This window comes from Peterkaempfera bronchialis, from assembly GCF_003258605.2.
Taxonomy (GTDB): Bacteria; Actinomycetota; Actinomycetes; order Streptomycetales; family Streptomycetaceae; genus Peterkaempfera; species Peterkaempfera bronchialis.
The window spans coordinates 5,353,740-5,815,112 of the sequence record NZ_CP031264.1; the positions used below are offsets into that span (position 1 = coordinate 5,353,740).

The 461,373-nt window shown below is 72.8% G+C and carries 313 protein-coding genes, 2 tRNA genes, 3 rRNA genes, 16 pseudogenes and 2 riboswitches (1 of these 336 cut by a window edge); of the genes and pseudogenes, 187 read left to right on the forward strand and 147 right to left on the reverse strand.

What is annotated here, in order from left to right:
* Positions 1 to 40: 40 nt before the first annotated feature.
* Together C7M71_RS23670 and C7M71_RS32125 are read right to left on the reverse strand one after the other, a co-directional pair.
* On the reverse strand, positions 41 to 1,234 hold the full coding sequence (locus C7M71_RS23670; protein WP_229759219.1) for a PucR family transcriptional regulator: 1,194 nt from the start codon (positions 1,232 to 1,234) through the stop codon (positions 41 to 43).
* On the reverse strand, positions 1,228 to 1,722 hold the full coding sequence (locus C7M71_RS32125) for a hypothetical protein (protein WP_229758874.1): 495 nt from the start codon (positions 1,720 to 1,722) through the stop codon (positions 1,228 to 1,230). Before C7M71_RS32125 ends, C7M71_RS23670 begins: the two co-directional genes overlap by 7 nt.
* A gap of 150 nt (positions 1,723 to 1,872) precedes the next feature.
* On the opposite strand from C7M71_RS32125, the gene pruA reads away from it, so the two are divergent.
* Positions 1,873 to 3,498 (forward strand): L-glutamate gamma-semialdehyde dehydrogenase, encoded by a 1,626-nt coding sequence (gene pruA / locus C7M71_RS23675; protein WP_111492289.1) that lies wholly within the window; start codon positions 1,873 to 1,875, stop codon positions 3,496 to 3,498.
* Between the two features lie 297 nt (positions 3,499 to 3,795).
* Positions 3,796 to 4,725, forward strand: coding sequence for a proline dehydrogenase family protein (locus C7M71_RS23680; RefSeq protein ID WP_111492288.1), 930 nt, complete (start codon positions 3,796 to 3,798; stop codon positions 4,723 to 4,725).
* A gap of 22 nt (positions 4,726 to 4,747) precedes the next feature.
* Here C7M71_RS23680 and C7M71_RS23685 read toward each other — a convergent pair whose 3' ends face one another.
* Positions 4,748 to 5,314, reverse strand: a complete 567-nt coding sequence (locus tag C7M71_RS23685) for a Uma2 family endonuclease (protein ID WP_111492298.1) — start codon at positions 5,312 to 5,314, stop codon at positions 4,748 to 4,750.
* Positions 5,315 to 5,435: 121 nt separating this feature from the next.
* Positions 5,436 to 6,748, reverse strand: a pseudogene (locus C7M71_RS23695) (TerD family protein).
* Positions 6,749 to 7,008: 260 nt separating this feature from the next.
* On the opposite strand from C7M71_RS23695, the gene C7M71_RS23700 reads away from it, so the two are divergent.
* A complete protein-coding gene (locus C7M71_RS23700; RefSeq protein WP_111494910.1) occupies positions 7,009 to 7,947 on the forward strand; it encodes a 5-dehydro-4-deoxyglucarate dehydratase in 939 nt (312 codons plus the stop codon).
* Positions 7,948 to 8,025: 78 nt separating this feature from the next.
* Here C7M71_RS23700 and C7M71_RS23705 read toward each other — a convergent pair whose 3' ends face one another.
* The 3 genes from C7M71_RS23705 to C7M71_RS23715 form a co-directional block, all read right to left on the reverse strand.
* Positions 8,026 to 8,805: an IclR family transcriptional regulator gene (locus C7M71_RS23705; protein ID WP_111494908.1), complete on the reverse strand. Its 780-nt coding sequence runs from the start codon at positions 8,803 to 8,805 to the stop codon at positions 8,026 to 8,028.
* A 103-nt stretch (positions 8,806 to 8,908) separates the two neighbouring features.
* Positions 8,909 to 11,299, reverse strand: a complete 2,391-nt coding sequence (locus C7M71_RS32745; RefSeq protein ID WP_265737674.1) for a M56 family metallopeptidase — start codon at positions 11,297 to 11,299, stop codon at positions 8,909 to 8,911.
* A complete protein-coding gene (locus tag C7M71_RS23715; RefSeq protein WP_111495415.1) occupies positions 11,296 to 11,715 on the reverse strand; it encodes a BlaI/MecI/CopY family transcriptional regulator in 420 nt (139 codons plus the stop codon). Before C7M71_RS23715 ends, C7M71_RS32745 begins: the two co-directional genes overlap by 4 nt.
* 110 nt (positions 11,716 to 11,825) lie before the next feature.
* Here C7M71_RS23715 and C7M71_RS23720 point away from each other — a divergent pair, with 110 nt between their 5' ends.
* Positions 11,826 to 12,494, forward strand: coding sequence for a DedA family protein (locus C7M71_RS23720; protein ID WP_229758875.1), 669 nt, complete (start codon positions 11,826 to 11,828; stop codon positions 12,492 to 12,494).
* The gene (locus tag C7M71_RS23725) at positions 12,491 to 13,111 is read left to right on the forward strand and encodes a phosphatase PAP2 family protein (RefSeq protein ID WP_114914525.1); all 621 of its coding nucleotides are present in this window, start codon (positions 12,491 to 12,493) and stop codon (positions 13,109 to 13,111) included. Before C7M71_RS23720 ends, C7M71_RS23725 begins: the two co-directional genes overlap by 4 nt.
* A 50-nt stretch (positions 13,112 to 13,161) precedes the next feature.
* Here the strand turns inward: C7M71_RS23725 and C7M71_RS23730 are convergent, their stop codons facing one another.
* Positions 13,162 to 14,478, reverse strand: a complete 1,317-nt coding sequence (locus C7M71_RS23730; RefSeq protein WP_111492495.1) for a hypothetical protein — start codon at positions 14,476 to 14,478, stop codon at positions 13,162 to 13,164.
* A 297-nt stretch (positions 14,479 to 14,775) separates the two neighbouring features.
* Between C7M71_RS23730 and C7M71_RS23735 the strand changes: the two genes are divergently transcribed.
* Complete coding sequence (locus tag C7M71_RS23735) at positions 14,776 to 15,831, forward strand: NAD-dependent epimerase/dehydratase family protein (RefSeq protein WP_265737703.1); 1,056 nt, start codon at positions 14,776 to 14,778, stop codon at positions 15,829 to 15,831.
* Between the two features lies 1 nt (position 15,832).
* On the opposite strand, the gene C7M71_RS23740 is transcribed toward C7M71_RS23735, so the two are convergent.
* Complete coding sequence (locus C7M71_RS23740; RefSeq protein WP_407675998.1) at positions 15,833 to 16,672, reverse strand: glycosyltransferase family 2 protein; 840 nt, start codon at positions 16,670 to 16,672, stop codon at positions 15,833 to 15,835.
* Between the two features lie 131 nt (positions 16,673 to 16,803).
* On the opposite strand from C7M71_RS23740, the gene C7M71_RS23745 reads away from it, so the two are divergent.
* Positions 16,804 to 17,499, forward strand: coding sequence for an LbetaH domain-containing protein (locus C7M71_RS23745; protein ID WP_111492492.1), 696 nt, complete (start codon positions 16,804 to 16,806; stop codon positions 17,497 to 17,499).
* 103 nt (positions 17,500 to 17,602) lie between these two features.
* On the opposite strand, the gene C7M71_RS23750 is transcribed toward C7M71_RS23745, so the two are convergent.
* Entirely contained in the window at positions 17,603 to 17,923 is a 321-nt protein-coding gene (locus C7M71_RS23750) for a DMT family transporter (RefSeq protein ID WP_111492491.1), read from the reverse strand.
* A gap of 114 nt (positions 17,924 to 18,037) precedes the next feature.
* On the opposite strand from C7M71_RS23750, the gene C7M71_RS23755 reads away from it, so the two are divergent.
* Positions 18,038 to 18,700 carry a phosphotransferase gene (locus C7M71_RS23755; protein WP_111492490.1) on the forward strand — a complete coding sequence of 221 codons (663 nt, stop codon included), beginning with the start codon at positions 18,038 to 18,040 and terminating at the stop codon, positions 18,698 to 18,700.
* 21 nt (positions 18,701 to 18,721) lie between these two features.
* Here C7M71_RS23755 and C7M71_RS23760 read toward each other — a convergent pair whose 3' ends face one another.
* The 8 genes from C7M71_RS23760 to C7M71_RS23795 all read right to left on the reverse strand — a co-directional run bounded on the left by C7M71_RS23760 (position 18,722) and on the right by C7M71_RS23795 (position 27,393).
* Complete coding sequence (locus C7M71_RS23760; protein ID WP_111492489.1) at positions 18,722 to 19,810, reverse strand: ABC transporter ATP-binding protein; 1,089 nt, start codon at positions 19,808 to 19,810, stop codon at positions 18,722 to 18,724.
* Complete coding sequence (locus tag C7M71_RS23765) at positions 19,807 to 20,754, reverse strand: ABC transporter permease (protein WP_111492488.1); 948 nt, start codon at positions 20,752 to 20,754, stop codon at positions 19,807 to 19,809. Before C7M71_RS23765 ends, C7M71_RS23760 begins: the two co-directional genes overlap by 4 nt.
* Positions 20,742 to 21,602 (reverse strand): ABC transporter permease, encoded by an 861-nt coding sequence (locus tag C7M71_RS23770; RefSeq protein WP_111492487.1) that lies wholly within the window; start codon positions 21,600 to 21,602, stop codon positions 20,742 to 20,744. Before C7M71_RS23770 ends, C7M71_RS23765 begins: the two co-directional genes overlap by 13 nt.
* Before the next feature lie 8 nt (positions 21,603 to 21,610).
* Positions 21,611 to 22,768 carry an ABC transporter substrate-binding protein gene (locus C7M71_RS23775; protein ID WP_111492486.1) on the reverse strand — a complete coding sequence of 386 codons (1,158 nt, stop codon included), beginning with the start codon at positions 22,766 to 22,768 and terminating at the stop codon, positions 21,611 to 21,613.
* Between the two features lie 234 nt (positions 22,769 to 23,002).
* Positions 23,003 to 24,052, reverse strand: coding sequence for a LacI family DNA-binding transcriptional regulator (locus C7M71_RS23780; RefSeq protein WP_111492485.1), 1,050 nt, complete (start codon positions 24,050 to 24,052; stop codon positions 23,003 to 23,005).
* Between the two features lie 24 nt (positions 24,053 to 24,076).
* Entirely contained in the window at positions 24,077 to 24,979 is a 903-nt protein-coding gene (locus C7M71_RS23785; RefSeq protein ID WP_111492484.1) for a carbohydrate ABC transporter permease, read from the reverse strand.
* Positions 24,976 to 25,914 carry a carbohydrate ABC transporter permease gene (locus C7M71_RS23790; protein WP_111492496.1) on the reverse strand — a complete coding sequence of 313 codons (939 nt, stop codon included), beginning with the start codon at positions 25,912 to 25,914 and terminating at the stop codon, positions 24,976 to 24,978. Before C7M71_RS23790 ends, C7M71_RS23785 begins: the two co-directional genes overlap by 4 nt.
* A gap of 159 nt (positions 25,915 to 26,073) precedes the next feature.
* Positions 26,074 to 27,393, reverse strand: a complete 1,320-nt coding sequence (locus tag C7M71_RS23795) for an ABC transporter substrate-binding protein (RefSeq protein ID WP_111493777.1) — start codon at positions 27,391 to 27,393, stop codon at positions 26,074 to 26,076.
* Positions 27,394 to 27,521: 128 nt separating this feature from the next.
* Here C7M71_RS23795 and C7M71_RS23800 point away from each other — a divergent pair, with 128 nt between their 5' ends.
* Together C7M71_RS23800 and C7M71_RS23805 are read left to right on the forward strand one after the other, a co-directional pair.
* A complete protein-coding gene (locus C7M71_RS23800) occupies positions 27,522 to 29,543 on the forward strand; it encodes a beta-galactosidase (protein WP_111493779.1) in 2,022 nt (673 codons plus the stop codon).
* A gap of 110 nt (positions 29,544 to 29,653) precedes the next feature.
* Positions 29,654 to 30,409, forward strand: a complete 756-nt coding sequence (locus tag C7M71_RS23805; protein ID WP_111493781.1) for a metallophosphoesterase family protein — start codon at positions 29,654 to 29,656, stop codon at positions 30,407 to 30,409.
* Positions 30,410 to 30,760: 351 nt separating this feature from the next.
* On the opposite strand, the gene C7M71_RS23810 is transcribed toward C7M71_RS23805, so the two are convergent.
* A complete protein-coding gene (locus C7M71_RS23810; protein ID WP_229758877.1) occupies positions 30,761 to 31,906 on the reverse strand; it encodes a pyridoxal-phosphate-dependent aminotransferase family protein in 1,146 nt (381 codons plus the stop codon).
* Between the two features lie 515 nt (positions 31,907 to 32,421).
* Between C7M71_RS23810 and C7M71_RS23815 the strand changes: the two genes are divergently transcribed.
* The 4 genes from C7M71_RS23815 to C7M71_RS23835 all read left to right on the forward strand — a co-directional run bounded on the left by C7M71_RS23815 (position 32,422) and on the right by C7M71_RS23835 (position 37,152).
* The gene (locus C7M71_RS23815) at positions 32,422 to 33,750 is read left to right on the forward strand and encodes an SGNH/GDSL hydrolase family protein (protein WP_111493785.1); all 1,329 of its coding nucleotides are present in this window, start codon (positions 32,422 to 32,424) and stop codon (positions 33,748 to 33,750) included.
* A 230-nt stretch (positions 33,751 to 33,980) separates the two neighbouring features.
* Positions 33,981 to 35,069: an amidohydrolase family protein gene (locus C7M71_RS23825; RefSeq protein ID WP_111493247.1), complete on the forward strand. Its 1,089-nt coding sequence runs from the start codon at positions 33,981 to 33,983 to the stop codon at positions 35,067 to 35,069.
* A 52-nt stretch (positions 35,070 to 35,121) separates the two neighbouring features.
* Complete coding sequence (locus tag C7M71_RS23830) at positions 35,122 to 35,799, forward strand: uracil-DNA glycosylase (RefSeq protein ID WP_111493245.1); 678 nt, start codon at positions 35,122 to 35,124, stop codon at positions 35,797 to 35,799.
* A 150-nt stretch (positions 35,800 to 35,949) separates the two neighbouring features.
* The gene (locus tag C7M71_RS23835) at positions 35,950 to 37,152 is read left to right on the forward strand and encodes an SCO1860 family LAETG-anchored protein (protein WP_111493242.1); all 1,203 of its coding nucleotides are present in this window, start codon (positions 35,950 to 35,952) and stop codon (positions 37,150 to 37,152) included.
* A 74-nt stretch (positions 37,153 to 37,226) separates the two neighbouring features.
* Here C7M71_RS23835 and C7M71_RS23840 read toward each other — a convergent pair whose 3' ends face one another.
* A complete protein-coding gene (locus C7M71_RS23840; RefSeq protein ID WP_229758878.1) occupies positions 37,227 to 38,828 on the reverse strand; it encodes an MFS transporter in 1,602 nt (533 codons plus the stop codon).
* Between the two features lie 205 nt (positions 38,829 to 39,033).
* On the opposite strand from C7M71_RS23840, the gene C7M71_RS23845 reads away from it, so the two are divergent.
* Both C7M71_RS23845 and glnII read left to right on the forward strand, forming a co-directional pair.
* Positions 39,034 to 39,987, forward strand: a complete 954-nt coding sequence (locus C7M71_RS23845) for a TetR/AcrR family transcriptional regulator C-terminal domain-containing protein (protein ID WP_229758879.1) — start codon at positions 39,034 to 39,036, stop codon at positions 39,985 to 39,987.
* Between the two features lie 139 nt (positions 39,988 to 40,126).
* Positions 40,127 to 41,146 carry a glutamine synthetase gene (gene glnII / locus C7M71_RS23850; protein WP_111493235.1) on the forward strand — a complete coding sequence of 340 codons (1,020 nt, stop codon included), beginning with the start codon at positions 40,127 to 40,129 and terminating at the stop codon, positions 41,144 to 41,146.
* A 49-nt stretch (positions 41,147 to 41,195) separates the two neighbouring features.
* Here glnII and cobC read toward each other — a convergent pair whose 3' ends face one another.
* The 6 genes from cobC to cobI form a co-directional block, all read right to left on the reverse strand.
* On the reverse strand, positions 41,196 to 42,257 hold the full coding sequence (gene cobC / locus C7M71_RS23855) for an Rv2231c family pyridoxal phosphate-dependent protein CobC (protein WP_111493232.1): 1,062 nt from the start codon (positions 42,255 to 42,257) through the stop codon (positions 41,196 to 41,198).
* Entirely contained in the window at positions 42,247 to 43,164 is a 918-nt protein-coding gene (locus C7M71_RS23860; RefSeq protein WP_111493229.1) for a sirohydrochlorin chelatase, read from the reverse strand. The genes cobC and C7M71_RS23860 overlap by 11 nt, the downstream gene beginning before the upstream one ends.
* A 92-nt stretch (positions 43,165 to 43,256) precedes the next feature.
* Positions 43,257 to 44,960, reverse strand: coding sequence for a precorrin-3B C(17)-methyltransferase (gene cobJ / locus C7M71_RS23865; protein WP_114914526.1), 1,704 nt, complete (start codon positions 44,958 to 44,960; stop codon positions 43,257 to 43,259).
* A gap of 517 nt (positions 44,961 to 45,477) precedes the next feature.
* Positions 45,478 to 46,758, reverse strand: a complete 1,281-nt coding sequence (gene cbiE / locus C7M71_RS23870) for a precorrin-6y C5,15-methyltransferase (decarboxylating) subunit CbiE (protein WP_114914527.1) — start codon at positions 46,756 to 46,758, stop codon at positions 45,478 to 45,480.
* A gap of 76 nt (positions 46,759 to 46,834) precedes the next feature.
* Positions 46,835 to 47,674 carry a precorrin-4 C(11)-methyltransferase gene (cobM, locus tag C7M71_RS23875; protein ID WP_114914528.1) on the reverse strand — a complete coding sequence of 280 codons (840 nt, stop codon included), beginning with the start codon at positions 47,672 to 47,674 and terminating at the stop codon, positions 46,835 to 46,837.
* Entirely contained in the window at positions 47,671 to 48,408 is a 738-nt protein-coding gene (gene cobI / locus C7M71_RS23880) for a precorrin-2 C(20)-methyltransferase (protein ID WP_111493934.1), read from the reverse strand. Before cobI ends, cobM begins: the two co-directional genes overlap by 4 nt.
* A 167-nt stretch (positions 48,409 to 48,575) precedes the next feature.
* Positions 48,576 to 48,723: riboswitch (cobalamin riboswitch) on the reverse strand.
* A 345-nt stretch (positions 48,724 to 49,068) separates the two neighbouring features.
* On the opposite strand from cobI, the gene C7M71_RS23885 reads away from it, so the two are divergent.
* The gene (locus tag C7M71_RS23885) at positions 49,069 to 50,286 is read left to right on the forward strand and encodes an alpha/beta hydrolase (RefSeq protein ID WP_111493930.1); all 1,218 of its coding nucleotides are present in this window, start codon (positions 49,069 to 49,071) and stop codon (positions 50,284 to 50,286) included.
* A 51-nt stretch (positions 50,287 to 50,337) separates the two neighbouring features.
* Here C7M71_RS23885 and C7M71_RS23890 read toward each other — a convergent pair whose 3' ends face one another.
* From C7M71_RS23890 to C7M71_RS23940, 11 genes are all read right to left on the reverse strand, one after another.
* Entirely contained in the window at positions 50,338 to 51,897 is a 1,560-nt protein-coding gene (locus C7M71_RS23890; protein WP_111493928.1) for a CotH kinase family protein, read from the reverse strand.
* Positions 51,897 to 52,574 carry a DUF4956 domain-containing protein gene (locus C7M71_RS23895; RefSeq protein WP_111493926.1) on the reverse strand — a complete coding sequence of 226 codons (678 nt, stop codon included), beginning with the start codon at positions 52,572 to 52,574 and terminating at the stop codon, positions 51,897 to 51,899. Before C7M71_RS23895 ends, C7M71_RS23890 begins: the two co-directional genes overlap by 1 nt.
* 3 nt (positions 52,575 to 52,577) lie before the next feature.
* Positions 52,578 to 53,480 carry a polyphosphate polymerase domain-containing protein gene (locus tag C7M71_RS23900; protein ID WP_111493924.1) on the reverse strand — a complete coding sequence of 301 codons (903 nt, stop codon included), beginning with the start codon at positions 53,478 to 53,480 and terminating at the stop codon, positions 52,578 to 52,580.
* Between the two features lie 133 nt (positions 53,481 to 53,613).
* Positions 53,614 to 54,426: a putative protein N(5)-glutamine methyltransferase gene (locus C7M71_RS23905; RefSeq protein ID WP_114914529.1), complete on the reverse strand. Its 813-nt coding sequence runs from the start codon at positions 54,424 to 54,426 to the stop codon at positions 53,614 to 53,616.
* 175 nt (positions 54,427 to 54,601) lie between these two features.
* Complete coding sequence (locus tag C7M71_RS23910) at positions 54,602 to 55,963, reverse strand: cobyrinate a,c-diamide synthase (protein WP_111495308.1); 1,362 nt, start codon at positions 55,961 to 55,963, stop codon at positions 54,602 to 54,604.
* Positions 55,957 to 56,553, reverse strand: a complete 597-nt coding sequence (gene cobO / locus C7M71_RS23915) for a cob(I)yrinic acid a,c-diamide adenosyltransferase (protein WP_111495310.1) — start codon at positions 56,551 to 56,553, stop codon at positions 55,957 to 55,959. The genes C7M71_RS23910 and cobO overlap by 7 nt, the downstream gene beginning before the upstream one ends.
* Before the next feature lie 5 nt (positions 56,554 to 56,558).
* Complete coding sequence (locus C7M71_RS23920) at positions 56,559 to 58,628, reverse strand: putative cobaltochelatase (protein ID WP_114914530.1); 2,070 nt, start codon at positions 58,626 to 58,628, stop codon at positions 56,559 to 56,561.
* Positions 58,625 to 62,329, reverse strand: a complete 3,705-nt coding sequence (gene cobN, locus C7M71_RS23925; protein ID WP_111494085.1) for a cobaltochelatase subunit CobN — start codon at positions 62,327 to 62,329, stop codon at positions 58,625 to 58,627. The genes C7M71_RS23920 and cobN overlap by 4 nt, the downstream gene beginning before the upstream one ends.
* An 83-nt stretch (positions 62,330 to 62,412) precedes the next feature.
* Positions 62,413 to 63,918: a cobyric acid synthase gene (locus tag C7M71_RS23930; protein ID WP_111494083.1), complete on the reverse strand. Its 1,506-nt coding sequence runs from the start codon at positions 63,916 to 63,918 to the stop codon at positions 62,413 to 62,415.
* The gene (locus C7M71_RS23935; protein ID WP_114914531.1) at positions 63,915 to 64,901 is read right to left on the reverse strand and encodes a cobalamin biosynthesis protein; all 987 of its coding nucleotides are present in this window, start codon (positions 64,899 to 64,901) and stop codon (positions 63,915 to 63,917) included. Before C7M71_RS23935 ends, C7M71_RS23930 begins: the two co-directional genes overlap by 4 nt.
* A gap of 99 nt (positions 64,902 to 65,000) precedes the next feature.
* Positions 65,001 to 65,180, reverse strand: a riboswitch (cobalamin riboswitch).
* A gap of 83 nt (positions 65,181 to 65,263) precedes the next feature.
* Positions 65,264 to 65,500, reverse strand: coding sequence for a hypothetical protein (locus C7M71_RS23940; protein ID WP_111493543.1), 237 nt, complete (start codon positions 65,498 to 65,500; stop codon positions 65,264 to 65,266).
* A gap of 149 nt (positions 65,501 to 65,649) precedes the next feature.
* On the opposite strand from C7M71_RS23940, the gene C7M71_RS23945 reads away from it, so the two are divergent.
* Genes C7M71_RS23945 through C7M71_RS30800 form a run of 3 tightly spaced genes read left to right on the forward strand, consistent with a single transcriptional unit; the run spans position 65,650 to position 69,898 of the window.
* Positions 65,650 to 65,919, forward strand: a complete 270-nt coding sequence (locus C7M71_RS23945) for an RHS repeat domain-containing protein (protein WP_162824341.1) — start codon at positions 65,650 to 65,652, stop codon at positions 65,917 to 65,919.
* On the forward strand, positions 65,916 to 69,308 hold the full coding sequence (locus C7M71_RS23950; RefSeq protein ID WP_111493539.1) for an RHS repeat-associated core domain-containing protein: 3,393 nt from the start codon (positions 65,916 to 65,918) through the stop codon (positions 69,306 to 69,308). The genes C7M71_RS23945 and C7M71_RS23950 overlap by 4 nt, the downstream gene beginning before the upstream one ends.
* A gap of 35 nt (positions 69,309 to 69,343) precedes the next feature.
* The gene (locus C7M71_RS30800; protein ID WP_162824342.1) at positions 69,344 to 69,898 is read left to right on the forward strand and encodes a hypothetical protein; all 555 of its coding nucleotides are present in this window, start codon (positions 69,344 to 69,346) and stop codon (positions 69,896 to 69,898) included.
* A 100-nt stretch (positions 69,899 to 69,998) separates the two neighbouring features.
* Here C7M71_RS30800 and C7M71_RS32135 read toward each other — a convergent pair.
* A pseudogene (locus C7M71_RS32135) lies at positions 69,999 to 70,356 on the reverse strand (tyrosine-type recombinase/integrase); the annotation flags it as partial.
* Positions 70,357 to 70,730: 374 nt separating this feature from the next.
* Complete coding sequence (locus C7M71_RS23960) at positions 70,731 to 72,140, reverse strand: NAD(P)/FAD-dependent oxidoreductase (protein ID WP_111493537.1); 1,410 nt, start codon at positions 72,138 to 72,140, stop codon at positions 70,731 to 70,733.
* A 204-nt stretch (positions 72,141 to 72,344) separates the two neighbouring features.
* Between C7M71_RS23960 and C7M71_RS23965 the strand changes: the two genes are divergently transcribed.
* The 4 genes from C7M71_RS23965 (at position 72,345) to C7M71_RS23980 (ending at position 78,127) form a co-directional block, all read left to right on the forward strand.
* Positions 72,345 to 73,457, forward strand: a complete 1,113-nt coding sequence (locus C7M71_RS23965) for an alpha/beta hydrolase (RefSeq protein ID WP_114914532.1) — start codon at positions 72,345 to 72,347, stop codon at positions 73,455 to 73,457.
* Positions 73,458 to 73,503: 46 nt separating this feature from the next.
* Positions 73,504 to 74,409: an alpha/beta fold hydrolase gene (locus C7M71_RS23970; RefSeq protein ID WP_111495477.1), complete on the forward strand. Its 906-nt coding sequence runs from the start codon at positions 73,504 to 73,506 to the stop codon at positions 74,407 to 74,409.
* A 156-nt stretch (positions 74,410 to 74,565) separates the two neighbouring features.
* Complete coding sequence (locus C7M71_RS23975; protein ID WP_322975192.1) at positions 74,566 to 76,254, forward strand: hypothetical protein; 1,689 nt, start codon at positions 74,566 to 74,568, stop codon at positions 76,252 to 76,254.
* A gap of 478 nt (positions 76,255 to 76,732) precedes the next feature.
* A complete protein-coding gene (locus tag C7M71_RS23980; RefSeq protein WP_111490939.1) occupies positions 76,733 to 78,127 on the forward strand; it encodes a glutamine synthetase family protein in 1,395 nt (464 codons plus the stop codon).
* 133 nt (positions 78,128 to 78,260) lie between these two features.
* Here C7M71_RS23980 and C7M71_RS23985 read toward each other — a convergent pair whose 3' ends face one another.
* The 9 genes from C7M71_RS23985 to C7M71_RS24025 form a co-directional block, all read right to left on the reverse strand.
* Positions 78,261 to 79,142, reverse strand: coding sequence for a CDP-alcohol phosphatidyltransferase family protein (locus C7M71_RS23985; protein WP_175607733.1), 882 nt, complete (start codon positions 79,140 to 79,142; stop codon positions 78,261 to 78,263).
* A complete protein-coding gene (locus C7M71_RS23990; protein WP_111490938.1) occupies positions 79,129 to 79,821 on the reverse strand; it encodes a phosphatidylserine decarboxylase in 693 nt (230 codons plus the stop codon). Before C7M71_RS23990 ends, C7M71_RS23985 begins: the two co-directional genes overlap by 14 nt.
* Before the next feature lie 334 nt (positions 79,822 to 80,155).
* The gene (locus tag C7M71_RS23995) at positions 80,156 to 81,358 is read right to left on the reverse strand and encodes an acyl-CoA dehydrogenase family protein (protein WP_111490937.1); all 1,203 of its coding nucleotides are present in this window, start codon (positions 81,356 to 81,358) and stop codon (positions 80,156 to 80,158) included.
* Between the two features lie 146 nt (positions 81,359 to 81,504).
* Positions 81,505 to 82,017 (reverse strand): MaoC family dehydratase, encoded by a 513-nt coding sequence (locus C7M71_RS24000; RefSeq protein WP_111490936.1) that lies wholly within the window; start codon positions 82,015 to 82,017, stop codon positions 81,505 to 81,507.
* A 13-nt stretch (positions 82,018 to 82,030) separates the two neighbouring features.
* The gene (locus C7M71_RS24005; RefSeq protein ID WP_111490935.1) at positions 82,031 to 82,993 is read right to left on the reverse strand and encodes an HpcH/HpaI aldolase/citrate lyase family protein; all 963 of its coding nucleotides are present in this window, start codon (positions 82,991 to 82,993) and stop codon (positions 82,031 to 82,033) included.
* A 37-nt stretch (positions 82,994 to 83,030) separates the two neighbouring features.
* Entirely contained in the window at positions 83,031 to 85,031 is a 2,001-nt protein-coding gene (locus C7M71_RS24010; protein WP_111490934.1) for a protein meaA, read from the reverse strand.
* 346 nt (positions 85,032 to 85,377) lie between these two features.
* The gene (gene ccrA / locus C7M71_RS24015) at positions 85,378 to 86,715 is read right to left on the reverse strand and encodes a crotonyl-CoA carboxylase/reductase (protein WP_111490933.1); all 1,338 of its coding nucleotides are present in this window, start codon (positions 86,713 to 86,715) and stop codon (positions 85,378 to 85,380) included.
* Positions 86,716 to 87,057: 342 nt separating this feature from the next.
* Positions 87,058 to 87,990, reverse strand: a complete 933-nt coding sequence (locus tag C7M71_RS24020; protein ID WP_111490932.1) for a TetR family transcriptional regulator — start codon at positions 87,988 to 87,990, stop codon at positions 87,058 to 87,060.
* Positions 87,991 to 88,127: 137 nt separating this feature from the next.
* On the reverse strand, positions 88,128 to 89,909 hold the full coding sequence (locus C7M71_RS24025; protein WP_111490931.1) for a 3-hydroxyacyl-CoA dehydrogenase family protein: 1,782 nt from the start codon (positions 89,907 to 89,909) through the stop codon (positions 88,128 to 88,130).
* Positions 89,910 to 90,380: 471 nt separating this feature from the next.
* Between C7M71_RS24025 and C7M71_RS24030 the strand changes: the two genes are divergently transcribed.
* Positions 90,381 to 92,933, forward strand: a complete 2,553-nt coding sequence (locus C7M71_RS24030) for an excinuclease ABC subunit UvrA (protein WP_111490930.1) — start codon at positions 90,381 to 90,383, stop codon at positions 92,931 to 92,933.
* A gap of 110 nt (positions 92,934 to 93,043) precedes the next feature.
* Positions 93,044 to 93,298, forward strand: a pseudogene (locus tag C7M71_RS24035) (alpha/beta hydrolase); the annotation flags it as partial.
* A gap of 9 nt (positions 93,299 to 93,307) precedes the next feature.
* Here the strand turns inward: C7M71_RS24035 and C7M71_RS24040 are convergent.
* From C7M71_RS24040 to C7M71_RS24060, 5 genes are all read right to left on the reverse strand, one after another.
* Complete coding sequence (locus C7M71_RS24040) at positions 93,308 to 94,480, reverse strand: PP2C family protein-serine/threonine phosphatase (RefSeq protein WP_175607734.1); 1,173 nt, start codon at positions 94,478 to 94,480, stop codon at positions 93,308 to 93,310.
* A 131-nt stretch (positions 94,481 to 94,611) separates the two neighbouring features.
* Positions 94,612 to 95,583, reverse strand: coding sequence for a 2-hydroxyacid dehydrogenase (locus C7M71_RS24045; protein ID WP_111490928.1), 972 nt, complete (start codon positions 95,581 to 95,583; stop codon positions 94,612 to 94,614).
* 11 nt (positions 95,584 to 95,594) lie between these two features.
* The gene (locus C7M71_RS24050; protein ID WP_111490927.1) at positions 95,595 to 96,773 is read right to left on the reverse strand and encodes a lactate 2-monooxygenase; all 1,179 of its coding nucleotides are present in this window, start codon (positions 96,771 to 96,773) and stop codon (positions 95,595 to 95,597) included.
* A gap of 177 nt (positions 96,774 to 96,950) precedes the next feature.
* Positions 96,951 to 97,796 (reverse strand): HipA family kinase, encoded by an 846-nt coding sequence (locus tag C7M71_RS24055; protein WP_111490926.1) that lies wholly within the window; start codon positions 97,794 to 97,796, stop codon positions 96,951 to 96,953.
* Positions 97,797 to 97,805: 9 nt separating this feature from the next.
* A complete protein-coding gene (locus tag C7M71_RS24060) occupies positions 97,806 to 98,882 on the reverse strand; it encodes an Rv2578c family radical SAM protein (RefSeq protein ID WP_114914533.1) in 1,077 nt (358 codons plus the stop codon).
* Positions 98,883 to 99,045: 163 nt separating this feature from the next.
* On the opposite strand from C7M71_RS24060, the gene C7M71_RS24065 reads away from it, so the two are divergent.
* From C7M71_RS24065 to C7M71_RS24110, 10 genes are all read left to right on the forward strand, one after another.
* Positions 99,046 to 99,486 carry an SRPBCC family protein gene (locus tag C7M71_RS24065; RefSeq protein WP_111494823.1) on the forward strand — a complete coding sequence of 147 codons (441 nt, stop codon included), beginning with the start codon at positions 99,046 to 99,048 and terminating at the stop codon, positions 99,484 to 99,486.
* A gap of 213 nt (positions 99,487 to 99,699) precedes the next feature.
* Positions 99,700 to 102,174 (forward strand): MFS transporter, encoded by a 2,475-nt coding sequence (locus tag C7M71_RS24070; RefSeq protein WP_407675938.1) that lies wholly within the window; start codon positions 99,700 to 99,702, stop codon positions 102,172 to 102,174.
* 198 nt (positions 102,175 to 102,372) lie between these two features.
* Positions 102,373 to 103,530 carry a glycosyltransferase family 4 protein gene (locus C7M71_RS24075; protein WP_114914534.1) on the forward strand — a complete coding sequence of 386 codons (1,158 nt, stop codon included), beginning with the start codon at positions 102,373 to 102,375 and terminating at the stop codon, positions 103,528 to 103,530.
* A gap of 133 nt (positions 103,531 to 103,663) precedes the next feature.
* The gene (locus C7M71_RS24080; protein ID WP_114914535.1) at positions 103,664 to 105,151 is read left to right on the forward strand and encodes an exopolysaccharide biosynthesis polyprenyl glycosylphosphotransferase; all 1,488 of its coding nucleotides are present in this window, start codon (positions 103,664 to 103,666) and stop codon (positions 105,149 to 105,151) included.
* A gap of 8 nt (positions 105,152 to 105,159) precedes the next feature.
* Positions 105,160 to 107,070: an O-antigen ligase family protein gene (locus C7M71_RS32750; RefSeq protein WP_162824343.1), complete on the forward strand. Its 1,911-nt coding sequence runs from the start codon at positions 105,160 to 105,162 to the stop codon at positions 107,068 to 107,070.
* A 14-nt stretch (positions 107,071 to 107,084) separates the two neighbouring features.
* Positions 107,085 to 108,758, forward strand: a complete 1,674-nt coding sequence (locus C7M71_RS24090; protein WP_111494245.1) for a lipid II flippase MurJ — start codon at positions 107,085 to 107,087, stop codon at positions 108,756 to 108,758.
* Positions 108,748 to 109,554: a polysaccharide deacetylase family protein gene (locus C7M71_RS24095; RefSeq protein WP_111494243.1), complete on the forward strand. Its 807-nt coding sequence runs from the start codon at positions 108,748 to 108,750 to the stop codon at positions 109,552 to 109,554. Before C7M71_RS24090 ends, C7M71_RS24095 begins: the two co-directional genes overlap by 11 nt.
* Positions 109,551 to 110,723, forward strand: coding sequence for a glycosyltransferase (locus C7M71_RS24100; protein WP_322975194.1), 1,173 nt, complete (start codon positions 109,551 to 109,553; stop codon positions 110,721 to 110,723). The genes C7M71_RS24095 and C7M71_RS24100 overlap by 4 nt, the downstream gene beginning before the upstream one ends.
* Positions 110,724 to 110,847: 124 nt before the next feature.
* The gene (locus C7M71_RS24105) at positions 110,848 to 111,549 is read left to right on the forward strand and encodes a lipopolysaccharide biosynthesis protein (RefSeq protein ID WP_111494097.1); all 702 of its coding nucleotides are present in this window, start codon (positions 110,848 to 110,850) and stop codon (positions 111,547 to 111,549) included.
* Positions 111,546 to 112,688, forward strand: a complete 1,143-nt coding sequence (locus C7M71_RS24110; RefSeq protein ID WP_111494099.1) for a GNAT family N-acetyltransferase — start codon at positions 111,546 to 111,548, stop codon at positions 112,686 to 112,688. The genes C7M71_RS24105 and C7M71_RS24110 overlap by 4 nt, the downstream gene beginning before the upstream one ends.
* Here C7M71_RS24110 and C7M71_RS24115 read toward each other — a convergent pair.
* Positions 112,685 to 113,725: a glycoside hydrolase family 26 protein gene (locus C7M71_RS24115; RefSeq protein WP_111494101.1), complete on the reverse strand. Its 1,041-nt coding sequence runs from the start codon at positions 113,723 to 113,725 to the stop codon at positions 112,685 to 112,687. The two genes, C7M71_RS24110 and C7M71_RS24115, sit on opposite strands and share 4 nt — an antisense overlap.
* Before the next feature lie 239 nt (positions 113,726 to 113,964).
* On the opposite strand from C7M71_RS24115, the gene C7M71_RS24120 reads away from it, so the two are divergent.
* The 3 genes from C7M71_RS24120 (at position 113,965) to C7M71_RS24135 (ending at position 118,643) form a co-directional block, all read left to right on the forward strand.
* Entirely contained in the window at positions 113,965 to 115,332 is a 1,368-nt protein-coding gene (locus C7M71_RS24120; protein ID WP_111494103.1) for a M20/M25/M40 family metallo-hydrolase, read from the forward strand.
* Between the two features lie 23 nt (positions 115,333 to 115,355).
* A complete protein-coding gene (locus C7M71_RS24125) occupies positions 115,356 to 117,347 on the forward strand; it encodes an LpqB family beta-propeller domain-containing protein (protein ID WP_111494105.1) in 1,992 nt (663 codons plus the stop codon).
* A gap of 354 nt (positions 117,348 to 117,701) precedes the next feature.
* Entirely contained in the window at positions 117,702 to 118,643 is a 942-nt protein-coding gene (locus C7M71_RS24135) for a S66 peptidase family protein (protein WP_111490366.1), read from the forward strand.
* 9 nt (positions 118,644 to 118,652) lie between these two features.
* Here C7M71_RS24135 and ypfJ read toward each other — a convergent pair whose 3' ends face one another.
* On the reverse strand, positions 118,653 to 119,555 hold the full coding sequence (gene ypfJ / locus C7M71_RS24140; protein ID WP_111490365.1) for a KPN_02809 family neutral zinc metallopeptidase: 903 nt from the start codon (positions 119,553 to 119,555) through the stop codon (positions 118,653 to 118,655).
* Positions 119,556 to 119,997: 442 nt separating this feature from the next.
* Here ypfJ and C7M71_RS24145 point away from each other — a divergent pair, with 442 nt between their 5' ends.
* The 3 genes from C7M71_RS24145 to C7M71_RS24155 all read left to right on the forward strand — a co-directional run bounded on the left by C7M71_RS24145 (position 119,998) and on the right by C7M71_RS24155 (position 123,227).
* Positions 119,998 to 121,596 carry an ABC-F family ATP-binding cassette domain-containing protein gene (locus tag C7M71_RS24145; protein WP_111490364.1) on the forward strand — a complete coding sequence of 533 codons (1,599 nt, stop codon included), beginning with the start codon at positions 119,998 to 120,000 and terminating at the stop codon, positions 121,594 to 121,596.
* Between the two features lie 315 nt (positions 121,597 to 121,911).
* Complete coding sequence (locus C7M71_RS24150) at positions 121,912 to 122,145, forward strand: helix-turn-helix domain-containing protein (protein ID WP_175607736.1); 234 nt, start codon at positions 121,912 to 121,914, stop codon at positions 122,143 to 122,145.
* Positions 122,146 to 122,384: 239 nt separating this feature from the next.
* Positions 122,385 to 123,227, forward strand: a complete 843-nt coding sequence (locus tag C7M71_RS24155) for an enoyl-CoA hydratase/isomerase family protein (RefSeq protein WP_111490368.1) — start codon at positions 122,385 to 122,387, stop codon at positions 123,225 to 123,227.
* Between the two features lie 31 nt (positions 123,228 to 123,258).
* Here the strand turns inward: C7M71_RS24155 and C7M71_RS24160 are convergent, their stop codons facing one another.
* The 3 genes from C7M71_RS24160 to C7M71_RS24170 all read right to left on the reverse strand — a co-directional run bounded on the left by C7M71_RS24160 (position 123,259) and on the right by C7M71_RS24170 (position 126,229).
* Positions 123,259 to 124,020 (reverse strand): SDR family oxidoreductase, encoded by a 762-nt coding sequence (locus tag C7M71_RS24160; protein WP_111490362.1) that lies wholly within the window; start codon positions 124,018 to 124,020, stop codon positions 123,259 to 123,261.
* Positions 124,021 to 124,268: 248 nt separating this feature from the next.
* Complete coding sequence (locus C7M71_RS24165) at positions 124,269 to 125,099, reverse strand: SURF1 family cytochrome oxidase biogenesis protein (RefSeq protein WP_111490361.1); 831 nt, start codon at positions 125,097 to 125,099, stop codon at positions 124,269 to 124,271.
* 92 nt (positions 125,100 to 125,191) lie between these two features.
* Complete coding sequence (locus C7M71_RS24170) at positions 125,192 to 126,229, reverse strand: DEDDh family exonuclease (protein WP_111490360.1); 1,038 nt, start codon at positions 126,227 to 126,229, stop codon at positions 125,192 to 125,194.
* Positions 126,230 to 126,559: 330 nt separating this feature from the next.
* Between C7M71_RS24170 and C7M71_RS24175 the strand changes: the two genes are divergently transcribed.
* From C7M71_RS24175 to moaA, 3 genes are all read left to right on the forward strand, one after another.
* Positions 126,560 to 126,928 (forward strand): DUF485 domain-containing protein, encoded by a 369-nt coding sequence (locus tag C7M71_RS24175; RefSeq protein ID WP_111490359.1) that lies wholly within the window; start codon positions 126,560 to 126,562, stop codon positions 126,926 to 126,928.
* Complete coding sequence (locus tag C7M71_RS24180) at positions 126,925 to 128,544, forward strand: solute symporter family protein (RefSeq protein WP_111490358.1); 1,620 nt, start codon at positions 126,925 to 126,927, stop codon at positions 128,542 to 128,544. Before C7M71_RS24175 ends, C7M71_RS24180 begins: the two co-directional genes overlap by 4 nt.
* 85 nt (positions 128,545 to 128,629) lie before the next feature.
* Positions 128,630 to 129,628, forward strand: coding sequence for a GTP 3',8-cyclase MoaA (moaA, locus tag C7M71_RS24185; RefSeq protein ID WP_111490357.1), 999 nt, complete (start codon positions 128,630 to 128,632; stop codon positions 129,626 to 129,628).
* Between the two features lie 63 nt (positions 129,629 to 129,691).
* On the opposite strand, the gene C7M71_RS24190 is transcribed toward moaA, so the two are convergent.
* On the reverse strand, positions 129,692 to 129,985 hold the full coding sequence (locus C7M71_RS24190; RefSeq protein ID WP_229758880.1) for a hypothetical protein: 294 nt from the start codon (positions 129,983 to 129,985) through the stop codon (positions 129,692 to 129,694).
* Positions 129,986 to 130,240: 255 nt separating this feature from the next.
* Positions 130,241 to 130,627, reverse strand: a complete 387-nt coding sequence (locus C7M71_RS24195; protein ID WP_111490356.1) for a DUF3099 domain-containing protein — start codon at positions 130,625 to 130,627, stop codon at positions 130,241 to 130,243.
* A gap of 201 nt (positions 130,628 to 130,828) precedes the next feature.
* Between C7M71_RS24195 and C7M71_RS24200 the strand changes: the two genes are divergently transcribed.
* Complete coding sequence (locus C7M71_RS24200; protein WP_111490355.1) at positions 130,829 to 131,089, forward strand: GlsB/YeaQ/YmgE family stress response membrane protein; 261 nt, start codon at positions 130,829 to 130,831, stop codon at positions 131,087 to 131,089.
* 64 nt (positions 131,090 to 131,153) lie between these two features.
* Here the strand turns inward: C7M71_RS24200 and C7M71_RS24205 are convergent, their stop codons facing one another.
* From C7M71_RS24205 to C7M71_RS24215, 3 genes are all read right to left on the reverse strand, one after another.
* Complete coding sequence (locus tag C7M71_RS24205) at positions 131,154 to 132,572, reverse strand: metallopeptidase TldD-related protein (RefSeq protein WP_111490354.1); 1,419 nt, start codon at positions 132,570 to 132,572, stop codon at positions 131,154 to 131,156.
* Positions 132,572 to 134,119, reverse strand: coding sequence for a TldD/PmbA family protein (locus tag C7M71_RS24210; protein ID WP_111490353.1), 1,548 nt, complete (start codon positions 134,117 to 134,119; stop codon positions 132,572 to 132,574). The genes C7M71_RS24205 and C7M71_RS24210 overlap by 1 nt, the downstream gene beginning before the upstream one ends.
* A gap of 187 nt (positions 134,120 to 134,306) precedes the next feature.
* A complete protein-coding gene (locus tag C7M71_RS24215) occupies positions 134,307 to 134,627 on the reverse strand; it encodes a DUF3040 domain-containing protein (protein ID WP_111490352.1) in 321 nt (106 codons plus the stop codon).
* Between the two features lie 165 nt (positions 134,628 to 134,792).
* Here C7M71_RS24215 and C7M71_RS24220 point away from each other — a divergent pair, with 165 nt between their 5' ends.
* The 5 genes and pseudogenes from C7M71_RS24220 to C7M71_RS24240 form a co-directional block, all read left to right on the forward strand.
* Positions 134,793 to 135,305: a GNAT family N-acetyltransferase gene (locus tag C7M71_RS24220; RefSeq protein ID WP_111490351.1), complete on the forward strand. Its 513-nt coding sequence runs from the start codon at positions 134,793 to 134,795 to the stop codon at positions 135,303 to 135,305.
* Between the two features lie 162 nt (positions 135,306 to 135,467).
* A complete protein-coding gene (locus tag C7M71_RS24225; protein WP_111490350.1) occupies positions 135,468 to 137,054 on the forward strand; it encodes an adenosine deaminase family protein in 1,587 nt (528 codons plus the stop codon).
* 149 nt (positions 137,055 to 137,203) lie between these two features.
* A complete protein-coding gene (locus tag C7M71_RS24230) occupies positions 137,204 to 139,162 on the forward strand; it encodes a hypothetical protein (RefSeq protein WP_162824345.1) in 1,959 nt (652 codons plus the stop codon).
* Positions 139,163 to 139,205: 43 nt separating this feature from the next.
* Positions 139,206 to 139,616 (forward strand): DUF5955 family protein, encoded by a 411-nt coding sequence (locus C7M71_RS24235; protein WP_111490348.1) that lies wholly within the window; start codon positions 139,206 to 139,208, stop codon positions 139,614 to 139,616.
* A gap of 36 nt (positions 139,617 to 139,652) precedes the next feature.
* A pseudogene (locus tag C7M71_RS24240) lies at positions 139,653 to 139,832 on the forward strand (helix-turn-helix domain-containing protein); the annotation flags it as partial.
* Between the two features lie 158 nt (positions 139,833 to 139,990).
* Here the strand turns inward: C7M71_RS24240 and C7M71_RS24245 are convergent.
* Positions 139,991 to 140,545 (reverse strand): hypothetical protein, encoded by a 555-nt coding sequence (locus C7M71_RS24245; protein ID WP_111490347.1) that lies wholly within the window; start codon positions 140,543 to 140,545, stop codon positions 139,991 to 139,993.
* Between the two features lie 131 nt (positions 140,546 to 140,676).
* A complete protein-coding gene (locus C7M71_RS24250; RefSeq protein ID WP_111490346.1) occupies positions 140,677 to 142,023 on the reverse strand; it encodes a PP2C family protein-serine/threonine phosphatase in 1,347 nt (448 codons plus the stop codon).
* Between the two features lie 337 nt (positions 142,024 to 142,360).
* Between C7M71_RS24250 and fabG the strand changes: the two genes are divergently transcribed.
* From fabG to kynU, 6 genes are all read left to right on the forward strand, one after another.
* On the forward strand, positions 142,361 to 143,080 hold the full coding sequence (gene fabG, locus C7M71_RS24255) for a 3-oxoacyl-[acyl-carrier-protein] reductase (RefSeq protein ID WP_111490345.1): 720 nt from the start codon (positions 142,361 to 142,363) through the stop codon (positions 143,078 to 143,080).
* A gap of 5 nt (positions 143,081 to 143,085) precedes the next feature.
* Positions 143,086 to 143,868, forward strand: a complete 783-nt coding sequence (gene fabI, locus C7M71_RS24260) for an enoyl-ACP reductase FabI (RefSeq protein ID WP_111490344.1) — start codon at positions 143,086 to 143,088, stop codon at positions 143,866 to 143,868.
* A gap of 201 nt (positions 143,869 to 144,069) precedes the next feature.
* A complete protein-coding gene (locus C7M71_RS24265) occupies positions 144,070 to 144,921 on the forward strand; it encodes an MIP/aquaporin family protein (RefSeq protein WP_111490343.1) in 852 nt (283 codons plus the stop codon).
* An 88-nt stretch (positions 144,922 to 145,009) separates the two neighbouring features.
* Entirely contained in the window at positions 145,010 to 146,527 is a 1,518-nt protein-coding gene (glpK, locus tag C7M71_RS24270) for a glycerol kinase GlpK (RefSeq protein WP_111490342.1), read from the forward strand.
* A gap of 53 nt (positions 146,528 to 146,580) precedes the next feature.
* Complete coding sequence (locus tag C7M71_RS24275; RefSeq protein WP_111490341.1) at positions 146,581 to 148,293, forward strand: glycerol-3-phosphate dehydrogenase/oxidase; 1,713 nt, start codon at positions 146,581 to 146,583, stop codon at positions 148,291 to 148,293.
* A 216-nt stretch (positions 148,294 to 148,509) separates the two neighbouring features.
* Positions 148,510 to 149,787 (forward strand): kynureninase, encoded by a 1,278-nt coding sequence (gene kynU, locus C7M71_RS24280; RefSeq protein WP_111493634.1) that lies wholly within the window; start codon positions 148,510 to 148,512, stop codon positions 149,785 to 149,787.
* Between the two features lie 49 nt (positions 149,788 to 149,836).
* On the opposite strand, the gene C7M71_RS24285 is transcribed toward kynU, so the two are convergent.
* A complete protein-coding gene (locus tag C7M71_RS24285) occupies positions 149,837 to 150,511 on the reverse strand; it encodes a FadR/GntR family transcriptional regulator (protein WP_111493632.1) in 675 nt (224 codons plus the stop codon).
* Between the two features lie 87 nt (positions 150,512 to 150,598).
* Between C7M71_RS24285 and C7M71_RS24290 the strand changes: the two genes are divergently transcribed.
* The 3 genes from C7M71_RS24290 (at position 150,599) to C7M71_RS24295 (ending at position 152,658) form a co-directional block, all read left to right on the forward strand.
* Positions 150,599 to 151,879, forward strand: coding sequence for an MFS transporter (locus tag C7M71_RS24290; RefSeq protein ID WP_229758881.1), 1,281 nt, complete (start codon positions 150,599 to 150,601; stop codon positions 151,877 to 151,879).
* A 55-nt stretch (positions 151,880 to 151,934) separates the two neighbouring features.
* Entirely contained in the window at positions 151,935 to 152,057 is a 123-nt protein-coding gene (locus C7M71_RS32755; RefSeq protein WP_265737675.1) for an SGM_5486 family transporter-associated protein, read from the forward strand.
* A 79-nt stretch (positions 152,058 to 152,136) separates the two neighbouring features.
* On the forward strand, positions 152,137 to 152,658 hold the full coding sequence (locus C7M71_RS24295; RefSeq protein WP_111493630.1) for a SixA phosphatase family protein: 522 nt from the start codon (positions 152,137 to 152,139) through the stop codon (positions 152,656 to 152,658).
* Positions 152,659 to 152,777: 119 nt separating this feature from the next.
* Here C7M71_RS24295 and serB read toward each other — a convergent pair whose 3' ends face one another.
* Together serB and C7M71_RS24305 are read right to left on the reverse strand one after the other, a co-directional pair.
* A complete protein-coding gene (gene serB / locus C7M71_RS24300; protein WP_111493628.1) occupies positions 152,778 to 154,019 on the reverse strand; it encodes a phosphoserine phosphatase SerB in 1,242 nt (413 codons plus the stop codon).
* A 175-nt stretch (positions 154,020 to 154,194) separates the two neighbouring features.
* Entirely contained in the window at positions 154,195 to 155,811 is a 1,617-nt protein-coding gene (locus C7M71_RS24305) for a streptophobe family protein (protein ID WP_111493626.1), read from the reverse strand.
* A gap of 234 nt (positions 155,812 to 156,045) precedes the next feature.
* On the opposite strand from C7M71_RS24305, the gene C7M71_RS24310 reads away from it, so the two are divergent.
* Entirely contained in the window at positions 156,046 to 158,664 is a 2,619-nt protein-coding gene (locus C7M71_RS24310; protein WP_114914536.1) for an FHA domain-containing protein, read from the forward strand.
* 22 nt (positions 158,665 to 158,686) lie between these two features.
* Here C7M71_RS24310 and C7M71_RS24315 read toward each other — a convergent pair whose 3' ends face one another.
* Positions 158,687 to 159,586, reverse strand: a complete 900-nt coding sequence (locus C7M71_RS24315; protein ID WP_114914537.1) for an aggregation-promoting factor C-terminal-like domain-containing protein — start codon at positions 159,584 to 159,586, stop codon at positions 158,687 to 158,689.
* 840 nt (positions 159,587 to 160,426) lie between these two features.
* Here C7M71_RS24315 and C7M71_RS24320 point away from each other — a divergent pair.
* The 3 genes from C7M71_RS24320 to C7M71_RS24330 are packed head-to-tail and all read left to right on the forward strand — an operon-like array spanning position 160,427 to position 163,059.
* Positions 160,427 to 161,506, forward strand: a complete 1,080-nt coding sequence (locus C7M71_RS24320; protein ID WP_229759224.1) for a GAF domain-containing sensor histidine kinase — start codon at positions 160,427 to 160,429, stop codon at positions 161,504 to 161,506.
* Positions 161,499 to 162,182 (forward strand): response regulator, encoded by a 684-nt coding sequence (locus tag C7M71_RS24325; protein ID WP_229758882.1) that lies wholly within the window; start codon positions 161,499 to 161,501, stop codon positions 162,180 to 162,182. The genes C7M71_RS24320 and C7M71_RS24325 overlap by 8 nt, the downstream gene beginning before the upstream one ends.
* 1 nt (position 162,183) lies before the next feature.
* Positions 162,184 to 163,059, forward strand: a complete 876-nt coding sequence (locus C7M71_RS24330; protein WP_111491531.1) for a thioesterase family protein — start codon at positions 162,184 to 162,186, stop codon at positions 163,057 to 163,059.
* Positions 163,060 to 163,183: 124 nt separating this feature from the next.
* Here C7M71_RS24330 and C7M71_RS24335 read toward each other — a convergent pair whose 3' ends face one another.
* Positions 163,184 to 164,014, reverse strand: a complete 831-nt coding sequence (locus C7M71_RS24335) for a hypothetical protein (RefSeq protein WP_407675939.1) — start codon at positions 164,012 to 164,014, stop codon at positions 163,184 to 163,186.
* Between the two features lie 159 nt (positions 164,015 to 164,173).
* Between C7M71_RS24335 and C7M71_RS24340 the strand changes: the two genes are divergently transcribed.
* The 6 genes from C7M71_RS24340 to C7M71_RS24365 all read left to right on the forward strand — a co-directional run bounded on the left by C7M71_RS24340 (position 164,174) and on the right by C7M71_RS24365 (position 169,871).
* Positions 164,174 to 164,965 carry an ABC transporter ATP-binding protein gene (locus C7M71_RS24340; protein ID WP_111491533.1) on the forward strand — a complete coding sequence of 264 codons (792 nt, stop codon included), beginning with the start codon at positions 164,174 to 164,176 and terminating at the stop codon, positions 164,963 to 164,965.
* Positions 164,966 to 165,075: 110 nt separating this feature from the next.
* Entirely contained in the window at positions 165,076 to 165,498 is a 423-nt protein-coding gene (locus tag C7M71_RS24345) for an NfeD family protein (RefSeq protein ID WP_229758883.1), read from the forward strand.
* Positions 165,499 to 165,507: 9 nt separating this feature from the next.
* Entirely contained in the window at positions 165,508 to 166,500 is a 993-nt protein-coding gene (locus tag C7M71_RS24350; protein ID WP_111491534.1) for an SPFH domain-containing protein, read from the forward strand.
* A 151-nt stretch (positions 166,501 to 166,651) separates the two neighbouring features.
* The gene (locus C7M71_RS24355; RefSeq protein WP_111491536.1) at positions 166,652 to 167,410 is read left to right on the forward strand and encodes a sulfite exporter TauE/SafE family protein; all 759 of its coding nucleotides are present in this window, start codon (positions 166,652 to 166,654) and stop codon (positions 167,408 to 167,410) included.
* A 92-nt stretch (positions 167,411 to 167,502) separates the two neighbouring features.
* Positions 167,503 to 167,802, forward strand: a complete 300-nt coding sequence (locus C7M71_RS24360) for a 4a-hydroxytetrahydrobiopterin dehydratase (RefSeq protein WP_111491538.1) — start codon at positions 167,503 to 167,505, stop codon at positions 167,800 to 167,802.
* A 119-nt stretch (positions 167,803 to 167,921) separates the two neighbouring features.
* Complete coding sequence (locus C7M71_RS24365; RefSeq protein ID WP_111491540.1) at positions 167,922 to 169,871, forward strand: outer membrane protein assembly factor BamB family protein; 1,950 nt, start codon at positions 167,922 to 167,924, stop codon at positions 169,869 to 169,871.
* Positions 169,872 to 169,964: 93 nt separating this feature from the next.
* On the opposite strand, the gene C7M71_RS24370 is transcribed toward C7M71_RS24365, so the two are convergent.
* The 3 genes from C7M71_RS24370 to C7M71_RS24380 all read right to left on the reverse strand — a co-directional run bounded on the left by C7M71_RS24370 (position 169,965) and on the right by C7M71_RS24380 (position 172,070).
* A complete protein-coding gene (locus C7M71_RS24370; protein ID WP_111491542.1) occupies positions 169,965 to 170,474 on the reverse strand; it encodes an HNH endonuclease in 510 nt (169 codons plus the stop codon).
* 202 nt (positions 170,475 to 170,676) lie between these two features.
* The gene (locus C7M71_RS24375) at positions 170,677 to 171,207 is read right to left on the reverse strand and encodes a YbhB/YbcL family Raf kinase inhibitor-like protein (protein ID WP_111491544.1); all 531 of its coding nucleotides are present in this window, start codon (positions 171,205 to 171,207) and stop codon (positions 170,677 to 170,679) included.
* Between the two features lie 80 nt (positions 171,208 to 171,287).
* Positions 171,288 to 172,070 (reverse strand): sporulation protein, encoded by a 783-nt coding sequence (locus C7M71_RS24380; protein ID WP_111491545.1) that lies wholly within the window; start codon positions 172,068 to 172,070, stop codon positions 171,288 to 171,290.
* Between the two features lie 135 nt (positions 172,071 to 172,205).
* Here C7M71_RS24380 and C7M71_RS24385 point away from each other — a divergent pair, with 135 nt between their 5' ends.
* The 7 genes and pseudogenes from C7M71_RS24385 (at position 172,206) to C7M71_RS24415 (ending at position 182,630) form a co-directional block, all read left to right on the forward strand.
* On the forward strand, positions 172,206 to 172,859 hold the full coding sequence (locus C7M71_RS24385; protein ID WP_111491547.1) for a DNA-3-methyladenine glycosylase: 654 nt from the start codon (positions 172,206 to 172,208) through the stop codon (positions 172,857 to 172,859).
* Positions 172,860 to 173,004: 145 nt separating this feature from the next.
* Positions 173,005 to 174,273 carry a tyrosine--tRNA ligase gene (tyrS, locus tag C7M71_RS24390; RefSeq protein ID WP_111491549.1) on the forward strand — a complete coding sequence of 423 codons (1,269 nt, stop codon included), beginning with the start codon at positions 173,005 to 173,007 and terminating at the stop codon, positions 174,271 to 174,273.
* Positions 174,274 to 174,840: 567 nt separating this feature from the next.
* Positions 174,841 to 176,357, forward strand: a 16S ribosomal RNA gene (locus C7M71_RS24395).
* 270 nt (positions 176,358 to 176,627) lie between these two features.
* Positions 176,628 to 179,749 (forward strand): 23S ribosomal RNA (locus C7M71_RS24400).
* Between the two features lie 101 nt (positions 179,750 to 179,850).
* Positions 179,851 to 179,967: ribosomal RNA gene (gene rrf, locus C7M71_RS24405) — 5S ribosomal RNA — on the forward strand.
* The 16S, 23S and 5S rRNA genes sit together here, the layout of an rRNA operon.
* Before the next feature lie 665 nt (positions 179,968 to 180,632).
* A pseudogene (locus C7M71_RS33270) lies at positions 180,633 to 181,731 on the forward strand (hypothetical protein); the annotation flags it as partial.
* Positions 181,698 to 182,630 (forward strand): tetratricopeptide repeat protein, encoded by a 933-nt coding sequence (locus C7M71_RS24415; protein ID WP_175607738.1) that lies wholly within the window; start codon positions 181,698 to 181,700, stop codon positions 182,628 to 182,630. The pseudogene C7M71_RS33270 and the gene C7M71_RS24415, both read left to right, overlap by 34 nt.
* A gap of 75 nt (positions 182,631 to 182,705) precedes the next feature.
* On the opposite strand, the gene C7M71_RS24420 is transcribed toward C7M71_RS24415, so the two are convergent.
* Entirely contained in the window at positions 182,706 to 184,082 is a 1,377-nt protein-coding gene (locus tag C7M71_RS24420; protein ID WP_111492538.1) for a DUF1015 domain-containing protein, read from the reverse strand.
* Between the two features lie 89 nt (positions 184,083 to 184,171).
* On the opposite strand from C7M71_RS24420, the gene C7M71_RS24425 reads away from it, so the two are divergent.
* Positions 184,172 to 184,690, forward strand: coding sequence for a tetratricopeptide repeat protein (locus C7M71_RS24425; protein WP_111492539.1), 519 nt, complete (start codon positions 184,172 to 184,174; stop codon positions 184,688 to 184,690).
* Positions 184,687 to 185,766, forward strand: a complete 1,080-nt coding sequence (locus tag C7M71_RS24430) for an HAD-IIA family hydrolase (protein WP_111492540.1) — start codon at positions 184,687 to 184,689, stop codon at positions 185,764 to 185,766. The genes C7M71_RS24425 and C7M71_RS24430 overlap by 4 nt, the downstream gene beginning before the upstream one ends.
* A 13-nt stretch (positions 185,767 to 185,779) precedes the next feature.
* Here C7M71_RS24430 and C7M71_RS24435 read toward each other — a convergent pair whose 3' ends face one another.
* Complete coding sequence (locus C7M71_RS24435) at positions 185,780 to 186,127, reverse strand: sterol-binding protein (protein ID WP_111492541.1); 348 nt, start codon at positions 186,125 to 186,127, stop codon at positions 185,780 to 185,782.
* A gap of 215 nt (positions 186,128 to 186,342) precedes the next feature.
* On the opposite strand from C7M71_RS24435, the gene C7M71_RS31110 reads away from it, so the two are divergent.
* The 4 genes from C7M71_RS31110 (at position 186,343) to C7M71_RS24455 (ending at position 189,484) form a co-directional block, all read left to right on the forward strand.
* Positions 186,343 to 187,401 carry a histone H1-like repetitive region-containing protein gene (locus C7M71_RS31110; RefSeq protein ID WP_111492542.1) on the forward strand — a complete coding sequence of 353 codons (1,059 nt, stop codon included), beginning with the start codon at positions 186,343 to 186,345 and terminating at the stop codon, positions 187,399 to 187,401.
* Entirely contained in the window at positions 187,394 to 187,660 is a 267-nt protein-coding gene (locus C7M71_RS24445) for a hypothetical protein (RefSeq protein WP_111492543.1), read from the forward strand. Before C7M71_RS31110 ends, C7M71_RS24445 begins: the two co-directional genes overlap by 8 nt.
* Before the next feature lie 19 nt (positions 187,661 to 187,679).
* Positions 187,680 to 188,486, forward strand: coding sequence for a TlyA family RNA methyltransferase (locus C7M71_RS24450; protein ID WP_111492546.1), 807 nt, complete (start codon positions 187,680 to 187,682; stop codon positions 188,484 to 188,486).
* Between the two features lie 95 nt (positions 188,487 to 188,581).
* Complete coding sequence (locus C7M71_RS24455; RefSeq protein ID WP_111492544.1) at positions 188,582 to 189,484, forward strand: NAD kinase; 903 nt, start codon at positions 188,582 to 188,584, stop codon at positions 189,482 to 189,484.
* 118 nt (positions 189,485 to 189,602) lie between these two features.
* Here C7M71_RS24455 and C7M71_RS24460 read toward each other — a convergent pair whose 3' ends face one another.
* Positions 189,603 to 189,836 (reverse strand): hypothetical protein, encoded by a 234-nt coding sequence (locus C7M71_RS24460; protein ID WP_111492545.1) that lies wholly within the window; start codon positions 189,834 to 189,836, stop codon positions 189,603 to 189,605.
* Positions 189,837 to 190,019: 183 nt separating this feature from the next.
* On the opposite strand from C7M71_RS24460, the gene recN reads away from it, so the two are divergent.
* From recN to C7M71_RS24475, 3 genes are all read left to right on the forward strand, one after another.
* On the forward strand, positions 190,020 to 191,768 hold the full coding sequence (gene recN, locus C7M71_RS24465; protein ID WP_175607740.1) for a DNA repair protein RecN: 1,749 nt from the start codon (positions 190,020 to 190,022) through the stop codon (positions 191,766 to 191,768).
* A 160-nt stretch (positions 191,769 to 191,928) separates the two neighbouring features.
* The gene (locus tag C7M71_RS24470) at positions 191,929 to 192,651 is read left to right on the forward strand and encodes a hypothetical protein (protein WP_229758884.1); all 723 of its coding nucleotides are present in this window, start codon (positions 191,929 to 191,931) and stop codon (positions 192,649 to 192,651) included.
* Between the two features lie 184 nt (positions 192,652 to 192,835).
* Positions 192,836 to 194,002, forward strand: coding sequence for a glycosyltransferase family 4 protein (locus tag C7M71_RS24475; protein WP_114914539.1), 1,167 nt, complete (start codon positions 192,836 to 192,838; stop codon positions 194,000 to 194,002).
* A gap of 63 nt (positions 194,003 to 194,065) precedes the next feature.
* Here the strand turns inward: C7M71_RS24475 and C7M71_RS24480 are convergent, their stop codons facing one another.
* Positions 194,066 to 195,991 carry a glycoside hydrolase family 15 protein gene (locus tag C7M71_RS24480; protein ID WP_111494430.1) on the reverse strand — a complete coding sequence of 642 codons (1,926 nt, stop codon included), beginning with the start codon at positions 195,989 to 195,991 and terminating at the stop codon, positions 194,066 to 194,068.
* 574 nt (positions 195,992 to 196,565) lie between these two features.
* Here C7M71_RS24480 and C7M71_RS24485 point away from each other — a divergent pair.
* From C7M71_RS24485 to C7M71_RS24530, 10 genes and pseudogenes are all read left to right on the forward strand, one after another.
* On the forward strand, positions 196,566 to 198,233 hold the full coding sequence (locus tag C7M71_RS24485; protein WP_175607741.1) for a CTP synthase: 1,668 nt from the start codon (positions 196,566 to 196,568) through the stop codon (positions 198,231 to 198,233).
* Between the two features lie 120 nt (positions 198,234 to 198,353).
* Positions 198,354 to 198,995 carry an NUDIX domain-containing protein gene (locus tag C7M71_RS24490; protein ID WP_111494426.1) on the forward strand — a complete coding sequence of 214 codons (642 nt, stop codon included), beginning with the start codon at positions 198,354 to 198,356 and terminating at the stop codon, positions 198,993 to 198,995.
* A gap of 264 nt (positions 198,996 to 199,259) precedes the next feature.
* Positions 199,260 to 199,616 (forward strand): annotated as a pseudogene (locus C7M71_RS32150) (hypothetical protein); the annotation flags it as partial.
* A 794-nt stretch (positions 199,617 to 200,410) separates the two neighbouring features.
* Positions 200,411 to 201,832 (forward strand): hypothetical protein, encoded by a 1,422-nt coding sequence (locus C7M71_RS24500; protein WP_114914540.1) that lies wholly within the window; start codon positions 200,411 to 200,413, stop codon positions 201,830 to 201,832.
* A 233-nt stretch (positions 201,833 to 202,065) separates the two neighbouring features.
* Positions 202,066 to 203,181, forward strand: a complete 1,116-nt coding sequence (ald, locus tag C7M71_RS24505) for an alanine dehydrogenase (RefSeq protein WP_111495130.1) — start codon at positions 202,066 to 202,068, stop codon at positions 203,179 to 203,181.
* A gap of 448 nt (positions 203,182 to 203,629) precedes the next feature.
* A complete protein-coding gene (locus C7M71_RS24510) occupies positions 203,630 to 204,715 on the forward strand; it encodes a ParA family protein (RefSeq protein ID WP_111495132.1) in 1,086 nt (361 codons plus the stop codon).
* Between the two features lie 41 nt (positions 204,716 to 204,756).
* Positions 204,757 to 205,287, forward strand: a complete 531-nt coding sequence (locus C7M71_RS24515; RefSeq protein WP_229758885.1) for a hypothetical protein — start codon at positions 204,757 to 204,759, stop codon at positions 205,285 to 205,287.
* A gap of 98 nt (positions 205,288 to 205,385) precedes the next feature.
* Positions 205,386 to 206,390 (forward strand): segregation and condensation protein A, encoded by a 1,005-nt coding sequence (locus C7M71_RS24520; protein ID WP_111495366.1) that lies wholly within the window; start codon positions 205,386 to 205,388, stop codon positions 206,388 to 206,390.
* A gap of 335 nt (positions 206,391 to 206,725) precedes the next feature.
* Positions 206,726 to 207,295 (forward strand): SMC-Scp complex subunit ScpB, encoded by a 570-nt coding sequence (gene scpB, locus C7M71_RS24525; protein WP_229759225.1) that lies wholly within the window; start codon positions 206,726 to 206,728, stop codon positions 207,293 to 207,295.
* Positions 207,296 to 207,343: 48 nt separating this feature from the next.
* Complete coding sequence (locus tag C7M71_RS24530; RefSeq protein WP_114914542.1) at positions 207,344 to 208,558, forward strand: pseudouridine synthase; 1,215 nt, start codon at positions 207,344 to 207,346, stop codon at positions 208,556 to 208,558.
* A gap of 263 nt (positions 208,559 to 208,821) precedes the next feature.
* On the opposite strand, the gene C7M71_RS24535 is transcribed toward C7M71_RS24530, so the two are convergent.
* The gene (locus tag C7M71_RS24535) at positions 208,822 to 209,037 is read right to left on the reverse strand and encodes a response regulator transcription factor (RefSeq protein WP_111489505.1); all 216 of its coding nucleotides are present in this window, start codon (positions 209,035 to 209,037) and stop codon (positions 208,822 to 208,824) included.
* Positions 209,038 to 209,676: 639 nt separating this feature from the next.
* Between C7M71_RS24535 and C7M71_RS24540 the strand changes: the two genes are divergently transcribed.
* Positions 209,677 to 210,393 (forward strand): helix-turn-helix transcriptional regulator, encoded by a 717-nt coding sequence (locus C7M71_RS24540; protein ID WP_162824347.1) that lies wholly within the window; start codon positions 209,677 to 209,679, stop codon positions 210,391 to 210,393.
* A gap of 109 nt (positions 210,394 to 210,502) precedes the next feature.
* The gene (locus tag C7M71_RS24545) at positions 210,503 to 212,161 is read left to right on the forward strand and encodes a SagB family peptide dehydrogenase (RefSeq protein ID WP_162824348.1); all 1,659 of its coding nucleotides are present in this window, start codon (positions 210,503 to 210,505) and stop codon (positions 212,159 to 212,161) included.
* Positions 212,162 to 212,171: 10 nt separating this feature from the next.
* Here C7M71_RS24545 and C7M71_RS24550 read toward each other — a convergent pair whose 3' ends face one another.
* The 10 genes and pseudogenes from C7M71_RS24550 to C7M71_RS24595 form a co-directional block, all read right to left on the reverse strand.
* A complete protein-coding gene (locus C7M71_RS24550) occupies positions 212,172 to 213,017 on the reverse strand; it encodes a class I SAM-dependent methyltransferase (protein WP_111489502.1) in 846 nt (281 codons plus the stop codon).
* Between the two features lie 103 nt (positions 213,018 to 213,120).
* The gene (locus tag C7M71_RS24555; RefSeq protein WP_229758887.1) at positions 213,121 to 214,518 is read right to left on the reverse strand and encodes an FAD-binding oxidoreductase; all 1,398 of its coding nucleotides are present in this window, start codon (positions 214,516 to 214,518) and stop codon (positions 213,121 to 213,123) included.
* A gap of 1 nt (position 214,519) precedes the next feature.
* Complete coding sequence (locus tag C7M71_RS24560; RefSeq protein ID WP_162824349.1) at positions 214,520 to 218,569, reverse strand: non-ribosomal peptide synthetase; 4,050 nt, start codon at positions 218,567 to 218,569, stop codon at positions 214,520 to 214,522.
* Positions 218,566 to 219,372, reverse strand: a complete 807-nt coding sequence (locus C7M71_RS24565) for a thioesterase II family protein (protein WP_111489500.1) — start codon at positions 219,370 to 219,372, stop codon at positions 218,566 to 218,568. The genes C7M71_RS24560 and C7M71_RS24565 overlap by 4 nt, the downstream gene beginning before the upstream one ends.
* Positions 219,360 to 220,913, reverse strand: coding sequence for a mycofactocin dehydrogenase MftG (mftG, locus tag C7M71_RS24570; RefSeq protein ID WP_111489499.1), 1,554 nt, complete (start codon positions 220,911 to 220,913; stop codon positions 219,360 to 219,362). The genes C7M71_RS24565 and mftG overlap by 13 nt, the downstream gene beginning before the upstream one ends.
* A 3-nt stretch (positions 220,914 to 220,916) precedes the next feature.
* The gene (locus C7M71_RS24575; RefSeq protein WP_111489498.1) at positions 220,917 to 224,300 is read right to left on the reverse strand and encodes a non-ribosomal peptide synthetase; all 3,384 of its coding nucleotides are present in this window, start codon (positions 224,298 to 224,300) and stop codon (positions 220,917 to 220,919) included.
* Positions 224,297 to 228,496 (reverse strand): non-ribosomal peptide synthetase, encoded by a 4,200-nt coding sequence (locus C7M71_RS24580; RefSeq protein ID WP_111489497.1) that lies wholly within the window; start codon positions 228,494 to 228,496, stop codon positions 224,297 to 224,299. Before C7M71_RS24580 ends, C7M71_RS24575 begins: the two co-directional genes overlap by 4 nt.
* Before the next feature lie 103 nt (positions 228,497 to 228,599).
* Positions 228,600 to 233,990: pseudogene (locus C7M71_RS24585) on the reverse strand (type I polyketide synthase); the annotation flags it as partial.
* Positions 233,991 to 234,085: 95 nt separating this feature from the next.
* Positions 234,086 to 237,403: a type I polyketide synthase gene (locus tag C7M71_RS24590; protein ID WP_111489495.1), complete on the reverse strand. Its 3,318-nt coding sequence runs from the start codon at positions 237,401 to 237,403 to the stop codon at positions 234,086 to 234,088.
* A 33-nt stretch (positions 237,404 to 237,436) separates the two neighbouring features.
* Positions 237,437 to 239,461, reverse strand: coding sequence for a BTAD domain-containing putative transcriptional regulator (locus C7M71_RS24595; protein ID WP_229758889.1), 2,025 nt, complete (start codon positions 239,459 to 239,461; stop codon positions 237,437 to 237,439).
* Between the two features lie 273 nt (positions 239,462 to 239,734).
* On the opposite strand from C7M71_RS24595, the gene C7M71_RS24600 reads away from it, so the two are divergent.
* Positions 239,735 to 240,550, forward strand: a complete 816-nt coding sequence (locus tag C7M71_RS24600; RefSeq protein ID WP_111489493.1) for a helix-turn-helix transcriptional regulator — start codon at positions 239,735 to 239,737, stop codon at positions 240,548 to 240,550.
* A 257-nt stretch (positions 240,551 to 240,807) separates the two neighbouring features.
* The gene (locus C7M71_RS24605; protein WP_229758890.1) at positions 240,808 to 242,061 is read left to right on the forward strand and encodes an FAD-dependent oxidoreductase; all 1,254 of its coding nucleotides are present in this window, start codon (positions 240,808 to 240,810) and stop codon (positions 242,059 to 242,061) included.
* A gap of 73 nt (positions 242,062 to 242,134) precedes the next feature.
* Here C7M71_RS24605 and C7M71_RS24610 read toward each other — a convergent pair whose 3' ends face one another.
* A complete protein-coding gene (locus C7M71_RS24610; RefSeq protein ID WP_111489491.1) occupies positions 242,135 to 243,682 on the reverse strand; it encodes an MFS transporter in 1,548 nt (515 codons plus the stop codon).
* A 205-nt stretch (positions 243,683 to 243,887) separates the two neighbouring features.
* Between C7M71_RS24610 and C7M71_RS24615 the strand changes: the two genes are divergently transcribed.
* The 10 genes from C7M71_RS24615 to C7M71_RS24660 all read left to right on the forward strand — a co-directional run bounded on the left by C7M71_RS24615 (position 243,888) and on the right by C7M71_RS24660 (position 269,567).
* Positions 243,888 to 244,301, forward strand: coding sequence for a nuclear transport factor 2 family protein (locus tag C7M71_RS24615; protein ID WP_162824350.1), 414 nt, complete (start codon positions 243,888 to 243,890; stop codon positions 244,299 to 244,301).
* A 148-nt stretch (positions 244,302 to 244,449) separates the two neighbouring features.
* On the forward strand, positions 244,450 to 245,718 hold the full coding sequence (locus C7M71_RS24620) for an NAD(P)/FAD-dependent oxidoreductase (protein WP_111489489.1): 1,269 nt from the start codon (positions 244,450 to 244,452) through the stop codon (positions 245,716 to 245,718).
* Positions 245,719 to 245,760: 42 nt separating this feature from the next.
* A complete protein-coding gene (locus C7M71_RS24625; protein ID WP_111489488.1) occupies positions 245,761 to 247,059 on the forward strand; it encodes a cation:proton antiporter domain-containing protein in 1,299 nt (432 codons plus the stop codon).
* Between the two features lie 91 nt (positions 247,060 to 247,150).
* Positions 247,151 to 248,800, forward strand: a complete 1,650-nt coding sequence (locus C7M71_RS24630) for an NAD(P)/FAD-dependent oxidoreductase (RefSeq protein WP_111489487.1) — start codon at positions 247,151 to 247,153, stop codon at positions 248,798 to 248,800.
* Positions 248,801 to 248,857: 57 nt separating this feature from the next.
* Positions 248,858 to 255,142, forward strand: a complete 6,285-nt coding sequence (locus C7M71_RS24635) for a type I polyketide synthase (protein ID WP_175607742.1) — start codon at positions 248,858 to 248,860, stop codon at positions 255,140 to 255,142.
* 58 nt (positions 255,143 to 255,200) lie between these two features.
* Complete coding sequence (locus C7M71_RS24640) at positions 255,201 to 264,323, forward strand: type I polyketide synthase (protein WP_114914543.1); 9,123 nt, start codon at positions 255,201 to 255,203, stop codon at positions 264,321 to 264,323.
* Between the two features lie 38 nt (positions 264,324 to 264,361).
* Complete coding sequence (locus C7M71_RS24645) at positions 264,362 to 266,767, forward strand: type I polyketide synthase (protein WP_229758891.1); 2,406 nt, start codon at positions 264,362 to 264,364, stop codon at positions 266,765 to 266,767.
* Entirely contained in the window at positions 266,764 to 267,555 is a 792-nt protein-coding gene (locus C7M71_RS24650) for a thioesterase II family protein (RefSeq protein ID WP_111492673.1), read from the forward strand. Before C7M71_RS24645 ends, C7M71_RS24650 begins: the two co-directional genes overlap by 4 nt.
* Positions 267,556 to 267,578: 23 nt before the next feature.
* Positions 267,579 to 268,109 carry a flavin reductase family protein gene (locus C7M71_RS24655; protein WP_229758892.1) on the forward strand — a complete coding sequence of 177 codons (531 nt, stop codon included), beginning with the start codon at positions 267,579 to 267,581 and terminating at the stop codon, positions 268,107 to 268,109.
* 192 nt (positions 268,110 to 268,301) lie between these two features.
* On the forward strand, positions 268,302 to 269,567 hold the full coding sequence (locus C7M71_RS24660) for an AMP-binding protein (protein WP_111492672.1): 1,266 nt from the start codon (positions 268,302 to 268,304) through the stop codon (positions 269,565 to 269,567).
* A 126-nt stretch (positions 269,568 to 269,693) separates the two neighbouring features.
* On the opposite strand, the gene C7M71_RS24665 is transcribed toward C7M71_RS24660, so the two are convergent.
* The gene (locus C7M71_RS24665; RefSeq protein WP_111492671.1) at positions 269,694 to 271,151 is read right to left on the reverse strand and encodes an MFS transporter; all 1,458 of its coding nucleotides are present in this window, start codon (positions 271,149 to 271,151) and stop codon (positions 269,694 to 269,696) included.
* Between the two features lie 104 nt (positions 271,152 to 271,255).
* Positions 271,256 to 272,455, reverse strand: a complete 1,200-nt coding sequence (locus C7M71_RS24670; protein WP_229758893.1) for an MFS transporter — start codon at positions 272,453 to 272,455, stop codon at positions 271,256 to 271,258.
* 77 nt (positions 272,456 to 272,532) lie between these two features.
* Between C7M71_RS24670 and C7M71_RS24675 the strand changes: the two genes are divergently transcribed.
* Both C7M71_RS24675 and C7M71_RS24680 read left to right on the forward strand, forming a co-directional pair.
* Positions 272,533 to 273,159: a TetR/AcrR family transcriptional regulator gene (locus tag C7M71_RS24675; protein ID WP_111492669.1), complete on the forward strand. Its 627-nt coding sequence runs from the start codon at positions 272,533 to 272,535 to the stop codon at positions 273,157 to 273,159.
* Between the two features lie 66 nt (positions 273,160 to 273,225).
* Positions 273,226 to 275,472, forward strand: a complete 2,247-nt coding sequence (locus C7M71_RS24680) for an MMPL family transporter (protein WP_111492668.1) — start codon at positions 273,226 to 273,228, stop codon at positions 275,470 to 275,472.
* Between the two features lie 61 nt (positions 275,473 to 275,533).
* On the opposite strand, the gene C7M71_RS24685 is transcribed toward C7M71_RS24680, so the two are convergent.
* Together C7M71_RS24685 and C7M71_RS24690 are read right to left on the reverse strand one after the other, a co-directional pair.
* Complete coding sequence (locus C7M71_RS24685; RefSeq protein ID WP_111492667.1) at positions 275,534 to 276,325, reverse strand: transglutaminase-like domain-containing protein; 792 nt, start codon at positions 276,323 to 276,325, stop codon at positions 275,534 to 275,536.
* A gap of 112 nt (positions 276,326 to 276,437) precedes the next feature.
* The gene (locus tag C7M71_RS24690; protein WP_162824351.1) at positions 276,438 to 277,175 is read right to left on the reverse strand and encodes an NUDIX domain-containing protein; all 738 of its coding nucleotides are present in this window, start codon (positions 277,173 to 277,175) and stop codon (positions 276,438 to 276,440) included.
* Between the two features lie 340 nt (positions 277,176 to 277,515).
* On the opposite strand from C7M71_RS24690, the gene C7M71_RS24695 reads away from it, so the two are divergent.
* The 3 genes from C7M71_RS24695 to C7M71_RS24705 all read left to right on the forward strand — a co-directional run bounded on the left by C7M71_RS24695 (position 277,516) and on the right by C7M71_RS24705 (position 281,647).
* On the forward strand, positions 277,516 to 279,402 hold the full coding sequence (locus C7M71_RS24695) for a 2-oxoacid:acceptor oxidoreductase subunit alpha (protein ID WP_114914545.1): 1,887 nt from the start codon (positions 277,516 to 277,518) through the stop codon (positions 279,400 to 279,402).
* Entirely contained in the window at positions 279,395 to 280,474 is a 1,080-nt protein-coding gene (locus tag C7M71_RS24700) for a 2-oxoacid:ferredoxin oxidoreductase subunit beta (RefSeq protein ID WP_111495227.1), read from the forward strand. Before C7M71_RS24695 ends, C7M71_RS24700 begins: the two co-directional genes overlap by 8 nt.
* Before the next feature lie 189 nt (positions 280,475 to 280,663).
* On the forward strand, positions 280,664 to 281,647 hold the full coding sequence (locus tag C7M71_RS24705; RefSeq protein WP_111492873.1) for a helix-turn-helix domain-containing protein: 984 nt from the start codon (positions 280,664 to 280,666) through the stop codon (positions 281,645 to 281,647).
* A 27-nt stretch (positions 281,648 to 281,674) separates the two neighbouring features.
* Here the strand turns inward: C7M71_RS24705 and C7M71_RS24710 are convergent, their stop codons facing one another.
* Positions 281,675 to 282,037, reverse strand: coding sequence for a DUF952 domain-containing protein (locus C7M71_RS24710; protein ID WP_111492874.1), 363 nt, complete (start codon positions 282,035 to 282,037; stop codon positions 281,675 to 281,677).
* Positions 282,038 to 282,163: 126 nt separating this feature from the next.
* Here C7M71_RS24710 and C7M71_RS24715 point away from each other — a divergent pair, with 126 nt between their 5' ends.
* The 5 genes from C7M71_RS24715 (at position 282,164) to der (ending at position 288,185) form a co-directional block, all read left to right on the forward strand.
* Positions 282,164 to 283,174: an ADP-ribosylglycohydrolase family protein gene (locus C7M71_RS24715; protein ID WP_111492875.1), complete on the forward strand. Its 1,011-nt coding sequence runs from the start codon at positions 282,164 to 282,166 to the stop codon at positions 283,172 to 283,174.
* Positions 283,175 to 284,027: 853 nt separating this feature from the next.
* Positions 284,028 to 285,113 (forward strand): prephenate dehydrogenase, encoded by a 1,086-nt coding sequence (locus C7M71_RS24720; protein WP_111492876.1) that lies wholly within the window; start codon positions 284,028 to 284,030, stop codon positions 285,111 to 285,113.
* Between the two features lie 81 nt (positions 285,114 to 285,194).
* Positions 285,195 to 285,917: a (d)CMP kinase gene (cmk, locus tag C7M71_RS24725; RefSeq protein WP_111492877.1), complete on the forward strand. Its 723-nt coding sequence runs from the start codon at positions 285,195 to 285,197 to the stop codon at positions 285,915 to 285,917.
* A gap of 98 nt (positions 285,918 to 286,015) precedes the next feature.
* The gene (locus C7M71_RS24730; RefSeq protein WP_229759229.1) at positions 286,016 to 286,627 is read left to right on the forward strand and encodes a lysophospholipid acyltransferase family protein; all 612 of its coding nucleotides are present in this window, start codon (positions 286,016 to 286,018) and stop codon (positions 286,625 to 286,627) included.
* An 85-nt stretch (positions 286,628 to 286,712) separates the two neighbouring features.
* The gene (gene der, locus C7M71_RS24735) at positions 286,713 to 288,185 is read left to right on the forward strand and encodes a ribosome biogenesis GTPase Der (protein ID WP_111492879.1); all 1,473 of its coding nucleotides are present in this window, start codon (positions 286,713 to 286,715) and stop codon (positions 288,183 to 288,185) included.
* An 88-nt stretch (positions 288,186 to 288,273) separates the two neighbouring features.
* Here the strand turns inward: der and C7M71_RS24740 are convergent, their stop codons facing one another.
* Positions 288,274 to 288,669, reverse strand: a complete 396-nt coding sequence (locus C7M71_RS24740) for a hypothetical protein (protein ID WP_162824071.1) — start codon at positions 288,667 to 288,669, stop codon at positions 288,274 to 288,276.
* A gap of 134 nt (positions 288,670 to 288,803) precedes the next feature.
* Positions 288,804 to 289,682, reverse strand: coding sequence for a hypothetical protein (locus C7M71_RS24745; protein WP_111492881.1), 879 nt, complete (start codon positions 289,680 to 289,682; stop codon positions 288,804 to 288,806).
* Between the two features lie 550 nt (positions 289,683 to 290,232).
* On the opposite strand from C7M71_RS24745, the gene C7M71_RS24750 reads away from it, so the two are divergent.
* The 6 genes from C7M71_RS24750 (at position 290,233) to C7M71_RS24780 (ending at position 295,394) form a co-directional block, all read left to right on the forward strand.
* On the forward strand, positions 290,233 to 290,853 hold the full coding sequence (locus tag C7M71_RS24750; RefSeq protein WP_111492882.1) for a LysM peptidoglycan-binding domain-containing protein: 621 nt from the start codon (positions 290,233 to 290,235) through the stop codon (positions 290,851 to 290,853).
* A 152-nt stretch (positions 290,854 to 291,005) separates the two neighbouring features.
* On the forward strand, positions 291,006 to 291,356 hold the full coding sequence (locus C7M71_RS24755) for a transglycosylase family protein (protein WP_114914546.1): 351 nt from the start codon (positions 291,006 to 291,008) through the stop codon (positions 291,354 to 291,356).
* A gap of 758 nt (positions 291,357 to 292,114) precedes the next feature.
* On the forward strand, positions 292,115 to 292,978 hold the full coding sequence (locus C7M71_RS24765; protein WP_111495519.1) for an acyl-CoA thioesterase: 864 nt from the start codon (positions 292,115 to 292,117) through the stop codon (positions 292,976 to 292,978).
* 35 nt (positions 292,979 to 293,013) lie between these two features.
* Positions 293,014 to 293,814 (forward strand): DUF1684 domain-containing protein, encoded by an 801-nt coding sequence (locus C7M71_RS24770; protein WP_111495521.1) that lies wholly within the window; start codon positions 293,014 to 293,016, stop codon positions 293,812 to 293,814.
* A 130-nt stretch (positions 293,815 to 293,944) separates the two neighbouring features.
* Positions 293,945 to 295,183 carry an MFS transporter gene (locus tag C7M71_RS24775; protein ID WP_114914724.1) on the forward strand — a complete coding sequence of 413 codons (1,239 nt, stop codon included), beginning with the start codon at positions 293,945 to 293,947 and terminating at the stop codon, positions 295,181 to 295,183.
* Between the two features lie 137 nt (positions 295,184 to 295,320).
* Positions 295,321 to 295,394 (forward strand) — tRNA-Pro (locus tag C7M71_RS24780).
* A 358-nt stretch (positions 295,395 to 295,752) separates the two neighbouring features.
* Here C7M71_RS24780 and C7M71_RS24785 read toward each other — a convergent pair.
* Positions 295,753 to 296,850 carry an integrase core domain-containing protein gene (locus C7M71_RS24785; RefSeq protein WP_111495398.1) on the reverse strand — a complete coding sequence of 366 codons (1,098 nt, stop codon included), beginning with the start codon at positions 296,848 to 296,850 and terminating at the stop codon, positions 295,753 to 295,755.
* Between the two features lie 96 nt (positions 296,851 to 296,946).
* On the opposite strand from C7M71_RS24785, the gene C7M71_RS24790 reads away from it, so the two are divergent.
* From C7M71_RS24790 to C7M71_RS24805, 4 genes are all read left to right on the forward strand, one after another.
* The gene (locus tag C7M71_RS24790) at positions 296,947 to 297,387 is read left to right on the forward strand and encodes a 6-pyruvoyl trahydropterin synthase family protein (RefSeq protein ID WP_111495399.1); all 441 of its coding nucleotides are present in this window, start codon (positions 296,947 to 296,949) and stop codon (positions 297,385 to 297,387) included.
* Between the two features lie 2 nt (positions 297,388 to 297,389).
* Complete coding sequence (locus C7M71_RS24795) at positions 297,390 to 298,220, forward strand: alpha/beta fold hydrolase (RefSeq protein ID WP_114914548.1); 831 nt, start codon at positions 297,390 to 297,392, stop codon at positions 298,218 to 298,220.
* 41 nt (positions 298,221 to 298,261) lie between these two features.
* Positions 298,262 to 298,921 (forward strand): NADPH-dependent F420 reductase, encoded by a 660-nt coding sequence (locus C7M71_RS24800; protein WP_111494870.1) that lies wholly within the window; start codon positions 298,262 to 298,264, stop codon positions 298,919 to 298,921.
* Positions 298,922 to 299,035: 114 nt separating this feature from the next.
* A complete protein-coding gene (locus tag C7M71_RS24805; RefSeq protein ID WP_407675940.1) occupies positions 299,036 to 299,359 on the forward strand; it encodes a transposase domain-containing protein in 324 nt (107 codons plus the stop codon).
* Here C7M71_RS24805 and C7M71_RS24810 read toward each other — a convergent pair.
* Together C7M71_RS24810 and C7M71_RS33000 are read right to left on the reverse strand one after the other, a co-directional pair.
* Positions 299,295 to 299,843, reverse strand: a pseudogene (locus C7M71_RS24810) (integrase core domain-containing protein); the annotation flags it as partial. The gene C7M71_RS24805 and the pseudogene C7M71_RS24810 sit on opposite strands and share 65 nt — an antisense overlap.
* Positions 299,844 to 299,883: 40 nt before the next feature.
* Positions 299,884 to 300,933 (reverse strand): annotated as a pseudogene (locus C7M71_RS33000) (tyrosine-type recombinase/integrase); the annotation flags it as partial.
* Positions 300,934 to 301,004: 71 nt separating this feature from the next.
* Here C7M71_RS33000 and C7M71_RS24820 point away from each other — a divergent pair.
* Complete coding sequence (locus C7M71_RS24820) at positions 301,005 to 302,129, forward strand: Fic family protein (RefSeq protein ID WP_322975198.1); 1,125 nt, start codon at positions 301,005 to 301,007, stop codon at positions 302,127 to 302,129.
* Between the two features lie 170 nt (positions 302,130 to 302,299).
* On the opposite strand, the gene C7M71_RS24825 is transcribed toward C7M71_RS24820, so the two are convergent.
* The 5 genes from C7M71_RS24825 to C7M71_RS24845 form a co-directional block, all read right to left on the reverse strand.
* Entirely contained in the window at positions 302,300 to 303,064 is a 765-nt protein-coding gene (locus tag C7M71_RS24825; RefSeq protein ID WP_114914549.1) for a transposase family protein, read from the reverse strand.
* A gap of 180 nt (positions 303,065 to 303,244) precedes the next feature.
* Positions 303,245 to 306,004, reverse strand: coding sequence for a pPIWI_RE module domain-containing protein (locus C7M71_RS24830; protein WP_111489095.1), 2,760 nt, complete (start codon positions 306,002 to 306,004; stop codon positions 303,245 to 303,247).
* Positions 305,992 to 309,549: a pPIWI_RE_Z domain-containing protein gene (locus C7M71_RS24835; protein ID WP_111489094.1), complete on the reverse strand. Its 3,558-nt coding sequence runs from the start codon at positions 309,547 to 309,549 to the stop codon at positions 305,992 to 305,994. Before C7M71_RS24835 ends, C7M71_RS24830 begins: the two co-directional genes overlap by 13 nt.
* Positions 309,542 to 310,582 (reverse strand): pPIWI_RE_Y domain-containing protein, encoded by a 1,041-nt coding sequence (locus C7M71_RS24840; protein WP_111489093.1) that lies wholly within the window; start codon positions 310,580 to 310,582, stop codon positions 309,542 to 309,544. The genes C7M71_RS24835 and C7M71_RS24840 overlap by 8 nt, the downstream gene beginning before the upstream one ends.
* Positions 310,582 to 312,129, reverse strand: a complete 1,548-nt coding sequence (locus C7M71_RS24845) for a PD-(D/E)XK nuclease family protein (RefSeq protein ID WP_111489100.1) — start codon at positions 312,127 to 312,129, stop codon at positions 310,582 to 310,584. The genes C7M71_RS24840 and C7M71_RS24845 overlap by 1 nt, the downstream gene beginning before the upstream one ends.
* Before the next feature lie 72 nt (positions 312,130 to 312,201).
* Here C7M71_RS24845 and C7M71_RS24850 point away from each other — a divergent pair, with 72 nt between their 5' ends.
* Complete coding sequence (locus C7M71_RS24850) at positions 312,202 to 313,092, forward strand: serine/threonine-protein kinase (protein WP_162824352.1); 891 nt, start codon at positions 312,202 to 312,204, stop codon at positions 313,090 to 313,092.
* Between the two features lie 15 nt (positions 313,093 to 313,107).
* Here the strand turns inward: C7M71_RS24850 and C7M71_RS24855 are convergent, their stop codons facing one another.
* Both C7M71_RS24855 and C7M71_RS24860 read right to left on the reverse strand, forming a co-directional pair.
* Positions 313,108 to 315,822, reverse strand: a complete 2,715-nt coding sequence (locus tag C7M71_RS24855; RefSeq protein WP_111489092.1) for an AfsR/SARP family transcriptional regulator — start codon at positions 315,820 to 315,822, stop codon at positions 313,108 to 313,110.
* A gap of 542 nt (positions 315,823 to 316,364) precedes the next feature.
* Positions 316,365 to 316,658: a hypothetical protein gene (locus tag C7M71_RS24860; RefSeq protein WP_111489091.1), complete on the reverse strand. Its 294-nt coding sequence runs from the start codon at positions 316,656 to 316,658 to the stop codon at positions 316,365 to 316,367.
* A gap of 170 nt (positions 316,659 to 316,828) precedes the next feature.
* Between C7M71_RS24860 and C7M71_RS24865 the strand changes: the two genes are divergently transcribed.
* From C7M71_RS24865 to C7M71_RS30810, 5 genes and pseudogenes are all read left to right on the forward strand, one after another.
* A complete protein-coding gene (locus tag C7M71_RS24865; protein WP_111489090.1) occupies positions 316,829 to 317,707 on the forward strand; it encodes a hypothetical protein in 879 nt (292 codons plus the stop codon).
* 186 nt (positions 317,708 to 317,893) lie between these two features.
* A complete protein-coding gene (locus tag C7M71_RS24870; RefSeq protein ID WP_111489089.1) occupies positions 317,894 to 319,558 on the forward strand; it encodes a hypothetical protein in 1,665 nt (554 codons plus the stop codon).
* Between the two features lie 95 nt (positions 319,559 to 319,653).
* Positions 319,654 to 319,875 (forward strand): annotated as a pseudogene (locus C7M71_RS24875) (hypothetical protein); the annotation flags it as partial.
* Positions 319,876 to 319,952: 77 nt separating this feature from the next.
* Complete coding sequence (locus tag C7M71_RS24880) at positions 319,953 to 320,939, forward strand: IS481 family transposase (RefSeq protein WP_111489088.1); 987 nt, start codon at positions 319,953 to 319,955, stop codon at positions 320,937 to 320,939.
* Positions 320,940 to 321,277: 338 nt separating this feature from the next.
* Positions 321,278 to 321,368: transfer RNA gene (locus C7M71_RS30810), tRNA-Pro, on the forward strand.
* Positions 321,369 to 321,531: 163 nt separating this feature from the next.
* On the opposite strand, the gene C7M71_RS24885 is transcribed toward C7M71_RS30810, so the two are convergent.
* From C7M71_RS24885 to C7M71_RS24905, 6 genes are all read right to left on the reverse strand, one after another.
* Positions 321,532 to 322,584 (reverse strand): DUF4158 domain-containing protein, encoded by a 1,053-nt coding sequence (locus tag C7M71_RS24885; RefSeq protein WP_407675941.1) that lies wholly within the window; start codon positions 322,582 to 322,584, stop codon positions 321,532 to 321,534.
* On the reverse strand, positions 322,551 to 322,754 hold the full coding sequence (locus C7M71_RS32165; RefSeq protein WP_229758895.1) for a DUF4158 domain-containing protein: 204 nt from the start codon (positions 322,752 to 322,754) through the stop codon (positions 322,551 to 322,553). The genes C7M71_RS24885 and C7M71_RS32165 overlap by 34 nt, the downstream gene beginning before the upstream one ends.
* Before the next feature lie 117 nt (positions 322,755 to 322,871).
* Positions 322,872 to 324,713 carry a glycoside hydrolase family 15 protein gene (locus C7M71_RS24890; RefSeq protein WP_111489085.1) on the reverse strand — a complete coding sequence of 614 codons (1,842 nt, stop codon included), beginning with the start codon at positions 324,711 to 324,713 and terminating at the stop codon, positions 322,872 to 322,874.
* A 295-nt stretch (positions 324,714 to 325,008) separates the two neighbouring features.
* Complete coding sequence (locus C7M71_RS24895; protein ID WP_111489084.1) at positions 325,009 to 325,689, reverse strand: class I SAM-dependent methyltransferase; 681 nt, start codon at positions 325,687 to 325,689, stop codon at positions 325,009 to 325,011.
* Positions 325,686 to 326,192: a hypothetical protein gene (locus C7M71_RS24900; RefSeq protein WP_111489083.1), complete on the reverse strand. Its 507-nt coding sequence runs from the start codon at positions 326,190 to 326,192 to the stop codon at positions 325,686 to 325,688. Before C7M71_RS24900 ends, C7M71_RS24895 begins: the two co-directional genes overlap by 4 nt.
* A complete protein-coding gene (locus C7M71_RS24905; protein WP_407675942.1) occupies positions 326,189 to 327,370 on the reverse strand; it encodes a molybdopterin-dependent oxidoreductase in 1,182 nt (393 codons plus the stop codon). The genes C7M71_RS24900 and C7M71_RS24905 overlap by 4 nt, the downstream gene beginning before the upstream one ends.
* A gap of 463 nt (positions 327,371 to 327,833) precedes the next feature.
* Between C7M71_RS24905 and C7M71_RS24910 the strand changes: the two genes are divergently transcribed.
* Entirely contained in the window at positions 327,834 to 328,277 is a 444-nt protein-coding gene (locus C7M71_RS24910) for a GtrA family protein (protein WP_162824353.1), read from the forward strand.
* A gap of 35 nt (positions 328,278 to 328,312) precedes the next feature.
* Here the strand turns inward: C7M71_RS24910 and C7M71_RS24915 are convergent, their stop codons facing one another.
* Positions 328,313 to 329,689 (reverse strand): glycosyltransferase 87 family protein, encoded by a 1,377-nt coding sequence (locus tag C7M71_RS24915; protein ID WP_111489080.1) that lies wholly within the window; start codon positions 329,687 to 329,689, stop codon positions 328,313 to 328,315.
* A gap of 79 nt (positions 329,690 to 329,768) precedes the next feature.
* Here C7M71_RS24915 and C7M71_RS24920 point away from each other — a divergent pair, with 79 nt between their 5' ends.
* The 3 genes from C7M71_RS24920 (at position 329,769) to C7M71_RS24930 (ending at position 332,454) form a co-directional block, all read left to right on the forward strand.
* Positions 329,769 to 330,848 carry an NAD-dependent epimerase/dehydratase family protein gene (locus tag C7M71_RS24920; RefSeq protein WP_111489079.1) on the forward strand — a complete coding sequence of 360 codons (1,080 nt, stop codon included), beginning with the start codon at positions 329,769 to 329,771 and terminating at the stop codon, positions 330,846 to 330,848.
* Between the two features lie 212 nt (positions 330,849 to 331,060).
* Entirely contained in the window at positions 331,061 to 331,759 is a 699-nt protein-coding gene (locus C7M71_RS24925) for a glycosyltransferase family 2 protein (protein ID WP_407675943.1), read from the forward strand.
* Between the two features lie 14 nt (positions 331,760 to 331,773).
* Positions 331,774 to 332,454 carry a TIGR04282 family arsenosugar biosynthesis glycosyltransferase gene (locus C7M71_RS24930; protein WP_111489098.1) on the forward strand — a complete coding sequence of 227 codons (681 nt, stop codon included), beginning with the start codon at positions 331,774 to 331,776 and terminating at the stop codon, positions 332,452 to 332,454.
* Between the two features lie 1,379 nt (positions 332,455 to 333,833).
* On the opposite strand, the gene C7M71_RS24935 is transcribed toward C7M71_RS24930, so the two are convergent.
* The 5 genes from C7M71_RS24935 to C7M71_RS24955 all read right to left on the reverse strand — a co-directional run bounded on the left by C7M71_RS24935 (position 333,834) and on the right by C7M71_RS24955 (position 340,430).
* Positions 333,834 to 335,597, reverse strand: a complete 1,764-nt coding sequence (locus tag C7M71_RS24935) for a glycoside hydrolase family 35 protein (protein ID WP_111489077.1) — start codon at positions 335,595 to 335,597, stop codon at positions 333,834 to 333,836.
* Positions 335,598 to 335,728: 131 nt separating this feature from the next.
* Positions 335,729 to 336,721: a LacI family DNA-binding transcriptional regulator gene (locus C7M71_RS24940; RefSeq protein WP_111489076.1), complete on the reverse strand. Its 993-nt coding sequence runs from the start codon at positions 336,719 to 336,721 to the stop codon at positions 335,729 to 335,731.
* A gap of 364 nt (positions 336,722 to 337,085) precedes the next feature.
* Positions 337,086 to 338,447 carry an ABC transporter substrate-binding protein gene (locus C7M71_RS24945; protein ID WP_111489074.1) on the reverse strand — a complete coding sequence of 454 codons (1,362 nt, stop codon included), beginning with the start codon at positions 338,445 to 338,447 and terminating at the stop codon, positions 337,086 to 337,088.
* Between the two features lie 120 nt (positions 338,448 to 338,567).
* On the reverse strand, positions 338,568 to 339,506 hold the full coding sequence (locus C7M71_RS24950) for a carbohydrate ABC transporter permease (RefSeq protein WP_111489072.1): 939 nt from the start codon (positions 339,504 to 339,506) through the stop codon (positions 338,568 to 338,570).
* Positions 339,507 to 340,430 carry a carbohydrate ABC transporter permease gene (locus C7M71_RS24955; RefSeq protein ID WP_111489070.1) on the reverse strand — a complete coding sequence of 308 codons (924 nt, stop codon included), beginning with the start codon at positions 340,428 to 340,430 and terminating at the stop codon, positions 339,507 to 339,509. It abuts the gene before it with no gap.
* A 310-nt stretch (positions 340,431 to 340,740) separates the two neighbouring features.
* Here C7M71_RS24955 and C7M71_RS24960 point away from each other — a divergent pair, with 310 nt between their 5' ends.
* From C7M71_RS24960 to C7M71_RS24970, 3 genes and pseudogenes are all read left to right on the forward strand, one after another.
* A complete protein-coding gene (locus tag C7M71_RS24960) occupies positions 340,741 to 341,730 on the forward strand; it encodes a LacI family DNA-binding transcriptional regulator (RefSeq protein ID WP_111489097.1) in 990 nt (329 codons plus the stop codon).
* 965 nt (positions 341,731 to 342,695) lie between these two features.
* Positions 342,696 to 348,080, forward strand: a complete 5,385-nt coding sequence (locus C7M71_RS24965; protein ID WP_162824354.1) for an Ig-like domain repeat protein — start codon at positions 342,696 to 342,698, stop codon at positions 348,078 to 348,080.
* A 320-nt stretch (positions 348,081 to 348,400) separates the two neighbouring features.
* Positions 348,401 to 348,772, forward strand: a pseudogene (locus C7M71_RS24970) (IS630 family transposase); the annotation flags it as partial.
* 72 nt (positions 348,773 to 348,844) lie between these two features.
* On the opposite strand, the gene C7M71_RS24975 reads toward C7M71_RS24970, so the two are convergent.
* Both C7M71_RS24975 and C7M71_RS31115 read right to left on the reverse strand, forming a co-directional pair.
* Positions 348,845 to 349,222, reverse strand: a complete 378-nt coding sequence (locus tag C7M71_RS24975) for a nuclear transport factor 2 family protein (protein ID WP_111489066.1) — start codon at positions 349,220 to 349,222, stop codon at positions 348,845 to 348,847.
* Positions 349,223 to 349,343: 121 nt separating this feature from the next.
* Positions 349,344 to 349,643: a hypothetical protein gene (locus C7M71_RS31115; RefSeq protein WP_175607609.1), complete on the reverse strand. Its 300-nt coding sequence runs from the start codon at positions 349,641 to 349,643 to the stop codon at positions 349,344 to 349,346.
* Between the two features lie 412 nt (positions 349,644 to 350,055).
* Between C7M71_RS31115 and C7M71_RS24985 the strand changes: the two genes are divergently transcribed.
* Positions 350,056 to 350,802 (forward strand): GNAT family N-acetyltransferase, encoded by a 747-nt coding sequence (locus tag C7M71_RS24985; protein WP_111489064.1) that lies wholly within the window; start codon positions 350,056 to 350,058, stop codon positions 350,800 to 350,802.
* Between the two features lie 283 nt (positions 350,803 to 351,085).
* Positions 351,086 to 351,673 carry a DUF4240 domain-containing protein gene (locus C7M71_RS24990; RefSeq protein ID WP_111489062.1) on the forward strand — a complete coding sequence of 196 codons (588 nt, stop codon included), beginning with the start codon at positions 351,086 to 351,088 and terminating at the stop codon, positions 351,671 to 351,673.
* Between the two features lie 134 nt (positions 351,674 to 351,807).
* On the opposite strand, the pseudogene C7M71_RS24995 reads toward C7M71_RS24990, so the two are convergent.
* Positions 351,808 to 352,032, reverse strand: a pseudogene (locus tag C7M71_RS24995) (transposase); the annotation flags it as partial.
* A 64-nt stretch (positions 352,033 to 352,096) separates the two neighbouring features.
* Positions 352,097 to 353,350 carry a helix-turn-helix domain-containing protein gene (locus C7M71_RS25000; RefSeq protein ID WP_111489060.1) on the reverse strand — a complete coding sequence of 418 codons (1,254 nt, stop codon included), beginning with the start codon at positions 353,348 to 353,350 and terminating at the stop codon, positions 352,097 to 352,099.
* A gap of 336 nt (positions 353,351 to 353,686) precedes the next feature.
* On the opposite strand from C7M71_RS25000, the gene C7M71_RS25005 reads away from it, so the two are divergent.
* Positions 353,687 to 354,139, forward strand: coding sequence for a hypothetical protein (locus tag C7M71_RS25005; RefSeq protein ID WP_111489058.1), 453 nt, complete (start codon positions 353,687 to 353,689; stop codon positions 354,137 to 354,139).
* Between the two features lie 358 nt (positions 354,140 to 354,497).
* Here C7M71_RS25005 and C7M71_RS25010 read toward each other — a convergent pair whose 3' ends face one another.
* Positions 354,498 to 354,965, reverse strand: coding sequence for a MarR family winged helix-turn-helix transcriptional regulator (locus C7M71_RS25010; RefSeq protein ID WP_162824355.1), 468 nt, complete (start codon positions 354,963 to 354,965; stop codon positions 354,498 to 354,500).
* A 114-nt stretch (positions 354,966 to 355,079) separates the two neighbouring features.
* Between C7M71_RS25010 and C7M71_RS25015 the strand changes: the two genes are divergently transcribed.
* The gene (locus C7M71_RS25015) at positions 355,080 to 355,820 is read left to right on the forward strand and encodes an SDR family NAD(P)-dependent oxidoreductase (RefSeq protein ID WP_111489054.1); all 741 of its coding nucleotides are present in this window, start codon (positions 355,080 to 355,082) and stop codon (positions 355,818 to 355,820) included.
* 507 nt (positions 355,821 to 356,327) lie between these two features.
* Here the strand turns inward: C7M71_RS25015 and C7M71_RS25020 are convergent.
* On the reverse strand, positions 356,328 to 356,834 hold the full coding sequence (locus tag C7M71_RS25020; protein ID WP_111489052.1) for a cupin domain-containing protein: 507 nt from the start codon (positions 356,832 to 356,834) through the stop codon (positions 356,328 to 356,330).
* Positions 356,835 to 356,972: 138 nt separating this feature from the next.
* On the opposite strand from C7M71_RS25020, the gene C7M71_RS25025 reads away from it, so the two are divergent.
* The 11 genes from C7M71_RS25025 to ssuE (C7M71_RS25080) all read left to right on the forward strand — a co-directional run bounded on the left by C7M71_RS25025 (position 356,973) and on the right by ssuE (C7M71_RS25080) (position 369,015).
* Positions 356,973 to 357,407, forward strand: coding sequence for an RrF2 family transcriptional regulator (locus C7M71_RS25025; RefSeq protein WP_111489050.1), 435 nt, complete (start codon positions 356,973 to 356,975; stop codon positions 357,405 to 357,407).
* Positions 357,404 to 358,321 (forward strand): DsbA family oxidoreductase, encoded by a 918-nt coding sequence (locus tag C7M71_RS25030; RefSeq protein WP_111489048.1) that lies wholly within the window; start codon positions 357,404 to 357,406, stop codon positions 358,319 to 358,321. Before C7M71_RS25025 ends, C7M71_RS25030 begins: the two co-directional genes overlap by 4 nt.
* A 526-nt stretch (positions 358,322 to 358,847) precedes the next feature.
* On the forward strand, positions 358,848 to 360,410 hold the full coding sequence (locus tag C7M71_RS25035) for an ABC transporter substrate-binding protein (RefSeq protein ID WP_111489046.1): 1,563 nt from the start codon (positions 358,848 to 358,850) through the stop codon (positions 360,408 to 360,410).
* Positions 360,411 to 360,442: 32 nt separating this feature from the next.
* Positions 360,443 to 361,471 carry an ABC transporter permease gene (locus C7M71_RS25040; RefSeq protein WP_111489044.1) on the forward strand — a complete coding sequence of 343 codons (1,029 nt, stop codon included), beginning with the start codon at positions 360,443 to 360,445 and terminating at the stop codon, positions 361,469 to 361,471.
* Positions 361,472 to 361,473: 2 nt separating this feature from the next.
* Entirely contained in the window at positions 361,474 to 362,427 is a 954-nt protein-coding gene (locus C7M71_RS25045) for an ABC transporter permease (RefSeq protein ID WP_111489042.1), read from the forward strand.
* Complete coding sequence (locus C7M71_RS25050; RefSeq protein ID WP_111489040.1) at positions 362,427 to 363,320, forward strand: ABC transporter ATP-binding protein; 894 nt, start codon at positions 362,427 to 362,429, stop codon at positions 363,318 to 363,320. The genes C7M71_RS25045 and C7M71_RS25050 overlap by 1 nt, the downstream gene beginning before the upstream one ends.
* Positions 363,317 to 364,183: an ABC transporter ATP-binding protein gene (locus C7M71_RS25055; protein ID WP_111489038.1), complete on the forward strand. Its 867-nt coding sequence runs from the start codon at positions 363,317 to 363,319 to the stop codon at positions 364,181 to 364,183. Before C7M71_RS25050 ends, C7M71_RS25055 begins: the two co-directional genes overlap by 4 nt.
* 23 nt (positions 364,184 to 364,206) lie before the next feature.
* Positions 364,207 to 365,547 carry an LLM class flavin-dependent oxidoreductase gene (locus C7M71_RS25060; protein WP_111489036.1) on the forward strand — a complete coding sequence of 447 codons (1,341 nt, stop codon included), beginning with the start codon at positions 364,207 to 364,209 and terminating at the stop codon, positions 365,545 to 365,547.
* A gap of 10 nt (positions 365,548 to 365,557) precedes the next feature.
* Positions 365,558 to 367,336 carry an FAD-dependent monooxygenase gene (locus C7M71_RS25065; RefSeq protein ID WP_111489034.1) on the forward strand — a complete coding sequence of 593 codons (1,779 nt, stop codon included), beginning with the start codon at positions 365,558 to 365,560 and terminating at the stop codon, positions 367,334 to 367,336.
* A 294-nt stretch (positions 367,337 to 367,630) separates the two neighbouring features.
* Positions 367,631 to 368,404 (forward strand): alpha/beta hydrolase, encoded by a 774-nt coding sequence (locus tag C7M71_RS25075; RefSeq protein ID WP_111489032.1) that lies wholly within the window; start codon positions 367,631 to 367,633, stop codon positions 368,402 to 368,404.
* 53 nt (positions 368,405 to 368,457) lie between these two features.
* Positions 368,458 to 369,015: an NADPH-dependent FMN reductase gene (gene ssuE / locus C7M71_RS25080; RefSeq protein WP_111489030.1), complete on the forward strand. Its 558-nt coding sequence runs from the start codon at positions 368,458 to 368,460 to the stop codon at positions 369,013 to 369,015.
* 15 nt (positions 369,016 to 369,030) lie between these two features.
* On the opposite strand, the pseudogene C7M71_RS25085 reads toward ssuE (C7M71_RS25080), so the two are convergent.
* From C7M71_RS25085 to C7M71_RS25110, 6 genes and pseudogenes are all read right to left on the reverse strand, one after another.
* A pseudogene (locus tag C7M71_RS25085) lies at positions 369,031 to 369,288 on the reverse strand (DUF1152 domain-containing protein); the annotation flags it as partial.
* A gap of 89 nt (positions 369,289 to 369,377) precedes the next feature.
* Entirely contained in the window at positions 369,378 to 370,877 is a 1,500-nt protein-coding gene (gene arfA, locus C7M71_RS25090) for an arabinosylfuranosidase ArfA (RefSeq protein ID WP_111489028.1), read from the reverse strand.
* 135 nt (positions 370,878 to 371,012) lie between these two features.
* Positions 371,013 to 371,915 (reverse strand): carbohydrate ABC transporter permease, encoded by a 903-nt coding sequence (locus C7M71_RS25095; protein ID WP_111489026.1) that lies wholly within the window; start codon positions 371,913 to 371,915, stop codon positions 371,013 to 371,015.
* Positions 371,915 to 372,937, reverse strand: a complete 1,023-nt coding sequence (locus C7M71_RS25100) for a carbohydrate ABC transporter permease (protein WP_111489024.1) — start codon at positions 372,935 to 372,937, stop codon at positions 371,915 to 371,917. Before C7M71_RS25100 ends, C7M71_RS25095 begins: the two co-directional genes overlap by 1 nt.
* A gap of 11 nt (positions 372,938 to 372,948) precedes the next feature.
* Positions 372,949 to 374,241, reverse strand: a complete 1,293-nt coding sequence (locus tag C7M71_RS25105; protein ID WP_111489022.1) for an extracellular solute-binding protein — start codon at positions 374,239 to 374,241, stop codon at positions 372,949 to 372,951.
* A gap of 938 nt (positions 374,242 to 375,179) precedes the next feature.
* Complete coding sequence (locus C7M71_RS25110; RefSeq protein WP_111489020.1) at positions 375,180 to 376,124, reverse strand: methionyl-tRNA formyltransferase; 945 nt, start codon at positions 376,122 to 376,124, stop codon at positions 375,180 to 375,182.
* A 270-nt stretch (positions 376,125 to 376,394) separates the two neighbouring features.
* On the opposite strand from C7M71_RS25110, the gene C7M71_RS25115 reads away from it, so the two are divergent.
* The 8 genes from C7M71_RS25115 to C7M71_RS25150 all read left to right on the forward strand — a co-directional run bounded on the left by C7M71_RS25115 (position 376,395) and on the right by C7M71_RS25150 (position 396,602).
* Positions 376,395 to 377,750 carry a lysine N(6)-hydroxylase/L-ornithine N(5)-oxygenase family protein gene (locus tag C7M71_RS25115; protein ID WP_111489018.1) on the forward strand — a complete coding sequence of 452 codons (1,356 nt, stop codon included), beginning with the start codon at positions 376,395 to 376,397 and terminating at the stop codon, positions 377,748 to 377,750.
* 221 nt (positions 377,751 to 377,971) lie between these two features.
* The gene (locus C7M71_RS25120; protein ID WP_111489016.1) at positions 377,972 to 379,030 is read left to right on the forward strand and encodes a FecCD family ABC transporter permease; all 1,059 of its coding nucleotides are present in this window, start codon (positions 377,972 to 377,974) and stop codon (positions 379,028 to 379,030) included.
* A complete protein-coding gene (locus C7M71_RS25125) occupies positions 379,027 to 380,088 on the forward strand; it encodes a FecCD family ABC transporter permease (RefSeq protein ID WP_111489014.1) in 1,062 nt (353 codons plus the stop codon). The genes C7M71_RS25120 and C7M71_RS25125 overlap by 4 nt, the downstream gene beginning before the upstream one ends.
* 38 nt (positions 380,089 to 380,126) lie before the next feature.
* Positions 380,127 to 380,966 (forward strand): ABC transporter ATP-binding protein, encoded by an 840-nt coding sequence (locus C7M71_RS25130; protein WP_111489012.1) that lies wholly within the window; start codon positions 380,127 to 380,129, stop codon positions 380,964 to 380,966.
* Between the two features lie 62 nt (positions 380,967 to 381,028).
* Entirely contained in the window at positions 381,029 to 382,087 is a 1,059-nt protein-coding gene (locus C7M71_RS25135) for an iron-siderophore ABC transporter substrate-binding protein (RefSeq protein ID WP_111489010.1), read from the forward strand.
* 46 nt (positions 382,088 to 382,133) lie between these two features.
* Positions 382,134 to 383,921 carry an ABC transporter ATP-binding protein gene (locus C7M71_RS25140; RefSeq protein WP_111489008.1) on the forward strand — a complete coding sequence of 596 codons (1,788 nt, stop codon included), beginning with the start codon at positions 382,134 to 382,136 and terminating at the stop codon, positions 383,919 to 383,921.
* A 56-nt stretch (positions 383,922 to 383,977) separates the two neighbouring features.
* Positions 383,978 to 394,915, forward strand: coding sequence for a non-ribosomal peptide synthetase (locus C7M71_RS25145; protein ID WP_111489006.1), 10,938 nt, complete (start codon positions 383,978 to 383,980; stop codon positions 394,913 to 394,915).
* Complete coding sequence (locus tag C7M71_RS25150) at positions 394,902 to 396,602, forward strand: ABC transporter ATP-binding protein (RefSeq protein WP_111489096.1); 1,701 nt, start codon at positions 394,902 to 394,904, stop codon at positions 396,600 to 396,602. The genes C7M71_RS25145 and C7M71_RS25150 overlap by 14 nt, the downstream gene beginning before the upstream one ends.
* Before the next feature lie 108 nt (positions 396,603 to 396,710).
* Here C7M71_RS25150 and C7M71_RS25155 read toward each other — a convergent pair whose 3' ends face one another.
* Positions 396,711 to 397,811: an alpha/beta hydrolase-fold protein gene (locus C7M71_RS25155; RefSeq protein WP_111489004.1), complete on the reverse strand. Its 1,101-nt coding sequence runs from the start codon at positions 397,809 to 397,811 to the stop codon at positions 396,711 to 396,713.
* 93 nt (positions 397,812 to 397,904) lie between these two features.
* Between C7M71_RS25155 and C7M71_RS25160 the strand changes: the two genes are divergently transcribed.
* The 3 genes from C7M71_RS25160 to C7M71_RS32170 all read left to right on the forward strand — a co-directional run bounded on the left by C7M71_RS25160 (position 397,905) and on the right by C7M71_RS32170 (position 399,548).
* Entirely contained in the window at positions 397,905 to 398,117 is a 213-nt protein-coding gene (locus C7M71_RS25160) for an MbtH family protein (protein WP_111489002.1), read from the forward strand.
* 130 nt (positions 398,118 to 398,247) lie between these two features.
* Positions 398,248 to 398,994: a S1 family peptidase gene (locus C7M71_RS25165; protein WP_111489000.1), complete on the forward strand. Its 747-nt coding sequence runs from the start codon at positions 398,248 to 398,250 to the stop codon at positions 398,992 to 398,994.
* A gap of 8 nt (positions 398,995 to 399,002) precedes the next feature.
* A complete protein-coding gene (locus C7M71_RS32170) occupies positions 399,003 to 399,548 on the forward strand; it encodes an RICIN domain-containing protein (RefSeq protein ID WP_229758897.1) in 546 nt (181 codons plus the stop codon).
* Between the two features lie 169 nt (positions 399,549 to 399,717).
* On the opposite strand, the gene C7M71_RS25175 is transcribed toward C7M71_RS32170, so the two are convergent.
* The gene (locus tag C7M71_RS25175) at positions 399,718 to 400,707 is read right to left on the reverse strand and encodes an alpha/beta fold hydrolase (RefSeq protein WP_111488998.1); all 990 of its coding nucleotides are present in this window, start codon (positions 400,705 to 400,707) and stop codon (positions 399,718 to 399,720) included.
* Positions 400,708 to 400,852: 145 nt separating this feature from the next.
* Here C7M71_RS25175 and C7M71_RS25180 point away from each other — a divergent pair, with 145 nt between their 5' ends.
* Entirely contained in the window at positions 400,853 to 401,470 is a 618-nt protein-coding gene (locus tag C7M71_RS25180; protein WP_111488996.1) for a helix-turn-helix domain-containing protein, read from the forward strand.
* Between the two features lie 340 nt (positions 401,471 to 401,810).
* Here C7M71_RS25180 and C7M71_RS25190 read toward each other — a convergent pair whose 3' ends face one another.
* From C7M71_RS25190 to C7M71_RS25205, 4 genes are all read right to left on the reverse strand, one after another.
* Positions 401,811 to 402,029, reverse strand: coding sequence for a DUF5988 family protein (locus tag C7M71_RS25190; protein ID WP_111488994.1), 219 nt, complete (start codon positions 402,027 to 402,029; stop codon positions 401,811 to 401,813).
* A gap of 44 nt (positions 402,030 to 402,073) precedes the next feature.
* Positions 402,074 to 402,613, reverse strand: a complete 540-nt coding sequence (gene ssuE / locus C7M71_RS25195; protein ID WP_111488992.1) for an NADPH-dependent FMN reductase — start codon at positions 402,611 to 402,613, stop codon at positions 402,074 to 402,076.
* A 67-nt stretch (positions 402,614 to 402,680) separates the two neighbouring features.
* Complete coding sequence (locus tag C7M71_RS25200; RefSeq protein WP_111488990.1) at positions 402,681 to 402,926, reverse strand: phosphopantetheine-binding protein; 246 nt, start codon at positions 402,924 to 402,926, stop codon at positions 402,681 to 402,683.
* Positions 402,923 to 404,839: an HAD-IIIC family phosphatase gene (locus C7M71_RS25205; RefSeq protein ID WP_111488988.1), complete on the reverse strand. Its 1,917-nt coding sequence runs from the start codon at positions 404,837 to 404,839 to the stop codon at positions 402,923 to 402,925. The genes C7M71_RS25200 and C7M71_RS25205 overlap by 4 nt, the downstream gene beginning before the upstream one ends.
* A 430-nt stretch (positions 404,840 to 405,269) precedes the next feature.
* Between C7M71_RS25205 and C7M71_RS25210 the strand changes: the two genes are divergently transcribed.
* From C7M71_RS25210 to C7M71_RS32180, 3 genes and pseudogenes are all read left to right on the forward strand, one after another.
* Positions 405,270 to 405,476, forward strand: a complete 207-nt coding sequence (locus C7M71_RS25210; RefSeq protein ID WP_111488986.1) for a DUF6059 family protein — start codon at positions 405,270 to 405,272, stop codon at positions 405,474 to 405,476.
* Positions 405,477 to 405,717: 241 nt separating this feature from the next.
* A pseudogene (locus tag C7M71_RS25220) lies at positions 405,718 to 422,095 on the forward strand (SDR family NAD(P)-dependent oxidoreductase); the annotation flags it as partial.
* 81 nt (positions 422,096 to 422,176) lie between these two features.
* Positions 422,177 to 424,930, forward strand: a complete 2,754-nt coding sequence (locus C7M71_RS32180; RefSeq protein WP_456107180.1) for an SDR family NAD(P)-dependent oxidoreductase — start codon at positions 422,177 to 422,179, stop codon at positions 424,928 to 424,930.
* Between the two features lie 111 nt (positions 424,931 to 425,041).
* Here C7M71_RS32180 and C7M71_RS25230 read toward each other — a convergent pair whose 3' ends face one another.
* The 4 genes from C7M71_RS25230 to C7M71_RS25245 form a co-directional block, all read right to left on the reverse strand.
* Positions 425,042 to 425,860: a thioesterase II family protein gene (locus C7M71_RS25230; RefSeq protein ID WP_229758898.1), complete on the reverse strand. Its 819-nt coding sequence runs from the start codon at positions 425,858 to 425,860 to the stop codon at positions 425,042 to 425,044.
* Positions 425,857 to 426,744, reverse strand: coding sequence for an AfsR/SARP family transcriptional regulator (locus tag C7M71_RS25235; RefSeq protein WP_111494370.1), 888 nt, complete (start codon positions 426,742 to 426,744; stop codon positions 425,857 to 425,859). Before C7M71_RS25235 ends, C7M71_RS25230 begins: the two co-directional genes overlap by 4 nt.
* Before the next feature lie 134 nt (positions 426,745 to 426,878).
* On the reverse strand, positions 426,879 to 427,967 hold the full coding sequence (locus C7M71_RS25240) for an alpha/beta hydrolase (RefSeq protein ID WP_229758899.1): 1,089 nt from the start codon (positions 427,965 to 427,967) through the stop codon (positions 426,879 to 426,881).
* Between the two features lie 106 nt (positions 427,968 to 428,073).
* Positions 428,074 to 428,901, reverse strand: a complete 828-nt coding sequence (locus tag C7M71_RS25245; RefSeq protein ID WP_111494374.1) for a 2-oxo acid dehydrogenase subunit E2 — start codon at positions 428,899 to 428,901, stop codon at positions 428,074 to 428,076.
* Positions 428,902 to 429,109: 208 nt separating this feature from the next.
* On the opposite strand from C7M71_RS25245, the gene C7M71_RS25250 reads away from it, so the two are divergent.
* The 6 genes from C7M71_RS25250 to C7M71_RS25275 all read left to right on the forward strand — a co-directional run bounded on the left by C7M71_RS25250 (position 429,110) and on the right by C7M71_RS25275 (position 436,556).
* Entirely contained in the window at positions 429,110 to 430,855 is a 1,746-nt protein-coding gene (locus C7M71_RS25250; RefSeq protein WP_162824358.1) for a helix-turn-helix transcriptional regulator, read from the forward strand.
* A gap of 231 nt (positions 430,856 to 431,086) precedes the next feature.
* The gene (locus C7M71_RS25255; RefSeq protein WP_162824359.1) at positions 431,087 to 431,755 is read left to right on the forward strand and encodes an LLM class oxidoreductase; all 669 of its coding nucleotides are present in this window, start codon (positions 431,087 to 431,089) and stop codon (positions 431,753 to 431,755) included.
* A complete protein-coding gene (locus C7M71_RS25260; RefSeq protein WP_114914554.1) occupies positions 431,752 to 433,179 on the forward strand; it encodes an MFS transporter in 1,428 nt (475 codons plus the stop codon). Before C7M71_RS25255 ends, C7M71_RS25260 begins: the two co-directional genes overlap by 4 nt.
* A 141-nt stretch (positions 433,180 to 433,320) precedes the next feature.
* Positions 433,321 to 434,064, forward strand: coding sequence for an AfsR/SARP family transcriptional regulator (locus C7M71_RS25265; RefSeq protein WP_229758900.1), 744 nt, complete (start codon positions 433,321 to 433,323; stop codon positions 434,062 to 434,064).
* Positions 434,065 to 434,156: 92 nt separating this feature from the next.
* Positions 434,157 to 435,149 carry an aldo/keto reductase gene (locus C7M71_RS25270; protein ID WP_111492774.1) on the forward strand — a complete coding sequence of 331 codons (993 nt, stop codon included), beginning with the start codon at positions 434,157 to 434,159 and terminating at the stop codon, positions 435,147 to 435,149.
* A gap of 240 nt (positions 435,150 to 435,389) precedes the next feature.
* The gene (locus C7M71_RS25275) at positions 435,390 to 436,556 is read left to right on the forward strand and encodes an acyltransferase family protein (protein WP_111492775.1); all 1,167 of its coding nucleotides are present in this window, start codon (positions 435,390 to 435,392) and stop codon (positions 436,554 to 436,556) included.
* 99 nt (positions 436,557 to 436,655) lie between these two features.
* Here the strand turns inward: C7M71_RS25275 and C7M71_RS25280 are convergent, their stop codons facing one another.
* From C7M71_RS25280 to C7M71_RS25290, 3 genes are all read right to left on the reverse strand, one after another.
* Positions 436,656 to 438,107: a DHA2 family efflux MFS transporter permease subunit gene (locus C7M71_RS25280; RefSeq protein ID WP_111492776.1), complete on the reverse strand. Its 1,452-nt coding sequence runs from the start codon at positions 438,105 to 438,107 to the stop codon at positions 436,656 to 436,658.
* 270 nt (positions 438,108 to 438,377) lie between these two features.
* Positions 438,378 to 438,587 carry a ferredoxin gene (locus C7M71_RS25285; protein WP_111492777.1) on the reverse strand — a complete coding sequence of 70 codons (210 nt, stop codon included), beginning with the start codon at positions 438,585 to 438,587 and terminating at the stop codon, positions 438,378 to 438,380.
* A 10-nt stretch (positions 438,588 to 438,597) separates the two neighbouring features.
* Positions 438,598 to 439,797 carry a cytochrome P450 gene (locus C7M71_RS25290; RefSeq protein WP_229758901.1) on the reverse strand — a complete coding sequence of 400 codons (1,200 nt, stop codon included), beginning with the start codon at positions 439,795 to 439,797 and terminating at the stop codon, positions 438,598 to 438,600.
* A gap of 262 nt (positions 439,798 to 440,059) precedes the next feature.
* Here C7M71_RS25290 and C7M71_RS25295 point away from each other — a divergent pair, with 262 nt between their 5' ends.
* The 7 genes and pseudogenes from C7M71_RS25295 to C7M71_RS25330 all read left to right on the forward strand — a co-directional run bounded on the left by C7M71_RS25295 (position 440,060) and on the right by C7M71_RS25330 (position 456,648).
* A complete protein-coding gene (locus C7M71_RS25295) occupies positions 440,060 to 440,599 on the forward strand; it encodes an allene oxide cyclase barrel-like domain-containing protein (RefSeq protein ID WP_229758902.1) in 540 nt (179 codons plus the stop codon).
* A 114-nt stretch (positions 440,600 to 440,713) separates the two neighbouring features.
* Positions 440,714 to 441,745 (forward strand): 3-oxoacyl-ACP synthase III family protein, encoded by a 1,032-nt coding sequence (locus tag C7M71_RS25300; RefSeq protein WP_111492779.1) that lies wholly within the window; start codon positions 440,714 to 440,716, stop codon positions 441,743 to 441,745.
* Between the two features lie 91 nt (positions 441,746 to 441,836).
* Positions 441,837 to 443,513, forward strand: coding sequence for a type I polyketide synthase (locus C7M71_RS25305; protein ID WP_114914555.1), 1,677 nt, complete (start codon positions 441,837 to 441,839; stop codon positions 443,511 to 443,513).
* Between the two features lie 202 nt (positions 443,514 to 443,715).
* Positions 443,716 to 444,463 (forward strand): annotated as a pseudogene (locus C7M71_RS33285) (acyltransferase domain-containing protein); the annotation flags it as partial.
* Between the two features lie 87 nt (positions 444,464 to 444,550).
* A complete protein-coding gene (locus C7M71_RS32190) occupies positions 444,551 to 452,302 on the forward strand; it encodes an SDR family NAD(P)-dependent oxidoreductase (protein ID WP_407675999.1) in 7,752 nt (2,583 codons plus the stop codon).
* Between the two features lie 124 nt (positions 452,303 to 452,426).
* A pseudogene (locus C7M71_RS25325) lies at positions 452,427 to 455,540 on the forward strand (type I polyketide synthase); the annotation flags it as partial.
* Between the two features lie 64 nt (positions 455,541 to 455,604).
* Positions 455,605 to 456,648: an LLM class flavin-dependent oxidoreductase gene (locus C7M71_RS25330; RefSeq protein WP_111490410.1), complete on the forward strand. Its 1,044-nt coding sequence runs from the start codon at positions 455,605 to 455,607 to the stop codon at positions 456,646 to 456,648.
* A 91-nt stretch (positions 456,649 to 456,739) separates the two neighbouring features.
* On the opposite strand, the gene C7M71_RS25335 is transcribed toward C7M71_RS25330, so the two are convergent.
* The 4 genes from C7M71_RS25335 to C7M71_RS32200 all read right to left on the reverse strand — a co-directional run.
* On the reverse strand, positions 456,740 to 457,765 hold the full coding sequence (locus tag C7M71_RS25335) for an LLM class flavin-dependent oxidoreductase (RefSeq protein ID WP_111490409.1): 1,026 nt from the start codon (positions 457,763 to 457,765) through the stop codon (positions 456,740 to 456,742).
* 124 nt (positions 457,766 to 457,889) lie between these two features.
* Positions 457,890 to 459,047, reverse strand: coding sequence for an NtaA/DmoA family FMN-dependent monooxygenase (locus C7M71_RS25340; protein WP_111490408.1), 1,158 nt, complete (start codon positions 459,045 to 459,047; stop codon positions 457,890 to 457,892).
* Positions 459,031 to 460,767, reverse strand: a complete 1,737-nt coding sequence (locus C7M71_RS25345) for an ABC transporter ATP-binding protein (protein ID WP_322975200.1) — start codon at positions 460,765 to 460,767, stop codon at positions 459,031 to 459,033. The genes C7M71_RS25340 and C7M71_RS25345 overlap by 17 nt, the downstream gene beginning before the upstream one ends.
* A protein-coding gene (locus C7M71_RS32200; protein WP_111490406.1) for an ABC transporter permease crosses the window boundary here: on the reverse strand, positions 460,764 to 461,373 show its 3' portion. It continues 209 nt past the right edge of the window; the window shows 610 of its 819 coding nt (coding positions 210-819); the start codon falls outside the window, past its right edge; the stop codon is at positions 460,764 to 460,766. Before C7M71_RS32200 ends, C7M71_RS25345 begins: the two co-directional genes overlap by 4 nt.

The window sequence follows — 461,373 nt, forward strand, 5'->3', positions numbered from 1 at the left end:
GACATCACCTTCTGGAACGGGTTCCGGTACCTGCGCACCGTCAGGGCGGTGGTGTGCCGTCGAGGCGGAGTTGGAGCATGGCGAGTAGCCGTTGCTCGGGGTGGGCCAGGTCCAGGCCGGTCAGTTCTTCGGCGCGGCGGACGCGGTAGCGCAGGGTGTTGGGGTGGATGTGCAGGCGCTGGGCGGCGGCTCGGACGTCGCCGAAGGCGTCGAGGTAGGCCAGCAGCGAAGCGGCCAGGCCGGTGCCCTGCCGGGTGTCCCGCTCGGTGAGGGCGGACAGCCGGGGGTCGCGCATTCCCGGCCGGTCCGCCAGTAGGGCCAGCACCTCGCCCACCAGCACCTCGGCCTGCACCTCGTCCAGCGAGGCCACCTCGGCGGCGACCACGCCCCGGTCCATGGCCTCCAGCACCCGGTCGGCCTGCTGCCGTGAGCGGGGCGCCCCGGCCAGGACCGGTACCACCGGGCCGACCGCCGCCTGGAGCCGTACGCCCAGGTGGTTGCGGGCCGCGTCGGCGATCTCCTGCACCCAGCCGTGTACGGTCGCCGGGGCGAGCCCGGCCGGCAGCTCCGGCAGCAGTGCGTACACCCGGGACTCGGCGGGGGAGACCAGCGCGTTGTGGTGCCGGGCGGCGATGTGCACCGAGATCAGGGCGGTGAGTTCGGCCCGGGTGAACTCCACCGGGGAGGCGTCGGTGCCGGGTGCCGGGGCGCCGGGGGGCGCCGTACGCAGGGCGAAGCCGACCACCAGGGCGGGGCGGCGGGCGTCCAGCCCCAGGTGGGTGGCGACCGACTGCGGGCCGGTGGAGCCGTCCAGCAGCCCGGCCAGCAGCGACTGGGTGAGCCGCACGTCGGCGGAGATCTCGCGGCGCCGCCGTACCAGGTGCAGCGCCGCCACCCGGGCCGCCCCCAGCAGCACCTGCTCGGAGCGCGGGGCCAGCGGCTGCGAACCCTCCTGCACCCAGATGGTGCCCAGCGGCTGCGTACCGGCCCGGATGCCCACCGCCAGCCGGCGGCGGATGCCCAGCTCAGGGTGGTCGTCGATGGCGATCACCGAGCCGGAGGTGCGCAGATGCTGGAAGACGCCCCACTCGCGCAGCTTGGACAGGTACGGCTCCGGTCCCTGCCAGCCCAGGATGGAGAGCCGCCGCAGGTCATCCACCTCGTCGGAGGAGCGGGAGTAGGCCAGCACCCGGCTGGAGGTGTCCTCGATCGAGACGATGCCGCCGGTCAGCACCGCCGTGGTCTGCGCCAGCGAGAAGAGGTCGCCGCTGGCCTCCCCGCCGCCCGCGCCCGACTCCGGGCGACCGCTGCCCAGGACCGCCCTGGCCAGCGCGTCCAGATGCTCCCAGCGGGCCTCCCGGCGGACCGACAGCAGCGCCACCCCGGCCTCCGCCGCCGCCTCGCTGAGCATCGCCGCCTGCCCGGGGCGTCCAGCTTCACCGCGACCGCCGCCGCCCCGGCCGCGCCCGCCGCCCGCAGCGCGGGCAGCGCCGCCCGGCCGCGCGCGCCGATCGCCAGCACCAGTTCGCCGGGGAGCGCCTGCGCGGGGTCCTCCGGGTCGAGGATCGCCACGTCCCGCACCTCGACGTCCAGCCCGGCGGGCGCGGCCTGGAGCTCGACCAGCGGCTCGCCGAGGGCCATCAGCAGCTGGCGCAGGCTGATGCCCTCCTCCGGCGCCTGCGGCAGCGGCGCCGGATCGGGGACCTGCGGCTGCTCGGCCACCGCTCTCTCCGCTCTCGTGGGTTCGTACGGGCGGACAACTCCCGACCACCGATGTTAGCCGTGGTGACAACGGTGGAACGGATACCGGCTCCTACCGTGGGCGGTGACGCGAGAACCGCGGCCAGAGGCGAATCTAAGGAGAGCGTGCGCATGGACGCTGTGACCCAGGTCCCCGCACCGGTGAACGAGCCGGTCCACAGCTACGCCCCCGGCAGTCCGGAGCGGGCCCGGTTGGAGGCGGAGCTGAAGCGGCTCGCGGCGGAGCCGGTCGAGCTGACCATGGCCATCGGCGGGCAGCGGCGGCTGGGCGGCGGTGAGCCGATCGAGGTGGTGCAGCCGCATCGGCATGCGGCGCGGCTGGGCACGATGCGCAATGCGACCCGGGAGGATGCGCGGGCTGCGGTGGATGCGGCGCTGGCGGCGGCTCCGGCGTGGCGGGCGCTGTCGTTCGACGACCGGGCGGCGGTCTTCCTGCGGGCGGCGGACCTGCTGGCCGGTCCGTGGCGGGAGACGATCGCGGCGGCGACGATGCTGGGGCAGTCCAAGACCGCGCAGCAGGCGGAGATCGACAGTCCGTGCGAGCTGGTGGACTTCTGGCGTTTCAATGTGCACTTCGCGCGGCAGGTGATGGCGGAGCAGCCGGTGTCCTCGCCGGGGGTGTGGAACCGCAGTGACCATCGGCCGCTGGAGGGTTTCGTCTATGCGGTCACGCCGTTCAACTTCACGGCGATCGCGGGGAACCTGCCGACCGCTCCGGCGCTGATGGGCAATGTGGTGGTCTGGAAGCCGTCGCCGACGCAGCAGTTGGCTGCGCATCTGCTGATGGGGCTGCTGGAGGAGGCGGGGCTGCCGGCGGGTGTGGTCAATATGGTGACGGGTGACGGTCTGGCGGTCTCCGAGGTGGCCTTGGCCCATCCGGAGCTGGCCGGGATCCACTTCACCGGGTCCACGGCGACCTTCCAGCACCTGTGGCGGACGGTGGGGGAGAACATCGCCGGGTACCGGTCCTATCCGCGGCTGGTGGGGGAGACCGGGGGCAAGGACTTCATCGTGGCGCATCCTTCGGCCGATCCGGCGGTGCTGAGGACGGCGATGGTCCGGGGTGCGTTCGAGTTCCAGGGCCAGAAGTGCTCGGCCGCCTCCCGCGCCTATGTGCCCGCCTCGCTGTGGGAGCGGATCAGGGAGGAGCTGCGGCAGGAGGTGGAGGGGCTGACGATGGGCGATGTGACCGACCTGTCGCACTTCATGGGCGCGGTCATCGACGCCCGCTCCTTCGCCCGGAACAAGGCCGCCCTCGACCGCGCCCACGCCGACCCGACCGTGGAGGTCCTGGCGGGCGGCACCTGCGACGACAGCGTCGGGTACTTTGTGCGGCCGACGGTGCTGGTGGGCACCGACCCGGGCGCCGAGTACTTCCGCGAGGAGTACTTCGGCCCGATCCTGGCCGTGCACGTCTACGAGGACGAGCGCTACGAGGAGATGCTGGACCAGATGGAGTCCGCCTCCCCGTACGCGCTGACCGGCGCCGTGATCGCCCAGGACCGCGCCGCCGTCGCCCACACCATGGAGCGGCTGCGGTTCGCCGCGGGCAACTTCTACATCAACGACAAGCCCACCGGCGCCGTCGTCGGCCAGCAGCCCTTCGGCGGCGGCCGCGCCTCCGGCACCAACGACAAGGCCGGCGCAGCGCAGAACCTGCTCCGCTGGACCTCCACCCGCTCCATCAAGGAGACCTTCGTCCCGCCGACCGACTACCGCTACCCCCACATGGGCTGACAATCCGTCAGCAGCCTGCCGGGCCTCCTGGTTTGAGTCCGGCGGGCCCGGGCAGGGGCCGTATGGGTCACCCCGTCGGACCCTGTCCGGTCCGACCACCGAGCGTGCCGCGCCACCCCCCGCGCGGCACACCCGGCGCGTCCAGCGCCGCCGGCCTCCCCCCGGCCGGCCCCGCAGGACGCGCCCGGCGGACGCGCCGCGCCCCCCTCGACGGCGCGTCCGCCCATCTCTCACCACCCCTCCCTGACGCCGCCTCCCGGCCCCTCCGGCGCGGCCCGTGACACCTGGAGTGACCCCGTGCTCCGTTCCGCGATCCTCGCCGCCTCCCGCTCCCCGCAGATGCGCACCCTGGTGGAGAAGCTGCCGCCGACCCGCGCCATCGTGGAGCGCTTTGTGGCCGGTGAGCCCCTGGACGCCGCCCTGGCCGCCTGCGACGAGCTGACCGCCACCGGCCGCCGCGCCACCCTCGACCACCTGGGCGAGGACACCCGCGACGCGGCACAGGCCGCCGCCACCGCCGCCGCGTACGAGAAGCTGCTGGAGGCGCTGAAGGAGACCGGCCTGGCCCAGCACGCCGAGGTCTCCGTGAAGCTCTCCGCCGTCGGCCAGTTCCTGCCGCAGGACGGCGAGCAGGTCGCCCTGGAGAACGCCCGCCGGATCTGCACGGCCGCCGCCGACGCGGGCACCACGGTCACCCTCGACATGGAGGACCACACCACCACCGACTCCACCCTGGGCATCGCCCGCCAACTGCGCGCCGACTTCCCCTGGCTGGGTGTCGTCCTCCAGGCGTACCTGCGGCGTACCGAGGCCGACTGCCGCGACTTCTCCGGCCCCGGCTCCCGGGTGCGGCTCTGCAAGGGCGCCTACCAGGAGCCCGCCTCGGTCGCCTTCCAGAAGAAGGACGAGGTCGACCGCGCCTATGTCCGCTGCCTCAAGGTGCTGATGGCCGGGGAGGGCTACCCGATGGTGGCCTCCCACGACCCCCGCATGGTGAAGATCGCCGGGGAGCTGGCCGAGCGGAACGGCCGCAAGGCCGACTCCTTCGAATACCAGATGCTCTACGGCATCCGCCCCGAGGAGCAGCTGCGGCTGGCCCGGTCCGGTGCCACCATGCGCGTCTACCTCCCCTACGGCCAGGAGTGGTACGGCTACTTCATGCGCCGCCTGGCGGAGCGCCCGGCCAACCTGGCGTTCTTCCTCCGCGCCATGGCCACCCGGGGCTGACACGGCGCGGGCGGCTGCACGGTCAGAAGTCTGCGGTCTCCAGGGCGAAGGAGAACGGCGCGGGGAGGTCGAGCGGCTTGCCGAAGGGGGCGAGGTGCACCTCGGTGTAGTCGTCGTCCTCGGGGAGGCCGAAGAGCGAGACGCGGTCCTCGGTGCGGTCGATCAGCAGGTAGAGCGGGATGCCCGCGCGGGCGTAGCAGTGGCGCTTGGCGATGCGGTCCTGCTCGGGCCTGGTGGAGGTCACCTCGACGACCATGGCGATGCCGTCGGGGGGCATCCAGGGCGGGGCACCGCGGAAGACCTGGAGGTCCGCCGGGGCGAAGGTCGCGTCGGGGATCGCGTGGTCCCGGGGGCAGCGGCCGCCACTGGACAGCTTCAGTCCCTTGTTTCCTGCGAACCTCATGCGGGTGGCGGAGTGCAGGATGACCTGTTCGACCACTCGTCCGATGCAGTCCTCGTGGTCCCCGTCCGGTGGCGGTGTCACGACGATCTCCCCCTCGATCAGCTCGGCTCGGAAGCCCTCGGGGGTCTGTAGGCCCAGGAAGCTGTCCAGGAGGATGTCCTCCTGCGTTCGCGGCTCATGTGCCATGGCGCTCACCCCGCACCCCTTCCTCTTGTCGCGGTCAAACTACGGGAACGGTGAGGCCGCTCCGGCCGGTGCCGGGGCGGCCTCACTCGATCGTGTCATGGGGGGAGGGGATGCGCGGGGATCAGAGCAGGGCGGCGGCGGGTTCGACCATTTTGCGGGCGGTCTTGGCGTCCGCGTACTCGCCGAGGGCGGTCATCACCCACTCGCCGGAGAACTGCCGGACCAGCTTGCACATGAAGACGCCGGTGCGGGGCTCGGCGTGGGTGAGGTCGAAGCGGGCCAGTTCCTGGCCGGTGGTGGCGTCGACCAGGCGGCAGTAGGCCTTGGCGATCTCGGAGAACTTCTGGCCGGAGAAGGAGTTGACGGTGAAGACCAGGCCGCAGACCTGCGGGGGCAGGCCGTCGAGGTGGACGGTGATCTGCTCGTCGTCGCCGTCGCCCTTGCCGGTGAGGTTGTCGCCGGAGTGCTGGATGGCGCCGTTGAAGACGGACAGCTTCATGAACCAGGCCGTCTCGACCTTCTTGCGCTGGGCGTCGAAGGCGATGCAGGAGGCGTCGAGGTCGATGTTGCGGCCACGGTGGGCGGGCTCCCAGCCCAGGCCCATGCGGACGGCGGAGAGGAAGGGCTTGCCGTTCTTCTCCAGGGAGACGGAGCCGCCCTTGACCAGGTTGACCCGGCCCTTGTCCAGGGTGACCTTCGGCGGCGCGGGCGGTGCGGGCGGCGCGGCCGGGGGAGCGGGCGGTGCAGGCGGTGCGGCCGGGGAGCGGGCGGGGTGAGGGTCCAGTCGCTGTCGGCGGAGGCGGAGGCGGGGGCGGAGACGGGGGCGGGAACGGGCGCGGGAACGGGCGCGGGGATGCCCTGGACCGGCAGGCCGGTCGGCGGGGGCGGCGGTGCCGTGGCGGGCTGGGGTGCCGCCGGGGCTGCCGGCGCGCTCGGGCCCGGGTCGTCCACGGTGACGCCGAAGTCGGTGGCGATGCCCGCCAGGCCGTTGGCGTAGCCCTGGCCGACGGCGCGTACCTTCCAGGCGCCGGCCCGCCGGTAGACCTCCACCACGACCAGGGCGGTCTCCAGCGTCAGCCGGGGCGGGGTGAAGGTGATCAGCGCCTCGCCGGTGTCGGCGTTGCGCACGGTGGCGGTGGGCTCGGTGCCGGCGAAGGTGGCGCCGGCCTCGTCCAGGCTGGCGGTGACGACCACCTTGTGGATGTCGGTGGGCACGGCCGAGGTGTCCACGGTGATGGAGTCGGGGGCGCCGGCCGAGGCGGGGCGGTGGGTCACCCCGGGGCCCTGCGGGGCGTTGAAGAAGACGAAGTCGGCGTCCGAGCGGACCTTGCCGTTCTTGGCGAGCAGCAGTCCCGAGACATCCAGCTGCTTGGGCGCCGTCACCTCCACCGTCACACGGGGGGCGGGCAGCGGGGCGTTGCCGCCCTGCGTCAGGGCCGTGGTCACGGTCGTCCTCCTCGTGGTGTCCGGTGCGCCGCGCTCGGCGTGCCGCTCGGCGTAGGGGGGCGTGGTTCCGGCTGCTGCGCGCCCCCGCGACACCCTAACGAAGAAGGGGATCGATACGTTCTCGGGCCGACGATCACGCCTTGGACACCTCCTTGACCCGGCCGGGCGGGTGGCATACCGTCACATGGTTCACGGATGTAGATGCAAATCAGGAATGTGGTCGACAGTCTCAGGGAGAGCGATCGTCCATGACCGACAGCACCGCACTCGCCGACCGGCTCGACGGCCTGCTCTTCTTCCCCGTCACCGCCTTCCGCCCGGGCGACGGCGCACTCGACCCGGCGCTCTTCCGCCGCCACGTACGGGAGGGCATCGACGCCGGTGCCGCCGCCGTCTTCGCCGCCTGCGGCACGGGCGAGTACCACGCGCTCGACCTGGACGAGTACGAGGCCGTGGTGGCCGCCGCCGTCGCCGAGGCCGCCGGGCGGGTCCCGGTGGTGGCCGGAGCCGGCCACGGGACCGCGCTGGCCGCCCGGTTCGCCGAACGCGCCCACCGGGCCGGCGCCGACGGGCTGCTGGCCCTGCCGCCCTACCTGGTGCTGCCGGACCAGCAGGGCCTGCTGCGCCACTACACCGGACTCGCCGCCGCCACCCCGCTGGACCTGATCGTCTACCAGCGCGACAACGCGGTGCTCTCACCCGCCTCCGTGGTGCAGCTGGCCCGCAACCCCCGGATCATCGGCATCAAGGACGGCCTGGGCGACCTGGACCTGACGCAGCGCATCATCAGCGCCGTACGCACCGAACTGCCCGACCGCCGCCTGCTGTACTTCAACGGCCTGCCCACCGCCGAACTCACCGGCCTCGCCTACCGGGGACTCGGGGTCACCCGCTACTCCTCCGCGGTCTTCTGCTTCGCCCCGGACATCGCCCTCGCCTTCCACCGGGCGATCGGCAGCGGCGACCTCGCCACCGTGGAGCGCCTGCTGGACGGCTTCTACCGTCCGCTGGTGGAGCTGCGCGCCCGTGGCCGGGGCTATGCGGTCTCGCTGGTCAAGGCCGGGGTGCGGCTGGGCGGTCTGGACGTCGGCGGGGTCCGCCCGCCGCTCTCCGAGCCGCCCGCCGAGCACCTCGCGGAACTGGCCGCCATCATCGACCGGGGCCGCGCCCTGCTCGCCGACGGCTGAGCCCCTGAGCCCCTGAGCCCCTGAGCCCCTGAGCCCCTGAGCGGCTGAGCGGCTGAGCCCGCGCCGCCCGCCCGGCCCTCAGAGGTGGCGGGTGGCCAGCGCCAGCCGGTCGCGGGCCGTGAAGAGGGCGTCGCGGATCTCCTGCTCGCGCCCCGGGGTGAGCCGCGCCACCGGTACCGAGCAACTCACCGCGTCCCGCGCCGGGGTGCGGTACGGGACGGCGATGCCGAAGCAGCGCAGGCCGAGGGTGTTCTCCTCGTGGTCCACCGCGTAGCCGCGCTGCCGGATCAGCCGCAGCTCCTCGATCAGCGCCTCGCGGTCGGTCAGGGTGTGCTCGGTGAGCGCCTCCAGCCGCTCCGGGAGCAGGTGGCGCACCTGGTCGTCGCTATGGGTGGCCAGCAGCGCCTTGCCCAGCGAGGTGGAGTGCGCGGGCAGCCGTCGGCCGACCCGGGTAAAGGGGCGCAAGTAGTGCTGCGACTGGCGGGTGGCGAGGTAGACCACGTCGGTGCCGTCCAGCCGGGCCAGGTGGATGGTCTCGGTGGTCTCGTCGGCGAGCCGGTCCAGGGTGGGCCGGGCCGCCGCGACCACCTCGTCGCCGTCGATATAGGAGGTGCCGACCAGCAGCGCGCGTACGCCGATGCCGTACCGGGTGGCGGTGGCGTCCGTCTCCACCCAGCCCAGCTCCACCAGGGTGCGCAGCAGCATATAGAGGCTGCTCTTGGGATAGCCGAGCGCGGTCTGCACCTCGGCGAGGCTGTGCATCCCCGGGCGGCCGGCGAAGTACTCAAGCAGTTCGACCGTCCGTACGGCGGACTTGACCTGGGAGCCGCCCGCTTCTGCGGGGGTGGGCAGAGCCATGGCCGCTGGCCCCTTTCGACGTTGGGCAGCCCGGTGGAGTGCGCCATCTCTCCACGGCGCTGGGCTGCGTTCAGTGTAGGGAACGGCTCGGACAGGGGTCGGGTCAGCTGAAGCGGCCCCGCGCGGCCACGGCCCGGGGGTGGTCCACGCCGAAGGCGGAGGCCAGCCAGGTGTCACCGGCCGCGTTGTGCGGGCCGCCCCGGTGGTCGTACTGCACCGCGAAGGAGTAGCGGCCCGGCAGTGCCGTCTGCGCGGGCTCCAGGGCGAACCGGTACACCAGCGCGTCGCCCGCCGACTCGACGGTGACCGCGACGCCGGGCATGGTGGTCCACGCCCCGCCGTCGGCGACCCCGCCCGAGCGGTCGACCCTGAGCTCGACCTCCAGGGCGGTCAGCGGCTCGTCGACCGTCAACTCCAGGGAGGCGCGGGAGGAGTACGGGTTGGCGGTGTCGGCCGAGGCCAGGCCGTGCAGCGCCAAGTCGTCGGTGGGGGCCAGCTCGACGGTCGGCGAGGGCTCGGGCGCATCGCCGGACGGGGTGGGAGCGGTGCCGCCGCCCGGTACGGCGGGGGTGGTGGCCGTGCCGCCCGCCGGCCGGACACTGTGCGAGGCCGAGGGCGAGGGGGCGGGTGCGGGCTGAGTGGCCGGGTAGTGCGGGGCCGGGTACTGAGGGGTCGGGGACTGAGCGGCCGGCTGCTGGGCGGTCGGCTGCTGCGTGGAGGACGGCTGCCGGGTGGAGGGCGACGTCGTCGGCCGGGTGGCGTCGAAGGGGCCCAGGGGCGAGGCGGTCTGCGTCCCGGCGGACGACGGGGAGGGGGCCGTCCAGCCCGGGCTCCGGTCCCGCGAGGCGGCCGACTGAAGGGGGCTGCCACGCCCGGCCAGCACCGAAGGCGTCTCGGCGTCCCCGGTGGCCGACGGGGTGGTGCCCGGGGTGCCGGCGGGGGTGCCGTCGTCGCCCGGGGCGCCGTTGACGTCGGAGATCCGGATGGACGGCGGCAGCGACCCCTGCACGCTGACGATCCAGGTGGTGGCCACGCTGATCCCGACCACGGTGGACATGGCCACTGCCGCGCTGGACACCCGGAGTCCGGGCAGCCGCAGCGCAGCACCGCGCCGTCGGCGCAGCACATGCCGCCCCCGGGCGCCACTGCCGCCCGGGCGTGAGCCCCCCGTGTGTTCCGGCCCGGGCCGTCCGCCTCGGTGCCGTCCTGCCCCGGCGCGCAGACGCGCCTGAGTGGTGTCCTCCTGGGGAACCACCGATCTCCCTCCGTACCGGCCGACGGGGCCGCGCGGCGACTCCGCTCCCCCACGGGTCGGAACGCGCGCACGCATGCGTCGACAGAGGCAAAAGAATACCAGCGTGAACCGTGAGTGTGACTGGGCGGTCGCAGAACGAGATCGGCTCCGGCGCATCCCGTACGCCGCAGTCGACCTGACGTCCCGCCGGAACCAGGGAACCGCGCGACGGCCCGACAGGCAACCCCCTGCAACCGTTGCCGCCGCCCCCGTGGGGGACCGCAGCGGGCCGGGTCGGTGGGCGGGGGTGTCAGTGGGGTGGGGCTGGGTCTGGGCGGTTTCGACCGTTTCATGGAGGTCGTGGGTGGCGTCCAGCGCCGCGCCGGCCGAGGTGCAGAGGCAGGCGGTGAGCAGCAGGGCGACCGCGCTGCGGCGGCGGGTGGGGGCGGGGTGCGGGCCGGGGGAGAGCAGCGCCGCGACCCGGCGCGGGACCGGGCCGGTGTGGGCGGCCGGTGCCAGGCCGGGGCGGTGCGAGGGGTGCTGCGCGGCGGCCAGGGCGGCCCGGCCGACGGCGCGGGCGGTGAGCGTACGGCTGCCCACCGAGGCGGCGGCGGCCTCGTCGGCCCAGCGCTCCAGGTGGTACGAGAGCGGGGCGCGCAGCCGCCGCAGGGCGGGGTGGGCCACTGCGGCGTACTCGGCGGCGGCCAGGAAGAGGTGGTGCCGGGCGGCGAGGTGGGCCCGCTCATGGGCCAGTAGGGCCGACCGCTCGTCGGCGGTGAGCGCCCGCAGCATTCCGCTGGTGACCACCACCCGGCCGGGGCGGCCGGGGAGCGCGTAGGCGTCGGCCCGGTCGTCCGGGAGCACGGCGAGACCGCTCCCGGCAGCAGCGCCTGCTTCGGCGGCTGCCACCCGGGCGCGGGCCCGGGTGAGGTCCCGCCGGTGGCGGAGGGTCGTCCGCAGCAGCAGCCCGGCGACGAGGGTGAGTGCGGCGCCCGCCGCGAGGGCGACCGGTCCGGCGGACGGGGAGAGGCGTTCCAGCCAGGGCAGCGACAGATGGCCGAGCGCCGCGACGACGGGCAGCCGGAGCAGTCCGGCGGCGGTGAGCAGGGCGAGCGAGGCGGTGGCCCCGCCGGCCAGCAGCGCGGCGGTGCCGGTGAGCACCCAGGCCGCGATGCGCGGCGGCAGCCAGTCGGCCAGCCGCCGGGCGGCGGGTACGGCGAGCAGCGGCAGCAGCAGCGGAATCCAGACGGCGACCCTCATGCGCTGCCCTCCGGCCGGGGGCTGCCGGGGGCGTCGGGGGTGCCCGAGGCGGTGTCGCCGAGCAGGTCGCGCAGCAGGCGTTCGTCGTCTGCGGAGAGGTCGGAGACAAAGCGGGCCAGCACGCTGGAGCGGTCGGGCTCCCGGTCCAGCTCGGAGCGCATCCGGCGGGCGGCGAGCCCGGCGGTGTCCTGCACCGCCGGGGTGTAGGCGTAGGCGCGGCCGGTCCGGGTGCGCAGCACGGTGCCCTTCTCGTGCAGCCGCCCGAGGATGGTGGCGACCGTGGTGCGGGCGAGACCGCCGCCGAGCGCCTGCTGGACGTCCTGCGGGGTGAGCGGGCGCCCGGCGGCCCAGAGCGCGGCCAGCACCTCGGACTCCAGCTCGCCGGGTGGGCGGCGCGGGGCGGGCAGCTCGGGCATGTCGGCGTTTCCTCCTGGGAACGGCTACGATCGAAGGATCGTCTACAAGATTGTAGACAGTGGTGGCGGCCCGGTGTGCCGCCACGACCAGTATCGGAGGTCCGCCCACCTTGTCCGCACCGCCCGCCGCCTTGGCGGTCAATCTCCTCGACGCCTCCTCTCTGCTCTCCGCCTTCGGAGCGCTCGGCGTCGCCGTCGTGCTGTTCGCCGAGACCGGGCTGCTGGTGGGCTTCTTCCTGCCCGGCGACTCACTGCTCTTCACCGCCGGACTGCTCTGCGTACCCGGCCGCCACAGCGGCCCCCACCTGGACCTCGTCCAGGTGCTGGCCGCCGCGCTGGCCGGCGCGCTGGTCGGCGCCCAGTGCGGCTACGTGATCGGCCGCCGGGGCGGTCGCACCCTGCTGGAGCGGTCCCGCAACCGGCGGCTGCACCAGGGCGCCCAGCGGGCCGAGGAACTGCTCGCCCGCTATGGATACGCCCGCGCCGTGGTCCTGGCCCGCTTCGTCCCGGTGGTCCGTACGGTGCTCAACCCGCTCGCCGGTGCGCTCGGCGTGCCCGTCCGCAGCTTCACCCTGTGGCAGGTCGTCGGCGGTGCCGTCTGGACGGTGGGCCTGGTGCTGGCCGGATGGGGGCTCGGCTCCTCGGTGCCCGACATCGACCGCTATCTGCTGCCGCTGGTCGCCGTGGTGCTGGTGGTCTCGCTGCTCCCGATCGGCTTCGAGCTGCTGCGCTCCCGCCGTGCCCGCGCTGCCGCCGCCGCCGAGGGGGAGGCCCGATGACCGCCGCCCTGCTGGCCTTCGACGGCAGCCGCATCGACGGCGGCCTCTACACCGACGTCACCGACGCCGCCCACCGTGCCCCGCACTGGCTGGACCACGCCATCCTGCTCTGGTCCGACTACGGCCTTGCCCTCTTCGCGCTGCTGATGCTCGCCGCCTGGTGGCTGGGCCGCCGCCGGGGCCCGGCGGCGACCGCGCAGGCGCTCGCCGTCCCGCTGATCGTGGTGCTCGCCTACAGCGTCAACTCGGTGCTGAAGTCCCTGGTGGCGGAGGACCGGCCGTGCCGGTCCATCCCCCGCGCCTTCACCCTGGAGACCTGCCCCGGCGCGGGCGACTGGTCCTTCCCCAGCAACCACACGGTGATCTCCTTCGCCGCAGCGGCGGCCCTGCTGCTGGTGCACCGCAGGCTGGGCGCCGTCGCCGTGCTCGCCGCGCTGGCCATGGGCGCCTCCCGGGTCTGGATCGGCGTGCACTACCCCCATGACGTGCTGGCCGGCGCCCTGCTGGGCGTGGCGGTGGCGATCCCCCTCACACTGGCGGCCCGCCGGGCGGCGCCGCTGGTCGCCCGGGGGCGCCGCACCGCGCTGGCGCCGCTGCTCGGCACCGGCACCGGCTGACCGCCGGGGCGCCGCTGCCCGCTCCGCTCAGTGCGACGCCCGTAAGGCGGTCAGCGGGGGAGGCTCTCCAGCAGGTCGCGTGCGGCTGGCTCACTGCGGTGCTGTGGGGCGACGGCCCGGTACAAGTTCCGTGCCCTGGTGACGGTCAGGCCGGTCCGGTAGGCAGCCGGAAGCTCCCGCAGGACAGCAGCAGTCGCTCGACATGCTTGCTCAGTGTCACCTTGGTGGTGCAGGCAGGTGGCGGCGTCGATCCGCAGAAGAGCCCGGGTCATGGTGCTGGTCGGTGCGGACAGTTGCAGGGCGCGGTCCTGGCTTTCGCGGGCGAGGCTGGTCTCGCCCAGGACGGTGAGGGCATGCGACAGGTGCACATGGTGCTTCTGCTCGCAGTGGCCGAACCAGGTGTCGGCGCTGGAGGTGGCGTCCAGACAGCCCATGAGCCGGTCGGCATCTGCCAGGGCGTCGCGGGCCATACTGCGGTTTCCGGTGAGTGCGTAGGCGCGTCCAGCCACGCAAGCGGCGAGGGCCGCAGACGCGGTCGGTGCGCGTCCTGCGGCGTGCCGGGCCTGCTCGGCCAGGTCGGCGGCAGCCTGCGGGGCACCGAAGTTCAGCGGCGTCATGGCTTCGCGTGCCAGCACCCAGGCATACAACCCTCGGTCTCCGGACTCGGCAGCGGCTCTGGCCGCAGTGTGAAACCACGCGCGGGCTTCGCGGCGGCTGCCGAGGTCGTGGAGGACGACGGCGGCCATGCCGGCCAGCTGTCCGGCCGCCCGGGCGAGTCGGGCGCGGACGGCAACCGGTTGGGGCTGGGCGAACAGCGGCAGCAGGGTGTCGAAGTCCGTGACCAGATCGCCGAGGAGGGCGGCCGGATCCTGCCCCCGGTAGCCGTAGCTGTACTGCTCGGCAGCGGTCTCGACATAGTCGAGGTCGACAGCAGAACCGGTCAGTTGCTCGTCAAAGGCATGGCGGGTGTGGTCGAGCGTGGCCAGTGCTGCGCTGGTTAGGCCGGCGGCGAGAGCGCCCCGCAGCAGGTCTCGGCGCTTCATGGGATCGACTCCATCCTGGGCGTGAGGGTGGGCGGGGTGGTCGGTACCCTCCCAGGGTCGCGCGGCAAGGCCCATCAGGACACCGGGTATGCGCAGCCCGTCGGAGATCCGCTCGATCGCGTCCAGCGTCTTGACCTCCGAGGCCCCACGGGCCACTTGGCTGACCCGCTCGGCCTTCATAGAGCATGCCTCGGCAATGCGGTTGTAGCTCAGCCCCGCACGGTTGGCCGCTGCGAAAACCACGCCGAAATCCCGGGCACGCAGTGCGGCGAGGAGATGCGGATCTCCGAGTAACGGTCGAGGCAGAGCAGCTGGTGACGGCATGTACGGCACGGATCCCCCCGGGCACTCTGCTGACGAACCACCTGGGGCGAGCGTACCCACCGTGGGGGCCCCAGGAAGGGGTTACCGGGTCTACGAGCGAGCGGTTCACTCGACCCGTCAGCTGCCTGATGACCCTCGGGCAGCAGGCCGGCGCCAGGGCAGTACGGCCTCACCGGTCCGTGCATGCGCCCGGCTTGGTATCCGGCCCGGTCTTGTAGGGGCCGGTCGACCCTTGATGGAGGAGGCACCAGTGGAGCAGCCCGCTCGTGGACAGAGAATCTTGCCGGTACCACCGTTCTGGTCACCGGAGGAGGCGGCTTGATCGGCAGCCGCATCGTCGCCCTGCTGCGCCGTGTTGGTGCGCGGCCACTGATACTGTGCGCGCTCGATGCCTACCCCCGACATGTCTACACCGACCTGTTCGGGGTTCGCCTCGGTGATCTGGACCTCCACGCCGGTGATGTGGTGGACACAGCACTGCTGGCTCGGCTGGTCTCCGGGTGCGACTACGTCATCCACGCTGCGGCTCTGGCGGATGTCGCCGCCTGTACCCGCGATCCGCAGGCGGCCATCCACACCAACGTGACCGGTACCCAGGCGGTGTTGCAGGCGGTGGCGGCCACAGAGCGGGTGCGCCGACTGGTCTTCGTCTCCTCCGCCAGCGTCTACGGCGACGGTGACCTGCACGACACCGCGCCGCCGGACCCGGCTTTCATCGCCATCCGCCAGCTGTCGGAGTTCCAGTATGGCCGCATGGCACCGCAGTTCACCGAGTACACCAAACCCAGCCCGTTGTCGGTGTACGCCAACACCAAGCTGTGGGGCGAGATGCAGACCGCTCTGCTGCTCGGGTCGGTCGGCACCTCCTATACGGTCTTGAGGTACTTCTCGGTCTATGGGGAACCGCAGACGGTCAAGGAAGGCAGCCACTCCTGGGTGGTGGCTTGGTTCGCCGCTCGCGCCGCGCTCGGCCTGCCCCTGCATCTCAATGGCGGCGGCCACCAGGTCCGCGACCTGGTGCACGTCGATGACATTGCCGAGGCCACTGTGCGAGCTCTGGCAGCGCCCCGGGCACACAATGAGACGATCAACGTGGGCACCGGAGTGCCGACAAGCATCAGGGAGGTGGCTGCCCTGGTCCGCCAGCACTACCCCGACGCCCAACTCAGCGCGACGCCGATGCCGCTGGGTGACCCCCGCGGCGGATACGCGAATGTGACGCACATGCAACGCGTCCTGGACTGGAAGCCCACCATTGGTGTTGCCGACGGGGTGGCTCGGTATGCCGACTGGCTGCACCGAACCCCCGACGCGATACCGGCCTGGCTGCGCGAGGGTGCCGCAACGCTCTGACTCACACGACCGGCGGGCGGCCCAGCCTCGTCATGCGCCACACGGTGCGCCAGCGCATCGGCCGCCGCTGCCCGCACGGGGTACGCCACCCCTCGGCGAAGCCGCCCACCCAGGCCCGTAGGCCAGCTGTTGACCGGGTGCGGGCCAGAGTGAGCACGATCCACACGCCCAGATAGACCGGGATCAGTGTCGCCGGGAGGTGACGGCGAGCCAGCCACACTCGGTTGCGCGCGATCATTCGGAAGTAGACCGCATGGCGGGTAGGGGTGGTCCGGGGATGCCGCAGCACCAGCTCGGGGCAGTACATGATCTTCCAGCCCGCATCCAGTGCCCGCCAGGCGAGGTCGGTCTCTTCATGGGCGTAGAAGAAAGCGTCTGGCCAGCCGCCGATCTCCGCCAGCATCTTCGAGGACAGGGCGTGCCCACCACCGAGGAAGGTGGTTACCGGGCCCCCGCGCATCGGATCTCCGGACCGCAACCGGGGCACGTGGCGGCGTTGGGTATGCCCTGTCTCGTCCGCGATCCGAAAGCTCACGACGCCCAACTGGGGGTCGCTCTCGTACAGCTCCCGGAGCCGACCGAGCACACCGGTGTCAATCAGCCGCCCGTCGTCATCCAGGTCCACGACGACGTCCACGTCCCCGAAGTCGGCCAAGTGCTCCAGCGCGACGTTACGCCCACCGGAGACGCCAAGGTTCTCCGGCAGCTCCACCACCGTGATTCCAGTGGGCAACTGAGGCAGCGGAGTGCCGTTGCCCACCACCACGATCCGCGTCGGCTGGACCTCTTGCCCGGCCACCGATTCCAGCAGCTCGTTCAGTTCCTTGGGCCTGGTCCCCATGGTGAGGATGGCCACGCCCAGGCGCACATCAGGCACGGCAGAAGGCTCCACTCCTCTGGCGGCGGTGAGACGGCGAGCATAGCCGCCCCCGGCACCCCCGTTCCGCTTCCCGTTGTTCGAAGGGCCATACGATGACATCGATCTTGCTTGGCGACTACATCAGCAACCCGGTTCAGGATGATCCTCTGGCACTCACTCCGTACGGCCGACTGGAGCAGGCGGAGCTGGCCGACTTCCTGGCCCACTGGGACGAGCTACATCGTGAGGCACTAGCCCGAATTCCCGAACGCATCCATGCCACCGCCTATATCCACCCTCACTCCATCGTCGGCGACGATGTGATCATCGGCGCGCACGCAAAGGTCTGGGAGTTCTCCAGCGTCCGCAAGGGGGCGGTCCTGGGTGCTGGGGTTTCCGTGGGCTGGGGGTGCGAGGTGACGGGGACCTTCCTTGGCGAGGGGACGATCCTGGGACACCGCATCGGACTAGGACGGAGCATTGTCGGGGCCCGAGCCCATCTCTCGGCGAGTCTCATGGCTGCGGCGATCAGCATCTGGAGCGACCACATGAGCCGACCCGAGAGGGAGATCGTCATGCGAGCTCCAGCGGGGATCTACCGCTGCCGGACTTCGCAGTTCGGCGCCTTGATCGGAGACGGCGTTCAGACGGGCAACAACATCAGCCTGGGCCCCGGCGTCGCCATCGGACGCAACTGCCGGATCTCCAGCGGTGTCACTCTGGCCGGACGGGTCATCGAGGAGGGCAGCGTCATCAGCGCCCCTCACGTTGCCGATGTCCACGTCCGTCGCAGACGGCGCCGGTCCTGAGCCGCGACGCACACGCCTGACCACTGTCCGGCTGCGAGGCTGGGCGTGGCGGTGGCGATCCCTCTCACGCTCGCGGCCCGCCGGGTGGCGCTGCCTGCTCCGCTCAGTGCGAGCCCCGTACGTTGAGCACCACCACGCCCAGCACCACCAGTGCGATCCCCAGCCACTGCGGCCGTCCCAGCGGCTCACCGAAGGCCGCCGCCCCGATCGCCGCCACCGCCGCCGTGCCGACCCCGGACCAGACCGCGTACGCCACCGAGACCGGGATGTCCTTCAACGCCCGCCCCAGCAGCACAAAGGACAGCACATAGCCCGCCGCCACGGCGACGGTGGGCAGCAGCCGGCTGAAGCCGTCGGTGAGCTTGAGGCAGGTGTTCGCGCAGACCTCGGCGGCAATGGCCAGCGCCAACAGCAGATACGGCATCGGCTCTCCTCCGGAGCGGTGGTTCGAAACAGCCCCAGACTCCTCCCATCGGCCCGTCAGGCTCCGCCCGGGTGGCAGCTGTCTGCGGCGTGGCGCGGCATTAGGTTCTTCGGCATGGGCATCGGGGAGCTGGTGGGGGCGGGGCGGACGGCGGATGTGTTCGCGCTGGACGACGGGCGGGTGCTGCGCCGGTATCGGGGCGGCGGTGACGCCACAGGTGAGGTCGCGGTGATGGCGTACCTGGCGGAGCGCGGGTATCCGGTTCCCGCTGTCTGGCCGGGGGTGGCCGCGGGTGAGCTGGTGATGCAGCGGCTGTCCGGAGTGACGATGGTGGAGGCCCTGGCCAATGGCGTGATCACGGCCGAGCGGGCGGGGGAGATGCTGGCGGAGCTGCTGAGGCGTCTGCATGCCATCCCGCCGCGCCTCTCCGCAGACCCCGGGCATCGGGTCCTGCACCTGGACTTCCATCCGGAGAACGTCATGCTGACACCGCAGGGGCCGATGGTGATCGACTGGGCCACCGCGGCGGAGGGTCCGCCCGGCCTGGACTCGGCGATGGCCGCGCTGATCCTGGCGCAGGTCGCCGTCACCGTGCCCGCCGTCTCCGTGGCGGCCCGAGCGGTGCTCTGCTCGCTGCTGCGGCAGCTCGACGGCATCGACGGGGAACACCTCGCGGAGGCCAGGAGGCGGCGGGCCGGTAACCCGACGCTCAGCCCGGACGAGGTCGGCAAGCTCGACGAGGCGGTGGCCCTGATCACCGAGGCAGCCGGTTCCTGACGAGCGGTGGTCAGGCGGCCGTCAGACGGCGCGGCGGTCGACCAGGACCGGCCGGTCCGGCAGCGACACCGCCGCCGGGGAGCCGACCGGGAGGCCCGCCGCCGCCTCGGTGGGCAGGTCGGCCTTGACCTCGGTGGAGTCCGCCAGCCGTACGGTGACCCGGGTGACCGCGCCCAGGAAGGACGCCGCGACCACCCGGTCCGGGCCCGCCGGGTCGGCCGCGACCCGCACCGACTCCGGGCGGACCAGCGCCTCCAGCTCGCCGTCGGACGGCAGCGGGCCGTCCACCGGCAGGCGGCGGCCCAGCACCCGTACCTCGCCGCCGTCCGCCCGGACAGCCGGGATGCGGCTCATCGTCCCCACGAACTCGGCCACAAACGCGGTCGCCGGCCGGGCGTACAGCTCCGCCGGGGCCGCGCACTGCTCCAGCCGCCCGGCGCGCAGCACCGCCACCCGGTCCGCCGTGGAGAGCGCCTCCTCCTGGTCGTGCGTCACCAGCAGCGTGGTGATGCCCAACTCCTGCTGGAGCCGCCGGATCTCCTCCCGCAGGGTCAGCCGCACCTTGGCGTCCAGCGCCGACAGCGGCTCGTCCAGCAGCAGCACCCGGGGCCGCAGCGCCAGCGCGCGGGCCAGCGCGACCCGCTGCTGCTGGCCGCCGGACAGCTGGTGCGGATAGCGGTCGGCCAACTGCCCCAGGCCCACCAGCTCCAGCAGTTCGCCCGCCCGCGCCCGCCGCTCGGCCCGGCCGGTGCCGCGCATCCGCAGCCCGAAGGCGACATTGCCGGCGGCGGTCAGATGCGGGAAGAGGCTGTACGACTGGAAGACCATGCCCACGTCGCGGCGGTGCGCCGGTACGCCGGTCACATCCACCCCGTCGACCAGCACCTCGCCGCCGTCCGGCTGCTCGAACCCGGCGAGCATCCGCAGCGCGGTGGTCTTGCCGCAGCCCGACGGACCCAGCAGCGCCAGCAGCTCGCCCGGACGGACCGCCAGATCCAGGCCGTCCAGGGCCGTGGTGGCGCCGAAGACCCGGCGCAGCGCGCGGAACTCCACGGCGGCGCCGGCCGTCTCGCGGGCGGCGGCGGGGGGCTCGACGGCGGTGGCGGTCACGAGGTCTCCAGAGCGGTGGGGACGGCAGCCGCACCGGGGCGGCTGCGGCGGGAGGTACGGAAGGCGCGGCCGTGCCCGGCGGCGGCCAGGAGCAGCAGCAGCGCCCAGGTGAGCAGCAGGCTCAGCACCGAGACCGCCACCGACATCTGCGCCTGGCTGCCGCCGACGGCGACGATCCAGACGGCGAAGGGCCGGAAGCCGAGGATCGAGGCGACGGTGAACTCGCCGAGCACCAGCGCCAGGGTGAGGAAGGCGGTGTTCAGCAGCGCGCCGCGCAGATTGGGCAGCACCACCAGCAGCACCGCCCGCAGCCGTCCCGCCCCGCAGGAGCGGGCCGCCTCCACCAGGGTGGCGAGGTCCAGCGCGCGCAGCCCGGCGTCCAGCGTCCGGTACGCCAGCGGCAGCGCCATCAGCACATACGCCACCACCAGCACCACCGGGAAGGACGGGTCCTGGATCGCGGTGAAGGTGCGGAAGAACGGGGTGGCGGCCAGGTGGTCCGGCCCCCAGCGGAGCACCGAGACGATGCCCGCCGTCAGCGCCACCGAGGGCACCACCAGCGGCAGCGAGCAGACGATCTCCACCACCGCCCGCAGCCGGGGCGTGCCCAGCCGCACCGCGACCAGCGCCGGGACGAGCAGCAGCAGCACCACCGCGACGGTGGCGGCGGCCAGTTCCAGGGTGAGCCGCAGCGAGTCCAGGAAGCCGTCGGCGCCGACGATCCCCCGATAGGCGTCCACGGTGTAGCCCTGGCCGGGCACATCCACGGTGAAGAGGACCGAGAAGGCCAGCGGCCCCAGGAAGTACAGCGCCGCCACCAGGGCGACCACGCCCCGCCACACCCGCACCTTCGGCCGCCGACGGCGGGGGCGCCGGGCGGTGGACGTGGCGGTGGACGCGGCGGTGGGGGTGGACGTGGCGGTGGGGCCGGTCAGCGCAGCCATCGGGCGCTCCTCCGCTGCAAGGGGATGTACAGGGCCATCACCGCACCGGCGACCACGATCATGTCCAGGCTGAGCGCCAGCGCCACATTGCCCTGGCCCACCAGCACATTGCCGGAGAGCGCATCCGCGATCTGGAGGGTGATCAGCGGCACCGAGCTGCCCACCATGGCGGCGGCGGTGGCATAGGCGGCGAAGGCGCTGCCGAAGAGCAGCACGGCGCCGCCCAGCAGCGACGGGGCCAGGATCGGCAGCCCGACATGCAGCCAGTACTGCCAGGCCGTGGCGCCGCTGTTGCGCGCCGCCTCCCGCCACTGGGCCCGCAGGCCGTCCAGCGCCGGGGTGACGGTCAGCACCATCAGCGGGACCAGGAAGTACAGGTACACCAGCGTCAGGCCGGAGAAGGTGTAGAGGCTCCAGCCGTGGTCGGTCAGGGAGAGCCGGCGGGTCAGCTCGCCCGCGTTGCCCAGGGTCGCCACAAAGGCGAACGCCAGCGGTACGCCGCCGAAGTTGGCCAGCACACCCGAGGCGGACAGCACCGCCTCGCGCAGCGCCCGGAAGCGGGAGGTGGCCACGGCGTGCGCGAGCGGCAGCCCCAGGACCACGCCCAGCAGGGCGGTGAGCGCGGAGAGCTTGACGCTTCCCAGCAGCGCGGTGAGATAGGCGCCGTGCATCGACAGGGAGACGTTCTCCGTGGTCCACAGCGACCCGCCGGGCGCGTCACCGGAGGTGGTGAACGCGCCGGCGGCGATGGCGAAGGCGGGCAGCCCGAAGGCGACGGCGGTGAAGAGCAGCAGCGGCAGTACGGCGAGCCAGCCGGTGCTCCGCCGGCGCCGGGGAGCCGTGGGCATCGGCGTGGTCACCCGGCGACGGCCTTGGACCAGCCCTCGGTGACGACCTTCTTGGCCGCGTCCACCTGGGCCTGGGACGGGAAGGTGAAGCTCCCCGAGACCGCCGGCAGCTTGGCGGCGGCGGCCGGGTCCAGCGTGCCGTCCTGCTTCAGCGCGTCCATCAGGACCGGCCGGGCGTAGCCCTTGAGGAACAGGTTCTGGCCCTCGGCGCTGTACAGGTACTCCTCCCACAGCCGGGCGGCGGCCGGGTGCGGCGCCCACTTGTTGACGGCCTGGCTGTAGTACTGCGCGAACAGGCCGTCGGTGGGCACGCTCACCTGCCAGTCCACGCCCTTGGACCGGAACTCGTCCGCATAGCCCGCGTTGAGGTAGTCCCAGTCGATGCTGATCGGGGTCTCGCCCTTCTCGACCGTCGCCGGGGTGGACTCCACCGGGTTGTAGTTGCCGTTCCTCTTCAGCTTGGCGAAGAACTCCAGGCCCGGCTGGATGTCGTCCAGCGAACCGCCGTTGGCCAGCGCCGCCGCGAACACCCCGCCGAAGGCGGAGCCCGCCTTGGTCGGGTTGCCGTTCAGCGCCACCTGGCCCTTGTACTCGGGCTTCAGCAGATCGGCGAAGGTCGCCGGGCACTGCTTGATCCGCTTGGCGTCGCAGCCGATGGAGACATAGCCGCCGTAGTCGTTGAAGTGCAGGCCCCCGGCGTCCTTCTGGCCGTCCGGGATCCGGTCGAACGCGGCCACCTTGTACGGCGCCAGCAGGCCCTGCTGCGCGGCGGACAGCGCGAAGGCGCCGCCCAGGTCGACCACGTCGGGCGCGCGGTCCTGGCCCTTGCGGGAGGTGATGGCGTTGATCTCGTCCTGGCTGGAGCCGTCGGGGTTCTCCTCCTCGACGGTCAGGCCGTACTTCGCCTTGAAGCCGTCGATGACGGCGCCGTAGTTGGCCCAGTCCCGGGGGAGGGCGACGACATGCAGCTTGCCCTCCTTCTTGGCGGCGGCGACCAGCGCCTCCATGCCGCCGAGGTCGGCGGCGGAGACGGCCGAGGCTGCGGCCTTGCCGTCGGTGGCCGCGCCGGTGGCGGTGCTGGGGGCGGAACCGCAGGCGGAGAGGGCGAGCGCGGCGGCGGCGAGGCCGCCGGCCAGTGCGGCGGCGCGGGCGCGGGGGACTGTCACGGGTCTGCTCCTGGGAGGGCTGTACGCGGGGCTGCGCCGGGGGGTCGGCTGGACAGCTCGGCCCCAGTACGCCCCAGCCGTATGGCCGCAAGGTGAACGCCCCGACGCCCCCGGGAGACCGCAGCGGGAACGTCGCCGCCCCCGCCGCACCCGCCCGGTTGGACCCGCCACCCCCGAACGCCGCCCCGAGCCGGACAGGCCGGGCGGACGGGCCGAGCGGACGAGCGGCCCGGGTCAGGCGGACTGCCGGACGACCAGTTCGGTGGGCAGGATCACCATGGCCGGGTCCTCGCCCGCGATGCGGGAGAGCAGCAGGCGGACCATCTCGTCGCTGATGCGGTCCCAGGGCTGGCGGACGGTGGTGAGCGGGGGGCGGGTGGAGGCGGCGATGGGGGAGTCGTCGAAGCCGCCGACCGCGATGTCCTCGGGGACACGGCGGGCGGCCCGTTCCAGGGCGGTGAGGGCGCCGTCGGCCATCAGGTCGGAGGCGACGAAGACGGCGTCCAGGTCGGGGGCCCGGTCCAGCAGGCGGCCGGCGGCGGCCTCGCCGCCGGCCCGGGTGTAGTCGCCCTCGGCGACCAGCCGCTCGTCGTACGGCAGGCCGAGTTCGGCGAGGGTCTCGCGGTACCCGGCGAGCCGTTCGACGCCGCCGGGGGTGTCCTGCGGACCGGTGACGGTGGCGATCCGGCGGCGGCCGATCCGGTGGAGGTGGCGGACCATCTCGCGGGCGCCCTCCCGGTCGTCGGCGGCGACATAGGCGACATGGGTGCGCTGGCCCAGCGGTTTGCCGCAGGCGACCACCGGGACCTGGGCCTGGGTCAGCCGCTCCACCACCGGGTTGCCGGAGTGGGAGGAGACCAGCAGCACGCCGCCCACGTGCCCGGCGGCGATATAGCGGGTGATGCGGCGCCGTTCGGGCTCATTGCCCGCGATCATCAGCAGCAGCGGGATGTCGTGCTCGGCCAGCGCCCGGGTGCAGCCGCGCAGCAGCACATTGAAGTTGGGGTCCTCGAAGAACAGCTCCTGCGGCTCGGTCAGCAGGAAGGCCACCGAGTCGGAGCGCTGCATCACCAGGGAGCGGGCGTGCCGGTTGACCACGTACCCGGTGCGCCGGATGGCGGCGTTGACCGCCTCCAGCGCGGCCGGGGAGACATTGTGGCCGCCCTGGAGGACCCGGGAGACGGTGCCGCGCGAGACGCCGGCCTCGCGGGCGACGTCATGGATGGTCGGCGGCCGGTGGGCGCGGCCTGTGGACGGCCGGCCTCGGGGCGCGGGTTCCGTCATGGTGGATGGGCTCCTCTCTGCCGCTCAGGACTTTACGGCTCCGGAGAGCAGGTCGAGGCGCCAGTAGCGCTGGAGGCACAGGAAGAGCGCGATCAGCGGCACGATGGAGAGCAGTGCGCCGGTGATCACCAGGGTGTAGAGGGCGGGGGCGCTGGCGCCCTGCTGGAGCAGGGTGTACAGGCCGACGGTGACCGGGAACTTCCGGTCGTCGCCCAGCATGATGAAGGGCAGCAGGAAGTTGTTCCAGATGGCCACGAACTGGAACAGGAAGACCGTCACCAGGCCCGGCGCCATCATCGGCAGCGCCACCGAGCGGAAGGTGCGCCACTCACGGGCGCCGTCCACCCGGGCCGCCTCCAGCACGTCCTCGGGGATGGCCGCCGCAGCGTAGACGCGGGCGAGGTAGATGCCGTAGGGGCTGAGGATGCTCGGCAGCAGCACGGAGAGGTAGCTGTCGGCGAGCCCGACCTTGGCGAGCAGCAGGTACTGGGGCACGGCCAGGATGATCGGCGGCATCAGCACCCCGGCCAGCAGGATGTTGAAGAGCGCGGTGCGGCCGCGGAAGCGGTAGGTGGCCAGTGCGTACCCGGCGGTGCCGGAGACCGCGGCGGAGAGCAGCGCGCCCAGGCCCGCGTAGAGGGCGGAGTTGGCCATCCAGCGCCAGTAGACGCCGCCTCGGTAGGCGGTGAGGTCGCCGAGGTTGCCGGCCAGGCCGCTGCCGGGCAGCAGGGTGAAGGTGGAGAAGAGTTCCCGGCCGCTCTTGGTGGCGGCGATCAGTACCCAGAGCACGGGCAGCAGGCAGTATCCGGCGCCGAGCAGCAGCACGGCGGTGGGGAGCCGGCCGCCGCCGCGGCGCCGGCCGGGTCCGGCCGGACCGGCGAGGGCCGGGGTGCGCAGCGGCGGGCGGGCCGTGTCGAGGGTGCTCATCGCCTGCCTCCGGGGATACGGGAGTTGATCAGTTTCAGGAAGCCGAAGGAGAGCAGCAGGGTGGCGGCGGCGATCACCACGGAGGTGGCCGAGGCGGAGTGGATGTCGCCCTGGGTGAAGGCGTCGCGGTAGACCTTCATCAGCGGGCTCCAGGTGGAGCTGAGCGCATTGGTCAGCGGTTTGAGGGTGGTGGGTTCGCTGAAGACCTGGAGGGTGGCGATGATCGAGAAGAAGAAGGTGAGCACCAGCGACGGCGCCACCATCGGGATCTTGATCCGCAGCGCGATCTGCAGCTCCGAGCAGCCGTCCAGCCGGGCCGCCTCGTACAGCTCGCTGGGGATGGCGCGCAGCGAGGTGTAGATCACGATCATGTTGAAGCCGGTGCCGCCCCAGACAGCGATGTTGGCCAGCGCCACATAGAGCCCGCCGCCGGAGAGCAGGTCGGGCCCGGCCGTGCCGACCTGGTCGAGCAGGAAGTAGCCGGGGCTGACGGTGGGCAGGTAGAGGAAGCCCCAGAGCAGGGAGGCGATCACGCCGGGCACCGCGTACGGCAGGAAGATCGCCAGCCGGGAGAAGGAGCGGAGCCGGGCGCGGTCGGTGTCCAGCAGCAGGGCGAAGAGCAGGGCCAGGCCCAGCATGGTGGGGACGACCAGCAGGCCGTAGCCGAGCACCCGGCCGGCTCCGGCCAGCAGTTCGGGGTCGGAGAGGGCGGCGGTGTAGTTGGAGAAGCCGGTCCATGCCTCCTGGCGGGCGCCGCTGCCCAGGCCCAGGCCCCGGATGTGGACGGTGCGGAAGCTCAGATAGACGGCGTAGCCGATGGGCAGGGCGAAGAAGAGCGCGAAGAGGACGGTGGCGGGCCCCAGGAAGGCGTACGGCGCCAGCCGCGCGGCGGTGCTCTTCCTGCGGGGCCTCCGGGTCGGGGTCGCCGTGGCCATGGCGGTCCTCGATTCGTGGTGGCGGAGGGTGGCGGGGGTGGGGGAGGAACCTGGGGGAGGAACCTGGGGGAGGGGCCGGTCCGGGCGAGGGGCATCCGGACCGGCTCGGGTGCGGCGTGCGGCGTGCGGCGGGGCGGGGCGGGGCGGGACGGGTGGGGGTCAGCCCTCGGTGGAGAAGCCCTGCTTCTTCATATCGGCGAGGGTGGCCTGCTGGACGGCGGTCAGAGCCGGGGTGAAGGCGCTGCGGTCCTGGGCGGCCTTGCCGAAGGAGTCCTTGAAGGCGCTGTAGGCCACATTGACGTTGGGACCCCAGGCGGCGGGGGCGGTGTGCGCGGCGATCTCGGCGGCCCGGGTGTAGAAGTCGGGCTGGTTCGGGAAGAAGTCCGGGGCCTTGGCGAGGGCGCCGCCGCTCTGCGCGGAGGTGGCGGCGGGGTAGATGCCGGCCTGCTCGACCAGGGCCTGTACGGCGGCGGGGTCGGTGTTCAGCCAGGCGGCGAAGGTCGCGGCGGCGTCGGCGTGCTTGGAGTTCCTGGTGACGCCGGTGGCGGAGCCGCCCCAACTCCCGGTGGTGGACTGGCCGGCGCTCCACTGCGGCAGCGGGGCCATGGCCCACTTGCCCTTGGTGTCCGGGGCGGCGGTGGTGAAGACGCCGGGGGCCCAGACGGCGCTCACCCAGGCGAGCTGGGTGCCGTCGTTGAGCGCCTTGTTCCAGGCCGGGGTGTACATCGGCTGGTTGTCGACGGCGTGCTCCTGCACCAGACCGGCCCAGAAGTCGGCGACCTTCCTGGTGGCGTCGTCGTCCAGGGAGACCTTCCAGGTGTCGCCGGAGGTGGTCCACCACTGGGCGCCGGCCTGCTGGGCGAGTCCGGCGAAGAGCCCGGGGTCGTTGCTGGAGAAGGTGGTGAGGTACTTCTTGGGGTCCTTCTTGTGCAGGGTGCGCGCGGTCTCGGCGAACTGGTCCCAGGTGGCGGGCACCTTGAGGCCGTATCTGCTGAAGAGGTCCTGGCGGTAGTAGAACATCAGCGGGCCGGTGTCCTCGGGGATCGCGTACACCGCGTCGGTGCCCAGGGTGACCTGCTGCCAGACGCCGTCCGCGAACTGGGACTTGACCGAGCCCTGCTGCTTGCCGATGTCGGCCAGCACGTCATTGCTGACCAGGGTGGGCAGCGCCTGGTACTCGACCTGGACCAGGTCGGGGGCGCCGCCGGCCTTGGCGGCGGTGATGGTCTTGGTGACCAGGTCGTCTCCGGACGCCTGCTTCTTGACGGTGACTCTGATGTCGGGGTGGTCCTTGTTCCAGAGGGCCGCGACCTTGTCCATATTGGGGGCCCAGGACCAGAAGGTGAGGTCCACCGGGCCTGGCTCGGCCTTGGTGCTCGACCCGTCACCGCCACCGCTGCTGCAAGCGGACAGGGCGAGGGCGGCGACTGCCGCCGCAGCGACCGGGACGGTGAGGCGGCGGTGCAGGGTGAAGCGCATGGATCCTCCCGCAGGGTTAGGCGTGCTGTGCACGTTCACAGTAGAGAAACGCCGCCGATCCTTGTCAATGGTTGTTTCCGTGAGGTTATCTATGTGCACGTTCACAGTCGCTGACCACAGGAGTGTCCATGACCCACCCGCTGACCGGCGAAGACCTGCTGGCGTTCGGCGGCGACTACAACCCCGAGCAGTGGCCCGAGGAGGTGTGGCACGAGGACGTCCGCCTGATGCGCGAGGCCGGGGTCACCATGGTCAGCGTCGGGATCTTCTCCTGGGCGCTGCTGGAGACCGAGCGCGGCCAGTACGACTTCGGCTGGCTCGACCGGCTGCTCGACCTGCTGCACGACCACGGCATCCGGGTCGACCTCGGCACCCCCACCGTCGTCCCGCCCGCCTGGTTCTACCGCGACCACCCCGAGGCGCTGCCCGTCACCCGCGAGGGCGTCCGGTACGAGTTCGGCAGCCGTGGCGCCGTCTGCCACAGCTCACCCGCCTACCGCGAGGCCGCCGCCGCCATCACCGAGCAGCTCGGCCGCCGCTACGGCAGCCACCCCGCCGTCGCCCTGTGGCACGTCCACAACGAGTACGGCGTGCCCGTCGCCGCCTGCTACTGCGAGACCTCCGCCGCCCACTTCCGGCGCTGGCTCCGCGACCGCCACCAGGACCTCGACACCCTCAACCGGGCCTGGGGCACCGCCTTCTGGGGCCAGCACTACACCCGCTGGGACGACATCCGCCCACCCCGCGCCACCCCCACCGCGGGCAACCCCGCCCAGCAGCTCGACTGGGCCCGCTTCACCAGCGACGCCCTGCTGGAGAACTTCCGCGCCGAGCGCGACCTGCTGCACCGCCTCTCCCCCGGCATCCCGGTCACCACCAACTTCATGACCGCCCTCTCCCAGTGCCGCTCCCTCGACTACTGGGCCTGGGGCCGCGAGGTCGACCTGGTCACCAACGACCACTACCTGGTCGCCGAGGCCGACCGGAACCACATCAACCTCGCGATGTCCGCCGACCTCACCCGCTCGGTCGCCGGCGGCGCCCCCTGGCTGCTGCTGGAGCACTCCACCGGCGCCGTCAACTGGCAGCCCCGCAACCTCGCCAAGCAGCCCGGCGAACTGGCCCGCAACAGCCTCGCCCATGTCGCCCGAGGCTCCGAGGGCGCCATGTTCTTCCAGTGGCGTGCCGCCCGGTACGGCGCCGAGAAGTTCCACTCCGCGATGGTCCCGCACGCCGGTACCGAGAGCCGCATCTGGCGTGAGGTCACCGCCCTGGGCGCCGACCTCGCCCGGCTCGCCCCGATCCGGGGCACCCGGGTGGTCCCCGACGCCGCCATGGTCTGGGACTGGCAGTCCTGGTGGGCCCAGGGCCTGGAGTGGCGCCCCAGCCAGGACCACGACGCCCGGGAACGCGCCGACGCCTGGTACACCGCCGCCTACGACCGCCACCTCACCCTGGACTTCGCCCACCCCGAGGCCGACGACCTGGCCCGCTACCCGCTGCTGCTGGTCCCCGCCCTCTACCTGGCCACCGAGGCGGCCGGCCGCAATCTGCGCCGCTATGTCGAGGACGGCGGCACCCTCGCCGTCTCCTACTTCTCCGGCATCGTCGACGAGCACGACACCATCCACCCCGGCCCGCACCCCGGCGCGCTGCGGGATGTCCTCGGCCTGACCGTGGAGGAGTTCCTGCCGCTGCGCGCCGGGCAGCGGGTGCGGCTGAGCGACGGCGGCGGCCGGGAGCTGACCGGGGACGTCTGGTCCGAGACCGTCGTCCCGCGCGGCGCCGAGACCGTCTTCCGCTACCAGGACGGCCCCGCCGCCGGACTGCCCGCCGTCACCCGCCACTCGCTGGGCGCCGGCACCGCCTGGTACGTCTCCACCCGGCTGACCGGCGACCAACTCGCCCCCGTCCTCGACCTCGCCTGCGCCGACGCCGGACTGCCCCCGGGCTCCGGGCTGCCGCGTGATGTGGAGGTGGTGCGGCGTCAGGGCGCCCACGGCAGCTACCTCTTCGCCATCAACCACACCGCCGCCGACGCCAAGGTCCCGCTGGACCGGCCGGGCACCGAACTCCTCACCGGCGAGCCCGCCACCGGCCAACTCGCCGTCCCCGGCAACACCGTCCGCGTCGTCCACCTGCACGGCTGACCCCGCCGCCGCTCCCGTACGCGGCGCCCCGGCCCGCCCGGGGCGCCGCCGGGTTGCGCGGGCAGCGAACGCCGCCCCGGCGCTGCTGGGCGCGGCACTAGGTTCGGCCCATGACGAATCGCGTTGCCGTCCTGTCCGACATCCATGGAGTCCTGCCCGCGCTGGAGGCGGTACTCGCGGAGCCCGACGTCCGGACCGCCGACCGGATCGTCCTGACCGGCGACCTCGCCGCCGGTCCGCTCCCCGTCGAGACCCTGGACCTGCTCGACTCGCTCGGCGACCGGGCCCTGTGGATCAACGGCAACGCGGACCGCGAGCTGATCCAGGGGACGCCGTCCGGATTCCCGATCAGCGACTGGGCCGCCGGACAGCTCCGCCCCGAGCAGGCCGACCGCCTCGCTGCGCTCCCCGCCACCGCCGAACTCGACATCGACGGGCTCGGCCGGGTCCTGTTCTGCCACGCCACCCCGCGCGACGACGAGGAGATCGTCCTGGTCGACTCCCGCGCCGACCGCTGGGCCGAGGTCCTCTCCACGGTCGACCGGGGCATCGGCACGGTCGTGTGCGGGCACACGCACATGCCGTACGCCCGGCTTGTGCACGGCCGCCTGGTCGTCAACCCCGGCAGCGTCGGCATGCCCTACGGCCGCCCCGGAGCCCACTGGGCGCTGCTCGGCCCCGGCGTCGAACTGCGCCGCACCGCCTACGACTACACGGCGGCCTGCACCCGGATCGCCTCCACCTCCGGCTTCCCGGACGCCGCCGACTGGGCCGACCTGTACATCCACGCCCGCGCCTCCGCCGAGGACGCCATCGCCGCCTTCGGCCCAGGCGACGGCCGCGACGCCCCGGGGTCGGCCGGCTGACCCGGTCGGCGACGACCGCTTCGGATGTGGGCTGTCGCCGCCGCTTTGGGCCTGGACGACGGTCGCGGCGGCCTCGGGGCGGGTGGGAGGTCGGCGGGGTCGCGGCCGTGCGGGTGGGCGTGTGCGTGGGCGCCACGGTGGTGACCGCTGCCGGGGTCGGTTGCGGTCGGGTCCACCCGGCCGTCGCTGTTGGCCCATCCGTCGGCGGGGCCGCCTCGGCGATGACGCCCTCGGAGCCTGACCGCTGCCGGGGTCGGTTGCGGTCGGGTCCGCCTGGGCCGTCGCCAGCACTACTCCGTTCCCCGACACCGTCCCTGACGCAAAGTCATGGAAGTGCCGGGGCAGCCTGGGTCAGTCCGTTGCGGGCGACTGCCAGGCCGCTTCGGCGGCGGAGGTGGCGGCGGTCGGGTCTGTGGGGAGGTCGAGGGTGGTGAGGGCGGCGGTGAGGGCGGCGAGGGAGGCCAGGACGGTGGTGCGGGAGGCGGCCCGGCCGTAGTGGTTGACCCGCAGCATCTCCTTGGCCAGGGCGCCGCCCGCAGCCTGCACCGGCACCGCCGGGTCACTGCGCAGCGCGGCGGCCACCACCTCGCGGGCGTCCACCCCGGCCGGGGCCCGCAGCGTGGTGGCCACCGGCGCGGCATCCCGGTCGCGTACGACGTAGCAGGAGAGCGACCCCAGGGCGCCGACCCCGGCCCGGGTGGCCGCGGCGGCGGCCCGGTGACGGGCGATCACCGCATCCAGGCCGTCCGCGTCGATGCGGTCCAGGCATGCCTCCAGGGCGAGCATCTCCAACTGGGCCGGGGCGTGCGGCAGTACGCTCCGCCCGGCGTCCGTCCAGCGCTCCTTCCAGTCCAGCAGCGAGAGGTAGGAGCGGCGCGGCGCCTGCGGGTTGGCGGTGATCGCCTCCCACGCCCGGTCGCTGACCGCGACGGCGGAGACGCCCGCCGGACCGCCCATCGCCTTCTGCCCGCCGATCACGCAGAGGTCGACCCCCCACGCGTCGGTGAGCAGCGGTTCCGCCGCCACCGACGCGACCGCGTCCAGCATCAGCAGTGCGCCGTGCTCCCGCACCACCGCGCCGATCTCCGCCACCGGGTTGGTGTTGCCGGTGGCCGCCTCCGCGTGCACCAGGCTGACGAACCCGATCTCCGGGTGTTCCCGCAGCGCCTCCGCGACCTGGGCCGCCGAGACCGCCGTGTGGAACGGCGCGGTCAGGTCCACCACCCGGGCCCCACAGGAGCGCAGCCAGCCGCCGAAGGTCTCGCCGTATGGGCCGGTGACCACATTGAGCGCGGTGCTGCCGGGGGGTACGGCGCCACGGATGCACGCCTCCAGCGGCAGCAGCGCCTCGCCCTGGGTGATCACCACGTCGTTGCCGGTGCGCAGCAGCCCGGCCACCCGGTCCTCGATCGCCGCGAAGCGCTGCGCGGTGAGCGGCGGCAGGTCGAGCAGCGGGTGCGGGGAACGGGGGTCGGCCGAGGGCTGGTTCGCGGTCACGTGGGGGGCCTTCCGGGTGCAGGGGCGGTGCCGACGTGGGGAGCGATGCGCGCCCCGCGCCGCTGACAGTCTGCCGGACGGCTCCACGCGCTGCCGACGGGGCGGCCGGCGGAGGGCGGGGTACGGGTGTTCGTCCTTGATCCGTATCCTGTATCCGGCCGCGACCGCCGGGGGCACCGCCGCAGAGTGCCCGTGGCGCGCGGGGGAGGCCGCCGCCCGGGCCCGTCGTATGGTCGCCCGGTCCGTCCAGGGGGGAACCATGTCCGCAGCCGTGTCGCGCCGCCGTGTCCCGAAGGTGACCGGAGGTGCAGCCGTCCCGCCCGCCGCCCGGCGGGTCGCCGCCGCGCCGGGAGCGTCGGCCCGAGGCCGCCGGCGGCCCTGAGCAGCCGAGCAGTTGAGCGGCGTGCCGCCCGCGACCAGGGGCGGAGCGCCCGTACCGATCCGTATCCTGATCCCGGCCGCCACGCGGAGTCACCGAGGCGGGCCGCCCCCCGGTCTGAACAGAGGTGGACAGCATGCCCGCATCCCTGCCGCGGCGACACGCGCTGAAGCTGTTCGGCGGCGCCGCAGCGCTGGGGACGACCATGCTGCTCGGCCGCTGCGCGGCGACCCGGGCGGACGCCGGTGACGGCGACGCCGACGGTGCCTCCGAGCCCGTCGGCATGCGCAGCACCGTCCAGGACGTGGTCACCGGGCCGCTGCGGGTCGGCGCCTGGGCGGCGGCGCCGGTGGCGGGTGACACCGGGCGGGCCTCGCTGGGCTTCACCGAGTGCACCCTGCGGCTGGTGGTGCGTGCCTCGGTGGGCGGCATCCGGCCCCGCATCCGGCTCTCCAATCTGCACGGCAAGGCCCCGCTGCTGGTCGAGTCGGCGTCGATCGGCGTACGGCTGCGGGGCGCCCAGGCGGCGGAGGGCACCCTGACCCAGGTGCTCTTCGACGGCGAGCGGCGGGCGGTGGTCCCGGCCGGGCAGGAGCTGTTCAGCGACCCGGTGTCGCCGGCCCGTCCGATCGCCGCCCGGGACGTCCTGCTGGTCAGCCTCTATCTGCCGGGCCCCACCGGGCCCGCCACCTGGCACCCCCGGTCGCAGGACGCGACCTGGATCGCCTCCGGCGACCGCACCTGGGACGGCGGCACCCTGCGCTTCACCAAGCGGGAGATCGGCTGGTACTACCTGACCGGCCTCGACCTGGTCTCGACCACGGCCGGTGGCACGGTGGTCTGCTTCGGCGACTCCATCACCGACGGCTCCTCCCCGGCGCTCACCCGCCCCGGCGGGCGCTGGCCGGACGCGCTGGCCGCCCGGATCGCCAAGGCCCGGCCGGACCGTCCGCTGGGCGTCGTCGACCTCGGCATCGCCAGCAACAGGCTGCTCACCGACAGGCAGGGCGAGGCCGGCCGCTCCGCCCTCACCCGCTTCCGGGGCGACGCCCTGACGCAGCCGGGGCTGACGGATGTGATCCTGCTGGAGGGGATCAACGACATCGGCTCACGCCGGGACGCCGACGGCCGGCCGCTGACCGCCGACGAGCTGATCTCCGGGTACCGCACACTGATCGGGCAGGCGCGGGCGGTGGGCGCGGCAGTGCACGGCGGCACCCTGACGCCGTTTCAGGGAGCCACCTACTACAGCGACTTCGGCGAGCAGATCCGGCAGCGGGTCAACCAGTGGATCCGGACCGGCGGCGCCTTCGACAGCGTGGTGGACTTCGAGCGGGCGGTCCGCGACCCGCGATACCCCGGCCGCTACCGGCCCGGCTACGACATCGGCGACCGCCTCCACCCCAGCGACACCGGCTACCGCGCCATGGCCGCCGCCGTCGACCTCGCCGCCCTCCGCGGCTGACCGGCCCCGTCCGCCGTCGGGCGGGTGGTGAGGTGGGGGTGGGGGCCGGGGTGCTCGGGGTGGTGAGGTGGGGGTGGGGGCCGGGGTGCTCGGGGTGGTGAGGTGGGGGTGGGGGCCGGGGTGCTCGGGGGTGGTGAGGTGGGGGTGGGGGCCGGGGTGCTCGGGGCTGGTGAAGTGGCGGTGGGGACCGGGCTGCCCGGGGGTGGCGGGGCGGCCGTAGGGTGCCTGGTATGGGAGAGCGCGCGGTGCTGCACATCAAGGGACGGGTGCTGGTCGGGCCGGAGGAGGTCCGGGACGAGCTGTGGGTGGTGGACGGCCGGGTCACCTTCGACCGTCCGGCGCTGGCCCGCGACATCAGGACGGTGGCGGGCTGGGCGCTCCCCGGCCTGGTGGACGCCCACTGCCATGTCGGCCTGGACGCGCACGGCGCGGTGGACGACGCCACCAGCGAGAAGCAGGCGCTGGCCGACCGCGACGCGGGCACCCTGCTGATCCGGGACGCGGGTTCGCCCGCCGACACCCGCTGGATCGACGACCGCGAGGACCTGCCGAAGATCGTGCGGGCCGGTCGGCACATCGCTCGCACCCGCCGCTACATCCGCAACTACGCCCATGAGATCGAGCCGGAGCAGCTGGCCGAGTACACCGCCCGGGAGGCCCGGCGCGGCGACGGCTGGGTGAAGCTGGTCGGCGACTGGATCGACCGCGACCGGGGCGACCTGGCGCCCTGCTGGCCGCGCGAGGCGCTGGAGGCGGCCATCGCAGCGGCGCACGCGGCGGGCGCCCGGGTCACCGCGCACTGCTTCGCCGAGGATTCGCTGCCGGACCTGGTGGCAGCCGGGATCGACTGCATCGAGCACGCCACCGGGCTCGCCGAGGAGCTGCTGCCGCTCTTCGCCGAGCGCGGCGTCGCCATCGTGCCCACGCTGGTGAACATCGCCACCTTCCCCGACCTGGCGGCGGGCGGCGAGGCGAAGTTCCCCGCCTGGGCCGCGCATCTGCGGCGGCTGCACGAGCGGCGGTACGCGACCGTGGCGGCTGCCTACGAGGCGGGCGTGCCGGTCTTCGTGGGCACCGATGCGGGCGGTTCGCTGCCGCATGGGCTGGTCGCCCAGGAGGTCGCCGAGCTGGTGCGGGCCGGGCTGCCCCCGGCGGCGGCGCTGTCGGCGGCCAGCTGGGGAGCGCGCGCCTGGCTGGGCCGCGACGGCCTGGAGGAGGGCGCTCCGGCGGACCTGGTGGTGTACGCGGAGGACCCGCGCGCCGACGTACGGGTGCTGGCCGATCCGCAGGTCGTGGTACTCCGCGGCCGGGTGATGTGAGGGCGGGGCCGCGGCTTTTTCCCCGGGGGCCTGGGCCGTTAGGGTGAGGGCCATGGCTCCACGTCCGCTGAGTGAGATTGTCGAGTCCGGCTGGGCGAAGGCCCTGGACCCGGTGGCCGGGCGGATCGCCGCCATGGGGGACTTCCTGCGGGCGGAGATCGCCGCCGGCCGGACCTACCTGCCGGCCGGCCCCGATGTGCTGCGCGCCTTCAAACAACCCTTCGACGAGGTCCGGGTGCTGATCGTCGGTCAGGACCCCTACCCGACGCCCGGTCATGCGGTGGGGCTGAGCTTCTCGGTGGCGCCGGAGGTCCGGCCGCTGCCGGGCAGCCTGCTGAACATCTACCAGGAGTACGGGCGCGACCTGGGCTTCCCGCCGCCGTCCAACGGTGACCTCACCCCGTGGACCCGGCAGGGCGTGCTGCTGCTCAACAGGGCGCTGACCACCGCCCCGCGCAAGCCGGCCGCGCACCGTGGCAAGGGCTGGGAGGAGGTCACCGACCAGGCCATCCGGGCGCTCGCGGCGCGCGGGGGGCCGCTGGTGGCGATCCTCTGGGGCCGGGACGCCCGCAATCTGCGGCCGCTGCTGGGGCCGGTACCGGCGATCGAGTCCGCCCACCCGAGCCCGATGTCGGCGGACCGGGGGTTCTTCGGTTCGCGGCCGTTCAGCCGGGCCAATGAGCTGCTGGTCCAGCAGGGCGCGGAGCCGGTGGACTGGCGGCTCCCGTGACGGGGTCGCACTCCTGGTAAACGTGGGGCTCTCTCACTCTTACGGGTGAACTGACGCTGTGTGTTAACGCGGTGACGGCCTGTTCGAGAGGATGGGGGCACCCCCGGCCGAGGAGTGATGCCTTCCGCCCGGCGGGGGATTCCATCCGCCATGTGGGGGTTCCTCTTGTCTTCCGTCTTCTCCGTCATACCTCGGTTCCGCCCCGGCGCGGTCGCCGTACTGGCTGCCGGGATGGCCGTCGCGGGCCTGCCCGCCACCGCCCACGCCACCGGGGACAGCGCCGCTGCGGGGCGGGCCTCCGCCGTCACCGCCGAGGTCCAGCTGCACGTCAGCCTGCTGAACAAGACCCTGGACGTCCCGGTGGACCTCTCGCTGGGCAGGGTCACCGCCCCCGGGCAGAGCGGCGGCACCATGCTCAGCGCCCGGGTCGACGGTGTCGACCGGGGCGCCCCGGTCACCCTGGTCAAGGCCGACGTCGGCAACTCCGACGCCACCGTGGACGCGCACGGCGCGCGGGCCTCGGTGAAGCTGGTCGGCGCCCGTGTCCATCTGCCCGGGCTGCCGTTCACCACCCTGCTCGCGCTGGACACGGTCAACGCCGAGGTCGGCTGCCCGGTGCACGGGCAGCCCACGGCCAAGGCCGAGGTGCTGGGCACCGTCAAGGTGCTCGGCCGTACGGTCAGCCTGTCGGCCGGCGGCCCCACCCGGGTGAAGGTGCCCGGGGTCGGCGAGGTGTCGGCCGAACTGTCCAAGCGGGCCGTCACCACCAGTACGGCGGCGGCCACCGCGCTGGAGCTCGATGTCACGGTCGATCCGCTGGCGCTGAATGTCGCCAAGGTCACCGGGCGGGTCGCGGTGGCCTCGGTGGACTGCGAGAAGCCCAGGTCGCACGGCGGCGGCGGTGACCCGACGCCGGGCGTCTCCGACTCGCCGGACCCGTCGCCGTCCGAGCCGCCGTCGGGGTCGACGGCGGGTACCTCGGCGGGTACCTCCTCGGGCACGTCGGCGGGTACCTCGGCGGGCACCTCCTCGGGGTCGTCGGCGGGTTCGTCCTCGGGCGCCTCGGCAGGGTCGTCGGGTGCGTCGGCGGGTACGTCCGGCTCGTCCGGTGGGTCGTCGCAGTCGCCCGCCCCGACCGGTAGCGCGTCCACGGCCGGGGCTACGGCCGGGGCTACAGCCGGGGGCTCCGCCGGAGGCGAGGTGACCGTTCCGCAGGCCACCGGGGCGGACCTGGCCGAGACCGGCAGCAGCGGCACCCCGCTGATGCTCGGCGGCGCCGCCGTGCTGGTCGGTGCGGGCGTCGCCGCGATGATCGCGGTGCGCCGCCGCAGGACCTCCCACTCCCGGTCCTGAGCACCGCCCGGCCCGCCGCCGTGGAGGGGACGGTGGCGGGCCGGGGCCCGTACGGGCACGGGCCGGTGGGCCCGTCAGGAGGAGGCCGGGGCGGACTCCGGGCTCACCGCAGGGAGCCCGGAGTCCGACGGCATCGGCGGGGTCGGTGCGGTCGGTGCGGTCGGCGCCCTGCGCAGCAGTACTGCGGCGAAGACCCCGGCCACCACCAGCAGCACGGCGGCGCCCAGCGCGGCGGCGTGCAGACCGGAGCAGAACGCCTCCCGGGCTCCATGCAGCACCGCAGCCCCGGTCCGCGCCGGAAGCCGATCGGCCGTCGCCGCAGCGCCGCCCAGGGTCTCCCGGACGGTGTGCAGCGTCCCCGGCGGAAGCCCCGCCGGCATCCGGTCCACCACATCCCGGCGGTAGACGGCGGCGCCGATGCTCCCCAGGACGGCCATGCCGAGCGCACCGCCGAACTCCTGACCCGTCTCCAGCAGTGCCGAGGCGGACCCGGCCCGCTCCGGCGGCACCGTACCCAGGAAGAGATCGCTGACCAGGGTCACCGCCGTGACGACGCCCACCGCTGCCACCCCGGCGCCGGTGAGCGCCACCCAGAGCGGGGTGTCCGGCCGGAGTACCGCCATCGTCATGTAGCCGGCGGCGGCCAGCAGAAACGCCGCGCAGATCAGCCTGGACCGGCTCGCCCGCCGGACCAGCACGGTGGCGGTCGGTGCGGCGACGCCCACCGCCGCCGAGGGGATCAGGCACCAGAGCGCACCCTCCAGCGGGTCCAGGCCGAGCACCGACTGGAGGTACTGCATCGAGAAGAGGGTGAAGCCGATCAAGGCGAACATGGCCACCGTGTTGACCGTGATCGCCCCGCTGAAGCCCCGGTTCCGGAAGAGCGACAGGTCGATCATCGGCTCCGGCCGGGTGCGCTGGCGGTGCAGGAAGACCGCGCCCACGGCCAGCCCGGCGGCGACCGCGACGGCGGGCAGCAGGCCGGGCCCGTCGGCGGCGAGCTGCTTGAGCCCCCAGACGGTGGGCAGTACCGCGCCCAGCGAGAGCGCCGAGCCCAGCAGGTCGAAGCGGCCCGCCGCCGGGTTGCGCGACTCCGGCAGCAGCAGCGGTCCCAGCACCAGCAGCATCACCATGAACGGGGTGTTGATCAGGAAGGCCGACCCCCACCAGAAGTGGTTCAGCAGGAACCCGCCGAGGACCGGCCCGAGCGAGATCCCCGCCGTCGTCCCCGCCGTCCAGATGCCCACGGCGGTGGAGCGCTGCTTCTCGTCGTGGAACATATTGCGGATCAGCGCCAGCGTGGACGGCATCAGCGTCGCCCCGCCGATGCCGAGCAGCGCACGGGCGGCGATCAGCGTCTCCGCGCCGGAGGAGTACGCGGCGACGACCGAGGCGCCGCCGAAGGCCGCGGCGCCGATGATCAGCAGCCGGCGGCGGCCGATCCGGTCGCCGAGCCACCCCATGGTGATCAGCAGACCGGCCAGCACAAAGCCGTAGATGTCGAGCATCCAGAGCTGCTCGGTGGAGCTCGGCCGCAGGTCCCGGCTGATGAACGGCACCGCGAAGTACAGCACCGACACATCCATCGAGACCAGCAGCAGCGGCAGCATCAGCACCCCCAGCCCGATCCACTCCCGGCGGCCCGCCCGGGGCGGGATGACTGTGTCGGCGTCCATGGGGAAGCCCCCTCCTGTGGTGTACGACGTACGGTTCGCTTGCTGTTGGACACCGTACGAACGGGCTCGCCAGTACGCCACTGAGCTGCTGTTTTCTGATTCCCTCCACTAGTGCACCCATGGAATGAAGGCCGAGGACGGGTGCATAATGAGGGCCCGGAGCCCGCTGGTGCACTAGTACGCATGGAGGTGAATGGAGGTGGCGGTGGCGCACTCCACTGCACAGCCCGACCCGCCCTACGCCCGGATCGTCGCGGAGATCCGGCGACGCATCGCCGACGGCGAGCTGCGGCAGGGCGAGCGGGTGCCGTCGACCCGGCAGATCACCCAGGAGTGGGGCGTGGCGATGGCCACCGCCAGCAAGGTGCTGGCCGCGCTGCGGCAGCAGGGCCTGGTGCGGGCCGTACCCGGGGTGGGCACCGTGGTGGTCGCCGCACCCGCGCCGCCGGCCTCGTGCAGGGAGCGGCCGGGCGGACCGGACCTCACCCGTGAGCGCATCGTGCGGGCGGCGGTCGAGTGCGCGGACGCGGAGGGACTGGCCGCGCTCTCCATGCGGCGGGTGGCGGCCGAGTTCGGGGTCGCCACCATGACGCTGTATCACTATGTGCCCGGCAAGGACGAGTTGGTGCTGCTGATGGCCGACGCCGCGCTGGGCGAGCAGCGCCTGCCGGACGTCCCGCCGCCGGGCTGGCGGGCCCGGCTGGAGCTGCTGGCCCGGTTGCAGTGGGCGGTCTACCGGAGCCACCCCTGGCTGGCCTCGGTGATCTCGATGACCCGGCCGCAGCCGCTGCTCAACGGCATCCCGCACACCGAATGGGCGCTGGCCGCGCTGGACGCGACCGGACTGCCCCCCGAGGACGTGCTGCATGCGGCGGTCAGCCTGATCGGCTATGTGCGGGGCACTGCGGTCAGCCTGGAGACCGAGGCGGAGGCCCGGCGGGACACCGGTCTGACCGACCAGGAGTGGCTGGAGCACGAGGAGCAGTCCTGGAACGAGACCATGGTCGCCGCCTTCCCCCGGCTGGCCCGGTTCACCACGGGCTCCGAGGTGGACCTGACCCTGGACTCGGTCTTCGAGTTCGGCCTGCGGCGGCAGCTGGACGGCCTGGCGGTCCTCATCGGGCAGCGGCGCGCGGGCAGGCAGCAGCCCCCGGCCTGACGGGTTCGTACGGGTTTCAGACAGGTTCACACGGTGTTCACAGAGGGGGAACAACCGGGAAACGGCGCCTTGCGAGGGTTCCCCTGCACCCCGCCCCACCTGGCACACCCCCGCCACCGCACCCGCGAGGAATCCGACAGTGAGTTACAAGGCCGAGTACATCTGGATCGACGGCACCGCGCCGACCGCCAAGCTGCGCTCCAAGACCAGGATCCTCGCCGACGGTGCGCCGCTGCCCGACTGGGGCTTCGACGGCTCCAGCACCAACCAGGCCCAGGGCCATGCCTCGGACCGGGTGCTCAAGCCGGTCTTCCGCTGCCCCGACCCGATCCGGGGCGGCGACCATCTGCTGGTGCTCTGCGAGGTGTACAATACCGACGGCACCCCGCATGAGTCCAACACCCGTGCCCTGCTCCGCCAGGTCGCCGAGCGGTTCGCCCCCCAGGAGCCGATCTTCGGCATCGAGCAGGAGTACACCTTCTTCGAGGGCAACCGCCCGCTCGGCTTCCCCGAGAACGGCTACCCCGCCCCGCAGGGCGGCTACTACTGCGGCGTCGGCGCCGACGAGATCTTCGGGCGCGAGATCGTCGAGAAGCACCTCGACAACTGCCTCGCCGCCGGCCTCGGCATCTCCGGGATCAACGCCGAGGTGATGCCCGGCCAGTGGGAGTTCCAGGTCGGCCCGCTCGCCCCGCTCGACGTCGCCGACCAGCTCTGGGTGGCCCGCTGGCTGCTCTACCGCACCGCCGAGGATTTCGGCGTCTCCGCCACCCTGGAGGCCAAGCCGGTCAAGGGCGACTGGAACGGCGCCGGCGCCCACACCAACTTCTCCACCCGGGCGATGCGCGAGGGCTACGACCCGATCATCACCGCCTGCGAGGCGCTCGGCGCCGACGGCAAGCCGCTGGAGCACGTCAAGCAGTACGGCTCCGGCATCGAGAGCCGCCTCACCGGTCTGCATGAGACCGCCCCCTGGGACGAGTACCGCTACGGCGTCTCCGACCGGGGCGCCTCGGTCCGCATCCCGTGGCAGGTCGAGGTCGAGAAGAAGGGCTACATCGAGGACCGGCGCCCCAACGCCAACGTCGACCCCTATGTGGTCACCCGCCTGATCGTCGACACCTGCTGCACCGCCCTGGAGCGGGCCGAGCAGATCTGACGCCCTCCGCGCCGACGCGGCCCGCGCGCCATCCCGATCCGGCCGACCGTCAGGCACCCTCCGCCAGCGCGGCGGTGAGGGCGGCGAGGAAGGCGTCGCTGGTGGCCGGGTCGCGGACGGCGATGCGCAGCCAGTCCGGGCCCAGGCCGGGGAAGGTGTCGCCGCGCCGGACCGCGAACCCGGCGGCGCGCAGCCGCTCCCGTACGGCGGCGGCGCCGGGCAGCCGGACCAGGACGAAGGAGGCGGCGGGTTCGCCGTGGACGGTGACGCCCGGGACGGCGGCGAGACCGGCCAGCAGATGGGCGCGGTGCTCGGCGGTGGTGCGGGCCGCCCGGTCGGCCTCGGCCAGGGCACCGGGCGTGCAGCACGCCTCAGCGGCGGCCAGGGCCGGGGTGGAGACCGGCCAGAGCGGCTGGCTGCGGGCGAGTTCGGCGGTCAGCGGCTCGGCGGCGAGCAGATAGCCGATCCGCAGCCCGGCCAGCCCCCAGGTCTTGGTGAGGCTGCGCAGTACCACCAGGCCCGGCAGGTCGCCCCGGGCGGCGAGGCTCCCGGCCTCGCCGGGGACGGTGTCGGCGAACGCCTCGTCCACCACCAGGGTGCGGCCCGGCCGGGCCAGGGCGGCGAGCGCGGCGGCCGGGTGCAGGACCGAGGTGGGGTTGGTCGGGTTGCCCACCACCACCAGGTCGGCGTCGTCCGGGACGGCGGCCGGGTCCAGCCGGAAGCCGTCCTCCGGCCGCAGCAGCACCCGCTCCACGGGGTGGCCCGCGTCCCGCAGCGCCGCCTCGGGCTCGGTGAACTGGGGGTGCACCACGACCGCGCGGCGCGGCCGCAGCGTACGGGCCAGCAGCACAAACGCCTCGGCGGCCCCCGAGGTCAGCAGCACCTCGCCGGGCGGCCTGCCGTGTCGGGCGGCGACCGCCGCGCAGGCGGCGCCGGAGTCCGGGTAGGCGGCCAGGTCGGCGAGGGTGGCGGCGAGCCGGTCGCGCAGCCAGCCGGGCGGCGTACCGGTGCGGACATTGACGGCCAGGTCGACCAGGCCGCCGTCCCGGACCTCGGCGTCGCCGTGGTGGCGCAGGTCCGGGTCGGTGGCTGACGCAGCGTCAGTGCGCATGGCTGTGGCCGTGGTTGTGGCCGTCGTGGTGATGGTGGTGGTGGCCCGGGTCGTCCGGGTGGTGGTGGGGGCGCTGCGGGGCGCCGACCTTGTCCTCGAAGCCGGGCATGGCGACCCGGTACATACAGGTGTCGCAGTTCATCCGCACGTCGCCCCGCAGTGCCTCCCGGTAGCGCTCCAGCACCAGGTCGGCCAGCTCCTCGGTGGCGCCCATCACCCCGGCCCGGCGCACCTCGACGTCCGGGTGGTCGGCGGCCCAGTCGGCGGCCTGCCGGTCGACGCGGTCCGGCAGGATGCCGGTGAAGAGGAAGTACGGCAGCACCACGATCCGGCGGGCGCCGAGCAGCCGGCAGCGCTCCAGCCCGGCCGGTACGTCGGGGTCGGCCAGCGAGACGAACGCGGTCTCCACCCCGGCCAGGCCACGGCCCTCCCAGAGCAGCCGGGCGGCCTTGTGGACCTCGGAGTTGGCGTCCGGGTCGGTGGAGCCGCGGCCCACCAGCAGCACGGTGGTCTCGGCGCGGTCGGCCGGGTCCAGCACCTCGTCCAGCCGCCGCTCCAGCACGGTCAGCAGCGCGGGGTGCGGGCCGAGCGGGCGGCCGTAGGCGTAGGAGGTGCCGGGGTGCCGCTCCTTCTCCCGGACCAGCGCCGCCGGTATGTCGCCCTTGGCGTGTCCGGCGGAGACCAGCACCAGCGGCACCGCCGCGAACCGGGTGGCTCCGGCCGCCACCAGCTCCGCCACGGCGTCCGCCAGCGGCGGCGGGGAGAGCTCGATGAAGCCGCCGCCGACCTGCACCCCGGGGAGCCGGTCGCGCAGACCGTCGACAAAGCTGCGGAACGCCTCGGCGCCGCCGTCGTCACGGGTGCCGTGTCCGACGAGGAGCAGCGCGGGCGGCTGGGGCGAGGTCACGTGGGGTCTCCGGGATGAGGGTGAGGGTGAGGGTGAGGGTGAGGGTGAGGGTGGGGGCGAGGGTGAGGGTGGGGGCGGGGACGCGGCGGGGGTCACTGCTGCCACCGGTAGCCGCGCGGGGTGACCATGCGGCCGGCGACCAGCCGGGTCGCGGTGTTGCCGACGGTGACCACGGTGGTCATGTCGACGGTGGTGGGGTCCAGTTCGGCGAGGGTGGTGACGGTGTGCCACTCGTCGGCGCGGGAGACGCCATGGGCGACCCCGACCGGGGTGCCCGGGGTGCGATGGGTGGCGAGGATGTCCAGCGCCTTGGGCAGTTGCCAGTCGCGGCCGCGGCTGCGCGGGTTGTAGAAGGTGACCACCAGGTCGGCCTCGGCGGCTGCCCGTACCCGGCGCTCGATCACCTCCCAGGGGGTGTGCAGGTCGGAGAGGGAGAGGGAGACATGGTCGTGGCCCAGCGGTGCGCCCAGCAGCGCGGCGGCGGCCAGCGCGGCGGTCACGCCGGGCACCCCCACCACGTCGATGTCGTCGCCGGCTTCGGCCAGCGCGGGCGACGCCATGGCGTACACCCCCGCGTCGCCGCTGCCGATCAGCGCCACCGCCAGGCCCTCCCGGGCGAGCCGCACGGCGCTGTGGGCCCGCTCCTCCTCCGCGCCCAGGCCGGACTCCTCGACCCGGGTGCCGGGGCGCAGCAGGTCGCGGATCTGGTCGACGTACTGGTCCAGGCCCACCACCACGGAGGCGCGGCGCAGTTCGGCGCGGGCGCGCGGGGTGAGCAGGTCCCGGGCGCCGGGTCCCAGGCCGACCAGGGCCAGTCGCCCGCGTACGGCGCGGCGGGCGACGGCGACGGTGCACATCGCGGCGCGGCCCTCGGGGGCCGACTTGCGCTTGGGGACGAGGAGTTCACCGCCGGGTGCGTCGGCCAGGGCGGCGGCCTCGGCGACGCTCGGGGTGCCGACGGCGGCCAGCGGCGCGGCGGACGGGTTGGGGACGGCGACGGTGGCCAACTCGTCGGCGGGGTGGGTCACCACGGGGACCCCGAGGCGGCGGGCGGCCTCCAGGATGCCGGGCTCGTCGGCCTTGGCGTCCACGGTGGAGAGCTGCGCCACGGAGGCGGCCGACAGCCCGGCGTCGGCCAGCGCCGCCTCGACCAGGCCCAGCACCTCGTCGGCGGGCACGTCGCGGCTGGCGCCGACGCCGACCACCAGCGAGGCGGGCCGCAGCGTGGCGGCGGGGGAACCGGACGGGGCTGCCGTACGGTCGCTGACCCGCAGCACCGGCGCGTCGGCGGGCGCGTCGGCGCGTACGCAGGGCGGCAGCGCGGGCAGCGGGTACGGCCGGTCGGCGTCCAGCCGTACCGGGGAGCCGTCCAGCACCGCCCGGGCGACGGCGGCGACCTCGCCCTCCACCGGCAGGCCCAGGGTGTCCAGGCCGGGGATGCCGGTCGCGTCGGTGGCGGTGGTGACCACCGGCTGCGCGCCCAGTACCTCGGCGACGTCGGCGGCCAGCGCATTGGCGCCGCCGCCGTGCCCGCCCAGCAGGGCGACCGCGAAGCGGCGTCCCTCGTCCACGCAGACCACGCCGGGGTCGGCGGCCTTGTCCACGAGCAGCGGGGCGACCAGGCGCACGGTGGCGCCGGTGGCGAGGAAGCACACCAGTTGCCCGCACTCGGCGAACGCCCGGCGCACCGCCTCCGCCACCGGGCCGTCGTACACGGCGGTGCGGCCGGGCCAGGCGGCGGCGAGCTCGGCTGCGGCACGGCGGCCGGCGGCGGTGGCGGCGATCAGGCCGATCACGGCTGGGTCCTCCTCGGGTGGGGGCGGTGCCCCGGTGGCTGCTGTCTCGGGGGCGGGGGCGGTCGGTGGGCGGGGTGCTCGGGTCCGGCCTGGGTGCGGGTGCGGGGTGGCAGTGGCCTGGGCCGGGGTGGGTGTGCGGGGGTGTGGTGGTGGGGCTGGTCCGGGTGCGCTGGCGTTGTGCGTTGGCGGGCGGGGTGTGGCGCGTGGGTGCCGGCGGCCGGGGTTGGGATGTGCGGTCGGTGGGCGGGGTGCTCCGGTCCGGCCTGGGTGCGGGTGTGGGTGCGGGTGCGGGGTGGCAGTGGCCTGGGCCGGGGTGGGTGTGCGGGGGTGTGGGGGTGGGGCTGGTCCGGGTGCGCTGGCGTTGTGCGTTGGCGGGCGGGGTGTGGGGCGCGGGCGCCGGCGGCCGGGGTTGGGATGTGCGGTGTGGGCACCCGTGGGCGGGATGTCCGTGCGCTGTCGGCCGCTGACGGGGCCTGAACGCGGAGCCGGCCGGTGGCGGTGCGTGTGCGGCGGCAGGTCATGGCTGCGCCTCCCCGTCCCGGGCCGGGCGGTGGCCCCACAGCACAAAGACCGGGTTGACCGCCGCGAGGCGGCTCACCCCGCCGGGCAGCGGGGCGAGCCGGGAGGACTGGAGCAGTACGCCGTCGCTCGCCATCCCGGCGGCGTGCAGCGCTTCCCGTACGGCGGGCACCCGGTCCAGCGCGGCCAGGGTGACGACGACGGTACGCCGGGCGCGGGCGGCGCAGGCGGTGACCACGGCGGGCAGGTCGCTGCCGCCGCCGCCGACGAAGACCGCGTCGGGGTCGGGCAGCGGGGCCAGGGCCTGCGGCGCGCGGCCGTGCACCACCGAGACGTCCACCCCGTGCGCACGGGCGTTGGCCCGGACGCGGGCGGCGCCGTCGGCGGCCTGCTCCACGGCGATCACGGCCGCCCCGAACCGGGCGCACTCCACGGCCACCGAGCCGCTGCCCGCGCCGACGTCCCAGACCAGTTCGCCCAGCCGGGGCCCCAGCCGGGCCAGCACCAGGGCGCGGACCTCGGCCTTGGTCACCATGGAGTCGCGGTGCTCGAACGCGGTCTCCGGCAGCGCCCAACCGGCCGGTGCGCCCCCCGCCCCCGCCAGCGTCCGCATCGGGCCGGGCCGGTCGGACGGCCCCAGGCAGAGGACCAGGTTGACGGCCGGCCAGCGGCGGGCGGCGGCCTCGGCCGGGTCGACCTCCTCGACCCGCTCGCCGGGACCGCCCAGGTCGGAGGCGACGACCAGGCGGCGTTCGAGGTCCGGGGTGCGGAGCAGTTCGGCGGCGAGTTCGGCCGGGCCGGCGCCGGGCGCGGTGAGTACGGCGGTCTTGCGGTGCGCCCGGCAGACGTTGAAGGCGGCCTGCGGTGCCCGGCCGTGCGCGCTGACCACCACGGCGTCATCCCAGGGCAGCCCCAGCCGGGCGAACGCCTCCGCCACCGACGAGGTGTCGGGGCGGACCTCCAGCCGGTCCGCCCCGAACCGCTCCGCCAGCGCCCGGACGATCCCGAAGAAGCCCGGGTCGCCGGAGGCCAGCACCACGGTCCGGCCGCCGTCCCGGGCCGCTTCCTCGGCGATGGCGTCCAGCGCGGGGGCCAGCGGCCCCAGGACGATCCGGCGGGCCGCCGCCGCTACCGGCGCGGACTCCAGATGGCGGCGGGCGCCGACCACCAGCGTGGCGGTCGAGAGCAGGTCGGCGTCCCCGGGCGGCAGGGGGTGGCGCCCCCGCCCGAGGACGGTGATCGGGTCCGGACGGCGGTCATGGTGGTGCTGTGTGGCCATGCGGGGGCGGCCCTCCTCTCGGGGGTGCGGCCGGGGGTCGGGGTTCGGTACGGCGGTGGGGGTGGGCGGGCGCGGCTCAGCCGTCGGCGGGCAGCGGCGCGGCACTGGCCCCGTCGGTGCGCAGCGTGCGCCGCGCCCGCCGGTCGGCCTTGCGGAAGGTATGGAAGTGCCCGGGGTGGTACAGGTGCGAGCGGGTGCCCTCGGCGCCCAGCGCCGGGCCCACCAGGAAGAGCGTGTGCTTCCAGAGCCGGTGCGCTTTGACGGTGGCCTCCAGGGTGCCCACCGTGCAGTGCAGTACCAGCTCCTCCGGCCAGGTCGCCTGGTGGGCGACGACCACCGGGGTCTCCTCGGCGTAGCCGCCCGCCAGCAGTTCGGCGGCCAGCTGGCCGCTGCGCGCCGCCGACAGGAAGACCGCCATGGTGGTGCCGTGGCGGGCGAACTCGCGGACCTCCTCGCCGGGCGGCATCGGCGTCTTGCCGCCGCCGAGCCGGGTGAGGATCACCGACTGGGCGACCTCGGGGACGGTCAGCTCCCGCTGGACGATGGCCGCCACCGCGGAGAAGGACGACACCCCGGGCACGATCTCGGTCTCCAGGCCCAGTGCCCGGCACCGCTCCAACTGCTCCTGGACGGCGCCCCACAGCGACGGGTCGCCGGAGTGGATGCGGGCCACCCTGAGGCCGTCCCGCGCCGCCTGCTCGTACACGGCCAGCACGTCCTCCATGGGGACCAGCGAGGAGTCCAGCACCCTGGCCCCCTCGCGGGCGTGCGCCAGCACCTCCTCCTGCACCAGGCTGGCCGCCCAGACCACCACATCGGCCTCGGCTATCGCCCGGGCGGCCCGGAAGGTGAGCAGGTCGGCGGCGCCGGGACCGGCCCCGACAAAGGTGACCTTGCCGCTGGTCGTACCGGTCACAGCTTTCCCCCTCGGGAGTCCCGCCGGGCGGGGCAGATCAGGGTGGACAGATACGGCTGCGGGGTGCCGTCGAGTTCGGCGGCCGGGCGGATGGACTCCTCCGGCAGGCCCAGTGCGGAGCCCCAGACGGCGCCGTCGGTCCGGCCGGTCTCCCGCAGCGCGGCGGCGACCTCGGCGGCGATCCGGCCGAACTTGTACGCCACCACCGTGCCGGGCCCCTCCAGGGCCTGCCGCAGCACGGCGGAACCGGCGGTCACCGGCACCAGGGTGAGCGGTTCGACACCCTCGGCCAGCACCGTGCCGGAGCGCGCCGCCAGGTCCTGCATCGCGGTGATGCCGGGGACGGTCTCCACGACCGTGCCGGGCATCACCCGGCGGACCGTCTGGGCGAGGTAGGTGAAGGTGGAGTAGACATTGGGGTCGCCGATGGTGGCGAAGGCGACGATGCCGTCCTCGCCCGCCTCGCGCAGCAGCGCCACGACCTGCTCCCCGGCCGCGTCCCAGGCCGCCTCGCGGCGGGCCCGGTCCTCGCGCTCATTGAGGGCGAACACCACCCGGACGACCTTCTCCGCGCCCGTGTGGTGCAGCACGGTCGCCTCGGCGCGGCCGGTCTCGCCGCTGTCCATGACGGGCACCACCACCTGGTGTGCCTCGCGCAGCACCCGGACGCCCTTGACCGTGACCAGCTCGGGGTCGCCGGGGCCCATGCCGACCCCTACCAGGCGGCGGCTCACGCGGCCCACGCGGACGGGCCGGGGCGGTGGCCGGGGCTTCTGCGGTCACCCTGGCTTCTGCGGCCTCTGCGGCCGGGGTCGGCGGGCCGCGGCGCGGCAGCATGCGGAGCGCGCATGGCGAAGTCCTCACTCGGGGTCCTCGCCCCGGTCGACGTGACGGCGGCCAGAGTCTCCTGGCTCCCGGATCGGCACGCCCCCGGGCCTTCCAACCGCATGTTTCGCGGCCGTGGCCGGCTCCCGCAGACGGCCTGCGAGGGTCGGGGGCGCTCCCCGGTGACAGTGGCGGGACCGCGCCGGATTCGCACCGGACTTCCTCGTCAATGCCGCCGTGTATGGCCCGGAAATCCCATCACGCGCCCGGCGGGCAGTCAACCGGACCCCGTGTGGCGTGCACCGCACCGCACCTGCGCCGATGCCCGCCGGAGCAAACCCCTTTGCCGCCGACCGCCGCCGACTGCCGCCGACTGGCCCAGGCCGCCCGATCGGCGGCCCCGCACCCCGCGCGGATGCCCCGTACGAGGGAACCTTGTGGTCCTTTCGGGTGTCTGATCCACCCCGATAGGAACCTGATTGCGGTTCCACGCGTCTCCTCCTCAGGTGCGGCACGAGACCGGTACGACGGACCGGGCAGGCAGAGCCGCAGACGGAAGGCTTGAGGGGATGGACTTGACGAGCGGCGCGTTCTTCGCGCTCATCGTGGCCGTGCTGGTGGTGCTCACCGTGCTGGTGCTGGCCCTGTGGAACCGGATACCCGGCCCGAAAGCCGTCCGCCACGGTGGGAGACTCGGCCTGCTGCTGCTCAACCAGGCCGTGGCCGTGCTGGTCGCCCTCGTCTGGCTGAACAACACCTACGCCTTCTACGAGAGCTGGGACGACCTGCTCGGCAACAACGGGAACCAGGTCGCCCTCGGCCCGGACGGCGCCACCCCCAAGGTGGGCGCGGCCGCCCTCGGCGGGCTCCAGCCCAAGGGCACCCGCTCGGCGCTGTCGTTCGACCCGTACAAGCGCGATGTGCTCATCTCGACGGCGGTCGGGCCGAGCTCCCGGCTGCGCGGCGAGTTGTACGTCTGGCTGCCGCCGCAGTACCACGAGGCGGCCTACCAGGACAAGGCGTTCCCGGTGATCGAGCTGCTGCCCGGCCAGCCCGGCTCGCCGCGCACCTGGTTCGGTGCCTTGGACGTCGACCGCAAGCTGAGCGGGCTGATCGCCTCGCAGCAGACCCACCCGTTCATCCTGGTCGCGGTCACCATGAACTACACCGGCATCAAGGACACCGGCTGCACCAACATCCCCAACGGCCCCCAGGCCGACACCTGGCTGGCCAAGGACGTGCCCTGGCTGATCAAACACAGCCTGCGGGCCGCCCCCGACGCCCGCCACTGGGCGGTCATGGGCTACTCCGCCGGCGGATACTGCGCCGTCAACCTCATCGTCAAGCACCCCTCCGTCTTCCACTCCGCCGTCAGCCTCTCCGGCTACAACACCCCCGACTCCCCGTTCGTCGTGCACAACCCGGCGCTGCGTGCCGCCAACAGCCCCGTGCTGCGGCTGCGCCGGATGGCCGCGCAGCCGGATATCGCGCTGCTGCTGGCCGGCAGCCTCCAGGACGGCCGCACGGTGGCCGACGCCCGCTCGCTGCTGGCCGAGCTGTCCCGCCCCGCCCACGGCACCACGCTCACCGTCGCCCACGGCGGGCACAACACCGCCGTCTGGGCGGCGATGCTGCCCACCGCCCTGGAGTGGCTGACCAAGAACACGGCAGGTCCGGTCCACACCGCCCGGGGCATCCGGGCGGTACCGCCCCCGCACCGGCATCCCTCCCGCAAGGAGGAGGTCCACGCCGCCACGGCCGCACCCTCCACCGCCGCCCGCCGCTGACCGAGCCCGGCGGGCGGGCGGTGGGGCGGCGGGGCGGCGGGCAGCGGTGGGTCAGCCGCCGGCCGTGCCCCGGACGACCGGGTCGGCGGCGAGGCTCTTGGTCCGGGCGGTGATTGTGGACCGCAGCTTCTCGGCGGCGGTGGCGATCCCGGACCTCTCGGCGCCCGCCGCCACGGCCTGGTCCACAGCCGTATCCAGGGCCTTGAGTGCGCTGCCGGAGCCGTAGAACTGCTGGTACAGCTCGCGGTAGGCGTCGTGGTAGACGTCGTCGAACGCGGACAGCTCCAGGAAGCGCTCCTTGAGGGTGTGGCCGGACATCATGCCCCCGCCGGGTGGCCCGCCGCCTTCAGGCCCGCCGCCTTCAGGGAAGCCCTCGGGGAGGCCTTCCGGTAGTCCTTCGGGGAGTCCCTGGGGAAAGCCACCGGTGCCGCCAGGTGGTCGGCCGCCGCCCAGGCCGATCGTGTCGTCCGGTCCGGCGTCGCTGCTCCCGTTGAAGGTGAGGTTGTAGTCCCACCCCAGCACGGTGAACTTCCTGCTGCCCAGGTCGTACCAGAGGTAGTAGTTCTTGCCGGGGCCGCTCATGTCGTCGGAGTTCAGCAGCAGATTCTGCGTGGCGACATAGCGGGCGAAGGACTCGACGTCGACCCGCTTGCCCAACCCCTCGGCGAACTCCTTGTCCGACGAGGTGTCGACCCACTTCATCAGGTCGATGACGGGCTGGAGATCCTGGCTTCCCTTCTTGGTGAGCTGCTTGAAGTCGTCCTTGTACGCGGTCGGGTCGTCACCCTGGTAGGAGAACCGGCCGGTGCTCAGGGCCTTGTAGAGCACGCCGTCCGTGCCGACGGCGGTCTCCGCGAAGTCGCGGGAGGGGTTCTCCACGATCAGCCGGGCCACCGCCGGGCGGTTGTTGACGGTGAAGGAGGAGAGCGCAGAACGCTCCGCCGCCTGCCCGGAGGTCTTCACCGAGGCCAGCGAGACGGCTTCGTTGAGCGGTATGGACGCATTGGACCCGGGACGCACCGAGATCTGCTGGTGCCCCTGGTACGCCCGGCCCGCGATGTACTGGTCGACCTTGATGAGCCAGGGCAGCTCCTCCGGCTTGTCGGCGGAGAGCGGGACGGCCGTCATCCCGCCGCCGCCGCCGAATTCGCCGCCGAATCCCCCGCCGAATTCGCCGCCCTGCCGCCCGAATCCAGAGTCCGAGCCGGAGCGGCGCAGGGACTGGAGGGTGGAGTTGCCCTTCAGCCGGATGCCGACCCTGGACACCAGGGTGCCGTCGATGGTCGCGTCCGCCTCGATGTACTCCTTGGAGCCGTCCTTCCGGAACTCGGCCATCATCGCCGTGAAGTCGTCCTCGTCGTACTCCAGCCGAATCGAGTGCGCGACCGTGGCGTCATACAGCTCGGCCGTGCCCGGGATGTTCTCCGTGACCTTGCTGCCCTCCGCCGCCGAGGCGCTGGTGACATAGGGCGAGATCCGCGCATCGCCGAAGAAGGCCAGCAGCAGGGCGAGCCCCGCGCAGAGCAGCGCGGCGGGCTTCCAGTGGTGGCGCAGCCGGAGCGGGATGCGGTGGCGCAGCCGCCGCCCGGGCGCCTTGGCCGGGGTACCCATCACAGGTCGGTCTGGTCGTACCCGGTCAGCACGGTGACCCGCTGTCCGGAGGCGCGCTCCTGGAGGGCCATGACCAGTTCGCCCGGCTCGGTGCCCTTCTTCAGCCGCACCGTGTAGAAGACCTCGGTCAGCGTGCCGCCGCGGATGGACTCGGTGCTCACCAGCTCGAACTCGGTGGTGAAGCGGAGCAGTACGTCCTGGATGGCCGCCGTGCGGTCCTCGCCGGCAGGCAGTTGGACCTTGACGACCTGCCGCTGCACATCGAGGTGGAACCAGTTGAAGCGGTGCATCACGACCATGATCAGGCAGATGGCCACGGCGGCGATGGCCGCCAGGGTGTAGAAGCGGGCGCCGCAGGCCATGCCCAGGCCCATCACCAGGAAGATGAAGCCGACATCCCGGGTCTCCTTGACCGCGTTGCGGAAGCGGACCACCGACAGCGCGCCGACCAGGGAGAAGGCCCGGGCCAGGTTGGAGCCGACCACCAGCATGATCAGTGCCACGACCATGCCGACGATGACCAGGGTCTGCACATAGGACTGGCTGTAGGAGACATTGCGGTGCGTCGCCCGGTAGACGAAGCCGATCATGGTGCTCAGGGCGAACGACAGCGCCATCGCGAGCACGATGTCGGCCACGCTGAAGGTGCCGCTGAGATCCTGGAGGTTGAAGTTCACTGGTCATGCCTCCACAGGCAGCTGGGCCGGCGCCGGGTGCCGGGGAGTGTGCGGGGTGGGCGGAGTGAGGTCCTCGTCGCGGACGTGGAAGACGGACCGGGGAGCCAGGCCGAATGCCTCGATGCTCTGCACGTACTTGGAGACCCGCACCAGGTTGAGGTCGCGGCGGGCCGCCAGGTCGGTGATCCAGTACGGCGCCCGCTCATTGACCTTGACCTCCATCACGGCCAGGTGCGGCGGGACGGTGTAGCGGTTCTCGGCCTCGGCGCCGAGGTGGAAGTCACGGTCGCGACCCCGGATGCGCCGGTCGAAGGTGACCCGCAGCCCGGTGTCCTGGGCGCGGCCGACCAGGGCCTCGCGCTGGTAGCCGGTGATGGCGGTGGGTCGCAGATCGAGCCGGACGACCAGGTCCAGCACCTCCTCCACGAAGGCGCGCTCCCGCTCGGCATGCTCGATCAGCTCCCGCCGGTCGCAGAGCCGCCGGGCGGTCGCGTACGGAAGCCTGATCCGCCGCTTCTGGGTGACCCGGTTGACCCGCTGCTTGACCTCCACGAAGACCGGTGAGTCGTCCGTGACGGCCGCCAGATCGCCGTAGTGGCGCAGCCGCAGCTTGCGGCGGAACTTCAGCCCCTCGATCTTCTCCCAGTAGAACCGCAGTTGAGGTGTGTCGTAGTACAGACTCCACACCCCGTAGCCGCCGACCGGGCTATGCGGGTCGCGGTCCATGCGCTCGACCAACTCGTCGCGGATCGCGGTCGCCTGCTCCGCCGGGACCAGGTACTTCAACTCATAGCGATTGAAGGCGTGCAGACGGTCGGCCACCCGCAGCACCTGCTCGCCGTCGTCCTTCCCCGCACTCGGATCGTCGGCCGCGTCCCTGCGGGAGGCGGTTCGCCACCAGGCCATGTGAGCCCTTCTTCGGATCGGCGTGAATCCCATCTCCAGGCAAGGAACCGTGCGGGCATGAGAGTTCGATGAGAGCCGGATAGGACTGATGTGAGATCAGAAGACGAACTCCGGATGGACGGCCGGTGGCGGGTCAGCGGTCCGGGGTGCTCCCGGCGGGCGGTCTGGTGCCGATGACGACGGTGGCGTAGAGCTCGTCGGAGGTGGCGATCCGGGTGGTCAGTCCGCTGCGGGCGAAGGCTTCGACGGCTTGGGGGGCCTGGCGCTCGCTGGTCTCGACCAGCAGATGGCCGCCGGGGGCCAGCCACTGCGGGGCGTCGGCGGTCACTCGGCGCAGGACGTCCAGCCCGTCGGCGCCGCCGTCGAGAGCCACCCGGGCCTCGTGGATGCGGGCCTCGGCGGGCAGCAGTCCGACTTCCTCGGTGGGGACGTAAGGGACATTGGCGAGCAGGAGGTCGACGCGGCCCCGCAGGGCGGCGGGCAGCGGTGCGTAGAGGTCGCCCTGATACACCCGGCCACCGGCGGCGGCGACATTGCGGCGGGCGCACCGGACGGCGGCCGGGTCGAGGTCGGCCGCATGCAGCTCGACGCCGCCCAGGCCCGCCGCCAGCGCCGCGCCCAGCGCGCCCGAGCCGCAGCACAGGTCGACCACGACCGCGCCCGGCCCGGCCAGCGCGGCGGCCCGCTCGACCAGGAACTCGGTGCGGCGGCGGGGGACGAAGACCCCGGGGTCCACGGCGATCCGCAGACCGCAGAAGTCCGCCCAGCCGAGCACGTGTTCAAGGGGCAGCCCGGCGGCCCGCCGCTCGACCATGGCGGCGAGTTCGTCAGGGGTCCGGGCGGTGGAGATGAGCAACTGCGCCTCGTCCTCGGCGAAGACACAGCCGGCGGCGCGCAGCCTGGTGACGATGGCGGAGAGGGAGAGGAGTGGCGGTGAGACCGGCATGGAAGCCTTTCGGGATGCCATGGGGGCTCCCTCGGTCACCTATGCCGGACGGGCCGCGCGATCGTGAGAGGAGAGCACCCAAGCTGACAGAGCGGTAATGGGTCTCACCTCCTTGGTACGTCCACTGCGGTACGTCCGCTACTGGGGACGGCAACACTACCCGAAGCGGCGGCGGTCAGGCGTGCCGGACCAGCCGCAGCGGAATCCCGGGGCTGCCCGCCCAGTGCAGATGCAGATAGGAGGCATGCACCGGCCCGTGGGCGAACCCCTCGGTGGCGGGCCCGGTCGGGCCGCGCCAGGCCCAGGCGGGGGCGGGGCCGGAGCCCGGTTCGCAGCGGGTGCGGTGGAACTCATGGCCGTGGACGCGGGTGCCGGCCGGCGCCAGGGGGCTGTCATGCAGGGCGACGGCCTCGCGGTAGCCGAGGGTGAGGCGGTCGGTCATCCGGGCGTCGGCGTCCAGCAGGCCGCACATCGGGTGGCCGTCGAGCGAGCGGGTGAGGTAGAGCAGCCCGGCGCACTCGGCGGCGATGGGCACGCCGGAGGCGGCGAGGGCGGCGACCGCCGAACGCAGCGGGGCGTTGGCGGACAGCTCGGCCGCGTACACCTCGGGGAAGCCGCCGCCGATCACCAGCCCCGACGTGCCTCCGGGCAGCTTCTCGTCGTGCAGCGGGTCGAACGGGACGACCTCGGCCCCGGCGGCGGTCAGCAGTTCGGCGTGCTCGGCGTACGAGAAGGAGAACGCCGCCCCGCCGGCCAGCGCGAGCCGGGGTCGGCCGGTCACCGGGCCGCCCAGCGCGGCGATCTCGGCCGCCGGGTCCCAGGGCCGGTCCGGGAGCGGGGGAGCGGAGCGGGCCAGGGCCAGTACGGCATCCAGGTCCACGCTGCGGTCCACCAGGGCGCCCATGTCCCGGACCGCCCGCAGCGCCGCCGCGTTCCGCTCCACCGCCGGGATCAGGCCCAGGTGGCGGGAGGGCGTCGCCACCGCCTCGCTGCGGCGTACGGCGCCCAGCACCGGTACCCCGGAGCCCTCCTCCAGGGCCTCGCGCAGCAACTGCTCATGCCGGTCGGAGGCCACCCGGTTGAGGATCACCCCGCCCAGCCGCACCTCCGGGTCCCAGGAGGCGAAGCCGTGCACCAGCGCCGCCACCGACCGGCTCTGCGAGGAGGCGTCCACCACCAGCACCACCGGAGCCCGCAGCAGCTTGGCGACATGCGCGGTGGAGGCCAGCTCGCCGCGCCCCGCCGTGCCGTCGAAGAGGCCCATCACGCCCTCGACCACCGCCAGGTCCGCCCCGGCCGCGCCGTGCAGCAGCAGCCGTGCGATCCGCTCCGGCCCGCAGAGGAAGGCGTCCAGGTTCCGCCCCGGACGCCCGGTGGCCAGGGCGTGGTAGCCGGGGTCGATGTAGTCCGGGCCGACCTTGTGCGGCGAGACCGCCAGGCCCCGGGCGGCGAGCGCGGCCATCAGCCCGGTGGCCACGGTGGTCTTGCCGGAACCGGAGGACGGGGCCGCGACGACCAGCCGGGGTACGGTCACCACTCGATGCCGCGCTGGCCCTTGCGGCCCGCGTCCATCGGGTGCTTGACCTTGGTCATCTCGGTGACCAGGTCGGCGGCGTCCAGCAGCGCCTGCGGTGCGTACCGGCCGGTGATCACCACATGCTGCGCGCCGGGCCGGTCGCGGAGGACGGAGACCACCTCCTCGGTGTCCACCCAGCCCCAGTGCATCGGGTAGGTGAACTCGTCCAGGACGTACAGCCGGTAGGTCTCGGCGGCCAGGTCCCGCTTGACCTGCTCCCAGCCCTCCCGGGCGGCCTCCTCGCTGCTCTCCAGGTCGCGCTGGACCCAGGACCAGCCCTCGCCCATCTTGTGCCAGGTCACCGGGCCGCCCTCGCCGGAGGCGCCGAGCACCCGCAGCGCGCGCTCCTCGCCGACCTTCCACTTGGCGGACTTGACGAACTGGAACACTCCGATCGGCCAGCCCTGGTTCCAGCCGCGCAGCGCCAGGCCGAAGGCGGCGGTGGACTTGCCCTTGCCCGGCCCGGTGTGCACGGCCAGCACGGGCTGGTTGCGACGCTGACGGGTCGTCAGTCCGTCGTCGGGGACGGTGGACGGCTGTCCCTGCGGCATGGTGGTCAGGCCGCCTTCCTGCTCGGGGGGATGGTGGCGTACGCGGCCCGGGTGTCGCGGACCAGGGCGGCCATGCCGTCGGCCCGCAGCTCCTCCAGGGTGACGGCGGAGGCGCCCAGGTCGGCGGCGAGCGAGGCCGCCAGGCCGAGCCGCACCGGGCCGGACTCGCAGTCCAGCACGATGGCGGCGGTGCCCTGCGCCGCCAGCAGCCCGGCGGCGCGGCGGGCGTCGCCCAGGGCGTCCCGGCCGCCGGTGGCGCGGCCGTCGGTGACCACGACCAGCAGCGGGCGGCGGTGCGGGTCGCGCAGCCGCTCCAGCCGCAGCACCTCATGGGCGCGCAGCAGCCCCGCCGCCAGCGGGGTACGGCCGCCGGTGGGCAGCTGCTCCAGCCGGGCCGCGCCCACCTCCACCGAGGAGGTCGGGGGGAGAGCGAGTTCGGCGCTGGAGCCCCGGAAGGTGACCAGGCCGACCTTGTCGCGGCGCTGGTAGGCGTCCATCAGCAGCGACAGCACGGCGCCCTTGACGGCGGTCATCCGCTGCCGGGCCGCCATCGAACCGGAGGCGTCCACCACGAAGAGCACCAGGTTGGACTCATGGCCCTCCAGGACCTTCTCCCGCAGGTCGTCGCGGCGCAGCAGCAGCGCCCGGCCGTCGCGGCCCCGGGCGTGCTGGTGCGGGGCGGCGGCCTGCACGGTCGCGGCCAGGTGCAGCCTGCCCAGCACCCCGGCGGGCCGCCGGGCCCGGACGGTGTGCCCGCTGTCGGTCTCGGCGCGGGAGCGGCGGCCCTGGGTGCCCCGGCCCACCCCGGGCACCTTCAGCACCCGGGTCCGGTACGGTTCCCCGGCCGCCACCGGTGCCGACTCCTGCGGCGCCCGGCCGGGGCGCTGCGTGCCTTCGCCGCCGTCGGAGCTCTCAGCGGGCGCGGGGGCTTCGCCGTCGGCGGGGGAGCCGTCGGGAGCGCCGTCCTGCGGCCCACCGTCCTGCCCGCCGCCGCCCCCGCCCCCGCCGGGCCCGCCGTCAGGCCCGTCCGGGTCCGGGTCGTCGTCGTCCTGCTGCTGCCCGGCGTGCTGCTGAAGCGTCTCGTCCAGCTTGTCGTCGTCCAACCCGGGCGCGTCAAAGGGGTTGCGGCGGCGGCGGTGCGGCAGCGCCAGCTGCGCGGCGGTGCGGACGTCCTCCGCGAGCACCTGGGTCCGGCCCGCCCAGGCGGCCAGCGCGACCGCCGTACGGGCCATCACGATGTCGGCGCGCAGCCCGTCCACCTCGAACGCGGCGCAGACGGCGGTGATCTGACGCAGCGCCGCATCGCCCAGCACCACCTCGGGCAGCAGCGCCCGGGCGGCGCTGATCCGCTCGGCCAGCGCCCGCTCGTCCTCCGCCCAGCGGGCGGCGAAGCCGCTCGGATCGGCGTCGTACGCCAGCCGCCGCCGCACCACCTCGGCCCGCTGCTCCGGCTCCCGGGTGGCGGCGATCTCCACCGTCAGGCCGAACCGGTCGAGCAGCTGCGGACGCAGCTCGCCCTCCTCCGGGTTCATGGTGCCGACCAGCAGGAAGCGGGCGGCGTGCCGGACCGAGACGCCCTCCCGCTCCACATAGGAGCGGCCCATGGCGGCGGCGTCCAGCAGCAGATCGACGACATGGTCGTGCAGCAGATTGACCTCGTCGATGTAGAGCACCCCCCGGTGGGCGGCGGCCAGCAGGCCCGGCTCATACGCCTTGACGCCCTCGGCCAGTGCCCGCTCCAGGTCCAGCGAGCCGACGATGCGGTCCTCGGAGACGCCCACCGGAAGCTCCACCAGCCCGGCCGGCCGGGTGGCGGCGGCCGTGCCGGGCTCATGCGGACCGTCCGGGCACTGGCCGTCGGGCGCCGCCGGGTCGCAGGCGAACCGGCAGCCCTCCACCACCGCGATGGACGGCAGCAGCGAGGCCAGCGCCCTGACCGCCGTCGACTTGGCGGTGCCCTTCTCGCCGCGCACCAGCACCCCGCCGACGGCCGGTGAGACCGCGTTGAGCAGCAGCGCCAGCCGCAGGTCGGCCATCCCGACGATCGCGGTGAACGGATACCTCGCGTCGCTCATCGGTCCTCACCCTCCAGGTCGCCTTCGAGTTCGAGGTAGGTCTCGCGCAGCCGGTCCAGGGTCTGCTGGTCCGGCTCGGCCCACAGCTGCCGGTCGGCGGCCTCCAGCAGGCGCTCGGTGATGCCGCGCAGCGCCCAGGGGTTGGACTTCTTCATGAAGTCCTGGTTGGTGGGGTCGAAGACGTACTCCGCCGCCAGCTTCTCGTACATCCAGTCGTCGACCACGCCCGCCGTGGCGTCGTAGCCGAAGAGGTAGTCCACGGTGGCGGCCATCTCGAAGGCGCCCTTGTAGCCGTGCCGGCGCATCGCCGCCATCCAGCGCGGGTTGACCACCCGGGCCCGGAAGACCCGGTGGGTCTCCTCGCCCAGGGTGCGGGTCCTCACCTGGTCGGGCAGCGCGCTGTCGCCGACATACGCCTCCGGGGAGGTGCCGGTCAGATGGCGGACCATGGCCACCATGCCGCCGTGGTACTGGAAGTAGTCGTCCGCGTCGACCAGGTCGTGCTCACGGGTGTCGACGTTCTTCGCCGCGACCGAGATCCGCCGGAACGCCTGCTCCATGTCCCCGCGCGCGGCCCGGCCCTCAAGACCGCGCCCATAGGCGTAGCCGCCCCAGACGGCGTAGACCTCGGCCAGGTCGGCGTCGGAGCGCCAGTTGCGGGCGTCGATCAGCGGCAGCAGGCCCGCGCCGTAGGCGCCCGGCTTGGAGCCGAAGATCCGGGCGGTGGCGCGGCGCCGGTCGCCGTGCTCGGCGGTGTCCTGGTCGGCGTGCGCGCGGACGTAGTTGCGGTCGGCGGGCTCGTCCAGCTCCGCCACGGCCCGTACGGCGTCGTCCACCAGCGCCACCACATGCGGGAAGGCGTCGCGGAAGAACCCGGAGATCCGCACCGTGACATCGATCCGGGGCCGGTTCAGCTCCGCCAGCGGGATCACCTCGAAGCCGGTGACCCGGCGGGAGGCGTCGTCCCAGACCGGGCGGCAGCCCAGCAGGGCGAGGATCTCGGCGATGTCGTCGCCCTGGGTGCGCATGCAGGAGGTGCCCCAGACGGTCAGCCCGACCGACCGGGGGTGCTCGCCGGTGTCCTGGAGGTAGCGGGCCACCAGGGAGTCGGCCAGCGCCTGGCCGACCTCCCAGGCCAGCCGGGACGGGATGGCCTTGGGGTCCACCGAGTAGAAGTTGCGGCCGGTCGGCAGCACATTGACCAGCCCTCGGGTGGGCGAACCCGACGGCCCGGCCGGGACATAGCCGCCCCGCAGCGCCCGCAGCACATGGGTGATCTCATCCGTCGTACGCGCCAGCCGGGGCACCACCTCGGCGGCGGCGAACTCCAGCACCCGTACGGCGTCAGCCACCTCGCGGCCCGACACCCCACGGCCCGACACCCCACGGCCCAGCACCTCGGCCACCAGCCCGGCCGCCGCGTCCACCGCCCAGCCGCGCTGCTCCATGGACTCGGCCAGCCGGCGGCAGAGCTGCTCCAGCAGGTCCACGGCGTCGGAGGCGGTCCGCGCCGGGCCGTCCACCAGCGCCGTCAGCTCGGCCGGGACCTTCACCGCCGCGCCGGGCTCGGCCAGCAGCTCCTTCTCGACCAGGCCGAACTCGGCCGCCAGCGACGCCCGCAGGCCCGGCAGCGCATCGGCCTTGCCGCCCCACACCTGGGAGGAGCGCAGCACGGCCAGCACCAGGTTGACCCGGGCCTCGCCGACCGGGCCGCCGCCCAGGATGTGCAGCCCGTCGCGGATCTGGACGTCCTTGATCTCGCAGAGGTAGCCGTCGATGTGCATCACAAACGAGTCGAACGCGTCGTCGTCCGGCTGCTCGTCCACATGCAGGTCGTGGTGGAGCTCGGCGGCCTTCACCAGCGTCCAGATCTGCGCCCGCACGGCCGGGGCCTTGACCGGGTCCAGATCGCTGACCAGGGCGTACTCATCAAGCAGCTGTTCCAGCTTGGCCAGGTCGCCATAGGTGTCGGCACGGGCCATCGGCGGCACCAGGTGGTCCACCACGGTCGCGTGGCCGCGCCGCTTGGCCTGGGTGCCCTCGCCCGGGTCGTTGACGATGAACGGGTAGATCAGCGGCAGGTCGCCCAGCACCGCGTCCGGGGCGCACTCGGCGGAGAGGCCGAGGCCCTTGCCGGGCAGCCACTCCATGGTGCCGTGCTTGCCCAGGTGGACGATGGCGTCGGCGCCGAAGCCGCCCTCCGACTGCGCGGCCTCCAGCCAGCGGTAGGCCGCCATGTAGTGGTGCGAGGGCGGCAGGTCGGGGTCGTGGTAGATGGCGATCGGGTTCTCGCCGAAGCCGCGCGGCGGCTGGATCATGATGACCACGCTGCCGAACCGGAGCGAGGCCAGCACGATCTCGTCGCCGTCCACATAGAGGCCGCCGGGCGGCTCACCCCAGTGCTCGCGCATCGACTCCCGCAGTCCGGGCTCCAGCGCCTCGAACCACCGCCGGTAGTCGGCCAGCGGCACCCGCGCCGGGGCGGCCCGCAGCTGGTCCTCGGTCAGCCACTCCACATCGTGGCCGCCGGCCGCGATCAGCCGGTGGATCAGCTCGTCGCCGTTGTCCGGGTAGCCGTCCACGGCGTAGCCCGCCGCACGCAGCGCGTCCAGCAGCCGCACCGCCGAGGCGGGCGTGTCCAGGCCGACCGCGTTGCCGACCCGGGAGTGCTTGGTGGGATAGGCCGTGAACATCAGGCAGACCCGCTTGTCCGCGTTGGCCTTGTGCTTCAGCGCCGCGTACCGCACCGCGATCCCGGCCACCCGCGCCGCCCGCTCCGGGTCGGCGACATAGACCGGCACATCGTCCGCACCGGTCTCCTTGAAGGAGAACGGCACCGAGACGATCCGGCCGTCGAACTCCGGGATCGCCACCTGCATCGCCGCGTCCATCGGCGACAGCGCCGCGTCCGACTCCAGCCAGGCGGCCCGGCTGCCGGTCAGGCAGAGGCCCTGGATCACCGGCACATCCAGCTCGGCCAGCGCGCCCACGTCCCAGGTCTCGTCCTCGCCGCCCGCCGACGCCTCGGCCGCCACCGTGCCGCCCGCCGCCAGCACGGTGGCCACAACCGCGTCGCAGTTCCCCAGCAGCTCGTACAGCCCGGCGTCGGCTCCCCGCAGCGAACCGCAGTAGACCGGCAGCGCATTGCCGCCCTTGGCCTCCACCGCATCGCAGAGCACATCCACAAAGGCGGTGTTGCCGGACAGCTCATGCGCCCGGTAGAAGAGCACGCCCACCGTGGGCCGCCCCTCCCGCTGCTCGCGCCCGCCGTGCACGCCGAACTGCGGCATCGGCTGCGGCGGCGCGAATCCCTCACCGGTCAGCAGCACGGTGTCGGAGAGGAACCGGGTCAGCTCGGCGAGGTTCTCCGGGCCGCCCTCGACCAGGTACGCCAGCGACTCGGCGACCACACCGGCGGGCAGCGAGGAGAGCGCCATCAACTCGGCGTCGGGTACGGCCTCGCCGCCCAGCAGCACGGTCGGCACCCCGGAGGCGGCGATGACGGCCAGCCCGTCCTCCCACGCCCGCTTGCCGCCGAGCAGCCGCACCACGGCCACATCGGCGCCGTCCAGCAGCGACGGCAGCTCCTCGGCGGCATCGACCCGGGTCGGGTTGCCGATCCGGTAGGGGGCGCCGGAGGCGCGGGCCGCCAGCAGGTCGGTGTCCGCAGTGGACAGCAGCAGCACGGTGGCGCCGGGCATGGGGGTCTCTCCTGGTTCTCGGTTCACGGCGGGGGCGGTCTCGCGGCGGGGACGGGGGCTCGGGCTCACGGCGGGGCCGGGGCTCACGGCGCACCCGGGGGGAGGAACGGCGGCCCGTCGGCGGGCACGCCGTCCTCGATCAGCCGCCAGAGCGCGGCCGTGTCGGCGTGCTGCTCGATCAGGTCGCCGAGCCGGTCGAGCCGCTGCTCGCGGGCGTCGGCGAAGCAGCTGTCGGGGGCGGGGGCGAAGGCCCGCCCGGCGAGCCGGGCGACCTCGGCCAGGAAGGCACGGCGGAAGGCGTCGTTCTCCAGCGCGCCATGCCAGGTGGTGCCCCAGACGGCGCCGCTCCGGCAGCCGTCCAGGAACGGTTCGCCGCCTTCCAGCGCCACCACGCCGTGGTGGATCTCGTATGCCTCCACCCGCTCCCCGTACGCCTCGCCGACCGGTCGGCCAAGGGTCTTCTCCCGGGCGAACTCCACCCGGACCGGCAGCAGGCCCAGCCCCGGCACCCGCCCGGCGCCGGACTCGACCTCGTCCACGATCAGCCGCGACAGCATCTGGAAGCCGCCGCAGACGCCCAGCACCGGCCGTCCCGCCGCCGCCCGTCCGCTGATCGCGTCGGCCAGCCCGCGCTCCCGCAGCCAGGCCAGGTCGGCCACGGTGGCCCGGGTGCCGGGCAGCACCACCAGGTCGGCGTCGGCGACCTCCTCGGGCCGGGAGGCCCAGCGCACCAGTACGCCCGGTTCCTGCGCCAGGGCGTCCAGGTCGGTGAAGTTGGAGAGCCGGGGCAGCCGCACCACCGCGACCCGCAGCACCTCGGCGCCGTACGGGGCGGCAGTGCCCGCGCCGCCCCGGTCCACGGCGGTGTCCAGGTCGAGCGAGTCCTCGGCGTCCAGCCAGAGCCCGGAGAGCATCGGCAGCACCCCGAGGACCTGGCGTGACGTCAGCTTCTCCAGCATCTCCAGCCCCGGCTGGAGCAGCCGGGCGTCGCCGCGGAACTTGTTGACCAGCCAGCCCGCCACATGCCGCTGGTCCTCGGCGGAGAGCAGCGCCAGCGTCCCGTACATCGAGGCGAAGACCCCGCCCCGGTCGATGTCGCCGACCACCACCACGGGCAGCCCGGCGGCGGTGGCCAGGCCCATGTTGGCGATGTCGCGGTCCCGCAGATTGATCTCGGTGGGGGAGCCGGCGCCCTCGCAGACCACCACATCGAAGCGGCGCCGCAGGTCGGCCAGGCACTCCAGGGACCGCTCCAGCAGCACCGGCTTGCGCTCCCGGTAGTCCAGCGCGCCCACCTCGGCCACCGGGCGGCCCAGCAGCACCACCTGGCTGCGGCCGTCGCCGCCCGGCTTGAGCAGCACCGGGTTCATCGCCGCCTCCGGCTCCACCCGGGCGGCGGCGGCCTGCATCGCCTGGGCGCGGCCGATCTCGGCGCCGTCGGCGGTGACCATGGAGTTGAGCGACATGTTCTGCGCCTTGAACGGCGCCACCTTCACGCCCTGCCGGGCCAGCCAGCGGCAGATCCCCGCCGTGACCACGCTCTTGCCCGCGTCCGAGGTCGTCCCCGCGACCAGCAGCGCCCCGCTCACGCCCCCGCCCCCTTCCGGGTGCCCGTGCTCCGCAGTGTCCCCGTACTCCGCAGTCGGCCGACCGCCCACCGGGCGGCCACCGTCGTCCCCAGCGCCAGCAGGCCGACCCGGCGGGAGAGCCGGCAGGCCCGCTCGATGTCCCCGACCGCCACCGGCCGCAGCTCGGCGCCCAGCACCGGGCGGTGCTCCACCCGGCTGCCGTACGCCAGCGTCCCGCCCAGCCGCACGCCCAGCGCACCCGCGAAGGCGGACTCGGCCTGCCCGGCGTTGGGGCTGGGGTGCGCCGAGCCGTCGCGCCGCCACACCCGCCAGGCCCGGCCCGGCTCGGGCGCGGCGGCGACGGTCAGCAGCGCGGTCAGCCGGGCGCCGGGCCAGCCCGCCGCGTCGTCCAGCCGGGCGGAGGCCCAGCCGAAGCGCAGCTGGCGCGGGGAGCGGTGGCCCACCATGGCGTCCAGGGTGTTCACCGCGCGGAAGGCCAGCAGACCGGGCGTGCCCGCGAGCGCGCCCCAGGTGAGGGCGTTGACCACGGCATCGGCGGTGTTCTCGGCGACCGACTCCACCACCGCCCGGGCCAGCCCGTCGCGGTCCAGATGGCGCGGGTCACGCCCGCACAGGTGCGGCAGCCGGGCCCGCGCGGCGTCCAGGTCATCGGCCTGGAGGGCGGCGGCGACGGTGCGGGCCTCCCGGGTCAGCGAGGTGCCGCCGAGTACGGTCCAGACAGCCCCGGCGGCCAGCAGCGCCCGCGCGGACGCCGAACGGCCCACCGTGCGCTCGGCCGCCACCGCCCCGGCGGCGACCCCGCCCACGCAGAGCGCGGTGAAGGCGGCCCCGGCTCCCCGGTGGTCACGCCAGAGCCGCCGCTCCAGCGCGGCGGCGGCCGAACCGAAGGCGGCGACCGGATGACCCCGGCGGGGGTCGGCGAGCAGGGCGTCCACGGCATACCCGGCGACGGCACCCACCGCGAAGGCGGTGTGCGTGCGCACGCCGGTCAGCCGCTGCGACGAGCGGTCGTGGACCCCGAAGGTCGGCCTGCGAACCGGGCAGCCTGCATGGCGTGCGTGTCCTCACTCAGGGTCCGCGCCCTGGATCGACGAGCGGAGGCGAGAGTCTCCTGGCTCCCGGATCGGCACACCCCCGGGCCTTCCAGCGGCCGTGCTTCCGGCTGCCGTGACCATCGGTCGAGGGTGCTCCCCGGTGACAGTGGCGGGACCGCGCCGGATTCGCACCGGCTTCCTCTCCATGCCTCCGTATTGGCGCAAAGATCCCACCACGCCCCAGGTCGCAGCGTCAATACAGCCCTGGGAGCGATGCGTCACAGGACGCTCGCAGGGTGCTCGGGGGGCGCTCAGGCGGCCGACCGTGCCCGGTGCCGGGCCCGGCCGCGCGCCGCCGTGACCCGGGCGAGCCGGCGCACCGCGAGATCCTGCGGCTGCTCCACCGGCTCCACTTCCACTGCCTCCGCCACCACTGCCTCCGCCACCTCGCCCGCCTGCGGGCCGAACACCCGGTCCTCCAGCCAGGACATGCCCAGGATGAGCAGCAGCAGCACGGGCGGGACCAGCAGGCCGACGAGCATGATCATGGAAACCGCCTGGGCTCGGGCACGGACGCGGCGGCTGGTCCTGCGCCGCCATGGGGCATCGGCCGTCCGGATGGGGAATACGCGCCTCAGCAGCACGGCCTTCTCTGCGGCTTGCCGCCCTCGCCCGGTCCAAACCCGCCCCACCCCGGGTGCCGTCGACTTGCCGCACCACCACGACGACCTACACCGCGGCCACGACCTCGGCCGCGGACACCGGCTATGCGCCCGCGTACCTGCTCGCATCGACGGTCACCCCCAGCGGGGCACGGCAGTCGTACACCTACAACCACAACGGCGATGTGGCGCGGATCGTCGACCCCAACGGCGGCACCGTCACCTTCAGCTATGACAACCTCGGCCGGCTGCTGACCAAACGACGCAGACCACCAGCTACGGCTACGACATCTACGGGAACATGATCCGGGAGGTCGACCCGGCCGGTGGGGAGACCGACTACACCTTCGACCTCGACGGCCGCCAGCTGACCACCACCCAGCCGAAGTACACCTACGACGCCGCCGGGAACATGGTCCGCCAGGTCACCAACAACGGTGCGACCACCACCACCTACACGGTGGACGCCGCCTCGCGGACCACTGCCACCACGCTGGACCCGGCCAACCTGGCCCGGACCACCAAGGTCTCCTACGACCCGGACGACCACGTGGTGATGAGCGTCCACACCGGAGCCTCGGGCACGCCGGAGACCACCACCGCCACCTATGACGCGCTGGGCAACCCCGGCTCCACCACCGTCCACGACGGCTCCACCGCCCCGGTGGGCCGCTGGAAGCTCGGCGAGACCGGCGGCGCCGAAGCGGCCGACTCCTCCGGCTCCCACCGCACCGCGACCGTGAACGGCGGCGTGACCTGGTCCACCGACCACGGCGGCAGCGCCGCGTTCAACGGGACCGACGCCGCGATCAGCACGGACGGCCCGGTGGTCGACACCACCGGAAGCTTCACCGTGTCGGCGTGGGTGAAGGTGAACGGGACCGCACACAACTACACCGCCGTAGCGCAGGACGCCTCCTGGCACTCGGGCTTCTACCTCGGCTATGCGTCGAGCCAGAACAGCTACGGCACCGGAAAGGCCACCCGCAGCCTCGGGTACGACGCCCTGCACCGGCTGACCAGCGACGTACTGACCAACCCCGGCGGGTCGACCGAGGCGTCCATCAGCTACGGCTACGACCTCAACGACAACGAGACCTCGAAGACCACCACCGGCGTCGTCGGCGCCGCCGCCCACACCTACACCTACGACTGGGCCGACCGGCTCACCTCCTGGAACAACGGCACCGCCACCACCGGCTACAGCTACGACGCCTCCGGCAACCGCACCCGCGTCGGCTGCGACACCTACACCTATGACGCCCGCAACGAGCTGACCTCGGACGGGCACAACAGCTACGCCTACACCCCGCGCGGCACCCTGCGCACCACCACCAGTGAACTCGGCAGCGCCACCACGACCGCAGCCGACGCCTTCAACCGCGTGATCAGCCAGGGCGGCCAGAGCTACGCCTACGACGGTCTGGACCGGGTGGTCACCGCAGGCACCGGACTCGACCAGCAGACGTTCTCCTACACCGGCGTCGGCAACGACCTCGCCTCCGACGGCGGGGCCAGCTACGGCCGCGACCCCGAGGGCGGGCTGGTCGGGGTGCGGACCGGAGGCGTCGCGGTACTGGCGATGACCGATCTGCATGACGACGTGGTCGCGCAGTTCACCGACTCCGGCGCCGCACTGACCGGCTCGACCACCTACGACCCGTTCGGCAAGGTCACCGCGACCAGCGGAATGCTCGGCCACCTGGGATACCAGTCCGAGTGGACCGACCCGGACACCAACCAGGTCGACATGGCCGCCCGCTGGTACAACCCCAGCATCGGCCAGTTCACCAGCCGCGACACCGTCGGCCTCAACCCGGTCCCCGCCTCCGTCCATGCCGACCGGTTCGCCTACGCCGACGACAACCCGCTCACCGGCACCGACCCGACCGGCCACTGGAGCCTGATGGGCTCCCTCAAGTCGGCGGCCCATACGGTCACCCACGCAGCCAGCTCGGCCTACCACGCCACCGTCAGCTATGCGACCAGCTATGCCACCGCGACCTACTACGACGCGGTCAACTTCGCCCGGCAGGAGTACCACGCTGCCAAGCAGGTGGCCAAGAAGGTCGTCAAGAAGGCCGTCCACACCGCCAAGCACGTCGCGAAGAAGGCCGTCCGCAGGATCAATGACGCGCGGGTCTATGTCGTCCACCATGTGCAGCACGTCTACCACCGCGCACGACAGGTCGCGCATCACGCCGTCGCCCGTGTCAAACACATAGCCCACGCCGCCGTTCGCACCGTCAAACACGGCGCCAAGGCCGTCGCCCGCACGGTGAAGAAGGCCGGCAAGGCGGTCGTGAAGTTCGCCAAGAAGCACCCGGTGCTGGCGAGCACCGTGGTGGGCCTGGCGACCTACGCCGCATGTGCCGCAGCCACCGGGGGAGCCGGAGTCGTCGCCTGCGGAGCGGTCGCCGGCGCGGCCAGCAGCGCGATCTCCTACGCCCTCGCCCCGGGCAAGCACACGCTAGGCGGGCTCGCCACCGCGGCAGTCGAAGGCGCGGCCATCGGCCTGGCCGGCGGCGCGGTGGGCGGCGCGGTGGACGGCGCGATCAGCGCCGGCGTACAGACGGCGGTCAAGAGCGCGCTCGGCCAGGGGGTGGTCAGCAGCGTCGTCAGCGGAGCGGTCCGCGGCGCCGTGGGCGGCGCCGCCGGTGGCGCCGCAGCCAATGCGACCGACTACTCGCTCAACTGCGCCGGGGGCGCGGAGTGCAGCGCGGGAGGCGCGGTCAAGGCCATCGCCTCCGGTGCCGCGACCGGAGCGGCCATGGGAGGCGTCCTCGGCGCCGCCGGTGGGCTCGGCAAGCGCGCAGGCTGCGGGGGTCCCCACAGCTTCAGCGCCGCCACCCCCGTCCTGCTCGCCGCCGGCCACACCAAGCCGATCAGCCAGATCCAGGTCGGCGACCTCATCCTCAACGCCGCACCGGGCAACAAGAAGAACGAAACCCACCACGTCGACGCCGTGATCGTCACCAAGACCGACCACGACTTCGTCGACGTCACCATCGCCACCGAGTCCGGCCCCAAGACCATCCAGACCACCCGGCACCACCAGTTCTACGACGCCACCACCGACACCTGGACCCAGGCCGCCGACCTCAAGCCCCACCACAAACTCCAGAACGCCTCCTCCACCACCACCGAGATCCTCAACGTCCACTCCTACACCGCCACCCGCACCACCTACGACCTCACCATCGACGGCCTCCACACGTACTATGTCCTGGCTGGTTCGACACCGATCTTGGTGCACAATACGGACGGCCCGTCTAATTTGTGCACGATTTCCGGCCATGGCCATGTTCAGTCCCGAGTGGATGATCTGACGGATTCGGCTGGAGCGGGTGCTGGGTTCAGGACAATGGGCGGACTTCATGCCGATGTCCCTGGAGTGAATGGCGGGCTCGACTTCTACGCCGTTGGTGCACGGGCTGATATGACGCCAGCACAATTTGGAGAGCTTCCCGACCTTGGACATACGGAATTTGGATTCCGCGTTCCGCAGCCAGCTAAGTTGGTGACACGGGATAACCTCTGGCATGCCGAAGTGAAGCTATTCAATGAGGTGGCGGGAGGGTTGCAATTGCAGCCAAGATTCATGGTGGTCAGCCGACCAATCTGTCCTGCCTGTGAGGACTTCCTCACTCGGAGAGGTGCTACCTTGACATCTGCCACCACAGCGGAGTGGTAGTACGCGAGCCGTGAGTCACCTGGAAGGAGGCTTCGATGCCTGAGTCATCACTCGGCACTGTGCTGGACGGTGCGGATTCTAGAGCGCTGAGCTGCGTTGCAGCGTTGAGAATCGGTGGTGGGCTATACATCCTTGCTGACGCTGACGGGAGAGGGGACCTCTACTATCAGGCGGATGCTGGTGTGCGCGCTGGACTGAGGTCGTGCGAAGGTCGACACCTGAACGCTGATGTGGTCCGTATCGCTAAGAAGGCATGCCAGCGGCTGACTGCTACATTCTCCGGCGTCGAGCAGACGCGCCAGTTTGCTCTTTCTGGATTCAATCTCTTGGCGGATGTTCTTGCCTTGTTGGATGCTGAAATCGGCGAACCGTCAGAGGCTCATGTGGCCATTTTCCAGAAGGCGGTTGAGACGGCTTCGGCTTGGCCCGAAGCAGTTCTTATTGATGGCCGTACCAGCCTTCGAGAATTCGAGCTTTCCTGTCAACGGGAATCGGTAGATCTCCTGCGGGAGAGAGGGCTTCCTGGCCTCCGAAATGCCCTCGGAGCCATGGAGTTGAGTTATCGCGGGTTGGCGAAAGGCGTGGCCTAGGAACGCGTATTTTCCCTATGGAGCATAGCCGTAGGGGCCCCACCGGATGCACCCCCAGTGGGGCCCCTGGGGTGTCTGACGGCACTAGTTGACGGCAACGTCAGCGGACGGGTGCTGCACAAACTGATGAGTCGTCGCCGCCGCCGGGCTCGGTGGTCGGCTCCGCGAGGTCGCGTGGGGCGTGGCCGAGCAGGTCGATAGCCTGGCGCTGGAGCCGTAGGCGGACGTGGGCGTACACCGTCGCGGTAACGCCGATGTGGGCGTGACCCAACAGCTCCTTGATGACGACGAGTTCGACGCCCTGTTCCAGGAGCAGGGTCGCAGTCGAGTGCCTCAGATCGTGGAACCGGATCGCCCGCAGGCGGGGGGCGGAGTAGCGCGTTGAAGTGGCGTGTGAGGGTGGCGGGTTCGATGGGGTGGCCGTCCGGGCGGGTGAAGACGAGGTCGTTGTCCACCCACTCTGCGTCGGCCTGCTGCTTCTCGCGGGCCTACCGGTCACGGTGGGGTGCGGGTGGAGCGAGGCGACGCACGCGGGCCGGGAGAGCAATGCGGCGTTCCGAGCTGATGGTCTTGGTCGGCAGGGTACTGGTTGACGCAGGCGGTGTAGCGGGTGTGGGTGGTCTCGCGGAGCGTGGCACTGAGATCACGCGCGCAGCCGACAGCAAGAGACAGCTGGTCTACGCCTCTGGCGGCAGCGGCGACGGCAACAGCCACGGGCTTCAGCGCACATCCACGTACGCCGACGGATCGTCAAACCTCCATTGACCTGCGAAAAGGCAGGTGGCGAGGGGCTGCTTAGCGCGCGCACTATGTGCAAGCGGGTGGCTGCGGGTCAGTGGCGGCCGGAGATGAGGTCGGCGATGCGGGCGAGGGGGGAGGTGGTGGGGCGGCCGGTGGATTCCTGGCGGTCGGCGGCGTGGTAGGCGGCGTAGAGGCTGTGGACGCCCAGCCAGCGCAGCGGCTCGACCTCCCAGCGGCGGACCGTGTGGCCGACCCAGGGGAGCCGGGTGAGTGCGGTCTCCCGGCCCAGGACCAGGTCGCGCAGGGTGCGCCCGGCCAGGTTGGTGGTGGTGACCCCGCTGCCGACGTAGCCGCCGGCCCAGCCGAGCCCCGACGCCCGGTCCAGCTCGACCGTGGAGCACCAGTCGCGCGGTACGCCCAGCACGCCCGCCCATGCCTGCTCGATCCGCGCGTCCGCCGCGCCGGGGAAGAACCGCACCAGGATGTCCCGCAGTTGACGGACCGTCCGCTGCTGGGTGCCGCCGTCCGCGTCGGTGCCCGAGCCGAACCGGTACGGCACGCCGCGCCCGCCCAGCGCGATCCGGTCGTCGGCGGTGCGCTGCGCGTACATATAGGCGTGCGCGAAGTCGCCCAGCATCTCCCGGCCCACCCAGCCGGTCTCCGCCCAGAAGGCGTCCGGCAGCGGCTCGGTGACCACCATCGCCGAGTTCATCGGCAGCCAGGTGCGCTTCTCGCCGCGCAGCTGCGCGGTGAACCCCTCGGTGGCCCGCAGTACGAAGTCCGCCGACACCTCCCCGTACGGGGTGGCTGCCACAGCGCGCGCGGTGGCCGACGCCGGGCGGATCGCGGTCACCGGGGTCGCCTCGTGGATGCGTACGCCCAGCGCCTCCACCGCCCGCGCCAGGCCCTGCACCAGCTTGGCGGGCTGGATACCGGCGCCGTGCGGGCTCCAGGTGGCGCCGAGCGTCCCGGCCACCCGTATCCGGTCTGCGGTCTCCGCCGCCGTCAGCAGGGTCCGGTCGGTCTCGCCGAAGGCGTGCTCCTCCTCGACGAAGGCTCCCAGCCGGGCCAGTTGCGCGGGTGTCCGGGCGACCTCCAGCACGCCGCCCTCGGCCACGTCCGCGTCGATCCCCTCCGCCGCCGCGACCCGCAGCACTTCCTGTACCGCGCCGTTCATCGCCCGCTGCATGGCCTGGGCGGCCTCCCGCCCGTACCGCCGCGCGAAGGCGCCGCGCCCGGCGAAGCCGTTGTAGAGCCACCCGCCGTTGCGGCCGGAGGCGCCGTAGCCGCAGAAGCGGCGCTCCAGCACCACCACCCGCAGCCCCGGGTCGGCCTTCTTGAGGTAGTACGCCGTCCAGAGCCCGGTGAAGCCGCCGCCGACGATGCAGACATCGGCCTCGGTCGGGCCGGGCAGTGCCGGGCGGGGTTCCGGCAGCCCGATCGAGGAGTACCAGAAGGAGACCCCGCCGTTGCGGAGCGCGTCGGGACCGGAGGGAACCACGGGTGACCTGCCTTGTTGCTTGTGCCGTGTCCGGAGGCTATGTCCGGCAGGCCGCCCCGGCAACGGACAGGGTGGCAGGTACCGGGCCCGCCGCCCTGCACATCGTCGGACCGGCCGGACCTCGCTCACCCGTACGAACCCGCACCGATGGCCGGGCCCCGGCGCGGGTAGTGGACTGGGCAGAGGACGAGACCGGGGAGCGATATGCGATGGGGAACCGTGGCGGCCGTTGCGGCCGCCACCGCGGTGGGCGCCGGAGCGGTCGCGGTGCTCGTGGGACGTGCGGTGTCCGACCGGGCGGTGCGGCCGCGGATGCAGGCGGCGGCGGCCGGGGGGCTGCGGGTGCACTCCACGGCGGCGGGCCGGGTCGCGCTGACCCGGGCGCCGCAGACCTCCCGGCGCGGCACGTACGCCCTGGAGTGGCCGGGCGGCCACGCGGTGGTCGGCGAGGTGCTGGAGACCGACGCCCAGACCGTCGTCCGCCGCCTGGAGCGGGTCGACGGCACACCGCCGACCCCGGGCGCCAGGGTCTCCCTGACCCCCCGGGTGCTGGTCGGCGACCCGGGCAGCGCGCTCGGCCTGGACTTCGACCAGACCTGGGTGCGCGGCGAACTGGGCCCGATGCCCGCCTGGTACGTGCCCGGCATCCGCGACCTCTGGGTGGTCGCCGTGCACGGCCCGGGCGCCGACCGCAGCCAGGTGCTGCCGATCCTGCCGCTGCTGTACTCCTTCCGGCTGCCGGTGCTGGCCATCACCTACCGCAACGACGAGGGCGCCCCGCGCTCCCCGGACGGCCTGGGGCACTTCGGCGAGACCGAGTGGCGCGACGTCGAGGCCGCCGTCCGCCTGGCGTTGCAGGACGGCGCCCGGCACGTCCTGCTGTACGGCTGGTCGCTGGGCGCCACCATGGCCCTCCAGACGGCCGCCCACTCCTCCTGGCGTGACGCGGTGGGCGGGCTGGTCCTGGACTCGCCGGTCCTCGACTGGCCCGCCGCCGTCCGCCGCCAGGCCACCCGCCGGGGCGTGCCCCCGGCCCTCGCCGAGCTGGGCGTACGGGCCGCCCAGGGCCGCTCCGGCGTGGACCTGGGGGAGTTCGCCCGGCTCGGCCGGGGCGAGGGGCTGGACGTTCCCACCCTGATCCTCCAGAGCCCCGACGACACCGTCGCCCCACTGCCCGTCGCCCGGCGCCTCGCCGACGCCCGCGAGGACCTGGTCACCCTGCACACCGTCCCCGGCGCCGAGCACGCCGCCCTCTGGAACGCCGACCCGCCGGGCTACGAGGAGGCCCTGCGCCGCTTTCTGACCCCCCTGGTCTGAGAGGACCGGCGCCGGGGGTGCGACCACACCTCCAAGGAGGCCGCCCATGGGCGTTCCGCTGCCGGACACCTTCCGCTACCGGCGCATCGAAGCGGACGGGGTCCGGATCAACTGCGCGGTCGGCGGCGACGGGCCGCCGGTCCTGCTGCTGCACGGCTACCCGCAGACCCATCTGACCTGGCACCTGGTCGCGCCGAGGCTGGCGGCGGACCACACCGTCGTCCTCACCGACCTGCGCGGCTACGGCGACAGCGACAAGCCCGCCCCGGGCCCGGCCGCCGAGCCCTACGCCAAGCGGGCCATGGCCCGGGACCAACTGCTGGTGATGCGGGCCCTGGGACATGAGCGGTTCGCCCTGGTGGGCCACGACCGGGGCGCCCGGGTGGGCCACCGGCTGGCGCTGGACGCGCCGGAGGCGGTCGGCGCGCTGGCCCTGCTCGACATCGTGCCGACCCGGTACGCCTTCGGGCACGTGGACCGGGCGCTGGCCACGGCGTACTTCCACTGGTTCTTCCTGGCACTCGGCAACGGGGTGCCCGAACGGCTGATCGGCGCCGATCCCGAGTTCTGGCTGCGCGCCCTGATGTCGGCGCAGCACCGGCCGGGCGCGGAGTCGGACCCTGCGGCCATGCGGGAGTACGTCCGCTGCTTCTCCACCCCGGAGGCGGTCGCGGCGTCCTGCGCCGACTACCGGGCCGCCGCCACGATCGACCTGGAGCACGACGCGGCGAGCGCCGCGCAGTCGGTGCAGTGCCCGACGCTGGTGCTCTGGGGCGCGCACGGCTTTGTCGGCCGTACCTACGACGTGCCGGCCGTCTGGCGGGGGTACGCGTCGGACCTGCGCGGGCAGGCCGTGGCAGCCGGGCACTTCCTACCGGAGGAGGCGCCTCGGGAGACCGCCGACGCGCTGCTCGGCTTCCTCCGGGAGAGCCGACGGGAGAGCCGAGGGTGAGCCGAGGGTGAGCGCGTTCCGGGCACGTTCCGGTCACGTTCCGGGCAGGCGGTGCGCCCGGATTCGTCCTCCTTGCCCGGTCCCCTCCGAGCCCGGGGAGGCAGCCCGTGCCGTGCGATGTGACAGAAGGCCGGTACACGGGGAAGACTGCACGGCGTGACGTCTCGGAACCCGCGCGACCGTGATGCCCAGCTCCCCTCAGCATGCCGACCCGAACGCCCCGCCCCCGATCCGGAGGCGGGCCCCAAGGCCGGCGACCGGAACACCGCCCGCTCCGGCCCGGGGGGCGACGGCCCTGCCGGTCCGGCCACGCCCGCCGCTACCGCCGGGCGGAGCACCGCCGCGCCCGGCCGCAGGGCCGGTGCCACCGTCACGCGGCTCCCGGGCGCCTCGACGCCCCGCCGCCGGACCGTCGGCGACGCACCCCAGCCCGGTCGGCAGGCCCCGCCGCGCCGCCCCGGGGGGCGTGGCCGCGCGCCCGCACCCGAGGGCTTCCCGGTGCCCGCCGAACTCGCCCCGCTCGCCCGCCGGATGCTGGCCGACGCCGTCCGCATCGCCCACTGGGCCGGTGAACTGGACCGCGTCGACAAGCGCGGCGAACTCCTGCCCGAGGACGCCCGCGCGGCGGGCCGCGCCCTGGCGATGACCGTCGGCGCCGCCGCCAAGGCATGGGGGCAGGCCCTGCTCACCGGCCTGGTGGAGCTGCGCGACGGCGGCGCCGGACCGGGCTGGCGGCTGCACGCCTGGGAGCACGACGACGAGGCCGTGGTCCGCGGCTGGTCCGCGCTCTTCGACGCCTGGACCCTGCTCGCCCCGGTACCGCCGGCCGCCCTGCGCGGAGTCTTCGCCGTCCTCGCCGGACAGGCCGTGGACCAGGCACCGCAACTGCTCTCCTTCCTCCACCTGGTGGACGGCCCGGTCCCCGACGGCGAGCTGATGGAACTGCTCCGCCGTGGCCTGGACGAGCGCCACCACGGCGGGGGCGTCGGGCCGACCGCGCTCTCCCCGGTGCCGCACGCCGCCTCCGCCGTCTCGGCGGTGCGCGGCAGCGAGCCCCGCGACGCGGACGCGCCGGAGGAGGAGAGCGCACCGCCAGCCCCCTCCGACGTGGCCGCCGTACTGGAGTGGATGCTCGACGGGCTGATCGCGGTCGGCGCGGTCGTCCGGGAGCCGCAGGGCGAGCCGGGCGTCGAGCCGTCCGTGCGGCTCTCCCCGCTCGGCCACTGGGCTGTACGGGCGAAGCTGGAGGAGATCTGCACGGTCGCGCAGACCGCCGCCGGCCACATCGAGCAGAGCGCCCTGGAACTGCTCACCGCCTGCGCCCGCTACTCGCCCGGCCCGGCCCGCGCCGAGTACCGGGCCTGGGTGGCGGCCCGACCCGTGGACCGCGCCGTCTCCGAACTGCTGGAGGCCGCCCGGGGCGACGACGCGCTGGTCCGCGGCCTCGCCTTCGAGGCGCTGCGGGTGGCCGGCGGCACGGCCGAGCAGGCGGTGCGGGCGGCTGCGGAGGAGCCTGTGCTGCGGCCGTATGCGCTGCTCTGGCTGGCCGAGCAGTCGGACGAGGAGGGTGTGGTCCCCGCCGACGTGCTCACCCGCGAGGACGCGGCCTGGCTCTGGGTGGACACCGGCGCCGCCGTGCTGGACCACGGGGACACGGTGCTGCTGGTCGGGCACGTGGAGGCCGCCGCCGTGGGCGACCCCAACCGCCTCTTCACCCGGGCCCGCCAGTCCGGCCACCCGCGCGCCGCCTCGGTGCTCACCGCCGTCGCCCAGACCCACCCCGACCCGGCAGTCGCCCGCGCGGCCCGCCGCAGCGCCTTCAGCGTCCACCACGGGGGGGCTTGACCCCTCCGGGGAGGGCGAGGGGGTCGGTGTTCACCACGGTGGGGGTTGACCCCTCCGGGGGTGGGGGTCGGCGGTTGGGGATGCCGATGCGTCTCGGCGCGGCCCGCCGCTGTGCCTTCGGCGTTCACCACGGGGGGCTTGACCCCTCCGGGGAGGGTGCGGGGGGTCGGGGCCAGGGGCCACCACGGCGGCTTGTCCCCGTCCCGGGAGGCTGAGAGGGGTCGGGGTCGGTGTCCACCACGGGGGGGCTTGACCCCTCCGGGGGTGGGGGCCGGCGGTTGAGGGTGCCGATGTGCCTGGGCGCTGCCTGCCGCTGTGTCTTCGGCGTTCACCATGGCGGGGCCTGACCCCTCCCGGGTGAGGGGGCGGCGGGCGGGGGCGGCCTGCTGCTGATCACCCTCTGGGGGGCTATCGCGGCGCCCACCTGCCGCGACACCATGGCGGGGACCGTGGAGCCGACGAAGGGACACCGGCCGCGATGGACGACGAGCAGTGGTCGCGGGACCGGACCGCCAGGGCCGAGGAGGCCCGGCTGGTCGCCGCGCGGCTGCACGCCGAGGGCGCCGCCGGAGTCCTGCTGACGTGGGTGGACAACGCGGGCCTCACCCGGGTCAAGGGAGTGCCGGTACGCAGGCTGGAGCACGCCGCCGCCTGGGGCGTCGGCATGTCGCCGATCTTCGACGTCTTCCTGGTCGACGACTCGATCACCGAGAGCCGCTTCATCGGCGGCCCCGGCGGCGACCTGCGGCTCTTCCCCGACCTCGACCGGGCGGTGCCGCTGGCCGCCCAGCCCGGCTGGGCGTGGGCGCCCGTGGACCGCTACACCCAGGACGGCACCCCGCACCCCGGCTGCCAGCGCCGCTTCGCCCGCCGGATGGTCGACCGGGCGCTGGCGCTCGGCCTGGAGTTCCGCTGCGCCTTCGAGGTGGAGTGGGTGGCCGCCCGCGCCGACGGGCCGCCCGAGGAGATCGCGTACCCGACCCGGGGCCCCGCCTATGGCATGGGGCGGGTGATCGACCTCTCCGACTGCCTGCGCGATCTGCTGCGGGCCCTGGATGAGCAGGGCATCGCCGTCCACCAGGTGCATCCCGAGTACGCGCCCGGCCAGTACGAGCTGTCGGTCGCGCCGGAGGACCCGGTGGCCGCCGCCGACACCTGCGTACTGGTGCGGCAGACCGTGCGGGCGGTCTCGGCCCGGCACGGCCTGCGGGTCTCCTTCGCCCCGGCCGTGGAGGCGGGCGGCGTCGGCAATGGCGGCCACCTGCATCTGAGCCTCTGGCGCGGCGGGTCCAACCTCTGCCACGGCGGCACCGGGCCGCATGGGCTGACCGGGGAGGCGGAGGCGTTCCTGGCCGGGGTGCTGGCCGAGCTGCCCGCCCTGGTGGCGGTGGGCGCCCCCGGGCCGGGCAGCCCGCTGCGGCTGGTCCCGTCGCACTGGGCGGGGGCCTACCGGTGCTGGGGCCGGGAGAACCGGGAGGCGGCCCTGCGGCTGGTCACCGGCTCGTCCGGGGAGGAGGGCAGCGCGGCCAATGTCGAGGTCAAGTGCTTCGACGGCGCCGCCAACCCGTATCTCGCCGTCGGCGCGGTGATCGCCGCCGGGCTGGCCGGACTGGAGGCCGGGCGCACCCTGCCGCCGGAGGCGCACGGCGACCCGGCGACCTGGCCGCCCGAGCAGGCGGCGCGGCTGGGCGTGGAGCGGCTGCCGCAGTCGCTGCCGGAGGCGATCGGCCACTTCGAGCGGTCCGAGCTGCTGCGCGAGGCGATGGGCGAGGTGCTGCACGAGGCGTTCCGCGCCGTCCGGCAGGGTGAGGCCGAGCTGTACGCCGACGCCACCCCCGAAGAGGTGGCCGCCGCGACCCGGTGGCGCTACTGACCGCGCTGCGGCTCCAGGGCGGCTGCCGGACCTTGTCGGTGATCGCGCCGCCGGTGGTCTGCCCGGCAGGGGCCGGAGACGGCGGAGGGGCCCGAGTCCATCCGGACTCGGGCCCCTCCGGGGGCGGTGGCGGTCAGCCCAGCCGGGACTCCGCGCGGCGGGCGCGGACGTCGCAGACCTTCTGGTTGACCTTGCGCCGGATGACCAGCAGCGGCGCCATCGCCGCCAGCGCGATCTGCGCGGTGGCACCCACGTGCAGCAGCACATCGCCGCCGGGCAGCCCCGCCGCCCAGGCGGCCAGGCAGCCGATGGAGACCACGATCCAGCAGAGCGTCGCGGTGGCGAGCAGGCCCTGCGGCTTGGGGTACTCGATGCGGCTCACCATCAGGTAGGCGACACCGAAGATGGCGATCATGGCGGGGATGAACGGCGGGTCCAGCAGCACGATGGCGATCACCGTCATGGCGCCCATCGGGCAGGGCATGCCCTGGAAGACCCCCGGCTGCATCTTCACGGCCGAGAAGCGGGCCAGCCGCAGCACCACCGCCAGCAGCACGGTGAGCGCGATGAACGCCGAGAGCCGCTGGTCGCCGTCGGGCGACACCATGCCCCACACCGCGACGAAGTACGCCGGCGCGATGCCGAAGCTGGTGAGGTCCGCCAGGTTGTCCAGTTCGGCACCCAGCGCCGAGCTGCGCAGCTTGCGCGCGACCAGCCCGTCGAAGAGGTCGCACATCGAACCGAGCAGCAGCAGGGTGACCGCCATGGCGGCGCTGTGCCGGTTGGTGGGCGCCGAGCCGTCGCCGGTGATGTGCGGGATCAGCACACCGGTGGTCATGGAGTAGATCGCCAGGAAGCCGCAGACGGCGTTGCCCAGCGTGAGGAAGTCGGCGGTGGAGAGCGCCTGCGGCGAGCGCGGGGCGCGCAGCTCGCGGTCGCGGGCCCACCGGCGGCGGCGGATCGCCGTCTCCTCGTCCTGTTCGAGACCCAGTGTCTCGGGATCAGTCACGGTCAAGGCGTGTCACCCCGGCAGTCGTCTTCTGGCCGACCCGGACGCCGACCTCGACGCCGGACGGCAGGTAGGTGTCGACGCGCGAGCCGAAGCGGATCAGGCCGACCCGCTCACCCTGCTCGACCTTGGCACCCGGCTTCAGGTACGGGACGATGCGGCGGGCCACGGCGCCCGCGATCTGCACCATCTCGATGTCGCCGAGCTCGGTGTCGAAGTGCCACACCACGCGCTCGTTCCGGTCGCTGTCCTTGTTGAACGCCGGAACGAAGCCGCCGGGGACATGCTCCACCGAGGTGACCGTACCCGGCAGCGGGGCGCGGTTCACATGCACATTGAGCGGGCTCATGAAGATGGCCACCCGGGTGCGGCCGTCCGGCCAGGCCTCGATGGACTGCACCACACCGTCGGCCGGTGAGATGACCCGGCCGGTGCCGATCTCGCGCTCGGGGTCGCGGAAGAACCACAGCATGCCCGCGCTCAGCGCGGACACGGGTACCGCCGCCAGGGCCCACTTGCCGTTGCGCCGGGTGAGGGCGGTACAGACGGCCGCGGTGGCGACGGTGGGGACGAGCCAGGGCGAGGCGCCGCGTGCGAGGGTCACACGGGGACGTCGGCCGGCCTCCGGGGACACGAGGGCATCGCGGTCCACGGCGGAGGAGTGAGGGGACGGGCTGTAGGGCATCGAAGACCTTTGTCGCGGGGGGCACCGCGGGGACGAGTGGTACTGGGGACGGCAGCTGTCCCGGTGGATGCTATCGGCAGCAGGTGGTGAGTGGGCAAGCGCCCGGATCGGGAACCCGCCTGCTACTCGCTGCCCTACCCCTGCTCCGTGTACGACCGTAGCGGGTGCCCGACCGGTTCCCCAAGTGGAAGGTGAAAGGGCGTGAGACGCGTCTCAGGGCCAGGACCCGGCGGCGCCCGCAGGGTTCCGCACGCCCCTGCGGGCGCCCCGGTGGCCGGAATTCGACCAGTCGGCGGTCAGCCGACTGCCCGGGTCCGCTCCTCCACTCCTCCGGTCACTCGGCGATCCGGAACTCCTCCAGCAGCCGGCGGCCCACGATCATCTTCTGGATCTCCGCCGTACCTTCACCGATCAGCAGCATCGGTGCCTCCCGGTAGAGCCGCTCGATCTCGTACTCCTTGGAGAAGCCATAGCCGCCGTGGATGCGGAAGGAGTCCTCCACGACCTCCTTGCAGTACTCGGAGGCGAGGTACTTGGCCATGCCGGCCTCCAGGTCGTTGCGCTCCCCGGAGTCCTTCTTACGGGCCGCCATCACCATCATCTGGTGGGCCGCCTCGACCTTGGTGGCCATCTCGGCCAGCTTGAACTGGATCGCCTGGTGCTCGGCGATCGGCTTGCCGAAGGTGTGGCGCTGCTGCGCGTACCGGATGCCCAGTTCGAAGGCGCGGCGGGCGACGCCGCAGCCGCGCGCGGCGACATTGACCCGGCCGACCTCGACGCCGTCCATCATCTGGTAGAAGCCCCGGCCGCTGGTGCCGCCCAGCACCCGGTCGGCGGGCACCCGGACGTCCTGGAGCACCAGTTCGGTGGTGTCCACGCCCTTGTAGCCCATCTTCTCGATCTTCCCGGGCACGGTGAGGCCGGGGACCGTGGGGTTGGGGCCGAAGCCCGGCTCCTTCTCGATCAGGAAGGTGGTCATATTGCGGTGCGGCGCGTCATGGCCCTCCTCGGTGCGGCAGAGCACCGCGACCAGGGTGGAGGTGCCGCCGTTGGTCAGCCACATCTTCTGGCCGTTGATGAGGTAGTCGTCGCCGTCGCGCACCGCCTTGGTACGGATCGCCGAGACGTCCGAGCCCAGGCCCGGCTCCGACATGGAGAAGGCGCCGCGCACCTCGCCGGTGGCCATCCGGGGCAGGAAGTAGTCCTTCTGCTCCTGGGTGCCGTGGGCGCCGATCATATGGGCGACGATGAAGTGGGTGTTGACGATGCCGGACACCGACATCCAGCCCCGGGCGATCTCCTCCACCACCAGGGCGTAGGTGAGCAGCGACTCGCCGAGCCCGCCGTACTCCTCGGGGATGGTCAGGCCGAAGAGGCCGAGCTGCTTCATGCCCTCGACGATCTGCTCCGGGTACTCGTCCCGGTGCTCCAGCTCGGTGGCGACCGGAATGATCTCCTTGTCGACAAAGTCCCGCACCGTGGCGAGGATGTCCCGCTGGATCTCGGTGAGGCCGTCGGTCTGTGCCAGGCGTCCCATGGCGCGGCTCCGTATCAGGTGAGGTCGTCAGGTGAGGTCATCAGGACGGTCGTGAGAGGCGGGGGCTCCGCAGGGCGTGCGTGGCTGCTGCGGAGCCCCCGGGGCCGGAGGGCGGCCGATGACGGCGGTCGCCCGGTCCGGGGCTTCTAGTCCGAGGACGAGCGGAGTTCCGGGCGGCCGGGCTGCTCGCCGCCGCGCGCCTTGATGTACGTCCCGGTCGGCACCATCACCTTGCGGCGGAAGACGCAGACCAGGGTGCCGTCCTGCTTGTACCCCCGGGTCTCCACCTGGACGATGCCCCGGTCGTCCTTGGACCGGGACGGCCACTTGTCCAGCACCGTGGTCTCGCCGTACACCGTGTCGCCGTGGAAGGTCGGCGCCACATGCTTCAGCGACTCGACCTCCAGATTGGCGATGGCCTTGCCGGAGACGTCCGGCACCGACATGCCGAGCAGCAGCGAGTAGATGTAGTTGCCCACCACCACGTTCCGGCCGAAGTCGGTGGTCTCCTCGGCGTAGTGGGCGTCCATATGGAGCGGATGGTGGTTCATGGTGAGGAGGCAGAAGAGGTGGTCGTCGTACTCGGTGACCGTCTTCCCGGGCCAGTGCTTGTAGACCGCCCCGACCTCGAACTCCTCAAAGGTCCGTCCGAACTGCATCTCAGTGGTCTCCTCAGTCCTGCGGGGGCTCGAACTTGGAGGTGCGCTGCATGCCCGCGGCGCGGCCCTTGCCCGCGATGACCAGCGCCATCTTGCGGGACGCCTCATCGATCATCTCGTCGCCGAGCATCGCCGACCCCTTGGCGCCGCCTGCCTCCGAGGTGCACCACTCGTAGGCGTCCAGGATCAGCTCCGCATGGTCGTAGTCATCCTGCGTCGGCGAGAAGATCTCGTTCGCCGCGGCGATCTGGTCCGGGTGCAGCACCCACTTGCCGTCGAAGCCCAGCGCGGCGGCCCGCCGTGCGACCTCCCGATAGCCCTCCTGGTTGCGGATCTGGAGGTACGGGCCGTCGATCACCTGGAGGTCATGGCTGCGGGCGGCCATCAGCAGGCGCATCAGGATGTAGTGGTAGGCGTCCGCCGGGTAGCCGGGCGGCTGCTCGCCCACCACCAGCGACTTCATATTGATCGAGGCCATGAAGTCGGCGGGGCCGAAGATGATGGTCTCGACGCGCGGCGAGGAGGCCGCGATGGCGTCCACGTTCACCAGGCCCTTGGCGTTCTCGATCTGCGCCTCGATGCCGATCCGGCCCACCTCGAAGCCCATGGTCTTCTCGATCTGGGTGAGCAGCAGGTCCAGCGCCTGCACCTGGGTGGCGTCCTGCACCTTGGGCAGCATGATGCAGTCCAGGTTGGGTCCGGCGCCCTCGACCACGGTGACCACATCGCGGTACGTCCAGTGGGTGGTCCAGTCGTTGACCCGCACCACGCGGGTCCGACTGCCCCAGTCACCGTTGTTCAGGGCGTCGACGATGGTGTGCCGGGCGCTCTCCTTGACCAGCGGCGCGCACGCGTCCTCCAGGTCCAGGAAGACCTGGTCGGCGGGCAGGGCCTGCGCCTTCTCCAGAAAGCGCGGGTTGCTGCCGGGCACGGCCAGGCAGGAGCGGCGGGGACGCAGGCGGTTCACGGTCGTCATGAGGGTGGGTTCGTCCTTCCGGTGCGTGGAGTGGGGGTCAGCGGGCGGAGAGGGTGTCCGCCGCGCTGCGCCACGGCTGGAGTCTGTTGGCGAGACGGATCTCGTCGACGATGCGGCCGATGATGGTGGTGATGGAGAAGTCCTTGGGGGTGAACACTGCCGCCACCCCGGCGGCCTTCAGCGCCTCGCCGTCCGCTGCCGGGATGATCCCACCGGCGATCACCGGTACGTCCTCCACCCCTGCGCGGCGCAGCCGCTTGAGCACATCGGGGACGAGCTCGGCGTGCGCGCCCGACAGGATCGACAGTCCCACGCAGTGCACGTCCTCCGCGACCGCGGCGGCCACGATCTGCTCGGGCGTCAGCCGGATGCCCTGGTACACCACCTCGAAGCCGGCATCGCGGGCACGCACCGCGATCTGCTCGGCCCCGTTGGAGTGCCCGTCCAGGCCGGGCTTGCCGACCAGCATCCGCAGCTTGCCGGTGCCCAGCTCCTCGGCGGTGGCCGCCACCGCCTCCCGTACGGCGGCCAGCTCGCCGCCCGGCTCGGCGGCCACCGCCACCGGGGCGCCGCCGACGCCCGTGGGGGCGCGGTACTCGCCGAAGACCTCGCGCAGCGCGAAGGACCACTCGCCGGTGGTCACCCCGGCGCGGGCACAGGCCAGCGTGGCCTCCACCAGGTTCACCCGCTCCTCGGCGGCGTCGGCCTTCAACCGCTCCAGCGCGGACTTCACGGCGGCGTCGTCACGCTGCCCGCGCCAGGCGTCCAGACCGGCCAGCACCGCCTGCTCGGAGGCGGGGTCGACTCGCTGGATCGCCGCGTCCAGGTCCACGGTGAGCGGATTGGGCTCGGTGGTCTCGAAGCAGTTGACGCCCACCACCTTGTCCTCGCCCGCCTCGATCCGGGCCCGGCGGGCCGCGTGCGAGGCCACCAGCTGCGCCTTGAGGTAGCCCGACTCCACAGCCGGGATGACGCCGCCCATCTCCAGCACCTTGGCGATCTCCGCCTCGGCACCGGTCAGCAGCTCCTCGGTCTTGGCCGCCACCACATGCGAGCCGTCGAAGAGGTCGCCGTACTCCAGCAGGTCCGACTCATACGCCAGCACCTGCTGGATCCGGAGCGACCACTGCTGGTCCCACGGCCGGGGCAGGCCCAGCGCCTCGTTCCAGGCGGGCAACTGCACGGCCCGGGCGCGGGCGTCCCTGGAGAGGGTGACCGCCAGCATCTCCATCACGATCCGCTGGACGTTGTTCTCCGGCTGCGCCTCGGTGAGGCCCAGCGAGTTGACCTGCACGCCGTAGCGGAAGCGGCGCTGCCGGGCGTCGGCGATTCCGTACCGCTCCTGCGTCACCTTGTCCCAGAGGCGGCCGAAGGCCCGCATCTTGCACATCTCCTCGACAAAGCGGACGCCCGCGTTGACGAAGAAGGAGATCCGGGCCACCACATCGCCCATCCGCTCCTGCGCCACCTGGCCGGAGTCGCGGACGGCGTCCAGGATCGAGATCGCGGTGCACATCGCATAGGCGATCTCCTGCACCGGCGTGGCCCCGGCCTCCTGGAGGTGGTAGCTGCAGATGTTGATCGGGTTCCACTTGGGGAGGTGCGCGACCGTGTAGGCGATCACGTCGGTGGTGAGGCGCACCGACGGGCCGGGCGGGAAGACATGCGTTCCGCGCGACAGGTACTCCTTGACGATGTCGTTCTGGGTGGTGCCGGTGAGGGCGGCGATGTCCGCGCCCTGCTCCTCGGCGACGACCTGGTAGAGGGCCAGCAGCCACATGGCGGTGGCGTTGATCGTCATGGAGGTGTTGGTCTTCTCCAGCGGGATGCCGTCGAAGAGGGTGCGCATGTCGCCCAGATGGCCGACCGGGACGCCGACCCGGCCGACCTCGCCGCGGGCCAGGATGTGGTCGGAGTCGTACCCGGTCTGGGTCGGCAGGTCGAAGGCCACCGAGAGCCCGGTCTGACCCTTGGCGAGGTTGCGGCGGTAGAGCTCATTGGACTCCCGGGCGGAGGAGTGCCCCGCATAGGTCCGCATCAGCCAAGGCCGATCGCGGGCCTCTTTTTTGGGCTCGCTCGCCTGCGGGCGCTGGGTGTCGGCGCCGACGTTCCTCGCTCCGGCGCTCCTTCGTCGCTTGTCGCTCGTCGCTTTCGGCACCGACGCGCCCTTCGGCTCGCTCGCCTCTTTTTTGGGCTCGCTCGCCTGCGGGCGCTGGGTGTCGGCGCCGACGTTCCTCGCTCCGGCGCTCCTTCGTCGCTTGTCGCTCGTCGCTTTCGGCACCGACGCGCCCTTCGGCTCGCTCGCCGGGGCTTTCGGCGCCGACGCGCTCTTCGGCTCGCTCGCGGTGTCTGTGTGGTGCTCGGTCATGGCGGCGTACCCGCTCTCAGACGTTGCGGAAGCGGTTGATGGCCGGCAGGTGCTTCTCCCGCAGTGCGGTGTCCCGGACGCCCAGGCCCTCCTGGGGGGCCAGGCAGAGCACGCCGACCTTGCCCTGGTGGAGGTTGCGGTGCACGTCGAGGGTGGCCTGTCCGGTCTCCTCAAGCCGGTAGACCCGGGAGAGCGTCGGGTGGATCCGGCCCTTGGCCACCAGCCGGTTGGCCTCCCATGCCTCGCGGTAGTTGGCGAAGTGCGAGCCGACGATCCGCTTGAGGCTCATCCACAGGTAGCGGTTGTCGTACTGGTGCATATACCCCGAGGTGGAGGCGCAGGTGACGATGGTGCCGCCCTTGCGCGTGACATAGACCGAGGCACCGAAGGTCTCGCGGCCGGGGTGCTCGAAGACGATGTCCACGTCCTCGCCGCCGGTCAACTCGCGGATTCTCGCGCCGAGCCGCTTCCACTCCCTGGGGTCCTGGTGGTGCTCGTCCTTCCAGAACCGGAAGTCCTCGGCGCTGCGGTCGATGATCGCCTCGGCCCCCATCGCCCGGCAGATGGCGGCCTTCTGGTCGCTGGAGACCACGCAGACCGGGGTGGCTCCGCCGGCCAGCGCGTACTGGGTGGCGTAGGAGCCCAGGCCGCCGCTGGCGCCCCAGATCAGGACGTTGTCGCCCTGCTTCATCCCGGCGCCGTTGCGTGAGACCAGCTGCCGGTAGGCGGTGGAGTTGACCAGTCCCGGGGAGGCGGCCTCCTCCCAGCTGAGGTGGGCCGGCTTGGGCATCAGCTGGTTGGACTTGACCAGGGCCACCTCGGCGAGGCCGCCGAAGTTGGTCTCGAAGCCCCAGATCCGCTGCTCGGGGTCGAGCATGGTGTCGTTGTGGCCGTCGGCGCTCTCCAGCTCCACCGAGAGGCAGTGGGCGACGACCTCGTCGCCCGGCTTCCAGGCGTTGACGCCGGGCCCGGTGCGCAGCACCACTCCGGCCAGGTCGGAGCCGACGACGTGGTACGGCAGGTCATGGCGGGCGGCGAGCGGGGAGAGCTGCCCGTACCGCCGCAGGAAGGCGAAGGTGGAGACCGGCTCGAAGAGCGAGCTCCACACCGTGTTGTAGTTGACGGCGCTGGCCATCACGGCGACCAGGGCTTCGCCCGGCCCGAGCTCGGGGACGGCGACCTCGTCCACATGGAGGGACTTGCGGGGGTCCTTCTCACGGCTGTCGAGTCCGTCGAACATCTCCTCCTCGTCACGGTGGAGCGTCACCGCCCGGTAGGACTCCGGCAGCGGCAGCGCGGCGAAGTCCGCCGCCGTGGTGTCGGAGCTGAGGATCGCGTCGAGGATTTCCTTCAAGGCTGCCTCCGAAGGCGTACCTGCGTGAGGGCGCAGGGCGTCTGGGGGAGCCGGGAGCGGACACCGGCTTTTGAGGGTTCGGGTGGAGGGGGGTGGGCCGTCCCGGGTTGCGGGAGCGGTGGGTGGTGCACGGCGCTCCGAGGTGGGGAGCCGCGGCGCCGTGACCGGTGGGGAACAACGTACTGGCACCCTGTGCCACTCGTAAAGACACCGCGTGCCATTAGTTTCGTCCAGGGTCGCCCCAGGGGCCCGCCACCGCAACAGGAGCGGTCGGCGGGCATGCGAAGGGGCCCGTCCCGCAGCTGCGGAACGGGCCCCCAAAGGGCAGGTGACCAGGGGTGATCAGGAGGCGGGCGGGTCCTCGCGGTCGGCTGCGGCGCCGCTGAGCGCGGTACGGATGGAGTCCAGCACCTGGTCCAGCGGCGCATCCGTACGGGCCACTGTGATGAGCACCTCACCGCCCGGTGCGGCGCTGACCGCGCTGCCCACGGCGCTCTCCAGGGCCGCCTGGGACTCCCGCATGGCACTCGGTGCCAGGTCGGCACCCCGGCGGCGGGCGGATGCCGGGGCCTGCGCCCAGAAGGTCTCCCGGATCACCTCGAAGGAGTGGTCCAGCTGGGCCTCCACATCGCCCCGGCCACCGGCCCGCAGCCACCGCCGCAGGACGTGGTTGTGGGCCGCGACCACCGCCGCCGCCGACACCTCGGCCAGCATCGGGTCGTCGTCCCCGCCCCGCCGCCAGGTGGGCGACAGCGCCGCCGCCGCGTCGAAGCGGCCCAGCAGATAGCGGGTGAAGAGCCGCTCGTACCGGGCCACCACGGTGATCTCCCGCTCGCGCAGCGTCGGTACCTGCCGGATCAGCCGGTAGCGGGCCACCGACACGGCCGGGGTGGAGGCGTACATCCGCAGCACCTCCTTGATCCCCCGGCAGACCACGTCCAGCGGGTGCTCCTCGGCGTCGGCGCTGGCCAGCAGGTCGGCCACCCGGATCAGGGTGTCGTCGTGGTCCGGGAAGATCGCCTCCTCCTTGGACCGGAAGTAGCGGAAGAAGGTCCTCCGGGCCACCCCGGCCGCAGCGGCGATCTGGTCGACCGTCGTCTCCTCGTAGCCCTGTCCGGCGAACAGCTCCATGGCGGCGGCTGCCAGGTCCTGCCGCATCTGCTGGCGCTGCGCGGTGGCCCGACGGCCGTTGGCGCCGTGCCCGAGCCGCTGGCCGCCGGCGGCAACGCCGCCGCTGGTCGCCTCGTGTCGCACCGTGGCACGCTCCCGATCCATGCGTGGCACGCTACACGCCCCGGCCTGCCCGGCGTCCGTCCCCGTCGCCGATTCCCGCTGGTCGGGACGGCCGGGCGGGCGCGGCCACCGGGACGCCACCGCCCCGGGGCCCACGCCGAGCCGTCCGCCGCGCACGGTCATCGCCGCGCGTGGTCGCGAAACCCACGGCCGGTCTTGCGCCCCAGGCAGCCCGCCGCCACCAGGTGCTCCAGCAGCGGCGCGGGCGCCAGCCCCGGCTCGCGGAACTCCTGGTGCAGCACCCGCTCGATGGTCAGCGACACATCCAGGCCCACCACGTCCAGCAGTTCGAACGGCCCCATCGGGTAGCCGCAGCCCAGCCGCATCGCGGTGTCGATGTCGTCCACCGTGGCGTAGTGCTCCTCCAGCATCCGCACCGCGTCATTGAGGTACGGGAAGAGCAGCGCATTGACGATGAACCCCGCCCGGTCGCCGCACTCCACCGGGTGCTTGCGCACCCTGGCGCAGACCTCCAGCGCGGTCGCGGCGACATCCGCGCCGGTCAGCACCGTGGAGACCACCTCCACCAGCTTCATCGCCGGGGCCGGGTTGAAGAAGTGCAGGCCGACCACGTCCTGCGGGCGGGTGGTCGCGGTGGCGCACTCGATCACCGGCAGGCTGGAGGTGGTGGTGGCCAGCACCGCGCCCGGTCGGCAGACCTTGTCCAGCGAGGCGAACAGGTCCCGCTTGACCGCCAGGTCCTCCGCCACCGCCTCCACCGCCAGGTCCACCCGGTCCAGGTCACCCAGGTGGCCGCTCGGGACCACCCGGGCCAGCGCCGTGTCGCGGGCCTCCTCGCTCAGTCGGCCCTTGGCCACCGACCGGTCCAGCGAGGCCGCCAGCGCGGCCTTCGCCCGGTCCGCCTTCTGCTGGCTGCGGGCCACCAGCAGCACGTCGTACCCGGCCTTGGCGAACACCTCGGCGATGCCCGTCGCCATCGTCCCCGAGCCGCAGACGCCGACCGAGCGCACCTCCCGCCCGGCCACCCGGCCCGCCGCCGCACCGACCGGCTCCGGCTCCGCGACCTCATGCGACGACCCGGGCGCCTGGTAGCGGTAGAAGCCACGCCCGGTCTTGCGGCCCAGCAGGCCCGCCGCCACCAGCTGCCCCAGGATCGGGGCGGGCGCGTGCAGCCGGTCGTGCGACTGCGCGTACATCGCCTCCAGCACGGTGCGCGCGGTGTCGACGCCGATCAGGTCCAGCAGCGCCAGCGGGCCCATCGGCAGGCCGCAGCCCAGCCGCATCGCCGCGTCGATGTCCTCCCGGGTCGCGTACCGGGACTCGTACATCGCCGCCGCCTGGTTGAGGTACGCGAACAGCAGGCCGTTGACGATGAACCCGGCCCGGTCGCCCGCCGCCACCGGCGACTTGCCCAGGTCACGGGCGAACTCCGCGGCGTCCGCCGAGACCTGCGGCGAGGTCAGCACCGTGCGGACCACCTCGACCAGCTTCATCCGGTGCACCGGGTTGAAGAAGTGCAGGCCCAGCACCCGCTCCGGGCGGGAGGTCGCCGAGGCGATCCGGGTCACCGACAGCGCGGTGGTGCCGGTGGCCAGCACGGTCTCCGGCGGGCAGAGCCGGTCCAGCTCGGCGAAGACCTCCCGCTTCAGCTCCAGCTGCTCCGGCACCTCCTCGACCACCAGGTCGGCGAGGGCGGCGTCCGCCAGCCGGTCGCTGTAGGAGATCCGGTCCAACAGCTCGGCGCGCTCCTCGGCGGTGAGCCGCTCGCGGGCCACCGCGTGGGCCGTGGACTCCTCGATACGGGCCTGGGCGGCCTGTGCGGCGGCCCCGTCCAGCTCGATGCCGACGACCCGGCGGCCACTGCGGGCGGTCGCCACGGCGATACCGGCACCCATGGTGCCCAGGCCGACGACGGCGACGGTGGGGAAGGGACGGTCCATTGTCCTGACTCCTCATGGTGGCCCCGCGTCGCGCACTCCCGCCGCCGGTGCCGTCGGTGCCGACGGTGCCGTCACGGGGGAGGAGGGTTGCGTACACAGGGAGGGAAGGCGGCTGCGGCACGGCACCGGGTGGCCGTTCCGCTCCGGCCGGAGCCCGGTGGTGACAAGGTGCTGACCTGCTGGAATGCGGCTGTGCCGTCGCCCTGCCGCAGCGTGCGGACCGGGGGCGACGCCTCCCGATGGACCACGGGGGCGGCAACGGGAGCAGACACTGTCCCGTACGGAGAGACCGCGCGGTGGCGCGTCGTACGGGGCCCCGCCGGTGCGGCTCCCGAGGCCCGGCGGTGGTGATTCCCAGCCAGTCTAACCCGGGTTACCGTCTGGTAGGAAGAGGGCGGGGCGCATCCCGGCACCGGCGCCGCCGAGGACCGGCCGTGAGCCCCGCCGACCACCAGCGGAGAGGCGCCACCCGTGAACGACCGCAGCTGCCTTCCCCGGCCCGCGCCGTCCGGCGCGCACGACCCCTTCGTCCGGGTGCGCGGCGCCCGCCTGCACAATCTGCGCCGCATCGACGTGGACCTCCCCCGCGACGCCTTTGTGGCCTTCACCGGAGTCTCCGGGTCGGGCAAGTCGTCGCTGGCCTTCGGCACCCTCTACGCCGAGGCCCAGCGCCGCTACTTCGAGTCCGTGGCGCCGTACGCCCGCCGGCTCCTCCAGCAGACCGGCGCACCCGAGGTGGACGAGATCACCGAACTGCCGCCCGCCGTGGCGCTCCAGCAGCGGCGCGGCACCCCCGGCTCCCGCTCCTCCGTCGGCACCGTCACCACGCTCTCCAACCTGCTGCGGATGCTCTTCTCCCGGGCCGGGCACTACCCCGAGGGCACCACCGAACGGCTGGACTCCGACGCCTTCTCGCCCAACACCCCGGCCGGCGCCTGCCCCGAGTGCCACGGCCTGGGCACCGTGCACCGGGTCACCGAAGCCTCCCTGGTGCCCGACCCGTCGCTCTCCATCCGCGACCATGCGATTGCCGCCTGGCCCGGCGCCTGGCAGGGCAAGAACCTGCGCGACGTGGTCGCGGCGCTCGGCCATGACATCGACCGGCCCTGGCGGGAGCTGCCGCAGGCCGAACGCGACTGGATCCTCTTCAGCGACGAGCAGCCCGTCGTCACCGTCCACCCGGTGCGCGAGGCCGGCCGCATCCAGCGCCCCTACCAGGGGCAGTTCATGAGCGCCGAACGCTATGTGATGCGCGCCTTCTCCGAGTCCAGGAGCGCGGCGACCCGCAGACGGGTGCTCCGGCACCTGGAGAGCGCCCCATGCCCGGTCTGCGACGGCCGCCGACTGCGGCCCGAGGCCCTGGCCGTGACCTTCGCCGGCCGCGACATCGCCGCCCTGGCCGCCCTGCCGCTCACCGCCCTCGCCGACGCCCTGCGCGACGCCCTGCGCGACACCCTGCGCGACACCACCTGCGACACCGCAGGGTCGGACGCCGCCGCCGTCCTCACCCAGGACCTGGTCGCCCGCATCGCCGTCCTGGCGGAACTGGGCCTCGGCTACCTCAGCATGGACCGCCCCACCCCCACCCTCTCGCCCGGCGAACTCCAGCGGCTCCGGCTGGCCACCCAGCTGCGCTCCGGCCTCTTCGGCGTCGTCTACGTGCTGGACGAACCCTCGGCCGGCCTCCACCCGGCCGATGTGGAACCCCTGCTGGCCGTACTCGCCAGGCTCAGGGCCGCAGGCAACTCGCTCTTCGTGGTCGAACACGACATGGACGTGGTGCGCCGCGCCGACTGGGTGGTCGACGTCGGCCCAGGGGCGGGCGGGCAGGGCGGCCGGGTGCTGCACAGCGGCCCGGTGGCCGGACTGCGGGACGTCGAGGAGTCGGCCACCCGGCGGTACCTGTACGGGCCGGACGGCGGGCAGGCCGCACCGGCCCGCCCGCCGCGCCGCCCCGACGGGTGGCTGCGCCTGCGCGGCGTCACCCTGCACAACCTGCGGAACCTGGACGTGGACCTGCCGCTGGGGGTCTTCACCGCCGTCACCGGGGTCTCCGGCTCCGGCAAGTCCACCCTGGTCAGCCTGGTCCTCGCCGACCTGGTCGCCGAGGCGCTGCGGGCCCGGGGCGGACCGGCCGCCGCTGCGCCCCGGGACGGCCAGGACGACGAGGACGACCCGCACGGCACCCCGCGCGCCGAGGTCGCCTCCGCCGAGGGGCTGGACTCCCTCGACCGGCTGGTCCGGGTCGACCAGAAGCCCATCGGCCGCACCCCCCGGTCCAACCTGGCCACCTACACCGGGCTCTTCGACGCCGTACGCAGGGTCTTCGCCGCCACCGACCAGGCCCGCGCCCACGGCTACGGCCCCGGGCGGTTCTCCTTCAACACGCCCTCCGGCCGCTGCGAGACCTGCCAGGGCGAGGGGTTCGTCGCGGTGGAACTGCTCTTCCTCCCCGGTACCTACGCCCCCTGCCCCACCTGCCACGGCGCCCGCTACAACCCCGAGACCCTGCGGATCACCTACCGGGGCCGGACCATCGCCGATGTGCTGGACCTGGCCGTGGACGAGGCCGCCGACTTCCTCGCCGACGTACCCGCCGCCGCCCGCTCGCTGCGCACCCTGCGTGACGTTGGGCTCGGCTATCTGCGGCTGGGCCAGCCCGCCACCGAACTCTCCGGCGGCGAGGCACAGCGGATCAAGCTGGCCACCGAACTCCAGCGGGCCCACCGTGGACGGACCCTCTATCTGCTGGACGAGCCCACCACCGGCCTCCACCCGGCCGACACCGCCGTGCTGATGCGCCAGTTGCACGGCCTGGTCGACGCCGGGAACACCGTGCTGGTCGTCGAGCACGACATGGCCGTGGTGGCGGACGCTGACCGGGTCCTGGACCTGGGCCCCGGAGCGGGCGACGACGGTGGCCGGGTGGTCGCCGCCGGTACCCCCGCCCAGGTGGCCCGCGCCCCGCACAGCCGCACCGCCCGCTACCTCGCCCGCCACCTCGGCGTCCCGGGCGCCAGCTGACGCGCTGGAGGGCTGCCCCGGGTGGTTGCCGTCGGTACCCCCGCCGAGCCTGCTGAAGCTCCGTCAGTTCCCCGTGCTGGGGCTACCCCCCGAGCCGATGGGGTGGATGCCCGGTGCGGATCACCCCCTACGGGCCGTCGAATGTGCTGCTGCTCCAGAACCTGCGCGACCCGGCCACCCCCTACAGCGGTGCCCTGAAGCTGCGCCGCGCCTTCGGCGACCGGGCCCGGATGGTCACCGTGGGCTCCGGCGGCCATGGCGTCTACCTGGCGAACGGCAACGCCTGCGGCGACCGGCTGACCACCGGCTTCCTGGTCGGCGGACGGCGCCCCGCAGGCGACGTCCGCTGCCCGGCAGAGCCCTGAGTCGCCCGGTCAGTGGTGGAGGCGGAGTACGGCCTGCCGGAGCCGGACGGCCGGGCGGCCCGGGTGGACTCCGCTCAGCGGCGTCGCGCCCAGCAGCCGGCTCGGCACGGCCTCGTGCACCACGGCGAGCAGGGCGACGTCATCGGTGAGCCGCCGCCCGGTGTGGCGGGTGAGGTCGGCGAGGAGGGCGTCCAGCAGACCGTCGGGGCCGGGCGGGACGGGCCGGGACATCCGGGGCAGCGGGTCGTAGAAGACCCCGTCGCGGTCGCGGGCCTCGGTGACCCCGTCGGTGAAGAGCAGCAGGGCGGTGCCCTGGGCCAGGTCGAACCGGTCGATCGGGGTGGCGGGGGCGGCCAGGTCGCCGAGACCCAGTGGCAGGGCGGGGATTCTCGGCTCCAGGACGCGGGTGCGCTCGCCGTCGACCAGCAGCGGTGCCGGATGCCCCCGGTTGGCCATCCGCAGGGTGCGGAAGTCGGTGCCGATCTCGGCGACGACGGCCGTGGCGAAGGTCTCGGCGTCCTCCCGCAGCTCGTTCAGCCGCCGTACCGCCCGCTCCAGCACCCGCAGCATGTCGGGCAGGTCCGGGGTGCGGTCGGCGGCCTCGCGGAAGGCACCCAGCAGCACGGTGACCGCCTCCACCGCGCCCGGCCCCTTCCCCCGGACGTCGCCGATCAGCAGCCGCACACCGTGCCGGGTGCGCTGGACGGCGTAGAGGTCCCCGCCGATGGCGGCCTCCTCCTCGGCGGCGGTGTACCGGGCGGCGATGGCCAGCGGACCGATGCGGGCGGGCGGCGGCGGCAGTACCGCCCGCTGGACGGCCTCGGCCATGTCCCGGGCCGAGCGCAGCATCCGCTGGTCGCGGCTCATCAGCTGGTTGACGCCCGCCGCGAAGATGGTCAGCACGACGATGCTGACCAGCTCGCTGACGGCGGCGAAGTCCAGCCGGCCGCCGTGCCGGTAGACCAGGTAGAGCCCCGCCAGGTCGGCGGTGCAGCCCGCCGCGACCGTCCCCGCCAGGGACAGCAGCGGCGCGGCGGCCACCGGCGCGGCCGCCAGCAGCGGGAAGGTGCTGAGCTGCGGCGGGGTGGGGATGTCGAGCACCACCGCGGCGGCGATCAGCAGGAAGGGCAGCAGCTGGGTCCACCTGGGCAGCCCGCGCAGGGATTGGCGGTTGTACTCCATCCAGGCGGCCCCTCCGGCAGTGGTGATCCCCTCAAGCATCCGCCGCCCACCCGGCGGTGGCGACCGCAGGCCGCGCGGCGGGTGACGCGGGCCCTCGGGGCCGCCTCCCGGTCCGCGCCGGGGCCGCGCGGTCAGCCGACCGTGTCGCGGGGCGGCCTGCCCTCCAGATAGGCGGCGGTGTTGTCGATCGCGGCCAGCGCGATCCGGACCAGCGTCTCCCGGGTGACCCCGGCGATGTGCGGGGTGAGGACGGTGTTGGGCGTCCGCAGCAGCCGCAGCGCGGCGGTGGGCGGCTCCGGGTCGAAGACGTCCAGCCCGGCCCCGGCGAGGCGGGCCGCCTCCAGGGCGTCCGCCAGCGCCTCCTGGTCGACGATCGCCCCGCGCGAGGTGTTGACCAGGAAGGCGGTGGGCTTGAGCAGCGCCAGCCGGTCCCGGTCCAGCAGCCGGCGGGTCTCCGGGGTGAGCGGCAGGTGCAGTGAGACATAGTCGGCGGTGCGCAGCAGTTCCTCCAGCTCCACCCGCCGGGCGCCGTACCGCTGCTCGGCCTCCGGGTAGCCGTGGCGGGCCGTGTACCGCACCGCCATGTCGAAGGCGACGGCCCGCCGGGCGACCTGCTGCCCGATGGCTCCGAAGCCGACCAGGCCCAGCGTCTTGCCGGAGAGTTCGGTGAGGGCGGGCTGAAGCCGGGGCGTGGCCCAGTCGGCGGCGGCCAGCGCGGTGTGCGCCGGGATGATCTGCTTGGCCAGGGCGAGCATCAGGGCGAAGGTGTGCTCGGCCACGTCCTGCTGCTCGGCGCCGGTGGAGCTGATGTTGGCGACGGTGACGCCGTGGCGGCGGGCGGCGTCCAGGTCGATGTAGTCGAAGCCGTGGCTGGTGCACTGGACGAACTCCAGCCGGGGCGCCGCCGCGATCTGCCCGGCGGTCACCGGGGCCAGCGCGGTGACCACCGCCTGGGCGCGGGCCAGCGCCGCCGGGTCCTCGTCGGTGGACTCCACCACGGTGACTTCGGCCCGGTCGGCGAGCCCGGCGGACAGCGCGGTGCCGGTCTCCCGCCCACCGAGATGGACCGGGACGACGACCAGCACACTCTTGCGGTCGGTCATGGTGACTCCCTTCAGGCGCCCCCGGGACGGGTCAGCGCTTCGCGGGTCAGCTCGCCGGGCCGGGTGTACCCGGAGAGCGCCATGGTGAGGTCGAACTCGGCGAGCAGGCAGCGCAGCACATGGGTGACCCCGGCCTCGCCGTCCAGCCCCAGCCCATAGACGTACGGGCGGCCCAGCAGCACGCCCCGGGCGCCCAGCGCCAGCGCCTTGAGCACGTCGTCGCCGCTCCGTACGCCGCTGTCGAAGAGCACGGTCAGCCGGTCGCCCACCGCCTCGGCGATCCCCGGCAGGGCGTCGGCGGCGCCGATCGCGCCATTGACCTGCCGGCCGCCGTGGTTGGAGACCACCACGCCGTCCATCCCCGCGTCGGCGGCCCGCCGGGCGTCGTCGGGGTGCAGCACGCCCTTGAGGACGATCGGCCCGTCCCAGTGGTCCCGCAGGAACGCCAGGTCCTCCCAGGTCTTGCCGGGGTCGGCGAACATCTGCGCCCAGTGCAGCACCGCAGCCGTCGGGTCCTCCTCCACCGGCTTGGCGAGGCCGGCCCGGAAGGCCGGGTCGGAGAAGTAGTTGGCGGTGCCGATGCCATGCAGAAACGGCAGATACGCCTGGTCCAGGTCGCGTGGCCGCCAGGCCAGCAGCCAGGTGTCCAGGGTGACCACCAGCACCGAGTACCCGGCGGCCTTGGCCCGGCCGAGGAAGCTGACGCAGACCTCCCGGTCCTTGGGCCAGTACAGCTGGAACCAGCGCTCCGCCTGCTCGCCCATCGCCTCCGCGATCTGCTCCATGGTGGTGTCGGCGGCCGACGACGCGGTGAACGGCAGGCCCAGCGCGGCGGCAGCCCTGGCCGCCGCCGGCTCGGCGTCCGGGTGCATGATCGACAGCACTCCCACCGGGGCCAGCGCCACCGGCGCCGGCAGCCGTCGGCCGAACAGCTCCACGCCCAGATCCCGCTCGCGTACGTCGCGCAGCATCCGTGGCACGATCGCCCACCGGTCCAGCGCCTCCCGGTTGGCCCGCTCGGTACGGCCGCTGCCCGCGCTCCCGGCGACATAGCCGACCGGGCCGGGCCCGAGCCGCTGCGCCGCCATCTCCTCCAGGCGGCTGAGGTCGGTGGGCAGTCGGGGGACGGTGCCGTTCATACCGTTGAGGTAGATCTCGAACTGGAACGCCGACCAGTCCTGTCCCTGCATGGTGCCCGCCTCCCGCTCGGTCCCACTGCCCGCCCCATGATCCTGGTACGGCGGGCCCGCGCGGTCCAGTCGGCGGCTCAGCTCGGGGCAGGCCGTTTGTCAGCCGATGACAGACGGGAGCCCCGCAGGGCGAGGCCGTGGGCGGGACGGCGGGCCCGGGGCGGGGCCCGGTGGCGGTCAGCTCGGGATGTGCTGGAGCCAGGCGGGGCGCCCGGCCTGCTTGGCCGCCGTCCGCTCGGCCTCGGTGGCGCGCAACTGCTCGGGGGTGGCGAAGCCGTCCGGCAGCCAGAGCTCGGAGGCCGCCGCCCGTGCGGCCAGATGGGCCACATACGCCTCGCGGAGCTGTCCGACCGAGTCGAACCCCGGCTCGTCCGCCAGCCACTCCTCCGGCACCAGGTCCACCACCTCGCGCAGCAGCTCCTCGGTGACCAGCGGCGCCAGCGCCCGGTCGGCCGCCGCCACATCGGGCCCGAAGACCCCCAGGGCGTGGTCGGCCATGCCATAGCGGCGGGTCACCGCGGCACCGGCGTCCGACCAGCGGTGGTGGAAGATCAGCGCGGCGCCGTGGTCGATCAGCCAGAGCCTGCCGTGCCAGACCATCAGGTTGGGGTTGCGCCAGGTGCGGTCCACATTGGCGGTCAGCGCGTCCAGCCAGACGACCCGGCCGGCCTCCAGCGGGTCCACCGCCGGGCCCTGCCGGGTGAAGTCGCGGGCCCCCGGCAGGAAGTCCATGCCCAGGTTGAGCCCCGCGCTGGCCCGCAGGATGTCCTGGACCTCCTGGTCGGGCTCCCCGGCCGCCACCGCCGGGTCGAACCGCACCCGCACCAGGTCCGGCACCCGCAGCCCCAGCCGCCGCGCCAGCTCCCCGACCACCACCTCGGCCACCAGCGCCTTGCGGCCCTGCGCGGCCCCGGTGTACTTCACCACATAGGTGCCCAGGTCGTCCGTCTCGGTCACCCCGGGGACGGAGCCCCCCGCCCGCAGCGACACCACATGGCGCAGGGCGGTTACCTCGTTCAACACCCCGCAAGCCTAACCGCCCGCCGAACCGGGGGTGGGGCGGCGGTCAGAGCAGGGTGAGCTGGGCCGGGGCGGGGGGCTCCGGGTGGGCCGGGGCCGGGGGATGCGGCGGGAGGCGGTCGGGCCGGTGGCGCCGCAGCCGTACTCGGCGGCGAGCCGGTGCACGGCCTCGGTGATCTGCCGCTGGTACCAGCGCGGGGCGTAGGCGGCTTCGCCGTACAGCGCCTCGTAGCGGGGCAGCAGGTCCGGGCGGTGGCGCCGCAGCCAGGCCGTGTACCACTCGCGGGCGCCCGGCCGCAGATGCAGCACGATCGGGGTGACCGAGACCGCGCCCGCCTCGGCGATGGCCCGCACGGTGGCCCGCAACTGCTCGGGGGAGTCGCTGAGGTACGGCAGCACGGGGGCCATCAGCACCCCGCAGGGGATACCGGCCTCGGTGAGGGTGCGGCAGACCTCCAGCCGCTTCTGCGGGGAGGGGGTGCCGGGCTCGACGGTGCGCCACAACTCGCGGTCGGTGAAGCCGACGGAGAGGTTGACGGCGACATCGGTGACGGCGGCTGCCTGCCTCAGCAGCTCCAGGTCGCGCAGGATCAGCGACCCCTTGGTGAGGATGGAGAACGGGTTGGCGTAGTCCCGCAGCGCCTCGATGATGCCGGGCATCAGCCGGTAGCGGCCCTCGGCCCGCTGGTAGCAGTCCACATTGGTGCCCATGGCGATGTGGTCGCCGTGCCACCGCCGGGAGCCCAGCTCGCGGCGGAGCAGCTCGGCGGCGTTGACCTTGACCACGATCTGCGAGTCGAAGTCATGGCCGGTGTCGAGGTCCAGATAGCTGTGGGTGCGCCGGGCGAAGCAGTAGACGCAGGCATGGGTGCACCCCCGGTAGGGGTTGACCGTCCAGCTGAACGGCATCCGGGAGGCGCCGGGCACCCGGTTGACGATCGACCGGGCGCGCACCTCGTGGAAGGTGATGCCGCGGAACTCGGGTGTGTCGAACCGGCGGGTGACGGTGTCCGCGCCGAAGAGGGCGGCCGGGCCGGTGGCGGGCTCGTCGGCGGTGGCGGTGTCCAGTTGCAGGTTGTCCCAGCGCATGGGGTCCTCCTCGCCGCTGGTGGTGCTCGAATCCAGAGTAGAACATATATTCGAAGATCGGTTCGGGTTGTGCCGGTTTGGAGCCGCCGCACGCCGATGGTTGGCTGGTCCGGGCGACCGCGAAGGCCGCCGGACAGCGTCGCGGAAGCGTGAGGAGCAGGACATGTCGCAGGTGTACGCCGCCACGGAGCGGGTGCTGGAGGCATCCCCGGAGCGGGTCTACGAGGCGCTCGCCGACTATGAGCGGACCCGTCCCCGGCTGCTGCCCATCCAGTACAGCGAGTACGAGGTGCGCGAAGGCGGCAAGGGCGCCGGCACGCAGGTCCACTGGAAGCTCCAGGCCACCGAGAAGCGGGTGCGGGACTGCCTCTTCACCGTCTCCGAGCCCACCCCGGGGCGGCTGGTGGAGACCGACGCCAACTCCAGCATGGTGATCACCTGGACGGTCACCCCGGCGGGCGAGGGCCGGTCCAAGGTGGTCGTCGAGACGACCTGGCAGGGCGCCGGCGGCATCGGCGGCTTCTTTGAGCGCACCTTTGCGCCCAAGGGCATCAACCGCATCCACGGCGAGGTGCTGGACCGGCTCGCCGCCGAGGTGCACTGAGCCGAGGTGTGCTGAGCCGGGGTGCGCTGGCCCGGGGTCGCGTCACCCGTCCGGGTGGGGGAACGGGTGTCCGGGGTATTCCCCGGGTGGGTGAACCGGCGCCCGCCGGTCGCGGCGGCGGGCGCCATCTCCGCTGGTCGACGCAGACCCAGCGGATATGACGACAAAATGACCGGTTCGAGCAAAGTGTCGGCAACTGCCATCATCCTCCGCATGTCTGTGATGGAGGCGGCCCGACCGGCCCCGGCCAAACCCGAACCCCGGCTGCCAGCAACGGAGTTGACGGCACGCCAGGTTCGACTGGTGTTCGCCGGGCTGATGCTCGCGCTCTTCCTGGCCGCCCTCGACCAGACCATCGTGGCCACCGCGCTGCCCCGGATCGTCGGCGAACTGCACGGCCTCGACCGGATGTCCTGGGTGGTCACCGCCTACCTGCTGGCCTCCACCGTGGTGCTGCCGCTCTACGGCAAGCTCGGCGACATCTTCGGCCGGGCCAGGGTCTTCCGGTTCGCCATCGCCATCTTCATCGTCGGCTCCGCGCTCTCCGGCTGGTGCCACTCCATCGACCAGCTGATCGCGTTCCGGGCGGTGCAGGGCATCGGCGGCGGCGGGCTGATGATCGGCGTCCAGTCGATCATCGCGGACATCGTCTCGCCCCGGGACCGAGGCCGCTACATGGGCCTGATCGGCGCGGTCTTCGGCATCTCCTCGGTCGCCGGTCCGCTGCTCGGCGGCTGGTTCACCGACGGGCCCGGCTGGCGCTGGTGCTTCTGGGTCAACATCCCGATCGGCGCCCTCGCCCTGCTGGTCACCCTGCTGGTGCTGCGGCTGCCCCGGCCGACCGCGCGGCCCCGGCTCGACCTCGGCGGCGCGCTGCTGCTGGCCGTCGCCTCCACCTGCCTGGTCCTCGCCACCAGCTGGGGAGGCACCACGTACGCCTGGACCGACCCGGTGATCGCCGCGCTGGGCGCCGCCACCGTCGGCTGCCTGGTCCTCTTCGCGCTGGTCGAACGGTTCGCGGCGGAGCCGGTGATCCCGCTGCGGCTCTTCCGCGACGGCGTCTTCAATGTCTCCGGTGGCATCGGCGTGGTGGTCGGCGTGGCGCTCTTCGGCGCCGCCAGCTACCTGCCCAGCTTCCTCCAGATGGTGAACGGGGCCAGCGCCACCGGCTCCGGCCTGCTGATGCTGCCCATGATGGGCGGCATCGTGCTGGCCTCCATCGGCTCCGGTCAGCTGATCAGCCGTACCGGACGCTACAAGGCGTACCCGGTCCTCGGCGGCGCCCTGTCCACCGCCGGCATGGCGCTGCTCGGACTGCTGCTGCACGCCGACACCCCGTACGTGGTCTCCGCCGCGGCCATGGCCGTACTCGGCCTCGGCGTGGGCCTCTCGCTGCCCGTGCTGGTGCTGGCGGTGCAGAACTCGGTGCCGCCGCGCGACATCGGCACCGCCACCTCCGCCAACAACTACCTGCGCCAGATCGGAGGCTCGGTGGGCGCCGCCGTCTTCGGCGCCCTCTTCCACGCCCGGCTCACCGACCGGCTCGCCGCCACCCTGCCGCCCGCCCGGCCCGGCGGTCCCGCCCTGCCGGACACCGACTCCATCACCCCGGAGCTGGTCCGGGCACTGCCGACGCCGCTGCGGGACGCCTATGTCACCGCGTACGCCGACGCCATGCCGCGGATCTTCCTCTACCTGGTGCCCGTGCTGGCGCTGGGCTTCGTCCTCGCCTTCCTGCTCAAGGAGAAACCCTTGGCCACCCAACCGGCCTCCGGACCCGCAGCGACCCCGGGCGACCTCGGGCTGCCGCCCCAGGCCCCCGGCCCGGTCCCGGTGTCGACACCGGCATCGGCATCGGCGTCAACGTCGGCATCGGTATCTGGGGCCGCGCCCACATATGGGACCCCCGCCGCGCCGACCGGGCCCGCCCCCGGCATCCCGCTGCGCGGCACCGTCCGGGAACCCGACCGGGGCGCCGTACCCAACGCCGTGCTGACCCTGATCGACATGGACGGCCGACAGGTCGCCAGGGCCGCCAGCGGCGCCTCCGGCAGCTGGGCGCTGGCCGCTCCCCGGTCCGGCAACTATGTGCTGATCGCCGCCGCCGGCGGCCACCAGCCGCAGGCCGTCACCGTCGCCGTGGGCAGCCGCCCGGTCGACCTCGACGTGGTGCTCGGCGGCACCGGACGGCTCAGCGGAGCGGTCCGCAGCACCGAGGGCGCCCCGGTGCTCGGCGCCGCCGTGGTGCTCACCGACCCGCGCGGCGAGGTGGTGGCCACCGGCCACACCGACGACGACGGCGCCTACCACTTCCGGGACCTGGTGGCGGGCGACTACACCCTCGCCGTCAGCGCCCGCGCCTACCGCCCCGCCGCACTGGCCGTGGCCGTCGCCCCCAGCGGCGAGACCCGGCAGGACGTGGCGCTGGCCGGCAGCGGCACCCTGCGCGGCACCGTACGGACCAGCGGCGGCCATCCGGTCGCCGACGCCCGGGTGACGCTGCTGGACTCCACGGGCACGGTCGTCGCCGCCGTCACCACCGGCGCGGACGGCACCTTCCGCTTCAGCGACCTCCAGCCGGGGGAGTACACGGTGATCGCCAGCGGCTACCCGCCGGTGGCCACGGCACTGCGCCTGGAGGACGGCCACACCGAGCGCGACCTGCATCTCTCCCACCGGCTCGACTGACCCCGGCGGGCCGGTGCTCCGCCGCAGGGCCGGCGTCGGCCTCCTGTACCGGCCCTGGCGGGAGCTGGGGGAGTTCGACGGGGATGGGCCGGTGCTCCGTTGCGCGGCTGGCGTCGACCTCCTGGCCGGGTCGACCCCGTACCGGGCGTTCCGCACCGTACCGACGCGAATCGTCGGAAACCGCCTAGGGTGGCCCCCATGGGCGTGACGGTTCTGCATGTGGCCCAGCCCGTCGACGGCGGGGTCGCCCGGGTGGTGGCCGACCTGGTGCGCGGTCAGCTGGCGGGCGGTCACCGGGTGGCGGTGGCCTGTCCGCCGGGCGGGCGGCTGGCCGGAGAGGCGGCAGCCTCGGGGGCGGAGGTGCTGCCCTGGGCGGCGGTCCGCTCGCCGGGCCCGTCGGCCGCCGCCGAGGCGCGGCGGCTGCACGGGATCGCCGCCCGGCTCCGCCCCGACCTGCTGCATCTGCACAGCGCCAAGGCCGGTCTGGCCGGACGCCTGGCGGTACGCGGGCGCGTCCCCACGGTCTTCCAGCCGCACGCCTGGTCGTTCGCCGCCGTCACCGGACCGGCCGCCGCAGGGGCACTGCGCTGGGAGCGCTTCGGCGTGCGGTGGGCGCATGCGGTGCTCTGCGTCAGCGAACAGGAGCGCCGCGACGGCATGGCCGCCGGAGTCCGCGCCCGCCGCTGGGAGGTGGTGCCCAACGGGGTGGACCTGGCCCGCCACACCGCCGCTGACGAGGACGCCCGCCGCCGTGCGCGGCACGCCCTCGGCCTGGACCCGCACGCCCCGCTGGCCGTCTGTGTCGGACGGCTGTGTCGGCAGAAGGGCCAGGATGTACTGCTGGATGCCTGGCCGCAGGTGCTGCGCCGGGTACCGGACGCCCGGCTGGCGCTGGTCGGCGACGGTCCGCAGCGGGTGGCCCTAGAGCAGCGGGCGGCCCGGCTTTCGGCGGGCGCCGGGGCGGGGGCGGCGGCGCTGCTGGTCGGCGATGTGTCCGACCCCCGGCCCTGGTACGCCGCCGCCGATCTGGTGGTGCTGCCCTCGCGCTGGGAGGGCATGGCGCTGGTGCCGCTGGAGGCCATGGCGGCTGCCCGGCCGGTGGTGCTGGCCGAGGTGTCCGGTGCTGCGGAGTGCCTGCCGCCCGGGGAGCGGGCCACCGCCCTGGTGCCGCCGGAGGACCCTCGGGCGCTGGCCGCCGCCGTCGCGGCGGCGCTCGCCGACCGGGCAGGGTGCGCCCGGCGCGGCGTTCTGGCCCGGGAGCAGATGGCGGCGTGCCACGAGGTGGGCCGGTCGGTGGCGCGCGTCTCCCGCCTCTACCGCGAGTTGCTGGCCGGAACGGCTGTTCCCCGACGGTAAATCAGACGAATAGGCGGCCGGTATGAAACCACCGGTCGGACCGGGCGATTGATGGTGAATCGTCGGTACTGTCTGGTTTCGCCGGACCGGAGTCACCCGGGCCGGCGCACCCAACAGGGGAGTACATGCGCGGATGAGGACCGAGAACGAGAGCGTGCCGCGCCCCGGACGGACCGCACCGCCCGTCCCCGCCCCCCGGCAGAACCCCGGCCCTCCCCAAGTCCTCTACACCGAAGCCACGTTCCCCCTCACCCTGCTAGCCGCCGACGCGGCAGCCGCCTGCGCCGCCGCCGCACTCGCCACCCCGGGCCGCCTGCTCCCCACCGCCGACCTGCTGATCGAGACCGGCGCCCTGCTGCCCGCCCTGCTGCTGCTCAACGGCGTCGGCGGCCTCTACCGCAGACGGCTGTCGCCCTCCGTACTCGACGAACTGCCCGCCCTCGCCGGCCGCGCCGCCGTCGCGGTGGCCTTCGCGGTCACCCTCTGCGGCTGCCTCCCCGAGCGGTGGCCGTCCTTCGCCACCGCCGCCGGACTGCTGCGGCTGCTCACCGGCTACCTGGCCCTCGCCGTCACCGGCCGCGCCGCCGCGTACGCCGCCCTGCTGCGCCGCCGCCGCCGGGCCCCCCGGCCGGTGCTGCTGCTGGGCGCGGGCGACCGGGGCCGCCGGGTCGCCGCCGCCCTGCTGGCACACCCCCGGTACGGCATGCGCCCGGTCGGCTGTCTGGACACCGCCCGGGCGCCGCACCCCGACGGCCCGCCGGCCCCGGTGCCGGTGCCGGTCCTGGGCGGCTGCGAGGTGCTGGAACGGGAGATCCGCCGCCGTGGCGTCCGCGACCTGCTGATCACCACCGACACCGCCGAGACCGCCGATCCGGAGACCGCCGCCGCGATGCGCACCGCCGCCCGGCTCGGCTGCGACCTGTGGCTGGTGCCCGGACTGCGCGAGTACGGCGCCCTGCCGTACGGCTTCCGCCGCCCGGCCCATGGCGACCACCTGTGGGGCTTCCCCTGCCTGCGGATCGGCCGACCCGCCCGCCACCGGCCCGGCTGGGCCGCCAAACGCGCCCTGGACCGCACCGCCGCCGCCGTCCTGCTGATGCTGGCCGCACCGCTGCTGGCCGCCTGCGCCCTGGCCGTACGGCTGGACGACGGACCCGGGGTGATCTTCCGTCAGCAGCGGGTCGGTCTCGACGGCCGAGTCTTCACCCTGCTGAAGTTCCGCACCCTGCGCCCGGCCTCCGCCCATGAGTCCGCCACCCGCTGGACCATCGCGCAGGACCGGCGGATGGGCCGGGTCGGCCGCCTGCTGCGCCGTACCTCCCTGGACGAGCTGCCCCAGCTGTGGAATGTGCTGCGCGGCGAGATGAGCCTGGTCGGACCGCGCCCCGAACGGCCCTACTTCGCGCTGCGCTTCACCCAGGCCCACCCCGGCTACGCCGACCGCCACCGCGTCCCGGCCGGCATCACCGGACTCGCCCAGACCCACGGGCTGCGCGGCGACACCTCCATCGAGGACCGCGCCCGCTTCGACAACCACTACATCGAGAGCTGGAGCCTCTGGCAGGACATCACCATCCTGCTGCGCACCGCCGCCACGCTGATCCGCCCGGACGGGAGCTGACCACCGTGGTGACCGCCACCACCCCCGCCCTCCGCGACCTGCTGCGGCGGCCCAGCCTGGCGGCGGCCGCGACCGTGCTGCTGGTCTGCCTCCCCGGCGGCGAGAAGGACCTCGCCGCCACCGCCGCCGTCCACATCACCCCGGCCGACCTCGCCTCGCTGGCCCTGGTGGCGGTCATCGCCGTACCGCTGCTCCGGGGCCGGCTCCCGGTGGCGCTCCACCCGCTGGGCTGCCTGCTCTACGGCGCCGTCGCACTGGCCGCCTCGGTCGCCACTGCCACCGCCACCGCCCCGGACCCGGCCGCCGCCCTCAGCGGCTATGCACGGCTCGTCCAGGTCTTCGTCCTGGTCCCGGTCGCCGTGCTGCTGTCGCTGCGCGACCGGTTCGACCTCCACCTGCTGCTCGGCGCCCTGATCACCGCCGCCCTGATCGAGGGAGGCATCGGCGTCCACCAGTACCTGACCGGCACCGGGGCCTCCTACACCGGCCTGCCGATCCGCGCCGTCGGCACCTTCGGCGCGCTGGACGTCATGGCGATGTCCGGCATGGTCTCCTTCGGCCTGCTGGCCGCCCTCGCCCTGGCCCTCGGGCTGCGCGGCTCACCCGCCCACCGGCTGCCGCGCCGCGCCCTGTACACGGCGGCGGCCCTGCTGACCCTGCCGCTGGCCTTCTCCTTCAGCCGTGGCAGCTGGATCGCCTGCGCCGTCGCCACCGCCGTACTGCTGCTGCGCACCGACCCCCGGCTGGCGCTGCGCTGGGCGGCGGTGGGCGTGGCGGGCGCGGTGGTGCTGATCGGCGGCTTCGGCGTCGCGGCCGACTCCCTCACCGAACGGCTGGCCAGCATCGCCACCGTCTCCCACACCCCCGACCAGTCCGTCACCGACCGCTATGACCTCTGGACCACCGCCGGCCGCATCTGGCTGGACCACCCGGCCACCGGCGCCGGGCCCCGGGGGTTCGCGCAGCAGCGCGACAGCCACGCCCCGCTGCGGCTCTCCTCCGCAGGCGACGCCGAGGACGGCACCATCGGCTTCCGACGCGAACCGCTGCTCTCCCCGCACAACATGTACCTGCTGGTCCTCAGCGAGCAGGGGCTGCTCGGCATCCTCGCCCACACCGCGCTCTGCCTGGTCCTGCTCACCCGCAGCCTCCGCCGGGTCGGCCGCCGCTGCCGGAACGGCGCGGGCCTGGCCGCCACCGCCCTCCTGGTCTGGCTCCTGGCCGACTTCCTCTACGCCGACATCGGCGGCCCCACCACCGTCCTCACCTCCACCATCCTCGCCCTCGCCACCCACTGGTCCCTGCCCCCAACACCCCGGCCAGCGGCGCCCCCGCCCTCGGCACCTCGGCCGGTGGCGTCCCTGCCTGTGGCGTCCCCGCCGGTGGCGTCCTCGCTGGTGGCTCCCTTGCCCGTGGCGTTTCGGCCGGTGGCGTCCCCGCCGGTGGCGCCTTTGCCTATGGCATCTCGGCCCGTGGCGTCCTCGCCGGGGACGTCCCTGCCCGGAGTGTGCCCGTCCGCTGTGCCTCTGCCCGCAGTGTCCCCGCCGGGGGTCTCCGCGTCCGGTGTGTGCTCGCGTGAAGCGTCTCCGTCCGTAGCGTTCTGGCCCGTAGTGCCTCCGCCGGAGGCGCCCCCGGCCGCAGCGCCTCGGCCGGTGGCACCCCCGCCTGTGGCCTCTCGGCCCGTGGCGTCCTCGCCGGGGACGTCCCTGCCCGGAGTGTGCCCGTCCGTTGTGCCTCTGCCCGCAGTGTCCCCGCCGGGGGTCTCCGCGTCCGGTGTGTGCTCGCGTGAAGCGTCTCCGTCCGTAGCGTTCTGGCCCGTAGTGCCCCCGCCGGAGGCGCCCCGGCCCGCAGCGCCCCCGTCCGCATCGCCTCTGCCGGTAGCGCCCCCGGCCGCCGCCGAGGGGGCCGCTGACCGGTGACGATCCGTCAGGCCATGCCCGCCGCCCCGTCGGCCGCCACGGCCGGGTCCTCCTTCATTGCCCGGGCCTTCGGCGTCACCGCGCTGCTGGCCGCCGCCGGATCACTGCTCGGGCTGCTGCGTGACCTGCTGCTCGCCCGGTACTTCGGCGCCGGCGAGGACACCGACGCCTTCCTGGTCTCCTGGACCGTGCCGGAGACCGCCTCCCCGCTGCTCATCGAGGACGCCATGGCCTTCCTCATGGTGCCCGCCTTCAGCCTGGCGCTGGCCGCCCGCCAACACGACCGCACCGGCCACCCGCAGCACGTCCCCACCGCCGACCCGGTCCGCGCCCTGGTCGCCGCCACCCTGCCCCCGCTCTGCCTGGCCCTGGCCGCCCTCTCCGCCGCTACCGCCGCCTTCGCCCCGTCCCTGGTCGAGGCGCTCGCCCCGGGCCTGCCCCACCCCGGACCGGCCGTCCGGTGCACCCGGATCACCGCCCTCACCGTGCTGTCCTTCGGCGTCACCGGCTACCTCAGCGCCGCCCTCCGGGCCCACCACCACTTCACCGCACCGGCCGCCGTCTGCGTCGTCCAGAACGCGGGCATCCTGGGCGTCCTGACCACCTGCCACCAGTGGCTGGGCGTCACGGCCGCCGCCGTCGGAGTCGCCGTCGGCAGCGCCCTGACGACCGCGCTGCTGCTGCCGCCGTTCCTCCGCCGACTGCGCTCCACCCCCCGCACCCCGGCCGCCCGCCGCGCCACCCGGCTACCGGTGATCAGCCCGCTGGCGCTGCTGCCCGTGGTCGGGTTCTCGCTGACCCGGCAGGCCCAGGTCTTCATCGAGCGGTACCTCGGCTCGGAACTGCCGCCCGGCACCATCTCGCACCTCAACTACGCGTCCAAGGTCGCCCAACTCGCCATGACCGCCTCCCTGCTGATCTGCACCGTCACCTTCCCCCTGGTCGCCCGCGCCATCGCCGACGGCGACCTGCGGGCGGCCCGCGACCGGGTCGAGAAGGACCTCGGCCTGGTCGGCGCCGTGGTCCTCTGCGGCACCGCCTTCCTGCTGGCCTGCGCACCCGCCGTCGTCCGAATCCTCTTCCAGCGCGGCGCGTTCGGCCCGCAGGACAGCGCGGCGACCGCCGCCGTGATGCGCGTCTACAGCGTCGGACTGCTCTTCCAGTCCCTCACCGGGGCCCTGATCAGGCCGTACTTCTCCACCCGCCCGGCGGTGCGGATCGCCGACGCCGCCGAACCCCCCGGCGCCGCCCGGCCCTGGCTCGACTGGTACCCGGTCGCCGCGATGCTCCTCGGCCTGGCCGTCACCTTCGCCGTCGGCGCCGCCGCAGCCCCCCACGCCGGGGCGCTGGGCATCGCCGCCGCCAACGCCGCCGGCATCACCGTCACCGCCTCCCTGCTCCTGTACGGCCTGCGGCAGCGCGGCATCGCCCTGCGCCTCCGCACGGTGCTGGGCGGACAGGCCCGGCTCGCCGCCGCCGCAGCTGCCGCCGCAGCCGCCGGAACCGCCGCCGCGTCCCTCGCCGGGCCCCGGCCACTCACCGCCGTACTCCTCGGCGGCACCGCCGTCACCGCCGTCTTCACCGCCACCGCCGCCGCACTCGGCGCCCCCGAACTGCGCACTCCGCTGCGCGCCCTCGGGTGCGCCCTCCGCCCCACCGCCGAGGGAGACCGCCGCCATGGCCGCTGAACCCGCCACCACGATCGCCGCCGCCCCGTCCCTCCGACTGCACCGGGCGCCCTGGACGCTGATGTACCACTCCGTCGACCACTACCGGGAGGACCCCCACCTGCTCACCGTCCGCCCCGACCGGTTCGCCGCCCAGATGCGCTGGCTGCACCGGCGCGGCCTCTGCGCGGTGGGCGTCGCGGAGCTGCTGCGCGCCGCGCAGACCGGCCGCGACGCCGGACTGGTCGGCCTCACCTTCGACGACGGCTATGCGGACTTCCTCGGCCGGGCCCTGCCCGTGCTGCGCGCCTACGGCTTCGGCGCCGCCCTGTATGTCGTCGCCGACCGCCTCGGCCGCGACAACGCCTGGGACCGGGACGGCCCCCGCAAGCCGCTGCTGACCGCCGACCAGGTCAGGGAGGCCGCCGCAGCCGGTATCGAGATCGGCTCGCACGGCCTGACCCACACCGCCCTGGCCGGACTTCCCGCCGCCACCCTGACCGCCGAGACCACCCGCAGCAGGGAGATCCTGGAGCGGATCACCGGCGGACCCGTCACCGGCTTCTGCTACCCCTATGGCTCGGTGGACTCCCGCGCGGTGGCCGCCGTACGGGACGCGGGCTACGACTACGCCTGCGCCGTGGAACGCTCGCCGCTCACCGGCCGCCACGCCATGCCCCGCTGCTATGTGGGCGACCGCGACACCGGGTGGCGGCTGCACGCCAAGCGGGTCCGGGACCGCGCCCGGAGCCTCCGGTCGCGCGGCCCGCAGCCGCAGCCGCAGCCGCAGCCAGAGCCGGGGAGCGGGCGGCGGTGAAGGTCCTCCAGGTGATCACCGGGCTGGCGGCCGGCGGCGCCGAGCAGCAGTTGCGGCTGCTGCTGCGCCACCTGCCCGACCACCACCGCTGCGAGGTCGCCGTCCTCACCGAGCCCGGCACCGTGGCGGCCGGCATCCGCGCCGACGGCACACCCGTCCACCACCTCGCCATGCGCGGCAACCGCGACCCCGGCGCCGTGCCGCGCCTCACCGGGCTGATCCGCCGTGGCGGCTACGACCTGGTGCACACCCACCTCTACCGGGCCTGCCTGTACGGGCGGCTCGCCGCCCGGTTCGCCGGGGTACGGGCGATCGTGGCCACCGAGCACTCGCTGCTGGACGGCCGGATCGAGGGCCGCCCCACCACCCCGGCGGTCCGCGCCCTCTACCTGGCAGCCGAACGGCTCGGCAGCACCACCGTCACCGTCTCCGCCGAGGTCGAGGGGAGGCTGGCCGCCTGGGGCGTACCGCCGCACCGCCTCCACCTGCTGCCCAACGGTATCGACGCCGCCCGCCACACCCGGCCGACCGCCTCCCGGGCGGCGCTGCGGCAGACGCTCCGCGCCGAACTGGGGCTGCCCCAGCAGGCCCATGTCGTGGGCGGCGTCGGCCGGTTGGTCCCCGGCAAGCGGTTCCAGGTGCTGGTGGACGCCCTGGCGCTGCTCACCGCCCGCCGCGCCGCCCGTGAGCCCTGGCTGCTGCTGGTCGGCGACGGCCCCGAACGCGCCGCCCTGCAACGCCGCGCCCGGCTGGCCGGGGTCGGCCACCGCACCGTGCTCACCGGCGAGCGGGACGACGTACCCGACCTGCTCACCGCCATGGACGTGCTGGCCGCACCCTCCACCGGGGAGACCTTCGGCCTGGCCGTGCTGGAGGGCCTGGCGGCCGGGCTGCCCGTCCGCTACACCTGCTGCCCCGCGCTCGCCGCACTGCCCCCCGAGGCCGCGCCCGGCGCTCTGCGGCTTCCGTCGGACGCCGCCGCCTACGCGGACGCCCTCGGCCCCCACCCGGCCGCCGCCCAGCCACCCCGCCCCAACCGCCCGCCGTACACCACTACGCCATCGCCCGCGTGGCCGCCGAACTCGGCGCCCTCTACGACCGCCTCGCCACCACCTGACCGGCTACCCGCGCCCCGCCGCCCGTCGCCGCACCCGGCGACCCCCGCCTGACCGGCGTGCCGTGCCCCGCGTCACCTGCCTGCCGGTACCCGTCGGAGCCCCGAGCCCGACGCCGACGCACAGGGACGCCCGGCGTACTCCCCCTCCACCACCCCCACCGAGAGCAGGACCCGAGATGACCACCGCACCCCGCCGACCCCGCCACCCCATCCACCCCGCCGTCCGCCGCTGGTGGCCCCTGCTGCTGGGCGTACCGCTGGGCGCCGCCGCAGGTGGCGGCTATGCCATGGCCGCCGGCCCCGCCTACACCGCGCACGCCTATCTGGTGGCCGTGCCGCAGGAGAACGCGGACTCCGGCGCGGCGGTCGGCTTCGCCCAGGCGTACGGGCGGCTGGTGACCCAGCCCCAGGTGCTGCACCTCGCCGCCGCCGCAGCCGGGACCTCGGCCGAGGCGCTGGCCGACCGGGTGAGCGGCACCACCTCGCCGGACGCCCCGATGATCGAGGTCAGCGGCACCGCCGCCACCCCGCAGAGGGCGGCCGGAGCGGCCGACGCGGTGGCCCGCGCCCTGGTCACCCTCGCCGATGCGAGCACCGAGGCCACCCGGATGAAGCTGGTCACCTTGGCCTCCGCCGTCGCCCCGGACAGGCCCGCCACGCCCGTGCCGGGGCTGGACATCGCCGTGGGCGCAGCGTCCGGCCTGCTGCTCGGGGGCCTGCTGATGGCGACCCGGCAGGGGACGACGGCCCAAGCCGATGCAGCAGCAGCGGCTGCCCTGCCCCTCCCCGAGCAGCCCACCGAGCCCACCGAGCCCACCAAGCCCACCAAGCCCACCAAGCCCACCAGGCCCACCACCCCGGCACGGAGCCGAGCGTGACGGAGGAGCACTGGTCGGCCGAAGTGCGCCGCGACGACGGCGCCTTGCGGCAGCTCGCCGCCGAGTGGGACGACCTGGCGGCCCGCTGCCGTACGGCCACCTCCTTCCAGTCCGCAGCCTGGCTGACCTCCTGGTGGCACGCCTACGGCAGCCCCGGCCGACTCCGGCTGCTGCTGGTCCGCCGCGACGGACGGCTGGTCGCCGGGGCCGCCCTGACGGTCCGCTACCGCCCGTACCCGGTGCTGGTACCGGTCGGTGCCGGGCTGAGCGACTACGCCGACGTCCTGCTGGACGACGCCTGCGCCGACCGCGCCGCCGCCGAGCTGGCCGCGATCCTCCCGGCGCACCGCGCCTGGGCGGTAGCGGATCTGCGCGAGGTGCGCCCCGACGGCGCCGCGCAGCGGCTGCTCGCCCACTGGCCCGGCCGCCGCGGCCGACTGCCCGACTCGGTCTGCCAGCACCTCCCCGCGCTGCCCATGGAGGAGCTGCTGCGCCGCCTCCCGGGCCGCACCGCGCAGCGCAGCCGGGTCAAGCAGCGCAAGCTGGCGGAGGCGGGGGTGGCGGTCCGGGAGACCCCGGTCGGGGAGGTGCCCGAGGCGGTGGGGGCGCTGCTGCGCCTGCACGCGTTGCAGTGGCGCGGGCGCGGCGCCACCCCCGAGCACCTGGGTGAGCGTTTCGCGCTCCATCTGCGGGAGGCGGTGCACGGCATGGTCGCGGCGGGTCGGGCCTCCGTCCAGGAGTACCGCCTGGACGGCGAGTTGGTCGCGGTGAACGTACTGCTGCTCTCGCCCCGCCTGGCCGGTCTCTACCTGTACGGCGCCCATCCGAGCCTGCGGCGGCGGCTGGACATCGCGGGCCTGCTCTTCGGCGAGTCCCTGGCCCGTACGCTGCGCGACGGAGTGCCGGTGCTGAGCCTGCTGCGCGGCTCCGAGCCGTACAAGCAGCGGTGGCGCCCGGACCAGGACCGCAATCAGCGCCTGGTGTTCGGCGGCGGGCGGTTCGCCCCGGCGGCGGTGCTGCACCTCGGCGCGGTGCGGCTGCGCGCCGCAGCGGTGCGGACGGCCCGGGTCCGGCTGCCCTGGCTGGCCCGGGTCCGCACCCGGCTGCGCGAGCTGCGCTCCGCCGCCGCGGGGGACTAGCCCCGGCGCCCCGACATCAGCTCCCGGTACACCCGGCTGGAGCGCGGGTTCTCGGCGCACTGCCAGAAGCCGTGCGGGCAGTAGTCGGTGGCGGTCTGGTAGAGGGTGTCGTGGGTGCGGATCCAGCGCACCATGCGGCGGACGAACTCCGGGTCGTCCCCGTACTGGAAGAGCCCCCACTCCGGGTACGACACCGGCTTGCCGTGCGCGGCGGCGAACTCCACCTGGTGGCGCAGCCCATAGGGCTGGTCCACATAGTCGTCGAAGGTGCGGCCGGGCGGCTGGTCGTAGCTGTCCATGCCGATGATGTCGACCACGTCGTCGCCCGGGTAGCAGCGGGTCCAGGGGACGGCGTCCAGGCCCCGGCTGGGCGCGAAGTCGAAGCGGAACCGCTGGCCGGGCACCGAGCGCATCACCTCCACGATCCGCCGCCAGTACGCCCGCCAGGCGTCCGGGTCGGGGGCGCAGCGGTGGGTGTAGGTGGTGCCGTTCATCTCCCAGCCGAGCACCAGCACGGTGTCGGTGGCGCCGAGGGTGACCAGGTTCCGGGCCAGCCGCAGGAAGTGCCGGTCGAACTCGCCGTCCGCGCCTTGGTGGATCAGCTCCCGTACCTGGTCGTCATCGAGCCGGTCCTCGTTGCGGGCCTGCATCGGCACGCCCAGGACCAGCATCCGGTCGGGCCGGGCGAGCCGCCAGCGGCTCCACAGCGGCAGCGCGGGGGTGCTGCCCTCGATGTCGGTCCAGTGGTTGCCCGGGAGGTAGGTGTGGCCCACCCGGATGTCGGCCCCGCGCAGCCAGGCGGCCAGCGGCGCGATGGCGTTGACGCCGTCCGACCCGGAGCCGAGGAAGGCCCCGAAGGGCACCTTGTGCTCGGGGACGACGGTGGGGTGGGGGCCGTCGCCGAGGGGCAGTTCGTCGGACGAGGAGGCGTGCGGCGCGGCGTACGGCCGGTCGGTCCGCTCGGCGGCGAGGGGCGCGCTGGCGGCGGCGAACAGCAGCAGGCTGGCGGCGGCCAGCGCCAGGCGGCCGAGCGGCATCGTCACTCCTGAGGGGGTCTGCGGACGGTGCCGACGACAGTAATCCGCCTTCCACGCAAAGGTGGTGATTTACCCTCATGGCGGATAGCAGCCGACACTTTCGAATGAACGGCCCGCCGCCCCCGCCCCGGTGCGCCCCCGACACCGGGCGCGCGGCCCGCGACGTCCTGACCGAAAGCCCGTGCGGCGGTTACCGTGGCCGGAAGCGAAGACCCACGACCCGAGGGGGCCGCGCGGCCATGACGGAGACCGCCCGGGAGGCACAGCCCGGCGCCGGAGATGCGCTGCTCTGCGAGGAGGCCGTCCGGTTCACCTCGGAGCTGATCCGCATCGACACCAGCAACCGGGGCGGCGGCGACTGCCGGGAGCGCCCCGCCGCCGAGTATGTCGCCGGGCTGCTCGCCGAGGCCGGACTGGAGCCGCTGCTGCTGGAGTCCGCCCCGGGCCGGGCCAATGTCGTCGCCCGGATCGAGGGCACCGAACCCGCGCTGCCCGCCCTGCTCGTCCACGGCCATCTGGACGTGGTCCCCGCCGAGGCCGCCGACTGGGCCGTGCCGCCGTTCTCCGGAGACATCCGCGACGGCGAGGTCTGGGGGCGCGGCGCCATCGACATGAAGAGCATGGACGCGATGGTGGTCGCCGTCGCCCGCGCCTGGGCCCGCACCGGCCGCCGCCCCCGCCGGGACCTGGTGCTGGCCTTCACCGCCGACGAGGAGGACAGCGCCGAGGCCGGTTCCGCCTGGCTGGCCGAGCACCATGCCGGCCTCTTCGCCGGGTGCACCGAGGCCGTCGGCGAGTCCGGCGGCTACACCGTGCACACCGCCGCCGGGCAGCGCCTCTACCCGGTCGCCGCCGGGGAGCGCGGCACCGCCTGGCTGCGGCTCACCGCCAACGGCCGCGCCGGGCACGGCTCCAAGCCCAACGGGGCCAACGCGGTCACCCGGCTCTCCGCCGCCATGGCCAGGATCGGCGCCCACCGCTGGCCGGTGCGGATCACCCCGACCGTACGGGCCGCCCTGCTCGCCCTCGCCGAGGCCACCGCCACCCCGCTGGACCCGGCCTGTCTGGACGACCCCACGGGCGCCGGGGTGGACGCCTTTGTGTCCCGGCTGGACCCGGCCGCCGCCGAACTGGTCGACGGCACCCTGCGCCACAGCGCCAACCCGACCATCCTCCAGGCCGGTTACAAGGTGAACGTCATCCCCGGCTCGGCCACCGGCGCCGTCGACGGGCGGGTGCTGCCCGGCGGCGAGGAGGAGTTCCGCGCCACCCTGGACCGGCTCACCGGGCCCGACGTGGACTGGGCCTACCAGCACCGGGAGATCCCCCTCCAGGCGCCGGTCGACAGCCCCGCCTTCGCCGCGATGCGCGATGCGCTGCTGGCCCACGACCCGGGCGCCCATGTGGTGCCGTACGCCATGTCCGGCGGCACCGACGCCAAGCAGTTCTCCCGCCTGGGCATCGCCGGGTACGGCTTCTCCCCGCTGCGGCTGCCGCCCGGCTTCGACTTCCACGGCCTCTACCACGGCGTGGACGAGCGGGTGCCCGTGGACGCCCTGCACTTCGGCGTCCGCGTCCTGGACCGCTTCCTCTCCACTGTCGGCTGACCCGGAAGGCGGACCCGACCCCCATGACCACCACTGCCCCCTACGGCACCTGGACCTCCCCGATCACCGCCCAGCACGCCGCCGCCCACGGCGGGCGGCCCGACTGGGTGCGCACCGTCGGCGACGAGGTCTGGTGGACCGAGCCGCGCCCCGCCGAGGACGGCCGGGCCACCCTGGTCCGCCGCCGCGCCGACGGCACCACCGAGACGCTGCTGCCCGCGCCGTGGAACCTCCGCAGCCGGGTCATCGAGTACGGCGGCATGCCGTGGACCGCGCTCCCCGCCACCGCCGGGCGCGGCCCCGTCGCCGTCTTCAGCCACTTCGCCGACCAGCGGCTGTACCGCCATGAGCCGGACACCCCCGGCGCCGCCCCGCAGCCCCTCACCCCCGCCCCCGACCGGCCCGCCGGACTGCGCTACGCCGACCCGGTGATCGCCCCCGGCGGCGCCGAGGTCTGGTGCGTACGGGAGTCCTTCCACGGCCCCGGCCCCACCGATCTGCGGCGCAGCCTGGTCGCCGTACCGCTGGACGGCTCCGCCGCCGACGACCCGTCAGCGGTACGGGAACTCCTGGCCGACCGGCACTTCGTCACCGGCCCCCGGATCTCCCCGGACGGCCGCCGCGCCGCCTGGATCGGCTGGGAGCACCCCGCGATGCCCTGGGACGGCACCGAACTGCGGATCGCCGACCTCGCCCCCGACGGCACCCTCACCCGCCCCCGCACGGTGGCCGGCGGCCCCGACGAGGCCGTCTGCCAGGCCGAATGGCTGGACGACCGCACCCTGGTCGCCGCCACCGACCCCGGCGGCTGGTGGAACCTGTACCGCATCGACACCGAGACCGGCGAGGCGGTGGCACTGCTCCCCGCCGAGGAGGAGTACGGCGGCCCGCTCTGGCGGATCGGCCAGCGCTGGTTCGCCGTGCTGCCGGACGGCCGGATCGCGGTCACCCACGGCCGCTCCAGCTGGCGGCTCGGCGTACTGGACCCCGCCGACGGCACCCTCACCGACGTGCCCGGGCCCTGGACCGAGTGGGCCGCCACGCTGGACGCCCACGACGGCCGGATCACCGCCGTCGCCGCCGGACCGGACCGGGGCTGGGAGGTCGTCGGGATCGACCCGGACGACCTCACCGCCACCGTCATCGGCCACCCGCACACCGAGACCGTCGACCCCCGCCACCTGCCCGCACCGCAGGCCCGTACCTTCACCGGCCCCGGTGGCCGCGAGGTGCACGCCCACCTCTACCCGCCGCGCAACCCCGACCACACCGCCCCGCCCGGCGAACTGCCGCCGTATGTCGTCTTCGCCCACGGCGGACCGACCAGCCGCACCCCCATGGTGCTCGACCTGGAGATCGGCTACTTCACCAGCCGGGGCATCGGCGTGGTCGCGGTCGACTACGGCGGCTCCACCGGCCACGGCCGCGACTACCGCAACCGGCTGCGCGGGCAGTGGGGCGTGGTGGACGTCGAGGACTGCGCCGCCGCCGCCCGCGCCCTGGTCGCCGAAGGGCTCGCCGACCCGCGCCGACTGGCCATCCGGGGCGGCAGTGCGGGCGGCTGGACCACCGCCGCCTCGCTCACCGCCATCCCCGGCCTCTACCGCTGCGGCGCCATCTACTACCCGGTGCTCGACCTCACCGGCTGGAGCAACGCCGGCGAGACCCATGACTTCGAGTCCCGCTACCTGGACACCCTGGTCGGCCCGCTGCCCGAGGCCGCCGACCGCTACCGCGACCGCTCCCCGCTCACCCATGCCGACCGGCTCACCGCGCCCTTCCTGCTGCTCCAGGGGCTGGACGACGTCATCTGCCCGCCCAGCCAGGCCGAACGCCTGCTGGACCGGATCGCCGGGCGCGGCGTCCCGCACAGCTACCTCACCTTCCCCGGCGAAGGCCACGGCTTCCGCCGCGCCGACAGCGTCACCACCGCCCTCGAAGCCGAACTCGCCCTCTACGCCCACGCCTTCGCCCTCCGCCGCGACGACCTCACCCCCCTCGACCTCCACAGCTGACCCCACCCACCCCCGCCCCGGCTGCCACCTCCGGCCCCGGCCCCGGCCCTCGCCCTCGGCCCCTGACCTCGGCCTCCGCCCGCGCCCCCGACCTCCGACCCCCGGCCTCCGACCCCCGGCCGCTACCTCCGGCCTCCGCTTCCGCCCCTGACCCCGCCCACCCCCGACCCCCGACCCCGGCCTCCGCCTCCCGCCTCCCGTCTCCGACCTCCGCCTCCGCCTCCCGTCTCCGACCTCCGCCTCCGCCTCCCGCCTCCGACCTCCGCCTCCGCCTCCCGTCTCGCCTCCGCCTCCGCCTCCGCCTCCCGTCTCGCCTCCGCCTCCGATCCCCGCCCCCGACAGGAGCCCCGCCGTATGAACCGCCCCGTCCGCCCGCTCGTCCGGCCCCGGCGGCTGGTGCCCGGAGACCGGGTGGCCGTCGTCGCCCCCAGCGGCACGGTCCCCGCCGACCGGCTGGAGCTGGGGTGCGGCATCCTGCGCTCCTGGGGCCTGGAGGTGGAGGTGGCCCCGCAGGTGCCGGCGAGCGAACCGACCCTGCGCTACCTCGCCGGAGCCGACGCCGACCGGGCCCGCGACCTGGAACGGGCCTGGCTCGACCCCGGCATCGCGGCGGTCGTCTGCGCACGCGGCGGCTACGGTGTCCAGCGCATGGTCGACCTGCTGGACTGGGAGGCCATGCGGGCCGTACCGCCCAAGGCGTTCATCGGCTACAGCGACATCACCGTGCTGCACGAGGCGTTCGCCGTCCGCCTCGGCCTGGCCACCCTGCACGGCCCGATGGCGGCCTCCCTCACCTTCGTCAAGGACGTCCCCACCGCCGAGCACCTGCGCCGCACCCTGCTGGAGCCGGACACCGTACGGACCCTCACCTCGGCGACCGCCGGGACGCTGCTTCCCGGCCGGGCCCACGGCATCACCGCCGGCGGCTGCCTCAGCCTGCTCGCCGCCGAACGCGGCACCCCCCACGCCCGGCCCTCCTTCGCCGGGGCGATCCTGCTGCTGGAGGACGTCGGCGAGGACCTCTACCGGCTGGACCGGCTGCTCACCCAGCTGCTCCGCTCCGGCGCCCTGGACGGGGTCGCCGGGATCGCGCTGGGCTCCTGGGCGGAGTGCCGCCCGGCCGACCGCATCCGCGACCTGATGCTGGACCGCCTGGGGCCGCTCGGCGTCCCCGTCGTCTGGGAGCTGGGCTTCGGCCACGGCCCGACCACCCTCACCGTGCCGCTGGGCGTCCCCGCCGTACTGGACGCCGACGCCGCCACCCTCACCCTGGACGTCCCCGCGCTGGCCGGGTAGCGGCGGGCGTCAGCGGCCGACGAAGGTGTCGCAGCGGGCCATGTCACCGGTGGTGTACCCGGTGGTGAACCACTGCTGCCGCTGCGCCGACGAGCCATGCGTCCAGGTGTCGGGGGTGACCCGGCCCTGGAAGCGCTGCTGGATGCGGTCGTCGCCGACCGCCGCCGCCGCGTCCAGGCCGTCCGCGATGTCCTCCCGGGTCAGCCTCTTGATCAGCGGCCGGCCGGTGGACGCCTGCGGGGTGGTCGCCGCGTGGTGGGCCCACACCCCGGCGTAGCAGTCGGCCTGGAGCTCCAGCCGCACCGAGGCGCTGTCCGCGCCCTCGCGGTCGTTCCCCACCCGGTCCATGGTGCCCAGCAGGGTCTGGATGTGGTGCCCGTACTCATGGGCCACCACATACGCCTGCGCGAACGGGCCGCCCTTGGCTCCGAAGGTGCTGCGCAGCTCGCCGAAGAAGTCCAGGTCCAGGTAGGCCTTGCGGTCGCCGGGGCAGTAGAAGGGGCCGACGGCGGAGGTGGCGGAGCCGCAGGCGGTGGAGACCTGCTTGGTGAAGAACACCGTCGGGGCGCTCTGATACCGGCTGCCCCGGCTGCGGAACTCGTCCGCCCAGAACCCCTGCACGCTGTTGACCACCGCGAGGATGCGGCAGTCGTCCTTGGTGTTGGCGTCCGCGCCGCTACGGCAGGTGCGGCGCAGCTCGTCGTTGGTGGCGGGCCGCCCGGAGAGCCCGGCGGAGGTGCCCCCGGAGCTGCCGGTCAGCCCCAGCTTGTCGGGGCTGACGCCGAGGAAGAGGGCGAGCAGCAGCCCGATGATGCCCAGGGCCCCGCCGCCCAGCGCGATCTGCCCGCCGGACACGCCGCGCCGGTCCTCCACCTGGGAGGCGTCCAGCTCGGCCTCGTCGTCGAACTGCATTCTGTTCCACCTCGGTAACAGCCCGTGCCCGTGCCCGGGCGCATCGCGTCCGCCGTCCGGACCCGCCTGTGGGGCGGATTCCCGGCTGCCGTACGGGCCTCGCCGCAGCTTCGCTCCGGGCGTGACCGCACGTCGCTGCGCATCCTATCGTCGCGAACGGCCCTGCTCACGGCTGCCGTTGCGGCCGGTTCGGCGGCCCGGCGGGGTGGCTGGCGGGGCGGGCGGTGGGCGGGCGGTGAGGCGGGCGGTGGGCGGGCGGCGGGTAAATCCTCCGGGGCCGCTTCCGCCGGGCGGTAGACTGACCCGCATGGCTGTTCTCTCCGGGCATTAGCGGCGCGCGGCCCCGCTCCCGCACCACCTGGCCCCCGCCCTCCCCGGTCCCCGCCGAGCCGCGCCCTCCCGCGCGCCCGGGGCCGACCAGCTCCCAGGAGTCCTCCCCGCCATGATCGCCGCCAACGCCGTGGAACTGCGCGCCGGCGCCCGCGTCCTCATCGAGTCCGCCAGCTTCCGGGTCGGCCCCGGCGACCGGATCGGCCTGGTCGGCCGCAACGGAGCCGGCAAGACCACCCTCACCAAGATCCTCGCCGGTGACGGCATCCCCGCCGCCGGCACGGTCACCCGCTCCGGCCAGGTCGGCTACCTGCCGCAGGACCCCCGCACCGGCGACCTCGACGTACTCGCCCGCGACCGGGTGCTCTCCGCCCGGGGCCTGGACGCGGTGCTGCGCAATATGCGCATCGCCGAGGAGAAGATCGCCACCGGCAAGGGCGCCACCCGCGACAACGCCATGAAGAAGTACTCGCGGCTGGAGACCGAGTTCCTCACCAAGGGCGGCTATGCCGCCGAGGCGGAGGCCGCCACCATCGCCGCCAGCCTCGGCCTGCCCGACCGGGTGCTGGGCCAGCCGCTGCACACCCTCTCCGGTGGTCAGCGCCGCCGGGTGGAGCTCGCCCGGATCCTCTTCTCCGACTCCGACGTGCTGCTGCTGGACGAGCCCACCAACCACCTCGACGCCGACTCGATCATGTGGCTGCGGGACTTCCTGAAGACCTACCGCGGCGGCTTCATCGTGATCTCCCACGACATCAACCTGGTGGAGACCGTGGTCAACAAGGTCTTCTACCTGGACGCCAACCGCTCCTGCATCGACGTCTACAACATGGGCTGGAAGCAGTACCAGCAGCAGCGCGAGGCCGACGAGAAGCGCCGCAAGCGCGAGCGCGCCAACGCCGAGAAGAAGGCCGCCGCGCTCAACTCCCAGGCCGACAAGATGCGCGCCAAGGCCACCAAGACCGTCGCCGCGCAGAACATGGCCCGCCGCGCCGAGAAGCTGCTCTCCGGGCTGGAGCAGGTGCGCCGCAGCGACCGGGTCGCCAAGCTGCGCTTCCCCGACCCGGCGCCCTGCGGGAAGACCCCGCTGACCGCCGAGGACCTCTCCAAGTCCTATGGCTCGCTGGAGATCTTCACCGGCGTGGACCTGGCCATCGACCGGGGCTCCCGGGTCGTCGTCCTCGGCCTCAACGGCGCCGGCAAGACCACCCTGCTGCGGATGCTCGCCGGGGTGGAGCAGCCCGACACCGGCGAGGTGCTGCCCGGCCACGGCCTCAAGCTCGGCTACTACGCCCAGGAGCACGAGACCCTGGACCCGGACCGCACCGTGCTGGAGAACATGCGCACCGCCGCCCCCGACATGGACCTGGTCGAGATCCGCAAGATCCTCGGCTCGTTCCTCTTCTCCGGCGACGACGTGGACAAGCCGGCCAGGGTGCTCTCCGGCGGTGAGAAGACCCGGCTGGCGCTGGCCACCCTGGTGGTCTCCAGCGCCAATGTGCTGCTGCTGGACGAGCCCACCAACAACCTCGACCCGGCCAGCCGCGAGGAGATCCTGGGCGCGCTGCGCTCCTTCACCGGCGCCGTGGTGCTGGTCACCCATGACGAGGGCGCGGTGGACGCCCTCCAGCCGGAGCGGATCATCCTGCTGCCGGACGGCGTCGAGGACCTGTGGAGCGCGGACTACGCGGATCTGGTCTCGCTCGCCTGAGACCGGCCCGGATCGTTCATCCGGCGCAGAAGAGCACTTATCCGGTGGCAACGGTTCCGCTCATTCGGGGGGAACCGTTGCCATCTGCCGTTATTTGCCTTCTGTTTTACTCGTAAAACCGCCTTGATCAGGTATTTCTTGGATGTGACCGGCGCTCTTCGGGGGCGTGCGGGTGAAGGCCGGGCGCCCTTGCGGCAGGCGGGTGCCACCGGGAGTGCGCACTTTCCCGGTATCGACCTTGCGGAATGGGTGGCCAGGATGCCCCCCATGGGTGATCATGGGAATCCGATCGAGCACTGCAACGAGGAGGCACGGGTGGCCGAGACTCTGAAAAAGGGCAGCCGGGTGACCGGTGTCGCACGTGAGAAGCTCGCGGCCGAGCTGAAGAAGAAGTATGACTCCGGGGCGAGCATTCGCGCCCTCGCGGAGGAGACCGGTCGCTCCTACGGCTTCGTGCACCGCATGCTCAGTGAGTCCGGAGTGACCCTTCGGGGCCGGGGCGGTGCCACGCGCGGCAAGGCCAAGACTGCGGCGGTCGCCGGTTCCTGACCGGTCGCCGCACCGGCGGGTGGGCCCGGACCGACCGGGTGTGCCGCGCCGGGCCGTACCGAACCACAACGTATGTACCCGGAACCAGGCGACTCGGCGGCGGGGTAGCCGCCGGGTCCGGCCGCTGTGCGCGCCGGACCCGGGATGTGCCCCGGCCGCCGATTGTCGCGCCCCCGTGGTTACTCTTCGGTAGCATCCCCGTACGGGGACCGCACGCGACCACGGAGGCTGCTGTGACCATGCCCGCCGACCGATCCGCCCCGACCGCCGCCTCGCAGCCGCCGGGTGGCCACGGCGCCGAGCCGGGGGAGTGGGAGCAGGCGGGCGTCCGCCTCGGCCTGGAGGGCGAGCTCGCCACCGTCACCCTCTGCCACCCGCAGCGGCGCAACGCCCAGACCCCGGCCATGTGGCGGGCGCTGGCCGCCGTCGGGCGCTCGCTGCCGGGCACGGTACGGGTCGTGGTGCTGCGCGCCGAGGGCGTCTCCTTCTCCGCCGGGCTGGACCGTGCCATGTTCACCCCGGACGGCATCCCCGGGGAGCCCGGCTTCACCGCGCTGGCCCGGGCCGACGACGCCGCGCTGGACGCCGCCATCGCCGCCTACCAGGACGCCTTCACCTGGTGGCGCCGCCCCGACCTGGTGACCGTCGCCGCCGTACAGGGCCACGCGGTGGGGGCCGGCTTCCAGCTCGCCCTCGCCTGCGACCTCCGGGTGGTCGCCGAGGACGCGCAGTTCGCCATGAAGGAGACCTCCCTGGGCCTGGTCCCCGACCTGGCCGGGACCAAGCCGCTCACCGCGCTGGTCGGCTACGCCCGGGCGCTGGAGATCTGCGCCACCGGCCGCTGGGTCCACGCCGACGAGGCCGTCCGCACCGGGCTGGCCAACCTCGCGGTGCCCGCCGCCGAGCTGGACGCCGCCGCCCGTGACCTGGCCGCCGCCCTGCTCGCCGCCCCCCGCGCCGCCGTCAATGAGACCAAGGCCCTCCTCCAGGGCGCCGCCGCCCGCACCTACGACGACCAACGCGCCGCCGAACGCGCCGCCCAAGCCCGCCGCCTCCGCGACCTCTCCGGCCTCGGCGACTGACCACAGACGGCGGCCCGGCGGGTGCCGACTGTCAGAGGCCGCGCAGGGCGCCGCCGTCCACCGGGACCATGGCCCCGGTCACGTAGGAGGCGGCCGGGGAGAGCAGGAAGGCGGCGACCCGGCCGAACTCCTCGGGGGTGCCGTAGCGCCGCAGGGGGATGGCGGCGGCGGCGCGTTCCCGGGTGGTGTGCGGGTCGCCGCTGAGCGCGTCCAGCGCCCGTACCCGGTCGGTGTCGATCCGGCCCGGGAGCAGCCCGACCACCCGGATGCCGCGCGGGCCCAGTTCGTCCGCCAGGCTCTTGGCGGCCATGGCCAGGCCGGGCCGCAGCCCGTTGGAGATGCCCAGGCCGCCGATCGGCTCCCGTACGGACGAGGAGAGCACAAAGCCGATCACCCCGCCCTCGCCCAGCGCTGCCGCCGCCGCCCGGGCCAGCCGCACCGCACCCAGGAAGACCGACTCGAAGGCGTCCCGCCAGTGGTCGTCCTCCATCGCCGTGACGGCACCCGCCGGCGGGCCGCCGACGCTGATCAGCACCCCGTCCAGCCGCCCGAACCGGGCCTGGGCGGCGGCGATCAGCCGCTCGGGAGTGCTGCTGTCGGCATTGTCGGCCGCCACCCCGAGGGCCCTGGGCAGACCGCCCAGTTCGGCGACGGCCTTGTCCACCGGCTCCTGCTCGCGCCCGGTCACCACGACCCGCGCGCCCTCCTCCACCAACCGGTGGGCGGTGGCCAGCCCCAGCCCTCGGGTGGAGCCGGTCACGATGAAGACTCTGTCCCGCAGTCCAAGATCCATGGCCCCATAGTGCCTTCCGCACCCCGCCCAGCCCGCCCCGACCCGGCCCCGGCGCGAACCCGATCCCCCGACCCGACCAGTGCCGCCGCCGACGGGGGCGGCCACCTGGGCAGATGTGTGAGGCCGTGCGGGAGGTCAGGTGCCCGCACGGCCCCACACCGGTCTTTACCCCTCCACGCCGCCGCTACCCCCGCCATCGGAAGTCGGCCCCGCCGCTCCTCCCGGGCAGCGCCGGTCCGGCCCCCGGGCTACTGCCCGGCCACCGCCGCCGGGGCGGGGGAGGGCTCCGGCTCGCCGCCTGCCGCCTCGGCCTGCTCGGCCGTACGCTGCGCCCTCAGGTCCTTGGCCTCGCGCCGTACCAGCACCACCCAGCCGACCGGCACCATCGCGGTGAAGAGCCACCACTGCACGGCGTAGGCCATATGGGGGCCGATGTCCGAGTGGTCGGGCTGCGGCAGCTGCTGGGCGTGGACCCGGGGCTCGGGTGCGGTGGAGGCCAGCTCGATATAGCCGCCGAGCACCGGCCCGCTCAGCCGGTCGGCCTGCTGCCCGCTGTTGATCAGCATGTACTGCCGGTCCGGCAGCCCGCCCCGCTCGCGGATTCCGCTGCTGCGCGAGGTCTCGTCGGCGCGCAGCCGTCCGGTCACGGTGACCTCGCCGCTCGGCGCCGCCGGTACCTTCGGGTAGGCGGTGGCGTCGTCGCCGGAGTCCACCCAGCCCCGGTTGACCAGCACCGTGTCCCCGTCGTCGGTGACCAGCGGGGTGATCACGAAGTAGCCGATCCGGTCGCCCCCGGAGTCGGTGCGCTGCCGCACCACGAACTCATGCGCCGGGTCGTAGTGCCCGGAGGCGCTGACGGTCCGCCAGGTGAGGTCGCCGGGGACCTGGAACCCGGGGCTGGTCAGCGACCCGATCGGTACCGGCTTCGCCGCCAGGTTGTCGGCGATCAGGGTGTTGCGGGCCACCCTGGCCTCATGGCGGTGCAACTGCCAGAAGCCCAGCCGGATCATCACGGGCACCAGCAGCAGCGCCAGCAGCGTCGTGATCACCCAGCGCCGGGAGAGCAGAAATCGGTACACACCGGAACGGTACCGCTGCGATCGGGGATCACCCGCGCCGGGGGGCGCCCCGGCCGCTCGGGCCGCTCAGGCGGCTCAAGCCGCCGGCGGGGTCAGCGCGGCGGCCCGCCCGGGTGCGGCACGGAGGTGTGCGGCGCCACGTCGCGCAGCAGCTGCAGAAACGCCTGCTCGTCCATGGTCGGGGTGCCCACCTCCCGGGCCCGCCGCGCCTTGCCGGACCAGCTGCCGGGCTCATTGGTGACCAGCAGGCTGGTGAGCCGGCTCACCGACGAGGCGATATGCAGCCCGGCCTCGATCGCGCGATCCTCCAGCAGCTCCCGGTCGGTCGCGGTGTCGCCGGTGAACGCCACCCGCATGCCCTGGACCAGCGGGCCGCCCTGCTGCCACCGCCCCGGGTTGGGGTAGGGGCAGGTCGGCCGCCTGCGCGAGGGACGGTACGACCCCCAGGAGGAGGAGCCGCTCCGGGCGCCGGGCAGCGACGGCCGGGGGTCGGCCGACTCGACCGGCGGTACACAGGCGGTCAGCGGCAGTGCCAGACCGGCCGCCGCCGCCAGGCGCAGGCTGGGCCGGAATGCCTCGGCCAGCACCCGGGCGTCGTCCAGCGCATGGTGGGCCCGCTGCTGCTCCACCCCGAAGTGCGCGGCCAGCGACTCCAGCTTGTGGTTGGGCAGCGGGAGGCGCAGGTCCCGGGAGAGCACGATGGTGCAGAGCCGCTGCTCGACGGGGGCGGCGCCGCCCATCCGCAGGAACTCATGGGCGATCATGTTCCAGTCGAAGAGCGCATTGTGGGCGACCAGCACCCGCCCGGCCAGCCGCGCCGCCAGCTCCTCCGCCACCTCGGGGAAGGTGGGGGCGCCGTCGAGCATCTCGCTGGTGAGGCCGTGGATCCACACCGGGCCCGGGTCCCGCTGGGGGTTGACGGGGCTGTACCAGTGGTCGACCACCTCGCCGCGCCCGTCCAGCCGGTACACGGCGGCTGACACGATGCGGTCGCTGCGGCCCAGTCCGGTGGTCTCCACGTCGACCACCGCATACCCCTCGGGGTATGCGGTGGGCCAGGTGGGCGGCGGCGGGCAGGCGAAGGGGGCGGACCACTGGGCCTCCCCCTCCGGAGGCTGGAGCGCGTGCATGATGGATCACCATAAGGGCAACCGCCGACAGTGACGGATCGATCACCGTCATCCGGCCCCCGGAGTCCGGCCCGCGCCCCGCCCTGCGGTCAACGTCCGGCCTCGGCCATCACCCGTCCGGTCCGCATGCGTCTCCGCAGGTCACCTTGGACTCTGTCGGGGCCCTGTCACGTTCTGGTTTGCGGCCCTATCATGCGGCGGATGTACAAAGAAGCGTAAAGAAGTGGCGCACGTCACGTCATGTGACGCCACGTCACTTCGCTGCTTCGCCATGCCCTCTCATGAACGGTCAGCACGCCGCGCGCATCCCGACGACGCAGGAGAGACCGAGTGGACACCACACCGCAGCCCGACGCTCCACCCGCACCGGCAGGACCCGACCCTCAGCAGCTCCAACGCATCGCTGACGGCGAGGAGTTCCACGGACTGCGTCGCGCCTTCCGGGGCTTCGCCTTCCCGCTCACGGTGGGCTTCATCGCCTGGTACCTGCTCTATGTGCTGCTCTCCAACTACGCCGGCGGCTTCATGGGCACCACCGTGGTCGGCCACATCAATGTCGCCCTGGTGATGGGCCTGCTCCAGTTCGCCACCACCTTTGCCATCGCCTGGCTCTACTCCCGCCACGCGGCCCGCCGACTGGACCCGCCCGCCGCCGCGATCCGCGAGCGCTTCTCCGCCTCCCAGGAGGGTGTCGAATGACCGCCTCGGTCCTGCTCTCCGCCGGCGCCACCGAGCACCGCACCCTGACCATTACCCTTTTCACCATCTTTGTACTGATTACCCTGGGCATCACCATCTGGGCCGGCCGCCAGACCAAGGACGCCACCGACTTCTACGCCGGCGGACGCTCCTTCACCGGCTTCCAGAACGGCCTCGCCATCTCCGGCGACTACATGTCCGCCGCGTCCTTCCTCGGTATCGCCGGCGCCATCGCCCTCTTCGGCTACGACGGCTTCCTCTACTCCATCGGCTTCCTGGTCGCCTGGCTGGTCGCCCTGCTGCTGGTCGCCGAACCCCTGCGCAACTCCGGCCGCTACACCATGGCCGACGTCCTGGCCTTCCGGATGCGCCAGCGCCCGGTCCGCACCGCGGCGGGCATCTCCACCATTGTGGTGTCGATCTTCTACCTGCTGGCCCAGATGGTCGGCGCCGGCTCCCTGGTGGCCCTGCTGCTCGGCGTCACCGGCGACGCCCCCAAGCAGTGGACCATCGTCGGGGTCGGCGCGCTGATGGTGCTCTATGTCGCCATCGGCGGGATGAAGGGCACCACCTGGGTGCAGATCGTCAAGGCGGTGCTGCTGATCGCCGGCACCCTGCTGATCACGATCCTGGTGCTGGCCAAGTACCACTTCAACCCGTCGTCGCTGCTCGGCGCCGCCTCCGAGGCCAGCGGCAAGGGCGCGGCCTTCCTGGAACCAGGGCTCAAGTACGGACTGACCGGGACCACCAAACTCGACTTCCTCAGCCTGGCCGTCGCCCTGGTGCTGGGCACCGCCGGACTGCCGCACATCCTGGTCCGCTTCTACACCGTCCCCACCGCGCACGCCGCCCGCAAGTCGGTGATCTGGGCCATCGGCATCATCGGCGCCTTCTATCTGATGACCCTCGCCCTGGGCTTCGGCGCCGCCGCCCTGGTCGGCCCGGACGCCATCAAGGCGTCCAACGCGGCGGGCAACACCGCCGCCCCGCAGCTCGCCGAGGCGGTCGGCGGCGGAGCCGGGTCCACCGGGGGCGCGATCCTGCTCGCGGTGATCTCGGCGGTGGCCTTCGCCACCATCCTGGCCGTGGTCGCCGGACTCACCCTGGCCTCCTCCGCCTCCTTCGCCCATGACCTGTGGGCCAATGTGATCCGGCGCGGCAAGGCGGGGGAGCGGGAGGAGGTCTCCACGGCCAAGATCGCCGCCGTGGTGATCGGCGCCATCGCCATCCTGCTCTCCCTCTTCGCGGACAAGCTCAACGCAGCGGCCCTGGTCGCCCTGGCCTTCGCGGTGGCAGCCTCCGCCAACCTGCCGACGCTGCTCTACAGCCTCTTCTGGAAGCGGTTCACCACCACCGGAGCCGTCTGCTCCATCTACGGCGGCCTGGCCACCTCGGTGCTGCTGGTGGTCTTCTCCCCGGTGGTCTCCGGCAAGCCCACCTCGCTGGTCCCGGGCTCCGACTTCGCCTGGTTCCCGCTGGAGAACCCCGGACTGGTCTCCATCCCCATCGGCTTCCTGCTCGGCTGGATCGGCACCCTGCTCTCCAAGGAGACCGCCGACCCCGCCAAGTACGCCGAACTGGAGGTGCGCTCGCTGACCGGCCTCGGGGCCCACTGAGCCGGGTCCACCGCACCGGGCAGGTCATACGGCGGCCACCTCCGCTGTTCGACCCAGCGATTAAGCTGGGCCGAGGAATGAGGAGGTGGCCGCCGTACTCATCGACTCCTTCGGCCGCACAGCCGTCGATCTGCGCGTGTCGCTGACCGACCGCTGCAATCTGCGGTGCACCTACTGCATGCCCGAGGAGGGGATGCAGTGGCTCGCCAAGCCGCAGCTGCTGACCGACGAGGAGATCGTCCGGCTGGTCCGCATCGCCACCACCGACCTGGGCGTCACCGAGGTCCGCTTCACCGGCGGGGAACCGCTGCTCCGCCCCGGCCTGGTGGGGATCGTCGCCGACTGCGCCGCCCTGGAGCAGCGCCCCCGGCTCTCCCTCACCACCAACGCCATCGGCCTCGCCCGCACCGCCGCCGCGCTGCGCGACGCCGGGCTGGACCGGGTCAATGTCTCGCTGGACACCCTCGACCCGGACACCTTCCACACCCTCAGCCGGCGCCACCGCCACCAGGACGTACTGGACGGGCTGGCCGCCGCCGAGAAGGCCGGACTGGCCCCGGTCAAGGTCAACACCGTGCTGCTGCGCGGCGTCAACGACCACGAGGCCCCCGACCTGCTCGCCTGGTGCCTGGAGCACGGCTATGAGCTCCGCTTCATCGAGCAGATGCCGCTGGACGCGCAGCACGGCTGGCAGCGCGCCTCGATGGTCACCGCCGAGGAGATCCTGGAGCGCCTCGCCGCCCGCTTCACCCTCACCCCCGAGCCCGCCGCCCGGCGCGGCGCGGCCCCCGCCGAACGCTGGCTGGTGGACGGCGGCCCGGCCCGGGTGGGCGTGATCGCCTCCGTCACCCGCCCGTTCTGCCGCGCCTGCGACCGTACCCGCCTCACCGCCGACGGCCAGGTCCGCAACTGCCTCTTCGCCCGCGAGGAGACCGACCTGCGCACGGCCCTGCGCAGCGGTGGCTCGGACGCGGAGATAGCGGACCTGTGGCGGGCCGCGATGTGGGGCAAGAAGGCGGGTGCGGGCATCGACGACCCGGACTTCCTGCAACCTGCCCGCCCGATGTCCGCCATCGGCGGCTGACCCCGCCGCCTGCCTGCCTGCATGCCCTGACTGGCTGCCTGCCCCGCCCGGCTGCCCGCCCGGCTACTCCGGCGGCTGCTCCGACCACTCGGCCAGCGGGACCACATCCTTGAGGAACCCCCGCACGCCCAGGAACTGCGACAGCTGCTCGCGGTGCTCCTCGCACGCCAGCCAGGTTTTGCGCCGGTCGGGGGTGTGCAGCTTGGGGTTGTTCCAGGCCAGCACCCACACCGCCGCCGCCCGGCAGCCCTTGGCCGAGCAGACCGGGGCGCCCCCGGGGCCGTCCGCCGCGAGGCCGGGCCCGCCACCGCCCAGCGGGAGGCCGAAGGCGGGCTGGGGCTGCTGAGGGGTGCTCATCGTGTGTTTCCTGACGGTGCCGGGACGGTCTCCCGGCCAGTCTTCCACCCGCCGCCCGCGCCTCGCGCCGGGCCGGTACAGATGGCGACGCCGGGCAGCCACGGGGGGAGCCGCCCGGCGTCGGTCCATCGCTCCGACGGGGGATGCGGAGCGCGTAGGCAGTATGACACGGGCAAGGTCCGCTGAGACCAGGGAACCCCTCGATTGGTTCGAGCTTGCTCCGAGGGTGCCGCAGGGCAGCTGTGAACTCCCAGGTCAGCTGCGTTCCCGAGCCCGTTCCTCCGCTTCGCCGACCACCGTCACCGGCTCCTCCGGCTCCTCCGACGCCTGCTCGGCGTCCCGGTCCGGCCCGGCCAGCGGCGGGGGCTCGCTATGGACGAAGCTGCTGGGCAGCCCCGGCGCGTTCTCCCGGCCGGCGTTGGCCACCACCACGGCGATATAGGGCAGGATCGCGCCACCCACCAGCGCCACGATGGCCAGTGGCCGCTCCACGTTCCACAGCACCACCGCGAGGATCACACAGAGGGTGCGGATCGACATCGAGATGATGTAGCGCCGCTGACGGCCCCGCACATCATCCGTGAGGCTGGCCCGCGCTCCGGTGATCCGGAACACCTCTCCACGCCCGATGCTCTTGCCCATCGCCCACTCGCCGCCCTTGTCCCCGCCCCGATTCCGATCCCCGGGTCCTCTTCCACCGTACGCCGCGCCCTCCGGCCCGACGAGGGCGCCCCGGCGGTACCCGGGTGAGCGGGCCCGAAGACAGCAGGGAGTAACGGCCGCACACCGAGGGCAGATGCCCCATGCACCCCGGCGCCGGTCCGGGTGCGACAGGGAGAGAACATGTCGTTCATATGGGCCATCATCGCGGGCCTCATCATCGGCCTGCTGGCCAAGCTGGTGCTGCCCGGTCGGCAGCCGATCCCGCTCTGGCTGACCATCATCCTCGGCATCGTCGGCGGCCTGGTCGGCAATGCGCTCGCCTCGGCGTTCGGCGTACGGCACACCAGTGGCATCGACTGGATCCGGCACATCTTCCAGATCGGCGCGGCGGCCGTGCTGATCGCCGTGTTCAGCCCCATGTGGGGCCGGCGGAACGTGTAGTGCCCCGCCGGTGTGCGGCGGCGGCCGGGCGGAACACCCGCCCGGCCGGCCGCCGCTTCCGCCGCTACGACGCCTGGCTGACCGAGCTCATATTGAAGTCCGGCACCCGTACGGGTGGCATCGCGGCCCGGGTGAACCAGTCGCCCCACTCGCGGGGCAGGCAGCGCTCGGTGCGGCCCGCCTCGGTGATCCGGCCGAGCAGGTCCACCGGCGACTCATTGAACCGGAAGTTGTTGACCGCGCCGACCACCTCGCCGCCCTCCACCAGGTAGACGCCGTCCCGGGTGAGACCGGTGAGCAGCAGCGTCGCCGGGTCCACCTCCCGGATGTACCAGAGGCAGGTGAGCAGCAGCCCTCGCTCGGTGCGGGCCACCATCTCCTCCAGGGTCGGCGCACCGGCCCGGTCGGCGGTCTCCAGCACCAGGTTGTCCACCGACGGCCTGACCGGCAGCCCGGTCAGCCCGGCCGAGTGGCGGCTGGTGAGCAGATTGGCCAGCTCGCCGTCCCGCACCCAGTCGGTCGCCGCCAGCGGCAGCCCGTTGTCGAACGCCGACTGGTCGCCCCCGGAGGAGTGCGCGACCACGAACGGGGCGGACTCCAGCCCCGGCTCCGCCGGGTCCGAGCGCAGCGTCAGCGGCAGCGGGGACAGCCGCTCGCCCAGCCGGGTGGCGCCGCCGGTCCGGCTGAAGACCGTACGGCCCTCGGCGGCGTCCCGGCCGCCGAGCGACCAGCCGAGGTAGACCATCAGGTCGGCGACGGCGGACGGCGGCAGCAGCGTCTCGTACCGCCCGGCCGGCAGGTCGATCCGCCGCTTGCCCCAGGCCAGCCGCTGCGCCAGCTGCTCCTCCAGGGCACCCGGGTCCACATCGCGGAAGTCGCGGGTGGCGGCCCCGGCCCAGGCCGAGCCCGCCAGGTCGGCCGTCTTGGCGTTGAGCTCCACGGTGCCGGTGGGCTGGTCGTGGCGCAGCCGCAGGCCGGTGGAGGTGCCCAGGTAGGTGGAGGTCATCTCGTGCCGGGCGAACCCGTACAGCAGCCTGCCGCCGTCCCTGGAGCGGGCGAACGCCTCGCCCAGCGCGGGGGCGAAGTCGCCGAAGACGCCGATGTCGGTCTCGGCCGGGGCTGCGGTGAAGCCGGCGTCGGCGGCGGCGCCGCCGACCAGTGGCTGGGCGTCCTCGGCCGGACCCGCGTCGCGGGCGGCCTGCTCGGCGGCCCGGACCAGCGACTCCAGTTCGTCGGCGGTGACCGCCTCGCGGGAGACCACCCCGGAGGCGGTGCCCTCGGCGCCGTCCACGGTGGCGATCACGGTGAGGGTGCGGCTGCGGGTGACGCCGTTGGTGGTGAGCGCGTTGGCCGCCCAGCGGAGGTTGGCGGAGGACTCCTCGTCGGCGATCACGATGCAGCCGTCGGCGCGGGAGAGCTCCAGCGCCCGCTCGACGATCTCGTGCGGCGCCGGCTGCGTCGCCCGGCCGTGGGTGGACTCCATCAGCGACCCGCCTCCTGCTGGGTGTTGAGCACATTGACGTCGCGGAAGAGCGCCGACGGGCAGCCGTGGCTGACGGCGGCGGTCTGGCCCGGCTGGGCCTTGCCGCAGTTGAAGGCGCCGCCGAGGACATAGGTCTGCGGCCCGCCGACGGCCTCCATGGAGCCCCAGAAGTCGGTGGTGGTCGCCTGGTACGCCACGTCCTTGAGCTGCCCGGCCAGCCGGCCGTTGGCGATCCGGTAGAACCGCTGCCCGGTGAACTGGAAGTTGTAGCGCTGCATGTCGATGGACCAGGAGCGGTCGCCGACGATGTAGATGCCGTCCTCCACGCCCGCGATCAGCCCCTCGGTGTCCGGCCCGCCGTCGGCCGGTCGGAGCGACACATTGGCCATCCGCTGCACCGGGACATGCGACGGCGAGTCGGCGAAGGCGCAGCCGTTGGACCGGCCCAGGCCCTTGAGGCGGGCGATCCGCCGGTCCAGCTGGTAGCCGACCAGTACGCCGTCCCGGATCAGGTCCCACGACCGGGTCTGCACGCCCTCGTCGTCCCAGCCGACGGTGGCCAGCCCGTGCTCGGCGGTGCGGTCACCGGTCACCTGCATGATGTCGGAGCCGTACCGCAGGGTGTCCAGCTTGTCGAAGGTGGCGAAGGAGGTGCCCGCGTACGCCGCCTCGTAGCCCAGCGCCCGGTCCAGCTCGGTGGCGTGGCCGATCGACTCATGGATGGTGAGCCAGAGGTTGGACGGGTCGACCACCAGGTCGTAGCGGCCGGGCCGCACGCTCGGCGCCTTCATCTTCTCGGCCAGCAGCTCGGGGATCTCGGCCAGCTCCCGGTCCCAGTCCCAGCCGGTGCCGCGCAGATACTCCCAGCCGCGCCCGGCGGGCGGGGCGATGGAGCGCATCGAGTCGAAGGCACCGGTGCGCTCGTCCACCGCGACGGCCTCGATCACCGGGTGCAGCCGGATGCGCTGCTGGGTGGTGACCGTACCGGCGGTGTCGGCGTAGAACTTGTTCTCCTGCACGGTCAGCAGCGACGCGTCCACATGGGAGACCCCGTCGGCGTCCAGCAGCCGGCGGCTCCAGTCCGTCAGCAGCGCGGTCTTCTCCGCGTCCGGCACCTCGAAGGGGTTGACGTCGTACGCGGAGACCCACACCGCGTCCGGATAGACCGGCTCGTCGGCCAGCTCCACCGGGTCGCCGCTGCCCGCCGCCGCACCCACCCGGGCCGACAGCCGGGCCACCGCCACCGCCTGCTCCGCCACCCGGGCGGCGGCCTCCGGCGTCAGATCCACCCCGGCTGCGAACCCCCAGCTGCCCTCCAGCACCACCCGTACGGCGAAGCCCAGTTGCACACTGTCGGACGACCCCGCGGGCCGGGCGTCGCGCAGCCGCCAGGAGGCGTTGCGGATCCGCTCCAGCCGGAAGTCCGCATGTGCCGCGCCCAAGGCGCGGGCTCTGCTCAGGGCGGCGTCCGCGAGGCCGCGCAGCGGCAGGGCGAGGAAGAGCGGGTCGACGGCCCGGGCGCGGGCCGTGGTGGGTGTCTCCGGCATTGGACTCCCTGTCCGGGTCTGAGGTGCCGCCGCCGCAGAGCCGGGGATCTCCCGTACGGCGGCGCACGGGCGCCCCCGCACAGGGATGCCCGCAGGGCATCATGACCTGTTCAACCGATTGCTGCCAGCCGGTTTTCTGCTGTCAGCCGGTTTTCGCGGGGAGCCGTCCACGGAGAGCCGCCGGCCGTCAGCCGGCGCGGCGTCTGCGCCAGGTCACCACCAGCACCGCCACCACGAGCAGCCCGGAGCCGATCAGCGCCGAGCCCCCGCACACGGTCAGCACCCGGTCACGGGAGGCGGACCCGGTGGAGAGCAGCACCATACCCAGCAGGAACGCCAATCCGGCCACGACCACCACCGTGCCCAGCCACGCATGCCGGACCGCTGCCCGCAGCCGGCTGCGGCGGTCGCCGAAGCTGCCGAGCAGCCGCGCCAGAGCCGGATCCCGCTCGGTGAGGTGCTGCTCGATATCGGCGAGGACCTGCCGGTCGTGCATCGAGAGACCCATGGGCACCTCCCGTGTTCGGCGGAGCGTGCGGTCCCACCACCGGTGTCCTGTGGACAGGGGGCAGAGCCGCGCCGTGTCACCCCTCCATCATCCCACTCCCGCCCCCGACCGCCACCGACCGCCGCCGCCGACCGCGAGCGGCCTTCCCCTGGCACCATCGCGGTCATGGCAGACGACATCGAGTTCCTACGCGCCGGGCCGGAGCAGACCACGGAGGTCCTGGCCGTGCTGGACGAGGCGGCGGCCTGGCTCCGGAGCCGGGGCGTCGACCAGTGGCCCGCCCGGTTCGAGGCGGCCTGGATCGAGCCGGGCATCGCCCAGGGCGACACCTGGATCGTCCGGACCGGCGGCCGGACCGCCGCCACCGTCACCCTCGACTGGTTCGACCCCGTCTGGTCCGACCACCCCGGCCCGGCCGGCTACCTCCACCGTCTCGCCGTACGCCGCCACGCGGCGGGCCTCGGCGCCCGCATCCTCGACTGGGCCGCCGCCACCCTCGCCCACACCGGCCGCCACCTCCGGCTCGACTGCCTCGCCGCCAACACCGCCCTGCGCGCCTACTACGAGTCCGCTGGCTTCACCCACCGCGGCGACACCCGGGTCGGCGGCGCCCCGGGCCAACGCCGCCACGACGGCCCCGCCACCCTCGTCAGCCGCTACGAGAAACCCCTCGCATAAGGATCACGCCGTGGTGGTGGGGACCGGTGCTGTCCTGCCGCAGTGAGACATGCGTGCGCCGGGGGCGTGGGCGGGGGGTGTGCGCCGGTGGGTGCTGCGGTGAGTCGACGCGGTGCGGCCTGTCGCCGGGTGATCCGGGGGCGGGGTGTCCAGGATGCGGCCATGACCTTCGTACCCCGAGTGGCCGCACGGCGCCGTACTGTCCTGTTCCCGCTGGCAGTGAGCGCCGCGCTGGCGCTCTCGCTGCTGCCCGCGCAGTCGGCGTCCGCCACGGACGGCGCGGGCGGTGTCACCGCCGCCGAGCGCGGTGCCTCGGCCTATCTCCAGAGCATCCGCGACCGGCCCACCGCGCTGGCCGCGTTCTTCCGCGACCTCCCCAAGGGCGGGGACCTGCACAACCACCTGTCCGGCGCCGCCTCCACCGAACTGCTGCTGCGGCTGGCGGCTGAGGACGGCCTCTGCATCGACCGGACCAGTTCCACCGCGAGCCCGCCCCCGTGCACCGGGAACACCCGGCCGGCGGCCGACGCCGAGACCGACGCGGCCTTCCGGCGCCAGGTGATCCGGGCCTGGTCGATGCAGGACTTCAAGCCCGGCGAGGAGTCGGGCCACGACCACTTCTTCGCCACCTTCGGCAAGTTCGGCGAGGCCAGCTGGCGCCACCCCGGACGGCTGCTGGCCGAGGTCGCGGACACGGCCGCCGAGCAGAACCAGTTCTATCTGGAGACCATGCTCACCCCCGCCTCCTCCGGGGCCGCCGCGCTCGCCTCCAAGGTCGGCTATGACAGCGACCTGGCCCGGATGCGCGGCAAGCTGCTGGCCGACGGCGGGATCGACACGCTGGTACGGCAGGCGAAGAGCGACGCGGACGCGACCATGGCGGAGTTCCGCACCGCCGCGCACTGCGGCACCGCCCGACCGCGCCCCGGCTGCGCGCTGCCCGTCCGGTTCATCTCCCAGGTGTCCCGTTCCGGCCCGCCCGAGCGGGTCTTCACCCAGATGCTGCTGGGCATGGAACTCGCCCGGCACGACCCGCGCTATGTCGCGATCAACCTGGTGCAGCCCGAGGACGCCCCGGTCTCGCTGCGCGACTACAGCCTCCAGATGCGGATGCTGGACTACCTGCACGGGCAGTACCCCGCCGCCCACATCACCCTGCACGCGGGCGAACTGGTCCCCGGCCTGGTCAAGCCCGAGGACCTGCGCTTCCACATCCGCGAGGCCGTGCTCGTCGGCCACGCCGAGCGGATCGGCCACGGTGTCGACCTGCGCCACGAGGACGACCCGCAGGGGCTGCTGCGGCTGATGGCCAGGCGGCATGTGCTGGTCGAGGTCCCGCTGACCAGCAATGCGCAGATCCTCAATGTCTCCGGCCCCGAGCACCCCTTCCAGCTGTACCGGCAGTACGGCGTCCCGGTCGCCCTGGCCACCGATGACCCCGGCGTGGAGCGGATCGACATCAGCCACGAGTACCAGCGGGCGGCGCTGACCTACCGGTTGGACTACCACGCGCTGAAGGACCTGGCCCGGGCCTCCCTGGAGTACGCCTTCCTGCCCGGCCGCAGCCTGTGGCGCGACCGGGACGGCTACCGGGTGGTGCCGGAGTGCTCGGCGGACCGCCCCGGCCACGCCCGCCCGGGCTCCCGCTGCGCCGCCTTCCTGGCGTCCAGCGCCAAGGCCGCAGTGGAGTGGAGGCAGGAGGCCGCCTTCGGGGCGTTCGAGCAGCGGGCCGTCAGGCAGGCGTTCTGACGGACCGGCGGCCGGAACCGAGGTGACGGTCCGGGGCCACCCGGTGCAGACTGAGCGGCACATTCCGTACTGAGCACGGCAGAAGGCGGGCCCCGGACGTGGATCACCCCCGTCCGGGGCCCGCTCCGCCAGGGAAGGGGCCACCCCTGATGAGCCGACCGTCCGGACCCGTCCCCGGACAGCGCCCGGAGCCCTCCGGAGCCATGCCGCCGCCGCCCACCGCCGCCCCGCCGGGCCCGCTCCGGCAGCTCATCCAGGCTCAGGCCGGAAACGCACAGGGGGACGCCACCGCCTATCTGCGCGGAGCCGCGCACCTCGACCCGGCCTTCCGGGACGCGGTGATCGAGGAACTGGTCGAGAATCCGCACCGCATCCCGCCCCCGTCCTTCGGGGTGGACCTGGTCGCGATCCTCAAGGAGTGCTTTGCGGCGCGGCGGTGGGCCGTGCAGCGGGGCCTGCTGATGCTCGGCCTGCCCCTGCTGCTCCTGCCGGTCGACGTGTGGGGCGCCCTGGCCCTGCCGCTAACGGTGCTGTCGGTCCGCTGGTCGCTCTTCCTGGCCCGGGTGCTGGTCCGGCTTCTGGAGCGGGCGGCGGCCCGGATCGGCGTCTCCGGGTCGGCCCGGGCCGTCCGCCTGCTCGGCGCACTGGTCTGGCTCTGGACCATGCTGGCCGTGGCCTGGACGGTCGGCGGTACGGCGCTGGCGCTGGTCGCGGCCGGGTTCTCCGGCGACTCCTCGCACTCCTCGCAGCGGTGTGCGTATGACTACGGCGCGGAGCGGTACTCCTGCACCGGGGCGGACGGCCCCGGGCACGCCACCCTCTGGGTCGCGCTGCTGGTGTTCGCGGCCTGGACCGCAGTGGCGGCGGTCGACCGGTACCGGAGGCTGGTCACCCTGCATCGACTCGGCACCGGGCGGGCCCCGATGCCGGCGGACGAGGGCGCCCGCGCCGCCCGCTACCGCAGGCTCCGGCAGCAGCAGGCCGACCCGGACGTGGTCTACAGCGACTATGCGCCGTTCGTCGGGGCGGGCGTCGAAGTGGACCACTGGTCCTTCGCCATCGAGCTGGTGCCGGACGCCCCGGCGGCGACCGACCTCCTGGCCAAGCAGCCGACCCCGCCCGCTGCCCCCGCCGTGCTCACCGCCCCGGCGGTGCACGCCCGCCTCCGTACCGACCTGCTCCGCCTGGGCGAGACCGGTACTCCGCCGCACCCCGGCGACCGGCTGCACGGCATCAGGGTGATCGACTACGTCTTCAAGCGCGGGCTGCGGCTCGGCCCCGCCGGGGACTGGAGCGGTACCGGCCCGGACTCGGCCTTCGCCCGGGTGGCCCCGCACGCCATGCGGGACGCGGCCTGGCAGCTCCAGCCCGGCCGGCCCGGCGATTCCGGCGATTCCGGCGGGCAGCCGCCGGTGCCGCCGCAGACCTGGTGGGTGGACAGCCTGGACCTGGCCGCCGAGGAGCGGCTGCGGCACTACCTGGCGGTGCGGGTGGACAGTTGGGGCGGTGAGCTGGTGCTGACCGTCTTCACCCGGGTGCAGTTGCAGGGCGGCCTGCTCTTCCTGGAGAACCGCGCCTTTCTGCTGCCGCCGATCGCCCGCGCCCACCACGCGATCGACACCGCGATGCCGCCGGCCGACGCGGGGGACTGGATCGGGTTGGTGTGGCGGTCCCTGGGTTCGGCCCTGGTGCTGCCGGGCCGGGCGGTGCCGGACCTCTTCCGCACGGTGCGCACCGCCGTCCGGACCGCCCGCCGAGAGGCTTGGTACGAGCGGATGTGCCGGGCCGACCGGCCGGTGGACCACGGCCCCGCGTACTCGGTGCGGGAGCTGGGCGCGGAGCCCGAGTTCCAGCAGCTCTTCCAGGAGATGGACGTGCTCCGGTTCCTGAAGAGCATCGAGACCCGCACCCTGACGTCGGTGCGCAACTGCCTGCGCGAGCACGGCTACCGCACCGATGAGTACGACGCCCGGCAGAGCGTGGTGATCAACAACGGGGTGCAGGTCGGCGGCAATGTCACCGGGAACGTCCAGAGTGGTGCCCACGCCCGCGCGACCTACCAGCAGGTGCAGGCGCCCCAGCCGCGCATCGGGACCTCGAAGGGGTGACGGGCGATCCCCAAAGGTCCAGGAGAGTCGAGGAGTTGACGGTATGACGACAACACCGGACGAGCACGCCGGGGGCGCGGGCGGCGCCATCCACATCGCCGGCTCGGTCACCGGCAATGTGCAGACCGGCAGCCATGCCCGCGCCGAGTACACCCGGTACGGCGGCGGGGGCGCCGGGGCGGCGGAGACGGCGGCGGTGCGGCAACTGCTGGCGGCCGTGGAGGCGTTGCGCGAGCAGCTGCGGGCCGCCGACCCCGCAGCGCTGCCCGGCGGGGCCGCCCAGGCAGCCGAGGCGGCGCTGGAGGAGGTGGCCGAGGCGGCGCCCGGTACCGGCGAACCGGAGCGGGGCCGTATCCAGCGGGCGGTCTTCACCCTGACCGGGGCGCTGGCCTCGGCGGCCGGGCTGGCCGAGGCGGTGCGGGCGCTGCGCGATGCGGCGGCGCCCTGGTTCTGACCCCGGGGGCAGAGCGGGCGGCCCAAGCTGTGCCGCATGGATCCGGAGCTGCGGCAGCTGAAGACGGTCCGGGCGACCGCCGAGGCGGGGAGCCTCACCAGGGCGGCGACGGCGCTGGGGCCGACGCAGCCGGCGCTCAGCGGGCAGCCGAAGCGGATCGAGCGGACGCCGGGCGGCGCGCTCTCTGTGCGGGTGCGGCACGGGGTGCGGGCGACCAGGTCACCCATGGCTCGGCGGCCTGCCGGTGCCTCCAGGGGCACCAGGCCCAGACGGGTCGGGAGCCGCCGAACGTACCGGCGCTCTGGCAGCGACTCTGACCGGTCAGGCACACTGCGGACGGCGGCCGGAGCGCGCCCCTCACGGGCTCCGGCCGCTCAGCAGGCCGGTTCCAGCGGGTCCGCCTGGAGCGCCCGCAGCAGTTGCGGCCGGTGCAGCTCGGCCACCGGGGCGAGCAGGTCCGGGTGGCGCAGCAGTGCGGCGGCCCGGTGGTCGTGGTCGCCAGGGGCGGTCAGCCGGCGGAAGTCGGCGGCGGTGCCGCCGTCCCCGGAGACGGCGAGGGCCGCCACGGCGGTCGCGGCCAGCGCGGGGTCGGCCAGCAGGCAGGCGGCCCAGCTGGCGACGACCTCGTCCACCCAGGTCCGCCAGGCGTCAGCGGGATCCCCGTACTCGCCGTACTCCCCGTATTCGCCGTACTCGGCGGTGTCGGCGCCGCTGAGCCGGTCCAGCCGGTCGGAGCCGCCGGGCCCGACCATCACCAGCAGCTCCGCGTCGAGCGCGCCCGGGTAGCGCAGCCGGGCCGCCACGGTGGCCGCCTGCCGGGCCTGTGCCTCGGCCAGGGCGCGGCCCAGCGGGCCGCCGGGCGGCGGTGGATAGGCCCGGATCAGCCACTGCGCCGTGGCGGCGATGACGGGGGTCAGGTCGACGGACACCGGTGCCGGCCTCCTTCGCTGCGGTGTGCGGTCGGGACGCTGCGACCGTACCGGGCGAAAGGGGTGGAACGGGTCGGATCATGACGAAAGTCACGGCCGCCGCCGGGCCTCCCGCCCCCGCGGCGGGCTGATCAGGGCGCCAGCCGCAGCGCCAGCAGGGCCACGTCGTCGTGGAAGACGCCGCCCCGGTGGCCCAGCAGGGCGTCGCAGAGGTCCGGCAGCGGCCGCCCGGTCATCGCCTCCGCGACCCGGGCGAGGTCGCCCATGCCCCGGTCCAGGGAGTGCCGGGGATGCTCGATCAGCCCGTCCGTGAAGAGCAGCAGGGTGCTGCCCGAGGTCACCGTCTCGTGGTGGTCGGGGCGGGGCAGGTCGGGGTCGACGCCCAGCGGGATGCCCGACTCCCCGCCGTACAGGTAGCGCGCCCGCCCGTCCGGCGTGATCAGCAGCGGCGGCAGATGCCCGGCGCTGGCCCACCAGAGCCGCCAGTGGTCGGGTCCCTGCTCGTCCAGCCGGGCGACCAGCACGGTCGCCATCGGGCCGCCGTGCAGGCGGTGCAGCACCTCGTCCAGCCGGTGCAGGATCCGGCTCGGCGGCTCCTGCTCGTCGAAGGCGATCACCCGCAGCATGTTGCTGATCTGGCTCATCACGGTGGCGGCGTGCAGGTCGTGGCCCATGACATCGCCGATCATCAGGCAGGGCGCACCGTCGGGCAGCCGGATCAGGTCGTACCAGTCGCCGCCCACCCGGGGGATCTCGGACGAGGGCTGGTAGCGGGCCTCCAGGTGGAGCGCGCCGAGGTCCGGGAGGTCCGGCAGCAGCCGGCGCTGGAACTCCTCGGTGGCCTCCCGCAGCCGCCGGTACAGGCGGGCGTTCTCGATGGCCACCCCGGCCGCGCCGGCCAGCGCGCTCACCACCGACTCGTCGGCCTCGGTGAAGGGGCTGCCGTCGTTCTTGTCCGCGAGGTAGAGGTTTCCGTACACGACGCCACGGACCAGGATCGGGACGCCCAGCAGGGTCTCCAGCACCGGATGCCCGGCCGGGAGCCCGGCGGCATGGGGATGGCTCGCCAGGCTGTCCACCCGCAGCGGTCGCGGATTGCGCACCAGCTCGCCGAGGATGCCCTCCCCGTGCGGCGTCAGCCCCAGCGCGGCGAAGCCCTCGGCGCCCTCGCCGGACGGGATCAGCTCGGCGAAGTCGCCCTCCTCGTTGAGCACCCCCAGGGCGCCGTGGCGGGCGTCCACCAGGGCGCGGGCGGCGTCCGCGATGGTGTGCAGCACCGAGGAGAGCTCCAGTTCGCCGCTGATCGACAGCACCGCGTCGAGCAGTCGGTGCATCCGCTGGTGGAGGTCGGCGGCCTGCCGCAGTCCGGTCCGGATCCGGTCCAGGTCGTCGTCGTCCAGCCCGCCGGCCCGATGGGCACCCAGGCCCGGCCGGGCGTCGTCCGGCCCGGTTCCGGGTGCTTCGGCTGACGTACCCATGGTTCTCCGTCCCGCCGGTCGGCAGCGGTCACGTGCGTCAGGGCCGCGCCGAGGCCGGATCCTGTGAGTACGAGTGCCCCGGGCGGCCCGGCTCATTCGCCACCCCCGCAGCCCGGCGGCGGGGCGGCTGCCCGGACAGGGGGAGGACACTGGCCCCGGGGGTATCCGCCGTCCGGGGAAGGCCGACTGTGGGGAACCCACAGTTCAGCGCCGGTCGCACTGTGGGAGGCGGATGCGCCCGCCGCCGCCCCGGCCCGATAGCGTCACAATGCGTGCCCAGACCGCGCCGGCCGGACCGGCCCCGCAGGACCCCGAACGACCAGGAAAGAGGTGGACCGTGAGCCGCTCGGTTCTCGTCACCGGAGGCAACCGGGGCATCGGCCTCGCGATTGCCCAGGCATTTGCCGAGGCCGGCGACAAGGTCGCCATCACCAGCCGCTCCGGCGAGGTCCCGGAGGCCCTGGCGAAGTACGACGTGCTCGCGGTCCGGTGCGACATCACCGACGCGCAGCAGGTCGAGGACGCCTTCAAGGAGATCGACGAGGCGCACGGCCGGGTCGAGGTGCTGGTGGCGAACGCCGGCATCACCAAGGACACCCTGCTGCTGCGCATGTCCGAGGAGGACTTCAGCTCCGTCCTGGACACCAACCTCACCGGCACCTTCCGCGTCGTCAAGCACGCCGCCAAGGGCATGCTGCGGCTGCGCAAGGGCCGCGTCGTCCTGATCTCCTCCGTCGTCGGCCTGTCGGGCTCGGCGGGCCAGGCCAACTACGCCGCCTCCAAGGCCGGACTGGTGGGCTTCGCCCGCTCCCTGGCCCGCGAACTGGGCTCGCGCAACATCACCGTCAACGTCGTCGCCCCGGGCTTCGTCGAGACCGACATGACCGCGGTGCTCGGCGACGAGCGCCGCGCGGAGATCCTCGCGGGCGTGCCGCTCGGCCGCTACGCCGCGCCCGCCGAGATCGCCTCCGCGGTGCGCTTCCTCTCCTCGGACGACGCCGCGTACATCACCGGAGCCGTCGTTCCCGTCGACGGCGGATTGGGCATGGGTCACTGATCACCATGAGTGGACTTCTCACCGGCAAGCGAATCCTGGTCACCGGCGTCCTGCTGGAGTCCTCGATCGCCTTCCACACCGCCAAGCTGGCGCAGGAGCAGGGTGCCGAGATCATCCTCACCGGCTTCGGCCGCCTCAGCCTGGTCGAGCGGATCGCCAACCGGCTGCCCAAGCCGGCCCCGGTGATCGAGCTCGATGTGCAGAACACCGAGCAGCTGGACAGCCTCGCGGACCGGGTCCGCGAGCACCTGCCGTCGCTGGACGGCGTGGTGCACTCCATCGGCTTCGCGCCGCAGGACGCCCTCGGCGGCAACTTCCTCAACACCCCGTGGGAGTCGGTCGGCACCGCCGTCCAGGTGTCGGCGTACTCGCTGAAGTCGCTCACCATGGCCTGCCTGCCGCTGCTGCGCGACGCCGACGGCGAGCCCGGCGGCTCGGTGGTCGGCATGGACTTCGACGCCTCCGTCGCCTGGCCGCAGTACGACTGGATGGGTGTCGCCAAGGCCGCCCTGGAGTCGACCTCCCGCTATCTGGCCCGCGACCTGGGCAAGCAGAACATCCGGGTGAACCTGGTCTCGGCCGGCCCCATCAAGTCGATGGCCGCCAAGTCCATCCCGGGCTTCGCGGACCTGGCCGGTGTCTGGGAGACCCGGGCCCCGCTCAGCTGGGACCTCACCGACCCGGAGCCCGCCGCCCGGGGCGTTGTGGCGCTGCTCTCCGACTGGTTCCCCAAGACCACCGGCGAGATCGTCCACGTGGACGGCGGTCTGCACGCCGTCGGCGCCTGACCGACCGACCCGCGCCTGACCCGCTTCTGACCACGGCCCGGCGGCCGGACCCCACGGGGTTCGGCCGCCGGGCCGCGCCGCGTGGCCCCCGGCCCACCCGTACGGCGGTATGCCGAGGGGCGGCACCGGGGTACCCGTGCACAGGATGGTCAGGCACCGGGCCACCGAGCCGGCTGTTCCACCGGCGGGAAGCGGGCACTGATGGCTGAGCGAACGCGCGGGTCGGGACTGACCGGCGAGCTGGCGGCCGAGTTCGCCGGCACCATGGTGCTGCTCCTGCTCGGTGCCGGGGTGGTGGCCCAGGTGGTCGCGGGCGGCGGGCTGACCGACCCCAAGGGCGGGCTGGGCAACCACGACAGCATCTCCTGGGCCTGGGGCCTGGCCGTCACCCTGGGTGTCTATGTCGCGGCGCGGCTGAGCGGCGGCCACCTCAACCCGGCGGTCACCGTGTCGCTGGCCGCCTTCCGGGGCTTCCCCTGGCGCAAGGTCGTCCCGTACAGCCTGGCCCAGACCGCCGGCGCCTTTGTGGCGGCGCTGATCGTGCGCTGGAACTACACCGAGGTGCTGGCCAGGTACGACCCCGGGCACACCTTCAAGACCCAGTTCGTCTTCTCCACCCTGCCCGGCAACGGCAACCCGGCGGCGGGCGTGCACGAGTGGGGGGCCTTCCGGGACCAGGTGATCGGCACCGCGATCCTGCTGCTGCTGATCCTCGCGGTGACCGACATGCTGAACACCCCGCCCGGCGCCAATCTGGGCCCCTTCATCATCGGCCTGATCGTGGTGGCGCTCGGCATGGCCTTCGGCACCAACGCCGGGTACGCCATCAACCCGGCGCGTGACTTCGGCCCCAGACTGGCCAGCTACCTCACCGGCTATGGCACCGCCTGGCGCGACCAGTGGGGGAACCTCTACTTCTGGGTGCCCATCGTCGGGCCGCTGGTCGGCGGGCTGGTCGGCGCCGCCTTCTACCAGTACGTCGTCGGCCGCTGGATGGCGGCGGCCGAACCCGAGCCGGCCGGCAGCGTCCCCCCGTCCGAGCAGCCGGGCTGACCGGGACGGCCCCGAGATCCAGGGGCCGGACACCCAGGGGCCGGGCAGCGAGGGGAGCGAGGGGAGCAGCCGAGGAGAGGGAGCAGCCATGGCGGACTTCGTCGGCGCGGTGGACCAGGGGACCACCAGCAGCCGCTTCATGATCTTCGACCACGACGGCAACGAGGTGGCCAAGCACCAGCTGGAGCACACCCAGATCCTGCCGCGCCCCGGCTGGGTCGAACACGACCCGGTGGAGATCTGGGAACGCACCAATGTCGCCATCCAGAACGCGGTCCGCTCCGCCGGGATCTCCCCCGCCGACCTCGACGCCATCGGCATCACCAACCAGCGCGAGACCACCGTGGTCTGGGACCCGCGCACCGGCCAGCCCTACTGCAACGCCATCGTCTGGCAGGACACCCGCACCGACCGGATCGCCGCCACCCTGGAACGCGACGGCCATGGCGACCTGATCCGCCGCCGGGCTGGTCTGCCGCCCGCCACCTACTTCTCCGGCGGCAAGCTCACATGGATCCTGGAGAACGTCGACGGGGTCCGCGCCGCAGCCGAGCAGGGCCACGCCGTCTTCGGCACCACCGACAGCTGGGTGCTCTGGAACCTCACCGGCGGCCCCAACGGCGGCATCCACGCCACCGATGTCACCAACGCCAGCCGCACCATGCTGATGGACCTGGAGACGCTCGACTGGGACGACGAACTGCTGGACCTCTTCGGCATCCCGCGCGCCATGCTGCCGGTGATCAACCCCTCCTCCCACCCCGAGGCATACGGCCGCACCCGCACCACCCGGCCGCTGCGCCGGGCGGTGCCCATCACCGGCGTGCTCGGCGACCAGCAGGCCGCCACCGTCGGCCAGGTCTGCTTCGCCGTCGGCGAGGCCAAGAACACCTATGGCACCGGCAACTTCCTGCTGCTCAACACCGGCACCGAACCGGTCCGCTCGCGGCACGGCCTGATCACCACCGTCGCCTACCGCTTCGGTGACGCCCCCGCCGTGTACGCCCTGGAGGGGTCCATCGCCGTGACCGGCTCGGCCGTGCAGTGGCTCCGCGACCAGCTGCACGCCATCACCGACGCCGCCGAGAGCGAACGGCTCGCCGCCACCGTGCCGGACAGCGGCGGCGCCTACTTCGTCCCCGCCTTCTCCGGCCTCTTCGCCCCGTACTGGCGGTCCGACGCCCGGGGCGCCATCGTCGGCCTCGCCCGCTACCACACCAACGGCCATCTGGCCCGGGCCACCCTGGAGGCGATCTGCTACCAGAGCCGCGACGTCGTCGAGGCGATGGAACAGGACTCCGGCGTCCACCTGGACGTCCTCCGGGTCGACGGCGGCGTCACCGCCAACGACCTCTGCATGCAGACCCAGGCCGACATCCTCGGCGTCCCGGTCAGCCGCCCCGTGGTCGCCGAGACCACCGCGCTGGGCGCCGCCTACGCGGCCGGCCTGGCCACCGGCTTCTGGCGGGACACCGACGAGCTGCGCGAGCACTGGCACGAGTCCAAACGCTGGGAGCCCCGGTGGAGCGAGCAGCGCCGGGCCGAGGGGTACGCGGGGTGGAAGAAGGCCGTGCAGCGCACCCTCGACTGGGTCGAGGTGGAGTGAGCCAGGCGGACCGCACGCCGTCCGCGCACAACCGCACGACGAGGAGCTGACCCATGGTGAAGCCGGTGGCACTCTCGCCCCAGTCCCGCGCCGAAGCGCTCTACCGCCTCGGCGATCAGGAACTCGACATCCTCGTGGTGGGCGGCGGCGTGGTCGGCGCCGGAGCCGCCCTCGACGCCGCCACCCGGGGCCTCTCCGTCGGCCTGGTCGAGGCCCGCGACTGGGCCTCCGGCACCTCCAGCCGCTCCAGCAAGCTGATCCACGGCGGGCTGCGCTACCTGGAGATGCTGGACTTCCGGCTGGTCGCCGAGGCCCTGCGGGAGCGCGGCCTGCTGCTCCAGCGGATCGCCCCCCACCTGGTCCGCCCCGTGCCGTTCCTCTACCCGCTCCAGCACCGCGTCTGGGAACGCCCCTACGTCGGCTCCGGCGTGCTGCTGTACGACACCATGGGCATCACCTCCGGCAATGCCCGGGGCCTGCCCCGCCACCGCCACCTCACCCGCCGGGGCGCCCTGCGGGAGGCCCCCGCGCTCCGTACCGACGCGCTGGTCGGCGCCGTCCAGTACTGGGACGCCCAGGTCGACGACGCCCGGCACACCATGACCACCGCCCGCACCGCCGCCGCGTACGGCGCGCTGGTCGCCAACCGCACCCGGGTCACCCGCTTCCTGCGCCAGGGCGAACGCGTCGTCGGCGCCGCCGTCACCGACCTGGAGACCGGGACCGAGACGGAGGTGCGCGCCCGGCAGGTGATCAACGCCACCGGCGTCTGGACCGACGACACCCAGGCGATGGCCGGCACCCGGGGCCAGTTCCATGTACGGGCCTCCAAGGGCGTCCACCTGCTGGTGCCCCGCGACCGCATCAACTCCCGCACCGGGCTGATCCTGCGGACCGAGAAATCCGTGCTCTTCGTCATCCCCTGGGGCCGCCACTGGATCGTCGGCACCACCGACACCGACTGGGACCTCGACAAGTTCCACCCCGCCGCCAGCGCCCGGGACATCGAGTACCTGCTGGACCACGTCAACCAGGTCCTGGTCACCCCGCTCCTCCCGGAGGACGTCGAAGGCGTCTACGCCGGCCTGCGCCCGCTGCTCTCCGGCGAGGCCGCCGACACCAGCAAGCTCTCCCGGGAACACCTGGTCGCCCACCCCGTGCCCGGCCTGGTCGTGGTCGCCGGCGGCAAATACACCACCTACCGGGTGATGGCCAAGGACGCTGTGGACGAGGCCGTACGCGCCCTCGACGAGAAGGTGCCCGGGTGCACCACCGACACCGTGCCGCTGCTCGGCGCCGACGGCTTCCAGGCCATCTGGAACGCCCGCCACACCCTCGCCCGCCGCTCCGGTCTGCATGTCGCCCGGGTGGAGCACCTGCTGCGCCGCTACGGCTCCCTGGTCAACGAGGTGCTCGACCTGGTCGCCGCCGACCCCTCCCTCGGCGAACCGCTGCCCAGCTCCGACGACTACCTGCGCGCCGAGGCCGTCTACGCGGTCACCCATGAGGGCGCCCGGCACCTGGACGACGTGCTCGCCCGCCGCACCCGGATCTCCATCGAGTCCTGGGACCGGGGCGTGGACGCCGCCCGCACCGTCGCCGGGCTGATGGCCGAACCCCTCGGCTGGGGCGAGGACCAGGTGGAGCGGGAGATCGACCACTACCTCAAGCGGGTGGAGGCCGAACGGCAGGCCCAGGAGCAGCCCGACGACCACACGGCGGACGCCGTACGCCTCGGCGCACCCGAGATCGTCCCACCGGCCTGACCCGGCCCATCGCCCGCCTACTGCCCGCCCCCACGCCCATTGCCCGCCCGCCCTCGCCCGCCCCCGCCCTACTGCCCGCCTACTGCCCGTCCGCCCCCGCTCAACTGCCCGCCTACTGCCCGTCCGCCCCCGCTCAACTGCCCGCCTACTGCCCGCCCGCCCCCGCCCGGCATAGGGTGCGGGCGGGCCGCGAGATCCGCGCCCCTCCCCGCACCCATGGAGGCGAACCCGGTGACCACAGCCGCCGACGCCCTCACCGCCCTGGCGGCCCGCGCCGCCGCACTGGACGCCGCCGACCCACTGGCCGGCGTACGCGAGCGGTTCCTGCTGCCCGAAGGCGTCATCTACCTCGACGGCAACTCCCTCGGCGCACTCCCCGCCGCCGTGCCCCCCGTGCTCCAGGACGCCGTACAGCGCCAATGGGGCACCGACCTCGTCCGCTCCTGGAACGACAACGGCTGGTGGCAGGCCCCGCAGCGGGTCGGCGATGCGATCGGCCGGCTGATCGGCGCCGCCGCCGGGCAGACCGTGGTGGGGGAGTCCACCAGCGTCCAGCTCTTCAACGCCCTCACCGCCGCCTCCCGGCTGCGCCCCGGCCGCCCGCTGCTGCTCACCGACCCGGACCACTTCCCCACCGACCAGTACATCGCCGACTCGGTCGGCCGGCTGCTGGGCCTGGAGGTCCGCCGCGTCCCCGCCCGGGAGCTGGCCGCCGCGCTGGCCGCCGACGGTGAACGGGTGGCCGTGGCGGCGTACGCCCCGGTCGACTACCGCACCGGCGAGCGGTACGACATGGCCGCCCTCACCGAGGCCGCCCACCGGGCCGGGGCGCTGATCCTCTGGGACCTCTGCCACGCCGCCGGCGCACTGCCCGTGGAACTGGACGGCATCGGCGCCGACTTCGCCGTGGGCTGCGGCTACAAGTACCTCTCCGGCGGCCCCGGCGCCCCCGCCTTCCTCTACCTCGCCCACCGCCACCAGGGCTCCTTCGACCAGCCGCTCACCGGCTGGCACGGCCATGCGGACCCGTTTGCGATGGAGGGCCGCTACCGCCCGGCCCCGGACATCGCCCGCGCCCGCATCGGTACCCCGCCGCTGCTGTCACTGCTGGCCCTGGAGGCGGCGCTGACCGCCTTCGACGGGGTGGAGATGGCCCAGGTGCGGGCCAAGAACGTGTCGCTGACCGGCTTCTTCCTGGACTGCGCCGACCTGCTGCTGGACGGGCTGGGCTTCACCGCCGCCACCCCGCGTAGCCCCGAGCTGCGCGGCAGCCAGGTCTCCCTGCGCCACCCCGAGGCATACCCGCTGGTCCAGGCGCTGGTGGCGCGCGGCGTCATCGGCGACATGCGCGCGCCCGACCTGCTGCGCTTCGGGGTCAACGGGCTCTATGTGTCGCACACCGAGGTACTGGAGGCGGTACGGCAGCTCCGCGAGGTGGCGGTGTCCGGCGAGCACCGGGGGGAGCGCTTCCAACAGCGCGCCACCGTGACCTGAGGGCCCGGCGCGACCCGAGGTCCGGCGACCTGAGCGCCCGCCCCCGGACTCAGCGGGCCTTGGCGGGGCACTTCCCGATGGCGGCGGCGGCCTCCGCCGACGCCGTCTCGGGGTCGCGGCGCCGGATGGCCTCCACGATCCGCTCATGGCTCACATACCGGTCGTCGGAGAGCACCGGCCCGATGTCCTGGCGCAGATGCGCGCGCAGCACCTCGCCGAGGTCGGCGTAGAGCGCGGCCAGCACCTCGTTGTGGGCGGCGGCCACCACCGCCTGGTGGAAGGCGGCGTCGGCCTGGACGAACGCCTCCAGCCCACCGGACCGCCAGCTCTCCTCCCGCCGCCGCAGCGCCACATCCAGCAGCTCCAGGTCGCGACCGGTGCTGCGCCGGGCCGCCAGCCCGGCGGCCGAAGCCTCCAGCGCCTCCCGCAGCTCGGCCACCCGGGCGGGCTCGGCGTCGGCGAACCGCCGGTGCATCACCCCGGCGAGTTCGCTGGTGGCCGCCACATAGGTGCCCGAGCCCTGCCGGATGTCCAGCAGCCCGTTGTGCGCCAGGGCCCGTACGGCCTCGCGGATGGTGTTCCTCGCCACACCCAGCTGCTCGACCAGCTCGGCCTCGGTGGGGATACGTGAGCCGACGGGCCACTCGCCGGAGGTGATCTGGGCGCGCAACTGCCCGATGACCTGGTCGGACAGGGGCGTGCGCCGGGCGGACGACAGCGCCATGGGACTCCTTCCGGGTCGGGACTGCTCCTCCCATCATCCAACAGGGGAATGGCGGAGAAGTCATCCCATGATTCTATGATGGTTGCCATGTCGACCTCCGCAGACCTCACAGCAGAGGCCCGGGCCGACCGGCCCGCCTCCGACCGCGCCCCGGAGCGCCACCGAGACCACCAGCGCACCGCCCGCCGACTGCGGCTGCTGCTCGCCGCCGCCGTCGTCGCGGCCGCCTTCAACCTCCGCCCCGCCGTCACCAGCCTCGGCCCGCTGCTGGAGCGGGTCCGCGACGGGCTGGGCATGAGCGCCACCGTCGCCGGACTGCTCACCGCCGTCCCCTCGCTCTGCTTCGCCGTCTTCGGCCTGGCCGCCCCCGGCCTGGCCCGCCGGATCGGTCCGGCGGCCGTCGTCACGGCCGGCATGGGAGCGATCACGGCCGGCCTGGCAGCCCGCGCCTTCGCCGGCAACACTGCCGTCTTCCTGCTGCTCAGCGCCCTCGCCCTGGCCGGTATAGCCGTCTCCAATGTGCTGATGCCGGTGATCGTCAAGCGGTACTTCCCCGACCGGGTCGGCCCGATGATCGGCCTCTACTCCATGGCGCTCTCCGCCGGTACCGCCGTGGCCGCCGCCGTCACCGTCCCCCTCACCTCGGCCGTCGGCGGCAGCTGGCGGGCCGGTCTCGGCATCTGGGCGGCCGCCGCCGCCATCGCCCTGGTGCTCTGGCTGGCCGCGCTCGCCGCCGACCGGGGCGGCAACTCCGCCGCCTCCCGGGAGACGGCCGGCGGCGCCCCCGCCCTGCGCATCCTGCGCAGCCGCACCGCCTGGGCGCTCGCCATCTTCTTCGGCCTCCAGGCCACCGGTGCCTACGCCACCATGGGCTGGCTGCCGCAGATCTACCAGGACGCCGGCATCTCCGCCGGGGAGTCCGGGGTGCTGCTCGCCGTCACCATGGTGATCAGCGTGCCGGTCTCCTTCGCGCTGCCCTCGCTCGCCGCCGCCCGGGGCGACCAGCGGCTCTTCGTCGTGGTCCTGGGCTGCTTCGGCCTGGCCGGGTACGCCGGGCTGGCGCTGGCCCCGGCGGGCGCGCCCTGGCTCTGGGCCGTACTGGCCGGACTGGCCAACTGCTGCTTCCCGCTGGCCATCACCATGATCGGCCTGCGGGCCCGCAGCGCCGTCGGGGTGGCCAAGCTGTCCGCGTTCTCGCAGAGCCTCGGCTATCTGATCTCCATCCCCGGACCGGTCCTGGTCGGCGCCCTCTACCAGGGCACCGGCTCCTGGTACGTGCCGATCGGCCTGCTCGCCGCGCTGCTGGTGCCGCAGATGGCCGCCGGGGTGCTGGCCGGACGCGCCCGCCACATCGAGGACGAGGTCTGAGACACGCGGCGCCCCCGGTGCCCCGCCACCGCCGCCGGGGTGCGAGACTCGGACCATGCCCGTGCTCGAACCGAACCCCACCGACGGCCACAAGAAGCTGCTGCTGATGTTCGCCGCCATCGCCGGCATCCTGGTCGCCGTCGGCATCATCGCGACCATCGCCCAGAACATGGGCTGATCCCCACGCCGGTCCCCACCAGGAGTGGCTGCCGTCGGAGCACCGCGCCGACGGCGGCGATTTCTGGAAAGCTGGCTGCATGAGCGTCGACACGCCCCGCAGGATCATCGTCCTCCGGCACGCGAAGGCCGACTGGCCGTCGGTGCCCGACCACGAGCGGCCACTGGCCGATCGCGGCCGGAGGGACGCCCCCGACGCCGGCCGCTGGCTGGCCGGCGCCGGGATCAACCCCGGACTCGTCCTCTGCTCCACCGCCCTGCGCACCCGCGAGACCTGGAAGCTGGTCGGTCACGAGCTGCCCAAACGCCCCCGGAAGACCGTCTACGAGGACCGCCTCTACGAGGCCAGCCCCGGCGAGATCATCGCCGTCGTCCAGGAGACCACCGACGACATCGGCGACCTGCTCCTGGTCGGCCACAACCCCGGCGTCCAGGGCCTCACCGAGGTACTGACCGCCGAGTCCGAGGGCGACACCCTGATCAGGCTGCGCCGCAGCGGCTTCCCCACCTCGGCGGTGGCGGTGCTCACCTTCACCGGCTCCTGGAAGAGCGTCGAACCCGGTGTGGCCAAGCTGGTCGCCTTCCACTCGCCCCAGGACTGACGCCGCGACCGACCCTCCGCTCCGCTACGACGGCGGCCCCGGCCCGGCGGATCGAACCGCTGCGGGCCGGGGCCGCCGGGTGTGCCCAGTGGAGGAGCGCCCAGTGGAGGAGTGTCCGGTCAGGCGTCCAGGGCGTCGGCCGCCTCGACCTCCTCGCGGGTGATGCCCAGCAGATAGAGCACGGTGTCCAGGAACGGCACATTCACCGCGGTGTCGGCGGCCCTGCGCACCACCGGCTTGGCGTTGAAGGCCACCCCCAGCCCGGCGGCGTTCAGCATGTCCAGGTCGTTGGCGCCGTCCCCGATGGCCACCGTCTGCTCCAGCGGCACCTGCGCCTGCTCCGCGAACCGGGCCAGCATCCGGGCCTTGCCCGCACGGTCCACGATCTCGCCCACCACCCGGCCGGTGAACCGGCCGTCCTCGACCTCCAGGGTGTTGGCGGCGGCGAAGTCCAGCCCCAGGCGCTCCACCAGGTCATCGGTGACCTGGGTGAAGCCGCCGGAGACGATCCCGACCTGGTAGCCCAGCCGCTTGAGGGTCCGGATCAGCGTACGGGCGCCCGGGGTCAGCCGGACCGCGGAGCGGACCTTGTCCACCACTCCGGCGTCCAGGCCCGCCAGCAGCGCCACCCGGGCCCGCAGCGACTCGGCGAAGTCCAGCTCGCCGCGCATCGCCGCCGCCGTCACCTCGGCGACCTGCTCCTCGCAGCCCGCGTGCGCCGCGAAGAGCTCGATCACCTCGTCCTGGATCAGCGTGGAGTCCACGTCCATCACCACCAGCCGCTTGGCGCGGCGGTGCAGCCCGGCGCGGACCACGGCCACGTCCACCTGCTGGGCGGCGGCCTCCGTCGCCAGCTCCCCGCGCAGCGCCTCGGTGGCGACCCCTGACACGGCCAGCTCCACGGCGGTCACCGGGTACTTGGCGAGCCGGAACACCCGGTCGATGTTGCCGCCGGACTCGGTGATCCGGGCGGTGAGCGCGGCGACGGCTCCGGCGGTCAGCGGATGGCCGAGGACGGTGACATGCGACCGGCCCTCGCGGCGCGGCCGGTTGTCGCCGGTCCCGGAGATGATCTCCGCCTGGAGCTTGTGGTCCTCGGCCCAGCGGTGCACGGTCGAGCGCAGCTCGCCCTCGGGGCCAGGGGCGCCGCCGGACGGCGGGGTGACCAGGGCGCAGAGCGTTATCCGCCCCCGGGTCACGAGCTGCTCGATGTCTATGACGTCCACGCCGAAGTCGGCGAGCGTGGAGAAGAGACCCGTGGTGATGCCGGGCCGGTCCTTGCCGAAGACCTTGACCAGCAGGGTCCTGGGCTGCGGCGTGGGTTCGGGGAGGGGATCGGCTGACGGGAGCGATGCGTTCATGGTGTCAACCACGCTACCCGGCGTGCGTGGGACGCTTCGCCCCCCGTCCGCTTCGTGGACGCCCGCGCGTGCGCTCCCCGGCGGAGGTTGCGCAGGTGCCGCCGGGCGCGGGCGGATTGCGCACGCGCGGTGGGCTCTACGGGTGGCCCCGGTGTGCGGGCCGGGGCGGGGGTGGTCAGCCGGAGGTGTCGTGCCCCGGCGGGTGCGGCGGGGGCGGGGGCGTGTGGTGCGGTCCGTCGGCGTACGGGTTGAAGCCGCTGCCCCCGGAGCGGTACGGGTTCTCCGGAGCCGCGCCGCCCGGGCTGCGGTGCTCGGGCAGCGTTCCATACGGTGCCGGGCGGTCGATCGGCGGCGGTCCGGCGGACGGCCCAGGTCCAGGCCCAGGCCCAGGCCCGGCCCCGAGCCCGGCCCCCACGGCAGGCGGTCGCTTCGCCGAGGCGAACCGCGCGACCAGCAGCCACCCGGCGAACCCGGCGACCGCCCCCCACAGCAGCCCGTACAGCGCGGCCTGCGGCAGGCTGCCGTCGAGCGTCGCCCGGGCGCCGATCGCGTCGAAGCCGAAGACCGACAGGTTGGCGTTGACCGCCACCCGGGAGAGCGCCAGCCCGGCGGGCAGCAGCACCGCCAGACCGACGCCGAGCCGGACCGCCGCGCCCAGCGCCTCCCGCACCACGCCGGACCCGGACCCGGACCCGGACCCGGGCTTCCCGCCGGGAGCCGGCAGCGGCGTCCGTACGGCAGCCAGCACCCCGGCGAGCAGCACCAGCAGGCCGACCCCCACCGGCAGCACCCAGAGCGACCCGTCCAGCTCCATCAGCCGGGAGACCGTGATGTGCTGCACCGTGCCGCCCTTGACCAGCTGGTCCAGCGGCGCCGGGATGACGTTCACCAGCGCGCCGGTGGCCTGGGCGGTGACCGGCACCCCCAGGCCGATGGGCATCGCCAGGCCGACCCCGTTGGGCGTACCCAGCAGGGCACCGCCGGCCGCCGTGGCCGGGTCGGAGCCCTCGGTCAGCGGCAGCACCACGGCGGTGACGGCGCCGACCAGCACCGTGCCCAGCAGTACCGTCCACAGCGCCGAGGCCACCGGCCGGACCGTGCGGCGCAGCGACTCCCAGCCGCGCGGCAGCGGGGCGCCCCGGGAGACGGTGAGGGCCAGCAGCAGCACCAGCAGCACCCAGCCCAGCCCGGCCAGCAGGGTCGGCCCGGTCTGCACCGAGTAGCCGAGGGTGGCCGTGGGCTTGGCGATGCCGCCGAGCCAGCCGCCGAGCTTGCCCGGGTCCAGCAGACCGCCGAGCCCGCCGCCACCGCCCCCGCCGCCCTCACCGCCCTCACCGCCGAGTCCACCGCCGACCAGACCGGCGAGGTCGAGCGTGGTGGTGTCCTCGCCCGCCCAGCAGAGCAGCCCCAGCACGGCCAGGAAGCAGACCACCGCCGTGGCCGCGCGCACCCCCAGCTCTCGCGGTCCCACCGCCCGGCCGCGCAGCGGTCGCACGAAGAGCCAGCCGAGCACGGCCGCGCCGGTGAAGGCGACCCCCAGCGGCATCAGGTCCAGCGTGGTGTCCGCCCCCGCGATGCCGCCCGCGCCGAGCACCTCGGCCGAGCCGGTGGGGGTGAGCGAGCCACCCGCGCCCAGCGCGACCACGGCCGCCGTCATCGGGCCCAGCCGCGCATACCCGTCGGCGCCCAGCAGATGCAGCCCGAGCGCGGCGACCCCGGCCATGGCCACAAAGGCCCAGCTCACCGCAGCCGCCGCCTGGACCGCCCAGCGCAGCCCCGCACCCTTGCCCATAGCGCCCCCGCTCTTCCGTCCCGGCGCCCGTCCGACCCCGGCGGATGCCGCCGCAGGCCCGGACCCATCGCACCGCCGCCGCGCGGCTGCGTCAACGTTGCCACACGGTCACAGTGTCCGTGCCGAGTTCACCCCGTAGTGATCGAGCTGGAATGATTCCCCCCGTCATACGCCATCCCTAGACTCCCCACAGAGGGAAAACTCGGGGGACTACGTGAGTGGGGCAGGCTGAAAGTGCCGCAACTCGTTCTTGAAATCAACGGGCAGAACCGGACGCTGGAATCCGGTAGGACGTACTCGCTGGGACGCGACCCGCAGTCGGACGTGGCGTTCGACGATGCCCGGGTCTCCTGGCGGCACGCCACCATCGCCTTCGACGGCGGCAGTTGGCTGCTGGACGACCAGGGCAGCACCAACGGCACCTTCGTCGGCGGCCAGCGGACGACCCGCGCGGTGCTGGTGCCCGGCACGGTGGTGGCCCTGGGCAACGTCGAGAACGGGCCCCGGCTGACCTGCGCGGCCATACCCGGGGCGGTCGGCGTCGGGGCGGGGGAGTGGCACGACGTCAGCGGCGGCGGCCAGGGCGCCCAGCCGCCCGAGCCCTGGGGCCGGCAGCCGGGCGGCATCGGCGCCGGCCCCACCGCACAGCCGGGCTGGGGCACGCCGCCCCGGCAGGGCGCACAGGGGGCCGCGGCCTTCCAGGGCGGCGCCCCGGTGCACGGCGGCGTACCCCCGCAGGGTGGCGTACCCCCGCAGGGTGGCGTACCCGCCGGCTGGGAGCAGCAGGGCGGCTCCGGCAGCGGGCTCACCCCGGTCTACGGCGACCGCAACCCCACCATGATCCGCAATCTGGCGCAGGGCATGCGCACCGTGCGGATCGGCCGCGCGCTCGACAACGACCTGGTCGTCTCCGACCTGTCGGTCTCCCGCCACCACGCCGAGCTGCGGCAGCTCGCGGACGGCCGGTACGAGATCGTCGACCTGGAGAGCCACAACGGCATCTATGTCAACGGCCAGCCCGTCCAGCGGCATGTGATGGGCCCCGAGGACCTCCTCGGCGTCGGCCACTCGATCTTCCGGCTGGTCGGCGACCGGCTGGAGGAGTTCGTCGACACCGGCGCGGTCTCCTTCTCCGCCCGCCACCTCACCGTCGAGGTCCAGCACAAGGGCGCCAAGAAGATCCTGCTGGACGATGTCTCCTTCGGCGTCCCGGAGCGGGCGCTGGTCGCCGTGATCGGCCCGTCCGGCTCCGGCAAGTCGACGCTGCTGCGTGCCCTCACCGGCTACCGCCCCGCCGACCGGGGCGATGTGCTCTACGACGGCCGCAACCTCTACAAGCAGTTCGCCGAGCTGCGCCAGCGCATAGGGCTGGTCCCGCAGGACGACATCCTGCACAAGGAGCTCACCGTCCGCACCGCGCTCAAGTACGCGGCCCGGCTGCGCTTCCCCGGTGACACCCAGGAGGCCGAGCGCGCCGCCCGGATCGACGAGGTGCTGTACGAGCTGCGCCTGGACAAGCGGGCCGACAACCGGATAACCGCCCTCTCCGGCGGCCAGCGCAAGCGCGTCTCGGTGGCCCTGGAACTGCTCACCAAGCCCTCGCTGATCTTCCTGGACGAGCCCACCTCCGGCCTGGACCCGGGCATGGACCGCGAGGTCATGCAGATGCTGCGCGGCCTGGCCGACGACGGCCGCACCGTGCTGGTGGTCACCCACTCGGTGGCGGAGCTGGCCATCTGCGACCGGCTGCTGGTGATGGCACCCGGCGGCGCGGTGGCGTACTTCGGGCCGCCGGACGAGGCACTGCACTTCTTCGGGTACGAAACCTGGGCCGATGTCTTCCAGGCGTTCGAGAACTACCCGGACCACGACTGGGCCGGCCGCTACCGGGGGTCGGTGCACTACCAGATGTACTCGGCCGACGTGGAGGCCGTGGCCCCGCAGTCCGCGCCGATCGTGCATGAGCAGTCCCGGCCGCAGAAGCCGCAGAGCTGGGGTTCCCAGCTGGCCACCCTCACCCGCCGCTACCTCTCGGTGATCGCCGCCGACCGGGGCTTCCTGGTGCTCTGCGGCATCCTGCCGGTGGTGATGGGCGCGGTGAGCCTCGCCATCCCGGCCAAGTTCGGCCTGCTGCCCGCCAATCCACCGATGAAGGACGGGCAGCCGCAGTTCAATATCGACGCCGCCACCGTGCTGCTGATCGTCGCGGTCGGCACCGTCTTCACCGGCGCCGCCAACTCGGTCCGCGAGCTGGTCAAGGAGCGGGTCATCTATGAGCGCGAACGGGCCACCGGCCTCTCCCGGTCCGCGTATGTGATGTCGAAGGTCCTCACCTTGGGCGCGCTCACCGCCGTGCAGTCGATCGTGGTCGCCGGGATCGGCCTGGGCACCCGCGACCTGCCCTCCGACGGTGTGGTGATCGGCGGCAACCCGCTGCTGGAGATGACCGTCGCGGTGGTGCTGCTCGGCCTCACCAGCATGATGCTCGGCCTGGTGATCTCCTCCCTGGTGAAGACCTCGGAGAAGACCATGCCGCTGCTGGTCCTGGTGGCCATCGTCAATGTGGTCTTCTGCGGCGCGCTCTTCCCGCTCTTCGGCTCACCCGGCCTGGAGCAGCTGGCCTGGCTCGCCCCCGCCCGCTGGGCGGTCGCCGCGCTCGGCTCCTCCGTCAGCCTGGGCGCCATCTCGCCGCCGCCGGACGGCCGGGACGGCCGCACCGACCCGCTGTGGGACCACGACGTCTCCGCCTGGGCCACCTCCGCCGGCGTGCTGGTCGTGCTCGGCCTGATCTGCGCCTTCCTGGTGGTCCGGCTGCTGCGTCGGCACGAGCCCGAGGTCATGCGCAAGCGCTGACCGGCTGCTCAGTACCTGCTGCTCAGTACCAGTGGTGGGACTGCCAGAAGCTCCAGGCGCCGCAGGGGCTGCCATAGCGCTCGTTCATATAGCTGAGGCCCCACTTGATCTGGGTGGCCGGGTTGGTACGCCAGTCGGCGCCGGCCGAGGCCATCTTGGAGCCGGGCAGCGCCTGGACCAGGCCGTAGGCGCCGGAGGAGGGGTTGGTGGCGGTCGGGTTCCAACTGCTCTCGTGCTGCACGATCTGGGCGAAGCACTGGTACTGGCCGGAGTTGCCGACGATCTGCCGGGCGATCTCCTGCGGGCTGCCGGAGAGCGTCTTCGGCGCGGCCTTCTTCACGGCGGCGGCCTTCTTGGCGGCTGCTTCGGCGCGGGCCTTGGCATTGGCCTGGGCGATCAGGTGGGCCTGGTGGTCGGCGGCAGCCTTCGCCGCGGCGGCGGCCTTCTTGGCGGCCGCTTGGGCGCGGGCCTTGGCGTTGGCCTGGGCGATGACATGGGCCCGGTGGTCGGCGGCGGCCTTCTTGGCGGCTGCTTCGGCGCGGGCCTTGGCATTGGCCTGGGCGATGAGGTGCGCCCGGTGGTCGGCGGCGGCCTTCGCGGCTGCGGCGGCCTTCTCCTCGGCGGCAGCGCCGGGGGCAGTGGTTGCGGCGCCGGGCTGGAGCTGGGCCCTGGTCTCGCTGCGGGAGGACATCTTCCCGGTCTCCGCCACCCGGCTGTCGCCGGATGCAGCGGCGTCGGCGGTCTGCGGCGCCCCGGCGGAGCCGAGTTCGGCCACCGGCGCCGTGGACGCGGAGACCTCGGCGGTGGCGACGCTGTCCGGTCCGAGCTGCGGGACGATCAGCGCCACGGTGGCGGCGGCTGCGACGGCCGTGGTGGAGGCTCCGGCGATCAGGATGCTGCGGCGGGGATGCGTGCGGAACATCGGGCAGGGTCCTCTTCGGTAGGGTCCGGCGGCCCGGAGAAGGCATGCGGGTACCTCGGCGTGGCGTCATGGGACGTGCCGGGGTTCCGCCTCTCGGTCGGCAGCCGGTGCACCAGGAGGGGATCCGTCGGTGCGGGCGGAAGCGCTGGGCGGGGGCCGCAGCGCCGTGCGACGCGGCAATTCTTGGCAGGCGGCCGAACGCCCGGCAAGCCCCGCTGATACGACGGCGGATCGTAGTCCGCAGGCCCGGCACAGCCGGGGGACGGCTGCGGCGACGGACGCCCACGCACCACCAAACCAGGGCAAACCGGACCGGCCGGGCCTGGTCGTGGAAGTGACGGACACCCGCCCGTACTCCGCTTCCCGGCTGCGGCCCGCCCGCCCGGCCGCCGGGCGGCGGAGCCACCCGCAAACCCGACCGAGGCGGCTACTATCCACCGTCGTACCGCCATCCCCGGGTGTGGGAGGCGTCACAGCCCACCCGCCGGAGCTACCGGGCCCCCAGCGCCCACCGCCTTCGGCATCGGCAGGTGCGAGGCGGCCGGCTCATCCAGGCCACCCCGCACGGCGATGCCCTTCCTCCCAGGCCCCCGGCCTCGCGGGCACCGCGACCGCCACCGCAACCGCCACCGCAACCAGGCCCGCCGACCTAGGTCCCCGGTCCTGCGCCGCCCCTACCGCCGGGCCGATGCCCCGCCCATCCCCCGGCGGTACGGTGGCGGCATGCCGACACCCCCGCCCGCCGACCCGCAGCCGCCGAGGCTCCCGCGCGGCTGCGGCTGCCGTCCGGCGGACCCCTGCCTGGCCGGTATCGAGGCGGTCAGCGGTGCCGTGCTGGCGATGAGCCGCCACCTGGAGGTCCGCGAGGTGCTGCGGCGCATCACCGCCTCCGCCCGCTCCCTGCTGGACGCCGAGTACGCCGCCCTGGGTGTGCCCGACGACCACGGCGGCTTCGCCCAGTTCGTGGTGGACGGCGTCAGCGACGCGCAGTGGCGGACGATCGGCCCGCTGCCCCGCCAGCACGGCGTGCTCGCCGCGATGCTGCGCGAGGCCGCCCCCCAGCGGCTCGCCGACGTACGCCGTGACCCCCGCTTCGAGGGCTGGCCCGCCGCGCACCCGGAGATGACCGACTTCCTCGGCGTGCCCATCGTGGACGGCGACGAGACCATCGGCGCGATCTTCCTCGCCAACAAGCGCGGCCCGGCCGGGTTCACCGACCACGACGAGGAACTGGCCCGCATCCTGGCCGCGCACGCCGCCCTCGCCCTCACCAACGCCCGGCTGTACGAGCGCAGCCGCGAACTGACCCTCTCCGGCGAGCGGGCCCGTATCGCCCACGAACTGCACGACGCCGTCTCGCAGAAGCTCTTCTCGCTGCGGCTGACCGCCCAGGCCGCCACCGCGCTCCTGGACCGCGACCCGGCCCGCGCCCGCAGCGAACTCGCCGAGGTCTCCCGGCTGGCCGCCGAGGCCGCCGACGAACTGCGGGCCGTGGTGGTGGAGCTGCGCCCCGCCGCGCTGGACGAGGACGGGCTGCTCCCCACCCTCGCCTCCCAGGTCGAGGTGCTGAACCGGGCCCACTCCGCGCGGGTCAGCTTCACCGCCGACGGCGTACGCGCGCTGCCCGCCGCCCACGAGGAGGCGGTGCTGCGGGTCGCCCAGGAGGCGCTGCACAACGCGCTGCGCCATGCCCAGGCGGCCTCCGTCGCCGTGGAGCTGCGCGGCACCGCCGCCCGGGGCGCCGTGCTGCGGGTGGTGGACGACGGCTGCGGCTTCGACCCGGCCGCCGTCCGCCGGGCGGGCCGCCACCTCGGCCTGGTCTCGATGCGCGACCGCGCCGCCGGGGTGAGCGGTGCGCTGACCGTGGAGTCGGCCCCCGGCAAGGGGACCGTGGTGGAGATGGAGGTCCCCGGTGGCTGAGACAGGCGCGGCCCGGCCGCGCATCCGGGTGCTGCTGGTCGACGACCACCAGGTGGTCCGCCGGGGCCTGCGCACCTTTCTGGAGGTGCAGGACGACATCGAGGTGGTGGGCGAGGCCGCCGACGGCGCGGAGGGGGTCGCCCGTACCGAGGAGCTGGCGCCGGACGTGGTGCTGATGGACGTCAAGATGCCCGGCACCGACGGCATCGAGGCGCTGCGCACCCTGCGGGAGCGCGGCAACCCGGCCAGGGTGCTGATCGTCACCAGCTTCACCGAGCACCGCACGGTGGTGCCCGCCCTCCGGGCCGGTGCCGCCGGCTATGTGTACAAGGACGTCGACCCCGATGCGCTGGCCGGGGCCATCCGCTCGGTGCACGCCGGGCATGTGCTGCTCCAGCCGGAGCTGGCCGGGGCGCTGCTGGCCGACGACGGCCCGCGTCCGCCGCAGGGCCGCGGCGGCACCCTGACCGAGCGCGAGCAGGAGGTGCTGAGCCATATCGCCGACGGGCGGTCCAACCGGGAGATCGCCCGCGCCCTGCACCTCTCCGAGAAGACCGTGAAGACGCATGTGTCCAACATCCTGATGAAGCTGGACCTCGCCGACCGCACCCAGGCCGCGCTCTGGGCGGTACGCAATGGGGCAGCCGGGCGCCCCTGGTCCCATACCCGCGAGTAACATGCACTCCATGACCGCCATGGACACCGCAGCCCGGCCCGGGGACACCGAGTTCGACCGGGGCACCGCCGTCACCGAGCACCCCGCCGAGCCCGGCGTCTACCGCACCGAACTCGACGGCGGCTGGCGCATCGGCGGCGGCATCAACGGCGGCCTGCTGCTCGCCACCGCCGCCCGCGCCCTCTCCCGCGAGCTGCGCAGCGGCTCCGGCCACCCCGACCCGTACTCCATCTCCGCCTACTACCTCTCCGCCTCCACCCCCGGCCCCGCCACCCTGCACACCGAGGTCGTCCGCCGGGGCCGCAGCGTCTCCACCGGACAGGTCTCCCTCATCCAGCAGCGCCCCGACGGCACCCGGGCCGAGCGGCTGCGCGCCCTGGCCACCTACGGCGACCTCGACGCCCTCCCCGAGGACGTCCGCACCTCCGCCACCCCGCCCGAGCTGCCCCCGCCCGACCAGTGCATCGGCGCCGACCAGGCACCCCCGGACTTCCTCGCCCAGGCCGACCTGCTGCACCGCCTCGACCTGCGGCTGGACCCCGCCTGCGTCGGCTGGGCGCTCGGCGTCCCCTCCGGCAGCGGCACCATCCGGGGCTGGCTGCGGCTGGCCGACGGCCGCGACCCCGACCCGCTGATGCTGCTGCTCGCCGCCGACTCGCTGCCCCCGGTCACCTTCGACCTCGGCCTCTTCGGCTGGACCCCCACCCTGGAGCTGACCGTCCACGTCCGGGCCAAGCCCGCCCCGGGCTGGCTGCTGGTCTCCCACACCACCCGCAACCTGGCCGGCGGCTACCTGGAGGAGGACGCCGAGGTCTGGGACTCCACCGGCCGCCTCGTCGCCCAGTCCCGCCAACTGGCCGCCGCCCCCCGCCCCTAGGCGGTCTCCGGCACCTCGCCGCACCCTCCGCCGTGCCGCACCGCACCGCACACCGGCGCCGTGCGGCACGGCTCAGCACGGCTCAGCAACAGCACCGCTCAGCAACAGCACCGCTCAGCACCGCTCAGCTCGGCTCGTCGGCGGCCCGTTCGTCGACGGCCGCGTTGTACGCCGCCACCTGGGCCCGCCGGGCCGCCCGCTCCAGCGGACGGAGCGCGTCCGCGCGCGCCGCCATCTCCGAGGCGCTCACCGCCGCACCGTCCCCGCCGCCCGCGATGGCCAGCAGCGCCGAGACCCGCTGCGCCGACTCCAGCACCCGCACCGCACGCGGCGGATAGCCCGGCGCCAGCAGCTCGCGGTGGCGGCGGCGCCGGTACGCCTCCAGCGCGCGCAGCGCCTCCGGGCCCGCGCCGCCCACGTCAAGCCGGGCCAGCACCGCCGTCGCCTCCCGCATGACCTCGGCCAACTCCCGCTCGGCCTCCCGCAGCGAGGGGACGTCCGCCGGGGGCGCCTCCCGTACGGGGGAGCAGTGCCACAGCACGGTCGCCGCGCGGTCACCGGGCGGTCCGAACCACTCCACCTCCGGCACCAGCCCCAGCGCCGCTCCACCCACCGTCAGCACCGCCTCACCGGCCGCCATCGCCCGGTCGTTGAACCCGGCGGGCCCGGTCAGCCCCAGCGGATGGCCCGGCACCGGCAGCGCCAGCCGGAACCCCGTCACCCCCAGCGCCCGCAGCCGCCCCAGCGCCCAGGTCAGCGCATGCCGGTCGGCCGGTCCGTCGCCGGGCAGCCCGGTCACCCGGTGCGCCTCGTCGGGCCCGGTGACCGCCGAGGCGGCGTCGTCCGGCGGCGCGAAGCCGCCCAGCAGGGCGTTGCCCCAGGCGGCCAGCCGCCCGGCGCGGGGCTCCTTGTGCAGGTCCTCGGGGATCGGGTTTCCGGTCGGAGTGTCGAGCATCAGACCAGCCTACGGACAAGCCCGTCATCCGCGTGGCGTAGGTTTGGGTCGTGCTCCGCGCGGCGCGCGCGGCGAAGTCGACACGAGTGGACCGCCCCCTTCGGATCCGCCCCGGATCCGCTCGGGGAAGGCCGAATCCGAATTGGGGAAGGCGTACGCATGAGCGACGTTCTCGAGCTGGTGGACGTATCCGTGGTCCGCGACGGCCGCGCGCTGGTGGACCAGGTGTCCTGGGCGGTGGCCGAAGGGGAACGCTGGGTCATCCTCGGGCCCAACGGCGCAGGCAAGACCACCCTCCTCCAGATCGCCTCCAGCTATCTCTTCCCGACCTCCGGCACCGCCCAGATCCTCGGTGAGAAGCTCGGCTCCGTCGACGTCTTCGACCTCCGCCCCCGGATCGGCACCGCCGGCGCCGCCATGGTCGACAAGCTGCCGCGCAGCCAGACCGTCCTGGACACCGTGCTCACCGCCGCGTACGGCATGACCGCCCACTGGCACGAGAAGTACGACACCACCGACGAGTTCCGCGCCCTCCTGCTGCTGGACCGCCTGGGCATGGCCGAGTTCCGCGACCGCCGCTTCGGCACCCTCTCCGAGGGCGAGCGCAAGCGCACCCTGATCGCCCGCGCCCTGATGACCGACCCCGAGCTGCTGCTGCTGGACGAGCCCGCCGCAGGGCTGGACCTCGGCGGACGCGAGGACCTGGTCCGCCGCCTCGGCGCGCTCGCCCAGGACCGCTACGCCCCCTCCATGGTGATGGTCACCCACCATGTCGAGGAGATCGCCCCCGGCTTCACCCATGTACTGATGATCCGTCAGGGAAAGGTGCTCGCGGCCGGTCCGATCGACACCGAGCTCAGCGCCCGCAACCTCTCCCTCTGCTTCGGCCTCCCCCTCACCCTGGAGCGCCGCGGTGACCGCTGGACCGCCCAGGGCCTGCCGCTCACCTGAGGGTTCCCGCCGGCCCGGCCGCCGGCCGCCCCGATCAAGGGCGGCCGGTTCCTGCCCATCGACCTGCGAAAACGGTTCCCCGGCCGGTGATTGGTGCCTAGGATGGGGGCGTGGACAGCTGGGTGTGGTGGCTTCTCGTCGCCGTGGGTCTGGGCATTCCGCTGGTGATCACCGCGATGCCCGAGTTCGGCATGTTCGGGGTGGGCGCGCTTGCCACCGCGGCGGCAGCCGGTCTCGGCGCGAATGTGGTGACCCAGTTCATCGTCTTCGTCGCGGTCTCGGTCGCGCTGCTGGTGGTGGTGCGGCCCATTGCCTATCGCCACCTCAAGCAGGGGCCACCGGTACGGATGGGCATCGACGCGCTCAAGGGCGCCTCCGCCGTCGTCCAGGAGCGGGTGGACGGCGAGGGCGGACGGATCAAGCTCAACGGCGAGATCTGGTCGGCGCGAGCCCTCAACCCCGGCACCACTTACGAACCCGGCCAGCACGTGGATGTCGTAGAGATCGAGGGCGCCACCGCCCTCGTCGTATAGGAGAGCGCGTTGGAACCCGTCCTCATCGTCCTGGTCATCCTGGTGGTGCTGTCGTTCATCGCACTGATCAAGACGATCCAGGTCATCCCGCAGGCCAGCGCGGCGATCGTGGAGCGCTTCGGCCGCTACACCCGCACGCTCAACGCCGGACTCAACATCGTGGTGCCGTTCATCGACACCATCCGGAACCGCATCGACCTGCGTGAGCAGGTCGTGCCCTTCCCGCCGCAGCCGGTGATCACCCAGGACAACCTGGTGGTCAACATCGACACCGTCATCTACTACCAGGTCACCGACCCGCGCGCGGCCACCTACGAGGTCGCCAGCTACATCCAGGCCATCGAGCAGCTCACCGTCACCACGCTGCGCAACATCATCGGCGGCATGGACCTGGAGCGCACCCTGACCTCCCGTGAGGAGATCAACGCGGCGCTGCGCGGCGTCCTCGACGAGGCCACCGGCAAGTGGGGCATCCGCGTCAACCGGGTCGAGCTCAAGGCCATCGAGCCGCCCACCTCCATCCAGGACTCGATGGAGAAGCAGATGCGCGCCGACCGCGACAAGCGCGCCGCCATCCTCACCGCCGAGGGCACCAAGCAGGCCGCCATCCTCACCGCCGAGGGCCAGAAGCAGGCCGCGGTCCTGGAGGCGGAGGGCGAGGCGCAGGCCGCCGTGCTGCGCGCCGACGGTGAAGCCGCCGCCATCCGCACCGTCTTCGAGTCCATCCACGCGGGCAACCCGGACCAGAAGCTGCTGGCCTACCAGTACCTCCAGACCCTCCCCAAGCTCGCCGAGGGCAACGCCAACAAGCTCTGGATCATCCCCAGCGAGGTCGGCGACGCCCTCAAGGGCCTCGGCGGAGCCTTCGCCGGTTTCGCCGGCGGCCCCGGCGGCGGCGGCCACCAGCCGGCCGGCCCCACCCCGCCCGCCGACCTCGACAAGGGCGCCGCCCGCCCCCGCGTCGACCCGGCCCGCGAGTACCCGTCGATCGACCCCGAGTGACACCGGGCTGACGACAGCCCGAGCGACGAGGGCGGGGAACGGCAACGCCGTTCCCCGCCCTCGTCCGCATCCCGGACCCCCACGCTCCACCGCCCCCCACCATGCTGGATGATCGGACACCCGGACGGTTCGACAGCGAAGGGGCACGGCGATGACACCCTGGGAGGCGGTGGCGGTCTTCGCCGCAGGCATCGGCGCCGGCACCATCAACACCATCGTCGGCTCCGGCACCCTGCTCACCTTCCCCGTGCTGCTCGCCGTCGGCCTGCCCCCCGTCACCGCCAATGTCTCCAACTCCCTCGGCCTGGTCCCCGGATCGCTCAGCGGCGCCATCGGCTACCGCCGCGAACTGGTCGGCCAGCGCCCCCGCCTGCTGCGCCTCGGCGCCGCCGCGCTGCTCGGCGGCCTGGTCGGCGCCCTGCTGCTGATCGTGCTGCCCGGCAGCGCCTTCAAGGCCGCCGTCCCGGCGCTGATCGTGCTCGCCGTGGTCCTGGTGATCCTCCAGCCCCGCCTCGCCAAGGCCGTCGCCGCCCGCCGCCGGACGACCGGACACCGCGACGCCGGGCCGCTGCTGATGACCGGGATCTTCCTCACCGGCATCTACGGCGGCTACTTCGGCGCCGCCCAGGGCGTGCTGATGCTGGCCCTGATGGGCATGCTGCTGGACGAGGACCTCCAGCGGCTCAACGCCACCAAGAATGTGCTCGCCCTCCTGGTCAACGGCGTGGCCGCGATCTTCTTCCTCTTTGTCGCCCACTTCGACTGGACCGCCGTGCTGCTGATCGCCGCCGGCGCGGCGATCGGCGGCGTGATCGGCGCCAGGGTCGGCCGCCGCCTGCCGCCCATCGCCCTGCGCTCCCTGATCGTCGTCGTCGGCCTCGCCGCCGTCATCCGGCTGCTCATCGACTGACTCCACCCGGCCGAACGGGGCTCGACGGCCGCTCCGCCCTCTGCCAGGGTCGGACCCGACGCCCGTACGCCGTCCCCACCGGGAGCAGACCCATGCCCGCAGCCCCCCGGCTCACCGAGCCCGAGATCGCCCTCCGCCTCACGGCCCTGCCCGACTGGACCCGTGACGGCGACTCCATCCGCCGGACCGCCGAGGCAGCCGACTTCCCCGCCGCCATCCGCGTGGTGGTCGCGGTCGCCGAGCAGGCCGAGGCGATGGACCACCACCCCGACATCGACATCCGCTGGCGCACCCTGCACTTCACCCTCAGCACCCACTCCGCCGGCGGCCTCACCGCACTCGACTTCGACCTCGCCGCCCGCATCGACCAGGCCGTCACCGCCCACGGCTGACCCCCGCCGCCCCGCCGCTCCCGTCCCTCCCGCGCCCGCGCTCCGAACGCCGGACGGGCGCCGCCGCCGTTCGTGAGATGCTGGCCGACAGATCATCCAGGCGGGACGGACGGGACTTCATGGCTCAGGAACCTTCCGGCAGCGGCGGGCAGCAGCCCTCGGAGTACGACTACGGGCAGCAGTGGCCCCCCGGCCAGGTACCCCCCGCCGAGAGCGGCATACCGGGCGGCTACGAGGCATACGGCAGCGGCCAGGACGCCTGGGGCAACCAGGCGCAGGCCCAGCAGCAGACCTACTACGGCGGCTACGAGCAGCAGCAGCCCTCTTACGGCCAGGACCAGTACGGCCAACAGCAGACCGGCCAACAGCAGTACGGCCAACAGTCGTACGACCAGCAGCATTACGGCCAGCAGCAGTACGGCCAGGACCAGTACGGCCAGTCCTACGACACCACCGGGTACGGCTACGCCGACCCCTACGGCGGCGCCGCCCAGGGCTACCAGGACTACACCGCCCAGCAGCCGTACCAGGACTACCAGCAGCCCGGCGCCCCCACCACCCCCGTCGACGAGGCCGCCACCCAGCAGTGGCAGGCCCCCGACTACGGCACCCCGGACCGGCTCGCCGCAGACGGCTTCCCCGACCCCCCGTCACATCCCGCCCCGGTCCCGGCCGCCACCGCCCCCGCCGCCCCGACCGGCGACGCCCCCCGCCGGAGCCTCGCCGACCGCGCCCGCAGCGTCCTCACCGGAGGCAGCAACGGCCCCGACCGCCGCACCCTGCTGATCCGCACCGGTATCGGCTCCGCCGCGCTGGTGGTCCTGATCAGCGCCGGCGTCTATGTGGCCGGCGGCGACGGCACCGGCGACACCGTCGCGGGCGACGACAGCGGCGCCTCGGCCGGCTTCTCCGTCGACCACACCAAGACCTGGGCGGCCCAGCCCGCCGCCGCCGGCGCCGACGACAGCCTGCTCGGCAGCTGGCTGCTGGCCAAGGCCGTCGTCCGTGGCGACGGCACCGGCGTCCACGCCTACGACCTCGCCACCGGCAAGCAGGTGTGGAGCCTCCAGCCCCCCAAGCCCGGCGCGGTGCCCTGCGGAATGTCGCACACGGTCGGCGGCGGCGGGATCGGCGCGGTGCTGTACACCCCCAAGGCAGGCGGCAAGAACTGCACCCTGCTCTCCGCCGTGGACACCGCCACCGGCGCGCAGCAGTGGACCAAGACCCTCTCCGACGCCAAGGGCGTCTACGGCGCCCAGGTCATGGTCAACGACACCCGGGTGGTCGCCGTCGGCGACTCCAAGGCGGTCGGCTACGAAGCCGCCACCGGCAAGCAGAAGTGGGACAACGTCGGACGCGGCAAGTTCTGCACCCTCTCCGGCACCGGCTCCGGCAACACCGTGCTGCTGCACAGCAGTTGCGCCGACACCAGCCCCAAGGAGCAGGTCGTCGCGCTGGACGCGGCAAGCGGCCGGCTCATCTGGTGGCGCGGCCTCGGCACCCCCAAGACCGTCTCCGTACTCTCCGCCGAACCCGCCGTGGTCCTCACCACGGCCGGCAGTGAGGCGGACGACCGGATCCACTACTGGGACGAGAAGGGCAACTCGGGCGCCGACGTCCCGGTCACCCGGCCCGACGGCCGACTCGACGTGGGCCGTGGCTCCCTGGACGCCAACCCGGGCGTCTTCTTCCGGGGCACCACCCTGACCACCGCGCTCGTCCCGGCGAACGGCACCACCCCCGCCAACGGCTCCCTCACCGCAGTCGACCTGAAGACCGGTCGGCAGCTCTGGAAGACCACCGCCCAGGAGAAGGGCAAGGTGCAGCCGGTCGGCATCGACGGCGACGCCCTGGTGGTCGCCACCGAGGAGCGCACCGACCAGCCCGCCCACCTCAGCCGCCTCACCCTGGCGGACGGCCGGGAGTCGGCGGGCGGCGGCTTCCCCAAGGGCACCGGCTCGCTGCTCGGCGCGGGCCGGCTGCTGACCGCCGACGGCCTGGTCGTCGCCGTGCCCACCTTCACCTCGACCTACGGCACCTCCGCGACCGCCTACCAGGCCGCGAAGTGACCGGTGGGGCGGTGGAACCCTCCCCAGCGAGGTTCCACCGCCCCGGTCTCAGGCGGGCGGGTCTCAGGCGGGCCGGTCTCAGGCGGGCCGGTCTCAGGCGGGCCGTGGCAGCCAGCCCGCGAGTTCGCCCACGTCCGCCTGGCGCAGCCCCAGCGCCAGGACCAGCGACGCCTCCGGGGTCGGCTCGAAGGGTGTCCGCAGCAGCGCCATCCCGGCCTGCTCCGGCGTCCGGTCGGCCTTGCGCTGGTTGTCCTCGGCGCACGCCGCCACGGTGTTGAGCCAACTGTCCGACCCGCCGCGCGACCTGGGCACCAGATGGTCCACGGTGGTCGCCCGGCGCCCGCAGTACGCGCACCGGTGCTGGTCGCGCACCAGCACACCCCGCCGCGACCACGCCGCTCGTTGTCGGAACGGCACTCTGACGTACCGGGTCAGCCTGATCACCTGCGGCACCGGCAGCTCGACCCCGGTACCCCGCACCACGCGCAGCGGGTGCGCCTGCTCCACCACGGCCTTGTCCTGGAGCAGCAGCACCACCGCGCGCTGGAGCGACACGGTCGTCAGCGGCTCGTAACCCGCGTTCAGCACCAGCGTGTTCCGCATCGCGGACACCTCCCAGCCACACTCCCGCCCCCGTGGCGGAGTGGGTCCACTGTGGATCGGCGGCCCTCCGCGCAACAACGCAATTTCCGTGGCGCGGCGGCACCGTGCACAGCAGACGGCGCGGCCGTGCACCCCGAGGCAGGGGTGCACGGCCGCGCCGCATCCGGTCACCGGCCCGAGACACCGCCTCGGGCCGGCGGCCTCACTTGTTCTCGTATGTGGCGATGAGCTGGGCCCGCGCAATCGCGTGGAAGCGCAGATTGAACCCGACCACCGCCGGGGTGGCCTCCGCGTCCGGGCCGAGCTTCTCGCTGTCCACCGCGTAGACCGTGAAGACATAGCGGTGCGGGCCGTCGCCGGGCGGCGGGGCGGCGCCGCCGAAGTCCCGCGTGCCGTAGTCGTTGCGCACCTGCACCGCGCCCTCGGGCAGCCCGGCGAAACCGCCCGTACCGGCGCCGGTCGGCAGCTCGGTCACCGACGCCGGGATGTCGAACACCGTCCAGTGCCAGAAGCCGCTGCCGGTCGGCGCATCCGGGTCGAAGCAGGTCACCGCGAAGCTGCGGGTCTCCTCGGGGAAGCCCGACCAGCGCAGCTGCGGCGAGGTGTTGCCGCCCGCGAACACCTGGGCCTCGGGCAGTACGGCGCCGTCCCGGATGTCGTCGCTGGCCACCGTGAACGACGGCACCGGCGGGTGGAAGTCGTGCGGAAGGGGCCGCCTCTTGGCCTCGGTCACGTCCCGAACCTCCTTCGAAGGGGGATCTTGATCACCCCCACCTTAGTAGCGCCCCTGCGGCTCCGAGGCCCCGAAACGGCTCAGATCCAGCCCCGGCGCCCACCCACCGCGTGGATCCACTGGTGCAGGTAGTCCGCCCAGTCGGTCGACCCGACGGCGGAGTGCGCCACCGTGAACGACCGCAAGGCGTCGCTGCCCTCGCCCGACAGCCCGCCCTTGCGGTCCATCTCCAGGACGACGTCCACGGCCGTCTCATCGGCGATGAAGGAGAGCTCCACCTCGTTCAGCCCCGGATACCGCGGCGGCGCGAAGAACTCGATCTCCTGGTAGAACGGCAGCCGCTGCCGGGTGTTGCGGAGGTGCCCGCGCTCCAGCTCCGCCCCCTTGAGGCGGAAGCCCAGCCGCGCCAGGGCGTCCAGGACGGCGTGCTGCACCGGCAGCGGATGCACCTCGACCGGGTCCAGGTCGCCCGCGTCCACCGCCCGGTCGATCGCCAGCTCGGTGGCCACCCCCACCGCCGTCCCGCGCAGCCGCTGCCCGGCCACCGCCGTCACCGGAGTCTCATACGGGATGTGCAGCGCAAACGGCACCACATGCACCGCGCCCTCCTTGAGCGCGAATCCGTCACCGATCCGCTGCCGGTGGAACTCCACGTGCTGCCGGTACTCCGAGTCCTGGGTCTCCACCTCCACCCGGGCCTGGAGGCCCAGCGTCAGCCCCTCGATGCGCTGGTCCACCGCGCCGCCCTGGATCCTCACCTCGCCGTGGACCACGCCGCCCGGCACCACATTCGGCTCGTGCAGCACGGTCTCCACCGAGGCGCCCCCGGCACCGAGCGCGGCCAGTATCCGCTTCAAGCCCATCGAAGTCCCCCTCGCGTCCACCTCGCCGCGCAGCCGGAGCGCGGCCTGCCGGGTCGTACCTTGTCGTACCTTGGCAAAATCCGGCCGACCCGTCCAAGCCCGCCGCCCCCCTATGGCTCGGCTACCCTCGGGGCCATGCCGAGCACGGACCCCCTGCGTACCCCGCTGCCCCGGGACTTCTTCGACCGGCCCGTGCTGGAGGTGGCCCCCGACCTTCTGGGCCGGACCCTCGTCTGCGCCTTCCCCGAGGGCACCGTCGAGCTGCGCCTCACCGAGGTCGAGGCGTACGACGGCCCCAACGACCCCGGCTCGCACGCCTACCGGGGCCGCACCACCCGCAATGCCGTGATGTTCGGCGAACCGGGGCATGTGTACGTCTACTTCACCTATGGCATGCACTTCTGCATGAACCTGGTCTGCGGCCCGCCCGGCACCGCTTCCGGAGTGCTGCTGCGGGCCGGTGAGATCACCGCCGGAGTGGAGCTGGCCCGCAAGCGCCGCCCCGCCGCCCGCAAGGACACCGAGCTGGCCCAGGGTCCGGCCAGGATGACGCTCGCCCTGGGCGTCGACCGGGCGCATGACGGCGCGGACGCCTGCCCCGCCGATCCCGCCGACTCACCGTTCCGGATGCTGACCGGCTCACCGCCGCTGCCGGGCCTGGTCCTCAGCGGTCCGCGCACCGGCGTCTCCGGGGCCGGCGCTGACACCCCCTGGCGGTACTGGATCGAGGGCGACCCCACCGTCAGCCCGTACCGGCCGCACAGCCCGCGCCGCCGCACCGCACGCTGAACGCGCAGCCCGCAGGTCATCCTCGGCGGTCAGCGGTGGAACCGGCGGAAACGGACTGGCGCCGACCGCGTACCCTCGGACACGCTGGAGAGAGGCCGCCCCCGACACAGACGGGCGGCCCTATGACCGAAGGAGACCCGAGACCGTGACGGACATCGTCGACGAGCTGCAGTGGCGGGGCCTGATCGCCCTCTCCACCGACGAGGACGCACTGCGCAAGGCGTTCGCGGACGGCCCGGTCACGGTCTATTGCGGCTTCGACCCGACCGCGCCCAGCCTGCACCTCGGCAACCTGGTGCAGATCCTCACCCTCAAGCGGCTCCAGCAGGCCGGCAACCGGCCGCTCGGCCTGGTGGGCGGCGCGACGGGCCTCATCGGCGACCCCAAGCCGAACTCCGAGCGCATCCTCAACGACCCCGAGGTCGTGGCGGGCTGGGTGAAGCGGCTGACCGGCCAGATCGAGCGGTTCCTCGACTTCGAGGGCCCGCACGCGGCGCGGATGGTCAACAACCTGGACTGGACGTCGGGCATGTCGGCGATCCAGCTGCTGCGCGACGTCGGCAAGTACTTCCGGGTCAACAAGATGATCGCCAAGGAGGCGGTGGCCCGCCGCCTCAACTCCGAGGCGGGGATCAGCTACACCGAGTTCAGCTACCAGGTCCTCCAGGGCATGGACTACCTGGAGCTGCACCGGCGCTACGGCTGCACCCTCCAGACCGGCGGCAGCGACCAGTGGGGCAACCTCACGGCGGGCGTCGACCTGATCCACAAGGCCGACGGCGCGGCGGTGCACGCCCTGTCCACCCCGCTCATCGTCAAGGCGGACGGCACCAAGTTCGGCAAGACCGAGACCGGCACCGTCTGGCTCGACCCCGAGCGCACCACGCCGTATGCGTTCTACCAGTTCTGGCTGAACGCCGACGACCGGGACGTCTCCACCTTCCTGAGGATCTTCTCCTTCCGCTCGCGGGAGGAAATCGAGGAACTGGAGCGCCTGACCGAGGAGCGTCCGGCCGCCCGCGCCGCCCAGCGCGCCCTGGCCGAGGAGCTCACCACCCTGGTCCACGGCGCCGACCAGTGCGAGCGGGCCGTGGCCGCCTCCAAGGCGCTTTTCGGCCAGGGTGAACTCGCCGACCTCGACGCCCCCACCCTGGACGCCGCCGTCGCCGAGCTGCCCAAGGCCCAGGTCGCCGAACTCGGCTCGGTGGTCGACCTGTTGGTCGCCTCCGGCCTCTCCGCCAGCCGCTCGGCCGCCCGCCGGACGGTCAAGGAGGGCGGCGCCTACCTCAACAACGCCAAGGTGGCCGACGAGGAGACCGCCGCCACCGAGGCCGACCTCCTGCACGGCCGCTGGCTACTCCTCCGCCGTGGCAAGCGCAACCTGGCGGCGGTCGAGTTCACCCCGGCCGGCTGACCGACGAGCGGTTTCCCTGGCTGGATGTCACCCCGTCTGACCAGGCACTTCACCCCCGAGGGCACGGATCCGGCCAGATCCGTGCCCTCGGGGTTTGACGGTGGCGCCCATAGGGCCTAACGTGGAACGAGTCGCCTGAACCGGACGGCACACGGGAAGGACCCAAGGTCCACCCGCGTCGGACGAAGCGACCATCCACCGCAGTATCCCCCCGGCTTCTCGTTCACATCGGTCGAGCACGCATGTATGTGCTCAGCGTGATGTGCGAATTACCGAGGAAATGCGCTAATGTGGCGGAGGTCGCGCCAAGCGATTCCCCCTCCAGCGGGGGTCAGAAAAGCGGAAAGCGGATCTGATAAGCTGGAGACACGAAGAAGGGAAGCGCCCGGAGAAACCCGAAGGGGTTTCGATGGAAGCGTCCGTTCCTTGAGAACTCAACAGCGTGCCAAAAGTCAACGCCAGATATTTGAACCCTTTGGGTTCCTTTGAATGAAGTGCAGCGAGGACGCTGTGCGCGGGTCCGGCTTATTCCGCCGGATGCCGTGCCGCTCTTCCGCGAATGAGACATTCACGGAGAGTTTGATCCTGGCTCAGGACGAACGCTGGCGGCGTGCTTAACACATGCAAGTCGAACGGTGAAGCCCTTCGGGGTGGATCAGTGGCGAACGGGTGAGTAACACGTGGGCAATCTGCCCTGCACTCTGGGACAACACCGGGAAACCGGTGCTAATACCGGATACGACGTACCTCCGCATGGGGTGTGCGTGGAAAGCTCCGGCGGTGCAGGATGAGCCCGCGGCCTATCAGCTTGTTGGTGGGGTGATGGCCTACCAAGGCGACGACGGGTAGCCGGCCTGAGAGGGCGACCGGCCACACTGGGACTGAGACACGGCCCAGACTCCTACGGGAGGCAGCAGTGGGGAATATTGCACAATGGGCGAAAGCCTGATGCAGCGACGCCGCGTGAGGGATGACGGCCTTCGGGTTGTAAACCTCTTTCAGCAGGGAAGAAGCGCAAGTGACGGTACCTGCAGAAGAAGCACCGGCTAACTACGTGCCAGCAGCCGCGGTAATACGTAGGGTGCGAGCGTTGTCCGGAATTATTGGGCGTAAAGAGCTCGTAGGCGGCCTGTCGCGTCGGATGTGAAAGCCCGGGGCTTAACCCCGGGTCTGCATTCGATACGGGCAGGCTAGAGTTCGGTAGGGGAGATCGGAATTCCTGGTGTAGCGGTGAAATGCGCAGATATCAGGAGGAACACCGGTGGCGAAGGCGGATCTCTGGGCCGATACTGACGCTGAGGAGCGAAAGCGTGGGGAGCGAACAGGATTAGATACCCTGGTAGTCCACGCCGTAAACGTTGGGAACTAGGTGTGGGCGACATTCCACGTCGTCCGTGCCGCAGCTAACGCATTAAGTTCCCCGCCTGGGGAGTACGGCCGCAAGGCTAAAACTCAAAGGAATTGACGGGGGCCCGCACAAGCGGCGGAGCATGTGGCTTAATTCGACGCAACGCGAAGAACCTTACCAAGGCTTGACATACACCGGAAACGTCTGGAGACAGGCGCCCCCTTGTGGTCGGTGTACAGGTGGTGCATGGTTGTCGTCAGCTCGTGTCGTGAGATGTTGGGTTAAGTCCCGCAACGAGCGCAACCCTTGTTCTGTGTTGCCAGCGAGTAATGTCGGGGACTCACAGGAGACTGCCGGGGTCAACTCGGAGGAAGGTGGGGACGACGTCAAATCATCATGCCCCTTATGTCTTGGGCTGCACACGTGCTACAATGGTCGGTACAATGGGCTGCGATACCGCGAGGTGGAGCGAATCCCAAAAAGCCGGCCTCAGTTCGGATTGGGGTCTGCAACTCGACCCCATGAAGTCGGAGTCGCTAGTAATCGCAGATCAGCATGCTGCGGTGAATACGTTCCCGGGCCTTGTACACACCGCCCGTCACGTCACGAAAGTCGGTAACACCCGAAGCCGGTGGCCCAACCCTCTGGGAGGGAGCCGTCGAAGGTGGGACCAGCGATTGGGACGAAGTCGTAACAAGGTAGCCGTACCGGAAGGTGCGGCTGGATCACCTCCTTTCTAAGGAGCATTGGCCGGCTTCGAGCGAGTGTCTCGGAGCGGTTGCTCATGGGTGGAACGTTGACTATTCGGCACTGTCTGGAAGCTTCTTCTCAGTACTGCGTCTCTTCGGGGGTGTGTGGAACGGTCGGGGTTCTGGGTGGTGTCGGGCGCGCTGTTGGGTCCTGAGGGAACGGTTGGTTGTTTCCTCTGGTTGTGCCGGTCCCATGCTTGTTCTGGGTGGGTGGCTGGTCGTTGTTTGAGAACTGCACAGTGGACGCGAGCATCTGTGGCCAAGTTTTTAAGGGCGCACGGTGGATGCCTTGGCACCAGGAACCGATGAAGGACGTGGGAGGCCGCGATAGGCCCCGGGGAGCTGTCAACCGAGCTTTGATCCGGGGGTGTCCGAATGGGGAAACCCGGCAGTCGTCATGGGCTGTCACCCGCTGCTGAACACATAGGCAGTGTGGAGGGAACGCGGGAAGTGAAACATCTCAGTACCCGCAGGAAGAGAAAACAACCGTGATTCCGGGAGTAGTGGCGAGCGAAACCGGATGAGGCTAAACCGTATGTGTGTGATACCCGGCAGGGGTTGCGCGTGCGGGGTTGTGGGAGCGTACTTCAGTCGTCTGCCGGCGGCTGGGCGAGTCAGAAACCGTACAGGTAGTCGAAGGGCATGCGAAAGGCCCGGCGTAGAGGGTAAGACCCCCGTAGACGAAATCTGTGCGGCTTGCTTGTGCGTTTCCCAAGTAGCACGGGGCCCGAGAAATCCCGTGTGAATCTGGCGGGACCACCCGCTAAGCCTAAATATTCCCTGGTGACCGATAGCGGATAGTACCGTGAGGGAATGGTGAAAAGTACCGCGGGAGCGGAGTGAAATAGTACCTGAAACCGTGTGCCTACAAGCCGTGGGAGCGTCGTTCGTCAGCTTGCTGACGGGCCGTGACTGCGTGCCTTTTGAAGAATGAGCCTGCGAGTTTGCGGTGTGTGGCGAGGTTAACCCGTGTGGGGTAGCCGTAGCGAAAGCGAGTCCGAACAGGGCGTTCTTAGTCGCATGCCCAAGACCCGAAGCGGAGTGATCTAGCCATGGGCAGGGTGAAGCGCGGGTAAGACCGTGTGGAGGCCCGAACCCACCAGGGTTGAAAACCTGGGGGATGACCTGTGGTTAGGGGTGAAAGGCCAATCAAACTCCGTGATAGCTGGTTCTCCCCGAAATGCATTTAGGTGCAGCGTCGTGTGTTTCTTGCCGGAGGTAGAGCACTGGATAGGCGATGGGCCTCACCGGGTTACTGACCTTAGCCAAACTCCGAATGCCGGTAAGTGAGAGCGCGGCAGTGAGACTGCGGGGGATAAGCTCCGTGGTCGAGAGGGAAACAGCCCAGAACACCGGCTAAGGCCCCTAAGCGTGTGCTAAGTGGGAAAGGATGTGGAGTCGCAGAGACAACCAGGAGGTTGGCTTAGAAGCAGCCACCCTTGAAAGAGTGCGTAATAGCTCACTGGTCAAGTGATTCCGCGCCGACAATGTAGCGGGGCTCAAGTACACCGCCGAAGCCGTGTCACTCACACAAATAGCCTTAACGGGTGTGTGGGTGGGTAGGGGAGCGTCGTGTGCCGGGTGAAGCGGCGGCGGGAGCCAGTCGTGGACGGTATACGAGTGAGAATGCAGGCATGAGTAGCGATACAAGAGTGGGAAACTCTTGCGCCGATTGACCAAGGGTTCCTGGGTCAAGCTGATCTGCCCAGGGTAAGTCGGGACCTAAGGCGAGGCCGACAGGCGTAGTCGATGGACAACGGGTTGATATTCCCGTACCCGCTGTAGAGCGTCAACGCTGAACCTCTGAATGCTAAGGCCGTGAAGCCGCCCTTGAGACCTTCGGGTCGAGGGGAGTGGTGGAGCCGCCGGTCCAACAGGGTAGTAGGTGAGCGATGGGGTGACGCAGGAAGGTAGTCCAGCCCGGGCGGTGGTTGTCCCGGGGTAAGGGTGTAGGACGTGGGGTAGGCAAATCCGCCCTGCATATAGTCTGAGACCTGATGCCGAGCCGATTGTGGTGAAGTGGATGATCCTATGCTGTCGAGAAAAGCCTCTAGCGAGTTCTGTGGCGGCCCGTACCCCAAACCGACTCAGGTGGTCAGGTAGAGAATACCGAGGCGTTCGGGTGAACCGTGGTTAAGGAACTCGGCAAAATGCCCCCGTAACTTCGGGAGAAGGGGGGCCATTGCTGGTGAGGGGTCTTGCACTCTGAGCTGGTGGTGGCCGCAGAGACCAGCGAGAAGCGACTGTTTACTAAAAACACAGGTCCGTGCGAAGCCGTAAGGCGATGTATACGGACTGACGCCTGCCCGGTGCTGGAACGTTAAGGGGACCGGTTAGTCATGATTCGTCGTGGCGAAGCTGAGAACTTAAGCGCCAGTAAACGGCGGTGGTAACTATAACCATCCTAAGGTAGCGAAATTCCTTGTCGGGTAAGTTCCGACCTGCACGAATGGCGTAACGACTTCTCGACTGTCTCAACCACGGGCCCGGTGAAATTGCATTACGAGTAAAGATGCTCGTTTCGCGCAGCAGGACGGAAAGACCCCGGGACCTTTACTATAGCTTGATATTGGTGTTCGGTTCGGCTTGTGTAGGATAGGTGGGAGACTGTGAAGCTGTGACGCCAGTCATGGTGGAGTCATCGTTGAAATACCACTCTGGTCGTGCTGGATGTCTAACCTGGGTCCGTGATCCGGATCAGGGACAGTGTCTGGTGGGTAGTTTAACTGGGGCGGTTGCCTCCTAAAGGGTAACGGAGGCGCCCAAAGGTTCCCTCAGCCTGGTTGGCAATCAGGTGTTGAGTGTAAGTGCACAAGGGAGCTTGACTGTGAGACCGACGGGTCGAGCAGGTGCGAAAGCAGGGACTAGTGATCCGGCGGTGGCTTGTGGAAGCGCCGTCGCTCAACGGATAAAAGGTACCCCGGGGATAACAGGCTGATCTTCCCCAAGAGTCCATATCGACGGGATGGTTTGGCACCTCGATGTCGGCTCGTCGCATCCTGGGGCTGGAGTAGGTCCCAAGGGTTGGGCTGTTCGCCCATTAAAGCGGTACGCGAGCTGGGTTTAGAACGTCGTGAGACAGTTCGGTCCCTATCCGCTGTGCGCGTAGGAGTCTTGAGAAGGGCTGTCCCTAGTACGAGAGGACCGGGACGGACGGACCTCTGGTGTGCCAGTTGTTCTGCCAAGGGCATGGCTGGTTGGCTACGTTCGGGAGGGATAACCGCTGAAAGCATCTAAGCGGGAAGCCTGCTTCGAGATGAGGGCTCCCACCACCTTGAGTGGGTAAGGCTCCCAGTAGACGACTGGGTTGATAGGCCGGGTGTGGAAGCCTCGTGAGGGGTGGAGCTGACCGGTACTAATAGGCCGAGGGCTTGTCCATAGTTGCTCCGCGTCCACTGTGTAGTTCTCAGGCTGCGAACAGCCTTTCGGTGAACTGAACACTTCTCAATTAAAAAGTGTGTTCGCTGAACCCAATAGGGTTTCGGTGGTCATAGCGTGAGGGAAACGCCCGGTTACATTCCGAACCCGGAAGCTAAGCCTTACAGCGCCGATGGTACTGCAGGGGGGACCCTGTGGGAGAGTAGGACGCCGCCGAACAATCATTCAAAGCCGAGGCCCCAGCGATCTGCTGGGGCCTCGGCTTTTTTGTTTGCCCTCGTGCTGCTCGTGCAGGAGCACGTACGCGGTACGGGGGCGGATGCAGGACAATGGAAGGCGGTGCGCCACCGCCGGCACCGCGCCGCGTCGGCACAGCAGTTGTGTCGTGACGGCAGAGCAGAAGACCAGAAGGAGCCACCTCGATGTCGAACCCACCCCAGGACCGTCCAGAGCGCCGTTCGGGAGACGGCCCGCAGGGCCGGGGGGACGCCGACCGTCGCGACTCCCGCAGCGACCGGGGCCGTGACGAACGCGGTGGCTCCTCCTCCTACCGTCGTGACGACCGCCCGGGCGGCTACCGCAGCGACAACCGTGCAGGCGGCGGGTTCCGCCGTGACGACCGGCCTGGTGGGTTCCGTCGTGATGACCGGCCCAGTGATCGTGGTCCGCGTGAGGGCGGCGGTGGGTTCCGTCGGGATGACCGTCCCGGTGGGTTCCGCCGTGACGACCGTGAGGGTGGCGGCGGGTTCCGTCGCGATGACCGTCCTGGTGGCTTCCGGCGTGACGACCGCGACCGTGACCGTGGCCCCCGCGAGGGCGGGTTCCGTCGGGACGACCGGCCCAGCGACCGTGGGCCGCGTGATGAGCGGGGTGGATCGTTCCGCCGTGACGACCGGCCTGGTGGTTTCCGCCGTGACGACCGGCCCAGCGACCGTGGCCCCCGTGAGGGCGGTGGCGGGTTCCGTCGCGACGACCGGCCTGGTGGGTTCCGGCGTGACGACCGGCCCAGTGACCGTGGTCCGCGTGATGACCGGGGTGGATCGTTCCGCCGGGACGACCGTCCTGGTGGGTTCCGCCGTGACGACCGTGAGGGTGGCGGCGGGTTCCGTCGCGATGACCGCCCCGGTGGGTTCCGGCGTGACGACCGCGACCGTGACCGTGGCCCCCGCGAGGGCGGCTTCCGTCGCGACGACCGGCCCAGTGACCGTGGGCCGCGCGAGGGTGGTGGTGGCTTCCGCCGCGACGACCGCCCCGGTGGTTTCCGCCGCGATGACCGACCCAGCGACCGTGGCCCCCGTGAGGGTGGCTTCCGGCGTGACGACCGCGACCGTGACCGTGGACCCCGTGAGGGCGGCTTCCGGCGGGACGACCGGCCCAGTGACCGTGGGCCGCGTGAGGGCGGTGGCGGGTTCCGTCGGGATGACCGTCCCGGTGGTTTCCGCCGCGATGACCGTGAGGGCGGTGGCGGGTTCCGTCGGGACGACCGCCCTGGTGGGTTCCGGCGTGACGACCGCGACCGCGACCGTGGACCCCGTGAGGGCGGGTTCCGTCGCGATGACCGGCCCAGCGACCGTGGGCCGCGTGATGACCGGGGTGGATCGTTCCGCCGTGACGACCGGCCTGGTGGTTTCCGCCGCGATGACCGACCCAGCGACCGTGGCCCCCGTGAGGGTGGTGGCGGGTTCCGCCGCGATGACCGCCCCGGTGGGTTCCGTCGGGACGACCGGCCCAGCGACCGTGGGCCCCGCGAGGGCGGGTACCGTGACGGCGGTCGGGGCCGTGACGACCGGTTCGGTGGCGGCGGGCGTGACCGCCGGGACGACCGGGACCGGGGTGGGCGCTCGTACGAGGGGCGTGGCCGCCGGTTCGAGGGGCATGGCGAGTCGGATGACCGCCGGCCGAACTATGAGCCCGTCAGGCGTCTCCCCATCCCGGAGGACGTCACCGGCATGGAGATCGACGCCGACGTCCGTCAGGAGCTGAAGAGCCTGCCCAAGACGCTCGCCGACGATGTCGCCCGCAACCTGGTGATGGTGGCTCGGCTGCTGGACAGCGAGCCGGAGCAGGCGTACGACTACTCCCGCGTCGCCCTGCGGCTGGCCTCCAGGGTGGCTGCGGTGCGCGAGGCGGCGGGCTTTGCCTCGTATGTCACCGAGCGCTACTCGGAGGCGCTGACCGAGTTCCGGGCGGCGCGTCGGATGACCGGCCGTGCCGACCTGTGGCCGGTCATGGCGGACTGCGAGCGGGGTCTCGGCCGTCCCGAGCGGGCGCTGGCCATGGCCGGTGAGCCCGAGGTGAAGCAGCTGGACAAGGCCGGGCAGGTGGAGATGCGCCTGGTGGCGGCCGGGGCCCGCAGCGACATGGAGCAGTTCGACGCTGCCGTGGTGACGTTGCAGAGCCCGGAGCTGGCCTCCAATGCGGTGCAGCCGTGGACCGCGCGTCTGCGCTACGCCTACGCCGAGGCGCTGATCGCGGCCGGGCGCGAGGAGGAGGCCCGCGACTGGTTCGCGAAGGCTGCCGACGCGGACCAGGAGGGCATCACCAACGCGGCTGAGCGGCTGGCCGAGATCGACGGCCTGGAGTTCGTCGACGCCCTCGACCCGGAGCTGGACGAGACCGACGACAAGGCCGAGGAGAAGGCTGCCGCGGAGAAGGCCGACGCCGAGGTCGACGCCGACGCCGACGCCGAGGTCGACGCCGACGACGACTCGGACGCCGAGGCCGAGGCCGACGACGACAGCGCCGAGGCGCCGGTGGCGGGTCAGGAGACCTTCCTGAACAGCCCGTTCAAGGAGCCCCAGGCCGAGGAGTCGGAGGACGGCGGCGACGAGGAGGACGACCACCGCCCCGAGGCCGACCGGCAGGAGCGCGCGGACAGCTGAGCCGTACCGCCCATGACAGCGAAGTGCCCCGCCGGAACTCTCCGGCGGGGCACTTCCCGTTCCACTTCCCGAAGGTCAGCCGAGCTCCAGGCTGCGCAGCACCAGCCCGGTCGCGGGCTTGGGGCCGAAGGAGGTCGACTTGCGCGGCATGGTGACGCCCTGTTCGGCGAGCCGCCGCACCACGCCCTCGTCCACCGGGTGCAGCAGCACCGCCGTGCCGCCGCACCGCTCCGCCTCGCGGACCGCCGCCGCCTCGTCGTGCAGATAGCCGATCTGGTCCTGCGCGTCGGGCACCTGCCAGACCGTGTCCAGCAGCACCGAGTGCAGCACGGTGGCGTCCAACCGCCGCCACTCCTCGGGGCGGTCGGAGCGCACGGTCTCCTTGAGTACGGCGTCGCCGGGTCCGCGCAGCAGCCGGTACCGGCCGTCCCCAGCGAGCAGGAAGGCGTTGCCGCCGTCCCGCTTGGCCGCCGCCAGGGTGCCGAGCGCCTCCCGGAGGGAGCCGCCCGCGTCGTCCACCTGCCAGCCGTCGCCGAGCCGCGCCAGCGCCTCGGCCGGGGGCAGCCGGTAGAGCACGCGGTGGATGGCGCGGACCCGCAGCGGGTAGCGGGCGGTGTCGACCAGCAGGACCATGCCACGGTCCCAGGGGCTGTGCGCCAGGTGCCGGTGCTCGCTCTGGAGCCGCAGGTACATCGCCCAGCGGTGGTGGCCGTCCGCGATCAGGGCGCGGCAGGTGGACAGGTCGGCGGCGACGGCGGCGTGCTCGGCCGGGTCGGTGACCGCCCACAGCCGGTGACAGGTGCCGTCGGAGGTGGTCGTGGTGAGCAGCGGGGGTCGGCGTGCGGCGCGTTCCACGACCCCGGCGGCGCCGCCCTTTCCCCGGTAGGTGAGGAGCAGTGGCTCCAGGTTGGCGCGGGTGGTCCGCATCAGGCCGACGCGGTCGGCGACGGGGCGCGGCATGACGTCCTCGTGGGGCAGGACCACGCCGGCCTCCGGCGGGCTGACGGCGAGGGCGCCGATGATGCCCCGTTGCAGCAGCGTTGCGGAGCCGGTGTCGTCGGGGACGCGCTGTTCGTAGACGTAGAGGGCGGGTGTGTCGTCGGCCGCCAGTACCCCTTCGCGCCGCCAGGCGGCCAGCAGCCGTGCGGCGTGCCGGTAGCGGCTGTCGCCGGTCCGCCGTCCGCTGCCGTGGGGTTCTGGTCCGGGTTCCGGGCGGGGCAGGATCAGCCGGACCACATTGTGCGGGTCGGATGTCTCCAGGCTCGCCAGCCGTTCCGGGTCCACCACGTCGTACGGGGGTGAGGTGACCGCTGCGAGGTCGCCGACCCTGTCCGGTACGTAGCGCAGGCCGCGGAACGGCGCCAGCGAGAGCCCTGCGGCGGCGACGTGCCCGGGGTCGCCGGGTCCGCCGTCCTGAGAAGCTGTTGCACCGTGTGCACTGAGTGCCTCCATTGTGGGCATGTTAATCGGGTACGTCCGGCCGGGTGATCACGGCTCTCGGCCCGGCGGCTGGGCGGAGGGCGACCGGGAAGGGGCGCGGGATGACCACGGGACGGGAGCAGGCACAGGGCTGGGACGCTTCGGACGGGGCGGGCGAGGGAGTCTACGAGTGGTTCCGGCGCGGCAGCCGACTGCTGGAGCAGGGCAGTGCGGCGGCGGCGGAGCAGTTGCTGGCGCGGGCGGCCGAGGCGGAGCCGGGGTCGCGGTCCATCCGGGAGACCCTGGCGCGGGCCCAGTTCGACGCGGGGTCGTACGCTGCTGCCTTGGAGAACTTCCGGGCGGTGGCCCTGGCCGACCCCTCGGACGACTACGCGCAGTTCGGCTGGGGGTTGGCGGCCGCGCGGTTGGGCGACTTCGAGGCGTCCGCCGAGCATCTGGCGCTGGCGGTCGCGATGCGGCCGGAGTCCGAGCACTATCGGGCGGCGCTGCGGCAGACCCGGGCGACGCTGCGCGCTCGTGCGGGGGAGTTCGGCCCGGTGTCGTCGCAGCTGCGGTGGCCGGGGCCGCAGCCTGCGGAACCTGACGACCCGCGCAGCGACCGACAGGAAGAGCAGGAATGACGCACACGGCAGCCGACATCCCCGGCGACGGGGCCCCTCGGGACGGCGCGGGGGGCGGGGGCCCGGCGGGCAGCGGCCGTCCGCTCGCCGAGGAGTACGACACCGCGCTGCTCGACCTGGACGGCGTGGTCTATGCGGGTCCCCATGCGGTCGAGCATGCGGTGGAGTCGCTGGAGGCGGCCCGGCGGGCCGGTATGCGGCTGGCGTATGTCACCAACAACGCCTCCCGGCCGCCGCAGGCGGTGGCCGACCACCTCACCGAGCTGGGCGTGCCCGCCGAGGCGTCCGATGTGATCACCTCGGCGCAGGCGGCGGCCCGCCTGGTGGCCGGGAAGGTACCGGCCGGCTCCGCCGTGCTGCTGGTCGGGGGCCGGGGGCTGGAGGAGGCACTGGAGGAGCGCGGGCTGCGTCCGGTGCGCTCGCTGGACGACGGTCCGGCCGCCGTGGTGCAGGGCTATGACCCGTCGGTCGGCTGGCAGCAGTTGGCCGAGGCGTCCTACGCGGTGGCGCGCGGGCTGCCGTGGGTGGCGTCCAACACCGATCTGACCATCCCCACGGCGCGCGGCACCGCGCCGGGCAACGGCACGCTGGTGGCCGCCGTGCGCACCGCGACCGGGGTCGAGCCGGAGGTGGCCGGCAAGCCGCTGCCGCCCATGCACCAGGAGACCGTGATCCGTACCCGGGCCAAGCGCCCGCTGGTGGTCGGCGACCGGCTGGACACCGACATCGAGGGCGCCTTCAACGGGGGCGTGGACAGTCTGCTGGTGCTCACCGGGGTGACCACCGCCGCGCAGCTGCTCGCCGCACCGCCGCACCAGCGGCCCACCTATGTGGCCGCCGACCTGCGGGCGCTGCTGGTGGCGCAGCCGGACGTGACGGCGGCCGGTGGCGCCTACCGCTGCGGGGGGTGGACGGCCTCCGTCGGCGACGGCGGGCAGCTGCGCCTGGACGGGGCCGGGTCCGGCGGCGATCCGTACGACGCCCTGCGGGCGCTCTGCGCGGCGGCGTGGACGGCGGCCGACGGTGGCGCCGGGGTACCGGACGCCCGCAAGGTCCTGGCCGAGCTGGGGCTGTGAGGCGGCGGTGAGGTCAGAGCAGTGACCGCAGCCGCAGCAGGTCGCGCAGGCCGGCCTCCAGTCTGACCCGGCCGTGGGCCCAGGCGGAGGCGAAGTGGAGGTCGCCGCCGACCAGGGAGACCAGGTCGTCGCTGGACATCGCCAGCCGGATCTGGGCCTTCTCGGCGGGGGCGCCGGGGGTCTCGACGACGTCCTGGATCCGGCCGCCGCGCAGGCGGCCGGAGAAGGTCAGGTCCAGGTCGGTGATCCAGCAGGTGAGAGAGCGGTCCAGCGCGGCCGCCGCGCGGACGTCCCCGTCGGAGCGCGACAGGTTCTCGCTGAGCCGGGTCAGTGCCGTGCGGCACTCCTCGGAGGTCGCCATGGTGCGCCCGCTCCCCTCGTACGGTCGTTTCGGGTTCCGTCGCGACGGTACCTCAGCGGGGCGGCGCATCGGGTGGCGCGGCAGGCGGTGCGCTCGCCCGCCGTGGGAAGGCATGAGGCGGTAGCGTCATCAGGGGGCGTCCCGGCGATCACGGGCGCCCCCCGGCGCCGACCCGGGTGGGCCGGGGCGGACGCGACGGAAGCGAGGAGGACCTGATGCGCGACACGCTGCGCGGCTGGGTGCAGTTCGCCGCAGGTATCGCCGAGGAGACCGGCAGGCGTACGGCGCACACGGCCAAGGACCTGCTGGACCGGAGCGGGATGGACGTCGATGGGTTGCAGCGCACGTTGGCCGAGCAGGTCCCGGCCTCCGCGCGGTCGTTGCAGTCGGTGGCCGACGATGTGGCGGCTGCCGGGCGGGGTGGGCGTGACCTGGTGGTGGGGCTGGTCCGCTCGGAGGCGGAGCGGACCTGGCAGTTCCTCGGTCGGCTGGGTGACCAGGTGACGAAGGTCGGAGTGGTCCTGGAGCTGCTGGAGCGCAAGCTGCGCGAGGTGGAGCAGGCCGACGAGGAGAAGCCGCCCGAGCCTCGGGCGGAGAAGCTGTTCGGTGAGGACTGGGAGGAGCAGGCCGCCCCATCGCGTCCGGCCACACCGGTACGTATCCCGGTGCTGGAGGAGACCGAACCGGCCGCCGGGGAGGCGGTCCCGGCGAAGAAGGCCCCGGTGCCGAGCAAGCCCGCCGCCGCGCGGAAGCCTGCCGGGACCACGGCGAAGAAGACGGTGTCGCGGGCTGCGGCGGGGGAGACCGCCGCCCGGATGGCCGAGTCCGGCGAGACGGTCGCGGAGAGTGTGGCCGCCGCCAGGAAGCCCGCCGCTCGGACGCCTGCGAAGAAGGGGCCGGGGAAGCAGGCGCCCGCGAAGAAGACCGCTGCCAGGAAGACGGCTGCGGCGAAGAAGACCGCTGCGAAGAAGACCGCTGTGAAGAAGACCGCTGTGAAGAAGACCGCTGCGAAGAAGGCGGCGGCGGAGGGGGGCCCGGTCAGGAAGGCTGCCGCGAGCAAGACGGCGGTGAAGCAGGCGCCCGCGAAGAAGACGGCTGCCAAGAAGAGCGCCGCCAAGAAGACCGCCGCCAAGAAGACCGCCGCCAAGAAGGCGGCGGCCAAGCAGGCACCCGCGAAGAAGACGCCCGCGAAGAAGACGGCCGCCAAGAAGACCGGGTCCGCAAAGGGCGCCGCGAGGAAGACCGCCGGGAGCCGGACGGTTGGCCATGGCTGAGGGCTTCCCGGAGGCCGACCGGACCGGCACCGCACCCGGGGCACCCTTCGCGTCCGCCATGCCGCCGGTCTCGGAGCTGTCGGCGGTCGTGCTTGAGGAGACCGGGCACGCCGGGGTGGACGCGGAGCTGGCCCGGCTGGAGGAGCTGGACGGTACCGCCACGGAGACCCACGCCGCCCTGTACGAGGATGTCCACCAGCGGTTGAGGGACACCCTCACCGCCCTCGACCACCGACCCGGCCCCGCTCCGGGGCCCTAGGAGTGAAGCACCCGTGGCAGTGGCACGACGCCGACTCGACGCGGAACTCGTCCGCCGCAAGCTGGCCCGCTCGCGCGAGCACGCCAGTGAGTTGATCGCGGCCGGACGGGTGACCGTCGGCGGCACCACCGCGAGCAAGCCGGCGACCCAGGTGGAGACCGCGGCGGCGGTGGTGGTGGCGAAGGACGAGAACGACCCGGACTACGTCTCCCGGGGCGGCCACAAGCTCGCCGGGGCGCTGGCCGCGTTCGGCCCGCAGGGCCTGCGGATCGAGGGCCGCCGCTGCCTGGACGCAGGGGCCTCCACCGGTGGCTTCACCGATGTGCTGCTGCGGGCCGGTGCCGGACGGGTGCTCGCCGTGGACGTCGGCTACGGCCAGCTTGCCTGGTCGTTGCAGAGCGACGAGCGGGTCACCGTGATGGACCGCACCAATGTCCGCGAACTGAGCCCGGAGCGGATCGGCGGCGAACCGGTCGATGTGGTGGTCGGCGATCTGTCGTTCATCCCGCTGGGGCTGGTGCTGCCGGCGCTCGCCTCCTGCTGCGCCGACGACGCCGACCTGGTGCTGATGGTCAAGCCGCAGTTCGAGGTCGGCCGGGAGCGCCTCGGCAGCGGCGGTGTGGTCCGCAGCCCGCAACTGCGCGCCGAGGCCGTGCGGCAGGTGGCCGCGCAGGGCTGGGCGCTGGGCCTCGGGGTGCTGGGTGTCACCGCCAGCCCGCTGCCCGGGCCGTCGGGCAATGTGGAGTACTTCCTCTGGTTCCGGCGCGGCGCCCCCGCGCTGGACCCGGCGGAGGCGGATCGCGCCGTGGACGAAGGGCCCCGGTAGGGTGCCCCGCACGATTGCGCGCTGTGCAGGCGGCCGACCACAATCCGGAGGGGGCGCCACCCGGCCAGGACGCCCGGGGAGGCGTAGGAGAGGGCATGAGTGACTTGCGAACGGTCTTCCTGATCGCGCACACCGGCCGGGCGGCCGCGCTGCGCAGCGTCGAGCACCTGGTCAATGGCCTGCTGAAGGCGGACATCGGGGTCAGAGTGCTGGCGGCGGAGGCCGGAGACATGGATCTGCCCGCCGGCGTGGAGGCGGTGCCGACGGCGCCCGGCGCGGTGGCCGGCTGCGAGCTGATCCTGGTGGCAGGCGGTGACGGGACACTGCTGCGCGGCGCCGAGCTGTCCCGGCAGACGGGTGTGCCCATGCTGGGCGTCAACCTGGGCCGGGTGGGCTTCCTCGCCGAGGCGGAGCGCGACGACCTGGCGAAGGTCGTGGAGCGGGTGGTGGACGCGGACTACGAGGTCGAGGAGCGGATGACGATCGACGTCCTGGTCCGCACCGACGGCAAGGTGATCCACCGCGACTGGGCGCTCAACGAGGCGTCGGTGGAGAAGGCCGCCCGGGAGCGGATGCTGGAGGTCGTCACCGAGGTGGACGGCCGCCCGGTGTCCACCTTCGGCTGCGACGGCGTGGTCTGCGCGACGCCCACCGGCTCCACGGCGTACGCCTTCTCGGCGGGCGGGCCGGTGGTGTGGCCGGAGGTGGAGGCGCTGCTGATGGTGCCGATCAGCGCGCATGCGCTCTTCGCCAAGCCGCTGGTCACCTCGCCGCACTCGGTACTGGCCGTGGAGGTGCTGCCCAAGACGCCGCACGGGGTGCTCTGGTGCGACGGACGGCGCTCGGTGGAGCTGCCGGCCGGGGCCCGGGTGGAGGTGCGGCGCGGCCGCATCCCGGTCCGGCTGGCCCGGCTGCACCGGGCTCCGTTCACCGACCGGCTGGTGGCGAAGTTCGCGCTGCCGGTGACCGGCTGGCGGGGCGTACCGCACCAGAACTGACCCGCCGCACACCCGACCGCAGACGTACCCCGCGCGGCGTGGGGTGCGTCTGCGGTGCGCCGGCGGCGGAGCTTGCACCCGTTCGGGTGAACGGTCATGCGGGCCGCGCCCGCCCGGCTCAGCCGCCCTGGTGCGGCGCCTCGGCGGCCAGCTGGTCGATGCGGGCGCGGATCAGCTCGACCACCTCGGGCCGGTTGCCGTGCGCGGTCTCCTGGGCGAGCAGCCGCCGCAACTGCTCCTGGGTGAGTGACCGGATGCGGTTCCGCAGCTCCGGGAGGGTCAGCCGGTCGAAGTCCGGTACCAGCGGTGCGCCGGAGGACCCCTGGCCTTCCGGGCGGGTGGTGTCGGCCATGGGAGACTCCTCTCCACTCGGCTGCCGCCGGACCCGGACGGGCCCGCAGCAGACCCCCAGAGGGCGGGTACCGCGCTGGGAACCCGGAAAACTGCCGAATCGAATGAACCTTCCCCCCGCCGGGCGGGCGCTCGTCGCACGGCGGCCCCGGAACCTCGTAAGGTCGTGTCCGTGTTGGAGGAGATGCGGATTCAGGCCCTCGGTGTGATTGACGACGCCGTGGTCGAGCTGTCACCGGGCTTCACGGCGGTGACCGGCGAGACCGGCGCGGGCAAGACGATGGTGGTCACCAGCCTGGGGCTGCTGCTCGGCGGGCGGGCGGACCCGGCCCTGGTCCGCGTGGGTGCCGGCCGGGCCGTGGTGGAGGGGCGGATCACCCTCGCGGCCGACGACCCAGCCGCGCTGCGCGCCGTCGAGGCGGGCGCCGAGCTGGACGACGGCGTGCTGCTGGTCAGCCGTACCGTCTCCGCCGAGGGACGCTCCCGGGCGCACCTGGGCGGCCGGTCGGTGCCGGTCGGGCTGCTCGGCGAGCTGGGCGAGGACCTCATCGCGGTGCACGGCCAGACCGACCAGCAGCGGCTGCTCAAGCCGTCCCGGCAGCGCGGTGCGCTGGACCGGTACGCGGGCGAGGCCGTCTCCGTCCCGCTGGAGCGCTACCAGGCCGCCTTCCGGCGGCTGCGGGCCGTCTCGGCGACGCTGGAGGAGCTGACCACCCGGGCGCGGGAGCGGGCCCAGGAGGCGGATCTGCTGCGCTTCGGCCTGGCGGAGGTGGCCGCCGCCGAGCCGCTGCCCGGCGAGGACACCGAGCTGGCCGCCGAGGCCGAGCGGCTCGGCCACGCCGATGCGCTGGCGTCCGCGGCCACCCTCGCCCATGGCGCGCTGGCCGGAGACCCGGCCGAGCCCGACTCGGTCGACGCCGGGACCCTGGTCGCCCAGGCCCGGCGGGCGCTGGACGCGGTGCGGTCCCACGACCCGGGGCTCGCCGCGCTCGGCGACCGGCTGGACGAGGTGGGCTATCTGCTCGCGGACGTCGCCGCAGACCTGGCCGGCTATGCGGACGGGCTGGACGCCGACCCGGTGCGGCTGGCGGCGGTGGAGGAGCGCCGCTCGGTCCTCTCCCACCTGGTCCGCAAGTACGGCAGCGCGGGGGCCGGTACCGCCGAGGTGCTGCGCTGGGCCGAGGAGTCGGCGCAGCGGCTGGCCGAGCTGGAGGGCGACGACGACCGCATCGACGGCCTGGCGGCGGAGCGGAGGCAGCTCCACGCCGAGCTGAGCGCCCTGGCCGCCGAGCTGTCCGCAGCCCGCCGGGCCGCCGCCGGGCGGTTCGCCGGGGCGGTGACCGCCGAACTCACCGAACTGGCCATGCCGCACGCCCGGGTGACCTTCGCCATCGAGCAGGTCGAGGACCCGCAGGGCCTGGAGGTCGACGGCCGCACCGTCGCCTTCGGCCCGCACGGTGTGGACGAGGTCGAGGTCCTGCTCGCCCCGCACCCGGGTGCGCCGCCCCGGCCGATCGCCAAGGGCGCCTCCGGCGGCGAGCTCTCCCGGGTGATGCTCGCGGTGGAGGTGGTGTTCGCCGGGGCGGACCCGGTGCCCACCTACCTCTTCGACGAGGTCGACGCCGGGGTGGGCGGCAAGGCGGCGGTGGAGATCGGCCGCCGGCTGGCCAAGCTCGCCGAGAGCGCCCAGGTCGTCGTGGTCACCCATCTCCCGCAGGTGGCGGCCTTTGCCGACCGCCATCTGGTGGTGGAGAAGACCAGCGACGGCACGGTCACCCGGTCGGGGGTGAAGGCCCTGGACGACGCCGAGCGGGTCCGCGAGCTGTCCCGGATGCTGGCCGGGCTGGAGGACTCCGAACTGGGCCGCGCCCACGCCGAGGAACTGCTGGCGGCGGCGCGCTCGCCGCGCCGGGAGGGCCGTGCCGCGCTGTGAACGGCGTGTATGGCGGGGAGGCAGGCGGGTGAGCAGGAGGAGGGCACGTGTGGGCCAGGCGTGACAAGGGCGGGCGGCTGCTGGTGCTGCTCGCGGCGGCGGGTGGCGCCCGGGCGGTGTACACGGCGCTGAACCGGTTCCCGCCGGGGGAGCCCGCGCTGTGGGAGCGCAGAGTCGGCCGCGCCCGGGTGGTCACCCTCTACCAGGGCCCGGCGGTGGCCGCCGCCGTGGCCACCGCCGTCGGCGCCGCACCCCAGCTGCCGCCCCGGTCCGCGCTGCGACCGCACTGGCCGCCGTCGCCGCCGCAGCCGGCGGCGGCTACGACGATCTGGCGGGCGGCGGCGAGCGGACCCTGCGGGCGCGTCTCGGGGCGTTGCGGCGCGGCCGGGTCACCCCCGGCGCCGTCACGGCGGCCGGGCTCGGCGCGGTCGCCCTCGCCGCCGGCTGCCTGGTGCGGCGCCGCCCGCTGGACCGGCTGCTGGCCGCGACGGTGATCGCCGGTACGGCCGGTGCGGTGGACCTGCTGGACGTCCGGCCCGGCCGGGCCGCCAAGGCGGTGCTGGCCGCCGGAGTGCCCACGGTGCTGCGCGGCGGACCCGGCGCCGCCGTCGCCGCCGCCCCGGTGGGCGCCGCCGCCGCGCTGCTCCCCGACGACCTCGGCGAGCGCACCACGCTCGGCCGCTGCGGCGCGCAGGCCCTCGGCGCCGCCCTCGGCACCGCGTGGGCGACCGGCTCCGGCCGGACCGGGCTGGCGTTGCGCGCGGCGGCCCTGGTGGCCTTCCACGCGGCGGCCGAGCGGGGCGTGTACCGGGAGCAGTGGTGGTCCTGGCCGCCGTTGCGCCGTCTGGACCAGGCCGGTCGGCCGCGCCCGGCGGAGGACTGACCCCGGCGGCGCGGACCGGCTGCCGCCGACTGCCCCTCAGGAGCGCCACCGGGCGCCGCCACCCCTGTACTCTGCGGTGCTACACCACCGGTGCCCAACGCCGAACGCAGGCCGCGACCCGGCCGCAGCAGCGACCGGGGCACCGGGCGCGTTCCGCGGACCAGAACGACTCGGAGCGAACGACGTGGACGACACCTCTGTCCGGGCAACGACCCCTGCACCCGAGCCGGGGCAGCTGCACGCGGTGCTCGTCGTCGCCGCCAGCACCGGCGGCATCGGCGCGCATGTGCGCTCGCTGGCCCAGGGACTGGTGGCGCACGGCCTCACGGTGACCGTGTGCGGGCCGGCCGCCACCGATGCCCTGTTCGGCTTCTCCGGCGCCGGTGCCCGCTTCCACCCCGTGGAGATCACCCCGACCTCCGGGCCGCGCAGCGACGCCGCCGCCATCGGGGAGCTGCGCCGCGCCTTCACCGGCGCCTGCGTGGTGCACGCCCATGGACTGCGCGCCGGGCTCCTCTCCGATCTGGCGCTGCGCACCGCCGGCCGGGTGCCGGGGATGCGGCCGGAGACTCCGCTGGTGGTCACCATGCACCATGCGCTGCTTGCCACCGGCATGGAGCGGCGGCTGCTGCGGCTGATGGAGCGCCGGGTGGCCCGCGCCGCAGACCTGCTGCTCGGCGCCTCCTCCGACCTGGTCGCGCGGGCTCGGGAGCTGGGCGCCGGCGATGCCCGGCTGGGCCCGGTGGCCGCGCCGCCGCTCGCCGCACCGGCCGTGGACCGGGCGGCGGCCCGGGCCGCGCTGCCGGGCGTCGCCGAGGGGCGGCCGGTGGTCCTCGCGGTGGGTCGGCTCGCCCCGCAGAAGGGCTTTGACCTGCTGCTGGACGCCTCCCGTACGCTGGCCGGCCTGAACCCCCGCCCGCTGGTGCTGATCGCCGGCGAGGGCCCGGAGGGCGTGGCGCTGCGCGACCGCATCGACGCCGAGGGGCTGCCGGTGCGGCTGCTGGGCCACCGCACCGATGTGCCGGAGCTGCTGGCCGCCGCCGATGTGGTGGCCATCAGCAGCCGCTGGGAGGCGCGGGCGCTGGTGGCGCAGGAGGCGCTGCGCGCCGGGGTGCCGCTGGTCGCCACCGCCGTGGGCGGGCTGCCCGAGCTGGTCGGTGACGCCGCCGTACTGGTCCCGTACGGCGATGCGCAGGCGTTCGGCCGGGCGGTGGCCGGGCTGCTCGCCGACACCCCGCGCCGGGCCCGGCTGGCCGAGCTGGGCCGGGCGCAGGCGGAGACCTGGCCGGACGAGGCGGCCACGGTGGCGCAGGTGCTCTCCATCTACGACGAGCTGGTGCAGCGCTCCTGACGCGGGCCGCCCGCCCGCTCGGTGGTGGGGAGCGGGCGGGCGGCGGTTCTGCTCAGCGTCTTGTCAGCGTTCCTGGTAGGCGCCGCTGGCGTTGAGGCGGAGGGCGGTGTCGATGAGGGGGACGTGGCTGAACGCCTGGGGGAAGTTGCCCACCTGGCGCTTGCGGCGTGGGTCCCATTCCTCGGCGAGCAGGCCGACGTCGTTGCGCAGGGCGAGCAGTTTCTCGAAGAGGTCGCGGGCTTCGCCGACGCGGCCGATCATGGCGAGGTCGTCGGCGAGCCAGAAGGAGCAGGCGAGGAAGGCGCCCTCGTCGCCGGGGAGGCCGTCGACATTGCGGCCGTCCTGGCCGTGGGTGGGGTAGCGGAGGACGAAGCCGTCCTCGGTGAGCAGTTCGCGCTGGATGGCCTCGATGGTGCCGATGACGCGCTTGTCGTCGGGGGGCAGGAAGCCGACCTGGGGGATGAGCAGCAGGGAGGCGTCGAGCTCCTTGCCGCCGTAGTACTGGGTGAAGGTGTTGCGTTCGGTGTCGTAGCCCTTGTCGCAGACGTCGCGGTGGATGTCGTCGCGGAGTTTGCGCCAGCGTTCGATGGGGCCGTCGGTGGGGGTGCCTTCGAGGAGTTTGATGGTGCGGTCGACGGCGACCCAGGCCATGACCTTGGAGTGGACGAAGTGGCGGCGGGGGCCGCGGACCTCCCAGATGCCCTCGTCGGGTTCGGTCCAGTGCTTCTCCAGGTAGCCGATGAGCTTGAGCTGGAGGAGGTGGGCGTGGTCGCTGCGGGCGAGGCCGGTCATATGGGCGAGGTGGAGGGCTTCGACGACTTCGCCGTAGACGTCGAGCTGGAGTTGGTCGGCGGCGCCGTTTCCGGTGCGTACGGGGGTGGAGCCCTCGTAGCCGGGGAGCCAGTCGAGTTCCATTTCGCCGAGTTCGCGTTCGCCGGCGATGCCGTACATGATCTGGAGGTTTTCGGGGTCGCCGGCGACGGCGCGGAGCAGCCATTCGCGCCAGGCGCGGGCTTCTTCGCGGTAGCCGGTGCGCAGCAGTGAGGAGAGGGTGATGGCGGCGTCGCGGAGCCAGGTGTAGCGGTAGTCCCAGTTGCGGACGCCGCCGATGTCCTCGGGCAGGGAGGTGGTGGGGGCGGCGACGATGCCGCCGGTGGGGGCGTAGGTGAGGGCCTTGAGGGTGATCAGGGAGCGGATCACGGGTTCGCGGTAGTGGCCGGAGAAGGTGCACTGCTCGACCCAGCCGCGCCAGAACTCCTCGGTGGCCGCGAGGGCGGCTTCGGCGTCGGGGCGGTCGGGGGCGCGCAGGTGGGACGCCTGCCAGGTGAGGGCGAAGGCGACGCGTTCGCCCTTGCGGATGGTGAAGTCGGAGTAGGTGGTGAGGTTGCGGCCGTAGCTCTCGGCCTCGCCGTCCAGCCAGACGGAGTCGGGTCCGGCCACGGCGACGGTGCGGTAGGAGCCGTCGGGCTCGTCGATGCGGTGGACCCAGGGGACGACGCGGCCGTAGGAGAAGCGCATCCGCAGGGCGGAGCGCATCCGGACCCGGCCGGAGAGGCCCTCGACGATGCGGATCATCTGCGGGACGCCGCTGCCCTCGGTGAGGTGGCGGGGCGGCATGAAATCGGTCACCCGGACGCTGCCGCGCTCGGTGTCCCACTCCTGTTCCAGGATGAGGGAGTCGCCTCGGTAGCGGCGGCGGTCGGCGGGGACGGCCGGGGCGTGGGCGGTGGCGGGGATGCGCAGTTCGCCGCTGGATTCGAACTCGCTGAGTTCATGTTGCAGGACTTGCGGGAAGGCTGCGGGTGCCGGGGGCACGTCGGCCGGCCCGATCCGCCAGAACCCGTGCTCGTCGGTGCCGAGCAACCCGGCGAATACGGCAGGGGAGTCGAAGCGGGGCAGGCAGAGCCAGTCCACCGCCCCATCCCTGCTGACCAGGGCAGCGGTCTGCATGTCCCCGATGAGTGCGTAGTCCTCGATACGGCCGGCCACGTGGATCTCCAGTTCGCGATGGTGCACGGCATCGTCCGACAGCGGGCATGGTGGGGGCCGTTGCACGGTGGCGGCAGGAGGCTCCCTTGGGGCGCGGGTGGTGCCCCGGGGGCCGTGGAAGCCTCGGCGGGCTCCAGGTGCGGGGTGTGGACGGCGGCAGGGAGCGTCGTCCGCCCCCCTGCGACCGACTGCCCCGACGTCGGCGATGCGTCCGTGCAGAATACGACGGACGGAGCCCCTGTGGAGACCTCGGGCGATCACGACGTGCCCGATCGACCATGATCGTGCGAAAAGTAGCCCGTGCGGAGGATGCGGTACCACCCCTGCGGACTATCCGGAGGTGATCCTTCCAGGCAGGGCCCCAGCCCCTCCGGGGGACCGCGCGGACACGCACCGCCTCGGGCGCTGATACCCTGGTACCCCGTGGACTGGTGGGATTCACCGCACCGTACCCGCCACCCCGACGCCCCCCGCGACCCCTCCCCGGGCCGCCGGGTGACCGTCGCCGGCGAGCAGAGCCGGAACCCCACTCCACAGGCGTCAGCCACGACCTGCGACCCACGGGAGCCCCCTCTTGGCACTGCCCCACTCCGGCAAGACCCAGACGACCAAGCACCTCTTCGTCACCGGGGGTGTGGCCTCCTCGCTGGGCAAGGGGCTCACCGCCTCCAGCCTCGGTGCCCTCCTCAAGGCGCGCGGCCTCCGGGTCACCATGCAGAAGCTCGACCCGTACCTCAACGTGGACCCGGGCACCATGAACCCGTTCCAGCACGGTGAGGTCTTCGTCACCGACGACGGCGCCGAGACCGACCTCGACATCGGCCACTACGAGCGGTTCCTCGACACCAACCTGCACGGCTCGGCCAATGTCACCACCGGCCAGATCTACTCCACGGTGATCGCCAAGGAGCGGCGCGGCGAGTACCTGGGCGACACCGTCCAGGTCATCCCGCACATCACCAACGAGATCAAGTCCCGCATCCGCCGGATGGCCACCGACGAGGTGGACGTGGTCATCACCGAGGTCGGCGGCACCGTCGGCGACATCGAGTCGCTGCCCTTCCTGGAGGCCGTCCGCCAGGTCCGCCACGAGGTCGGCCGGGACAACGTCTTCTTCGTCCATGTCTCGCTGCTCCCCTACATCGGCCCCTCCGGTGAGCTGAAGACCAAGCCCACCCAGCACTCCGTCGCCGCGCTGCGCAACATCGGCATCCAGCCCGACGCCATCGTGCTGCGCGCCGACCGCGAGGTCCCGCAGGCCATCAAGCGCAAGATCAGCCTGATGTGCGATGTGGACGAGGAGGCGGTGATCGCCTGCCCCGACGCGCCGTCGATCTACGACATCCCCAAGGTCGTCCACAGCGAGGGCCTGGACGCCTATGTGGTGCGCCGGCTCGACCTGCCGTTCCGCGATGTGGACTGGACCCAGTGGGACGACCTGCTGCGCCGGGTCCACCAGCCCGAGCACACGGTCAGGGTGGCGCTGGTCGGCAAGTACATCGACCTGCCCGACGCCTACCTCTCGGTCACCGAGGCGCTGCGCGCCGGCGGCTTCGGCAACAACGCCCGGGTCCAGATCAAGTGGGTCACCTCCGACGACTGCCGCAGCGCCGAGGGCGCCCGGCTCCACCTCGGCGACGTGGACGCCATCTGCATCCCCGGCGGCTTCGGCGAGCGCGGGGTGGACGGCAAGGTCGCCGCCATCACCTACGCCCGTGAGAACAAGGTGCCGCTGCTCGGCCTCTGCCTGGGCCTCCAGTGCGTGGTCATCGAGGCCGCCCGCAACCTGGCCGGGCTCGCCGAGGCCGACTCCACCGAGTTCGACGCGGCGGCCCCCCACCCGGTGATCTCCACCATGGCCGAGCAGCTCGACATCGTGGAGGGCAAGGGCGACCTGGGCGGCACCATGCGGCTCGGCCTCTACCCGGCCAAGCTCGCCGAGGGCTCCATCGTCCGCGAGGTCTACGGCGGCGAGCCCTATGTCGAGGAGCGCCACCGCCACCGCTACGAGGTCAACAACGCCTACCGCACCGACCTGGAGAAGGCCGGACTGGTCTTCTCCGGCCTCTCGCCCAAGGGCGACCTGGTGGAGTACGTCGAGTACCCGCGCGAGGTCCACCCCTACCTGGTCGCCACCCAGGCGCACCCGGAGCTGAAGTCCCGCCCGACCCGCCCGCACCCGCTCTTCGCGGGCCTGGTCGCCGCCGCCATCGCCCGGCAGCAGGAGCAGCCGCAGCGGTAACGGCGTCCGCCGCACCACCAACGCGACGGCGTCCGCGCGATCTTGCGCGGTCGCCGTCGCGTAGGTTGGGCCGGTACGCGACCCCGATGCCGACCCCCGAAAGAAGAGGTGGCAGACCCGATGGCAGGCAGCGCAGCCGACATCCGCGACCGGGCGGAGGAGTGGCCGGTCCTCTCCTCCGTGACCCCCTTCCAGGGCCGGGTCACCGGGGTGCGGACCGACGAGGTGCGGATGCCGGACGGCTCCGCCGCCCGCCGCGACTACCAGGTGCACCCCGGCTCGGTCGCCGTGCTCGCCCTGGACGACGCGCAGCGGGTCCTGGTGATCCGCCAGTACCGGCACCCCGTGCGGCAGCGGCTCTGGGAGATCCCGGCCGGGCTGCTGGACGTCCCCGGCGAGAACCCGCTGCACGCCGCCCGGCGGGAGCTGTACGAGGAGGCCCACTGCAAGGCCGAGCAGTGGCGGGTGCTGGTCGATATCTACACCACGCCCGGCAGCTCCGACGAGGCCCTGCGGATCTTCCTGGCCCGAGGACTCGGCCAGGCCGAGGGGGAGCGCCACCAGAGCGAGGGCGAGGAGACCGAGATCGAGGTCGCCTGGGTGCCGCTGGCGGACCTGGTGCGGCTGGCCTTCGCCGGAGAGCTGCACAACCCGACCCTGGTCACCGGTGCGCTCGCCGCCCACGCCATGCTGGGCGGCGGCGGCCCTGAGGGGCTGCGCCCCGCCGACGCTCCCTGGCAGGCCCGGCCGTTCCCCGCATGACGCCCGCCCCGCATGATGCCCGCCCCATGACGCCCGCTCCATGACGCCCAACGGGTGATCATCGGCTGGTACGACCGGAGGAAGCCCGGCGGTCCCGACCTGGTGAACTACCCTTCCGCTCAACAGGCTGTGCAGGCGCCGCGCCTGCCGGGTGATGGAGTGTCAGGAGTGGCGCGCGTGGCAGGTGAGACGGCGGCGGTCGACCCGGTACGCCACGGGAAGCAGCCCGCCGCAGCCCTGCTCCCACCCGACCCCGTCCCCTTCGTGGGCCGGCAGGCGCAACTCGCCGCGCTGCGCGCCGAGGTCGTCCGACCCGGCTTCAGCCGCTCCGAACCGGCCGGGGCCGCCCGCCGCAGCCGCGTCCTGGTCGTCGCCGGGCGGCCCGGCTCCGGCCGTACCGCGCTGGCGGTGCGGTTCGCCCGCACCGCCGCCGCCGACTACCCCGACGGGCAGCTCTTCGCCCGGCTCGGCGGGGCCGACGGGCGGCGCATCGCGCCGGGGCAGGCCGCCCGGCACCTCCTCGCCGCACTCGGCGAGGACCCCGCCGCGGTCGGCCTGCCCGCCGACCCTGGAACGGATGACGCCGCAGCCGATGCCGCCGACCCGGCCTGCTCCGCGCTGCGCCGGGCCTTGACCGGGCGGCGGGTCGTCCTCGTCCTGGACGACGTCCAGGACGCCGCACAGCTGGAACCGCTCATCCCCGACGAGCCCGGGTGCCTTGTGGTGGCCACCGCCGCCGGGCCGCTCACCGGGATCGCCGACGCCCGCCCCTGCGTACTCGGCGGCCTCGACCCCGCCTCCGCCGTGGCCCTGCTCACCGGCCTGGTGGGGGAGACCCGCATCGTCTGCGACCCCGTCGGCGCCGCCGAACTCGCCGAGGCATGTGGCTGCCACCCCGGCGCCCTGCGGCTGGCCGCCGGCTGGCTGCGTACCCGCCCGCGCGCCGCCGTCCCCGACGCCGTCCAGGCCCTCGCCGACACCTCCCGCCGGGAGCCCGCCGGTGACAAGGATCACCCGCCGACGGCGGGGCAGCCCACCGGTGCCGGGGCGTCCGCGGGCCGGGCGCCGACGCCGGATGCGGACTCCGGCGTCCGCCCGGCGCCGCCCCGGCAGCCGGCCGCAGCGCACCGGCCGACGGGCGGACCGGACCCGGAGGACGGCGGGGACTACCTCTCGGTGTGGCAGGCGGTCACCTCCGCGACGCCCCTACCCGCGCCCGCGCCGGGATCGGCAGCCGCGCCGGACCACCTCTCCGTGTGGGAGGTCCTGGTCTCCGGCACGGCAGCGCCGGGCCCGGCAGCCGTGCCGCCCGTCGACCCGGACGGTGCCGCGCGGCCGGGGCCGGACGCCGCCGCATACCCCGAGCGGCCCGAGCGGGCCCCGGCTGTGGGGGTCCGCGCCGCGCCCCCGAGCCCGTGCCCTCCCCGCCGCGCCCGCCGGACGCGGCCTCCGGCACGGACCACCCGCCCGCCCCGGAGGCCGCCGCCTGCCGGGCCCCCAGCGGGCCGACCAGCAGCGGCCGGGCGGTCGCCGCAGCCGTGGCCGTACCGCAGGCCCGGGACGCCCGGGAGGCCGGGGCGGCGGGGGAGCCGCAGGGCCCGCCGACCGGCGACCCGCTGCACCGCGCCTTCGCCCTCCTCTACCGGGGCCTGCCCTCCGCGCACGCCCGGATGCTGCGGCTGCTGGTCCTCGCCCCCGAGGGCGTCGCCGACCGCCGGACCGCCTCCGCCCTGGCCGGCTGCCCGGCCGGGTCGGCCGAGCACATCCTGCGGGTACTGGCCGAGCAGCAGCTGCTGGAGGAGGAGCCCGCCGCCCCCGACGGCACCGTCCGCTACCGCCTGCCGTCCCGGCTGCACGCCCTGCTCGCCCGGCTGCTGGCGGAGGCCGAACGTCCCGCCGAGACCGAGCTGGCCCGGGCCAGGCTGCTGGAGCGGCTGGTCCGGCTGGTGGACTCCTGCCGCGCCCTGCTGGCCCCGGAGCCGGACCGCCCCGCCCCCGAACCGCTGCCGGGCGCGCTGCGGCTGCACTCCGCCGCCCACGCCCGGGACTGGCTGGGCCGTGAGCAGCCCGTGCTCTGCGCGGCGGCCCGGGACGCGGTGGCCGCAGCCGACCTGGACGGCCCGGCCGACCGGCTGGTCGGGGCCCTGGTGCGTACGCTGCCCGCCGCCGGCGCGGTGGACCCCGCCGTGCTGTACGAGCTGCACGGCCTGGTCCTCGCCGTCGCCCGGCGCGGCGGCTCGCCCGGGCGGGAGGCGGCGGCGCTGGTCAACCTGGGCACCCTGCTCGCCGCCGCCGGCGACCACCGCCGGGCGCTGGAGCGCTGCCACGCCGCGCTGGAGCCGGCCCGGGCGGCCGGTGACGAGGCGGCCGTGGCCCGGGTCCTGGAGGCCGTGGCCGGGGCCCACCGGGCGCTGGGGGACGCGGTGCGCTCGGCCGACTGGTACGCCAGGGCGCTCGCCGCCCGCCGCGTCCGGGGCGAGCCGCGCGAGGAGGCCCGGCTGACCGCCCGGCTGGCCGAGGCGCTGGCCGGGCAGCGGAGGTTCGAGGAGGCGGCGCGCGAGTACCGGGCGTCGCTGGCGCTGCTGCGCCGGCTCGGGGACGACGCGGCCCGGGTGGCGGTGGGGCTGGAGGCGGCCCGGGCGCTGCTGCGGGCCGGGGAGCCGGAGCAGGCGCTGCTCACCCACCGGGAGGCGCTGGCGGTGGCCCGCCTCAGCGCCGATCCGGCCCTGGAGTCCCGGGCGCTGCTGGCCCTGGCGGAGACCTTGGAGCGGACCGGCGACCCGGAGGGGGCCCGGCTGCACCGGGCGCAGGCGGCCCGGGTGCCGGGTTTGGAATGATTGGTGGGAGAGGGTGAAACATCCCCTTTGGTGTGGTTGGTCCTCTCGCAAGCCTACGAAAGTGCCAATGGTCCCTGAATATTTGGTCGGTTTGTAAGGCTGGTGCAACGCCTGGGCTTCATTACACTCGAACCCAGTTGCGGAGCGGCGTCGCACAACGGTGTGCCCCGCCATGCGACCACCCGCCGGTCTTCCGCCGGTCGGGAACCCCAGGGCAAGGGACGTGTATAGCCGTGAAGGTCGGCATCCCCCGCGAGGTCAAGAACCACGAGTACCGCGTGGCCATCACGCCCGCCGGCGTGCATGAGCTGGTCCGCAACGGCCACGAGGTTGTCATCGAGCACGACGCCGGCGTCGGCTCCTCCATCCCCGACGAGGAGTACACGGCCGCCGGCGCGACCATCCTCGGCACCGCCGACGAGGTCTGGGCCGCCGCCGACATGGTGCTCAAGGTGAAGGAGCCCATCGCCGAGGAGTACCACAGGCTGCGCAAGGGCCAGGTCCTCTTCACCTACCTGCACCTCGCCGCCTCCCTGGAGTGCACCGACGCGCTGGTGGACGCCGGCACCACCGCCATCGCCTATGAGACGGTGCAGCTCGCCAACGGCGCCCTCCCGCTGCTCGCCCCGATGTCCGAGGTCGCGGGCCGGCTGGCCCCGCAGGTCGGCTCGTACCACCTGATGCGCCCGGCCGGCGGCCGTGGTGTGCTGCCCGGCGGCGTCCCCGGCGTGGCGGCGGCCAAGGCCGTGGTGATCGGCGGCGGCGTCTCCGGCTGGCACGCGGCCACCATCGCGCTGGGCATGGGCTACAACGTCACCCTGCTCGACCGCGACATCAACAAGCTCCGCGAGGCCGACCGCATCTTCGGCAACCGCATCCGCACCATCGCCTCCAACGCCTTCGAGCTGGAGAAGGCGGTGCTCGACGCGGACCTGGTGGTCGGCGCGGTGCTGATCCCCGGTGCCAAGGCCCCCAAGCTGGTCACCAATGAGCTGGTCTCCCGGATGAAGCCGGGATCGGTGCTGGTCGACATCGCCATCGACCAGGGCGGCTGCTTCGAGGACTCGCGTCCCACCACCCACGCCGAGCCGACCTTCCCGGTGCACAACTCGGTCTTCTACTGCGTCGCCAACATGCCGGGCGCGGTGCCGAACACCTCCACCTACGCGCTGACCAACGCCACGCTGCCCTACATCGTCGAGGTGGCCAACCGGGGTTGGAAGGAGGCGTGCAAGCGCGACGCGGCGCTCGCCAAGGGCCTCAACGTCCACGAGGGCCAGATCACCTACGGCCCGGTGGCCGAGGCCCACGGGCTGCACGCCGCCGACCTGGACACCGTGCTCGCCTGACCCGGCGCGGTACGGCCGCCGGCGCAGTGTCGCGGATTCGTCGAGAGGCGGTATTCCGGTCTGCCGGCCAGGGCGGGACACCCACGCGGTGTCCCGCCCTCAGGCATGCCCGCTTCCGGCCGACGGCTGGATATGTCGCCACGTCAACATGTGTGTCCTACCTCACCCCCGCCATGGAATGACGCGACCTGTCGGTTTCCGGCCGTGGCGAAAGGTTGCCGTCACAGCCCTGTTCGTCCCTTGACAGGCGGGACCTGCGTACCCGACACATCGTGCCGACTACCGTGGATTGTGTTGCTGCGAACGCCTGAAACCGCCTAGAGTCGCGAACCGTCGGCGTTCTCTCTTCTGTCTTCACGCTGACCAATCGAGAAGTGTCCTGGTCGCCAAGGAGGTAAGACGACTTGTGAATGAGTCGACATTTGCTCCCGGGGGTGGTCAGCCAGGACTGGCGGAGCACGCCGCCGGCCAGCCGGGCGAGGACTCCGGCACCCGGTTGCATGCCGTCGGCGCGGTGGCCGTCCGTACCTTCGAGGCACGTCAGGCTGCCGACCGCGACAGCGAGATCCTCGAACACGGCCTCTCCTACGGCGAGTTCCCCTACGGGTCCTACGAGGACCCCGACGCCGAGTACGAGCCGGACCCCGAGTACGCCGCCACGCTGGCCCCGGACGCCGCCCGGCAGCGCCGCGAGCGCGTCGGCCCGACCGGCAGGCCGCTGCCGTACTTCCCGATCCCCGCGCCGCTGGGTGACCACGGACCCGCGCAGATCATCGCCATGTGCAACCAGAAGGGCGGCGTCGGCAAGACCACGTCCACCATCAACCTGGGCGCCGCGCTTGCCGAGTACGGCCGCCGGGTGCTGCTGGTCGACTTCGACCCGCAGGGCGCCCTCTCGGTGGGCCTGGGCGTCAACCCGATGGAGCTGGACGTCACGGTCTACAACCTGCTCATGGAGCGGGGCATGACCGCCGACGAGGTGCTGCTGAAGACCGCCGTGCCCGGCATGGACCTGCTGCCCAGCAACATCGACCTGTCGGCCGCCGAGGTCCAACTGGTCAGCGAGGTGGCCCGGGAGTCCGCGCTGGCGCGCGCGCTCAAGCCGCTGCTGCCGGACTACGACTACGTCATCATCGACTGCCAGCCGTCGCTGGGCCTGCTCACCGTCAACGCCCTCACGGCGGCGCACAGCGTGATCGTCCCGCTGGAGTGCGAGTTCTTCGCGCTGCGCGGGGTCGCGCTGCTCACCGAGACCATCGAGAAGGTCTGCGAGCGGCTCAACCCCGAACTGCGGCTCGACGGCATCCTGGCCACCATGTACGACTCGCGCACCGTGCACAGCCGCGAGGTGCTGGCCCGGGTCGTCGAGGCGTTCGGCGACCATGTCTTCCACACCGTCATCGGCCGCACCGTGCGGTTCCCGGAGACCACCGTGGCCGGTGAGCCGATCACCACGTACGCGACCAACTCGGTCGGCGCCGCCGCCTACCGCCAGCTCGCCAGGGAGGTGCTTGCCCGGTGCCCCGCCGCGTGAGTCTCCCGGGGGCCGACGAACTGTTCCGGACCACCGGGGGAATGGCCCTGTCGCCGTCCCTCGCCCGGCAGCAGGACCCGGCCCGGCCGGAGACCGCCCGGGGTGCGGGCAGCGCCCAGGGCGATGCCGCAGGCGGCGAGCAGCGGCTCCCCGAGGACGGCGGCCACCCCGGCGAACGCCTGCGGCCCGCAGGCGGCGACGACTCCGCCGGCGAGGAGCACGGCAGCGCCGCCCCCGCCGACGCGGGCGACCCCCGCCGGGGCCCCGGCCAGGGCGCCCGCGGCGCCGTCAACGGCGTCGCGGCGCCCGCCGCCGACGGGGCCGCGCGCCGCAAGGCGCGCAGCGCGACCCGGCGGCCCAGCGGCCGGGAGCGGCACGACGAGAAGATCACCGTGTATGTCTCCGCCGAGGAGCTGATCGATCTGGAGCACGCCCGCCTGGTGCTCCGCGGCGAGCACGGACTCGCCGTCGACCGGGGCCGGATCGTCCGCGAGGCGGTCGCCGTGGTCCTGGCCGACCTGGAGCAGCGGGGCGAGGCGAGTATCCTGGTACGCCGCCTGCGCGGACGCTGACCGACCGCGTCCCCGGGGGACTCCCTCCGGGCCATGTGCCCCGCGTGTCGGCGCCGCCGCGCGCCTTCGGACCGCCGGAGGGCACACCATGGACTGCGATGCCGACCATCCGCGACCACGACCTGCCCCAGGACACCCCGCCCCGCCCGGAGACCCCATCCGGCGCGGCGCCCGAGTCCATCCCGGAGCCGGGCGGACCGGCTGAGTCGTTGGAGTCGCCCGAGTCGGTGGAATCGCCCGAGTCGGCCGAGTCGCCCGAGGGGCCGCAGGGCGGCTTCCAGGTGCGGCTGGAGAACTTCGAAGGCCCGTTCGACCTGCTGCTGAGCCTCATCTCCAAGCACAAGCTGGATGTCACCGAGGTCGCCCTCTCCAAGGTCACCGACGAGTTCATCGCCCACATCCGCGCCATGGGCCCCGACTGGGACCTCGACCAGGCGACCGAGTTCCTGGTCGTCGCCGCCACCCTGCTCGACCTCAAGGCCGCCCGGCTGCTGCCCGCCGCCGAGATCGAGGACGAGGAGGACCTGGCCCTGCTGGAGGCCCGCGACCTGCTCTTCGCCCGGCTGCTCCAGTACCGCGCCTACAAGCAGGCCGCCGCCGTCTTCGCCGACCGCTGGGCCGCCGAGCAGCGGCAGCGCCCGCGTACGGTCGGCCTGGAGCCGCACCACGCCGAGCTGCTGCCCGAGGTCGTCATCACCATCGGCCCGGAGCGCTTCGCCCGGCTGGCGGCCAGGGCCATGGCCCCCAAGCCCAAGCCGGTGGTCTACGTCGACCACATCCACACCCCTCCGGTGAGCGTCCGGGAGCAGGCGGCGCTGGTGGTCGAGCGGCTGCGGGTGGCGGGGGAGGCGACCTTCGCCGACCTGATCGAGGACGCCCGCGACACCCTCACGGTGGTCGCCCGCTTCCTGGCGCTGCTGGAGCTGTACCGGGAACGGGTGGTCGCGCTGGAGCAGCCGGAGGCGCTGGGGGAGCTCCAGGTGGTGTGGATCGGCGAGGACGGACGCGAGATCGAGGTCACCGACGAGTTCGACCGGCCGCCCGAGCAGCCGGACGAGGACGGCCAGGAGCGGCACGGCAGCAGAGGGAGCGGTGACCGGTGAAGAACCCCGACGAGCACGACCACCACGGCCCGGACCCCTCCGAGCCCCGGCCCAGGCCCGCCCGGCGCCCGCTGGGGGTGCCCGGCAGGCCCCGGCCCGCCGAGCAGCTGCCGCCGGCGCACCAGGCCCGGCAGACCCGGCAACCGGTCGCAGAGGCGGAGCCGGAGCCGGAGCCGGAGACCGCCCCGCAGGGCCCCGTGGCCGTGCCTCCCGTCCGGCTGCCCCAGCCCAGCGCCGCCGGGGACGACGAACGGCAGCACGGGGGCGTGGAGGGGGACGTGGACGGTGATGGGCTTGCCGCCGTACCGCTCAAGGCCGGGCTTGAGGCCATCCTGATGGTCGTCGACGAACCGGCCACCGAGGCCCACCTGGCCTCCGTCCTGGAGCGGTCCCGCCAGGAGGTCGCGGCAGCGCTGCGTGACCTCTCCGCCGAGTACACGGCGGCGGGCCGGGGTTTCGACCTGCGCTCGGTGGCCGGCGGGTGGCGCTTCTACAGCCGGGCCGGGTGCGCACCGGCCGTCGACCGCTTCGTCCTGGACGGCCAGCAGGCCCGCCTCACCCAGGCCGCGCTGGAGACCTTGGCGGTTGTCGCGTACCGTCAACCGGTGTCCCGCTCCAGGGTCTCCGCCGTGCGTGGTGTGAACTGCGACGGTGTGATGCGTACGCTGGTACAGCGGGGTCTGGTGGAGGAGATGGGCACCGAACCCGAGACAGGTGCCATCCTGTACCGGACGACACACTACTTCCTGGAGCGGATGGGGCTGCGCGGCCTGGACGAGCTGCCGGAGCTGGCGCCCTTTCTGCCCGAGGCCGACGACGTGGAAGCGGAGTCGCTGGAGGGCTCCGCGATTGCCGAGGCGGTGGCTGCCGCACGGGACAGTGGTGACATCGCCAGCACGACGTGACAGCGACATTTCAGCTCGGCCGACGACGGAATCGACAACGGACTTTCAATGCGTAGCAGCGGCAGGAACAGCGGCGGCCAGGGTGGCAACCGCAGCGGGAACGACAATCGGGGCGGCGGCTCCGGCCGAGGCCAGAGCGGCAGCCGAGGGAGCAACTACCGGGGCGCAGGGAACCAGCGCGACGAGCGGCAGCAGCGCGGCGGCCGGCCGCCGCGCCCCGAGGAGCGCAGCTACGGCGAGTACGGCGCCGGGCGGCCCGGCGGCGGCAGCTCCTCCGGGCCCCGCAGGGGGCAGGGTGGCCAAGGCGGTCAGGGGCGCCAGGGCGGCCCGGCAGGACAGGGCGGCCAGGGGCGCCAGGGCGGTCAGGGCGGTCAGGGGCGCCAGGGCGGCCCGGCGGGTCAGGGTGGCCAGGGCGGCGGTCGCGGCCGTGGACCGCAGCAGCGACCCTCGCGCTCGCGCGAGCTGGAGGCCAAGCTGGAGGACGCCGTCCGCGCCCGCCATGACAAGCCCCGGGTCACCGTGCCCAAGACCTTCGGCGAGCCCGAGGGCGAGCGCCTCCAGAAGGTCCTCGCCCGGGCCGGTATGGGCAGCCGCCGCGCCTGCGAGGAGCTGATCGACCAGGGCCGCGTCGAGGTCAACGGCAGCGTCGTACGCGAGCAGGGCGTCCGGGTCGACCCGGAGACGGACGAGATCAAGGTGGACGGCCTGACCGTCGCCACCCAGTCCTACCTCTTCTTCGCCCTCAACAAGCCCGCCGGAGTGGTCTCCACCATGGAGGACCCCGACGGCCGCCAGTGCCTCGGCGACTATGTCACCAACCGGGAGACCCGCCTCTTCCACGTCGGCCGGCTCGACACCGAGACCGAGGGCATCATCCTGCTCACCAACCACGGCGAGCTGGCCCACCGCCTCACCCACCCCCGGTACGGCGTCACCAAGACCTACCTCGCCGCGATCATCGGGCCCATCCCGCGCGACCTGGGCAAGCGGCTCAGGGAGGGCATCGAGCTGGAGGACGGCTTCGCCCGCGCCGACAACTTCCGGGTGGTCGAGAACACCGGCAAGAACTACCTGGTCGAGGTCAGCCTGCACGAGGGCCGCAAGCACATCGTGCGCCGCATGCTCGCCGAGGCCGGTTTCCCGGTGGAGCGGCTGGTGCGCACCCGCTTCGGGCCGATCGCGCTCGGCGACCAGAAGTCCGGCTGGCTGCGCCGCCTCACCAACCCCGAGGTCGGCCAGCTGATGCGCGAGGTCGGCCTCTAGACCCCGGATCCGACCTGCTTCGGCCGGCCCTCGGCTCACCTGACGAGGGCCGGCCGAAGCATGCCCGCACGGTGGCGCCCGCTCCCGGGGTGGCCGAAAGCACCAGGTGCGCCACCGGTGACTTGCGGCCCGTCACGTCACTGACGTGGGGATCCCGGACGTGATGACCCCGGTGACCGGCGGCTAGCGTGGACCGCGCCAAGCGGCAGTCCACATCACTGGAGGTTGCGCTGCAATTCCGGAACGTTGCGGCAGCGTCCGTGCTAGGGATTCCCCGGCACGTCGCAGGGTCTGCCACCCTCGATCAGCCACTTGGCGACGAGGGCCGCACGGTTGTGCACGCCGTGCTTGTCGTACAGCCGCTGAAGGTGGGACTCGACAGTACGGTCGGACATTTGCAAACGCTTCGCTATCTCTTTACTGCAACAGCCCTCCACGATCAATGAGAAGATCTGCTGCTGTTTCGGACTCAGGTGCACTGGCTTCTCCCCCCGAGAGAGCGAAAAATCTGCGACGGGCGAAGTATTCCATGCTCACCTCCTTCGAGAGGAGCACATGGCTCGTTCTGATCGCCCCCGTGCCCGCCGGGCTGCGCTGCGCCGACGTCGCGCACGCCGATGGCCGGAGCGGGTGCGGGAACCGGCCAGGGGGAGTCTGCGGAGCCGGTGAGTGCCGCGCTCCGGGCCGAGCTGGTCTTCTGCGCCACGACCCTCGGCGCCAGTCTTACTAGGGTCGCCCTCTAGAAAGCGCAAGGGCGAAGAAGACAGACGGCTGTTCGACCTGTGACCATCGAGGTGTCGGCCCTGAGGCGGCGGTGGTCCGCAGCCCGGACGAGCGATCAGGGGGGATCTGCATCGTGAGTGTCTGCCCGAGACTCGCATACCCGCAGTGGCGCAGTGCGTCCGCCGGTACGTGCGGCACCCCCGGCCCATTCCTTCCGGTGGCCGGCTGAATCGCCGGAATTCACCGCAAGTCGACTCCGACCGTCAGGCGATGACGCAGGTCGGGGAAGTGAAACGCATTCCGTCCAAGTCTGTCCATAGTGCCACAAGGCCACATTCTATGCGCGTCACCACCATTCACTGGGAGCAAGCATGGACTATCTGATCGAGCGTGCCGTGAGCACGATACGAGAGCGGTACCGCGAACCCCTCAGTCTCGACGAGCTGGCGGAGACGGTGATGGTGAGCAAATTCCATTTCCTGCGGACGTTCAGACGCGTGACCGGTGTGACACCAGGTCGGTTCATCAGCGCCGTTCGCCTGGAGGAGGCGAAGCGGCTGCTGTTCACCACATCGTTCAATGTGTCCGACATCGCCGCCCATGTCGGCTACAGCAGCACCGGCAGCTTCACCCGGCGCTTCACCGAGTCGGTGGGGTGCTCGCCGACCCAGTACCGGGACCTGCGCCGTGGCGGCCTCGGCAGCGGCGACGAGGCAGTCGAAGGCGAGGCGATCCCCGGCACCACCGGCTCGATCTCCGGAACGATCCACGCCACGGACCAGAGCGTGCAGGCCGTGTACGTGGGGGTGTTCGACAGCCCGATCCTGGAGCGATGTCCGGCTACCCGAGCGATCGTCACCCAGCCGGGCTCCTACCGGATGACACGGGTGCCCAGCGGTGTCTGGTACATCCACGCAGTGGCCCACGGGGCGTACCCGGACGACGCCTCGTGCTCCAGTCCACGGCCCCTGCTGCTCGACACCGTCGGACCGGTGGAGATCGGCCCGGGCACCCAGCTGGACCTCGACCTGAATCTGCGCCCGCTGGACTGGGCCCGCCCGCCGATCCTGCTGGCACTGCCCGACCTGGACGCCCCGGTGGCCGCAGCCTGACCGCGCGCGGCGGCCGCCTGCGGCCCGGTGCGGCCGCTGCGCAGCTCCCCCTCCCGGCGCGTGCCAGGCGATGGTCCGCGCATCAACACCCAACGAGGACAGGTGGCGGATGACCGCGAACCTCATGACCCAGAACGTCGGTGACGGAACCTCCGAAACGGGAACCGGCGCTTGGCACTGCCTTGACGTCCGCGTCCAGCAGGACACCGACCGGCTGGAGCGGCTGCTGGTCACCACCGTCCGCCCCTGGGCGGCCGGTGCGCTGGCCGACGCCGCTCTGGAGAGCTGGTACCTGGACCGGCCGCGTACGGCGGACGGCGCGGCGCGGCTGCGCATCGGCCTGCGCGGCGCCGACCGCAGACAGAGAGCCGAACTGCGCGCTCTGATCGAGGAGTCGCTGGGCGGCCGACCGGGAGAGAGCGTGGTCGAGCAGCAGCTCGACGCCGCAGCCGAGCCGTGCGCAGCGTACCTGGCAGCGTCCACGGGGACGGCCGTCGCCCTGCTCGCGGAGACCCGGTCGCGCCCCAAGCGGGTGCAGGCCGCAGCGGCGCTGCTGCTCTCCGCAGCCCGCGCCACCGGCGCCGACTGGGCGGGTACGGTGCGGTGGCTGCGCGACTACGCCTGCGCACTGAGCGAGGCGGCCGAGGTCGCCGGTGCGCGGGCCGAGGCCGAGGCGGAGTTCTTCCGCAACGAGGCCGAATGGCTGCGCCACCACGACTGGACGGTGGACCGGATCGCCGCCCCGGCCGATGTCCTCGGCATCCGGCACCGGTTGCACGGTGAGACCTGGGCGGCACTTGTCGAGTCGCATGCCGCCGGTCGGAGCGCGGACCCGCCGCACCAGGCGTTCCGGCGGCTGGTCGCGGCGGCGGGCCGCCAGCTCGGGCTGTCGCCGCAGGACGAGTTCCGAGCCGCCTGGCTGATGTCGATGGCGCTGGCCGCACCGGGCCCGCGCGAGCCGTTCTTCGCCGACCACCCGGGCGCGGTCGACCGTCAGCTGCATGAGCAGAGCAAGTACTTCGAAACCCGGCTGATCGACCAGCGGCCCGACCTGGTCCATGCCTCGACGGCCGGCCGATGGCAGTCCGGACCCCCTGAGGCGACCGTCGCGCTGCCCGCCCCGGAGCCGCCCGGCCCGTCGGGGCCGCGCTTCGAGGACGTCCTGCTCGCCCGCCGCAGTTCCTACGGACGGTACGGCGGCCCGGTCACCCTCACCGAGCTGAGCACCCTGCTCCACTACTCGGCTGCGGTGACCACCGAGAAGGAGATGAGCCCGGAGCTGACCTACCGGGTACGGCCCTACCCCAGCGGGGGCACCCGGTACCCGCTGCACCTGGTGCTGTACTGCCACGACATTGAGGGGCTGCCTCGCGGCACCTATCTGTACGACCCGGACGGCCACGCCCTGCACCGCCTGGGCAGCAGGGACCTCTCGGCCGAGCTGCGGCGCACCGCGCCCGCCACCGATCCGGCGGTCGCCACCCCGCCCAAGGCGGGTGGCAACATCGACGCCGCCCACTGCCCACTCTGGATCTTCACCGTGGGCGACCTGACCTACCAGCGGCTGCACTACGGGCTCCGCTCCTACCGGCTGGTCCTCCAGGAGAGCGGGCACCTCGGGCAGAACCTGTCCCTCGTCGCCACCTGGCTCGGCAAGTCCGTGGTCGGGCTGAGCGGCTACTACGACGACGCGGTCAACCAGCTGCTGGGCCTGGACGGCGTCAACTCGGCAGTGCTGTACCTGCATGTCCTGGGCGTGGCCCGCTAGGAGTCAGGAGCTAGGCACGCGTGGCGGCGACCAGCCAGGCGGCGCAGCGCAGCCGCACGCCGCCGGGCCCCTCGTAGGCCCGCATCGCCTCGGTCAGCGCCCGGCGGGCCCGTGCCGCCGCCACCCGGTCCACCTGGGCCAGGTGGTGGCGCACGGGCCCCCAGCCGCCGAGGAACTCCCCGGCGTCCACCGCGTCCCGGCCCCAGAGCTGGACCGCCTCGACGGCCGTCGGCTCGGTCTGCTCGAAGCCGGCCTCGGTGAGCACCTGGCGGATGGCCACCGGGTCGGCCAGCGAGACCGCGCCCGGAGCGGCCGGTGCGGCGGCGCCGCCGGAGTGCGCCGGCTGCTCGGACAGGGCGGCGAGGACCTGCCCGAGGTCACTGCGGTCCATGCCCCTGAGGCAGACGAAGGCCAGACGGCCGCCCGGCCGCAGCGCCCGCCGGATGTTGCGGAACGCGGCGACCGGGTCGCCGAAGAACATCACCCCGAAACGGCTGACGGCCACGTCGAACCGGCCCTCCGGGAACAGATGGACCTGGGCGTCGCCCTGTACGAAGGCCACATTGGCGATGCCCTCGGCGGTCGCGGTGGCCCGCGCCCGGGCGAGCATCGGCTCCGACAGGTCCACCCCGGTGGCATGCCCCTGAGCGGCCAGCCGGGCGGCCAGCCGGGTCGACTGGCCGTTGCCGCAGCCGATGTCCAGTACCCGGTCCCCCACGCCGATGGCGGCTGCCGTCAGCAGGCAGTCGTTGAAGCCGCTGTTGACGGCGTCGTAGCGGCTCTGGTGGGCCGCCCAGTGGCTGCCCTCGTATCCGTTCCACGCCGTGGACTGCTCGGTGTTGACGATGCGGTGCATGGCCGCTTCCCCCGGTTCGCGTCGCTGATCCCGTACCTGCACGGTGAACGACGTCGGTGTGTCCGGGTCACGAGGGGCCGGGGGAGGCAGCCCACCCGGCTGGTCAGTTCGGCGGGATGTTGTGGTTGAGGCGGAAGAAGTTGTCGCCGTCCCAGGTCCGCTTCACCTCGACCAGGCGTGCCCAGTTCGCGGCGGTGAAGGCACTGCGCGTCCTGGCCGGGTCGGTGAGGAAGTTCAGGAACGTACCGCCGGTGGCGTGCGGGCGCAGCCGATCGGTCAGCCCGTCGACCCAGGCATCGACCGTCACCTGCTGTTCCGGCGTGCCGACCATGGCGGTGGTGATCACCGAGAAGGGCACATCGCGGTGGCCGGCCGGCCCGGCGTCGGCGTCCGGGCGGGCCATCGCGCCGCCCCAGTGCCGGATCTCGACCGAGGACATCAGCGGCGAGGCGGCGCCTTCACCGGCAGCCTCGACGATGGTCTCCAGCATCTCGTCCGGCAGCGTGCGGAAGAGGTCGATCTGCTGCCGGGCGACCATCGGCGGCGGCGGGGGGCCGGTGATGGCGGCGCCGGACCGGGCGAACTCCATCGGCCCGATGGAGTCGACCACCGGCTGCCCGGCCGCGTCGCGCAGGGGCTTGAGGTGCCGCTCGGCCTCCTCCGAGGAGCCCGCGAAGCACGCCCGCAGGGCCAGGAACTGCTTGCCGCGCAGCGGTTCGGGCACGCCCGGGAACGGCGGCATACGCATCAGCAGCAGCGCCGTGGACAGCTCGTCCGGCTCCTCCTGCGCCCACTCGCGGTAGCACGCGAGGACCTCGCGGGCCCGCCCCACCGGGTACAGCGCCATGCCCGCGTGGACCCGGGCGACCGGGTGGAGCCGGACCTCCATCGACGTCACCACGCCGAAGTTCCCGCTGCCGCCGCGCAGCGCCCAGTGCAGGTCCGGGTGGTCGTCGGCGGTGGCGGTGACCAGGCGTCCGTCGGCGGTGACCAGGTCCGCGCTCAGCAGGCTGTCGGCGGCGAAGCCGTACCTGCGGGAGAGCCAGCCGATGCCGCCGCCGAGGGTGAACCCGGTGGCGCCGATCGAGGGGGTGCCCGACAGCGGGGCCAGACCGTGCGGGGCGGCGGCCGCGATGACGTCGGCCCACACCGCACCGGGCCCGACGCGGGCGGTGCGGCTGCCGGGGTCGATGGTGACCTCCGCCATCCGGGAGGTGGTCAGCAGCAGACCGCCGTCGGAGGGCAGCACGGCGCCGTGACCGGTGGACTGCACCGCGAACGGCAGGCCGTGCTCGCGGGCGGCGAGCACTCCGGCCCGCACGTCCTCGGGGCCGGCGGCCTCGGCGACGATCGCCGGCCGCGAGTCGACGCCGCGCATCCAGGCCAGCCGCGCGGTGTCCCACGGTTGGTCACCGGGAAGGTGGACGGCGCCCGTGAAGGCGTCCCGCAGTATGCGTGCGGCGGCGTCCGAGGTCCCGTTCATCTGTCCGTCCTGTGTCATCTCATCCGTTCCTTGTGGGGTGCGGTTCGGTCAGCCAGGCGGTGACCCGCTCGGCGATGGCTGCCGACTCGTCGTCCGCGACGATGGAGTAGTGGTCGCGCGGGCGTACGACGACGTCGATGTCCGGGCAGAGCGCGCGCCAGGCGTCGACGAGTTCGGAAGGGGGGCGCCGCTCCTCCGCGCCGGCCGCGAAGAGCAGCGTGGGCAGCCCGGACGGGCCGGGCCGGTGGGCGCCGAGGACCGCCAGGTTGTGCGCGTGGAGCCGCATCAGCCTGCGGTATCCGGCCAGGTCGGTCTCGGGGGGCAGCAGGCCGTGCCGGACCGCCGCTTCCCGGGCGGCTGCCGCCGGTTCGCCCCGGTCCGCCGCCGTGACGGTGGCGGCCACCCCTTCGGGCAGCCGGCCGCCGGCCAGGTCCCGCAGGAACTCCAGGTGCCCGGCGGACTCGCTGCCGGGCAGCCGCCGCTCGACCGGACTGCTGTCGATCATGAAGACGTCCGCCCGGTGGCCCTGCTCGGCCAGCAGGCGGGCCACCTCGTACGCCAGGACACCGCCCATCGACCAGCCGCCGAGCAGATAGGGGCCTTCGGGCGTCAACCGCAGAAGCTCCCCGAGGTAGGACGCGGCCATCGACACCAGGTCCGGCTCCACCGCTGGGTCCGTGCCCTGGGCCAGGGCACGGCTCTGGAAGGCGTGCACCGGTCCGGGCCAGGCGCGGGCCAGACCGAGGTAGCTCGTGACCGAGCCGCCCACCGGATGGAAAAGGAACAGCTCGGTCCCCGTCCCCCGGGAGAGCGTGACGGCGCAGCCGCTCTGCCGGCCGTCCTCCGCGACCCGGGCGGCGAGCGCCCGCAGCGTCGGCGCCTCGAAGATCTGGCCGAACTGCACCTCCGTGCCCAGCTCGGTGCGGATCCGGTTGAGCAGACGCAGTGCCAGCAGCGAGTTGCCGCCCAGCGCGAAGAAGTCGCTGTCCGGGCCGACCTGCTCTACCTGGAGCAGTTCGGCCCACACCTCGGCGAGCTGCTTCAGCACCGTGTCGTCCGGGCTGCCGTCCGCCCCGCCGGGTGTGCCGGGCGTGGAGTCTGCGCGGCCGGTCTGCGGTGCGGTGTCCGAGGCGGGCCGGGTGGCGGCGAGCGAGGCCAGCGCGGCGGCGTCCACCTTGCCGTTCGCCGTCAGGGGGAGGCGGTCCACCACCTGGATCAGCCCCGGGACCATATAGGACGGCAGCCGGGTGGCCAGCCGCTCCGCGATCACGGTGGGCTCGGGAGCCGCGCCGTCCCCGGGTACCACCAGCGCCACCAGCCGCTGCTGTCCGCCGGGTACGGGGGCCGCGCAGACGGCGCACTCCGCCACCCCCGGGCAGTCGCGGATCGCCGACTCGACCTCGCCGGGCTCGACCCGGAATCCCTGGATCTTCAGCTGGCGGTCCTCCCGGCCCAGGAACTCGATGGTGCCGTCCGGCCGGTAGCGCCCGAGGTCGCCGGTCCGGTACAGGCGCTCGCCGGTCTCCGGGTGCCGGATGAACTGCTCTTCGGTGCGCTCCGGATCGCCGGCGTAGCCGCTGGCGAGGCCGGCGCCGCCGATGTGGATGCCGCCGGTGGCCCACGGCGGCCGGACCTCCAGCCGGTGGTCGAGGATGCGCATGGTCTGGCCGCGCAGCGGAACGCCGTAGGGGATGCTGCGCCAGGCCGGGTCCACCTGCTCGACCTCATGGATGTTCGACCAGATGGAGGCCTCGGTGGCGCCGCCCATGGCGATGACGCGGACATCCGGCGTCAGCCGCCGCATCCGCCCGGGGAGGGTCGGGGGGATCCAGTCGCCGCTCATCAGGAAGGCCCGGACGGGTGGTCGGCCCAGCTCGGGGCGCTGCTCGGCGACCTCCACCAGCATCTCGGCGAGGGCGGGCACCGAGTTCCAGACGGTGACGCCGTGCCGGTGCGCGCTCTCGGCCCAGCCCAGCGGGTCGGGGCGGGGAGTCGCGTCGGGCAGGACCAGTGCGGCGCCGGCGGCGAGGCTGCCGAAGATGTCCCAGACCGACAGGTCGAAGCTTAGCGAGGAGATGCCGAAGACGCGGTCCGGGGCGCGGAGTCCGATCCGCTCATTGACGTCCAGCACCGTGTTGAGGGCCGCCCGGTGGCGGATCATCACGCCCTTCGGCACCCCGGTGGAGCCGGAGGTGTGGATGATGTACGCCAGGTCGTCGGGGGAGCGGTCGGGAGGGTTCGGAGCCGGGTCGCCGCTGGGCTCCACCAGGTCGACGGGGAGCACCGGGAGGGTACCGAGCGCCCCCGGGGCCGGTACCCGGTGGGACTGGCCGAGGAGGGCCCGGGCGGAGCAGGCGTCGAGCAGGTGGCGGATCCGCTCGGCGGGCAGCCCCGCGTCGACCGGGCAGTAGGCGGCCCCCGCGCGCAGCACCCCGAGCACGGCCGCGACCTGCTCCCAGCCCTTGGCCATGACCACCGGCACCACGTCGCCACGGCCGATGCCGCGCTCGCCCAGCCACCGGGCGGCGGCCCGCGAGACGGCCTCCAGCTCGCCGTAGGTCAGCGTCCGGCCGGAGGTGACCACGGCCGGGGCGTCGGGGTGCTCGCGGGCCTGCCGCAGGAAGCCGTCCTCCAGGCGGCCCTCCGGCGGCGCGGCGGGCGCGTTCAGCGCCGAGACCAGCTGCCGGTGGGCCGGTGGAACCGGATCCGGCTCCACCCGGGCGCCGTCCGGACCGGCCAGGGTCTCCACCATCCGCCGGTAGGCGTCGAACAGGGCGTCCGGCAGGCCGGTCGGGAAGGCTTCGTCCACGACGTCCCAGACGCACTCGATGCCGCCGTCGGGTCCGTTCTTGGCCTGGTTGTCGACCAGGACCTGGGGGGTGCGCAGTCCGGTGTGCACGGTGCGGCACACCGGTCGGCGGAGCGGGGTGCGCTGCTCGGCCGGTCCCAGCATGCTGTTGAAGACGTACGGCAGCACGGCGCCGGACGTCCAGCCGCGCCGTCCCGCCAGCTCGCGGGTGACCCGGACCCCTGTGACGTCGGCGTGCTCCAGGTCCCGCCAGAGCCTGCGCTGCACGCGTGCGGCCCGTGCCCAGAAGTCGCCGCTCTCGGCGAGGTCGACCTCCAGCGGCAGCGTCGCGCTGAACTGGCCGACCACGCCCTCCGCCACCGGGTGCCGGGTGACCCAGTTCTGATGCAGCACATTGAGGCAGAAGCGGGGGGCGGCCGCCCAGGCGCCCAGCACCTCGGCGTACACATGCAGCAGCGCGGTGGTCGGCATGATCCGGTGGGCGCGGGCGTTGGCGCGGAACCGCTGCCACTGCTCCCGGCCGAGGACGAAGCTGCGGCGGGTGAGGCGCACCGGGGAGATGGTGGCCGGGCGGCGGGCGAGCGGGAGCTGCGGGGCGTCCGGCAGGGTGTCCAACCGGGACTCCCAGTACTGCCAGTGGGCCTGGTGGGCATCTGAGCGCTCCGCCTCGGCCAGCGACAGCAGGCATGCGCGGAACGTCCCGGTCACCGGCGGCAGCTCGGCGGTCGGATCGAGGTACAGCTGCCACCATTCGTCCTGGAGCCGCCGGGTGCTGCCGGAGTCCAGCAGCAGCAGGCTCATCGCGAGGTGCACCCGGGTACGGTGCGGCCGCAGGCGCTGGGCGGTGATCTCGAACAGCGGCCAGCCGGTCGGGTCCGGGCCCTGGTCGCGCATCCGGTGGCGGGTCCGCAGGATCGCGGACTCCTGCTGCTCGGGGGTGAGCGCCGTCAGATCCGCGAGGTGCAGCCGGAAGGGCTCCAGCTCGTCGTCGCCGAGGACGCGCTGCTCCCCCTCGGCGAGCATCACGGTCCGCAGGTGCTCATGGCGGTGTACCAGGCGGCGGACCGCCTCCTCGGCCCGCGCCGGGTCGAAGGCCACCATGTCCAGCTCGTAGTAGAGGGTCGGCCGGAAGCCGCCGAGCTCCATCAGCGGACTCGCCCCGACCAGATAGGCGGCCTGGAGGTCGGTCAGCGGGAACGGTGCCTCGGGCGTGCCGCCCCGAGCCGTGTCGCCCTGGGTCGTTGTCGCCTGCTCGGTCACGATGCCCTCCCGCTCCGTGCTGTGCTGTCCGGTAGGAGGTCCGCAGCCACGGCCGAGACGACCGGCGCGGGGTCCTCGTGGAGGAAGAAGTGGCTGCCCTCGAACATCCGCACGGTGCATCCGGCGGTGGTGTGGTGCTGCCACGCGTACAGCTCCTCGGCGTTCGCCACCGGGTCCGCCGTCCCGCCGAAGACCGAGACCGGGCAGTCCAGCGGCGGCTCCGGACGCCAGCCGTAGGTTTCCGAGACGGCGAAGTCCGCGCGCAGCGTGGGCAGCAGCGCCGACAGCAGTCCGGCGTTGTCCAGCACCTCGCGCGGGGTGCCGTTCAGCTCCTGGAGGTGCGCCACCAGCTCGGCGGCCGGGGCGTCGTGGACCGGCCGCTCGCGGGTGGGGAGGTGCGGGGCGCGGCGGCCGGCGACCAGCATCCGGACCGGCTGCGGCAGCCCGTAGCGGCGCAGCGCCTGGCATGCCTCGTAGGCGAGCAGCGCGCCCATGCTGTGGCCGAACCACGCGTGGGGGCGGTCCATCCAGGGCTCCAGCCCCTCGATGAGCGCGGGCACGAGTTCGTCGAGGCGGGCGTACGGCCGCTCGCGGAACCGCGTCTCCCGGCCCGGCAGCCGCACCGAGACCACCTCCACGTCGGGGCCCAGCTGTGCGGCCCACGACCGGTAGGTGGTGGCGCCCCCGCCGGTGTGCGGCAGGCAGAAGAGGCGCAGCGCCGCGTCGGGCGCCGACCGCCAGCTCACCCCCCAGCCCTGCCTCGGGCGGGCCGCCGGACCTCCGGGGGTCGTCAGCACATCCATTCGGCAGCCCTCTCCGCGAGCATGACGCAGCTGAGGTTGGTCGGGGCGCTGGTGATCGACGGCATCACGGAGGCGTCGACCACCCGCAGGCCCGCCACCCCGTGGACGCGCAGGCGCTGGTCGACCACGGCCGCCGGGTCCTCGGCCGGTCCCATCCGGGCGGTTCCGACGGGGTGCCACGCCGGGCAGGCGAACCTCGTCACCGCGCTGCGCAGGAGCGCGTCGTCCTGCACCATCCGCGCGGTCCACAGCAGGACGCGTCGCAGCAGCCCGCCGAGCGGGGCCTGCTGGACGAGTGCCCACACCAGCCGCATCCCGGTCATCAGCCGCTCGACGTCCGCCGCCTCGGAGGCCAGCCGCAATGCGATGACCGGAGGGGTGTCGGGCTCGGCGTCCCGCAGTGTGACGGTGCCACGGGAGCGCGGGGTCAGCAGGGTGGCGTGCAGCGACATGGCGTCGCGGCCGCGCAGGACCTCCGCGATCCCCGGCACGGCCAGGCCCGACAGGTTGTTGACCAGCGTGAGGTTGAGGTCCGGGGCGCCGGCTGCGGCCACCCGGGCCAGTACCTGGTGCATGGGCTCGCCGTCCCGGCAGACCCCGGGCCGGGGCAGTGCCCAGAGGGTGACCATGGCATGGTCGGTCAGGTTCTCGCCGACGCCGGGCAGGTCGGCCACCGGCCGGACCCCCAGCGCCGCCAGCTGTCCGGCCGGCCCGATGCCCGAGCGCAGGAGTACGGCAGGGGTGTTGACGGCGCCCGCGCAGAGCGTGACCCGGTCGGCGTGGACGATGTCGCAGCGCCCCTCCCGCAGCAGTTCCACCCCCGTGGCGCGGCCGCCCTCCGTCAGCACCCTGACGACCTGGCAGCGGTCCCATACGGTCAGGTTGGGCCGGGTCCGCGCGGGCGTCAGATAGGCGTCCGCCGTGGACACCCGCCGCCGCCCGAGGGCGTTGAGCGGGATCGGACCCGCGCCGACCGGGTGCGCCGTGCTGTTGAGGTCGGGGGCGTCGGGCAGGCCAAGGGCGGCGCAGGCGCGCAGAAAGGCCGCCGCCAGCGGGCTGAGGTCCGCCGGTGCGGTGCGCCGCACCGGCAGTGGGCCGACCGTGCCGTGCTCGTCGCCCTTGCAGTCGGCGTCGGCCTCCAGCCTGGTGAAGTACGGCAGGACGTGCTGCCATGCCCAGGCGTCGTTCCCGGCTGCCGCCCAGGTGTCGAAGTCGGCGGGCAGACCGCGCAGGGCCAGCGCCCCGTTGACCGCCGAGGAGCCGCCCATGACCCGGCCGACCGGGTACGGGTACTCCCGGGCGGCGGGACCGGGCCGGTCGACATAGGCCGAGTAGTCCCAGTTGGCGCCGGACAGCACGGGTATGTCGCCGGTCGCCGCTTCGGAGGCGGCCGGGTCGGTGCCCGCCTCCAGCAGCAGCACCCGTCGACCGGGCTGCTCGGAGAGGCGGGCGGCGAGCACCGCCCCCGATGAGCCGCCGCCGACGACCACGTCGTCCCATCCGGAGGGCGCCGTCCCCGCCCCGGGGTCCGAGAGTGCCACGGCTCAGTGCCCCGTCCGACTGCTCAGCGCCTCCGCCAGCTCGGCGATGGTGGGGTGGTCGAAGAGCATCTCCAGGTCCTCCTCCGCCTCCTGCTCGATCCCCAGCTCCTGGCGGACCCGGGTGAGGATGCGCACCGCGTGCAGGGAATCGCCCCCGAGCTCAAAGAAGTTGTCGTGCACGCCGAAGTCGGCGTGGCCCAGGGCGTCGGCCCACATCTCCAGCAGCCGGTGCTCCATCTCGTCGCGCGGGGCGGTCTGCTGCTCGGGTGCGGCGTCGGCCCAGGGCTCGGGCAGCGCGCTGCGGTCCACCTTGCCGTTGGCGGTCAGCGGTACCCGGTCGATGAACAGGATCTGGTGCGGCACCAGGTAGCCGGGCAGCACCTCCTCCAGCGCCTTGCGCAGCCCGGCGGCATCCTCCGCGCCGCGCGCCGGGACCGCCGCAGGGTCGTCCGGCAGCACATGGGCGACCAGCTGCCGGCGGCCGGTGCGGGGGTTGGCCACCACCGAGGCCAGTGCCTCCGCGATGCCCGGGCGGCCGCGCAGCGCCGCCTCGATCTCGCCCAACTCGATGCGGTAGCCGTTGAGTTTGACCTGGAAGTCCTGGCGGCCCAGGAACTCGATGTCGCCGCCGGGCAGATACCGGCCGAGGTCCCCGGTGCGGTACAGCCGCTCCCGGGTCTCCGGGTGGACGACGAACCGCTCGGCGGTCCGCACCGGGTCCGCCCAGTAGCCGCGTGCCACCCCGGCGCCGCCGATGAGGATCTCCCCGGTCGCCCAGACCGGGCAGGGCCGCAGCCGCTCGTCGTACACCTGGAGGGTCTGGTTGGCCAGGGGCTTGCCATAAGGGATGCGGGCCCACTCCGAGGGGACCTCGCCGATCGGGAAGCAGACCGACCAGATGGACGCCTCGGTGGCGCCGCCCAGGCTGACCACCCGGGCCCGGGGGTGGCGGGCCCGGACCGCATCCGGCAGCGGCACCGGGATCCAGTCACCGCTGAGCAGCGCCAGGCGCAGTGTCGACGGCACGTCGGCAGACGGGGTGTGGGCGTCCGTCCAGGCTTGCATCAGGGCCGGTACCGAGTTCCACACGGTGACGCCGTGCCGCTCCACCAGATCGGTCCAGTGTGCCGGGTCGTGGACCCCGGCGGGCGACGGCAGGACCACCGAGCCGCCCGCCGCCAGCACGCCGAAGATGTCGTAGACCGACAGGTCGAAGCTGAGCGCGGAGAGTGCCAGCACGCGGTCGGCGGGGCCCACGCCGAAGCGCCGGTTGACGTCCTGGATCGTGTTGGCGGCGCCCCGGTGGTCGATCATGACGCCCTTGGGGCGGCCGGTGGAGCCGGAGGTGAAGATCACATAGGCCAGGTCGTCGGGCGACGGGGCGGTCTCCAGAGGCCCGGAGTCGGCCTCCCGGACCTCGGGGTCGGCCAGCGTGGCCAGGTGTATGCCGTCGGGCCAGGCGAGTTCATCGGCCAGCCGCGGGGACGTGACCACCGTCCGCACCCGCCCCTCCGCCAGCAGCAGCGTCCGCCGTGCCTCCGGCCAGCTCGGATCGATGGGCAGATACGCCGCCCCCGACCCGGCGACGCCGAGCACGGCGGCCACCTGCTCGTACCCCTTGTCCAGCACGACGCCCACCAGCGCGCCCGGCTCGGCGCCGAGCGCGCCGAGCCGGCGGGCGAGGCGGCGCGCGTCGTCCACGACCTGCCGGTAGCCGAACTCCCCGGCGTCGGTGATCACCGCGACGGCATCCGGACAGCTGAGGGCGCGGGACTCGACCAGCTCCCACAGGGTGCGGGCCGGGAGGTCGGCCGCCGTGTCATTGGCGCGGTCCCGTTCCGCCGCCTGCCACTGCGGCAGGCGGCGGGGCCCGGTGTCGTCCCAGGCGCCGGGGTCTCGGGCGAGCCGTTCCAGCGCCTCGCCGAAGGACGCGAACATGTCGTCTAGCAGGCGCTCGGGGAACAGCTTCTCGACGGCGTCCCAGTTGAACACCAGCTCGCCGCGCTCCTCGGTCACCTGGTGGTCCAGCCACACCTGCGGGGTCTGGCTTACCTGGTGGACGAGGTCGCCGAAGAAGCCCGGACCGTCCGAGCGGTCCTCGTCCTCCGAGGCGGGGATCATGCTGGTGAAGACGACCGGCATGCTCGCGCCCGGGCCGCCGCCCTCCCTCCGGGACCGCTCGCGCATCACCCGGACGCCGTTGAACTCCGCGTGTTCCAGATCCCGCAGCAACTGCCGCTGCAATGTCTCCGCGCGGACCGCGAACGCGGCGTCCGGATCCTCCTGGGCCGCCAGCAGCGTCACCGAGGTGAAGTCGCCGATGAGCCGGTCCATCTGCGGATGGGTGCGCGGCCGGTTCAGCAGGGTCAGATTGACCGTGAGCCCGCGCTGTTGCGACCACCGCCGCAGCACCTCGACATACGCGGTCATCAGCACCACCGACGGCGTCAGCCCGCGCCGGCGGGCCTCGCTCTTCACCGCCTGCCAGCGCTCCCGGGCCAGTCGGCCACTGCGGTGGGTGAACTCGGGTCGGCCGTCCAGTCGGCTCGGCTGGACGGCCAGCGGCAGGGCGGGCGCCGGCGGCAGCTCGGCCAGCCGCGTCAGCCAGTACTCCTCGGCCTTCCGGTAGCGGGCGGAGTCCCGTGCCGCCTCCTCGGTGGCCACATGGTCGCGGAAGGACAGCTCCAGCGGCTCCGGTGCCCACTCCGGGTCCTCGTAGAACCGCCGCCAGTCCTCGAACAGCACATACATGCTGAAGCCGTCCATGATCAGGATGTCCAGCCCGACGTGCAGCCGGACCAGCCCGCCGTCCAGTAGCGAGACCCGGACGTCGAACAGCGGCCAGCGGTCCGCCGGCATGACCTGGTGGTCCATCTCCCGGCGGGTGCGGAGCAGGCGCTCCCGCAGCGCCTCCGGCGCCAGCCCGCGCAGGTCGTCCACCGGGATCACATACGGTGCCACCTCGGCGAGCACCCGCTGCCGACCGTCCGGCAGCACGATCGCCCGGAGCATGTCGTGGCGCTCGACCACCTTCCGCAGGCTCTGCTGGAGCCGCTCCGGGTCGAGCCCCCCGCGCTCGCGCTCGAAGTACACATGCGTCGAGACACCGCCGAGCTCCATGGCCGACCGGCGGCCCACCCAGTAGGCGTGCTGGATGTCGGTCAGCGGGAACGGCTCATGCCGCAGCTCGGGCCGGGGCACCGGCGCGGGCCTGCCCTCGGATCCGACACCGCTGAGGACGGCGATGAGGTCGTCGCGCCGCGCCCGCAGTTCGTCGCGCAGCGTCGGGGTGAGCGTCCCGGCCGGGGCCAGTACGTCCAGGCGGCCCTCGACAAGCCGCAACTTGATGCCGCGTTGGTGGAGTTCGACAAGCAGGTCCTGAGTCATCGCGGAGCGTCCTCCTCCGGGTGTCGGTCGATCGCGGCGGAGACGGCGGCGACCAGCGGGCTGGTGAGCAGGGTGTGGTGGGTGCCCGGGACGGACGCGGTGGCGGTCCGCCCCGTGGTGAGCGCGGCCCAGCCCCAGTCGGGGGCGGCGGCGCACGGGTGGTCGGCGAACTCGCCGACCTGGCCGTCCCGCGCCCGGACGACGGTGATGTCCGCGGCCAGCCCGGCGGCCCGGTGGCTGTTGCAGGCCCGGACCACCCCCCGGAAGACCGCCAGCGCATCCGCCAGGTCCGCCGCGTCCAGGCCGCCCGCAGCCCCGGCGGCCTGGTGCAGCAGCGGAGGCGCGAGGCGCGCGAAGGTGCCCTCGGGCAGCGCCGCGAGCCGTTCCCGCAGCAGGTCGGCCGCAGCGGAGCGCGGGTCGAAGCCGATGTCCAGGTCCTCCAGGAACCAGAGCGCCAGCTGCGCCTCGTCCACCTCCCGGGGCTCGACCGGGGCGGGCGCGTCGATCACCACCAGGCGCTCGACCTTCTCGCCGAGCGCCTCCAGGCGGTGCGCGATCCCGGCGGCGATGACCGCACCCGAGGACCAGCCGCCCAGCCGGTACGGCCCGGACGGCTGGACCCTGCGCAGCTCCCGCGTATACAGGGCCGTCAGGTCGTCCATGGTCTCCAGCGGCGACCCGCCGGCCGCGCCGGGAGCCTGGAAGGCGTGGAACGGACGGCCCAGCGACTCGGCGAGCGCCCGATAGCACAGCACATTGCCGCCGGCGGGGTGGACGAAGAACCAGGGGTCGGCGTCCCCGTCCCGCAGTCGCACCAGCGGCGACCAGTCGGCCCGGGTCTCCAGCCACTCCGCCAGCCCGGCGACGGTGCGCCGCTCCAGCAGGGTGCCCAGCGGCACCTGGTGGCCCAGCCGCCGGGCGATCTGCGCGGTGACGCGCAGCGCCGTGAAGGACTGCCCGCCCAGCGCGAAGAAGTCGTCGTGCACCCCGATCGGCCCGGAGCCCAGCACCGCCTCCCAGATCTCCGCCAGTGCCTTCTCGGCGGGCGTCCGGGGCGCGGTCCGCTCGCGCTGCCCGCCCGGCCCGGCCGGCTCCAGGGCCTCCAGCGCCCTGCGGTCCAGCTTGCCGTTGGCGGTGAGCGGCAGCCGCTCCAGCACGGTGAGATGACTGGGCACCATATAGGCGGGCAGCCGTTCGCCCAGGGCGGCCAGCACGGTGGCGGCAGACGGCGGCTCGACGCCCTCGGCGGCGGTGGCGAAGGCCGCCAGCTGCTTGCCGGAGTCCGTGGTGCGCGCCACCACGGCGGCCTGCCCGATGTGCGGCAGCTCCGCCAGGGCGTGCTCCACCTCGCCGGGTTCCACCCGAAAGCCCTGGATCTTCACCTGGAAGTCCGCGCGGCCGAGGAACTCGATCTCCCCGCCGGGCAGATAGCGCCCCAGGTCTCCGGTGCGGTACAGCCGCTCGCCGGTGCGCGGGTGGGTGGTGAAAGCGGCTGCGGTCCTGTCCGGGTCGCCGAGGTAGCCGAGGGCGAGCCCGGCCCCGCCGATGTACAGCTGCCCGGCCACCCAGGTGGGCAGGTCGCGGCCGAGTTCGTCCAGGATGTACCAGCTCTGGCCGGCCAGCGGCTTGCCGTACGGGATGCTCGTCCAGCCGGGGTCGGTCTTCCCGACCGGGTGGCAGATCGACCAGATCGACGCCTCGGTGGCGCCGCCGAGGCTGACCACCTGGGCGTTCGGGGCGATCCCGCGGATCCGGTCCGGCAGGCCGACCGGGATCCAGTCGCCGCTCAGCAGCACCGTACGCAGTGAGGGGCACTCCAGCCCGGCCGCCTCCGCCTCCTCGACGAAGAGCTGCATGATCGCCGGCACGGAGTTCCACACCGTGACGCCGTGGCGGCGCACCGCCGCGACCCAGGCGGCGGGGTCGGCCTCGCCCCGCTCCGGCAGGACCAGGGTGGCGCCCGCCTGGAGCGCGCCGAAGATGTCGTAGACGGACAGGTCGAAGCAGAGCGAGGAGATGCCGAACAGGACGTCGTCCCCGGTGATCCCGAAGCGCCGGTTGACCTCGGCGATGGTGTTGAGCGGGCCCCGGTGGTCCAGCATCGCGCCCTTGGGGCGGCCGGTGGAGCCCGAGGTGTAGATGACGTACGCCAGGTCCTCCGGCGCGCGTGCCGCCGGGGCCGGGGCCGGGGCGGGCTCGGCCACGGTGACCCCGTCCACGGTGACCCCGTCCACGGTGACCCCGTCCACGGTGACGACGGGTGCCTGGGTCAGGCCGGTGAGCCGCTCCCGCAGCCCCTCGACGGTGACCACGGCGGTGGCCGAGGTGTCGGACAGCACATACCGGATGCGGTCCTCCGGCCAGGCCGGGTCCAGCGGCACATAGGCCGCCCCGGCGGTGAGCACGCCATGGACCGCGGTGATCTGCTCCGGGCCCTTGGACAGCACCAGGGCGACCAGGTCGCCGGGCCGTGTCCCCTGGGCGTGCAGCGTCTCGGCGAGGCGGGCGGCGCGGCGGTGCAGCTCGCGGTAGCCGACCGTGGCGCCGTCGGCGACCACGGCCGGCCGGTCGGGGCGCTCGGCGGCGTGCCGCTCCAGCGGGGTGTGCAGAAGTCCGCCGGGGAGCGGCGGAGAGGTCCGGTTGATCCGGGCGCGCTGCTCCCGCTGGGTGGCGGGCAGCAGCTCGAACGCCTTGGTCTCCCAGGCCGCGTCGCTTTCGGCGAGCTCTGTGACGACCGTGCGGTAGCCCTGCTCCATGGCGTCGATCAGGCCCTCGGGGAACATGTCCTCGATGACGTCCCAGACCACCCACAGACTGCCGTCCCGCAAGTCCCAGAACTCGCAGTCGATCAGCGTCTGCGGGGTCTCCAACTGGCTGTGCACCGGCCGCTCCTGCTGCCCCACGAAGAGCGCGCTGCCGATCGCGAACGGGCAGACCGCCCGGCCGGGGGTACGGCGGGCCTGGTTGAGCTTCTGGAGGACCTTGACCCCGCTCCAGTACAGGTGCTCCACGTCGGACAGCATCCGGGCCTGAAGCCGGCGGACCCGGGCCTGGAACGGCTCGTCGGGCCGCCAGTCGACCTCCAGCGGGTAGAGCGAGGCGAAGTTCCCCAGCACGTCGGGCAGTTGCGGGTGGAGCGGCAGCCGGTGGGTGATCATGTTGTTCAGCAGGAAGTGGCGCGACCCGCTCCAGTAGGAGAGCACCTCGGCCTGTACGGCGGAGAGCACATTGGTGGTCGTCAGGTTCCGCGCGGCGGCGCGGTCCCGCAGCGCCGTCCACACCGGCGCCGGGAAGAGCATCTCGCGGCGCTCCAGCCGGGAACGCCGCCGAGGGTCAGCGCCGGCCGCCAGCGGGACGGGGGGCGCCTCCGGCCAGTCGGCGATCCGGTCGGTCCAGTACGCCCGCGACGCCTGGCCCAGTGGCGACTCCTCCAGCTCGGCCAGGGCCAGCACGCAGTCCCGGAAGCTGATCTCCAGCGCGGGCGGCGACCAGTGCGGGTCGCGGTAGCGGAGCAGCACCCGGTCGAGGAAGCGCAGGGTCGCCGGTGCGTCGCTGAAGATGTTGTTGTTGTTGAAGTGGAGTCGGCTGCGCCCCCCGGGGAGCAGGCTGAGCCGCAGGTCGACCCAGGGCCAGCGGTCGTGTACCGGCTCGGTGCGGACGATGGCGTCGCGCATCCGCGCCATCGCACGCTCCGCGTCGGCCAGCGGCAGTCCGCGCAGGTCGTACACGCGCAGCTCGGCCGGCGCCGGGTCGCGCACCGTCTCCAGCCGCATGTCGTCGCGGACCACGACCAGGTTGTGCCGCTGGTGGTGCAGCTCCTCGTTGAGGGCCTGCTCCAGGCGCCGGGGGTCGGTCTCGCCGAGCTCGTATTCGAAGTACTGGTGCGGGCGCACGTAGTACTCGAACCCCTCCCGGCTGCCGATCAGAAACGACGCCTGGAGGTCGGAGGGCGGGAAGGGCTCGAACAGCCGGTCAGGATCGGGGGTGATCACGGGCAGCGCGGTGTCCTGCGGCCGGTCGGTCCGCAGCTTCGCCAGCCACTCGACCAGCTCCGGCTTGTGCCGGCCGATCCGAGCCCGGAGGTCGTCGGACAGCCGGCCACGGTGCGCGGTCACCTCGATCCGGCCGTCGCCGATCAGCTTCAGCTTGATGCCGTCCCGCGCCAGCTCGTCCAGCAGGGACGGGATCGTTGTCATGCCACTCTCAGGCACAGCGGTCTCTCCTTGTCCACCGTTTGCCGGTCCACCGTCTGCCGGCGGCTCCGTCCTCGGGGTGCCGGGGCCCGCCCGACTCGGGAGCTCACAGGGTCAGCACCTCGATCTCGTCCGCGTCGACCGCGTCGTCGTCCGTGGCCAGGACGCTCAGCGCGGTGAGGTGGCGGCAGACCAGCCCGACGATCTCCGCCGCGGTGCCGCCGCCGAAGAGGAAGTCCGTGGCCACGTCGGCCGAGTAGTCGGCGAGCAGGCGGTTGCGCAGCTGAATGGTCGTCAGTGAGTCGAAGCCGAGTTCATTGAGCCGCCGCTGCCCGAACGTCGGGCGCAACTCGTCCCGCTCCGAGGCCGTCATGCCCAGCAGCAGCGCCACCCGGTCCAGGAGTTCGCCGAAGACGGTCTCCCTGGCGGAGTCGGGGTCGTCCGCCATCAGCCGTGCCAGCGTCTCGGCGTGCCGTGGGTCGTCCTGTTCCACGGCGGCCGGGTCGGCGGGAGCGAGGTCGGCGAGCAGGGTGTACGGCCGGCGGCGCGGGGAGGCGCCGAGGAAGCGGGACCAGTCCACCTCCACCACGCCGACGTGCGGCGCGTCGGCGGCGGGGATCCGGGCGAGGGTCTCCAGGGCCCGGTCCGTCGGCAGCGGGGTGATGCCCGCTGCCGCGTACCGGACGGCGATCTCGTCCTGCGCCGCCATGCCCACCTGGGCCCATGGGCCCCAGTTGATGCTCAGCGCGGGCTGCCCGTGGTGGCGCCGGTACCCGGCCAGGGCGTCCAGGAACGCATTGCCGACCACATATCCGGCCTGCCCGGCGGCTCCGAGGACCGAGGCGATCGAGGAGTAGAGGAGGAAGAAGTCGAGACCCGTGGTGCGCTGGTGCAGATGCCAGGCGCCACGCACCTTGGGGTCCATGATGCGGCCGAGTTCGGCCCCGTCCTGCTCCTCCAGGATCACCTCGGAGTTCAGCCCGGCCGCGTGCACGACGCCGCGCAGTGGCGGCAACTCGCGCTCCGCGTACGCCAGCAGGGCGTCGACGTCGGCGGGGTCGGCCAGATCGGCCCGGCGCAGCTCGACCCGGACCCCGGCCGCCCGCAGCGCCGCCACGGCGGGCGGCTCGGCGGCGGGGACCGTACGGCCGGCCAGCAGCAGCGAGCGGGCGCCGCGCTCCGCCAGCCAGTCGGCGGTCACCAGGCCGAGGGCGCCCAAGCCGCCGGTGATCAGATAGGTGGCGTCGGGGCGGACCGGGACCGGGTCGCCGCCGGATGCCGTCTGCTCGCGCAGCCGGGCCTCGTACCACTGCCCGTCGCGCACCGCGAGGTGGCCCGAGCCGCCCAGCGCCTCGGCCCTGCCCAGCACCTCGTCCGGGGACGGCGCGGGCGCGGCGGGGTCGAGGTCGATCTGTACGCAGGTGACGTCCGGGTACTCGGCAAGGACGGCTCTGACCAGGCCGGTGAGGGCCGCCTGCCGGGGGTCGGGGGCGTCCTGCGCCGGGCGGGGTGCGGTGGCCCCGGTGGTGCAGACGACGATCTGCGGCCGCCGGGCGGCATGGGCCGTCAGGAAGTCCCGCAGGAGGTCCAGATGGGTGCGGGCGAGCCGGTAGACGGTGTCGAGGACGTCGTCCGCCTCGTCCGCGCCGGGGCCGATGTGCAGCAGCAGTCCTCGGACCGCGTCCCCGGCCCGCAGCGCGGCTGCGTCCTTGACGATGGCCGCCGACGTGCCGAGCGCGGTCAGCCGGCGCTGCCAGTCGCCGGCGACAGCCGGGTCCTCGCCGTGCACCAGCCAGCTGCCCTGCGGGGCGGGCCGAGCGTCCCCGCCGGAGCCGCCCCCGAGCGGTCGCCAGGCGATCTCGTAGCGGCGCGGCCCCTCGCCGGCCAGGGCGGACAGCGCGGCCCGGGTCACGGAGCGGAACCGCAGCCCCTCCAGGTCGGCCAGCCGTTCCCCGGAGTCCGCCAGCAGGTCCAGGTCCATGGCCACCTCGCCCGCGTGCGCGGTGCTCCACCGGCGGACGTGGCACCAGACGCGGCCCGGCAGCCGGCCGTGGACGGTGAGCCGGTCCAGCCCGACGGGCACCCAGGCCCGGTCGTCCTGCCCGGCGAGCGCGCCGACCGTCTGGAAGCAGGCATCGAGCACCACCGGGTGCAGCAGATAGGCGTCGCCGTCCTGCTCGGCCTGCGCCACCTCGACAAGGGCCAGCGCCTCACCGTCGCCGCGCCACAGCCGGGTGATCCCGTGGAAGGCGGGCCCGTAGTCCAGACCGGTGCGGGCGAAGCGCTCATACAGCGCCCCGGCGTCCTGCTCGGGCAGCCGGGCGCGGACGGTGGCGGGATCGGTCGGGGCGGGGCGCGTGGTGGCAGGGGTCGCGGCGGCGGTCGCGGTGACGTTCTCGGTCCACCGCTGCTCGGGCCCGTCCGGGCGGCTGAAGCACCGCACCCGCCAGGACCCTTCGTGCAGCTCCACGGCCGTCTGTACGCCCACCGGCCGGTCGGCGGCCAAGGGCAGGAAGGTGTGGAAGGCGACGTCCGCCAGCGACCACGCCGCCCCATCGCTGTCGCCGTCTCCGGCCGCCGACCGTGCTGCGGCCAGCGTCCATTCGAGCATGGCGCTGCCGGGCAGCACGGGCGTACCGGCCAGCCGGTGCTCGCCCAGGAACCAGGGCCGGTCGGGGGTCAGGGTGTGGGCGTACCGGCGTTCGGCGGCGCCGGCCAGGTCGAACGCCGCACCCAGCAGCGGGTGCTCCACCGCTGCGGCGGTCGGGCCGCCCGGCACGGCGGCCCGGGCAGCGGGCGGTTCCAGCCAGTGGCGACGCCGCTGGAAGGGGTAGGTGGGGAGGTCGACCTGCCGGGCATCGGAGCCGAACAGGGCCGTGGGCCAGACGACGGTCGCGCCTGCGGTGTGCACCCGCGCCAGGGCGGTCAGCAGCGTGGACGGCTCCGGCCGGGTGCGGTGCAGCGCGGAGACCAGGGCGGCGGGCCCCTCCACGCTCTCCTGGGCGAGGGCGGCCAGAGTGGTGTCCGGGCCCAGCTCCAGCCAGCAGGTGACGCCCTCCGCAGCCAGCCGGCGTACCCCGTCCATGAACCGCACCGGGTGCCGCAGCTGCTCGGCCCAGTAGTCCGGCGAGGCCAACTGCTCGGCGGTGGCAGGCCGTCCGGTGAGGTTGGAGACGATCGGGATCCGGGCCGGCCGGAAGGTGACCGCGCGTGCGGCGGCCCGGAACTCCTCCAGGATGCCGTCCATATGCGGGGAGTGGAACGCGTGGCTGACCCGCAGCGGGGTGGTCTTACGGCCATTCGCCTCGCACCGCGCGGCGACCAGGGCGACCCCCTCGGCGCTCCCTGAGACGACCACGGAGGTGGGGGAGTTGACGGCGGCGACAGCGACCTCCGGGACACCGGCGACCCAGGCGCGGACCTCGTCCTCGGTGGCCCGCACCGACACCATGGCGCCGCCGGACGGAGCGGCCTGCATCAGGCGGGCCCGTGCGGCAACCAGGGCGCAGGCGTCGGGAAGTGAGAGCACGTCGGCCGCGTGCGCCGCGCTCAGCTCGCCCACCGAGTGGCCGAGGAGCCGGTCCGGGACCACACCGAAGGAGGTGACCAGCCGGTAAAGGGCCGTCTCCAGCGCGAAGAGCGCGGGCTGTGCCCACCCGGTCTCCCGCAGCAGCTCGGCCTCCGGTGTCCCCGGGGCGGCGAACGCGATCTCCCGCAGCGGGCGGTCGAGATGGGGGTCGAGATGGGACCAGATCTCCTGCGTCGCCTCGGCGAAGACCGGGAAGGCATCGAAGAGTTCGCGGCCCATGCCAGGGCGCTGCGTTCCCTGGCCGGCGAAGAGGAACGCCACCAGGCCGGGCAGCGCGCCGCCTTGGACCAGACCTGCCGCCTGCTCGCCATGGGCCAGCGCCGCCAGCCCGGCCAGCAGGCCGTCCTGGGAGGAGCCGATCACCACGGCGCGGTGCTCGAAGGCCGTCCGCCCGGTGGCCAGCGTGAGGCCGATGTCGGCCGGGTCCGCCGCGCCGTCGGCGGCCACCGCTTGGTGCAGCTGTGCGGCCTGGGCGCGCAGCGCCTGCTCGCTCGCGGCGGACAGCGGCCATGGGATGAGGCCCGCGCCACCGAGCGGCCGATGGGCGGCGGGCCGAGAGGCTGCGGGCTCCTGGGCTGGGGGCTCCTGGGCGGCGGACTCCCGGGCTGGGGGCTCCTCGGCTGCGGGCGGCTGCTCAAGCACCACATGGGCGTTGGTGCCGCTGATGCCGAAGGAGGAGACGGCGGCTCGGCGCGGGCGGTCCCGCTCCGGCCAGGGGGTTGCCCGGGTGAGCAGGGCGACGCCGCCCTGGTCCCAGTCGACGTGCGGGGTGGGGCGGTCGGTGTGCAGGGTCCGGGGGAGCAGCCCATGGCGCATCGCCATGACCATCTTGATGACACCGGCGAGGCCGGCGGCGGCCTGGGTGTGGCCGATGTTGGACTTGATCGAGCCGAGCAGCAGCGGGCTCCCGGCGGGCCGGTCCCTGCCGTACGCGGAGAGGATCGCCTGGGCCTCGATGGGGTCGCCCTGGGCGGTGCCGGTGCCATGGGCCTCCACCGCGTCGATGTCGGCGGGGGTGAGCCGGGCGTTCTCCAGCGCCAGCCGGATGACCCTCTCCTGGGACAGGCCGTTGGGCGTGGTCAGGCCGTTGCTGGCGCCGTCCTGGTTGATCGCGGAGCCGGTGATCAGGGCGAGTACCGGGTGGCCGTTGCGCCGCGCGTCGGAGAGGCGCTCCACGAGCAGGACCCCGCAGCCCTCACTCCAACCGGTGCCGTCGGCCGCCGCGGCGAAGGGCTTGCAGCGGCCGTCGGGGGCCAGGCCCCGCTGCCGGCTGAACTCCAGGAACATGCCGGGGGTGGGCATGACGCAGGCGCCGCCGGCCAGCGCCAGGTCGCACTCGCCCTGCCGCAGCGCCTGGCAGGCGAGGTGGAGCGCGACCAGCGAGGAGGAGCAGGCCGTGTCGACGGTGACGGCCGGTCCGCGCAGGCCGAGGGTGTAGGCGATCCGGCCGGAGGCGACGCTGGTGGAGCAACCGGTGAGCAGATAGCCCGCGGACTCCTTCGACGCCTCCTCGAAGGCGCCGCCGTAGTGGTCGTGGGACAGCCCGGTGAAGACCCCCGTGGTGCTGCCGTGGAGGGTGGTCGGGTCGATGCCTGCGCGCTCGACCGCCTCCCAGGACGTCTCCAGCAGCAGGCGCTGCTGGGGGTCCATGGCTGTGGCCTCGCGGGGCGAGATCCCGAAGAACGGGGCGTCGAACCCGGCGGCGTCGTCCAGGAAGCCGCCGTTCCGGGTGTAGGTCCGGCCGGGTCGGCCGGGCTCCGGGTCGTACAGCGCGTCGATGTCCCAGCCTCGGTCGGAGGGGAAGTCGGAGATGGCGTCCCTCTCGTCCGCCACCAGCTTCCACAGCCGCTCCGGGGAGTCGATCCCGCCGGGGTAGCGGCAGCCGATGCCGATGACGGCCATGGGCTCCCGGGAGCGCTCCTCGATCCCCCGCAGCCGCTGCTCGGCCTGGTAGAGGTCGACCGTGGCCTTCTTCAGATACTGGGTGAGCCGCTCTACGTTCGTCACAATGGGCCCCTGTTGTCGATGAGATCGAAGATCTCTTCGGGTGTGGCCGACAGGATCGTCCGGGTGAGATCACCGTTCGGCTGCCGCTGCGGCCGGTGCACGTGGTCCACCCGGTCAAGGAGGTGCCGCAGCCGCACCGCGACCGCGTCGCGGGTCTCGCCGTCGTCCAGGGAGGCCGCTGCGAGAGCCGCCTCCAGCCGGTCCAGCTCGGCGAGGACCGCAGGGGGCCGTGCCGGTCCGTCACCGCACAGCAGGTCGCGGAGATGGGCGGCCAGCACGGCCGGTGTCGGGTGGTTGAAGACGAGTGAGGTCGGCAGCCGCAGCCCGGTGGCGGCGCCCAGCCGGTTGCGCAGTTCCACGATGGCCGGTGAGTCGAAGCCCATCTCCTTGAAGGGCCGCCGTACCTCGACGGACTCGGCCGTGCGGCCCACGACGACGGCCGCCTCGGTGCGCACCGTCTCCAGCAGCAGGCGGTACTGCTCCGCCTCGGGCTCCATGGCGAGGCGTTGTGCCAGGGACCCGCCGTCCGGTTGTGCCGTGGCGGCCACCGGGGGGACGGCGGGGCCGCGCGGCACCACGGTCGGCGTGACGGCGGCGGGGCCGCCCGGCGTGAGGTCCAGCCAGTGGCGCTCGCGCTGGAAGGCGTAGGTGGGCAGCGGGACGGGCCGGGCACCGGTGTCCGCGAACACCGCGGCCCAGTCGACGGCGGCGCCGTGGACGTGGACCTGCGCCAGGGAGGTCACAAACCGCTGCCGGCTGCCGTCGCCGCGCCGCAGGGTGCCGGTGGCGAAGGCGGCACCGCCGGGACTGTCCGCGTCGGCGGGACTGTCCGCGCCGCCGGGGCCGAGGGCGGACTCGAAGATGTCCTGGAGGCTGCCGGTGAGCACCGGGTGCGGGCTCACCTCGACGAACGACCGGTGGCCGGCGGCCAGCAGGGCGCGGACGGTGGGCTCGAAGCGCACGGTCTGCCGCAGGTTCCGGTACCAGTAGTCGGCGTCCAGGCAGGCGGTGTCCACCGGTCCGCCGGTCACCGTCGAGTAGAACGGGATGTCCGACGTACGCGGGGCGATCCCGGCCAGCGAGGCGAGCAGCGGTTCGCGGATGGCCTCGACCTGGGCCGAGTGGGAGGCGTAGTCGACGGCCACCCGACGCGCGTCGACGCCCTCGGTGGCGAACGCCGCCAGCAGCTCGTCCAGGGCGTCGGCGTCGCCGGAGACGACCGTGGCGGCGGGGCCGTTGACCACCGCGACCTCCAGCCGGCCGCCCCAGGCCGCCAGCCGGTCCGCCAATGCGTCGGCGCGAAGCGGCACCGAGGCCATGCCGCCCCGCCCGGACAGCGCCCTGACCGCCCGGCTGCGCAGCGCGACCAGGCGGGCGGCGTCCTCCAGCGAGAGGGCGCCCGCGACATGGGCTGCGGCGATCTCGCCCTGTGAGTGTCCGGCGACCGCCTCCGGCCGCACACCCGCCGAACCCCAGAGCGCGGCGAGCGACACCATCACCGCGAAGAGCACCGGCTGCACCACGTCCACGCGGTCCAGCGGGGACGGGCCCGCGCTGCCGCCGCCGCGCAGCACATCCGTCAGCGACCAGTCGGTGTAAGGGGCGAGGGCCTTCTCGCAGGCGGACAGGGTGTCGGCGAAGACCGGGTGGCTGCCGGCGAGTTCGACGGCCATGCCCGCCCACTGGGATCCCTGGCCGGGGAAGAGGAAGACCGTCCCGCCCGGGTTTGCGACGCCTTCCACCAGGTGTGCCGCCGAGGCTCCGGCGGCCAGGGCCGCCAGGCCGGGGAGGAAGTCCTCCCGTCGCTCCCCGACGACCGCCGCCCGGTGCTCGAAGGCGGTACGGGTGGTCGCCAGCGCCAGCCCGGTGTCGGCCGGGTCGAGGTCGGGGTGGTCCTCGATGTACCGGTGCAGCCGCTCGGCCTGGGCACGCAGGGCCGTCGCGCTCCGGCCGGACAACAGCCACGGCACGGCGCCGCCGGTGCGCTGCCGTCCCCGCCCGGTCGGCCCCGGCACCGGTGCTTCCGCCACCACCACATGGCAGTTGGTGCCGCCCAGGCCGAAGGAGCTGACCCCGGCGAGCCGTGGTCGGTCCGGCTGCGGCCATGGCTCCGGCTGCCGGGGGACCCGCAGATTGAGCGCGTCCAGAGGGATCTCCGGGTTGGGGGTCGCGAAGTTGAGGCTGGGCGGCAGTCGGCCGTGCTCCACGCTGAGGACGGTCTTGAGCAGGCCGACGATGCCGGCGCCGCCCTCCAGGTGCCCCACGTTGGTCTTGGCCGAGCCCACCGCCAGGGGGGAGTCGGGGGCTCTGGCGGTGCCGACGGCGGCGCCGAGGGCGGCTGCCTCGATCGGGTCGCCGACCCTGGTCCCGGTACCGTGCAGTTCGACGTACTGGAGGTCGGCCGGGGCGACACCGGCCTGCCGGCAGGCCTCGCGCAGGACGTCCTGCTGGGCCTGGGCGTCGGGAACGGTGAGCCCTTCGGCAGCGCCGTCGTTGTTGATGGCGCTGCCCCGGATGACGCAGTGGATCCGGTCCCCGTCGGCGAGCGCACGGGCCAGCGGTTTGAGCAGGACGGCGCCGCCGCCCTCGCCCCGGACGTAGCCGTTGGCGCGGGCGTCGAAGGTGTGGCATCGGCCGTCCGGTGACAGGCCGCCGAACCGGGCGACCCGCAGCGTGCTCTCGGCCAGCAGGTTGAGGTGGACGCCGCCGGCCAGCGCCAGCGTGGACTCGCCGCGCCGCAGGCTCTCGCAGGCGAGGTGCACGGCGACCAGGGATGACGACTGACCGGAGTCCACCGTGAGGCTGGGCCCGCGCAGCCCGAGGTGGTACGAGACGCGGTTGGCGATCATGCTTCGCTGGGTCCCCGCCAGGGTGTGCCGGGTGAGCGAGGCGGGGGCGTGACGGTAGGTCAGTGCGGCGTAGTCGTCCAGGATCGCGCCGATGAACACCCCGGTGCGGGACCCTTCAAGCGTGCCCGGGACGATGCCCGACTCCTCCACGGCCTCCCAGGCGAGTTCCAGCGCGAGCCGCTGCTGCGGGTCCGCTGCGGCGGCCTCGCGGGGGGAGATGCCGAAGAAGTCCGCGTCGAACAGGTCGATGGCGTCGAGGAATCCGCCGAGACGTATGCCCCCGTCGTCGGGGGAGGTATTCTCCCAGCGCCCGGCGGGCGCCTCGGTGATGGCGCTCCTGCCGTGGAGAAGGAGTTTCCAGAACATTTCCGGAGTGGTCGCGCCGGGGAGTCGGCAGGCTATTCCCACGACGGCTAAGGCATCATCCTGATCGGATCCGGCCGTGCACTCAGTGTAGCTGCGCATGGATGCGCTCCCCCGTGCCATGACCCTGCGGTCTCATTCGAACAGGTGGCCGACGGGTGAAAGTCTGCATGAGCTTTCCGGCGGCTGCATCTCCGATATTGCTCCGTCGAGCGGCTCCGCCGGCAGCATCCGGGCCAGTGCCGCCGTGCGGTCCTCCAGCGGCTCCTCGTCCGCGCACTCGGCCGCGTACAGCCTGATCAGACTGTGCAGCCGATACGAGTCCCGGCCCACGTCCTCCAGCAGGTGATGGTCGGCCAGCACCTCAAGCTGCCGGGCCGCCCAGGCCGGGCTCTTCCCGGACAGCACCGCCGCCACGGGTACGGTGACCCGGGTGCCGGCGTACAGCCCCAGCAGCCGGAAGAGGTGTGCCGCGTCGGCCGGCAGCAGGCGCAGCGAGGCGGCGAAGGCAATCCGCAGGCTCGCCGCCACATCCCCCTCCACGGCGAACCGGTCCAGCCGGTTGTGCTCGGCGGCATGGTCGTCGACCAGCTCGTCCAGCGACAGGCGGGGCTTGGCCACCATCCCCTCGGCGGCGATCCGGAGCGCCAGCGGCAGACAGCCGCACAGCTGCGCGAGCCGCACCGCCGAGTCCTGCCGGCCCGTCAGCCGTGGCTCGCCGATCAGATAGGTGAGCAGCTCCAGCGCGTCGTCCTGCGGGAGCGGCGCGAGCCCGATCCGGTACGCGCCGTCCCGGGCCGCCAGCCCGTACTGCCGGCGCCGACTGGTGATCAGCACCCCGGCCGGGCCGCGCGGGAGCAGCGGTCGCACCTGCTCGGCGTCGAGGGCGTCGTCCAGCACCAGCAGCACCCGCCTGCCGTGCAGCAGGCTGCGGTACAGCGAGGTCCGCCCGGTCAGGTCGTCCGGCATCCGGGCGTCGGGGACGCCCAGGCTGCGCAGCACCTGGGCCAGGGCGGCCCGCGCGCTCAGCGGCTGCTGCTCGGGGCTGGTACCGCGCAGGTCCACGAAGAGCTGGCCGTCCGGGTAGTCCTCCGACAGCCGATGGGCCAGCCGCAGCGCCAGCGCGGTCTTGCCGACCCCCGCCCCGCCCTCCACCACCGCGAGCGCGGCGGGGGTGCCGGGCCTGGCGTGCTCCTGGGTGACGAAGTTGCGCAGCCGGGCCAGCTCCTCGCCGCGCCCGGTGAAGCCGCGTGCGTCGGGCGGCAGTTGGGCCGGCCGGGGGGCGGGGGCCAGCGCCGGCACGGCGTGCCCGTCGCGCCGGGGCCCGGTGAGGGCGCTCCCGGTGAGGGAGCTTCCGCTGAGGGTGTTGCCGGTGAGGGTGCCGCCGCTGAGGGAGGCAGCGCCCTCGGACGGGGGTCTCCGAGGATCGAGGTCGGGGTGCCCGCCGAGGATCTGCTCATGCAGGCGGCGTAACTCAAAGCCCGGTTCGAGGCCGAGTTCGTCGTGGAGCAGCTGCCGGGTCTCCCGGTACAGGCCGAGTGCGTGGGCGCGTCGTCCGCAGCGGTACAGCGCCAGCATCAGCAGCCACCGCAGGCGTTCGCGCAGCGGCTCCCGGGTGACCAGGTCGGACAGGACCGCGACGGTCTCGGTGTGCCGGGCCACCGCCAGCATGGTGTCCGCCCACTCCTCGATGGCGGTCAGCCGCAGCTCCCGCAGCCGGGTGCGCTCCAGATCCGCGAACGGGCCGGGGACGTTGGCGTACGCCTCGCCGTGCCACAGGGCCAGCGCCGCCTCGTAGACCTGGCCGGCGCGCTCCGGGTGTCCGTCCGCCCGCAGCCGCCTGGCCTCGGTGTGCTGCCGGGTGAAGCGCTCGGCGTCCACCGCCTCCGGGTCCATGCACAGGGCGTAGCCGCCACCGGCCGACACCAGCACTCCGCCGGACTCGCGGGGGCCGCGGTCCGGCTCCAGCGCCCGGCGCAGCCCGGCCACATAGGTGTGGATCCCGTTGACGGCCGTCTGCGGGGCGGCATCTCCCCACACCGCGTCGACCATCCGTTCCAGGCTCACCACATGGTTCACCCGGCTGGCCAGCACGCCCAGGGCGGCGCGCTGCTTCGGCGGGCCCAGCACCACCTCCTCGTCCCGGCTCCAAATGCGCAACGGACCCAAGAGTTCAAGCCGCATCATTCCCCCGAAACTGCCGACGACGAATGCATCCCGAGTCATTTCGGATCGGTGCCTGTCACCTGGTGAGCCGCCCCTGGCAACATCAGCAAGGCTGCGGCGTGCGCGAATCGGTGTCATCGCCCAGATTGCTCACCTCGCCGACAGGAGGAAGATCCCGAGCCCGTCGGCGTCCTCCGGATCGCGCTCGGTGGTGTCCACCGCGCCGCCCTTCGTGGCGGTGCACCACCTTGACGGCAAGGTGGTGCTGTGCTTGCATACGTCGTTATCCGGGTGGATGCGGGCAGCGTTGGCGCGGTACGGGGGCTTCTGGTGCGATCCGAGATTGAACGTGTCGTTTTTCGTATACGCGAGGCTTACGGCGAGAATCTGACCCTCGCCGATCTCAGTCAGATGGCCCGGCTGAGCCCCTGCTATATGGCCCGGCTCTTCCATCAGGAGACCGGATTACCGCCGGCGGCGTTTCTGATGGCCGTTCGGATGGAAGAGGCGCGGCGGTTGCTGCTGCATACGCAGGCGAGCGTCGCGGACATCTCGGTCGGGGTGGGATACACCAGTATCGGGGCGTTCACCACCCGTTTCACCAAGACGATCGGGGTATCCCCGGGCCGCTACCGGCGGTTGGCCTCGCTCGGCTCGGAGGCGGTGAACTTCGTCTACGGCGGCAATGACGTCTCGTATGCATACGGCTCGATCCAGGGGCGGACCAGGCGGTTCGACGGGATGACGGACGAGACCGTCTTCGTGGCGGCGTTCCCGGCGACCGCCAGCGGGGCCGCCATCGTGTCGCGCTCCCGTTCGGCGCGCTGCCGAAGAGTGGAACGGGTCGGCGAATCCTGGCGTATCGCCCATGTGCCGGAAGGGCGCTGGTTCGTCCAGGCGGTGTCACGCAGTGACGGTGCCGGAGGTCGCTGCATGGTGGTGGGGACGGCCGGTCCGCTGCTGGTCACCCCCGGCGCGACCGTCCGGGTCGACCTGCTGCTCGGCCCGGCCGCCGGGCAGCGGTACATCGACGAGGCACGCGTCCTGGTCGGCGCCGCGCTGCCCGACCTCTTCCGCGACTGACACCGCTTCACCCACCTGGCCCGAATCACCCCGGCTTTCCGGCCCACCTGCTGCGACGGTGCGCCTTGAGCAACCCGGGAGATGACACCCCCCGCGCCGCGCGACCAGACTCGGCGGCGGTGCCGCGAATTCCCGTGGTGCCACAGGGATTTCCTGAGGAGGAGTCCATGCGCGAGGTCGGCGGACATGCGGTGGTCATCGGGGGCTCGATGGGAGGGCTTGCGGCAGCGCGTGTGCTGGCCGGCAGATTCGGCCGTGTGACCGTCATCGACCGGGACGCGTTTCCGCAGGATGTACAGGACCGCCGCGGGGTTCCGCAGGGCGGCCATGCGCATGCGTTGCTGATCAGCGGCCGGATGACACTGGAGGAGCTCTTCCCTGGTCTCACCCATGAGCTGATCGCGGGCGGGGCGGTGCCTTTTGACCCCGGCTCGGACCTGCTGTTCCATCAAATGGGCGCCCACCGGACCCGCTTTTCGAGCGGCAAATTGGGGATCAGCCTCACCCGGGCATTCCTGGAGCACACGGTGCGGTCCAGGGTGGCCGCGCTGCCGAATGTGGAGATCCGCCAGCGGCTCTCGGTCTGCGGGCTGACCGGGGTCACCGGACGAGTGACCGGGGTGGAACTGGACGGCGGGGAGTCGCTCGCCGCCGACCTGGTGGTGGACGCCACCGGCCGCAGCGGCGGACGGACGGACCGCTGGTTGGAACAGCTCGGCTGCCCAGCCCCGGAGGTCACCACCGTCAAGATCGACGTCGGTTACAGCACCCGGCTGCTGCGCCGCCCACCGGGGGACCGGCTGCGCGACGGCGGCCTGCTGTATCTGATGGCCACCGTCCCGCCGCACGACAAGCGGGCCGCCGCCGTCTTCGCGGTGGAGGGCGGCCGGTGGATGGTCACCCTCGGCGGCTGGCACCGGGCCCATGCGCCGGTGGACCCCAAGGGCTTCGCCGAGTTCGCCGCGGCGCTGCCGGCCCCGCACATCGGGGAGCTGCTGGAGCGCTCCGAGGTGGTGGACGACGGGGAGGCCCGCCGGTTCACCTACCCCCAGGCCCGCCGGCGGTACTTCGAGAAGCTGCCGAAGTACCCCTCGGGCTATGCGGCACTGGGCGACGCCATCTGCAGCTTCAATCCGCTGTACGGGCAGGGGATGACGGTCGGCACGCTGGAGGCCGTGGAGCTCGGCCGCTGCCTGGACCGGTTCGGGAACACATCGCCGGCCATGGTCGGCGCCTACTACCAGCGGGCCGCCAGGGTGATCGCCACGCCGTGGCAGATGGCCACCGGCGGCGACTTCATGTACCCGGAGACCGTCGGCCCCCGGCCGCCCGGCAGCGCGCTGCTCAACCGCTATGTCCGCCAGGTCATGCTGGCCACCCATGTCTCGGTGCCCGCGCACCGGGTGATGCTCGATATGCAGCACCTGCTGGCCCGGCCGAGCGCGCTGATGCGGCCCGGCACCATCGTGCGGTCCCTGCTGGCGGCCCGCCGGTCGCCGGCCTGCCGCTGACGGTCGGCAGCGCAAAGCGGCTCCCCACCCTGTCGGGGCGGGGAGCCGCTTGTCGGCGGTTCCGGTGGTCCGGTCAGTGCGGGGGAGTACCGCCGCTGCCGCTCAGCGCGGCCAGGTCACTCCTGCGCACCTTGACGACGAAGACGGCCGTCAGCAGAGCCACCAGGATGATGGCGGTACCCGCGAGGTACGCCGTCGAGACGCCGTGGGTCAGCACGGTGTCCCCCCACGGTGCGGGGAGCAGATGGGTCCTGGCGAACTCGGCATGCTGCTCCGGGCTGGCGTCGGCCATGAAGGAGGGCAGTTGGTGCCGGGCCTCGTGCCGGCTCGCCGTGCCGAAGACGGTCACCAGGATGGACAGGCCCAGCGCACCGCCGACCTGCTGGGTGGCGTTGAGCAGCCCGGACGCGGCGCCGACCTGCTTCTCGGCGATGCCCGACACGGCGGTGAGGGTCAGCGTGACGAAGGTCAGCCCCAGCCCCAGGCCGAAGAGCATCATCGGCCCCATCACGGCGCTCACATAGCCGCTGTCCGGTTGGATCCGCGTGAACCACACCATCGCGCCCGTGGTGATCGCGGTGCCGGCGATCAGGAACGGCTTGGGGCCGAAGCGGGGGAGCAGGGACTGCGCCAGGCCGGCCGCGAGCAGGATCGTCACGGTGACCGGGAGGAACCCGAAGCCGGACCGGATGGCGCTGTAGCCCAGCACGTTCTGCACATACAGGACGAGGAAGAAGAACATGCCCAGCAGTGAGGCGCCCAGGCCCAGCATGATGACATAGCTGCCCGACCGGTTGCGGTCGGCGAAGAGCGTCAGCGGCGTGATCGGCTCCGGTGCCCGCCGCTCCACCACGACAAAGGCGGTGAGCAGCACCACCGCCGCGGTGAACGCGCCGACGGTGCCGCCGTCCCCCCAGCCCTCCTCGGAGGCCCGGATGAAGCCGTAGACCAGGGACGCCATGCCGAGCGTCGAGGTCAGCGCCCCGGGGATGTCGAAGCGGCTGGGCTGCCGGGCCGACTCGTCCAGGTAGAGCGGTGCCAGCAGTGCGATGGCCAGGCCGATCGGCAGGTTGATGAAGAACACCCAGCGCCAGTTGAGCCACTGGGTGAGCATGCCGCCGGCCAGCAGGCCGATCGCCCCTCCGCCACCCGACACCGCCGCGTAGATGCCGAGCGCCCGGGTGCGCTGGGGGCCCTCCGGGAAGGTCGTGGTGATCAGCGCCAGCGCGGTCGGCGAGGCGATGGCCCCGCCGATGCCCTGGAGTGCGCGGGCGGTCAGCAGCTGCCAGGGCTCCTGGGCGAGCCCTGCGGCGAGCGAGGCGACGGTGAAGAGCAGGATGCCGGTGACGAAGACCCGCCGGCGGCCCAGCACGTCACCGGCCCGGCCGCCGAGCAGCAGCAGCCCGCCGAAGGTGAGGGCGTAGGCGTTGACCACCCAGGACAGGCCCGAGGTCGAGAAGCCGAGAGCCGTCTGGATGTGCGGGTTGGCGATGTTCACGATGGTGGAGTCGAGCACCACCATCAGCTGGCAGGCCACGATGACGGCGAGTGCGATCCCGGGTCGCCCGACCCGGCGGGCGACTCCCGGAGGCCGCTGAGCAGTGAGCTGGTGGGACGTCACAGGGGGTTCTCCTGTCCGCGTGCGGAGCGCGATGTTTATCGAGTCTCACACTAGAGTCTCGCTATAGTCAATCACCTTCAGGAGGGCTCCGAGCCCGATCCTTTGAGCAACCCGGGAGATGACGCCCGGCGCCGGGCCGCCCCAGACTCGGCACCGGTGCCGCGCCTCGCTGCGGCGCCCCATCGATCTCCTGGGAGGAAGACAGATGTCGGAGCAGACTGCCGCGGTGATGGAGCGGCTCTACGACGGGCTGGCGCGGGCGGACATCAAGGCGGTCCTCGCGGAGTTCGACCCCGAGGCCGAGATCGTCACGCCCGAGTCGCTGCCCTGGTCCACCGGGCACTACACCGGACTCCAGGGCGCCACGGCCTACTTCGCCGGGGCCCTCGACTACCTGGAGGAGACCCGGTTCGACGTCGACGAGGTGCGCACCGCCGGTGAGTGGGCGGCCGTCATCGGGTTCTGGTACGGGCGGTTCAAGGACGGCGGCGGCGAGTTCAATGTGCGCTTTGTGCACTTCTGGACGCTGCGCGGCGGCAGGGTCGTCAAGGGCGAGGGCATCTCGGACACCGACGGCATCGTCGCCGCCTTCGAGTCCCGGACCGCGGCCGCCGGCTAGGCACCAGACCCCGGAGTCCGTCTCCAGAAGCCATGCAGAAGGTCTCCACAACACTCCCGGAGACTGTTCGAAGCGCACCGCAGGGATGTCGAACCGCGCGCCGCGAGGCGCGGTGCGCGGCCCCATCCGACAAGGGGAAGGTCTACGCATGCCCACTCTCTTCGGGGTACCTGAAGAATTCGATGTCATCGTCATCGGCGGCGGACCGGCCGGGGCGACCACCGCCGGGCTCCTCGCCAAGCGTGGTCACCAGGTGCTGGTGCTCGACAAGGAGCGGTTCCCCCGCTACCACGTCGGCGAGTCGCTGATCCCCGCGTTCATGCGCCCCATGGAGGAATTGGGGATCACCGAGCGCATGGACGCCCGAGGGTTCGAGCGCAAGTACGGCGGCACACTCGTCTGGGGCAACAAGCAGGTGCCCTGGAACTTCTCCTTCATCGAGGGCGGCGCGTACGAGTACGCGTACCACACCCGCCGTGCCGACATGGACTCGATGATCCTCGACCGTGCGCGGGAACTCGGCGCGTACATCATCGAGGACGCGACGGTCAAGGAGCCCATCGAGGAGAACGGCCGCGTCACCGGCGTCCGCTACACGCTGCGCGGCGTCGACGGCTCCTATGAGGCCCGCGCCAAGCTGGTGGTGGACGCCTCCGGCCAGTCGCGGCTGCTCAGCCGCCGCTACTCCGAGGTCACCTGGCACGAGGAGCTGCGGAACGTCGCGGTCTGGACGTACTTCGACAACTGCGAACGGCTCGACGGCGATGAGTACACCAACATCCTCATCGAGGGTCTCGACAACGGCTGGTTCTGGGCGATCCCGATCGACAAGGGCACCATCAGCGTCGGCTATGTGACCCGCTCCTCGCACGTCGGCAAGGACGGCGAGTCGCTCCAGGAGCTGTTCGCCTCAGAGGTGGAGCGGTCCACCAAGCTCAAGAAGATGCTGGCCGGCGCCAACCAGGCGGCCGGCTGGCGGACCGCCCGCGACTGGTCGTACACCAGCGAGCGCTTCCACGGCGACGGCTGGGTGTGCGTGGGCGACTCGGCCGCCTTCGTCGACCCGCTCTTCTCCACCGGCGTGGCGCTGGCCACCCTGGCGGGCAGCGTGCTGTCGAAGATCATCGACCAGGTCATGGCGCACCCGGGGATCGAGCAGGAGGCCCTCACGCGCTACGCGACCGCGTACCGAGGGTTCTTCGACGAGATCCGCTCCTTTGTCGAGCGGTTCTACGACCGCACCAAGTACAAGGAGTTCTACTACAGCCTCGCGCAGGAGATGGTCGACCCCGAGCACGAGCGCGAGCCCTCCGGGGACTTTGTGCAGCTGATCTCGGGGCTGAGCGGAAAGCACCCGATGCTCAACCTGCACCTCGACGACCTCATCGCCGACGCGGCCGTCCCCGCGCAGGCATGACGGCGACGGCCCCCACGAGAAGGTGAATGAGGCGCACGGGACATGACCAGCCATCAGGTGCAGTTGCTCTTCGTCGATGTCGCGTTGATCCTGCTCCTGGCCAGATGGCTGGGACACCTGACGGCCCGTCTCCAGCAGCCGCCCGTGGTGGGCGAGATCCTCGCGGGTGTGCTGCTGGGCCCCAGCCTGCTGAACGGGGCGGTCTCCGACACGCTGTTCCCGGCGGACATCCGTCCGCTGCTCTCGGGACTGGCCAACATCGGGGTCGCCCTGTTCATGTTCGGCGTGGGCCTGGAGTTGGAGGGCAGCATCCTCCGGGGCCGGGGACGGGCCGTCTCGGGCGCGGCCCTCGGCTCGACGCTGATCCCCTTCGCGCTGGGGGTCGGCACCGCCTTCTACCTGCTCCGCACCCACGAGACCAGGAACAACGCGGCATTCGTGGTCTTCATCGGACTCTCGGTGTCGGTGACGGCCTTTCCGGTACTGGCTCGCATCCTCACCGACCGAGGGCTGGGCCGGACGGCGCTCGGCGGCGTCGCGCTCGCCACCGCGGCGGCCGTGGACGTGGTGGCCTGGGTGGCCCTGGCCGGCGTGCAGGCCGCCGTGGGCGGCGGCGAGCAGCACTGGCGGGTGGCGCTCACCGTGCCCTACCTGGTGGTGATGGTGCTGGCCGTGCGGCCCGCGCTGCACCGCCTGCTGGTGCCCGGCGGTACCGCCGCGCCGTTCGCCCCGTGGAACTTCGCCGTCGTGCTGATCGGCGCACTGCTCTCTGCGGCGGCCACCGAGGCGATGGGGATGCACTTCATCTTCGGGGCGTTCCTGTTCGGGGTGATCATGCCCCGCAAGGGGGCCGAGGCCCTGCTGGCGGACATCCGGGACCGCACCGGTCAGGTCACCTCCCTGCTGCTGCCGGCCTACTTCGTGGTGGCGGGCCTCAAGGTCGACCTGGGCGGGCTCGGTTCCGGTGACCTCCTCGACCTCGGCCTCATCCTGCTGGTCGCCGTCGCGGGCAAGTTCGGCGGCACCTACCTGGGGGCCCGCAGCCACGGGCTCCCGCCCCGGCCCGCCTCGGCACTCGCCGCGCTGATGAACACCCGGGGGCTGACCGAGCTGGTGATCCTCGGGGTCGGGCTGCAACTCGGCCTGCTGGACGGCTCGCTGTACTCGCTGATGGTCGTCATGGCCGTGGTGACCACGGTGATGACCGGGCCGCTGCTGTCCCGCATCTACCGCCGGCCGGTGGAGGTGCCGCGCAGCACCCGAATCGGCATCCCGGACTCGGAGTCCGCTGCGGCCCGGTCCGCGCAGGAGAGCATCCCTGCCGGGGAGAGGGGCCGGTGAGGGGATTCCCGGACGTCGGAACGAACCCGCACCACTGGAAAGCCCCCGCACCACTGGAAAGCACGGAAGGAAAGTGAGGGAGTTGCCGCAGATGACGTTCTCCCAGCAGCGCAGCAACCAGTACGACGTGGCCATACTCGGCGCCGGAATGGCCGGCGGCATGCTGGGCGCGGTACTCGCCAGGAACGGTGTCCGGGTCCTGCTGCTGGACGCCGGAACCCATCCCCGGTTCGCCGTCGGCGAGTCGACCATTCCGTACACCTCGGGCATGACCCGGCTTATCGCCGACCGCTACCAGGTGCCCGAACTCAAGCCGCTCTCCAGCTTCAAGGGGATCCGGCAGCATGTCTCGCGGAACTGCGGACAGAAGCAGAACTTCGGCTTCGTCTACCACCGGGAGGGCCAGTCCCAGCGACCGCAGGAGGTCAACCAGCTGGTCGTCCCCTCGGCCCTGCGGACCGAGACCCACCTCTTCCGGCAGGACATCGACGCCTATCTGTTCCATGTCGCGGTGAAATACGGCGCCCACCCACGGCTGGCGACCAAAATCGCGGACATCGAGATCGACCCCGCCAGCGGCGCTGTGCTCCGCGCCGAGAACGGCGAGGAGTTCCGGGCCAACTATGTCGTCGACGGCAGCGGCTTCCGCTCGCCGCTCGCGGAGAAGTTCGGGCTGCGGGAGACCCCGACCCGGGCCAGGACGCACTCACGCAGCCTCTTCACCCACATGGTGGGCGTCCGGCCGTTCGACGATTCGCCGACCGGGAAACGCCACACACAGCCCAACCCGTGGCACCACGGCACGCTGCACCATGTCTTCGACGGCGGCTGGCTCTGGGTGATCCCCTTCGACAACCACCCGGACTCGCTCAACCCGCTGTGCAGCGTGGGCCTCACCCTCGATCCGAGGGTCTTCCCCAAGGGGGAGCTCGGCCCGCAGCAGGAGTTCGACGACTTCCTCCAGCGCTTCCCGGAGATCGCCTGGCAGTTCGAGGGAGCCAAGGCGGTGCGGCCCTGGGTCTCCACCGGCCGGTTGCAGTATTCGGCCAAGCAGGTCGTCGGCGAGCGCTTCTGCCTCACCTCGCACGCCGCCGGGTTCATCGACGCCCTGTACTCGCGCGGTCTGACCAACACCCTGGAACTGGTCAACGCCCTGGGCTGGCGGCTGATCGCCGCCTCCCGAGACGGCGGCTGGTCGCAGGAGCGCTTCGGCTATGTGGAGGACCTTCAGCAGGGCCTCTTCGACTTCCATGACGACCTCGTCCACAGCTCCTTTGTCGGCTTCCGCGACTACGAGTTGTGGAATGCCGTCAATCGCACCTGGATGCTCGGCACCATGCTCGGCAATGTGATGCTGGAGGACGCCTACTACCGGTTCCAGCGCACCGGCCGGGAGGACGTCTTCATCGACATGGAGCAGAGCGCGCACCCCGGATCACCGCTCCCGGTCAGTTCCGGATTCAATGAGATGGGCCTGCTCACCCGCGATCTGTGCAGGTCCGTGGACGAGGGCTCCGTCACCCCGGCCACGGCTGCGGAACGCATTCTTCAGCACATCAAGGACGCCGATTTCATCACCCCCTCGTTCCACCTCGGCGACCGTGGCACCCGATGCTTCGACATGAGCCCGGGAAAGATGGCGAAGAATGCCGTCTGGTGCCGACGAGGCGCTCCGCCGGAGGTGGGCCAGCGCATGATCAACGCCAGCAAGGGGCTGTTGCGCACGCGGTTGCGGGGCTGATTTCGCAATCCGAGTGCCGGGTCATACGACGATGGATTCGAGACGAGAAGGCAGCGAATGGACGCCCATACGCACGACCCTGCGGACCTGATCGCCATCGTCGGCATGGCCGGCCGATTCCCCGGCGCTCCGGACGCCGACAGCCTCTGGACGCTGATGATGGAGCGCGGGGACGCGATCCGCCCCGTGCCCGCCGACCGCTGGGACACCTCCCGGCAGATCGACCCGGAGAAGCAGATCCAGGGCGTCGGCGGCTTCATCGACGGCGTGGACCTTTTCGACGCCGGCTTCTTCGGCATCTCCCCCCGGGAGGCCGCCGCCATCGACCCCCAGCAGCGCCTTCTGCTGGAGGTCGGCTGGCGGGCCCTGGAGGACGCCGGGCAGCCCGCCGCCGCCCTGGCCGGAACCCGCACCGGTGTCTATGTCGGCGCCTCCTGGCACGACTATGAGCTGCTGCGCATCGAACGCTCGGCGCAACCCACACCGCACAGCCTGGTCGGCAACGCCCTGGATGTGATCGCGGCCCGGCTCTCGTACGTCCTCGGACTGCGCGGCCCCAGCATGGCCGTGGAGACCGGCTGCTCCTCCTCGCTGGTCGCCCTCCACCTGGCCGCCCAGGCACTGCGCCAGGGCGAGATCGAGGCCGCCGTCGTCGGCGGCACCAACCTCATGCTCAACCCGCATGTCACCATCGGTCTGACCCACTTCGGAGGGCTCTCCCCGGAAGGCCGCTGCAAGGCGTTCTCCGCGACCGCCGACGGCTTCGTCCGAGGCGAGGGGGTCGCCGCGCTGTACCTGAAGACCATGCAGCGGGCCCTGGCGGACGGCGACCGCATCCACGGCGTCGTCGTCCGCACCGTGGTCAACAACGACGGCGGCGGCGACAGCCTGGTCACCCCCAGCCCGGACGGCCAGGAGGACCTGCTGCGCCGGGCCTACACCGACGGCACGGTGCCGTACGGGGCACCCGCCTACATCGAGGCGCACGGCACCGGCACCGGACGCGGCGACCCGATCGAGGCCACCGCCCTGGCCCGGGTCCTGGGCGGCCGCCGCCCGGCGGACAGCCCCCTGTACATCGGCTCGGTGAAGACCAACATCGGCCATCTGGAAGCCGGCGCCGGCATGGCCGGGCTGTTCAAGCTGCTGCTCGCGCTGCGCCACCGCACCGTCCCGCCGAGCCTGCACTCGGCCGAGCTCAACCCGGCCATCCCGTTCGACGAACTCAACGTACGGGTGGCGCGCGACCCCCTCCCGCTGCCCGCGACCGGCCCCGTCTACGTCGGCGTCAACTCCTTCGGCTGGGGCGGCACCAACGCCCATGTGGTCCTGATGAGCCCGCCCGAGCAGGCCACCGAGGAGCCGTCGGCGTCCGCCCCGACCGGGCTGCCCACGCTGGTGCCGCTCTCCGCCAAGGACCGCACCCTGCTCGCCGAGCATGCCCGGCAGCTCGCCCCGCTGGCTCCGGCGGAGGCGTCCGGCGTCGCCGCGTTCGCCGGCACCCTCGCCTGGCGCCGCGACCACTTTCCGGCCCGCGCCGCACTGGTCGCCGGAGGCCCCGAGGAGCTGCGCACCGCGCTGGAGGCGGTAGCCGGGCATCCCGAGGCGCAGCCCGAGGTGCCCGGCGTGGTCACCGGCCAGGCCGTGCCGCGCGGCCGTACCGCGTTCGTCTTCCCCGGCCAGGGTTCGCAGTGGAGCGGCATGGGCCGAGAGCTGTACCGGGACAGCCCGCTCTTCGCCGAGGTGATCGCCCGCTGCGCCGAGGCGCTGCGCCCGCACACCGAGTGGAACCTGCTCGACATCTTCTCCGGTGACGCCGGCGACGAGTGGACCACCCGCATCGACATGCTCCAGCCGACCCTCTGGGCGATGTCCCTCGGACTCGCCGAGCTGTGGCGTGCCTCCGGGGTCGAACCCGACGTGGTCCTCGGCCACAGCCAGGGTGAGATCACCGCGGCCACCCTCGCCGGGATCCTCTCCTACGAGGACGCCGCCCTGGTCATGGCCCGCCGCAGCGCCATCGCCCGGCGCACCTCCGGCCACGGCCGGATGCTCGCGGTGGACCTGGACCGCGAGGCCGCGCTGGCCGCGCTGGAGGGGTTCGAGGACAGCGTCTCGCTGGCGGTGCACAACGGGCCCAGCTCCTGCGTGCTCTCCGGCGAGAAGGACGCCGTGCTGATGCTCAGGGAGCTGCTGGAGGCCGAGGGCACCTACTGCCGACTGGTCAATGTCGACTACGCGTCGCACAGCCCGCAGATGGACCCGCTCCACGACGACCTGCTGGAGGCACTCGCCCCCGCCCGGCCGCGCGCCGGCACCATCGACCTGATGTCGACGGTCCGGGTCCGGCCGCTGGCCGGCCCGGAGATGGACGCCGCCTACTGGGTGGAGAACCTGCGCAGCCCGGTGCTGTTCGCCGACACCATGGGCGCCCTCCTCGACGGCGGCGTCACCCACGTGGTGGAGATCAGCCCGCATCCGGTACTGGCCCCCGCCATGGACCAGCTGGTGGCCGGGCGGGCCGAACCGGCCGTCGTCCTCACCACCCTGCGCCGCAACCAGGGCAGCCCCGGGCAGATGGCGCTGGCGCTCGCCCGAGGCTACGCCGCCGGCCTGGAGCCCTTCGGCGGCCTGCCCCGCCGCGCCTTGCTGCCGCTCCCCGGTCACCCGCTGCGGCCTGACCGGTACTGGACCGCCGAGCGCCCCCGTGGCTCCGGTGCGGCCCGTGGCTTCGAGACACCCCTCGTCCCCGCCCCCGACGAGCCCGGCACCTGGCACGGCGCCCTGGAGCTGTCCGTCGCGGACCTGCCGTGGCTCGCCGACCACCAGGTGTACGGAACCGCTGTGCTGCCCGGCGCCGGCATGCTCACCCTGGCGGTGAACACCGTCCGGACGCGCATCGGCACTGGTCCACGGCGGTTGGAGAAGGTCGCCTTCCGAAAGGAGGTCGCGCTCGGCGACAGCGCCGTCCGGCTCACCGCCGAGTGGTGCGCGGACCTTCCCGAGGGCGGCTCCTTCCGGCTGCTGTCGCTGCCCGAGGGCGCGACCGCCTGGGAGCTGAACGCCACCGCGCGCGCCGACCACCGCGACCTGCCGTACCCGCCGCCGGAGTTCCCCGACTGGGCGGCGTCCGAAGACCCCGTCGGCACCGGGGAGTTCTACCGCGTCTGGGCCGAGCGGGGGCTGGAGTACGGCCCCGCCTTCCAGGGCGTGCGGGAGCTGTACACCCATCCGGCGGGCGACCGGGCGCTGGGCGAGGTGGTCCTGCCGGACCGGCTGCGGGCCGGCAACCGCCCGCATGTCCTCCATCCCGCGCTCTGGGACGGCACCCTCCAGGTCTGCCTCGCGCTCTGCGGGGAGTACGCGGCCGGCGCCGCGCTGATGCCCACCGCCGTCCGCCGGATCGAGCTGCTCGGCGACCCGGAGGAGCCCATCACCGCCGTCTGGTCGCATGCCGTGCGCCGCGGCGAGGGACTGCTGGACGTGTATGTCTTCGACGCCGCCCGCCGCCCGCTGGTGGCCATGGAGGGCCTGGAACTTCGACCGCTGCCCGGTGCGGACGGCGCCGCGACCTCCGACGCCCAGCGGCTGCACCGCATCGAGTGGAGCGATGTCACCGCCGACCCGGAGTCTCCCGCCGCCTCCGACGCTCCCACCGCCGCCACGTCTCCCGGCACCTCCGACTCTCCCGGCACCGCCGCCGCCCCGGCGGCCCGCGCGCCCGGCCGCTGGGTGGTCCACGGCGACGGCGCGTTCTGCGACGACCTCGTCCGGGCGCTGGCGGCGGCGGGGGCCGACGCGTCCCGCTCCGCCACGGGCTCCCAAGCCGTCGGGGTGCCCGACGGCGTGGTCTTCGTGGCACCGCCCGCCGAGGCCGGGCCCGAGCAGCAGCAGTACGGTCTCAGCCGGCTCACCGACCTGGTGGGCTCCTGCGCCGACAGCTCCGTGCCGCCCCGCCTGGCCGTGGTCACCGAGGCCGCGCAGGCGGCTCGCGCCGATGACGTCCCGGACCCGGGGGCGGCGCTCTACTGGGGCTACTCCCGGGTGCTGCGCCGCGAGCACGCCGAGTTGGCGCCCCGGGTGATCGACCTCGACCCGGCGGACCCGGACCGCGCGCAGGCATGCGCCGCCGAACTCCTCGGCGACGACACCGAGGACCAGGTCGCCCTGCGGCACGGCCACCGGCTGGCAGCGCGGCTCAGCCGTGGCGAACCCGCCGCCGAGCAGGCCGCCGGGCTGCCCCCGCTGCGTGCCCGTCGGCAGCCCTTCCGGGTCGGCACCATCCGCCCCGGTTCCTGGGACGGAGTGGCCTGGCTGCCGCTGGTCCGCCGCGCGCCGGGCCCCGGTGAGATCGAGGTGGAGGTCACCGCTGCCGCCGTCGACCGCGACCAGACGCCGGCGGTGCTCGCCGGTGCGGCGCCGACAGCGGGGTCCTTCGCCGGCCGGGTCGTCGCCGTGGGCCCGGAGGTCACCGCCTTCTCGCTCGGCGACAGCGTCGCGGCCTGCGCGCCGGGCGCCCCGGCCAGCCATGTCACGGTCCGGGTGGACCATGCCCGGGCCGTACCGGAGGGACTCGGGGACGCCGAGGCCGCCGTACTGCCGCTGGCCCTGGCCACCGCCTGGTACGCACTGGCCGACCTCGGACGGCTGGAGGCGGGCGAGACGGTCCTGGTGCTCGGGGCCGGGGTGGTCGGCCTCGCCGCGGCGCAGATCGCCCGGGTGCTGGGCGCCCGGGTCCTCGCCACCGCCGACGGCGACGTCGCGCGCGGTCACCTCGGCGGGTTGGGCGTCGACGAGATCTTCGACTCCCGCGACCCGTCCTCGGCCGACCGGGTGCGGAGGGCCACGGCCGACCGGGGCGTCGACCTCGTCCTCGGGTTTCCGGCCGACGCCGCCACCACCGGCCTGGAGGCGCTCGCCGAGGACGGGCGGCTGGTCGTGCTCGGCAGCGGCGGCTTCCGGGGCGGCCACGCCGTGACCGACGCCCTCCGCAAGGGCGCCGCCCTGATCCCGGTGGATGTACCGGGCCTCCTGGACCGCCGACCGCACCGCTTCGCCCGGGTCCTGGACGCGGCCTGGGACCTGGTGGCCGACGGCAAGCTGGATCCGCTGCCGATCCGCCCGCACACCTTCGCCGAGGCGGCGGACGCGCTGCGGGAGGCGGCCGGCGGCGACCGGGTCGAACAGGTCGTGCTGGTCGGTCCGTCCACCGTCCAGGCCGTGGTTCCGGTGCCGATGCCGGACGGGCGGTTCCGCGCCGACGCGAGCTATCTGATCACCGGTGGCCTGGGCGCTCTCGGCCTCTCGCTGGCCGGTTTCCTCGCCGAGCACGGCGCGGGCACCCTGGTGCTGATGGGGCGCTCGGCGCCGAGCCCGGAGGCGGCCGAGCGGCTGGCGGCGCTGCGCGGACAGGATGTCCGGGTCGAGGTGGTGCGGTGCGACGTCGGCGACGCGGACGCGGTGCGGCGAGCACTGGACGCGGTACGCGACCGGGTGCCGCCGCTGCGCGGGGTGGTGCACGCCGCCGGCCTGCTCGATGACGCCACCATCCGCACCATGACGCCGCAGCAGGTGGCGGCCGTGCTGGCGCCCAAGATCGGTGGTGCCCGCCACCTGGACGCCGCCACCGCTGACGATCCGTTGGACTTCTTCGTCCTGTTCTCTTCCGCCGCCGCCCTGGTGGGCAATGCGGGCCAGGCCGCCTACGCCGCCGCCAACGCCGCCCTGGACGCCTTCGCCGAGGCACGCCGCCGCCGTGGACTGCCCGCGCTCAGCGTGCAGTGGGGGCCGTTCGCGGAGATCGGCCTGGCCGTCCGGGGGGAGCAGCGCGGCGCCCGCCTGGAGGAGCGGGGCATGGGCAGCTTCCCGGCGCACGAGGCGTGGCCGGCGCTGGTCCGGATGCTGGGCCGCGACGAGCCGGTGACCGGGTATGTACCGATCGATCTCCGCCGGTGGTTCGACGCCTATCCCGACACCGCCGCCCTCGGCAGCTGGCAACTGCTGCACGGAGCCGCGCGCGACGGCGACGCCGGGGGCGCGTCCGGCGGCGAGTTCCTGGCCCGCCTGCTGCGCACCCCGCCGGAGGACCGGGCGGAACTGGCCGAGCAGAAAGTGCGCGAACTCGCGGGCCGCGTCCTGCGGCTCGCCCCCGAGCGCGTCGAGCGCGAGACGCCTTTCAAGGCGCTCGGGCTGGACTCCCTGATGAGCCTGGAGCTGCGCAACCGCCTGGAGTCCGCGTTCGGCATCCGGCTCTCGCCGACCCTGCTGTGGGCCTACGGCAACGCCAGGGCGCTGTCCGGCGCCCTGTGCGGGCAGCTGCCCACCGCCGAGCAGGGCGGCTGACCTGCCCGGCCGCCCCGACCGACGACCCGTACGATCCGACCGCGAGGAAACCGCGTCCATGGAAGAGACCAGTACCTCCGACGGCACCCGGCAGACCCCGCTCACGCGTGCGCTTGCGACCATCCGCACCCTGCGGCAGCGGCTCGACGAGCAGGAGGGCAACCAACCCGTCGCCGTCGTCGGCATCGGCCTGCGGCTGCCCGGTGGCATCGACGACCTGGACGGCTACTGGGAGGCCCTGACGGCCGGCCGCGACCTGGTCCGGCCGATGCCCGAGCACCGCAAGGAGCCCTTCGCCGCCGAGTGGGAGGGCCTGCCGCAGCGCGGCGGCTTCCTGGACGAGGTGCTGGAGTTCGACGCCGGCTTCTTCGGCATCAGCCCCCGCGAGGCCCGCCACCTCGACCCCCAGCACCGGCTGCTGCTGGAGGTCAGCTGGGAGGCGCTGGAGGACGCCGGTCTGCCCGCCGACCGGCTCCCCGGCACCCGGGCGGGCCTCTACCTCGGCATCATGTGGCAGGACTACCGGGAGTGGCTGGCGGGCGACCCGGACGCCTACTGGACGACCGGCAACGGACACAACTTCGCGGCCGGCCGCATCGCCTACGCCCTCGGCCTGACCGGCCCCGCCGTCGCGATCGACACCGCCTGCTCCTCCTCGCTGGTCGCCGTCCACCTGGCGGTGCAGGCGCTGCGGCGCGGCGAGTGCGACATCGCGTTCGCCGCGGGCGCCAACCTCATCATGTCGCCCCGCTCGATGCGGCTGGTCCGGGAGACCCGCTCGCTGGCCCCGGACGGCCTGTGCAAGGCGTTCGACGCCCGCGCCAACGGCTTCACCCGGGGCGAGGGCAGCGGCGCCGTCGTCCTCAAGCGGCTGGACCACGCCCTGCGGGACGGCGACCGCGTACACGCCGTGATCCATGGCACCGCCGTCAACCAGGACGGCCGGTCCGGCGGGTTCACCGCCCCGAACGTCCTCGCGCAGGTCGCGCTGATCGAGCGGGCGCTGGCCGAGGCGCAGCTGGAACCGGCCGACATCGGCCATGTGGAGTCCCACGGCACCGGCACCGCGCTCGGCGACCCCATCGAGATGGAGGCGCTGGCGACCGCCCTCGGCCGCCGCAACGGCGGCGCCCCGCTGCCGGTCGGCGCGGTGAAGACCAACCTCGGCCACCTGGAGTCCGCGGCGGGCATCGCCGGACTGGCCAAGGCGGTGCTGTGCCTGCGCCACCGCAAGGTGCCGCCGGTGCTCCACTTCCGCACCCTCAATCCCCGGATCGACCTCTCCGGGACCGGCATCACCGTGCCGAACGAGCTGTCGGACTGGTCTGCGAGCAGCGGCCGCTACGCCGGGGTCAGCTCCTTCGGCATGAGCGGTACCAACGCCCATGTGATCCTCGGCGGGGCGCCGGAGGAGGCGGCGGCGCCGACCGTCCCCGTCGACGGCTTCGAGATCACCGCCAAGACCCCCGAGGCGCTGCGCGCCCTCGCGGCCCGGTACGCCGACCGCGCCGCCGGGCTGGACCCTGCCGACTACCCGGCCTTCGCCCACACCGCCACCGCCGGGCGAACCCGTCACGAGGTGCGGGCCCGCATCACGGCCGACAACCCTCGGGCGGCGGCCGAGGCACTGCGGGCGCTCGCCGCCGGCGACGCCCCGCCCGCAGTGCCGCCGGGCGGCGGCCCGGACCCGGCGGAGTCCCTGCCGCGCCGGGTGATCAGCCTGCCGGCCTACCCCTGGCAGCGGCAGCGCCACGCCCCCGAGCAGCCGCCCGCCGCACCGCAGACAGCCGCACCGCAGACAGCCGCACCGCAGCCGGGCACAGCGCAGCCGGGCACAGCGCGGCCCGGTCCGGAGGAGCGCCCCGCCGAGCCGGTCCCCGCCCACCGACTGCACTGGGTGGACGCCGTCCCGACCCGGCCGGACCCCACCGGCTCCCTGATCCTCGCCGGTGACGACCAGGAGCTGCTGGAGCGGCTCGTCAGCGAGGCGTCGGCCCAGGGGCTGCGGGGGACGTCGCTGGCCCCCGCCCCCCTGGAACCGGCGCCCGGTTGGCAGTACGAAGCCCTGCCGACCGACGCCGACGCCTGGCGGCGCTTCTGGGCCGGGCGCGACACGGCCGGCACCGCCGCCCTGGTGCTGGCCATGAAGGCATCCCCGCTCCCGGACCACGCGGACCCGGGCGGCGACCCGGTCCCCGCCGGTGCCGCACTGTGCGCCGCCGTGACCCAGGCGGCACGCTCCCTCGCGGACGCCTGCGGCCCGCACCACCGGGCCTTCGCGGTCACCCGCGCGGCACGCCATGTCCAGGAGGGCGACCGCGTCGCCGCCACCGACCACGGCCTGCTGCACGGCCTCGCCCCCGTACTGGGCCTGGAACTCGGCACCTCCTGGGGCGGCATCGTCGACCTCCCGCCGACCCCCACCGCCGAGGACGTCCGCGCCCTGCTCTCCTTGGTGGCCGGACAGCCGCCCACCGGCGGCCCCGAGCCGGTCGAGGACCTCGCGGCCGTCCGAGGCGGCATGCCACGGGTGGCCCGGCTGACGGCCGTCGAGCGGTACGCCCCCCGGCTGACCGTGCGGCAGGACGCCACCTATCTGGTCACCGGCGCCCTCGGGGCCGTCGGCCGGGAGCTTGTCACCGAACTCGTCCGGCGAGGCGCCCGCCACCTGCTGCTGATCGGCCGCCGCGAGCGGGACCGGCTCGACCCGGACGCGTCCGCGCTGCTGGACCGGCTCGACGCCCAGGGCGTACGCGTCGCCTACCGAGGCGGCGGCTGCGACACCCCTGCGGCGCTCGCTGCCGCCTGCACCGCCCTGGACGGCATGCCTGCGGTGCGTGGCGTCGTCCACGCGGCGGGCACCCTGCGGCGGACACCGGTGGCGCGGCTGGGCGTTGAGGACTTCGCGGACGCGCTGGGCGCCAAGTCGGCCGGAGCCTGGTGGCTGCACCTGGCCGCGCGGGACTGGCCGCTGGACTTCTTCGTCCTGGTCTCCTCGGTCTCCGCGCTCTGGGGGACCGAGGGATGCGCCGCGTACTCGGCCGCCAACGGAGCCCTGGACGCGCTCGCCGCCCACCGCGCCTCCCTCGGGCTGCCCGCCGTGAGCATCGCCTACGGGCCGTGGGAGCTGGACGGGGCCGGCATGGCCGACGCCGAACTGCGCGACCGCTCGGCCCGGTTGGGCGTCGGCGCCCTGACCCCGGTCGCGGGCCGCACCGCCCTCACCGGGCAGGCCCCGGAGGCGGACGGCCACCTGGTGGTCTGTCCGCTCGACCTGCCCAGGCTGCGCCGGGTGATGGCCGGTCTGCGGCACCGGGGGCTCTTCGCCGAGGAGTCCGGCAGCGGCGCGGCGGAGGCCCCGGAGCGTGAGCCCTCGATCGCCGCGCAGCTGGCGGCGCTGCCCGAGCGCGTACGCGCCCGCGCGGCCCGAGACCAGGTCGCCCGGCTGCTCGCGGCCCAGCTCGGCCACTCCGGCGCGGACGACGTCCGGGAGGACGTCGGCTTCTTCGACCTCGGCCTGGACTCGATCATGGCTGTGGACCTGGTGCAGCGGCTGTCCGAGGCATTCGAGGTCACCCTCCAGGCCGCCGACGTCTTCGACCACCCCACGGTGGCCCAGCTCGCCGACCACCTGCTCACCTGCTCCGCCTCCACACCCGCCTCCACACCCGCCTCCACGCCCGCCCCGGCCTCCACGCCCGTCCCCACGTCTGCCCCCGCGACCAGGACCAGGCACAGCGCGCAGCCGCCACCCCAGGAGGACCGTGAACCCATCGCCATCATCGGCATGGCCGGCCGGTTCCCCCAGGCCGACTCGGTCGAAGAGCTATGGCAGCTGCTGCGCGAAGGCCGCGACGGCGTCACCGCAGTGCCCCCCGACCGCTGGGACACCGCCTCGCTCAGCGGACGGGTCGTGACCGACCAGGGCGGCTTCCTGCGCGACATCGACCGCTTCGACGCCGCCTTCTTCTCCGTCCCCGCACGCGAGGCCCAGAACCTCGACCCCCAGCAGCGGCTGCTGCTGGAGTCCACCTGGCACGCCCTGGAGGACGCCGGCATCGACCCCCGAGCACTGCGCGACTCCGCCACCGGTGTCTTCGTAGGAGTCAGCTACGGGGACTACGCGCGACTGCTCGCGCAGGGCGGCGCCGAGCACATCGACGCCTACTACAGCACCGGCACCGCGCTCAACGCCGCCGCCGGCCGCATCGCCTACACCCTCGGTCTCAACGGCCCCGCCGTCGCCGTGGACACCGCCTGCTCCTCCTCCCTGGTCGCCCTGCACCTCGCGGTGCGCTCGCTGCGCTCCGGCGAGACCGACGCCGTGCTCGCGGGCGGCGTCAATGTGCTGCTCGACCCGATGTCCTGGGTCGCCGTCAGCCAGGCCCACATGCTCTCCCCCGACGGGCGGTGCCGCACCTTCTCCGCGGACGCCAACGGCTTCGTCCGGTCCGAGGGCTGCGGTGTCCTGGTCCTCAAGCGGCTCAGCGACGCCCGCCGCGACGGCGACCGGGTGTACGCGGTGATCCGTGGCAGCGCGGTCAACCAGGACGGTGCCTCCTCGGGCCTGACCGCACCCAGCGGCAGTGCGCAGGAGGCCATGCTCGCGGCGGCCCTCGCCGATGCCCGTACCGAGGCGTCCGAGGTCTCCTACCTGGAGGCGCACGGCACCGGTACCTCCCTCGGCGACCCGGTGGAGCTCGGTGCGGCCTGGCGGGTGCTCGGCGCCGGGCGGCGACCGGGCGAACCGCTCCACGTGGGCTCCGTCAAGAGCAACATCGGCCACTGCGAGTCCGCAGCCGGCATGGCCGCCGTCATCAAGACGGTGCTCGCGCTGCGCCACGACCTGCTCCCGGCCGACCTCCACTTCAAGCAGCCCAACCCGCATGTGGACTGGGCCGGGATGAACGTCCGGGTGGTGGACACCGCCACGCCGTGGCGGTACGGCGGCAGGCCGCGCGTCGCAGGCGTCTCCGGCTTCGGATTCACCGGCACCAACGCCCACCTGGTGCTCGCCGACGCCCCGGACGCCGCCCCCGCGCCCACCGACCCCGCACCCGCCGACCCCGCACCCGCCACCCACCTGGTCCCGCTGTCCGCACCCGACCCGGAGGGCCTGGAGCGGCTGGCGGCAGCCTGGGAACAGCGCCTGGAAGGAGCCGTGGAGGAGGACCTGGCCCCGCTCGCCGCGACAGCCGCAGTCGGCCGCGCCCACTTCCGCCACCGCCGCGCACTCCTGGGACGGACACCCGAGCAGCTGCTCACCGCGCTGCGCACCTCCGCGCCGTCCCAGGGCGTCACCGGTGCCCCGCGCATAGCCTTCCTCTTCTCCGGCCAGGGCAGCCAGTACTTCGGCATGGGGCGCGAGCTGTACGAGACCGAGCCCGTCTTCCGGGAGGTCTTCGACACCTGCGACCGCATCCTGGCGCCCTCCCTCGGCGCCTCCCTGGCCGACCTGATCCACCACGGCGCCGACAAGGCGGCGATCAACGAGACCTGGCTCACCCAGCCCGCCCTGGTCGCCCTGGAGACCGCCCTCGCGGCCCTCTGGGAGTCCTGGGGCGTCACCCCGGCCGTGGTCATGGGCCACAGCGTCGGCGAGATCGCCGCCGTCATGCACGCGGGAGTGGTGGACCTGCCGACCGGCCTCGGACTGATCGCCGAGCGGGCGCGGCTGATGCAGGGCACCGAGCGCGGCGCCATGCTCGCCGTCGTCGCCGCCGAGGAGCGGGTCGCCGACTGGATCGAGGGCCGGGCCCTGGACATCGCCGCCGTCAACGGGCCCGAGTCCGTCGTGGTCTCCGGTGCGCCCGGCGAGGTCGACACCCTCGCCGCCGACCTCACGGCACGGGGGGTGCGCAACCGCCGGCTCAGTGTCTCGCACGCCTTCCACTCGCGGCTGCTGGAACCGGTGCTCGGGGAGTTCGCCGCCGCCCTCGCCCCGCTGGAGTTCCGCACCCCGGAGATCCCCGTCATTTCCAATGTCACGGGACGGCTCGCCGGACCGGGCGAGTACGACGCCGACTACTGGTGCCGACACGCCCGCCTCCCCGTCCGCTTCCACGACGGGGCCCGCCGACTCTCCGAACTCTCCGTCGACTACTGCCTGGAGATCGGCCCGGACCGCACTCTGGTCAATCTGCTGCACGGCGGGGGCCTCACCCCGGCCGGCGGCGCCGCCTCCTCCCTGCGCCGGGGCACCGGTGACCGCGTCGCGCTGCTCACCGCTGCGCAGACGCTCTACCTGGGCGGCCAGGACCTCGACTGGCGGCAGCTGCACCAGGCGCACCCCTCCTCCCGGGGCGACGCCCCGCGCTACCCCTTCGCCCGCACCCGCCACTGGACGCCGGTCCTACCGCGCCCCGCCGCCGGAGGAGCAGCCGCAGCCGCCTCCGGGCCCGCCTGGGGCACCGAGCTGCGCTCGCCCGCCCTGCACGGCCGGGCCTGGACCACCGAACGCAGCACCGAATACCCCGCCCACCTCACCGACCACCGGCTCTACGGCACGGTCTCGGTGCCCGGCGCCTCCCAGACGGCCACCGTGCTGTCGGCCCTCGGGGCCGACGGCGGCCATGTGGTGCTGGAGGACCTGTACTTCCCGCGCGCCCTGGTACTCCGTGAAGGAGAGCGCTACGAGGTGCAGATCCTTGACGCCGAGCAGGAGCACGGGGGCCGCACGGTCAGCGTGCAGAGCCTGCTCGACCCCGAGCGCGGCCGCTGGCAGGAGCACCTGGTGGCCCGGATCGCCGCACCGGGCACCGCCGAACACCCGGCCCCACCGGACACCGGCGCCTTTGTCGCCTCGGCGGACCGGCACCTGTCCGGCGAGGACTTCTACCGGCACCTGCGCGCACTCGGCTACCACCTCGGCCCCTCGTTCCGCTGGATCGGCGACGCCTGGATCCGTGGCGACGAGGCACTGATCCGCTATGTGCAGCCCGCAGACCCGAAGGAGGACCCGGCCGACTACCGCATCCACCCGGGACTGCTGGACTCCTGTCTACAGAGCGCGGTGGCCTTCGCCGTCGGCGCCGACGGCGGCACGGCGGAGGAGGAACCGGCGCTGGCGATCCCGTTCGCCATCGCCCGGCTCTCGCTGCCCGCCCGGCCCGTTCCGACCGGAGAGCCGCGTCCGACCGGAGAGCTGTGGGGGCACATCCGGGCGGTGCGCCACGACCGCCGGTCCGACGGCCTCCTCCAGGTGGACTCCGCCGATCTGCATATGTTCGACGGCAGCGGCGCCACCACGGTCGCCGTGGACGGCTTCCGGTTCCGCCGGGCCCCGCGCTCCCTGCTGGAGAGCTCGCTGCGGGAGGGCGTCCGCAACGCCTACGACCTCAGCTGGGCCGAGCAGAAGCCGCCGACGCCCGCCCGGGCCGTACCTCCCACCGCCCGCCGCATCACCCTGCTCGGCGGCGCCACCGAGGTCGGCCGTGCGGTGCGTACCGCCTGCGAGGCACTCGGCCACCGGGTGACCGCCTCGGGCGCGGCGCCCGAAGGCGCGGCCGACGCAGACCTGGTCGTCGACGCCCGGTTCGCCGAGGCCACCGGGAGCGCCGCAGGGGCCACCGCCGAGGATGCGCTCACCGCGGTGCTCGCCCTGGCGGACACCCTGCGCGCGGTCGGCCGCGACCTCCCCTACGCGGTGCTCGGCACCGGCGGGGAGCCCGGCAGCGACCCCACCGCACCGGTCCGCGAGGCGCTCTGGGGCATGGCGGCCTCACTGGAGGCCGAGCAGCCCGACCGCCGCCTGCTGCGGCTGACCCTCGCCCCCGGCTGGGCCCCCGCCCTGCTGGCCGAGACCCTCACCCGCTCGCTGGACGAGGGCATCCCCGAGACCCGCCTGGAGATCGGCGCCGGCGCGGTACGGGCAGCCCGCCTGACCCGCTGCGGAGACGACGCCGGACAGCCCGCGAACGGGGGCGGCCACGGCGGCGCGGTGCTGATCACCGGAGGGATCGGCGCGCTCGGCCTGAGCACCGCCGGCTTCCTCGCCCGGCAGGGCGCCCGCTCGATCACCCTGATGGCACGCTCCGCCCCCCACGAAGCGGCCCGCTCCGTCATCGACGGGCTGATCGCCGGTGGCACCCGGGTGCGGGTGGTCCGAGGGGACGTCACCGACCCGGAGGACTGCCGGCGCGCGGTGGCCGAAGCCGGGCAGGACCTGCCGCTGCGCACCGTCCTGCACCTCGCCGGAGCCACCGACGACCACGCCTTCGACCACCTGGTCCCGGAGTCCTTCGCCAAGGTCTTCGCCGCCAAGGCCCGAGGCGCCGTCAACCTGGCGGCGGCGCTGGACGGCTGCACCCTGGACGCCCTGCTGCTCTTCTCCTCCGCGTCCGCCGTGCTCGGCTCCGCAGGCCAGGCCAACTACGCGGCGGCCAACGGCTTCCTCGCCGGTCTCGCCCGTACGCTCAGGGCCGGCGGCACCCCGGCCACCAGCATCGACTGGGGGCCGTGGACCCCGCACGCCGCCGGCGGGATGGCCGCCTCCGCCGCGACCGAGCGCGCCATCGCCGGGCTGGGCCTGCGATCCCTCACCGACGAGGAGGCCGAGGAACTGCTGCGGTTGGCCTTCACCGGAGGTCGCGAGCGGCTGGTCGCGGTGGCCGTCAGCCCGGACCGCTACCTCGCGCGGCTGGCGGGCCACCCCCGCGCGGCACTGCTGGAGCAGGTGGCCGACCGCCCGGCACGCCCGGCGGCAGAGCCCGCAGCACCGGTCGGGCTGCCGCGCGGCTGGCTGCGCGACCGGCTCTCCGAGCTCGCTCCGGAGGACCGCGACGACCTGCTCCGTACAGCCGTCCGGGAGGCGGCCGGCGATGTGCTGGGGAACCGCGACGCCATCGACGACGACCTCGGGTTCACCGACGTCGGGCTGGACTCGATCATGGTGATCGACCTGCGCACCAGGCTGTCCCACGCCCTGGCCGCCGAACTGCCCGCCACGGTCGCGCTCGACCACCCCACCGTCGCCCAGCTGTCGGCGTACGCCGCCGCCCTGCTCCTCCCCGTGCGGCCCACCGAGCCCTCGGCGACCGCAGAGCCCCCGGCGGACGCCGAGCCTCCGGTGACCGCAGAGCCCCCGGCGGACGCCGAGATCGAGGCCATGTCGTTCGACGAACTCGTCCAAGCCGTGCAGGCGGACGTGGCGCTCCAGGCAGACGCGGCAGCAGAGAAATGAGGTCGGACACCGTGGATTCCGCGCAGATACGGACACTGATGGCGGAGCAGCTCAAGCTCTCCCGCCAGTTGCAGACCCGGATACGCCAACTGGAGGACGAGAAGCACGCCCCGCTGGCCGTGGTCGGCATGGGGCTGCGGCTGCCGGGCGGGCTGGACTCGCCCGACGCGTACTGGGACTTCCTGCGAGCGGACGGCAACGCCTACTCCGCCATCCCCGAGGACCGGCCCGGGCTGAGCGCCGTGTACGACCCGGTGCCCGGCAGGCCCGGCCGCTCCTATGTCGACCGGGCCGGATTCCTCTCCGACATCGCCCACTTCGACGCCGGGTTCTTCGGCATCACGCAACGCGAGGCGAAGCTTCTGGACCCGCAGCAGCGGATGCTGCTGGAGACCTCCTGGGAGGCCCTTGAGCGGGCCGGGATTGCGGTGCGGCGGTCGGACCGGCTCGACATCGGGGTCTACCTGGGGATGATGGCGTCGGAGTACGGGGAGCGGTTGGAGGACCGCTCGGACATGACCGGCATCGACCCCTACTACACCACCGGCGGCGGGCTCTGCTTCGGCGCCGGCCGGATCAGCTATGTCATGGGCTTCAAGGGGCCGGTCCTCAGTGTGGACACCGCCTGCTCCTCCTCGCTGAGCGCCCTGCACCTGGCGGTGCGCAGCCTGCGGAGCCGCGAGTGCCGCTACGCCCTGGTCTGCGGCTCCAACCTGCTGCTCTCCGCGAGCCTGATGGTGTCGCTCTGCCAGACCCGGGCGCTCTCCCCGGAGGGGCGCTCTAAGTCCTTCCTCGCCACAGCCGACGGCTATGGGCGCGGTGAGGGCGTCGGTGTGCTGGTCCTGATGCGCCTCGAAGACGCCGAGCGGGAGGGCCGGCCGATCGTCGCCGTCGTCCGTGGCACCGCGGTCAACCACGACGGCGCCGCGTCGAGCCTGACCGCCCCCAATGGCCCGGCCCAGCAGGAGGTCATCCGGGCCGCGCTGGCCGACGCCGGGGTCGAGCCGGCCGAGCTGGGCTGGATCGAGGCCCATGGCACCGGCACGGTGCTCGGCGACCCCATCGAGGTGGGCGCGCTCGACGCGGTCGTCGGCGAGGCTGTGCGGCAGCGGGGGACCCCGCTGGCGATCGGCAGTGTGAAGTCCCGGCTGGGCCACCTGGAGGCGGCCTCGGGAATCGCCGCCGTGCTGAAGACCGCGCTGATGCTGCACCACGGCGAGATCCCGGCGGCGCTGTCCGAGGACGACGGTGAGCTGAACCCGCACATCCCCTGGGACCGGCTGGGCTTCGCGGTGCCACGCGAGAACCGGCCATGGCCCGAGGACCTGCCCCGCCGGGTCGCCGGCGTCAACTCCTTCGGGATGAGCGGTACCAACGCGCATGTGGTGCTGGAGGCGTACCGGCCGCAGCCCCCGGAGGCGGCACCCGCCTCAGAGGCGCGGCAGGAGCTGCTGACGCTGTCCGCCAAGGACCCGGCCGCCCTGGCGGACCTCGCCGACGCCGTCTGCGGGTATCTGAAGCGGACGGACGAGGTCCGGCTCGCCTCGGTCTGCCACACCCTGCGCGCCGGACGGGCGCCCTTGGCCCACCGGATCGCCGTCACCGGTACCACCGCCACCGAGCTCGCCGAGGCGGTCGCCGCAGCGGTGGACAGCCGCGACCCCGAGGCCGCCGCACAGCCGTTCCGTGCCGCCGTCCTGCGGGTGGCGGCGGACGGGCCGGAGCTGGCAGCGGGCCTGGCCGCGCTCGCCGGGGCCTTCCCCCGGCTGGCCGTGGGTCCGTCCGGCGCGGCGGACGGCCCGGCGGACGCCCTCGCCCGACTGGTCGGCCGGTTCGGCATCCGCATCCGCCTGGAGCGCGGCAGCGGTACGGGCGGCGGGGCAGCCCGGCTGGAGTGGCAGGTCGGCGGTGGCACCCGCAGCATGCCGGTCGTGGGCGCGCAGCCGGGTACGGCCCCCGCGCTGCTGCTGGACGCACTCGCCGCGCTCTTCACCGACGGCGCGGATCTGCGGCTGGACGCGCTGGGCGGCCCGGGCGTCCGCTTCCTCGGCGACCTGCCCACCTACCCCTTCCAGCGCCGACGCCTCTGGATCGAGGAGCCGCCCGTCGGGGCGGCCCGCGAGGGCGCCGACGGCGCGCAGCGGCGCACCGGCCCGACCGTCCCGCACCCGGAGGAGCGCGAGGCCGTGCGCGCCTACCTGATGACCGAGCTGACCGAGGTACTGCACGCCACCGAGGAACTGGACCCCACCCGGTCGTTCCTGGAGACCGGCGGCGACTCATTCCTCTCCACGCTGTTCATCACCCGGGTCGAGGAGCACTACGCGGTGGGGCTCACCGCCGAGGAGCTGCCGCTGGACATGCCGCTTGCCGAGTTGTTCGGGAAGCTGGCCGACGACATCGCCAACACGGCCCGGGCCGGCGGGCGGGAGCGCGGAGCATGAGTCCCTTCGTCAGGCCACGCCGACTCGACGATCCGGCGCTGCGGCTGGTGGTCCTCCACCACGCGGGCGGGTCGGGCGCCGCCTACTTCCCGCTGGTCCGGTCCCTCCCGGCGGACTGGGACGCCCTGCTGCTGGACCTGCCCGGCCGAGGCAAGCGCCATGCCCAGCCGCCGCTGGAGGACATGGCGGAGCTGGTGGCCCGGGTGACCGAGGACATCCTGCCGTGGGCCGACGGGCCGCCGCTCGCGATCTTCGGCCACAGCCTCGGCGCGGTGGTCGCCCATGAGACCGCCCGCGCGCTGGAGGCCCGGGGGGCGAGCCCCGTCTGGGTGGGCGTCTCCGGCCGGGCGGCCCCGGGGTGGCAGGGAGCAGCCGCCCTGCCCCGCCACGATCTGTCGGACACCGAGCTGATGTCCCGGCTCACCGAGATGGGCGGAATGCACCCGAGGATCGACGAGCTGCCCGACTTCCGGGAGCGGTTCCTCGACCTGGTGCGCCGGGACCTGCGTGCGGTGGCGGCCTACCGGCCCGACCCGGCGCGGGAGCCGCTGGGCGTGCCGCTGACCGCGTTCGGCGCCGTGGACGACGCCTGGGCGCCACCACGGTCGCTGGCCCGCTGGGAGCAGGAGACCTGCGAGGAGTTCCGGCAGCGGACGTTCACCGGGGGGCACTTCTACCTGCTCGGCCCGGGTGGCGCGGCCTTCACCGCAGAGCTGGTCCGGGAGATCCGGCACGCCGTGCGGCCCGGACTCGCCGACCGAACCGCACGTGTACGGACACCCGTGTGACCCCACCCAGGAGGCAATCCACCGTGACGCCGGACCTCACCCCAGACATCCGTCCGCTGATGGCCGGGTTCCCCACCGGCGTGGCCGTGGTCACGTCGCTCGCCCCGGACGGCACCCCCTGGGGGATGACCTGCACCTCGCTGTGCAGCGTCGCCCTCGACCCACCGACCCTGCTGGTCTGCCTGCGGCGCGGAAGCCCGACCCTCGACGCCGTGCTGGCCAGCGGCGCCCTCGCCGTCAACCTGCTGCACAGCCGCGCCCGGGCCACTGCGGAGCTCTTCGCCTCCGGTGCCGCCGACCGCTTCGAGCGGGTCGTCTGGCGGGCCGACGCCCGCGACTGCTGCGGGCCGCACCTGGTCGAGTCGGCGCACACCATCGCCGACTGCCGGGTCACCGACGTCCACACGGTCGGCGACCACGCGGTGGTCATGGGCGGCGCCGTCGCGGTCGCCCAGCTCTGTGCCCAGCAGCCGTTGCTGTACGGAATGCGCAGGTACGGGGACTGGGCGGAGTCCGCCGAGGAGAGCCACCTGTACTACGACTTCATCTCCTGACCCGGGCGGCAAGCCAGCAATCTGGGAGATGAGGCCCGGCGCTGCGGGCGGCAGCATCGACACCACAGGCACATCGACACCACAGGCACATCGACATCACAGGCACATCGACTCGCACGCACGTCGACACACACGCACATCGACTTGTCGGCCGCCCGCGATCCGCCGGGCGCACGCGCACAGGGGGACGTGATGATCACCGATCAGGCGCCGGCCGGCGGAAGAGCGCGGGGTGGAGCGCGGACCGAAGAACGTCCGGCACGCCCGTGGGCCCAGTCGCTGACCCTCGATGCCGTCTTCAGCCGGGTGGCCCGCCGCCGTCCGGCCGGGATCGCCGTGCGGGAGGGGGCGGTGGGGCTCTCCTACGGGAAGGCCGAACTCCGCTCCGCCCAGCTGGCGACGGCGCTGGTGCGCGGCGGGGTACAGCTCGGCGACCCGGTGATCGTGCACTGCGACGACCACCGGCAGGCGGTGGTGGCCCAGCTCGCGGTGCTCAAGGCCGGAGGGGTGTGCGTGCCCGTGCCGCCCGAGGTGAGCGGCCCGGGGCTGGAGCGGATCGCCGACATCAGCGGGGCGCAGGCGGTGGTCTGCGGCCCTGCGGGCCGGAGCGCCTGGCGCTCCGGCAGCCCGCTGGTCGTGCTGGACGCCGACACCTGGGGCAAGGTGCGTGTGCTGCGCGCCGACCCCTCGCTGCCGAGGTCCGGGCCGATGGACCCCGCCTACCTGCTGATCGCGGACGAGGACGGCCCCGATGCCAGCGGGCAGCTCATCGACCACCGCGCCTGGCAGTTCTCCATGGCCGCCAGGATTCAGCAGGTCGGGGTGGCCGACGGCGCGGTGACGGTCCGTGAGAGACCGACCGGGCCAAGAACGATCTCCGCGATGTGGTGGGCGTTCGCCTGCGGCGGCACCCTGCACACCCCGCCCCGCGCCGGTGAGCTGGTGCGGTCGCTCGCCTGGAGCGGTACGGCCGTCGCGGTCTTCAGCCCCGAGGAGTACGCACCGGTCCTGGAGGCCGTCGCGCTGACCCCGGAGGCCGTGGGACCGCGGGCGGTGGTGCTGGTCGGCGGCCCCTGTCCGCGCGAGCTGGTCGAGCGCCACTTCCAGGTGGTGCCCACGACGCGGCTGCGGGCGGAGTTCGCTCCGGCGGGCGGCGCCATGCCGTGGACCGCGATGGAGTTCTCGCTGCTGGAGGGGACGAAGCTACCGGAGTTCACGGTCGGCAGTCCGATGCCCAACGTCCATGTCCAGGTGCTGGGCCCCGAGGGCGCGGTGCTGCCGCCCGGCCGTATCGGCGAGGTCTGCGCCGCCGGTCCGGCCCTGCCCTTCGACAGCGTCCGCGCCGTCGGACGGGAGGTTCCCGAGGCGGACGGCGGGCTGATGCTGCGGTCGGCCCGGATGGGCCGCTGGCGGACCGACGGCACGCTGGAGATCACCGGTACCTGCGCGGCCCGGTAGGGCGGCGGGGGAGCGGCTGCCCTTTGGCGAGGAGGTCCTGCCCCGCTGGGTGCCGGTGGTCGGAACCTTCGCGGTGCGGGCAGGGGCGGCCCGGACGCCGCCCCTGCCCAGTCTCTGCGCGGACCGTCAGTCCGCCGCCGCCGGGCTGGTGGCGGCCGCCGCGTCGCCGGTCGGCTCCGGGGGCTGCTCGGGCTCCGGGCGGATGATGGCCAGCGCCACCACGACCCCGAGCACCGCCAGCCCGGAGGCTCCCAGGAAGGCCCAGTGGAAGCCGGCGTTGAGCGCCGTGGCCCGGTCCCCGCCCACCGACGCGGTGTGCGAGCCGGCGACCGAGGCCAGGACGGCGACGCCCAGGCCCGCGCCCAGCCGCTGCGTGGTGTTGACCACGCCCGACACGATGCCCGTCTCGGCGGGGTCCGCGGCCCGCACCCCGGGCATGGTCGAGCCGACGAAGCAGGCAGGCAGGCCCACCGCGAAGATCACTGCGGCCGGGAGGAAGCCGGTGACGTAGTCCGCGTCCACCGGCAGCCGCCCCATGATGAAGAGGGCGACGGCCAGGAACGCCATGCCGTAGGCCAGGACCGGCCGGGGTCCCAGCCGCTTCAGGGCGATCGGGATCAGCGTCCGTGACACCGGGATGCCCAGCAGCGCGATCGGAAGCACCGCCAGACCGGCCCGGATGGCGTTGTACCCGTGCACCTCCTGGAAGTACAGGGAGATGAAGACAAAGGCGGGCACATGGGTGGCGCCCACCACGAAGTTGGCCGCCGAGGACCCGGTGATGTTGCGCTCCCGGAAGATCCGGAAGGGCAGCAGCGGCTCGGCCACCCTGCGTTCGATCAGGACGAAGGACACGCCGAGGACCACGGCCAGGGCAGCCAGCAGCCACTGCACCGTGTCCAGGCCGCCCTCCGAGGCCATCGTGGCCACATAGACCACCAGCAGCAGGCAGCCGGTGCCGGTGAGCATGCCGGGCAGGTCGAGCCGGCGGCGGCTCACCGACCGCCTGTCGATGCCGTCCGCAGGCAGCAGACGGGTGCTCAGCAGCAGCCCGGCCACCCCGATCGGCACATTGACCAGGAAGACCCACTCCCAGCCGAGCAGCTGCACGATGGCGCCGCCGAGGGCCACACCGCCCGCCGCACCGACGGCGCCCATGGCGCTCCAGACGCCGAATGCCCGCCGGCGTGCCTCGGGCTCGGTGAACATGGCGGTGAGCAGCGCCAGTTCGGCGGGGATCAGGACGGCGGCTCCGACGCCCTGGATCGCCCGAGCCGTGATGAGCACCCAGCCGGTGCTGGTCAGTCCGGCCAGCAGCGACGCCCCGGTGAAGAGGGCGAGGCCCACGCGGAACATCATGCGCCTGCCGAACAGGTCGGCGGTCCGCCCGGCACCGAGCTGGAATCCGCCGAAGGTCACCTGGTACGCGGTGCTGACCCAGGCCAGCGCGACCACGCTCATGCCCAGCGCTGCCCCGATGGTGGGCATCGCCAGATTGATGATCGAAACGTCCAGGAAGACGATCAGCTCGACACCCGTGAGCAGTAGTAGCGCCGCACGTCGACCCGCCAGAACTCCGGCCATCCAGGGCCTCCCTCCGGTGCAGGCCGCACCTCGGCGCGGCCAGTTTTCTGTAGCGTAACTCTAGCGTTCAACTCTAGTAAAGCCCATCGGGCCCGACGTACCGGTCAGGCGCTCTCCCGAATGGCGTGCCGCCCGCCCCAGGCGAAGAGCAGCGCCGCGACGAAGACCACGGCCACCAGGGCCCAGCCCGCGCCGTAGCCGCCCCTGGTGTCCGCGAGCAGGCCGAAGAGCAGCGGACCGGCCACAAAGCCGCCGAAGAAGCCCATGGAGACCAGGGCGGAGGCATGGCCGGTCCGGCCGAAACCCCGCCCCTTGGTGACGGCGACCATGGAGAGCGCGTTGGCCGCCGCGGCCGAGCCGCCCAGGCCGAGGGCGCCGACCCAGACCAGCCAGTGCGCGCCGACGGCGGCCGGGACGAGAGCCGCGAAGCCCGCCGCCGCCACGGCGAGGACGAGCAGCGGGGTGGCGATGTCGGCCAGTCGCTCGCTGAACCTCGCCCACAGCAGCCGGGCGGCGATGCCGGAGACGCCGATCGTGGCGATCAGGGCGCCCGCCGCCTGCTCCCCCAGCGCCAGCCGCTGGTGGGCGTAGAGCGGCAGGTAGGTGTTGAGCGATGCCAGTCCGCAGCCCACGCAGAGCGAGTAGGCCATCAGCCACCGGGTCGCGGTGTTGGGCGCTCGGGGCAGCGTCAGGGCGCCTGCGCCGGTGCGTTGCGGGTCGCGGGGCAGGGTCAGGGCGGCGAGGGCGGCCAGCGCGGCGATCGGTGCGACCGTCGCGAACGCGGCCCGCCAGGACAGCGCGTGCGCCAGGGGCGGCAGCGCCAGGCCGGCGATCAGCGCGGCGAGCGGCACGCCGGACTGCTTGACGCCCACGGCGAACGCCCGGCGCTGCGGCGGCAGATGGGTGGCGATCAGCCGGTTCGTGGACGGATTGGCCAGCGACTGCGCGACCCCGGCCAGCACCAGCGCGCCGAGCAGCAGGCCGTACGTCCGGGTGGACGCCAGCAGGGCGAAGTCGACCGCGATCAGCGCGAGGAGGGCGGCGAACGCCCGCCGGCCCCCGATCAGGTCGGTCAGGTGCCCGGCGTACAGCGACAGCACGGTCGCGGTGCCGAACGCCACTGCGGTCAGCAGCCCGAGTTGGTACCGGGAGATGCCGAGATCATCGATGATGAAAGGCCCCAGAGTACCGATGGCGTACAGGACGAACATGGACAGGCCCATGCCGCCGGTGAGCAGTGGGACGAACGACCTCGGCGCGGCCGTCGGTTCTGCGGGTGTCCGCTGGGCCGAGTCGGCTGTCATGGGTGAACCCCCTGTTGCAACAATGTACGTGTAGTGGGACTCTAGACTTAAACTACAGTAACTTGGTGATGTAGACGATGAAGAAGACCGACGGAAGGCGCCTGCGCGCGGAGCAGACCAGGCGGCGGATGCTCGATGCGGCGTTGAAGCTGTTCCTCCAGAACGGCTACCGCGCCACCACCATCGAGTCGATCGCCCAGGAAGCCGGGGTCGCCGTACAGACGATCTACTTCTCGTTCGGCAACAAGCAGAAGATCCTCAAAGAGCTGATCGACCTTCATGTGGCCGGGGACGAGGACCCGGTACCGACCCTGGAACGCCCGCAGGTACGCGAGGCGCTCTCCGAGCAGGACCCCCGCGAGCAACTCCGCCAACTGGCGCGGCTCACCCGGACGATCAACGAACGGGTGGCGTCGCTGCTGGAGATGCTGCGCAACGCCGCCATCGCCAGCGGCGACGGGGTGGAGCTCTGGGAGGCCAACAAGGAGCAGCGGCGGACCGTGCAGCGGCGCTTCATCGACGCACTGGCGCTGAGGCAGCCGCTGCCCGGCGGCCGCACAACCGAGTGGGCGGTGGATGTCTGCTACGCGCTGCTCGGTCCGGAGATGTACCACCTGCTGGTCATCGAACGGGGCTGGACGCCGGAGCAGTGGGAGGCGTGGGCGTACGACGCCCTCTGCTGCCACCTCCTCGGCCCCGCCTGAGGCTGCCGGCTCCGGGTCGCCGCGCTGCCCTCGGCACACCGACGACAACGACGACACGAGGGAGCCATGACCACCTCCACACAGGCCAGCCCCGACACCGGGAAAGGACCGGCCCCGGTCACCGGGCGACTGGCCTCGCTCGCCCGGACCCTGGCCGACCGCCGCCGGATCGTACTGATCCTGGTCGCGCTGATCGCGGTCGGCGCGGCGGCGGTCGGCGCCGGGGCCAAGGCCCGCCTGTCCAGCGGCGGCTACACCCAGGACTCCGCCGAGTCCACCCGCGCCGACCGCCTGCTCGCCGAGCGGTTCCACGCCGGCGCACCCAATATCGTGCTGACCGCCCGGGCTGAGGGGGAGGTCGATTCCCCCCGGGCGGCGGCCGACGGACGGGAACTGACGGAACGGATCTCCCACGCCGAGGGTGTCGTGTACGCCCAGTCCTTCTGGACCACCGGGGACCCCGCACTGCGCTCGGCGGACGGCCGCACCGCGCTCGTCCTGGTCAAGTTGGGCGGTGACGAGAACCACGCCTACCGCACCGCGCTCGACCTGGTGCCCACCCTGGTCGGGCGGCAGGGCGCGCTGGAGGTCCGGGCGACCGGCTCCGCGCAGGTGAACTCCGAGGCGGACGAGGAGAGCGCCAAGGACCTCGAACGCGCCGAACTGCTGGCCGCCCCGCTCACCCTGCTCATCCTGCTCGCCGCCTTCGGCTCGCTGGTGGCCGCCGGACTGCCACTGCTGGTCGGGGTGGTCTCGGTGGCGGGGACCTACGCGGTACTCCGGGCGCTCACCGAGGCCACCTCGGTCTCCGTCTTCGCCCTCAACATCACCACGGCCCTCGGCTTCGGCCTGGCCGTGGACTACAGCCTCTTCATCATCACCCGCTACCGGGAGGAACTGGCCCGGGGCCGGGAGGTCGGCGAGGCCATCGCCGCGAGCCTGCGCAGCGCCGGACGCACGGTCCTGTTCTCCGCGCTCACCGTGCTGCTCTCGCTCTCCGCGCTGCTGGTCTTCCCCCTGTACTTCCTGCGCTCGCTGGCCTACGCGGGCATCGCCGTGGTCGCCTTGGCGGCGGCCACCTCCCTGCTGATGCTGCCGCCCCTGCTGGCGCTGATCGGCCACCGCATCGACCGCTTCGACGTCTTCGCGCCGCTGCGCCGCCGACTGCCCGGCGCCGCGACGGGACGGGGGGTGTGGCACCGGCTGGCGCTCGCGGTGATGCGCAGGCCGGCCGTGGTCGGCACGGTGGTGGCGCTGCTGCTGGTGGCCCTGGCACTGCCGTTCACCCAGGCCAGGTTCGCGCTGATGGATGACCGGGTGCTGCCGCGCGCGAGCGCCGCCCACCTCGCCTCCGAGACGGTGCGGGAGGAGTTCAAGGGGGCGCAGTCCGCACCGGTGGTGGTGGTCGCCCCCAGCCTCGATCCGGCGGCGCGCGGCCCGGAGCTGGCCGACTACGCCTCCCGGCTGTCCGCCCTGGAGCACACCGTGCGGGTCGACACCGCCGTGGGCGTCTTCGCCGGCGGCAGGCAGTCGGCACCGCCGGGTGACGCCGCAGCCGCCTACCGGGACGCGGACGGCACCTGGCTCTCCGTCGTCTCCGACGTCGACCCGGGCTCGGCGGCGGGCGAGCACTACCTCCGGGAGGTACGCGCGGTGCCCGCCCCCGACCCCGTCCTGGTGGGCGGCGACTCGGCGGCTCAGGTGGACACCAAGGACATGCTCGCCGACCGGCTCCCCTGGGCCGGGGCGGTCATCGGGGTGAGCATGCTGGTGCTGCTCTTCCTCTTCTCCGGCAGCGTGGTCATCCCCGTCAAGCAGCTGATCCTCAACATGCTCAGCCTGACCGCGTCCTTCGGGGCCATGGTCTATGTGTTCCAGGACGGGCATCTGAAGTGGCTGGTCGGCGACTTCGTGCACACCGGGCAGTTGGAGGTGACGGTGCCCATCCTGATGTTCTGCGTCGCCTTCGGGCTCTCCATGGACTACAGCGTCTTCCTGCTGTCGCGGATCAGGGAGGAGTACCTCGCCACCGGTGACAACACCCACGCCGTCGCATTCGGCATGGAGCGCACCGGCCGCCTGATCACGGCGGCGGCCTTGATCGTCGCCACGGTGCTGGGGGCCCTCGCCACCTCGCAGTTGAGCATCCTCAAGCTGCTCGGCGCCGGGCTGGCGCTCACGGTCCTGGTCGACGCCACGCTGGTCCGCGGGCTGCTGGTGCCGGCGGCCATGCGGCTGCTCGGCAGGGCCAACTGGTGGGCACCCGCACCGCTGCGGCGGCTGCACGAGCGGTTCGGCCTGACGGACTCCTGACGAAGCCCGAAGTGGCTGGACGGCCTCGGCCGTCCAGCCACTCGCAGTCGATGACATGGCGTCAGGGAGCCGCCGGCTCGGCCTGCGGGGCCTGCGGGGCGTGCGGGGCACCGGAGGGCAGTGCGCGGTAGATGCGTCCGTACACCGGGTACCGGTGCAGAAGCCACCGCTGGAAGTGCTCCTCCGCCTCCGGAGCGGTGCGCATCCGTGCCCCCTCCTGCCGCAGGAAGTCGAGATAGCAGTTGCCGATCCGGACCGGCACCCGCATCGCCAGCCGCATGGGCTTGCGCATGATCGCGTCGATGTCCGCCACCGGGCCCCGATCCTCCAGGATGTGGTCCGGGTGGAGGTTGAGCATCGCGTGGCCGGTGCCGTCCCAGTCCACCACTTCGCTCTGCGGATTGAGATGCCGGCTGCCGAGCGACAGCGCCTCGTCATCCGAGGGGTCGCAGCGTAACCAGGCCCCGTCGAGCTGCACATAGGCGTACACATGCTTGCTCACGGGCGCCACGAAGCGGCTGAGCCGTGGCGGCGCCACCGGCCCGAAGTACTCCCTGCCCCGAACCGACATCACCCCGTACCCGGCCGGTATCCCGAGCGAGCGCAGCAGGGCGACCAGGAGGTTGCTGCTGTTGGTACAGGTCCCGCTGCCCCGCGCCAGGGTCTCGGCGGCGGTCCGCTGCCAGTTTCCGACCTCGTACTTGACGGAGTCCCGGACCAGGCGGAACGCGTCGACGGCGGTCTCCCGCGCGTCGTCACCGGCCGATCGGAGCTCTTCTGCGAGGTGCTGAAGGGTGGGGTGGGAAAAGTTGCAGAAACGGGTTTCCCGAAGGAAAGGGTCACTCTGCGCCATATCTGGCTACCTCTTCGCCCCGCTGCCGTGGTAGAGCCTGCGGAGCGCCCTGTCGCGCACCGCCCCGGTGAGCCTGGCGCCCACCAGGGGTGCTCTGCCACTCCGAGATTGCTCACCTGCGTCGCGGCAGCAGTCCCCGGACGATTCCGGCATGTACGTCACTCATGCGTGAGGGATCGATCTCGGACAGCGGGAACCATCCGGTGTCCCGGGCGTCGTCCCCCGCGACGGGCTGCGGCCGTCCGCCCGCCCCGGACGGCAGCCGGATGTGGAACGCGGTGCTCTCGATCCAGGCGTTGTCCGTGTTCCGCAGCGACCCGGCGGCGACACCGCTGCGCAGTACCCTCGCCGTGCCGCCGGGCACCACCACCCCGGTCTCCTCCCATGTCTCCCGGACCGCTGTGCGCAGCGGATGCTCCCAACTGCCGTCCGCGCCGGGCTCGCTGAAGCCGCCGGGGAAGGCCAGCTGACCGGTGTCCCCCCGCTCCACCAGCAGCACCCGCACCCCGTCGCCGCTGCCGTCGGTCACCACCGCGTCGGCCGTGAGGTTCGGGCCGAGTGACCAGAGCCGGCCGAAGCCGCTGATCCCCGTCGGGCCGGCCGGGTTGAGCGGCCGACCGGTCGCCGGGCAGCGCGGCACGACCCGGCAGCTGGAGAGCCGCCGCACCTGTCGCCACACTGCGGCCAGGTCGGGCCGATCCCAGTCCGGCACTCGCCGCCGGACGGAGTCCGCGGTGTACTCCACGGGCGTGTATCCGGGGCCCAGCCGCTGCCAGTCACGCTCGACCGGCACAGCGGCATCGGGATAGCCGATGCGCCGACGCAGCTCCCTGAACGTGCTCTCCTCCATGGCGTCCCCCTGCCTCGGTGCCCCCAACGCGGATCGAGAGCGTGGCACAGCCGCCGACTGCCCCGCCATCCAGAGGATGTGCAGGCCGCCTCCAGTGCGCACGGCGCAGACTGTGCTCCGTACCGCGCCCACCAGGCGCAGGTGCGCCGCGCCGCGCCGTCGGTCCTCACCCAGGGCCGGGCCGACCCGGCGGCGGGCCGGATCTCGCGGGGGGCACCCCTGCGGGAGGTTCCGCCGCTCTGCTCCGACCCCTCCGCCTTCGGCGGCGCATGCGGTGGGCCTGCGCCGTCTGACTGTCCGCAGGGCACGGCCCGCCCCGGATCTGGTTGGGAGACGCCAGATGGCTGTCAGGACCAAGGAGATCAAGCAGCTGGACCGGGTGGTGATCCGGTTTGCCGGGGATTCCGGTGATGGCATGCAGTTGACCGGGGATCGTTTCACTTCGGAGACGGCGTCCTTCGGTAACGACCTGTCGACTCTGCCGAACTTTCCGGCGGAGATCCGGGCGCCTGCCGGGACGCTGCCGGGTGTCTCCAGCTTCCAGTTGCACTTCGCGGACCATGACATCCTCACGCCGGGTGATGCTCCGCATGTGCTGGTGGCGATGAACCCGGCGGCGTTGAAGGCGAACCTGCCGGATGTGCCGCGTGGTGCGGAGATCATTGTGAACACCGATGAGTTCACCAAGCGGGCGCTGGCGAAGGTGGGGTATGCGGGTGATCCGCTGGCGGACGGGTCGCTGGAGGCGTGGAGTGTGCACCGGGTGCCGCTGACGACGCTGACGCTGGAGGCGCTGAAGGACTCCGGGCTGGCCCGCCGGGACGCCGAGCGGGCGAAGAACATGTTCGCGCTGGGCCTGCTGTCGTGGATGTACCACCGGCCCACCGAGGGCACGGAGCGGTTCCTGCGGGCCAAGTTCGCGGGGAGGCCGCAGATCGCCGAGGCCAATGTCGCGGCCTTCCGCGCGGGGTGGAACTTCGGGGAGACCACCGAGGACTTCGCGGTCTCCTACGAGGTCGCCCCCGCGCCGCTGCCGGCCGGCCGGTACCGCAACATCTCCGGCAACCTCGCCCTGTCCTACGGCCTGATCGCCGCTTCCCGCCGCTCCGGGCTGCCGCTCTACCTGGGCTCGTACCCGATCACCCCCGCCTCCGACATCCTGCACGAGCTGGCCAGGCACAAGAACTTCGGTGTGCGGACCTTCCAGGCCGAGGACGAGATCGCCGGCATCGGCGCCGCCCTGGGCGCGGCGTTCGGCGGGGCACTGGCGGTGACCACCACCTCCGGCCCCGGGGTCGCGCTGAAGAGCGAGACGATCGGGCTGGCGGTCTCCCTGGAGCTGCCGCTGCTGATCGTGGACATCCAGCGCGGCGGCCCCTCCACCGGACTGCCCACCAAGACCGAGCAGGCCGACCTGCTCCAGGCCATGTACGGGCGCAACGGCGAGGCCCCGGTGCCGATCGTGGCCCCGGCCACCCCGGCGGACTGCTTCGACGCCGCCGTGGAGGCCGCCCGCATCGCGCTGGCCTACCGCACCCCGGTCCTGCTGCTCTCCGACGGCTACCTGGCCAACGGCTCCGAGCCCTGGCGCATCCCGGACGTGGCCGGGCTGCCGGACCTGGCCCCGGTCTTCGCCACCGAGCCCAACCACACCACCGACCAGGGCCAGGAGGTCTTCTGGCCCTACAAGCGCGACCCGCGGACCCTGGCCCGGCCCTGGGCCCTGCCCGGCACCCCCGGCCTGGAGCACCGCATCGGCGGGATCGAGAAGCAGGACGGCTCCGGCAACATCTCCTACGACCCGGCCAACCACGAGCACATGGTCCGCACCCGCCAGGCCAAGATCGACGGCATCGCCGCCACGATCCCCCCGGTGGACGTCGACGACCCCACCGGCGACGCCCCCCTGCTCGTGCTGGGCTGGGGCTCCACCTACGGACCCATCACCGCGGCGGTGCGCCGGGCCCGGGCCCAGGGCGGCCGGGTCGCGCAGGCGCACCTGCGGCACCTCAACCCCTTCCCCGCCGACCTGGGCACCGTCCTGCGCTCCTACCGCCAGGTCCTGATCCCGGAGATGAACCTCGGCCAGCTCACCCGCCTGATCCGCGCCCAGTACCTGGTCGACGCCCGTCCCATCACCCAGGTCAACGGCATGCCCTTCAAGGCCGAGCACCTCGCCGACGCCATCCAGGCAGCCCTCCAGGAAGGACCGACCCGCCATGTCTGAGGCCACCGCCCACCGCGACGGCACCGCGCTGCCCGCGCTCTCCCTGGTGCCCAAGGCCACCGGGCCCCAGACCGCCCGGGACTTCAAGACCGACCAGGAGGTCCGCTGGTGCCCCGGCTGCGGCGACTACGCCATCCTCGCCGCCGTCCAGGCCTTCATGCCCGAACTCGGCATCGCCCGCGAGAACACCGTCTTCATCTCCGGCATCGGCTGCTCCTCCCGCTTCCCGTACTACATGAACACCTACGGGATGCACTCCATCCACGGCCGTGCCCCGGCCATCGCCACGGGTCTGGCCTCCTCCCGGCCGGATCTGTCCGTCTGGGTCGTCACCGGTGACGGTGACGCTCTCTCCATCGGTGGGAACCACCTCATCCATGCGCTGCGGCGGAATGTGAATCTGAAGATCCTGCTGTTCAACAACCGGATCTACGGGTTGACCAAGGGGCAGTACTCGCCGACGTCGGAGTTGGGGAAGGTCACCAAGTCGACGCCGATGGGTTCGCTGGACGCGCCGTTCAACCCGGTGTCGCTGGCGTTGGGTGCGGAGGCGTCGTTCGTGGGCCGCACCATCGACTCCGACCGCAGGCACCTGCAGTCGGTGCTGCGGGCGGCGGCCGAGCACCGGGGCACGGCGCTGGTGGAGATCTACCAGAACTGCAACATCTTCAACGACGGTGCCTTCGATGCGCTGAAGGAGCCGGGGACGCGGGAGGAGGCGCTGATCCGGCTGGAGCACGGCCGGCCGATCCGGTTCGGTGCCGATCTGGGCCAGGGTGTCTTCCGCGATCCGGTGAGCGGTGAGCTGTTCACGGCCGAGGTGACGCCGCGGAACGAGGCGGCCGTGCTGGTCCACGACGTGGGCGGTCCCAGCCCCGCCACCGCCTTCGCGCTCTCCCGCCTCGCCGACCCCGACACCCTGCACCACACCCCGATCGGCGTGCTCCGCGACATCGACCGCCCGGTCTACGACACCCTGATGGCCGACCAACTCGACCGCGCCGTCCAGGCCAAGGGCGAAGGCGACCTCACCGCCCTCCTCACCGGCAACGACACCTGGACCGTCGACTGACCACCGCCCACCGACCGCCGTCGACTGACCACCTGAGCCCGGGTAGTGGCCGTCACTTCCGGTGAGTGCCTCCCTGCATTCCCGTCACGAGACCGGTTCCGGCTTGCCAGCGGAAAGACCTGTGCCACAGGATGGCCAACTGACCGCAAGCCGCCGTTGGCGGGATTTCGCCACACAGGGAAGGACAGCATGCTTGACGGACTGGGCCTCCCTGAGACCGAAAGCCGGGTGTACGCGGTCCTGGTCGCGGCACCGCAGTCGGACACCGCGGCTCTCGCACCCCGCTGCGGTCTGACGGAGCAGCAGGCCGAGGAGGCACTGGCGCGGCTGGCGGAGAAGGGCATGGCCACGCGGGCCCCGGGCAGCGGCACCCACTACCTCGCCGTCGCCCCCGATGTCGCCATCGGCACCCTGATCGGCCGCCGCGAGGAGGAGCTGCGCAGCGCCCGCGCCGAGATGCACCGGCTGATGGACGCCTTCCGCGACGCCTCCCGCTACACCGACCCGGCCTGCTCCGTCGAGGTGCTCACTGGCAGCGAGGCGATATCCCAGCGCTTCGAACACCTCCAGGACACCGCGCAGGAGCAGATCCGAGGCTTCGACCGCCCCCCGTACGTCCAGAACCCCGGCCTCAACCTCGGCCGCGCCCGCCGCCTGCTGCGCGACGGCATCCGCTATCGCGTCATCTACGACCGCGAGGCGGTCGCCTGGCCGGGACGGCTGGACAATGACATCCGGATCAGCTGTGAGGACGGCGAGGAGGCCCGGGTGCGGGTCGCCCTCCCAATGAAGATGATCATGGCGGACGACCGGATGGCGATCCTGCCGATCAGCTCCGGCAACCGGGTGCTGGACGCCGCCTACGTCGTCCACCCCTGCTCCCTGCTGGAGGCGCTGGCCACCCTCTTCGAGGCCGAGTGGGAGCGCGCCGTACCGCTGCGCGCCACCGCCGGGCGGGTCGGCCTCCCGGAGGCCGCCCCCGACCGGCCGGGCGAGGACCACCGCAGACTGCTCGGCCTGCTCGCCGCCGGGCTCACCGACGAGGCCATCGCCCGCGCCCTCGGCTGGAGCGCCCGCACCACACAGCGCCGCCTCCAGGGCCTGATGCGCGAACTGGGCGCCACCACCCGCTTCCAGGCGGGCATGGCCGCCCGCGAGCGCGGCTGGCTCTGACCCCGCCGGCCGGACACCCCGGCCCGTTCAGCTCCAGACGGTCATCGACGCCCACCGGCCGTCCGGGCCGCGCCGCACCTCCAGCATCCCGACCACGGCACTGCGGTTGACCGCCCCGTAGACATGTGGGAAGAGCACCCCCTCGGCGACCCCGGGCGGCGGCGGCCCGTCCGGGGCCTCCCAGCGCACTGCGGAGTCCAGCCGCTCCTCGTCGATCAGCAGCACCATCAGCGGGCCGTGCACCTCCCCGAAGAAGGCGTTGGCCACCGCCAAGGCGGTCGGCTCGTCCGCCGAGCAGTGGATGAAGCCCTCGGCTGCGAGCGACGCCGCCGCATACGGGCGGTCGGGCGCCTCCAGCCAGTCGTCCAGCGGAGCCAGGTGCAGGATCATCCTCCTGTTCTACCGGAGCCGGGCCCCGCCGTACCCCACCGTGCGCGTCGCCCCGCCACAAACCACTGGCCGCCCGGCAGCCCGATGCGGTACTCCTGACGGGTCCGGGCAGGCAGGGGAGGGCATATGAAGCAGGCAGCGACCGGGGCACTGCTGGGGCTCGCGATCGGGGACGCCATGGGCTTCCCCACCGAGTTCGAGGAGATCGAGGACATCGCAGCGCGCTGCCCCGACTGGCGGCAGCTGCGACTGCCCGGGCGTGCCCTGGTCACCGACGACACCCAGATGACGCTCGCCCTGGCACGCGGCCTCCGCGCGGCCCTCGAACGCGGCCCGCTCACCCCGAGCCGGCTGGCCGCGCCCGTCCGCGAGGAGTACGTCGCCTGGTGGCGCTCCCCGGAGAACAACCGCGCCCCCGGCCAGACCTGCCTCAAGGCGTGCTGGCTGCTCAGCAGGGACGACCGGCCCTGGCAGGAGTCCAGCCAGGTCGGCTCCAAGGGGTGCGGCGCCAATATGCGCGTCGCCCCGCTCGGCCTGGTCCCCGGCCTGAGCCCCGAGGAGCGCTCCGGCGCCGCCCAGTTTCAGTCCGCGCTCACCCACGGCCACCCCACCGCCCTCGCCGCGAGCGACCTCACCGCCCATGCGGTGCACCTGCTGGCATGCGGCGCGGCCCCGAGCGACCTGGTCGGACTGCTGCGCGCGTACGCCGGCCGGAACCGCACCCACTACCCCCGCCCCTGGCTGGGCGACCTCGCCGAGCGGGCCCACGACCACTCGCCGGAGGAGTTCGCCGAGCGGGGCTGGGACGAGTGCCTGGCGGCGCTGGACCGGCTGGACGCCGCCCTGGCCGACCCCGCCCCCGACGCCGACCCCTGCCTCGCCACCGGAGAGGGCTGGATCGCCGAGGAAGCGCTTGCCACCGCCCTGCTCTGCTTCCTGCTCTTCCCCGACGATCCGCAGACCGCCGTCCGCCGCGCCGCCTATTCCTCCGGCGACTCCGACTCCCTCGCCTGCCTCACCGGAGCGTTCGCCGGAGCCCACCACGGCGCCGGGGCATGGCCGAGGGAGTGGGTGCACGCCATCGAGTACCGGGACGAGCTGCTGGCCTTCGGCGCACTCTGGGACACGAACGGATAGACCGGCATCTCATCCCTCGGACCCCGGATCCCGAATGCCGACCTCCGCCGTGCCGCCTGGCAGCCGCTCGCATCAGGCCGCCTCGCTCCCGGGTATCCGTCGGCGGGCGGGGCAACCAGTGCCGCGCCTGCTGACCTGGCACGTCCCCTGTCCGCCGCGTGACCCCGGGCCGCCGTCTGCCGTGCCGCCTGGCAGCCGCTCGCATCCGGCCGCCTCGTTCCCGGGTATCCGTCGGCGGGCGGGGCAACCAGTGCCGCGCCTGCTGACCTGGCACGCCTCCCGTTCGCCGCGTGACCCCGGGCCGCCGTCTGCCGTGCCGCTTTGCGGCCGCTCGCATCCGGCCGCCTGGTTCCCCGGGTATCCGTCGGCGGGCGGGGCAACCAGTGCTGGGCCCGTTGACCTGGCACGCCCCCTGTCCGTCGCGTAATCCCGGGCCGCCGTCTGCCGTGCCGCCTGGCAGCCGCTCGCACCAGGCCGCCTCGCTTCCGGGTATCCGTCGGCGGGCGGGGCAACCAGTGCCGCGCCTGCTGACCTGGCACGCCCCTCGTCCGCCGCGTAATCCCGGCCCGCCGTCTGCCGTGTCGCCTGGCAGCCGCTCGCACCAGGCCACCCCGCTCCCGACCAATCACCGCCCAACGAGGCACTAGCCTTGGCGCAGCCGCCCGGAGCGGGATGCCGGGCGGCGTGAACCGGAGGGTCGGGCGGGGCCTGCGCAGCCGCCCGGCCGCCGGTCCCGGACAGCCGCCGGTCCGATCCGGCACAGCGGAGGCCCCGGACCCGGCAGAATGGACCCCGTGGCCCGAGCCGACCGGCCGGGCCCGCCCGCGACCGCCTTCCAGGGACGTACACCGCCATGCGCACAGTCGCCGTCGTCGGCACCGGACTGATCGGCACCTCCGCCGCCCTCGCCCTGTCGGCGCGCGGCATCGCCGTCCACCTTGAGGACGCCGACCACGACGCCGCCCGAACCGCAGCCGCGCTCGGCGCCGGCACCGTGGAACCCGCCGAGGGCCCGGTCGACCTGGCCGTCATCGCGGTGCCCCCGGCCCTCGTCGGCCCGGTGCTCGCCGACTGCCAGCAGCGCGGCCTGGCCCGCTGCTACACGGACGTCGCCAGCGTGAAGTCCGGCCCGCGCGCCGACATCGCCGCCCTCGGCCTGGACACCACCCACTACATCGGCAGCCACCCCATGGCCGGTCGCGAGATCTCCGGGCCGCTCGCCGGACGCGCCGACCTCTTCGAGGGCCGCCCCTGGGTGCTCACCCCCACCCCCGACACCGACACCGACACCCTCAACGCCGCCCTGGAACTGGTGGCCCTCTGCGGCGCCGTGCCGGTGGTCATGGACGCGGCGGCCCACGACCGCGCCGTCGCCCTGGTCTCGCACACGCCGCAGCTGGTCTCCTCGCTGGTCGCCGCCCGGCTTGAGCACGCCGAGGAGACCGCCGTACGCCTCTCCGGCCAGGGCGTCCGCGATGTGACCCGGATCGCCGCCTCCGACCCCCGGATGTGGATCGACATCCTCAGCGCCAACGCGGGCGTGGTCGCCGACATCCTGGAGGACGTCGCCGCCGACCTCGGCGAGACCGTCGCCGCGCTGCGCTCCCTCCAGGCCGCCGACGAGGCCAAGCGGCGGGAGGGCGCGCAGGGCATCACCGAGGTGATGCGGCGCGGCAACGCCGGCCAGGCCCGCATCCCCGGCAAGCACGGCGCCCCGCCCACCCGCTATGCCACCGTGGCCGTCCTCATCGGCGACCAGCCCGGTGAGCTGGCCCGCCTCTTCGGCGACGCCGGCCGGGCCGGGGTCAACATCGAGGACATCGCCATCGAGCACTCCACCGGCCAGCAGGCCGGCCTGGTGCAGCTCTCCGTCGCACCGTCCGCCGCCACCGGCCTCACCGCCGCGCTGCGCGAGCGCGGCTGGAGCGTACGGGACTGACCGGTCGCGGTCCGGAGGCCGTCCGCGGTCGACTAACCTTGAGGGGAATCCCCGCCACCCCGTCGCGAAGAGAGGTCCCCCGTGGAAACTGCCGGCCGAGCGAGCGCCCCGGTCGTCGTCGCCATCGACGGACCCTCGGGTTCGGGCAAGTCCACCGTCTCCCGCGCCGTGGCCGCCCGCCTCGGGCTCAGCTTCCTCGACACCGGTGCCATGTACCGGGCCATGACCTGGTGGATGCTGGCCAACGAGATCGACGTGGAGGACGCCGACGCGGTGGCCACCGTCTGCACCAAGCCGGTGATCGTCTCCGGTACGGACGCCGCGGGCCCCACCATCACGGTGGACGGCCAGGACGTCTCCGGCCCGATCCGGGGCCCCCAGGTCACCTCCCGGGTCTCCGCCGTCGCCGCCGTGCCGGAGGTCCGCACCCGGCTGGTGGAGCTCCAGCGCGCCTCCGCCGACGCCGCCGAGCGCGGCATCGTCGCCGAGGGCCGCGACATGGGCACCGTGGTCTTCCCGCGCGCCACCGTCAAGATCTTCCTCACCGCCTCCCAGGAGGCCCGGGCCGCCCGCCGCGCCGCCGAGCTGCGCGCCAAGGGCGTGGACGAGGCCACCATCGCGGCCATGGCCGCCGACCTGGGCCGCCGCGACGCCGCCGACTCCTCCCGCAGGACCGCGCCGCTCGCCAAGGCCGACGACGCCGTGGCGGTGGACACCAGCGACATGACCCTGGAGCAGGTCATAGACCACGTCGTGGACCTGGTACAGGCCCGCGCACCCCGTGCGGTGGCGACCGCCGGGTGAGCAGCACCGACCACGGAGAGGCCCCGCGTCAGGCCGTCCCGCGCCGGGCCGGCCGCTCCGCCGACACCCCGTACCGTCCCACCGAGCGCGGCGCCGCCGTGGGCCGCCGCATCGGCATCGCCCTCGCCCGCACCGGCTGGCGGGTCCGGGTGCTGGGCGGCTGGCGGGTGCCCGTCGCCGGGCCGGTGATCCTGGCCGCCAACCACGCCAACCTGGTGGACGGCCCGCTGCTGATGGGAATGTCCCCGCGCCCGACGCACTTCCTGGTCAAGGAGGAGATGTTCAGCGGGCCGGTCGGCGCCGTGCTGCGCGGGGTCGGCCAGATCCCGGTGCAGCGCCGCAGCGCCGACCGCACCGCCATCGGCTCCGCCCTGGAGGTGCTGAAGGACGGCGGCGTGCTGGGCGTCTTCCCCGAGGGCACCCGTGGCGACGGCGACTTCGCCCAGGTGCAGGGCGGCCTGGCGTACCTGGCGCTGCGCTCCGGCGCCCCCGTGGTCCCGGTGGCCGTCTTCGGCACCGGCGAGCGCGGCCGCACCCTGGGCGCGATCCCGCCGCTGCGCGGCCGGATCGACGTCGTCTTCGGCGACCCCTTCGACGCGGGCGACGGCTCGCGGCTGCGCACCCGCAAGGCCATGCAGGAGGCATCCGAGCGGGTCCGCACCCGGCTGGCCGGCCATCTCGCGCAGGCGCGGGAGCTGACCGGCCGCTGACCCCCCGACTTCCGCGCCCGCGACACCCCGCGCGGCGCACCCTTCGGCCCCCGGGCCGGACCGATGGACGAAAGACGGCACTGGAATGAGCAACGAGAACACCGCCGCTTCGGAGGCGGGCGCCTTCGAGCACGGTGAGCTGGACGCGGCGGAGTACGCCGAGTTCATGGAGCTGGCCGCCGAGGAGGGCTTCGACGCCGAGGACGTCGACCGCGACCTCGCCGCAGCCGGCCATGGCCCGCTCCCGGTGCTCGCCGTCGTCGGCCGCCCCAATGTCGGCAAGTCGACCCTGGTGAACCGGATCATCGGCCGCCGCGAGGCGGTCGTCGAGGACCGGCCCGGCGTCACCCGCGACCGGGTCAGCTACGAGGCCACCTGGAACGGCCGCCGCTTCAAGCTGGTCGACACCGGCGGCTGGGAGGTGGACGTGCTCGGCATCGACGCCGCCGTCGCCGCCCAGGCCGAGTTCGGCATCGAGACCGCCGACGCGGTGCTCTTCGTGGTCGACGCCACCGTCGGCCCCACCGACACCGACGAGGCCCTGGTCAAGCTGCTGCGCCGGTCCGGCAAGCCGGTGGTGCTCTGCGCCAACAAGGTCGACGGCCCCTCCACCGAGGCCGACGCCGCCATGCTCTGGTCGCTGGGCCTCGGCGAGCCCTTCCCCGTCTCCGCGCTGCACGGCCGCGGCTCCGGCGACCTGCTGGACGCCGTGATGGAGGCCCTTCCCGAGGCCCCGCCGCAGACCTTCGGCGTCGCGCTCGGCGGCCCCCGCCGGGTCGCCCTGCTCGGCCGCCCCAACGTCGGCAAGTCCAGCCTGCTCAACCAGGTGGCCGGCGAGGAGCGGGTCGTCGTCAACGAGATCGCCGGCACCACCCGCGACCCGGTCGACGAGCTGATCGAACTCGGCGGCCAGACCTGGAAGTTCGTCGACACCGCCGGTATCCGCCGCCGGGTCCACCTCACCGAGGGCGCCGACTTCTACGCCTCGCTGCGCACCGCCTCCGCCCTGGAGAAGGCCGAGGTCGCGGTGATCCTGATCGACGCCAGCGAGACCCTCGCCGAGCAGGACACCCGCATCATCACCATGGCGGTCGAGGCCGGGCGTGCCGTGGTCATCGCCTACAACAAGTGGGACCTGCTGGACGAGGAGCGCCGCTACTACCTGGAGCGGGAGATCGAGAAGGACCTGGTCCAGGTCCGCTGGGCGCCCCGGGTCAATGTCTCCGCCCGTACCGGCCGCCACATGGAGAAGCTGGTCCCGGCCATCGAGACCGCGCTGGAGGGCTGGGAGACCCGGGTGCCCACCGGCAAGCTCAACTCCTTCCTCGGCGAGCTGGTGGCCGCCCACCCGCACCCCATCCGGGGCGGCAAGCAGCCGCGCATCCTCTTCGGCACCCAGGCCGGTACCCGGCCGCCGCGCTTTGTGCTCTTCGCCTCCGGCTTCCTGGAGGCCGGCTACCGCCGCTTTGTCGAGCGGCGGCTGCGCGAGGAGTTCGGCTTCGCCGGCACCCCGATCTCCATCTCGGTGCGGGTCCGGGAGAAGCGCCGCAGGAAGTAGCGGGAGGGCCCCGGCCCCGCCCCGCTCGGGGGTGCGGGGGCGGGGCCGGGGCCCTCACGGCGCTGCGGTCACATGGCCGGGGGTCCGCTCAGGGGCGGATACCGGAACGCCCGGGCGGCAGCGACAGCATGCCCCGGTGCCGCCCACCCGGGCCGCGCCCCTGGGACGGCGGAATGTGCCCGACGGGCATCCAGCCGCCCCCCTGGGCCGGGCCGGAGGGCGGCGGCGCCCCATGCTGATGCCCCTGCGCGAAGTGCGGCGCGGCATAGCCGTGCCCGCCGTGGGTGTAGTCCGGCTGCTGCTCCACCCGGGCGCCGTACGGCCGCCGCAGGCCGAAGCCGACGAACGCCAGGTCCTCCTCCCCGGACCGGTCACCGGGCAGCGCCCGGAACAGCCGCCGGTACTCGGCGTACAGGGCGTCGTAAATGGGGGTGGCGGAGACGGGGTACTCCGCCTCGTACGCCGGCCGCATGCTGGGGATCACATGGGAACCGGCCTGCCGGAGGGAGGGGGAGGGGTCATAGGTCTGCACACACGGCCAACGACCGGGGCGCCTTCGGGATGCGGCCTGCGGGCCGGTGACCTGCGGTCACCGGCCCGCTCGGAGCAGTCGGAGGATCAGGTGCCGGCCAGCGGCAGCACCGCACCGGCGAGCACGCCCTGCGCGGCGGCCCGGTCCAGGGCCTGCCGCAGCAGGTCCTCCCGGGGCTGGCTGCCGATGGTGCCGACCGGCGCGGCGTACATGTAGACCTGCGCCTGCCGGCTGGCCGCCGCCCGCCAGGTGTCCGTCACCTGCAACGGCTGGTGGGCCTGCCACCAGGCGACGGTGCCGCCGTGCGGGGCGGGCTGGAGCACCGCGTGCAGCTGGCCCAGCGCCATCAGCACCGACCAGCCGGCCAGCGGCGCGGGCGCCCGGTCCACGTCCTTCACCGTGCCGAAGCCGTGCTCCAGCAGCAGGTGCAGGAACTCGTCCTGACCGGAGGTGCTGCCCGGCCGCCCCACCGGTACGGTCGGCTCGACCACCAGCGCCGCATGCGGGGTGTCGCCGACCAGGACCAGACCGCAGGTGATGGAGAGCACCGCGGGCTGACTGCCGTCGCCCTGCGCACCACCCGGCACCGAGGCCGAGGCGGCGACCGAACGCTGGTGCAGCTGGTGCTGCTGGTGCTGCTGGGGATGGGGTTGGACCTGCTGCCGGTCCTGCGGCTGGGTGCCCTGCTGCCCGCCGTTGATGCTGCGCATCGCCCCGCGCAGCTGCTCCTCGGTCACCGGCACCACCTGGGACGGGATGCAGCGGGCGTGGGCGAAGGCCAGTACGGCGGTCTCCTCGCCCATGAACAGCACGGTGCTGGTCTGCTCGCGCAGCGAGTCGCCCGGGGTGCGGCAGGACGTGCAGTCGTAGGTGTCGGGAGCGTGGCCGCCGGCGAGCAGCCGGTCGGCCTCGTCGTCGCCGATCTCGGCGCGGACCTCGTCGCTGACGTCGAGCATGCGCGGCACGGGGACTCCTCGGATCGATTCCTGGGATCGGGGCTCCGGGTGCGGATGCACCCGGCCTCAGTTCCCAACGGGCGGATGTGTCGGGAGTCACGGTTCAGCCCCCCGGTAGTCGTGAATTCGGCGCAATCCGACTGCGGAGGGTGCATCGATGCTCGCTCCTTGTCGACCCTGTGCCGGATGTCATAGGCCGGGCGGTGTGGGTCGGGTCACACCGGGGGGCCGAGGTGGCCGAAGAATTCCGGCATAGCGCCCGCAGCGGACGGCCGGGCTAGATCATTACCGGCGGTAACGGTCAGGTGAGCAGCAAGAACCCCGAATCGGTTGATATCGGCGCCGCTGCTTTCCTACGGTTCGTCACCGGTGCAGCGAGCACCACCCGGGTACGCCCTCCCACCCCACCGGGCAGCCATATATGAGTGGCCGTCAGGTAACCGCCGCCGGAATCCGACAGGTCGGCGGAGTGTGGCGGGGCGGCGCCGCCGCAGGCACGTCACGTCCGATGCGTGCACGGCCGACCGACCGGCTCGCCCGGGGCTGTCGAGAGGAACCCATGACCGTTCGTCACGAGACCGACGCCACCCCGACCGCCGAGCACGCCAGGGTCGGCCGCAGCCGCCGGGTGCGGGCCGCCGTCGTCGCAGGGGCCGTCGCCGCCTTCCCGGCGGTGGGACTCGTCACGGCCACCTCCGCCTCCGCCGCCTCCCTCTCCACCTGGGACGCCGTGGCCCGGTGCGAGAGCGGCGGCAACTGGGGCATCAACACCGGCAACGGCTTCTACGGGGGCCTCCAGTTCACCCGCAGCACCTGGGCCGCGTACGGCGGCACCCAGTACGCCGCCACGGCGAACCGCGCCACCAAGGCGCAGCAGATAGCCGTGGCCGAGCAGGTCCTGGCCGGGCAGGGCGCCGGGGCCTGGCCGGTCTGCGGCGCCCGCGCGGGACTCGCCCAGGGGGACGCCTCGCGGCCCTCGACCGGGCACACCGCCGGCAGGTCCGAGTCCCGCCCGCCGGTCCATGCCTCCGGTCGCCACTACACCGTCCACAGCGGCGACACCCTGAGCCGGATCGCGGCCCGGTACGGCATCCGCTGGCAGCGGCTCTACCAGCAGAACAAGCACGTCATCGGCAGCAACCCGAACCTGATCCACCCCGGCCAGAAGCTCGCGGTCTGACCCCGCCCGCCGAGCACCCCGGTGGGGCCCGGACCACGACCGGGCCCCACCGCGCCACCGCGCCGCCGGATCGGCCGACCGGTGAGCCGACCGGTGGAACCGCACGGCGCGGCGCGGGAGGCGGGCATGGCGGCGTCCGTAGCGTCACCCCCGTGCGTTCCCAGGCAATCCGCTCGGCCGCCGCCACCACCCTGACCGCCGCCGCTCTGGCCGCCGCAGCGCCACTCCCGGCGGCCGACGACCCGGTCTGGGACCAACTCGCCGCCTGCGAGAGCGGCGGCCAGTGGGACGCCAACACCGGCAACGGCTACTACGGCGGCCTCCAGATCTGGCTACCCACCTGGCAGTACACCGGCGGCCTCCGCTTCGCGCCCCGCCCCGACCTCGCCCCACGCGACCAGCAGATCACCGTCGCCCAGGAGATCCTCCGCCGCCAGAGCTGGACCGCCTGGCCCACCTGCGCCCACCGCCTGGGCCTCCTCGCCCCCACCACCCCCACCTGAGCCCCGCCCCGCCCCCACATCCGGAACCTCCCTCGCACTCGCGCCTCCGTCCTCCCCTCCCGCCGGTCCCCCCTGCCCCCACCCTCGCCCCCCCCGCGCCAGTCCCCGGTTCCCCCCGCCACCCTCACCTGACCCTCGCCCTCCCCGCCCACCCCATCCCCGGATTGGCCCCCATCCCCGGCTGCCTCGGAGCTTCACCCCCACTCACGTCCCCACCCCCTCCGCCCCTCCGCCGCCGCCGACCTCGTGCTCCCCGGACCTCGCCCGCGCCCCCACCTCTGCCCCCTCCAACGTCCGTCCGCGCCCCCGCTCCTCCGCCCCCTCACATCCGTCCCGGGCCCCCGTTCTCCTGTCCCCTCCCTCGTCCGCCTCAGGCGCCCGCTCTCCCGCCCCCACACCTGCCCCGCGCCCCCACCTCTGGCCCCTTCCAACGTCCGCCCTGCGCCCCCGCTCTTCCGTCCCCCCGCATCTGCCCTGCGCCCCCCGCTCCTCCGTCCCTCCACGCCCGCCCTGCGCCCCTGTTCTCCCGCCCTCCCACGTCCGCCTCGGGCGCCCGCTCTCCCGCCCCCCACACCTGCCCCGCGCACCCGCTCTTCCGCCCCTCCCACGTCCGCCCAGCGCCCCCGCTCTCTCACCCCCCACGCCCACAAGTGAGGGGAATGCAGCGGCACCCAGCAGACTTCTTCTCTGCGGAGAGGCGGCTCAGCAGCCGGAGACCCCGCCACAGCCCTGCCGCCACGGGAGAGGAACCACAACACATGGGCAGCCCCGTCGACCACCTCGTCGACCTGCTTGATCTGGAGCAGATCGAGCTCAACATCTTCCGCGGTCGCAGCCCCGAGGAATCACTGCAACGCACCTTCGGCGGACAGGTCGCCGGACAGGCACTGGTCGCCGCCGGCCGCACCGTCGACAGCGAACGCCCCGTGCACTCGCTGCACGCCTACTTCCTGCGCCCAGGTGTCCCCGGCGTACCGATCGTCTACCAGGTCGACCGGATCCGCGACGGCCGCTCCTTCACCACCCGGAGAGTCCTCGGCATCCAGCAGGGCCGCAGCATCTTCGCGCTCACCGCAGACTTCCACCGCCCCGAGCCTGCAGCCTTCGAGCACCAGATAGCCATGCCCGACGTGCCCGATCCCGACGACCTGCCCAGCGCCCTCGAAGAGGTCAGTGCCAGGATCGGCGAGCGACCCCCCTTCATCAGCCCCCGCCAGCCGTTCGACATCCGCTATGTCGAGCGGTTGCGCTGGACCAAGGAGGAACTGGTCGGCGTCGAGCCCCGCAGCGGTGTGTGGCTCCGCACCAACGGCAGGTTGCCCGACGACCCGCTGATCCAGGTCTGCGCCCTCACCTACGCCAGCGACATGACCCTTCTCGACTCGGTGCGCCTCCCCGTGGAACCCCTCTGGGGCCCCCGCCACTTCGACACGGCCTCGCTCGACCACGCCATGTGGTTCCACCGCCCCTTCCGCGCCGACGAGTGGCTGCTCTACCAACAGGAGTCGCCCGTCGCCACCGGCGCGCGTGGCCTCGCCCGTGGGCAGATCTTCGACCGGCAGGGGCGCCTGGTCGTCTCCGTGATGCAGGAAGGACTCTTCCGGCCCGTCGCCGACGACTGACCCGCACCCGCCGACCCCAGAGGAGCCCACCCCCCATGACCACCCCCACCTCCACCACCCCGGACGCCTGGAACCACTGGCGCGACACCCGCGTCGCCGCCGCAGCAGCCCCGTACGGTCCACTCGCCCTCACCGGCACCCACTGGCTGGCAGAACCGCCCGCCACCCCGGCCGAACTGCCCGATGTCCCCGGCCGCTGGTCGGCCGGCGCCGACGGCACCGTCGTCCTCACCGCCGTCGCCGCCGACGGCCTCATCGCCGACGGAGCACCCGTCGACGGCACCGTGCGGCTGCGCCCCGACACGGACCCCGCCCCCTCCGTCGCCGAGGCGGGGGAGCGGCGCCTGATACCGATCGCGCGGGAAGGTGTCCTGGCCGTCCGCGTGTACGACCCGGCCGCGCCCGCCCGAGCAGCCTTCGCCGGTATCGACGCCTACGACTGGTCGGCCGCCTGGGTGGTCCCGGCCCGCTTCACCCCGTACGACGACGACCGCACCGTCGCGGTACCCAACGCCGACGGCAAGCAGCGCGCACTCGCCCTCGCCGGTGAGATCGCCTTCGACCTGGGCGGTGAGACCCGCACCCTCACCGTCGGCCGTACCGCCACCGGCCTCAGCGCGGTGTTCGGCGACGCCACCAGCGGCCGGGAGACCTACCGCTTCCGCTTCCTCACCCTGCCCGCCCCGGACGCGGACGGCCGCACCACGCTGGACCTCAACCGCGCCCACCTGCCCCCGTGCGCCTTCGCCGACCACTTCATCTGCCCCTTCCCGCCGCCGGGCAACGTCCTGCCCATTCCGGTGCAGGCCGGGGAGAAAAACCCGATCCGCCGCTGACCCCCCTCCCCGCCACCTGCCGCGAAGACGAAACCCACGTGCCCACACCCCCCTCCACCCCGCCCCCCTCCACCCCGCCCCCTCCACCCCGCCCCCCACCCTCCCCGCCACCGCCCCACCACCCGGCCGCCTGCGCCACTTCGCCCGCAGCGCCCTCGCCGACATCACCCCGCTGCGCACCAGCCCGCACTACCGCCGCGTGTGGTTCGGCCAGACCGTCTCCTCGGTGGGCCAGCAGATGACCGCCGTCGCGGTCTCGGTGCAGGTCTACGCCCTCACCGGATCAAGCTTCGCCACCGGCCTGGTCGGCCTCTTCTCCCTCGTCCCGCTGGTCGTCTTCGGCCTCTACGGCGGGGCCATCGCGGACACCGTCGACCGCCGCAAACTCGGCCTGATCGGCTCGGCGGGCCTCGCCCTGGTCTCCGCCGTACTCGCCGCCCAGGCCGCCCTCGGCGTCCGCCAGGTCGCCGTCCTGTACGCCGCCGTCGCCCTCCAGGCCGTCTTCTTCGCGGTGAGTTCCCCGGCCCGAAGCTCGATGGTGCCCCGCCTGGTCCCGGCCGAGCAGTTGCCCGCCGCCAACGCCCTGGCCACCGTCTCCATGAACCTCGGCCTCACCGTCGGTCCCATGCTCGGCGGCGTCCTCATCGGCGTCTGGAGCTACCAGGCGGCGTACCTCGTCGACACCCTCGCCTTCAGCGCCACCCTGTACGCCATGTGGCGGCTGCCCGCGATGCGCCCGCAGGGCGACCGCAAGGGCCGCGCCTCCGTCCTGGAAGGGCTGCGCTTCCTGCGCGACCGTCCCAACCTGCGCACCAGCTTCCTCGCCGACCTGGCCGCCATGATCTTCGGCATGCCGCGCGCCCTCTTCCCCGCCATCGCCGTGGGGTTCTACGGGGGCGACGCCCGCACCGTCGGCCTGCTGGTCTCCGCCCCGGCCGTGGGCGCCCTCGCCGGAGCCCTCTTCTCCGGCTGGGTCGGCCGGGTCCACCGCCACGGCCTCGCCGTACTCAGCGCCGTCGCGGCCTGGGGACTCGCCATCGCCGGCTTCGGCCTGGTCCGCAACCTCTGGCTCGGCCTGCTCCTGCTCGCCGCCGCGGGGTGCGCCGACACCGTCAGCATGATCTTCCGCAATACGATCATGCAGGTCGCCGCCCCCGACGACATGCGGGGGCGCCTCCAGGGCATCTTCGTCGTCGTGGTGGCCGGCGGCCCCCGCCTCGGCGACTTCGAATCCGGCAGCGTCGCCGCCCTCACCACCCCCGCGTTCTCCGTCGTCAGCGGCGGCCTCGCCTGCCTGACCGCGATCCTCCTCCTCACCGCCCGCTGGCCGTCCTTCGCCCGCTACGACGCCCGCCACCCCACCCCCTGACCAGCGCGCCACGCCCCACCCGCCCACCCCACCCGGCAGCGAGCACCCCCCCAAGTGCTGTATTGTTTTCCACGTCACCGGGACACCGGAGACAGGCCGCGAAGCAGGAAGCCGCAAGGCAGAGCGCAGCGAGGCCACGGGACGTGGCGCAGCTTGGTAGCGCACTTGACTGGGGGTCAAGGGGTCGCAGGTTCAAATCCTGTCGTCCCGACGCGAGTCGGAAGGCCGTTGGCCGGGAGTTTTCCCAGGTCAGCGGCCTTTTGCATGACGGCCCGTCAGGGACCGGGAATTGGTTCGCATACTGTTTGGGACCAGTTTGGGACCAGAGTGCCCAATCCGGGGATCATGGCCTTTTTCAAGCACCCGATTTGCCCGAATTGGCAATCACCCTGAGTGGCCGAGATCAGATCGTAATAAACGATTTTCGGCCACCTTTTCGCGTGAATCCAGCCACGTGTGGCGAGAGTTGGCCACACGTGACGACTGCACAGATGGCGGGTTTGTGTCCGGATCGACACCTCCGCCTTCCCGGCCGAGGTTGCGCTTGCCGAAAATGTCATCCGGCCTGTTCAGGCCGCATGTTGGTACTCGTGGAGGAGGCCGCCGAGTCGGTCGGTTCGGCGTATGTCGAGGCGAGCGATTTGCTCCGGATTGTCGATCGGCCGGGGAAGCGGATAGAGGGGGCGGGCGTTCGCGATCCCCTGGTGTGGCCTGTGGGAGTTGTAGAACTTCTCGAACTCCCGTAGGGCGTGGAGTAGATGCCGCTCGTTCCAGATCAGGGTCCGGTCCAGCAGTTCGCGGCGGCAGGTCTGCACCCAGCGCTCCATGAGGGAGTTCATGCGGGGGATCCGGACGCCGCTGAGCACGACCTGGATCCCCGCGTGGGCGAGGATGGCGTCGAACAGTTCGGGGAACTTTCCATCCCGGTCCCGGATCATGTAGCGCGCCCGGGAGCCGGCGTCTTCGAGGTCCATGACGAGGTTCTTCGCGGCCTGCGTCACCCAGGACGCGGTCGGGTGTGCGGTGGCGCCGAGGATCCGGATTCGTCGGTTGGCGTGCTCGATGACCGCGAGCACGTACAGGCGGGCTCCGGGCAGGGTGACCGTTTCGAAGAAGTCGCAGGCGAGGAGTGCGTCCGCTTGGGAGCGCAGGAAGTTGGCCCAGGTGCTGGAGGTCCGCTCGGGTGCCGGTGGGATGCCGGCCTCCTTCAGGATTTCCCAGACGGTGGACGCGGCGACCTTGATGCCGAGGACGAGCAGCTCGCCGTGCAGACGCCGGTATCCCCACTCCGGATTCTCTGCGGCCAGGCGCAGCACCAGGGCGCGGATGGAGCGCACGGTGCGCGGTCGGCCCGGGCGCTTTGGCCGGGACCGGGCGGCGTGACGGCGGGCGACCAGGTCGCGGTGCCAGCGCAGTACGGTGTCGGGCCGCACCAGCAACCGCATCCGATGCAGCACTTGTGTCGGCAGGCCTTGCAGCAGCGCGGCCAGGAATGCCCGGTCGCTCGCTGCGAAGCGGACCCGCTGTCCGCTGAGCTGCCGCTCCAGAACGCTGATCTCATGGCGAAGAGCCAGGATCTCCACGTCCTTCTCACGGTCGCTCATCGGCAGCAGCCGCAGCAACGCGAACGCGTTCGTCACACCCAGGTACGCCAGTCGTAGCAGCACGGTCGATCATCATGTCGCGGAGCTCGTCGGCTCCGCCAGAGCGCCTATCCGACTGACGAGGGCGGCACTTGTGCACCCTGCCTCCCACCAGGCCGGATGAGGTTCTCGGCAAGGGCACTGCCGTGCTGCCACCGCTCCTGGGCGCACGACGGCCGGTGCGTCTACCTGCACGGCTATGAGCGCAGCTTCGAGCTGGAGTTCGCCTGCGCCGAGCTCGACCCGGCCACCGGATTCGTGATCGACTTCAGTGCGCTCAAAGGCGTCCGCGCCCGCCTCGCCGAGCAGTTCGACCACACCACGCTGGTCGCCGAGGACGACCCGGAGCTCCCGCTGTTCCGCACCCTCGCCGAGCGCGGCATCGTGGACCTGCGGGTCATGCGGCACACCGGCATGGAGGGCGCCGCCGTCTGGGTCCTCGCGGAGGCCAGCCGTCTGGTCGAGGAGGCCACCGGCGGCCGGGTCTGGGTCAGCCGGGTCGAGGCCCGCGAGTCGCGCAAGAACGCCGTCGTGCTCACCGCCTCCCCAGGGGGGCGCTGACCATGCCAAGCCGCCGCTCGGACGGGGCGGGCGGCCCGCTGCTGCACCCCGTGCTGCCGCAGCCCGCCCGTCGGCCCCGGGAGCAGTGGCTGCTGCTCCCGGGCCTCGGCCAGAACGGCGCCTGGTGGATCCCGGCCGCCCGCTGGCTGGCCCGTCCGGGCGTCGGCCTGCTCACCGCCGACCCGGCCGCCCTGGCGCGGTCCTGCACCGCGCCGCGCGGCTCGTACGAGCGGCTGGACGAGATGGCGGGACGGCTGGCGGCGGCCCTGGCGGGGCACGGCGTGAGCCACGTCGTGGGGCACTCGGCGGGCGCGCCCGCCGCGCTGCTCACCGCCACCAGTGCGGCGCTGGCCGGGGTGGTCCTGCTGGAGCCCGTTCCGGCGCACTTCGGGTCGACCCGGCGGGCGCCCGAGGACGGGCCGGGCCGCCGACTGGTCCCGGGCGGCGGCGACCCCCTCGCGGAGCTGCGACGGCTCCATCCGCTGGCGGACGCCGCCACCCTGCGGACGATCACCGCCGCGGCCCCGGGCTGGGGCCGCCCGGTGCCCGTGGCACCGGCCGACTCCGCAGGCGCCGCCCGGGCCGCGGTGCGGGCCGCCACGGTTCGGAGGAAGCTCGCGGAGTGCCGCACGCCGCTGCTGGTGCTGCGCGGCGCACTCTCCGCGATGCTGCCGGAGGACGAGGCCCGGGCGCTCGCCGCCTGCGCCCCGCGGGGCGGCGCGGGCGCGGTGCCGCGAGCCGGTCACGCGCCCCACGTCGATCGCCCGCGGGAGACGGCCGAGGCGCTGGCGGCCTTCCTCGGGTCGGTCTCTCCGGGGGCCCCTACCGTATGACCCGTCCCGTCTGACCTGTCACCGCACGAGAGGAACACATGGTGAGGATCGCGATCCTGGGTACCGGAGCCGTCTGCCGGGTCCTGCTGCCGGCCTTCGCCCGGCTCGGCCACGAGGTGGTCGTCGGCACCCGGGATCCGGCGGCGACCGCCGCGGCCAACCCGGACCTGATCCGCGCCGCGGCCCGCCACACCGGTGCGGCACCGGTGCCGTTCGCGCAGGCCGCAGCCGGCGCCGACCTGGTGGTGAACGCCATCTCCGGGCCGTTCGCCGTGCAGGCACTCACCCCTCTGGCCGAGGTGCTGCGCGGTGTCGTCCTCATGGACGTCTCCAGCCCCTTCGACTTCACGGCAGAGGACGCCGTGCTGGACCCGGCCAACACCGACAGCCTTGGCGAACGGCTCCAGCGCGCCCTGCCCGACACGCCTGTGGTCAAGACCCTCAACACCCTCGCCGCCGTGGTCATGACCGCACCCGGCCTGGTCGGCGGCGGCGACCACTCGGTCTTCGTCAGCGGCGACGATCCGCGGGCCAAGGCCGTCGTCACCGGTCTGCTGGAGGCCCTGGGCTGGCGTGATGTGATCGACCTCGGCGGCATCCGCACCGCCCGGTCGACCGAGATGATGCTGCAGGCCTGGCTGGACCTGAGCCGGGCGCTGAGCACGGACTTCTTCGGGTTCAAGATCGTCCGTAGTGGTTGACGTCAACACCGTTGCGTTAGGCCTTTGACCTGCGGCGCAACCCTGCCGTGAAAGATGAACGGGACTCCTGATAGATCACCTTGCGACCAAGCCAGAAGATCATCGGGAGTCCCGTTGCAGGAGCAGTCTGCCACCATGCCCGCCGCTGGGAGTGCACCGGGTGTGTACGCGCCGGGCCAGCTGGGCGAGTTGACCCAGATCGTGGACTTCGACCTGGTCGACGCGGTGCTGGAGGAAACCGGGGCGCGGGAGAAGCGGGTGCGGCTGCTGCCCGCCCGCGTCATGGTGTACTTCGTCCTGGCCCTGGCCTTGTTCGAGCACTGCTCCTACCGGGCGGTGTGGGACAAACTGACCGCGCACCTGCCCGTGGCCGTCATCGCGCGCCCGGCCGTCTCCTCGCTCTCCCGGGCCCGGCGCCGCCGGTGTACTGACCCGTGAGGTTGGGGACGCGGCTGGCGGGTGGCTCGCCTGCGAGTGCGGTGTGTCCGCGGTGGTGATTGTAGGTGTGGAGCCAGGCGGGGAAGGCGTCGCGTCGCTCCTGCTCGCTGCGGTAGGGCCTGGCGTAGGCCCACTCGTCGAGCAGGGTGCGGTTGAAGCGTTCGACCTTGCCGTTGGTCTGCGGCCGGTAGGGACGGGTGCGCTTGTGCGCGATCCCGGCGGCCGCGAGGACATCGCGCCAGGCGTGGGACTTGCAGCAGGAGCCGTTGTCGGTAAGGACGCGTTGGACGGTGATCCCGGCCTGGGCGAAGAACGCCTGGGCGCGGGTCCAGAACGCGGCGGCGGTCTCCTTGCGCTCGTCCGGCAGGATCTCGCTGTAGGCCAGGCGGGAGTGGTCGTCGACGGCGTTGTGCAGGTAGCTGTAGCCCTCGCCGGAGCTGTTCTTCTTCCCGGCGGGGCGGCCGAGCTCCGGCGTCGGCCATCCAGGTCAGGCCGGTGTGGCGCAGGTCGTGGCGGTGTAGGTGTTCGTAGCTGAGGTCCCGGGTGACGTCGTCCCAGTGGGTGGCGTCGCGCAGGACTTCGGTGCTGATGCGACCGCCGCGCGGGCCGGTGTAGAGGCGGGCGTCCGGGTCGCCTCGCGCCGCTTGGATCCGCCTGACGATGAGCGGGCGCAATGGTTCGATGATCGGGATGAGGCGGGCGACTCTGCCCTTGGTGTGCTTGTCGACCAGGCCGCCGGGAGCGGAGGTGGTCTGTCGGCGGCAGGTCAGGAGCCACTTGTCGGTATCGATGTCGCGGGCCCGGACTCCGGAGACCTCGCCGATCCGTGTGGCAGTGCAGGCGCTGTGGACGACGACATCACCCCATCCGCGATAGCGGTTGTATGAGGCCGCGACCAGGGCATCGGCGAGTTGGGTGAGGGCGTCCCAGTCGCGCAGGGCGAGGGAGCGGGGGTCTCGCAGTTCGTCTTCGACCTGCTGGTATTCGCGCTGCCAGCCGGTGATGTGGGCGGGGTTGCGTTCGAGGATGCCGTCCACGATGGCCTGCTCGAAGATGCGGGAGAGCATGGCGAGAGTGTTCTTGATCGTGGAGCGGCTGCAGCCATCGGCGATCCAGTCGAAAACTGCCGCAGTGATGAGAGCGGTAGTGATCAGGCGGAGGGGGAGCCGCCCGAGCTCGGGCTCGATCCGCAGGTGCCAGCCGGCGAGGTAAGGGGCGTGTGTGGTGGTTTCCAGGCCGGTCAGGATGACCGGGAGGCGGAGGTTGACGTAGTCGCCCAACGGCATGGAGGCCAGGGACGGGAGGACGGGGCTGCCGGTGGCGTCGGCCAGGATGGTCAGCCATTGGGTGACCAGTGTCGGGTCGAGCCCATTGTGGACGGCCCCTGCCAGGAAGCTGGCCCAGGCCTGCGTCTGGGCCGGGGTGGCCTGGGCGGCCGGCGGCCGGGGGTTGGTGAGCGGTGAAGTGCGGTATTGCGAGCGCAGGGCGCTCGGCGGAGCCGGAGGGTCGGCGGTGGTGATCTCGCTGAACGGATCCGGGGCGGCTGATTCCCAGGGATGCATTGAAGTACTCATGCGCCATGGTTACGCCGATTCTGCTTGCTTGTTTGATGCCGTCATGGTGTCATTGCTTCATGCTCTATGGTGTGCCCTCGCTGCAGGACATCGACCAGTCCGTCCTCGCGGAGATCGACGAGATGCGCGACCGGCTGCGTCTCCATCTGCGCACTTCACGTCGCTGGGAAGGGCAGCTGCGGCGTAACCTCACGGCGCGGGCGATCGCAGGATCGAACACGATCGAGGGCTACGCCGCGAGCGTGTCGGACGTCGAGGACATCATGGTCGGCGAAGCGCCGATCGATGCGAACGACACCGTCACGGCCGAGATCGAGGGTTATCGGCAGGCGATGACCTACATCCAGCGCCTCGCCGAAGCGGGCGACGACTTCGCGTACAGCAAGGGCCTGCTCAACGCGCTCCACTTCATGATGCAGGGCCACCACCTGATCAAACGGCCCGGCTGGTGGCGTACCGGGCCGGTGTACGTCACCTCCGCCGAAGACCCGACCATCGCCGCGTACACCGCCCCTGATGCCCAGCAGTTGGCAGTACTGACTGACGAGCTGGTCGAGTGGCTGAACGAGGGCGACCTGAATGCTCCGGGACTGGTGCGGGCCTCGATGGCGCACCTGAACCTGGTAGCGATCCATCCGTGGTCGGACGGAAATGGGCGGATGTCTCGCGCCCTGCACACCCTGGTCCTGGCCCGTGAGGGGATCATGGCGCCGGAGTTCTCCAGCATCGAGGAATGGCTCGGCCGGGCCCGCAACACCTACCGCTACTACGACATCCTCGCTGATGTCGGTGGACCGGTCTGGACTCCGGACCGCGACACCTTGCCCTGGATCCGGTTCTGCCTGCGCGCCCACCACCAGCAGGCCCAGAGTGTCGAGCGCCAGGTGAACACCACCCGCGAGGTCTGGACCGCCCTCGACGAAGCCGTCGAGCAACGCGGCTGGCCCGACCGCATGCTCTACGCCCTCTACCCCGCGGCCATGGGAAACCGCCTGCGCCGCGCCACCTATCAGGCCGACGCCGGACTCAGCGAACAGCAGGCCCAACGCGACATCCGCGAACTTGTTCATGCCGGCTGGCTTGCTGCCCGGGGCGAGGCCCAGGGCCGCTACTACACCGCCGGCCCTGACCTTCCTGAAGCCATCCTTCGAGGCGTACGGGAACCGCGGCCCCTTCGCGATCCTTATGCCTCCTGAGGTACATCCAGTGGATGCAAGGGCGGTCAGGAGGAATCCTGTGTCGGGGCCAGCCGGTGCAGGTGGTCGCTCCGGTCGATTCCGGGTGTCCGGTTGACCAGACGCCGCACCTCTGTTGCCCATCTCCTCCAGATCGCAGGCATTAGGGCGACCGTGAGGGCTTTCCAATCTCACGCTGATGTGGCGAGCTGCAGGGCCAGGACGGCCTTGACGATGTTGGTGATGCGGGTGGTGCTGCAGCGAAGCTTGCGCAGGAGGCGCCAGGTCTTGAGGGTGGCCATGGCCTGCTCGCCGACCGCGCGGATCTTCGCGTGAGCGCGGTTGACGGCCTTCTGACCTGAGAAAAGCTTGTCCCACCGGCCTCGGTAGGGGACGCGAACGGCCGGGCCTGCGCCCTGGTAGGCCTTGTCCGCCCAGCACGGGATGCTCGCGGTGTTGAGCGCGTCGAGGATGCCGTGGGTGCGGGCAGCCTTGATGTCGTGTACCGCGCCGGGCAGGGCCGGTGACACCCAGATCACCTTCCCGAAGGCGTCGGTGAGGACCTGGACGTTCATGCCGTGGCGCTTGTGCTTGCCGGAGTAGAAGGGCCGGTCGGCGGCGACGCGGTCGATGGGCGGCAGGGTGCCGTCCAGGATCACGAACGCCTTGGTCGCGGCGACGGCTACCGCCTCCTCCAGGGTGGGCGCGAGCTCGGCCAGGACCTCGACGGCCTCGGTGACGTAGTGGTGGGCGGTGGCCAGTCCGACGCCGAACCCGGCAGCGAGTTGCGTGAAGGTGTGGCCGCAGCGCAGGTGGGCCAGGCTCATCAGCGCCTGCCGGCCGCAGGTCAGCCGCCGCCACCGGGTCCCGATCCGGCGGCGTCGGGTGGCCAGTTCCCTTCCCAGCAGCCGCAGCGCGGAAGTGGACAGATCCAGCCCGGACGGGTAGACAAGCACACGAAGCTCCTGGCGGAGAAGGTTGATCTTGGTCGACAACCCATCTACCAGGAGCTTCGTCGTGTTGTCACCTCAACGGTCTTGCCTCGCACGGAGGTTGGAAAAGGCTCCGTGGACCCTCCTTCCGGCAGTTCGCAGGGCGATTGGCCGGAAGCAGGGACGGAGAGGGACCAGTTGGTGCTATTCCGCCACTGATGGACTACCGACTTCGGCGTCGTCGCTTGTTGCCGCCCCGCTCGTCGGCGTCGCTTCTCCAGCAAGCGGCAGGAGGTACTCCTCGGCCAGCTTCGCGAGGTGAAGAGGCAGTGGCCGGGAGAGCGGGTGGTACTCGTCGTGGAGGCGCAACTGGTGGACGGCCGCAGCCAGCAGCGCCGGTCGGTCCATGGGGCGGTCGGTCCGGCGAGCCAGTTCCAGAGCCTGTTCGGAGAGGCAGCCGAGTACGGTGAGTTCGAGTGCTTGCGGGTTCCAAGCGGTGGCGGCGGGGGCGTGTGGCCAGCGTGCGGTCGGGACGATTTTGCGCAGGTCGGTGCGGACCTTTCCACCGGTCGGCGGCTTCCCGACTGTGCTGGTGAAGACCCGGTTGTCAGGGTCGGCGCCCCGTGGAGCCCACAATCCGATAGACACCCCTGGAGTGTCGTCCTCCTGGGCCCCCGGGGCGTACCACTCGGCGGTCTCCTCTCGGCTGTTGGCATCCCGGAGGAGGACCACACGCAGATCGGCGCCGAACAGCGAGAGCCGGGCGGGTCGTTCTCCGTGGAAGACCAAGCGGTCCTTGGCTAGTTGACCATTGTTCAGGCCGAGCCAGACCTTGCGCAGGTTGCCGCTGTTGGCGAGCAACAGGGTGGGACGGTCCCGGACTTGGTACAGCAGTGACCTGATCTGCCGTTCGGCCTCGTAGCGGGTCTCCGTCTCCGTCGCGCGGGCCCGGTTCGTCTCCTCTCGGTGAACCGGAGCGGCGCCGGAGGTAGCAATGGTGAGCAGCAGTCGGGCGTACGGGACCCAGCTCTTCTTGGCCTCGTCCCAGCCCTGGATCGGGTGCACCGGGTCGCGTGGGCGGATGCGGAGTGCGACGAGGTGGCGCCCGGCCTGCCGGGTGGCGGCGCCGGTCTGATGCCGGATGTGCCAGAGCGCCAGGTACTGCATGTCGTCGGTCAGGGCCTCGTCGAGCTTCTGTTCCGGAGGGACCATGGCGCCGAGTTGGCGCATCCCGTCCGCGACCGCGGAGTCGGCCCGTTCTGGCAGTGGGCCGTCGGCGTCCTCCGGGACGACGATGAATTGACTCACGCGCCCGGCTCCAGCGGACCCGAGACGCAGTGCCGATTTGGGATCGGTATCAGTAGCCGGGAAGCGGTCGCGTCCGAGGATCTCCACGAATGCGATTCCGACCGTCTCCCGATGCGCGCCAAGCCTGTCGGTCATTCGCACCGCGCGTTCTCGAACGGCCGTCGCCACCGAATGGGCGCGAGAGAGGCTGGCTTCCCGGACCACCCGGAGGGCGCTGCCGAGAGACTCCAGCGTACGGGCATGGAGGACTACACACAGCCCGTCAGCGTGCCACTCGTATGTGCCGTCCGCATCGGGGACGGTGGACGGGAGGTCGAGCCATCGGCGCAGTGCGGCGATGAGTCCGTCCCGGGTTTCCTCGGTCTGCCAGACCACGTCCACGGACAGCGGCTGACCGTCGAGTACCGCGCGGATGGCGGCGCGCCTGGCCTCGACGCGCAGCCGGGCGCGTTCGGCAAGCTTCTCCGGGGACTTGGTGTATGAGGCGGCGAGCAGTCTGGGGTTCGACCGGCGGTGTACCCGTTCGAGGGCAGGTACCCGGCGCAGGAACGGGCGGATGCCCTCTTCGACCCACTGGTCGAGGAGCATTCGCTCCAGCGGCATCAGGCCAGCGCCGACCCCGTGCTTGCCGAAGCCTGTGTCATAGAGAATGCCGGCAGCCACCCCGCCCCGGCCTGCCAGCCACTCGGTCGCCTCGCCGGTCAGTTCGGCGGGCTTCGGATACACGTGCTGGATGTCCAACTCCGGCAGGAGGTCGACCAGGCTCTGCCTGCTCCACACGGGCACGCGGAGGGTCCGGTCGAGGAGGATCGAGTTGACGGCGAGCCGGCGCCGCGGCTCGGAGGCCTCGGACCAGGGCATCGGTGCGTCGAGTAGGACGGTTGCCCCACTGCCGTTCTGCAGTTTCACCGGAGAGCCAGTGGCCCAGCGCCGCACGCCGTACGAGACGTGTACCCGGAAGCGATCCGTGAAGGGGACGGTCTGTACGGTGACCGTTACCAGTGCTGAGTAGTACCAGGCACGCTTGTGCCTGGTGTAGGCGCGCGGCGGCCAGCTGACCAGTTCGACTCCTTGGTCCCGGGTGACCTGGCGGAAGCGCAGTTCGACGCCGTCCATCAGCAGAGGCCTGGCCGCGAGCAGTGCGCCGATCTTCTCCGGAAGCAGGTGGTAGAGGCGTCGGTCAGGTTCGGCGGTGCCGCCCGCGGAGAGTTCCGTGGCGGCGAGGTCGACGGACTCGTGGCGCCAACTCGGGGTCACCTCGTCGATCAGGGCGAGTGCCCGGTCCAGCGCGACTTCGTGCCCGGCGGCCCGCACCGGATCTTTGTCCGCACCAGGAGGCAGGGTCATTACCCAGGAGGCCAGGAGCGGGGCCACCAACTCGGCCGGCTGGTCGTCGGTGGCGTAGAACCACGGCACCTCGGAGCTGGACCCCGCCCCCCGGCCGGTTGCCAGTACACCGGGTGCGGTGGCCCTCAGCAGTGCGTTGAGCCTGCGGATCGGCAGGCCGGGAGGCTGGTTCCGGCGCCACCGGCGGTGGTAGAGGTCCAGGAACTCGGTGCGCCACTCCTCGGGGAAGTGCATCACGCGGAACTGCTCGGACCACGGCCCGTGGTCGGGGTCGGGCTCGTAGGCGGTGTGGTGGATCAGTGAGTACATGAGGAACCTCGTCCTTCAGTGGTTTCGGTCAGGCAGCGGTTGAGGGCGGTCCACAGCGGCCGGTAGAGGGCCTGGACAATGCGGCGCTCGGCCTTCGGCTCCGAGCTGTCTGGGCCGAAGTAGGGGGTGAGCACGGCGTGGATGCTGTACAGCAGGCTCGTCTTCGGCGTGTCGGTGGGCCCGGTCGGGTCGGCCGCTGCCAGGCAGGGCGCGAACGCGGCATCGACGAAGGCGACCCGGGTGGGTACCGCGCCTCGGACGGAGCGGCCGATGACCTGCCAGATCAGTACCAGCATGTCCCAGGTGACCTGGACGCGGTCCTCTTCGCCGAGGTGACTCCAGGCCATGCTCCTGGCGAGGACGTGGAACCACTTGGACCGGGCGGCGTCGCGGAACCTGCGCGCACCCAGACCGAGTGTGGGCGCGTCGCGCACCAGATTGGAGAACCCGGTGCCGTCCATCAGCCGGACGATCCAGTCGTTGATCGCGTGCACCGCGAGGCCGAGGTCGTCGGGGCGGGGGTTGGGCCGGGCCAGGAAGTAGACCGAGCCGATCGCGGCCTCCTTGCTGTCGACGGCAAGGATGTTGTGCCCGCGCTCCACAGCGAGCAGCGGCGCCACCAAGATCTCGGCGTCCGTGGCGGCGAGCGTCTCGACGTCACCGCGGCGCAGTACCGGGGCGTGGTGCTCGTCGTCCAGTGGACGGGCGGCGGCATCCGGGTCGTCGTCGGACACCAGCCGCCGGACTTTGCCGCGCCAACGCTCGTTGAGTGTGTGCAGCGTGTCCGCCACCAGTGCGGCCTCGTCGTAACTGCCGACCAGGAGCAGGATGTGCCGACGGGGTTCCGGTAGTCGATGCAGTTCCCGAAGGAGGCGCCCCTGGCCCCGGTCGTTGCGGCCGAGCTCGGTGGCCATCCGGCGCAGCACGTCTTCGCGCCGGTCGATCGGCGCTCCGGAAAGCCGCAGGGCCTCGCTCGGACTGTCGCAGGTGCACCGCGCCGGGCAGGCGCAGGCCTCCCGAACGAACTCGAAGCGGAACTCGCTCTGGCCGGCGATCCGTTCCAGTTCCGCAGGGTCGGGTTCGATCAGTGTGCCGATCGGTACCGGAACGTGGTAGCGGCTGGACTTGTCGGCCCAGCTGCTGCCAGACATCAGCAGGACGTTGGTCCCCGGTAAGCCGTCCACCGTAGGTAGGTCCGGCATGGCGCGCAGCAGTTCACGCCCCACCCCGCTGCAGCGGAAGAAACGGAGCTCGCCGCTGCGGACACCGCCCTCGTCGCGTCCCTCCAGGAGGAACTGGAACCCGATCACATTGCCCATCGGGGACTCGGGGACCATCGGCGCGTAGTCGAGGGGGCGACGGTACATCTCGTTGAATCCGAGGCAGAGTGAGTCCGCGACCCGCGGCCACATGGTGTTGATCAGGGCGAGCTTGGGTTCCAGAGCACTGAGCAGCAGGGTGAACTCGAACCGGTCGAGCAGGGCCTCCAGCCAGTCGTCCGAGTTCTCAGGCAGGGGAGCGCGTCGCCGTTGCTTCGTGTCCTTGGCGGCACTCTCCTGCCGCCCTGTCGGCGTGGCCCGGTCCCCGTTCACCAGGGCCCTGAGCTCGCGGTACCGGTCCTGGTTCTCCTGACTCGCTCCCAGGAGCGGGGCGAGGCCGAAGAGGTCGCACACCACCTCTCGCAGCCGGGTGCGAGTGTGCTCGCGGTAGTTGGTATGGAGCAGTTCGCCGAGCAACCCGAGCAGTGGCAGGGTGTCGTCCTTGGGCGGCCGCCGGTCGCCGAAAGGGTTGTCCCGGAAAGCGTCCAGGAGATCCATCAGGTGCTTCCGCGGTTCCCGGTGCGGGTGCTCGACGGTGGGGCCGACCCGGTCGTCGAGGTTCTCCGGCAGGGGGAAGCGCTCTTCCAGCAGGCGCAGTTGGAGGGTTCCGGCACTGAAGTAGCCGGTTCGGACCCATTTGCGCAGGTCGAAGTCGCGGACCAGCATCGCCACCAGCCGGTCCGCGGCAGCCTGGGTGGTGTTCACCGCCGCCGACCAGTTCTCCACGTCGCGATCGGACAGTTGTACCCGCCCGGCGCTGGCCAGCTCTCGGATGCGGTGCTGGTTGACCTCGTCGAGGAACGAGCGAGTGTCGGGGCCGCCGCCGAGCAGCGGGATGGCAGGGGCGAACATGCGGTCGAGTTGCATCTGCACCCGGTCCGCCTCGTCGACGATCACCAGGTCGCTGCGTCGGCAGGCGAGTTCGAGGTAGCGGATGCGCTCCGGGTTCTGCGGGTGCGGGACACGGGAATCCACCAGGCTGGGCGGGGTGGATACCCAGATCCTCGCGTCGACCAAGGACCGTGGCCCGTGGTGGCGCGGGCAATGGGACCAGAACGGACAGACCATCCGGTACGAGGTCCACGGGTCATCGGGGTCCTTCTCACGCTTCCTGGGAGGTTGAAGCCTGGTGCATGGCGCTTCACCGAAGCCCAAGAGGTCGTCAGCGGGGTGGCCGTCGGCGTGGCGCAGCGCGTTCAAAGCGCAGGAGGTGCTCAGGTACTGGAAGCCTGGATCCAGGTGGGCGAGCAGGTTGGGCTCGCCGCGTCCTGCCGTCCTGCGGTGGAGTCGTTCGGCGTGCTGCTGGCGGCCCGTTGCTCCGAGGACGGGTGTGGCGGAGCCGGCAACGTGGGTGTTGTAGAGCTCGACCAGTTTGAGCTGCTCCGCGACGTCGCCAACCACCACCGTCACGTTCCGTCCCTGTCGGGCGAGGTGCACGGCCAGGACGTCCCGAAGCGTGCTCTTGCCAGCGCCGACGATTCCGAGCAGGTGCTCGATGCCGGACACGGAGAAGCCGCGGGCGGGACGGAAGCGTCCGCGGCGGCGTGTGGACAGCCGAATCGCCTTCAGACGGGTGACCCAGCCAGCCGGCTTCCGGGCGTCCATGGCCGCGGCCGTGATCAACAGCTTCTTCCACGTGAAGGTCAGGGGTCTGCCTGCGTGGACCGGCAGCCGTCCGAGGTCGTGCCCGGGCGGATTGGGGGCTGTGTGTTCCGGGAGCAGCACGGTGGTCAGGTGCCGGCCGATGGGGAAGGCGTGCCAGCCGGGGTCGGCGAAGGTGGCCGGCTCGCCGGTGAACGGCGGCGCCTGGTTCAGCAGGCGCTCGTAGGAGGCCCACCGGTCCTCCGCCACCGAGAGCGACGGACGGCGTGCGGCGGGGGCGTCCGGGTCCGGTACGTCGAAGGCCCTGAGTTGGCGGTCCTGCTGCTGGTAGTCCTTCAACGCCTCGGACCAGGCGAGTCGGCGCCCCCAGGTCCACAGGGCGTAGCGTGCGGTGCGACGGGTGTGTTCCTGCCGGTCGGAGATGTCGTCGCGCTCACGGGCGAACGGGTAGCCGCTGAACAGGGTCCAGCCCTCCGCGGCAGGAGCACCGGGGGTGAGCTGCTCCTGGAGGAACAGGCCGAGTTCGATCTCACACAGGTCGACCAGCTTGCGGCGTGGCAGTTCAGAGCCGGTGGAGCGGAGTTCCCGCACCACCTGGTGCAGGGCCTTGGCAGTGCTACGCACGAGTCCTCCCGGGTCGGTCGCTCAAGTACGGAGCCATGAATTCGCTGACGGATCTGAGCCGCACCTGGGCGCCGTCGGGAAGGTTGTGGCCGAAGGCCTTCCGGTAGCCCGGTCGGTCGACGACTGCGTCGGGTATCACGACGTCGAGCGGGGAGTCTTCGAGGGTGGCCAACTCGGCGGCCCGGAAGGCGGCCAGCGCAGGTTGTGTGCGATTGAACACTCGGACGGCCCTGCCCATCCCGTCCTCGTGGACGAGTCGAAGGCCGCCCGTCCCGGTCGGCACGAGCCGGGACCCACCGGGCAGCTTCTTGCGTAGGGCCAGTTCGGTGCGGCCGGGGAGGACGAGGAAGAGCCGGACAGCGCGGGGGAGCGCGATCGGGTGTTTGGGTTCCTCCGCCTTCTCTAGCCCTCCAGGCCGCGTCTGGCACCCTCCCTCGCACCATTCCCCATCCGTTGACTTGGCGAACAGCAGGCACTCCGTGCAGGTGGTGACCGTGCGGCCAGCCGAGAAGTTCTCAGGCACCGGCTCGTACAGTTCCCGAACCAGTCGCCACGTGCGGATGGTGGTCGGACGCATGAGTTTGGAGCTGTCAGGGTTCAGGATGACGGGGTGCGCGATCAGGAAGTCCCGACAAGCGGCGAACCGGCCGGGGGTTCCGCAGGCGTCGGTGAGGTCGGCGATCACTCGGGCGGCGGCTTGTTCGACTCTGCCGAGGCGGCCGTACGAGGCGAGTTCGGCACAGGTTCGGGTCGGCTCGGCCGAGCTTCGGTCGATCAGCCGGGCGTCATCGGTAAGGACGCCTGGTGGGAGCGCCAGCGGCCACGTCGTGAGGAGATCCCGGCAGCGTAACAGCAGATCGGGAACGCTCAGGGGTGCCGGCCGGTCCTGCTTGAGGCATGTCAGCACAACCCGATCAAAGGCGAGTTGAGTACTCGCCGGATAAGGGAGACGGAGGGCTGCCGGACGGGGAACGTCGCTAAGGTCAAGCACGCCGCGAGCCACCGCCGCCAGCAGTTCGAAGTCCGGGCTCACTACTTGGCCTCCTGCGAAGGCTCTGGCAGCCGCCGGGCCGAGCACCAGCGTGCCATCTCGCAGCTCTCGCACTCCGCGCTTGGCGTTGCTTCGAACAGGCGCTCCTGGTGCCAGCCGATGACCTGTCCGCGCAGCACCGCCTCGGCTGCGGCTGCGGTCTCCGGTTCGAACGGGTCGAGGCTCCGGAGGTCTACGCCGTCGGGGCGCAGCAGTTCGAGCTCAACCCGGTCGGCGGCCAACAAGCCCTTGGCGATGATCCTCACCGCCAGCGCCAGCTGAGGGTAGGCCGAGAGCAGGTCGCGCGGCATTCTCCTGCCAGCGGAGGTCTTGGTCTCGCGCCATACCCACGAGCCGCGTTCGCGGTACAGCAGGTCGGGCTCTGTCAGCACCAGCAGATCAGCCGCAGGGTCGTCGAACACCAGGAGGGGTTCCGGTGCCCTCTCGGACTGTGGATCGGCGATGCGGAGCGGGCACACCTCGGCGTGATGACGCAGAAGGCGGGCGCCGAGGAGACACTGGGACTGCGGTAGCCGGTAGCCGTCGGGGACCCAGTCGGCGGGTACGTCGGAGGTGCACGGAGTGCGTTCCTCCTGACCGTGCCGGGCGGAGAGGAAGGCATGGACGGCGCGTCCGCGCTCAGCCGCGGCGCTGCGTTCGACGGAGTCGTCCACTGGGAGCCGCAGGCCACGAAGGTAACCGCGCGCCGGGCAGGAGCTGTGCCCTCGGCCGGTGGTCGGGGACCAGCTTCGGCGTGGCCGGGTGCGATCGGCTATCCCGAGCAATCCGGGCGCTCGCGGCAGCGCAGGGCAGACGGGTGCCACCCGGCAGGACGCGCAGGCCGACCCGGGTCGGTACTTCGGATGGTCCAGGAGCGCCCGGATCGCGTGCGCCCCGTCCTGCCGATAGAGGGCCAGCGCTTCTGCCCGGATGCCGTCGAACAGCACTTCGGTCCGGCCATCGGAGAGCGCGAACTGCGCCACCCGGACGTGCTCCAGCCGATCGTCGGGATCGCCTTCCGCCACGATCAGGGCCGCGATCGCCCGCTCGGCGTCCGTACGGTTCCGCAGTCGGTTCACCGGGAGCCGGAGTTCTCGCAGGCGGCCGTCCGCCGATTCGAAGCACCGCCCCCAGGCGCTGATCCGGTACTCCGTGCTCGCGGGCCCGCCGCCTCGTGAGTCGCGGTGCCGGTAGCTCCAGTGACGCGGGGCCGGCCGGAGCGCCTGGCTGTCGGCGAACGCCGTCTCGTACATCCGGAGGGCATGCCGGGTCCATTGGCGTACCCCGTCGTGGGTGGGTCTGGTGGACCTGCCCGACCCTGTGTCGTCGTCCGGCAGTTCGATCCGGTCGAGCTCGGCCATGAACGGGCCGTTGGTGAACGTGTCCAATGCCTCGGGTTTCCATGCGGCCGATCGGGCCGGGCGCATTCCGCGAGCCTTGAGCGCATCCGACGCCGGGCACCGGTAGCGTTCCGGTCCGAACATCCCCAGGCGGATGTCGACCAGGGAAGAACGTCTGATCAGGCCTTCGGGTGGCCAGGTTCCTGCCATACTCTCCCTCACCTCTTTTCCATTGCTCTCCGAACCCGTGTACCGGGCAGATCTGGTCTTGGAGTTTGCGTCTTGCGTCCTGGCACCCTCCTGAATAACCGCTTTCGTGTCCTACGGGAACTCGGCGAAGGCGGCGAAGGTGAACTCTTCGTTGCCCGTGATGAATACGACCGCCGGGATGTTGCTGTCAAGGCTCAGTTTCGACGCTTTGGTCAATCATTGACTGATTACGCCAGGGAAGCCGAGCCGCTCGAGGATGAGCTGGTCCGACTGCAGTTCATGGAATCGGTGCCTGGTATTCCCCGCGTGCTGGGCGAGGGCTCGCACGATGGTTGGGGCAAGCGGCGATACATCGTGATGGAACTGATCGACGGTTCCACACTCCGGTCCTGGATGGGCCGACACCAGCCGGTGCTCGCCACCGACGCGGCCTGTGTGGTGGCTCAGCTCTGCGATACCTTGGCGCTGGTGCATGAGCGCTACGTTCATCGGGACGTGACGCCGAACAATGTGATGATTCAGCCCGACGGGCGGATTCGACTCCTCGACGTGGGCAACTCCACAGATTTCTCGACACCGAACTATGACCCCCGCGGGACGCCCGGCTACGCCGCTCCCGAGCAGTATGTGCAGGACTCCGATACCACCGCGAAGTCCGACGTCTTCGCGCTCGGTGCCCTGCTCTTCGAGATGGTGACCTCGGAACTGCCCTACAGCCGTGTCGAGGGCCCACCCGGCGAGACGGAGCCGGCCTTCCCGAACGGACTCGATGCCCATGTGCCCGAAAAGCTGAAGAGCCTCGGTCTCGCCATGGTCGCCGTCGACCCGCGCGAGCGCCCCGAGGTTTCGGAGGTTCGCGGCTACCTCGCCACCTGGCTGCCGATGTTCGGCGACCCCCGGAGCCCGAAGGCCGCCCGTCCCGACCCCTCGGCGTACTTCCGGCTGGTCGTGCCAGCCCGATGAGCCCGGGATGGAGGGTCACGAGAGTTGCCGCTGACGCTCCACCGCAGCGTCGAGGTTTTTCTCACCAAGCCTCGCCAGGAGCAGACGAGCTTCTTCGACGACCTGCTCGGCGTCCTGGTCGCGGCCCAGCGCGCTGAGCGAGTCTGAGAGCCGGACCAACGTCCTGGCCTCCCGACTCGGGTAGGCCATCGAGCGGTAGAGCGTCAGCGCGTGACCGTAGGCGGTCACCGCCGCGTCGTGCTCGCCGATCGCAGCCCGAATACGGCCCATGGTGAACGAGCCGTGTGCTTGGCCGTTGAGATCGGCGGTGCCTTCCAACAGGGCTAACGACCGGCGGCAGTACTCGAGGGCTGAGAAGTGGTCGCCGGCTTGGTGGTGGACGTTGGCGAGCCCGTCGAGCGCGGCTCCCTGTCCGAGCCGGTCGTCCTGCGTTTTGAAGCCTGCCAGAGCGGCCCTGAGTTCCGCCACCGCCGGGTCGGTGACGCCGTCCTCGTGCAGCATGATGCCCAGGCTGTAACGGCCCAGCGCGGTGCCCTTCAGGTCGCCGTGGTCCTGGCTGGTGCGGACCGCCCCACGCAGTTCCGCCATGGCCCTCGCACGATCGCCGAGTCCGCGGTGGGTTCCGGCGAGCAGGCGTCGGATCATGGCCACGTCTTCCGGCCCGGCGATCCGTTCGGCTGCCGGGAGGGCGTTGGTGAGGTGACCGAGGGCGTCCAGGTATCGGTGGGACCGCCATTGATAGGTCAGCAGAGTGAGCGCCAGGAGCCAGGTGTACCGGTCGAGTCGGATTCTCCCGGCCATCTGGAGCGCGGCGCTCAGGGTGGCGTACTCGGCGTCGAACCAGGCCGTCGCGGCCGCGTGGTCCCTGGGTGAGACCACGGGGAACTCCCCGTTCGCCGTGATCGGCAGCCGGCGATCCGGGTCGAGTACCAGATCACAGGACCAGGCGTTCTGCAGCAGGAACTCCAGTACTCGGCGGAGGCTCTCGTCATAATCTCCAGGAGCTTGCTGATCGGCCAGCTGCGTGGCGTAAATGCGGACCAGGTCGTGCATGGCGTATCGGTCGAGGGTTGGCTCGGTCACCAGACTCATGTCGATTAGGTCGTCCAACGATCGGCCGACCGTCGCATGGTCGTGCCCCAGCGCCTGAATCGCGCGCCAGCTGATCGTCGGGCCAGGATGCACGGAGAGTTGCCACAGCAGCTTGGCGGCAGGCGTGGGCAAGAGCCGGTAGGAACTCTCCAGCAGGGAGCTGACGTTCAACTCGTCGGTACGCAGGTCGAGAGGACGCAGCCCGGAACGATCCTCCAGTAGTCTGCGGACGACGCCCGGCAAGTCCTGGGGCTGGCGGCGGCCGATCTGGGCGGACACGATGCGCAGAGCGATCGGCAAGCCGGAGCAGTAGTCGAGCAAGGAGCCGGCGAATGGTCTGGCAAGTCCCATCCGTTCCTCTCCCAGGGATGCTTTCAACAACTCGCCGGCCTCGTGGCGGTCGAGCGGCGCGAGATCGATCGGCTTCGCACCTTCCTTGACCACCAGCCCCTCCAGCCGCCGGCGGCTGGTGACGATCGCGGCGCTTCGGCCCTGACCGGGCAGCAGAGGTCGGACCTGTGCCTCGTCCCTGGCGTTGTCCAGGACGACCAGCACTCGGCGGTCCGATAGTGCCGAACGGTACGCCGATACCAGCCCGTCGACGTTCACGGTGGCCGGGGTCGTCCGCAAGTCGTTCAGGAACCGGACCAGGACGGAGGCGACTTCCTCGGGCTCGAGGGTGGAGAATCCCCTCAGGTCGATGTACAGGACCCCGTCCGGAAAGTTCGGTGCGAGGTGCTGGGCTGCGGCCACCGCGAGGAACGTCTTCCCGACGCCCGCCAGGCCCGCCACGACGGCGATCGGCCCCGACCCGGGCTCCCTGCCCAGCACGACGTCGGCGAGGAGCTTCAGCTCTGATCGGCGGCCAATCAGCTGCTTTTGCTGGGCTGGCAGCTGGTTCAGCCGCTCGAGGACTCCCAGATCCGGGGGCTTGATGCCGGACGTGAGGATGTTCTCCTGGCTCGTCCTTGCCAGAAGCAGATGGGCGGTCGGCCGGTTGAAGCGGAGCTTCCATTGAGCGAGCAGTGGGTCGATGGCGTAGTGGCGGCCCAGCGCACCCAGTGACTGGACTTTGAGGCCAAGTAGCGTCTCGCTGTCGGGCCAGTGCACCAGTGCGTCGTCGGCCCGCTGGAGCGCGATGTGGGGTTCGGAACACTCCAGGTCGGTGCGCACACAGTCCGCGAAAGCGTCATGCAGCTCGCGGAGGATCCAGGATCGCCGCTGGGCGAAGGCTTCACCCGGCAGGTCCTCCAGCGGAGCACCTCCGCGCCATTCGGCCAGCGAAGTCAACAGCGCGCCGCGCCGCTTCTGTGGATTCCCGGTGCGGAGCGCGGTGGCGTACTGGCTCCGGAAGCGGACCAGGTCGACGCTCGCGGGGTCGACCTGGATGTGGGTGGCGCCACCGCTGTTTCCCACCTCCAGTCCCACGGCGCGGCGCAACCTGAGACAGTACTGCCGGATGTTCGAGGGCTTCGTGTCTTCGCCCGGCCAAAGGAATCGAACAATTTCTCGATGGGGAACCGGTTCGCCAGGGGACAGCAGTAGAAGAGCCAGAAGCTCGCGGGTCTTGCCTGACGGGACATCGACCGATTGTCCGTCATCGAGTGCGGCCAACTGTCCGAGCAGGTGGAACTTCATGTCAACCCCCAATGTCAAAGCGCGAATTGCCCGATGGCTGCGCCTAGGACAGCATCGCACGAGCCGTCGAAAGCTCTTTAACGTTTGGTTAACGCCGAGGAGTTGATGGTCCGTGTGGGTATCTGCCACGCTGCTGCGTCATCGGCCCGAGTTCGATGATGGTCGCCTGGTGCGCCATCGAGTCGGCAGTATCCTGACCGGCTACCGGAATCCATCCGGTGAAGTGGCTCGGACCCGTCAGTATCCAACGAACCACTCAAGAGACGACTATGACTTCGATCCAGCGCAAGAGCCGGCACCGCAGCACGCGCCCGGCGACCACCCGCTCGTCCAAGGCGACGATCCCGCCGCGCCGGAAGCGTCGGCCCCGCCCGAATCCGGTTCCGGCGCCGCAGCAGGGCGCCGCAGCAGCATACCCGGGCCGACTGAGGCCGGTCCGTCCGACGGCTCAGCGGATCTACGAGATCGAGCTCTTCGGCGATCTCGAGTAGGGGTGCTTCTGCAGATGTTGGGAAGACACGCCGACGAGGAGGTCGGGAGGCTCAACCGAGTCGTCGGCGTGTCCGACAAGCCCGGTGATCGGCCACGCCCTGGCCGTCAGCGAGCAGCAGCCCGTGCTCCCGGATGCTGTCTGCCTCGTGGTCCAGCAGACGGGTGCAGCGCCGTGCCCGGACCAGGTGCCCGGTAAGCAGCGTGGCCATCGCGGCCAGGTCGGCATAGTCACCGATGTCGGTGTCGACGAAGCAGTCCCGGGGGATCCGGGCGGCGGCGTGCCGCTGGGTGAACTCGGTTACGAGGCCGGCCAGCGGGGTGGGCCAGGTCGTCAGGTCGTCCACGTCGAGGACGGGGGGCGGAGGTCATGACGGGCATCATCCTGTAAGGCGGCGACGCCGGGGCCGCCGCCGCTTTGGCCGGGTCCTGATGGCCTACACCGCCGGTGACAGGAAGTGCCACGGCCCGGTGAAAACCGATCGGCCCCGGTTGGCCCAAAGTGGATGATGGAGGGGTGTACGACGGAGAAGACCATGACGAGAACGGCCTGACGTTCGATCAGGCTGATGACGAGCAGCGCCGACGTGCGGAGAAGTACGCTGAGTGCACTGCCCAGCTGAGTGCCGCCCCCGACCCGGCCGGCGCGGAGTCGCTGTTCGACACCGGGTTCACCAACGGCCTCATGGCGATCGTCGTCCACGAGTGGCCCGGCCAGGAGCACGACGCCCGCGGCCGGACGCTCCCGGCGAGCGCCCTGCTCAAGCTGATCGAGCAGAAGGCCGCCGACGGCGTCCTGGCCGAAGCCGCCGATGCCCCCGGCACGTACGTGATCCCGGAGCCCAACCCCGTCAGCTTCTCCTGGATGGAGGACGGTGAGGAGATCTCGCTGGACACACGTATCGACGTGGCCACGCTCCGGGACGGGCTGGAAGCCACCCAGCACATCCGGCACGCCCGAGCCGGCAGCAGCACGCGCTGGCTGGAAGAACGGCACATCGAGGCCCTGGTCGCACTGGATTACCGCCAGGCCCTTCATGCCCTGAGCAACGAGGAGGAGAACCGGGACTGGGAACGGGTCCGCGCAGAGGACCGGCACTCCGTGGAGCAGGCGGTCGACCACCTGGCCTTGATCGGCGACGACGAGGCCGACCGCCGGGCTGAGGCTGCCCGGAGACTGCACACCGGGTACCACCCGAAGGAGAACCCGGACGGGGTGGAACTCTCGGACTGCCCGGTCTGCTGGCGACAGGCGTTCAGCGCCACCCGCGAGGACGAACTCGCCATGGGACAGGGGCCTGGGCAGTGCTTCGCCTGCGGCTACGAGCGAAGCCCGTCCATGTCGTACCACCTCGCCACGATCGAGCACTTCAAGGTGCGCTGGGGCGACTACTGACCCGCTGTCGCCATATGTCCTGGGGTCGCACCATCAGGTGGCGGCCCCAGAGGCTGTTGTTCAGCGGCTACTTCTGAACTGCCCTTGATAGCTGGAGCTGGAGCCGCCGAGTTGCCAGGGCGAACGAAAATCGGTGCGCGCCGACCACGGCTGCTCCGATACCGCTGGTGACGAAAGAGAGGCCCCGTGCCGCAGATCGAGCAGAAGGTACTCACCGCACTCATGAAGGCGGCGCAGGGCAGCGGGTCCCTCATAGCCACCTCGTCCGCCCTTCGGCGCGCGGACGTCGGCTCGGACGCGGCCGCCGAACAGCGTGACGTACTGGTTGCGGCCCTGCTCCTGCGGCCGTCCGTGGGGGCGAAGGGGCGGAAGGGGGCGCAGACGGGGCGGCTTGGTCAGCCCGCACCGGCCCAGCTGGAGATCTGGAGCCTGTATGGGGACGAGGTGGGTGATCCCCTTGTGCGCGGCCACCTCCATCATCTGCTCCTCGACGCTGGCCACGGCCGTACGCCCGACCACGTCCGCAGCGCAGCGAACGGGTACCTCGACGCGGCGCGGCTGCTGCTGGAAGCCCCCGGGGACGGCCACGGGCTGTCACGGGCCGCCAGGTACCTGACGAAGGCCGGGGAGCTGTCCCGCCGGTTCAACCATCCTCTTCCTGACCGCGCGGCCACGGACGCCCTCGCCCTGGCCGAGCGCATCCTGGACGGAGACGAGAACGACGGCCGGGCCCTGCTGGGGCTCCTGAAGAGGCTACGGGATTCGCAAGGCATCGCCATGGCCCTCGCGGACCTCGCCGAGCGGGCGGCTGAGCACTTCACCTACGACGTGGACGACCGGCTCGGCTTCCTTGAGCTGCTGCGGGAGATTGCTCCTCCCAGCCGCCGTACAGAGATCGACACCGCCGTGGTCCACGCCCTCCTCGATGCAGCTGATACTGCCGATGTTGGGTACCGGCGTCTGAACTTGCTGGAGAGGGCGGCGACCGAGGCGCAGCAGCGGGGGCTGCCCGACCTGCGGGAACGTGCCGGGATGGCGCAACAGCAGACCACGCTGGAGTGGACCGTGATCCGCAAAGAGGGCACTCTCCCGCCCATGATGGTCGCCAGGCAGCGGGCGCTGGTCGATGCCGCCCCGGATCTGCGGAACGCGCTGTGGCTCACCGTGCCGGACGTCCACCCAGTGATGCGTGCGCAGGCCCAGCTGGAGGCCGACGGCGCGTTCGAGGGCCTGCTGCGGATCCCGAGCTCACGCATCAACCCGGCAGGACCCGTCTTCGTCCACCGGCCCGCGGAAGCCGACAACGACCACGCCGTGAAGGCGCAGGTCCACGGCCTGGGCCTGCTCGGAAGGCTGATCGCGACCCAGCTCGACCGTATCCACGAGCGCTTCCGGCCCGACGAGTTCGAGATGATCGACGCTCTGGAGCACGAGACGGTGCTGCCCGAACCCCGCGCTCGGATCCTCGCCCGGGCCTTCCTCTACTACTGGCTGGGGGAGACCGACGCCGCGGCGTGCGTCGCACTGCCCCAGGTCGAGCAGATCCTCCGGGAACTGCTGCGCCCCCGGGTCTCCATCATCTCCGTGGCCAAGGGGCAGACCCCCGGCGGAGTCGCCATGCTGGGCGGGCTGCTGCAGAGCATGCCGGAGGCCGGGTACCCGGAGGACTGGAGCCGAGCGCTGGACCTCCTCCTGGTCGATTCCGACCGCGGGATGAACCTGCGCAACGACGTCCTCCACGGCCTGACCGGCACCCCGCCCAAGCACCACGTCGCGCTCATCCTCCAAGCGGCGCTCTACCTGCTCAGCCACGCGCACGGGCAGCGCGCAGTACCCGGAACGATAGCCTGATCCGCTCGGGCGCGGGCCGGCCGCGCCCGAGCCGTTTCCCGAAGGAGCGCCCCGGCCCGTGGCAGCCCGCGCACGCAAAACGGGTTGACCCCGGCCGGAGCATCGACTCCCGTATTGCCCCGCGTGGCACGAAGATCCCGATCCGGACCGGCGGCCGGTGGGTCGTCGAATGTGCGAACTCCTGGATGAACGACTTCGGCAAGCGCCGGAGAGCCGCTGCCGAGTTCTTCCTCGCTCTGGCCGCCATCGTCATTACGGTCCGCTGGCTGATCCGACGCGCCTGGCCCTCTAGCTGTATTGACCACGAGCGTTGTTGACAGTCCTCGGGGCTTGATCAAAGCGAAGACCTCCGATGCAGTGGAGCTGTCTAGGACTGCACCGCACGGAGGTCTTCGTGTCCCACCGTAATGCCCGCCTGACCGTTCACGGCAGGCGGCTCCTTGTCGAGCGTGTCCGATCGGGGCGTCCCGTGGCGCACGTGGCCGCCGAGATGGGCATCTCACGCGCCACCGCCCACAAGTGGGTTCGCCGCTGGCGTGAGGAGGGGGAACCGGACCTTCACGACCGGCCCAGCCGCCCGCACACCACCCCGCACCGCACCCCGGCCGCGGTCGAGGCCCAGATATGCGCCCTGCGCCGGGAGCGCAAGCTCGGCCCGGCCCGCATCGGCCCCATCCTGGGCCTCGCCCCCTCCACCGTCCACCGAGTCCTGGCCCGCCACGGCCTGCACCGCCTCGCCTGGCTGGACCGCCCCACCGGCCAACTCATCCGCCGCTACGAACGCGCCCGCCCCGGCGAGCTGGTCCACGTCGACATCAAGAAACTCGGCAACATCCCCGACGGCGGCGGCCACAAGGTCCACAGTCGCCAGGCCGGCGAGGCCAACCGGTATGCGACCACCGCCGAACGCAGCCCCAGCGGCACTCCGAAGATCGGCTACAGCTACATCCACACCGCCGTCGACGACCACACCCGCCTGGCCTACAGCGAGATCCTCACCGACGAGCGCAAGGAGACCGCCGTCGCCTTCTGGCACCGCGCCCAGCGGTTCTTCGCCGGGCTGGGCATCACCGTCGAGCGGGTCCTGACCGACAACGGCTCCTGCTACCGCTCCCGCCTATGGCGCGACACGCTGACCGCGGCAGGCATCACCCACAAGCGCACCCGACCCTACCGGCCCCAGACCAACGGCAAGGTCGAACGCTTCAACCGCACCCTGCTGGACGAGTGGGCCTACCTGCGGCCCTACACCAGCAACACCGAACGCACCGCCGCCCTGACCGACTTCCTGCACGGCTACAACTACCATCGCTGCCACACCGCACTCGGAGGCCAGCCCCCGATCACCCGCGTCAACAACCCTGCGGGTCAATACATCTAGCGCTGGAACACTCCCACGAAGCCCCCGCATCCGACGACCTACTGGCGAACGCTCTGAGCGGCTCCTATTCGCCCCAGACTTCGCGGTAGGTGGACCTTCAGGCCGAGGTTCGGGTGGTCTCGCCGGCGTGTGACATCTGGAGCGCTGTCACTCGGAGTGTCTGGCGCGTTGGGACCACTTTGGGACCAAGCGCATTGATCGCCAGTGAGCACATACGGACGGATCTGGACGTACCTGACTGAGATAACATCTGGGCCTCCGTCAGCCCGCGTGAACCGAGCGAGCGGCCCACCTTGCAGCTCAACTCACATGCCTGGTAGGCGGGTTGGCATCCTGCTCGGGACCGGTTGAGTAGGAGGCCAATGAGCAAGTTATGAACTCACTTGACTGGGGGTCAAGGAGTTGCAGGTTCAAATCCTGTCGTCCCGACAGTGATGTCGGAGCCTCTGATCTGGGTGAAAGCCCAGGTCAGAGGCTCTTTTTATGAAATCCTGGAGAGTGCGGGCGGCGAGAATGGACCCGGTCAAGTGCGCCAAGGACTTGCCCTGGGGACCACTTGGGGACCAGACGTCCCGCACGGCCCTCACGGGCGTCACGTTCTGCCGCCCTGAGGCCGCGCCCGCGAGGCTGGTGAGTTCCCTGCGAGCGGGCGCGGGAATGGCTTTCCGTCGGGGATTTTCCCAAGTCGCGAGGCGATTCGCCGTTTTCTTCGCTTGTCTCTGCTCCACAAGATCACCAGTACTCTGAGTGACGAAGTTCGTGACCTCGTCGTTGTCTTGGGGATCACGGTCCCGTCGGGATCGTGGTGGACAGGTGGGGATGACAGGGGAGGCGGAGAGGACGAAGCCCTGCACGGCATCAAGTGCCGTGCAGGGCTTCGCGGCTGGCGGTGTCGGTGCCCGTGGGCGCCGTCGGGGTCCCGGGGGGGTGTGGCCGAAGGGGGCGAGCCGCGTGCCGCCTTCCGGAGCGTCGGCGGTGGCCGCTTGCGAGTGGCCCGGCAGGAGGGGCATGTCGCTGGCGTCGGTGGGGCGGGAGTTGAGGCCGTGCCAGATGTGGTCGAGGTGCCGGACGCGGGGAAGGCGGAGGTGAGCCGGGCCCTCCGGTCCCCGAACAGCTCTGGCGGCAACTTAAGCCCGCGCACCCGCTGGAGCTTGTTCACCTCCGCCAGCAGGCTGTCCAGCCCCAACGCGCCCGGGTCCGCCTTCAGCTCGGTGAAGAACGTGCCCCCGCCGCCCGCGCTCTCCTCGTCCGCTCCGGCGTCCTCGGCGATCAGGTCGTCCAGCCGGGACCGGGTCGCCGCCGACAGCCGGCCCACGGTGGCCGCGCAGAACCGCTCCTCAAAGGTGCTGACCGCCCCGCCCACCAGCCGGGTGATCTGTCCCGGGGCCGGCGGCTCCAGCCGGTCCTTGCGGCAGCGCGCCACCACCGCCTCCGCGAGCCGATCCCGGTTCAGCTCCACCCCGCACAGCTCGACCGCCAGCCACTCGGCGAGCTGGGCCTGGTCCCCCTCGGAGCACTCACGGAAGCCGAACGCGCCCTGGATCTCTATCCGGTGCCGCTTGATCGCCCGCCCCGACCAGTCGTACGCGGCCCACTCCTCCGCGGGCACCTTCACCTGCTGGGCGACGTACGACACCGCCGGCACCGGGATCTCCCCGGCGTCCCCCGCGGGAACCGGGCCTCCACCTCGAAGAACTTCAGCAACAACGCGAACCCCAACCGGTTCGCCCCCGACTTGTTCCGCAGCCGCTCCTGGTCCTCCTCCAGCAGCGTCCAGACCTCGATCAGGTCCTCCGGCTCCCACTCTTGCCGCACCCCGCGCTCCCTCCGGCCGTCATGACCGGACAACCTCGCCGAGCACGGCCCCCGATGAGCCCAGAAGATCAAAAGCCCTGACAAGCACACCCCAGATCCGCTACAGAGAGCTACTTGTCACTTCGCCGTAGCTTCGGGAGGACAGGGCCGTGTTTGTCGCTCGGCGTCGCGGATGGCGCGAGCGGCGTTGATGAGCCCGATGTGGCTGAAGGCTTGGGGGAAGTTGCCGAGGGCCTCTGCTGTGGTGGCGTCGGTCTCCTCGGCCAGCAGGCCGAGGTCGTTGGCGTGTGCGAGGGCGGCTTGGAAGACATGTCGTGCACGGGTGGTGTGGCCGGTGAGGGCGAGGGCTTGGGCGAGCCAGAAGGTGCACAACAAGAACGTGCCTTCTTCCCCTTGCAGCTCGTCGGTGAGGTAGCGGCGGACCAGGCCGTTGCGGTCGGTCAGCTGCGTGGCGACGGCCAGCACGGTGGACTGGACGCGGGGCTCGTGCGGCGGCAGGAAGCCGACGATGGGCAACATCAGCGCGGAGGCGTCGAGTTCGTCACTGTCGAATGCCTGGGTGAAGGCGCCCAGGCCGGGGCTCCAACCGCGTTGTTCGATGGCTTGGCGGATCAGGTCGCGCTCGTGCTGCCAGTGGGGCAGGCGTTCGTCGGCCTGGAGGGCGGGGGCCATGGTGATGGCGCGGTCCAGCGCGACCCAGCACATCAGCTTCGAGTGGAGGAAGTGTCTGCTGGGTCCGCGTCTTTCCCAGATGCCCTGATCCGGCTGGGTCCACTGCCGGGCGGCTGTCTCGGCTGCCTGGAGCAGGAGGGTGCGGGTGGCCGGGTCGAGAGGCTCATCGGGCGGAAGGGTCTGGTGGGCGGCGTCGAGGAGCTCGCCGTAGACGTCGAGTTGGCGTTGACGCCAGGCGTCGTTCCCGATCCGGACGGGGCCGCTGTTGCGCCAGCCGGTCAGGTGGAGCAGGAGCCGCTCGCTCAGGTCACGTTCCCCGCCGATGCCGTACATGATCTGCAGGTCGGCGCCGCGGTCGAGTTGGGTTGCCGCGGCCCGGGCGAGGAAGCCGAAGAACCGGTTCCTCTCCTTCTCGCAGGCGGCTGTGGAAAGCGCCTGAATGGTGAAGCTCGCGTCGCGGACCCAGGTGTAGCGGTAGTCCCAGTTGCGCATCCCGCCCGTCTTCTCGGGCAGGGAGGTGGTGGCCGCGGCGACGATGGCCCCGGTGGGAGCGAAGGTCAGGGCTCGCAGCACGCGTCCGCTGTGGCCGACCTCGTCCTGCCAGGGGCCGACGTAGCCGCGGTGGAGCTTTGACCAGGAGCGCCAGCCTTTGATGGTGTCGGACATGCGGCGCCGGATCCGCCCTGCCCGCCAGCCCGCTGGCTCACTTTCCCACGCCGGCCCGACGTGCAGGGCGAATTCGAGGCGGTGCCCCGTCGAGAGCGGGATTCGGCCGTGCGCTGTGGAGCCGTTCACCCGCAGGTCGACGGGGCTCGACAGCAGCAGGACATAGGCGCCCCCGTACGCCGCGAGCCCGCCTCGCACGACTGAGAGGAGTGGGTGGACGAGTCCGTACTCCGGGCGCGGCGCGTAGGAGGTCTCGATGTCCACCTGCCCTTCGGTGCAGGTGATCTGCCGTAGGAGCATTCCGGGGGAAGCGGTGCCGAGCGCGTGCCCGCGTTCGCGCCGCCCCAGGGCAAGGGCGTCGTGCAGGACCGCCGTACCGCCGGTCGTGCGGAAGGTCGTCTCCAGAACAAGGGTGTCCTCGACGTAGCGGCGGCTGATATCGGCCGGGCCGGTGGGGCGGATGGACCAGTGGCCGGCGTCCTCGTCGAGGAGTCGAGCGAAGATCGCCGGGCTGTCGAACCGGGGCAGGCACAGCCAGTCCACCGAGCCGTCAGAGGTTACCAGCGCGGCCGAGCGGCAGTCGGACAGCAGAGCGTGGTCACCGATCGGTCGCGCACTCATGCGTCGCAGCCCGTCCACCTTGGGCCGGGCGCGGCCCGGCTGGTACGACGTGAGCGGTCGCCTGCGCCGCGGGTCTCTCCAGGCGCCTGACGAGTGTCATGGATCCCAGCCTCCCTGCACGGCGGATTCACCCCCACCCAATCAGCACGATCGGTGGATCGCATGTGCCGACCGCCGGCGGTTGCCCCGACCGGGTGGCGCGACCTGGTGCCGCGTCCCGTGCTCGGCGTCTGGCCGGTGTACGTCGTGTCTCCTCGCCACCGCGTGGTCACGCCACCGCGTGGCCGGCCCCGCCTCAACAACGACGTCCCGAGGATGAGCCCCGGCGGCCGAGGGTGAGGAAGCACCGGTTGCCGTACTTCCACTGGTCGGTCACGCTCAGGGCCAGGTCCTCGGCGATCCTGCGGAGTGCCGGTGCTCCCAGACGTGCCCAGGGAAACGGGGGACCCTGGTGGTTGTGGATGTCTTCGAACCGGGCGGTGCAGCGCTCCTCGACGTCGTGAGGGCCGACCTCGACGATGAGGACACCCGTCGCGGTGACGAGCCGGATGCACCGGCGCAGCAGGGCGTGCGGGTCGCCGCCGATGCCGATGTTGCCGTCGATGAGCAGGGCGGTCTGCCAGTCTCCCTCGGCCGGTAGCCGGTCGAACACCGATCGGCACAGTGCGATTCCGCCGAGACCGAGGGTGTGGGCCACCGCGCGGGGAGCCGCGTCGACGCCCAGCGCGAAGATTCCGCGACCCAGGAGTGCCCTGCACAGCCGGCCCGGTCCGCAGCCGACGTCGAGAACGGGGCCGGCGCAGCGATGGAGCACGGATTCGTCGGCCGCGGTGGGCTGTGCGAACCAGCGATGCACAGGCATCCGGATCCGGCGCCCGTCCCCCAGGCGTAGGTAGACCGGTTCGCGGCCGCTGCGCAGGGCCAGTGCGTAGGGGTCTGCGTCGGCGCGGGAGGACGGGTCCTCGCCGGAGGTCATGGTGCGGCGTGGTGACCCGGTGCGGGTCGTTCCTTGGCGTGGGTGGCTCGACGGACACGGCGTAGTTTGAGTGCGAAGGCCAGGGCGGAGGCGACGAAGAGCACGCCGGTGACGGCCAACCATCGGCCGAGGTAGACGCCTTCGGTCAGTCGTGCGGCATCGGGATAGGGGATCGACAGGTCGAAGATGAGGGGGAACCAGACGAGCAGGAGCACGCCGGAGAGGAAGGCGGGTACGCGCAGGTAGTTGATCCACGGCACCTGCGGTTCGCGTGCGGCCTGGTGCCGGAGAAGCTTGTGGGCCGACAGGTCGGCGAGTGAGTACAGGGGCAGCAGGATCAGGTCGTGGAGGACCGCCGCGCCGACGAACCAGATCGCGACGGCGAGCGGGCGGACGGCGAACAGGCGCACCATGACGTAGCCGGTGACGGCGAACGAGGCGATCAGGACGAGAAGGTGGAGGGGGCTGGAGCCGTACCAGCGGACGAAGCGCGCCATGGTCATGTCCTGAAGGTGAGCCGGTGCACCCACTTGGTGTTGTTCACACCGGGGTTGGCCGGGACGATGATGCGGGCCGGGTAGCCGTGGTCGAGCGAGAGGTCCGCGCCGTTGACGTGCAGGGCGAGCAGCGAGCGGGGGTCGTGGATCTGGTTGCTCCGCAGGAGCACCGAGCTGTAGGGGCCGGGCGGTTGGACGGACTCCACCAGGACGCTTCCGGCGTGGGGGAGGCCCGCCAGGGCGGCGAAGTCGGCCAGCCGAAGGCCGCTCCAGTGCTGGTCGGAGGTGGACCAACCCTCCACGCAGGCGATCGGCAGTGCGGCGGCATGCTGGCGCATCGCCAGGAGCTGTGCGCGGGTGAAGACGAGCGTCGGCCCGTGGCCCCGGACCTCCAGCCGCCAGTCCGGCCCGACGTGGGCGGGGGTGACGCCGACGGCTGCGGCCGTCTTGTTGATCTGGAAGTCCTTCGGGCCGCCTCCCGGGTCGCGGTTGTGCGGCGCGAGAAGGGCGGTGCGCCGCAGTCGGCCGCCGATGCTCTGTCCTGCGGTGACCACCAGGAGGAGCAGCGACCCGCTCCCCACCATGGCGAGCGCGCCGCGCCGGGTCATCGTCGGTGCTGCGGGCGCGGTCGGCACCAGACCGTCGGGGTCGGGGGGCTCGGGCCGAGTGCCGGCGAGCCCGGTGCGCAGTTCCGTCAGCAGGTTGCGGGAGCGCAGGGCGCGGATCATCCGGCCGAGTTTGAGGCACACGTGGACGACGAACGCGGCGATGAACACCCAGGCGCCGTAGAAGTGCAGGGTGTAGAAGGAGCCGGGGAAGACGTAGAACAGCTGGATGTTCATGATGCCGGTGACGAATTCGAAGATCGCCCCGCCGACCAGCATGAGCAGGGACAACCGCTCCAGTCCGTGGGCGATGCTGCGGACCGGAAGCCACTCGAACAGCTTCGGGATCACTGACCACAGCTTGGCCAGCAGCACGGGCACCAGGACCACGCCGAGCGTCACGTGCACGCCCTGGGTCAGCCGGTACAGCCAGTACGGATGGGTGGGCCAGTCGAAGAGGTAGAAGCCCAGCAGGCCCTTGTCCGGGGTCTGGTCGTTGATGCGGCCGAGCCCCGGGTTGTAGGCGGCGTAGGAGAGCACCCCGGTGACGAAGAGCAGCGGGATGCCGATCAACAGCACCAGGCCGAACGCGGACGTCAGCCAGGGCCCGCGGATGGGACTGCGCCAGAAGCCGGGACGGAACGGTCCCGGGGGCGGCGGAGTCTGCTCGATCCGCCGTACGAGGGCCCGGGCACGAGCGGCCCCCTTGCCGGCCCGCGCCGCCGTGGCAGCGCGAACCCGCTCGAAGCGCCCCCGCTCGCGGCCCTTGTTCGGTCTCGGGCGCTGCGGCCCGCCTGAGCCCGGGGCCGGCCGCTTTTCGCCACTGTCCATCGGCTGTCTCCTTCGTCCCCGGCCGGCTCCCGAAGGGGATCGGACCCCGTCGTACCATCACTGTCTGTCAAGTCACCAGGTACAAACTGGCACAGATCGGGTCGGCCTTCCGGGTCTGGCGTGCATGCGGGTGGCCGTTGCCAGCCGAACGGTCGAACGTGCGTTCTGTGCGGCTCGACGGATCCCCGCCCGGTGGCCTCATGATGGTGGGGTGCGACGCCTCAGCACATGGCGCAGCGCTTCCACCCAGCCCGGCCGCACCGCGCTGACCGGGGAAGTGTTCTGGTTCGTTGTGATCGGCGCCGCCTCCACGGTGGCCCAGGCCCTGCTGTACTGGGTGCTGCGCCACTGGTCGCCGACCGTCCTGGCCGATTTCGCCTCCCTGCTCGTCGTCACGGTCCTCAATACGGAGGCCAACCGCCGGCTGACCTTTCGCGGGTCCGCGGTCCGGGCGCTCCAGGCGCATCTGGCCGCAGGCGGCCTGTTCGTGCTGGCGTACCTGGTCACCGCTGGCGCTGTCCTGCTCTTCCGCCACTACCGGCCCACCGCCTCACCAGCGGCGGAGACCCTGGTGCTCGTACCGAGCTTCGCCCTGGTGACCGTGATACGTTTCGCCGTCCTGCGGCTGGTGGTCTTCAGACGCCGCCACCGATGACCCGCTCGTGCCCGATGCGGCCGACACGCCTGCCCTCACGCAACGTCGCGCCGCCGGTCTCCACGGCCACGCGCCCTCGCCCGGACGAGTGCGCCGGCGAGCACCGTCACGGCGGCCAGCCCGTACGCGGAGGCCTGGACGCCACGCCACTGCAGTGCGTCCGCGACATACAGCACGGTGCCAGCGGCGGCGACGGCGAGCCACTCCCATGGGCCACCCATGGCCACGAGGGCCACGACGAGCAGCGCGTACCAGTAGTACGCGGGCGAGGTGAGCAGCAGCGCAGTGCCCGTGACCAGCAGCGATCCGCGCCACGGCTGCTCCGGATCGCCGCGCCGCAGGACGTGCCAGGCGCTGATCGCGACCAGCGCGACGGCGGCTGGTCCGGCCCACGCGTTCGGCAGCACCAGCCGCAGCAGCGCGAACCGTTCGACGTCGCCCGGCTCGTACCCCTCCTCCCGCAGATAGCCGGGGAGATATCCCAGCACCGCGGAACCGGATGCCAGCAGGTACGGGAGATAGGCGAGCGCCACCACGCCGACGGCTGCGAGCGCCGGGCTCGCCGTCTCCCGCAGCCGGGCACGCGGGGTCGCGTCCGGGGCCAGCACCCCCGACAGCGCGCCCGGAAGGGTGAGCGCGGGCAGCAGCTTGACGGCGATCGCCGCCCCGAGCAGCGCTCCACGGCGTGCTCCCGCGGCCGTGCCGAGCGCGGCCACCGTGAGCAGTACTCCGAGCGTGTCCACATGGGCGTCGTTGACCGCGGCGAACGGCACCGCCGGACACCATGCCCACAGCGCCACCTGCCGCGTGTCACCACCCGTGCGCTGCTGCACCAGCAGCAGTGCCACCGTCGTGGCGACGGCGAGCGCCGCACCGGCGAGTTGCAGTGGCTTGTGCCGCCCGCCTGCCGGGGAGACGACGTGCAGCAGCAGGAACCACCCCTCGGCCACAGGCGGATAGATCGTGCGCTCGGACGGCCTGTTGATGTGCGTGCACGCACCCGGCACTGGGTGGAAGTCCCACCCACGGCACGCGGTCCCGGCGGGGAAGAGCCACGGATCACGCAACCGGGCGAGCCGTGGCGCGTCCGGCGGGTAGGCGTACGGGGAGACTCCCGCGGCCTGCACCCGGCCGTCCCACGCGTAGCGGTACATGTCGTCGCTGGTGCGCGGCGGCGCCGAGAGCGCCGCCGCGCACAGGGCGATCCCGCCGGCCAGGATCAGTGCCACGGCGGTGCGCACCGGCACGCGGCGCACAGTCCACGCCGCGCCCGCGAACAGCGCCCACGCCGCGGCGTACCAGTACGGCAGCGCAGCTGGACGGCCGAGATCACCACCTGCGCGGACGGTCACGGCGACGACGGCGACGAGGGCGGCGAGCAGTGCCGTGGCGCAGAGCGTGCGTACTCCCATGTCCTTCACAGTGGCAGCCGCGAACGCGCCGGAGGGTCTCGCGCCGCCGCGTGTCGGATCCGGCCGTAGTCTTGAAGGCGTGCTGGTCCTTGTCACAGGAGGGGCCGGGTTCATCGGCTCCCACGTTGTCCGTGCGCTGGTCGAGGCCGGACACGGGGTGCGCGTGCTGGACGCGGTCCTGCCCGCGGCGCACGGCGCGGCGGCCTGCCCGCCCCCGCAGCCGCCTGGTGTCGCGTTCGTGCGCGGTGACGTGCGAGACCGGGCGGTGGTCGAGGAGGCGCTGCGCGCGGTGGACGCGGTCTGTCACCAGGCGGCGATGGTGGGCCTGGGCCGGGACTTCGACGACGTGCCCGCCTACGTGGGGTGCAACGACCTGGGCACCGCCGTCCTGCTCACGGCTATGGCCCGGCTGCGGGTGAGCGAACTCGTCCTGGCCGGGTCGATGGTCTACTACGGCGAGGGCCGCTACGACTGCGCCCGGCACGGGACGGTCAGGCCCGGCCCGCGCCGGGCCGCCGACCTGAACGCTGGGCGGTTCGAGCCCGTCTGTCCGCGCTGCGGCGATCCGCTCACCCCCGGCCTGGTGCCGGAGGAGGCGCCGCCGGACCCGCGCAACGTCTACGCGGCGACGAAAGTCGCCCAGGAGCACCTGGCCGCCGCCTGGGCGCGGGCCACCGGCGGCCGGGCGGTGGCTCTGCGCTACCACAACGTCTACGGGCCGGGGATGCCGCGCGACACCCCGTACGCCGGGGTGGCCTCGCTCTTCCGCTCCGCGCTCGCCCGAGGCGAGCCGCCCCGGGTCTTCGAGGACGGCGGTCAGCGCCGGGACTTCGTCCACGTCGGGGACGTGGCCGCCGCCAACGTGGCGGTGCTCGGCGCGGTCGGCGCCGCGATCCCGGACGGCACACTGCGCGCCTACAACGTCGGCAGCGGGATCCCGCACACCGTGGGCGAGGTGGCCGCCGCGCTCTCCGCGGCCTGCGGCGGGCCCGAGCCGGTGGTGGCCGGCGAGTACCGGCTGGGCGACGTCCGCCACATCACCGCCTCCTCGTCACGGCTGCGCAGGGAACTCGGCTGGCTGCCCCGGGTACCGTTCGCCGACGGCATCCGGGAGTTCGCGAAGGCCCCCCTGCGCGGCCGGGCGTCGGTGCGTCGGTAAGGCGCGTGCGGGAGGCGGCCTCGAACCCGCATCCACCGGAACCGCTGCGGCCCGCATCGGCCCGAAGCGCCCGGGTGCCCGAACCCCCCGCCGCCGGCGAAGACGGTGCGACGCCACCTGCCCGCGCCGCACGGCAACGGTAGCGCGCATGAGGTCATCCGGGTGCTTTATTCCATTTCCCTCCATATGCGGCAATCCGTACGCTGACAGACGTGATCGAAAGGGATCGGCCCGTTGTGGACGTCGTGCTGCCATGCCTTGACGAAGTAGCCGCCCTTCCCTGGGTGTTGGAGCGGATACCGCCCGGCTGGCGCGCCGTGGTCGTCGACAACGGCTCGACTGACGGCTCCGCCGAGCTCGCCGCGTCCCTGGGCGCGCACGTCGTGGGTGAACCGGTGCGCGGCTTCGGTGCCGCCTGCGCGGCCGGGCTGCGCGCCGCCACCGCGCCCGTGGTCTGTTTCTGCGACTGCGACGCCTCCCTCGACCCGGGGCAGCTGCCGGCACTGGCCCTCGCCGTCCTGGACGGCGCGGCGGACCTGGTACTCGGGCGGCGCAGGCCGACGACACGCGGCGCCTGGCCGGTCCACGCCCGGCTCGCCAACCGCGAGCTGGCCAGGCTGATCCGCCGCCGCACCGGCCTGCGCCTGCACGACCTCGGTCCGATGCGGGTGGCCCGCCGGGAGGCCCTGCTCGGCCTGGACCTGACCGAACTCAGGTCGGGGTACCCGTTGCAGATGGTCATCCGAGCCGCCGACGCCGGATGGCGGGTGCGCGAGGTCGACGTGCCGTACCACCCGCGCACCGGCCGCTCCAAGGTCACGGGCACCTGGCGTGGCACCTGGAACGCGGTGCGCGACATGCGCGCGGTCCTCAGCGAGCCGCCCCGGCGTCTGGCAGGAGCCCCCCGGTGAGCGGCCCGGTCGGGCTGACCGCGCTGCTGGTGATAGCCAAGGAGCCGCGGCCCGGGCACGTCAAGACCCGGCTCACCCCGCCGTTCACCCCCGCCCAGGCCGCCGCCCTGGCGGAGGCGGCGCTCGCCGACACCCTGGAGACCGTGCTGCGCTGCCCGGCCCGCCGCCGGACGCTCTTCCTGGACGGTACGCCCGGACGCTGGCTGCCGCCTGGCATCGAGGTGATCCCGCAGGCGTCCGGCAGCCTGGACGAGCGGCTGGCCGCGGCCTTCGCCGCCGTAGCGGACGGCCCCGCCCTACTGGTCGGCATGGACACCCCACAACTCACCCCGAAGCTCCTCGCCCCCGTACTGGATCCCGATGCGTGGCGGGAGTGCGACGCGTGGTTCGGCCCGGCGGAGGACGGCGGGTTCTGGGCGCTCGGCCTGGCCGCGCCCGACCCGGCGCTGCTGCGAGGCATCCCGATGTCCGCCCCGTACACCGGTGCCGCCCAGCGCGACCGACTCACCGGAGCGGGTCTTCGGGTACGCGACCTGCCGCTCCTGCGCGACGTGGACACAGCGCCCGACGCGGACGCGGTGGCAGCCGCGGCGCCGGGATCGAGGTTCGCTACCCGCTTGAAGTGCTACTCCCGCGACCTTGTCTCCTTCCAGAGGTCCACGAGGACAGACGCTCGGCCACCCAGGGGCGGCTGAGACGGAGGGCGAGTTCAGCGATCAGTGCCGGTGCTCTACCTCGCGGTCCGGGAGCAGAACGGCAAGTCCGTCGACCCCGGATTGCCGGACACCACCGACGTCCCGGTCGCCGCAAGGTACTCCCAGACCCGGTCACGCACCGATTCCGGAATAGGCTCATGGAAGGCTGCCATCGCGCTGATGCGCTGTGGTGGCCAACTTCAGCCCGCCAGGAGGAGCTGGCAGCCAGCACCACCCCGTGCTTTGCGCTCGCGCGTCCTGGCGGAGGATCAGCAGCGGGGGTGCCTCCCACGGCCGGCGCGGACAGTGGCGAGGGAGGGACCTGCTTCTCCTCCCAGCAGCCACGGTCAGCAGCTCATCGACCGGGGGTGTACTCCCGTCGCCCCTGCGACTCCCGCAGTGTCCTGCTCGGCAGCGGTAACGCTTGCCCGGCGCCTGAGGCAGAAGTGACCGAGGCAGAGGTCACGGGGACTGGTATCGAGGTCATCCAAAGACTCCGAGCGAGCACGGGTCCACGTCTCTATCTCTCTCGAACCACACGCACTTTACCGTCGGGAGGACGAGGTGCCACTCCCCACCGAGAGGAGAGCATCTTGATCAAGAACAAGCCCCGACCCCTTTCTTCAAGTTGGTGCCCCGCAGGCGGGGGCTGGAGAGAGCTGCCTCGGCCGGCACCACGAGCCTGGGGCGGCGGAGACCGCGATCCACCACCCCGATGTGGACCATCGAGTCCTCCCGCCGGACCACCACCGTCACCGTCTCCCCGTGTGCCGCATGGCTGATGGCGTTCGTGAGAGCTTCCGAAGGCAAAGGATCAGGTCGTCCGCGATGGCGCCGAACCCCCAGCCGATCAACGCCCTCGACGGAGAAGACCTCCTCGCTCACCTCGCTCGGATACCGCCGACACGCCTGCGGACAAGACGGAGGCGGCGGAGCTGCCATTCACCGACCAGGACCTCCGCAAGGCCGCCCGGAGCCCACGCCGGCCTCGTCCGCGAGCGCGCCGCGATCACCCAGCTGCCGCGCCCGCGCCCGCGAAAGGCACGCCAGGCTCGTTGAAGTCGCCAGCCGGGTCGCCGCCGACCGCAAGGCTCAGCACCTCCCGCGACAGGCCCGATACGAGCAATGGCGGCAGCTCGATGAACAGGAAGAACTCGAAACCGCAGGTCAGATGATCGAGGAAGAGTCGACCAGCACGAGCGGCTCCACAGGCCGCGCAGCTCGTACTGCCCCCCAGTGCCCGCGCCTCGACGACCCCCGCCGAGCGACCCGGCCCCGGGTGAGGGGGTACGGAGGGCGTCGGGAGCACGGTGGCCGGACTCCCGTGGCCAGTGGTCTGCGTGGCCGTGGGCGGCGTGGCCCCGGGGCCGGCCGCCGTGTCACTCCTCGGTGGGGCCGAGATCCGGCGCGTCCCGCAGGTCCACCGAGCCCCGGGCGGTGGCGTGCAGTTCGAGCACGACGATCTCGTTGCCGCCCGCCCGCAGGACCGGGCCGGGTACGTACAGCCGCTGCTGAGGGCCGCGCGACCAGTAGCGGCCCAGGTGGAAGCCGTTGACCCAGGCGCAGCCCTTGGTCCAGCCGGCCAGGTCCAGGTAGGTGTCGGCGGGCCCGGCCGCCTCGAACGTGCCCCGGTGGAAGGCCGGCCCGACACCGGGGGCGGTGGCGGACTCGTAGCGCAGCGCGCCCAGGTCGTCCAGCGGCAGCGGCCGGCTGGTCCAGCCGCCCCGCAGCGGGGCGCCGTTGACGCTGACGGGTCCGGTCAGGCCCTTGCGGTCGTGGATGGCCCGGCCGTAGTTGACCCGGCCCTGGTTCTCCACCAGCACCGCGAGGGCGGCGCCGCCGGGCGGCACCGTGAGGGCGAGCGTCTGCTCGTGGCTCTCGCGCTCCAGTACGCCGACGGGCTGGCCGTCGAGGAAGATCTGGGCGCGGTCGTGCACGCCGGGCGCGTGCAGCAGCACCGGCCCCGGGGTGCCGAGCCGGGTCTCGTACAGCACGAAACCGAAGTCCTGGCCCAGTTCCTCCATCGTCAGCGGCCGGTCGCCGGGCACGGCGGCGCCGAGCAGGTCGAGGGCGGTGAACAGCGGCGCGCGTTCGTCCAGCTCGATGCCGAGGAGGTTCAGCTTCTTCGACGGTTCGGGCAGCGGCGCCTCGGGCACGGGGGCGTGCCGGGCGATGACCTCGCGGAAGGCGGCGAACTTGGCGGTGGGGTCGCCCGCCTCGTCCAGCGGGGAGTCGTAGTCGTAGGAGGTGACGGTCGGCCGGTAGGTGTGCTTGTCGTTGGCGCCGTTGGTGAAGCCGAAGTTGGTGCCGCCGTGGAACATGTAGAGGTTGACGCTCGCGCCCGCGGACAGCATCGCGTCCAGCTCTGCGGCGGCGTCGGCCGCCGGGCGGACGACGTGCGCGCCGCCCCAGCGGTCGAACCACCCGTTCCAGAACTCGGTGCACATCAGCGGGCCCTCGGGCTGGTGTGCGCGCAGCACGGCCAGATTGCGGTCGGCGCCGCTGCCGAAGTTCACGGTGCTCAGCGCCCCGGGGACACTGCCGCGGGCCAGGTCGGCGGGCTGGTCGCAGGTGAACAGCGGTACGTCGACCCCGCGTTCGCGCAGCGCCGTGGTCAGGTGCCCGAGGTAGGCCGTGCCGTCCTCGGCCTCGGCGCCGTAGGCCCCGAACTCGTTCTCCACCTGTACCGCGAGCACCGGGCCGCCCCGCGAGCCCAGATACGGCAGTACGTGGGGCAGCAGCGCGTCGAAATAGCCGTCCACCGCGGCCAGAAAGGCCGGGTCCGCGCTGCGCAGCCGGATGCCGGGGTCGGCCAGCAGCCAGGACGGCAGTCCGCCGCCCTCCCACTCGGCGCAGATGTACGGGCCCGGGCGCAGCAGCACATACAGGCCCTCCTCGCGCGCGAGGTCGAGGAAGGCGGTCAGATCCAGCATGCCGTCCCACCGGAAACGGTCCGGCCGCGGCTGGTGCAGGTTCCACGGTATGTAGGTGTCCACCGTGTTCAGCCCAAGCAGCCGGGCCTTGCGCAGCCGGTCCCGCCACTGGTCCGGGTGCACCCGGAAGTAGTGCAGGCCGCCGGAGATGATGCGGAACGGCTCATCGTCGAGACGGAAGTCGTCTCCGTCGATACGCAAAGCGGGCATGGGGTGGTGGTCCTCTACCGTCGGGCTGAAGCTCGTGGTCGATGTTTACGCAATCATCAGCTTGTGAGTCTGACCAGGGGTCCCAGTTGTGTCAAGGCGTCTCGGATAACGCGCGGTTCCGTCGCGAGGGCTCAGCGCCGACCGCGCGGCGGCGCCGTGCTGGCACGGGTCACCAGGCGGGTCGGGACCAGAGTGGTGCCCCGCTCCGCCGCGTTGTTGCGGATCTGCCGCAGTACGCTCTCCACGCAGCGCCGTCCGACCTCGGGGAAGTCCTGGTGCACGGTGGTGAGCGGCGGTACGAAGGACGCGGCCTCGGGGATGTCGTCGAAGCCCACGACGCTGACGTCCTCCGGGACACGCCGCCCGTGCTCGTGCAGCGCGCGCAGCACTCCCAGGGCCATCTGGTCGTTGGCGACGAAGACCGCCGTGCACTCCGGAGCGGCCGCGATGCGCTGCCCGGCCAGATAGCCGGACTCCGCGGACCAGTCGCCGCGCAGCGGTTCAGGCGCCTCGCGCCCGGCCTCGGCCAGCGCCGAGCGCCAGGTCTCCACCCGCCGCTCGGCGGAGAAGGACGCCTCGGGCCCCGCCACGTGCCAGACGGTCTCGTGTCCGAGGTCGAGCAAGTGTTCCACCGCGGCCCGGGCGCCGCCCGCCTGGTCGGTGTCGACCACGCAGTAGCGGTCGCCGGCGTTGGAATCCACCACGACGACCTGCGCGTTCGGCGGCAGCGACACCATGGCGGCGTCGAGCAGATGGACCTCCATGATGATGACCACACCGTCCACAGCCAGTTCGCCGAGCCGGGTGAAGGCGCCGCGCACCTCGTCCTGGGACGGCACCGTGACCGGCATGAGCGTGGTCGCGTACTCTTCCTGGGCGGCGGACAGTGCCACTGCCTCCAGCGTGCGCATGTTGCCGGTGGTGGACATGTTGAAGAGGATCACGCCCAGGGTGCGGAACTCGCCGCGCTTGAGTGCCCGGGCCGCGCTGTTGGGCCGGTAGCCGAGTTCCTTCATGGCCGCGAGCACCTGCTGCCGGGTCGACTCCACGACCCCGGGGTAGCCGTTCGACACGCGGGAGACCGTCTGCGCGGACACCCCGGCCAGTCGGGCGACGTCCGCCATGGAGGCCCCGCGCCTGCGTCCGGCCCGCCGGTCCGGCGTCTGCCGGTGAGGCCCGCCGTCTCCGGTCCGGTCGGTTTCAGCAATGCCGTCCACCGGAGTCGCGCACCTCACTGCTGTCGTCGGCCACTTGTCGGCACGAGTTTAGGTCGCGCGGAGCGGTCTTGCACAGAAGTCGGCACCGACGTATGGTTACGCAACCATACCGCAGTCTCCGACCGTGTCCAGCGGGACAGCGGGACAGCGGTACGGCCGACACCGGTGACGGCGGCCCGCCGGTACAGCGAGGTGCGAGGCGCGCGTCGGGGTGAGAGAGCGGCGGGACCCGGATCTCCGTGCCCCGCCGCTCCCCTTTGTCGTACGGGTGTCAGTCGACGCTGAAGCCCTGATCCTTGCCGTACTTGACCGAAGCGTCCTGCCAGGCCTTGAGCCCGCTGGTCAGAGTGGTGGAGGAGACATAGGCCTTGCCGACCGTGTCGTTGAAGATCGAGTTCGCGTAGACCTGGTACGGCAGGTAGGACCAGCCGGGCACGACGTTCTTGGCGGACTCGGAGAAGACCTTGTTGGCCTGCTGGCCGCCGAAGTACGGGAACGGTGTGTCGAGGAACGCCTGGGAGTTCAGGTCCGCGGTCGTCGCCGGGAAGGCGCCGCCCTTGATCCGGGTCTGCACACCGGCGCCCTGGTCGGCGTACTGGAGGAAGGCGTAGGCGAGTTCCTTGTTCTGGCTCGCCTGCATGACGGCCAGCGAGCTGCCGCCGTTCTCGGCGCTGGCGTTCTGGCCGGCCTGCCACTGCGGCAGCGGGGCGGCCCGCCAGTCACCGGAGGCGGCTGCCACGCCGGAGCTGAAGTTGGCCGGCATCCAGGCGCCGGTCGCCAGGGTGGCGATGGTGCCGTCGGCCAGGCCCTTGTACCACTGGTCGCTCCAGCCAGGGACGGTCGAGAGCAGGTGTTCGGAGACCAACTGCTGCCACACCTTGGTATACGCGGCGGTGCCCGGGTCGTTGCCGAAGTCCACCGAGACCTTGGTGCCGTCCACCGTGTAAGGCTTGCCGCCCGCCTGCCAGATCAGGCTGGTGGTCATGCCGGCGTCGCCGGTGTCGCTGGTGATGTACGCCTTCGGGTCCGCCTTGTGCAGCTTGCGGGCCGCGTCCAGATAGGCGTCCCACGTGGTGGGGACGGCGATCTTGTACTTGTCGAAGACCTTCTTGTTGTAGAACAGCGCCATCGGGCCGGAGTCCATGGGCAGCCCGTAGACACCGCCGTTGATGCTGACGGAGTTCCACGGACCGGGGGAGTAGACCTCGGACAGATCCTTGGCTCCGTACGGACTCAGGTCTGCGACGGACTTGCCGAGGGCGAACTGGCTGAGCGCGTAGTACTCGATCTGTCCGACATCGGGCACTCCCTTGCCGGCCTGGACGGCGTTCTGCAGCGCGGTGTACTGGTCGTTGCCGGTACCCGCGTTGACCAGCTTCACATGGACCTTGGGGTACTTGGTCTGGAAGTCGGCGACGACCTGCTTGAGGGTGGGCTCCCAGGCCCACACCGTGAGGGAACCGCCCTTGTCCAGCGCGGACTGAACCGCGTTGGCCCCCGAGGTCTTGGTGCCGGAGCCGGAGCCGGGATCGGAGCCGGAGTCGTCGGAAGAACCGCAGGCGGTCAGCCCGAGGGTGGCGGCGCAGAGCACCGCGACCCCCTGTGCCCAGCGGCGAAGCGTCTTGTTCGTCATCTCATCTCACTCCGTTGTGCGTGGTGATCTGCGGCGCAGGCCCCGGCGCACCGCAAGGGTGTGGCAGGGAAAGGACCAGCAGGGGACATGAGGGGGAAATACGGCGGCCGGTACCGGCGATCACTCCTTGACGCTGCCGGCGGCGAGTCCGGACTGCCAGTAGCGCTGGAGGAGGAGGAAGGCTGCGATCAGCGGGACGATGGTCAGCAGCGACCCGGTGATCACGAGGTGGAACACGGGCTGGCCGCCAACGGTGGACGCCTGCGCGTTCCAGGCGTTCAACCCCACTGTGAGGGGGTACCAGTCCGGGTCCTTGATCATGATCAGCGGCAGGAAGTAGTTGTTCCAGGTCGCGACCATGGTGAAGAGCAGCACGGTGACGATGCCCGGTGCCAGCAGCGGCAGGCTGATCCGGAAGAAGGTGCGGATCTCGCCCGAGCCGTCCACCCGGGCGGCCTCCAGCAGTTCGTCGGGGATCGCCTCGGAGGCGAACACCCACATCAGGTACAGGCCGAAGGGTGAGATCAGCGACGGGATGATCACCGCCCAGGGGGTGTTGGTCAGGCCCACCTTGCTGAACATCAGGAAGGTGGGCACCGCCAGCGCCGTACCCGGCACGGCGACCGCGCCGATGACGACGGCGAACACTCCGCGCTTGCCGGGGAAGTCGAACTTCGCCAGGCCGTAGCCGCCCAGTACTGCCAGGAACGTCGCGCCGCCCGCGCCCGCCACCACGTACAGCAGGGTGTTCAGCAGCCAGCGGACGAAGATGTGGTCGTTGTAGGTGAATGTCTCCCTGATGTTGTCCCACAGCGCGAAGTGGCCGCTGAACCACAGGCCGAAGGAGTCCAGCAGCTTCGGCTGGGTCTTTGTCGCGTTGATGAACAGCCAGGCCAGCGGAACCAGGGTGTAGAGCACTACGAGGCTGGTCAGCACCGTCAGTAGGACGCTGCGACGGGGCCGGCCGGGGGAGCGGTGGCGCAGGAGACGCGGGGTGCGCGGCACCGGGCGCGGGAGGGACGGGGACGAAGGGGTGACCGTGGTGCCGGTGGCCGTCACTCACGCCTCCTTTCTCATGCCGCGCAGCTGGACGACATAGGCGACGATCATCGTGACGACCCCCATGACGATCGCGACCGTTGCGGCGTAGTTGTGCTGCTGACCGGAGAAGGACAGCGAGTACGTGTAGAGGTTGGGTGTGAAGTAGGTGGTGATGGCGTTGGGCGCCAGGGACTTGAGGATGCTCGGCTCGTTGAAGAGCTGGAAGCTGCCGATGATCGAGAAGATCGTGGCGATGACCAGCGCACCGCGGATCGCCGGGATCTTGATGGCGGCGATGATCCGCCACTGTCCGGCTCCGTCGATCTCGGCGGCCTCGTAGAGCGACTGCGGGATGACCCGTAGCGCCGCGTAGAAGATGAGCATGTTGTAGCCGACGAACTCCCAGGTGACGATGTTGCCGATGCTGGCGAGTACCAGATCGGGGGAGAGCGGGTCGGGCAGGGAGACTCCGAAGTGGTCGTTGATGTTGGCGACCAGGCCGAAGCGCTTGCCGTACATGAAGCCCCACATGAGGGTGGCGACGACGGCGGGGACCGCATAGGGCAGGAAGACCGAGATGCGGAAGAAGTTCTTGCCGTAGAGCCTGCCGCTGTCCAGCGCCAGGGCGACCAGCAGGGCGATGCCCAGCATGATCGGCACCTGGACCACGAGGAACAGGCCCACCCGGGCCAGTCCGGACCAGAACTCGTGGTCGCGGAACGCCTGTTGGTAGTTGTCGAATCCGACGAAGGAGTTCCCGCCGATGAGCCGGTCGCGGAAGAGGCTCAGGTAGATGGAGTACGCGATCGGTGCGAGGAAGATCAGCGCGAACACGATGAGGAAGGGGCTCACGAATCCCCAGCCGATCCAGCGGCGTCTCCTGGGACGCCCCGAGGCTGGAGCGGCCCGTCCTGCCGCTGACGGGGGTGTAATGACTGCCATGACCCATCCCTCGCGTTTGCTGCCCGAGCCCTGTCGCCGCCCGCCGGCCAAGCTGGATGATTACGTAAACATAGCGGCCCCGACGGCTTGGTCGGACGTGGACGTTTACGCAAACATTGATTAGCGTGATGCTGGCATCGCTGATCGGTGAGCGTCAAGGGCTGTGCCGAGGTTCCACTCGGCTGCCGATCTTCGGACGACGGGGGCGAAAGGGGCAGGCGTGGACGACGCAGCGGAGGGTTCGGGGGTGGCCCTCTCGGCGGCCGGGAGCTCGCGACCGCAGGCCGCGCGTCGGCGGCGGGGCGCCTCCATGGCCGACGTGGCCCGCCTGGCCGGAGTGTCCTCGCAGACCGTCTCGCGCGTCTCGAACGGGTCCTCCGGGGTGGTCTCGGAGACCCGCGACCGCGTGCTGGCCGCGATGAAACAACTGGGCTACCGGCCCAACAGCGCGGCGCGCGCGCTCAAGCGCGGCGAGTTCCGCACGCTGGGCGTCATTCTCTTCACCCTCTCGACCACGGGAAACGTGCGCACGCTGGAGGCCATCGCCACGTCTGCCGCCGAGCAGGGGTACGCGATCACCCTGCAGCCGGTGGCCGTCCCGACCCAGACCGGGGTCCGCGGGGCCTTCACGCGGCTGGGGGAACTGGCCGTGGACGGCATCATCGTGATCATGGAGGTGCATCTGCTGGATGCGGCCACGGTCACGCTGCCGCCACATGTCCAGGTCGTGGTCGTCGACTCCGACGCAGGCGACCACTACAGCGTGGTCGACACCGACCAGGTCGGCGGCGCGCACCTGGCCGTACGTCACCTGCTCGGCCTCGGGCATTCCACGGTGTGGCACCTCGCCGGGCCCGAGGGCTCCTTCGCCGCTCAGCGCCGTGCTCGGGCGTGGCGGGACGCGCTGGCGGAGGCGGGACGGCAGGCGCCGCCGCCGGTCCGCGGTGACTGGTCGGCCGAGTCCGGCTACCGGGAGGGGCTGCGGCTGGCGGACAACCCCGACTGCACCGCGGTGTTCGTCGCCAATGACCAGATGGCGCTCGGACTGCTGCGTGCGCTGCATGAACGGGGCAGGCGGGTGCCGCAGGACATCAGCGTCGTGGGCTTCGACGACATCCCCGAGGCCGCGTCCTTCGTGCCGCCGCTGACCACCGTCCGCCAGGACTTCGCCGAGGTCGGCAGGCGCTGCGTGGCGGGTGTGCTGCGGCAGATCGCGAACGCGGCGGCGGAGCCGGGTACGGTGCTCGTCCCCACTCGGCTGGCTCTGCGCGCCAGCACGGCGGTGCCGTCGCGGCGGTGAGGTGGGGGAGGGGCGCCAACCGGGGCGGGACCCGGCGGCGCGGGCAGGCGGGTGGAGCCGGGGCGGCGCTCCGGACTGACCCGACCCGACGGTTGTCTCATCCGGTTGCCCTTCGGCAGGCGGCCACCGAAGCTGCCGAACCGAGCGCCCGAGTCGCCTACCTGCTACGGCACCACGTCCTCGACCACTCGGCGAACGGGGATTCGGGGCAACTTCGCTGAGACGGCACGAGGCAACGTGGGTCCGGGGCATCGTCAATGGGACCGCCGTAGCTCTCCCATCTCACCCAACCTGCTCCAGAGCAGGTCAGGGCCACTATCGCGGAGCAACTTCGCTGAGACGGGACAAAATCCTTGCGCGTAGCCCCGCTCCTGGTGCACAGTTGCCGCCGATGGTTGCGCAAACATGCGAGGAGGTGTCGTTCGATCCGGTCGCTCGGTCACCGCCTCGACATCCGACGCGGGTGGCCGCAGACGTTCGGACGATCGTCTGCGCGCGGCGCGGACGCCGGCCGAGGGACGGTGTTCGCGGTCTTCCCCACCGGCCGATCGACCCCTGCGACCGGAGGTCAACCGGCCTGACGGTGCGGGCACCTTGGGGCCGAGACGTCTCGCCCGCCGCGGCCGGACGCACGTCGACCGCTGCCATCTCCGATGCCCTCTGGGCAACCGCTGCCTTCAGGGGCCGCCGGTCGGCCAAGACGCCTGCCGCCACCCGGGCAGACGGCCTGGCAACCAGGAAGGAAGGAGGGAGGGTCGGCTCAGCGAAAAAAGCCGGCTCGTAGTTCGGTCATCTCACGGGACGGACGGTGTCGTCGCTTTCGCGAGTTCACTCCAGCCCGTCCGCAGCATTCTCATTCATCGGGGATTGAGAAAGGAACTACGTTGAGTCATCAGTCCATACGTGGCCGACGATCGAGGGCCCTGTTCGGCAGACCAGGCGTCGCGGCACTCGCCTGTCTGGCGATGTCCGTGCCGCTGGTGGGCTTGGCGCAGGCCCCCGCCCACGCGGATGGCACGTCCGCCCAGACCTTCGTCGTCGACAACTCGACCGGATCGACGCAGGACGGCACGCCGATGGGCTCGCCGGGCGTGAAGGTGGGGGATACGTACTACACGGTCGGCGGCAGCGCGATCGCGGCCTCGGCCGGCGGTTCGTCGAACCTGGTGCTGTACGGCGGAAAGGACTGGTCGCACAAGCAGCCGGTTCATGACGCGGACGGCAACGAAATCGTCATCGCCGGGCCGGACACGCACTTCAAGGACCCGAACACAGGGGACGAGATCTACCCCTTCGCCAATGCGAAGTCGGAACGCGTCGCCTTCTCGCGGACGCCGAACGGCAAGTTCATCGTGTGGGTCCACTGGGAGATGAACTCCGACTACAACGCCTCCGAGACGCTCGGACTGATCGCCGACAAGGTCACGGGGCCGTACTCGGTGTATCAGAACCATCAGCGTCCGGGAGCGGGCACCGTGGACGCCAAGGGCGGCCACCACGTCAAGAGCCTCGACGACAGCGTCCTTCCGTCGGCGGACCTGAACACGGACAACCCGGAGGCGTTCGGCGACCGGGTCGGCAGGCTGATCGGCGATCCCTACTCCATCGGCGTGGACGGCAACAGGCTGGAGAAGCCGGCTGAGGCCAGCTATCCGGAGGCCATCCAGCTCTACAACACCAGCAACGGCGGCAGCCCGGAGGTCAACGGCAGCAGCGTCAACCCGGTGCGCTGGGAGACCCGGGCCGGCTGGAACGTCTCCGGCGACGCGGGCTTCGGCACCTCCGCGACCGGAGGCAACTGGTGGACCTTCAACTTCAACGACCTCAAGGACACGCTGCGCCTCAAGGCGCGTGCCGTGCGCATGACGGACTGGGACACCAGCGCCTGGACGGCCGCTCAGGCGAAGAGGGATCCGAACGGCGACAACGGCAATCTGACGGCGGGCACCTATGTGCAGCGCTACCCGGCGGTCAAGACCGACGATCCGGCGAATGAGGGCAAGTACGCCGCCGGCGTCGACGGCAGTGCCTATGTGGGCAGGACGACCGACGGCGTCGATGCCGTCGTCTACCCGCAGGACGCGCCGGCGGGTGGCGGTTCCAGCCAGTTGACCTTCACCCCCTGCGCCGGAGACGGGAACCTGTCGTTCGCCGTGTCCTTCCAGGAAGGCACGAGCGGCCACTTCGTCTGCGACGGTGACAGCAGCGACGCTTCACGCTGGTCCACGTACAACCAGTCGAACGCCTCGGCCACCTTCACGTTCGCCCAGGGGTACATCAAGGGTGGCAAGGCCACCGTGAAGTTCTCCGAGCAGGCCCCCGACGGCATCCTGGTCGAGGGTCGTGCGGCCGGTGGCGACTGGAAGCAGCTCGGCACGACGAGTGTCGGCAAGAAGCTCGGCACGTACGACGTCACGCTGGACCCCTCGATCGCCTTCGACCAGGCTCGCGTGACCCTCCAGGGGCAGTGGATGAAGGCGAATGAAATCACCTTCTCCGGTCTCACCACGGTCGGCCCGGTGTCCATCGGCGGCATCACCTATGGAGCCGGCGCGAGCAAGGTCTCCGGCTTTGATCCGTCGACGCTCGCCTACAAGGTCAGCGTCCCCGACCTCACCGCCATCGGCGAGGTCAAGGCGGTGAACCCCCAGGGAACGGCCACGGTCGACCAGCCGGCAAAGGCCAACAACTACGTCGCGACGATCACCGTGAAGAGCGCCGACGGGTCCGTGGTCAAGACGTATACGGTCACCTTCGCGCAGAGCGACAGCTCGGCCATAGGCGCCTACGACCCGAACGTCAAGGACAGCATCTTCCCCGAGGTCGGTGAGATCGACGCCTCCAAGACCATGAGCACCCTGGTGTCGGTCGACATGAACAAGCCGTCCGACGGTGCCGGCGCCGCCAAGCCCGCCGCTCCGCTGATCTCGCCGCAGCTGAGTGAGAACAACGTCGGTGGCGTGCTGGTGCTGCGCGGCAATTCGGATCCGCAGAAGGCGGATGCGATCTACGCGACGAACACGTCGCCGGCCACGTACGACGGCACGATCTGGCTGACGAACGACGGCTCAGACCCGACCGACCCGAACAACCCGAATCGCATCGCCTACAACACGCGCTGGAACCCGTACCCGATCGTCGTGACCCAGGGCAACAATGGCTCGACACTGGTCGACGGGGAGTTCACGATCAAGGCTGCCACGCAGACCGGCAGCGAGGACACCGGCGACCTGAAGTACTCGGACGTGGTCTCGCAGACGTTCCGGTACGCGAAGCAGGGAACGAGCGAATACGGCAGCGTCCCGATCTTCCAGCCGGTGTCGTCGCATCCCGCCGGGAGCTACCAGAACTCCCCGGGGTACCAGGAGATCAAGGTCTTCGAGCCGACGTACGGCACCGAGGTCTACTACACGATGGACAACTCCACCCCGACCCCGGCCCGCTACGGACAGAACATCGGGTACGGCAGCCGCGACTACACGATCATCAATGACACCGTGGAGTCCGGCGGCGACGGCAAGGCCTACTTCATCACCGCGGCCGACGACCAGTACATGCGTGTCTGGCAGCTCAACGACAACATGACGGCCGTCGTCAGTGACAAGGAGTACGACCTCGACGTCGGCAAGCACCGCGAGGCCCCGCAGCTGATCCGCGGGCCCCACGGGACCCACCTGTACCTGCTGACCTCCGGTCAGTCGGGCTGGTACAAGAACCAGGCCGAGTACCAGAGGACGACGGGCAGATTCATCTCGGACGGCTTCGACAATTCCGCATATCCGCGCGACAAGTACGGCTACCGCGACGGTAGTGGCGCGTGGACGAATCTCCAGCCGTTCGCCGATGGCACCACGTACAACAGCCAGGTCGGCGGCGCCTACAACCTGGGTACGAAGGACGACCCGAACTACCTGTTCAGTGGAAGCCACTGGGTCGTCGGCGATCTTGAGGACTCCTTCTCGATCTGGCTGCCGATGACCATTGACGATGACGCGGACGGCAGCGGCGCCCAGGTGTCGGACCAGCTGGTCAGCGTCGAGGGACGGGGCAACCAGGGCAAGCCCGCGACGTCGAGCTTCCCCGCGTACAAGTCCGACAAGGGCCTCGTCACCGTCAAGTACAGCGGCAAGGTGTTCATCACGCTCGACGCGGACGGCAAGGGCAAGGTCACGACGGACCCGACCGAGGAGAACATCAAGTTCGCCGTACCGGACACGTATGCCGACCTGCAGAAGCCTGAGTTCAAGGCCAATCCCGACAACCACACGCCGCGCGTGATCGACTACCAGCGGGAGCAGCAGTTCGACCCGGAGAAGTGCGACATCCCGGACACCAACGGCTGGCAGACCTGCAATGACGGCGTCTCCGGCGAAAGCCGGGCCAACGCGGCGACGTGGACCAACGGGGCCGGCTATCTGCTCGGCACCGACGACCGGCCCCTCAAGGACGCCAATGGCAACCTGATCCGCGATCCCCGCCAGGTGGCCGACCAGTCGCTGATCAAGCGGACCTCGCTGAAGGATGCGGGCATCATCCGCAACTACAGCATCAAGGCCGCCTTCGACGGCAAGGACTGGGATCTGGACAACTACGACGGCAACGAAGAGCTTTACCAGGGCACAGGCAACGACTTCTTCACCACCTTCGACCTCGGTCAGAAGCGTGATCTCAGTACGATCGGCCTGTCGTTCAAGTCGGTGGGCGGTTCCGACAACGCGCACCGCTACGGCATCTACGCCACGAACGACGTGGACGCCAACGGCAAACCGACCAACTGGCGGATCATCGCCAACAACAAGCAGAACAACGTCCCCGGCTTCCAGGCGCACAACCTGGACGGCGACACGTACCGCTACGTCAAGTACGCGAACGTCGACAACGTGGACATGTCGCACGGCAAGACCGGCCAGGCCTGGTCGCGCGGCCTCTACGAGCTGACCATCAGTGCCAAGAAGGTGATCCCGCTCGAGGTCACGGCTCTCAGGTCCGCCGTCGCGCAGGGCACCACGCTCTCGCAGATGACGGACACGTTCACCGCGAAGAGCCTCGCGGCGCTCGGTGAGAAGCTCACGGTGGCGCAGAGCCTGCTCGACGAGCTCCAGCTCGAAGGCACCGCGACCAAGCACACGCAGGACGAGGTCGACACGGCGACCACCCAGCTCACCAACGCGATCAAGAACCTGCGGACCGCGGGCTCAACGGCGTCGGTGGACTTCGCGGCGCTCGCGAAGGCGATCGACGACGGTCAGGCCAAGCTGGACCAGTCCGCGAACTACACGCCCGAGTCGATCAAGGTTCTGCAGAAGGCCGTCGACCAGGGCAAGAACATCCTCGCCCAGGTCGACGACCCGAACCTCAAGCAGGCCCAGGTCGACGAGGCCACTGCGAAGATCGACGACGCGCTCGCGGGCCTCGCGCTCGCGACGACCGGACCGGAGATCAAGAAGGTGTCGGTCGCGGACGGGGACACCGTGAAGGGCAGGACGACCTTCACCGTGACCCTGGGCGGTGACGCGAAGGACGTGTCCTACACGTACATCGAGCTCAACAAGGGCGCATCGCACGTGTGGGTCACGGACAACACCAAGGCGCCGGGCAGCACCAACAGCGGCCTCAAGCCGACACTCGTGGTCGACACCGAAACGCTCCCGAACGGGTCGTACGGCCTGAAGATCGACGCCGTGGGGACCAATGGCAGGACGACCGAGAAGACCGTCTCCTTCGTGATCGCCAACAAGGGGAGGTCGACCGTTGCTGCGGCCGCGTCGTCGACGAAGTTCGGCACCTCCGCGAAGGTGACCGTGAAGGTCACCGGACCGGGCGGCACCCCGACCGGCACGATTCGGGTGACCGATGGCAAGGCCCTGGTCGGGTCGGCGAAGCTCGCGTCGGGCAAGGCGACCGTCACGGTGTCGAAGACCCTGGCGGTGGGCTCGCACACGCTGACGGTGGCGTACTCGGGTGACAAGGCGTTCAAGGCGTCGACGGGCACCGTGAAGGTCAAGGTGGCCAAGACGTCGTCCAAGACGGCCGTCTCGGTCTCGCCGAAGTCGCCGAAGCACACGCAGAAGGCGACGGTCACGGCCCAGGTCACGACGGTGAAGCCGGCGGGCTCCGTCGTCATCAAGGTCACCCAGACGGTCAAGGAGACTGTCGTCAAGCACGGCAGGAAGGTCACGACGACGACCACCAGGACGGTCGTGTCGAAGACGCTCACGGTCTCCTCGAAGGGCAAGGCCAGCCTCACGCTGCCGAAGCTCGCCAAGGGCACCTACACCGTGACCGCCACCTACAGCGGGTCGTCGACGGCGACGTCGTCGAAGGCCGGCACGGTCCTCATCGTGAAGTAGCGCTGCCGGACCGATAACAGACGAAGCCCGCCCGAGGCACGGCCTCGGGCGGGCTTTCACGCCATTGAAGAGAGTGGCCACGTGGCCGGCTGCCAGACCCCGCATCGAGCTCGACACAGGGCGGGCCCACCGGTGGTAGGGCACGAGCCGGCACTCCACCGACTGTACGGACAGCGGGAGCGCGGGCGCCCCGTACGGGGAGCCGCCGGTCTCGGCGCAGGCCGTCGCGGTGACCCCGGCGATCCCGCGGATCCGGCACCCCGGCAAGGCTGTAGGTGCCAAGAGCCACGTCCGTGCTGGTCACGCTGCATGTTGGTACTCGCGCAGGATGCCCCCGAGGCGGTCGCGTCGGCAGACGTCGAGTCATCCAGGCCGCGGTCTCCTCCCAGACCGGGGCGGACATCCGCCGCTGGGCGAAGAAGAACAAGGTCGAGCTGTGCTTCACCCCGACCCACGCTTCCTGGGCCAACCCGATCGAGGCCCACTTCGGCCCGCTGCGGCAGTTCACCCCGGCCAACTCCCACCACCGCAGCCACCCCGCGCCAACCCAGGCACTGCACCGCTACCTGCGCCGGCGCAACACCAACGCCCGCCACCCCGACGTACTCGCCGCCCAACGCAAGGAACGTGCCCGCATCCGCAGCGAAAAGGGCATCCGCTGGGGCGGACGTCCCCTCAACACCGCAGCCTGACCAACTGCGAACCGCAGCCCCCGAGCGCCGAAGGGGGCAAGTTCAGGAGAAGGACAGCGACAGAAGGATGACTCAGGAGGCGGACGGCTCGATCTCCCCCGCAAAGACGATGACCTGGTCGATGAGGCTCCGCCGCAGATGGACGACGTCCGTTCCCGCCAGCCGGGGGCCTCCATCCGGCGTGGTGAAGACCCACTGGTACCGGGCCCACTCGTCAGGCATGTCCACCTCTGAGCAGCGCACCATCGTGCCGGTCCCCGCCGGGTGGCGCCGGATGTCCAGCACGAACCGCTCGACCGCCGCGATTCCTTCGCTGCGGCCCAACGGCCCCCAGAAGACCACGTCTGAGGTCAGGGCCTGGGAGAGCAGGGCGGTCACATAGCTGTCGTTCGAGGCGTTGAACGCGGAGATGAACGTGTCGATCGCGGAGCGTGCGGTCTCTTCCTGCATGCCCCAGTAATACCAGCCGTTTCGCGTGCGCTCGACCCGCGAGCCGCCTTCCGATCACGGTGAACCACCCCGGTCACAGCACTAGCCCAGCTCAGTGACAGGTCCGCCTGCGAGCTGAAGCTCACGGCGGAAAGTAGTCGTGAAGAAGTTGGGTGGACGCGAACGCGTAGGTCCGGACGGGGTCGAGGTGCGGTTCGTAGGGCCCGAAGCAGTCGGCCGCGAGGGTCGCGACCGGAGCGCCGCAGGGACAGGCCCGGTTGAGACCCTCGGAACAGAGGAAGACGGTCATCCCCTCGTTGTAGTGCTCAGGACTGCTGCTTCGCATCCTCGTTCCGCTGCTCGGAGTCGATGCGCGCGACGACGCCACGGAATCGGGCATGCCGAGGTGGACGGTGGTGCGCCGGGTCACGAAGTCGCGCATGGCGGCGAGCTTCTGCGAGGCGGCGGCGAGGCTTGCCTCGATCGCGGCGACCTCGCCGAGCCAGCCCTGCCGCAGTCTCCCGAGCCCCCCAGCTGCCCCGCTCTCCTGTGGGACGCGAAGGGTGGTGTAGCTCTCGGGGCGCTTCTCGGGCTTCGCCGCATACGGATTCAGGGGGCCGTCGACTCTACCGACCGCTGGAGCCCGTGAACCTGCTCTGAACTGCGACGATTCATAGACTACATGTCCGCGACGGCGAGTTGGGTGGTGGTGTTGTTGTCGCTCGTTCGTGTGGTCGTCGTGCCGCGGGCAGAAGCCGGTTGCATGAGGTGTCGCAGAGCAGGGCCCAGGCCCAGGCCCTCCGCCTCGGAGAAAACCGGTCGTGCAAAGCACTGGGGCCCGACACGATGCGGCCATGACTACAGATCTCTTGCTGGACCGAGCCCGCCGACTATGGGTCGAGCTGGCGGTGGTGCCTGTGCAGTTCTCCTCCCCGGACGGGGTGAACGTGGCGGTTTCCCCCGGATCACGGCTGTGTCCGCCGTTGTGGACGGGGATCGTGCTCCTCGGTGACGCCGGCATCGTCACTGTGCCGAGCGATCAGATCGCCGAGCTGATGGCGGGTCCCGCAAGGAAGCTGTCCCCTCAGGATCTCGTCGACGCGGATCGCCTGCGTGAGATACTGCCCGTCCTTGATGTACTGGGGCCTGCGTCTCTCTTCTATCTTGACCGGGCTGACTTTCGGCCCATGCATGCTGGCGCCGCTGTCGAGGAGGTGCCAGGCGACGACGATGGACTGGCCGCGCTGCTGGCCCGTGCCGGTGAAGAGGACGCTGGGGAAAGCGGTTTGGAGGACATCACCTCTCCCGCATGCGTCGTGCATGACGGTGACGACGTGGTTGCCGCAGCCGGCTATCGCGCATGGCCGCAGTCGGTGGCCCACCTCGGCGTCCTGGTCGCGCCGCACTGTCGCGGCCGGGGGCTGGCACGAGCGGTGGCCTCTGCGGCGGTGGCCCGCGCGCTGGACGCCGGGCTGCTTCCGCAGTGGCGAGCACGCCCGCACCCGTCAAAGCGTGTAGCGCTTGCGCTGGGCTTCCGGGAGTTGGGGGCCCAGCTCAGCGTTCGCCTCGATGACGGCGGTCCTCATGGCCAGGGCAGGTGAGGCCGCCGTCCGAACTCGACCGCAGTGAGCGTCCCGCACGAGCGGGCGTCCCGGGCGATCAGGGTGTTGCCGTCTGCGGCGTCGAGAACCGCCGAGGTAAAGGTGTGCCGGAAGGCATGGGTGGCTCGGCGAGGTTGAAGGGCTGCAGACCACCCTCGCGGGAGCGAACGACAAGCTCTCCCAGATCGACCGGCGGGCTCCGCGAACCGTTGACCTCCCCATGCAGACCCCCCGAAACCAAGCCCCGAGGTCGGATGTCAGGGGCAGGTGAGAGGGTGCGGCCATGAACATCGACGACTTCTGGACCGTCATCGAAACAGCACGCACCGACGCCGCTTCGGCCTCCGGAGACCCGGGCCAAGCGTTCGCATCGGCCCTGGTTGAGCGGCTTGCGGCGACCTCGAAGCAGACGATCCTCGAATACCAGCAGCGCTTCGATCAGTTGCACGGGGCGATCTACCGCTGGGACATGTGGGCTGCTGGCTATCTGATCGGTGGAGGATGCTCCGACGACGCCTTCATGGACTTCCGCGCCGGACTGATTGCGCAGGGCCGACAGTGGTACGAGCGGGCCGCCACCGCACCCGATGTTCTCGCCCAGCATCCAGACGTCATCGCTGCGGCGGCCGAAGGCAGCGACGAGGCGCTGTTCAACGAAACCGTCAACTACGCGGCCTCCTACGCCTACGAGCGCATCCACGGCGACGAAGACGACTGCACCTTCTACGACGACTACGACCAGTTCTGCGGACCCCGCACCGACCAGGCGCCGGCCGATATGGGCGAGAGCTTCGATTTCGACGACGCCTCGGAAATGCAGTCCCGTTTCCCCGGACTGGCCCGCCTCTTCCTTGAGCACAGCGAGGCCTGAGCCCACCGGACCCCTTCGCCGCCAAGTTCAGAGAACAGATCGCCGTGCGCACCAACCGCTACTCGGTACTTAGTACTCCAGCTGTGGATCGCGATCTTCATGTCTGGGATGCGACTTGTCGCCGGTAATGGCTCCCGGTCCACCGCCGTGTGTCCCCGGGCGCCGGCACAGACGAGGTAGACCGCGGCCGGGGAGTTCTCGATCCGTCCGGCGGTGCCGGTGTACTGGCGCTGGACCCCGACGGTGTGGATGCCCTTCTTCACATCGCCGGGCTCGTCGACGACGAGCACCGCGGCTTCGTCGTGGAGGTGCTCGACGACGTATTCGCGCACGTCATCGCGGACGGCCTCGGCATCCCAAGGTACTCCAGGACGTGGCGCGGGACATCGAGCGTGGCAGCATAGGCCAGCAGTCCGCCCGCCTTCAGCCGTCGTACGGGACCCAGGCACGCTTGCCTGCAGGGTTTTCGCCGTACCAGTAGTGCGGTGCTCCCTTGATGCTGGTGGTGTGGAACGGGTGGCCGTGGTCGTCGATGCGGATCGTGCCGGTGCGGCCCTGGGAGGACCAGTCGAGTTCGAGGTACCAGCGGGCGTCGTAGAGCTGTGTCGTTGCGACGACCAGTAGTACCTCCGCGTCCTCGGCGGAGACGCGGTACGGGAAGTCCACGGCCGCGATGGCGTGTCCTGTGTCGGTGCCGCTCCTTGCACGGATGACAGGGCGGTCGGCATCGAGGTCCACGGTGAAGTGGCGGGGTGCCTGATCGCTGCCGCAGCCCTGGTCCATGGCGTACGCGTTCCCGGCGGCCGGGTTGCCGAGGCTGACGATGCGGACGCGCAGCGCCTCCAGGACCACGGCCGTGGACGACCGCCCCTGCACTGTGACCTGCACCAACGTCTGCCGCCCGGGCACTGCGCCCTGCGACGCCGCCCACGCTCCGGCGTCCTGCTGCACCGGCGGTGGAGGCACCTGTGCGGGCGGCTCGTCGATGACGTAGTCGTAGCTGCAGCCCATGTCCCAGACCTGGGAGTCGGCGCTCCAGGTGAGGGGCAGGCCGGTGGCCGGCTTCGCGGCCGAGGCGGGACCGCTGCCGGTGGCGGAGGGGGCGGGGGCCTTGTGTGGGGGGCCGGGCGGCGCGGACCTCAGGGAGGCGGAGCCGGAGGCATCCGCCTCAAGGGAGTGGCCGCCCGACAGGGCGGACATGCTGCCCGCAGCAGCGAGCAGTGCGCAGGCGGCAGCGGTGGACGCCAGGATCCGTCGGCGGCGGTACCAGGGGCGGGGAGGGGAGGAGGGGGCGGGCCTGTCCGGGTCGGGATCGTTCTCGGGCTGCTCTGCGGGGCTGCTCCCCTCGGCGGGCACCCGGTCCGGGACCGCTGCGGGTGGCGGGATCGCTGCGGGTGGTGGTGCCGAAGCGGCCCTACGCGCCTGCTGCCGAGCCGTCATCGCCGACAGCCACAGCCGGTGCAGTTCGAGCCGCTCCTGCGGTGTCGCCCCGCAGAAGGCCGCGAGCCGCTCCACGGGCGCGAAGTCCTGAGGCACCGCCTCGCCCGCGCAGTACCGGTGCAGTGTGGAGGTGTTCATGGTGAGGCGGCGGGCCAGGGAGCCGTAGCTGCGGTCCGTGCGGTCCTTCAGCCGGCGCAGCAGCGCCGCGAACTCCTCGGCATCGTCTCGAATCGGCATTGTTCCCCCGTTGTCCGCCTGCGATCCCGCATCCCAGGGGCTCACATACCTGCACGTCAGATGGGCTGGGATGGTTCCACCGTCGCCAAGAGGGCGTCAGTCGTTGCGCGGGGATGCGGTGACCGCCGATGCTCTGGGTGTCGCACCGACCAGGGCCGGACCGGCCAAGCAGACGGCCGTCAAGGCCGCGGACAGGCTCCGTTGACGGGGCCGTCCGGGGCCCTCCTCCCGCCACGCCGCCACGGGCTCGGAGGGGCGGCCCGTAACCGACCTCCGCAGCACAGTCCGGCCATTCGGCCATTCGACCATGCGGCCATTCGAAAACGGAGAACAGACATGACCAGTAAGGCCCGCACCGCTCTCGTCGCCGGCGTCCTCACCGTCGGCCTCGGTCTCGGCACCGCCGTCCAGGCCTCCGCCGGGCCCCCGCGCAGCGTCAGCGGCAAGCCGTCCGACAACCTCACCCGCGTCGCCGACTTCTACGGCGCCTACATAGACGCGGTGATCGACGAGGACAGCGGCCACCTCGGGAAGGCCCTGCGCAGCCACTACCTCACCGCCGGCTTCCAGAAGGGGCTGAACGCCTGGGAGGCGAAGAACCACGCCAACGGCGTCCTGCGCGCGCAGAACGTGCCGCTCGCCTGGAAGGTCGCCGACAACGGCAGCATCGGCCGCAACACCGAGGTCGTCGTCACTTTGACCTTCGGCTCGGGGAAGGTGAAGCTCTTTGTCGATGTGAATCGCGGCCACCAGATCTTCCGCATCGACACCAAGAGCCTCCGCAAGTAGCGCAGCCCTCCTGCCTGGGCCACCGCATGGCCGATTCGAGGCGGTGGCCCGGGCAGGCGTCTGTGCGGAGCGGGGGGAATGCGCGACCACAGCGTAGGACCGCCGCTGTATTGCTGCCTGCCCTGGTGCGTCCCGTCGTCACCCACCCCAGGTGGGCTTCGGGGCGGGGACCTGTCGGCGCAGGACTGCGATCTCGTGCCGCGAGATCACTGTCTCCACGTCCTCGGCTGTGGAGGATCGGCACAGCAGAGCGAGCCATGCGAAGATCCGCGTGGCGACCAAGTAGAGCGTGTGCCGGATCGGTCGTTGTGTGAGTCGTCACAGGTCACGGGCTGTGAAGCCATTCAGGGTGGTGGCCTCAGCGCTGTTCAACGATGCGGGTCAAGAGTCGGTCGAGTACCTGCAACTCCTCTTCGCTGAGGACGCCGTACACCTCCGCCATCGTGCGCTGAACGGCAGCGTCGGCGGCCTTGAAGCGCGCGCGGCCGAGATCGGTGAGGTTCACGGCATGCGCTCGCCGGTCGACCTCGTTACGGTGTCGTTCGACGAGACCTCGCTGCTCAAGGTCGTCGATCTGGCGTCCCATCCCTGAGCGGTCGAGCCCGACGCGGTCCACAAGCTCGGTCTGGCTCAGCGGCTGGTCGGCGGCGAGGGACAGCAGCACGCTGTACTGCCGCGGCGTGAGCTCGAACTCGCTCAGCGCGTCGGCGAAGTTGCGGTCGGAGATGCGCCAAGCGAGAAACAGCGACATCCCGACGTGGACACCGTGGGCGGTGGCCAGCGCGCGCCGACTGCTTGCCCGAAGGTCGCTGGAATCCCTGGTCACGTCACCTGATGCTACCCGGCGAAACATGCTCCCGGATGATATTGTCCCAACTGGGAGTAGTTGATCGAGGCTGCGGCGCCATGAGTCGCCGAGCTGTGAAGGGACTGAGAACGAATGGGCCGTCTAGAGTCGAAGGTCGCTGTCGTCACGGGCGGAGCACTCGGGATGGGGGCGTCCCATGTGCGGACCTTCGTCGCCGAAGGCGCGCGCGTGGTGATCGCCGACATCCTGGAGGCGGAGGGCCGTGCACTCGCCGCCGAGCTCGGCGATGCCGCTCGCTTCATCCGTCTGGATGTGACCGACCCGGAGCAGTGGGCCGCGCTTGTCGCCGAGACCGAGCGGGAGTTCGGGCCGATCACCGTGCTGGTGAACAACGCCGGTGTCGCGGGGCCCTTCCTCCCCGCCGCAGAGCTCTCCATCGCCGACTACCGCCGCACGGTGGACGTTGACCTGAACGGCACCTTCTACGGAATGCACGCTGTCATCCCGGGCATGGTCGCGGCAGGCGGCGGGTCGATAGTGAACATCTCCTCCACAGCCGGGTTCCAAGGCAAGACCCCGAATGCTGCGTATTCGGCGTCGAAGTTCGGCGTGCGGGGTCTCGCGCGGGCCGCGGCCAAGGACTACGCAGCGGCGGGCGTTCGCGTGAACTGCGTTTGCCCGGGCATTGTGCGCACCCCGCTCATGGAGGCCACGTGGGATGAGGACGCCCAGGCGCAGGAGCGGCTGCGCGTGCCGACGGACCGCTTCGCGGATTCCGCGGAGCTCTCCGCTGCGGTGCTGTTCCTCGCCTCTGACGAGGCGTCGTATGTGACCGGCACCGACCTGCTCGTCGACGGTGGAATGAACGCCTGAGGCGCCACAGATCCGTTTCACGTGGGGCGGGCCAACAGTCACGCCCCACGTGCGCGGTCACGTGTCTGTGTTCCGTTTGGCACCGCAGGTGCTCCGCGCTGCGGAGTGCCGTAGCGCGGTTTCCCCCATGCCGGCACACTGCGATTCGCAGAACCGTGACCGAGCGGCGGAGGGGCAGATCCGGGTTCAGCGGTATTGGTACGACGAGCAGGGCATCCGCGCCGGCGAGGGCCCAAGCAGACCCGCGACCGGCTGGGCAGGCGCCAGCCACCGTGCCCTGGTCGTCGGTAGAAATCGCATCCCCGCACGGACCCGCAAGCGCGCTTCAGCCACGAGCCTGGGAAGGCCTAGGGGGCTGGCTGCAAAGACCGCCAGACCGAGTGAGGATGGCCCCTCTACCTGCGAACGCTGTACGGCGACCTGCCGTCGGCGCCGCGTGGGCCTGTCCGGCCAAAGACCCGTAGAGTCGCCCTGGCCCCGGGGGCGCGGCGTGCCGGGGGTGTCTCGTCAGGCTTCCCCGGTCGGCAGCGCATACAGCCGCGGGAGGTTGACCACGATCGCCTCCTGGGTGCTGCGGGCGATGACGACCACGGCCTCGTCGGCGGGGTCCGGGTTCTCCTCGCGGTGCGGCACGAACGGGGGCACGAAGATGTAGTCACCGGGTGAGGTGCGCAGGCGTACTTCCTCGGGCTGCGGGCCCGAGTCGTCGAGGAAGACGAACTCGGGATGCCCGCTCACCACGTAGATGGCGGTCTCGGACTCGCCATGGTGATGGTCGGAGGAGGAGGTGGAGGGGGCGACGTGGGTCTGGCCCATCCACAGCTTTTCGGAGCCCACTGTGGTGCCGCTGACTGCGGCGAATCTGCGCATGCCACCGGTCTGTGCCGTGTCGCCGTCGAGAGCGTCGGCCCGGATGTGGTGCAGGCGGGCGCGCAGGGGTGCTGCCGGATGCCCTGCGGCGTCATGGAGATGGGGATGGAAACCTTCGCCGGCGGTCGTCAACGGCTCGCTCATGAGTGGGGACGCTAAAGCGGCCGGGAAAGGATGTCAAGAGGTGTCCATTGCCCTTCACCTGCGGCAATGTTCCCGCAATGGAGGCGGGGGAGCCGAGGCCGGCCTCGCGACCAGCACCTGGTCGGGCATGATGTGCGCATGCATATCTCCGCGAAGGCGGACTACGCGACGCGGGCCCTGCTGGAGCTCGCCTGCGAACCTGCCCGCCCGCTCACGTGCGAGGCCATGGCCTCCTCGCAGCAGGTCCCTTTCCGGTTCCTCAAGTCCGTGGTGGGCGAGCTGCGCAGGGCCGGTCTGGTGCGCAGCCAGCGCGGCTGCGAGGGCGGGTACTGGCTCGGACGCCCCGCCGACGAGATCACCCTCCTGGATGTCGCGCGCGCCGTGGACGGCGAGTTGATCACCTTGCGGGGCGAGTCGCTGGCCGGGCTCGACTACCCCGGTCCCGCCGCCGGTCTGCCCGGGGTCTGGCGCCGGCTCGAAGCGGATGCCGCCGCACTCCTGGGCGGGACGACGCTCGCCGCGCTGCTGCCCGCCGCGGCGGGCGGACAGCTGAGCCACAAGGGAGCCGTGTGACGCCCGCAGCGGACCAGCCGACGGTGGAGGTGGTGGAGTACACCGACCCGCTGTGCCCCTGGGCCTGGGGATCGGAGCCCGTCTTCCGCCGGCTCCGTGCGGCGCTCGCGGGCCGCGTCCGCTGGCGTCGCGCGTACTGCATCCTCTTCGACCACGGCGACGATCCGGCGCCCGACCCGGTTGCGGAAACCGCCTGGTATGCGCGCTATGTCGAGGACGTCACCGTCCACACGCAGGCGCCCAGGGCGCCGCGACTGAGCCGCGTGGCCGCGAGTTCGTGGCCGTCCTCGCTCATCGCCAAGGCCGCCGAACTGCAGGGCGCCGATGTGGCCGAACGGGTGCTGCGCCGACTGCGGGAGACGGTCTTCGTCCTCGGCGAACCGGCGGACACTCCCGCGCTGGCGCTGTCGGCGGTACGGGGCACGCCCGGTCTGGATCTTGAGCGGCTGGCCGCCGACGCGGCGTCGGCCGCCGTGCTGGAGCGGGTGCGCGCCGACCGGGCCGAAGCCCGTCGTCCGGTCGGTGAGGTGCTGTCCGTACGCGACGGGTCCCCGCATCCCGGCGCCGCCAAGGAGACCGCCGACGGCGAATACCGGTACGCGCTGCCGACGTTGCTGGTCCGCACCCCTGCCGGGTATCGCGTCGTGCCGGGCTGGCGGTCGTACGAGGAGTACGCCTCGGCGGTCGACGAGCTGAGCCCCGGGCTGCTGCCGGCCCCCGTGACGCTGGCCCCGGCGGAGGCGCTCGCACGGTACCGAAGCCTGACCGACCCGGAGCGCAGACTGCTGACGCACGGCCCATGGCCCCCGGCCGACGCGGTCCGCGTCGAGACCGGCAACGGTCCTCTGTGGCTGCATATGGAGGAGGCCGCCGTGCACCCGGCCGGTGGCCGCAGCGCTTCCACGGCGCCCTGACAGGCCTCTGATCAGCGGTCACGGCCGTCCCGCCGAATGAGACACCAATTGGTGTCCATTGACAGTCGCCGCACGCTGCCCCCAGGATGTGCACCATGCTCACGACGCACCCCGGTGTGGTGTGCCGCTACGTGGATCTGCGGCGCACCTGCAGCGCTCTCTGTCGCTGACCGCCTGCCGCCCACGGCCCACTGGCGCCTGACCCCGCTCTCGTAGGCACCGGCCAACCGCCGCTTCGCCGCCCAGCGCCGGTCTTGTCGCGCCGCTTCCTTCGGGCCTCGTCGCCTCCCGCTCCTTCCGCGTCCCGGCCCTTTCCCCCCCGCGACCCCGCGACCCCGCCGGCGCCCGGTGCCATGCCATGGGCACCCCATGCCATGCCCTGGGCGCGGCATGCCCATGTGTGCACGAAGTGCGCACCGGCCTGCCCGTGCAGGGCTGAGCGGTCGTCCGGCACCGGGGCGAACCGCCCTTGCTCCCGATCCGCCGCCCCGACACGGGTCGGAGCCTTCGAAGAAAGACAACAGAGATGTCCGGACGACTCACGTCCCACCGCTCCAGACTGGACCTTCGCCCCGCCCGGCTGCGCGCCGCGGCCCTGGGGACCGCCCTCGCCACCGTGCTCGTCCCCGCCCTCAGCGCCTGCGGCGGCGACCCCGCTTCGGCGACCGGCAGCGCCACACTGAAGTGGGCCTCCTCCTACTTCCCCACCCACTGGGACCCGGTGGTCGGCGGCAGCGGCGCCCAGTTCCGCGAACTCGCCCTGGTGTACGCCTCGTTGACCCGCACCGACGAGAACGGCAAGGCCGTGCCCGACCTGGCCAAGAGCTGGGAGTACAACGCCAAGGGCGACCAGATCACGTTTCACCTGCACCCCGACCTGAAGTTCAGCGACGGTGAGCCGGTCAACGCCGCCGCCGTGAAGGCCGCCATCGAACGGGCCCAGCAGCAGAAGAACTCCGCGCTCTTCGGCGACCTCAAGTCGATCAGTTCCGTGGATGCCAACGGGCTGGACGCGGTGATCCACCTCACCCAGGTCGACTACCAGATCCCCCAACTCCTCGGTGAGCGCGTCCTGCAGATCGCCAGCCCCAAGGCGGCCGCGTCCCCCGACACACTGGACCAGGCCCCGGTCGGTGCCGGGCCGTTCATCGTCACGCAGCTGGTACCAGGCACCAAGGCGGTCCTGAGGAAGAACCCGGACTACTGGGACGCGAAGAACATCCACATCGACAACGTCGAGCTGACCTCGGCCCCCGACGCCCTGACGGTCGTGTCCGGACTGCAGACCGGCGTCTACAACTTCGCCGACATCGCGCCCAGTCAGGCCGAAGCCGCCAGGAAGGCCGGCCTCGACGTCTTCGTCCAGCCCGGCTTCAACGCCTCCAACATCAGCCTCAACATCAACAAGGCGCCGTTCAACAACGACAAGGTCGTCGACGCGGTCCGCTACGCGATCGACCGTCAGGAGTTCGTCGACAAGCTCACCTTCGGCTACGGCTCGGTGACCAACCAGCCGTTCCCCAAGGGGTACGTGGCCTACGACCCGCAGTCCGCGAACGACTACGCCTACGACCCGGCGAAGTCGAAGCAGCTGCTCGCCGAGGCCGGTTACAAACCAGGCGACATCAAGCTCAACCTGGTCATCCCGGCGGAGGACCCCCAAGCGGAGATCGTCCAGGCGCAGTTGGCGAAGGTCGGCATCACCGCCGACATCAAGATCGACAAGAACTGGGCCACCCCGTTCTTCGCCAAGGACCTGACGTTCTCGCTGTACGGCACCACGGGGCGTGACTCCGCCGCCCAGACCCTGACCGCGCACTTCGGCCCCAACGGCCCGCTCAACCTCAGCTCACCCTATGAGCCGGCCGGCTTCGAGGAGGCCATCGCCAAGGTCCGGCAGACCCCGCTGGACTCGTCCGACTACGCGACCGTCCTTCAGGCCGCGACCCGGGTCGGCCTGCAGAGCAAGGCGTTGATCTTCACATACTCGTCGCCCAACCTCATCGCCAAGAGCAAGTCCATCTCCGCCCTGCCCAAGAACCCGGCCCACATCGACTGGACCGGCGTGACCATCTCCGGCAGCAACTGACACTCCGTCCACTACAAGAGAGGGGGCAAGCCATGACGACGACGGAGGCACCGGCCACACCCGACGTCCGTCACCAGGCCGCCACGACCCGGACGCGGAGCGCACTGGGCCGCGTCCTGGTCACCCTCGCCCGGTCGGTCGTGATCTTCGTGCCTGTCTTCCTGGTCGCGACGTTCGTGACATTCGCGCTGCGGTCACTGAGCGGGCTCAGCCCGGCGCGGATCCAGCTGGGTGAGGACGCAGCTCCTGAAGCAATCGCCCGAGTCGAGGCGCAGTGGGGCCTCGACCGGCCCTTCCTGGTCCAGTACGGGGACTGGTTGGGCGGCATCCTGCACGGACAGCTCGGCACCAGCTGGACCCACGGCGCCGACATCTCCACCCTCATCGGCCTCGGCCTGGGCGTGAGCCTGTCGGTGGCGACCTTCGCACTGCTCATCGGTGTGATCGCGGGCTTCGCCCTCGGCGCGGTCGCGGCGCTGCGCCGCACCACGTGGGTCGACCGCGCGATCACGGGCTTTGTCACGGTGATCTCGGTGATGCCGGCCTTCGTCGTCGGCATCGTGCTGGTCGCGGTCTTCGCGGTGGGACTGCACATGTTCCCGTCCGCCGGCTACGTCCCTGCGGCGCAGGGGTTCGGCCCGTGGCTCGCCCACATCACCCTCCCGGCCATCGCCCTGAGTTTCGACGTCGTCGCCGATGTCGCCCGCCAACTGCGCACCAGCCTCATCGCGGCCTACCGCGAGAACTACGTGACGGGGGCGGTGGTCCGGGGGCTCAGTCCGCGTCGGATCTTCTTCGGCCATGTGCTGCGCAACGGCCTCGGCCCGGCGCTCGCCACCCTCGGTCTGAAATTCCCCTCCCTGGTGGGCGCCTCCGTCGTCACAGAGTGGATCTTCGGGCTCCAGGGCTTCGGCAGATTTGCCAACGACTCCGCCCAGGCCGGCGACGTACCGGCCGTGCAGGGCGTCCTCGTGGTGTCGATCGTCCTGGTCGTCGCCTTCAACCTGATCGTCAACCTGGTGCTGGCGCGCGTGACGCCGGCATCCCAGCGGGGGGTGTGACCATGGTGCGCCGCGTGCTGTCCCTCACGTCCGGCCGGATCGCCCTGGCCATCCTGACCGTGATCGCCCTGCTCGCCCTGCTCGGCCCGCTCATCGCGCCCCACGACCCGCTGGCCACCACCGACAACACCCTTGCCGACGCCTCGGGCAGCCATTGGCTGGGCACGGACTACCTCGGCCGCGATGTGCTGAGCCGGCTTCTCGACGGCTCCCGGGTCAGCGTGCTCGGCACGCTCGAGGTCGCGCTCACAGCGCTGGGGGTCGGGGCGGTCCCCGGCATCCTGTCGGTCTACTTCGGACGGGTCTTCGAGTGGATCACCCTGCGGTTGACCGACACCCTGGTCGCCCTGCCCTTCCTGCTGTTCGCCGTCGCCGTGGTCGCGCTGCTCGGCAACGGCCTCACCCAGGCGATGCTGGTCACGGGGGTGCTGGTGTCCCCGCTGTTCTACCGGGTGGCCCGCGCCGCCACGCTGGCCGTGGCCCGCTCGCCGTATGTGGAGGCGGCGCTGCTCTCCGGTGCCTCCATCGGCTGGGTCGTACGCCGCCACGTCTGGGTCAAGGTGCTCCCGCCGATCGCGGTGGCACTCGCCCAGACCATCGGCGTCGGCTTCGTCATCGTCTCGACCCTGACCTTCCTGGGGATCGGCATCCAGCCCCCCGCGCCCACCTGGGGTGGCCTGCTCGCCTCGGATCTGGGCTACCTCAGCCAGCAGCCGTGGGCACCGCTCGTCCCCGCCCTGCTGATCATGGTCACCGTCTGGGCCTGCAACCTTCTCGCCGACGCGATCCGCGACGTCTCCGGCGAAGCGGGCCGCGCGCTGGTCGACAACCGCAGGGCGCGCGCCAACCGTCTCGCTGACGCTGACGCTGACGCTGACGCTGACGCTGACGCTGACGCTGACGCCGACACCGATGCCCACGCCGACGCCGCTCACGTTCACGCCGGAGGTGCGTGATGGCCGTTCTCTCCGAGAAAGCCCTCATCGAGGTCGAGAAGGCGGATGCGGCCGAGCCCGTCCGCCCGACCGACCCGTCGACGCCGGTCCTGTCCGTACGCGATGTGCGCATCAGCGACCAGGCCGGCGGCCGTGAGATCGTCCACGGTGTCAGCTTCACGCTCACGCCCGGCAAGGCCGTCGGCATCGTCGGCGAGTCCGGCAGCGGAAAGACCCTCACCTGCCGTGCGGCGCTGGGCATCCTGCCCGCCCACTTCGGGATCACCGACGGCTCGATCGAGATCGACGGCACCGACACCGCGGCCCTCTCGTCCGCGCAGTGGACCGCCCTGCGGGGCGCCACCCTCAGCGCGGTCTTCCAGGACCCGGCGTCCTATCTCAACCCGTCGATCCGGGTGGGCGCGCAGATCGCCGAGGTCGTCCGGGTCAAGAAGGGACTGAAGCGGCGCGAGGCCCGCCGGCGAGCGATCGAACTGCTGCGCGCCGTGCACCTGCGGGACCCGGAGCTGGTCTACAGCCAGTACACCTACGAACTCTCCGGCGGCATGCTCCAACGAGTCCTCATCGCGGCGGCGATCGCCGCCGACCCGCGGATCCTCATCGCCGACGAGGCCACGACCGCGCTGGACGTCACCGTCCAGGCCGAGATCCTCGACCTGCTGGCCGACCTGCGCGAGCGAACCGGCCTGGCCCTCGTCCTGGTCTCCCACGACCTGGCCGTCGTCGCCCAGCTGTGCGACGAGGTCCTCGTCATGCGGCAGGGCGACGTGGTCGAACAGGGCCCGACCCACGAGGTGCTCCACCACCCGAAGCACGAGTACACCCGGCTGCTGATCGCCGAGCACGAACAGTACGGCCTGGACAAGTTCCTCGTCTCCGAGGAGGACGCGTGAGCACCAACCCGTCGCGGAAGCCGACCGGCTCCGAGGAGTCCGCGGTCCCCGTCCTGGAGGTCACGAACCTGGAGGTGCACTACGGGCTGCGCCGGCGCCGTCGCCGTGCCCTGCGCGGTGTCTCCCTGAGCGTCGCGCCGGGCGAGACCGTCGGCATCATCGGCGAGACCGGCTCGGGCAAGTCGACGCTCGCACGGGCCGCGCTCGGCCTGGTACGCGCCTCGGCGGGCTCGCTCGTGATCGACGGCGTGGAGGTGGGCGCGTACGGCCACCGCCAGTGGCGCGACCTGCGCCGCCGGGGCGTGGTCCAGTACGTCTTCCAGGACCCCCTTCGCAGCCTCGATCCGGACCTGACGATCGAGGCGTCCCTGACCGAACCGCTGCTCATCCAGGGCGTGCCCCGGCAGGAGGCGGCGTCCCGGACGCGCGCGTTCCTCTCCCGGGTCCGGCTCTCCGCCGATCTGCTCGACCGACTGCCCGGTGAGCTGTCCGGCGGTCAGCGCCAACGCATGGCGGTGGCCCGCGCGTTGGTGACCGAGCCGCGTCTGGTCATCCTCGACGAGCCGGTCAGCGCCCTGGACTCCGCCAACCGCGTGCAGATCCTCCAGATCCTCAAGGAACTCCGCGCCGACGGGGTGGCCCTCGTCTTCATCTCCCACGACCTCGGCTCCGTCGCCGGGGTCGCCGACCGCATCGCCGTGCTGTACCAGGGCGAGCTGGTCGAGGTCGGCACCGCCGGCGACGTCATCAACCAGCCCCAGCACGCCTACACGCGGCTGCTCGTCCGGTCCGCGCCGACCCTGCACAGCGCGGCGGCGGACCGCGCCGAACGTGAAGCCCTGCGCGCCCTCCTGCACGCCTGAGTCCACTCCAGACAGGAACAGCCATGTCCCGCACGATCCATCTCGCACTCCACCCGTACGGCGTGGGCGGTCCCGGCCAGCACGGCCTGTGGAAGGACCCGCGCGTCGCGAAGAACGCCAGCATCGACATCGACTACTACATCCGGCTGGCCCAGGCGGCCGAACACGCCCTGTTCGACGCGCTGTTCATCGTCGACAGCCAGTTCATCAACGCGACCTACCCGGCGCACTACCTCAACCGCCTGGAGCCGCTGACCCTGCTGTCGGCTGTCGCCACCCACACCCGGCACATCGGCCTGGTGGGCACGGCGAGTTCGACGTACAACTCGCCGTTCAACCTCGCCCGCCGGTTCGCCTCGCTCGACCACATCAGCGGCGGGCGGGCCGGCTGGAACGTGGTGACCAGCTTCGACACCGGCACGTCGAGGAACTTCGGGCTCGACGAGCACCTCGACTACACCACCCGCTACGGCCGCGCCCTGGAGTTCGTCCAGGTCGCCCGTGGCCTGTGGGACTCCTACGAGGACGACGCCTTCCCCGCCGACGTGGCACGCAACGTCTTCCTCGACCCGGCCAAGCTGCACGAACTCCACCACGTGGGCGAGCACTTCAAGGTCGCCGGTCCGCTGAACCTCTCCCGCTCCCCGCAGGGTCAGCCGGTGATCTTCCAGGCCGGAGTGTCCGAGGAGGGCCGTGACCTCGCCGCGCAGGTCGCCGAGGGCATCTACGCGCCGGGCGGCACCCTTCAGCAGGCGCAGGAGTACTACACGGACATCAAGAAGCGGACCGCCGCCTACGGTCGCGACCCCGACCACATCAAGATCTTCATCCACGGGGGCCCGGTCGTCGCCGCCACGGACGAGGCGGCCCGGCGCCGCGAGCGGGAGATCTTCGAGGAGGACAACGACTTCGACCGCAACCTCGCGCTGCTGGGCCGTTCCTTCGGGGCCTACGACTTCAGCGTCCACGACCTGGACGGGCCGTTCCCCGACGTCGCGCACCTCGCGGAGAAGAGCGGCCGCACGGGCGCCGCGAAGCTCATCGAGCAAGCCAGGGCAGAGAACCTGACGCTTCGCCAAGTGGCCGCGAATGCCAACCAGTTCCGGCAGTCACCCTTCGTCGGGGCGCCGCAGACCGTCGCCGACACCATCGAGCAGTGGTTCGACGCCGGCACCTTCGACGGCATCAACCTGGCCTTCCGCACCGAGGACGAACTGGACTACTTCATCGACGGCGTCGTCCCGATCCTGCAGAAGCGCGGACTGTTCCGCACCGAGTACGCGAGCGACACCCTGCGCGGCAACCTCGGTCTGCCGATCCCCGCCAACCGCCACGCCCCCGAGCGCCAGCTCGTGAACGACTGAGGGCCGCGCCATGACCGAACTGTCGGCGACGGGGGGCCGCGACGTCCACACCGTCCCCTTCCCCACCGCAGCGCCCCCGGCGGCCATCGACATCCTCATCGTCGGCGCGGGCCCGGTGGGCCTGGCGGCGGCGGTCGAGCTGACCTCGCGCGGGGTCCGGGCCGCCGTGATCGACCGCGCCCGCGGCGCGACCCTGGTGCGGGCCGGTGCGATGGGGCACACCCCGCGTGTCGTGGAGCATCTGCGGCGTTGGCGGCTGCTCCAGCGCATCCGCGACGCCTGGACCTACCCTCCGGAGTGGCACCGGGGCACCAGACTGGTCACCTCCCTGGCCGGACACGAACTGGTGCCGGCCTCCGGCCCGTCGTTCACGGACCGGGGCAGCGCCGCCAGGCACTCGGCGGACGAGGCGCTGCGCCGCCCGCAGACCGTGTTCCAGCGGGTGTTCCTCGACCACTTGGCGGAGCAGGGCGTGAGCGTGTCCGGCGGCTGGGAACTGACGGCGCTGCGCGAGGACGCGGACGGAGTCGACGCTGAGGTCGTCAACGTCGACTCGGGCCGATCGCAGACCGTCCGAGCGGCCTACGTCCTGGGCACCGACGGGGGCAGCAGCACCACGCGCCGGCTGGCCGGTATCGCCCGTGAGGGGGAGCACGCCACCGAGAAGCTGCTGCGCCTCATCGTCCGCACCGGCGACATCTCCGACCGGGTGGGGCCTGCGCCCAGCGCCACCAACATCGTCGTCAACGCCCGCGCGTCCGGCTTCCTGGCCGCCGTCAGCGCCCGTGACTGGCGGGTGTACGCGGGGCCGTACCCGCTCGACCACGAGCCCGGTGAGGACGAGCTCCTGGAGATCGGCCGGGCTGCCTTCGGCTGCGACGTGGACCTGGAGCTGCTGTCGGCGACGACCTTCTACCACGCCACCCGGATCGCGGAGACCTTCCGTCGCGGCCGGGTCCTGCTCGCCGGTGACGCCGCGCATGTGCGCACGCCCGGCGGCAATCTGGGCGAGGGCATCGGCGACGTGGTCAACCTCGGCTGGAAGCTCGCCGCGGTGCTCGACGGCCATGCCCCGCAGACCTTGCTGGACTCCTACGACCAGGAGCGCCGCCGGCACAACTGGCGTGTCGCCGACCACTCCCTGGAGCGGTCACGGCGCACGCGGGCCACCCTGGCCGAGATCCGCGACGGCGGCATTCCCGACGACGCGGACCTCAGCGACGCGGCCTCGCGGCGACGGGCCGAGATCGGCGCGCGCCTGCGTCAGGACCATTCCGGCGCGGCCGGCGTCGCCTTCGACGAGCGCTACGACGCCTCGGCGGTCGTCTGCTACGAACCCGGCCAGCTCGACACGGAGCCGCCCTGGCGAGCCGACGTCTACGAGGACGACCCGCGACCGGGTCATCGCGCACCGGACGGCCCCGTCGACCCGAGCGGCGGCACGCTCTACGACCGCCTGGGCACCTCTTTCGGCCTGCTCGTCCTGACCGAGGACCGAACGGTCGAGCACGCCTTCGCCGCCGAGGCCGCCGCCCGGTCCCTGCCGTTCACCGTCGTCCACCTCACCGACCCGGCGGCGCGCGCCGTCTACGGCACCGCCAATGTCCTGATCCGCCCCGACCAGCACGTGGTCTGGCGCGGCACCCACCTGCCCCGGGCCGGCGCCGCCACGGTCCTCGACCGGGTGCTGGGGCGGGTCGAGGCGACGGCGGTCGAGGCGACGACGGTCGAGGCGACGACGGCACACACCGGCGTACGCACACCGGCTCCGGCCGAGGCCACCGCCTGACACCGAAAGGCGATCACCCCATGGCGAGCGAGCGACCACGCTGCCGGCTCGGTTTCCACACCCACGTCCAGGGCCGCGACGACGACCGACGAGCTCGGCTTCGACGTCGGCTGGGTCGCCCAGCACCACGTCTCGCGACTGACCTGATCACCCGGTTCAACCCCGCCGTCCCCGACCACGACGCCGCCATCCGTGCCCTCGAACTCATCGCGGCCGAGGTGGCACCCGCCTTGGGCGGACAGCCCGCCCACCGGGCCGAACCCGCATCCGCATCCGGATCCGCAGGAGCGTGACATGACCGAGTACAGCGACTACCACGGCCCCGAAGGCCTCCGCACCCGCGGCACGATTCTCGTGGTTCCCGGCCGAGGCGAGACCCGGGCGACCTACGCCCGCTTCGGCAGGCGGCTCGCCGCCGACGCCTACCGGGTCCGCGTGATCGACGCCCCGGCCCTCGACGCCGACGACCCGACCGCCTCCCTGGCCGGCTTCGCCGACCGACTCGCAGACGCCGTCAAGGGCACGGCAGCCGAGGACGGTGTCATACGGCCGCTCGTCCTCGTCGGAGCCGACTCGGGCGCCGCCGCAATCGCCGCGCTGCTCGGCTCGGCGGAGACACCCGGCGGGCAGCCGGACGCCGTGGTGCTCGCGGGCCTTCCCGGCCAGGCCGCCGGGACCACCGAGGCCGTAGGGACCTGGGACGAGGAACTCGACGTCCGCACGTCCTGCCCCGCCCACCGGGGCACCCTCACCCAGGACTCCCGGGTGCGGCGCGGCTCGCTCAACGACGCGGTACCGGACGCGGTACTCATTGCGGCCCTGGACAGCGAAGCCGCCGTCCCCGCCCTGCTCCTCATCGGCGACGCCGACCCCCTCGCCGACCACGAGGCACTCGCCCGCACAGCGAAGTCCCTGCCCCGCGCCCGCCTCTCGGTCGTCCACGGCGCCCGCCACGACGTCCTCAACGACCTCCAGCACCGCTCGGTGGCCGCCGAGACCGTCACCTTCCTGGAAACCCTGCGCAACGAGCTGCGGCCGCTGATCACGGTGCGGTCGAGCGCTTGGTGAGCACCCACCCGCCCGCGCGGAGCGTCTGAACCCCGATCCCGAAAGGTCCCGTCATGGCCTCGATCCTGTCCGTCTCCGGAAGCCCCTCCCACACCTCCCGCACCACACGACTGCTGCGTCACCTCGACGACCGGCTCCGCCTCCAGGGCCACGACGTGACTCCGCTGGAGGTGCGGACCCTGCCCCCGCAGGCGCTGCTCGGCGCCGACCTCCGGCACCCGGCGATCACCGCTGCCGCAGCCCTGTTCGAGCAGGCGGACGGGGTGGTGATCGGCACCCCCGTGTACAAGGCCGCCTACTCAGGCCTGTTGAAGTCGCTGCTCGATCTGCTCCCGCAGTACGCGCTGACCGGCAAGACGGTGCTGCCCCTGGCCACCGGTGGCAGCACGGCGCACGTCCTGGCCATCGACTACGCGTTGCGTCCGGTGCTGAGCTCCATGGGCGCCTCGCACATCGTGCCCGGCTGGTTCACGCTCGACAAGGACCTCGCGGTCGGCGACGACGGCACATTGACCGTCGCGCCCGCTGCCGCCACGGCGCTGGAGCAGGTCACGGACCACTTCTCCAGCGCGCTGGGAGGCCGCACCACCGTGCTCGCGCCGACAGGGTGAACCGGCTTCCGAGCCCCCGGCTGCCGGAACCCGTCGCTGATCGATCTCGGTGAGTCCGTTGACGGCGGCGAGGCCGGCCATGTCCTCCTCGGGGGTACCCAGTCCTGACTCGTCGCCGCGCATCAGGATGTCGGTGCCGCCGTCGACCAGCACGATCGCGTCCACGCCGCCGAGGTGGGCGATGAGGGCCCGGTAGGCGGCGCGCAGCGGCTGGACCCCGGCGCGGGAGAGCGCGAAGACGGTCGGGTCCATGCCGTGCCGGGCGAGCCACCGGCAATGCGGAGATCGGCGATCAGGGACCTGGCCTGCTGCCCGGGCGCCCGGCGGTCGAGCCGGGCGCCGGGTCTGCTGTGTGTCGTCGCTCAGCGGAGGGCGATGGCCGTCCATGAGACCGGCGGCAGCTCGACGGTGAGCACGCCGTCGGCGAGTGTCGCGCTGGTGTTCACGGACGGGGTCACCCGGTACTGCTCGGTGAGCGTGTTCTTCGCGTACACGTGGGAGTCGGCGAGCGTGGCCGCCTCGACGATGCGGGACGACCCGAGGCTGCGCACGTCGATCGTGACCTGCGCCGCCTCCTTGAGGTCGCGGTTGACGAGGAAGACCGAGGCCCGGTCCTCGTCGACGGTCGCGACGGCGTCGATGACGGATACCTCGCCGTGGCGCTCCGTTGTGTACGTCGGTGCCTCGATCGCGGGCCGGATCACCTCGCCGGAAGCAAGCCGGCTCGTGATCGAGAACGGGTAGAAGGTCGTCTGCCGCCAGGCCGGGCCGCCGGGCTCGGTCATGATCGGCGCGATCACGTTGACGAGCTGCGCGAGCGATGCCGAGGTGACGCGGTCGCTGCGCTTGAGGAGCGTCATCAGCAGGTTGCCGACGACGACGGCATCCGCCACCGTGTATATGTCCTCAAGCTGCCGAGGGGCGTAGCGCCACTCGTCGTTGACCTCCTTGGACTCCTGGTGCTCCTTGAGGTACCAGACGTTCCACTCGTCGAAGGAGATGTTGATCTTCTTGTTCGAGCGTTTCTTGTATCCCACGTGGTCGGCGGTCGCGACGACGGTGTCGATGAAGTAGTCCATGTCGACCGCCGAGGCGAGGAAGGAGCCGAGGTCGCTGTCGAGCTCCTGGTAGTACGCGTGGCAGGAGACGTAGTCGACATGGTCGTAGCTGTGCTCGAGTACCGTGCGCTCCCAGTCACCGAAGGTCGGCATGCCGGAGCCGGAGGAGCCGCAGACGACGAGTTCGAGGTCCTTGTCGGCCGCCTTCATCGCGGCGGCGGTGCGGGCGGCGATCTTGCCGTAGTCGTCCGCCGTCATGAAGCCGGTCTGCCACGGCCCGTCCATTTCGTTGCCGAGGCACCACATGCGCACGTTGTGCGGGTCGGGCGTGCCGTTGGCGATTCGCAAGTCCGACAGTGCCGTGCCGGACGGGTGGTTGGCGTACTCGAGTAGGTCCAGGGCGGGCAGGATGCCCCGCGTGGCGACGTTGACCGCCAGCATCAGCTCGGAGTCGGTGAGCTTGAGCCACCGGGCGAACTCGTCGAGGCCGACCTGGTTCGATTCGAGCGAGTGCCAGGCGAGGTCGCGGCGGACCGGGCGCTTCTCGCGCGGGCCGACCGAGTCCTCCCAGCGGAAGCCCGAGACGAAGTTGCCGCCCGGGTAGCGGATGGTCGTGCTGCCGAGCTCCCTGACGAGTTCGACGACGTCCATGCGGAACCCTTCATCATTCGCGCTCGGGTGTTCCGGCTCATAGAGCCCGGTGTACACGCAGCGGCCGAGGTGCTCGACGAACGAGCCGAAGGTGCGGCGTCGGACAGGAGCGACGACGGCCTGCTTGTCGAGCTCGATGTGGGCGCGGGGCAATTCAGTGGTCCTTGTCTGTGGGATGGCGCGGGGCGTGCCGCGTGCCGAACGACGCCGCCGATCAGCGGCCTGCCCCTGCCGGAGGCACGGCAGGGGCAGGCGTGGAACGGTCCGGTGCAGATCCTGGCGCCGGTTTCAGCCCTTCACGGCACCGGTGAGACCGCCGACGATCTTCTTCTCGAAGACCGAGAAGAAGATCAGCGCGGGCAGCATGGCGAGTGAGGTGAAGGCGAGGACCCTGGCGGTGTCCGTGGAGTACTGCGAGGAGAACGCCTGGACGCCGAGCGGCAGGGTGAAGTTCGCTTGCGAGTTGAGGACGTACAAGGGCAGGACGTAGTTGTTCCAGCTGCCGATGAACCCGAGGATGCCAACGGTCACCACACCGGGCAGCGACAGCGGGATCACCATGCGGAAGAAGAATCCGAGTCGGCTGGCACCGTCGATCGCGGCGGCCTCCTCAAGCTCTTTCGGAATGGCTCTGAGGAACGGCACCAGGATGATGACGGTCGTCGGCAGGCCGAAGGCGATCTGCGGGATGATCACGCCGAACAGGTTGTCGACCAGGCCGAGGTTTTTGACGACGATGTACAGCGGGGTGATCGCGATGACCATCGGGAACATCAGGCCGGCCGCGAACAGGGAATACATCGCGCCCTTGAACTTGAATTCATAGCGCGCGAGCACGAAGCTCACCATCAGGCCGAGGACGACGGTGCCGACGGTGCTCACGAGCGCGATGATGAGGGAGTTCGCGAATTCACCCCAGAACGTCACCGACCTCAGGACACTGATGTAGTTGCCGACGACCCAGGGGTGCGGCAGGGCGGCCGGATGCGTGGTGATCTGCGCGTTGGTGCGGAATCCGCCGAGCACGATATAGAGCACTGGTGCGACGCAGACCCCGATGAAGAGCAGCGCGACGAAGTAGGTGAAGGGATTCCCCCACTTCTGCGGCTTGTCACGATTGCCACGACGGCCGACGGGCGCATTCGGCTCCCCGGCGGAGGACAACCAGGGGGTGGCGCTCGTCGCACTCATCAGGCGGCTCCTTCAGTGACGGCGCCCTTGAGGTCGCGGCGCAGGACGAAACGCTGATAGATCAGCGCGACGACGAGGGAGATCAGGAACATCACGACCGCGATGGCGTTGCCGTAGCCGTAGTTGCCCGCGTTGCGGCCCTGGGCGAGCATGTAGATCGCCATGGTCGAGGTGCCCGCAGTGCCCGAGACGTACTGACCCCAGATGATGTAGACGAGATCGAACAGCTGCAGCGAGCCGATGATCGACAGGAACGCCCAGATGCGGATCGTGGGCCCCAGCAGCGGCAGTGTGATGCGGCGCTGGATCTGCCAGTAGGAGGCGCCGTCGAGCTCAGCGGCCTCGAAGAGCTCCTCGGGGATCGACTGAAGGCCGGCGAGCATCAGAATCACCGCGAAGCCGAGGTACTTCCACGTGATGATGCCCATCAGCGTCCAGATGGCCAGCTTCGGGCTGGAGAGCCATTCAGCCTGCAGGAAGCCCAGGCCGATGTGGTGCAGCAGGTCGTTGACGGCGCCGGTGCTCGTCAGCATCAGGCTCCAACCGGTGCCGACGATGACCTCGGAGATGATGTAGGGCACGAAGATCAGGACGCGGATGATCGAGCGGCCGCGGATCTTCTGGTTGAGCAGGAGCGCGAGGATGATTGCCAGCGGGCCTTGGATGACCAGTGAGAGCACCACGATCAGGCCGTTGTGCCACAGCACTTGCTGGAACGCGGGGTCGGTGAGGATCAGCTTGTAGTTGTTCAGGCCGACCCAGTCGGTGGGCGCCCCGTAGCCGTGCCACCGGTAGAAGCCGTAGTACGCGGCGAGCGCGACCGGGAAGATCACGAATGCCAAGAACACAATGATCGCCGGCCCGGACAGGACCGCGATCTCGAGTCGCATCTTGGCACGGCCGCGGCGGCGCGCAGCCGCTTGCGGCGAAGTCGGGGACGCGGACTTGGCCGCGCCCCCGACTCCAGGCGTGCCCTGCGACTGGCGACCGGTGGCCGCGTCAGTACCCAGGGTGTCGCTCATTGTCTGATTACTCAGCCCTTCGCGGCAGCGGCGTTGGTGTCCTTGGCGATGTCGGCTGCGGTGCCCTTGCCGGCCAGCAGGTTCACGACGGCGGTGTTCATGGCGTTGCCGACGTTCTGCCCGTACTCGGTGTCAAGGAACATCACGGAGTAGGCCGCCTTGTTGAAGGCATCCAGCGCCGAGACGTTGTAGGACTCGGTGACGACGTCCTGGGCGTCCTTGTTCACCGGGATCGCGACGAAGGCCTTGCCATAGGCCTGCTGCTGGTCCTTGGTCACCAGGAACTGGAGGAACTCAAGGGCCTCCTTCGGTGCCTTCTTGGACAGCGAGTATCCGTCGAGGCCGCCCATGATGGCGGTCGGGTCGCCCTGGCCACCGGCCACCGCGGGGAAGGGGAACCAGCCCAGGTCGGGGAGCGGCTTCTGATCGGGGGTCAAGCTGCCGATCACGCCGGGGTTCCAGTTGCCCATGAGCTCCATGCCCGCCTTGTGATTCGCGAGCATGCCCGCCGACGACCCGGCGCCCTGCTGCGCCGAGGTCGTCAGGAAACCCTTCTGGAAGGGTTCGACCTTCAGGAACGAAGCCAGGTCGTCGCCCGCCTTGGTCCAGCACGGGTCGGTGAACTTGAGGGACTTGGCAGCCTCCGTCATGGTGTCCTGGCTGCACTCGCGCAGGGCGAAGTTGTAGTACCAGTGCGCGGCCGGCCAGGCGTCCTTGGCGCCGACCGCGATCGGCGCGACCTTGATCGCCTTCAGCTTCGCGACAGCGGCCTCGAGCTCCTCCATCGTCGTCGGCGTCGAGGTGATGCCGGCCTTCTGGAACAGGTCCTTGCTGTAGTAGATGCCCTCGGGCTGCGTGTCGAGCGGCATCGCGTAGACCTTGCCGCCGATCGAATAGCCTGCGAGAGCTGCCGCGCCCGCATTCGCCTTGTCGGTGTCGGTGAGGTTCAGCTCCTGGAGTTGGTCGGCGTTGACCATGGCCTGCATCTTGCCGCCACCGCGCTGCAGGAAGATGTCCGGCGCGGAGCTCGAGTTGAGCGCGGTCTGGAGCTTGCCGTCGAGGTCTTCGTTCTGGATCTGCTGGATCTTGACCGTGATGTTCGGGTGCAGCGAGTGATATTGCGCCGCGACATCCGTCCAGTACTTCGCACCGGGCCCGGGCTGCGCGTTCTCCCAGACGGTCAGCGTGACCTTGCCATCGGACGAACCGCCGCCGTCACCGTCGCTGCCGGCACAACCGGTGGCAGCAAGTGCGATGCCCAAGCCGATCGCCACAGCCGTCGCGCCGCGGGTCTTTCTCGCCATCGTGGAAACTCCGTGATCTGTTGTCACTGACATAATTTCTGGGAACAGTTCGTGCGCGTCATGTCCTGGTGGACACCAAGGAACTCGTACATGCGTCGGCCTGGGCGTTCAAGCGGCAGGCCGGCCGCGGCAACAGCGAGGTTCGGGCACGTGCGCGAAGTCGAGGCGATCACTGCGACCCTTGCTCTCCTGCTCCGGGCATGCGCGGGTGGACGTACCGGGTGGACGGGTGTGACCGTACGGGGTCGTCTCCGTTACCGGGAGGTTTCGATCGCTGGAGAGTATGCGCTCGTCGCGGAGGGGCAGTCAACGATTCATTTCCGAAAGTTGGCCGAAACTCATAACGGTTCGGCACGCTCGCGCGTCGAAAGTTTTCGATCGGTCGACCCATCGCGCCCGTTCGCCGCTGACGCCGGCTGATCGCGTGCCCGTGATGTCGCTTTGACCTCGATTCGTCGCAGTGATCGTGACTGCCTGACTTGGCTGCCGGTTCGCCCTGTTTGTTCCGCGTGATCGCGGGCGGGGCCTTCGCGTGCCGCTGCGGCTGTGCCGGGGTTCCATGGCACCCGGAAGTAGTGCGGCCTGCTCCTTGAAGTTCCAGCCTGATACTGGGACGGTTGGGTCCCCGGAGGAAGCAGTCCGGTAGTGAGCCATTCCAACCTGCTCGCGAGGCGATGCAGGTGATGTGACGGAACGGCGAAGCTCCTGGTAGATAGGTTGTCGGCCAAGAGCAACCTTCTCCGCCAGGAGCTTCGCGTGCCTGTCTGCCCGTCCGGGTTGGATCTGTCCACTTCCGTACTGCGCCTGCTGCGGGGCCGCCCGCACCCACGGCCTGTAGCGCCGGGTCGCGAAACCGCCATGATCGGCGGTCTCTCGCGGAGCCCGAGAGGCGCGAGAGAGCTGCTGCTGTCAGATCTGCGCCTTCGCGGTCCGGCGGGTCAGCGGTTGGTCAGATAGCCGCCCATGGAGGTGAAGTACTCGGCCGCGGGCATCTCCCGGCCGTCCTCGGTCCGTACACGGGTGACGGCCAGGCCGTGGTTGCGGCCGGTGCGGGCATCGGCTCCGGCGACGATCGCCACGCCGTCGCCCTCACGGTAGAAGATGCGGCCGGGCGTGCCGCCGTACCGGCCGTCGGATACGCGCGCGGCCAGGACCTCAAGCCGCCTGCCCCGGTGGAAGGTGAATGCGCTCGGATACGGCTCGGACTGGGCTCGGACCAGGCGCTCCAGGTCCTCCGCCGGCCACGTCCAGTCGATGCGGCTGTCCTCGATGGACCGCTTGTGGAAGAAGCTCGCCTGGGACCGGTCCTGCTTGGTGAACTCGGTGCGCCCGGAGGTGATCAGGCCGAGCGCGCCGATGGTGACCGGGGCGATGAGGTCGACGGTCTTGTGGAACAGATCGGTGGCCGTGTCCGTCGGCCCGACCGGTACCGCTTCCTGCCGCACGATGTCGCCGGCGTCGAGCTCGTCGTCCATCAGGTGCGCGGTGACGCCCACCTCGGTCTCGCCGTTGATCAGTGCCCAGATCAGCGGGGAGAAGCCGGCGTACTTCGGCAGCAGCGAGTCGTGCACGTTCAGCGTCCCGTGGCGCGGCAGGTTGAAGATGCGCGGGGGAATCCACGTCCGCCAGTTGTTGGCCACGATGATGTCCGGGGCGGCCTCCTTGAGCCGCTCGAACAACTCGTCGTCGTCAGGGCGGTTGCGGATGAGCACGGGGACGCCGCGCTCCTCCGCGAGGTCGGCGACCGAGTCGCTCCAGATCTTCTCGTACGCGTGCTCACTCCTGGGGTGTGTCACGACCAGCACCACGTCGTGCTCGGAGTCCAGGAGGGCCTGCAGGGTGCGGTGCCCCCACGTCTGGTAGCCGAACATGACGACCCGCATGGGGTTCCTCCTCCAGGTGGGGACTGGCCGTGCAAAGTAAAGCAAGGCTTGCCTAAGTGGTCAACTAGGCTTGCCTGGAGGCGCGTTGAGGGTCGGCTCCCGCTTGGCCGCCCGTTTTGTCCGTGGACAGCGCCACGAAATTAGCTTAGCCTCACCTAAGTTACTGGGCCGCAGTTCTTCGGCGTGCCCGAATTCCGTACTTCCCGATGCTCGACCAACGGCTGCCTGCCTGCCTGCCCGCACGGCGGCCGCCCGCACGATGGGAGTGACATGGCACAGGCTCGTACTGGCGACGCCCCTCTGATCCACGACCTCATAGGCATCGGCTTCGGGCCGTCCAATGTGGCCATGGCGATCGCGCTCAGCGAGCACAACGCACGTGTCGGCGAGGAGGAAGCGGTCTCCGCCCTCTTCTTCGAGCAGCAGCCGCGCTTCGGCTGGCACCGGGGGATGCTCATCGACGACGCGACCATGCAGGTGTCCTTCCTCAAGGACTTGGTGACGCTCCGGAACCCCACCAGCGAGTACAGCTTCCTCTGCTATCTCAAGAGCAAGGGACGGTTGATCGACTTCATCAACCACAAGAACCTCTTCCCCCTGCGGGTGGAGTTCCACGACTACTTCGAGTGGGCCGCCGGCCATGTCGACGGCATGGTCTCCTACGGCCACGAGGTCGTCGGCGTCATGCCTGTCGTCCACGACGGTACGGTGGAATATCTGGATGTGACGGTCCGGTCGGGGGACGGACTCGCGGTCCACCGGGCGCGCAACCTCGTCATCGGCACCGGCCTGCGCCCCTTTATGCCGGAGGGCGTGGAGCGCACCGACCGCGTCTGGCACAACTCCGAACTGCTGGCCAAGGTCGATGGACTGGAGGGTGCCTCGCCCTCCCGGTTCATCGTCGTGGGCGCCGGACAGAGCGCCGCCGAGAACGTCGCCTACCTCCACCGCCGCTTTCCCCAGGCCGAGGTCTGCGCCGTCTTCTCCCGCTACGGCTACAGCCCCGCCGACGACAGCAGCTTCGCCAACCGGATCTTCGACCCGGCCGCCGTCGACGAGTTCTTCACCGCGCCGGAGAGCGTCAAGCGCCGGCTGATGGACTACCACGGCAACACCAACTACTCCGTGGTGGACATCGACCTGATCGACGATCTGTACCGGCAGATGTACCAGGAGAAGGTCCTCGGCACCGAGCGTCTGCGCTTCCTCAACGTGTCCCGGCTCACCGACGTCACGGAGGTATCGGACAAGGTCCGGGCCACCGTTACCTCCCTCGTCACCGGCGAGGAGACCTCCCTGGACGCGGACGTCGTGGTCTTCGCCACCGGCTACAGCCCCGCCGACCCCCTCGGCCTGCTCGGCGAGGTCGCGCACCGCTGCCTCCGCGACGAGGAGGGCCGCGTCCGCGTCGAGCGCGACTACCGCATCGCGGCCGACCCCGACCTGCGCTGCGGCATCTACCTGCAGGGCGCCACGGAGCACACGCACGGCATCGCGTCGTCCCTGCTGTCCAACACTGCCGTCAGGGTCGGCGAGATCCTGGACTCGCTCCTCGACCGGGGCCTGAGGTCCGCTTGGGACGAGGCCCGGACGGTCGCCGACGGAACCGGCAGCACCGCCCGCTGAAGCGCTCCGTGAACCGGACCGCGATGGGCCGTCGGTCGTCTGACGGTCCGTTCGGACGCCCGGGCGGACGCGACAGTACTGTGACACCCCGTGAGAGGAAAGATCGTGCCCACTGGTATCCGCCCTGCGCCACCGGGGTTCGGCAGACCCCTCCCCAGGGCAGCCGGGGCCGCCGCCCGGCCGTTCGTCCCCGGCGAGGCAAAGGGCTAGCGTACGTCGACATGGGCACGGCTACAGTCGAACGCCCCGCGTCCGGGGGTACAACACAGGCCCGTCGGCGGCGGGTTGCGGGTTTGGGCATGCTTGTGGTGATCCTTGCGACCGCCGGGGTGGTGTCGCTGGCCGTCGGTGCGCGCGCGTTGAGCCCTGCCGAGGTGTGGCACGGGTTGTTCGCGGCGCCGGACTCCGATCAGCGGCGCACCGAGATCAGTCTCATCGTGCAGACCGTGCGGGTGCCCAGGACGGTGCTCGCGATCGTGGCGGGCGTCGCCCTGGGGGTCGGTGGGGCGCTGATCCAGGGGTACACGCGCAACCCGATCGCCGACACGGGCCTGCTGGGGGTGAACTCCGGTGCCTCGTTCGCCGTGGTGTCGGTGATCGCCCTGTTCGGGTTCGCCAACCCGTTCCAGTACGTCTGGTTCGGCTTCCTGGGGGCGGCGGTGGCCGGTGCCGTCGTGTTCGGGGTGACGAGCATCGGCCGGGGGGCCGGCAACCCGCTGACGCTCGCACTGGCCGGGCAGGGGGTCGCGGTCTTCCTCGCGGCGATGACCACCGCGGTCGCCCTGTCGGACCAGGCGTCGCTGAACGCGCTGCGCTTCTGGAACGCGGGCTCCGTTGCCGGTGTCGGATTCGACGTCATCTGGCCGGTGACCGTGTTCATCGCGGTTGGCTTGGTGCTGGCGGCCACCACGCTGCCCGCCATCAACCTGCTCAACCTGGGTGACGACGTGGCGCGTGGGCTGGGAGTGAACATCGCGCTGAGCCGGACCATCGGCATCACCGCCATCACCCTGCTGGCGGGCGCGGCGACGGCGGCGTGCGGCCCCATCGCGTTCCTGGGGCTCATGGTGGCCCACGTGGCCCGGTATCTGGCCGGGCCGGACTACCGCTGGCTGGTGCCGTGCGCGGGTCTGCTCGGCGCGATCGTCCTCCTGGTCTGCGACATCGTGGGGCGCTTGGTGGTGCGGCCGAGCGAGTTGGCCGCTGGTGTCGTCGTCGCTCTCCTCGGCGCCCCGTTCTTCGCGGTCCTGGTGTGGCGGGGAAAGTTCAGGAACGCATGAACGGGACAGGTGTGAAGCCATCGGTGGCGCCGGGCGTGCGGCTCGGCCGCGTGTCGTTCGTATGGCGGCCGTGGATCGTCTGCGTCACGCTGCTGCTGGCGGCGGCGACCTTCCTGCTGTTCTGCCTCTCCATCGGCGTCGGGGACTTCCCCATCGCCCTGCCCCAGGTGATCGCCACGATCTTCGGCCACGGTGCGCGGGTCGACCGGTTCGTGGTCATGGATCTGCGGATGCCGCGTGCCCTGGCCGGGCTCATCGTGGGTATCGCGCTGGGGGTGTCCGGGGCGATCACCCAGTCCATCGCGCGCAATCCGCTCGCCAGCCCGGACATTCTGGGGGTCACCGGGGGCTCCAGCGCGGTCGCGGTCTTCCTGGTGACGGTCTCGGGCGGCACCGCCGCGGCGATCGTCGGCTCCGTGGGCCTGTCCGCGGCGGCTCTCGCGGGCGGTCTCGGGACGGGGCTGCTGGTGTACTTCCTGGCGTGGCGGCGTGGGATCGACGGCTTTCGGCTCATCCTCATCGGCATCTCGGTGAGCGCGGTGATGGAGGCGATCACGACCTGGCTGCTGGTCACCGCCGACATCAGGGATGTCGCCCGGGCCCAGGCGTGGTTGGTCGGCTCACTGGAGGACCGGTCGTGGGACGAACTCCGGGCGGCGCTCTGGTGCCTGCTCGTCATCCTGATCGTGCTGTCGAGTGTGGCGTTCCAGTTCAAGCCGATGCACTTCGGCGACGAGATCGCCGCGGGCCTGGGTGTCCGGTATCGGATGGTCCGGGCGGTCCTGCTGCTGTGCGCGGTCCTGCTGGCCGGTGTGGCGGTGAGCGTGGCCGGCCCGGTCCCGTTCGTCGCGCTGGTGGCGCCGCAGGTGGCCATGCGTCTGGCGCGGTGCGCCACACCTCCGATGGTGGCCTCCGGTGTGGTGGGGGCCCTGCTGCTGATCGGCGCGGACCTGGTCGCGCGCACGGCGCTGCCGATCACCCTCCCGGTCGGCGTGGTCACCGCCGCGATCGGCGGCCCCTTCCTCGTCTATCTGCTGGTGCGGCCGAACCTGAGATAGCCGGTACAAGATCTGGCATCCCTGAATAAGGAGGGCTTGTGGTCGCTCAGCACACCACCGGGATCGAGTCCGGGGTCGATGACGTCGCCCGGCTGGCGGCCAGGGGCGTCAGGGTCGGCTACGGCGGCCGGACGGTCATCGACGATCTGGACGTGGCGATCCCGCCAGGGGTGATCACCACGATCATCGGCCCCAACGGCTGCGGGAAGTCGACCCTGCTGCGGACCCTGTCGCGGCTGCTCAAGCCGGCCAGGGGAACGGTCGTGCTGGATGGCGAGGACATCGTCACACTCCGGACCAGGGACGTGGCGAGGAAGCTCGGCCTGCTGCCGCAGGCACCGGTCGCGCCCGAGGGGCTGACGGTGGCCGACTTGGTCGCCAGGGGCCGCCATCCGCACCAGAGCTGGCTGCGGCAGTGGTCGTCGGACGATGCCGCCGTCGTGGAGCACGCGCTGGCGATGACCGGGGTGGCCGACCTTGCCGACCGTCCGGTCGACTCGCTGTCCGGCGGACAGCGCCAGCGCGTCTGGATCTCGATGACCCTGGCCCAGGGCACCGACCTGCTGCTGCTGGACGAGCCGACCACCTACCTGGACCTGGCGCACGCGATCGACGTGCTCGACCTGGTGGACGACCTGCACGAGTCGGGGCGCACGGTGGTCATGGTGCTGCACGACCTCAATCTGGCCACGCGCTACAGCGACAACCTCATCGTGATGAGGGCGGGGTCGATCCTGGCGCAGGGGCACCCGCGTGACGTGATCACCGCGGAGGTGCTGCACAAGGCCTTCGGACTGCGCGCCAAGGTGATCGACGACCCGGTGGGTGACCGCCCGCTCATCGTGCCGATCGGGCGAACCCACGTCCAACTCGGCTAGCTCTCGGCAAAGTTGCAGAGATTAGGGTAGGCTAACCTTAACTCGATGCAAGGGGATTCTGGATGCTCCTCCAAAGAACGGCGCGTATGAGGCCCTGGCGGCGGGCGGCGGCGATACTGTCCGTCACGACTCTCAGCGTCGGCCTGCTCGCGGGATGCGGCTCGGGCTCGGGCTCGGCCGACAGGACGAGCGGGGACACCTCGACCGCCGCCGCCGGGGTCTTCCCGGTCACCGTGGAGCACGCGTTCGGATCAACGAAGATCACCAAGGCGCCCCAGCGGGTCGTCTCCGTCGGCTACACGGACGACCAGACCATCCTGGCGTTCGGCGTCAGGCCGGTCGGCATGGTCGACCAGTACCCGAACCCGGCGGGCCGGAGCCCGGACATCAACACCCAGTGGCCCTGGGTGAAGGACAAGTGGGGCGACACCAAGCCCGAGGTCATCATGGAGAACGGTGACTCCGGCCCCAACTACGAGAAGATCGCCGCCCTGCGCCCGGACCTGATCATCGCGGTCTACTCCGAGATCGACCAGGCCGCCTACGACAAGCTCTCCAGGATCGCTCCGACGGTGGGTCGCACCAAGGCCGAGAAGGAGCCGTTCAGCGCGCCCTGGCAGGACAACGCGCTCCAGATCGCCAAGGCGCTCGGCAAGGCCGAGGAGGGCGAGAAGATGGTGCAGGACACCCAGAGCCGGCTCGACGCGGCCAGGAAGGCGCATCCCGAGTTCGCGAACGAGACCGCTGTCGCACTGTCCTGGTACAAGGACTCGGTGGCGCCGTTCACCTCGACCGATGTGCGCGGGCGGCTGCTGACGGGCATCGGCTTCAGGTACCAGACCGCGATCGACAAGGTCGCGGGCGGCAGCTTCTACACCACGCTCTCGCCCGAGCGCATCGACCTGGTCGACGTCGACCACATCTTTGTGATCGGCGACAAGGCGGACACGGAAGCGCTGAAGAAGTTCAAGCTCTTCACCAACCTGGACGCGGTCAAGAACGGCAAGGTGACCTACCTGCTGGACAGTGAGGGCCCGGCGGTCGGCGCGGCCATCTCCCAGGGCACCCTGCTGTCCATGCCGTACGCGATCGACGAACTCGTCACGTCGGCGGTCGGCTAGCGATGGCGATCAGCATCGCCCGTCCCCGGCCTGCCCAGGTCTCGGCGTGATCACGACCGGTTCGCCCGTCGCCCCGGCGACCCTGCGCACGGCGACCGGGCGGGAGGCCACCCGATGGGTCGCGGCCAAGTGCCGCGAGGTGCCGTGGCTGACGGCCGCCACCGTGCTCACCACCGTGGTCGGGGCGGCGCTCCAGGTGTTCCCGGTGCTGCTGCTCGGCCGGGTGGTCGACGGGGTGGCCGAAGGCGAACCGCGCTCGATGCTGGTCACGGTCGGGGCGTTGATGGGGGCCGCCGCGCTGCTCGGCGCGGCGGTCACCGCGGTGTCGACCTACCTGATCGGGCGGCTGGGCGCGGATCTCCTGGCGCGGCTGCGGGAAGGCTCCGTCCGGGTGGTCCTCGGAATCCCGAGCGCGCGGATCGAGCAGGTCGGCCGGGGAGACGTGCTCTCCAGGGTCGGTGACGACGTAGCCGTGATCTCCCGGGGCATCCGGACGGCGATCCCCACGGTGTTCTCGGCCGGAGTGCTGGTCGCCATCGCCACGGTCGGCATGTTCGGACTGGACTGGCGGCTCGGCCTGGCGGGCGCCGGCGCGCTGCCCGCGTATGCGCTGGCCCTGCGCTGGTATCTCCCTCGGTCCGCCCCGCTCTACCGCAAGCAGCGGGTGGCCCAGGCCGATCGCGCACAGGCGTTGATCACCGGTCTGGACGGGATCGACACGGTCCGGGCATACCGCCTTGAGCACGACTTCCGCGAGAAGGTCACCAGTGAGTCATGGCGGGTACGCGACCTCGGTATCGAGGTGTTCCGGTTCTTCGGACGGCTCGTCGGCAGGGAGAACCGCGCCGAGTTCATCGGGCTGGTCCTGATCATCGTGGTCGGGTACGCCCTGCTGGAGGCCGATGCCGCCAGCCTGGGCGAGGTGCTGGCAGCCCCGCTGCTGTTCCACCGGCTGTTCACCCCGCTGGGCGCCATCATGTTCACCTTCGACGAGGCGCAGAAGTCGGGCGCCAGCCTGACCCGGCTGGTGGGAATGCTGGCGGAGGACGCGGAAGGCCGGCTGGTGGGCGACCCCGCCGTCCCGCCGGCGGACACCGCGCCGTACCCGGTGACCGTACGGGGGCTGACCTACCGTTACCCCGGCACCGAGGAGCCGGTCCTGAGGGAGGTCGACCTGGCGATCCCGGCCGGCGGTTCCCTCGCGCTGGTGGGGGCGACGGGCGCGGGCAAGTCGACCCTGGCGGCGCTGATCGCGGGCATCGGAACCCCGCAGGCAGGGTCGGTGCGCATCGGGTCGACCGACCTCGCCGACCTGGACGAGGCCGGCGCACGAGCCCTGGTGAGCATCCTGACGCAGGAGACGCATGTGTTCTCCGGTCCGCTCGCCGACGATCTGCGGCTGGCCGCGCCGGGGGCGACCGACGCCGAGCTGATGGACGCATTGCGCACGGTCGGCGCCGACGGGTGGGTCGAGGCGCTGGCCGAGGGGCTGGACACCATGGTCGGCGAGGGCGGCGAGCGCCTGGACGTCACCAAGGTGGCCCAGATCGCCCTGGCCCGGCTGGTGCTGGGCCGGGCGCCGGTGGTGGTGCTCGACGAGTCGACCGCGGAGGCGGGCAGCGAGGGGGCCGCCGAGCTGGAGCGGGCCGTGTCGGCCGCGTGCTCGGGCCGGACCACGTTGTTCGTGGCGCACCGGCTGACCCAGGCGGTGGCGGCGGACCGGATCGCGGTGCTGGACGCGGGACGCGTGGTCGAGCAGGGCACGCACGAGGAGCTGGTGGCCCTGGGCGGCCGGTATGCACGACTGTGGCGGGCCTGGCGAGAGGCCGGTTAGGAACCCGAGGCAAGGTCAGGTCTACTCCGATTCCCGGAAAGGGTGCTGAGTCTTCGATGCTGGAATCGAGCGCTCGTCTCGTACTGCTTTCTCCCGCGCGCCTGGCCGACGTGCGCCGGCGTACCGGCGACTACTCCGACCCGACCATCGCCGAAGCATGCGCCATCGGGCTGTCGTACTGGGCGACAGGCCGGAGTCCCGACGGCATCGACCTCGCCCCGGGCACCCTGTTCTCCGACATCCTCGGGTGGGTCGACAACGGCGGCGGCGGGCCCGCCGGGTGGGAGATCGGTCCGGACGGCCGGAGCATCACCGTTCCGGCCGGCGTCGTGCCGACCGACGCGCAGCTCGCGCTGGACGACCTGGCCGACTTCCCGGACCGGCCCATCGGCACCATCGGTCCGTCCAGCGTCGCGGCCAGGCTCAAGGCCCTGGCGGAGTGGAACGACACCGAGGCCGACCGGGTCCGCCCGACCCTGGTGGAGATGTTCCGCGAGCAGGCGCGGACCAGGCCGGACGCCATCGCCATCGTCGATGAGCACCGGTCGCTGACTTACCGTCAGGCAGCTGAACGGTCCAGCCAGTTGGCCCACCACCTGATCGCACGTGGACTCACCGCCGAACAGGTCGTCGGCATCTCCCTGGGCCGCTGCGCGGACATGGTGATCGGGCTGCTGGGCGTGCTCCAGGCGGGGTGCGCGTTTGTGCCGCTCGACCCGCAGTGGCCGGCCGCCCGCCGAGCCGTCGTCATCGAGGACGCCCGGGTCGTGGTGCAGCTCAACGATTCGGGCGAGCACGCCCCGGGTGAACCGGAAGCCGTCGCCGTCGACCTCGGCGGCTGGCGGTTCGACTCCTACCCCACCGAGGGGACCGGGGTCACCGTCCCCGGCGCCTCCCTGGCCTACGTGATCTTCACATCCGGATCGACCGGGCGGCCCAAGGGCGCGATGATCCGGCACGAAGCGATCAGCGAGCGCCTGCTGTGGCAGGCCCACGAGATCCTGGGCTTCGGCCATGACGACGCTTCGCTGTTCAAGGCCCCGCTGTCCTTCGACATCTCCATCAACGAGATCTTCCTGCCGCTGGTCTGCGGCGGCAGGCTCGTGGTCCTGCGCCCCGGCGGCGAACGCGACCCGCACCACCTGCTGAGCGTGATCGCCGAGCAGCGCGTCACCTTCAGCTACCTGGTGTCGTCCATGCTGGACCTGCTGCTGGAGATCGCGGGCGACTCCGGGCGGCTGGACAGCCTGCGGCACGTGTGGTGCGGCGGCGAGGTGCTGACCCCCGAGCTGTACGAGCGGTTCCGCACCAAGCTCGGCATCCCGATGTACCACGGCTACGGCCCGGCCGAGACGACGATCGGTGTCTCGCACGTCATCTACCGGGATACGGCGGAACGCCTGTCGACATCGATCGGCAAGGCCAACCCCAACACCCAGCTCTATGTGCTGGACGACGAGCTGCGCCCGGTCCCGGTCGGGATGGGCGGCGAGCTGTACGTGGGAGGGTTCCTCCTGGGGCGCGGATACGTGGGAGCGCCCGGCCTCACGGCGTCCCGGTTCGTGGCGAACCCCTTCGCCGCCGACGGCTCCCGGCTCTACCGGACCGGCGACCTCGCGCGGTTCAACCCGGACGGGTCGCTGGACTTCCTCGGCCGGGCCGACAACCAGATCAAGATCCGCGGTATGCGGCTGGAGATCGAGGATGTCGAGGTGAGCCTCGCGGAGCACCCCTCGGTACGGCACACCTGCGTGGTCGCGAAGAAGAACGCGGCGGGCGGCACCTACCTGGTGGGATATGTGATCCCGGCCGCCGGGAGCGAGGACCTGCGGGCGGACGAGGTCAAGGCGTGGGCCGTCCGGCACCTGGTGGAGTACATGGTGCCCGCCCACCTCGTCGTGCTGAAGGAGTTCCCGCTCACCGCGAACGGCAAGCTCGACCGGCGCGCGCTGCCGGAGCCCGCGATCGGGACGGGCTCGCTCGTCCAGCCCGCCACCGACAGCGAACGCGCGGTGTGCGCCGCGGTCGCGGCGCTGCTCCAGTTGGACGAGGTCGGTGTCGACCAGGACTTCTTCCAGCTCGGCGGGGACAGCATTCTGGCGATCCAACTGCTGAGCGCACTGCGCGAGGTGGGCCTCCACGTCACCGCCCGGCAGATCTTCACCCACAGCACCGTGGGGGCGCTGGCGGCGGTGGCGAGCCGTGAGGACCTCTCCACGGTGGACCACGGCGATGTCGCGACCGGTTCCGTGGTGGGATCGCCCATCGTGCAGTGGCTCGGCGGGACCACGGACGCGATCGACGGCTTTGTGCAGTCGGTGGTGCTGAACACCCCGGCGGAGCTGAGCGCCGACGCTCTCGACGAGATCCTCGCCGCCGTGGTCCGGCGGCACGACATGCTGCGCGCCAAGCTGGTGCGCGGCGACCGCTGGAGCTTCGACATCCCGGAGCCGGACCGGGCCGCGGCGGGCTGGCAGGAGAGCGACCGGCCGCTCCACGAGTGCGTCGCCCTCGCCACCGGCGGCCTGGACCCGGCGGGCGGCGCGATGCTGCGGGCTGTCTGGCGCCGCGAGGCCCGGCAGCTGGTCGTGGCCGTCCATCACGTGGTGATGGACGGCGTGTCCTGGCGGGTCCTGATGGAGGACCTGGCCACGGCGTGGCGGCAGTGCGCCTCGGGCACGCCGATCGGGTTGCCCCCGGTGGGCACGTCGTTCCGGCGCTGGACGCAGCTGCTGGAGCGCGCGGCCTCCGACGCGGACGGCTCCTACTTCCGGCGCCCCCTGCCGGCGGCGGACGGGCCGGTGGGCAGGCGCGAGCTGACCGAAGCCGACACCGTCGCGCGGGAGCGGGTGCGGACCGTCTCCGTCGGCCCCGATGTCACCGCCGCGCTGCTGGGCGAGATACCCGCGAAGTTCCACGCGCGCGTCAACGATGTGCTGCTGACCGCGCTCGCCGTCACCCTTGCCCGGTGGCGCCGCGACCTCGGGCAGGATCAGACGTTCGCGCACATCGAACTCGAAGGCCACGGCCGTGAAGCGCAGTTCGTGGCGGGCGCGGCCGGCTTCGAGCCCGATCTGTCGCGGACCGTGGGCTGGTTCACCACCCTGTTCCCGGTGGTCGTCGACCCCGGCGCGGCGGCCGACTTCACCGCCCCCCGGTACCTGGCCGCCGCCCTCAAGGCGGTCAAGGAAGACCTCGCCCGCGTACCGGACAACGGCGTCTCCTACGGTGCCCTGCGCCACCTCGCCGGCATCGAGTTCGACGCGCCCGCACCGCAGGTGCTCTTCAACTACCTGGGCCGCTTCGACGCGGGCGCGGCCGGCGACTGGCAGCTCGCCGGCAGCACGGCGCAGCTGGGCGAGCAGCGCGACCCCAGGATGCGCCTGCCGCGCGCCCTGGAGTTCAACGCGATCGCCGAACCCGCCACCGGCGGCGAGTACGAGCTGGTCACCACCGTCTCCTGGCCCGACGGGATGTTCACCGACGAGGACATCGCGGTGATCGGCGAGTACTTCCGGGAGGCCCTGGCCGGGCTGGCCGCGCTCGACCAGGGCGGCCACTCTCCCAGTGACTTCGGCCCGCTGCCGCTCACGCAGGCGGATGTCGACGTCCTGGACGGCCCGGCGCTGCGCGACATCCTGCCGTTGACCCCGTTGCAGGAGGGCCTGTACTACCACTCGGTCTTCGACGACGACTCGGCGGGCGCCTACGTCGAGCAGCAGCTGCTGACGCTGGACGGCGAGGTGGACGCCGACCGGCTCGCGGCGGCGGCCACCCGGCTGCTCACGCTGTATCCGAACCTGGCCGCCCGGTTCGTGGCCCTCGCGGACGGCCGGGTGGTCTCCGTGCTGGAGAACGGTGTGGCGGCGCCGTTCAGCACGCTGGACCGCCCCGGCATCACCGACGACGAGATCCGCGACCACGCCGAGCGGGATCGCCGCGCCGGATTCGACCTGGCCACCGGCCCGCTGATGCGGTACACCCTCATCCGGGGCGGCCCCGGCCGGAACGTCCTGGTGCAGACCGTGCACCACATCATCGCGGACGGCTGGTCGGTGACGCCGATGCTCCGCACGCTGCTGGCCGAATACCACGCGCCGGGGAGCGGGTACCCACTCGGCGGCTTCCCCGACTATGTGCGCCTGCTCGCCGGACGCGACGACGACGCGAGCGACCGGGTGTGGCGCGATCAGCTGGCCGGTCTGCCCGGCCCGTCGCTGGTCGCCGAAGGCCACACCCCGTCCGACCGGTTCGCCGACACCGCCGTGGAACCGGACGACGACCTCGACGCCGCCGCCCGGTCGGCCGGCGTGCCGCTGAGCGTGGCCGTGCACAGCGCCTGGGCGGTGACGCTGGGCGGCATCCTGCACGCCAGGGACGTGGTGCTCGGTTCCACGGTGTCCGGGCGCGACGCGGAGCTGCCCGGCATCGAGGACATGGTGGGTCTGTTCATCAACACGATCCCCGTGCGCGCCCGGTGGGCCGGTACCACCCTGGCGCGCGACCTGCTCGCCTCGGTGCGCGAACACCAGAGCGCGGTGCTGCCGCACCAGCACGTCTCGCTGGCGAGGATCGGCCGCCAGACCGGCCCCGGCCCGCTGTTCGACACCCTGGTGGTGTTCGACATGGCGACCGATACCGACGCTCTGCGGGGGCCGGACGACACCCTGGTGATCGCCGACATCGTGAACGAGGGCGCCCCGCACTACCCGTTGACGCTGGTGGTGGAGCGCACCCCCGACGGCCGTCCGCGCTTCGCCCTGATCTACGACGGCGAGCTGCTGCGGGAGGCGAGCGCCCAGGCGATGCTGCGCACCTTCACCCGGAACCTCACCGGCCTGCTCACCCGGCCGGACGCCCTGGTCGACGCGCTGGTCGACGACCTGGCGGCCGAAGGCGGCCGACGTCCCGCGCGGATCACCCCGACGACCCTGGGCGGCCTGTTCGACGCTGCGGCGCAGCGCGACCCGGCCGCCACCGCCGTCACCCAGTGCGCTCTGGACGGCGGCACCCGGTCACTGACCTACGGCGGACTGGCGGAGGCGAAGAACGCGCTGGCCTCGGCCCTGCGCGCGGTCGGGGTCGGGCCCGGCAAGCGGGTCGCCGTCGCCGTCCCGCGCTCCCTGGAGCAGGTTGTCGCCCTGGTCGCGATCGGCACCGCCGGCGGCGCATATGTGCCGCTGGACCTGACCTACCCGGACGAACGCCTGGAGTACATCCTCGCCGACTCCGCTCCGCAGGTCGTACTCGTGGACCCCGGCCAGCTGGACCGCTTCACCGCCCTGCTGGCCCGGACGGGTGTACCGGCCCGCGTGCTCGTCCAGGGAGCCGAGCTGCCGCCGGGCGGCGAACCGCCGCTGGACACCGCCGGACCCGAGGCCGATTGGCACGACCCCGCGTATGTGATCTACACGTCCGGATCGACCGGCACACCCAAGGGCGTCGTCGTCCCCCACTCCAGCGTGGTCACCCTGCTCGCCAACACCCAGCCCGACATGGACTTCGGCCCGCACGACGTGTGGGTCCAGTTCCACTCCTACTCCTTCGACTTCGCGGTCTGGGAGCTGTGGGGCGCGCTGGTGCACGGCGGTGAGCTGCTGGTACCGGAGTACGGGCTGACCCGCTCCCCGGTCGACTTCCACCGGCTGGTCCGCGAGCGCCGGGTGACCGTGCTCAACCAGACCCCGTCGGCGTTCTACCAGTTCATCGAGGCCGACCGGTACGCCGACGAGCCGGCCACCGCACTGCGCCGGATCATCTTCGGAGGCGAGGCGCTGGATCTCGGACGGCTGCGCGGCTGGGTCGAGCGGCACGGCACCGCCTCGCCCGAGCTGGTCAACATGTACGGCATCACCGAGACCACCGTCCATGTCACCCACCGGGTGCTGACCGACGAGGACTTCGGCCTCGGTGCCGACGTCAGCCCGATCGGCGGTCCGATCCCCGGCCTGGTCACCTACCTGCTCGACGACCGGCTCCAGCCGGTGCCGCCGGGCCGGGAGGGCGCCATCTTCGTCGCCGGCGACCAGGTGTCGCTGGGCTACCTGGGCCGACCGGGGCTCACCGCGAGCCGGTTCGTGGCGGACCCGTTCGCCGGTGACGGCTCCCGCATGTACCACACGGGCGACCTGGCCCGCCGCACGCTCGACGGCGAGCTGGAGTTCACCGGCCGCGCCGACGACCAGGTGCAGCTCAAGGGATTCCGTATCGAGGTCGGCGAGGTGGAGTCCGCGATCAGGGGACTCGACGGCGTGGTCGACGCGGCCGTCACCGTGGCGGACAGCGGCGACCACCTGGTCGCGCACGTCGTGGGCCGGGTGCCCGGCGACCTCCCCGGCCTGCTGTCCGCGAAGCTGCCCGCGCACATGGTGCCGGGCCGGGTGCAGCCGGTCGACGCCCTGCCGTTGACGGTCAACGGCAAGCTGGACCGCAAGGCCCTGGCCGAGACCGTGCGGGCCGCCGGCGCTCCGGTGCCCACCGCACCCGACGGCACGGCGGTGACCACCGGCGGCTCCGCGCTCGCCGCACTGGTCGGCATCTTCGCCGAGACGCTGCCCGGCTCCGCCGCGGACGGTGACACCGACTTCTTCAAGGCCGGGGGCGACAGCATCGTCGCCATCACCGTGATCAACCGGGCCAGGGCGCTGGGCCTGCCGATCGCACCCCGGGACGTGTTCCTGCTCAGGACACCGCGCGCCCTCGCCGCGCAGCTGGCGACGCGCACGCCGCAGGCAGCGGCGCCCGCACCCGACCGCCGCGAGGACGGCCCGCTGACGCCGACCCCCATCATCCTGCGCCAGCGGGAACTGGGCGGCTCGCTCGCCCGGTTCGCCCAGGCCAGGACGGTGCCGGCCCCCGAGGGCACCGGCTTCGCCGACGCCGAGCGCGCCGCGAACGCCGTCGTGGCCGCGCACCCGGCCCTCCGGCTGCGGCTGCGCGTCGAGCACGGGGTGTGGGCACTGCGCACCGAACCCGCCCGCGAGGTCACCGTCGTCCGGGCGGACGGGACCGACGCGACGACCGCGGCCGACGAAGCCGCCGGACGGCTCGACCCCGAGTCCGGCGAGATCATCGCGTTCTCATGGCTGGAGGCGAGCAGGACCCTGGTGGTCACCGTGCACCACCTCGCCGTCGACTCGGTGTCCTGGCTGATCCTGCTGGACGACCTGGCCGCCGCCCTGCGCGGGCAGACCCTGGCACCGGCCACCACCTCCTACGCCGAGTACGCCGAAGCACTGGCGTCCCAGTCCGCCCAGGCGACCGACGGCCTCGGACACTGGATCACCACGCTTCAAGCGCCCGCTCCGCTGCCCGCGCCCGAGGGCCTGCGCCGGACCACCGTCGTGCTCCCGCCCCACGTCAGCGACCGGGTGACCGCCATCGCGCCCGCCGCACTCGGCGTCGGCCTCACCGAGCTGCTGTGCGGCGCGCTGCGCACCGCGCTGACCCGCATCCAGCCGTCGCCCACCGACCTCGCGATCGAGCTGGAGCGGCACGGCCGGGTGCCGGTGCTGGAACACCACGACTACTCCCGCACCGTCGGCTGGTTCACCGCCATCGCGCCCGTGCGGCTCACGGCGCACACCGACCCCGTCGCGGCGGCGCGCGAGCTCGCCGCACGCCAGCCGGACGAGCGCGCACACGTCGCCTACGGCCGGCTCAGGTACCTCAACCCGCAGACGGCCCCGCTGCTGACCGCCCGCCCGCAGGTGCTGTTCAACTACCTCGGCCGGGGCAGTGAGTCCCAGGCGCTGCACCTCACCGGCGGCGACCAGGGCAGCCCGTACGCCGTCGAGGCCAATGTGTGGATCGACGCGGCCACCGGAAGCCTGCACGCCGCCTTCACCCTCGCCGAGGGCGTCCCCGACGAGATCACCGAGCACTGGCGGAGCGCACTGGAGTCCATCGCGGACGCCGCCGCGACGGCCGAGCGCACGGCACCGGTCACCCCGCTCCAGCGGGGCCTGTTCTTCCAGGCCCAGCTGGCGGGCTCGGCCGGGCACTATGTCGCGCAGAGCTACTTCACCTTCGACCGCCGCCTGGACACCGGCGCCCTGGCCGAGGCGATGGCGTACGTGATCGCACGGCACCCGGCCGTGGGCGCCGGCTTCACCACCGACGACGCCGGAAACCCGGTCCAGGTCCTCGCAGCGGACCGGCGGGTCGACGTCGACACGGTCCACCTGTCGACGGACGCGGAGGTCGAAGCCCTTCGTGCCCGCGACCGCGACACGGGATTCGACCCGGGCGAGCCGCCGCTGGTCCGGCTGACCGTGGTACGCCTGCCCGGCGACCGCGACGGCCTGCTCCTGAGCTACCACCTGCTGCTGTGGGACGGCTGGTCGCGCGAGATCGTCCTGCGGGACCTCTTCGACGCCTATGCGGCCGTCGTCGCGGGTGAGCCGCTCGTCCCGGTCCCGGCCACGCCGAGCTTCGAGGACCACGCCCGGCTCCTCGACGCCAAGGACCCCGCGGAGTCGGAGCGCTTCTGGGCGGAGCAGCTGGCCGGCCTCCCCGGCCCCACGCTGCTCGCCGGACCGGCGCCGTCCCTCTCGGACGACCTGCCGCGCGCGCTGGTGCAGACGCTCTCCGCCGAGCAGTCGGACGTGCTGAGGGAGGCGGCCAGGGCGCACGGCGTCACGCTGAACTCGGTGCTGACCGGCGCGTTCGGCCTCCTGCTGGGCGCCCACACGGGCCGCAGCGACGCCGTGTTCGGCGTGACCGTCTCCGGCCGGGAGGGCGAGGGGCTGTCCGGCATCGTCGGGGTGCTGCTCAACACCGTTCCCCTGTGGACGCGGGCCCGCCCGCACGACACGGTCGGCGAATACCTGACGGCCGTGCAGACGGCCCGGGTCGAGGCGATGGACCACGAGCACCTCGGGCTCGGCGAGATCCAGCGGGCCGGCGGGCATGACACCCTGTTCGACAACCTGTTCGTGCTCCAGAACTTCCTGGACCTGGACGCGTTCGCCGAGATGAACGCCAGGCACGGCATCACCTCGGTGAAGGCCGACGACTCCACCCACTACCCGTTCACCTGGGTCGTCACCCCCGGCGACCGGCTCACGGTCAAGCTGGAGTACCGCGACGGCGACACCGGGAACGCCCGGCGCCTCCTCGGGGACTACCTGCGCGTGCTGGACGACCTGGCCCGGTCGACCGGCCCGGTCGGCGCGCTGCCGGGCCTGGGGCCGGAGCCCGAGCCCGCCGAACGCATGGACGTCGGCACGGACACCGTGGTCGACCGGTTCGACCAGGCGGCCGACCGCGACCCGCAGCGGGTGGCGCTCGTCGCCCACGGCCGGACCATGACCTTCGCCCGACTGCGGGACCGCAGCCGGGCGGTGGCCGGTGTGCTCGCCCAGCGCGGCATCGGCCCCGAGACGACCGTGGGCCTCGCGATCCCGCGCTCGCTGGACTCGATCGTGGCACTGTTCGCCGTGCTGCGCGTCGGCGCCGCGTATGTGCCGCTGGAGCTGGACCACCCCGACGAGCGGATCGCCGCCGTCGTCGCGGACGCCCGCCCCGACGTGATCCTCACCGTGAGCGCCGTGTCGCCCCGGCTGACCGGCGACCTGATCGAACTGGACCGCCCCCTGCCCGACGCCGAGCCGTTCGTGACGTTCGCGCCGGACGATCCGGACCGCCTGCGGCACCCCGCGTACACCATCTACACCTCCGGATCGACCGGGAAGCCCAAGGGCGTGGTGACCGAGTACGTCGGCCTCACCAATATGCTGGTCAACCATCAGCGCCGGATCTTCGAGCCGGTGCTGGCGGACCACGGCCACCGGGCCTTCCGGATCGCGCACACCGTGTCGTTCGCCTTCGACATGTCGTGGGAGGAGTTGCTCTGGCTCGCCGACGGCCACGAGGTGCACATCTGCGACGAGGAGTTGCGCCGGGACGCACCCCGCCTGGTCGAGTACTGCCTCGGGCACGGGATCGACGTCGTCAATGTGACTCCGACCTACGCACAGCAGCTGGTGGCCGAGGGCCTGCTCGACAACCCGGCGCGGCGGCCGGCGCTGGTCCTGCTGGGTGGCGAGGCCGTCACCCCGACGCTGTGGCAGCGGCTCGCCGAGACCGAGGGGACGGTGGGCTACAACCTGTACGGACCCACCGAGTACACCATCAACACCCTGGGCGTCGGCACCTTCGAATGCCAGGACCCGGTGGTGGGCGTGCCGATCGACAACACCGACGTGTACGTCCTGGACGCTTGGCTGCGCCCCCTGCCGGACGGAGTCCCCGGTGAGCTGTATGTGTCGGGCATCGGCATCGCGCGCGGCTATCTCGGGCAGCCCGCCCAGACCGCGCACCGATTCGTGGCGTGCCCGTTCGGTGCACCCGGCGAGCGCATGTACCGCACGGGGGACCTGGTGGTCCGGCGGCCCGACGGAAACCTGATGTACCTGGGCCGGACCGACCAGCAGGTCAAGATCCGGGGACACCGGGTCGAACCGGGCGAAGTCGAGGCCGCATTCGCGGCGCACCCGGCGGTGCGGTTCGCCGCCGCGGTCGCCCAACCCGACCCGCAGGTCGACGGGGCGTACCGGCTGGCCGCCTACCTGGTGCTGGACGGCTCCGACCTGGCGGCGGTCGCCGCCGACGTGGGCGCCCGACTGCCGGACTTCCTCCGCCCGACGCACTACGCCCAGGTCGACAGCATCCCGCTGACGGTGAACGGGAAGGCCGACACCAAGGCGCTGCCGGAGGCCAAGCCGCTGGGCGCGCTGACCACGGCGGGGGAGCGCGGGCCGGAGACCGGGACCGAGACCGCAGTGTGCGAGTTCTTCGCCGAGGCACTGGACCTGGACGACGACGAGGTGAGCGCGGTGAGCGACTTCGTGTCCCTCGGTGGACACTCCATGCTGGCGGTGCGGCTGATCGGGCTGCTCCGCCGGGAGTACGGCCCTGTGATCACGATCCGCGACCTGTTCACCCTGCGCACCCCGGAAGCGATTGCCCGCCACCTCGATGACAACCTCTGACACGCAGCGGCCCCGCCAGGGGTCCGACATCCTCCGGACCGCACTTCGCCGCAACGTCGGCGCGATGGTCGGGGGCACCGTCCTCATGGGCCTGTACCAGGCGGGTGAGACCGCCTTCCCCATCGCGCTCGGCCTGATCGTCGAACACACGCTGCGGAATCGGAGCCTCGGCTCGCTCGCCCTGTCGATCGCCGCTCTGGCCGTGATCATCACGACCGTGTCGCTCTCGTGGCGGTTCGGGATGCGCATCCTGCAGAAGGCCAACACGACCGAGGCCCACCGCTGGCGGGTGCGGGTCGCGGCCTGCGGACTCCAGCCGGTGGCCAGGGACGTCGGACTCAAGTCCGGCGAGGTGCTGACCATCGCCACCGAGGACGCCGACCAGACCGCCGACATCATCGAGGTGGTGCCGCTGCTGATCAGCTCGCTGGTCGCGGTGCTGGTCGCGGCGGTCGCGCTGGGCCTGGCCGACCTCCGGCTCGGCCTGCTGGTGATCGTGGGAACGGTCGCGATCCTGTCGGCCCTGAGCGTGATGTCCAAGCGGATCGGCAGCAGTACCCGGGAACAGCAGGCCCGGGTGGCGCGGGCGGGCGCCAAGGTCGCCGACCTGATCACCGGCCTGCGCCCGCTGCACGGCTTCGGCGGCAACCATGCGGCGTTCCGGTCCTACCGCGAGGTCAGCACGGAGGCGAAGCGCCAGGCGGTCACCGTCGCCAAGGTGAACGGCGTGTACGCGGGGACCGCGCTGGCCCTCAACGCGGTCCTCGCCGCCGCCGTGACCCTGACGGCCGGCTGGCTGGCGTTCGACGGCCGGATCACCATCGGGGAACTGGTCATGGCCGTGGGGCTGGCGCAGTTCATCATCGAACCGCTCAAGCTGTTCTCGGAGATGCCGAAGTATGTGATGACCGCGCGCGCCTCGGCCGAGCGGATGGCGCTGGTACTGGCCGCGCCGCCGGTCACGACCCCCGGGCAGGGGAGCCCGGCCGCAGGTGGAGACCTCGAGATCGACTGCGTCCGCTACGGGAGCCTGCGCAAGCTGAGGTTCAAGGTGTCCGCCGGCGAGTTCGTGGCGATCGCCGCCTACCAGCCGCGTGCGGCGGCCGACCTCGCGCGGGTCCTGGCCGTGAACGTCCCGCCTCACGCCTACGAGGGGGTGGTACGGGTCAGCGGGCAGGAGATCGCGGAGCTGTCGATCGAGGCGGTCCGCGGGCACATGCTGGTGAATCCGTATGACGGGGAGATCTTCGCGGGCACCCTCCGCACGAACATCGACCCGTCCGGCACCAGCCGGACGGTCCCCGAGGCCGTCGAGGCGTCCATGCTGACCGACGTCGTCGCCCTCCACCGCGAGGGACTCGACTACGGCGTCCGTGACCGAGGCGCGAACCTCTCCGGGGGGCAGCGCCAACGGCTGTCCCTGGCCCGCGCCCTCGCCGCCGACTCCGACATCCTGGTCCTGCACGACCCGACGACAGCCGTCGACGCGGTCACCGAACAGCTCATCGCGCGGGGCGTCGCGGAGCTGCGCCGGGACCGCACCACCATCGTGATCACCAGCAGCCCGGCCCTGCTGGACGTCGCCGACCGCGTCCTCGTCCTGGACGACGGCGTCATCACCGCCGAGGACACCCATCGCAACCTGCTCGCCACCGACGCGGCCTACTGCCTGGCCGTGGCCCGGTGACGGTGCCCGGCCGGCGGCGGCTGCCCGTGGCGACAAGGCGAACGCTGCCTGCCCGGGTACCGGTCAGGCGGGCACCAGTCAGGCGGGGACCAGTCAGGCGGGCACCAGTCAGGCGAGCGCCCAGGCGACGTCCCTGAGCAGGGCGTGCCGCCAGCCCGCCCGGTCGTGGCCCGACGCGGACCGGGAGACCCGCACGGTGGCGCCGGCCTGCTCGGCCCGGGTCTCGACCAGCTCGCAGTGGGGCAGCATCCGGGTCTCGTGTTCCCCCACGTCGAACGCGACCCTCAGACCGGACAGGTCGGGGCGGTCCCGCAGGCGCGCGGCGATGGCGCCGCCGACCGGGCCGCCCAGGGGGTCCGCCAGATCCATGGCGCCGGGTGTCCACCAGAACGCCCCCGACTGGCAGGCGACGCGCGACACCAGGTCCGGGAACTCCAGTGCCGCGTACATCGCGCTCAGCCCGCCGAGGCTCTGCCCGGCGACCACCAGCCGGTCCCGGTCGGCGGGTACGCCGACCTCCGCGACCAGCGGCAGCAGTTCGTCCCGGACCGCCTCCCACAGCACGGGCCCGCACCCGAACTCGGCCTCCCTGTCCTTGGCCGGCAGGAAGACGAGTGTCACGGCAGGCATCTCGCCGCCGGCGACGGCCGAGTCGAACGCGGTCATGGCCGGGTGCAGGTACAGCCAGTCGTCCCCGTCGAGCAGCAGGACCACCGGGCCGCCGCCGCCCACCGGGTGGACTCGGACGGTGCGCCGCCCGCCGAGCCGTTCGCTGGCCCAGCGGATCCGGGTGCGCGGAACGGGCAGGACGTCGGCGGCGCCGACGGCCGGCCAGTGCGGCTGCGCCGGGGCGTCCGGGGTCGCGGCGATGGATCGGTCACCGCCCGCACCGACCGGGTTGAACGGGTCCGCGTACGCCGCGCCGCCCGCGAGGAAGCGGTAGGTCGCCCGCAGGCGCGCGGGCATGCGCACCTCGGCGTACCAGCAGTCGGTGTCGCCCCATCGGCGCAGGGGCACCGGCTCCGACCAGCTCTCGAACTCGATGCTCGCTTCGGACCCGCGCCACAGGAACAAGGTCACCCAACCGCCGCCGTCGGCAGGCACCGACGAGGGTGTCCCCGCCGCTGCCCAGAACTCGTCGGTGCCGGGCCTGCCGGGCAGTCCGAACTCGGCGAAGGCGTCCTCCCTGTCGGCCGCCGGGCCTCGCATGGGCGTCTCCTTGTGAGAGGGAAGGGGAAAAGCTAGGCTCGTGTCACTTAGGCGAGCCTAACCTAATCTTGGCATTCTCGGGAGGCACTCGACATGAGCACCAACCCCTTCGACGACGCCGAAGGCCGTTTCCTGGTCCTGGTGAACGACGAGGGCCAGCACTCACTCTGGCCGTCCTTCGCGGCGGTGCCCGGGGGATGGGCGGTCGTCTTCGACGAGGACACCCGGGAGGCATGTCTGGACTACATCGAGACCCACTGGACCGACCTGCGTCCCCGGTCTCTCGCGGCGTCCATGGACGCGTGACCCTCACGGCGGCTGGCGGCCGGTCGGTGAGCACCAGTGAGCACTGGTGAGCGCCTGATCGGCCTCGTCGGTGAGCAGTGTCCGGGGCTGGAATGGCAGTGTCACATCCACGACGAGAGATCGAGAGATCATGCGACGACTCATCAGGGCCACGGTGGCGGTGGTCTTCGCCCTCGCCGCTGCCATGGGGCTGGGCACGCCGTCCGCGTTCGCGATCCAGGGCGGAGATCAGCTGCCCAACCAGCGCGGGACCGGGGTGGCGCAACTGTGGTTCGACGGGTGGGGTGGAGACCAGTTCATCTGCACCGCCTCGGTCGTCGGGCCGACCAAGGTCCTCACCGCGGCGCACTGCATCGACAAGACCGTACTGCCTCAGGACTATTACGTGTTGGTCGGCAGTACGCACCGCGGAGAGGGAACCAGGATCAGGGTCATCACTTGGGGCACCCGCTTCGACCTTGCGGTCGGCACGCTGAAGAGCACCGTGGTGAACCTCAACGATGTGAGGCATGTGCAGATCCGTGCGACTCAGCTGTCGCCGAAGGTCGGTGAGTACATGTACGCCTACGGCTTCGGCCGCACCTGCAGGGACTGCGGCCCGGCCGACTACCTCAAGCGCGCAAGGCTGCGGCTCCTCGACATGGACCGCGACGCCGCCGGTGGGCCCGGCTACCGGATGCGGGGCGTCCTAGCCTTCCTGTGGCCGAAGGACTCCGGCGGCCCGCTGTTCCGGGAGGAAGACATCCTGACTCAGTACGGGGTGACGTCGGAGCGCCGGAGCAACTCTACGATTCCCGAGTTCTACTTCGCCCGGTTCGACCCCAATGCGATGAATTGGCTGAACGGCATGAACGTACCCGTGAAGACCGGCTGGTAGGAGTGGACATGCGGAAGAAACTCCTCAGCGTGCTCATGGCTGCCATCGCGATGAGCACGGCCGCACCCGCCGCCCATGCCGACGGCCACGACGGCTACTACCAGTTGCGCAACAAGGCCACCGCCAGGTGCCTGGCCGGGATGTCGGACGGCAGCGTGGTCACCCAGCCCTGCAACGCGGCCCTCCGCCAGCTCTGGCGGTTCGACCTGAGCACCGGGCTGATCCGCAATTACGACTACAGGTTGTGCCTGGACGACATCACCGCAGACCTCGTAGTGGTCCGGATGTCCGGGTGCTCCAAGGACGACCCGGGGCAAATCTGGGATGTGCCCATGACGCGGTCGGGAGAGTCGGGTCGTATCAACAACCTGTTCGATGTCCGCGACCGGGAACTGGTCGGCTGGGCGTCGGGGGCGGTCAACGTGGTGGCACCGGATCTCGCCGACGTCCCCGGCAAGGTGACCTGGATCATGGACCTGGGTGGATCAGTGGTTGGAGGAGGAGGTGGTGGCGGGGTCCCGGACCCACCCGCCGTCGGAGGCGGCGGCAGGTAGCCCGATCCGCCGCTCGGTGCGCCCGAGCACAGGACACAAGGCCTGGGCCTGGATCCACACAGCCGCACTCGATGAGTGCGGCTGTGTCAGGCCGAGGCGAAGGCGTTCGAGAGCGCCGACCCGCTGAGGCTGGAGCGCGCTGCGAAGCTGCCCGGGTAGCTGGCCTGGTTCAGCTCTGGAGGGAGGCGAGCCAGCCGGTCAGGAGACGGTTGACCTCGTCGGGGCGCTCCTGCTGGATCCAGTGCCCGCAGCCGTTCAGGATGTGCGAGGAGACCAGGCCGGGGAGGGTGGCTGGGTAGGCGTCGATGGCGTCGGCCATCCAGGTCGTGGAGGCGTCCAAGGCGCCGCCGATGAACAGGGACGGCTGCTTGATCGGGGCGCCGCCGTACCGGGCGAGGTCCTCCCAGTCGCGGTCCATGTTGCGGTAGCGGTTGAGGGCCCCGGTCAGGCCGGTGCGCTCGAAGTCCGCGGCGTACACATCGAGGTCGTCCTCGCTCAGCCAGGAGGGGAGCCTGTGGGCGGGGAAGCGGTCGCGCAGCCGACCGCCGTCGCGGGTCACGAAGTGCGGGTCGGGCTCGCCCTGGGCGGGCATGGTGTCGGCGGACAGGGCCGCGTAGAAGCCGGCGAGCCAGCCCCGGACGTCGGGCTCCATCTCCGCCTCGGCGCGGCCGGGCTCCTGGAAGTAGGAGACGTAGAACTCCTGGTCGCCGCCCATCTGCGCGAAGATGTCGGTGGGGCGGGGGCCGCCGGGCGGCGCGTAGGGGACGCTCAGCAGGGCGACGGCGCGGAAGACCTCGGGGTGGAGCAGGGCGGAGGCGGCCGCGATGTTGGAGCCCCAGTCGTGGCCGACGACCACCGCCCTCTCCTCGCCAAGGGTGCGTACGAGGGTGACGTTGTCCTCCACCAGGTCGAGCATCCGGTAGGCGTCCGTCGCGGCAGGCTTGGAGGAGCGGCCGTAGCCGCGCACATCGAGCGCCACCGCCCGGTACCCGGCCGCGGCGAGGGCCGGGAGCTGGTGGCGCCAGGAGTACCAGGACTCGGGGAAGCCGTGGACGAGCAGGACCAGCGGGCCGCTGCCCTGCTCGACCAGGTGCAGGCGACCGGCGGGCGCCTCGACAGTGCGGTGGCGAAGGCCGGCGGACGGCGCGGGCTGCTGCATGGGCTTCTCCCCGGGTTCACGGGCGGACGTGGATACCCACCGATCATGCGGCGCGGCAGCCGCCCGACGCGATCAGCCTTGCCATTCTGGCAAACTTGCAGGACAGGCCCGTGCAGGCGGCGCGGCCGGAGAGAGCGGGGCGAGGATGGCGGACGACGGCATAGCCGACACGCCGGCGGCGATGGGCTCCCGGCTGCGGGCCGCGCGCGAGCAGCGCGGCGCCACGCTCACCGGCGTCGGCTGCGCGACCGGCATCTCGCTGAGCACGCTGTCGCGGATCGAGACCGGCCGGCGCAGGCCGACCCTGGAGGTACTGCTGCGGCTGGCGAAGGAGTATGACGTCTCCCTGGACGAGCTGGCCGGCACCGCACCCGCCGCGGCGGCCGGGCCGCGCCCCCCGGTACCGCAGCGTTCCGGCAACGACAAGGCGGTGCTGCCGCTGACCCGGTACGTCGGGGGCCTGCACGCCCACAAGCACGTCCTGCCCGCCATCGACGCGCCGCCGGCGCGGCCACGGCAAGTCTCCCACGACGGGTACGAATGGCTGTGCGTCCTGTACGGGCGGCTGTGGCTCGCGCTCGGCGATCAGGACCTCGTCCTGACTGCCGGGGAGGTCGCCGAGTTCGACACCCGCACCGCCCACGGAGTCGCGAACGCCGGACCGGACGGACCGGTCGAATACCTGATCATGTTCGGGCCGCAGGGAGAGCGCCTGCGGCTGCGCACCCCTCCAGCCCCCGGCCGCGGAGCCGGCCGGCCTTGAGGTCGAGCAGCGGGAGTCGGCCACCTACGACCGCGCGTTCACCCTGGCGGTCATCCGGATGTCTCGCGGGCGGGCATCCGATCTCCCTGCGATGCGTTGTCACTCGTTTCCCCCGGCGGCGGTGCTCCGCCCAAGGTGAGGGGGCCGCGCTGCCCGATCTCGTGCGGCGGTGGGGCCCACGGCCTGCGGATCCACGACTGGGCAGGGGTCGAGGTACGGCAAGCACGGGGTCCTCGCCCGCCGGAGCACCACCGACCCCACCAGGATCACCCACTGCATCGCCTACGCGCCCGCCGAGGCCACAGTGACCGGCCGGGGTCTCCGGGGCGGGTGCCTGCTGCTATTCGGCGACGAAGGTGCTGTGGCTCCAGGTGAAGACCCGCAGGCGGTCGGCTCCGGACCGGAGGGTTTCGGGGGTCGGGCGGTAGTGCTCGTAGCGATTGCCGCGGAACAGCTTCAGGGGGGCGTCGAGGTCCGTGACGTGGTGGATCCGGTGGTCGTCGGGGAGTCCACCGGCGGGGCCGCCGAGCAGGATCACATTGGGATGCTTGTCGCTCATGCTGAACCTTTCGGTCGACGCGGGAGTCAGGGTCGGCCGGTGGTTCAGCCGACGGAGGTGCCGAGGGCGGCGGAGAAGCGGTTCACGAGGTCGTCGAGGGCGATGGCGGCGGCGGGTGCCAGGTCGGTGGCACCGTCCGGCGTGGCGAGGATGTCGCTGTCCAGGACGAACCAGCCCGGGGTGATGTGCGCCGCCCCCATGGAGGACAGGACCGGACGCAGCGCGTAGTCCACCGCCAGCACGTGCGCCGGGGAGCCGCCGGTGGCCAGCGGCAGGACGGTCTTGCCAGCCAGCGCGTACTGCGGCAGGAGGTCGAGCAGGCACTTCAGCAGGCCGGAGTAGGCGGCTTTGTAGATGGGGGTGCCGACCACCACGCCGTCGGCCTCACGGATGAGTTCGGCGATCTCGGTGACCGCCGGGTGGTGGATGTCGGAGCCGGTGAGCACGTCGGCGGGCAGCCTGCGGACCTCGACCGCGGTGACCTGGTGGTGCTGTGCGTCGAGGCGGCGGGCGGCCTCGCCGAGCAGCCGGGTCGTTCTGGATGTGGCGGACGGGCTGCCGGAGAGGGTCAGGACACGGGCCATGGGAACCTCGGGGGAGTGGGGCGCGGCGCGCGGGGGGCGTCGCCGGCGGGGTGACCGCTGCGGGGTGTCAGGCGGCGGGCCGGGCGGAGGCGATCTCGAAGACCTCGGCGATGGTCCGCGCCTCCAGCAGGTCGGGAAGCGAGAGCCTGCGGCCGGTGACCCGCTCCAGGGCGGTGAGCAGGGTCAGCAGGTGCAGGGAGTCCCAGCCGGGGAGTTGGTCGAAGTCCACGGTCGCGTCCTGCGGTGTGATGTCCAGGCCCAGTTCGTCTCCGGCCACGGTGATCAGCTTCCGCAGTCCGTCGGTGTCGCTCATGCATGCGCTCCTTCCAGAAGGCCGGCCGGGTCGGCGTCGAGTTGCAGGTGGCCGGGCGGGTGCAGTGCGGTGCTCAGGTCGTGGCGGAAGGCGAGGCCCTCGCCCACGGGTGTGCCGCTCTCGTCCTGCACGGGGGCGAAGCCGTAGCGGGGGAAGAGGTCCTTGACGATGTGGTTGCGCGGGGTCGGCCGGTAGTGTCCGGTGACCGCGTGCAGGCCGGCGCCGGCGGCGAGCCCCAGGACGGTGGAGAGCACGCCCTGTTCGATGCCTCGGGAGAACACCCGGCAGCTGAGCAGGAAGTTGTCGATCCGTAGTTCGCCGTCCCTGCGCTCCAGGAAGACGGCGCCCACCAGGCCGTTGTCGCCGAACCGGTCGGCGGAGCGCACCGTCAGGACACCGGATCCCTCCGCCGCGGCGTACGCGGCGACCTCGGCAGGCTGCAGCCTCCGGGTGGTCAGGTTGAACTGGTTGGTCCGGAGGGTGAGTTGGGAGATCCGGGGAAGCTCATCGGAGGTCACCGGCCGCAGCCGGACCCGGACACCGAGTTCGTTCAGATAGTCCGCGACCGATGCGAAGCCCTGGAGGAAGTCGGTGCGGGCCACCTCGCCCCGGTAGAGCTCGGCCCGCGCGCGGTCCTCGCCGGTCAGCCGCCGGACGTCGAACCAGCCGTCCCTGAGCAGCCGTTCGACGTGGTGGGCGGGCTCGTCGTCGACGGCCACCACGGCGACCTTGGGCAACTCGCGTCGGACCAGTCCGCGTTCGAAGGTGGAGTCGTCGACGAAGACAAAGCTGCCGGTGGCGAGGTTGAGCGCGTCGGCGAGCGCGGCGATGCTCTCCGACTTGGGCCGCCAGTCGGCGGTCACGCGGACGAAGTCCTCCTCGCGCAGCGTCATGTCGGGGTGGTCGCGCAGCACGTCCAGCACCGGCTCGCGGTCGTTCTTGCTGACGGCGGCCAGCAGCACGCCCTGTGAGCCGAGCTGCTTGGCCACCCGTTGGAACGCCCGGAACGCCTCGCCCCGGTGGCCGCCGGCCGCTTCGATGCCCTCCGGGCCGTCGTCGCCCAGGATCCCGCCCCACACGGTCTGGTCCAGATCAAGGACGAGCACCTTGCTGGTGAGGCCGGCGACATGGCGGGCGAGGTGGCCGATCTCGCGGGCGTAGGCGGCCAGCAGCGGCTCGGACAGGTGCACCTTGGCGTAGACGTCCAGCCGGGGATCGGCGGCGGGGACACCCTCGGCGAGCAGCGGGTCGAGGTCGATCACGACCACCGAGGCGTTGTCCACGCCGAGGCGCAGCAGCCGGGCGTTGGCCTCCCGCCAGAGCGCGCCCAGCTCGGCGCGGGAGCGGTGGTCGATCAGCTGGGCGGTGTGACGGCGGGGCAGTGGCAGGGTGTTGAGTACGAGGGTGCCACGCACGGTGTCCGCGAAGCGGGCCGCCACCTTCTCGACGAGGGCGGTCTTCTCCGCGAGCACCCGGGCCACGTCCGCCGGCCGCCAGGGCAGCGGCACCTCGTCGAAGACCACGGCCGGGTCGAGCAGGCAGAGTGCCAGGTCGGGGGAGGCCGCGTAGAGCGCGCTGCCGGGGTCCGACAGCTCGAACACCCAGCTGTCGAAGGCGCCTTGGTACGGGCGCAGCAGCAGGCCGTGCCGGGCCAGCTCGCCGGTCAGCGGGCCGAGCAGCGGTCCGACCGTGCCGTGGCCGACGACGGCCACGGTGAGCGCGGCGGTGTCCGGGTGGGCGGCCAGCACCTCGTCGGGGTCGAGTCCGCCCAACACCCGGCCCGCGTGCGCCGTCTGGCGGGTGTCCGCCTCGGCGAGCAGGGCTCGGACGGTCGGGTACTCGGCGGCGAGCCGTCCGCCGCGGCGGAGGTCGAGCAGGGTGCGCGCCGGGTCGGCGGCCACGGGCGTCTCCATCGGGTCGTCTCCTGGGTGCGTCGGATCCGGGCTGTCGGATCCGGGCTGTCGGGTCCGGGCTGTCGGGTCCGGGCTGTCCGGTCCGGGCTGTCCGGTACGGGTGCTCGGTGCCCCGGGCGGTGTCCGGTGTGGGGCGCGGCGTCGGGAGCAGGCCGGGGGCCGCAGGGCCCATCGTGGGCGGGCCGGCTGAAGCGAGTCTGAATCGCCGCCGCCTTCCCGTGGGGGCGTGGGAGCCGACGGACCCGGCCCGCCCGGACCGCGCGCAGCGGAGCTGATTTGGCCGCGGTTGAGCGCTGGTTTGGCAGATCCCCGGAAGGTGGTCCGGTGCGTGCGCCGCCGCACCTCACGACCACCACGAGAGACCGGGAGGCACCGGTTGGACCCGCTGGAACCCGTGCGGCCGCCGCGCCGGCGAAGAGCCGGACGGTGGGTGTTGCACCACATCCTGCTGCCGATGCGGTGGTACGCCGCAGGCTGGGGGGTGCCGATACCGCCCTTCGACGGCACCGAGCAGCCCGACCCGCAGACGCCCGCCCCATCGGGCCCGCCGGTCGGGCACCCCGAGCGGCTGGTACCCGGTGTACCGCCCACCCCCGTCGAACGGGACCTCTGGGAGCGGCTCGCCTGGCTCACCTGACCCGGAGCCGGCCGGAGGACCGACGTTCAGGGGCGGTTTAGCCGACCCGCCGACCATGACCGCACGGGCGGGGCCCACCGGCGCCGCCCGTGCCCCCAGAGCCTCGACGAGGAGCACACACCCCGCGATGACCGCCAAGCCCGAGCACTCCGCAGCCGCCCCCGTCCCTGCCCGCCCCACCGCGTCCGGCGCCGATGCCACGGGTCCGCGCGCGGTCCCGTCGCCGCCCGCCGCCGTCGCCGTGGTCGGCCTGGCCTGCCGTCTGCCCGGGGCCTCCGGGCCGCAAGCATTCTGGACGCTGCTGCGCGAGGGCCGGGACGCCGTGGGGGAGCCGCCCGCCGACCGGTGGCCGCAGGACACCCCGGGTGTGCCGCGGGCCGGTGCGTTCCTGGACAGGATCGACACCTTCGACGCCGGCTTCTTCGGGATCTCGCCGCGCGAGGCCGCCGCCATGGACCCGCAGCAGCGGCTGGCGCTCGAACTCGGCTGGGAGGTGCTGGAGGACGCCGGCACCGTGCCCGGACGGCTGCGCGACAGCCGTACCGGCGTCTTCGTCGGCGCCTTCCTGGACGACTACGCCGCGTTGGTGCACCGGCGCGGCCCCGACGCCGTGGACCGCCACACCCTGACCGGCCTCAACCGGGGCATGCTCGCCAACCGGCTCTCCTATCTGCTGGGCCTGCGCGGACCCAGCCTGACCGTGGACACCGCCCAGTCCTCCTCGCTGGTCGCGGTGCACCTGGCCTGCGAGAGCCTGCGCAGCGGCGAGTCGGACCTCGCCGTCGCCCTCGGCGTCAACCTGATCGCCGGGCCCGACAGCACGCTAGGGGCCGCCCGCTTCGGCGGCCTGTCGCCGCACGGCCGCAGCCGGCCCTTCGACGCCGCAGCCGACGGCTACGCGCGGGGCGAGGGCGGGGTCGCGGTCCTGCTGAAGCCGCTGGCCAAGGCGCTCGCCGACGGCGACCCGGTGTACGGCGTCGTCCTCGCCAGCGCCACCGGCAACGACGGCGCCACCGACGGACTCACCGTTCCCGGCACCGACGGTCAGGCCCTGGTGCTGGAGGCCGCCTACCGGCAGGCCGGGGTGGACCCGGCCCGCGTCCAGTACGTCGAACTCCACGGCACCGGAACCGCCGTCGGCGATCCGGTCGAGGCGGCCGCCCTCGGCCGGGTGCTCGGCGTGGGGCGCAACCCCGGAGAGCCGCTGCTCGTGGGCTCCGCCAAGAGCAACGTCGGCCATCTGGAGGGTGCCGCCGGGCTGGTCGGCCTGCTGAAGACCGTCCTCTCCCTGCACCACCGCGAGCTGCCGCCCACCCTCCACCACGAGAACGCCAACCCGGCCATCGACCTGGCGGGCCTGCGGCTGCGCGTCGCGACCGACCTCGTCCCATGGCCGGCCCCGTCGGCCGACGTCGGGACGGGTGGCGACGCCGGGACGGGTGGCGACGCCGGCCCGCTGGCCGGTGTGAGTTCCTTCGGCATGGGCGGTACCGACGTCCATGTGGTGCTGACGGCGGCCCCGCCGACGCCCGCCGCGCCCGCGCCCGCGCCCGCCGCGCTGCCCGTGCCCGTGCTGCTCTCGGGCCGCGGACCGCGCGCCCTGCGCGGACAGGCCGCCGCCCTCCGCGCCCACCTGGACGCCCACCCGCGCTCGGCCCCGCCGAGGTCGCCGCCCCGCTCGCCACCGCCCGCACCGCCTTCGAGGACCGGGCCGCCGTCGTCGCCGGGGACCGCTCCGCCCTGCTCACCGCGCTGGACGCCCTCATCGAGGGCGAGGACGCGCCCGGCCTCACCGTCGGCAGCGCCGGTACGGTCGGCGGGACCGCCTTCCTCTTCCCCGGCCAGGGCAGCCAGCGTCCCGGTGCCGGGCTCGGACTGCACCGCCGCTTCCCGGCGTTCGCCGAGGCGCTGGACGAGACCGTGGCCGCCCTGGACCCGCACCTCGACCGCCCGCTCGGCCCGCTGCTCTTCGCCGAACCCGGCAGCCCCGAAGCCGAGTTGCTGGACGACACCGCGTACACCCAGCCGGCCCTGTTCGCCCTCGGCACCGCCCTGCACGCCCTGCTGCGCTCCTGGGGGGTGGTGCCCGACGCCGTCGCCGGGCATTCGATCGGGGAGATCGCCGCCGCGCACGCCGCCGGGGTGCTGACCCTCGCCGACGCCGCCGTGCTGATCACCGCTCGCGGCCGGCTGATGTCCCGGCTGCCCCGAGGCGGCGCGATGGTCGCGGTCGAGGCGGCCGAGGACGAAGTGCTCCCCCTCCTCTCCGGGCGGGAGGACGAGGTGGGCATCGCCGCAGTCAACGGCCCGCGCGCCGTGGTGCTTTCCGGCACCGAGCAGGCGGTCTCGCAGGTGGCGGAGCAGCTGGCCGCCCTCGGCCGCCGGACCCGCCGCCTGCGGGTGAGCCATGCGTTCCACTCGCCCCTGATGGCGCCCGCGCTGGCCGAGTTCCGTACGGTCGCCGCCGGGCTGACGTACGCGCCACCCCGGGTACCGCTGGTCTCCACCCTCACCGGTCTGCCGGTCGGTCCGGACACCCTGGCCGACCCCGAACACTGGGTCCGCCACGCCCGGCAGGCCGTACGCTTCGCCGACGGAGTCCGCGCCCTGCACGGCCTCGGCGTGCGCACCCACCTCGAACTCGGGCCGGACGCCGTCCTCGGCGCCCTCGCCCGGAACACCGCCGTGGCCGACGGGCTCGGTACGGAGGTGGCCGGGGCGGCCCTGCTGCGCTCCGGGCGGCCGGAGGAGGCCACCGCGCTCGGCGCGCTCGGACTGGTGCACGTGCGGGGCGGCCGCGTCGACTGGCAGGCCTATTTCGGGACGGAGGCCGGCCCTGCGGCGGCCCGGCTGACGGCGCTTCCCACCTATGCGTTCCAGCGGGAGCGGCACTGGCTGACCGCCGGGCCCGAACTCCCCACCGCCGCACCGGACACCGTCCCGGCCACGGCAGGGCCGGTCCCCACGGCCGGTCCGGAGCCGCGCCGGCGGCCCGACCGCGACCTGCTGGAGTTGGTCCGCGCCCAGGCGGGCGTCGTGCTCGGCCATACCACCCCGCACACCCTCGGCGGGGGCAGGACCTTCAAGGACCTCGGCCTGGACTCGCTCGGCGCCGTCGAACTCCGCGACCGCCTGGCGGCGGCCACCGGGCTCGACCTGGCGGCGTCCGTCGTCTACGACCACCCGACACCCGAGGCACTGGCCGAGCACCTGCGCGGTGACGACCGCGCCGACGGTCTCGCTGACGGTCTCGCCGAGGCGGCGGTTCAGCGTGCGGTGGCGGTGGCGGTGGACGAGCCGATCGCGATCGTGGGGATGGCGTGCCGCTATCCGGGTGGGGTGGGTTCGCCGGAGGATCTGTGGCGGCTGGTGGCGGAGGGGCGGGACGCGATCTCCGGGTTCCCGACCGACCGCGGCTGGGACCTCGACACCCTCTACGACCCGGACCCCGACCGGCCGGGCACCACATACACCCGCCACGGCGGCTTCCTGGACGGCGCCGGCGGCTTCGACGCGGAGTTCTTCGGGATCTCGCCGAGGGAGGCGGCGGCGATGGATCCGCAGCAGCGGCTGCTGCTGGAGTCGTCCTGGGAGGCGCTGGAGCGCGCCGGGATCGACCCGGCGGTCCTGCGTGGCACCCCGACCGGTGTCTACGTCGGTGCGACCGCCATGGAGTACGGTCCCCGCCTGTACGAAGGTGCGGACGGCGGGGACGGCTATGTGCTGACCGGCAGCACCACCAGCGTGATCTCCGGCCGGGTGGCGTATGCGCTCGGCCTGGAGGGGCCGGCGGTGACGGTGGACACGGCCTGCTCGTCCTCGCTGGTGGCCCTGCACCAGGCCGCCCACGCGCTGCGGCGCGGCGAGTGCTCGCTCGCCCTCGCGGGCGGTGTCACCGTGATGGCCACCCCTGGCATGTTTGTGGAGTTCAGTCGGCAGCGGGGGTTGTCGGTGGATGGTCGGTGCCGGTCGTTTGCGGCGGGTGCGGATGGGACGGGGTGGAGTGAGGGGGTGGGTGTCCTCGTTCTGGAGCGGTTGTCGGAGGCGCGGCGTCGTGGTCATCGGGTGTTGGCGGTGGTGCGTGGGTCGGCGGTGAATCAGGACGGTGCGAGCAATGGTCTGACGGCGCCGAACGGTCCTTCGCAGGAGCGGGTGATCCGGGCGGCGTTGGCGTCGGCGGGTCTGTCGGCGGGGGATGTGGATGCGGTGGAGGCGCATGGGACGGGGACGCGGTTGGGTGATCCGATCGAGGCGCAGGCGCTGTTGGCGACGTATGGCCGGGGGCGGCCGGAGGGTCGGCCGTTGTGGTTGGGGTCGTTGAAGTCGAATATCGGGCATGCGCAGGCTGCGGCGGGTGTCGGTGGTGTGATCAAGATGGTGCGGGCGATGTCGGAGGGGGTGTTGCCGGCGTCGTTGCATGCGGGTGAGCCGTCGCCGCTGATCGACTGGTCGGCGGGTGGGGTGGAGTTGCTGTCGCGGGCGCGGGAGTGGCCGGAGGTGGGTCGGGTGCGGCGGGCGGCGGTGTCGTCGTTCGGGATCAGTGGGACGAATGCGCATGTGATTCTGGAGCAGCCGCCTGTGGAGCCCGAGCCCGAGTCGCAGTCGGAGTCTGTTGCGGTGCCGGTCGTTGTGTGGCCGGTGTCGGCGCGCTCGGAGGGTGCGTTGCGGGAGCAGGCGGGGCGTCTGCTGGCGTGGGTGGCGGATCGGGTGGAGCTTGAGCCTGCTGCGGTGGGTCGGGCGTTGGTGTCGTCGCGGTCGGCGTTTGAGCGGCGGGCGGTGGTGCTGGGGTCGGATCGGGCGGAGTTGGTGGCGGGGCTGGGGGCGTTGGCGTCGGGGGTGGAGTCCGCCGGGGTGGTCCGGGGTGGTGTGCTGGGTGGTCGGACGGCGTTTGTGTTCACCGGTCAGGGTAGTCAGCGGGTCGGTATGGGGCGTGGGTTGTATGAGGCGTTCCCGGTGTATGCGGCGGCGTTCGACGAGGTGTGCGCGGCGTTCGGTCCGTATCTGGAGCGGTCGCTGCGGGAGGTGGTGTTCGAGGAGACGGGTCTGCTGGACCGGACGGCGTACACCCAGCCCGCCCTCTTCGCCGTCGAGACCGCACTCGTCCGGCTGCTGGAGTCGCATGGCATCACCCCGGATCTCGTCGCGGGCCATTCGATCGGTGGGGTGGTGGCGGCGTTTGTGGCGGGGGTGTTCTCGCTGGAGGACGCGGCGGCGCTGGTGGCCGGTCGTGGGCGGTTGATGGAGTCGGCCCGTGCCGGTGGTGCGATGGCGGCGATCGAGGCCGCCGAGGAGGAGGTGCTGGCCGAGCTGGTCGGCCGTGAGGGTGAGCTGTCGCTCGCCGCGCTGAACGGGCCGCGCTCGGTGGTGGTCTCGGGGGACGAGGAAGCCGTCCTGGAGCTGGCCGAGGTCTGGCGTGAACGCGGGCGCCGGGTGAGCAGGCTGACGGTCAGTCATGCCTTTCATTCGCCGCATATGGAGGCGGTGCTGGCGGAGTTCCGGGCGGCTGCGGAGACGGTCGGGTACCGGGAGCCGCTGATCCCCGTCGTCTCGGATGTGACCGGGGCCCTCGCCACGGCCGGCGAACTGGCCGACCCCGGCTACTGGGCCGGGCACATCCGCTCCGCCGTCCGCTTCCACGACGCCGTCCGCACCCTCCGCGAGCAGGGCGTCTCCCGGTTCCTGGAGCTGGGCCCCGACGCCGTCCTCACCGCCTTCGTCCGGGACACCCTGGACGCCCTGGACGACGACACCGGTACGGCGGCCGTCCCGCTGCTCCGCCGCAACCGGCCCGAGGTGCACGGGCTGGCCGCCGCACTCGCCCGGCTGCACACCGCCGGTGCCCCGGCCGACGTGCTGCTCCCGCTGCTCCCCGGGCCGACGCCGGCCCTCGACCTCCCCACCTACGCCTTCCAGCACACCCACTACTGGTCGGCGCCTCGGCCGGCCGCCGACGCCGCCGCCCTCGGCCTGTCCGAGGCGGATCACCCCCTTCTCGCGGCGGCCGTCGGACTCGCCGACGACGGGGGACTGCTGCTCACCGGCCGGATCTCGCTCGCCGACCGGCCCTGGCTCGCCGACCACGACATCCTCGGCACACCACTGCTGCCGGGCACGGCCTTCCTCGAACTCGCTCTCGCCGCCGCCGGGCGCCTCGGAACGGACGGGGTCGACGAGTTGACCCTGCACGCCCCGCTTCCGCTGCCCGCCGACGGCTCGGTCCAGCTCCAGATCGCGGTCGGCCCGCCGGACGAACGGGGGCGCCGAACGCTGGCGATCCATGGTCGCCCACACCGGCCGGACCGTGGAGCCCAGGACGACACCGAAGGCTGGACCCGGCACGCCGACGGTCTGCTCGGCGCCCCCCAGGCCGTCCCGGTGGCGCCGACGGTGACCGCCTGGCCCCCGTCCGACGCCGAACCGCTGGACATCGACGCCCTGTACGGCAGGCTGCTCGGCCACGGCTACGCGTACGGCCCGGCCTTCCAGGGCGTCCGCGCGGCCTGGCGGCGCGGCACGGAGCTGTTCGCCGAACTCGCGCTCAACGACGAACAGGCCCGGGACGCCGCCGGCTACGGCGTCCACCCCGCCCTGCTGGACGCCGCCCTGCACCCGCTCGTCGACGCCGAGGCGGCCAGGCAGGACATCGGCACGACGGGTCTGCCGCTGCCGTTCTCGTTCGAGGCGGTCCGGCTGCACGCCGAAGGCCCGGACGTCCTGCGCATCCACTGGGTGCCCGCCGCCGAGGGCGGCGCCACGCTCAGCGCCGCCGACGCCGAGGGCCGGCCCGTGCTGTCGGTCGGGGCACTGGCTCTGCGCAGCGCACCACTCGTGGCCGCCGCTGCGACCGACGGCCGGGGCGCCCTGCACCGCGTCGACTGGCAGCGGCTGCCCGACAGCGCCCCCACCCCCGTCCCCACCCCCGTCCCCGCTGCCGTCCCCGCTGCCGTCGGCCGGGTGCTGGTCCTGGGCCATGCGCCGGAGGGTCTGACGGAGCTGCCCGCTGTGCCCGACCTGGAGACGCTGCTGTCCGCCCTGGAGTCGGGCGAGTCCGCACCCGACTCCGTCCTCGCCTTCCTCTCCGACACCGATCCGGACGCACCCGGCTCGGACACCGCCGCCCCGGACGTCCCCAGGGCTGCTCGCAGCCTGACCCGCGCAGCCCTGCTCCTCGCCCAGCGCTGGCTGGCCGAGGACCGGCTGGCGGGCAGCCGGCTGGCGTTCGTGACCCGTGGGGCCGTCGGCGCGTTGCCCGAGGACACCGTGGCCGCACCCGCCGCCGCCGGTGTGTGGGGCCTGGTCCGCAGCGCGCAGACCGAGAACCCGGACCGACTGCAACTGGCCGACCTCGACGACGAGCCGTCCTCGGCGGCGGCCCTTCCGGCGGCCCTGGCCACCGGGCTGCCCCAACTCGCCCTGCGCCGAGGAGCCGCACTCCAGCCGGTCCTGGTACCCGCCGCCCCGGCTCCCGGCGCCGGTCTCCCCGACCTCACCGGGGGCACCGTCCTGATCACCGGCGGCACCGGAGGACTCGGCGTGCTGCTCGCCCGCCACCTGGTCGCCCGGCACGGGGTGCGGCACCTCCTGCTGGCGGGCCGCCGAGGCGGGACGGCCGAGGGCGCCGAAGCGCTGGCCGACGAGCTCTCCCGGCAGGGCGCCGAGGTCCGGTTCGCCGCCGTGGACACCGGCGACCGCGAGGCCCTGGCAGCCGTCCTCGCGGCCGTGCCCGCCGACCGGCCGCTCACCGCCGTCCTGCACCTGGCGGGCGTGCTGGACGACGGCACGCTCGCCACCCTCGACGGCGGGCGACTGGACCGCGTGCTCCGCCCGAAGGCCGACGGCGCCTGGCACCTGCACGAGCTGACCGCCGGAGCGGAGCTGAAGGCCTTTGTCCTCTTCTCCTCCGTCTCCGGCATCACCGGCACCGCCGGGCAGGGAGGCTACGCGGCCGCCAACACCCTCCTCGACGCCCTCGCCCAGCACCGCGCGGCCCGCGGCCTGCCCGCCACCTCGCTCGCCTGGTCGCTCTGGGCGCAGGAAGAGGGCATGGCCGGTGCGCTGGACGCGGCGGGGATCCGCCGCTGGGAGCGGAGCGGCCTGCCGCCGCTGGACGCCGCGCGCGGCCTGGAGCTCTTCGACGCCGCACTCGCCGACCCCGCCCCGCTGCTGGTGCCTGCCAGGATCGACCGTGCGGCGCTGCGTGCCCGAGCTGCCGAGGGCCCGCTGCCCGCACCGCTGCGCGGCCTCGTCCCCGGTCACGTCCGCCGCAGCGCCGCCGCCCGGGGCGCCGGTGCGGCGGCCGGCGGGTGGGCCGAACGCACCGCCTCGCTGCCCGAGGCGGAACGGGCGAGGGTGGCGGGCGACCTGGTGCTGTCCGTGGTGGGCGCGGTCCTCGGGCACGACGGCTCCGACGTGGTGGAGGCCAGCCGGTCCTTCAAGGACCTCGGGGTCGATTCGCTGACCGCGGTCGAACTCCGCAACCGCCTGAACGCCGTGACCGGTCTGCGCCTGCCCAGCACCGTCGTCTTCGACCAACCCTCGCCGGCCGCGCTCACCGCCAGGCTGCTCGGGGAACTCGGCAGTGCCCGAACCTCCGTGCAGCCGAAGGCCGTTGAGCGTGCGGTGGCGGTGGACGAGCCGATCGCGATCGTGGGGATGGCGTGCCGTTATCCGGGTGGGGTGGGTTCGCCGGAGGATCTGTGGCGGCTGGTGGCGGAGGGGCGGGACGCGATCTCCGGGTTCCCGACCGACCGCGGCTGGGACCTCGACAACCTGTACCACCCCGACCCCGACCACCAGGGCACGTCCTACTCCCGCGAGGGCGGATTCCTGCACCGGGCGGCCGACTTCGACGCGGAGTTCTTCGGGATCTCGCCGCGGGAGGCGGCGGCGATGGATCCGCAGCAGCGGCTGCTGCTGGAGTCGACCTGGGAGGCGCTGGAGCGGGCCGGGATCGACCCGGCCACCCTGCGCGGCACCCCGACCGGCGTCTTCGCCGGCGTGATGTACAACGACTACGGATCCAGGCTCCAGCGTGCCCCCGAGGGCTACGAGGGGTATCTGCTGACCGGCAACACCTCCAGCGTGATCTCCGGCCGGATCGCCTACACCTTCGGCCTTGAGGGGCCGGCGGTGACGGTGGACACGGCCTGCTCGTCCTCGCTGGTGGCCCTGCATCTCGCGAGCCAGGCACTGCGCTCGGGCGAGTGCTCGCTCGCCCTGGCCGGCGGTGTCACCGTGATGGCCCGGCCGGACACCTTCGTGGAGTTCAGTCGGCAGCGGGGGTTGTCGGTGGATGGTCGGTGCCGGTCGTTTGCGGCGGGTGCGGATGGGACGGGGTGGAGTGAGGGGGTGGGTGTCCTCGTTCTGGAGCGGTTGTCGGAGGCGCGGCGTCGGGGTCATCGGGTGTTGGCGGTGGTGCGTGGGTCGGCGGTGAATCAGGACGGTGCGAGCAATGGTCTGACGGCGCCGAACGGTCCTTCGCAGGAGCGGGTGATCCGGGCGGCGTTGGTGTCGGCGGGTCTGTCGGCGGGGGATGTGGATGCGGTGGAGGCGCATGGGACGGGGACGCGGTTGGGTGATCCGATCGAGGCGCAGGCGCTGTTGGCGACGTATGGCCGGGGGCGGCCGGAGGGGCGGCCGTTGTGGTTGGGGTCGTTGAAGTCGAATATCGGGCATGCGCAGGCTGCGGCGGGTGTCGGTGGTGTGATCAAGATGGTGCGGGCGATGTCGGAGGGGGTGTTGCCGGCGTCGTTGCATGCGGGTGAGCCGTCGCCGCTGATCGACTGGTCGGCGGGTGGGGTGGAGTTGCTGTCGCGGGCGCGGGAGTGGCCGGAGGTGGGTCGGGTGCGGCGGGCGGCGGTGTCGTCGTTCGGGATCAGTGGGACGAATGCGCATGTGATTCTGGAGCAGCCGCCTGTGGAGCCCGAGCCTGACCCTGAGTCTGTCGCGGCGCCCGTCACCGTCTGGCCGGTGTCGGCCCGTACGGAGAGTGCGCTGCGCGCGCAGGCCGGACGTCTGCACGACCACCTCGCCGAGCAGCCCGATGTCGACGCCGACCGGGTCGGCCACGCCCTCGCTGCCACTCGCGGCGCGCTGGAGCACCGTGCCGTCCTGGTGGGTACGGCCCGGTCCGAACTGCTCGACGGGCTGCGTGCGCTGGCCGCCGGTGAGGACAGGCCGAGTGTGCTGCGCGGCCGGACCGCCCCCGGGCGCACCGCCTTCCTCTTCACCGGTCAGGGCAGTCAGCGGGTCGGTATGGGGCGTGGGTTGTATGAGGCGTTCCCGGTGTACGCGGCGGCGTTTGACGAGGTGTGCGCGGCGTTCGGTCCGTATCTGGAGCGGTCGCTGCGGGAGGTGGTGTTCGAGGAGACGGGGCTGCTGGACCGGACGGCGTACACCCAGCCCGCGCTCTTCGCCGTCGAGGTCGCGTTGTACCGACTGGTGACGTCCGCCGGGGTGCTGCCCGACGTGGTGGCGGGCCATTCGATCGGTGGGGTGGTGGCGGCGTTTGTGGCGGGGGTGTTCTCGCTGGAGGACGCGGCGGCGCTGGTGGCCGGTCGTGGTCGGTTGATGGAGTCGGCCCGTGCCGGTGGTGCGATGGCGGCGATCGAGGCCGCCGAGGAGGAGGTGCTGGCCGAGCTGGTCGGCCGTGAGAGTGAGCTGTCGCTCGCCGCGCTGAACGGGCCGCGCTCGGTGGTGGTCTCGGGGGACGAGGAAGCCGTCCTGGAGCTGGCCGAGGTCTGGCGTGAACGCGGGCGCCGGGTGAGCAGGCTGACGGTCAGTCATGCCTTTCATTCGCCGCATATGGAGGCGGTGCTGGCGGAGTTCCGGGCGGCTGCGGAGACGGTCGGGTACCGGGAGCCGCTGATCCCCGTCGTCTCGGATGTGACCGGAGCCCTCGCCACGGCCGGCGAACTGGCCGACCCCGGCTACTGGGCCGGGCACATCCGCTCCGCCGTCCGCTTCCACGACGCCGTCCGCACCCTCCGCGAGCAGGGCGTCTCCCGGTTCCTGGAGCTGGGCCCCGACGCCGTCCTCACCGCCTTCGTCCGGGACACCCTCGGCGACGACGGACCGGCCACCACGGCCGCCGCCCTGCGCCGGGACCGGCCCGAGCCGCAGACGCTGGCCACGGCGCTGGCCCGGCACGCTGCCGACGGCGCGGACGTCGACTGGGCGGCCCTGACCGGAGTGCCCGGCCGGATCGCCGACGCCCTCGACCTGCCCACCTACCCCTTCGAGCACCGCCGCTTCTGGCTCGACCCCGACGCCACTCCCGCCGACCCGCACGGCGTGGGCCTCGACGCCGCCGGCCATCCGCTGCTCGGCGCCGAACTCCACCTGCCCGACAGCGGTGGCCTGCTGCTCACCGGCCGGCTCTCGCTCGCCGCCCTGCCCTGGCTCGCCGACCACGCCGTCACCGGAGGGGTGCTGCTGCCCGGCGCCGCACTGGTCGAACTGGCCCTGCGCGCGGGCGAGCGGGCCGACGCCCCGTACCTGGAGGAGCTGACCCTGGAGGCGCCGCTCGGGCTGCCCGCCGAAGGCGCCGTCCACCTCCAGCTCTCCGTGGCCGCCCCTGCCGACGGCCGCCGGGCGCTCGCGGTGCACTCCCGCCCCGCCGGGGAGGACGAGGCCCCCTGGACCCGGCACGCCTCCGGGGTGCTCGCCACCGACGGCCCGGCCGACGACGAGGGCCTGCGGTCCTGGCCGCCCGCCGGGACCGCCGCCCTGCCGCTCGACGGCGTCTACCACCGGCTCGCGGACGACGGCTACCACTACGGCCCGGCCTTCCAGGGGCTGCGGGCCGGCTGGCGGGCCGAGGACGGCACCCTGTACGCCGAGGTCGCGCTGCCCGAGGAGCAGGCCGGTACCGCCCCCGCCTACGGCCTGCACCCGGCCCTGCTGGACGCCGCCCTCCACCTGGTCGCCCTGCACGGGCGCGCGGCCGGGCCGGACGGCGCCCCCGCGCTGGTGCTGCCCTTCGCGTGGAGCGGCGTCGCCGTGCACGCGGTCGGCGCCGCCGAAGCCCGGGTCCGGCTGAGCCCCGTCGACGGCGGATACGCGCTGACCCTCGCCGACGCGGAGGGCGCCCCCCTGGCCTCGGTGCGGCGGCTGGACCTGCGCCCGGTCGAGCCGGAGGCACTGACCCGGGCCCTGCGGACCAGCGCCGACCGCTCGCTGTACACCCTGGTCTGGCAGCCGGAGCCCACGGCACCGTCCGCCGGTCCGGTCTCCCACGAGCCGTCCGAAGCACCGGGCGGCGAGGCCGCGGTGCTGGCCGTGGCCGGGGAGCTGCCGGACCTCGCGTTGCTGCCGAGGACGGTCGCCGTCGCCGGTCCGGCCGCCCTGCGCGACAGCGCCGAGGCGGGCGCCCTGCCACCGGCGGTCCTGCTGCCCTACAGCACTCCGGCAGGCACGGCCGACCCCGCCGAGGCGGCCCGGGAGGCCGTGGCGCGGCTGCTGCCGGTGCTCCAGGAGTGGCTGGCCGAGGAACTCTTCAGCGGCTCCCGGCTGGTGCTGGTCACCCGGGGTGCGGTCGGCACCGCCGACGGCGAGCACGAGCCGGACCTCGCCGCCGCCGCAGTGCGCGGCCTGTTCCGGTCGGCGGCCGCCGAACACCCCGGCCGGGTCGCCCTGCTGGACGCCGAGCCCGGTCTGCCGGTACCGCCTGCGGCCTGGCACCCCGACCGTGAGCCGGAGGTGACGGTGCGTGGGCACGACCTGCTGGTGCCACGGCTGGTCCGGGCCGAGGCACCGGCGGGGGAGGCCCGCGAGGACACCCCGGCGTTCGGTGACGGGACCGTGGTGGTCACCGGCGCCTCGGGCGCGCTCGGCGGCCTGGTCGCCCGGCACCTGGTGCACCGCCACGGCGTCCGAGGTCTGCTGCTGCTGAGCCGCCGGGGCACCGTCGAATCCGGCCTGGCCGAGGAGTTGACGGCGTCCGGGGCGACCGTGGTGGCCGCCGCCTGCGACGTCGCCGACCCGCAGGCCGTGCGTGCCGCGCTGGACCGGGCCCCCGAGGGCCTGCCGGTCACGGCCGTACTGCACGCCGCGGGAGTGGTCGACGACGGCGTGGCCGAGGGGCTGACCGCCGACCGGGTCGCCGGCGTGCTGCGGCCCAAGGCCGATGGCGCCTGGGCGCTGCACGAGGCCACCAGGGAGCTGCCGCTCGCCGCCTTCGTCCTGTTCTCCTCGGTCGCCGGTCTGCTCGGTACCGCCGGCCAGGGCCCGTACGCCGCCGCCAACTCCTTCCTGGACGCGCTCGCCGTGCACCGGCGACGGCTCGGCCTGCCCGCCCTCTCGCTCGCATGGGGCCTGTGGGACGGCGACGGCATGGGCAGCCGGCTGGCCGCCGCCGACCTGGCCCGCCTCGCCAGGACGGGCATCGCCCCGCTGCCACCGGCCGAGGCGCTGGCCCTGCTGGACGCCTCGCTCGCCGCGCCGGAGCCGCTGCTGGCACCCGTACGGCTCGATCTGACCGCACCCGCACCCGCAGCCGCAGCCGCCGCCACGCTGCCCGCGCCCCTGCGCTCGCTGATCCGTCCTGCCACCCGGCGGGCCGCCGCAGCCGCCCCGGCCGCCCCGGTCGGCGCCGCCACCCTCGCGGCTCGGCTGGCGGCCCTTCCCTCGGCCGAGCGCGGCGTCCTGCTGCGCGACCTGGTGCGCGGCGCCACGGCCGCCGTCCTCGGCCACAGCGGGCCGCACGCGGTGGAGGAGGACCGTTCGTTCACCGAGCAGGGCTTCGACTCACTGGCCGCAGTCGAGCTGCGCAACCGCGTCAACGCCGCGACCGGCCTCAGGCTGTCCAGCACCCTCGTCTTCGACCATCCGAGCCCTGCGGCGCTGGCCGAGCACCTGCGGGCCGAGCTGCTGCCGGAGGAACCGCTCGGCAGCGGTCCGCAACGCGCCGAGGTGCCGTCGGGGCCGGCCACCGGACCGGGGGCACCGGACGACGACCCGATCGCGATCGTCGGCATCGGCTGCCGCTACCCCGGCGGGGTGCGCTCGCCGGAGGACCTCTGGCAGCTGGTCGCGGGTGGGGTCGACGCCGTCGGCCCCTTCCCCGAGGACCGCGGCTGGAGCCTGGAGCGGCTGTACCACCCCGATCCCGAACGGCCCGGCACATCGGTCGCCCGGGAGGGTGGATTCCTGTACGACGCCGCCGACTTCGACCCCGCCTTCTTCGGGATGAGCCCGCGCGAGGCACTGGCCACAGACCCGCAGCAGCGGCTGCTGCTGGAGACCGCCTGGGAGGCCGTGGAGCGGGCCGGGATCGACCCGGCGGCCCTGCGCGGCAGCCTGACCGGTGTGTTCGCCGGTGTCATGTACGACGACTACGGCTCCCGGCTCAGCCAGGCCCCGGTGGCCCCGGACGGCTACGAGGGCTACCTGGTCAGCGGAAGCGCCGGGAGCGTCGCGTCCGGCCGGGTGGCGTATGCGCTCGGCCTGGAGGGGCCGGCGGTGACGGTGGACACGGCCTGCTCGTCCTCGCTGGTGGCCCTGCACCTGGCGAGCCAGGCGCTGCGCTCCGGCGAGTGCACACTCGCCCTCGCGGGGGGTGTCACCGTCATGGCGACACCGGCCACCTTCGTGGAGTTCAGCCGGCAGCGCGGCCTTGCCCCCGACGGCCGCTGCAAGCCCTTCGCGGCGGCCGCAGACGGCACCGGCTGGGCGGAAGGAGCGGGCCTGCTCGTCCTTGAGCGGCTCTCCGACGCCCGGCGCAATGGACACCCCGTGCTCGCGCTGGTCCGGGGCTCCGCCGTGAACCAGGACGGTGCCAGCAACGGCCTCACCGCGCCCAACGGCCCTGCCCAGCAGCGGGTGATCCGGGCGGCGCTGGCGTCGGCGGGTCTGTCGGCGGGGGATGTGGACGCGGTGGAGGCGCATGGGACGGGGACGCGGTTGGGCGACCCGATCGAGGCGCAGGCGCTGCTGGCGACGTATGGCCGGGGACGGCCCGAGGACCGGCCGCTGTGGCTGGGGTCGATCAAGTCGAACATCGGTCACACCCAGGCGGCCGCAGGTGCGGCCGGCGTGATCAAGATGATCGAGGCCATCCGGCACGGGCTGCTGCCCGCGACCCTGCATGTGGACGAACCGAGTCCGCACGTCGACTGGTCGGCGGGTGGGGTGGAGTTGCTGTCGCGGGCGCGGGAGTGGCCGGAGGTGGGTCGGGTGCGGCGGGCGGCGGTGTCGTCGTTCGGGATCAGCGGGACGAATGCGCATGTGATCCTGGAGCAGCCGCCCGTGGAGCCCGAGCCCGAGCCGGAGCCTGACCCTGAGTCTGTTGCGGTGCCGGTCGCTGTGTGGCCGGTGTCGGCGCGCTCGGAGGGTGCGTTGCGGGAGCAGGCGGGGCGTCTGCTGGCGTGGGTGGCGGATCGGGTGGAGCTTGAGCCTGCTGCGGTGGGTCGGGCGTTGGTGTCGTCGCGGTCGGCGTTTGAGCGGCGGGGGTGGTGCTGGGGTCGGATCGGGCGGAGTTGGTGGCGGGGCTGGGGGCGTTGGCGTCGGGGGTGGAGTCCGCCGGGGTGGTCCGGGGTGGTGTGCTGGGTGGCCGGACGGCGTTTGTGTTCACCGGTCAGGGCAGTCAGCGGGTCGGTATGGGGCGTGGGTTGTATGAGGCGTTCCCGGTGTATGCGGCGGCGTTCGACGAGGTGTGCGCGGCGTTCGGTCCGTATCTGGAGCGGTCGCTGCGGGAGGTGGTGTTCGAGGAGACGGGTCTGCTGGACCGGACGGCGTACACCCAGCCCGCGCTCTTCGCCGTCGAGACCGCACTCGTCCGGCTGCTCGCCGAGTTCGGCGTGCGGCCCGACGCCGTCCTCGGCCACTCGATCGGCGCGGTCGCCGCGGCCCACGCCGCCGGGGTGCTCACCCTGTCCGACGCGGTCGCCCTGGTGGCGGCCCGCAGTCGGCTGATGGACGCGCTGCCGGCCGAAGGGGCCATGCTCTCCTTCCGAGCCGGGGAGGAGCAGGTCGCCGTGGCGCTCGACGGCCACCAGGCGCGGGCCTCGGTGGCCGCCGTCAACGGCCCGCTCGCGACGGTCGTGTCGGGCGACGAGGACGCCGTGCTGGCCGTCGCCGCCCGGCTCTCCGCCCAGGAGGTGAAGGCCAAGCGGCTGAAGGTCAGCCACGCCTTCCACTCCCCGCTGATGGACCCGATGCTGGACGACTTCCGTACGGCGCTCGCCGGGCTCTCCTTCGCACCGCCGGCCGTCCCCTTCGTCTCCGACCTGACCGGCCGCACCACGGCCCCCGACGAGACCGCGTCGCCCGACTACTGGGCCCGGCACGTGCGCGGGGCGGTCCGGTTCGCCGACGGTGTCCGGGCCCTGCACGGGCTCGGCACCACGCGGTACCTGGAGATCGGCCCGGACACCGTCCTCACCACGCTCGTCCCGGACATCCTCGCCGCAGACCCGGCCGTCGACCCGCAGCAGCCCCCCGCCGGCACGGCGGCGCTGCTGCGACGCGGCCGGCCCGAACCGGCCGCCCTGGTCGGCGCCCTGGCCGCCGTGCACACGGCGGGCGGCCGCGTCGACTGGAGTGCCCTGCTCGGTACGCCGAGGCCCGGCGCCGACCCGGCGGCCGAGCTGCCGACCTATCCCTTCCAGCGCACTCGGCACTGGCTCGACGCCCCCGCGCCGGCCGGTGACGTGACCGCCGCCGGACTCACCGCCGCCGACCACCCCTTCCTCGGCGCCGCCGTGGAACTCGCCGAGGGCGCGGGCACCCTCTTCACCGGGCGGCTCGCCCTGCGGGAGCACCCATGGCTCACCGGGCACACCGTCGCAGGTGCGACCGTGCTGCCCGCCACGGCCCTGCTCGACCTGGCGCTGCACGCCGGGCGGACCACGGGCGTGCCCGTCGTCGCCGCGCTGGAGCTGCACGCGCCGCTGCTGCCGCATCCCGAGGAAGCCGTCCGTCTCCAGATCACGGTCGCCCCCGCCGGCACCGACGGCGAGCGGGAGATCCGCGTCCACGCCCGCCCCGACACGGCGGCCGAGGCTCCCTGGGTGCTGTACGCCTCCGGAGTCCTCGCCCCGGCCGACGGCACCGGACCGTCCCCTGCGGCGGGCAGCTGGCCCCCGCCCGGCGCGGAGCCGGTCGACCCGGACACGCTCTACCCGGCGCTCGCGGCCCACGGCCTCGCGTACGCGGGTGCCTTCCGCACCGTCACCACGGCGTGGCGCCATCCCGACGGCAGCCTGTCGGCCGAACTCGCCGCTCCCGACGAGGGCGGACGCGACGCGGACCGCCGCTTCGCCGTCCCGCCCGCCGTCCTGGACGCCGCCCTCCACCCCTGGGCCCACGCCGGCCTCCCCGAGGACGGTCGGCCGACCCTGCTGCTGCCGTCCGCCTGGCGCGACGTCAGGCTGTACCCCGGCACGGCCGCCGGGCCGCTGCGGGCGAGGGTGGTCCCCGAGGACGCGGGCCGCGCGGCCGTGACGCTCCACGACGGGACGGGCACCCCGCTGCTGCACGCCGCCGCGCTGGAACTCGCCGAGGTCCCGGCCGAGCGCTTCATCGCGGCGGGCGGCGGCGACCCGCTGCTGGTGCCGGGCACCGCCGTGCTGGCGCTGCCGGCCACGGCCGACCCGGTCGCCGTGGTCGGCGCGCCCCGGCTCGCCAAGGCGCTCGCCGCTTCGGGACGCCCGGTCCGGCCGTACCCGACGCTGCGGCACCTTGCCGCCGACGCCGGGCACCCCGTGCCGCCCTCGGTGCTGCTGCCGCTCCCGGCCGGTCCGGCGGACGCCCCGGTGCCCGACCGGGTCGGGGCCGCCACCGCATGGGCGCTGGCGGCGCTCCAGGAGTGGCTGACCGAGGAGCGGTTCGAGTCCGGCCGCCTTGCCGTACTGCTGCCGGGCGCCGAGCCGGGCACGCCGGAGGCCCTTGCCGCCGCCGCGGTCGGCGGGCTGGTGCGCTCGGCGGCCACCGAGCACCCGGGCCGGGTCCTGCTGGTCGACACGGACCTGCCCGCCGACGACCTCGGGCGGCTGCCGGCCGTCGGGTGGCCCGACGACGAACCGCATGTGCTGGTCCGCGAGGGCCGGCTCCTGGCCCCCCGGCTCGGTCGCTCCGGCCCGGGCACGCCCGGGGCCGGCCGGGCCGCGTCCGGCGCCTTCGGCGACGGCACGGTGATCGTCTCCGGCGCGTCCGGGGCCCTCGCGGCGACCGTCGTGCGCCACCTGGCCGCCGCCCACGGGGTGCGCTCCCTGCTGCTGCTCAGCCGCAGCGGCACGGTGGCCCCGGGGCTGGCCGAGGAGCTGGCCGGGCAGGGCGTACAGGTACTCGCCGCCGCCTGCGACGTGGCCGACCCGCACGCGGTCGAGCGCGCCCTCGGCCTGCTGCCGGCCGGTCTGCCGGTCACCGGGGTGCTGCACGCGGCAGGTGTGCTGGACGACGGGCTCGTCCAGGGGCTGACCTCGGAGCGGGTGGACGCCGTGCTGCGGCCCAAGGTCGGCGGCGCCTGGGCGCTGCACGAGGCCACCAGGGACCTGCCGCTGGCCGCCTTTGTGCTGTTCTCCTCGGTCGCCGGCGTGCTGGGTACCGCAGGGCAGGGTGCCTACGCGGCCGCCAACTCCTTCCTCGACGCGCTGGCCCTGCACCGTCACGCCGAAGGGCTCCCCGCGCTCTCCCTGCCCTGGGGACTCTGGGAGGGCGAGGGTATGGGCAGCGCGCTGGGCGCCGCCGACCGGGCGCGGATCGCCCGGGTGGGCATCGCCCCGCTGCCGCCCGCGAGCGCGCTCACGCAGCTGGACGCAGCGCTGACCGCCGGTCAGCCGGTGGCGGTCGCCGTCCGGCTGGCCGCGCCCGGAGCCGGCGGGCCCGGCTCCGGTCCGGCCGCGGCGCTGCGCGCCCTGCTCCCCGGTACCGGCGCCCCCGCCGGCCGCCCGGCTCCCACCGGCACCGCCGCGACCGCCGGCCAGGACCAGGCGGCCCGGCTCGCCGGGCTCGACCCGGCCGAGCGCGGACGCGCCGTGCTGGACCTGGTGCGCCGCTACGTCGGCGAGGTGCTGGGCCACGCCGACCTCGGGGCCGTGCCGGTCGACCGGGGCCTGCTGGACCTCGGCCTGGACTCGCTGACGGCGGTCGAACTGCGTGGTCGGCTGGGAGGCGCGCTGGGCCTGCGGTTGCCCAGCACCCTCCTGTTCGACCACCCGACCGCCGGCGCCCTGGCCCGCCATCTGGAGGGTCTGCTGACCCCGCAGGCCGACCTGGCGGGCGTCGTGGCGCCGGTGCTCGCCGGGATGGCGGAGCTGGAGTCGGTACTCGCCGGACGGGCTGCTCGCGGCGCCGACGACGGCGAACTCGACCTGCTGGCGGACCGTCTCCAGTCGGTCCTGGAGCGGATACGGGCCGCCCGTGGCGAGAACGCCACCAGGCCCGCCGACCGGCTGGACGGCGTCGATGACGACGAGCTGTTCGACCTGATCGACGGGGAGCTCGGCCTCCAGTGAGGCGTCGCCCCGCCGGCCCCCGGGCCGGCGGGGCGAACGCACCGAAGCCGGGGTGGCAGGTCGGAGGAACCGACCTGCCACCCCGGCTTCGACGCGCGGACGCGACAGGGATCAGCGGGCAGCGGCGGGCGCGAGGCGGCCGCCGAGGAGGGCCAGCAACTCCTCCTGGAGGTGCTCCAGGTAGAAGTGACCGCCGGGGTACACCCGCAGGTCGAAGGAGGACGTCGTGCGGCGGTGCCACGCCGCGGCCTCGCCGGGGGTGACCCACGGGTCGGCGTCCCCGGTGATCGCGAGGACAGGCGCCTCGACGGTGGCGCCCGGAGCGGCCTGGTGGCGGTCCACCGCGGTGAGGTCGGCCCGGACGGCGGGCAGGATCATCTGCAGGGCCTCCTCGTCGGCCAGCAGGCGCGGGTCCGTGCCGCTGAGTTCCCGCAGGTGGGCGGTGAGCGCGGCGTCGTCGACGAGGTGGGCGTACTCCCCGGTGCGGACCGTGGAGGGCGGCCTGCGGCCGGAGACCGCGAGCAGGTCGGGGCCGGGGCCGGTCCGTTCCAGCCGGCGGGTCAGCTCGAAGGCGAGCAGGGCGCCCATACTGTGGCCGAACAGGCCGTAGGGCCGGTCGCCGACCGCCGCACGGACCGCGGGCGCGGCGTGGTCGGCGAGTTCGGCGATGTCCTCCATGGCCTTTTCGCGGTGGCGGTCCTGACGGCCCGGGTACTGGAGCGCGAGCACCTCCAGCTCGGGGCCGGCCGCAGCCGCCCAGGGCCGGAAGACCGAGGCGGAGCCGCCGGCATGTGGCAGGCAGACCAGCCGGACGGGCGCGTCGGGGCGGCGGCGGAAGTGCCGTACCCACAGCGAGGCATCCTCCCGCGCGGTCCCGGTCGCGGCGGGACCGTCCGGCCACGAGCGCTGCGCGGCGTCCATGGTGCTCATGCCGCCTCCCGGTGTCCGGTGCGGGCGTCGCCGGCCGAGCGGCGGGCGACGGTTCGTTCGGTGATACCGGCCCGGCCGTCGAGGTCCGCCGGCTGCTCCGCCCGGTCGGCCCGCGGGGGACCGGCCAGGTCGAGGCGGTGGTCGGCGGCCAGGATCGCGCGCTGCACCTCGCGCAGCGCCCGGCCGGGCTCGATGCCCAGCTCGGCGGTGAGGATGCGGTGCGCCGAGCGGTACACCCGCAGCGCGTCCGCCTGCCGCTCCGAGCGGTACAGCGCGATCATCAGCTGGCGGTGGAACGCCTCGTGCAGCGGGTGCTCGGCGACCAGCGAGTAGAGCCGGCCGATCAGTTCGCGGTGCCGCCCGGAGGCCAGCCCGGCGTCGATGTGCATGCCGACGCACTCCAGCCGGGCCTCCTCGGCCCAGGTGGTGAAGCCCTCCAGGATCGGGCCGGCCCGCAGGTCGCCGAGCGCGGGCCCGCGCCACAGCTCCAGCGCCGCCTCGAAGGCGGCGGCGGCCTCCTCCGGCCTCCCGGCCCGGGCGGCCTTCCGCCCGCTCTGCATCAACTGCTTGAACTCCTCGGAGTCCAGCCGGTCGTGCGGGCCCAGCCGCAGGATGTACCCGGGGGAGCGGGTGGCGATGACACTCTCCGGCCGGTCGGCGTCGGCCAGCAGCTTGCGCAGTTGGGAGATGTAGACGTGGATGGCGGCCAGATGGCGGCGGGGCGGGGCGTCCCCCCAGATCTCATGGGCGAGCTGCGGTATCGGGACCACTTCGTCCGCCCTGACCAGCAGGGTCGCCAGGACGACCTCCATGTTCCGGGCGTTGACGGTCGAGGTGCTGCTCCCGGTGTCGACGCGCAGGCTCCCGAGGATTTCGTATCGCAATGCGGACTCCCTGAGTGTGTGTCGGCCACCTCAGGTTGTCGCGCCGGATCGAGCCGCGCATCAGCGTATTCACGTACACGTAGGGGCCCGGGCCCCGTGCGTACCGGACGTACGTACGGGGCCCATGACCCGGATCACCCCCGGTCGAGGGCCCGCAACTGCGCGGCGAGCGCCAGGCGCTGCGGGAGGCGGTCCCCGGTCATCCGCAGGACGGAGAGCAAGGTCCACAGGCGGGTCTGGGGGAAGTGCCCGGGGGAGCCGTGCACATCGTCGTGCACCCGCAGCCGCAGGCTGCGCACCGAGCGCCGCAGACGCTCGGTGTCCGATGGCGGGATGATCTCGTCGCGGGCGCTGGCGACCAGCGCGACGGGGATGTCCACCGCGCTCAGCCGCCGGTGGTCCAGGGCCAGCGGGGCCAGCTCCTCGAAGACCCGGTCGGGGCCGGTGCGGGCGAGGTGCGCCAGGGTGTCCACGGTGACCCGGGGGACGGTGGCCCGCCAGGCCCGGTCGGTGAAGAAGTCGTGCACCGGCAGGCCCGCGCCGACGATGCCGCGGATCCGGCGGTCGCCCAGCGCGGCGTGCAGGGCCAGGTTGCCGCTGAAGCTCAGCGCCAGCGCGTACGTCCGCGAGGTGTCGGCCCGTCCGGCGACCGCGTCCAGGACGGCGGGCAGCAGCGCGGGCGCCGACAGGTCGTACGGGAGCGGGTTCTCACCCACCCCCGGCATCTCGGTGACCACCCCGGCCAGGCCGAACTCGGCCAGTTGGAGCAGCACCGGCGCCCACTGCTCCTTGAGGCTGATGATCCCGCCGGACATCAGCAGCAGCGGCTTGGGATCCTCCACCGACAGCCCGCCCGCCCAGGCGGCCACCGGGCCCGCGGGCGTCGGCACCTCCAGCCGCTCGATGCCGGGGAAGCCCGACGCCCAGCGGGAGAAGACGGCGCGGGCCCGCTCCTCGGCCTCCCGGCGCGCGGAGCCGGACGGGTACGGGAAGCGGGCCATGGTGTAGAACCGGCCCGCCTCCAGCAGCCTGCCCTCCCGCTCCAGCCGCTCCCCGGCCTCCGTCCAGCCCCGTACCCAGGAGCCCGGGCCGCCGTCGCCGTCGTCGGCCACGCCGTCCAGCACCGCGCCGTACTGCTCCGGGGTGATGCCCTGCGAGGTGGCCTGGGCCACCACGAACTGCTTGAGCTCGGCGAGGTCGTTCGCCGGCGCCTTGCTGGTCACCCTGTGCACTCCGCTCGTCATTCCCGTCCCTGCCTCCATTCCCGTCCCTGCCTCCGCCGTCCGCCCGCGCCGCCCACCCCGCGCCCCGCCCCGCGCCCCGCCCCGCTCACCCGGCGGACCGGGCGTCGGCCGGTGCCCGGTCCGGTGCGCCCGCCGGGGCCGGCCACTCCTCCAGCGCCTCGCGGATCTCGGCCAGCACGTCGGCGGCCTCCGCGCCGTCGATCACCCGGTGGTCGAAGGCCAGGCTGAGCCGCAGCACCGGAGCGGCGACGATCGCGCCGTCGCGTACCACCGGGCGCTCGACGATCCGGCCCACGCCGAGCGTGATCGTGGTGCCGCCCACCGAGTGGAAGCCGTCCACCGGCCGGTGGCCCAGCGAGGTCACCGCGAAGGTGCCGGTGATCAGCGGACGCAGGGTCAGGTCGCGGGCGGCGCGGGCGAACCGCCACCGGGCGCGAAGCCAGGGGGCCGCGTGCAGGGCCCGGATCCCGGCGAACTCCGGCAGTTCGGCCGGATCGCCGTCCCGCACCCGGTCCAGCCGGCGCTGCACCTCGGCGAGCCCCGCCGTGTGGGGGTCGGGCACCACGGTGGAGAGCACCACCCGGGTGCCGTCCAGGGTGCGGTCCAGGGTGATCTTCCCGGCGACCGTGGCGAACCTGGCCAGCCTGGGGCGCAGCCCGCCCCGGTACGCCGCGTTGGCCTCCGGGTGACGGGCCAGCACACCGCCGGCGGCCACCAGGACGTAGCCGGCCACCGAGCGCCGCAGCCCGTCGGCGCGTGCCCGGTCCCGGTCGGCCAGCAGCCTGGTCGCGTCGATCTCGGTGTCCAGGAAGACCGGGGAGAAATCCCGGATCGCCTCCAGGAAGAACAAGGTGTGCCGCCGCTCCCGCGGTGGCGGCGCGAGCTGGGGTGCGCGCCCGGTCGGGCTGCCCATGGGATGCTCCCTCCGTCGTACCAGCAGAGGTGCCGAGCCTGTCGGAACGGGCTAATCGGTGACTGAATCCCGGTGGTCGGTCCGCGACCGGCTACTGTGAAATCCTTGTGTCATCCGCTCAGGTGTGCGCAGTGCGTGGTTACGATCGAACGCAGCCTTGGGCGGATCCGCCAGCTCCGCCGGGCACCGGGGGAGGGATGACCCAGCCGTGATCTCAGTCCGAGACATCTGCATCCGAACCGAAACCGTCCGGCAGACCGAGCACCGTCAACTCCTCGCCGTCCTCGACGACGTGGCCGACGGGCGGGCGTCCGCCGTCGAACTCGCCGGCGACCCGGGCAGCGGCAAGACCCGGCTGCTCGCCGGGCTCGCCGAGACCGCCGCCGGACGCGGCTTCACTGTCCTGAGAGCCCTGGCCGATCCCGCCCAACAGGACCTGCCGGGAAGCCTCTTCATCCAGGTACTGCGCGGCTGGCTCGGGCTCGCCGACCGCGCCGGGCTGCGGGAGGAACTGCTCGCGGTGATCCGCCGCATCGCCGCGTCCGTGGACGACGCCCCAGGATGCCCCACGCCGGAGCGGTTGCGGGCACTCCTCGAACAGCACACCTGCCGCGGACTGCTGATCGTGCTGGACGACGTGCACGCCGCCGACCCGGCGTCACTCGCCCTGCTCGACCGGCTGGTGCGCTGGCCGGTGAGCGCGCCGCTCGCCTTGGTCATCTCCTACCGGCCCCGGCAGGCCCCGGAACGGCTCCGCGCCACACTCGCCCGCGGCAGCCAGCTCGGCACCGTCCGCCGGACCGAACTCGCCCCGCTCGGCCTCACCCAGGCCGCCGACCTGCTCGACCTGAACCCCACCGATCCGCGGCTGCGCATCCTGCACCGGGACGCCCACGGCAACCCGCTCTACCTGCAGGCGCTCGCCCGGATCTGCCCCAGCCGGCAGGCGGGCCGCCCCGACGGCCTGCTCGCCGACCTGCGCGGGCTCCCGCCCGACGCCGGCCTTCCCGATGTGCTCGCCCGCCACCTTGTCACCGAGCTCAGCGTCCTCGACCCGCAGCAGCAGACCGTCCTCGCCGCGGCCTCCGTACTCGGCGACGACATCGACGCCGCCGCGGTCGCCGCCGTCGCCGAGCTCCCCGAGGCGGAGGTCTGCCGGCTGCTCGACGGGCTCCGCCGGGTCGACCTGCTGCGCCCGCTCCCCGGCACCCCGCGCAGCGTCTTCCGGCATCCGCTGGTGCGCTGGCTGGTCTACGACGGCACCGACGCCTGTTGGCGGGAGGCCGCGCACCGCAGGGCGATCGCCATGCTCGCCGCGCGCGGTGCCCCGGCCGAACGGCGCGCGCTGCACACCGAACGGGCCACTCCCGGCCGGGACCCCCAGGACGCGGTGGTCCTCACCGCCGCGGCGCGTGCCGCCCTGCGCGGCGGCGACATCGGGCTGGCCGGGCACTGGCTCTCCACCGCCCTGTCGGCCGTCGACCGCGCCGGCCCGGCGACCGACCCCGACCACCGGGTCGCCCGCGAACTGCTGGACACGGCGGCCAAGCTGGCCGCCCGTACGGGCTCGCGCGCCCTGCTCGCCGAGACGGCGGCCCGGCTCGGCCGGGCGGAGCGCCGGGGTCGCCCCGCCCGGGCGGACCGCGAGGTGCGGGCGGCCGTGCCGGGGCCCGGCGTCACGGCCGCGCCCCGCCCGGCCGGCGCCGGCCGGGCCGTCCGAGCCCTGCCCGCCGCCCGGTCGGAACCCGCAGGCGCCGAGGCGCTCTCCGTGCTCACCGGCCGTGAGCGCGAGATCGCGGAACTGGTCGGTACCGGCCTGCGGACCCGCGAGATCGCCGCCCGCCTCGGCCTCAGCGCCCGCACCGTCGAGGTCCACCTCGCCCGCACCTACCGGAAGCTGGGCATCGGCTCCCGGGCCGCCCTCGTCCGGATGGTCGTGCAGTCGCTGGCCTGACGGGCGGTTCGGGACGCCTGCGGCAGTCGGCGCCCCGAACCGCCCCGGCCCGGCCCGGCCGAACCCGTGCTGAAGTCCTGCTGAAGCCCCCGCTGAAGCGGCCCTGAACGGCGATTGTCCGCGCTTCCGCTCCCCGGCTAGCGTCCCGTGCTGCGCTGCCCCCGCCCGCCGGGGACGGGTGGCAAGGACCATCCCGTCGCCGCGCGGCCGGGGGAGAGCACGGTGGGGATCGTGGATGCCGGTACTGCGCTGCACCTGGCGGTCGCCCTGGACGGGGCACCCGGCGGCGAGCCACCACCCGCCGTGCCCGCGCCGCTGGCGGTCTGGGCGGACCGGGCGGCCGAGGCCGAGCGGGGACTGCTCGACCTGCTGACACTGGACGACTCCCACGCGCCCCCGCCCGGCGCGGGATTCATCCTCGGCGACACCGCCGGGGAAGCCGCCGAACGCTCCCGCGAGGTGGCCCTGCGCCAGGTGACCGCGGCGGTCGCCCTCACCCGGATCGGGCAGCTGTGGGGCGCCGACCTCTCCGGCCGCGACCCCGACGATCCGCCGCCACCGCCCGCCGGGCCGCCCGGCTCACCTGCGGCGGGCCTGTACGCCCGGGCCGCCGCCGAAGGCCTGTCGATCCGCGAACTCGCCATCCGCAGCCTGCTCCGGCACACCTTCGTCGGCACCCCCGCCGAGGTCGCCGCCCGGATCGACGGGAATGCGCAGACCGGCGCCGCCGACGGCTACATCCTGGCCGGGCACCTCAACCCCGTCGGCTTCGACGAGTTCACCGACCGGGTCGTGCCGCATCTCCAGGAGCGCGGGGTGCTGCGCACGGCCTACACCGAGGGGGCCACCTTGCGCGAGAACCTCGGTCTGACCGCCCGGCAGCCCAGCGCCGTGCGGTGACCGCGCCGCCCCGCCCCGGCCCGGCCCTCGCGGCGCTGGCCGCCTGCCAGCTGATGGTGGTGCTGGACGCCAGCGCCGTCAACGTCGCGCTGCCCCGGCTCCGGGAGGACCTCGGATTCACCGACGCGGGGCTGTCCTGGGTGGTCAACGCCTATGTGCTCACCTACGGCGGCCTGCTGCTGCTCGGCGGCCGCTCCGGGGACATCCTGGGCCGCCGGCGGATGTTCCTCGCCGGGATGTGGACCTTCACCGCCGCTTCCCTGCTCGCCGGCGCGGCCCCCGACGGCACCGTCCTGATCGCCGCCCGTGCCCTCCAGGGCGTCGGCGGGGCCATCGCTTCCCCGACCGCGCTCGCCCTGATCGGCACCCTGTTCGACGGCCCTTCCCGGGCGCGGGCGATCGGCGTGTACGGCGCGGTGTCCGGCGTGGGCGGGGCGATCGGCCTGGTGCTGGGCGGAGTGCTCACCGACGCGCTGTCCTGGCGGGCGGTGATGTTCCTGACCGTGCTGCCGGGCGCCGCCGCCGCCCTGCTGGCCCGGCGGCACATCCCCGAATCCCCACGCGCCCCGGGCCGCTTCGATGTGCCGGGCGCGGTGCTGGCCACCCTCGGCTGCTTTGCGCTCACCTATGCCGTCGTGCACGGCGCCGAGCGCGGCTGGACGTCCGCCGGCACCCTGGCGCCGGCCGCCGCCGCGCCGCTGCTGCTGGCGGCCTTCGTCGTGGCCGAGCGCCGGGCCCCGCAGCCGCTGGTGCCGCGCGCGCTGGTGGCCGACCGCCGCCGGGCGGCGGCCAACGCGCTGCTGGCCCTGCTCTCCGCGACCAGTTTCGGCTCCGGCTACCTGCTGACCCAGTACCTCCAGCGCGGCCTCGGCTTGGGCCCGGCGGCGACCGGGCTGGCCTTCCTCCCGTGGAGCGTGCTGGTCTTCGCCGGCGCCCGGCTGGCCGCTCCGCTGGAGGCCCGCGCCGGGCCGCGCGCCGCGCTGCTGGCGGGCAGCGCGGCCACGGTGGCGGGCGCCGCCCTGCTGGCCGGCCGCACCCCCGTCGGTTACGCCGAGGGTGTGCTGCCCGCGCTCTGCCTCTTCGGCCTGGGCATCGGCCTGGCCTTCGCCGCCGTCACCCGGGCCGGTCTGGTCGCGCCGCCGGAGCTCACCGGAGCGGCGGCCGGGCTGCTGAATGTCTCCCAGCGGCTCGGCGGCACGGTCGGCCTGGCCGTGCTGGTGGCCGTCGGTGGGTTCGGCTCCGCCTTTGTGGCCGTCCTGCTCTACACCCTGGCCACGGTCGCGCTCGTGCCGTTCGCCGCCCGGCGGTCGGCCGAGGCGGCACCCGGCGCGCTCCCGGCCCCCGACCCGCCCCCGACACCCGGTCGGCCGGAGCGGCAGCCCTCGCCCGGCCGCCCCTCGGACGTCGCCCGGCGGACGGAATAGCGGGCGGCCCGCCGCTGTTGACCCGTCACCTGCCGCAGAATGCCTGCGGCCGGCCGGGCGGGCCTGCGGCTCGCGGGTGGCAGGTCGGGTGGCAAGTCGGTTGGCAGGTCGGGTGGCATTCGGGTCGGGAGAGGATCGCCGGTGAGGTACGAGGTACTCGGACCGCTCAGAGTCAGCGACGCGAACGGACCCGTCCCGATCACCGCACGCAAGACCGAGACGGTGCTCGCCGTCCTGCTGGCCCGGACGGGCCAGGTCGTCTCGGTGGACGACCTGGTCCGCGAGCTGTGGCCGCAGGGGCCGCCCCCGCGCGCCAGGGACGCGGTGTACGTCTATGTCTCGCAGCTGCGCAAGCTGCTCGCCCGCGGCGGTGAGCCCGAACCGATCATCACCCGCGCCCCGGGCTATGTGCTGTGGACGCTGCCGCAGGCCATCGACTTCCACGCGCTCCAGGAGCACCTGCCGACCGCCCGGGGCATGATGCGCGAGCGCCGCTACGAGGAGGCGTGCGACCTGCTGGAGAAGGTGGTGGCCCTCTGGCGCGGGCCGGTGCTCAACGGTCTCCAGAGCGGGCCCGTGGTGAACGCCTTCGCGGCCTGGCTCCAGGAACTCCAACTGGAGTGCACCGAGCTGCTGGTGGAGTCCAAGCTGATGCTCTCGCGGGATCGCGAGGTGGTCTCCCAGTTGCGCTGTCTGATCCGCGAGCACCCGCTCCAGGAGACCTTCTACGCCCAGCTGATGCTGGCGCTGTGGCGCTCCGGCCGGCAGGCCGACGCGTTGCAGGTCTACCGCTCCGCGCGGGACACCCTGCACCGCGAGCTCGGCCTGGAGCCGGGCTGCTGGCTGCGCAACCTCCAGCGCACCATCCTGGAGGTCCGCGCCTGACCACCGGATCCGGGCACGGTTTGGATGCGGTTTAGCCCTCGTCACCACGCTGGAGCCGGCAGGCCCATCGACGTGAGACGGAGCGAATCCTCGTGAACGATTTTCCCACCCGCCGCCTGGGAGGGCTCGAAGTCGGCGCCCAAGGGCTCGGCGCGCTCGGCCTGAGCGAGTTCTACGGCCCGACCGACCCCGACCAGGCGGTGGCCACCATCCGCCGCGCCCTGGACCTCGGCGTCACGCTGATCGACACGGCCGACGTCTACGGCCACGGGCTGAGCGAGGAGTTGGTCGGCCGCGCCGTCGCCGGCCGCCGTGACGAGGCCGTGGTGGCCACGAAGTTCGGCGTGCTGCGGACCGGCGACGGCATCGGCCAGGCCGTCCGCGGTGACGCCGCCTATGTGAGGCAGGCCGCCGACGCGTCGCTCAAGCGTCTCGGGCTGGACCACATCGACCTCTACTTCCAGGCCAGGGTCGACGGTTCCGTGCCCATCGAGGAGACGGCGGGTGCGCTGGCCGAACTGGTGCAGGCCGGCAAGGTCCGGTACATCGGGCTCTCCGAGGCCGCTCCGGAGACCATCCGCCGTGCGCACGCCGTCCACCCGCTGGCCGCCGTGCAGACCGAGTGGTCGCTGTTCTCCCGCCAGTTGGAGGATGAAGTGGTCCCGACCGCACGCGAGTTGGGCATCGGCATCGTCCCCAACGCGCCGCTCGGGCGTGGCCTGCTCACCGGGCGCTACCGCTCCACCGAGGCCTTCGGGCCCACCGACTTCCGTACGGTGGCGCAGCCGCGCTTCACCCCCGAGAACTTCCCCGGCAACCTCGGCCTGGTCGACCGGCTGGAGCCGCTGGCGATCGAGCTGGGGGTGTCGGTCGGCCAACTCGCCCTGGCGTGGGTGCAGCACCGAGGGGAGGACGTCGTCCCCATCCCGGGCACCCGCCGCATCGACCACCTGGAGGAGAACCTGGCGGCCGCCACACTCTCGCTGGGCCCCGAGGAGCTGGCCGCAATCGAGGCGGCGGTCCCCGCCGGCGAGGTCGCGGGTGCCCGGCTGACCGACTTCAGCCTGCGGTTCGTCGACCTCTGACGCCGGTCCCGGGCAGGTTGGAGCGCCGGCAGGGCCTCGGGCCCGGCCGGCGCTCCAACCTGCCCGGGGCAGGGAGGTCTCGGGGTGGAGGTACAGGCGGCGGGCGACGGCGGGTTCGCTGGGCGCGGCGGCGGCGTTTAGGGGCTTGGCAGGGGTGCTTTAGACGGGCGGCGGAGGCTGGCCGACGACCGTGCACCGGTCGTCCGTCGTCCCGTCCACCTCGCACGTGAAGGATTCGCCATGTCCGAGCGCACTGCTCAATCGGCCGCGTTCTCCCGCTTGCCGTCCCTCACCGGGCTGCGGTTCGTCGCCGCCCTGCTGGTCTTCTTCACCCATCTGTCCGTGGAGGGCTACCTGGCTCCCGGCCCGGCCTCCGCGGTGTTCCGCTACGCCTTCGGCCTGGGCTGGGTGGGGGTGGAGTTCTTCTTCGTCCTCAGCGGGTTCGTGCTGACCTGGTCGGCCCGGCAGGATGACAGCAGACCCCGGTTCTGGCGCCGCCGGCTGGTGAAGATCTTCCCGACCCATCTGCTGACCTGGCTGGCCGCGCTGCTGCTGGCGCTCTGGGCCGGCGAGGCGCTGACGGGCGGCCGGGTGCTGCCGAGCCTCTTCCTGGTGCACGCCTGGGTGCCCGACCTGGACGTCATGCGGGCCGTCAACCTGCCCAGCTGGTCGCTCAGTTGCGAGCTGGCCTTCTACCTGGCGTTCCCCTGGCTGCGGGCGCTGACCGACCGGATCCGCGCGGACCGGCTCTGGGCCTGGGTGCTGGGCCTCACGGCCTTGATCGTGCTGCTGCCGTTCGCGGACGACGCGTTTGTGCCGGGGAGCCCGCAGCTGCCCGGGATGGAGATGTCCCTGGTGCAGAACTGGTTCCTGGTGGCCCTGCCCGCCGTGCGGGCGCTGGACTTCGTGCTCGGCATCCTGCTGGCGAGGATCGTGCTGGCGGGCCGCTGGATCCCGCTCGGGCTGCCCGGGGCGGCGGTCCTGGTGGCGGCCGGTACGGCCCTCCAGCTCGCCCTGGTGCCGACGGTGTACGGGTTCACCGCGACCGTTGCCCTGCCGCTCGCACTGCTGGTCGCCGCGGCCGCGCAGGCCGATGCCACCGGCAAGGCGTCGCCGTTCCGCAGCCGCACCGCCGTCCGGCTGGGGGAGATCTCCTTCGCCTTCTACATGACGCACCACCTGGTGCTGCACTACGTCCGGGTGGCTCTGGGCGCGACCCGCGTGTGGGGCGTGCCGGAGGTGGTCGGGCTGGGTGCGGTGCTGCTGGTGGCGACGATCGGGGTGTCCTGGCTGTCGTACCGGTTCGTGGAGCTTCCCGCCGTACGCCGGTGGAGCGACCCGGTCCGTCCGGGCCGGCCGGAGTCGGTGCGGGTCACTGCGGTGTCCGGGACCTCGGCGCCGAACTGACCGCCGGGCGCCTGCCGCAGCCCGCGCGCCCGGTCCCGGGCCGGGCGGCCGTACCCCTCGGGGTGCGGCCGCTTCGGCCCGGGACCGGGCGGCGGCCGGTCAGGACAACACCGTCGTCGTGCTCTCCTGGGCGGGGCTCTCCGTCGGCGCCGCGGCGGCCACCGGCTTCGGCCGGCCGGGCAGCGCGAGGCCGACCGCCACGATCACCGCGGTGATCGCCAGCTCCCACCAGAAGGTGGTGGAGTAGGCGTTCCGCACGGACTGGCCGTTGGCGATCCCGCGCTGGATGAGCAGCGCCACCAGGGCCACGCCGAAGGACCCGCCGACCTGGTTCAGCGACAGCATGGTGCTGGTCGCACCGGAGGTCTTCTCCAGCGGCACGGTGCGGTAGAGCGAGGCCAGCGTCGGCGCACCGACGCAGCCCAGGCCGAGGCCGGCGACGACCGCGTACAGGCCGAGCAGCACCTGGTTGGTGGAGGCGTCGGAGAGTGCGTTGCCGAGGATGCCGAGCACCACCAGGGTGGCACCGAGCGGCACGAGCAGGTTGGCGCCGATCCTGTCGCTCAGCCGGCCCGCCAGCGGCATGCCGAGGAAGGTGCCGACGCCGAAGGGCGCCAGCAGCAGACCGCTGGCCATCAGGCTCTGGCCGTGCACCTGCTGCTGGTAGAGCGGCAGCAGCACATAGAGCGAGAAGACCGCCGCGCCGGTGAGGGCCATCGCGATCACGGCGGCGGTGAAGCCGCGGCTGGCGAACAGCCGGACGTCGATCAGCGGCTGGCGGCGGGTGGTGAGCGCGTGCACCACGAACCCGGCGACCAGGGCCGCGCCGAGGAGCAGCGAGACGATCACCGTGGTGGAGCCGAAGCCCTGGTGCGCGCTCTGCGACAGGCCGTAGACGAGGACCGCGAAGCCGGGGCTGAGCAGCAGGGTGCCGAGCACGTCGAAGGTGGCGCGGTCGCCCGCGGCCGGGGCGTCGGCGGGTACCACCTTCACCGAGAACACCAGCGCCGTCACCACGATCGGCACATTCACCAGGAACAGCCAGCTCCAGTGCAGGTTGTCCGCGATGACGCCGCCGAGGATCGGGCCGATCACCGGGCCCAGCGTCATCGGCAGGGCCAGCAGGCCCATCACCCTGCCCAGCCGGGCGGGCCCTGCGGCACGCGCGGTGAGCGTCATCATCACCGGTTCGATGATGCCGGCGGCCACGCCTTGCAGGATGCGGAAGACGATCAGCGAACCGATGTTCCAGGACAGCGCCGAGCCGATCGCGGTGAGGGTGTAGATCACCAGGCCGATCAGCCAGACCCGTTTGCCGCCGAAGTGGTCCACGGCCCAGCCGGTCACCGGGATGGTGGCGGCCACGGCCAGCAGGTAGCCGGTGATGACCCACTCGGCGGTGGTCAGCGTGGTGTCGAAGTTCTGGGCCAGGGGGCTGAGTCCGACGCCGACGATGGTCGCGTTGAGTGTCGCGGTGACGGACGCCAGCGCCATGACGATGATCAGCTTCACCAGGGGGCCGTCGAGCCGGTCCTCGGCTGATTGACTCATTTCGGTCCTTCGGGCAGGAGGGAAGGAAAGTCGGGGAACGGGCGCGGTCGTCGCGGCCCACGCCTGCGGAATGCGACGAGCGGTCGCAGCGGCGTACCGAAAGAGCGTATAAACAATTCCCGGTCCAGGGCCATCGGTCCTTAGAATTGCTTAAGGCCGCCGACCCGAATATCGGATCGGCGGCCTTCGCCGGGCGCCGGACGGGCAGTCAGGCGCCCATGACCTGCGGGTTCTCCGAAGGGGTCCGGCCCGGAAGGGTTTCCGGGGGCTTTAGGTCGAGTGCGGTGCGGCGGTGTCCAGCGTCAGGGCGTGGGCCGGGCAGAGCTGCTGGGCCAGCCGCAGGTCCTTTTCCAGGCGGGCGTCGGGCTCCTGCTCCAGTACGTGCACCAGGCCGTCGTCGTCGTGCTCGAAGACCTCCGGCGCGGTCAGGACGCACAGGCCCGCGCCGATGCAGCGGTCGCGGTCGGCGGTGATCAGCATGTCCGCCCCCTCACCAGGCCACCGGCAGGCGTTCCACGCTCTGCATGGTGCCGGTCCGGCGCATCCGCAGCTCCTCGGCCGGCACCGCCAGCCGCAGTCCCGGCAGCCGCCGTACGAGCGTCTCGAAGGCGATCTCCAGCTGGAGCCGGGCGAGGTTCTGACCGAGGCACTGGTGGATCCCGTAGCCGAAGGTCACATGCTGGCGGCTGCCCCGGGAGATGTCGAAGGCATACGGGTCCTCGTGCACCCGCTCGTCCCGGTTGACCATGGTCGAGGAGATCACCAGGCCGTCGCCGGCCTTGAGCACATGGCCGTCGATCTCGATGTCGGCCGTGATCCAGCGGACCCCGGCGAAGTCCGTCACCGCCGTGATCCGCAGCAGTTCCTCGATCGCGGTGACCGCCGGCACCTCGCCCGAGCGCAGCGCCGCCAGCTGCTCGGGGTGGTCCAGCAGGGCCAGCACGCCGAGCGGGATCATCGAGGAGGTGGTCTCCAGGCCGGCGATCAGCAGCACCATGGTCAGCTGCACGACCTCGTCGTGCGAGAGCTCGCCGGTGTCGACGTGCTCCACCAGCCGGCCCACCAGGCTCTCGCCGCGCTCCGCCTCCTGCGCCGTCACCAGCCGGTCGAGGTAGCGCACCAGCTCGGCCGCGGCGGCCTCGGTGCCGGCCGGGTCCTTGCCCTGCATGATGCCGGCGGTGGCGGCCTGGAAGAACGCGTGGTCCTCGTAGGGGATCCCCAGCAGCGCCGACATCACCAGCGACGGGATCGGGGCCGCGAAGTGCTCCACCAGGTCGGCGGGCGGACCGAGCTCCTCGATGCCGTCGATCAGGCCGTTCACGATCCGCTCGATGTCCGGCCGCAGCGCACGCGCGTGCTTCAGGCTGAACTCCGGGTTGAGCAGCCGGCGGTGGTGGTTGTGCAGCGGCGGGTCCTCGCCCACCAGGACCAGCTTGCGGGCCGCCGGGGCGCCCAGGTGCGGGGCCATCGTGGGATACTCGTCGTAACTGCGGTCGGACGACAGGCGTTCGTCCGCCAGCAGGCGGCGGCCCTCCTCATAGCCGGTGATCAGCCACACCTGGCGGCCGTCCCACAGGGTGACCTTGTTGATCGGGCCGCGTTCGCTGATCTCGCGGTACACGTCCGGGGGCTGGTACGGGCACGTACGGCGCACCGGGAACGACGGTGCTTCGACGGAACTGACGGACAACGCGGCCTCCGAGCGGATGTTCCCGGAATGACCACCGGGAAGAAGTCGGGTATCTCCGGCGCATGCTAGTTCTGTTGCCGGGAAAGGGGCCACGCCCCTCCTGGTCGGCATTAACCGGGGCATTGTCGCCGCTTTAGCGGGTGGTTCAGCACGGGCGCCGGGGCGGTTTAGAGGGGATGTCGGGCCGATTTAGCTGCGCTGCCTAGGGTGATCACGCGCTGCTTTCCGGCGCCTCAGGAATATCCGCGAACGGAGTTGTGGCATGGCATCGATCACCCTTCCCGGCCCGCTGGGCACCGCCGCCGACACCTTGCGGGGCTGGCTGCTCGCCCGGCTGGCGGTGCCGCCGTTCGGCCCGACGGAACCCGCTCCCGCCGTCGGCGAGCCCGAGAACCTGCTGTACCTCACCGACCTGGTCGAGACGCTGGTCAGCTATGACTCCAACAACCCGGACTTCGACGGCGCCACCCCCACGCTCGACGACCGCGCCCACGTCCGCTACGAACTGCGCGACCGGGACGGCGTGCTGCTCGGAGCCACCGAGGGCATCGGCCGGATGCTGCGCAAGGGCCCGGAGGGCAACTTCCTGGCGTACTTCTCCGAGTGGATCCGGCTGCTGGACGGCACCGTCATCCGCACCGGCGGGGTCGTCGACGACGCCCGGCTCACCGCCGGCGAGCAGCAGACCATCAAGGCCGTCGCGGTGGCGGGCCCGCTGCGCGGCGCCATCGGCTTCCGGCAGTTCCGCCCGGTGGAGACCCACAAGTCGTACGCCTCCGCGATCATCCTCTACCGCCGCTGAGCCGGCGTCGGCCGCGAGCCCGCCCACCGTGCCCGCCGGGCCACCCGCACGACCGGGCCGTCCGCACGACCGGGCCGCCCGCACGACCGAGCCACGACACCGGGAGCAGACCGTATGGACCCCGCAGAGATCCGCATCCTGGCGGCCGGCACCGCACTGCCCGGCCCGCCCATCGACAACGCCACCCTGGGCCGCCGCTTCGGCATGGACGCGCTCTGGGAGCAGTGGGTGGACGTCTTCATCGGCACCCGCTCCCGCCACCTCGCCCTCGATCTGGAGACCGGCGAGCAGCGCGACACCCTCGCCGACCTGGGGGAGCGGGCCGGCCGTCACGCCCTGGCCACGGCCGGCACCGACCCCGCCGAGATCGACCTCGTCATCCTCGGCACCGCCACCCCCGACTCCCTCATGCCCGCCACCGTGAACCAGATCGCCGACCGGCTCGGCATCGACGGGGTGGCCACCTACCAGCTCCAGTCCGGCTGCTCCGGTGCGGTACAGGCCCTCGACCTGGCCCGGCAACTGCTCTCCACCGGCCGCCACCGTACGGCCCTGGTGCTGGGCGGGGACGTCATCGCCAAGCACTACGACCTCTCGGTCGATCTGCACACCGTCCCGCCGGCCGAACTGGTCAACTACGTGCTGTTCGGCGACGCCGCAGGGGCCGCGGTGCTCAGCGGCGATCCGGCTGCCGGCCGGACCGCCGTGCGGACCTCCTTCGTCCAACTCGTCGGGCTGGGACGGCCACCGGGCCAGGTCCTGGAGTGGTTCGGACCGGTCGACCGGCACAGCGACCGGCCGTCGGCCCGGGAGGACTACAAGGCGATCGAGGAGTCCGTCCCGGAGCTGTCCGAGGAGATCCTGCACCGGCTGCTCGGGGACCTCGGCTGGAAGGCCGCCGAGCTGACCCACCTGCTGCCACCGCAGCTCTCCACCCAGATGACGAAGCGGATCGTCGAACGGCTGGCGCTGAGCGGCGCCGAGGAGATCAGCTGCGTCGGCGACACCGCCAACACCGGCAACGCACTGGTCTTCTTCCAACTGGAGCAGCTGCTTCCACGGCTCGTCCCCGGCGACCGGGTGGCCGCCATCGCGGTCGAGTCCAGCAAGTGGATCAAGTCCGGGTTCGCCCTGGAACACGTCTGACCGCCTGACCGGTCCGACCCGCACCATCCCGGCAACCCCAGCCCCACCGGCCGCACCCCGTCACCGCGAACTCCCGAAGGGCAGAGCACGCATGTCGAACGACGAGAAGCTCCGCGACTACCTCAAGCGCGTCACGGCCAACCTGCAGGACACCCGCCTGCGCCTTCAGGAGGCCGAGGCCAGGTACACGGAGCCGATCGCCATCATCGGCATGGCGTGCCGCTACCCGGGGGGTGTCGCCTCGCCGGAGGACCTGTGGCGGCTGGTGGCCGAGGGTCGTGAGGCGCTGTCGGAGTTCCCGTCGGACCGGGGCTGGGACCTCGACGGGCTCTATGACCCTGACCCGGAGCACACCGGCACCGCGTACACCCGGCACGGCGGATTCCTCACCGGCGCCGCCGACTTCGACGCCGAGTTCTTCGGTATCAGCCCCCGCGAGAGCAGCACCATCGACCCGCAGCAGCGGCTCCTGCTGGAAACGGCCTGGGAGGCGATGGAGAGCGCCGGCCTGGACCCGGCATCGCTGCGCGCCACCCCGGTCGGCGTCTTCACCGGAATCATGTACAACGACTACGGCTCCCGCCTCAACCCGCTGCCCGCAGCGGTCGAGGGGCAGATCGGCATCGGCAGCGCGCCGAGCATCGCCTCTGGTCGGATCGCCTACACCTACGGCTTCGAGGGCCCGGCGGTGACGATCGACACCGCCTGCTCCTCCTCGCTGGTCGCCCTGCACCTGGCCGCGCAGGCACTGCGCTCCGGCGAGTGCACGCTCGCCCTCGCGGGCGGTGCCACCGTGATGTCCACCCCCAACACCTTCGTGGAGTTCAGCCGTCAGCGCGGCCTCTCCCCGGACGGCCGCTGCAAGGCGTTCTCCGCCGACGCGGACGGCACCGGCTGGGGCGAGGGCGCGGCGCTGCTGCTGGTGGAGCGGCTGTCGGACGCGCAGGCCAACGGGCACCCCGTCCTCGCGGTGGTGCGGGGGTCGGCCGTCAACCAGGACGGCACCAGCAGCCAGCTCTCGGCCCCGCACGGTCCTTCGCAGGAGCGGGTGATCCGGGCGGCGCTGGCGTCGGCCGGGCTGACCACGGCGGATGTGGACGCGGTGGAGGCGCATGGGACGGGCACCCGGCTGGGCGACCCGATCGAGGCGCAGGCGCTGCTGTCGACGTATGGGCAGGGGCGGCCTGCGGGGCGGCCGTTGTGGCTGGGCTCGATCAAGTCGAACATCGGGCATGCGCAGGCGGCGGCCGGCGTGGCCGGTGTGATCAAGGTGGTGCAGGCACTGCGGCACGAGCTGCTGCCGGCGACATTGCATGTGGCTGAGCCGACCGGCGAGGTCGCCTGGGAGGCAGGCGCCGTCGAACTGCTCCGCGAGCCCGTGGAGTGGCCGGACACCGTCGGAAAGCCGCGTCGGGCCGGTGTCTCCGCCTTCGGCATCAGCGGCACCAACGCCCACGTGATCCTCGAACAGGCCCCCGCGACCGTGCCGCCTGCCGCTGTCGCTGTCGCTGTCGCTGCTGATGCCGATGCCAATGCCGCTGCCGCTGCCGAGCCGGCAGCGACGCCGACGCTGGGTGGGCTTGTCGCCCCGGTGGTGGTGTCGGGTCGGTCGGAGGTGGCGTTGGGTGTGGCGGCGGGTCGGTTGGCGGGGTGGTTGGAGGGTGGGGGTTCGGGTGTGGGGTTGTCGGAGGTGGCGGGGTGGTCGGTGGTGCGGGGGTGCGGCATGGGTTCGGTGCTGCGGTGGTGTCGGGTGATCGTGGTGAGGTGATTGCGGGGTTGCGGGCGTTGGCGTCGGGGGTGGGGCATCCGGCGGTGGTGTCGGGGCGTGGGGTGTCGGGGCCGGGTCGGGTGGTGCTGGTGTTTCCGGGTCAGGGTTCGCAGTGGGTGGGGATGGGTGCGGCGTTGGCGGGGTGTCGCCGGTGTTCGCGGGTCGGTTGGCGGAGGCGGGGCGGGCGCTGGCGCCGTTCACGGACTGGTCGTTGGGTGAGGCGTTGGGTGATCCGGTGCTGTTGGGGCGGGTCGATGTGGTGCAGCCGGTGTTGTGGGCGGTGATGGTGTCGTTGGCGGAGTTGTGGCGTTCGTGGGGTTTGCGGGTGGATGGGGTGGTGGGGCATTCGCAGGGGGAGATTGCGGCTGCTGCGGTGTCGGGGCGTTGAGTCTGGAGGATGCGGCGGCGGTGGTGGCGTTGCGGTCGCGGGCGATCCGGGCGATTGCGGGTGGTGGGGGGATGGCGTCGGTGCCGTTGCCGGTGGGTGAGGTGGAGGGTCTGCTGGCGGGGTGGGGTGGGGAGTTGGAGGTGGCGGCGGTGAACGGGCCGTCGTCGACGGTGGTGTCGGGTCCGGCGGGGGCGGTCGGCGGGTTGGTGGAGTGGGGTGAGGGTGCGGGGGTGCGGGTGCGTCGGGTGCCGGTGGACTATGCGTCGCATTCGGCGCAGGTGGAGCCGTTGCGTGCGGAGTTGTCGGAGGTGTTGGGGGGATTCGTCCGCGGGCGTCGCGGGTGCCGTTCTATTCGACGGTGTCGGGTGGGGTGGTGGATGGTGCGTCGTTGGATGCGGGGTACTGGTTCCGCAATCTGCGGGGTCGGGTGCGGTTCGAGGACGCGGTGCGGGTGTTGGCGCGGGATGGGTTCACGACGTTTGTGGAGGCCAGTGCGCATCCGGTGCTGACGGTGGGGGTGCAGGAGACGCTTGCGGGTCGGGACGATGTGCTGGTGACGGGGACGTTGCGGCGCAATCGGGAGGATCACCGTCCGTTGCTGTCGGCGTTGGCGGCGGTGGAGTTGCACGGTCACCGGTTGTCCTGGCCGGTGGATGTCCCGGCCGTACCGCCCGGCCTGCCGACCTATCCCTTCCAGCACCGCCACTACTGGCTCGACGCTCCCACCCACACCGGTCGCGGCGACGCCTCCGCGCACCCCTTGCTGGACACGGTCGTCGAACGGGCCGACGACGGGGGCCTCGTCATCACGGGCAGGATCTCCACCCGCAGCCACCCGTGGCTCGGTGAGCACACGGTCGGCGGCACCACGCTCTTCCCCGGTACGGCCTTCGCCGAACTCGCCACCGCCGCCGCCGAAACGGCCGGCCTCGGCACCGTCGGCGAACTCGTCCTGTCGGCGCCGCTGACCCTGGCCGACGGCGTGCTCGACCTGCAGATCACCATGCTGGCCCCGGACACCGACGGCCGGCGCACCTTCGACGTCTACTCCCGCCCGGAGCATGGGGGCCCGCAGGACTGGACCCACCACGCGACCGGCACCCTCGTCGGCGAACCCGCCGACACCGCACCGGACTTCCCCGAGCAGTGGCCGCCGCCGGGGGCCGTCGCGCTCGATCTCGGGGTCGCCGCCGATCGCTTCGAGGCCGTCCGGGTCGGCTACGGCCCAACCTACCAGGGCCTGCGGGCCGCCTGGCAACACGGCGGAACCGTCTACGCCGAGGTCGAGCTGCCGGAGGGCGCCCACCCGGACGCCGCCCGCTACGGCATCCACCCCGCGCTGCTCGACGCCGCCCTCCAGGCCGACGTGCTGACCGACCGGCCGGGCGAGGACGGCGGCACCCCCGCGCTGCGGCTGCCGTTCGCCTGGACCGGCCTCACCCTGCACGCCGTCGGCGCCACCCTGCTGCGGGTACGCCTCGATCGGCCCGACCCGGACACGCTCACCGTCGTGGCCGTCGACCCCGAGGGCGAGCCCGTGCTCACCGTCGAGGCCCTCGCCCTGCGCCCGGTGGACCCCGACCGGCTGACCTCCCCGGTGCCCGCCCCGCGCGGACCGGCCGTGCCCACCCGTGCCCCGGCCCGGCGCGCCGCCGGCCGCACGGCAGGCGGCTCCACCGCCGAACGCCTGCAACGGCTGCCCGCCGCCGAGGCGGAGCGGGAGCTGCGGTCCCTGGTCCGCGCCGAGGTCGCCGCGGTGCTCGGCTACGCCACCCCCGAGGAGCTAGACCCGGACCGGGCCTTCCGCGACCTCGGCTTCGAATCGCTGACCGCCGTCCAGTTGCGTGACCGGATCGCCGCCGCCACCGGCCTGCGGCTGCCGCCCACACTGGTGTTCAACCACCCCAGCCCGCGGGCCCTCGCCGGGCACCTGCACGGCCTGCTGCACCAGGGCGACACCCCGGCCGCACCCGACCGGGCCCCCGCCCGTACGCGGGCCGCCGCCGACGAGCCGATCGCCATCATCGGCATGGCGTGCCGCTACCCGGGGGGTGTCGCCTCGCCGGAGGACCTGTGGCGGCTGGTGGCCGAGGGTCGTGAGGCGCTGTCGGAGTTCCCGTCGGACCGGGGCTGGGACCTTGACGGGCTCTATGACCCGGACCCGGAGCACACCGGCACCGCGTACACCCGGCACGGCGGATTCCTGGCCGGCGCCGCCGACTTCGACCCGGGGTTCTTCGGCATCAACCCGCGCGAGGCCCTCGCGATGGACCCGCAGCAGCGGCTCCTGCTGGAGGCGTCCTGGGAGGCGATGGAGAGCGCCGGCCTGGACCCGGCATCGCTGCGCGCCACCCCGGTCGGCGTCTTCACCGGGCTGATCTACACCGAGTACGGGAGCCGGGTGCGCGGCTCCGCGCCCGAGGCGGAGGGCTACCTCGGCACCGGCAGCGCGGGCAGCGTCGCCTCCGGTCGGATCGCCTACACCTACGGCTTCGAGGGCCCGGCGGTGACGGTCGACACGGCCTGCTCGTCCTCGCTGGTCGCCCTGCACCTGGCCGCGCAGGCGCTGCGCTCCGGCGAGTGCACGCTGGCCCTGGTCGGCGGCGCGACGGTGATGTCCACCCCGGACACGTTGATCGAGTTCAGCCGTCAGCGCGGGCTCTCCCCGGACGGCCGCTGCCGGGCGTTCTCCGCCGACGCGGACGGCACGGGATTCGCCGAGGGGGTGGGCCTGCTGCTGGTGGAGCGGCTGTCGGACGCGCAGGCCAACGGGCACCCCGTCCTCGCGGTGGTGCGCGGTTCGGCGGTCAACCAGGACGGTGCCAGCAATGGCCTGACCGCCCCCAACGGTCCTTCGCAGGAGCGGGTGATCCGGGCGGCGCTGGCGTCGGCCGGGCTGACCGCGGCGGACGTGGACGCGGTGGAGGCACATGGGACGGGCACCCGGCTGGGCGACCCGATCGAGGCGCAGGCGCTGCTCGCCGCCTACGGCCAGGACCGCCCCGAGGACCGCCCGCTGCGACTGGGCTCGATCAAGTCGAACATCGGGCATGCGCAGGCGGCGGCCGGCGTGGCCGGTGTGATCAAGGTGGTGCAGGCGCTGCGGCACGAGCTGCTGCCGGCCACCCTGCACGTCGGAGAGCCCACCGCCCAGGTCGACTGGGAGGCAGGCGCCGTCGAGCTGCTCCGCGAGCCCGTCCCCTGGGCCAGGGGCGACCGGCCGCGTCGGGCGGGCGTCTCCGCCTTCGGCATGAGCGGCACCAATGCGCACGTCCTCATCGAGGAGGCGCCGGCCGCTCCGGCGCCCGCCGTCCCTGCGGAGGAGGGCGCGAGCCCGCTGCCCGTTCCGGTGGTGGTGTCGGGTCGGTCGGAGGTGGCGTTGGGTGTGGCGGCGGGTCGGTTGGCGGGGTGGTTGGAGGGTGGGGGTTCGGGTGTGGGGTTGTCGGAGGTGGCGGGGTGGTCGGTGGTGCGGGGGGTGCGGCATGGGTTCGGTGCTGCGGTGGTGTCGGGTGATCGTGGTGAGGTGATTGCGGGGTTGCGGGCGTTGGCGTCGGGGGTGGGGCATCCGGCGGTGGTGTCGGGGCGTGGGGTGTCGTCGCCTGGTCGGGTGGTGCTGGTGTTTCCGGGTCAGGGTTCGCAGTGGGTGGGGATGGGTGCGGCGTTGGCGGGGGTGTCGCCGGTGTTCGCGGGTCGGTTGGCGGAGGCGGGGCGGGCGCTGGCGCCGTTCACGGACTGGTCGTTGGGTGAGGCGTTGGGTGATCCGGTGCTGTTGGGGCGGGTCGATGTGGTGCAGCCGGTGTTGTGGGCGGTGATGGTGTCGTTGGCGGAGTTGTGGCGTTCGTGGGGTTTGCGGGTGGATGGGGTGGTGGGGCATTCGCAGGGGGAGATTGCGGCTGCTGCGGTGTCGGGGGCGTTGAGTCTGGAGGATGCGGCGGCGGTGGTGGCGTTGCGGTCGCGGGCGATCCGGGCGATTGCGGGTGGTGGGGGGATGGCGTCGGTGCCGTTGCCGGTGGGTGAGGTGGAGGGTCTGCTGGCGGGGTGGGGTGGGGAGTTGGAGGTGGCGGCGGTGAACGGGCCGTCGTCGACGGTGGTGTCGGGTTCGGCGGGGGCGGTCGGTGGGTTGGTGGAGTGGGGTGAGGGTGCGGGGGTGCGGGTGCGTCGGGTGCCGGTGGACTATGCGTCGCATTCGGCGCAGGTGGAGCCGTTGCGTGCGGAGTTGTCGGAGGTGTTGGGGGGGATTCGTCCGCGGGCGTCGCGGGTGCCGTTCTATTCGACGGTGTCGGGTGGGGTGGTGGATGGTGCGTCGTTGGATGCGGGGTACTGGTTCCGTAATCTGCGGGGTCGGGTGCGGTTCGAGGACGCGGTGCGGGTGTTGGCGCGGGATGGGTTCACGACGTTTGTGGAGGCCAGTGCGCATCCGGTGCTGACGGTGGGGGTGCAGGAGACGCTTGCGGGTCGGGACGATGTGCTGGTGACGGGGACGTTGCGGCGCAATCGGGAGGATCACCGTCCGCTGCTGTCGGCGTTGGCGGCGGTGGAGTTGCACGGTCACCGGTTGTCCTGGCCGGTGGATGTGCCGGCCGCACCGCCCGGTCTGCCGACCTATCCCTTCCAGCACCGCCACTACTGGCTCGACGCCGCCCCCGACATCAGCGACCCCGGGCACCTCGGCCTGCACACCGCCGACCACCCGCTGCTCGACGCCACCACCGATCTCCCGGACGGCACCACCCTCTACACCAGCCGGATCTCGGCGAGCACCCACCCGTGGCTGCTCGACCACGCTGTCACCGGCACCCCGCTGCTGCCCGCCACCGCCTTTGTGGAGCTGGCCCTGCACGCCGGCCACCGGGGTGCCGTCCCGCAGCTGGCCGAACTCACCCTGGAGGCCGCCCTGCCGCTCGGCGATGGCGCCGTGCACATCCAGACCACCGTGCGGCCCGCCGACGACTCCGGCGCCCGGGCACTGGCCGTCCACTCCCGGCCCGCCACCGCGGGCCCGGACGAGCCGTGGACCCGGCACGCCACCGCCCTCCTCGTCCCGCAGTCCGGCGTGCCCGCCGGGCCGGAGCCGACCGGCGCCTGGCCGCCGCCCGGTGCCGCCGCCGTCGACACCACCGCCCTCTACGACACGCTGGCCGAGCACGGCTACGACTACGGTCCGGCCTTCCACGGGGTCCGCGCCGTCTGGCGGCTCGGGGACGTCGTCCACGCGGACATCGCCCTGCCCGAGGACCGCGCGGCGGAGGCCGCCCGGTACGGCATCCACCCCGCCCTGCTCGACGCCGCCCTGCACCCGCTCGCCGCGGGCCTGCTCGCCGACGGCGCACCGGGCGGCGACGCCCCGGCCACCGCCCTCCCCTTCGCCTGGACGGGGGTCACCCTGGCTGCGACCGGCGCCACCACACTCCGGGTACGCCTCGAACGGACGGGCGCCGACTCGGTCACCCTGACCGCCACCGACCCGGCGGGTGGCCCGGTCGCGGCCGTCGAACGGATCGCGCTGCGACCGCTGGCCCCCGGCGCGCTGGTCACGGCCCGCCCGTCCGGCCGCCACCAGGAAGGGCTCCACCAACTGGCCTGGACGCCCTCCGGCGCCCTCCCCGCGCCCCGCGCGGACTGGGTCCGGCTGCCCGACCACGTCCTCGGGTCCGGCGCGGCCCTGCCCGATGCCGCCACGCTCTTCACCGAGGGCGATGCGAAGGCACCCGCCGACGTCGTCCTGCCGCTCACGGTCCTGCCCGGCACCGACGTCGTCGCGGCCACCGCCGAGCTGCTCGGCCTGGTCCGGCGCTGGCCGGCCCAGGAGCACCTGGCCGGCACCCGGCTGACCGTACTGACCCGGCACGCCGTCACCACCGGCCCCGCCGACGGCCGGGTCGAGCCCGTCGCCGCTGCCCTCTGGGGCCTGCTGCGGAGCGCCGCGACCGAGCACCCCGGCCGCTTCGCCCTGCTCGACACCGACGATACGCCCGACTCCCCCGGCGTCCTGGGCGCCGCCCTCGCGCTGGACGAGCCGCAGCTGGCCCTGCGCGGGGGTGAGGTCCTCACCCCGGCGGTGGTCCCGCTGCCCGCGGAACCGGACCTCACCGCGCCCGCCGACGGCGGTGCGTGGCGGCTCACCCCGACCGGCGACACCCTCGACGCACTCGCCCTGCTGCCCGCACCGGACGCCGACCGCCCGCTCCTCCCCGGGGAGGTGCGCATCGCCGTCCGCGCCGCCGGGCTGAACTTCCGCGACGTGCTCATCACCCTCGGCGTCTACCCGGACCAGGCACAGCTCGGCACCGAGGCGGCCGGTCTGGTCACCGCCGTCGGTGAGGGCGTCACCACGCTCGCCCCCGGCGACCGGGTCACCGGACTGGTGAACGGCGGCATCGGGCCGGTCGCGGTCACCGACCACCGGCTCCTCGCGCGCATCCCCGCCGACTGGACCTTCGCCCAGGCCGCCGCCGTGCCTGCGGCCTACCTCACCGCCTACTACGCACTGGTCGACCTGGCCGCACTGCGCCCCGGCGAACGGCTGCTGGTGCACTCGGCGGCCGGCGGGGTCGGCATCGCGGCCGTCCAGCTCGCCACCCACCTCGGCGCCGAGGTGTTCGGCACCGCCGGGCCCGGCAAGTGGAAGACGCTCGCGGCGCTCGGCATCGACCCGGCCCGCACCGCCTCCTCGCGGACGCTGGACTTCGAGCGGCAGTTCCTGGAGACCACGGCGGGGGAGGGCGTGGACGTGGTGCTGAACTCCTTCACCGGCGACTTCGTCGACGCCTCCCTGCGACTGCTCCCGCGCGGCGGCCGTTTCATCGAGATGGGCAAGGCCGATCTGCGGGACCCCGTCGCCGTGGCCGGGCAGCACCCCGGCGTGACGTACCGCTCCTTCGACCTGCTGGAGGCCGGGCCGCAGCGCATCGGCGAACTGCTCACCGAACTGCTGGCGCTGTTCGAGCGCGGGACGCTGAGCCTGCCCCCGATCACCGTCTGGCCGGTCGGCCGGGCCGGTGAGGCGATCCGCCACCTCGGTCAGGCCCGGCACACCGGCAAGGTGGTCGTCACCGTCCCGGCGCCGCTCGACCCGGCGGGCACCGTCCTGGTCACCGGAGGCACCGGCACCCTCGGCGCGCTCACCGCCCGCCACCTCGTCCGGGAGCACGGCGCCAGGCACCTGCTGCTGGTCGGCCGGCAGGGACCGCAGGCGCCCGGCGCGGCCGAGCTGGCAGCCGAGCTGACCGGCCTGGGTGCACAGGTCACCGTCGCCGCCTGCGATGTGTCCGACCGCGACGCTCTCGCGGAGCTGCTCGCCGGCGTCCCCGCCGAGCACCCGCTGACCCTGGTGGTGCACGCCGCCGGCGCCCTGGCCGACGGCGTGCTGGAGACCCTCGGGGCGGAACGGCTGGAGGCCGTCCTCGGCCCCAAGGCCCGCGCCGCCGGGTACCTGGACGAGCTGACCCGGCAGGCGGACCTCGCCGACCTGGTGCTGTTCTCCTCCGTCTCCGGGGTGCTCGGCGGCGGCGGGCAGGCCAACTACGCCGCCGCCAACGCCTACCTGGACGCCCTCGCCCAGCGCCGCGCCGCCGACGGCCTCCCCGCGACCTCGCTCGCCTGGGGCCTGTGGCAGCAGGCAACCGGTCTGACCGGCCATCTGGACGGTACCGACCGGGCGCGGCTGGCCCGCGGCGGCCTGGTGCCGCTGGGCGACCGCGAGGGCCTGGCGCTGCTGGACGCGGCCCGGCGAACGGGCCGGCCGGCCGTCGTCACCGCCCGCTTCGACCTGCGGGCCGACGCCGGTCCGGACGACGTCCCGGCGCTGCTGCGGTCCCTGGTCCGCACCCCGGCGCGGCGCAGCGCCGCCGCCGGGCCCGCCGCCGGGGCACCCGCGTCGCTGGCGACGCGCCTGGCCGCACTGGACGCGGCCGGCCGGGCCGAGGCCCTGCTGCAACTGGTGCGCTCGCAGGCCGCGGCCGTCCTCGGACACGGCACCGCCGACGAGGTCGCCGACGACCGGGCGTTCAAGGAGATCGGCTTCGACTCGCTGACCGCCGTCGAGCTGCGCAATCGGCTCGGCGCGGCGACCGGACTGCGGCTGCCTCCCACCACCGTGTTCGACCACCCCACCCCGCAGGCCCTGGCCGGTCATCTGCACCGGACTCTCGCCCCCGAGGACGACGGCCCCGACCCGGTGCTGCGCGAACTCGATCGGCTGGAGGCCCTGCTGCCGGCGCTGGCCGCCGCGGACGGTACCCGCGGGGCGGTCGGCCGGCGGCTGCGGGAACTGCTCTGGCGCTTTGACGACGGTCCGGCCGAGGCCGCCGAGGAGTCGGCGGCCGACCTGGCGACGGCCACCGACGAGGAATTGTTCGCCGCCTTGGACGACGAGTTCGACCGACCCGGAACGGAGCTCTGAGATGGCCGAGACGACCGCACCGACCACGACCACGCCAGGTACGCCCGGTACGCCCGGTACGCCCGTCACGCCAGGTACGCCCGGCGCCGCGGTCGCCGAGGAGAAGCTGCGCGACTACCTCCGCCGGGCCACAGCCGATCTGCGCCAGGCCCGGCGCCGCATCCAGAGCCTGGAGGAGCGCGCGCACGAGCCGATCGCCGTCGTCGGGATGGCCTGCCGGCTGCCTGGCGGGGTGCGCACCCCCGAAGAGCTCTGGCGGCTGCTCGCCGACGGCCGTGACGCCGTCGGCGGATTCCCCGACGACCGGGGCTGGGACCTCGACACGCTCTTCGACCCGGACCCGGACCACCCCGGCACCTCCTACGCCCGGGAGGGCGGCTTCATCGAGGGCGCGGGGGAGTTCGACGCCTCCTTCTTCGGCCTCGGGCCGCGCGAGGCACTGGCCATGGACCCGCAGCAGCGACTGCTGCTGGAGACCGCCTGGCGTACCTTCGAGTCCGCCGCCGTCGACCCGGCCGCGCTGCGCGGCAGCCGGACCGGGGCCTTCGTCGGCATGATCGCGCAGGACTACGCGCCCCGTCCGCACGAGGTCGACGGCGAGCTGGACGGCTATTTCATGACCGGCAACGCCGGCAGCATCGCCTCCGGTCGGCTCGCCTACCACTTCGGCCTGCTCGGGCCCGCCCTCACCGTCGACACCGCGTGCTCCTCCTCGCTGGTGGCCATGCACCTCGCCGCCCGGTCCCTGAGGTCGGGCGAGAGCGATCTCGCGCTGGCCGGAGGGGCCTGCGTACTGGCCCACCCCCGGGTCTTCCTGGAGTTCAGCCGCCAGCGCGGCCTGGCCCCGGACGGGCGCTGCAAGCCGTTCGCCGCCGCCGCCGACGGCACCGGACTCGCCGAGGGCGTGGGCCTGCTGCTGCTCGAACGGCTCTCCGACGCTCGGGCCAACGGCCGCCGGGTGCTGGCCGTGCTGCGCGGCTCCGCCGTGAACCAGGACGGGCCGAGCAACGGGCTCACCGCCCCGAGCGGTCCTGCCCAGGAGGAGGTGATCCGGCAGGCCCTGGCCGACGCCCGGCTCACCCCCGGGCAGATCGACGCCGTCGAGGCGCACGGCACCGGTACCACCCTCGGCGACCCCATCGAGGCCGGCGCCGTCCTCGCCGTCTACGGGCAGGGCGAGCGCGAACGGCCGCTGCGGCTGGGCTCGCTGAAGTCCAACATCGGCCACACCCAGGCCGCCGCCGGGGTGGCCGGCGTCATCAAGATGATCCTCGCCCTGCGGCACGCAACCCTGCCCGCGACCCTGCATGTCGACGCGCCCACCCCGCACGTCGACTGGTCCGGCGGAGCCGTCGAACTGCTCACCGAGGCCGCGCCCTGGCCCCGCACCGGCCGACCCCGCCGGGCCGCCGTCTCCTCCTTCGGGATCAGCGGCACCAACGCCCACGTCGTGCTGGAGGAGGCACCCGAACCCGAGGCCGCCGACGACGCGCTGCCCGCCGAGGAGGCCGCCGACCCGCGCGCCCACGCCGAGCTGCCCTGGCTGCTCACCGCCCGTACCCCCGACGCACTGCGCACCCATGCGCTGGCCCTCGCCGCGTATGCGGCGGCCGGCGCCTCCCGGGTGCCGGGCGACACCGCCCACTGGCTCGCCCACGGCCGGGCGCGCTTCCCGCACCGCGCGGCCGTGCTGACCGACCACCTGGAGGAGATCGCCCCCGCCCTGCACGCCCTCGCGGCCGGCCGCGCCCACCCCGCGCTGGTGCGGGGCACGGTGGGACCGCCCGGCAGGACGGCCTGGACGTTCTCCGGCCAGGGCTCCCAGCGGGCCGGCATGGGGCGCGAGCTGTACGCGGAGTACCGGGAGTTCGCCAAGGCCCTGGACGAGGCATGCGACGCTCTCGACCCGCATCTCGAACGCCCGCTGCGGGACGTCCTCTTCGCCGAGCAGGGCACCCCGGACGCCGCCCTGCTCGACCGCACCCGCTACACCCAGCCCGCGCTGTTCGCCCACCAGAGTGCGCTGGCCCGGCTGCTCGGCACCCGGCTGGCGCCGCCGGCCGCCGTCCTCGGGCACTCGATCGGCGAGATCTCCGCCGCCCATCTGGCCGGTGTGTTCGACCTGGAGTCGGCGGCCGCCCTGGTCGCGGCCCGTGCCCGGTTGATGGACGAACTCCCGGCGGGCGCCGGGGCGATGCTCTCCGTCCTGGCCGCCGAGCAGCAGGTCGTCGGGCTGCTCGAACCGTACGGGGACGCGCTCGGCCTCGCCGCGGTCAACGGCCCGGCGTCCACCGTGGTGTCCGGCGACGCCGAGGCGGTGGCCGCGTTCGAACGGACCTGCGCCGGGCTCGGCCTCCGCACCCGCCGGCTGACGGTCTCGCACGCCTTCCACTCCGCGCACCTCGACCCGGTCCTGGAACGGTTCCGCGCGGAGGCGGCCCGGATCGCCTACCGGCCGCCGCAGCTGCCGGTGATCAGCAACCTCACCGGCGAGCCGGCCGACCCGGAGCGGATCGCCGGGCCCGACCACTGGACCGAGCACATCCGCGCCACCGTCCGCTTCGAGCAGGGCGTGCGGAGCCTGCGCGACCACCTCGGCATCTCCGCGTACGTGGAGCTCGGCCCGAACGCCACGCTCAGCGCGCTCACCGCCGTCATCCATCCGGAGGCGGTGCACCTGGCGGCACAGCGGCGTGAGCTGCCGGAGCCGCGGGCGTTCGCGGCGGTGCTCGCCGGGGCCGAGGTGCACGGCCTGCCGGTGAGCCGGGCGGCCCGCCCGGCGCCCGACCTCGCGCCCGACACCGTCCCCGGGCATCCGTTCGCCGCGGACCGCCACTGGCTGGCCACGCCCCTCCCGGCCGGGGCCGCACCCTCCGCCCAGGTGAACGGCGAGGCTCCCGCCGGGCCGCCCGGGGGACTGCCCGCGGACGAACCCGTCGCGCTGCGGCGGCAGTGGGAGGACGCGCTTGAGGAGCAGCGCACCGAGCTGCTGCTGGCCCTGGTCCGGGAGCAGGCCGCGGCCGCCCTCGGCCACACGGACCCGGCGCAGGTCGGCGACCAGGACCGCTTCCAGGACATCGGCTTCTCGTCCTTCAGCGTCCTGGACCTGCGCAACCGGCTGGTCACGGCGACCGGCCTGGAGCTGGGCCCGGTGGTGGCCTTCGACCATCCGACCCCTGCCGAACTCGCCGCACACCTGCACGGGCTGCTGGGCGACGCCGCCGCACCCGTCGCCTGATAGCCCGTCAGAAATGCTGTCCCGTACGCCACCCGTACCCGTCGTCGAGGAGAGAGTCCCGGTCATGCGCCTTGGAGTCACCTATCTGAGCATCTCTCCCTCGGTGGACCGAGCGTCCGCCCGGCAGAAGTACCTGGACTTCGGCCGCCAGGTCGAATGGGCCAACGACAAGGGCTTCGCCGGGATCTGGGTCACCGAGCACCACTTCTCCGGCTACAGCCTCAGCTCCTCACCGCTGCTGCTGCTCGGACACGCCGCCTCGCTCGCCCCCGACCTGCGGATCGGCACCGGCATCCTGGTGCTGCCGCTCTGGGACCCTGTCCGGCTCGTCGCCGACGTCAACACGCTCGACCAGCTCTCAGGCGGCCGGCTGGACCTCGGCATCGGGCGCGGCTACCAGCCGCACGAGTTCCTCGGCTTCGGCCGCGACCTGGACAGCAGCCGGGGCGCCTATGAGGAGTCCATCGACCTGGTGCTCCGGCTGCTCACCGAGACCGAGGTCACCCACAAGGGGGAATTCCACCGGATCGACGCCCCGGTCTCGGTGCTGCCGCCGTCCTTCCAGGCCCCGCATCCGCCGGTCTGGGCCGCCGCCGTCAGCCCCGAGTCCACCCGGCACGCCGTCCGGCGCGGCTTCCACCTGCTGGGCCTGGCCCTCTCCACCCCGGACGAACTCGCCGCGCAGTGGCGGACGGTGGCCGCGCTCGCGGCCGAGGAGGGGGTCAGCGCCGAGGGCCGCGAGTACGCCGTCAACCGCTTTGTGCACGTCGGCACCGACCCGGCCGGGCGGCGGGCGGCCGCCCGCGAGGTCGCCCGGCAGATCCAGACCTCCCGGGCGCTCGCCCAGGGCGCGTACCCGACCGGCGGCGTCCCGCCGATCCCCGTCGCCATCGACCCCGCCGACGAGGAACTCGCCTACCAGCGGCTGCTCGCCGGCTCGCCCGAGCAGATCGTCGAGCAGCTCCACGAGCTCGCCGCCGCCGGGGTCACCCAGGTCAACGCCGCCTTCGAGTACGGGACGCTGCCCGCCGAGACCGCGTTCGCCTCGATGCGGTTGTTCGCCTCCGACGTGATCCCCGCCCTCGCGGAGCTGCCCGCCATCCGCTGACCCCCGGCACGGACGGGCTGATCCCCGGCACGGACGGAGGGGGCGGGACACCCACGGTGTCCCGCCCCCTCCGTTCTCCGTACCGGCTCCGTCAGGCGCCGACGAGCCCCGCCAGTTCGGCCAGCCGGGTGTAGGACTCCCGGCGGTCGACCGGGTCGTAGGTGTTCGCCACCACCATCACCTCGTCGGCACCGGACTCGGCCACGAAGGACTTCAGCTTCGCCGCCACCGTCGCGGGGCCGCCGACCACCTCCGCGCGCAGGTCGTTCAGCGGCGGCGCGCTCAGAGCGGCCTCCTCGGCCGGCGTCGGCCGGTACGCGAGCGCCTCCTCCACGGGCAGCAGCGCCGAGGAGTTGTCCGCCGCGTGCTGCGCCAGCGCGAGCCGCCACGGCGTGGCGAGCGCATCGGCGTGCGCGTCGTCCCGGCCCACCACCACCGTCAGGGTGAGGATCGCCCACGGCCGCGCACCCTCGTACGCGGGCACGAACTCCTCCCGGTAGCGGCGCAGCGCTTGGAAGGCGTTGGCCGGGTTCTGGTAGGCCGCCAGATAGGCGTAGCCCAGGCCGAGCCGGCCGGCCACGACGGCCGAGGAGCGGCTGCCGCCCAGCAGGAACACCCCGGGCAGCGGTGCGTCGTCCGGCACCGCCCGGACGGAGGCCAGCTCGTGTCCGGCCGGCAGCACGTCCCTCCCGCCGAACGCCAGGAGCTGGGCGAGCTGCCCGGTGAAGACCTCGGGGGCGACCGAGGAACGGCGCAGCGCGGCCGCGGTGGGCCCGTGCTCGGTGCCGCTGGAACGGCCGATGCCGAGGTCGATCCGGCCCGGGTGCAGGGCCTCCAGGGTCCGGAACTGCTCGGCCACGTGCAGCGGCGCGTGGTTGGGCAGCAGCATGCCGCCGGCGCCGATCCGCAGCCGGGTGGTGCGGGCCGCGAGGTGGGCGATGACGATCTCGGGCGCCGAGATGCCCACCGCCGCCTGCGCGTGGTGCTCGGCCACCCAGTACCGGCTGAAGCCGAGCTCCTCGACGTGCCGGGCGAGCCGGACGGCTTCGCCGAGCAACTCGCCGCTGCTCACGCCGGCCCGTCGGGGGCCCTGGTCGAGGACGGAGAACGCGGTCATGCCCACTTCCTGAGGGTTCGGCCCCCGGCGTGCCGGGGACGTGGATCGGTGGTGGCACCCGGACGCACGGCTCTGCCGTCCGGGTGCGGTCCGGCCTGCGGGCCGGCGGGTCGGCCCGGGCGGTTCACACGCCCGCCGCTGCCGGGTAGGGGTGCGGGACGCCGAAGTGGTCGCGCAGCGTCGACCCCCGGTAGTCGGACCGGTAGACGCCGCGCTTCTGCAGGATCGGCACCACCAGCTCGACAAAGGCCCGCAACCCGTCGGCGAAGACGTCCGGCATCAGGGTGAAGCCGTCGGCCGCCCCCGAGGCGAACCACTCCTCGGCGACGTCCGCGACGTGCTCGGGCGTCCCGACGGCCTCGATGTGCGCCCCCCGCCACGGGGCGTGCCCGGCGAGCTCGTCCAGCCGCTCCAACCGCCTGAGCGCCTCGCGCCGGCTGTCCGCGATGGTGGTCATCAGCCCGGGCAGGATGTTGATCGCCCGGGGGTCACGCCCATGCCGCTCCGCCCGGGCCCGGATGTCGGCGGCGTAGGCCAGCGCCACCTCCGGCGTCTTGGCGCCGGAGAACACCACGTCGGCGGTGCGCCCGGCCAGTTCACGGCCCGGCTCGGAGGCCCCGGCCTGCACGACGAGGGGGTGGCCCTGCGCGGACGGCGGCAGCGGCAGCGGCCCGCGGACGCTGAAGTGCTGCCCGCGGTGGTCGATCGGCCGCAGCCGGCGCGGGTCGGTGAAGCGCCCGGTCTGCACGTCCGCCACCAGAGCGTCGGGCTCCCAACTGCGCCACAGTCCCTTGACGATGTCGACGAACTCCTCGGCGCGCGCATAGCGGTCGGTCCGCGGCGGGAGTCCGCTGCCGCCGAAGTTCGCGGCCACCTGCGGGATGTACGTGGTGACGGCGTTCCAGCCGGCGCGGCCGCCGCTGAGGACGTCCAGCGACTTGAACCGGCGGGCGATGTTGTAGGGCTCGTTGGAGGTGGTGGAGGCGGTGGCGATCAGGCCGATCCGCTCGGTGGCCGCGGCGACCGCGGTCAGGATGAGGGTCGGCTCCAGGTAGTAGGCGCCGTGCGGGCTGTAGTCGATGTCGCCGAAGACGCCGGGCGTGTCGGAGAGGAAGACCGCGTCCATCCGGCCGCGCTCGGCGAGGCGCGCGGCTTCCACCCAGGTCTCCACCTTGGCGAAGCCATGCGGGTCGGAGCCGGGTTCACGCCAGGCGGCGGGGTGGACGCCCATGGCGCCGCCGACCATGTGCAGGTTGAGGTGGAGCTCACGTCCGGTGCTCATGGGCCTTCCTGGGAGACGGGCCGTCCAGCTGTGGGACGGCGTCCAGCAGTGCGCGGGTGTAGGGGTGCCTCGGTGCGGCGAAGACGCCGCCGACATCGCCGGACTCCACCGTCCGGCCGTCCTTCATCACCATGACCTCGTCGGCGATGTGATGGACGACCCCGAGGTCGTGGGAGATGAAGACATATGCGACGCCGAGTTCGGCCTGGAGGTCCAGGAGCAGGTCGAGCACCTGCGCCTGGATCGAGACGTCGAGTGCGGCCACCGGCTCGTCCAGGACGATGATCCGGGGGTGCGGGGCCAGCGCCCGGGCGATTGCCACCCGCTGGCGCTGCCCGCCGGACAGCTGGCGGGGCCGGCGCCGCAGCAGCTCCCGACCGAGGCCGACCTGGTCCATCAACTCGTCGACCCGGCAGGCGTGTTCGCCGCGCGGCAGGCCGGTGGCGGCCAGCGGCTCGGCAAGGATCCGGGCCACGGTGTAGCGGGGGTCGAAGCTGCTGAGCGGATCCTGGTGGACGACCTGGACCCGCCGGTGCAGCGCGCGCCGGTCCCGGGCGGACAGGCCGAGCCAGGACTTCCCCTCCACCTCGACGGAGCCGGTGTCCGGTGCGGTGAGCCCGAGCAGGATGCGCCCGGTGGTGCTCTTGCCCGAGCCGGACTCGCCGACGATGCCCAGCGTGCGGCCGGCCCGCAGGGTGAACGAGACGTTCTCGACGGCGGTCAGCCTGCCGCGTCCCGGCACGGCGAAGGACTTGCCGACGCTCCGGGCGGCGAGCACCACCGGCGCCTCGGCCGGGTCGGCGTGCCGCGGGCGCGGGATTCCGGCGCGCGGGCCGGAGAGCCGGGTGCCGCGGGCGTGCGCGTGCGGCACCGCGTCCAGGAGCTGCCGGGTGTACGGATGACCGGGGTTCGCCAGTACCTCGGCGGTGGGACCCTCCTCGACGACCTCGCCGTCCTTCATCACCAGTACCCGGTCGGCGACCTTGGCCACCACCGCCAGATCGTGGCTGATCAGCAGCAGGGCCATACCGGCCCGCCGCCGTTCGGCGAGCAGGTCGAGGATCTGCGCCTGCACCGTGACGTCCAGGGCGGTGGTCGGCTCGTCGGCGATCAGCAGGGCCGGACCGGCCGCAATCGCCGAGGCGATCAGGGCCCGCTGGCGCAGGCCGCCCGAGAGCTCGTGCGGATACTGCCGGGCGCGTAGCTCCGGGTCGGGCACGCCCGCGTCGGCGAGCAGCCGCAGCACCCGCTCGGGCACCTCGGTGCGCGGGACGCTGCGGTGGGCGTGCAGGGCCTCGGCGATCTCGTCCCCGACCCGGCGCAGCGGGTCGAGGGAGACCAGGGCGTCCTGGAGGACGAAGCCGATCCGGCGCCCGCGCAGCGGACGCCACTGACGGCCGGTCAGCGATCCGGCCTCGCGCCCGTCGATCCGGAAGGTGTCGGCGGTCACCCGCGCGCCGGGGCCGGCCAGGCCGACCAGGCTGCGCGCGGTCACGCTCTTGCCGGAACCGGACTCCCCGACCAGGGCGACGCTCTCGCCTGCCCGCACGGTGAGCGACAGCCCGCGCACCGCCCTGACCGGGGCCCGGCGGCCGGGGAAGGAGACGGTGAGCCCGCGCAGCTCCACCAGCGGCTGCGCCCCGTCGCCGGGGGCCTGCGGGCCGGCGCCGGTCGCGGTGCCGAGGCGCGGCCGGGTGCCGGTCCCGGGGTCGCCGATCACCGGGCCACCCGCCCTTCGGCCCGGTCCTGCAGCCACTGCCCGAGGGCCGAGACGGCCAGCACGGCGACGGTGATCGCCGCACCGGGGAAGACCGCGGTCCACCAGGCGATGTCGACGTAGTCGCCGCTGCCGGCGAGCATCGCACCCCATTCCGCGGTCGGCGGCTGTGGTCCCAGGCCCAGGAAGCTGAGTGCCGACCCGGTGACGATCATGCCGCCGACGCCGACCGTGGCAAGGGCCAGCAGCGGGCCGACCGCGTTGGGCACGATGTGCCGGACGACGACCTGGAGCCTGGACCAGCCCAGGACGGTCGCGGCCTCGACGAACTGGGCGCCGCGGATCCGCAGCACCTCGGCGCGCACCAGCCGGGCGTACCCGGGCAGGGTGACCAGCGCCAGGCCGACCACCAGGTTCCCGGTGCCGGTGCCGAGCACCGCGACGACCAGCAGCACCAGCAGCACACCGGGAATGGACATCAGGACGTCCAGCACCCGCCCCACCACCTGGTCGGCCACCCGGCCGCCCTGGGCGGCGATGACCCCGATCACCGTGCCGGCGGCGAGGGCCAGGGCGGAGGCGGAGAGACCGATCAGCAACGACGGCCGG

Coding starts and splice junctions, on each gene's coding strand:
- C7M71_RS24935 (WP_111489077.1), bottom strand. CDS start 335,597: ATGCCCGCTTTGCGTATCGACGGAGACGACTTCCGTCTCGACGATGAG.
- C7M71_RS23785 (WP_111492484.1), bottom strand. CDS start 24,979: ATGAGCACCCTCGACACGGCCCGCCCGCCGCTGCGCACCCCGGCCCTC.
- C7M71_RS23800 (WP_111493779.1), top strand. CDS start 27,522: ATGACCCACCCGCTGACCGGCGAAGACCTGCTGGCGTTCGGCGGCGAC.
- C7M71_RS24125 (WP_111494105.1), top strand. CDS start 115,356: ATGACCACCACTGCCCCCTACGGCACCTGGACCTCCCCGATCACCGCC.
- C7M71_RS23685 (WP_111492298.1), bottom strand. CDS start 5,314: ATGGCACATGAGCCGCGAACGCAGGAGGACATCCTCCTGGACAGCTTC.
- C7M71_RS24900 (WP_111489083.1), bottom strand. CDS start 326,192: ATGACCATGGCGCGCTTCGTCCGCTGGTACGGCTCCAGCCCCCTCCAC.
- C7M71_RS25095 (WP_111489026.1), bottom strand. CDS start 371,915: ATGAGTGCGACGAGCGCCACCCCCTGGTTGTCCTCCGCCGGGGAGCCG.
- C7M71_RS24210 (WP_111490353.1), bottom strand. CDS start 134,119: ATGCCGGAGACACCCACCACGGCCCGCGCCCGGGCCGTCGACCCGCTC.
- fabI (WP_111490344.1), top strand. CDS start 143,086: ATGAGTGGACTTCTCACCGGCAAGCGAATCCTGGTCACCGGCGTCCTG.
- C7M71_RS24180 (WP_111490358.1), top strand. CDS start 126,925: ATGACCGCCTCGGTCCTGCTCTCCGCCGGCGCCACCGAGCACCGCACC.
- C7M71_RS24290 (WP_229758881.1), top strand. CDS start 150,599: ATGTCGACCTCCGCAGACCTCACAGCAGAGGCCCGGGCCGACCGGCCC.
- glpK (WP_111490342.1), top strand. CDS start 145,010: ATGGCGGACTTCGTCGGCGCGGTGGACCAGGGGACCACCAGCAGCCGC.
- C7M71_RS23725 (WP_114914525.1), top strand. CDS start 12,491: ATGACCGCCGCCCTGCTGGCCTTCGACGGCAGCCGCATCGACGGCGGC.
- C7M71_RS23740 (WP_407675998.1), bottom strand. CDS start 16,672: ATGGGGACCAGGCCCAAGGAACTGAACGAGCTGCTGGAATCGGTGGCC.
- C7M71_RS24705 (WP_111492873.1), top strand. CDS start 280,664: ATGCTTGACGGACTGGGCCTCCCTGAGACCGAAAGCCGGGTGTACGCG.
- C7M71_RS25125 (WP_111489014.1), top strand. CDS start 379,027: ATGAACGGGACAGGTGTGAAGCCATCGGTGGCGCCGGGCGTGCGGCTC.
- C7M71_RS24195 (WP_111490356.1), bottom strand. CDS start 130,627: ATGGGCAAGAGCATCGGGCGTGGAGAGGTGTTCCGGATCACCGGAGCG.
- C7M71_RS23905 (WP_114914529.1), bottom strand. CDS start 54,426: ATGCCGGTCTCACCGCCACTCCTCTCCCTCTCCGCCATCGTCACCAGG.
- C7M71_RS25160 (WP_111489002.1), top strand. CDS start 397,905: ATGAGCACCAACCCCTTCGACGACGCCGAAGGCCGTTTCCTGGTCCTG.
- C7M71_RS24945 (WP_111489074.1), bottom strand. CDS start 338,447: ATGACGAACAAGACGCTTCGCCGCTGGGCACAGGGGGTCGCGGTGCTC.
- C7M71_RS24830 (WP_111489095.1), bottom strand. CDS start 306,004: ATGTACTCACTGATCCACCACACCGCCTACGAGCCCGACCCCGACCAC.
- C7M71_RS24690 (WP_162824351.1), bottom strand. CDS start 277,175: ATGGAGGAGAGCACGTTCAGGGAGCTGCGTCGGCGCATCGGCTATCCC.
- C7M71_RS24420 (WP_111492538.1), bottom strand. CDS start 184,082: ATGGAGGCACTCAGTGCACACGGTGCAACAGCTTCTCAGGACGGCGGA.
- C7M71_RS25145 (WP_111489006.1), top strand. CDS start 383,978: ATGCTGGAATCGAGCGCTCGTCTCGTACTGCTTTCTCCCGCGCGCCTG.
- C7M71_RS24070 (WP_407675938.1), top strand. CDS start 99,700: ATGTCTGTGATGGAGGCGGCCCGACCGGCCCCGGCCAAACCCGAACCC.
- C7M71_RS24105 (WP_111494097.1), top strand. CDS start 110,848: ATGACCACCGCACCCCGCCGACCCCGCCACCCCATCCACCCCGCCGTC.
- C7M71_RS24445 (WP_111492543.1), top strand. CDS start 187,394: ATGGCTGAGGGCTTCCCGGAGGCCGACCGGACCGGCACCGCACCCGGG.
- C7M71_RS24490 (WP_111494426.1), top strand. CDS start 198,354: ATGGCAGGCAGCGCAGCCGACATCCGCGACCGGGCGGAGGAGTGGCCG.
- C7M71_RS24380 (WP_111491545.1), bottom strand. CDS start 172,070: ATGGGCTTGAAGCGGATACTGGCCGCGCTCGGTGCCGGGGGCGCCTCG.
- C7M71_RS24065 (WP_111494823.1), top strand. CDS start 99,046: ATGTCGCAGGTGTACGCCGCCACGGAGCGGGTGCTGGAGGCATCCCCG.
- C7M71_RS25165 (WP_111489000.1), top strand. CDS start 398,248: ATGCGACGACTCATCAGGGCCACGGTGGCGGTGGTCTTCGCCCTCGCC.
- C7M71_RS31110 (WP_111492542.1), top strand. CDS start 186,343: ATGCGCGACACGCTGCGCGGCTGGGTGCAGTTCGCCGCAGGTATCGCC.
- ssuE (WP_111488992.1), bottom strand. CDS start 402,613: ATGGCCCGTGTCCTGACCCTCTCCGGCAGCCCGTCCGCCACATCCAGA.
- C7M71_RS23700 (WP_111494910.1), top strand. CDS start 7,009: ATGACCGACAGCACCGCACTCGCCGACCGGCTCGACGGCCTGCTCTTC.
- C7M71_RS24845 (WP_111489100.1), bottom strand. CDS start 312,129: ATGGCAGGAACCTGGCCACCCGAAGGCCTGATCAGACGTTCTTCCCTG.
- C7M71_RS23990 (WP_111490938.1), bottom strand. CDS start 79,821: ATGCCCTACAGCCCGTCCCCTCACTCCTCCGCCGTGGACCGCGATGCC.
- C7M71_RS24080 (WP_114914535.1), top strand. CDS start 103,664: ATGAGGACCGAGAACGAGAGCGTGCCGCGCCCCGGACGGACCGCACCG.
- C7M71_RS23830 (WP_111493245.1), top strand. CDS start 35,122: ATGGCTCCACGTCCGCTGAGTGAGATTGTCGAGTCCGGCTGGGCGAAG.
- C7M71_RS24135 (WP_111490366.1), top strand. CDS start 117,702: ATGAACCGCCCCGTCCGCCCGCTCGTCCGGCCCCGGCGGCTGGTGCCC.
- C7M71_RS25060 (WP_111489036.1), top strand. CDS start 364,207: ATGTCCCGCACGATCCATCTCGCACTCCACCCGTACGGCGTGGGCGGT.
- C7M71_RS24750 (WP_111492882.1), top strand. CDS start 290,233: ATGACCGTTCGTCACGAGACCGACGCCACCCCGACCGCCGAGCACGCC.
- C7M71_RS25050 (WP_111489040.1), top strand. CDS start 362,427: ATGGCCGTTCTCTCCGAGAAAGCCCTCATCGAGGTCGAGAAGGCGGAT.
- C7M71_RS24770 (WP_111495521.1), top strand. CDS start 293,014: ATGACCACCCCCACCTCCACCACCCCGGACGCCTGGAACCACTGGCGC.
- C7M71_RS24050 (WP_111490927.1), bottom strand. CDS start 96,773: ATGCAGGGACAGGACTGGTCGGCGTTCCAGTTCGAGATCTACCTCAAC.
- C7M71_RS24650 (WP_111492673.1), top strand. CDS start 266,764: ATGAGTCCCTTCGTCAGGCCACGCCGACTCGACGATCCGGCGCTGCGG.
- C7M71_RS24795 (WP_114914548.1), top strand. CDS start 297,390: ATGCCAAGCCGCCGCTCGGACGGGGCGGGCGGCCCGCTGCTGCACCCC.
- C7M71_RS23755 (WP_111492490.1), top strand. CDS start 18,038: ATGGGCATCGGGGAGCTGGTGGGGGCGGGGCGGACGGCGGATGTGTTC.
- C7M71_RS24040 (WP_175607734.1), bottom strand. CDS start 94,480: ATGGAGTACAACCGCCAATCCCTGCGCGGGCTGCCCAGGTGGACCCAG.
- C7M71_RS24665 (WP_111492671.1), bottom strand. CDS start 271,151: ATGGCCGGAGTTCTGGCGGGTCGACGTGCGGCGCTACTACTGCTCACG.
- C7M71_RS24205 (WP_111490354.1), bottom strand. CDS start 132,572: ATGGAGTCCACCCACGGCCGGGCGACGCAGCCGGCGCCGCACGAGATC.
- C7M71_RS25190 (WP_111488994.1), bottom strand. CDS start 402,029: ATGAGCGACAAGCATCCCAATGTGATCCTGCTCGGCGGCCCCGCCGGT.
- C7M71_RS25005 (WP_111489058.1), top strand. CDS start 353,687: ATGACCAGTAAGGCCCGCACCGCTCTCGTCGCCGGCGTCCTCACCGTC.
- C7M71_RS24550 (WP_111489502.1), bottom strand. CDS start 213,017: ATGCACCGCATCGTCAACACCGAGCAGTCCACGGCGTGGAACGGATAC.
- kynU (WP_111493634.1), top strand. CDS start 148,510: ATGGAGGCGAACCCGGTGACCACAGCCGCCGACGCCCTCACCGCCCTG.
- C7M71_RS24215 (WP_111490352.1), bottom strand. CDS start 134,627: ATGGGTCTCTCGATGCACGACCGGCAGGTCCTCGCCGATATCGAGCAG.
- C7M71_RS25275 (WP_111492775.1), top strand. CDS start 435,390: ATGTCCGAGCGCACTGCTCAATCGGCCGCGTTCTCCCGCTTGCCGTCC.
- C7M71_RS25155 (WP_111489004.1), bottom strand. CDS start 397,811: ATGCGAGGCCCGGCGGCCGACAGGGAGGACGCCTTCGCCGAGTTCGGA.
- C7M71_RS23940 (WP_111493543.1), bottom strand. CDS start 65,500: ATGATCATGCTCGTCGGCCTGCTGGTCCCGCCCGTGCTGCTGCTGCTC.
- C7M71_RS24045 (WP_111490928.1), bottom strand. CDS start 95,583: ATGACCGACCGCAAGAGTGTGCTGGTCGTCGTCCCGGTCCATCTCGGT.
- C7M71_RS24790 (WP_111495399.1), top strand. CDS start 296,947: ATGAGGTTCTCGGCAAGGGCACTGCCGTGCTGCCACCGCTCCTGGGCG.
- C7M71_RS23890 (WP_111493928.1), bottom strand. CDS start 51,897: ATGGGTACCCCGGCCAAGGCGCCCGGGCGGCGGCTGCGCCACCGCATC.
- C7M71_RS23770 (WP_111492487.1), bottom strand. CDS start 21,602: ATGCCCACGGCTCCCCGGCGCCGGCGGAGCACCGGCTGGCTCGCCGTA.
- C7M71_RS23805 (WP_111493781.1), top strand. CDS start 29,654: ATGACGAATCGCGTTGCCGTCCTGTCCGACATCCATGGAGTCCTGCCC.
- C7M71_RS23840 (WP_229758878.1), bottom strand. CDS start 38,828: ATGGACGCCGACACAGTCATCCCGCCCCGGGCGGGCCGCCGGGAGTGG.
- C7M71_RS23750 (WP_111492491.1), bottom strand. CDS start 17,923: ATGCCGTATCTGCTGTTGGCGCTGGCCATTGCCGCCGAGGTCTGCGCG.
- C7M71_RS24320 (WP_229759224.1), top strand. CDS start 160,427: ATGAGCCGCCACCTGGAGGTCCGCGAGGTGCTGCGGCGCATCACCGCC.
- C7M71_RS24765 (WP_111495519.1), top strand. CDS start 292,115: ATGGGCAGCCCCGTCGACCACCTCGTCGACCTGCTTGATCTGGAGCAG.
- C7M71_RS24000 (WP_111490936.1), bottom strand. CDS start 82,017: ATGCAGTTCGGACGGACCTTTGAGGAGTTCGAGGTCGGGGCGGTCTAC.
- C7M71_RS24220 (WP_111490351.1), top strand. CDS start 134,793: ATGGCAGACGACATCGAGTTCCTACGCGCCGGGCCGGAGCAGACCACG.
- cobC (WP_111493232.1), bottom strand. CDS start 42,257: ATGCGCACTGACGCTGCGTCAGCCACCGACCCGGACCTGCGCCACCAC.
- cbiE (WP_114914527.1), bottom strand. CDS start 46,758: ATGGCCACACAGCACCACCATGACCGCCGTCCGGACCCGATCACCGTC.
- C7M71_RS25280 (WP_111492776.1), bottom strand. CDS start 438,107: ATGAGTCAATCAGCCGAGGACCGGCTCGACGGCCCCCTGGTGAAGCTG.
- C7M71_RS25305 (WP_114914555.1), top strand. CDS start 441,837: ATGTCGAACGACGAGAAGCTCCGCGACTACCTCAAGCGCGTCACGGCC.
- C7M71_RS25120 (WP_111489016.1), top strand. CDS start 377,972: ATGGGCACGGCTACAGTCGAACGCCCCGCGTCCGGGGGTACAACACAG.
- C7M71_RS24460 (WP_111492545.1), bottom strand. CDS start 189,836: ATGGCCGACACCACCCGCCCGGAAGGCCAGGGGTCCTCCGGCGCACCG.
- C7M71_RS24565 (WP_111489500.1), bottom strand. CDS start 219,372: ATGGATGTGCTGACGACCCCCGGAGGTCCGGCGGCCCGCCCGAGGCAG.
- C7M71_RS25015 (WP_111489054.1), top strand. CDS start 355,080: ATGGGCCGTCTAGAGTCGAAGGTCGCTGTCGTCACGGGCGGAGCACTC.
- C7M71_RS24530 (WP_114914542.1), top strand. CDS start 207,344: ATGCGTAGCAGCGGCAGGAACAGCGGCGGCCAGGGTGGCAACCGCAGC.
- C7M71_RS32745 (WP_265737674.1), bottom strand. CDS start 11,299: ATGAGGGTCGCCGTCTGGATTCCGCTGCTGCTGCCGCTGCTCGCCGTA.
- der (WP_111492879.1), top strand. CDS start 286,713: ATGAGCAACGAGAACACCGCCGCTTCGGAGGCGGGCGCCTTCGAGCAC.
- C7M71_RS31115 (WP_175607609.1), bottom strand. CDS start 349,643: ATGCGCGACTTCGTGACCCGGCGCACCACCGTCCACCTCGGCATGCCC.
- C7M71_RS30800 (WP_162824342.1), top strand. CDS start 69,344: ATGCCTGAGTCATCACTCGGCACTGTGCTGGACGGTGCGGATTCTAGA.
- C7M71_RS24720 (WP_111492876.1), top strand. CDS start 284,028: ATGCGCACAGTCGCCGTCGTCGGCACCGGACTGATCGGCACCTCCGCC.
- C7M71_RS24425 (WP_111492539.1), top strand. CDS start 184,172: ATGACCACGGGACGGGAGCAGGCACAGGGCTGGGACGCTTCGGACGGG.
- C7M71_RS24115 (WP_111494101.1), bottom strand. CDS start 113,725: ATGCCGCTCGGCCGCCTGGCGCTGGCCGCCGCCAGCCTGCTGCTGTTC.
- C7M71_RS25020 (WP_111489052.1), bottom strand. CDS start 356,834: ATGAGCGAGCCGTTGACGACCGCCGGCGAAGGTTTCCATCCCCATCTC.
- C7M71_RS23790 (WP_111492496.1), bottom strand. CDS start 25,914: ATGGCCACGGCGACCCCGACCCGGAGGCCCCGCAGGAAGAGCACCGCC.
- C7M71_RS25175 (WP_111488998.1), bottom strand. CDS start 400,707: ATGCAGCAGCCCGCGCCGTCCGCCGGCCTTCGCCACCGCACTGTCGAG.
- C7M71_RS24340 (WP_111491533.1), top strand. CDS start 164,174: ATGAGCGACGTTCTCGAGCTGGTGGACGTATCCGTGGTCCGCGACGGC.
- C7M71_RS24330 (WP_111491531.1), top strand. CDS start 162,184: ATGCACTCCATGACCGCCATGGACACCGCAGCCCGGCCCGGGGACACC.
- C7M71_RS24435 (WP_111492541.1), bottom strand. CDS start 186,127: ATGGCGACCTCCGAGGAGTGCCGCACGGCACTGACCCGGCTCAGCGAG.
- C7M71_RS23920 (WP_114914530.1), bottom strand. CDS start 58,628: ATGAGCGACGCGAGGTATCCGTTCACCGCGATCGTCGGGATGGCCGAC.
- C7M71_RS24365 (WP_111491540.1), top strand. CDS start 167,922: ATGGCTCAGGAACCTTCCGGCAGCGGCGGGCAGCAGCCCTCGGAGTAC.
- C7M71_RS24200 (WP_111490355.1), top strand. CDS start 130,829: ATGTCGTTCATATGGGCCATCATCGCGGGCCTCATCATCGGCCTGCTG.
- C7M71_RS24520 (WP_111495366.1), top strand. CDS start 205,386: ATGCCGACCATCCGCGACCACGACCTGCCCCAGGACACCCCGCCCCGC.
- pruA (WP_111492289.1), top strand. CDS start 1,873: ATGGACGCTGTGACCCAGGTCCCCGCACCGGTGAACGAGCCGGTCCAC.
- C7M71_RS24155 (WP_111490368.1), top strand. CDS start 122,385: ATGCCCGCCGACCGATCCGCCCCGACCGCCGCCTCGCAGCCGCCGGGT.
- C7M71_RS24675 (WP_111492669.1), top strand. CDS start 272,533: ATGAAGAAGACCGACGGAAGGCGCCTGCGCGCGGAGCAGACCAGGCGG.
- ypfJ (WP_111490365.1), bottom strand. CDS start 119,555: ATGCAGTTCGACGACGAGGCCGAGCTGGACGCCTCCCAGGTGGAGGAC.
- C7M71_RS24940 (WP_111489076.1), bottom strand. CDS start 336,721: ATGGCGGACGTCGCCCGACTGGCCGGGGTGTCCGCGCAGACGGTCTCC.
- C7M71_RS23730 (WP_111492495.1), bottom strand. CDS start 14,478: ATGCCGTCACCAGCTGCTCTGCCTCGACCGTTACTCGGAGATCCGCAT.
- C7M71_RS23715 (WP_111495415.1), bottom strand. CDS start 11,715: ATGCCCGAGCTGCCCGCCCCGCGCCGCCCACCCGGCGAGCTGGAGTCC.
- C7M71_RS24680 (WP_111492668.1), top strand. CDS start 273,226: ATGACCACCTCCACACAGGCCAGCCCCGACACCGGGAAAGGACCGGCC.
- C7M71_RS24230 (WP_162824345.1), top strand. CDS start 137,204: ATGAGCCGACCGTCCGGACCCGTCCCCGGACAGCGCCCGGAGCCCTCC.
- C7M71_RS24025 (WP_111490931.1), bottom strand. CDS start 89,909: ATGGACCGTCCCTTCCCCACCGTCGCCGTCGTCGGCCTGGGCACCATG.
- C7M71_RS24710 (WP_111492874.1), bottom strand. CDS start 282,037: ATGATCCTGCACCTGGCTCCGCTGGACGACTGGCTGGAGGCGCCCGAC.
- C7M71_RS32755 (WP_265737675.1), top strand. CDS start 151,935: ATGCCCGTGCTCGAACCGAACCCCACCGACGGCCACAAGAAGCTGCTG.
- C7M71_RS23835 (WP_111493242.1), top strand. CDS start 35,950: ATGTGGGGGTTCCTCTTGTCTTCCGTCTTCTCCGTCATACCTCGGTTC.
- C7M71_RS24010 (WP_111490934.1), bottom strand. CDS start 85,031: ATGCGGACCTATGCGGGGCACTCCTCCGCCCGGGAGTCCAATGAGCTC.
- C7M71_RS24170 (WP_111490360.1), bottom strand. CDS start 126,229: ATGCACGCGCTCCAGCCTCCGGAGGGGGAGGCCCAGTGGTCCGCCCCC.
- C7M71_RS23825 (WP_111493247.1), top strand. CDS start 33,981: ATGGGAGAGCGCGCGGTGCTGCACATCAAGGGACGGGTGCTGGTCGGG.
- C7M71_RS24915 (WP_111489080.1), bottom strand. CDS start 329,689: ATGGGAGTACGCACGCTCTGCGCCACGGCACTGCTCGCCGCCCTCGTC.
- C7M71_RS24160 (WP_111490362.1), bottom strand. CDS start 124,020: ATGGATCTTGGACTGCGGGACAGAGTCTTCATCGTGACCGGCTCCACC.
- C7M71_RS25115 (WP_111489018.1), top strand. CDS start 376,395: ATGGCACAGGCTCGTACTGGCGACGCCCCTCTGATCCACGACCTCATA.
- C7M71_RS25150 (WP_111489096.1), top strand. CDS start 394,902: ATGACAACCTCTGACACGCAGCGGCCCCGCCAGGGGTCCGACATCCTC.
- C7M71_RS23780 (WP_111492485.1), bottom strand. CDS start 24,052: ATGACGGAACCCGCGCCCCGAGGCCGGCCGTCCACAGGCCGCGCCCAC.
- C7M71_RS24855 (WP_111489092.1), bottom strand. CDS start 315,822: ATGAAGTTCCACCTGCTCGGACAGTTGGCCGCACTCGATGACGGACAA.
- C7M71_RS25300 (WP_111492779.1), top strand. CDS start 440,714: ATGGACCCCGCAGAGATCCGCATCCTGGCGGCCGGCACCGCACTGCCC.
- C7M71_RS23765 (WP_111492488.1), bottom strand. CDS start 20,754: ATGGCTGCGCTGACCGGCCCCACCGCCACGTCCACCCCCACCGCCGCG.
- C7M71_RS24660 (WP_111492672.1), top strand. CDS start 268,302: ATGATCACCGATCAGGCGCCGGCCGGCGGAAGAGCGCGGGGTGGAGCG.
- C7M71_RS24625 (WP_111489488.1), top strand. CDS start 245,761: ATGACCAGCCATCAGGTGCAGTTGCTCTTCGTCGATGTCGCGTTGATC.
- C7M71_RS24700 (WP_111495227.1), top strand. CDS start 279,395: ATGTCTGAGGCCACCGCCCACCGCGACGGCACCGCGCTGCCCGCGCTC.
- C7M71_RS23705 (WP_111494908.1), bottom strand. CDS start 8,805: ATGGCTCTGCCCACCCCCGCAGAAGCGGGCGGCTCCCAGGTCAAGTCC.
- C7M71_RS24580 (WP_111489497.1), bottom strand. CDS start 228,496: ATGACAACGATCCCGTCCCTGCTGGACGAGCTGGCGCGGGACGGCATC.
- C7M71_RS24415 (WP_175607738.1), top strand. CDS start 181,698: ATGGAGATCGACGCCGACGTCCGTCAGGAGCTGAAGAGCCTGCCCAAG.
- C7M71_RS23885 (WP_111493930.1), top strand. CDS start 49,069: ATGGACTTGACGAGCGGCGCGTTCTTCGCGCTCATCGTGGCCGTGCTG.
- C7M71_RS24315 (WP_114914537.1), bottom strand. CDS start 159,586: ATGTTCCGCACGCATCCCCGCCGCAGCATCCTGATCGCCGGAGCCTCC.
- C7M71_RS24455 (WP_111492544.1), top strand. CDS start 188,582: ATGAGTGACTTGCGAACGGTCTTCCTGATCGCGCACACCGGCCGGGCG.
- C7M71_RS23970 (WP_111495477.1), top strand. CDS start 73,504: ATGGGCGTTCCGCTGCCGGACACCTTCCGCTACCGGCGCATCGAAGCG.
- C7M71_RS25100 (WP_111489024.1), bottom strand. CDS start 372,937: ATGAGCGACACCCTGGGTACTGACGCGGCCACCGGTCGCCAGTCGCAG.
- C7M71_RS25335 (WP_111490409.1), bottom strand. CDS start 457,765: ATGACCGCGTTCTCCGTCCTCGACCAGGGCCCCCGACGGGCCGGCGTG.
- C7M71_RS24430 (WP_111492540.1), top strand. CDS start 184,687: ATGACGCACACGGCAGCCGACATCCCCGGCGACGGGGCCCCTCGGGAC.
- C7M71_RS24285 (WP_111493632.1), bottom strand. CDS start 150,511: ATGGCGCTGTCGTCCGCCCGGCGCACGCCCCTGTCCGACCAGGTCATC.
- C7M71_RS24095 (WP_111494243.1), top strand. CDS start 108,748: ATGGCCGCTGAACCCGCCACCACGATCGCCGCCGCCCCGTCCCTCCGA.
- C7M71_RS23995 (WP_111490937.1), bottom strand. CDS start 81,358: ATGGGACGCCTGGCACAGACCGACGGCCTCACCGAGATCCAGCGGGAC.
- C7M71_RS25245 (WP_111494374.1), bottom strand. CDS start 428,901: ATGGGCAGCCCGACCGGGCGCGCACCCCAGCTCGCGCCGCCACCGCGG.
- C7M71_RS24955 (WP_111489070.1), bottom strand. CDS start 340,430: ATGGCAGTCATTACACCCCCGTCAGCGGCAGGACGGGCCGCTCCAGCC.
- C7M71_RS24575 (WP_111489498.1), bottom strand. CDS start 224,300: ATGACTCAGGACCTGCTTGTCGAACTCCACCAACGCGGCATCAAGTTG.
- C7M71_RS24225 (WP_111490350.1), top strand. CDS start 135,468: ATGACCTTCGTACCCCGAGTGGCCGCACGGCGCCGTACTGTCCTGTTC.
- cobN (WP_111494085.1), bottom strand. CDS start 62,329: ATGCCCGGCGCCACCGTGCTGCTGCTGTCCACTGCGGACACCGACCTG.
- C7M71_RS25035 (WP_111489046.1), top strand. CDS start 358,848: ATGTCCGGACGACTCACGTCCCACCGCTCCAGACTGGACCTTCGCCCC.
- C7M71_RS24895 (WP_111489084.1), bottom strand. CDS start 325,689: ATGACCTCCGGCGAGGACCCGTCCTCCCGCGCCGACGCAGACCCCTAC.
- C7M71_RS24685 (WP_111492667.1), bottom strand. CDS start 276,325: ATGGCGCAGAGTGACCCTTTCCTTCGGGAAACCCGTTTCTGCAACTTT.
- C7M71_RS24090 (WP_111494245.1), top strand. CDS start 107,085: ATGCCCGCCGCCCCGTCGGCCGCCACGGCCGGGTCCTCCTTCATTGCC.
- C7M71_RS25000 (WP_111489060.1), bottom strand. CDS start 353,350: ATGCCGATTCGAGACGATGCCGAGGAGTTCGCGGCGCTGCTGCGCCGG.
- C7M71_RS24120 (WP_111494103.1), top strand. CDS start 113,965: ATGACGGAGACCGCCCGGGAGGCACAGCCCGGCGCCGGAGATGCGCTG.
- C7M71_RS25025 (WP_111489050.1), top strand. CDS start 356,973: ATGCATATCTCCGCGAAGGCGGACTACGCGACGCGGGCCCTGCTGGAG.
- C7M71_RS24635 (WP_175607742.1), top strand. CDS start 248,858: ATGGACGCCCATACGCACGACCCTGCGGACCTGATCGCCATCGTCGGC.
- C7M71_RS24355 (WP_111491536.1), top strand. CDS start 166,652: ATGACACCCTGGGAGGCGGTGGCGGTCTTCGCCGCAGGCATCGGCGCC.
- C7M71_RS25135 (WP_111489010.1), top strand. CDS start 381,029: ATGCTCCTCCAAAGAACGGCGCGTATGAGGCCCTGGCGGCGGGCGGCG.
- C7M71_RS25045 (WP_111489042.1), top strand. CDS start 361,474: ATGGTGCGCCGCGTGCTGTCCCTCACGTCCGGCCGGATCGCCCTGGCC.
- C7M71_RS25105 (WP_111489022.1), bottom strand. CDS start 374,241: ATGGCGAGAAAGACCCGCGGCGCGACGGCTGTGGCGATCGGCTTGGGC.
- C7M71_RS24250 (WP_111490346.1), bottom strand. CDS start 142,023: ATGGGTACGTCAGCCGAAGCACCCGGAACCGGGCCGGACGACGCCCGG.
- C7M71_RS24515 (WP_229758885.1), top strand. CDS start 204,757: ATGGCCCTGTCGCCGTCCCTCGCCCGGCAGCAGGACCCGGCCCGGCCG.
- C7M71_RS24145 (WP_111490364.1), top strand. CDS start 119,998: ATGATCGCCGCCAACGCCGTGGAACTGCGCGCCGGCGCCCGCGTCCTC.
- C7M71_RS24020 (WP_111490932.1), bottom strand. CDS start 87,990: ATGGATCGGGAGCGTGCCACGGTGCGACACGAGGCGACCAGCGGCGGC.
- serB (WP_111493628.1), bottom strand. CDS start 154,019: ATGAACGCATCGCTCCCGTCAGCCGATCCCCTCCCCGAACCCACGCCG.
- C7M71_RS24985 (WP_111489064.1), top strand. CDS start 350,056: ATGACTACAGATCTCTTGCTGGACCGAGCCCGCCGACTATGGGTCGAG.
- C7M71_RS25075 (WP_111489032.1), top strand. CDS start 367,631: ATGACCGAGTACAGCGACTACCACGGCCCCGAAGGCCTCCGCACCCGC.
- C7M71_RS24960 (WP_111489097.1), top strand. CDS start 340,741: ATGGCCGACGTGGCCCGCCTGGCCGGAGTGTCCTCGCAGACCGTCTCG.
- C7M71_RS25340 (WP_111490408.1), bottom strand. CDS start 459,047: ATGAGCACCGGACGTGAGCTCCACCTCAACCTGCACATGGTCGGCGGC.
- C7M71_RS25205 (WP_111488988.1), bottom strand. CDS start 404,839: ATGGAGACGCCCGTGGCCGCCGACCCGGCGCGCACCCTGCTCGACCTC.
- C7M71_RS24545 (WP_162824348.1), top strand. CDS start 210,503: ATGACCGCGAACCTCATGACCCAGAACGTCGGTGACGGAACCTCCGAA.
- C7M71_RS24590 (WP_111489495.1), bottom strand. CDS start 237,403: ATGCGCAGCTACACTGAGTGCACGGCCGGATCCGATCAGGATGATGCC.
- C7M71_RS23815 (WP_111493785.1), top strand. CDS start 32,422: ATGCCCGCATCCCTGCCGCGGCGACACGCGCTGAAGCTGTTCGGCGGC.
- C7M71_RS24235 (WP_111490348.1), top strand. CDS start 139,206: ATGACGACAACACCGGACGAGCACGCCGGGGGCGCGGGCGGCGCCATC.
- C7M71_RS25285 (WP_111492777.1), bottom strand. CDS start 438,587: ATGCTGATCACCGCCGACCGCGACCGCTGCATCGGCGCGGGCCTGTGC.
- C7M71_RS23950 (WP_111493539.1), top strand. CDS start 65,916: ATGATCCGGGAGGTCGACCCGGCCGGTGGGGAGACCGACTACACCTTC.
- C7M71_RS24640 (WP_114914543.1), top strand. CDS start 255,201: ATGGAAGAGACCAGTACCTCCGACGGCACCCGGCAGACCCCGCTCACG.
- C7M71_RS24060 (WP_114914533.1), bottom strand. CDS start 98,882: ATGCGCTGGGACAACCTGCAACTGGACACCGCCACCGCCGACGAGCCC.
- ssuE (WP_111489030.1), top strand. CDS start 368,458: ATGGCCTCGATCCTGTCCGTCTCCGGAAGCCCCTCCCACACCTCCCGC.
- C7M71_RS24630 (WP_111489487.1), top strand. CDS start 247,151: ATGACGTTCTCCCAGCAGCGCAGCAACCAGTACGACGTGGCCATACTC.
- C7M71_RS32170 (WP_229758897.1), top strand. CDS start 399,003: ATGCGGAAGAAACTCCTCAGCGTGCTCATGGCTGCCATCGCGATGAGC.
- C7M71_RS24075 (WP_114914534.1), top strand. CDS start 102,373: ATGGGCGTGACGGTTCTGCATGTGGCCCAGCCCGTCGACGGCGGGGTC.
- C7M71_RS23745 (WP_111492492.1), top strand. CDS start 16,804: ATGACATCGATCTTGCTTGGCGACTACATCAGCAACCCGGTTCAGGAT.
- C7M71_RS24385 (WP_111491547.1), top strand. CDS start 172,206: ATGCCGAGCACGGACCCCCTGCGTACCCCGCTGCCCCGGGACTTCTTC.
- C7M71_RS24670 (WP_229758893.1), bottom strand. CDS start 272,455: ATGACAGCCGACTCGGCCCAGCGGACACCCGCAGAACCGACGGCCGCG.
- C7M71_RS25295 (WP_229758902.1), top strand. CDS start 440,060: ATGGCATCGATCACCCTTCCCGGCCCGCTGGGCACCGCCGCCGACACC.
- C7M71_RS23980 (WP_111490939.1), top strand. CDS start 76,733: ATGGACGACGAGCAGTGGTCGCGGGACCGGACCGCCAGGGCCGAGGAG.
- C7M71_RS24715 (WP_111492875.1), top strand. CDS start 282,164: ATGAAGCAGGCAGCGACCGGGGCACTGCTGGGGCTCGCGATCGGGGAC.
- cobO (WP_111495310.1), bottom strand. CDS start 56,553: ATGCCGCAGGGACAGCCGTCCACCGTCCCCGACGACGGACTGACGACC.
- C7M71_RS23900 (WP_111493924.1), bottom strand. CDS start 53,480: ATGGCCTGGTGGCGAACCGCCTCCCGCAGGGACGCGGCCGACGATCCG.
- C7M71_RS23965 (WP_114914532.1), top strand. CDS start 72,345: ATGCGATGGGGAACCGTGGCGGCCGTTGCGGCCGCCACCGCGGTGGGC.
- C7M71_RS24555 (WP_229758887.1), bottom strand. CDS start 214,518: ATGACACAGGACGGACAGATGAACGGGACCTCGGACGCCGCCGCACGC.
- C7M71_RS25200 (WP_111488990.1), bottom strand. CDS start 402,926: ATGAGCGACACCGACGGACTGCGGAAGCTGATCACCGTGGCCGGAGAC.
- C7M71_RS24370 (WP_111491542.1), bottom strand. CDS start 170,474: ATGCGGAACACGCTGGTGCTGAACGCGGGTTACGAGCCGCTGACGACC.
- C7M71_RS24620 (WP_111489489.1), top strand. CDS start 244,450: ATGCCCACTCTCTTCGGGGTACCTGAAGAATTCGATGTCATCGTCATC.
- recN (WP_175607740.1), top strand. CDS start 190,020: ATGCGGATTCAGGCCCTCGGTGTGATTGACGACGCCGTGGTCGAGCTG.
- C7M71_RS24965 (WP_162824354.1), top strand. CDS start 342,696: ATGTCCGTGCCGCTGGTGGGCTTGGCGCAGGCCCCCGCCCACGCGGAT.
- C7M71_RS24305 (WP_111493626.1), bottom strand. CDS start 155,811: ATGGGCAAGGGTGCGGGGCTGCGCTGGGCGGTCCAGGCGGCGGCTGCG.
- C7M71_RS25330 (WP_111490410.1), top strand. CDS start 455,605: ATGCGCCTTGGAGTCACCTATCTGAGCATCTCTCCCTCGGTGGACCGA.
- C7M71_RS25040 (WP_111489044.1), top strand. CDS start 360,443: ATGACGACGACGGAGGCACCGGCCACACCCGACGTCCGTCACCAGGCC.
- C7M71_RS24275 (WP_111490341.1), top strand. CDS start 146,581: ATGGTGAAGCCGGTGGCACTCTCGCCCCAGTCCCGCGCCGAAGCGCTC.
- C7M71_RS25180 (WP_111488996.1), top strand. CDS start 400,853: ATGGCGGACGACGGCATAGCCGACACGCCGGCGGCGATGGGCTCCCGG.
- C7M71_RS25230 (WP_229758898.1), bottom strand. CDS start 425,860: ATGAGCACCATGGACGCCGCGCAGCGCTCGTGGCCGGACGGTCCCGCC.
- scpB (WP_229759225.1), top strand. CDS start 206,726: ATGGTCGTCGACGAACCGGCCACCGAGGCCCACCTGGCCTCCGTCCTG.
- C7M71_RS25065 (WP_111489034.1), top strand. CDS start 365,558: ATGACCGAACTGTCGGCGACGGGGGGCCGCGACGTCCACACCGTCCCC.
- C7M71_RS24295 (WP_111493630.1), top strand. CDS start 152,137: ATGAGCGTCGACACGCCCCGCAGGATCATCGTCCTCCGGCACGCGAAG.
- C7M71_RS24695 (WP_114914545.1), top strand. CDS start 277,516: ATGGCTGTCAGGACCAAGGAGATCAAGCAGCTGGACCGGGTGGTGATC.
- C7M71_RS24975 (WP_111489066.1), bottom strand. CDS start 349,222: ATGCAGGAAGAGACCGCACGCTCCGCGATCGACACGTTCATCTCCGCG.
- C7M71_RS25110 (WP_111489020.1), bottom strand. CDS start 376,124: ATGCGGGTCGTCATGTTCGGCTACCAGACGTGGGGGCACCGCACCCTG.
- C7M71_RS24360 (WP_111491538.1), top strand. CDS start 167,503: ATGCCCGCAGCCCCCCGGCTCACCGAGCCCGAGATCGCCCTCCGCCTC.
- C7M71_RS24190 (WP_229758880.1), bottom strand. CDS start 129,985: ATGAGCACCCCTCAGCAGCCCCAGCCCGCCTTCGGCCTCCCGCTGGGC.
- C7M71_RS24005 (WP_111490935.1), bottom strand. CDS start 82,993: ATGACGACCGTGAACCGCCTGCGTCCCCGCCGCTCCTGCCTGGCCGTG.
- C7M71_RS24265 (WP_111490343.1), top strand. CDS start 144,070: ATGGCTGAGCGAACGCGCGGGTCGGGACTGACCGGCGAGCTGGCGGCC.
- C7M71_RS24990 (WP_111489062.1), top strand. CDS start 351,086: ATGAACATCGACGACTTCTGGACCGTCATCGAAACAGCACGCACCGAC.
- C7M71_RS24615 (WP_162824350.1), top strand. CDS start 243,888: ATGTCGGAGCAGACTGCCGCGGTGATGGAGCGGCTCTACGACGGGCTG.
- C7M71_RS24335 (WP_407675939.1), bottom strand. CDS start 164,014: ATGCTCGACACTCCGACCGGAAACCCGATCCCCGAGGACCTGCACAAG.
- C7M71_RS24890 (WP_111489085.1), bottom strand. CDS start 324,713: ATGAGTGCGCGACCGATCGGTGACCACGCTCTGCTGTCCGACTGCCGC.
- C7M71_RS24645 (WP_229758891.1), top strand. CDS start 264,362: ATGGCGGAGCAGCTCAAGCTCTCCCGCCAGTTGCAGACCCGGATACGC.
- C7M71_RS23795 (WP_111493777.1), bottom strand. CDS start 27,393: ATGCGCTTCACCCTGCACCGCCGCCTCACCGTCCCGGTCGCTGCGGCG.